420 protein-coding genes, 9 tRNA genes, 2 other RNA genes and 2 pseudogenes (2 of these 433 only partly in view) are annotated in these 461373 nt (G+C 48.2%); 113 read left to right on the top strand and 320 right to left on the bottom strand.

Annotation, left to right across the window (positions count from 1 at the left end; all coding sequences use genetic code 11):
• The 5 genes from dapB to hrcA all read right to left on the bottom strand — a co-directional run.
• Positions 1-748 carry the 5' portion of a 4-hydroxy-tetrahydrodipicolinate reductase gene (gene dapB / locus AC0KH7_RS04350; protein WP_472371035.1) on the bottom strand. 53 nt of this gene lie to the left of the window's left edge, so 748 of the gene's 801 nt are visible here — the first part of the coding sequence; its start codon is at positions 746-748; its stop codon lies beyond the left edge, outside the window.
• 15 nt (positions 749-763) lie between these two features.
• Positions 764-1921 carry a molecular chaperone DnaJ gene (gene dnaJ / locus AC0KH7_RS04345; RefSeq protein WP_472371033.1) on the bottom strand — a complete coding sequence of 386 codons (1158 nt, stop codon included), beginning with the start codon at positions 1919-1921 and terminating at the stop codon, positions 764-766.
• Between the two features lie 505 nt (positions 1922-2426).
• The gene (gene dnaK / locus AC0KH7_RS04340) at positions 2427-4346 is read right to left on the bottom strand and encodes a molecular chaperone DnaK (protein ID WP_472371031.1); all 1920 of its coding nucleotides are present in this window, start codon (positions 4344-4346) and stop codon (positions 2427-2429) included.
• A 173-nt stretch (positions 4347-4519) separates the two neighbouring features.
• Positions 4520-5077 carry a nucleotide exchange factor GrpE gene (gene grpE / locus AC0KH7_RS04335; RefSeq protein WP_472371029.1) on the bottom strand — a complete coding sequence of 186 codons (558 nt, stop codon included), beginning with the start codon at positions 5075-5077 and terminating at the stop codon, positions 4520-4522.
• A 160-nt stretch (positions 5078-5237) separates the two neighbouring features.
• Positions 5238-6281 (bottom strand): heat-inducible transcriptional repressor HrcA, encoded by a 1044-nt coding sequence (gene hrcA, locus AC0KH7_RS04330; RefSeq protein ID WP_472371027.1) that lies wholly within the window; start codon positions 6279-6281, stop codon positions 5238-5240.
• A gap of 174 nt (positions 6282-6455) precedes the next feature.
• Between hrcA and AC0KH7_RS04325 the strand changes: the two genes are divergently transcribed.
• Both AC0KH7_RS04325 and recN read left to right on the top strand, forming a co-directional pair.
• The gene (locus tag AC0KH7_RS04325; protein ID WP_472371025.1) at positions 6456-7331 is read left to right on the top strand and encodes an NAD(+) kinase; all 876 of its coding nucleotides are present in this window, start codon (positions 6456-6458) and stop codon (positions 7329-7331) included.
• A gap of 37 nt (positions 7332-7368) precedes the next feature.
• On the top strand, positions 7369-9051 hold the full coding sequence (recN, locus tag AC0KH7_RS04320) for a DNA repair protein RecN (protein WP_472371023.1): 1683 nt from the start codon (positions 7369-7371) through the stop codon (positions 9049-9051).
• Positions 9052-9120: 69 nt separating this feature from the next.
• Here recN and AC0KH7_RS04315 read toward each other — a convergent pair whose 3' ends face one another.
• The 5 genes from AC0KH7_RS04315 to AC0KH7_RS04295 all read right to left on the bottom strand — a co-directional run bounded on the left by AC0KH7_RS04315 (position 9121) and on the right by AC0KH7_RS04295 (position 16714).
• Positions 9121-10869, bottom strand: coding sequence for a hypothetical protein (locus AC0KH7_RS04315; RefSeq protein ID WP_472371021.1), 1749 nt, complete (start codon positions 10867-10869; stop codon positions 9121-9123).
• A gap of 93 nt (positions 10870-10962) precedes the next feature.
• Positions 10963-12840, bottom strand: a complete 1878-nt coding sequence (locus AC0KH7_RS04310; protein ID WP_472371020.1) for a PhoX family protein — start codon at positions 12838-12840, stop codon at positions 10963-10965.
• 147 nt (positions 12841-12987) lie between these two features.
• Entirely contained in the window at positions 12988-13992 is a 1005-nt protein-coding gene (locus AC0KH7_RS04305; protein WP_472371018.1) for a GGDEF domain-containing protein, read from the bottom strand.
• The gene (locus AC0KH7_RS04300; RefSeq protein WP_472371016.1) at positions 13989-15176 is read right to left on the bottom strand and encodes an EAL and HDOD domain-containing protein; all 1188 of its coding nucleotides are present in this window, start codon (positions 15174-15176) and stop codon (positions 13989-13991) included. The genes AC0KH7_RS04305 and AC0KH7_RS04300 overlap by 4 nt, the downstream gene beginning before the upstream one ends.
• 185 nt (positions 15177-15361) lie before the next feature.
• On the bottom strand, positions 15362-16714 hold the full coding sequence (locus AC0KH7_RS04295; RefSeq protein WP_472371014.1) for a Y-family DNA polymerase: 1353 nt from the start codon (positions 16712-16714) through the stop codon (positions 15362-15364).
• A gap of 110 nt (positions 16715-16824) precedes the next feature.
• Here AC0KH7_RS04295 and AC0KH7_RS04290 point away from each other — a divergent pair, with 110 nt between their 5' ends.
• The 5 genes from AC0KH7_RS04290 (at position 16825) to AC0KH7_RS04270 (ending at position 22166) form a co-directional block, all read left to right on the top strand.
• Positions 16825-17451, top strand: a complete 627-nt coding sequence (locus AC0KH7_RS04290; protein WP_472371012.1) for a LexA family protein — start codon at positions 16825-16827, stop codon at positions 17449-17451.
• Between the two features lie 163 nt (positions 17452-17614).
• Positions 17615-18502 carry a phosphate/phosphite/phosphonate ABC transporter substrate-binding protein gene (locus tag AC0KH7_RS04285; protein WP_472371010.1) on the top strand — a complete coding sequence of 296 codons (888 nt, stop codon included), beginning with the start codon at positions 17615-17617 and terminating at the stop codon, positions 18500-18502.
• On the top strand, positions 18499-20817 hold the full coding sequence (locus AC0KH7_RS04280) for an ATP-binding protein (RefSeq protein WP_472371008.1): 2319 nt from the start codon (positions 18499-18501) through the stop codon (positions 20815-20817). The genes AC0KH7_RS04285 and AC0KH7_RS04280 overlap by 4 nt, the downstream gene beginning before the upstream one ends.
• Positions 20818-20925: 108 nt before the next feature.
• The gene (locus AC0KH7_RS04275; protein WP_472371006.1) at positions 20926-21981 is read left to right on the top strand and encodes a response regulator; all 1056 of its coding nucleotides are present in this window, start codon (positions 20926-20928) and stop codon (positions 21979-21981) included.
• A gap of 108 nt (positions 21982-22089) precedes the next feature.
• Positions 22090-22166, top strand: a tRNA-Met gene (locus tag AC0KH7_RS04270).
• A gap of 55 nt (positions 22167-22221) precedes the next feature.
• Here AC0KH7_RS04270 and AC0KH7_RS04265 read toward each other — a convergent pair.
• The 12 genes from AC0KH7_RS04265 to AC0KH7_RS04210 form a co-directional block, all read right to left on the bottom strand.
• A complete protein-coding gene (locus tag AC0KH7_RS04265; RefSeq protein WP_472371004.1) occupies positions 22222-23079 on the bottom strand; it encodes a tyrosine-type recombinase/integrase in 858 nt (285 codons plus the stop codon).
• A gap of 50 nt (positions 23080-23129) precedes the next feature.
• Positions 23130-23468, bottom strand: coding sequence for a helix-turn-helix domain-containing protein (locus tag AC0KH7_RS04260; RefSeq protein ID WP_464337344.1), 339 nt, complete (start codon positions 23466-23468; stop codon positions 23130-23132).
• 3 nt (positions 23469-23471) lie between these two features.
• Positions 23472-24743, bottom strand: a complete 1272-nt coding sequence (locus tag AC0KH7_RS04255) for a hypothetical protein (RefSeq protein ID WP_472371002.1) — start codon at positions 24741-24743, stop codon at positions 23472-23474.
• A gap of 138 nt (positions 24744-24881) precedes the next feature.
• On the bottom strand, positions 24882-25688 hold the full coding sequence (locus AC0KH7_RS04250; protein WP_472371000.1) for a hypothetical protein: 807 nt from the start codon (positions 25686-25688) through the stop codon (positions 24882-24884).
• Positions 25689-25722: 34 nt separating this feature from the next.
• A complete protein-coding gene (locus AC0KH7_RS04245; RefSeq protein ID WP_472370998.1) occupies positions 25723-27564 on the bottom strand; it encodes a DUF3732 domain-containing protein in 1842 nt (613 codons plus the stop codon).
• Positions 27561-28001: a three component ABC system middle component gene (locus tag AC0KH7_RS04240; RefSeq protein ID WP_472370996.1), complete on the bottom strand. Its 441-nt coding sequence runs from the start codon at positions 27999-28001 to the stop codon at positions 27561-27563. The genes AC0KH7_RS04245 and AC0KH7_RS04240 overlap by 4 nt, the downstream gene beginning before the upstream one ends.
• 2 nt (positions 28002-28003) lie before the next feature.
• Positions 28004-29242, bottom strand: a complete 1239-nt coding sequence (locus AC0KH7_RS04235; protein ID WP_472370994.1) for a hypothetical protein — start codon at positions 29240-29242, stop codon at positions 28004-28006.
• Positions 29243-29467: 225 nt separating this feature from the next.
• Positions 29468-30043, bottom strand: coding sequence for a hypothetical protein (locus AC0KH7_RS04230; protein ID WP_472370992.1), 576 nt, complete (start codon positions 30041-30043; stop codon positions 29468-29470).
• Between the two features lie 49 nt (positions 30044-30092).
• Positions 30093-30488 carry a type II toxin-antitoxin system tRNA(fMet)-specific endonuclease VapC gene (gene vapC / locus AC0KH7_RS04225; RefSeq protein ID WP_472370990.1) on the bottom strand — a complete coding sequence of 132 codons (396 nt, stop codon included), beginning with the start codon at positions 30486-30488 and terminating at the stop codon, positions 30093-30095.
• A 2-nt stretch (positions 30489-30490) separates the two neighbouring features.
• On the bottom strand, positions 30491-30718 hold the full coding sequence (locus AC0KH7_RS04220; protein ID WP_192894036.1) for an antitoxin: 228 nt from the start codon (positions 30716-30718) through the stop codon (positions 30491-30493).
• 149 nt (positions 30719-30867) lie between these two features.
• A complete protein-coding gene (locus tag AC0KH7_RS04215; protein WP_472370988.1) occupies positions 30868-32526 on the bottom strand; it encodes a recombinase family protein in 1659 nt (552 codons plus the stop codon).
• Positions 32527-32873: 347 nt separating this feature from the next.
• The gene (locus AC0KH7_RS04210; protein WP_472370986.1) at positions 32874-33722 is read right to left on the bottom strand and encodes a hypothetical protein; all 849 of its coding nucleotides are present in this window, start codon (positions 33720-33722) and stop codon (positions 32874-32876) included.
• 1193 nt (positions 33723-34915) lie between these two features.
• Here AC0KH7_RS04210 and AC0KH7_RS04205 point away from each other — a divergent pair.
• A complete protein-coding gene (locus AC0KH7_RS04205; RefSeq protein WP_472370984.1) occupies positions 34916-35170 on the top strand; it encodes a hypothetical protein in 255 nt (84 codons plus the stop codon).
• Positions 35171-35498: 328 nt separating this feature from the next.
• On the opposite strand, the gene AC0KH7_RS04200 is transcribed toward AC0KH7_RS04205, so the two are convergent.
• From AC0KH7_RS04200 to AC0KH7_RS04165, 8 genes are all read right to left on the bottom strand, one after another.
• Positions 35499-38765, bottom strand: coding sequence for a PIN domain-containing protein (locus AC0KH7_RS04200; protein ID WP_472370982.1), 3267 nt, complete (start codon positions 38763-38765; stop codon positions 35499-35501).
• Between the two features lie 8 nt (positions 38766-38773).
• The gene (gene gapS6a / locus AC0KH7_RS04195; RefSeq protein WP_472370980.1) at positions 38774-39088 is read right to left on the bottom strand and encodes a GapS6a family protein; all 315 of its coding nucleotides are present in this window, start codon (positions 39086-39088) and stop codon (positions 38774-38776) included.
• Positions 39089-39277: 189 nt separating this feature from the next.
• Positions 39278-40330 carry an SAVED domain-containing protein gene (locus AC0KH7_RS04190; RefSeq protein WP_472370978.1) on the bottom strand — a complete coding sequence of 351 codons (1053 nt, stop codon included), beginning with the start codon at positions 40328-40330 and terminating at the stop codon, positions 39278-39280.
• On the bottom strand, positions 40327-41769 hold the full coding sequence (locus AC0KH7_RS04185) for a nucleotide-binding domain-containing protein (RefSeq protein ID WP_472370976.1): 1443 nt from the start codon (positions 41767-41769) through the stop codon (positions 40327-40329). The genes AC0KH7_RS04190 and AC0KH7_RS04185 overlap by 4 nt, the downstream gene beginning before the upstream one ends.
• Positions 41770-42401: 632 nt before the next feature.
• Positions 42402-42908, bottom strand: a complete 507-nt coding sequence (locus tag AC0KH7_RS04180) for a hypothetical protein (RefSeq protein WP_472370974.1) — start codon at positions 42906-42908, stop codon at positions 42402-42404.
• A gap of 149 nt (positions 42909-43057) precedes the next feature.
• Complete coding sequence (locus AC0KH7_RS04175) at positions 43058-43366, bottom strand: hypothetical protein (protein WP_472370972.1); 309 nt, start codon at positions 43364-43366, stop codon at positions 43058-43060.
• A gap of 58 nt (positions 43367-43424) precedes the next feature.
• Complete coding sequence (locus AC0KH7_RS04170) at positions 43425-45377, bottom strand: hypothetical protein (protein WP_472370970.1); 1953 nt, start codon at positions 45375-45377, stop codon at positions 43425-43427.
• A 147-nt stretch (positions 45378-45524) separates the two neighbouring features.
• The gene (locus AC0KH7_RS04165) at positions 45525-45752 is read right to left on the bottom strand and encodes a hypothetical protein (RefSeq protein ID WP_472370968.1); all 228 of its coding nucleotides are present in this window, start codon (positions 45750-45752) and stop codon (positions 45525-45527) included.
• A gap of 257 nt (positions 45753-46009) precedes the next feature.
• On the opposite strand from AC0KH7_RS04165, the gene AC0KH7_RS04160 reads away from it, so the two are divergent.
• The gene (locus tag AC0KH7_RS04160; protein ID WP_472370966.1) at positions 46010-46354 is read left to right on the top strand and encodes a hypothetical protein; all 345 of its coding nucleotides are present in this window, start codon (positions 46010-46012) and stop codon (positions 46352-46354) included.
• Between the two features lie 11 nt (positions 46355-46365).
• Here AC0KH7_RS04160 and AC0KH7_RS04155 read toward each other — a convergent pair whose 3' ends face one another.
• The 24 genes from AC0KH7_RS04155 to rlmE all read right to left on the bottom strand — a co-directional run bounded on the left by AC0KH7_RS04155 (position 46366) and on the right by rlmE (position 68257).
• Positions 46366-47139: an EAL domain-containing protein gene (locus tag AC0KH7_RS04155; RefSeq protein WP_472370964.1), complete on the bottom strand. Its 774-nt coding sequence runs from the start codon at positions 47137-47139 to the stop codon at positions 46366-46368.
• A 130-nt stretch (positions 47140-47269) separates the two neighbouring features.
• The gene (locus tag AC0KH7_RS04150) at positions 47270-47608 is read right to left on the bottom strand and encodes a DUF2818 family protein (protein ID WP_472370962.1); all 339 of its coding nucleotides are present in this window, start codon (positions 47606-47608) and stop codon (positions 47270-47272) included.
• Between the two features lie 53 nt (positions 47609-47661).
• Positions 47662-49098 (bottom strand): NADH-quinone oxidoreductase subunit NuoN, encoded by a 1437-nt coding sequence (gene nuoN, locus AC0KH7_RS04145; RefSeq protein ID WP_472370961.1) that lies wholly within the window; start codon positions 49096-49098, stop codon positions 47662-47664.
• 23 nt (positions 49099-49121) lie between these two features.
• Positions 49122-50636 (bottom strand): NADH-quinone oxidoreductase subunit M, encoded by a 1515-nt coding sequence (locus AC0KH7_RS04140; RefSeq protein ID WP_472370959.1) that lies wholly within the window; start codon positions 50634-50636, stop codon positions 49122-49124.
• 37 nt (positions 50637-50673) lie between these two features.
• Complete coding sequence (nuoL, locus tag AC0KH7_RS04135) at positions 50674-52650, bottom strand: NADH-quinone oxidoreductase subunit L (RefSeq protein ID WP_472370957.1); 1977 nt, start codon at positions 52648-52650, stop codon at positions 50674-50676.
• 8 nt (positions 52651-52658) lie between these two features.
• Entirely contained in the window at positions 52659-52964 is a 306-nt protein-coding gene (gene nuoK, locus AC0KH7_RS04130; RefSeq protein ID WP_029937675.1) for an NADH-quinone oxidoreductase subunit NuoK, read from the bottom strand.
• A complete protein-coding gene (locus AC0KH7_RS04125) occupies positions 52964-53599 on the bottom strand; it encodes an NADH-quinone oxidoreductase subunit J (protein WP_472370955.1) in 636 nt (211 codons plus the stop codon). The genes nuoK and AC0KH7_RS04125 overlap by 1 nt, the downstream gene beginning before the upstream one ends.
• 17 nt (positions 53600-53616) lie before the next feature.
• Positions 53617-54108: an NADH-quinone oxidoreductase subunit NuoI gene (gene nuoI, locus AC0KH7_RS04120; protein ID WP_472370953.1), complete on the bottom strand. Its 492-nt coding sequence runs from the start codon at positions 54106-54108 to the stop codon at positions 53617-53619.
• Positions 54109-54119: 11 nt separating this feature from the next.
• A complete protein-coding gene (gene nuoH / locus AC0KH7_RS04115; protein WP_029937672.1) occupies positions 54120-55184 on the bottom strand; it encodes an NADH-quinone oxidoreductase subunit NuoH in 1065 nt (354 codons plus the stop codon).
• A 20-nt stretch (positions 55185-55204) separates the two neighbouring features.
• Complete coding sequence (locus AC0KH7_RS04110; RefSeq protein ID WP_472373782.1) at positions 55205-55636, bottom strand: molybdopterin-dependent oxidoreductase; 432 nt, start codon at positions 55634-55636, stop codon at positions 55205-55207.
• Positions 55637-55686: 50 nt separating this feature from the next.
• Complete coding sequence (gene nuoG / locus AC0KH7_RS04105; protein WP_472370951.1) at positions 55687-57309, bottom strand: NADH-quinone oxidoreductase subunit NuoG; 1623 nt, start codon at positions 57307-57309, stop codon at positions 55687-55689.
• Between the two features lie 45 nt (positions 57310-57354).
• Positions 57355-58635: an NADH-quinone oxidoreductase subunit NuoF gene (nuoF, locus tag AC0KH7_RS04100; protein ID WP_068648084.1), complete on the bottom strand. Its 1281-nt coding sequence runs from the start codon at positions 58633-58635 to the stop codon at positions 57355-57357.
• Positions 58636-58640: 5 nt separating this feature from the next.
• A complete protein-coding gene (gene nuoE, locus AC0KH7_RS04095) occupies positions 58641-59135 on the bottom strand; it encodes an NADH-quinone oxidoreductase subunit NuoE (protein ID WP_472370949.1) in 495 nt (164 codons plus the stop codon).
• Complete coding sequence (locus AC0KH7_RS04090; RefSeq protein ID WP_128384616.1) at positions 59132-60385, bottom strand: NADH-quinone oxidoreductase subunit D; 1254 nt, start codon at positions 60383-60385, stop codon at positions 59132-59134. The genes nuoE and AC0KH7_RS04090 overlap by 4 nt, the downstream gene beginning before the upstream one ends.
• A gap of 12 nt (positions 60386-60397) precedes the next feature.
• Positions 60398-61069 (bottom strand): NADH-quinone oxidoreductase subunit C, encoded by a 672-nt coding sequence (locus tag AC0KH7_RS04085; RefSeq protein ID WP_128384615.1) that lies wholly within the window; start codon positions 61067-61069, stop codon positions 60398-60400.
• Between the two features lie 24 nt (positions 61070-61093).
• A complete protein-coding gene (locus AC0KH7_RS04080) occupies positions 61094-61570 on the bottom strand; it encodes a NuoB/complex I 20 kDa subunit family protein (protein ID WP_029937666.1) in 477 nt (158 codons plus the stop codon).
• Positions 61561-61917, bottom strand: coding sequence for an NADH-quinone oxidoreductase subunit A (locus tag AC0KH7_RS04075; RefSeq protein WP_029937665.1), 357 nt, complete (start codon positions 61915-61917; stop codon positions 61561-61563). Before AC0KH7_RS04075 ends, AC0KH7_RS04080 begins: the two co-directional genes overlap by 10 nt.
• Positions 61918-62018: 101 nt before the next feature.
• A tRNA-Leu gene (locus AC0KH7_RS04070) sits at positions 62019-62103 on the bottom strand.
• Between the two features lie 11 nt (positions 62104-62114).
• Complete coding sequence (gene secG / locus AC0KH7_RS04065; protein WP_472370947.1) at positions 62115-62432, bottom strand: preprotein translocase subunit SecG; 318 nt, start codon at positions 62430-62432, stop codon at positions 62115-62117.
• Position 62433: 1 nt separating this feature from the next.
• Positions 62434-63195 (bottom strand): triose-phosphate isomerase, encoded by a 762-nt coding sequence (tpiA, locus tag AC0KH7_RS04060; protein WP_472370945.1) that lies wholly within the window; start codon positions 63193-63195, stop codon positions 62434-62436.
• A gap of 71 nt (positions 63196-63266) precedes the next feature.
• A complete protein-coding gene (gene glmM / locus AC0KH7_RS04055) occupies positions 63267-64601 on the bottom strand; it encodes a phosphoglucosamine mutase (protein WP_472370943.1) in 1335 nt (444 codons plus the stop codon).
• 27 nt (positions 64602-64628) lie between these two features.
• The gene (gene folP, locus AC0KH7_RS04050; RefSeq protein WP_472370941.1) at positions 64629-65471 is read right to left on the bottom strand and encodes a dihydropteroate synthase; all 843 of its coding nucleotides are present in this window, start codon (positions 65469-65471) and stop codon (positions 64629-64631) included.
• 45 nt (positions 65472-65516) lie between these two features.
• Complete coding sequence (ftsH, locus tag AC0KH7_RS04045; RefSeq protein WP_472370939.1) at positions 65517-67481, bottom strand: ATP-dependent zinc metalloprotease FtsH; 1965 nt, start codon at positions 67479-67481, stop codon at positions 65517-65519.
• Between the two features lie 155 nt (positions 67482-67636).
• Positions 67637-68257 (bottom strand): 23S rRNA (uridine(2552)-2'-O)-methyltransferase RlmE, encoded by a 621-nt coding sequence (gene rlmE, locus AC0KH7_RS04040; RefSeq protein ID WP_472370937.1) that lies wholly within the window; start codon positions 68255-68257, stop codon positions 67637-67639.
• 160 nt (positions 68258-68417) lie between these two features.
• Between rlmE and yhbY the strand changes: the two genes are divergently transcribed.
• Positions 68418-68723 carry a ribosome assembly RNA-binding protein YhbY gene (gene yhbY, locus AC0KH7_RS04035; RefSeq protein WP_472370935.1) on the top strand — a complete coding sequence of 102 codons (306 nt, stop codon included), beginning with the start codon at positions 68418-68420 and terminating at the stop codon, positions 68721-68723.
• Between the two features lie 30 nt (positions 68724-68753).
• Here the strand turns inward: yhbY and AC0KH7_RS04030 are convergent, their stop codons facing one another.
• From AC0KH7_RS04030 to leuC, 15 genes and pseudogenes are all read right to left on the bottom strand, one after another.
• Entirely contained in the window at positions 68754-69935 is a 1182-nt protein-coding gene (locus AC0KH7_RS04030; RefSeq protein WP_472370933.1) for an O-succinylhomoserine sulfhydrylase, read from the bottom strand.
• On the bottom strand, positions 69928-71451 hold the full coding sequence (purF, locus tag AC0KH7_RS04025) for an amidophosphoribosyltransferase (RefSeq protein WP_472370932.1): 1524 nt from the start codon (positions 71449-71451) through the stop codon (positions 69928-69930). Before purF ends, AC0KH7_RS04030 begins: the two co-directional genes overlap by 8 nt.
• Positions 71452-71498: 47 nt before the next feature.
• A complete protein-coding gene (locus tag AC0KH7_RS04020; protein ID WP_472370930.1) occupies positions 71499-72125 on the bottom strand; it encodes an SPOR domain-containing protein in 627 nt (208 codons plus the stop codon).
• Positions 72118-73389, bottom strand: coding sequence for a bifunctional tetrahydrofolate synthase/dihydrofolate synthase (gene folC / locus AC0KH7_RS04015; protein ID WP_472370928.1), 1272 nt, complete (start codon positions 73387-73389; stop codon positions 72118-72120). The genes AC0KH7_RS04020 and folC overlap by 8 nt, the downstream gene beginning before the upstream one ends.
• 38 nt (positions 73390-73427) lie before the next feature.
• Positions 73428-74282: an acetyl-CoA carboxylase, carboxyltransferase subunit beta gene (gene accD, locus AC0KH7_RS04010; RefSeq protein WP_472370926.1), complete on the bottom strand. Its 855-nt coding sequence runs from the start codon at positions 74280-74282 to the stop codon at positions 73428-73430.
• A 68-nt stretch (positions 74283-74350) separates the two neighbouring features.
• Positions 74351-75169 (bottom strand): tryptophan synthase subunit alpha, encoded by an 819-nt coding sequence (gene trpA, locus AC0KH7_RS04005; RefSeq protein ID WP_472370924.1) that lies wholly within the window; start codon positions 75167-75169, stop codon positions 74351-74353.
• 1 nt (position 75170) lies between these two features.
• A pseudogene (gene trpB / locus AC0KH7_RS04000) lies at positions 75171-76375 on the bottom strand (tryptophan synthase subunit beta).
• Positions 76376-76438: 63 nt separating this feature from the next.
• Entirely contained in the window at positions 76439-77077 is a 639-nt protein-coding gene (locus tag AC0KH7_RS03995; RefSeq protein ID WP_472370922.1) for a phosphoribosylanthranilate isomerase, read from the bottom strand.
• Between the two features lie 4 nt (positions 77078-77081).
• Complete coding sequence (truA, locus tag AC0KH7_RS03990) at positions 77082-77870, bottom strand: tRNA pseudouridine(38-40) synthase TruA (protein ID WP_472370920.1); 789 nt, start codon at positions 77868-77870, stop codon at positions 77082-77084.
• Positions 77871-77876: 6 nt separating this feature from the next.
• Positions 77877-78899, bottom strand: a complete 1023-nt coding sequence (locus tag AC0KH7_RS03985) for an aspartate-semialdehyde dehydrogenase (RefSeq protein ID WP_472370918.1) — start codon at positions 78897-78899, stop codon at positions 77877-77879.
• A 20-nt stretch (positions 78900-78919) separates the two neighbouring features.
• A complete protein-coding gene (locus tag AC0KH7_RS03980; RefSeq protein WP_472370916.1) occupies positions 78920-79420 on the bottom strand; it encodes a bactofilin family protein in 501 nt (166 codons plus the stop codon).
• Complete coding sequence (locus tag AC0KH7_RS03975) at positions 79342-80223, bottom strand: M23 family metallopeptidase (protein ID WP_472370914.1); 882 nt, start codon at positions 80221-80223, stop codon at positions 79342-79344. The genes AC0KH7_RS03980 and AC0KH7_RS03975 overlap by 79 nt, the downstream gene beginning before the upstream one ends.
• A gap of 157 nt (positions 80224-80380) precedes the next feature.
• On the bottom strand, positions 80381-81454 hold the full coding sequence (gene leuB / locus AC0KH7_RS03970; protein ID WP_472370912.1) for a 3-isopropylmalate dehydrogenase: 1074 nt from the start codon (positions 81452-81454) through the stop codon (positions 80381-80383).
• 66 nt (positions 81455-81520) lie between these two features.
• Positions 81521-82156 carry a 3-isopropylmalate dehydratase small subunit gene (gene leuD, locus AC0KH7_RS03965; RefSeq protein WP_472370910.1) on the bottom strand — a complete coding sequence of 212 codons (636 nt, stop codon included), beginning with the start codon at positions 82154-82156 and terminating at the stop codon, positions 81521-81523.
• A 9-nt stretch (positions 82157-82165) separates the two neighbouring features.
• On the bottom strand, positions 82166-83590 hold the full coding sequence (leuC, locus tag AC0KH7_RS03960; protein ID WP_472370908.1) for a 3-isopropylmalate dehydratase large subunit: 1425 nt from the start codon (positions 83588-83590) through the stop codon (positions 82166-82168).
• 243 nt (positions 83591-83833) lie between these two features.
• Between leuC and queE the strand changes: the two genes are divergently transcribed.
• Complete coding sequence (gene queE / locus AC0KH7_RS03955; protein WP_472370906.1) at positions 83834-84499, top strand: 7-carboxy-7-deazaguanine synthase; 666 nt, start codon at positions 83834-83836, stop codon at positions 84497-84499.
• Here the strand turns inward: queE and AC0KH7_RS03950 are convergent.
• Positions 84462-85733, bottom strand: coding sequence for a D-alanyl-D-alanine carboxypeptidase/D-alanyl-D-alanine-endopeptidase (locus AC0KH7_RS03950; protein ID WP_472370904.1), 1272 nt, complete (start codon positions 85731-85733; stop codon positions 84462-84464). The two genes, queE and AC0KH7_RS03950, sit on opposite strands and share 38 nt — an antisense overlap.
• 293 nt (positions 85734-86026) lie before the next feature.
• Between AC0KH7_RS03950 and AC0KH7_RS03945 the strand changes: the two genes are divergently transcribed.
• Complete coding sequence (locus AC0KH7_RS03945) at positions 86027-86701, top strand: DUF6475 domain-containing protein (RefSeq protein ID WP_472370902.1); 675 nt, start codon at positions 86027-86029, stop codon at positions 86699-86701.
• 57 nt (positions 86702-86758) lie between these two features.
• A complete protein-coding gene (locus tag AC0KH7_RS03940; RefSeq protein WP_472370900.1) occupies positions 86759-87460 on the top strand; it encodes a hypothetical protein in 702 nt (233 codons plus the stop codon).
• Positions 87461-87526: 66 nt separating this feature from the next.
• Here AC0KH7_RS03940 and efpL read toward each other — a convergent pair whose 3' ends face one another.
• Both efpL and ygiD read right to left on the bottom strand, forming a co-directional pair.
• The gene (gene efpL / locus AC0KH7_RS03935; protein WP_472370898.1) at positions 87527-88093 is read right to left on the bottom strand and encodes an elongation factor P-like protein EfpL; all 567 of its coding nucleotides are present in this window, start codon (positions 88091-88093) and stop codon (positions 87527-87529) included.
• 184 nt (positions 88094-88277) lie between these two features.
• Complete coding sequence (ygiD, locus tag AC0KH7_RS03930) at positions 88278-89111, bottom strand: 4,5-DOPA-extradiol-dioxygenase (protein WP_472370896.1); 834 nt, start codon at positions 89109-89111, stop codon at positions 88278-88280.
• Positions 89112-89338: 227 nt separating this feature from the next.
• On the opposite strand from ygiD, the gene AC0KH7_RS03925 reads away from it, so the two are divergent.
• Positions 89339-89785 carry a MarR family winged helix-turn-helix transcriptional regulator gene (locus tag AC0KH7_RS03925; protein ID WP_472370894.1) on the top strand — a complete coding sequence of 149 codons (447 nt, stop codon included), beginning with the start codon at positions 89339-89341 and terminating at the stop codon, positions 89783-89785.
• A 51-nt stretch (positions 89786-89836) separates the two neighbouring features.
• Positions 89837-90274 carry a hypothetical protein gene (locus AC0KH7_RS03920; RefSeq protein ID WP_472370892.1) on the top strand — a complete coding sequence of 146 codons (438 nt, stop codon included), beginning with the start codon at positions 89837-89839 and terminating at the stop codon, positions 90272-90274.
• Here the strand turns inward: AC0KH7_RS03920 and AC0KH7_RS03915 are convergent, their stop codons facing one another.
• A complete protein-coding gene (locus AC0KH7_RS03915; protein WP_472370890.1) occupies positions 90275-91381 on the bottom strand; it encodes a PepSY-associated TM helix domain-containing protein in 1107 nt (368 codons plus the stop codon). It lies immediately after the preceding gene.
• A gap of 13 nt (positions 91382-91394) precedes the next feature.
• Complete coding sequence (locus tag AC0KH7_RS03910) at positions 91395-93428, bottom strand: TonB-dependent receptor (protein WP_472370888.1); 2034 nt, start codon at positions 93426-93428, stop codon at positions 91395-91397.
• A 183-nt stretch (positions 93429-93611) separates the two neighbouring features.
• On the opposite strand from AC0KH7_RS03910, the gene AC0KH7_RS03905 reads away from it, so the two are divergent.
• The gene (locus tag AC0KH7_RS03905) at positions 93612-94532 is read left to right on the top strand and encodes a helix-turn-helix transcriptional regulator (protein ID WP_472370886.1); all 921 of its coding nucleotides are present in this window, start codon (positions 93612-93614) and stop codon (positions 94530-94532) included.
• A gap of 39 nt (positions 94533-94571) precedes the next feature.
• Here AC0KH7_RS03905 and AC0KH7_RS03900 read toward each other — a convergent pair whose 3' ends face one another.
• A complete protein-coding gene (locus AC0KH7_RS03900; RefSeq protein ID WP_472370884.1) occupies positions 94572-96074 on the bottom strand; it encodes a sensor domain-containing diguanylate cyclase in 1503 nt (500 codons plus the stop codon).
• A gap of 203 nt (positions 96075-96277) precedes the next feature.
• Here AC0KH7_RS03900 and AC0KH7_RS03895 point away from each other — a divergent pair, with 203 nt between their 5' ends.
• The 3 genes from AC0KH7_RS03895 (at position 96278) to AC0KH7_RS03885 (ending at position 99112) form a co-directional block, all read left to right on the top strand.
• Complete coding sequence (locus tag AC0KH7_RS03895) at positions 96278-96817, top strand: peroxiredoxin (protein ID WP_472370882.1); 540 nt, start codon at positions 96278-96280, stop codon at positions 96815-96817.
• Between the two features lie 97 nt (positions 96818-96914).
• The gene (msrA, locus tag AC0KH7_RS03890) at positions 96915-98249 is read left to right on the top strand and encodes a peptide-methionine (S)-S-oxide reductase MsrA (protein WP_472370880.1); all 1335 of its coding nucleotides are present in this window, start codon (positions 96915-96917) and stop codon (positions 98247-98249) included.
• A 5-nt stretch (positions 98250-98254) separates the two neighbouring features.
• The gene (locus AC0KH7_RS03885; protein ID WP_472370878.1) at positions 98255-99112 is read left to right on the top strand and encodes a TIGR01777 family oxidoreductase; all 858 of its coding nucleotides are present in this window, start codon (positions 98255-98257) and stop codon (positions 99110-99112) included.
• Positions 99113-99143: 31 nt separating this feature from the next.
• Here AC0KH7_RS03885 and AC0KH7_RS03880 read toward each other — a convergent pair whose 3' ends face one another.
• Positions 99144-100088 carry a LysR family transcriptional regulator gene (locus AC0KH7_RS03880; protein ID WP_472370876.1) on the bottom strand — a complete coding sequence of 315 codons (945 nt, stop codon included), beginning with the start codon at positions 100086-100088 and terminating at the stop codon, positions 99144-99146.
• A gap of 134 nt (positions 100089-100222) precedes the next feature.
• Between AC0KH7_RS03880 and AC0KH7_RS03875 the strand changes: the two genes are divergently transcribed.
• The 4 genes from AC0KH7_RS03875 (at position 100223) to AC0KH7_RS03860 (ending at position 105564) form a co-directional block, all read left to right on the top strand.
• Positions 100223-100777 carry a cytochrome b gene (locus tag AC0KH7_RS03875; protein WP_472370875.1) on the top strand — a complete coding sequence of 185 codons (555 nt, stop codon included), beginning with the start codon at positions 100223-100225 and terminating at the stop codon, positions 100775-100777.
• A 59-nt stretch (positions 100778-100836) separates the two neighbouring features.
• Positions 100837-101439, top strand: coding sequence for a YceI family protein (locus AC0KH7_RS03870; RefSeq protein WP_472370873.1), 603 nt, complete (start codon positions 100837-100839; stop codon positions 101437-101439).
• 314 nt (positions 101440-101753) lie between these two features.
• Positions 101754-103112 carry a DEAD/DEAH box helicase gene (locus AC0KH7_RS03865; protein ID WP_472370871.1) on the top strand — a complete coding sequence of 453 codons (1359 nt, stop codon included), beginning with the start codon at positions 101754-101756 and terminating at the stop codon, positions 103110-103112.
• Between the two features lie 319 nt (positions 103113-103431).
• On the top strand, positions 103432-105564 hold the full coding sequence (locus AC0KH7_RS03860) for a methyl-accepting chemotaxis protein (RefSeq protein ID WP_472370869.1): 2133 nt from the start codon (positions 103432-103434) through the stop codon (positions 105562-105564).
• Positions 105565-105627: 63 nt separating this feature from the next.
• On the opposite strand, the gene AC0KH7_RS03855 is transcribed toward AC0KH7_RS03860, so the two are convergent.
• Together AC0KH7_RS03855 and AC0KH7_RS03850 are read right to left on the bottom strand one after the other, a co-directional pair.
• Positions 105628-105876, bottom strand: a complete 249-nt coding sequence (locus AC0KH7_RS03855) for a DUF6868 family protein (protein ID WP_472370867.1) — start codon at positions 105874-105876, stop codon at positions 105628-105630.
• A gap of 18 nt (positions 105877-105894) precedes the next feature.
• The gene (locus AC0KH7_RS03850) at positions 105895-108513 is read right to left on the bottom strand and encodes a putative bifunctional diguanylate cyclase/phosphodiesterase (RefSeq protein ID WP_472370866.1); all 2619 of its coding nucleotides are present in this window, start codon (positions 108511-108513) and stop codon (positions 105895-105897) included.
• Positions 108514-108949: 436 nt separating this feature from the next.
• On the opposite strand from AC0KH7_RS03850, the gene AC0KH7_RS03845 reads away from it, so the two are divergent.
• The 3 genes from AC0KH7_RS03845 (at position 108950) to AC0KH7_RS03835 (ending at position 114255) form a co-directional block, all read left to right on the top strand.
• Positions 108950-111307, top strand: coding sequence for a sensor histidine kinase (locus AC0KH7_RS03845; protein ID WP_472370864.1), 2358 nt, complete (start codon positions 108950-108952; stop codon positions 111305-111307).
• Complete coding sequence (locus AC0KH7_RS03840; RefSeq protein ID WP_472370862.1) at positions 111307-111936, top strand: response regulator transcription factor; 630 nt, start codon at positions 111307-111309, stop codon at positions 111934-111936. The genes AC0KH7_RS03845 and AC0KH7_RS03840 overlap by 1 nt, the downstream gene beginning before the upstream one ends.
• Positions 111937-112350: 414 nt before the next feature.
• Positions 112351-114255, top strand: coding sequence for a 5'-nucleotidase C-terminal domain-containing protein (locus AC0KH7_RS03835; RefSeq protein WP_472370860.1), 1905 nt, complete (start codon positions 112351-112353; stop codon positions 114253-114255).
• A gap of 110 nt (positions 114256-114365) precedes the next feature.
• Here AC0KH7_RS03835 and AC0KH7_RS03830 read toward each other — a convergent pair whose 3' ends face one another.
• The 18 genes from AC0KH7_RS03830 to AC0KH7_RS03745 form a co-directional block, all read right to left on the bottom strand.
• A complete protein-coding gene (locus AC0KH7_RS03830; protein ID WP_472370858.1) occupies positions 114366-115511 on the bottom strand; it encodes a glycerate kinase in 1146 nt (381 codons plus the stop codon).
• Positions 115512-115514: 3 nt separating this feature from the next.
• On the bottom strand, positions 115515-116615 hold the full coding sequence (locus AC0KH7_RS03825) for a zinc-binding metallopeptidase family protein (RefSeq protein WP_472370856.1): 1101 nt from the start codon (positions 116613-116615) through the stop codon (positions 115515-115517).
• Positions 116616-116651: 36 nt separating this feature from the next.
• Positions 116652-117593, bottom strand: a complete 942-nt coding sequence (locus AC0KH7_RS03820; RefSeq protein ID WP_472370854.1) for an alpha-E domain-containing protein — start codon at positions 117591-117593, stop codon at positions 116652-116654.
• A complete protein-coding gene (locus tag AC0KH7_RS03815; RefSeq protein ID WP_472370852.1) occupies positions 117594-119045 on the bottom strand; it encodes a circularly permuted type 2 ATP-grasp protein in 1452 nt (483 codons plus the stop codon).
• Between the two features lie 135 nt (positions 119046-119180).
• On the bottom strand, positions 119181-120947 hold the full coding sequence (locus AC0KH7_RS03810; RefSeq protein WP_472370850.1) for a sugar phosphorylase: 1767 nt from the start codon (positions 120945-120947) through the stop codon (positions 119181-119183).
• A 30-nt stretch (positions 120948-120977) separates the two neighbouring features.
• Positions 120978-122189, bottom strand: coding sequence for a glycosyltransferase family protein (locus tag AC0KH7_RS03805; protein WP_472370848.1), 1212 nt, complete (start codon positions 122187-122189; stop codon positions 120978-120980).
• Positions 122186-122998, bottom strand: a complete 813-nt coding sequence (locus AC0KH7_RS03800; protein ID WP_472370847.1) for an HAD-IIB family hydrolase — start codon at positions 122996-122998, stop codon at positions 122186-122188. Before AC0KH7_RS03800 ends, AC0KH7_RS03805 begins: the two co-directional genes overlap by 4 nt.
• A 15-nt stretch (positions 122999-123013) precedes the next feature.
• Positions 123014-123880, bottom strand: a complete 867-nt coding sequence (locus AC0KH7_RS03795) for a hypothetical protein (RefSeq protein ID WP_472370845.1) — start codon at positions 123878-123880, stop codon at positions 123014-123016.
• 174 nt (positions 123881-124054) lie between these two features.
• A complete protein-coding gene (locus tag AC0KH7_RS03790) occupies positions 124055-125308 on the bottom strand; it encodes an EAL domain-containing protein (RefSeq protein WP_472370843.1) in 1254 nt (417 codons plus the stop codon).
• Between the two features lie 36 nt (positions 125309-125344).
• Positions 125345-126007 carry an ANTAR domain-containing response regulator gene (locus tag AC0KH7_RS03785; RefSeq protein ID WP_472370841.1) on the bottom strand — a complete coding sequence of 221 codons (663 nt, stop codon included), beginning with the start codon at positions 126005-126007 and terminating at the stop codon, positions 125345-125347.
• A gap of 256 nt (positions 126008-126263) precedes the next feature.
• Complete coding sequence (locus AC0KH7_RS03780) at positions 126264-128867, bottom strand: ATP synthase subunit B family protein (protein WP_472370839.1); 2604 nt, start codon at positions 128865-128867, stop codon at positions 126264-126266.
• 262 nt (positions 128868-129129) lie between these two features.
• Positions 129130-129206, bottom strand: a tRNA-Arg gene (locus AC0KH7_RS03775).
• Between the two features lie 125 nt (positions 129207-129331).
• Positions 129332-129422, bottom strand: a tRNA-Ser gene (locus AC0KH7_RS03770).
• Positions 129423-129659: 237 nt separating this feature from the next.
• On the bottom strand, positions 129660-130946 hold the full coding sequence (gene serS, locus AC0KH7_RS03765; RefSeq protein ID WP_472370837.1) for a serine--tRNA ligase: 1287 nt from the start codon (positions 130944-130946) through the stop codon (positions 129660-129662).
• 64 nt (positions 130947-131010) lie between these two features.
• Entirely contained in the window at positions 131011-131409 is a 399-nt protein-coding gene (crcB, locus tag AC0KH7_RS03760; RefSeq protein ID WP_472373781.1) for a fluoride efflux transporter CrcB, read from the bottom strand.
• On the bottom strand, positions 131409-132764 hold the full coding sequence (locus tag AC0KH7_RS03755; protein ID WP_472370835.1) for a replication-associated recombination protein A: 1356 nt from the start codon (positions 132762-132764) through the stop codon (positions 131409-131411). Before AC0KH7_RS03755 ends, crcB begins: the two co-directional genes overlap by 1 nt.
• Before the next feature lie 17 nt (positions 132765-132781).
• The gene (gene lolA / locus AC0KH7_RS03750; RefSeq protein WP_472370833.1) at positions 132782-133450 is read right to left on the bottom strand and encodes an outer membrane lipoprotein periplasmic chaperone LolA; all 669 of its coding nucleotides are present in this window, start codon (positions 133448-133450) and stop codon (positions 132782-132784) included.
• A 109-nt stretch (positions 133451-133559) separates the two neighbouring features.
• Entirely contained in the window at positions 133560-136055 is a 2496-nt protein-coding gene (locus AC0KH7_RS03745) for a DNA translocase FtsK (protein ID WP_472370831.1), read from the bottom strand.
• 341 nt (positions 136056-136396) lie between these two features.
• Here AC0KH7_RS03745 and trxB point away from each other — a divergent pair, with 341 nt between their 5' ends.
• Together trxB and AC0KH7_RS03735 are read left to right on the top strand one after the other, a co-directional pair.
• A complete protein-coding gene (trxB, locus tag AC0KH7_RS03740) occupies positions 136397-137353 on the top strand; it encodes a thioredoxin-disulfide reductase (RefSeq protein WP_472370829.1) in 957 nt (318 codons plus the stop codon).
• Positions 137354-137462: 109 nt separating this feature from the next.
• Positions 137463-138170, top strand: coding sequence for an FKBP-type peptidyl-prolyl cis-trans isomerase (locus AC0KH7_RS03735; protein WP_472370827.1), 708 nt, complete (start codon positions 137463-137465; stop codon positions 138168-138170).
• 164 nt (positions 138171-138334) lie between these two features.
• On the opposite strand, the gene AC0KH7_RS03730 is transcribed toward AC0KH7_RS03735, so the two are convergent.
• Positions 138335-138640, bottom strand: a complete 306-nt coding sequence (locus AC0KH7_RS03730; protein WP_472370825.1) for an NGG1p interacting factor NIF3 — start codon at positions 138638-138640, stop codon at positions 138335-138337.
• A 72-nt stretch (positions 138641-138712) separates the two neighbouring features.
• On the opposite strand from AC0KH7_RS03730, the gene AC0KH7_RS03725 reads away from it, so the two are divergent.
• Complete coding sequence (locus AC0KH7_RS03725; RefSeq protein WP_472370823.1) at positions 138713-138997, top strand: hypothetical protein; 285 nt, start codon at positions 138713-138715, stop codon at positions 138995-138997.
• Positions 138998-139061: 64 nt separating this feature from the next.
• Here the strand turns inward: AC0KH7_RS03725 and AC0KH7_RS03720 are convergent, their stop codons facing one another.
• From AC0KH7_RS03720 to AC0KH7_RS03710, 3 genes are all read right to left on the bottom strand, one after another.
• Positions 139062-140306 carry a methyl-accepting chemotaxis protein gene (locus AC0KH7_RS03720; RefSeq protein WP_472370822.1) on the bottom strand — a complete coding sequence of 415 codons (1245 nt, stop codon included), beginning with the start codon at positions 140304-140306 and terminating at the stop codon, positions 139062-139064.
• Between the two features lie 189 nt (positions 140307-140495).
• Positions 140496-141629: a protein-glutamate methylesterase/protein-glutamine glutaminase gene (locus AC0KH7_RS03715; protein ID WP_472370820.1), complete on the bottom strand. Its 1134-nt coding sequence runs from the start codon at positions 141627-141629 to the stop codon at positions 140496-140498.
• A gap of 64 nt (positions 141630-141693) precedes the next feature.
• Positions 141694-142521 carry a CheR family methyltransferase gene (locus AC0KH7_RS03710; protein ID WP_472370818.1) on the bottom strand — a complete coding sequence of 276 codons (828 nt, stop codon included), beginning with the start codon at positions 142519-142521 and terminating at the stop codon, positions 141694-141696.
• A 134-nt stretch (positions 142522-142655) separates the two neighbouring features.
• On the opposite strand from AC0KH7_RS03710, the gene AC0KH7_RS03705 reads away from it, so the two are divergent.
• From AC0KH7_RS03705 to AC0KH7_RS03685, 5 genes are all read left to right on the top strand, one after another.
• Positions 142656-143693, top strand: a complete 1038-nt coding sequence (locus tag AC0KH7_RS03705) for a flagellar hook-length control protein FliK (RefSeq protein ID WP_472370816.1) — start codon at positions 142656-142658, stop codon at positions 143691-143693.
• Between the two features lie 181 nt (positions 143694-143874).
• Complete coding sequence (locus AC0KH7_RS03700; RefSeq protein WP_472370814.1) at positions 143875-144405, top strand: chemotaxis protein CheW; 531 nt, start codon at positions 143875-143877, stop codon at positions 144403-144405.
• A 47-nt stretch (positions 144406-144452) separates the two neighbouring features.
• Complete coding sequence (locus AC0KH7_RS03695) at positions 144453-144815, top strand: response regulator (RefSeq protein ID WP_472370812.1); 363 nt, start codon at positions 144453-144455, stop codon at positions 144813-144815.
• Between the two features lie 27 nt (positions 144816-144842).
• A complete protein-coding gene (locus AC0KH7_RS03690; RefSeq protein ID WP_472370810.1) occupies positions 144843-145121 on the top strand; it encodes an STAS domain-containing protein in 279 nt (92 codons plus the stop codon).
• Between the two features lie 58 nt (positions 145122-145179).
• A complete protein-coding gene (locus AC0KH7_RS03685; protein ID WP_472370808.1) occupies positions 145180-145503 on the top strand; it encodes an EscU/YscU/HrcU family type III secretion system export apparatus switch protein in 324 nt (107 codons plus the stop codon).
• Between the two features lie 68 nt (positions 145504-145571).
• On the opposite strand, the gene AC0KH7_RS03680 is transcribed toward AC0KH7_RS03685, so the two are convergent.
• The 22 genes from AC0KH7_RS03680 to AC0KH7_RS03575 form a co-directional block, all read right to left on the bottom strand.
• Entirely contained in the window at positions 145572-146078 is a 507-nt protein-coding gene (locus AC0KH7_RS03680; protein ID WP_472370806.1) for a chemotaxis protein CheW, read from the bottom strand.
• Between the two features lie 16 nt (positions 146079-146094).
• The gene (locus tag AC0KH7_RS03675; protein ID WP_472370804.1) at positions 146095-148053 is read right to left on the bottom strand and encodes a chemotaxis protein CheA; all 1959 of its coding nucleotides are present in this window, start codon (positions 148051-148053) and stop codon (positions 146095-146097) included.
• Between the two features lie 131 nt (positions 148054-148184).
• The gene (locus AC0KH7_RS03670; protein WP_472370802.1) at positions 148185-148835 is read right to left on the bottom strand and encodes a protein phosphatase CheZ; all 651 of its coding nucleotides are present in this window, start codon (positions 148833-148835) and stop codon (positions 148185-148187) included.
• A gap of 84 nt (positions 148836-148919) precedes the next feature.
• The gene (locus AC0KH7_RS03665) at positions 148920-149315 is read right to left on the bottom strand and encodes a chemotaxis response regulator CheY (RefSeq protein WP_472370800.1); all 396 of its coding nucleotides are present in this window, start codon (positions 149313-149315) and stop codon (positions 148920-148922) included.
• Between the two features lie 38 nt (positions 149316-149353).
• Complete coding sequence (locus AC0KH7_RS03660) at positions 149354-150079, bottom strand: RNA polymerase sigma factor FliA (protein ID WP_472370798.1); 726 nt, start codon at positions 150077-150079, stop codon at positions 149354-149356.
• A 16-nt stretch (positions 150080-150095) separates the two neighbouring features.
• Entirely contained in the window at positions 150096-150989 is an 894-nt protein-coding gene (locus tag AC0KH7_RS03655; protein ID WP_472370797.1) for a MinD/ParA family protein, read from the bottom strand.
• Positions 150979-152151: a flagellar biosynthesis protein FlhF gene (gene flhF, locus AC0KH7_RS03650; RefSeq protein WP_472370795.1), complete on the bottom strand. Its 1173-nt coding sequence runs from the start codon at positions 152149-152151 to the stop codon at positions 150979-150981. Before flhF ends, AC0KH7_RS03655 begins: the two co-directional genes overlap by 11 nt.
• Complete coding sequence (gene flhA, locus AC0KH7_RS03645) at positions 152152-154245, bottom strand: flagellar biosynthesis protein FlhA (RefSeq protein ID WP_472370793.1); 2094 nt, start codon at positions 154243-154245, stop codon at positions 152152-152154.
• A gap of 11 nt (positions 154246-154256) precedes the next feature.
• Positions 154257-155393, bottom strand: coding sequence for a flagellar biosynthesis protein FlhB (gene flhB, locus AC0KH7_RS03640; protein WP_472370791.1), 1137 nt, complete (start codon positions 155391-155393; stop codon positions 154257-154259).
• Positions 155394-155422: 29 nt separating this feature from the next.
• A complete protein-coding gene (fliR, locus tag AC0KH7_RS03635; protein ID WP_472370789.1) occupies positions 155423-156199 on the bottom strand; it encodes a flagellar biosynthetic protein FliR in 777 nt (258 codons plus the stop codon).
• Positions 156200-156244: 45 nt separating this feature from the next.
• Positions 156245-156514 carry a flagellar biosynthesis protein FliQ gene (gene fliQ / locus AC0KH7_RS03630; protein WP_068647942.1) on the bottom strand — a complete coding sequence of 90 codons (270 nt, stop codon included), beginning with the start codon at positions 156512-156514 and terminating at the stop codon, positions 156245-156247.
• Complete coding sequence (fliP, locus tag AC0KH7_RS03625) at positions 156514-157233, bottom strand: flagellar type III secretion system pore protein FliP (RefSeq protein ID WP_472373780.1); 720 nt, start codon at positions 157231-157233, stop codon at positions 156514-156516. The genes fliQ and fliP overlap by 1 nt, the downstream gene beginning before the upstream one ends.
• A gap of 43 nt (positions 157234-157276) precedes the next feature.
• A complete protein-coding gene (gene fliO / locus AC0KH7_RS03620; RefSeq protein WP_472370787.1) occupies positions 157277-157780 on the bottom strand; it encodes a flagellar biosynthetic protein FliO in 504 nt (167 codons plus the stop codon).
• 113 nt (positions 157781-157893) lie between these two features.
• Positions 157894-158277 carry a holo-ACP synthase gene (acpS, locus tag AC0KH7_RS03615; protein WP_472370785.1) on the bottom strand — a complete coding sequence of 128 codons (384 nt, stop codon included), beginning with the start codon at positions 158275-158277 and terminating at the stop codon, positions 157894-157896.
• Between the two features lie 13 nt (positions 158278-158290).
• Complete coding sequence (gene pdxJ, locus AC0KH7_RS03610) at positions 158291-159037, bottom strand: pyridoxine 5'-phosphate synthase (protein WP_472370783.1); 747 nt, start codon at positions 159035-159037, stop codon at positions 158291-158293.
• 59 nt (positions 159038-159096) lie between these two features.
• Positions 159097-159834, bottom strand: a complete 738-nt coding sequence (gene recO, locus AC0KH7_RS03605) for a DNA repair protein RecO (protein WP_472370781.1) — start codon at positions 159832-159834, stop codon at positions 159097-159099.
• A 62-nt stretch (positions 159835-159896) separates the two neighbouring features.
• Positions 159897-160829, bottom strand: coding sequence for a GTPase Era (era, locus tag AC0KH7_RS03600; protein ID WP_472370779.1), 933 nt, complete (start codon positions 160827-160829; stop codon positions 159897-159899).
• Positions 160822-161520 (bottom strand): ribonuclease III, encoded by a 699-nt coding sequence (gene rnc / locus AC0KH7_RS03595; RefSeq protein WP_472370777.1) that lies wholly within the window; start codon positions 161518-161520, stop codon positions 160822-160824. Before rnc ends, era begins: the two co-directional genes overlap by 8 nt.
• 1 nt (position 161521) lies before the next feature.
• Positions 161522-162289: a signal peptidase I gene (lepB, locus tag AC0KH7_RS03590; protein WP_472370775.1), complete on the bottom strand. Its 768-nt coding sequence runs from the start codon at positions 162287-162289 to the stop codon at positions 161522-161524.
• Between the two features lie 13 nt (positions 162290-162302).
• Positions 162303-164108: a translation elongation factor 4 gene (gene lepA, locus AC0KH7_RS03585; RefSeq protein ID WP_472370773.1), complete on the bottom strand. Its 1806-nt coding sequence runs from the start codon at positions 164106-164108 to the stop codon at positions 162303-162305.
• Positions 164109-164320: 212 nt separating this feature from the next.
• The gene (locus AC0KH7_RS03580) at positions 164321-165742 is read right to left on the bottom strand and encodes a DegQ family serine endoprotease (RefSeq protein ID WP_472370771.1); all 1422 of its coding nucleotides are present in this window, start codon (positions 165740-165742) and stop codon (positions 164321-164323) included.
• Between the two features lie 10 nt (positions 165743-165752).
• Entirely contained in the window at positions 165753-166250 is a 498-nt protein-coding gene (locus AC0KH7_RS03575) for a SoxR reducing system RseC family protein (protein WP_472370769.1), read from the bottom strand.
• 71 nt (positions 166251-166321) lie between these two features.
• Between AC0KH7_RS03575 and nadB the strand changes: the two genes are divergently transcribed.
• A complete protein-coding gene (gene nadB, locus AC0KH7_RS03570; protein WP_472370767.1) occupies positions 166322-167938 on the top strand; it encodes an L-aspartate oxidase in 1617 nt (538 codons plus the stop codon).
• Positions 167939-167948: 10 nt separating this feature from the next.
• On the opposite strand, the gene AC0KH7_RS03565 is transcribed toward nadB, so the two are convergent.
• Entirely contained in the window at positions 167949-168509 is a 561-nt protein-coding gene (locus tag AC0KH7_RS03565) for a chemotaxis protein CheW (RefSeq protein WP_472370765.1), read from the bottom strand.
• Positions 168510-168677: 168 nt separating this feature from the next.
• Between AC0KH7_RS03565 and ygfZ the strand changes: the two genes are divergently transcribed.
• Positions 168678-169742, top strand: coding sequence for a CAF17-like 4Fe-4S cluster assembly/insertion protein YgfZ (gene ygfZ, locus AC0KH7_RS03560; protein WP_472370763.1), 1065 nt, complete (start codon positions 168678-168680; stop codon positions 169740-169742).
• Between the two features lie 114 nt (positions 169743-169856).
• On the opposite strand, the gene lysS is transcribed toward ygfZ, so the two are convergent.
• Together lysS and prfB are read right to left on the bottom strand one after the other, a co-directional pair.
• Entirely contained in the window at positions 169857-171365 is a 1509-nt protein-coding gene (lysS, locus tag AC0KH7_RS03555) for a lysine--tRNA ligase (protein WP_472370761.1), read from the bottom strand.
• 118 nt (positions 171366-171483) lie between these two features.
• A protein-coding gene (gene prfB / locus AC0KH7_RS03550; protein ID WP_153001070.1) for a peptide chain release factor 2 occupies positions 171484-172579 on the bottom strand; the annotation gives its coding sequence in 2 pieces (ribosomal slippage) (positions 171484-172506 and positions 172508-172579; 1095 coding nt in all).
• A gap of 288 nt (positions 172580-172867) precedes the next feature.
• Here prfB and AC0KH7_RS03545 point away from each other — a divergent pair.
• Positions 172868-173545, top strand: a complete 678-nt coding sequence (locus tag AC0KH7_RS03545) for a DUF5610 domain-containing protein (protein WP_472370760.1) — start codon at positions 172868-172870, stop codon at positions 173543-173545.
• A gap of 104 nt (positions 173546-173649) precedes the next feature.
• On the opposite strand, the gene AC0KH7_RS03540 is transcribed toward AC0KH7_RS03545, so the two are convergent.
• The 3 genes from AC0KH7_RS03540 to AC0KH7_RS03530 all read right to left on the bottom strand — a co-directional run bounded on the left by AC0KH7_RS03540 (position 173650) and on the right by AC0KH7_RS03530 (position 176551).
• Positions 173650-174747, bottom strand: a complete 1098-nt coding sequence (locus tag AC0KH7_RS03540; protein WP_472370758.1) for an NAD(P)-dependent alcohol dehydrogenase — start codon at positions 174745-174747, stop codon at positions 173650-173652.
• 114 nt (positions 174748-174861) lie between these two features.
• Positions 174862-176031 (bottom strand): (R)-mandelonitrile lyase, encoded by a 1170-nt coding sequence (locus AC0KH7_RS03535; RefSeq protein WP_472370756.1) that lies wholly within the window; start codon positions 176029-176031, stop codon positions 174862-174864.
• 55 nt (positions 176032-176086) lie between these two features.
• Positions 176087-176551: a cyclophilin-like fold protein gene (locus tag AC0KH7_RS03530; protein ID WP_472370754.1), complete on the bottom strand. Its 465-nt coding sequence runs from the start codon at positions 176549-176551 to the stop codon at positions 176087-176089.
• 209 nt (positions 176552-176760) lie between these two features.
• Here AC0KH7_RS03530 and AC0KH7_RS03525 point away from each other — a divergent pair, with 209 nt between their 5' ends.
• Positions 176761-177684, top strand: a complete 924-nt coding sequence (locus AC0KH7_RS03525; RefSeq protein ID WP_472370752.1) for an AraC family transcriptional regulator — start codon at positions 176761-176763, stop codon at positions 177682-177684.
• 63 nt (positions 177685-177747) lie between these two features.
• Here the strand turns inward: AC0KH7_RS03525 and folD are convergent, their stop codons facing one another.
• Positions 177748-178599 (bottom strand): bifunctional methylenetetrahydrofolate dehydrogenase/methenyltetrahydrofolate cyclohydrolase FolD, encoded by an 852-nt coding sequence (folD, locus tag AC0KH7_RS03520; RefSeq protein WP_472370750.1) that lies wholly within the window; start codon positions 178597-178599, stop codon positions 177748-177750.
• Positions 178600-178761: 162 nt separating this feature from the next.
• Between folD and AC0KH7_RS03515 the strand changes: the two genes are divergently transcribed.
• The 4 genes from AC0KH7_RS03515 (at position 178762) to AC0KH7_RS03500 (ending at position 181587) form a co-directional block, all read left to right on the top strand.
• Positions 178762-178838 (top strand) — tRNA-Pro (locus tag AC0KH7_RS03515).
• 54 nt (positions 178839-178892) lie between these two features.
• Positions 178893-178969: transfer RNA gene (locus tag AC0KH7_RS03510), tRNA-Arg, on the top strand.
• A gap of 29 nt (positions 178970-178998) precedes the next feature.
• Positions 178999-179074, top strand: a tRNA-His gene (locus AC0KH7_RS03505).
• Between the two features lie 251 nt (positions 179075-179325).
• Positions 179326-181587 carry a methyl-accepting chemotaxis protein gene (locus AC0KH7_RS03500; RefSeq protein ID WP_472370748.1) on the top strand — a complete coding sequence of 754 codons (2262 nt, stop codon included), beginning with the start codon at positions 179326-179328 and terminating at the stop codon, positions 181585-181587.
• 50 nt (positions 181588-181637) lie between these two features.
• Here the strand turns inward: AC0KH7_RS03500 and AC0KH7_RS03495 are convergent, their stop codons facing one another.
• The 15 genes from AC0KH7_RS03495 to AC0KH7_RS03425 all read right to left on the bottom strand — a co-directional run bounded on the left by AC0KH7_RS03495 (position 181638) and on the right by AC0KH7_RS03425 (position 195860).
• Positions 181638-183506: an ABC transporter ATP-binding protein gene (locus AC0KH7_RS03495; protein ID WP_472370746.1), complete on the bottom strand. Its 1869-nt coding sequence runs from the start codon at positions 183504-183506 to the stop codon at positions 181638-181640.
• A gap of 13 nt (positions 183507-183519) precedes the next feature.
• Complete coding sequence (locus AC0KH7_RS03490; RefSeq protein WP_472370745.1) at positions 183520-184293, bottom strand: TatD family hydrolase; 774 nt, start codon at positions 184291-184293, stop codon at positions 183520-183522.
• A gap of 61 nt (positions 184294-184354) precedes the next feature.
• On the bottom strand, positions 184355-185332 hold the full coding sequence (gene holB, locus AC0KH7_RS03485; RefSeq protein WP_472370743.1) for a DNA polymerase III subunit delta': 978 nt from the start codon (positions 185330-185332) through the stop codon (positions 184355-184357).
• Between the two features lie 115 nt (positions 185333-185447).
• Entirely contained in the window at positions 185448-186098 is a 651-nt protein-coding gene (gene tmk, locus AC0KH7_RS03480) for a dTMP kinase (protein WP_472370741.1), read from the bottom strand.
• Positions 186099-186123: 25 nt separating this feature from the next.
• Positions 186124-187131, bottom strand: a complete 1008-nt coding sequence (mltG, locus tag AC0KH7_RS03475; protein WP_472370739.1) for an endolytic transglycosylase MltG — start codon at positions 187129-187131, stop codon at positions 186124-186126.
• Complete coding sequence (gene pabC, locus AC0KH7_RS03470) at positions 187131-188048, bottom strand: aminodeoxychorismate lyase (RefSeq protein ID WP_472370737.1); 918 nt, start codon at positions 188046-188048, stop codon at positions 187131-187133. The genes mltG and pabC overlap by 1 nt, the downstream gene beginning before the upstream one ends.
• 25 nt (positions 188049-188073) lie before the next feature.
• Positions 188074-189417, bottom strand: coding sequence for an aminodeoxychorismate synthase component I (locus AC0KH7_RS03465; RefSeq protein WP_472370735.1), 1344 nt, complete (start codon positions 189415-189417; stop codon positions 188074-188076).
• Positions 189418-189461: 44 nt separating this feature from the next.
• A complete protein-coding gene (gene fabF, locus AC0KH7_RS03460; protein ID WP_472370733.1) occupies positions 189462-190700 on the bottom strand; it encodes a beta-ketoacyl-ACP synthase II in 1239 nt (412 codons plus the stop codon).
• 169 nt (positions 190701-190869) lie between these two features.
• Positions 190870-191106 carry an acyl carrier protein gene (gene acpP, locus AC0KH7_RS03455; protein WP_472370731.1) on the bottom strand — a complete coding sequence of 79 codons (237 nt, stop codon included), beginning with the start codon at positions 191104-191106 and terminating at the stop codon, positions 190870-190872.
• A gap of 161 nt (positions 191107-191267) precedes the next feature.
• A complete protein-coding gene (gene fabG / locus AC0KH7_RS03450) occupies positions 191268-192008 on the bottom strand; it encodes a 3-oxoacyl-ACP reductase FabG (RefSeq protein ID WP_472370729.1) in 741 nt (246 codons plus the stop codon).
• Positions 192009-192017: 9 nt separating this feature from the next.
• Entirely contained in the window at positions 192018-192941 is a 924-nt protein-coding gene (fabD, locus tag AC0KH7_RS03445; RefSeq protein ID WP_472370727.1) for an ACP S-malonyltransferase, read from the bottom strand.
• Positions 192942-192990: 49 nt separating this feature from the next.
• On the bottom strand, positions 192991-193968 hold the full coding sequence (locus tag AC0KH7_RS03440) for a beta-ketoacyl-ACP synthase III (RefSeq protein ID WP_472370725.1): 978 nt from the start codon (positions 193966-193968) through the stop codon (positions 192991-192993).
• Between the two features lie 24 nt (positions 193969-193992).
• A complete protein-coding gene (gene plsX / locus AC0KH7_RS03435; protein WP_472370723.1) occupies positions 193993-195033 on the bottom strand; it encodes a phosphate acyltransferase PlsX in 1041 nt (346 codons plus the stop codon).
• A gap of 95 nt (positions 195034-195128) precedes the next feature.
• Positions 195129-195302, bottom strand: coding sequence for a 50S ribosomal protein L32 (gene rpmF, locus AC0KH7_RS03430; RefSeq protein ID WP_068647887.1), 174 nt, complete (start codon positions 195300-195302; stop codon positions 195129-195131).
• Between the two features lie 18 nt (positions 195303-195320).
• On the bottom strand, positions 195321-195860 hold the full coding sequence (locus tag AC0KH7_RS03425) for a YceD family protein (RefSeq protein ID WP_472370721.1): 540 nt from the start codon (positions 195858-195860) through the stop codon (positions 195321-195323).
• A 91-nt stretch (positions 195861-195951) separates the two neighbouring features.
• On the opposite strand from AC0KH7_RS03425, the gene AC0KH7_RS03420 reads away from it, so the two are divergent.
• Complete coding sequence (locus AC0KH7_RS03420; RefSeq protein WP_472370719.1) at positions 195952-196560, top strand: Maf family protein; 609 nt, start codon at positions 195952-195954, stop codon at positions 196558-196560.
• Between the two features lie 31 nt (positions 196561-196591).
• Here AC0KH7_RS03420 and AC0KH7_RS03415 read toward each other — a convergent pair whose 3' ends face one another.
• Complete coding sequence (locus AC0KH7_RS03415; protein WP_472357997.1) at positions 196592-197263, bottom strand: HAD family hydrolase; 672 nt, start codon at positions 197261-197263, stop codon at positions 196592-196594.
• A complete protein-coding gene (gene rluC / locus AC0KH7_RS03410; RefSeq protein ID WP_472370717.1) occupies positions 197260-198195 on the bottom strand; it encodes a 23S rRNA pseudouridine(955/2504/2580) synthase RluC in 936 nt (311 codons plus the stop codon). Before rluC ends, AC0KH7_RS03415 begins: the two co-directional genes overlap by 4 nt.
• A 703-nt stretch (positions 198196-198898) precedes the next feature.
• Here rluC and AC0KH7_RS03405 point away from each other — a divergent pair.
• Positions 198899-201355: an Rne/Rng family ribonuclease gene (locus tag AC0KH7_RS03405; RefSeq protein WP_472370715.1), complete on the top strand. Its 2457-nt coding sequence runs from the start codon at positions 198899-198901 to the stop codon at positions 201353-201355.
• Between the two features lie 117 nt (positions 201356-201472).
• Here the strand turns inward: AC0KH7_RS03405 and AC0KH7_RS03400 are convergent, their stop codons facing one another.
• Entirely contained in the window at positions 201473-201961 is a 489-nt protein-coding gene (locus tag AC0KH7_RS03400; protein WP_472370713.1) for a low molecular weight protein-tyrosine-phosphatase, read from the bottom strand.
• Between the two features lie 92 nt (positions 201962-202053).
• On the opposite strand from AC0KH7_RS03400, the gene AC0KH7_RS03395 reads away from it, so the two are divergent.
• The 12 genes from AC0KH7_RS03395 (at position 202054) to AC0KH7_RS03340 (ending at position 213260) form a co-directional block, all read left to right on the top strand.
• Positions 202054-203199 (top strand): tyrosine-type recombinase/integrase, encoded by a 1146-nt coding sequence (locus AC0KH7_RS03395; RefSeq protein WP_472370711.1) that lies wholly within the window; start codon positions 202054-202056, stop codon positions 203197-203199.
• Positions 203199-203927, top strand: a complete 729-nt coding sequence (locus AC0KH7_RS03390; RefSeq protein ID WP_472370709.1) for a hypothetical protein — start codon at positions 203199-203201, stop codon at positions 203925-203927. Before AC0KH7_RS03395 ends, AC0KH7_RS03390 begins: the two co-directional genes overlap by 1 nt.
• A 105-nt stretch (positions 203928-204032) precedes the next feature.
• A complete protein-coding gene (locus AC0KH7_RS03385; RefSeq protein WP_472370707.1) occupies positions 204033-204236 on the top strand; it encodes a helix-turn-helix domain-containing protein in 204 nt (67 codons plus the stop codon).
• 1 nt (position 204237) lies between these two features.
• A complete protein-coding gene (locus AC0KH7_RS03380; protein ID WP_472370706.1) occupies positions 204238-205311 on the top strand; it encodes a PriCT-2 domain-containing protein in 1074 nt (357 codons plus the stop codon).
• Complete coding sequence (locus AC0KH7_RS03375) at positions 205304-206422, top strand: P-loop NTPase family protein (protein ID WP_472370704.1); 1119 nt, start codon at positions 205304-205306, stop codon at positions 206420-206422. The genes AC0KH7_RS03380 and AC0KH7_RS03375 overlap by 8 nt, the downstream gene beginning before the upstream one ends.
• Positions 206423-206923: 501 nt before the next feature.
• Positions 206924-207283, top strand: coding sequence for a hypothetical protein (locus AC0KH7_RS03370; protein ID WP_472370702.1), 360 nt, complete (start codon positions 206924-206926; stop codon positions 207281-207283).
• Positions 207280-208674, top strand: coding sequence for a hypothetical protein (locus tag AC0KH7_RS03365; protein WP_472370700.1), 1395 nt, complete (start codon positions 207280-207282; stop codon positions 208672-208674). The genes AC0KH7_RS03370 and AC0KH7_RS03365 overlap by 4 nt, the downstream gene beginning before the upstream one ends.
• A gap of 13 nt (positions 208675-208687) precedes the next feature.
• A complete protein-coding gene (locus AC0KH7_RS03360; RefSeq protein ID WP_472370698.1) occupies positions 208688-209269 on the top strand; it encodes a hypothetical protein in 582 nt (193 codons plus the stop codon).
• A gap of 280 nt (positions 209270-209549) precedes the next feature.
• Positions 209550-209756, top strand: a complete 207-nt coding sequence (locus AC0KH7_RS03355; protein ID WP_472370696.1) for a sigma factor-like helix-turn-helix DNA-binding protein — start codon at positions 209550-209552, stop codon at positions 209754-209756.
• A 250-nt stretch (positions 209757-210006) separates the two neighbouring features.
• A complete protein-coding gene (locus tag AC0KH7_RS03350) occupies positions 210007-210693 on the top strand; it encodes an RluA family pseudouridine synthase (RefSeq protein ID WP_472370694.1) in 687 nt (228 codons plus the stop codon).
• Between the two features lie 101 nt (positions 210694-210794).
• Positions 210795-212009, top strand: a complete 1215-nt coding sequence (locus tag AC0KH7_RS03345; RefSeq protein ID WP_472370692.1) for a hypothetical protein — start codon at positions 210795-210797, stop codon at positions 212007-212009.
• 12 nt (positions 212010-212021) lie between these two features.
• Entirely contained in the window at positions 212022-213260 is a 1239-nt protein-coding gene (locus AC0KH7_RS03340) for a hypothetical protein (protein WP_472370690.1), read from the top strand.
• Between the two features lie 48 nt (positions 213261-213308).
• Here the strand turns inward: AC0KH7_RS03340 and AC0KH7_RS03335 are convergent, their stop codons facing one another.
• The 6 genes from AC0KH7_RS03335 to rpsP form a co-directional block, all read right to left on the bottom strand.
• On the bottom strand, positions 213309-214034 hold the full coding sequence (locus AC0KH7_RS03335; RefSeq protein ID WP_472370688.1) for a DsbC family protein: 726 nt from the start codon (positions 214032-214034) through the stop codon (positions 213309-213311).
• A gap of 67 nt (positions 214035-214101) precedes the next feature.
• Positions 214102-214995: a site-specific tyrosine recombinase XerD gene (gene xerD, locus AC0KH7_RS03330; protein WP_472370686.1), complete on the bottom strand. Its 894-nt coding sequence runs from the start codon at positions 214993-214995 to the stop codon at positions 214102-214104.
• A gap of 95 nt (positions 214996-215090) precedes the next feature.
• Entirely contained in the window at positions 215091-215438 is a 348-nt protein-coding gene (gene rplS, locus AC0KH7_RS03325) for a 50S ribosomal protein L19 (protein ID WP_472370684.1), read from the bottom strand.
• A gap of 104 nt (positions 215439-215542) precedes the next feature.
• The gene (gene trmD, locus AC0KH7_RS03320; protein ID WP_472373779.1) at positions 215543-216256 is read right to left on the bottom strand and encodes a tRNA (guanosine(37)-N1)-methyltransferase TrmD; all 714 of its coding nucleotides are present in this window, start codon (positions 216254-216256) and stop codon (positions 215543-215545) included.
• A gap of 2 nt (positions 216257-216258) precedes the next feature.
• A complete protein-coding gene (rimM, locus tag AC0KH7_RS03315; RefSeq protein WP_472370682.1) occupies positions 216259-216807 on the bottom strand; it encodes a ribosome maturation factor RimM in 549 nt (182 codons plus the stop codon).
• Between the two features lie 26 nt (positions 216808-216833).
• Positions 216834-217076: a 30S ribosomal protein S16 gene (rpsP, locus tag AC0KH7_RS03310; protein ID WP_472370680.1), complete on the bottom strand. Its 243-nt coding sequence runs from the start codon at positions 217074-217076 to the stop codon at positions 216834-216836.
• Between the two features lie 251 nt (positions 217077-217327).
• Between rpsP and AC0KH7_RS03305 the strand changes: the two genes are divergently transcribed.
• Positions 217328-217711, top strand: coding sequence for a response regulator (locus AC0KH7_RS03305; RefSeq protein ID WP_472370678.1), 384 nt, complete (start codon positions 217328-217330; stop codon positions 217709-217711).
• Positions 217712-217717: 6 nt separating this feature from the next.
• Here the strand turns inward: AC0KH7_RS03305 and AC0KH7_RS03300 are convergent, their stop codons facing one another.
• The 13 genes from AC0KH7_RS03300 to orn all read right to left on the bottom strand — a co-directional run bounded on the left by AC0KH7_RS03300 (position 217718) and on the right by orn (position 233677).
• Complete coding sequence (locus AC0KH7_RS03300; protein ID WP_472370676.1) at positions 217718-219178, bottom strand: DNA recombination protein RmuC; 1461 nt, start codon at positions 219176-219178, stop codon at positions 217718-217720.
• A complete protein-coding gene (locus AC0KH7_RS03295; protein ID WP_472370674.1) occupies positions 219165-219503 on the bottom strand; it encodes a hypothetical protein in 339 nt (112 codons plus the stop codon). The genes AC0KH7_RS03300 and AC0KH7_RS03295 overlap by 14 nt, the downstream gene beginning before the upstream one ends.
• A complete protein-coding gene (locus AC0KH7_RS03290; protein ID WP_472370672.1) occupies positions 219500-220138 on the bottom strand; it encodes a hypothetical protein in 639 nt (212 codons plus the stop codon). The genes AC0KH7_RS03295 and AC0KH7_RS03290 overlap by 4 nt, the downstream gene beginning before the upstream one ends.
• Positions 220135-221712 (bottom strand): hypothetical protein, encoded by a 1578-nt coding sequence (locus AC0KH7_RS03285; protein WP_472370670.1) that lies wholly within the window; start codon positions 221710-221712, stop codon positions 220135-220137. The genes AC0KH7_RS03290 and AC0KH7_RS03285 overlap by 4 nt, the downstream gene beginning before the upstream one ends.
• Positions 221712-222917 carry a type II secretion system F family protein gene (locus tag AC0KH7_RS03280; protein ID WP_472370668.1) on the bottom strand — a complete coding sequence of 402 codons (1206 nt, stop codon included), beginning with the start codon at positions 222915-222917 and terminating at the stop codon, positions 221712-221714. Before AC0KH7_RS03280 ends, AC0KH7_RS03285 begins: the two co-directional genes overlap by 1 nt.
• 10 nt (positions 222918-222927) lie before the next feature.
• Positions 222928-224610: a GspE/PulE family protein gene (locus AC0KH7_RS03275; protein ID WP_472370666.1), complete on the bottom strand. Its 1683-nt coding sequence runs from the start codon at positions 224608-224610 to the stop codon at positions 222928-222930.
• A gap of 9 nt (positions 224611-224619) precedes the next feature.
• Positions 224620-225951, bottom strand: a complete 1332-nt coding sequence (locus tag AC0KH7_RS03270; protein ID WP_472370664.1) for a tetratricopeptide repeat protein — start codon at positions 225949-225951, stop codon at positions 224620-224622.
• Positions 225952-227703 carry a pilus (MSHA type) biogenesis protein MshL gene (gene mshL, locus AC0KH7_RS03265; protein WP_472370662.1) on the bottom strand — a complete coding sequence of 584 codons (1752 nt, stop codon included), beginning with the start codon at positions 227701-227703 and terminating at the stop codon, positions 225952-225954.
• 20 nt (positions 227704-227723) lie between these two features.
• Entirely contained in the window at positions 227724-229100 is a 1377-nt protein-coding gene (locus tag AC0KH7_RS03260) for an ExeA family protein (protein WP_472370660.1), read from the bottom strand.
• 358 nt (positions 229101-229458) lie between these two features.
• The gene (ilvC, locus tag AC0KH7_RS03255; protein WP_068647841.1) at positions 229459-230475 is read right to left on the bottom strand and encodes a ketol-acid reductoisomerase; all 1017 of its coding nucleotides are present in this window, start codon (positions 230473-230475) and stop codon (positions 229459-229461) included.
• Positions 230476-230702: 227 nt separating this feature from the next.
• Positions 230703-231194: an acetolactate synthase small subunit gene (gene ilvN / locus AC0KH7_RS03250; RefSeq protein WP_472370658.1), complete on the bottom strand. Its 492-nt coding sequence runs from the start codon at positions 231192-231194 to the stop codon at positions 230703-230705.
• Between the two features lie 13 nt (positions 231195-231207).
• The gene (locus AC0KH7_RS03245) at positions 231208-232911 is read right to left on the bottom strand and encodes an acetolactate synthase 3 large subunit (protein WP_472370656.1); all 1704 of its coding nucleotides are present in this window, start codon (positions 232909-232911) and stop codon (positions 231208-231210) included.
• A 214-nt stretch (positions 232912-233125) separates the two neighbouring features.
• Positions 233126-233677 carry an oligoribonuclease gene (orn, locus tag AC0KH7_RS03240; RefSeq protein ID WP_472370654.1) on the bottom strand — a complete coding sequence of 184 codons (552 nt, stop codon included), beginning with the start codon at positions 233675-233677 and terminating at the stop codon, positions 233126-233128.
• Between the two features lie 175 nt (positions 233678-233852).
• Here orn and AC0KH7_RS03235 point away from each other — a divergent pair, with 175 nt between their 5' ends.
• From AC0KH7_RS03235 to AC0KH7_RS03210, 6 genes are all read left to right on the top strand, one after another.
• Positions 233853-235100 carry a M48 family metallopeptidase gene (locus AC0KH7_RS03235; protein WP_472370653.1) on the top strand — a complete coding sequence of 416 codons (1248 nt, stop codon included), beginning with the start codon at positions 233853-233855 and terminating at the stop codon, positions 235098-235100.
• A gap of 70 nt (positions 235101-235170) precedes the next feature.
• Entirely contained in the window at positions 235171-235512 is a 342-nt protein-coding gene (locus AC0KH7_RS03230; RefSeq protein WP_472370651.1) for a 4a-hydroxytetrahydrobiopterin dehydratase, read from the top strand.
• Between the two features lie 25 nt (positions 235513-235537).
• A complete protein-coding gene (rsgA, locus tag AC0KH7_RS03225; RefSeq protein ID WP_472370650.1) occupies positions 235538-236563 on the top strand; it encodes a ribosome small subunit-dependent GTPase A in 1026 nt (341 codons plus the stop codon).
• 146 nt (positions 236564-236709) lie between these two features.
• Complete coding sequence (locus AC0KH7_RS03220; RefSeq protein WP_472370648.1) at positions 236710-237372, top strand: ABC transporter ATP-binding protein; 663 nt, start codon at positions 236710-236712, stop codon at positions 237370-237372.
• Positions 237373-237421: 49 nt separating this feature from the next.
• Positions 237422-238450, top strand: a complete 1029-nt coding sequence (locus tag AC0KH7_RS03215) for an extracellular solute-binding protein (protein ID WP_472370646.1) — start codon at positions 237422-237424, stop codon at positions 238448-238450.
• Positions 238451-238744: 294 nt separating this feature from the next.
• Positions 238745-240331 carry an ABC transporter permease gene (locus AC0KH7_RS03210; RefSeq protein ID WP_472370644.1) on the top strand — a complete coding sequence of 529 codons (1587 nt, stop codon included), beginning with the start codon at positions 238745-238747 and terminating at the stop codon, positions 240329-240331.
• A 32-nt stretch (positions 240332-240363) separates the two neighbouring features.
• On the opposite strand, the gene AC0KH7_RS03205 is transcribed toward AC0KH7_RS03210, so the two are convergent.
• Positions 240364-240540 (bottom strand): hypothetical protein, encoded by a 177-nt coding sequence (locus AC0KH7_RS03205; protein ID WP_472370642.1) that lies wholly within the window; start codon positions 240538-240540, stop codon positions 240364-240366.
• A 299-nt stretch (positions 240541-240839) separates the two neighbouring features.
• Here AC0KH7_RS03205 and AC0KH7_RS03200 point away from each other — a divergent pair, with 299 nt between their 5' ends.
• The 4 genes from AC0KH7_RS03200 (at position 240840) to AC0KH7_RS03185 (ending at position 245998) form a co-directional block, all read left to right on the top strand.
• Positions 240840-241148, top strand: a complete 309-nt coding sequence (locus tag AC0KH7_RS03200) for a c-type cytochrome (RefSeq protein ID WP_472370640.1) — start codon at positions 240840-240842, stop codon at positions 241146-241148.
• Positions 241149-241309: 161 nt separating this feature from the next.
• Entirely contained in the window at positions 241310-241609 is a 300-nt protein-coding gene (locus AC0KH7_RS03195) for a c-type cytochrome (protein ID WP_472358032.1), read from the top strand.
• 192 nt (positions 241610-241801) lie between these two features.
• Entirely contained in the window at positions 241802-243040 is a 1239-nt protein-coding gene (serA, locus tag AC0KH7_RS03190; RefSeq protein WP_472370638.1) for a phosphoglycerate dehydrogenase, read from the top strand.
• Between the two features lie 156 nt (positions 243041-243196).
• Complete coding sequence (locus AC0KH7_RS03185) at positions 243197-245998, top strand: FAD-binding and (Fe-S)-binding domain-containing protein (protein ID WP_472370636.1); 2802 nt, start codon at positions 243197-243199, stop codon at positions 245996-245998.
• A 55-nt stretch (positions 245999-246053) separates the two neighbouring features.
• Here the strand turns inward: AC0KH7_RS03185 and der are convergent, their stop codons facing one another.
• The 11 genes from der to AC0KH7_RS03130 all read right to left on the bottom strand — a co-directional run bounded on the left by der (position 246054) and on the right by AC0KH7_RS03130 (position 255490).
• A complete protein-coding gene (gene der / locus AC0KH7_RS03180; protein ID WP_472370634.1) occupies positions 246054-247496 on the bottom strand; it encodes a ribosome biogenesis GTPase Der in 1443 nt (480 codons plus the stop codon).
• Complete coding sequence (gene bamB / locus AC0KH7_RS03175) at positions 247493-248731, bottom strand: outer membrane protein assembly factor BamB (RefSeq protein ID WP_472370632.1); 1239 nt, start codon at positions 248729-248731, stop codon at positions 247493-247495. Before bamB ends, der begins: the two co-directional genes overlap by 4 nt.
• 27 nt (positions 248732-248758) lie before the next feature.
• Positions 248759-249400 (bottom strand): YfgM family protein, encoded by a 642-nt coding sequence (locus AC0KH7_RS03170; RefSeq protein WP_472370631.1) that lies wholly within the window; start codon positions 249398-249400, stop codon positions 248759-248761.
• Between the two features lie 57 nt (positions 249401-249457).
• Positions 249458-250729, bottom strand: coding sequence for a histidine--tRNA ligase (hisS, locus tag AC0KH7_RS03165; RefSeq protein WP_472370629.1), 1272 nt, complete (start codon positions 250727-250729; stop codon positions 249458-249460).
• 39 nt (positions 250730-250768) lie between these two features.
• On the bottom strand, positions 250769-251185 hold the full coding sequence (locus tag AC0KH7_RS03160) for a helix-turn-helix domain-containing protein (RefSeq protein WP_472370627.1): 417 nt from the start codon (positions 251183-251185) through the stop codon (positions 250769-250771).
• On the bottom strand, positions 251178-252311 hold the full coding sequence (rlmN, locus tag AC0KH7_RS03155; protein WP_472370625.1) for a dual-specificity RNA methyltransferase RlmN: 1134 nt from the start codon (positions 252309-252311) through the stop codon (positions 251178-251180). The genes AC0KH7_RS03160 and rlmN overlap by 8 nt, the downstream gene beginning before the upstream one ends.
• A 12-nt stretch (positions 252312-252323) precedes the next feature.
• Positions 252324-252749: a nucleoside-diphosphate kinase gene (gene ndk, locus AC0KH7_RS03150; protein WP_472370623.1), complete on the bottom strand. Its 426-nt coding sequence runs from the start codon at positions 252747-252749 to the stop codon at positions 252324-252326.
• A 156-nt stretch (positions 252750-252905) separates the two neighbouring features.
• A complete protein-coding gene (locus tag AC0KH7_RS03145) occupies positions 252906-253232 on the bottom strand; it encodes a HesB/IscA family protein (protein WP_029939906.1) in 327 nt (108 codons plus the stop codon).
• A gap of 18 nt (positions 253233-253250) precedes the next feature.
• Positions 253251-253679: an Rrf2 family transcriptional regulator gene (locus AC0KH7_RS03140; protein ID WP_472370621.1), complete on the bottom strand. Its 429-nt coding sequence runs from the start codon at positions 253677-253679 to the stop codon at positions 253251-253253.
• 152 nt (positions 253680-253831) lie between these two features.
• Complete coding sequence (gene cysE, locus AC0KH7_RS03135) at positions 253832-254635, bottom strand: serine O-acetyltransferase (protein WP_472370619.1); 804 nt, start codon at positions 254633-254635, stop codon at positions 253832-253834.
• A 69-nt stretch (positions 254636-254704) separates the two neighbouring features.
• Positions 254705-255490: an RNA methyltransferase gene (locus tag AC0KH7_RS03130; RefSeq protein ID WP_472370618.1), complete on the bottom strand. Its 786-nt coding sequence runs from the start codon at positions 255488-255490 to the stop codon at positions 254705-254707.
• A gap of 65 nt (positions 255491-255555) precedes the next feature.
• Here AC0KH7_RS03130 and AC0KH7_RS03125 point away from each other — a divergent pair, with 65 nt between their 5' ends.
• Complete coding sequence (locus AC0KH7_RS03125; RefSeq protein ID WP_472370616.1) at positions 255556-256356, top strand: inositol monophosphatase family protein; 801 nt, start codon at positions 255556-255558, stop codon at positions 256354-256356.
• Positions 256357-256431: 75 nt separating this feature from the next.
• Here AC0KH7_RS03125 and rimI read toward each other — a convergent pair whose 3' ends face one another.
• The 8 genes from rimI to AC0KH7_RS03085 all read right to left on the bottom strand — a co-directional run bounded on the left by rimI (position 256432) and on the right by AC0KH7_RS03085 (position 264198).
• The gene (gene rimI, locus AC0KH7_RS03120; protein WP_472370614.1) at positions 256432-256920 is read right to left on the bottom strand and encodes a ribosomal protein S18-alanine N-acetyltransferase; all 489 of its coding nucleotides are present in this window, start codon (positions 256918-256920) and stop codon (positions 256432-256434) included.
• Positions 256921-256931: 11 nt separating this feature from the next.
• The gene (locus tag AC0KH7_RS03115; RefSeq protein WP_472370613.1) at positions 256932-257489 is read right to left on the bottom strand and encodes a hypothetical protein; all 558 of its coding nucleotides are present in this window, start codon (positions 257487-257489) and stop codon (positions 256932-256934) included.
• A gap of 25 nt (positions 257490-257514) precedes the next feature.
• Positions 257515-259059, bottom strand: a complete 1545-nt coding sequence (locus AC0KH7_RS03110) for a 2-isopropylmalate synthase (RefSeq protein WP_472370611.1) — start codon at positions 259057-259059, stop codon at positions 257515-257517.
• A 7-nt stretch (positions 259060-259066) separates the two neighbouring features.
• Complete coding sequence (gene pssA / locus AC0KH7_RS03105) at positions 259067-259873, bottom strand: CDP-diacylglycerol--serine O-phosphatidyltransferase (RefSeq protein ID WP_472370609.1); 807 nt, start codon at positions 259871-259873, stop codon at positions 259067-259069.
• 131 nt (positions 259874-260004) lie between these two features.
• Positions 260005-261315 (bottom strand): UDP-glucose dehydrogenase family protein, encoded by a 1311-nt coding sequence (locus AC0KH7_RS03100; protein ID WP_472370607.1) that lies wholly within the window; start codon positions 261313-261315, stop codon positions 260005-260007.
• On the bottom strand, positions 261312-262943 hold the full coding sequence (gene pgi / locus AC0KH7_RS03095) for a glucose-6-phosphate isomerase (RefSeq protein ID WP_472370605.1): 1632 nt from the start codon (positions 262941-262943) through the stop codon (positions 261312-261314). Before pgi ends, AC0KH7_RS03100 begins: the two co-directional genes overlap by 4 nt.
• A 61-nt stretch (positions 262944-263004) precedes the next feature.
• A complete protein-coding gene (galU, locus tag AC0KH7_RS03090) occupies positions 263005-263883 on the bottom strand; it encodes a UTP--glucose-1-phosphate uridylyltransferase GalU (protein WP_472370603.1) in 879 nt (292 codons plus the stop codon).
• 84 nt (positions 263884-263967) lie between these two features.
• Positions 263968-264198: a sulfurtransferase TusA family protein gene (locus AC0KH7_RS03085; protein ID WP_472370601.1), complete on the bottom strand. Its 231-nt coding sequence runs from the start codon at positions 264196-264198 to the stop codon at positions 263968-263970.
• 76 nt (positions 264199-264274) lie between these two features.
• Between AC0KH7_RS03085 and AC0KH7_RS03080 the strand changes: the two genes are divergently transcribed.
• The 5 genes from AC0KH7_RS03080 to soxA all read left to right on the top strand — a co-directional run bounded on the left by AC0KH7_RS03080 (position 264275) and on the right by soxA (position 268064).
• A complete protein-coding gene (locus AC0KH7_RS03080; RefSeq protein ID WP_472370599.1) occupies positions 264275-265690 on the top strand; it encodes a M48 family metalloprotease in 1416 nt (471 codons plus the stop codon).
• 183 nt (positions 265691-265873) lie between these two features.
• Positions 265874-266248 carry a sulfur oxidation c-type cytochrome SoxX gene (gene soxX / locus AC0KH7_RS03075; protein ID WP_029939892.1) on the top strand — a complete coding sequence of 125 codons (375 nt, stop codon included), beginning with the start codon at positions 265874-265876 and terminating at the stop codon, positions 266246-266248.
• A 38-nt stretch (positions 266249-266286) separates the two neighbouring features.
• On the top strand, positions 266287-266754 hold the full coding sequence (soxY, locus tag AC0KH7_RS03070) for a thiosulfate oxidation carrier protein SoxY (protein WP_472370597.1): 468 nt from the start codon (positions 266287-266289) through the stop codon (positions 266752-266754).
• Between the two features lie 62 nt (positions 266755-266816).
• On the top strand, positions 266817-267128 hold the full coding sequence (gene soxZ, locus AC0KH7_RS03065; protein WP_068647777.1) for a thiosulfate oxidation carrier complex protein SoxZ: 312 nt from the start codon (positions 266817-266819) through the stop codon (positions 267126-267128).
• 105 nt (positions 267129-267233) lie between these two features.
• Positions 267234-268064, top strand: coding sequence for a sulfur oxidation c-type cytochrome SoxA (soxA, locus tag AC0KH7_RS03060; RefSeq protein WP_472370594.1), 831 nt, complete (start codon positions 267234-267236; stop codon positions 268062-268064).
• A gap of 219 nt (positions 268065-268283) precedes the next feature.
• Here the strand turns inward: soxA and AC0KH7_RS03055 are convergent, their stop codons facing one another.
• Both AC0KH7_RS03055 and ilvD read right to left on the bottom strand, forming a co-directional pair.
• Positions 268284-268682, bottom strand: coding sequence for a tellurite resistance TerB family protein (locus AC0KH7_RS03055; RefSeq protein WP_472370592.1), 399 nt, complete (start codon positions 268680-268682; stop codon positions 268284-268286).
• 46 nt (positions 268683-268728) lie between these two features.
• Entirely contained in the window at positions 268729-270582 is a 1854-nt protein-coding gene (gene ilvD, locus AC0KH7_RS03050; RefSeq protein ID WP_472370590.1) for a dihydroxy-acid dehydratase, read from the bottom strand.
• 98 nt (positions 270583-270680) lie between these two features.
• On the opposite strand from ilvD, the gene argA reads away from it, so the two are divergent.
• Positions 270681-271973, top strand: a complete 1293-nt coding sequence (gene argA, locus AC0KH7_RS03045) for an amino-acid N-acetyltransferase (protein ID WP_472370588.1) — start codon at positions 270681-270683, stop codon at positions 271971-271973.
• Positions 271966-272586 (top strand): ribonuclease T, encoded by a 621-nt coding sequence (gene rnt, locus AC0KH7_RS03040; protein WP_472370586.1) that lies wholly within the window; start codon positions 271966-271968, stop codon positions 272584-272586. The genes argA and rnt overlap by 8 nt, the downstream gene beginning before the upstream one ends.
• Before the next feature lie 82 nt (positions 272587-272668).
• Here rnt and grxD read toward each other — a convergent pair whose 3' ends face one another.
• Together grxD and AC0KH7_RS03030 are read right to left on the bottom strand one after the other, a co-directional pair.
• Positions 272669-273016 carry a Grx4 family monothiol glutaredoxin gene (gene grxD, locus AC0KH7_RS03035; RefSeq protein WP_472370584.1) on the bottom strand — a complete coding sequence of 116 codons (348 nt, stop codon included), beginning with the start codon at positions 273014-273016 and terminating at the stop codon, positions 272669-272671.
• Positions 273017-273174: 158 nt separating this feature from the next.
• Positions 273175-274992, bottom strand: coding sequence for an N-acetylglutaminylglutamine amidotransferase (locus AC0KH7_RS03030; protein WP_472370582.1), 1818 nt, complete (start codon positions 274990-274992; stop codon positions 273175-273177).
• 210 nt (positions 274993-275202) lie between these two features.
• Here AC0KH7_RS03030 and coaE point away from each other — a divergent pair, with 210 nt between their 5' ends.
• Entirely contained in the window at positions 275203-275793 is a 591-nt protein-coding gene (gene coaE, locus AC0KH7_RS03025; protein ID WP_472370580.1) for a dephospho-CoA kinase, read from the top strand.
• Between the two features lie 318 nt (positions 275794-276111).
• Positions 276112-276537 carry a hypothetical protein gene (locus AC0KH7_RS03020; protein WP_472370578.1) on the top strand — a complete coding sequence of 142 codons (426 nt, stop codon included), beginning with the start codon at positions 276112-276114 and terminating at the stop codon, positions 276535-276537.
• Between the two features lie 21 nt (positions 276538-276558).
• Here the strand turns inward: AC0KH7_RS03020 and AC0KH7_RS03015 are convergent, their stop codons facing one another.
• Positions 276559-277509, bottom strand: coding sequence for a Nudix family hydrolase (locus tag AC0KH7_RS03015; RefSeq protein WP_472370576.1), 951 nt, complete (start codon positions 277507-277509; stop codon positions 276559-276561).
• A 148-nt stretch (positions 277510-277657) separates the two neighbouring features.
• Here AC0KH7_RS03015 and hisC point away from each other — a divergent pair, with 148 nt between their 5' ends.
• Positions 277658-278716: a histidinol-phosphate transaminase gene (gene hisC, locus AC0KH7_RS03010; RefSeq protein ID WP_472370574.1), complete on the top strand. Its 1059-nt coding sequence runs from the start codon at positions 277658-277660 to the stop codon at positions 278714-278716.
• Between the two features lie 68 nt (positions 278717-278784).
• Here the strand turns inward: hisC and argJ are convergent, their stop codons facing one another.
• From argJ to AC0KH7_RS02940, 14 genes are all read right to left on the bottom strand, one after another.
• Complete coding sequence (argJ, locus tag AC0KH7_RS03005; protein WP_472370572.1) at positions 278785-279993, bottom strand: bifunctional glutamate N-acetyltransferase/amino-acid acetyltransferase ArgJ; 1209 nt, start codon at positions 279991-279993, stop codon at positions 278785-278787.
• 137 nt (positions 279994-280130) lie between these two features.
• Positions 280131-282869: a preprotein translocase subunit SecA gene (gene secA / locus AC0KH7_RS03000; protein WP_472370570.1), complete on the bottom strand. Its 2739-nt coding sequence runs from the start codon at positions 282867-282869 to the stop codon at positions 280131-280133.
• Positions 282870-283113: 244 nt separating this feature from the next.
• On the bottom strand, positions 283114-284034 hold the full coding sequence (gene lpxC, locus AC0KH7_RS02995) for a UDP-3-O-acyl-N-acetylglucosamine deacetylase (protein WP_472370568.1): 921 nt from the start codon (positions 284032-284034) through the stop codon (positions 283114-283116).
• Between the two features lie 71 nt (positions 284035-284105).
• On the bottom strand, positions 284106-285359 hold the full coding sequence (gene ftsA, locus AC0KH7_RS02990; RefSeq protein ID WP_472370566.1) for a cell division protein FtsA: 1254 nt from the start codon (positions 285357-285359) through the stop codon (positions 284106-284108).
• A gap of 57 nt (positions 285360-285416) precedes the next feature.
• The gene (locus tag AC0KH7_RS02985) at positions 285417-286115 is read right to left on the bottom strand and encodes a cell division protein FtsQ/DivIB (RefSeq protein WP_472370564.1); all 699 of its coding nucleotides are present in this window, start codon (positions 286113-286115) and stop codon (positions 285417-285419) included.
• Between the two features lie 27 nt (positions 286116-286142).
• Positions 286143-287081 (bottom strand): D-alanine--D-alanine ligase, encoded by a 939-nt coding sequence (locus AC0KH7_RS02980; RefSeq protein WP_472370562.1) that lies wholly within the window; start codon positions 287079-287081, stop codon positions 286143-286145.
• Positions 287082-287104: 23 nt separating this feature from the next.
• The gene (murC, locus tag AC0KH7_RS02975; RefSeq protein WP_472370561.1) at positions 287105-288490 is read right to left on the bottom strand and encodes a UDP-N-acetylmuramate--L-alanine ligase; all 1386 of its coding nucleotides are present in this window, start codon (positions 288488-288490) and stop codon (positions 287105-287107) included.
• Between the two features lie 109 nt (positions 288491-288599).
• On the bottom strand, positions 288600-288941 hold the full coding sequence (locus tag AC0KH7_RS02970) for a hypothetical protein (RefSeq protein ID WP_472370559.1): 342 nt from the start codon (positions 288939-288941) through the stop codon (positions 288600-288602).
• Positions 288942-289002: 61 nt separating this feature from the next.
• Entirely contained in the window at positions 289003-290217 is a 1215-nt protein-coding gene (locus tag AC0KH7_RS02965; protein ID WP_472370557.1) for a cysteine desulfurase, read from the bottom strand.
• Positions 290218-290318: 101 nt separating this feature from the next.
• Positions 290319-291632 carry a Fe-S cluster assembly protein SufD gene (sufD, locus tag AC0KH7_RS02960; RefSeq protein ID WP_472370555.1) on the bottom strand — a complete coding sequence of 438 codons (1314 nt, stop codon included), beginning with the start codon at positions 291630-291632 and terminating at the stop codon, positions 290319-290321.
• Between the two features lie 8 nt (positions 291633-291640).
• On the bottom strand, positions 291641-292417 hold the full coding sequence (gene sufC / locus AC0KH7_RS02955) for a Fe-S cluster assembly ATPase SufC (RefSeq protein ID WP_472370553.1): 777 nt from the start codon (positions 292415-292417) through the stop codon (positions 291641-291643).
• 82 nt (positions 292418-292499) lie between these two features.
• On the bottom strand, positions 292500-293984 hold the full coding sequence (gene sufB, locus AC0KH7_RS02950; protein WP_472370551.1) for a Fe-S cluster assembly protein SufB: 1485 nt from the start codon (positions 293982-293984) through the stop codon (positions 292500-292502).
• 163 nt (positions 293985-294147) lie between these two features.
• A complete protein-coding gene (locus AC0KH7_RS02945) occupies positions 294148-294855 on the bottom strand; it encodes a hypothetical protein (protein ID WP_472370549.1) in 708 nt (235 codons plus the stop codon).
• Positions 294856-294861: 6 nt separating this feature from the next.
• Positions 294862-295821: a zinc ABC transporter substrate-binding protein gene (locus tag AC0KH7_RS02940; RefSeq protein ID WP_472370547.1), complete on the bottom strand. Its 960-nt coding sequence runs from the start codon at positions 295819-295821 to the stop codon at positions 294862-294864.
• 103 nt (positions 295822-295924) lie between these two features.
• Between AC0KH7_RS02940 and AC0KH7_RS02935 the strand changes: the two genes are divergently transcribed.
• Together AC0KH7_RS02935 and AC0KH7_RS02930 are read left to right on the top strand one after the other, a co-directional pair.
• Positions 295925-296704 carry an ATP-binding cassette domain-containing protein gene (locus AC0KH7_RS02935; protein ID WP_472370545.1) on the top strand — a complete coding sequence of 260 codons (780 nt, stop codon included), beginning with the start codon at positions 295925-295927 and terminating at the stop codon, positions 296702-296704.
• Positions 296697-297503, top strand: coding sequence for an iron chelate uptake ABC transporter family permease subunit (locus tag AC0KH7_RS02930; protein ID WP_029939863.1), 807 nt, complete (start codon positions 296697-296699; stop codon positions 297501-297503). The genes AC0KH7_RS02935 and AC0KH7_RS02930 overlap by 8 nt, the downstream gene beginning before the upstream one ends.
• A gap of 10 nt (positions 297504-297513) precedes the next feature.
• Here AC0KH7_RS02930 and AC0KH7_RS02925 read toward each other — a convergent pair whose 3' ends face one another.
• The 18 genes from AC0KH7_RS02925 to rnpB all read right to left on the bottom strand — a co-directional run bounded on the left by AC0KH7_RS02925 (position 297514) and on the right by rnpB (position 319030).
• Complete coding sequence (locus AC0KH7_RS02925) at positions 297514-299979, bottom strand: methyl-accepting chemotaxis protein (protein WP_472370542.1); 2466 nt, start codon at positions 299977-299979, stop codon at positions 297514-297516.
• Positions 299980-300145: 166 nt separating this feature from the next.
• On the bottom strand, positions 300146-300664 hold the full coding sequence (gene folA, locus AC0KH7_RS02920) for a type 3 dihydrofolate reductase (RefSeq protein ID WP_472370540.1): 519 nt from the start codon (positions 300662-300664) through the stop codon (positions 300146-300148).
• A complete protein-coding gene (locus tag AC0KH7_RS02915) occupies positions 300661-301494 on the bottom strand; it encodes a thymidylate synthase (protein WP_029939860.1) in 834 nt (277 codons plus the stop codon). Before AC0KH7_RS02915 ends, folA begins: the two co-directional genes overlap by 4 nt.
• A gap of 37 nt (positions 301495-301531) precedes the next feature.
• Entirely contained in the window at positions 301532-302335 is an 804-nt protein-coding gene (gene lgt, locus AC0KH7_RS02910; protein WP_472370538.1) for a prolipoprotein diacylglyceryl transferase, read from the bottom strand.
• Between the two features lie 204 nt (positions 302336-302539).
• Positions 302540-304564 carry a HAMP domain-containing methyl-accepting chemotaxis protein gene (locus tag AC0KH7_RS02905; protein ID WP_472370536.1) on the bottom strand — a complete coding sequence of 675 codons (2025 nt, stop codon included), beginning with the start codon at positions 304562-304564 and terminating at the stop codon, positions 302540-302542.
• A 251-nt stretch (positions 304565-304815) separates the two neighbouring features.
• Positions 304816-305628, bottom strand: a complete 813-nt coding sequence (locus tag AC0KH7_RS02900; protein WP_472370534.1) for an SDR family NAD(P)-dependent oxidoreductase — start codon at positions 305626-305628, stop codon at positions 304816-304818.
• Between the two features lie 29 nt (positions 305629-305657).
• On the bottom strand, positions 305658-306719 hold the full coding sequence (gene murG, locus AC0KH7_RS02895; RefSeq protein WP_472370532.1) for an undecaprenyldiphospho-muramoylpentapeptide beta-N-acetylglucosaminyltransferase: 1062 nt from the start codon (positions 306717-306719) through the stop codon (positions 305658-305660).
• The gene (gene ftsW, locus AC0KH7_RS02890; RefSeq protein WP_472370530.1) at positions 306716-307894 is read right to left on the bottom strand and encodes a putative lipid II flippase FtsW; all 1179 of its coding nucleotides are present in this window, start codon (positions 307892-307894) and stop codon (positions 306716-306718) included. The genes murG and ftsW overlap by 4 nt, the downstream gene beginning before the upstream one ends.
• Positions 307891-309240: a UDP-N-acetylmuramoyl-L-alanine--D-glutamate ligase gene (gene murD, locus AC0KH7_RS02885; RefSeq protein WP_472370528.1), complete on the bottom strand. Its 1350-nt coding sequence runs from the start codon at positions 309238-309240 to the stop codon at positions 307891-307893. The genes ftsW and murD overlap by 4 nt, the downstream gene beginning before the upstream one ends.
• Before the next feature lie 77 nt (positions 309241-309317).
• Entirely contained in the window at positions 309318-310403 is a 1086-nt protein-coding gene (gene mraY / locus AC0KH7_RS02880; RefSeq protein WP_472370526.1) for a phospho-N-acetylmuramoyl-pentapeptide-transferase, read from the bottom strand.
• Between the two features lie 57 nt (positions 310404-310460).
• Positions 310461-311873: a UDP-N-acetylmuramoyl-tripeptide--D-alanyl-D-alanine ligase gene (locus AC0KH7_RS02875; RefSeq protein WP_472370524.1), complete on the bottom strand. Its 1413-nt coding sequence runs from the start codon at positions 311871-311873 to the stop codon at positions 310461-310463.
• Positions 311874-311876: 3 nt separating this feature from the next.
• Positions 311877-313364 (bottom strand): UDP-N-acetylmuramoyl-L-alanyl-D-glutamate--2,6-diaminopimelate ligase, encoded by a 1488-nt coding sequence (locus tag AC0KH7_RS02870; protein WP_472370522.1) that lies wholly within the window; start codon positions 313362-313364, stop codon positions 311877-311879.
• Positions 313361-315130 (bottom strand): peptidoglycan D,D-transpeptidase FtsI family protein, encoded by a 1770-nt coding sequence (locus AC0KH7_RS02865; RefSeq protein ID WP_472370520.1) that lies wholly within the window; start codon positions 315128-315130, stop codon positions 313361-313363. Before AC0KH7_RS02865 ends, AC0KH7_RS02870 begins: the two co-directional genes overlap by 4 nt.
• Entirely contained in the window at positions 315102-315458 is a 357-nt protein-coding gene (gene ftsL / locus AC0KH7_RS02860; protein WP_472373778.1) for a cell division protein FtsL, read from the bottom strand. Before ftsL ends, AC0KH7_RS02865 begins: the two co-directional genes overlap by 29 nt.
• Before the next feature lie 48 nt (positions 315459-315506).
• A complete protein-coding gene (gene ftsZ / locus AC0KH7_RS02855; RefSeq protein WP_472370518.1) occupies positions 315507-316709 on the bottom strand; it encodes a cell division protein FtsZ in 1203 nt (400 codons plus the stop codon).
• 96 nt (positions 316710-316805) lie between these two features.
• A complete protein-coding gene (gene rsmH / locus AC0KH7_RS02850) occupies positions 316806-317744 on the bottom strand; it encodes a 16S rRNA (cytosine(1402)-N(4))-methyltransferase RsmH (protein WP_472370516.1) in 939 nt (312 codons plus the stop codon).
• 1 nt (position 317745) lies between these two features.
• The gene (gene mraZ / locus AC0KH7_RS02845; protein WP_472370514.1) at positions 317746-318207 is read right to left on the bottom strand and encodes a division/cell wall cluster transcriptional repressor MraZ; all 462 of its coding nucleotides are present in this window, start codon (positions 318205-318207) and stop codon (positions 317746-317748) included.
• Between the two features lie 457 nt (positions 318208-318664).
• Positions 318665-319030, bottom strand: an RNA gene (gene rnpB / locus AC0KH7_RS02840) — RNase P RNA component class A.
• A 328-nt stretch (positions 319031-319358) separates the two neighbouring features.
• Between rnpB and AC0KH7_RS02835 the strand changes: the two genes are divergently transcribed.
• The 3 genes from AC0KH7_RS02835 (at position 319359) to AC0KH7_RS02825 (ending at position 322435) form a co-directional block, all read left to right on the top strand.
• Complete coding sequence (locus AC0KH7_RS02835) at positions 319359-319889, top strand: DUF2062 domain-containing protein (protein ID WP_472370512.1); 531 nt, start codon at positions 319359-319361, stop codon at positions 319887-319889.
• 185 nt (positions 319890-320074) lie between these two features.
• On the top strand, positions 320075-321361 hold the full coding sequence (locus tag AC0KH7_RS02830) for an HDOD domain-containing protein (protein ID WP_472370510.1): 1287 nt from the start codon (positions 320075-320077) through the stop codon (positions 321359-321361).
• A 222-nt stretch (positions 321362-321583) separates the two neighbouring features.
• Positions 321584-322435, top strand: coding sequence for a sulfurtransferase (locus AC0KH7_RS02825; RefSeq protein ID WP_472370508.1), 852 nt, complete (start codon positions 321584-321586; stop codon positions 322433-322435).
• 103 nt (positions 322436-322538) lie between these two features.
• On the opposite strand, the gene AC0KH7_RS02820 is transcribed toward AC0KH7_RS02825, so the two are convergent.
• The 4 genes from AC0KH7_RS02820 to AC0KH7_RS02805 all read right to left on the bottom strand — a co-directional run bounded on the left by AC0KH7_RS02820 (position 322539) and on the right by AC0KH7_RS02805 (position 329002).
• The gene (locus AC0KH7_RS02820) at positions 322539-324278 is read right to left on the bottom strand and encodes a methyl-accepting chemotaxis protein (RefSeq protein ID WP_472370506.1); all 1740 of its coding nucleotides are present in this window, start codon (positions 324276-324278) and stop codon (positions 322539-322541) included.
• 167 nt (positions 324279-324445) lie between these two features.
• Positions 324446-325636 (bottom strand): alpha/beta hydrolase, encoded by a 1191-nt coding sequence (locus AC0KH7_RS02815; protein ID WP_472370504.1) that lies wholly within the window; start codon positions 325634-325636, stop codon positions 324446-324448.
• Between the two features lie 141 nt (positions 325637-325777).
• Positions 325778-328372 (bottom strand): ATP-dependent helicase HrpB, encoded by a 2595-nt coding sequence (gene hrpB, locus AC0KH7_RS02810; protein WP_472370502.1) that lies wholly within the window; start codon positions 328370-328372, stop codon positions 325778-325780.
• A 12-nt stretch (positions 328373-328384) separates the two neighbouring features.
• Positions 328385-329002 (bottom strand): metallophosphoesterase family protein, encoded by a 618-nt coding sequence (locus AC0KH7_RS02805; protein ID WP_472370500.1) that lies wholly within the window; start codon positions 329000-329002, stop codon positions 328385-328387.
• Positions 329003-329120: 118 nt separating this feature from the next.
• On the opposite strand from AC0KH7_RS02805, the gene AC0KH7_RS02800 reads away from it, so the two are divergent.
• Together AC0KH7_RS02800 and AC0KH7_RS02795 are read left to right on the top strand one after the other, a co-directional pair.
• Positions 329121-329363 (top strand): (2Fe-2S)-binding protein, encoded by a 243-nt coding sequence (locus AC0KH7_RS02800; protein ID WP_472370498.1) that lies wholly within the window; start codon positions 329121-329123, stop codon positions 329361-329363.
• 147 nt (positions 329364-329510) lie between these two features.
• Complete coding sequence (locus AC0KH7_RS02795) at positions 329511-331112, top strand: sensor domain-containing diguanylate cyclase (protein WP_472370496.1); 1602 nt, start codon at positions 329511-329513, stop codon at positions 331110-331112.
• Between the two features lie 105 nt (positions 331113-331217).
• On the opposite strand, the gene AC0KH7_RS02790 is transcribed toward AC0KH7_RS02795, so the two are convergent.
• The 12 genes from AC0KH7_RS02790 to AC0KH7_RS02735 all read right to left on the bottom strand — a co-directional run bounded on the left by AC0KH7_RS02790 (position 331218) and on the right by AC0KH7_RS02735 (position 344980).
• On the bottom strand, positions 331218-332699 hold the full coding sequence (locus tag AC0KH7_RS02790) for a type I restriction-modification system subunit M (RefSeq protein ID WP_472370494.1): 1482 nt from the start codon (positions 332697-332699) through the stop codon (positions 331218-331220).
• The gene (locus tag AC0KH7_RS02785) at positions 332700-334037 is read right to left on the bottom strand and encodes a type II toxin-antitoxin system HipA family toxin (protein WP_472370492.1); all 1338 of its coding nucleotides are present in this window, start codon (positions 334035-334037) and stop codon (positions 332700-332702) included. It abuts the gene before it with no gap.
• Positions 334038-334042: 5 nt separating this feature from the next.
• Positions 334043-334294, bottom strand: coding sequence for a helix-turn-helix domain-containing protein (locus AC0KH7_RS02780; protein ID WP_472370490.1), 252 nt, complete (start codon positions 334292-334294; stop codon positions 334043-334045).
• A gap of 105 nt (positions 334295-334399) precedes the next feature.
• The gene (locus tag AC0KH7_RS02775) at positions 334400-335110 is read right to left on the bottom strand and encodes a hypothetical protein (RefSeq protein WP_472370488.1); all 711 of its coding nucleotides are present in this window, start codon (positions 335108-335110) and stop codon (positions 334400-334402) included.
• Between the two features lie 183 nt (positions 335111-335293).
• Positions 335294-336211 (bottom strand): restriction endonuclease, encoded by a 918-nt coding sequence (locus AC0KH7_RS02770; protein ID WP_472370486.1) that lies wholly within the window; start codon positions 336209-336211, stop codon positions 335294-335296.
• Between the two features lie 4 nt (positions 336212-336215).
• The gene (locus tag AC0KH7_RS02765; RefSeq protein ID WP_472370484.1) at positions 336216-337172 is read right to left on the bottom strand and encodes an LAPAL motif-containing putative phage structural protein; all 957 of its coding nucleotides are present in this window, start codon (positions 337170-337172) and stop codon (positions 336216-336218) included.
• Positions 337169-338356 carry a restriction endonuclease subunit S gene (locus AC0KH7_RS02760; RefSeq protein WP_472370482.1) on the bottom strand — a complete coding sequence of 396 codons (1188 nt, stop codon included), beginning with the start codon at positions 338354-338356 and terminating at the stop codon, positions 337169-337171. Before AC0KH7_RS02760 ends, AC0KH7_RS02765 begins: the two co-directional genes overlap by 4 nt.
• On the bottom strand, positions 338341-338616 hold the full coding sequence (locus AC0KH7_RS02755; protein ID WP_472370480.1) for a hypothetical protein: 276 nt from the start codon (positions 338614-338616) through the stop codon (positions 338341-338343). The genes AC0KH7_RS02760 and AC0KH7_RS02755 overlap by 16 nt, the downstream gene beginning before the upstream one ends.
• A 49-nt stretch (positions 338617-338665) precedes the next feature.
• Positions 338666-341374 (bottom strand): type I restriction endonuclease subunit R, encoded by a 2709-nt coding sequence (locus AC0KH7_RS02750; RefSeq protein ID WP_472370478.1) that lies wholly within the window; start codon positions 341372-341374, stop codon positions 338666-338668.
• 288 nt (positions 341375-341662) lie between these two features.
• Positions 341663-341739 (bottom strand) — tRNA-Pro (locus AC0KH7_RS02745).
• A 95-nt stretch (positions 341740-341834) separates the two neighbouring features.
• Entirely contained in the window at positions 341835-344306 is a 2472-nt protein-coding gene (locus AC0KH7_RS02740; protein WP_472370476.1) for an ABC transporter permease, read from the bottom strand.
• On the bottom strand, positions 344303-344980 hold the full coding sequence (locus tag AC0KH7_RS02735; RefSeq protein ID WP_472370474.1) for an ABC transporter ATP-binding protein: 678 nt from the start codon (positions 344978-344980) through the stop codon (positions 344303-344305). The genes AC0KH7_RS02740 and AC0KH7_RS02735 overlap by 4 nt, the downstream gene beginning before the upstream one ends.
• Here AC0KH7_RS02735 and AC0KH7_RS02730 point away from each other — a divergent pair.
• The gene (locus AC0KH7_RS02730) at positions 344942-345646 is read left to right on the top strand and encodes an arylesterase (protein ID WP_472370472.1); all 705 of its coding nucleotides are present in this window, start codon (positions 344942-344944) and stop codon (positions 345644-345646) included. The genes AC0KH7_RS02735 and AC0KH7_RS02730 overlap by 39 nt on opposite strands.
• A 27-nt stretch (positions 345647-345673) precedes the next feature.
• Here the strand turns inward: AC0KH7_RS02730 and AC0KH7_RS02725 are convergent, their stop codons facing one another.
• Positions 345674-345979: a BolA family protein gene (locus tag AC0KH7_RS02725; protein ID WP_472370470.1), complete on the bottom strand. Its 306-nt coding sequence runs from the start codon at positions 345977-345979 to the stop codon at positions 345674-345676.
• An 85-nt stretch (positions 345980-346064) separates the two neighbouring features.
• On the opposite strand from AC0KH7_RS02725, the gene AC0KH7_RS02720 reads away from it, so the two are divergent.
• Positions 346065-346592 (top strand): DsrE family protein, encoded by a 528-nt coding sequence (locus tag AC0KH7_RS02720; RefSeq protein WP_225972382.1) that lies wholly within the window; start codon positions 346065-346067, stop codon positions 346590-346592.
• Positions 346593-346684: 92 nt separating this feature from the next.
• Here the strand turns inward: AC0KH7_RS02720 and AC0KH7_RS02715 are convergent, their stop codons facing one another.
• Positions 346685-347929 (bottom strand): TsoY family (seleno)protein, encoded by a 1245-nt coding sequence (locus AC0KH7_RS02715; RefSeq protein ID WP_472370468.1) that lies wholly within the window; start codon positions 347927-347929, stop codon positions 346685-346687.
• A 222-nt stretch (positions 347930-348151) separates the two neighbouring features.
• Entirely contained in the window at positions 348152-348985 is an 834-nt protein-coding gene (locus tag AC0KH7_RS02710) for an ion transporter (RefSeq protein ID WP_472370466.1), read from the bottom strand.
• A 298-nt stretch (positions 348986-349283) separates the two neighbouring features.
• On the opposite strand from AC0KH7_RS02710, the gene AC0KH7_RS02705 reads away from it, so the two are divergent.
• On the top strand, positions 349284-349535 hold the full coding sequence (locus tag AC0KH7_RS02705; RefSeq protein WP_472370464.1) for a 2Fe-2S iron-sulfur cluster-binding protein: 252 nt from the start codon (positions 349284-349286) through the stop codon (positions 349533-349535).
• Positions 349536-349633: 98 nt separating this feature from the next.
• Here AC0KH7_RS02705 and AC0KH7_RS02700 read toward each other — a convergent pair whose 3' ends face one another.
• The gene (locus AC0KH7_RS02700; protein ID WP_472370462.1) at positions 349634-350602 is read right to left on the bottom strand and encodes a PstS family phosphate ABC transporter substrate-binding protein; all 969 of its coding nucleotides are present in this window, start codon (positions 350600-350602) and stop codon (positions 349634-349636) included.
• 250 nt (positions 350603-350852) lie between these two features.
• On the opposite strand from AC0KH7_RS02700, the gene AC0KH7_RS02695 reads away from it, so the two are divergent.
• The gene (locus AC0KH7_RS02695) at positions 350853-352424 is read left to right on the top strand and encodes an inorganic phosphate transporter (RefSeq protein ID WP_472370460.1); all 1572 of its coding nucleotides are present in this window, start codon (positions 350853-350855) and stop codon (positions 352422-352424) included.
• A 140-nt stretch (positions 352425-352564) separates the two neighbouring features.
• Here the strand turns inward: AC0KH7_RS02695 and phoR are convergent, their stop codons facing one another.
• From phoR to AC0KH7_RS02665, 6 genes are all read right to left on the bottom strand, one after another.
• Positions 352565-353848 (bottom strand): phosphate regulon sensor histidine kinase PhoR, encoded by a 1284-nt coding sequence (gene phoR / locus AC0KH7_RS02690; RefSeq protein WP_472370458.1) that lies wholly within the window; start codon positions 353846-353848, stop codon positions 352565-352567.
• 15 nt (positions 353849-353863) lie between these two features.
• A complete protein-coding gene (gene phoB / locus AC0KH7_RS02685) occupies positions 353864-354556 on the bottom strand; it encodes a phosphate regulon transcriptional regulator PhoB (RefSeq protein WP_472370456.1) in 693 nt (230 codons plus the stop codon).
• A 12-nt stretch (positions 354557-354568) separates the two neighbouring features.
• Positions 354569-355303 (bottom strand): phosphate signaling complex protein PhoU, encoded by a 735-nt coding sequence (gene phoU, locus AC0KH7_RS02680; protein ID WP_472370454.1) that lies wholly within the window; start codon positions 355301-355303, stop codon positions 354569-354571.
• A 54-nt stretch (positions 355304-355357) separates the two neighbouring features.
• Positions 355358-356176 (bottom strand): phosphate ABC transporter ATP-binding protein PstB, encoded by an 819-nt coding sequence (pstB, locus tag AC0KH7_RS02675; protein ID WP_472370452.1) that lies wholly within the window; start codon positions 356174-356176, stop codon positions 355358-355360.
• A gap of 67 nt (positions 356177-356243) precedes the next feature.
• Entirely contained in the window at positions 356244-357890 is a 1647-nt protein-coding gene (gene pstA / locus AC0KH7_RS02670; RefSeq protein ID WP_472370450.1) for a phosphate ABC transporter permease PstA, read from the bottom strand.
• Positions 357891-357901: 11 nt separating this feature from the next.
• Positions 357902-360169, bottom strand: a complete 2268-nt coding sequence (locus AC0KH7_RS02665; protein ID WP_472370448.1) for an ABC transporter permease subunit — start codon at positions 360167-360169, stop codon at positions 357902-357904.
• A 513-nt stretch (positions 360170-360682) separates the two neighbouring features.
• Here AC0KH7_RS02665 and glnA point away from each other — a divergent pair.
• Both glnA and AC0KH7_RS02655 read left to right on the top strand, forming a co-directional pair.
• Positions 360683-362089 (top strand): type I glutamate--ammonia ligase, encoded by a 1407-nt coding sequence (gene glnA, locus AC0KH7_RS02660; protein ID WP_472370446.1) that lies wholly within the window; start codon positions 360683-360685, stop codon positions 362087-362089.
• A 309-nt stretch (positions 362090-362398) separates the two neighbouring features.
• Complete coding sequence (locus AC0KH7_RS02655; protein ID WP_472370443.1) at positions 362399-363376, top strand: putative transporter; 978 nt, start codon at positions 362399-362401, stop codon at positions 363374-363376.
• 105 nt (positions 363377-363481) lie between these two features.
• Here AC0KH7_RS02655 and AC0KH7_RS02650 read toward each other — a convergent pair whose 3' ends face one another.
• On the bottom strand, positions 363482-363673 hold the full coding sequence (locus tag AC0KH7_RS02650) for a zinc-finger domain-containing protein (RefSeq protein ID WP_472370441.1): 192 nt from the start codon (positions 363671-363673) through the stop codon (positions 363482-363484).
• Positions 363674-363702: 29 nt separating this feature from the next.
• Complete coding sequence (locus tag AC0KH7_RS02645) at positions 363703-364629, bottom strand: branched-chain amino acid transaminase (RefSeq protein ID WP_472370440.1); 927 nt, start codon at positions 364627-364629, stop codon at positions 363703-363705.
• Between the two features lie 196 nt (positions 364630-364825).
• Here AC0KH7_RS02645 and AC0KH7_RS02640 point away from each other — a divergent pair, with 196 nt between their 5' ends.
• Genes AC0KH7_RS02640 through argF form a run of 3 tightly spaced genes read left to right on the top strand, consistent with a single transcriptional unit; the run spans position 364826 to position 367080 of the window.
• Entirely contained in the window at positions 364826-365020 is a 195-nt protein-coding gene (locus AC0KH7_RS02640; RefSeq protein ID WP_221173941.1) for a hypothetical protein, read from the top strand.
• A complete protein-coding gene (locus AC0KH7_RS02635) occupies positions 364965-366146 on the top strand; it encodes an acetylornithine transaminase (RefSeq protein WP_472370438.1) in 1182 nt (393 codons plus the stop codon). Before AC0KH7_RS02640 ends, AC0KH7_RS02635 begins: the two co-directional genes overlap by 56 nt.
• 31 nt (positions 366147-366177) lie before the next feature.
• The gene (argF, locus tag AC0KH7_RS02630; protein ID WP_472370436.1) at positions 366178-367080 is read left to right on the top strand and encodes an ornithine carbamoyltransferase; all 903 of its coding nucleotides are present in this window, start codon (positions 366178-366180) and stop codon (positions 367078-367080) included.
• 113 nt (positions 367081-367193) lie between these two features.
• On the opposite strand, the gene recR is transcribed toward argF, so the two are convergent.
• From recR to AC0KH7_RS02605, 5 genes are all read right to left on the bottom strand, one after another.
• Complete coding sequence (gene recR / locus AC0KH7_RS02625) at positions 367194-367790, bottom strand: recombination mediator RecR (protein ID WP_472370434.1); 597 nt, start codon at positions 367788-367790, stop codon at positions 367194-367196.
• Positions 367791-367837: 47 nt separating this feature from the next.
• Entirely contained in the window at positions 367838-368167 is a 330-nt protein-coding gene (locus AC0KH7_RS02620; RefSeq protein WP_472370432.1) for a YbaB/EbfC family nucleoid-associated protein, read from the bottom strand.
• A gap of 12 nt (positions 368168-368179) precedes the next feature.
• On the bottom strand, positions 368180-370519 hold the full coding sequence (dnaX, locus tag AC0KH7_RS02615; RefSeq protein ID WP_472370430.1) for a DNA polymerase III subunit gamma/tau: 2340 nt from the start codon (positions 370517-370519) through the stop codon (positions 368180-368182).
• Between the two features lie 104 nt (positions 370520-370623).
• Positions 370624-370720: signal recognition particle sRNA small type (gene ffs / locus AC0KH7_RS02610), an RNA gene on the bottom strand.
• A 78-nt stretch (positions 370721-370798) separates the two neighbouring features.
• Positions 370799-370874, bottom strand: a tRNA-Asn gene (locus AC0KH7_RS02605).
• Between the two features lie 393 nt (positions 370875-371267).
• On the opposite strand from AC0KH7_RS02605, the pseudogene AC0KH7_RS02600 reads away from it, so the two are divergent.
• Together AC0KH7_RS02600 and AC0KH7_RS02595 are read left to right on the top strand one after the other, a co-directional pair.
• Positions 371268-371725, top strand: a pseudogene (locus tag AC0KH7_RS02600) (integrase core domain-containing protein); the annotation flags it as partial.
• A 178-nt stretch (positions 371726-371903) separates the two neighbouring features.
• On the top strand, positions 371904-372200 hold the full coding sequence (locus AC0KH7_RS02595; protein ID WP_472370428.1) for a hypothetical protein: 297 nt from the start codon (positions 371904-371906) through the stop codon (positions 372198-372200).
• Positions 372201-372240: 40 nt separating this feature from the next.
• On the opposite strand, the gene AC0KH7_RS02590 is transcribed toward AC0KH7_RS02595, so the two are convergent.
• From AC0KH7_RS02590 to pstS, 5 genes are all read right to left on the bottom strand, one after another.
• A complete protein-coding gene (locus AC0KH7_RS02590; protein ID WP_472370426.1) occupies positions 372241-372906 on the bottom strand; it encodes a hypothetical protein in 666 nt (221 codons plus the stop codon).
• Between the two features lie 54 nt (positions 372907-372960).
• On the bottom strand, positions 372961-373812 hold the full coding sequence (pstB, locus tag AC0KH7_RS02585; RefSeq protein ID WP_472370424.1) for a phosphate ABC transporter ATP-binding protein PstB: 852 nt from the start codon (positions 373810-373812) through the stop codon (positions 372961-372963).
• A 20-nt stretch (positions 373813-373832) separates the two neighbouring features.
• A complete protein-coding gene (gene pstA / locus AC0KH7_RS02580; RefSeq protein WP_472370422.1) occupies positions 373833-374726 on the bottom strand; it encodes a phosphate ABC transporter permease PstA in 894 nt (297 codons plus the stop codon).
• Complete coding sequence (gene pstC / locus AC0KH7_RS02575) at positions 374723-375700, bottom strand: phosphate ABC transporter permease subunit PstC (protein ID WP_472370420.1); 978 nt, start codon at positions 375698-375700, stop codon at positions 374723-374725. Before pstC ends, pstA (AC0KH7_RS02580) begins: the two co-directional genes overlap by 4 nt.
• Positions 375701-375805: 105 nt before the next feature.
• The gene (pstS, locus tag AC0KH7_RS02570) at positions 375806-376861 is read right to left on the bottom strand and encodes a phosphate ABC transporter substrate-binding protein PstS (protein ID WP_472370418.1); all 1056 of its coding nucleotides are present in this window, start codon (positions 376859-376861) and stop codon (positions 375806-375808) included.
• Between the two features lie 1701 nt (positions 376862-378562).
• Between pstS and AC0KH7_RS02565 the strand changes: the two genes are divergently transcribed.
• Together AC0KH7_RS02565 and AC0KH7_RS02560 are read left to right on the top strand one after the other, a co-directional pair.
• On the top strand, positions 378563-379891 hold the full coding sequence (locus AC0KH7_RS02565; protein ID WP_472370416.1) for an NAD(P)/FAD-dependent oxidoreductase: 1329 nt from the start codon (positions 378563-378565) through the stop codon (positions 379889-379891).
• 168 nt (positions 379892-380059) lie between these two features.
• Complete coding sequence (locus AC0KH7_RS02560; protein WP_472370414.1) at positions 380060-380449, top strand: DUF4870 family protein; 390 nt, start codon at positions 380060-380062, stop codon at positions 380447-380449.
• Between the two features lie 47 nt (positions 380450-380496).
• On the opposite strand, the gene AC0KH7_RS02555 is transcribed toward AC0KH7_RS02560, so the two are convergent.
• The 21 genes from AC0KH7_RS02555 to hldE form a co-directional block, all read right to left on the bottom strand.
• A complete protein-coding gene (locus AC0KH7_RS02555; protein WP_472370412.1) occupies positions 380497-381003 on the bottom strand; it encodes an efflux RND transporter periplasmic adaptor subunit in 507 nt (168 codons plus the stop codon).
• A 17-nt stretch (positions 381004-381020) separates the two neighbouring features.
• Positions 381021-382391, bottom strand: coding sequence for a TolC family protein (locus AC0KH7_RS02550; protein ID WP_472370410.1), 1371 nt, complete (start codon positions 382389-382391; stop codon positions 381021-381023).
• An 11-nt stretch (positions 382392-382402) separates the two neighbouring features.
• Complete coding sequence (locus tag AC0KH7_RS02545; RefSeq protein WP_472370408.1) at positions 382403-382909, bottom strand: thioredoxin family protein; 507 nt, start codon at positions 382907-382909, stop codon at positions 382403-382405.
• 214 nt (positions 382910-383123) lie between these two features.
• Positions 383124-384008 (bottom strand): tetratricopeptide repeat protein, encoded by an 885-nt coding sequence (locus AC0KH7_RS02540; protein WP_472370407.1) that lies wholly within the window; start codon positions 384006-384008, stop codon positions 383124-383126.
• Positions 383996-385441: an aspartate kinase gene (locus AC0KH7_RS02535; RefSeq protein ID WP_472370405.1), complete on the bottom strand. Its 1446-nt coding sequence runs from the start codon at positions 385439-385441 to the stop codon at positions 383996-383998. The genes AC0KH7_RS02540 and AC0KH7_RS02535 overlap by 13 nt, the downstream gene beginning before the upstream one ends.
• Positions 385442-385542: 101 nt before the next feature.
• On the bottom strand, positions 385543-385941 hold the full coding sequence (locus AC0KH7_RS02530) for an ectoine synthase (protein WP_472370403.1): 399 nt from the start codon (positions 385939-385941) through the stop codon (positions 385543-385545).
• Between the two features lie 50 nt (positions 385942-385991).
• A complete protein-coding gene (gene ectB, locus AC0KH7_RS02525) occupies positions 385992-387245 on the bottom strand; it encodes a diaminobutyrate--2-oxoglutarate transaminase (RefSeq protein ID WP_472370401.1) in 1254 nt (417 codons plus the stop codon).
• A 22-nt stretch (positions 387246-387267) separates the two neighbouring features.
• A complete protein-coding gene (gene ectA / locus AC0KH7_RS02520) occupies positions 387268-387789 on the bottom strand; it encodes a diaminobutyrate acetyltransferase (RefSeq protein WP_472370399.1) in 522 nt (173 codons plus the stop codon).
• A 388-nt stretch (positions 387790-388177) separates the two neighbouring features.
• On the bottom strand, positions 388178-388462 hold the full coding sequence (locus AC0KH7_RS02515) for a hypothetical protein (RefSeq protein ID WP_068647628.1): 285 nt from the start codon (positions 388460-388462) through the stop codon (positions 388178-388180).
• Positions 388463-388545: 83 nt separating this feature from the next.
• Positions 388546-389154, bottom strand: a complete 609-nt coding sequence (locus AC0KH7_RS02510; protein ID WP_472370397.1) for an LPP20 family lipoprotein — start codon at positions 389152-389154, stop codon at positions 388546-388548.
• A gap of 57 nt (positions 389155-389211) precedes the next feature.
• Positions 389212-389691, bottom strand: coding sequence for a transcription elongation factor GreB (gene greB / locus AC0KH7_RS02505; protein WP_472370396.1), 480 nt, complete (start codon positions 389689-389691; stop codon positions 389212-389214).
• Complete coding sequence (locus AC0KH7_RS02500; RefSeq protein ID WP_068647624.1) at positions 389692-390024, bottom strand: DUF3392 domain-containing protein; 333 nt, start codon at positions 390022-390024, stop codon at positions 389692-389694.
• Positions 390025-390181: 157 nt separating this feature from the next.
• The gene (locus AC0KH7_RS02495) at positions 390182-392686 is read right to left on the bottom strand and encodes a glycogen/starch/alpha-glucan phosphorylase (protein WP_472370393.1); all 2505 of its coding nucleotides are present in this window, start codon (positions 392684-392686) and stop codon (positions 390182-390184) included.
• Between the two features lie 98 nt (positions 392687-392784).
• Positions 392785-394251, bottom strand: coding sequence for a glycogen synthase GlgA (glgA, locus tag AC0KH7_RS02490; protein WP_472370392.1), 1467 nt, complete (start codon positions 394249-394251; stop codon positions 392785-392787).
• Positions 394252-394273: 22 nt separating this feature from the next.
• Positions 394274-396454, bottom strand: coding sequence for a 1,4-alpha-glucan branching protein GlgB (gene glgB / locus AC0KH7_RS02485; RefSeq protein ID WP_472370390.1), 2181 nt, complete (start codon positions 396452-396454; stop codon positions 394274-394276).
• Between the two features lie 2 nt (positions 396455-396456).
• A complete protein-coding gene (malQ, locus tag AC0KH7_RS02480) occupies positions 396457-397830 on the bottom strand; it encodes a 4-alpha-glucanotransferase (protein WP_472370388.1) in 1374 nt (457 codons plus the stop codon).
• Between the two features lie 32 nt (positions 397831-397862).
• On the bottom strand, positions 397863-399590 hold the full coding sequence (locus AC0KH7_RS02475; RefSeq protein WP_472370386.1) for a glycoside hydrolase family 57 protein: 1728 nt from the start codon (positions 399588-399590) through the stop codon (positions 397863-397865).
• Between the two features lie 31 nt (positions 399591-399621).
• The gene (glgC, locus tag AC0KH7_RS02470; protein ID WP_472370384.1) at positions 399622-400890 is read right to left on the bottom strand and encodes a glucose-1-phosphate adenylyltransferase; all 1269 of its coding nucleotides are present in this window, start codon (positions 400888-400890) and stop codon (positions 399622-399624) included.
• 65 nt (positions 400891-400955) lie between these two features.
• Complete coding sequence (gene glk / locus AC0KH7_RS02465; protein WP_472370382.1) at positions 400956-401924, bottom strand: glucokinase; 969 nt, start codon at positions 401922-401924, stop codon at positions 400956-400958.
• A gap of 59 nt (positions 401925-401983) precedes the next feature.
• Positions 401984-402541: a D-sedoheptulose-7-phosphate isomerase gene (locus AC0KH7_RS02460; protein ID WP_472370380.1), complete on the bottom strand. Its 558-nt coding sequence runs from the start codon at positions 402539-402541 to the stop codon at positions 401984-401986.
• Between the two features lie 19 nt (positions 402542-402560).
• Positions 402561-403982: a bifunctional D-glycero-beta-D-manno-heptose-7-phosphate kinase/D-glycero-beta-D-manno-heptose 1-phosphate adenylyltransferase HldE gene (hldE, locus tag AC0KH7_RS02455; protein ID WP_472370378.1), complete on the bottom strand. Its 1422-nt coding sequence runs from the start codon at positions 403980-403982 to the stop codon at positions 402561-402563.
• 78 nt (positions 403983-404060) lie between these two features.
• Here hldE and AC0KH7_RS02450 point away from each other — a divergent pair, with 78 nt between their 5' ends.
• The 4 genes from AC0KH7_RS02450 to AC0KH7_RS02435 all read left to right on the top strand — a co-directional run bounded on the left by AC0KH7_RS02450 (position 404061) and on the right by AC0KH7_RS02435 (position 407956).
• Positions 404061-404720, top strand: coding sequence for an acyloxyacyl hydrolase (locus AC0KH7_RS02450; RefSeq protein ID WP_472370376.1), 660 nt, complete (start codon positions 404061-404063; stop codon positions 404718-404720).
• Between the two features lie 75 nt (positions 404721-404795).
• Positions 404796-405731 carry a KpsF/GutQ family sugar-phosphate isomerase gene (locus tag AC0KH7_RS02445; RefSeq protein ID WP_472370374.1) on the top strand — a complete coding sequence of 312 codons (936 nt, stop codon included), beginning with the start codon at positions 404796-404798 and terminating at the stop codon, positions 405729-405731.
• Positions 405732-405743: 12 nt separating this feature from the next.
• The gene (locus AC0KH7_RS02440) at positions 405744-407075 is read left to right on the top strand and encodes a 3-deoxy-D-manno-octulosonic acid transferase (protein WP_472370372.1); all 1332 of its coding nucleotides are present in this window, start codon (positions 405744-405746) and stop codon (positions 407073-407075) included.
• 56 nt (positions 407076-407131) lie between these two features.
• Positions 407132-407956 (top strand): HDOD domain-containing protein, encoded by an 825-nt coding sequence (locus tag AC0KH7_RS02435; RefSeq protein ID WP_472370370.1) that lies wholly within the window; start codon positions 407132-407134, stop codon positions 407954-407956.
• A gap of 35 nt (positions 407957-407991) precedes the next feature.
• Here the strand turns inward: AC0KH7_RS02435 and hemN are convergent, their stop codons facing one another.
• Together hemN and rlmKL are read right to left on the bottom strand one after the other, a co-directional pair.
• The gene (gene hemN, locus AC0KH7_RS02430) at positions 407992-409374 is read right to left on the bottom strand and encodes an oxygen-independent coproporphyrinogen III oxidase (protein ID WP_472370368.1); all 1383 of its coding nucleotides are present in this window, start codon (positions 409372-409374) and stop codon (positions 407992-407994) included.
• Positions 409375-409515: 141 nt separating this feature from the next.
• Complete coding sequence (gene rlmKL / locus AC0KH7_RS02425) at positions 409516-411732, bottom strand: bifunctional 23S rRNA (guanine(2069)-N(7))-methyltransferase RlmK/23S rRNA (guanine(2445)-N(2))-methyltransferase RlmL (RefSeq protein ID WP_472370366.1); 2217 nt, start codon at positions 411730-411732, stop codon at positions 409516-409518.
• Positions 411733-411882: 150 nt separating this feature from the next.
• Here rlmKL and AC0KH7_RS02420 point away from each other — a divergent pair, with 150 nt between their 5' ends.
• Together AC0KH7_RS02420 and AC0KH7_RS02415 are read left to right on the top strand one after the other, a co-directional pair.
• Positions 411883-413106, top strand: coding sequence for a lytic murein transglycosylase (locus tag AC0KH7_RS02420; RefSeq protein ID WP_472370365.1), 1224 nt, complete (start codon positions 411883-411885; stop codon positions 413104-413106).
• 107 nt (positions 413107-413213) lie between these two features.
• Positions 413214-413387: a hypothetical protein gene (locus AC0KH7_RS02415; RefSeq protein WP_472370363.1), complete on the top strand. Its 174-nt coding sequence runs from the start codon at positions 413214-413216 to the stop codon at positions 413385-413387.
• Positions 413388-413427: 40 nt separating this feature from the next.
• Here the strand turns inward: AC0KH7_RS02415 and lspA are convergent, their stop codons facing one another.
• The 5 genes from lspA to rpsT form a co-directional block, all read right to left on the bottom strand.
• Entirely contained in the window at positions 413428-413958 is a 531-nt protein-coding gene (gene lspA, locus AC0KH7_RS02410) for a signal peptidase II (protein ID WP_472370361.1), read from the bottom strand.
• Between the two features lie 42 nt (positions 413959-414000).
• Complete coding sequence (ileS, locus tag AC0KH7_RS02405) at positions 414001-416832, bottom strand: isoleucine--tRNA ligase (RefSeq protein ID WP_472370359.1); 2832 nt, start codon at positions 416830-416832, stop codon at positions 414001-414003.
• Positions 416833-416889: 57 nt separating this feature from the next.
• Complete coding sequence (gene ribF, locus AC0KH7_RS02400) at positions 416890-417837, bottom strand: bifunctional riboflavin kinase/FAD synthetase (protein WP_472370357.1); 948 nt, start codon at positions 417835-417837, stop codon at positions 416890-416892.
• Positions 417838-417972: 135 nt separating this feature from the next.
• Positions 417973-419508, bottom strand: coding sequence for a murein biosynthesis integral membrane protein MurJ (murJ, locus tag AC0KH7_RS02395; RefSeq protein ID WP_472370355.1), 1536 nt, complete (start codon positions 419506-419508; stop codon positions 417973-417975).
• A 200-nt stretch (positions 419509-419708) separates the two neighbouring features.
• Entirely contained in the window at positions 419709-419972 is a 264-nt protein-coding gene (rpsT, locus tag AC0KH7_RS02390; RefSeq protein WP_068647588.1) for a 30S ribosomal protein S20, read from the bottom strand.
• A gap of 306 nt (positions 419973-420278) precedes the next feature.
• Between rpsT and AC0KH7_RS02385 the strand changes: the two genes are divergently transcribed.
• On the top strand, positions 420279-421478 hold the full coding sequence (locus AC0KH7_RS02385) for a hypothetical protein (protein ID WP_472370353.1): 1200 nt from the start codon (positions 420279-420281) through the stop codon (positions 421476-421478).
• 47 nt (positions 421479-421525) lie between these two features.
• On the opposite strand, the gene AC0KH7_RS02380 is transcribed toward AC0KH7_RS02385, so the two are convergent.
• From AC0KH7_RS02380 to AC0KH7_RS02360, 5 genes are all read right to left on the bottom strand, one after another.
• Positions 421526-422134 (bottom strand): rhodanese-like domain-containing protein, encoded by a 609-nt coding sequence (locus AC0KH7_RS02380; protein WP_472370352.1) that lies wholly within the window; start codon positions 422132-422134, stop codon positions 421526-421528.
• 134 nt (positions 422135-422268) lie between these two features.
• A complete protein-coding gene (locus AC0KH7_RS02375; RefSeq protein ID WP_472370350.1) occupies positions 422269-422667 on the bottom strand; it encodes a hypothetical protein in 399 nt (132 codons plus the stop codon).
• 18 nt (positions 422668-422685) lie between these two features.
• Positions 422686-423612, bottom strand: coding sequence for a hypothetical protein (locus AC0KH7_RS02370; RefSeq protein WP_472370348.1), 927 nt, complete (start codon positions 423610-423612; stop codon positions 422686-422688).
• A 118-nt stretch (positions 423613-423730) separates the two neighbouring features.
• Positions 423731-424729 carry a phospholipase A gene (locus tag AC0KH7_RS02365; RefSeq protein ID WP_472370347.1) on the bottom strand — a complete coding sequence of 333 codons (999 nt, stop codon included), beginning with the start codon at positions 424727-424729 and terminating at the stop codon, positions 423731-423733.
• The gene (locus AC0KH7_RS02360; RefSeq protein WP_472370345.1) at positions 424726-425658 is read right to left on the bottom strand and encodes a patatin-like phospholipase family protein; all 933 of its coding nucleotides are present in this window, start codon (positions 425656-425658) and stop codon (positions 424726-424728) included. Before AC0KH7_RS02360 ends, AC0KH7_RS02365 begins: the two co-directional genes overlap by 4 nt.
• A 343-nt stretch (positions 425659-426001) precedes the next feature.
• Between AC0KH7_RS02360 and AC0KH7_RS02355 the strand changes: the two genes are divergently transcribed.
• Positions 426002-427399 (top strand): DUF1254 domain-containing protein, encoded by a 1398-nt coding sequence (locus AC0KH7_RS02355; protein WP_472370343.1) that lies wholly within the window; start codon positions 426002-426004, stop codon positions 427397-427399.
• Positions 427400-427536: 137 nt separating this feature from the next.
• Positions 427537-428589 carry a DUF1214 domain-containing protein gene (locus AC0KH7_RS02350; protein ID WP_472370341.1) on the top strand — a complete coding sequence of 351 codons (1053 nt, stop codon included), beginning with the start codon at positions 427537-427539 and terminating at the stop codon, positions 428587-428589.
• Between the two features lie 137 nt (positions 428590-428726).
• Here AC0KH7_RS02350 and rlmH read toward each other — a convergent pair whose 3' ends face one another.
• Genes rlmH through nadD form a run of 3 tightly spaced genes read right to left on the bottom strand, consistent with a single transcriptional unit; the run spans position 428727 to position 430282 of the window.
• Positions 428727-429197 (bottom strand): 23S rRNA (pseudouridine(1915)-N(3))-methyltransferase RlmH, encoded by a 471-nt coding sequence (gene rlmH, locus AC0KH7_RS02345; RefSeq protein WP_472370339.1) that lies wholly within the window; start codon positions 429195-429197, stop codon positions 428727-428729.
• A 41-nt stretch (positions 429198-429238) separates the two neighbouring features.
• A complete protein-coding gene (gene rsfS / locus AC0KH7_RS02340; protein WP_472370337.1) occupies positions 429239-429601 on the bottom strand; it encodes a ribosome silencing factor in 363 nt (120 codons plus the stop codon).
• A 51-nt stretch (positions 429602-429652) separates the two neighbouring features.
• The gene (gene nadD / locus AC0KH7_RS02335) at positions 429653-430282 is read right to left on the bottom strand and encodes a nicotinate-nucleotide adenylyltransferase (RefSeq protein ID WP_472370335.1); all 630 of its coding nucleotides are present in this window, start codon (positions 430280-430282) and stop codon (positions 429653-429655) included.
• Positions 430283-430321: 39 nt separating this feature from the next.
• On the opposite strand from nadD, the gene AC0KH7_RS02330 reads away from it, so the two are divergent.
• Positions 430322-430990 carry a DNA-J related domain-containing protein gene (locus AC0KH7_RS02330; RefSeq protein ID WP_472370333.1) on the top strand — a complete coding sequence of 223 codons (669 nt, stop codon included), beginning with the start codon at positions 430322-430324 and terminating at the stop codon, positions 430988-430990.
• Between the two features lie 50 nt (positions 430991-431040).
• Here AC0KH7_RS02330 and AC0KH7_RS02325 read toward each other — a convergent pair whose 3' ends face one another.
• The 4 genes from AC0KH7_RS02325 to leuS form a co-directional block, all read right to left on the bottom strand.
• Entirely contained in the window at positions 431041-432309 is a 1269-nt protein-coding gene (locus AC0KH7_RS02325) for a glutamate-5-semialdehyde dehydrogenase (protein ID WP_472370331.1), read from the bottom strand.
• Between the two features lie 84 nt (positions 432310-432393).
• Positions 432394-433410, bottom strand: a complete 1017-nt coding sequence (gene holA / locus AC0KH7_RS02320) for a DNA polymerase III subunit delta (RefSeq protein ID WP_472370330.1) — start codon at positions 433408-433410, stop codon at positions 432394-432396.
• 22 nt (positions 433411-433432) lie between these two features.
• Positions 433433-433987 carry an LPS-assembly lipoprotein LptE gene (locus AC0KH7_RS02315; RefSeq protein ID WP_472370328.1) on the bottom strand — a complete coding sequence of 185 codons (555 nt, stop codon included), beginning with the start codon at positions 433985-433987 and terminating at the stop codon, positions 433433-433435.
• A complete protein-coding gene (leuS, locus tag AC0KH7_RS02310; protein WP_472370326.1) occupies positions 433987-436620 on the bottom strand; it encodes a leucine--tRNA ligase in 2634 nt (877 codons plus the stop codon). Before leuS ends, AC0KH7_RS02315 begins: the two co-directional genes overlap by 1 nt.
• Positions 436621-436694: 74 nt before the next feature.
• Here leuS and AC0KH7_RS02305 point away from each other — a divergent pair, with 74 nt between their 5' ends.
• Positions 436695-437060, top strand: coding sequence for a zinc ribbon-containing protein (locus AC0KH7_RS02305; RefSeq protein WP_472370324.1), 366 nt, complete (start codon positions 436695-436697; stop codon positions 437058-437060).
• Between the two features lie 62 nt (positions 437061-437122).
• Here AC0KH7_RS02305 and lnt read toward each other — a convergent pair whose 3' ends face one another.
• The 14 genes from lnt to AC0KH7_RS02235 form a co-directional block, all read right to left on the bottom strand.
• Positions 437123-438613, bottom strand: coding sequence for an apolipoprotein N-acyltransferase (gene lnt, locus AC0KH7_RS02300; protein ID WP_472370322.1), 1491 nt, complete (start codon positions 438611-438613; stop codon positions 437123-437125).
• Between the two features lie 56 nt (positions 438614-438669).
• A complete protein-coding gene (locus tag AC0KH7_RS02295) occupies positions 438670-439581 on the bottom strand; it encodes an HlyC/CorC family transporter (protein ID WP_472370320.1) in 912 nt (303 codons plus the stop codon).
• 68 nt (positions 439582-439649) lie between these two features.
• Complete coding sequence (gene ybeY, locus AC0KH7_RS02290; protein WP_472370318.1) at positions 439650-440132, bottom strand: rRNA maturation RNase YbeY; 483 nt, start codon at positions 440130-440132, stop codon at positions 439650-439652.
• Positions 440129-441097, bottom strand: a complete 969-nt coding sequence (locus AC0KH7_RS02285; RefSeq protein WP_472370317.1) for a PhoH family protein — start codon at positions 441095-441097, stop codon at positions 440129-440131. Before AC0KH7_RS02285 ends, ybeY begins: the two co-directional genes overlap by 4 nt.
• Before the next feature lie 60 nt (positions 441098-441157).
• Positions 441158-442603, bottom strand: a complete 1446-nt coding sequence (gene miaB, locus AC0KH7_RS02280; protein ID WP_472370315.1) for a tRNA (N6-isopentenyl adenosine(37)-C2)-methylthiotransferase MiaB — start codon at positions 442601-442603, stop codon at positions 441158-441160.
• Between the two features lie 378 nt (positions 442604-442981).
• Positions 442982-443548, bottom strand: coding sequence for a type II secretion system protein (locus AC0KH7_RS02275; protein ID WP_472370313.1), 567 nt, complete (start codon positions 443546-443548; stop codon positions 442982-442984).
• 110 nt (positions 443549-443658) lie between these two features.
• Positions 443659-444708, bottom strand: coding sequence for a sensor histidine kinase (locus AC0KH7_RS02270; protein ID WP_472370311.1), 1050 nt, complete (start codon positions 444706-444708; stop codon positions 443659-443661).
• A complete protein-coding gene (locus AC0KH7_RS02265) occupies positions 444708-445307 on the bottom strand; it encodes a response regulator (RefSeq protein ID WP_472370309.1) in 600 nt (199 codons plus the stop codon). The genes AC0KH7_RS02270 and AC0KH7_RS02265 overlap by 1 nt, the downstream gene beginning before the upstream one ends.
• 34 nt (positions 445308-445341) lie before the next feature.
• Complete coding sequence (locus AC0KH7_RS02260) at positions 445342-446118, bottom strand: type II secretion system protein (RefSeq protein WP_472370307.1); 777 nt, start codon at positions 446116-446118, stop codon at positions 445342-445344.
• Positions 446105-446983, bottom strand: a complete 879-nt coding sequence (locus AC0KH7_RS02255; RefSeq protein WP_472370305.1) for a prepilin-type N-terminal cleavage/methylation domain-containing protein — start codon at positions 446981-446983, stop codon at positions 446105-446107. Before AC0KH7_RS02255 ends, AC0KH7_RS02260 begins: the two co-directional genes overlap by 14 nt.
• Positions 446980-447969, bottom strand: coding sequence for a hypothetical protein (locus AC0KH7_RS02250; protein WP_472370303.1), 990 nt, complete (start codon positions 447967-447969; stop codon positions 446980-446982). The genes AC0KH7_RS02255 and AC0KH7_RS02250 overlap by 4 nt, the downstream gene beginning before the upstream one ends.
• A gap of 164 nt (positions 447970-448133) precedes the next feature.
• A complete protein-coding gene (locus tag AC0KH7_RS02245) occupies positions 448134-448850 on the bottom strand; it encodes a TorF family putative porin (protein WP_472370301.1) in 717 nt (238 codons plus the stop codon).
• Positions 448851-449042: 192 nt separating this feature from the next.
• Positions 449043-449519 (bottom strand): hypothetical protein, encoded by a 477-nt coding sequence (locus tag AC0KH7_RS02240; RefSeq protein WP_472370299.1) that lies wholly within the window; start codon positions 449517-449519, stop codon positions 449043-449045.
• A 209-nt stretch (positions 449520-449728) separates the two neighbouring features.
• Positions 449729-450784 (bottom strand): porin, encoded by a 1056-nt coding sequence (locus AC0KH7_RS02235; RefSeq protein WP_472370297.1) that lies wholly within the window; start codon positions 450782-450784, stop codon positions 449729-449731.
• Between the two features lie 633 nt (positions 450785-451417).
• On the opposite strand from AC0KH7_RS02235, the gene nrdA reads away from it, so the two are divergent.
• The gene (gene nrdA, locus AC0KH7_RS02230) at positions 451418-453700 is read left to right on the top strand and encodes a class 1a ribonucleoside-diphosphate reductase subunit alpha (RefSeq protein ID WP_472370295.1); all 2283 of its coding nucleotides are present in this window, start codon (positions 451418-451420) and stop codon (positions 453698-453700) included.
• A 249-nt stretch (positions 453701-453949) separates the two neighbouring features.
• Here the strand turns inward: nrdA and rpsI are convergent, their stop codons facing one another.
• The 3 genes from rpsI to AC0KH7_RS02215 all read right to left on the bottom strand — a co-directional run bounded on the left by rpsI (position 453950) and on the right by AC0KH7_RS02215 (position 455411).
• The gene (gene rpsI / locus AC0KH7_RS02225; protein ID WP_029939745.1) at positions 453950-454342 is read right to left on the bottom strand and encodes a 30S ribosomal protein S9; all 393 of its coding nucleotides are present in this window, start codon (positions 454340-454342) and stop codon (positions 453950-453952) included.
• Positions 454343-454355: 13 nt separating this feature from the next.
• Positions 454356-454784, bottom strand: a complete 429-nt coding sequence (rplM, locus tag AC0KH7_RS02220) for a 50S ribosomal protein L13 (protein ID WP_472370293.1) — start codon at positions 454782-454784, stop codon at positions 454356-454358.
• Positions 454785-455015: 231 nt separating this feature from the next.
• Positions 455016-455411: a winged helix-turn-helix domain-containing protein gene (locus AC0KH7_RS02215; protein WP_472370291.1), complete on the bottom strand. Its 396-nt coding sequence runs from the start codon at positions 455409-455411 to the stop codon at positions 455016-455018.
• 163 nt (positions 455412-455574) lie between these two features.
• On the opposite strand from AC0KH7_RS02215, the gene AC0KH7_RS02210 reads away from it, so the two are divergent.
• Positions 455575-455772, top strand: a complete 198-nt coding sequence (locus AC0KH7_RS02210) for a YgaP family membrane protein (protein ID WP_472370289.1) — start codon at positions 455575-455577, stop codon at positions 455770-455772.
• Between the two features lie 78 nt (positions 455773-455850).
• Here AC0KH7_RS02210 and AC0KH7_RS02205 read toward each other — a convergent pair whose 3' ends face one another.
• Positions 455851-456408, bottom strand: coding sequence for a hypothetical protein (locus AC0KH7_RS02205; protein ID WP_472370287.1), 558 nt, complete (start codon positions 456406-456408; stop codon positions 455851-455853).
• Between the two features lie 242 nt (positions 456409-456650).
• On the opposite strand from AC0KH7_RS02205, the gene AC0KH7_RS02200 reads away from it, so the two are divergent.
• Positions 456651-457700, top strand: coding sequence for a GGDEF domain-containing protein (locus AC0KH7_RS02200; RefSeq protein WP_472370285.1), 1050 nt, complete (start codon positions 456651-456653; stop codon positions 457698-457700).
• 12 nt (positions 457701-457712) lie between these two features.
• Entirely contained in the window at positions 457713-458783 is a 1071-nt protein-coding gene (locus tag AC0KH7_RS02195; protein WP_472370283.1) for a CobW family GTP-binding protein, read from the top strand.
• 96 nt (positions 458784-458879) lie between these two features.
• Here the strand turns inward: AC0KH7_RS02195 and AC0KH7_RS02190 are convergent, their stop codons facing one another.
• Positions 458880-461373: the 3' portion of an efflux RND transporter permease subunit gene (locus tag AC0KH7_RS02190; protein ID WP_472370281.1), read on the bottom strand. It continues 839 nt past the right edge of the window; the window shows 2494 of its 3333 coding nt (coding positions 840-3333); the start codon falls outside the window, past its right edge — the gene reads right to left on this strand; it ends in the stop codon at positions 458880-458882.

Raw genomic sequence — 461373 nt, 5'->3', positions numbered from 1 at the left:
GCAACCATAGGCACGAACGCGCCGCGCCTTTTGCAAACGTCATACGACTGGAAGCTTTATGGGTAATTTCCACTCGCTCACCTTCCGTTGCAAACAACACCGTATGATCCCCCACAATATCCCCCGCCCGGACGGTGGCAAAACCAATGGTGTTCGGATCACGTGCGCCGGTAATGCCTTCACGTCCATAAACCGCACATTCTTTCAAATTCCGCCCCAAGGTATCGGCCACGACCTCACCCATACGCAAGGCGGTACCGGAAGGCGCATCCACTTTATGGCGATGATGACCTTCAATCACTTCAATATCATAACCGTCGTTCAACACTTCTGCCGCTTGCTTAAGCAGCTTCAGCGCCAGGTTCACCCCCACACTGAAGTTGGCGGCAAAGACGATGGCAATGCGTTCAGCGGCTTCCCGCAGCGTTTTCAAACTGGCTTCATCAAACCCGGTGGTGCCGATGACCATTTTTTTGTCATGCGCCAAGCAGACTTTAATATTGTGCAAGGTCGTATCCGGTGTGGTGAAATCAATCAGCACATCGAAGTCGTCCACGACCAATTCGATTTGGTCAACAATCTTGACATCCAAGGTTCCCACGCCGGCCAGCTCACCAGCATCGGCCCCCACCAGAGAAGAGCCCGGACGTTCGATGGCCGCCGACAAAGTCAAGCCTTCGGCCTGAGTGACTGCATCGATCAAGTTTTTTCCCATACGCCCGGAAGCGCCGATTACCGCAACTCTCATTGTGCTATTCCTTTTTTAATTCCAAGGTCCGTCTTTGCCTTTCTTCTCTTGTTCATCGTCACCGGTAAAAAACGCTTTGACCGAATCGAAGAAGCTATGAGTTTTCGGACTGTGCTGTTTATGATGCTTACCTTGCAAGCTTTCGTCAAACGTACGCAGCAATTCTTTCTGTTCCTCGGTCAACTTCACCGGCGTTTCAATATGCACTTGAACCACCATGTCGCCGACATGATGCGAACGCACCGATTTCACACCTTTACCCGACAGTTTGAAACGCTGACCGGATTGCGTGCCGGCCGGAATCTTCAAATTGGCTTTACCGCTCAATGTCGGTACATCCATGTTGCCGCCCAAAGCGGCGGTGGCAAACGACAACGGCATATCACAATATAAAGTGTTGCCGTCACGCTGGAAAATTTTGTGTTCTTTAACGCGAATACGCACATACAAATCACCGTGCGGCGCGCCTGGCTCACCGGCTTCACCTTCGCCTTGCAAACGAATGCGATCCCCATTATCCACTCCGGCGGGTATTTTGACCGATAAGGTTTTATGACTGTGTTTATAGCCTTCACCACGACAGACCTTACACGGCGTTTTAACAATTTTACCGGTACCGTGACAGTTCGGACAAGTGCGCGACACGGCAAAAAAGCCTTGCTGAACACGCACTTGCCCCGCACCCTGACACGTTGGACAAGTTTGTACGTCCGAACCGGGTTCGGCACCGGAACCGTCACAGGCTTCACAAATTTCTTTTGTGGGAATACGAATATCCACCGTGGTACCGGCCACGGCATCTTCCAGGGAGATTTCCAGTTCATACTGCAAATCATGCCCGGGTTGCGGCCCTCGATGACCGCCGAAGCCGCCACCAAAAATATCACCAAAGATATCGCCGAAGTCCGCAAAGCCGCCGCCTCCGAATCCGCCTTGACCCGCACTGCCATCTACGCCCGCGTGACCGAACTGATCATACGCCTGACGTTTTTGCGGGTCGGATAAGATTTCATAGGCTTCGGACGCTTCCTTAAACTTGTCTTCGGCGTCTTTGTTGTCCGGGTTACGGTCCGGGTGATAGCGCATGGCAAGTTTACGGTAAGCTTTTTTAATTTCACCGTCCGACGCCGTGGCCGACACTTCCAGAATTTCGTAATAATCTCTTTTGCTCATAATGATTCAGGTATCTTTTTTAATCGGTCAATTAATATTCAAAACCATACGATAACGTCGAAAGTCACCAGGCCTGGTCAGTTATGGGTTTCAACCCTTTACCCTATCTTTTTGAATGGTAATTGAACCGTGGAATTAATCTGTGGAACAAGGCATAAAAAAACGGGCCATTCCCTAGGGAACCTCTAATCAAATCCGTTTAAAATTCTGCGGGACTTAAAGCTCACTTATTCTAGGCGTGACGCGCCGACCTTAATCATTTTAAGGTCAAGAGTCACAACAACGAAGAAGAGGGCTTTAAGTCCCGCCCAAAGGGGCTTAGCCAATTTCCCGACTTCAAGGCATCCTTCTTTGTGTTATCTGGATAGCACTGCAAAAGGATGCCTTGAAGACGAAAAATTGGCGTTGCCAGAATCCAAACGGATTTGATTAGAGGTTCCCAAAAATGGCCCGCATTATACCGACTTTGGTATTCAATTAGGCCCCGTTATTGAACCTAACCGAATTATTTTTTGTCGTCGTTGACTTCTTCAAACTCGGCATCGACGATGTCGTCATCCGCGTTATTGGCCGAGCCTTGCTCCTGCGCACCGGCGTCACCGCCAGGTTGCTGAGCATAAGCTTTCTCAGCCAGTTTCTGGCTGGCGGCCGCCAAAGCTTGTGACTTCTCGTCAATCGCGTCTTTGTCGTCACCTTTAATGGCTTCTTCCAAATCGGCAATCGCTTTTTCAATCGCTTCCTTCTCAGCCGCGTCCACGCCTTCGCCTTGTTCTTCCAACAGTTTTTTCGTACCGTGGATCATGGCATCGGCCTGGTTACGCGCTTCCACCAATTCTTTCAGCTTGGCATCTTCCGCCGCATGCGCTTCGGCATCTTTCACCATCGCTTCGATTTCGTCTTCAGACAAACCGGAAGACGCTTGAATCGTGATGTGTTGCTCTTTGTTGGTGGCCTTATCTTTCGCCGATACGTTCAGGATACCATTGGCATCGATGTCGAACGTCACTTCGATTTGAGGCGTACCGCGCGGTGCCGGTGGGATTTCGTCCAAGTTGAACTGACCCAACGATTTGTTACCGGAGGACATTTCGCGCTCACCTTGCAATACATGGATGGTAACCGCTGACTGATTGTCTTCTGCCGTCGAGAAGGTTTGCGACTTACGTGTCGGAATCGTCGTATTTTTCTCGATCAACTTGGTCATCACGCCGCCCATGGTTTCAATCCCCAAGGAAAGCGGTGTTACGTCAAGCAACAGTACGTCGTTTACGTCACCGGAAAGCACACCACCTTGAATGGCGGCCCCCATGGCCACGGCTTCATCCGGGTTCACGTCTTTACGAGGCTCTTTTCCAAAGAACTCCTTAACAGCCGCCTGAACCATTGGAACACGTGTAGAACCACCCACCAAAATGACATCATCAATTTCAGAAGCGGATAAACCGGCATCTTTAAGCGCTGTCTTACACGGATCGATTGAACGTTGAACCAAACCTTCGATCAAGGATTCGAACTTGGCACGGGTGATTTTCATGTTCAAGTGTTTCGGACCGGTGGCATCCGCCGTTACATACGGCAAGTTGATGTCAGTCTGTTCACGGGAAGACAGCTCGATTTTGGCTTTTTCCGCGGCTTCACGCACACGTTGCAGCGCCAATTTATCCAGCTTCAAGTCCACGTTTTGGTCTTTCTTGAACTCTTCGGCGATGTAATCCACGATGACGTTATCGAAGTCCTCACCACCCAAGAAAGTGTCACCATTAGTTGAAAGCACTTCAACTTGCTTTTCACCGTCCAGATCGGCCACTTCAATGATGGAGATATCGAAGGTCCCACCACCCAAGTCGTAAACTGCGATTTTGCTGTCCGCTTTGACTTTGTCCATACCATAAGCCAAAGCCGCGGCCGTCGGTTCGTTGATGATACGCTTTACTTCCAGACCAGCGATTTTACCGGCATCTTTGGTCGCTTGACGCTGAGAGTCGTTGAAATAAGCCGGTACCGTAATAACCGCTTCGGTCACTTCATGGCCCAGATAATCTTCAGCCGTTTTCTTCATTTTCATCAAGGTACGCGCAGAGACTTCTTGCGGAGACAATTTCTTGTCACCCACTTCCACCCATGCATCGCCATTGTCGGCAGGAATGATTTTATAAGGCACCATATCCTTGTCTTTTTGCACCACGGCATCGTCGGCACGACGGCCAATCAAACGCTTGATGGCGAACAAGGTGTTTTCAGGGTTCGTCACCGCTTGACGTTTGGCGGAATCCCCAACCAAGACTTCACCATCGTTAGCGTAGGCTACGATAGACGGTGTGGTACGAGCGCCTTCCGCGTTCGGAATAACTTTGGTTTCTTTGCCTTCCATTACCGCGACACAAGAGTTCGTGGTCCCGAGGTCAATCCCGATAATTTTTCCCATTCGTTTTTCTCCAAATTTCATGGCCTTGCGAGACAAAGCCTTTCAAATTAATACGTAAAGTTTTCTGTGTTAGCTTCTATCTATGTTAGCTTCTATATAGGGTGCGGCTAAAATTATTCAAGGGCGGCATCAAAAGTTTTTGGTATTTTTTCGCCCCTGATTTAATTAGGTTCTTACTCCGCCACCACCACACGGGCCGGGCGCACCAGGCGCTCGTTCAAAATATAGCCTTTTTGGAAGACTTCAATCACCGATTGTGATTCATGGTCCGGCGACGGCACCATCGTCATGGCTTCGTGTAATTGCGGGTCGAATTTTTCACCCGCCGGATCGACACGTTCCACATTGAACTTTTGCATCACATCCAGGAACTGTTTGAAGGTCATATCCAGGCCTTCCCGAATGCTGTCCGCCGACGCATCGTCTTTTGACGCCGCATCCAAGCCCATTTCCATAGAATCCAGCACTGGCAATAAATCACCAACGAATTTTTCCAACGCGAACTTATGGGCGTTTTCCACGTCCAAACGGGTACGACGCTTCAAGTTTTCCATATCGGCCAAGGTGCGGAGGGCCAATTCTTTTTGCGCATCGGCTTCCTTTTTCGCTTCATCCAGCATAGCTTCAAGGTCATGCTCAACCGCGTCTTCGGCTTGATGGGTTTCTTCGGAAACACCGTCTTCCGCCGTTGGAATGTGTTCTTCGTTCAGTTCTGCCTTATTGTCAGACATAAAAATCTCCAGAAGTTGATAACTGTAAAATCACGGGGTTTATAAGGGCGCTTTTCAAGGTTTCAAGCGCGGGAAACAAAATTTTTTGCATTAATTTTTCGAACCGAAGCCAAATGATTGAAATGACCAGGCCTGGTCGTTTTTGGGATAGTTTGGTTGGTTATTTATTGAGCAGGGAGCTGAGAATCCGTGCGGTCATATCGACCCGCGGCACGATTTTATCGTACGGCATTCGGCTGGGGCCAACCACCCCAAGCACGCCCATCACTTCGCCGTCGCGCTCGTAAGGCGTGGTAATGACACTGCAGTTCTGATAACTTTCATTACCGCACTCCTGCCCGATAAAGACCTGCACGCCTTTCGCTTGCAGGCTTTTATTGAACAGATTCAACATATCGGAGTGTTCTTCAAACGATTGAAACAAGGCGCGTAACTTTTCCGCATCCGCCAATTCGTCGTAATTCAGCAGATTGGTTTTGCCGGAAATAAAATACGGCATCCCCTGCTGCATTTTACTGCCAATGGCTTCATCCGTCGCCTCGACAATCGACACCATGAGCTGATCCATGGTTTTGCGCAATTCATCCATGCGTTCCACCAGCAACTGCTTCACTTCATACAAATGGCGGCCTGCAAAATGCTCGTTAAGATAATTGCTGGCCTGCTCCAGATGCGAAGCGGATACCGGCTCGTCAAATTCAATCACACGGTTTTGAACATCCAAATCGTTCAGCACCAACACCACCAAAGCCCGTTTGTCGTTCAAACGCACAAAATCGATGTGGCGCAAGACTTCCTGCTCCTGATTGGGCAACATCACCAAACTCGCCATACCGGTTAAACCGGATAAAATTTGCGAGGCCGACCCCAGCAACTCTTCCTGGGTCTGGGCTTGATTAAAGCCCTGTTCGATTTGCTTCATGGACGTGGCATTGAGAGGCTGTACCGTCAGAATCGAATCCACAAACACCCGAAAACCGTGTTCGGTCGGCACACGTCCGGCCGACGTATGCGGCGCGTGGATCAACCCCATTTTTTCAAGGTCTGCCATCACATTACGAATGGTGGCGGAACTGACCGAAACGTCCGGCATTTTCGCCAGCACGGATGACCCGACAGGCCGCCCCTCATTTAGGTATAATGCCATTAAGTGTTTGAAAAGCAGTTGTGATCGTTCATTCAAGTTCATACAGCGCAGCGACACTCGTAATTCTTTTAAAAAACGTCAGGCAGAAAATAGTGCTTGCTTAACGTAAAATGATGCTTAATATTCTAGTCCATAAAATTGAACTCAAAAGCATTATGGGTATAAAACGGAAATTTTCAAGTGGGGAAAGACGGCCAAGCCCTTTCAACCTGCATGAACAAGGAATGACGCATGTTCAGTAAAATCGGAATTTTTGCCAAATACAATGGCATTCAATCCTGGGAAGTGATTGATAAACTGATTCTGTACTTTCAGGAAAAGGACAAGCGCGTCCTGCTGGATCAGCGCTCTTGCTCGGATTTTCCCATCGACCGTTACGGCATTGAACGCCTGGAACGTTCCGAGCTGTTGGAAACCATCGATTTCGCAATTGTCGTCGGCGGCGACGGCACCTTTCTGGACGTAGCGCGTTCCATCGTCAATTACAACATTCCGATTCTCGGCATCAACCTCGGGCGTTTGGGCTTTTTAACCGACGTGTCACCCGATACCATGCTTGACACCCTAGACGAAGTGCTGGCCGATGATTACCAATGCGAAGAACGCACACTGTTAAAAGTTGTCATCAAAAAAGACGGCGAAACCCTGTTTGAAGAAGTGGCCTTTAACGATGTGGTGCTGCACAAAAACGATTCGCCGCGCATGATCGAATTCGAAACCTTCGTCGACAACCGTTTCCTGAACAGCCAACGCTCCGACGGCCTGATCGTCTCCACGCCGACCGGCTCCACCGCCTATTCTTTATCGGCCGGCGGCCCGATCGTCGATGCCGGCTTGAATGTGATTTCACTGGTCTCCATCAACCCGCACACCATGAGTAACCGCCCGGTGGTGGTGTCCGGCGACAGCGAAGTTCTGATTCGACCGCACGCCAACTGTTGCGGCGTGGCGTCCATCATTTGCGACGGCCAGCGTTCCTTTCAATTTATGGCACACTACGAAACCATCGTGACGCGTCACCCCAATTTCATTAAAATGGTCCACCCGAAAAACCATGACCATTACGAACTGCTAAGAGCCAAACTCAACTGGGGACAAAAACTGTAAACGCGCCGTCACAGGCACCGAGCAACTTAGGAGCGACATGCTACAAGAACTGACCATTCAAAACCTGGCCTTGATTGAAAAACTGCACCTGAATTTCGAGTCGGGCTTCACCACCTTGACAGGTGAAACCGGCGCCGGTAAATCGATTTTGCTGGATGCCCTCGGGCTGGCGTTGGGCGAACGCGCCGACAGCGCCTTGGTGCGCCATGGCACACCCAAAGCGGACATCACCGCCGATTTTGACATTACCCATTTACCGGACGTCCAAAACTGGTTAACCGAAAACGAACTGGATGAAGACAACAGCTGTCTGCTACGCCGTACGCTCTCATCCGAAGGCCGCTCCAAAGCCTACATCAACGGACTGCCCGCTTCCGTTAGCCAACTGAAAAGCCTGAGTGCCCTGCTGATTGACATTCACGGTCAACACGAACACCAGACCCTGATGCACACCAGCAAGCAACTGGCGCTTCTGGACGCTTACGCCAAACACGACGACCAGCTGGCGGAAACGGCCGAATCCTACCAGGCCTGGCAAATATTGAACCGACGCTACGAAGAACTGCACGCCTCGCAAGCGGACCGCCAGAGCAAACTGGAATTATTGGAATTTCAATTGTCGGAATTCGATAAGGTGCAGCCGCAAGCCGATGAATTCGAAACCTTATCGGATGAACAAAACACCTTGTCGCATGCCAGCGAAATCAAACAATCGGTGTACAACGCCTATGAAGCGATTGAGGGCGACGACGGCCTGACTCATAAACTTAGTCAGGCGATTTCCGAATTGGAAAACGTCAGCGAGTTTTCGCCGCAACTGGCCGAAGCCCTGACGCAACTCAACTCCATTCAAATTGATTGTCAGGCGGTGGCGGATGACATTCAAGCGCAAAGCCACCATGTTGAACTCGACCCGGAACGATTGCAAATGGTCGACGAACGTCTATCCGAGTTGTTCGGGCTGGCCAAAAAATACCAACTCGACCCGGACCAGCTGGTCAACAAACATCAGGAAATTCGTGATGCACTGACCGAACTGACCGACTCCGGCGCGTCGCTGGACTCTTTAAAACAGGAAATCGACCAGGCCTGGTCAAAATTCACCCAACAAGCGGCGCAGTTACACAAGTCCCGAACCCAAGCCGCCAAGCGCTTGAGCGAAAACGTCACCGCCTCCATGCACACTCTGGGCATGGAAAACGGCCTGTTCCAAATCGATGTCGACACCACCGACAAAGCCAGCAAACTCGGGTTGGATCAGGTGCACTTCCAAGTCACCGCCAACAAAGGTCAGCCGTTACAGCCCTTGGCCAAAGTCGCTTCCGGCGGGGAACTTTCCCGCATCAGCCTCGCCATTCAGGTCGCCAGCGCCGAAGTGGCCAGCTTGCCGTCGATGATTTTCGACGAAGTGGATGTTGGCATCGGTGGCGGCATCGCCGAAGTGGTCGGCCAGAAAATGCAGCAACTGGGACGCCATCGCCAGGTTTTCTCCATCACTCACTTGGCGCAGGTGGCCGCATACGGCAACCAGCAACTCAATATTCGCAAACACACCGAAAACGACCAAACGAAAACCCAAGTCACCAAGTTGGATGACGACGCGCGCATTGAAGAGCTGGCCCGGATGCTCGGCGGCATGAAAATTACCGAACAGACACTCAAACATGCGGAAGAAATGCTCGGTTTAGCTCAACAAACCGCACAGCAAACCCGCGCCTGAACAATCCACTTTCCATAAAAAAACCGGGCATGGCCCGGTCTTTTATAGCGTGGTTTGAATCGCTTGATTTTACGGAATCAATACCGGTGTTTTCACCCCGGTCGGTTCGTCCACTGGAGGCTCCAACCAGACGGTGTCCTTCAAGGATTTAATGTGCGGAGCGCGCCCATAAATATAGCTTTGCTCGTCCACAATCACCTTATAGGCCTTATTCAAGGCCTTCGCCCGTTCCGGCGACGGCAACAACAAATAACCGATGTCACCATGCAGTCGCTCCAACGCCTCGGGCTTCACCTCGCCCTTTTCATCGAAGAATTTGGCGATGACTTCTGAATTGTTACGGAACTCGTTTCCAGAACCGTTTTCCGTCAAATACTGGGTATATTCATAGGTACCGTCCGACCATTTCGGTTCTGGAATGCCCGACAAGCCTTTTTGCGTCCAATGGTACCAACCGCCTTGAAAGGCATCGGCGTCCAATTTACGCGGAAACGCAAAACTGGCATCGGTTGTTTGGCTAATCCCGGCATGACAACCGATGCAGTTCAACGATTCTTCATAGCTCTGTGGTCGCAAATCGCCGTTCTGATCCTCGATAAACCCTTGGTATGTCCAGCCAACACCGCTGAGCATGCCGCCTTCCGGCGAACCTTGCACGTATCGTAATCGATCCGGAAAATCATGCGCTTCTTTCACCTCTTCCATCGCAACGTTACGCAACTGAGTGTAAGTGTTCCAATTGGTTTTGATGCCGTAACGCAGTTCTTTGAAACGTGGCGACATCCGAATTTCACCGTTTTCATCAAAGTCGATGTAACGCACACTGTGAATGAACTCGGTGCCTTCGGGATACAAACCACCGGCCAAGTGCACTTTTTTCTGCGCCAATTGTTGTTTGGCCTGACCGACATAAGACATGTAACGCCCTTCCAATGGGGCCCAATCATAAACCACTTCAGTCGCTTGCCCGAGTTGGCCATCCTTATTCAAATCCACTTGATATAAGGTTTCGTCGGTTGGAGGTATCGAAACATTACGACGCTTGATCAAGGCTTCGACAATCGCCAGATTCAAACGATATACATCTCGGTTCCAGGCGCCGTTTTCATCCTTACGGAAAGCCGGAGCTAAACGGATAATCACGTCATCGGTACTGCCGTTGGTAGGCCAAAAAGTTCCCAAAAACGGCGTATAACCAAACGAACGCCAGCCGGAATCCTTTCCGTTCGGCATTTGATCAAAGCCTTCGGAATCGAAGTTAAAATAACAGTCCGGACGATAACCGTTCCATTCACCGTCACCGTTAAAATCCCAATTTTTGGGAACGTCTTTCAGGGTTTCCGCCAAAATGATTCGGCCGTCTTTATCGAAATAATTCGATTGACGAACGTATTCCATAATGGTTTCATCCGAAATTTTCGCCACCGCTTCGGTTCGGTCCTTGAACAAGTTAATCCAAGGATTTTTTCGAGACGTATCACGAAATTCATAGGCGACCTGAAAGCTGGTGTCGTCAATATAGGTGGGAGCTTTAGGCGTGGAATGGCATGTAAAGCACGGGTTGTGCACCTGGCCGTTTTGCCCTTCCGTACGCGTGTAACATTGAGAAGGGATATAGCTACTGGCTCGGTGGTGTACCTTAGTGTTCAGTAACCAGTCGTCGTCAAACATGGCCGTCACCTGCTGAACCGTCTGAGGGCCATCCTGGGTGATAATTTCAACGTTTTGCACCTTGTTCGATTCGGTTGCATTCGAACAGGCCGATAGCCCAACAATAGACGCCCAAAGGGCCGCCTTAAAAAAATAAGAAACAGTCATAACATTGATCTCTTTACACTGAAATACAAAAGCCCCGCCATAAGGCGAGGCTCATTGACATTGGCCGAGAACCGGCCAAGAGAGATGATCCGATTATTTCACGTCCGAGAAATCGAACGGCCCGATGTAACCGGCTTCCGACTTGGTTTCAACACCGGCTGGACGAGTGTAACCGCCACTGACTTCACCGAATGGATGCTGAGTCGTCACGGTCAGGTAACCGAAACCGTTGATGTCTTTATGCCAGAAAGGCGATGTCGTTTCAGAACCGTAAGGCCCAGTGAAAATACGCTCCATGGAACCATCTTTGATGTTATACGCCCAGACCATGTCATTTGGGTGTTTGCTGGTATCTTCACCAATGACCAAAATATCAGAGCCTTGCAAAAAGGTAAGGTTATCCGGGCTGGCAATGCCATCCACATCACAGGTATTACCTTCCAAAGACGTTCCGGAATAATCCACAGTCGAACCGGCAACCAATCCTTTCATGCTGTAAGCGACGTAATCAGAGCCGATGGTCGAGTTGGTAGCCACATCCAGAGCATAAACCGCACCGCAAGGGTTATATTCAACACGAATGTCATTGCTTCCACCCAAATCATATTTGGTATTAGCCGCACCTTTTTTCTGGTTGTTTTCCATACCATAAGCCACTTCAGACATGGCGATATACAACTTATTGTCACGCTGATTGAAGGTAATCCCTTCCTCTTTACGGAACTCGGTCGTCGCGCCTTTATATGCCGCCATACGACGTGTTTCCAAACGTGCAGCAATCGCTTCATCCGCGGCATCTACATTCGTATCGCCATTAACGTCCTGCAGTTTCAAACACTCGTTTCCAGCTTCAGTATTGACGTTGACAAACCCAGATGTCGCACAAGAACCATCACCCTGTGGCGCTTCCGTTGCAAAGATGCTGGAAAAAGCCGGTTTTGTCGCGACAATCGTTTTAATTGCAGCGTCCGTTGCATGACCTAGGTTAATCCACTTGATAACAGCCTGTCCCATGCTTGAATTATCTTCTGAGGTTTGTACCCATTTAGCGGCATACAAAGTACCGGCACTCAAATCTTCCGCCGTATCAGCCACAAACATGAACAGTCCAACGTTAGTGCCGTCATCCGACAAATAAACGGTTTTTTTATCCGGCATTACATAAGCCAACTCATGCGCAAAACGTCCCATGCTGTAATGTTTGGTGTAATTAGGCGTTCCATCGGCACCAATCGTTACTTCCGGCGTCCAGCCATAATAATAAGGGTTATTCATCGCGGCGTTCCCGCCCCAGTATTTATCCGTCACTTCAGAATAGTAGCCGTTCGCGGTATAAGCATAACTGGCGGAAGGGTTGGCATCCGCCGGATACTCTTCCGAGCCCAAGTGCGAATTCCACGGCGTGGTCATGCCTGCACAATGCACCCAACCACCAAATTCATCCTTCTGGCTGATAAATTGCAAGCTGTTCGGCTTAACCGTCATTTGACCATCTGCAGATTGCTCTAATTCATTCATGTACATGGCCCCTGGCCCGCACTCAAATTGAGAAACCATGTAAACCTTACCGTTTTTCTGCAAGAATGAAAAATGATCCAACCCGGAACCTTTACCGGTATCCGTACCGTTACATAAATAAGCGGAACCATCCAATTCCTGGATCACGTTATCCTGGTAATCTTTCACCACCCCATAGGTTTCACCGTTGTTGACATCGCCGGTTTTGATAAGTGTGTGGTAGTTGATGGCTTGATCTTTACCAGCCACTTTAACGCTGCCGGTCGCACGGATTGAGTTTTGCTCTGCTTCGGTCACCGCAGGGGCGATGGAAGCAAACTTTACGGTGGAAGCATTAGCGTCCTTACCGGCGGTTCCGTCGGAACCATCCGAACCATCCCCGCCGCACCCAGTCAGAACAGCTGAAGAAGCGATTACCGTTGCAATCGCCATAGTCAAAGTATTAAATTTCATGTTGCATTGCTCCTAAGCATAAATTGTTATTGAACCACCAAGTCGGTGGCTCAAATTTTAGAGAGCAAATATGACTAGGCCATTTCTACAAGATGACAAATTTCAGAAATAAATATTACAAATACCCTTATAAAAAATACTAGATACTTAAATATGAGTGATTTTGTAATCGTTTTTGGTGTGGTTTTTCATTTCGATCAAGTTCTCATCGGCTACCTTCAACAAAGAGCGGTAGTCAGAAGAGGTTAAAGCGCCGCCTAAGCTAACACTTAAATTAAAACTGGCCAGACGTTCATCTTGAGTAATTGAGTTTTGAATACGCTGTGCAATCATTTCCAACTCATCCAAACGGACATGGTGTAACAGAATCACAAACTCATCCCCGCCCCAACGGGCAACGGCATCCGACGGCCGGATACTTTCGGATAAATGACTGGCCACCGTTTTCAAAACTTCATCCCCGGCATGATGTCCCAAAGCATCATTGACCTGTTTGAAGTTGTCCAAGTCCACCATCAAGACACCAACGGAACTTCCTGAGGTTTCATGGGTATACACCATCGCGAGCTCTTCATCAATCAAGCGTCGGTTACCCACGCGAGTTAGTGGGTCTAAGCAGCTTTCACGTTGTTTATCTCTCACTTGACGGGACAATTCTTTCCGGTGGCGCTCCAACGTCAACTCGTGCGCTCCGGTAATCAAAATCAACCCTAAAGCAGCAAAATAGAAACGACTTGACAAGACGATATCCGTCCAACCAAATGCCTCCAACTGCCAAACCATTAAAAGAAGAAGGACGGCGAAAAACACACCCGAGACGGCACCCAACACTTGAATGGTCGCCACCAACAATGGAAAAACCCAGAAATAACCCGAATGCGCGTGCCCGCCATTTACCACGAGAAACCCAATAAACAAGGCATTGGTGACCAGCATCATCCCCTTGCCAATCCAGGTTAGTCCGTTTTGAAAGATATGGAAACCGAACAATAAAATCATGGCCGCAAAAGACGATAACCACAAGGACAACACCCACTCATCCTTGATAAGCGCTATCACGGCAAAAACCACCACCAAGATAAAATACGTTGGAATAAGGAAAGTGACTCGAGAGTCTGCGTTTTGCCATAAATCCTTCAAGCGTGTTTTCATAGAACCTCTTCGGCGTTATGGCTTTCTTTTAGAGCGCGAACATAGAGGTGACGATACACCTGATCCAAGGATTCGGAACGCGATTGCTCAAACGATTTAACCATTTTCAGCATACGTCCATGCTCACCCTTTTCGTGGAGAATGCCGTTTATGATTTTCCGGTTCAAGGACAAGGACTCCAGCAATTCCGCCAACGGCTTTTTCAAAATCACATCCAGCAGTGAGAACATCCCCGCCAGATAATAAGAATCCGGATTTTCCAACTTTTTATGCTCGGCACATAACCGCATAAAAATCGCTCGGGTACGAACAATATTGAACACTTCCGGCACCACATCATCCAATAGGTTCATCGAAATCATACTTGCCCAGGACTGAACCCGCCGCAAGCCGAAAAGCATCATGACTTGCTTGAGCGTTTCAAATTCCGGCATACCCACCGTACGGTTTTGCGCCGCCAGCTTGATCAATTTGTGCATCAACCCAACATCCTGAGACACCACCTCTTCCAGTGCTTCCAGGCTAATGTTTTCCTGTGCCAATTTGCGTAGCAACATCAATAGATGCAGCTTGGAAACCGACAATTTCGCGCCGGTCACAATTTCCGGTTTGGCAAAATAGTAGCCTTGAAAATAGTCGCAACCCGCATCACGGCACACCTCGTAAATCGCCTGGGTTTCGACGCGCTCGGCCAAAATCTTGGTATTAGCGACCTTTCGAATACGTTCGACCAGCAAAGGGATTTTTTCTGGGTTGACGCCTTCGATGTCAAGTTTAATGATGTCCGCTAAACGGATGAATGGAATGAACTCCTTCTTAAAGACAAAGTCGTCCAAAGCGATGGCAAACCCTTTTTGCCGTAATTTTTTGATGCCCGCCAGGGTCGTTTCATTGACGGGAACCGTCTCCAGCACTTCACAGACTATTTTGTGTGATGAAAAACACGGATCAATTTTAGGGTCGAAAAAGGCTTCGGGAAAGTTGATGAATGCCTTGGCCTCTCCCACCAGCTCATCCAGGGTAAAGCCCATCATCGAATTATGAATCACTGTCGCCGTCGCATCATCATCGGATTCAAAGTGTGCTTCATTCGGGTGATAACCGTCTCTAAACAACAGCTCATACCCGTATATTTGCTTACGCCGATCAAAAATTGGTTGCCGGCCAATAAAAAGTTCTTCCATTTACTTGTCCAACTTAGCCGCATTCTTCTAATCTCTGTGGCGACCCCAACAGAATATCAATTACTTATTGGACTATCATAATGAAAATTTAAAGTCTTTGCCTAGTCTGTTGAACAAAACATCATTAATTTTTTTAACCTCATGATGACATTTACTAATCTTACAACCGCCTCGATTCAAGCCCCTTAAGAAACCACCTGTAACTCATTCCATCGCGTTGTATAACGCCCTGACATCAAATTACGGCGCATTCGCCAGGCCTGGCGGTTTTTCATGCCCTCGGACGCCAGTTGAATCGTGCCTTTTCCCATCGTCTTATTCAAACCATCCACTACAGACATTAACCGGTCCGACTGTTCATTCGCGGAATACTTTGGATCCGGTGCAAAGCAATCCATTTGTACCGCCCCTTTTTCCGTCACCCCCGACAGCACCACACTCGCTTTTTGATACGCTACCTGCTCACGCCAAATACTTTTCAAGGCCCGTTTAGCCTGTTTCACCAACAACACCGTATTATCGGAGGGGTAAATCAATGGTACCGTTTGCGAGGCTTGATAAAGCTCTCCTTCCACGGCATAAGGGCTGGAACGGATACTGACGGTCACAAATTGACACACCTTGTGCTGTTGGCGTAATTTTTCACTCGCTCTGGATACATAAGCTGAAACCGCCTGTGCCATTTGGTCCCAATCCATTACCGGGCGCCCAAAAGAACGGGATGAAATGATTTGCCGCTCCGAAACGTCATGCGAATTCAGCCCCAGACAAGACTCCCCTCTCAACTCACGCACAATACGTTCCACGGTCACCGAATAACAACGCCGAATCCATTTCAAATCACAGCTTTTCAAATCATACGCCGTCAAAATGCCTTGATCCACCAGCTTGGCCGACAAACGTTTCCCCACGCCCCAAACCTTACCGACCTCAACCTGCTTGAAGAGTAAGTCCAAACTCAATGGGGTTAAAACGGTTAAGTCCAAAACGCCTTGATAAGCGGAATGCTTTTTCGCGAGATGATTGGCCAATTTTGCTTGGGTTCGGGAATGGCCAATGCCCACCGCCACCGGCAAGCCAAGGCATTGCATCACTTTTCGTTTGACCTCCTGTCCATAATCGGTCAGATTCCACTGTGCCACATCCGAAAGCTCCAAAAAACTTTCATCAATGGAATAAATTTCTTGATGGCCGGAAAACTCACCGAGAAGTGCGTGCATGCGGCTGCTCATATCCGCGTACAGTTCATAGTTCGAGCTAAACACCGCCGCTTGAATCCGATCCAAGTACGGCTTGACCTTAAAATACGGCTGGTACATCAAACTGTTTGGCCTTGCCGCCCGATACCCGCCCTGACCGAATGTTTTTTGCTCTCGTTTCAATAACGCATCAACGGCCTTGGCCCGATCATTCGCCGCCACAACACAACCATCGTTGTTCGATAACACCACCACCGGGCGATGCCGTAAAGCTGGCTCGAACGCGATCTGGCAAGACGCATAAAAACTGTTGCCATCCACCAATGCAAATACCGCCATCCCCTGTTTTCTCCTGAAATCATCAAATGTTGAAAAAATAACTTTTCCAAACCCTTTTTCTATCTTATAATTTCTGTAACAAAAATCAAAACAATAAGATGATAAAAACAATGAAACACTCTGAGTCGAAAAAACAAACTGGCGGCGCCCGCAAAGGGGCTGGCCGCAAGAAAGGGTCTGGCAAGTTCGGCGAAAACACCAAAGTGATTCGAGTACCGGAATCGAAAGTCGCACAAGTCAAAGACTGGCTGTCCAACCAAGTTGAACACGAATTGGAACAGCGCCAACTGGACGTTGCGCAAAAAATGGCCGGCGACAAACTGAAAATACAAATACCGGAAATCGGCGAAAAAATGCCACTGCCCCTGCACAGCCACAAAGTCGTGGCGGGGTTTCCCAGTCCGGCCGATGATTATGTCGAAACACGGCTCGATCTTAACAGCAAGCTGATTCAAAACAAAAGCAGTACCTTTCTGCTCACCGTCCAAGGTGATTCAATGAAAAAAATCGGCATACAGGACGGCGACATTTTAGTGGTGGACCGCAGCCTGGAACCGAAAGACGGCAAAATCGTCATTGCGGCCTTGGACGGAGAACTGACCGTCAAACGGCTTTCCATCAAATCCACCGGCACTTGGTTGGTTCCGGAAAACGACCATTTCCCACCGATTCCGGTCCGTGAAGAGTCCGATATTTTCATCTGGGGCATCGTCACCGCCACCATCAAACAATTCTAACCCCCCCCCCCGAAATGGCCAGGCCTGGTCATTTTTATGACATCTATCGCACGCATTCGCTTGAGTCCCTCTCCACTCAATGCTATATTGCATAACATCAATATAAATATTGAGGGATTATTGAGTTGCTATGCGCCACTGTAAAAAGTTTTTTTTAGCTCTATTGCCCTTTTTATTAATCTCTTTAAACGGATGCAGCGATCAATCGAGCGCAACGCCAAAGCTGCAATATGCCGATACGCCCCTTATTCTGGAAAAAATTTATATTTTCGGCGTCCACCCGCTCCATAACCCCAAACGCCTATTTGAAATCTACCAACCGATGGTCGATTACATCAATGCACGGTTAAAAGGTGGCAAACTGCGTTTGGAAGCTTCTCGTAATTACCGCGCCTATAACGAAAAACTCTTTAACGGCCATTTCGATTTCGCCCTGCCCAACCCTTATCAAACCGTCGTCTCTTTGAAGCATGGCTATACGGTATTCGGTAAAATGGCGGACGATGAAAATTTTCGAGGCATTATCTTAGTTCGTAAAGACAGCTCTATTCGAAAGGTGAGCGACCTGAAAGGCAAGTCCGTGAGTTACCCCGCACCGACTGCGTTGGCCGCCACCATCATGCCCCAATGGTATTTATATGAGCACGGCCTGAACATTAACCAGGACATTACCAATCATTACGTTGGCTCACAAGAATCATCCATTATGAACGTTTACCTGGGAAAAACCGACGCCGCCGCCACCTGGCCACCGCCTTGGCAAGCCTTTATCAAAGAGCGGCCGGAAATCGCCGATAAAGTCATGATCAAGTGGGAAACGCCGCACTTGGTCAACAATGGCTTGGTCGTGAAAGAAAGCGTCCCAGAGAACACCCTCCAGCAGGTCGGCGATATTATCTTTCAGCTGCAAGATACGCCGGAAGGCCAAACCATCCTGTCGTCTATGGAACTGAGTCATTACGAACCGGCCACCAATGCGACTTATCAACCGGTCGAAACCTTTTTGACCCAATTTGAAAAAAACGTCCGCCCAATCAGGTTACAGCCATGAATACCCTTATCCAAAGACTTTGGAATCAAAGCATCCGTAACCAATTAATCTTAGGCACCGCCGGCATTCTCACCTTGCTGATCAGCGTCTTTTCGTACTTTACCATTCATAACCACAGCGATTTTTTGCATAAAGAAGCCATGGACGAAACGCAAGATCGCAGTCTGATGCTCGCGGTTAATAGCCAGGTCTGGGTCATGGCCAACGACTACGTTGGTCTGGAAGAAGTCATTTCCAACTTCGAAATTTACAAAGACCTGATCTACGCCGCCGTCATCAATATGGACGGAAAAGTCATTGCCCACACCGATAAAGAACGCATCGGGCAATACGTCTCCGACGAAGCCCGTGTCAACTACCTAAAACACCTACTGGCCCAAAAACATCAACTATCGAACCGCGCCACCGTCATCAGCCAGAACGAACACCATATCGACCTGGCTCGCCCGATTCGTCACAACAACCACTACATCGGCTGGGTGGAACTGCGCACCGACCAAACCCAGCGCCAGGAAAGTATTTCAGCCACCATTCGTAACAGCTTGCTCTTCACCTTTGGCGCGCTACTGATTGGGCTATTGGTCTCCTTCCTGACCGCCAAAAGTCTGACCGACCCGCTTTACCGTCTGATCGACACCATGAAACGGATTCGAAAAGGCGATAAAAACGCCGTTGCCGACGAAAACGGCATCGCAGAAGTCGGGCAACTGTCGCACGAATTCAACCTGATGCTGGACACTTTGAAACAAAACGAAGCCGAACTGAAACGCACCCAGAAAAGTTTACGCCAGGACATACAGCAACGCGTCAAGGTCGAAAAAGAAATCCGAAACCTCAATGAAAACCTGGAAAGCATCGTCCAAGACCGCACCAAAGCACTGGAAGAAGAAAAAGAAAAAGCCGAGGCCTCCAACCGCGCAAAAAGCGCTTTCCTTGCCAATATGAGCCATGAATTACGTACACCACTGAACGCCATACTCGGTTTTTCAACCTTAATGACACAAAGTTCCGACATTCCAGAAATCGAAAAAGATAACCTTAAAATCATCAACCATTCCGGCGAGCATTTGTTGCAACTGGTCAATGACGTTTTGGACATGTCCAAAATCGAAGCTGGCCACGTAAAACTCACTCCCGAAGATTTTGATTTGGGGGAACTCATTCGAAACATTGCCGATATGATGCAGATTCGCGCGTCCGAAAAAGGATTGCAACTGCTGGTGGATCAAACGTCGAAATTCCCCCGCATCATTCACGGCGACGCACCCAAACTGCGCCAAATCCTCATCAACCTGCTAAGCAACGCCATCAAATTCACCAACCGGGGCGGCATCACCCTCCGACTTGATACGCTCGAAAACGACGATTGCAACCTCGTGCTTAAATTTGAAGTCGAAGACAGTGGTACCGGCATCGAACAAAAAGACATCGAACGCATCTTCATGCCGTTTGAACAACTCGCCAACGCCACCTCACAAAAAGGCACCGGGCTTGGTTTGGCCATCACCCGCCAATTCGTCAATATGATGGGCGGCGAAATCCACGTACAATCCAAACCCAATATGGGTTCCATCTTCTCGTTCAGCATCCAAGTCAAACACGCCACCACCGACATAGACCTCGTTAACCATCAAGGCCAAGGCGGTAAGACCGTTATCAGCCTGGCCGATGGTGAACCCGAGTGGCGTATTCTGGTGGTGGAAGACCAACTGGAAAACCAATTGCTGATTCAAAAAATTCTCAAACAAATCGGCTTCCAGGTCAAAATTGCTGAAAACGGTGCCAGAGGCATTGAACTTTTCCAAACCTGGCAACCGCACTTTATCTGGATGGACCGGCGCATGCCAGTGATGGATGGGTTGACCGCTACTCGTAAAATCCGCCAACTGCCCGGCGGAGATCAAGTCAAGATCGTTGCCTTGACCGCGTCGGTTTTCAAGGACCAGCGCGAAGAAGTGATGGCCGCCGGTTCTGACGACTTTGTGCGAAAACCTTACCGCCCCGAAGAACTGTACGACTGCATGGCCAAACACCTCAAACTGCATTACCGTTATGCTGACGATAGCGACGAAACTTTGGGCAGCGATGACTCCACTCAATTGAGCCTCACTCAGGAAGACATCGCCCAACTATCCGGTTCATTACGAAATCAAATTCACAGTGCCGCGATGATTGGCGATGCTCAAAGCATCACCGATACCATCCAAGCGCTCCCGGATACACACATTGCCAATGCCTTACGAAAACTGGTTGATGCTTATCGCTTTGACTTGATTATGGAATTAACAAAAACCGATACAAAAGCGGATCCATAATTTAACGATTCAAATTTTCATGAATAGAAATTACAATGAAAACACGCCATCTGACAATCCGCGAATTTTAACGCCGATTGCATCGCGCCATTACCGGAAGGAGTGCTTGTGAGTCACACATCACCCAGGCAACATGAAATTCTCGTCGTTGACGACATCGCCGCCAACCTCAAGTTATTGAGCAACATTCTATCCGACGAACACTATAACGTTCGTGTCGCCATCAATGGTGAAATGGCGCTCGCCTCAATTCATGCCCAAAAACCGGACTTGGTCTTGCTGGACATCAAAATGCCCGACATGGACGGTTTTGAAGTCTGTAAACGCCTTAAAGCCGCTCCAGAAACCGCCAGCATCCCCATTATATTCATCAGCGCGCTCAATGAGACGGAAGGCAAAGTCGATGCCTTTCTCGCCGGCGGCGTCGACTACATCACCAAGCCCTTCGCCAACGAAGAAGTGCTCGCCCGCGTTCATACGCATTTAGAACTGAATGATTACAAAAACCACCTCGAAGAAAAAGTCAGCCAAGCCATTTGCGAAATTCAAAACCTAAACGAAGAACTCGAAGCCACTCAAAAAGAAGTCATCTATATGATGGGCGCTGCCATCGACGAACGCTCACATGAAACCGGCTTACACGTGGTGCGAGTGGCTGAGAATGCCAAACGGCTTGCCACACTGCACGGCGTCGACGCCGATACGGTCGATTTAATCTACCGCGCCGCGCCGATGCACGACATTGGCAAAGTCGCCATTCCGGACGCTATTCTAAACAAACCGGGGAAATTAACCGACGACGAAATGGAAATCATCAAAACCCACAGCCAAATCGGCTACGATATTCTCAAATACTCCAAACGCTCCGTCCTGCAAATGGCCGCCATCATTGCGCAGCAACATCACGAACGTTTTGACGGCTTCGGCTACCCTAACGGACTCAAAGGCAAAGACATTCACATCGCCGGCCGTGTATGTGCCCTAGCGGACGTATTCGATGCCCTCAGCCACGAACGCGTATACAAACCCGCCTGGGAACCCGAGCAAGTGCGCGACTATTTTCGCGAACAGAAAGGTAAAGCCTTCGACCCTGACTTAGCCGAGCTTTTCCTGCAAAACTTCGACGACTTCCTCGATATCAACCACCGCTTTAAAGACGAATAACAATAAAAAACGGCCAGGCCTGGCCGTTTTTGAAGGGATTACGAAATTAATCCGGGAAAGTCCTTGAAATATTCTCGTAACACTCTATAATACGCCACATCACATTGATGCGGGGTGGAGCAGCTTGGTAGCTCGTCGGGCTCATAACCCGAAGGTCGTTGGTTCAAATCCAGCCCCCGCTACCAAATCCAAAGCCTTGATTTCATTAGCTTTATAGCGAAGTGAGTCAGGGCTTTTTTATTACCCAAAATTCACCTTTGTGGGGAAAATTGTGGGTACGTCTGTCGGGGTTCCGCGATTGACGAATTTCTGTAAATGCTGGTGGTTAAAATGCGCGTAACGCTTAACCATTTTATAGTCCGACCAGCCCCCAAGTTCTTGAAGCACTTCCAAAGGCGTTCCTCTCTGAATATGCCATGTGGCCCAAGTATGGCGCAAATCATGCCAGCGAAAATCCGTTAATCCAACCGCTTTGCAAGTCTCTTTAAAAGACTTGGTATTAGCGCGTCGAACCGGATTCCCTCTGAACGTAAACACGCGTTCTGAGTGTTTACCGACCTGCTTCTTGATTACTTCGACCGCGACATCGGAAAGCGGCACCACAAAAGCTTGATCACTTTTCAAAATATCGTCCCCTTCTATGTAAACAATGCGTTGGGAAAGGTCCACTTGCTCCCACCGGAGCAAGGTTACATTGGACTCCCTCAGCCCAGTTTCCAGAGAAAAGATCACCATATCCGCTGTGTGTGGCTGTAATGCCATGATCAGCTTCTGCGCTTCGCTTTCCGTAATCCAGCGAACACGTCTTTTGGGTTCCTTCAAGAGTTTGATGTAAGGAGGATCGCATTTCACCTCCCATTCTTTGTGTGCTTTGTTGAGTACGGCTCTCAGTTTCTGAAGCAAACGATTAATCGTCGTATTGGTGACGCCCTCTTTCAACCGCTGTTGAATGATTTCGTCCACATGCATACGGCGAATTTCATCGACATACATGTGACCCAGAAAAGGATCAAGGTATTTGAAGAGACTCACTTCATTGGTTTGATCTTTGTTCTGTTTCTCACGCATGAAACGAACGACCGCTTCTTTCCATAACATTCTGGGCTTTTCACCTAGGTGATGAATGCGCCAAAGGTCATGTTTCAGCTTTACTTCGTATTCTTCTGCCGAGCGTCTGTCTTCAGTCCCAGTAGAGCGTCGTATTCTTCTTCCGTCTGGTGCAATGAATTCAGTCCACCAGATAGCGTTTCGTTTGTATATTGACATAATGAAGATTCCTCATTGTTGTCAACAACTTGCACAACACTCTCGCCAATAGAATATTGATTTCGGATAAATTGTGCAAGGTCTTGTTCAATAAATACCCACTTGCGTCCAAGCTTAGCGGACGGAATTTTTTTCGCCTGAGCCAGCCGTCTGACCGTCTCAGGATTGCATTGCAAAAATGCCGCCGCTTGTTGGAGAGTGAGCGTTTTTTGCTCACTCATGGATTATTTCTCCTGAATCTTGTTAAACCGTTTGGCTTTTTCTTCAACCTTGGATTGTAAGTATTGGTTAAGATCAAAGCCTTTGTGTTGCTTGTGGAACTCTTCGGCCTGTTGCCAATATTCGCCAAAGGCTTCACCAATATCGGAGATGCCTTCTCGGGCCATGAATGACGTAATCGCGCCAAACCCAGCCACAAACAAATAGTGATTCGACGGGATACGCTCTTTCGTGACCCGTTTTAGGCGCTTGGGTTCGGTACAGGAACAAGCACGGGCAATTTCTTGCCAAGCGGGATGAACCGGCCAGCGTGATGGGTTCGAATCTTGATCGTTCGGTTGCACAAGCTGTAGCCAGTTCTGAGAAGCATAGTGCCACAGATTCTGACGATTCAGTAAATAGTCACTCAAGAACAAAATATTGGCTTCTTGCAGAAAAGCGCGTCTAAATTGAAACTCCACGCGCCAAACGTCCTGTTCACCGTTCCACCCCTCGTCTTTCCAAAGCGGGAACAAGTACTCTTTTCCGGAAAGCTTGATTTCCAAAAGCTTGTTGTAAATTCGTCCTACAATATCGCCTTTGCCAATCGAATAACCGGAACATTTTTTATTGGTATAGAAGGCGCTGATTTGCATTGCTTTGGTTTTCCATTGTTCTTCATTAATCCGCTCAAAACTAAAGTGATCGGTTGTAAATAAATCCAAACACATATCCAAGCGGCTGATTCGGGGTTCATCTTTATAGTCACCGATTAAATGGATAATTTTTTTAAGCTTCTTAATGATCACCTTCAGGGGTTGAAAGGTTAATAACTCGCTTCTGATCTGCACATAAGCCAAAGGCAGTTTTTTCGATTTAGCCGACGAGACCTCAATACGAAACCAGTTATCTTCCAACACGTAGGCAAACTTCCCAGCCCCTTTCGCTTTAACCTCAAACTGATGATCTAAGATTTGATAAAAAGCCTGAGACGTTCGAATGGATGAGTTGCCCTGAGCTATGTTTTTTAAATCAAATAAACGATCTTCAACTTTTTCGAAAGTCGTTCCGTGGAAGGATAAATAAAGGCTGTCCAATGCACAGCGTAATGGACAAATGTGCCTGCTTTGTTCCTGCGTGTATTTGCAGGGTGCTGTGTTACAAGGTGAGGCACCCGCTGAAGTGCCAACCGCCGCTCTCAGAGTTTTATCTCCCTCGCATGGCGCGGGAGATAAAATCTCTTCGTGCGGGGTGGTTTGATTTTCAGATTGCTTATTTTCTTCTTTAGAAATATTCATAGTTAAACTCCAAATAAAAGTTGTTCTAATCGATTAGTGTTTGATTGAACTAACGTCGCGAACGTTGACTTGGAGTTTGAAGAAACGAGCTGAACAAAAGAAGGGAATATTTTTTTTGAAAATTATTCCCTATACTTTTTACAGCGTTCTGTAGTACTTAAGCTGCTTTCTAAAGAAGTCTTTACTAATGTCTGATTTCAGCGGTATAACGTTCAGCTCTTTAGCAATATTAAAAAGCTCTTCGACTTCCAAACGATACGGCCCTTTCAATAAGCCGGAAATAGCAGCATAGTGAAAAAACATAGGGACTTCTATATGAACTCTGTTTTTATGAGGTGTTAATATCGGCACTTTAATTGCATTAGCACTTTTTGTCCGAAAATCTATATGATTTGATATGGAAAGCGAATTGATGTGTTTGTTTATTTTAGGAATATGCTCAACGCTTGGATCAACCTTCATGGCATCGGTTAAACTTTTTATATTTGATGTTTTAAGAAAATCATTTAGTAAATCACCGATGATCCTTCCATTCTGGATAGTGCTTAGAGCATCAAAATAGAACGCAAGACCTCTTGACAGAATAAATTTCTCAAAAATCGAAATCGATTCAATTTTCTTATCATCGGTATTTAAAGTAATTTTGAGTACCTGTTTATCCATCAAATTAATAGCAAACTTATATATTCTGTCAGGAATGTGTTTATCAGGGAAATGTGTTTTTGGAAAAAAGTGAAGTAATTTAAATAAACGATAATGGCGATTTGTTAAGTAATGCTTACTCCATTTAAGCTGCACAAGCTCAGAAGACATGAAGTAAAGGTCAAATTCAGTTTTATTTTTCTCTGTTAAGGCTCGGTAATTCTCTAAGTTTCTAAATAATTTCAACAGAAGTGAAGATGATTTTTTAAAAACTTCTAACTTAAGGTCCCTATATGTATGCATAAATTCGGTCTTTATGTCTCATCAAGATATTATATTATTGGCTTATATCTTGTTTTCGTACGAGGGCATTCCCATCAATAAATTCTTCGGGCAAATATATATGCTCTAAACTGCCAAACACATCAGTATCGGCATGCTCAAAAACAATCATTTGGAAAGGCTTTTCATTTTTTATCCGGTCATCCATAAAATGATTTAATAATTCAAATGCTTTTCGTAGTTTATACGTATCTGTGTCAGAAATATTAGTTTTTTTCCTTTTTTTACTATCCCCCCAGTAAGGTCTACTTGGTTGGTCAATAATAAGAAAAGAAGGAATAAACTTGGAATTTAATTCTTGGGCGACTCTATGTAAGGATAATGAAAATAGGAGGTGTAGAAACATGTGATTTGAGCTACTCCCAACATTTTCATCAAAGCTAAAGACGTCTTTTTTAAGAGTCAAGGATTTCTTGGAATAATTAAAAACGGCTTTATAGTCTTTGTAATTGCCAAGAGCATCATTTAGGTATTCCATTAATTGATTAGCCGTTACTTCTATCGCCCTTATTATGTTTATTTTTATTTGTTCTGTATCTTCTATATCAACATTTTTCAATTTGATTTCTATTTCTTGTTTCTGATCTTGGAGAATAGCGCGTGGGGAATCGACATTGACAGAAAAAATTTCTGACTTTGCTTTAAACTCTCCTAAAAAAAGGTAAATTTCTTTCGGGTGTTCCGCTTTTATAATTTGCGGTGCATAAATGGCCTTTAAGCTCTCTAATTCCGCATTGATTTGATTAAGTTCAACATCTACATCCCGATCAATTGGCGTTTTATTTTTTGAAGCTTCTTTAATCTCCTTTAAACTCTCTTCAAAACTGTTAAGCAATTCCTCAAAAATAGAAGTTTTTATAATGGAATCATTTTGATTTTTTAGTATTTCAATTGGCTTCAAGCTATCAGAGGATTTTTTCAAATGTTCTTTGTACTTTTTATACTCTTTATGAAAACGGTTTAAATTAGCTTTTTTTTGTTCTAATTGTAGAATATTTTTTTCAATATCTTCGACCCCATTTTTTTGTTCAATTGTGTATGAGTCAAAGCTTTCAAGTATTTCTTCTAACTCTGTTAATGCATCCTTAAAAGAAAGCTCTTGTGGAATAATGGCGTACTGTTTAGCTTTTTTGATAATCTCCCGTTTTTCTTGATTAAATTCATCATATTTATTATCAATGCTTTCAATTTTATCGGAAATTTCTTTTTCTTTTAATCTCCAGCTTTGTAATTGTTCTTTTTTTAACATATTCTCTATGGTTTCAATTCCCATAGCAATGTTGAAAATTCTTGGTAGAGCATCTCTGTACCTTCCCGTATGTTGCTTATCAAAAAACACGCCATTTTCATTTTGGATTAGACTTCCTGAAATAGTATTAAAAAGTAAAAAATACCTGAGAGATATCTTGGAGCCAGCTTTCAAAAAAGAGCCTCCAAATGGCATTTTTACATCTCTATTTATTGAAAACTCTTTTTCTAAAATTGACTTGATTGATTTTTCTTTCCAAGAAAGGTTTACTCGTCTAGGTATTTGGCCGTTTGATGAAAAAAAGTAAGAGCCACTTAGCTTCCCTTCACTTAACGCCCCTCTTGCAAGGGTAAAAGTATTTTCGTTTATCTCAAATTGAATTCCATAGGCATACACATTTTCGTTCACGATACTTTCAGAAATTTTTGATGAGCTTGCGAACAAACAATAGTCAAAAATATTGAGTATTTCTGTTTTACCAGTATGAGACCCACCCCTAATGATATTTATTTTGTTTTTTTCAAAAGTTAACTCTCTGACATTCCCGTTTTTAAACCATAAAATTATTTTTAAGAGTGCAAAGTTCATAACCAAATCCTCAAGTGCGTGTATAAATCATCAGAACTTGAATCTAAAATCTTGGAAAGCTGATATGAAACTTTGAAAATTTCATTGGCTCGTTTTCCCATTTTTTTTTCATAATCAATAGTTTTCAATTGATTAATTTTTCGACCATTTATTTTTATTAAGCCAATATCATGTAGAAATAGAAGAGTATTTGTTGTTAAAGCTAGATAAGAAGTAAAGTGAGAATGGAAGTTTGCAGCTATAGCAGGATATGTAGCTACAAACTCGTCAATCGATTTTTCTGTTTTAATTTTTGAAATAAGTGTTATTGATGACTTATGCAATAGAAAAGGGAGAATTAGGTAGACTTTTGCAATATCTATATTTGGTTGATGACGTAAAACAAAGTTAATTGCTAATGCTGATATGCCGATGTTGTCATAAAAATCACTGCGCATAATCAATTATCACAATCCCTTTTACCCGATTGAAGATATTTTTTTTCCCAGTCAGTTCGCCAACCTATCATAGGAACACCTGATAAATGATAAAATACCCCGTTACTGAGATGGATTGGAATATCTGTCCCTGCAATTCTAAGCTGAGATTCTCTTAAATGATCTATATGGTTAACGGCAGCAATATTATGCTCTTTATCTGAATCATAAGGCTTATGACGGTGAGATTTTCTATGGCTATTTAGCCATATTGAAACAACCTCTTCATAAAACTCGTCTACTTCCTTTTCAGTTAAATCACCATTTATTTTCATTTCTTTAAGGTTATTAAATATAGACAATTTTTCAGTTGTATACTTTATTGCCAAATCTTTATCTGAATCTACATCAATATCATTAATATCAATTAACTGCTTTAAGAACGTTTGCGAAAAAATATTGCCGGAGATTTCAGGAGTGAACTTTTTAAACTGAAGATTTGAGTTTCTATGAATATCAAATATTCGTCGATAGTGTTTTCTATAACTTTCAAAACTTAAGGTGAGCTTTTCTCCCTGTTTCATCGTTTCAAATTTTTGAGAAAATAACGTTCCTAAGAACTCAGAATATAACGAATCGATACGTTTTTCATCAATCATCATCTTGTTTAAACAAGATTTAATCTTTTTTTCAATACCATCTATTGAAAGATCAAGTACTATTCTTGTAAAGAATAGCTCAGCGTTCGAGTCCCCTAATAGTGTAAGTATTTGTTTAATAGCCTCTTTAGCCCTTTCTGTTGTTATTTTATCTAACAGGCTTATAAAAGAAGAAAAATTTATCGTACCACTTTGAAGCTTGGATAAAGATTCAATAAAAATACTTTTTCCTGGTGTTTTTTTGTTAGTAAGCAAGATAAATTTTGTATTTTTGATAAAATCTTTTTGGTCAACAAAATTAGCTCTTCCATCATTGTCATCACTAATTATTTTTGACCAGTTAGATAAGGTTTTCCATAGATCAGTATCTGAATCTGTAAGGCTGGTATTTTCACTCTTAGCTGTCTTTTGTATCGAATGTTTTATTTGGAATAAAATCAATTCACCATTTGATAATTCAATGTGGACATCATCTTTATTTTCATAGCTAATACTTTCATTTTCATTTAAATCAAGAAGCTTCCAAACAAAAACTAAAAATTGAAAGTCAAATCCTAGGTTTGCACCTGTTCCGTCTTGTTTTTCAAATTGGGTTTTAGGCATTTTGTATATATTATTGATTTTATTTAGAAATGATTTATAAGTTACGTTTTTATACTAAATATAAAAGGGAGCACTTGTAAAGCTTTTTTGTGTTTAAACATATTATTTTTTTATAAATCTAATCGTTTATGCAAAGTAGAAGCTTTGCATCGTTAAATGGCTTTACAGATAAAACTTTTCAGATGGGGCTAGTAAAATTTATATTTTTACAAAACAGTCTAGCAGTTATTCTTGGCCAGGTAATATGTGATAGTGCTTGAAAAAACTTGAACGAGGTGAAAGTTCTTTTTGGATATCCATTAACGATTTAAGCGGCCAAACCTCATATTGATCACTTTTTTTGTACTCTATCAACGCTAAAAATTGGTTAACGATAAATAAAGCAGATAGTGCTTCTAACACATTCTCTAAATTTGCTTTAGCATAAAATTGGTGTCTTTTATGTTTCACATCAGTATGACCCTTCCACCAACTAGGGTTGTCGCCTTCAGCCCAACTTACCCAAGGATAAAACTCTAAATTGTGGCTCCTAGTTGTAGCTGGTTCCTGAATAATACCAGAGCATTCAGCAGTAATAATTTCTTTGTAATCATTGATGTTCCTAGTTTTTTTATTTGGCAAAAGCATCTTACTAAGAAGTTTCATTGTGACATCGACTTCCGAACAAATCGATAACAACAACTTCGTTAACTCTAAAGAGTAGGTCTTAAAGTTATCAGGGGTGAACTCTATATAACGAGCGAGGGCCTCTACGTCTTGTTCAAGTACAATATAATATTGCCAATGAAAATTACTGTTCATAGCTAAAATACCATTATTCGAGTAGCCTTAATTGAATCTTTGATTTAGGTTAAACCCAGTTTTCGAGTTTAAGATTCTCAACCCTTTCAAACTCTTTAATATTATTGCTCACTAAAGTATGGCCCAGCGACCTTGTATGCGCGGCTATCCAAAGATCATTATTGCCAATAGGCGTTCCTTTTTTTGCTAAATCTGCTCGTATATCGGCATAGTGTTTGGCCACATCGGTTCCCATTGGTAAAACGGGAATATAGTTAATCAATTCATCCAGAATATTCAGTGCTTTTTCTGAGTTGTTACTTCTCATAGCACCATATTCCAATTCTCCAAACGTCACTAATGACATGGAAAGCGAACCTAAAGGTAAGCTCTCAAATCTTTCAAAAACGCTAGGCGGCTGTTTTTTAATAATGTAAATACAGATATTGGTATCAAGGACATACATAATTAAAAAGACTCTCTTTCTTGAGGTAAAGTGTCTTCACGCCCATCAACCATAAAATCGTCTGGCATCTCACCAAGCAATTTAAAAGCGGCTCCTAAATTTTTGGGTTTCGGCTTTAAAACGATTTCATCGCCACGCTTAAAGATTTCAACTTCCGTAACATCAAAACGAAATTCTTTCGGAATTCTAACGGCTTGACTGTTTCCGGATTGGAAAATTCTAGCTTCCATAATACCCCCCTTTCTTAATTAAATATATACTCTATTGTATATACTTTTAAACTAAGGTTCAATTTATTTAATCCGTATAGAGTAGATTAGATTTGTAGAAAAGATAAGAAGAGTGTTTACAAGTTATTGATATTATTAATTTTTTTGACTCATAACCCGAAGGTCGTTGGTTCAAATCCAGCCCCCGCTACCATTATTTCTTGACTCGGTTCATTAGGCATTAATGAACACGGGTCAAACTCAAGAGAAGCCTCATATTCTGAGGCCTTTTCTTTTTCCCTCAGAATTATCTCCCCATTAATTAGTTTACTAAGTAGTTCTCTAGATTTGGGCATGTAGTCTGTATATTGAGTTAATGTCATCACCGTCTCAAGCAATATAGACTTATATTCTTCGACAGAAAACCCATGTCCTCTACTATTTGTTGCTTTAGATTCAAGCTCTATCGCAATGTCCTCTCTCCTCCTCTCTAGTTCCTCTAAATCTGTTTTGATTAATTCATACTTCATACCAGCCTTAACCGCTTCAATAAGATTATCGATTTTTGAAGACACTTCTTTTTGACTTTGTTTGAGCTGCTGCCGTTTATCATCACTACCGTCTGCTTTCAGAGCTTTAGTGACTTCTTTGACGAACAAATCAATATTTTCTTCCGTATTCAATAACTCTGACAACCACCCAAGAATTTGTTGCTCAACCTCTGTTTTCTTTATGTATGTTTTATTGCCACAGGTACCTTTATTGATTGCCGCTGAACACGCATAGTGATTCCTACCCGCGACAATCAAGTTGCCACCACAATCAGAACACTTTAGTAAACCACTCAGCAAGGTTCCCCCTGGGCGACGGCCACCAGATTTTTTGATTCCATCTCTCTGCTTTTCAGTTTGTTCATTAACTGAACGAATTCTATTTTGAGCTTTTTGCCAGAGTTCGACTGGAACAATTCTTAACGATTCATCGTTCTGGAACTCCCAGATATCCATAGGGTTTTGGATTTGTTTTCTTTTACCGGTAATATGATTGCGCTTGCTATGAGTTTTATTCCAAACTCTTTGACCGTTATACATCGGTTGAAGTAGCAAGCCAGTTCCTCTCTTCAGGTGGGGCTGTATCGTGGAACCGGCCCACGCTTTGCCACCGGGGCTTGTTATATTCAAGTTGTTAAGCTTTTGAGCAATACTTCTGGGTGTGTGGCCGTCAACATAGAATTGAAAAATTTGCCGAATAACCTTTGCTTCTTCTTCAATAATTTCATACTTGAACCCAATAGGAGCTTTTTTGTTAACATGCATTTCGTCATAAACGGGCACCGTCTTGTAACCATACACTGCCCCGCCTGTTGAGAACCCCCGATTAAATTGACCATTTAATCCTCGCTTTGTTTTTTGAGCGAGTTCTTTAATGTACATTTCATCTACCATTCCTTTGAAAATCGGAGTGAAGTCAGACATCGTACTGCTGTCATGAGAGTCATAACTTTCACTGACAGCAAAAATCCTAACACCAATATACTGAAGCTGCTTTATGGCTCCCATATTGTTATATACATCCCGGCCAAATCTAGACAAGTCATCAATTAACAGCACCGAAAAAAGACCATTTTGAGCATCCTTTAGCATCTGCTGATACCCCGGACGATTCGTTGAAGTACCGCTCAAAGCTTCATCTTTGTAAGTGCGCGTTATTTTGAGACCTTTCCTGCCAGCAAACCGTTTGCAATTTGAAATTTGGTCATCAATTGAGTGATTGCTCTGTAAATCAGAGCTATATCGAGCATAGACTGCTGTCACGTCTTTAGAGTTCATTTTTTCCTAAGTCTCCGTAATTTTTAGTTAGACTACCCTAATAACGTTAACGGGAATTTAAGCAGCAATGTAAAAGGAAATAATGTTTACATAGAGAGGGTTCCCCTTCTTACGACAAGAAGAGGAATTCTTCGAATGATAGTTTTAAGATTTGATATTTTCAGCGGCAATCGTCGCAAGAAGTTTAATCAGTTCCTTCACTGTATCACTATCCAAATTACTGTTTTGAGCACTTTTTTGATTCATGTGATTCTCACTTTTCAGTTAGTTCACATAAAACAGAAAGACCTAGTTGTCATTTTTCCGAACAGTAAAAAAAGAACCATTTCCTCAAGTTTCCTCAAGCGCTAACGACTTAATAAAATAAACTCATGGTTATCGCTATCAAGCGTGAAATCGAAATGATTTTCGGGCATTCTTCTTTCGCTCAGATTCCCATACCCATCCACACTTAAAGACTCTTCAGAATACTTTTCGACTTCATTTTCATAGCGTTTCTTTAGTGTTTTATTTACAAATCCCCATACAATCAAAGTAGGCAAATCTTCATATTTTTCTGAGAACTGGCAAACGTTAAACTCTGCTTTGACTAACGCTTCTAATCTGTCTAATCGATTCTTTTCCGAGAACTCAAATTCAAGTAATGTAATGTTTTCGTAGCCCCAAAAAATAGCATCTGGCACTCTATAGAGCTTTAAACGGCCAAGCTTAATTTCATAACGAATTTCCCGCTCCGTTTGGAACTTTGATTCCGGTTCTTTTATCAACAAACTGATAATCATCCGAGCAATAAATAGTTTATGAGACGAGCTTACACCGAGTCCGATTTTGCTTTTATTGAACACATAATCGTCTGCATAATTTGCGGGCAAATAATATTCAAATGCTTTACGTCTGAGCATATAAACATGCTTCGACTGTAGATAAGGTGCATCGACTTTTCGAACCCATTTTCTATCGATTAGTGTCTTCATCAGTCGATAGAAAGAGCCCTGGTTTTTATCTGACTGTTGCAGAAAAAACATCAATGTATTTTTGTCTAAAAACTGAAAACGAAACAGCGCTCGAAGCGCGACCTCTATCGTCAGCTCTCCCAGTTCTTGATTATCTTCAAATGAGCGATTTGGTTTGTTTTTAAGTGTTAAAAATTCAGCATATCGAGGTATGCCGTATCTAAAGTACAATTCATCTGACATGAAATGTCATCTCCTTCTAAATACGATTTCTTCGTTAAAAATACGCTGCGAATGACTTTCGCATCGAATTAACGAGTACGTTCTTTTCGGAAATTTGACGAATCAGGATGAATTTCGGCAAGAGAACCTTACATGAAGGTTCACTTAACGGCTGTTTTCTTTCGCAGAGACGCGAAAACAGAAAAGCAGGCTATTCAGCCATCGCTAAAGACGACTTTATCGCCCAAAGAGGGTGAAAGTGTTCTCACCCTAATGCGCTCAAAAGGCCTTTAGCGGAGGGGCCTTTCAATTTTTGAAGAAAATTAAAAAGGCCTGACTTTCGGCTATTTTTCGTTCACACGTTGGGTGCGAACAAAAAAACAGCCTACGCGGACGTTTTTTGAACAAAAACACCCTTATCTCCGGCCTCTTCTCTGGACGATACGAGTCCTGCGCGCTCGCACCCTCTGAACGGGGTGCGGCTTGCCGAGCCGCTCGGGTTTTGCAACCCGAGTCCCTGGCTTCTTTCAAGCCCGACACGAGCTAAACCAGTGTTTTACCTCTTAAGCACTCCAAAGCTTGCGCTTTGGTGTACTAAGTCGGTCATTGAGAACCCCGGGACTCGGCTTGCGCACGAGCGGCTCTCCGCCAAATCGCAGCATTTCTGTTGGCAGAAATGCCTGCTTGAAATGTTCTTGGGAACATTTCATTTGCCTCTCGAGACCATCATTAAATTCGTGGGCGAATTAAATGATTTGAATTGCTTGGGAGCAATTCATCTCTCACAAAAGCCCGCTGCAAATTTAGTCCTGAACGGAATAAATTTTTGCTCTCAAATCGCTTTGTGTTCTGAACGAACAGTCGCGCTTTTCACAACCGTACAAAACCGGAAGTCTCTACTCCGATTTTTACTCTCAATTTCACTCCATTTTTGGAGTGAAATTTCACATGTGCGCTGCAAGCTTAAAGATGTTGCACTCTTTAAGAAATCTCGCTCTTAAGGTGACCACTTTGGTCACCTTTCTTCTGGCTTAGCCGACGGAGTCGGCGCCCCTCTAAAAGGGAGGTGAAACCGACCGTCAAAAAAGTGAGTCATTTTAAAAAAATCAATAACGTCAAACTTCAGAACCGATTTTTCCCGTTAACTGTTAAGAAGACATTGCATTGATTAAAGTCTTCAACCATTTCTATTAACAGTTATCAGGAGAAAACTCATGGCAAATATTGTCGGAACTATCCCATCATCACAATTAGATTTATGTGCCCAGCGTGCATGGTGGCACATAATGAAATCAGCTCTTATTGCTGGATTCTTCATAGAAGAACACAAAACTGACTTGCCAATTACCCAAACAGGATACTTGCTTGAAAATGGTTGCTTAATATTAGAAGTCACTAGCCCAGTAATAGAAAAAGTGATTTGTTCAACAGAATTTCTTCCAAACGAATTTAAAATCAAATGTACGTAATAAACAAAGACATAAGACTTTATATTAAAAGATAAACAAGGTTAGGCTTAAGCTACAGAACTACTCAAAATGACCAGCGTTCTGAAGCTAAGCCTATAAAATGGACGATGAGAGAAAATTTAATAGGACCGATTATCTTGCTAATTTTTTTTGTTCGTATTTGAAGCCTTGTGTGACAAGAAATAGCTTGTGGACATTCATACTTAAAATATGACGATTCTTCATTTGACCTAGGTCGGATTCACCTATCAGCTTAAGCTTTAACACAAATTTTGACTATAACCTACAATCTTTCCATACACTTTCAGAATAGCCGAAAGCAAGCGTATCATTTAGTTTTATTCTTCAAAAAAGTATTTATACTCTCTATATCTAAAAAGTGCCCTTCAGCAAAGTTAGTGGCAAAAGTAAAAATAACTTGTCTATATTCTGGGAACCCCTTAATGAGAATAAGTAATTCCCAGACAAAACCTGCCAACTTTTCTTCAGCTTTTATTTCTGGCGATGAACTTAAAATTGACCTGCAACAACCGTTAAAAGAGCGCTCAAAGTCATCAAATATAAGAGGATGATTATGAGAGATTTCTTCTCCGTCAAAAAGAAATTTTCCTACTATATATGTAAAAAAATTTAATGCTTCACCAAAATCTTTAAAGGGATTCGTATGCTTAACTAGCAACAATGACAAAACGTGTAGTTCGTCATAATTTTTGGAGCTCGCTAAATCAATAATTTCTTTGGGGGTCAAAACATATGGCAAAGATTTTTGGGCATTCAATAGCAACCCAGGTATTTTCACTTCAACTTTTAGCTGTTGACCAATTCGATAAAACAATTCAAAAGTATTCACTATTTGACAGTCAAACTCTCCAGCCATGAGTGAAAACTCACTATCGATACATAACCATGGTATGTTTTTTTCGGAGGAAACACATATGGTCGAAAAAACAGATGAATCAATTAACTCTTTTATTTTAAACAATTTATCGGGGACATCAAACTCCTTTAACTCAATCATTGACGAAGAATTTATAATTGTTTGAAATGCTTCTTTTAATACCGACAACCTATGCTGAACCTCTTCTTCAGATTGAACGAATAGCTCTCCATCAATAGCTGAAGCCTGCATTGCAGCTTTCTTTCTGATAAAAGCTGTCATGATTTCCTTCGTTGGTTCAGTAATACAAAAATCAGTTTTTATTTTATCTAGACCTTTCCAAAGCCCTGTTATGGATAAGTAGCATATAGCATAAATGTCTAGCAGAACATTTTTAGGGGAAACTTCGCCTATTGCGCTGAATGGAGAAATCTTTTCAGCATCATCGACAAGCTGTTCAAGCGCTCCTTTTACCGGGTCTTCTCGTTGACTTATTTTGCCTCTAATGATGAAACTAGGAATTGAATCGTAATGTTTTTTAGGGCTTTGGAGTTGCTCTAATACTTTGGCAAATTTTTTCTTCATTTCATGAGGGTCGTCAGGAAGCTGAAAAGAATAGAAACAATCACTACCATCATTGTTAATATCTCTAAGGCGAAGTGAAATATGGTTAGCGGATAAAAGAGGTGGGTCAAAGCTTTTTAAAGTAATTTCTTTTAGATTGAATGTTGTTGTATCCCCTGGTTCAAGGTTTAACAGAACTTTACCTAACAGGGAGGAACGCTTGATACAATAATCATTTTTTATTGAAAAATTATCTCCTACTAGTAACTTAGTAACCAGGTCTTTCCCATTAAAATAACTAACACCAATAGTGCCATTAACCTCATCAGATAAATTCACTATTTCTGTTTCTGGCTCCAAATCCCCTAAAAATATTTGGGTAATGGGTATTGCCAGCTCGTTTGGCGAAGCTATAAACCAATTGAGTAAGGTGCTTTCAACCTTTTTAAAACTCGAATGCTTGGCAATTCCAATCAATACTTTTAAGCCCGTCTCAGAATACTCTTTAAAAAAATGTTCAGGTATTTTTTCTAACCACCCATTTAATTTAAATGTTGCTTTAGAGTTATCTGCAATAACAAACATATGTGCCCAAGACACGATATCATCGGGAAATATTGTTAGTGATTGAGTTATTGCTTGAAAAGCTTTTTTTGAATTGCCTGATAAATACTCAAGAAAAGATTCTAATCTAAAGCTATCAGCATCATAAAGAGCTCTTGGAATACTCGTCAGTGTTTCTCTAAGGGTCTTTAACTTACTGCTATTTAATAAGCCTATAAGATATGTTTTTACAACAGGGGATGGCCACAGTGAACGCTTATTTGAGATGAATACTTCTAAAAATCGAACTGTATAATTTGGGAACTCTAAATAGTTTAATCTTTCACATAAATCATTTAAACGAACTATATTGATTCGTTTGACATCTGCAAAATGCAACTTTAGGAAAGCATCAAGAAGACTCTCCAAATCAAGTTTTTTTGTATCCAGTTTCTCAACTGATGCAACCTGACGCTCTAATTGTAAAAAATCATTAACAAATTGTTCTTCAGTTTTTAAAAGCCCCCCCTTTTCAACCCATTTATTTAAATAATCCAGGGTATCAAGAGATTGCAACGCAATGAAAAAGTCATTTTCAGTTATCTCTGAAGAGCTCGCTAGCTTGCTTAAAAATTGTTCTTTATAGTGATTATCACGACGAAACTGTTCAAGCTTTTCAATATCTACATCATTATTCAATGTTCCGCTGTAATGTCTTTCTTTTTCGGCTCTAATCCGAGAAGCACTTTGAGGAGAAACCTTTTCAAACTCTTTAATGTGCTTCCATAATGTATCAAATAACTCTGGTAAATAGCCAAGACAATACCTAAGAATGGAGTCAGCAATTTCAAACAACTCTCCATATTGCCCCTCTGACAAATCAATAAGCGTGGATAACTCTAACGCAATATTTGAAATTTCTGTCTTTATTTCCGCAGAGGCAAGCCAATAATGCCCTTCTACGGGAATTTTTTCATTAACGGAGGCAATTTTCGCTATCAATAAATACTTCTGACTTAAAAAGTCTCCTCGATAATCATCATCTAATTTTCCGGCTATTTCATGCATTAATGATGTCGCATTTAATCTCTCTGCTCCTCTCATCAATGAAATATACTCAGAAATATCAAGGCACACACTTTCGGAAAAAAAAGCTCTTAATTGCTTTTCATTTGCAAATAGCTCCAAGAATAGTTCTTGAGAGAAAGGACCTAGATTTTTATTACGTGGGAAAAAGGTCTCAGCAGGCTCTTCTCCATGGGTTTCAACACTAAGATAAACCCGTGTAGAGTTAAGAATATCTTTAGTAAGATTGTCATCTGAAGTTTTTAATAACCGAGCAAGTTTTCTTCTGTCGTCTAAAGTTTTGTGTTCTCGAATATTTAAGTATAAGTCTAAAGACTCGACTAACCTCTCTGCTTCTGCATTTAAATTATGAATTTTCTTAAGCGTTTGAATAGTAACTCTAGCCTGGTCAAACCTTCTTTCTAAGACCTGTTGTTTTACTTCAAAAACAAGCGAATGAAAATTTTCTGGAGTGGTACTAATAATGCTGACATATTTAGAACCAGCAACGTTATCTCCAGAACCAGTATGCGTAAAAGAGTTCATAATTAATCTCAATTATTAATAATTTTATCACCCGCAACGTTATCACCTGAACCATGATGCACTAGAATACTTTGATTTGGCTTAATGTTCTGCATAAGTTTCATCAGAGATTCATTTCTTTCAATGTGTTCTTGAATAGCACGCTCACTCATGCTCTCATTAATATTTAACTCATTTAATCGTGTAGACATTTCTTTTATCACGTTATCATCAACAAGCCAATAATTTAAACGAGATTTTAAAGAGTCCATGGACATTCCAACCCCCCGTTTTACCATGTCATAAACGATACCGGATAGCATTGCACTAGTCATAAAATCCATAAAATTCTCTTTATTGTTTATGCTTTTTAAAAATCATACTTTTACTAGAATTGACAAGCCTTTCAAGATATAACCCAAAAGAATTACTCTTTAATTTCTAAAGGGCTAAATATGTTTTGAATCGCTACTAATTTACTAGACATTTCTTAGCCATTATTTATAAACGGCATAGCTACTCAACTGAACACACTATGAGTAAAAAGGAGCGTTGAACACAACATTATAATTATTGTTGTTTATCTTTATTCCCCATGGATTTTTCCTTTCATTCTGTCTTTCATATTGCCAAACTACAATTTCGGGATGAACTCTTTTACTAATTTGTCGGCCTAACTGAAAAACTAAGGAGTTTTGAGCTGCTATAAATATATGGATTCGTTCTAACCCTTGGTATTTATCCAACAGTCTATGAAAAACCTCACAAATAATCACTTGTTGCTCTAATGATGATGCGTTGTCTATTCCCATAGGATTCGCTGAAATTTTGATGACAGGAATCTTTCCGGCTGCTTGAATTGTGTTCGCTCTATCAACTGGATATGAAATTTCTAGCTCAATAGCTACTTCATTGGACGAAGAAATATCAGTTTCTGAAGCTTCTATTTCCAGGGGTTTGTCGATTGATTGCTCGGATGTTGGATAAGCTTTTTGCTTGTTTCTGTTCCAATCATAGACTTCGACACTCATAGTGTTGCTTAGAAGAGTCCCTGCAACGAAAGCAAAAGGAACCTGAATCATTCCTCCATAGTAAAACTTCAGATTAGCAGGTTCGACTTGAGACAAATTTTCTAGGGTTGTTCCAATTGATAATGTACGTCTCAACGCTTCATCTGGATTAACTACAATGCCATTTCGATAATACCTATAACAGTCAATATTATGAACCTCAGGCCTAAACAACCGGTCCCAAACAGGCCTAGCTGTTGCAATGTCGAATGTCTTAATTTCATCAATACCTAAGTGTTGGAATATGATAGCTCTCTTTTTTAAGTCTTTAATAACCTCAGAAACCAAAATAAGGGCACCAATGACAACCAATATTGCTGAAAGCCAGTCATTCACTGTATTACTAACAGTAAAAGATAGTTCTCCAGAACCGCCATCAAGCGGTTTGTATAAAAAGCTATAAGTTCCACCCGCTAATAACCCGACAGTCATCAAGGCGTATCCAATCTTCTTTACAGAAAATGAGATAAGCCAGTATAGAACGGACTTAGCGAAGTCAAAAATTTTATTTATCATGAGATGTTCACCACGAATTCGTTAGACTGGGCAATAATGATTCCATCTTTAATTACATAGCACTGAACCATATGATTTCCTCTATAACTTGTTTGCTCTTCCCTAACTCGACCAGATTTTTTTTGTCCGTCGTAAAAGGCCCCGCGAGTTTGACCATTTCTAATGGCTTCAGCACCGGTATTCATTATCTGCCAGTGGTATTTCCCACCTCTAAATTTTTCATTAGCTGTAAAAGATAAACTTAAACCTTTTTCAATTGACTGACCAGAATAGAAAAGAGATTCCCTAAAGCCATCTTTTTTACACTTGGCCGTTATGGTGATTCTTTTTATTTTTGGAGATATAGGTTCATGCCTTACTTGCCGCCAGGCTTGGTTAAATAATCCCGATTTAATAACTTCTGAAGCAATAACAGAGTTGTTTACCGTTTTAGTTCCTACAAAAGGCAGAAGAGCTAAAGTGAGCTGAGTGTCAGTTTTTGCTTGAAAAAGATTATTCACATCTTCTTTTAATGCTCCAATCCAGTCAAAAAAGGCTTCAGCCAATTTTGGGTTATGCTTCCATTTTTCAGCAAAATTTTCTTTAGGATTTGAAGGGTTTGAAATTTCATAATGATTAATAGATATTTTTCTAATGAAATGGTCCATGGAGCTTGCAATGGTTTGTAAAGAAGCAATGAGAGACTCTTCCTGGTTACCATAGGCATGTCCTGCAAGGGTGGTAATAATAATCGATATAGGTTTATGGTCCTTATTTACAAAGTAAATATCTCTATGGCGTTTAAGTAATTGGACAACTTTTTGAAGCGGCGTTTTGACTTTATATTTGGGAATTTCATCCACATGCATTTGCATGCTTTCAGCAAGCTTTAAGCGCTCTACTCCAAATCTAATCTCCATTCTAGAACGAAACCACTCTAAGTACCCCTTCGGGTTACTTTCTTCCCAGTCATCACAAATGTATTCATAACTCGGGTGATTTTTATCTGTGATGGAAATATTTGTGGAAAAACCATAGTCTTTAGGTAGACAAGGCAGAACGTCAAAGTGAAAACCATGACCAGAATCAGCATAAACAAGAGTCCAGCATCTTTTTCCTTCTTCTGGAAGATTGTTCATGCCATTTGACTTAGTATATAAATCTAACTCAACTCCCAACTTGTCTTTTAATTGTTCTTGTGTCCAAGCACTTCTGAGGTGAGAAACCTCACAAACAGAATCAACATCATAATCATCTTCATCAGATATAGGCTTTACAGCAGTTCCAAGATTAAAAGAACCTTGAGGATAAACATTTGGTGAATAGTCTTTTAGCGTTGAATCAGGTCGACATAGCCACTCTCCAACAGATTTATAACGAGCAAACGCCCTCTCCTTCATTGAATCTGGAATATCAATATCTTCTAGTGCTTCTTCTAACAACCTTTCGACTTTGTACACTTTTGCTCACCACATATATAGTCCTTTTTTAAAGTTATAACACAAAATGTAGTGTTTTCAAGGAAAGTTTTAAGATTTTCAATAAAATAGAAAGTATTGTTATAACGCTGGGTTCAAATCGAATCTAAGTTTATGTAGAAAACGACATCTCCTTAAACTTTGTTCAATTCATAAATAATCGTCGCTAATAAGATATTACTGGAAAGTCAAATGCATAGAGGTCAAACATAAGAATACTGACCTAACAGGGCATGCTTTTATTCTCACGGGTTTAGTTACGATGGATTAGGGATGAAAAGTTTAGTATTAATTACGAGAATACTGATTCTCAAAACTAACTTTTTCAAATGCTGAGTTTTTGAGTTTAAATTTAATAACTTGCTGAGAAACATATTCTCAGACAGTAAAAGCTTTTATTTCAATAACTTAACTACGATTGTCATTACTCTTCTAGTAAAATAAAAACTTTACTTATTACTATTGGAAGTTAATTCATGTCGAAATTAAAGTTATATAAAAGCATATTGAATCGCCACTAATTTACTAGACACTTCTTAGCCACTTTCAATACCTTCAATATTCATTACTCTGAAGGGATGCTCTAAAGTTTACGCACGATGAGCTAGCCTTATTTAGTGAATAAATGGCTTAGCTGCGTATATAGCTGGGACAAATATTGTTGAGAGGCCAATGTAACTAGGAAACAAATAGTTTAGTTGGAATAAGTTGTTGAAAATAATTTTCTGAGAAGCTTTATTCTTTATATTTTTCGATGGTAGGTGCTCCGGTATTTCTGACATACCATGTGCAGATGAGTTTGCCTGAATATGCCTCATCAACTTCGAACTAAAATTAGGTTTTAGTGTCGAAAGGTAGTCTTTTAACCTTCCTATCCTGGTGTTCTGATTTTCAAAAGGATAGCCGTATTCATAAAAAAAGTTTGAATAAAAAGAAGCTAAGAGCCAAGCTAAAACAACGAACAAGACATATGGAACTAAGTCTTGATGTGTTTGGATATCTAAGTTGATACTTGACGATAAGCCAGAAATATCAGGTTCAAATAAAAACTCCCCCCAAATAATAAGTGAAAATCCGAGTAACTTGTTTTTACTTTTAGTAGTAGTTTTTGAAAACTTCATATAAGTTCCTGGTTTGCAGAAGTTAGAGTAGGTCGTTTTATCTGAATTGCCACTCAATTTACTAAACATTTTTCACTTTAAAAAGAGTCTAGTGTTCTTAGGCCTTAACAAGGGTCAGGAAAGCTACTTAAGAATACTTAACTGCCTAACTAACCATCAGCATGTATCGTTTTTTTGAAGTTGGCTATGACTGTTATTCGAGAATCTAATTTTTCTCCTGATTTTATTTTGTATGCGTATTTTTTAAAGTTAGCGCGCTTATCCCAGTTAGAAATGCCACTGCTTAGAATGTAATGTTGGTGCAATTTTGAACTAGGGCAATTTATTTTAATAATAAAACCTCCTATACGGCGGTCTCCAGCAAATTCTACTAACTCAAAGATTCCATTACTCTGTTCATTTATGTGTAATGCTGCCTCGTCAAACCCTTGCTTATTACCTTGAAGGTGCTTATTCATTCCACGAGACCGATTAATCATGGTCATACATTCTTTATTATTACATTTGCATACATATTTACGAGTGGTAGCAATAGTGTCCAATTTCAATGTATGTAGTTCCGCAATAAATACAAGTGTATTCAATTTCTGTTAAGTAAAGATTTGCCATGACATCAGTTTCAGTAGTTTTTACTCTAAAGTTGGCGTCTGATTTTGCTAGTGAATACACGCTAGCTTGAAACTCTAGTCTTTTCCTCTCTTCCGTTTTAGTCTGGATTGTGGATTCTCCTCGCTGTCTTAAATTTTGGGATACTTTTTTTCTTTCTTCAGCTTTTCTAAGACGCTCTTTAGTAATAATTTGCTTGGCTTTAAACTCATTATCAACATTGAAAATTTCAAACTGTGAATCGAATAATTTTTTTTGAGATTCATCAGTTAGTTTTTCTAGAGTTTCGTTAACCTTGTGCAGACGCTTATAAACCAGGTGATAGTCTATATCTCTTTTAACGCTATTGATGGTCTTTTCAATAAAGACCTTCGGAAAAGACGGATGGATGATAATAAGAGTTTGTTTGAGGACATTTGATTTAGAAAGCTTTATAGCTGTGTCCTCTGTTAGCCCATGATTAAAAAAACCTTTGTTAGGGCTCAATATTTTTTTCTTATTGAAAACCTCAAAACCAGAAATTATGTCATTAGTGTTTGAGAAGCATGTAGCATTTTCTACAGTTTGAATGGCTTGTTTAATAATCGCTATATCACTACATGCGTAACATCTAACTGGCGGCTCAGAATAAATACCAGCTGTACTAATAATTTGGAAGGATTTGCATCCTTCTGATTGGCATTGGGCTACATAGGATTCTGTTTTGTTTATGTTATGAGCTGGTTTTATTACTCTAAGAGTCGAACGAGTATTCTCCAATACTGAATTTCTATTGTTGATAATGCTTTTGGATTTAGCTTCCAGTATAGAACCGATATTATAGGTTGTGATTATTTCGATATATCTGTTGAAAGAAATATTCACCATTCCAATTTTGTTTAGAACTTTATTTATGTTTAAAAATGTTTGATAGAAGACGGAGTCGCTTCGTTTTGATTTGAAATTTACTAAGTGCTTTAACCCCTTTAACCTCCCACTTTTAGCCAAAAAAAAATTTTGAAGACGAATAAGTTCTTTCTCCGTGGCCATTTTGGCAACTTCAGCTTTTAAGTTGTCTCTTTGTTGCAAGTTGATTAACTCGGCATTGGTACGAATCATTCGACCATCCGTTTCATAGTGTTGTGAGCCGTCAATTTCTATTAATAAATCATAGTCATCTAAATAAAAATCGTAAGCCATGGTAGGGTAATGAAATCCAGAGCTTACGAGCTTGTTTTTAATATCAAAATTGTTTCGGATGAGGTTAGTTATTGAATATTCAAGTTGATGGTTAACTTTCAGTTCAGTTAACACCCACTCGAATATATAAGCCATCAAAGACATTCGTGTATCTTTTTGGCGTAGAGGCATTAGCTTTTTATCTTTTTTTATTTCTTTCCATTTTCTCGTTATATTCTTTTCCCGATATTTTTTATCATCAAGTTGCTGTTTAACTTTAAGTTTCAAGGTCAGATTATTCCAGAGTGAGGAAGAAGCTTTCTTTTGCTGGTTAAACTCAGACTCCGAAGTAAGTAGTTCAACGCTTACAATATTGCTGAATTTGTGTATAAATCTATTTGGAAGGTCTTCTATAACGCTTTTGACAATATTGTATGTAACCTCATTTCCGAGTGTTTCCAACTCTTCGTTGCATCTTGGACAGACCCGGTTTTTATATTTATATATTGCCTGTTTTTGCAAATTAAAAGGAGTGATAGAAGGTATTTCACCATGAACATAGCAGTTCATGAGTATTTCTTTGTTTCCTATGAAATACCCGATACCCTCTTTATAGAAATGTGGAGTTGACTTAATTTCAATGGGTAAATTGTTTTCAGAAATCAGTTTTTGAATTCGTTCTTCTGTATAACGAAACTTTCCCATTTAACGCCTCGTTTTTGACCATGATAAGATGGTTATGAACAGTCTAGTAAATTAGTAACGATTCATTGAGAATTATGAGGATAAATCAAAAGGTTGAATTCAATAAACTCTAAAGCTTTAGTAGCAATTCAGTTAAAGTGATTAAGGTTAACGTTTTAATTTCATAAGGTAATACCTAAACCTGATTGAAATGAGTTTCAAAAATGAAGGTTTTTGCTTTAAATAAGCCCGTTCAATCTCCGAAGGGTCGTAATTGTCAAAACAGGCATCAAGGGTTTCTTTTGTAATCAAAGGCTTCCCTTCACGTATATTTCCTTGGTTCAACTTTTCGATAATATTATTTACGGCGGGGTTATCTGTTAAACCCTTTTTCATTCTCTACTCCAGCCTTATTAAACATCAGCAGTTATTGCGAAAAATATAATAACTGCGTTTATACTATTCTAAATCACTAATTTATTAACACCCTTTTTCAAGCTTACGTTGCTAACTCCACATGATTGCCATCTGAATCATATTGTTTATGCGTACCGATAAAGCGGATGAACACACTATGAATAAAAAGGAGCGTTAAACACAACATTATAATTATTGTCGCTTAATCTTAATCCCCACGGTAACCTTTTCTAGAAATGACTTCAGCTATGATTTCATCTGCAGTCACTCTGCCGTGTAGTATTTTGAAACAGTTTTTTATTTCTACGCAGGATAGCGTTCGTCCAGAAAGGCGAGCATTTGCGATGCAAAATTCGATTTTCTGTTTTACTGTTGTCTCCATTCGCTTTTCTCTAAATGTAATCATAGGTACATTCCAACTTTTTGAAAAACATATAAAAAACCATTTACACTTCTATCGTCAAGAAATGCTTGAATCGAGCCCCCGCTACCAAATTTCTGGAAGCCAGATGTTCATTACTTTAACAAAAGTTGTGAAGTCTGGCTTTTTTATTGCCCAAAATTTGTCTTTAGAGACATAAGCTATTACAAATTAACCAAACACCTTGCCGGCAAAATCGACTGTCGGCAGGGTTTCAAAGCCGGGCTTGGCAAAATAATAGCCTTGCATTAACTCGACGCCCGCTTCCTTGAAATACAGAGCCTCTTCTTCCTGCTCGATTCCCTCGGCCAATAACATAAAATTCAAATCGGTTGCAATCGAAGCCAGTCCTTTAAAGATGGATTGTTTGACGACATCACGATGGATATTAGAGACGAGATTGATATCAATTTTCAGGATATTGGGAACGAACCGCGACAAGGTATTTAGGCCTGCGTGCCCGGCGCCGAAATCATCAAGAGCCGTGATAAACCCGCTTCTTTGATAGTAATCAAAAATATTGGTCATGTGGTCCAAGTCATACACCTGTTCGGATTCGGTGATTTCAAACATGATCCGTTCAATCGGGAAATCATTAGCTTTTGCGGCTTTCAGAGTGCTTTGAATACAGTGTTCCGGTTCATAAACGGCATTAGGCAGGAAATTAATACTGATCACTTGCTGAAGGTTCAATTTGGCTGCCAAGCCAATGGCCTTTACGCGGCAGGCCTGGTCAAAAGCGTAACGGTTATCGGCCCCCACCTGATTCAAGATAAAAAAAGCCCCTTGCCCTTCTGTGCCACGCACCAAAGCCTCATAACCAAAAATCGTGGCTTCACGTACATTCACAATGGGTTGAAAAGCAAACGAAAACTCGAAATCTAAATCTTTATGGCATTGTGAACAGCCTTTGCCAGCGGTTTCAATCGGAATGGATGGTTTCATAATGCACTCAAAATCTAAATCAATGAGGTTCAATATTAAGCGATTAGACGGTAAAAGCAAGGAAGATAGTAATCAGGCCAGAAAGGCCTGATTCAAGAATCAATAAAACAGGTGCTGATGTAAAGGACGATTAGGCCGCTTGTTTCTTACCGCGAGCCTTATCCAAAAACATTTTCAGGTTATAACGATAGATAAATCCTGGGAAGGAGAAGATGGCAAACATAAAGAACGTCACCACATAAAACTCCCATTCTTGTGGTTTGACATGCCCCATCGCTTTGTTTTCTAACAAGTAAGCAAAGATGCCGGTCACCAGGAAATACAAAAACCATTCGGCAAAGTTAAACCAAATGGATTTGGCTTTTTGAACAGGGATAAAAACAAACACTCGATTGGACAGAATCCAAGGAATATTCGCCAAAACGATGGCCGTGACCAGTAAAACCCAAACAGCGGTGTCGACTGTCATAACAACACTCCTTCAAGCAAAAAAGCCCGTTTGGAACGGGCTTCGAATTAATATTACAAACTATTGTAGCACAGCGTAATCAATGGCGACGGCATCAACCCAAGCAGCAACAAGGCGATGGAAACAAAGCTCACAGCCCAGTTCAGCTGATTACTGATCGGCTCGATTTTCGTGTTATCGTCCGGTTCATCAAAGTACATGACCTTGACCACTTTCAAATAGTAGAAAGCACTGATAACCGCCGTCACCACGGCTAGAATCGCCAACCAAGTGAAGCCAGCCGCCACCACTTCTTCAATCACAACCACTTTCGCATAGAAGCCGACGAACGGCGGAATCCCAGCCATAGAGAACATGACAAACAACATCATTAAGGCTAACCAAGGATTGCGCTTGTTCATGCCTTTGAAGTCGGCAATCAAATCAAATTCATTGCCGGTTCTCGCCAAGGCCGTAATCATGCCGAACCCGGCCACGGTCGTAATGGCGTAGACAATGACATAGAACATCGCGGCGGAATAGCCGTCCGGATTGGCGGCGATAATGCCCAACAATAGGAAACCGACGTGCCCGATACCGGAATACGCCAACAGACGTTTCAGGTTATCCTGCACTAAGGTGATAACGGCACCGACAATCAACGACAAGATCGAAATCATGATAATCAACGATTGCCAATCTTCCACCAGGCCTGGCAGACCTTCCACCAACAAACGGTACATAATGGCAAAGGCCGCAAGCTTTGGTGCGGTACCAATGTACAGCGTCACCGCCGTTGGCGCACCGTGATAAACGTCCGGCACCCACATATGGAACGGAACCGCACCCAGTTTAAACGCCAAGCCGATGACCACAAAAACCACGCCGAATGACAGAACCACGTGATCCACATTGCCGGAAGCAATCACATCGGCCATTTCATTGAACTGAATGGTGCCGGTCGCACCGTAAAGCATCGAGAAGCCATACAACAACATACCGGTGGCCAATGCGCCCAACACAAAGTATTTCATGGCGGATTCCAAGGCAAATTGGTTGTCCTTACGCATGGCCACCATGGCATAGATCGCCAAGGACATGATTTCCAGCCCCAGGTACAAGGTAATCAGGTTATAAGCGGACACCATGACAAACATGCCCAGCACACCGAACAATCCTAAGGTGAAATATTCACCCCGATAGAATTTCTGCTGCAGAAGATACTCTTTCGAGAACAAGAAGATCCCCATCGAAATAATGACGATAAAGAGCTTCAGCACATCGCCGAAAGCGTCACGCACAAAACTCCCGTCGAACGTCAGGACTTGCTCAACGGAGAAGCTGGTCAAAACCAAATAACCAACGACCAACAAAATCAACTGAGTGGCATAATAGGTTGCGAATTCGCTACGCTTAGACCAGATAGTGTCTGCAACCAACAACAAAGATGTCAGGGTCAATAAGACAATCTCTGGAATTGCAGGGGTAAAACTGGGAATAACAAAGTTCATACGATTAACTCACCTATTGTTTCTTATAGTTTTGACGTGGTCGCTTGAATCAGCAGATTGGCCACCGAAGAATGCATCACATCAATCAATGGAGCCGGGTAGACACCCAACAGCACAACCGCCACGGCAAGTGTCGCCATAATTGCGAATTCGCGTTTATTCAAATCTTGCAAGGTTCCGACGTTGTCATTCGCCACCGCACCGAAGAAGACACGTTTTACCATCCACAGGGTATAAGCCGCGCCGATAATCAAGGTGGAAGCCGCAATCACACCGTACCAGACATTCGCTTTGAATGAGGCTAGGATAACCATGAATTCACCCACGAACCCGGACGTGCCCGGCAAACCGGCATTCGCCATCGCAAACAACACGGCAAAGAAGCCGAACCACGGCATGGTGTTCACCACCCCGCCGTAAGCGGAAATTTCACGGGTATGCATACGGTCATACAAGACACCGATCATCAAGAACATCGCGCCGGAAATGAACCCGTGGGAAATCATTTGAATCATGGCCCCTTCCATCCCGATCATCGAACCTTGGATGGAACCGGTGTTTTGAACAATGTCATACACTAGGAACATACCGATGGTCACGAAGCCCATGTGGGAAATCGAGGAATAGGCCACCAGTTTTTTCATGTCTGACTGCACCATGGCCACCAGACCGATGTAGAAAATCGCAATCAAGGACAAAACGATGACCAACCAATCCAATTCCATCGCCGCGTCCGGCGTAATCGGCAAACTGAAACGTACGAAGCCGTAGCCCCCCATTTTCAGCATGATGGCCGCCAGCACAACGGAACCGGCCGTTGGTGCCTGAACGTGCGCATCCGGCAACCAAGTATGCACCGGGAACATCGGCACCTTGACCGCGAAGGCAATCAAGAACGCCAGGAAAATCAGAATCTGCGCCATGTACGACAAGGACATGCTATGGAAATCCAAAATCGAGAAGCTGCCGGACTGGAAGTACATATACAGGAACGCTACCAGCATGAAGACCGACCCGAAGAAGGTATACAGGAAGAACTTGATGGTCGCGTAGACACGGTCCGGGCCACCCCACTTACCGATGACAATGAACATCGGAATCAACAGCGCTTCCCAGAACACATAGAACAGAATCCCGTCTAAAGCAACAAAGACCCCAATCATCAGGCCTTGCATAATCATGAAGGCGCCCATGTATTGTTCGACGCGTTCTTTAATCACGTCCCAAGCCGATGCAATGACCAGAATCTGGGTAAAGGTCGTCAACAAGACCAATGGCATGGACAAGCCGTCCACACCCAGGCTGTAATAAATATTGAATTGCGGAATCCACTCGACTCGCTCGACGAACTGCATCGCCGAGGTAGTGGTATCAAAATTCGTCCACAGCGGAATCGAGCACAAAAAGGTAACGACGGAAATAAAAAGCGCAAACCATTTCGCAAACGCATCTCGATTCGATCCCACGAATAAAATCAGTAAACCGCCCAGAATGGGTAACCAAATCAGGGTACTTAAAATAGGCAAATCGAAAATCATGTTATGTAATTCCCTTCTCTTTTATTTCTTATCATCATTACCAAAGTACCCAAACCAGCATCGCCAGCAGGCCGAAAATCATCACGAACGCATAATGGTATAGATAACCGGTTTGGCTCAATCTCAACGCTCCCGCCGCATTCGCGATGGACGTGAAGGTATTGGTCACAATGCCGGTATCGATCATCTTGACGTCGATGCCCTTCCAGAAGAAGTCACCCAGCTTGCGCGCACCGTTCACAAACACAATGTCATTGAAACGGTCGAAGCCATAGGCATTATCCAACACATAGGCACCGCGCGGGCAGGCCTGGCGAATTTTAGCTGGCCACTCCGGCTTCTTCAGATAAAACAACCAGGCCAGGAACACACCGGACAGAGCCAAAATAACCGGGGCCGTCGTCAGGGAGTGCAGAATCATATCAATCACGCCGTGATATTGCTCTGCATAAATTTTGCCGAGAACGTCATGTTGCGGCAAAACGGTAATAGAATCACCGAAGTAAGCACCGGAGAAAATACCTCCGACCATTGGAATGCCCATTATGGCGGCCGGAATCGCCAACATAATCAACGGAATCGTTACCACCTTAGGCGATTCGGTGATTTTGTGGCTCTTCACGTAATCCGACTCTTCGCCATGGAACACGACAAAGAACATACGGAAGCTGTAGAAGGCCGTGACAAAGACACTGATCAACAACAAGACCTGGGCATAGCCCGCACCGAAGATATCGGTCTGGTCGGTTGCCATCAAGATACTGTCTTTCGAGAAGAACCCGGAGAAGCCTGGGAAACCAATCAAAGCCAAGGAACCGATCAACAACGCCCAATAAGTGATCGGCATGTGCTTACGCAAACCGCCCATTTGACGAATATCCTGAATATGGTGCATGGCGATGATGACCGAACCGGCCGCCAAGAACAACAAGGCTTTAAAGAAAGCGTGCGTCAAAACATGGAACATGCCCGCCGCGTAAGCGGACGCACCCAGTGCGGCAACCATGTAACCCAATTGGGACAAGGTCGAATACGCCACCACGCGTTTAATGTCGTTCTGAACAATCCCCAGAACCCCCATCATAAAGGCGGTGGTCGCACCGATAATCAAAATCACGCTCAAAGCCACTTCGGACAATTCATAGGCCGGCGACAAACGGGCTACCATGAAGATACCCGCCGTTACCATGGTGGCGGCGTGGATCAAAGCGGAAATCGGCGTCGGGCCTTCCATCGATTCCGGCAGCCAAACGTGCAACGGCATCTGAGCCGATTTACCCATGGCACCGATAAACAACAACAAACACAGAACGGTAATCATCGACCATTCCACGCCAGGGAAAAAGCTCATTTGAATATGTTGATTTGCTTCCAGCCCAGCAAAGAACTCTTCGTAGTCCAAGGTATTGAAATACATGACCACAACGGCAATCCCCAGAATGAAGCCGAAGTCACCGACACGGTTCACTAGGAAGGCCTTCAAATTTGCCTGAATCGCCGATTCACGCTTCATGTAGAAACCGATCAACAGGTAAGAGACCAAGCCCACGGCTTCCCAACCGAAGAACAACTGCAGGAAGTTGTTCGCCATCACCAACGACAACATCGAGAAGGTGAACAAAGAAATATAGCTGAAGAAACGCTGATAATACGGGTTGCTATGATCGTAATCTTCGTCATGATCCATATAACCGATGGTATAGATGTGAACCATCAAGGAAACGAACGTCACCACCAACATCATCGTGGCAGACAAACGGTCGATCATGTAACCGATTTCAAATTTAATGCCGTCCGACACCAGCCAAGTGTAAAGCGATGCATTGTACGTCGCATGGCCTTCAAAGATGAACAGCCAGAAGACGTAAGCCGACAAGACAGTGGATACCGCCACACCGAAGATCGTCACCGTGTGAGCACCACGACGCCCGATTCGGCGCCCGAACAAACCGGCCGCCACAGCACCAAACAATGGCGACAAAAGGATAATCGTTAATAGAAATTTTAATAGCATTGTTGTTATTACCCTTTCATTGAACCTAAATCATCAACATTGATACTTTTTCGATTACGGAAGACCAATACGATGATGGCCAAACCAATCGCCGCTTCAGCGGCCGCAACCGTTAGGATGAAAAAGACAAAAATTTGTCCGGTAACATCATTCAAGAAGTGCGAGAACGCCACCAAATTGGTATTGACGGCAAGCAACAATAATTCAATCGACATCAATAATACGATGACGTTTTTACGGTTCAGGAAAATCCCTGCCATGCTGATCATGAAAAGAATCGCACCGAAAATTAAGTAATCCGATAACGCTATCATCAGTCTTCCTCCTTCACAGGGATGTCTTTCTCGACCACTGCGTCCATTTTGACCATTTTGAATCGCTCAGAAGCCTGAACCTTAACCTGTTTATCGATGTCTTGATACAACACCTCTTTCGGCGCCCGGCGACGCAATGTCAACGTAATGGCCGCCACAATACCGACCAACAACAACACCGCTGCCAAAATAAAGGCATAAGCGTGTTCGGTATACAACGGCACCGCAATCGACAAGGTATTGCTGTCTTCCGCGCCGACTTGCGCGGGTGCGGCATACTGTTCCAAACCAAAACGTTCCGGCCCCAACACCAAGTACATTAAGGCAAAAATCGCCAGGCCTGCCAAAACACCCAAAGGTAAATAACGGGTAAACCCTTCTTTCAAACGTGCAATATTGATGTCCAACATCATTACCACAAAGAGGAACAGCACCATCACCGCCCCAACGTAAACCAGAATCAACACCAGCCCTAAGAATTCAGCTTGAGCCGTTAACCAGACACCGGCGGTTGCAATAAACGCCAATACCAACCAAAGCGCGGCCTTAACCGGGTTTTTAACACTGATCACCATCAGACCGGAAAAAACAGAAATCGCCGCTAACAGATAAAAAATAAATTGCTCAAAAGTCATTGAATACAGTCTCTTTATTAACGGTACTTCGCATCCGCTGCTCGATCGGCAGCAATTTGCTTCTCATGTTTATCACCAAAGGCCAAGAGTTTTTCCTTGGTCATGATGTGCGGTCCTCTCTCGTGGAACTCATATTCAAAAACACGCGTTTCCACAATTGCATCCACCGGACAGGCTTCTTCACAGAAGCCGCAGTAGATGCATTTGAACATGTCGATATCGTACTGAGTGGTACGACGACTCCCGTCGTCACGCTCTTCCGATTCGATGGTGATGGCGTTGGCCGGGCAAACCGCCTCACACAATTTACAGGCAATGCAACGCTCTTCACCATTCTCATAGCGGCGCAAAGCATGATGGCCGCGGAAACGCGGTGACAGAGGTGTTTTCTCTTCCGGATAACGGACGGTAATTTTCTTTTTGAACAGATATTTACCGGTGACCGCCAACCCTTTGAACAATTCGGTCAATCCAAAGGTTTTTACTTGATGTTTGATAAATGCAATCATAACGAACCTCTTTAATTGAACCACGGGCCAAATTTAAAATATTCCATCACGCCGACCACAAAGACCCAGACGATGGTGACCGGAATCAACACCTTCCAGCCCAAACGCATGATTTGGTCATAACGGTAACGCGGGAAAGTCGCACGGAACCAGAGGAATAAGAACAATAGGAAAGCCACTTTTGCAAACAGCCAGATAAAGCCTGGTACCCATGCAAAGGCCGCTTCCAAACCAGGAATGCCTTCAAACGGTGACAACCAGCCACCCATAAACATGATGGCGGTCATGAACGAAATCAAAATCATCATGGCATACTCAGCCAGGAAGAAAACGGCAAAGGCCATACCGGAATATTCAACGTGGAAACCGGCAACGATTTCAGACTCCCCTTCCGCCACATCGAATGGGGCACGGTTGGTCTCCGCCACACCGGAAATAAAATAAACAAAGAACATCGGTAGCAATGGAATCCAGTACCAGTGCCAGAAGCCACCTTGCTGACCATTCACGATCGCGGTCAAGTTCATGCTGTCAGCGACCATCAAAACCGTCACCAACGCGAAGCCCATCGCAATTTCATAAGAGATTTTTTGTGCCGAGGCACGCATCGCACCTAGGAACGCATACTTTGAGTTAGAGGCCCAGCCGGAAATGATTACCCCATACACGCCAATCGAGGCTACGGCCAAGACATACAACACACCGGCATTGATATCGGAGACAACGACACCATTGTCATCAAACGGAATCACCGCCCAGGCCGCCACAGCTGGCGCAATGGTCAAGATCGGCGCCACCACGAACAAATACAAGTTCGACTGGGACGGCATCACGATTTCTTTGAACATCAACTTCAAGGCATCGGCAATCGGCTGCAACCAGCCTTTTGGTCCAACACGGTTCGGCCCCATACGCACCTGCATGTAACCGATGACTTTACGTTCCGCAAACGTCAACCAGGCCACCGCCAGCATCACCGGCAAGATCACCGCCACGGCTTGCAGCAATAAGGTAATTAAAATGGCCAACCAGTCAAATAAAAAGGAAGAAAGCCAAGCTTGTAACGCATCAAACATATTATTTATACCCTCTACCTTTAATTTGCCACAGCCTGCGCATCCGGTGTCGCTTGCAAGGACGGCGAACGTCTCACCAGCGAATCCACTTGATACATTGAAAGCCATTGTGTGCCGATCAAATCCATGCTTTCCGGCATTTCAAACGTCATACCGGACAAGTCGAACGAACGCAGTTCGTCGGAAACCTCTGCAAACAGTTGATTGCTGTGGGTGTATTCAAAACCGTCCAAGTCTAACAGGTTGCCCAGTACTCGGATGATTTTCCAAGCCGCTTTCGCATCTCCTGCCGGCTCTACCGCCATTTTGAAAGATTGCTTCAACCCACAGGCATTGACAAAGGTGCCGGCGGTTTCCGCAAAAGAAGCGATTGGCAACATAACGTCCGCATATTCACGCTGAACGTCGCTGTCGAATAGGGTTAAATTAATCACACATTCCGCTTGCTGCATTGCTTTCAATGCACGAGCACCGTCTTGAATATCTTTTTCAGGTTCAACGTTTAATTAATGAAACAATTCATGTTTTCAGACAGAATATCATTGGTATTCAAACCGGATTTCGGCACAAAACCGGCCATGTGTGCGCCCACTTCATTGGCAGACATCGGCAATACATTTAAAGTTGCGCCAGTTGCATCTGCAATTAAGCTGGCCAATTTAACTAGCTTGGCGTAATGCGTATCCATCTGGGCGATTTGCCCGACCATAATGGCCGTTTTGCGACCGTCTTTCAGGCGTTGAGCCGCTTGACGATGCGCATCGCTCACTTCAATGGTTTTTGACCAGGCCTGGTCCTTTTCACCATTCAGTTCCAATACGGCTTTTGCTAAAGCGGCCAGTTCATTAACCAGGTTTTCGGCCGCGAACTCATCCGAAAGATCGTAGTTGAAATCAAATTTCACTGGGTTGACCGAAACCACTTGCGCGCCATTCAAAGCCGCTTTGCGAACACGGTGATTCAGCATCGGTAATTCTTTACGCAAATACGTGCCGATCAACAACACCGAATCCAAGCCTTCGACAGCTTCGAAATCGTGGTTTAATTTCGGAGCGGCAATTCCGCCAAAAGAATCCATCTCGAAGTCGACTTGACGCAAACGATGCTCCAAGTTTTCAACCCCCAAACCACGGAACAATTTTTGTGCAATGTGCAATTCTTCCAAAGTCGCATTCGGAGAAGCAAACATGGCCATTTTCGAAGCATCTGTCTGGGCGTAATGTTTCAGTTTGTCCGCCACGAACGCCAAAGCGGTTTCCCAGTCAACGACTTTCCACTGACCTTTTTCTTTGATCATTGGCGATTTTAGGCGGTCATCGGCATTCAAGGCTTCATAAGAGAAACGGTCTCGATCCGAAAGCCACACCTCATTGATGCTTTCATTTTCGTCCGGTACCACACGCTTCACTTCATCATTTTTAGAGTGCAGGATAATGTTAGAACCGATGCTGTCATGCGGCGCAATCCCTTTATGGGATTTCAATTCCCACGGACGAGCGGAATAACGGAAAGGTTTCGACGTCAAGGCACCGACCGGACACAAATCAATCATATTTCCGGACATTTCGGAAGTAACGGAACGCTCAATATAAGTCCCAATTTCCATCCATTCGCTTCGACCGGTGGCCCCCAGTTCCATCATCCCAGCCACTTCCTGACCGAAACGGACACAGCGGGTACAGTGAATGCAGCGCGTCATATCCGTATGAATCAAAGAGCCGATGTTCTTGTCACCCAAAATACGCTTGGCTTCTGTGTATTTGGACACGTCATCGCCATACTCCATCGCGACGTCTTGCAACTCACATTCGCCACCTTGGTCACAAATCGGGCAGTCCAATGGGTGGTTGATCAACAGAAATTCCATAACGGATTTTTGTGCCGTCAACGCTTTGGCCGATTTCGTTTGTACTTTCATCCCGTCGGTGACCGGAGTCGCACAAGCCGGTAACGCTTTGGGCGCACCTTCTACGTCAACCAAACACATCCGGCAGTTTGCCGCGATTGATAGTTTTTTGTGATAACAAAAACGCGGAATCGAAATTTGAGCGTCATCCGCGACATCAATCAGCATGTCGCCTTCATGAGCTTCAACCACTTGTCCGTTAATCTCAATCTTTACCATAATTTCAAACCTAAATTTATTGGGGTATGCGTCGACAGTAATTCATTATTGTCTGTCGAAAATACTGCAACCGTGCTCAATGTAATGACGGAATTCATGTTCAAAGTGCTGCAGGAAGCTGGTAACCGGAATCGTCGCAGCATCCCCCAAACCACAAATCACACGCCCCATAATTTTGCCCGAAACGTCTTTGAGCAATTCCAAGTCTTCCGGACGGCCTTTTCCTTGACGGATGCGGTGTACCACACGATACATCCAGCCCGTTCCTTCACGACACGGCGTACATTGGCCGCAAGACTCTTCGTAATAGAACCAAGTCAAGCGCTCCAACGCTTTGACCATATCGGTATGATCGTCCATTACCACCACAGAACCGGCCCCTAAAAAAGACCCGGCTTTGGCAATGGAATCGTAATCCATATTCATTTCCAACGCTTTTTCGGCAGGCAGAACGGCCGTTGAAGAACCGCCCGGAATCAAGGCTTTAAACTGACGCCCTTTCCAAATACCGCCAGCGGCGTCCAACAAATCTTTAAACGGTGTGCCCATGCGAATTTCAAAGTTACCCGGTTTTTCGACATGACCGGATACCGCGAAACATTTGGTACCGCCAGCGTTTTGCACACCCAAGTCAGAGAACCACTCACCGCCTTTCGCTAGAATCATAGGAATCGAAGCCAAGGTTTCCGTGTTATTGATGGTGGTTGGCTTGCCATAAAGCCCGTAACTGGCTGGGAACGGCGGTTTGAAACGTGGTTGCCCTTTCTTACCTTCGATGGACTCGACCAAGGCCGTTTCTTCACCACAGATATAGGCCCCGGCACCCAAATGGGTATAGAGGTCAAAATCAAAACCGGACCCCAAAATATTTTTACCTAACAAACCGGCTTCACGCGCTTGATTGATGGCGTTATCGAACCGTTTGTACGGTTCCCAAAACTCACCGCGAATGTAATTGTAACCAGCACAGGCACCAATCACGTAACCGGCGATCATCATCCCTTCCACTAATTGGTGGGGGTTATAACGCAAAATGTCGCGGTCTTTAAATGTGCCTGGCTCCCCTTCATCCGAATTACACAAAATGTATTTCGGTCCGGGCGCCGCACGATTCATAAAGCTCCACTTTAAACCGGTTGGGAAACCGGCCCCACCGCGCCCACGGATATTGGAGGTTTTCACCTCATCGATAATCTCTTGCGGCGAAATTTCGCCTGCCAGCACTTTTTTCCAGATTTCATAACCGCCGTTGGCAATATAGGTTTCAATATCCCAAGGCGTGTCTAGATGATTCAAGCGGTAGCAACATTCATTTAACGGAATCATTTTCACTACTCCAAGCCATCTAAAATTTCATCAACGGATGCTTCGGTCAGGTTTTCATAATATTCCTTACCGATCATCATCATTGGAGCCCCGCCACATGCGCCCAGGCACTCCACTTTTTTGATGGTAAACTTGCCGTCGTCCGTTACTTCACCGACACCCACGCCAAGTTTGTTTTCCAAATGTTCTAGAATTTCATCGCTGCCGCGCAGCATACAGGAAATATTGGTACACAAACAAATCTTATGCTTGCCGACCGGTTCATGTTCATACATGGAATAGAAGGTGGCCACCTCATAGACCGCGATCGGTGTCATATCCAAATAATCCGCCACCTGATCCATCAGTTCGGTTGTCAAATGACCACCGTTCACCTCTTGGACGATACGCAAAGCCGGCATGACCGCCGATTGCTTCTGATCAGCCGGATAATGTGACACCCAACGGTCGATGCGCGCTTTCACGTCGCCTTGAATGATGTTTTCATTCACTGAACTCATCGGTCAATCTCCCCAAATACGATATCTTGTGTCCCTATAATGGCTACGACATCCGCAATCATATGCCCTTTTGCCATTTCATCCAGAGCGGCCAGATGCGGGAAGCCAGGCGCTCTGACTTTCAAGCGGTAAGGCTTGTTGGCGCCATCCGAAACCATGTAAATACCAAATTCACCTTTTGGGTGTTCAACCGCGGCATAGGCCTCTCCTTCCGGAACAGAATACCCTTCCGTAAAGAGTTTAAAGTGATGGATAAGCGCCTCCATGCTTGACTTGGCGTCTTCACGAGAAGGCGGCGTCACTTTATGATCCTCAGAAATGACCGGGCCTGGGTTTTCTTTCAGCCATTTCACACATTGTTTGATAATTTTATTGGATTCACGCATCTCCGCGACACGTACCAAGTAGCGGTCATAACAATCACCGGTTTGTCCGACAGGGATATCGAAATCCAACTTATCGTAGACTTCATACGGTTGTTTCTTACGCAAATCCCATGCAATGCCCGAGCCTCTCAACATCGGGCCAGTAAAGCCCAACTGCATCGCGCGCTCTGGCGATACAATACCGATATCCACCGTTCTTTGCTTCCAGATTCGGTTATCGGTCAACAGGGTTTCATATTCGTCAACATACCCTGGAAAGCGCTCTGTAAAAGCTTCAATAAAGTCCAGCAACGAACCTTCGCGTGTTTCGTTCAGCTGATCTAATTTTTTACCGGAATGCCATTCGGATTCCTCGTATTTCGCCATGGTATCCGGCAAATCACGATAGACGCCACCTGGACGATAATAAGTGGCGTGCATCCGCGCACCGGAAACGGCTTCATAACAATCCATTAAGTCTTCGCGTTCACGGAAAGCGTACAAAAAGACCGTCATGGCGCCGATATCCAGAGCATGCGCTCCCAGCCACATCAAGTGATTCAAAATACGGGTAATTTCATCGAACATCACGCGAATGTACTGCGCGCGTTCCGGCACGTCCAAGTCGAGCATTTTTTCAATCGCCATGACATAGGCGTGCTCGTTCGACATCATGGAAACATAATCCAGACGATCCATATAACCGATGGAGTGGTTATAAGGTTTATACTCCGCCAATTTTTCCGTTCCACGATGCAACAGCCCAATATGCGGATCAGAGCGGACAATCGTTTCGCCGTCCAACTCCAAAACCAAACGCAACACGCCGTGTGCAGATGGATGCTGAGGACCGAAGTTAAGGGTATAGTTACGAATTTCAGACATAATTAGCTCTACTTATCCATTAGGTTCGGCATCATTACGAATCACGCGCGGTACATTCACGCGGTTCTCAATCGTAACAGGCTCATAAACAACTCGTGCTTTCTCAGCGTCGTAGCGCATTTCAACATGCCCCGTCAACGGGAAATCTTTACGCAACGGATGCCCCACGAAACCGTAATCGGTCAAAATACGTCTCAAGTCCGGGTGACCGCTAAACAAAATCCCGAACAAATCAAACGCTTCACGTTCATACCAATCGGCACAATTCCAGATCGAAACCACTGAATCCACGACCGGCATCTTCGAATCTTCCGGAAACACTTTCACTCTTAAGCGAAGGTTATGCTCGACAGACAATAAGTGATAGACGACGGCAAACCGTCTTGGCAAATCAACATTGTCATCGGACTCATCTTCTGCAAAATCAAAAACACCACGACTAAAGCCGGCTTTCGTCGCTTTGCGGGTTTCCCAAGTTACATCACCATATGCCAAGTAATCCACACCGCAAATGTCGATCAATAACTCAAAACCCAAATCCGTTTTCAGCTTTTCAAATGCTTTGAGCGCCTGAGAAGGGGCCAGTTCAACCGTCAATTCATCCAAGGCGATTTCTGAAGCGACCACGGCATCCGCCAAGGCCGTTTGAACGTTTGTTTGTAAATCCAATACCGATTGTTTCATAAAACTTTCCCGTTCTGTTTCAGACTAGCGCGCAATCGTGTTCGTGCGTTTAATTTTATTTTGCAGCTGAATAATGCCGTATAACAAAGCTTCAGCCGTTGGAGGGCAGCCCGGCACATAAATATCTACCGGAACAATACGGTCACAACCACGCACAACGGAATAGGAATAATGATAGTACCCTCCGCCGTTAGCACAGGATCCCATCGAAATCACCCAACGCGGCTCGGCCATTTGGTCATAGACTTTACGCAAAGCTGGCGCCATTTTATTGACCAAGGTTCCCGCAACGATCATCACGTCCGATTGGCGAGGGCTTGGGCGAAAAATAATGCCAAAACGGTCCAAGTCGTAACGTGCCGCACCGGCATGCATCATCTCCACGGCACAGCAAGCCAAGCCAAACGTCATCGGCCATAAAGACCCCGTACGGGCCCAGTTAATGAGCTTATCTGCAGAAGTGGTGACTACCCCTTCCTTTAAAACGCCTTCTATTCCCATTCCAGCGCTCCTTTTTTCCATTCATAGATAAAGCCAACGACCAGCAACGACAGGAAAGCGGCCATGGCCATTAAGCCAAAGGTCCCCACCTCTTCCAGCGCGATCGCCCACGGAAACAGGAAAGCAATTTCCAAGTCAAAAATAATGAACAGAATCGCGACCAGATAAAAGCGGACATCGAATTTCATCCGAGAGTCTTCAAAGGCTTCGAAGCCACACTCATAAGGCGACAGTTTTTCTGGATCGGGCTTTCTAGGGCCCAAAATATAGCCCATTACAATAGGCCCGACACCAAACAGAATGCCCAATACGACAAAAACGAGAATGGGTAAATAATTTTCTAGCATAGGTTTTAAGCCCCTCTAGTTCAAAATGCACCGCTACATTTTGATTTCCGCTGATGAATTCAGCTTGTATCGTTATTAGCGCATCCTGCGCTCGTTAATCATGGTGCCGATGGCCGGACTTGAACCGGCACGGCTTACGCCACTACCCCCTCAAGATAGCGTGTCTACCAATTCCACCACATCGGCAAATTCTTTTATCAGTTCGGTACGACCGGTTCTTCCGGCGACGTATCCGCTTTTTCTTCAACAACAGGCTTTTGCACAACACTTTGATAGCCCTTAGCTTGCTGAGCGCCCAAGTACGCCAGAGTTAAACTGGTGATAAAAAACACCACCGCAACAACGGACGTCACTTTGAGCATAAAACTATTGGAGCCACTGCTGCCAAACACGGACTGAGAAGATCCGCCACCAAAGTTGGCACCGGCATCGGCTCCTTTCCCCTGCTGTAGCAACACCAGCACAATCAAAACAAATGCAATCACCAAATGGACTGCCAAAATAATTTGAAACATATTACTGTTCTCCTGCCGCACGACAAATGGCGATAAAATCGTCGGCGTTCAAAGAAGCACCGCCAATCAAACCGCCATCAATATCCGGCTGACTAAATAACTCGGCCGCATTGTCAGGTTTGACACTGCCACCGTATTGAATAATAACTTTCTCCGCAACCGTCGAATCTTTGGATGCCAATAGCCCACGAATAAAGGCATGCACTTCTTGCGCCTGAGCGGCGGAGGCGGTTTTTCCGGTTCCAATCGCCCAAACCGGTTCATACGCAATCACAACTTTATCAAAGGCGGCGATGCCGACCATATCAATAACGGCATTCAACTGAGTTGAAATAACACTTTCCAATTGACCGGACTCGCGCTCTTCAAGGGTTTCACCCACACACAAAATGGGGGTCAAATTCATGTCCAAAGCCGTTTTAACCTTATCGGCAATCTCCGCATCGGTTTCACCATAAATGGCTCGGCGCTCCGAATGCCCCAAAATCACATAATCACACCCTAGGTCTTTCAACATCGCAGCGGACGTTTCCCCTGTATAAGCGCCGCTAACGGGTTCCACCGCGATATTCTGCCCGCCCATGGCAATATTACTTGCCACTAAGCAATTTTTTGTATAGTCTAAATACACCGCAGGTGGACAAACGGCAACCGATACATTCCCGACTGATTCTGCCTGAGCATTCAAACCGGTCACAAGTGTTTTGATTGAGGCCTTATCCCCGTGCATTTTCCAATTCCCAGCAACGAATAACTGTCTCATCCCGTTTAGTCTCCGACACAAAATTCCGCCTATATTAGCGGTTTCTTTTTCAAAAAACAATCTTGACAATCTTAACAAAATTCTGTTTCAACGGCCTGTACAAGGCTTGAAACTTCGCTTTCCACTAAGGTCAAATCTTCCCCTTCTACCATTACCCGGATCAAGGGTTCCGTTCCAGATGCGCGAATCAAAACACGCCCCTTTCCGGCCATTCTTTTTTCCGATGCCTCAACAGCGGCATTCAACGCCTCATTCCCCTCTAGGTTTGCGACGCCATCTATACGAACATTCTTGAGAATTTGCGGATATTTTTTCATACCTCGCTTCAAATCCTGCAATTTTTGGCCAGACTCAACCAAAATCGCAACCACTTGCAGAGCCGCTACAATACCGTCTCCCGTCGATGCTTTATTCAGACACAAAACATGGCCGGATGGTTCCGCACCTAAAGACCACCCGTTTTCCACTAAGGCTGACATGACATAACGATCCCCAACAGCAGTTCTGAGCAACTCGATCCCTTTTTCTTTTAAAGCATTTTCCAGCCCTAGGTTGGTCATTAAGGTGCCAACCACCCCTTCGACCGGAAACTTGGATCCAGCGGCGAGAATATAGAGAATTTCATCACCATCGACAACCTCGCCTTCTCCATCCACCATCATGACGCGGTCGCCGTCGCCGTCAAACGCAATGCCGAAATCGGCTTTCTCCAAAAGCACTCGCGCTTGAAGCTGCTCTAAGTCGGTCGCACCGCAATTCTCATTGATGTTGATACCATCCGGCTCGGCCCCGATGGTAATCACTTCCGCTCCTAACTCCCGAAATACGGATGGCGCTATGTGATAGGTCGCTCCGTTGGCGCAATCCAGCACAACCTTATAACCGTCAAGTTTCTGAAAACTGTCGTAGGTGCTTTTACAAAATTCGATATAACGACCTGCCGCGTCATCAACCCGTTTAGCACGCCCCAATTTGGATGATGAACAAATGGACAATTCTTCTTCAAAAGCCGCTTCAACATTGCATTCCATCTCATCGGAAATTTTCTTGCCCTTTCCGGAAAAAAACTTAATGCCGTTATCATAATGCGGATTATGCGACGCACTGATCACAATCCCCGCATCCGCATGAAACGTTTGTGTCAAGTAAGCAATCGCCGGCGTCGGCATTGGTCCCAGCAACAACACATCTATTCCCGCAGAAATAAAGCCGGCTTCTAATGCGGATTCAAACATATAGCCTGAGATACGAGTGTCCTTACCAATCATAACCTTGGTCCCACCCTGCTCTTTAAGCACCTTCCCCGTTGCCCAGCCAAGCTTCAGAATCTGATCGGGACGAATCAACCCTTTTCCGACTTGATTACGAATCCCGTCCGTACCGAAATATTTCTTTTCTCTTGCCATCTATTTAAAACCCAACATCTCTTATTTTTACAACAACGCCATGGTCACTTTCAGAGCTTGTACCGTTTCGGTCACATCATGCACCCGGACAATCTTAGCCCCTTTCAGCGCGGCCAATGACGCCGCCGCGACACTGCCAATCATGCGCTCACCAACCGGTACATCGCCAAGCAATTCACCAATCATTCGCTTACGCGATACGCCGACCAAGACTGGGTATTGTAATTCAGAAAACATCTCAAGTCGCTCAAACAACTCAACATTATGCGTCAAGGTCTTGCCAAAACCGAACCCTGGGTCCAATACAATCGCTTCACGCTTCACGCCATGCTGGACAGCCTCATCGGCCTTGGCGGCCAAATACTTAAACACTTCATTGAACACGCCATTCTCATATACCGGATTCGCCTGCATATTTTTGGGCGTTCCCTTCTTATGCATCAGGCACACCGCCACCCCTGAGTCGGCGACCAAATCCAGCGCACCATCCGACTCCAAAGCATTGATATCATTAATCATATCTACCTTCAAAGACAGAGATTCTTTCATAACCTGCGGCTTATAGGTGTCAACTGAGACATACGCCTCGCAGTGACTCTTGACCAATTCGATGGCCGGTAACACCCGATCCAACTCTTCCTGTTGCGACACTTCCGGCGCACCAGGCCTGGTCGATTCTCCGCCAATATCAATGATATCCACTCCAGCCGCAACCATGGAGTCGACCTGGCGCAAAATGGCCTCTTTCGACACGAATTGACCGCCATCAGAGAACGAATCCGGGGTCACATTTAAAATACCCATCACCAACGGCATTTCCAAACCGGGATCATGCATTTTTTCAATCAGCGTCACGTGCTTTATCTCCATAAAAAAAACCCCATAAAGGGGTTTTTCTAAACATTCCAGATGGAATCAATGTAATTTTGGCTCGCCGCCTTCAACCGAATCATCCGAGGATAAATCGGTTTTAGCATTATTTTCCGGCGCTTCAGCCTCATCACTTAACACCGGTGTCGAAGACGAATCATCGCCACCGGAGGAACCTTGCTGCCAATCTTTCGGTTCACCCGGTTCCTTGCCTTCCATCAGATTTTTGATCTGATCCGAATCAATGGTTTCATATTGCATCAAGGCATCCGCCATGGCATGCAGCACATCGTTTTTATCCGTCAAAATCTGCTCAGCACGCTGATAGTTTCGGTCAATCAGGTTACGAATCTCGATATCAATCTCTTTAGAGATTTCGCCGGATACATTCGCGTTACGCGACGACCCCATTAAAGAACCGTTATCCTCTTCTTCGTACATCAAAGGCCCCAGCTTGTCGGATAGCCCCCATTTGGTCACCATATTTCGAGCAATCTGAGTGGCACGCATAATGTCATTACTGGCACCGGTCGTGACCGCATCCGCTCCAAAAATCATTTCTTCGGCAATGCGTCCACCGTACAAGCTCGACAACTGACTTTCCAGCTTACGTTTGCTGTAACTGTAAGAATCTTCTTCCGGCAAATACATGGTCACACCCAGTGCTCGTCCACGGGGCATAATACTGACTTTATAAACCGGATCATGTTCTGGCACCAAATACCCGACAATGGCGTGCCCGGCTTCATGGTAAGCCGTGAGTTTTTTCTCTTCCTCACTCATCACCATGCTCTTACGCTCAACCCCCATCAGGATTTTGTCTTTGGCTTTTTCGAAATGCCCTTGGGTCACCAGGCGATCATTGTTACGAGCTGCAAACAGAGCGGCCTCATTCACCAGGTTCGCTAAATCCGCTCCCGAAAAACCAGGGGTTCCACGTGCAATCAAGGCTGGCTTCACATCATCCGACAAAGGTACCTTGCGCATATGCACTTTCAAAATCTGCTCTCGTCCTCGCACATCCGGCAATCCAACCGTCACCTGACGGTCAAAACGCCCCGGACGCAACAACGCGGGATCTAATACATCGGCACGGTTAGTGGCGGCGATTACAATCACCCCTTCATTGCCCTCAAAACCGTCCATTTCCACCAACATCTGGTTCAAGGTTTGCTCGCGCTCATCGTTTCCACCGCCCATGCCGGCCCCACGACTACGCCCCACCGCATCGATTTCATCAATAAAAATAATGCACGGGGAATGCGCTTTGGCTTGTTCGAACATATCACGCACACGAGACGCGCCCACCCCGACGAACATTTCCACAAAGTCCGAACCGGAGATACTGAAGAATGGTACTTTCGCTTCACCAGCAATGGCTTTCGCCAACAAGGTTTTACCTGTCCCCGGCGGCCCTACCATTAAAACGCCTCGCGGAATATTACCGCCTAAATTTTGATATTTTTCCGGATCGCGCAAAAAGTCGACGATTTCCCCAACTTCTTCTTTGGCTTCATCGGCACCGGCCACATCTTCCAAAGTCACTTTAACCTGGTCGTCTGTCAGCATACGCGCCTTACTTTTACCAAATGACATTGGGCCGCCCTTTCCACCCATTCCACCACTCATGGAACGCATAAAGAAAATCCAGATGGCAATCAACAACAACATCGGGAACCAGGAAATAAAAATCTGCATCAACAAACTTTGTTTTTCTGGTGGACGTGCGGTCACTTTGACATTATTGTTCAACAAATCGCCCATCAAACCGGCATCGCCTGGGTTATAGGTAGTAAAAGCCTTTCCGTCGGTGAAGACACCATGAATCGTTCCGCCTTCAATCGAAACTTGGCTGACCGAACCACCACGTACCTGATCGATAAAATCCGAATACGCTAACTGAGAGCTGCTACCCATCAATTTTTGACCGCTGAAATGGTTAAAAATGGACAGCATCACCGTGGCCACCACTGTCCAAATCAAAATATTTTTCAACATATCATTTTTCATAATCCACCTTCGGAATCACTCGCTTTCGCTATTTTTTGACTGTTATATAGGCGTCACTTTACCACAAAACACCATAAATATTCTTTATAGATGCTTAAGCACCCCATTGTTTTTTTACATCATGATAATTGTTTTTAACCATCATAATTGTCGACTTAAGACTTCTTGCCTTTCGCCAGTACGTAAATCTCTTTACTTCGTGGTCTAGACGCCTTCGGCTTACGCGTTAAGACTTTCTGATATTGCTGCCTCAGGTTGTTTAAAAGCTGGTCATACCCTTCACCCTGAAAGACCTTCATCAGCAAATCGCCGTTAGGCTTCAAAACCTGTTCAGCCAAATCCACACACAACTCCACCAGATACATCGCACGCGGGATATCGACACCTTTATTGCCGGTCATATTCGGAGCCATATCCGACATGACCAAATCGACTTCCCGGCCATCCAGCGCATCTAACAAGGCTTGATAAACATCATCTTCTTGAAAATCACCCTGAATAAACGTCACGCCGGCAAAGGGTTCCACCGGTAGAATATCTAGAGCAAACACCCGTCCCTGATCTCCGACTTTATGGGTCGTCCATTGCGACCAACCGCCCGGTGCCGCGCCTAAGTCGATGACGGTCATTCCTTTTTGAAACAGCCGATCTTTTTCATCGATTTCCTGCAATTTATAAATTGCTCGGGAACGCCAACCTTCCTGCTTGGCTTTGTTTACATAGTAATCGTCAAAATGTTCTTTCAGCCAGCCAGCGCTGGATTTACTTCTTGCCATCGTGTTTTACTACTTTTTCCGCTAGAATATCACTTCACCGAAACCAACCGTTACGTTAAAGGGCTTTCGGCAAAACACAACTTCGTTGCTGTTATCGTCAAACCGACATAAGTTATCCATGTCGATTTGATACTTCATAATAATATGTTTTGGAAATTCAATGTCACAGACCAAAAAACTTTCAAATAACCAAAAACGATTTCTTAAAGGGATTGCGCACGGCTTGAACCCGATCATTATGATCGGAGCCAACGGCTTAACAGACAACCTGATGCAAGAACTGGAAAACGCCCTATCGCATCACGAGTTGTTAAAAATCAAAATGGCGTCGGCGGAAAGAGCCGATCGGAAAGACATCATCGATTACATCGTGCAACAAACCGGTGCCGAACTAGTTCAATCCATCGGTAAAACCGTTGTGATTTTCCGCCAAAATGAAGAATCGGAACTTCAACTACCGAAATAATCTTTCTTCAGCTTGCTTTAACGGTCTCCGTTAAAGCAACGCCTCCAAGCCTCGATTCAAATCCGCTCGAATATCCTCAAAACTTTCTAAACCAACCGACACCCGCAATAAATTTTCACTGATCCCACAGGCCAAACGCTCTTCCGACTCCACACGACAATGCGTGGTGGTGGCAGGATGAGTAATACTGGTTTTGACATCGCCCAGATTAGCGGTAATCGATATCATTTGTGTGGCATCCACCACCCGCCAGGCTTCCTCTCGTCCGCCCACAACCCGAAAAGACAATAATCCGCCCGGTCCTTTTTGCTGTTTCGCCACCAAATCATGCTGAGGGTGTGACGCCAGGCCTGGATAAAACACCGATTCCACCGCTGGATGGGACTGTAACCATTCCGCCAAGCGCAATGCGCGCTCGCAATGTGCATCCATGCGTAGCTTCAAGGTTTCCAGGCCTTTGAGAAAGACCCAGGCATTGAACGGACTCATCGACGGCCCTGCCGTGCGAATCACGCCTCGAATATGTTCTTCAATCAAGGCTTCAGACCCCACAACCGCGCCACCGATCATACGACCTTGTCCATCCAAGAACTTTGTCGCGGAATGCACCACTAAATCGGCCCCCAACGTCAAAGGCGTTTGCAGCGCCGGCGTGCAAAAACAGTTATCGACAATTAAAAGCGCTTCATTCCCATGCGCCAAGTCCGCCAGGGCCGTCAAATCGGCCACTTCGGTCAAAGGATTGGAAGGGGTTTCTAAGAATAACGCTTTGGTCTTTGGCGTAATGGCCTTTTGCCATGCGTCCAACTCCGTCAAAGGCACATAAGTAATGTCAATACCGAACTTTTTCAGGTAACGATCGAACAGCGCTTTGGTCGTACCGAATACGCTTCTCGATGAAACGATGTGATCGCCGGATTCCAGTAATCCTAAAAACGTCGATAAAATAGCGGCCATACCAGAAGCGGTGCCCACACAGCTTTCACCCTGCTCCAACGCGGCTAAGCGCTTTTCAAAAGCGCGCACCGTAGGGTTGGTGAAGCGGGAATACACATTCCCCGCTTCATTTCCGGCAAAGCGGTCAGCGGCCTGCTGAGCGGAGTGATAACGAAAACTGGAGGTCGGAAAAATCGCTTCGGAGTTTTCTTGTTCCTGTGTCTGATCATACCCATAACGGATGGCCAGCGTTTCCAAATCATAATCATCAGTCATCAGAAGCATCACCATTATAAATGCCGACCGGCTCCTGACCGACACGTTTCTGAGAGGTTTGCGCCGAATCGTTTCGGTTTTGGTCCAGTGATTCAAGATACTCCGGCGTGATATCCCCGGTGACATAGCAGCCACTGAAACAGGAAGTGTCAAACTCTTTAATCGATTTATTCCCCTGCCAGACGGCTTCGATCAAATCGTCCAGATCTTGGTAGAACAAACGATCCGCCCCAATGTAATCGGCGATTTCTTTAATATCTCGCCCATTCGCCACCAATTCGGACGCACTTGGCATATCGATACCGTATACATACGGATAACGTACAGCCGGTGCCGCAGACGCGAAATAAACCTTTTTAGCGCCCGCTTCGCGGGCCATTTGCACGATTTCGCCCGACGTCGTGCCACGAACAATAGAGTCGTCAACCAATAGAATATTTTTCCCTTCAAACTCCAAAGGGACGGCATTTAATTTTTGGCGCACGGATTTTTTACGCAAGGTCTGCCCCGGCATGATAAAAGTTCGCCCGATATAACGATTCTTAATAAACCCTTCTCGATAAGGCTTACCGAGCATATCCGCCAACTGCAAGGCCGAGGTCCGGCTGGTGTCTGGAATCGGCATCACCACATCGATGTCATTTTCTGGCCAATCACGCAAAATCTGTTCGGCCAATTTTTCCCCCATTCGCAAGCGCGATTTATACACCGAAATATCATCGATCATCGAATCGGGACGCGCAAAATAGACAAACTCGAAAATACACGGACTGTATTGCGGGTTGTCAGCACACTGCTTAAACTGAATACTCCCCGCCTCACTCACCACAACAGCTTCACCCGGCTCCAAGTCTTTCAACAACTCAAAGCCGGCGGCATCCAGCGCCACACTTTCCGAAGCCACCATGTAATCCGTACCCGCAGACATTTTACGCTGCCCAACCACAATCGGGCGCAATGCAAACGGGTCCCGAAAACCAAACAACCCCACACTCGGAATCACCCCCACAGCCGCATACCCGCCACGGGCGCGCTTATGCACTCGGGAAATAGCACTGAAAATATCTTCCGCATCCACAAATAACTTTTTCTGCTGCATCAATTCATGGGCAAACACATTCAGCAATACTTCGGAATCGGAGTTCGTGTTTAAGTGACGCAAGTCCTGCTCATACAGTTCCTTGCCGAGCTGTTCGGCATTGGTTAAATTGCCGTTGTGCCCCATGGCAATCCCGTAGGGCGAGTTGACATAAAAAGGTTGAGCTTCAGCACCAGACGAACTCCCAGCCGTTGGGTAACGTACGTGTCCAATCCCCATATTGCCGTTTAGGTCGCGCATATGCCGCGTTCGAAAAACATCTTTCACCATCCCGTTATCTTTACGCTGATACAACCGGCCTTCTTGGCAGGTAACAATACCGGCCGCGTCTTGTCCGCGATGCTGCAATACCGTCAAGGCATCATAGATTTCTTGATTAACAGGAGTGTTTGATACGATTCCGACGATCCCGCACATGGTGAGTTTTCTCCGATTATATAGCCCAATTCGACACGCTTAAACGGCTAGGGCGTCCGTTTAAATTTAACCAGTTGCGACTGTATTCTTAACAGTCTGTCCAAACGTTTTTGATCTTTTTCCGCCAGCTTTTTCGAGGTATAAGGCCCCACTCTGACAGAATAATAATTACTTTTTGGGAAATACTTTATAAAGGCTTCATAATCATATTTCAATCGTTCTTGAAGCACTTCCGCCATCTCTTTTTTTCGGTATGCGACCAGGCGAATAATCCATTCCGACTTACCTCCGTCCGCCTCACTGGCTTTCTGTTCAGCCTGAGTCGCCGGCGCTTCCCCCTGTGTTGCCTCCGAAGCGCTTTGCGGAGGAGCTGTCTGGGATTTCTCTTCACTTTCAGCCGAATCGGCCACCTTCTGGCTTGCCGCTGGCGCATTCACCTCGACCCGAGACGTCTCATCATTGTTTCCCGGCAATAAAAACGGTTTTTCAATCAAAAGGGTTTTCGGCTCAGACGCGCTCGTTTCGTTTTGCGCGGCCGGATCAAAATTCACCGGATTGCTATACCAAATCGGCACAATAATGACCAGCAAGCCCAGCCACACAAAGGCACCCGTCAAACGATATTTAGATACCTGAAAATCGGAAAGTTCCTGATTGTCGATTGGATCAGTCATGGTTCAAACAGGCCAACGCTTGTGAAACGGTGAAAAAAGACCCCCAAACCAATATGCGTGCTAAGGGGCCGTTACGATGAGCGGCAACCGCTTCCGAAATATCCGAGTATTCTACTATATTATTGGCCGAAACGCCCGCACGAAGCAAAAGCGCTTTGAGGTTTTCCAGCGACATCGCACGCGGAACCGCCAAGTCCGCAACGGCCCATTTTTTCACAAAAGGCGCCACGGCTTGAGCCATCGGCAAAGCGTCTTTATCGGCCAATACCGAGAAAATCGCCATATCCATCATCGGTTGCGTGTCCAGAAAGCGCGCCAATTCCATCGCGGCCTGGGGATTGTGCGCCACATCCACCAACCAATGCAGCCCCCCTTCCTGAATGGACTGCAAGCGTCCAGCATGCGTGACGGCTTTCAACCCTTGATGAATGGCCGCTTCCGGCACAGGCAAACGGGTTTGCAATTGTTCAATCAATGCCAGTACCCCGGACGCATTTTGTAACTGAAAACGGCCCTTCAACGCAGGCAACGGCAAAGCGCACTGCACAGTGCCCTGCAAGCTAAACGACCAGGCCTGGTCATTTTCAATGTAACCGAAATCCCGCCCCAACAATTGCAACGGCACCTGATGTTGTTGGGCATAATCCAATAGCGTTGCCGGCACATCGGCATCGGAACAGACACTGGGGCGCCCGGAACGCATGATACCGGCTTTTTCCACCGCTATCTGATCGCGATCCGACCCTAACCAATCCTGATGATCGACATCAATGGCCGTAATCAAGCTGGCGTCAGCATCCACTAGATTGACCGCATCCAAACGGCCTCCCAGACCGACTTCCAATATCACCACATCCAATGTCTGCTTTGAAAATAGCCATAAGGCCGCCAAAGTTGAAAACTCAAAATACGTCAGTTTGATTTGCCCACGGGCGGTTTCAATCGCATTAAAAGCATTTACAATTTGTGTATCGGTCGCTTCGCGACCATCCAAAAGAATGCGCTCGTTAAATCGCAGTAGATGCGGAGAGGTAAACACACCGGTTCGAAGCCCGGCGGCTTGGTAGATGGCGTTCAACATCGCCACACTGGAACCTTTACCATTGGTCCCTGCTACAGAAATGACCGTGGAGGCCATAGGGATCAACCCCATGATTTCAGCAACGGATTTCACGCGCTCGATACCGAGGTCAATTTCCTCGGCATGAAGAGACACCAGCCAATCGATCCATGTTTGAAGGCTGGAGTGTGAGGTCGGTTTCACAACTTAAACAGTCATCATGCCACAAAACAACCGTGGCATTACGCCGGCTTTTTCAAAAGCATACGACACACTGAGGCCAGTTCGGCGCTCAATTGATGTCGATGAATAATCATATCGATGGCACCGTGTTCCAATAAAAATTCACTGCGCTGGAAACCTTCCGGTAGCTTTTCTCGCACCGTTTGCTCGATGACTCGCGGCCCGGCAAACCCGATCAAGGCTTTGGGTTCGGCCACATTCAAATCGCCCAACATCGCAAAACTGGCCGAAACCCCTCCCATGGTCGGGTCTGTCAAGACGGAAATAAACGGTAAATTCTGCTCACGCAATTTTCCTAACGCCGCACTGGTCTTGGCCATTTGCATCAAAGAGAACAAGGCCTCCTGCATGCGGGCACCACCACTGGCTGAGAACACAATCAACGGGCAGCGCCGTTCAATGGCTTCATTCACCGCTCGTACGAATTTTTCACCCATCACAGAGCCCATGGACCCGCCCATGAATTTAAATTCAAAAGCACCAGCCACCACTTCCAAGCCCTGAATTTCACCCACCATGGTCACGAATGAATCTTTTTCTCCGGTAGCTTTTTGCGCTTGCGCAATACGAGATTTATACGGCTTCAAGTCCTTGAATTTCAACGCATCGACCGGCGAAATATTCGCCGAGATTTCAACCGCCGTTCCATCATCCAAAAAGGATTCCAAACGCTGACGCCCACCCAAACGCATATGGTGATCACACTTCGGGCACACTTCCTGATTGCGTTTGACTTCAGAACGATACAAGGTGCTTTCGCATTTCGGGCACTTGGTCCATAGCCCTTCCGGAACGTTTTTCTTACGTTCCGTCACTTGCTTGATACTCGGTAAAATCTTTTCAAACCAACTCATGATGTTCTCCAAACGACCTTTATTTTCTCAATGGCCTGTTACATATTTTGTCTGTTTATTTCAGGCAGTTATTCGCTGTCTGCTCGCGCAATCGCCTGTTTGAATTCGCGCATTTTATCACTCAATACCTGTTCAATCACAGATAATTGTTGACCGGCATTTTGCTCAACCAAACTCACCAAAGCCGAACCGACAATAATGGCATCACCCAGCTTTGCCATTTGATAAGCGGTTTCACCGTCACGAATCCCAAAGCCGATCGCCACCGGCATCGCCGTTTTTTGACGAAGGTGCCCGACATGCTGCGCCACATCGGATGCATCCAAGGCTTTTGAACCGGTCACACCTTTCAGAGAAACATAATAAACAAAACCGCTGCCCATTTCGTTCACCGCATTCAGGCGGCCATCCGGCGTGGTTGGCGATACTAGGAAGATTCGGTTTAGGGTTTCATCCTGCAAAGCGCTTAAGTAGCCATTGGTTTCTTCCGGCGGCATATCCACCGTCAAGACACCGTCCACACCGGCCTCTTTTGCATGCTTGGCAAACGTTTCCACACCCATGGCTTCGATTGGATTCAAATAGCCCATCAAAATAATCGGCGTTTGGGTATCGGTTTTACGAAACTCTGCTACATAACGAAAAACATCTTTTATACTGACCTGATACGCCAGCGCGCGTTCCACCGCTTTTTGAATGACCGGACCATCCGCCATGGGATCGGAAAACGGCACGCCCAATTCCAACATATCGGCGCCCTGCTCGACCAGCGAATGCATTAAGGCTACGGTCATGTCCGGATGCGGATCACCAGCGGTGATATAAGGGATTAAAGCGGTCTTGCCTTGTTCTTTCAAGGCCGCCAATGTTGTATCAATTCGATTCATTTTAAAACTCAAACCCCTCTATCTTCGCGATGGTGTTCATATCTTTATCGCCACGGCCGGACAAATTCACAACAATGGTCTGATCCGGGCGCATGGTCGGTGCCAATTTGGTGGCATACGCCAGTGCATGGCTGGATTCCAACGCCGGGATAATGCCCTCATAGCGCGTCAAATCACGGAAACCTTGTAAGGCTTCGTCATCGTTAATCGCCACGTAATCAACACGCCCAATATCTTTCAACCAGGAATGTTCCGGCCCAACGCCGGGATAATCCAAACCGGCGGAAATGGAATGGGTCCCCATAATTTGGCCGTTTTCATCTTCCATCAAATAAGTGCGATTGCCGTGTAATACGCCCGGTTTGCCTTTACACAAAGGCGCAGCGTGTTCATTAGACTCCAAACCGTGCCCACCGGCTTCAACACCATAAATTTTAACCGACTCATCCGGCAGAAAATCATAGAACAAACCGATCGCATTGGAGCCACCGCCCACACAAGCGATGAGCGCGTCCGGTAAGCGACCTTCTTTTTCTAAATGTTGCTGTTTGGCTTCACGCCCGATGATCGCCTGAAAATCGCGTACCATCGCCGGATACGGGTGCGGCCCGGCCACAGTACCGATAATGTAAAAGGTATCGTCCACATTCGTGACCCAGTCACGCATGGCCTCGTTCAAAGCATCTTTCAAGGTGCGCGTGCCGGACTCCACCGATACCACTTCCGCACCCAGCATTTTCATGCGCGCCACATTCGGTGCCTGACGCACCACATCATCCGCGCCCATATACACTACACATTCCAGACCGAGCCGTGCTGCTACAGTGGCACTGGCCACACCATGCTGCCCGGCACCGGTTTCGGCGATGATACGGGTTTTGCCAAGGCGTTTCGCCAACAAGGCCTGACCAATGGTGTTGTTAATTTTATGCGCACCGGTGTGATTTAAGTCTTCGCGCTTGAGATAAATTTTCGCCCCGCCCAATGATTCGGACCATCGTTCAGCATAATAAAGCGGGCTTGGACGCCCGACATAATCCTGAAAGTCTTTGCTCAACTCGGCCAAAAATGCCGAGTCATTTTCAGACTTTCATACTGTTTATTCAAATCCTCTAACGCCGCCATTAAGGTTTCCGGCGCAAAGATGCCACCATAGATACCGAAATGTCCTTTTGAATCAGGATATTGCGAATAATCAATACTCATGCTTGAACTCACTTTTCATATAAATACTTACGTTTGAGACCTTGGTACCCAACAGTCTCATTTTCACTTTGGTTCGGATGCATTCACCGCATCCACAAATGCTTGAATCTGTGCCTTCGACTTTTTCCCCGGACTGGCTTCCACTCCGCCGCTGACATCCACCGCCCAAGGCTGAACGGTTTGAACCGCCTGCCTGACGTTCTGCGCTGTCAGCCCGCCGGCTAGAATAACCGGCAAACAGGTTTCATCTCGTTTCGAGGGCGCCACCCAATCCCAGTTAAAGGCTTCGCCGGTTCCTCCTGGCACACCTTTTACATAAGTGTCGAGCAACAAGGCCTGAGCCGACGCATAACGCTGAGATAACATGGCCAAGTCGGTATCCTGTTGCATGCGCACCGCTTTGATGTACGGCCGTTCAAACTGCTCGCAAAACGCGGCCGTTTCATCCCCGTGAAACTGCAGTAAATCAATTTTCAAACGCTGAACCACGCTTTTCACCAGGTCTGGCTCGGGGTTGACGAACAAGGCCGTCGTGGTCACAAAGGCCGGAAGGGTTTTAACAATTGACCAGGCCTGGTCAATTTCAACATGACGCGGGCTGGACGGGTAGAATACAAACCCCAGCGCGTCCGCCCCGGCTTCTGATGCCGCCAACGCATCGGCTGGACGCGTAATCCCACAAATTTTAATGCGCGTTCGCATTACATCACCCTTGCCATAACAATTCATTCAATTCGACCTGCGGAAGCGCCACCTCTTCCGGGTAAAAGGCATTCACAAAATACAGGCCATCGGCTGGCGCAGTCATCCCCGCCTGAGTACGGTCCTGTTTCGCTAGCAAATCCATTACCCAGGTCACCGGTTTTTCCCCGCGGCCAACTTCCAACAAGGTGCCGACGATATTGCGCACCATGTGGTGTAAAAACGCATTGGCTCGAATATCGACAAACACAAAATCGCCGCGCCGCGACACCGCTATCCACTGCACTTCTCGGCGTGCGTGCGCTGCTTGGCAACCCGCCGCTCGGAAAGAAGAAAAATCCTGTTCGCCGATGAGCGTTTGCGCCGCCTGATGCATTTTCTTTTCATCCAGCGGCCAGCTTTCCCAGGCCACACGATGCGCCAAAATGGCCGAATGCACGGAACGATTGAAAATCACATAACGATATTGACGCGCTACCGCCGAGAAGCGGGCATGAAAGTCATCCGGCATGGGCTTTGCCCATATGACTCGGATATCACGTGGGAGCTTGGTATTCGCCCCTTGCACCCAGGCTTTATCGGGACGCTCCGCCGTGGTCACAAAATGCGCGACTTGCCCAATGGCATGCACACCTGTGTCGGTTCGGCCAGCGCAATTCAACTCGATGGGTTCGTTGGCAATCTCCGACAAGGCCCCTTCCAAATACTGCTGCACCGACTCACAATGACGTTGTCGCTGCCAGCCACAATAGGCCGAACCTTGATATTCAATACCAATTGCCAATAACGCCATTACAGATTAAATATGACCCTTAATCAGCAGTTCGGCAATTTGCACCGTGTTGGTGGCCGCGCCTTTACGAACGTTGTCGGCCACAACCCATAAATCCAAGCCTTTTTCGCATGAAATGTCTTCACGCACGCGCCCGACGTAAACCGGGTTAGTATCCGCGGCATCGGTCACGGCTGTCGGGTAACCGCCATCCTGATGCTCATCGATCAAAACAATGCCGTCGGCCGCTTTGAACAATTCCTTGGCTTTTTCCGCCGTGATTTTTTCCTTGGTTTCAATATGAACCGCTTCACTGTGACCGAAAAAGACCGGTACACGTACCGCTGTCGGGTTCACCAAAATGCTGTCGTCACCCATGATTTTCTGAGTTTCCCACACCATCTTCATCTCTTCTTTGGTGTAACCATTTTCTTGGAAAACATCAATTTGCGGAATACAGTTAAAGGCAATTTGCTTCGGATAGACATTGGCTTCTACCGGCTTCATGTTCAACAAATTGGCCGTTTGCGTCGCCAACTCGTCAATCGCCTCTTTCCCAGAACCGGAAACCGCTTGATAAGTGGCCACGTTGATGCGAGTAATGCCCACCGCATCCTGAATCGGCTTCAATGCCACCAACATCTGGATGGTGGAACAATTCGGATTGGCAATAATACCGCGCGTTTTATAACCCGCCACGGCATCAGGATTCACTTCCGGAACCACCAATGGGATATCGTCGTCATAACGGAATTCAGACGTGTTATCCACGACGACACAACCGGCTGCGGCCGCCTTTGGGGCATATTCCCGCGACACGCTTGCACCCGGTGAGAATAAACCGATTTGAACCTGAGAAAAGTCAAACGTCGCCAAATCCTGAATTTCGACCCAGCCGCCATTGAACTCCAGTTTTTTACCCGCCGAACGACTGCTCGCCAACGGGTACAGGTTACGAACAGGGAAGTTGCGTTCTTCCAACACTTTCAAAATAGTTTCGCCAACCGCTCCGGTGGCGCCTACGACCGCAACATCATACTGCTTTGACATACTTCTCCCTTCTTTATTGTTTATTTTGTTGCAGCGGTCTCAACATCCGCTGCTTTAAGATCATCCGTAATGGCATTTTTACTTTTAATCATTTCCACCACGGATTTCGCTTGATTTTCCAATTTGCTTTTTTCGTCATCCGGGAAGCTAACGATTAACCCCCCTTCGGTTAATTCGCGACTTTCACCAATGAATTTACCGCCGGATTCAATCATCATTTCACCGCAAATCACTTCACCGAGCAATTTACCGGTGGAAAGGATATCAATGCTTTCGCACGCTACCTTTCCTTCCAAGGTGCCACTCACGACAATGGTTTTTGCCTTGACCAAACCGGTGACAATGCCTTTGTCCCCGATGGAGACGTCGTAATCGGTTTCGATAATGCCATCGATATGCCCGTCTATGTGCAGGGCTCCACCGAGGTCTTTAATCTCACCGCTTATTTTACATCCCGCAGCAACAATTGTTTTTCCACCTGCTGGACGCGCCCCTGAACCATTTGACTTAAAGATCCCCATGGTACACCTTTTACCTTTTTAAATATTTCATCGTAATCTTTCAAACCCCAATTGATAAACGGAACAGGGTTCAGTTTGCGCTGAACAAAGTTGACCTCATAATGCAAATGTGGCCCTGAAGACAAACCGGACGACCCGATTTCACCAATCAACTCACCCTTTTTCACCACCTGCCCGGTTTTCACCAGCAGTTTACTCATATGACCATAAAATGTTTTAAACCCATAATCATGTGAAATAATGACCAAACGACCGTAACCACTTGTTTTGTGGTAACCGGCATATTCGACCACGCCATTTGCTGTCGCAATGATGCCGTCGCCAACTTTGCCACGATAATCAATGCCACGGTGAAATTCACGTGTCCCTTTAACCGGATGGGTTCGCCAGCCGTAACTGCTGCTGACACCTTGGTATTTTTTCACCGGACGACCATTCGGAATGTCTTCCAGCATCACCTGTTTTTCAAGGGTGGTAAGCTGAACAATCTTAACCCGGTCCGTTACCAACGCATCTTCATCCGGCTTAACACCAATCAGGTCTTCCAGGCCTTTCAATGTCTGGTCCAGAAACTGTATTTGTTTGGATCGGTTGTCCAGTTGCGTTTGCAACTTTTTCTTTTCGGTTTCCAGGGACAGGTAAGCACTCTTACTCTTTTCCAGCACGGAACGATATTCCTGCTCGGCCGCATGACGCTTATCCTCTATATCGACGATTTCCTGATTCAACCACCAGATAACCGTCGCCGACCCGGCCAACAATAAAAAGATGAACAACACCACGAATAAAGCGATTTTTCGCATAAATTGCTTAAACGAAAAATGACGGGAACCGTGTACATCGCTAATCGTTATTGTGAAATGATTCTTCATTTTAAAAAGAAGGCTTCCTGTTCATCTCAAAAGGCGCTTTGTGCAGTTTACACGTTTACACGAAAAATGCACGACTGGTTCATCGCATTTACAGTGCTGCGACGACCGCATTCCCCATTTCCGAGGTGGAGACTTTGGTTAAGCCTTCCGACCAAATATCGCCGGTTCTCAACCCTTGATCCAGCACCTTACTCACGGCATTCTCGATTTTCACAGCCAAGTCTTCATGCCCTAAGCTGTAACGCAGCATCATCGCCGCCGATAGGATGGTCGCCAACGGATTGGCCAGATTCTGCCCGGCAATATCCGGTGCCGAGCCATGACTCGGTTCGTACATGCCTTTATTATTGGCATCCAATGACGCCGACGCCAACATGCCAATGGACCCGGTCAGCATAGAAGCTTCGTCGGACAAAATATCACCAAACATATTCCCCGTCACCATAACGTCAAACTGTTTCGGGTTCAATACCAGCTGCATGGCCGCATTATCCACATACATATGTTGAACAGACACCTCCGGATAATCCTTGGCGACTTCATCGATGATTTCACGCCACATTTCCGTCACTTCCAACACATTCGCCTTATCGACTGAACACAACTTCTTGTTACGTTTCATGGCCGCATCGAAGGCCACTCGCGCAATGCGCTTGATTTCGGACTCAGAATACACATAGGTGTTGTAACCTTGGCGTTCACCGTTTTCCAGAGTACGAATACCGCGTGGCTGACCGAAGTAAATCCCACCGGTCAATTCACGCACAATCAAAATATCCAGACCGGCCACAACCTCCGGCTTCAGCGTGGACGCTTCCGCCAATTGCGGGAACAAATACGCCGGTCTCAGGTTAGCGAACAACTCCAAATTGGAGCGTAGAGACAAGAGTCCTTTTTCCGGACGAACCGAGATATCCAACGACTCCCACTGATAACCGCCCACCGCGCCCAGCAAAATCGCGTCAGACTGTTTGGCTTTTTCCAGGGTCTCGTCCGCCAAAGGGACACCGTGTACATCGTAAGCCGCCCCACCGACTAGGTCGTGTGTCATATGAATGTCCAGACCATCGCTTTTTTGCAAAGCTTCCAGCACCTTGACGGCTTCAGCGGTAATTTCCGGCCCAATGCCGTCCCCAGGTAAAATCAGTACTTCTTTTGTCATTTACAGTGTCTCTACAGTGTCTTTACTTAAATTACTTATTCAATGAAACGCATGGATGGCCGTCAATCAAAATAACCAAGGCGAGGCCGCTTTATGCTTGGCCTCAAAGGTTTTGATTTCATCTTCATGCTGTAAGGTTAAACCGATATCGTCCAACCCGTTCAGCAAACAATGTTTACGGAAGGCATCCACGTCAAACCCGATCGCCTCGCCATTCGGCTGAATGATTTGCTGGTTTTCCAAATCGATGGTCAACGCATACCCTTCTTGCGCGAAAACCGCTTTAAACAAAGCATCCACCGTCTGCTCGTCCAGCACAATCGGCAAGATACCGTTTTTGAAGCTATTATTGAAGAAAATATCGGCAAAGCTCGGCGCAATAATGACGTCAAAACCGTAGTCTTTCAACGCCCAGGGGGCATGCTCACGACTGGAACCACAACCGAAATTTTCGCGCGCAATCAAAATCTGCGCACCTTGATAACGCGGCTGGTTCAACACAAAGTCTTTGCGCAACGGGCGCTTGGCATTATCCATTCCCGGCTCACCGACGTCTTCGTAACGCCACTCATCAAACAGGTTCGGTCCGAAGCCGGTGCGCTTGATGGATTTCAAAAACTGTTTAGGGATAATCGCGTCGGTATCCACATTCGCGCGATCCATCGGTGCCACGATGGCGGTAAATTTCGTAAACTTTTCCATTTTGACTCCTTATACCGCTTCTTTCATCATGTCACGCACATCCACAAAATGGCCCGCCACCGCAGCGGCCGCCGCCATTTGTGGGCTGACCAAGTGCGTCCGTCCACCCGCGCCCTGACGCCCTTCGAAGTTACGGTTTGACGTGGAAGCACAGTGCTTACCGCTCGGCAGCTTATCGGCATTCATCGCCAAACACATCGAACAACCCGGATTACGCCACTCGAAACCGGCTTCAATGAAAATTTTATCCAACCCTTCTTCTTCCGCCTGTTTTTTCACCAGGCCTGACCCCGGCACGACAATCGCTTGTTCAACGGAAGCCGCCACTTTACGGCCTTTCAACACCGCCGCCGCTTCACGAAAATCCTCAATGCGCGAGTTGGTACAGGAGCCGATAAAGACATAATCCACCGGAATATCGGTAATCGCCATATCGGCTTCCAACCCCATGTATTCCAAAGCGCGACGAATGCCGCTGGCTTTCACTTCGTCGGATTCATTCGCCGGGTTCGGCACTTTGCCGTTGACGTCCAGCACCATTTCCGGCGAGGTGCCCCAAGACACTTGCGGTTCAATACTGGCACCGTCGATTTCCACTACCTTATCGAACACCGCATCGTCGTCGGATTTCAAATCTTGCCAGGCCTGGACGGCCATTTCCCACTGGTCGCCTTTCGGCGCCATTGGACGACCTTTCACATACTCAATGGTTTTGTCATCCACAGCCACCAAGCCAACGCGCGCACCGGCTTCAATCGCCATATTGCACACCGTCATGCGCCCCTCAATCGACATATCACGGAACACCTGACCGCCGAATTCAATGGCATGCCCGTTCCCACCGGCGGTGCCGATTTTGCCGATAATCGCCAACACCACGTCTTTCGGCGTCACGCCCGGCTGCAGTTGGCCGTCCACCTTGATCAGCATGTTTTTCATTTTCTTTTGAATCAAGCATTGCGTGGCCAGCACATGTTCCACTTCCGACGTCCCCACGCCGTGCGCCAACGCCCCCAAAGCGCCGTGCGTCGCCGTATGAGAGTCACCACACACCAGCGTAATCCCCGGCAAGGTCATCCCCTCTTCCGGCCCGACCACATGCACGATGCCCTGACGAATGTCGCCGATACCGAATTCGGTAATCCCGAAATGTTTGGTATTGGCATCCAATGTCTGCACCTGAATCCGCGAAATCGGATCGACAATGTCATCCACCGTTTTATACGGTGTGGTCGGCACGTTATGATCCGGCGTCGCCAAATTGGCGTTAATGCGCCAAGGTTTACGATTGGCGAGGCGCAGCCCTTCGAACGCCTGAGGCGACGTTACCTCGTGCAACAATTGACGATCGATGTAAATCAACGCCGTCCCGTCTTCTTCCTGACGGACGACGTGGCTGTCCCACAATTTATCGTATAAGGTCTTGGCAGACATTGGTATAATCTCTCTCCTAAAAAACATGTGGCGTGAAACACTTTGTAAAATCGGCGTTTAAACGCTCTGAAAAGTCATTTCAACCGACGCATAAACCCTATTCTGTTTTAATTCAACGTAATTGATACAAATCAAGGTCAACAGTTAAGGTCTAAAAAATAGCTAATCATTATAGCATTTTCAAACCCTTTCATTGTAAAAATTAGCATCAAACCGCAACGAGAAATAACCGGGAAAAGCGCCATGGGCTACCGAATTAAAGAAGCATTTTATTCACTGCAAGGAGAAGGATTTCATTCCGGCCGCCCGGCGATTTTCTGCCGTTTCAGCAACTGCAATCTATGGACCGGGCGCGAAGCGGATCGGGCACAAGCCATTTGCCAGTTCTGCGACACCGACTTCCTCGGCACCGACGGCCAAAACGGCGGACAATTTAAAACCGCTGACGACTTGGCTGAACACCTGTTGGCCCTCTGGCCGAAAACCCATCCAAGTAAAAACAACCAGGCCTGGCCAAATCCATTCGTGGTCTTAACCGGCGGCGAACCTCTGTTGCAGGTGGACCAAGCGTTGGTAGATACCTTTCATGAACACGGCTTTGAAATTGCGATTGAAACCAACGGCACCCAAAAAGCACCGCAAGGCATTGACTGGGTTTGCGTCAGCCCGAAAGCCAAGGCCCCATTGATTTTGGATGCAGGGGATGAATTGAAACTGGTGTACCCGCAGGCCGACTGCCCGCCGGAAAAAGTCGCCGGATTGGCATTCGACCATTTTTATCTGCAAGCCATGGACGATGCCGACCCCGAAATTCAGGCCCGCAACCTGAAAGCGACTTTAGACTACTGCCTGACGCACCCGCAATGGAAACTCAGTTTGCAGACCCATAAGATTCTGGGCGTTGACTGAACCGGGGAGCCATCGACTCATCCACCAAACGTTGTTTTAACTGTAAGGCCACTTGATTGCGGTAATGGAACGGCACCTTCTGATTGACCAATAACGCAAACGGAGACCAGACCTGGTCGTTTTCGATGTAACCCGCCAAAGCGCTCACCCCAATTAAGGTGCCGGTCTTGGCATAGATATCTGGCTCCACTTCAGGCAAAAGATCCTTCCATGGCCGGAAACGCTCCAACACATCCACCAACTGCCGCGCACTCAAACGATTTTCCCGTGACAGACCAGCCCCATCTTCCAGATAAAACTCTCGCCACCCGAATCGACGCTTCAAGCGACTGTTCAACAACCGTTGCACCTTATCTGCCGTCGCTGGCGCGCCATAGGCTTCCGCCGCCAGTTTCAGAGCCAGCTGGTTGGCGATAAAGTTGGTGGAATAGCGCATCATCGGTGCCACCATTTGCGCCAACGTCAACGAATTCAAATGTCGGTAACTCAATAATTCCTTCAGCCCTTGTCCTTTGGCTTCAGTCATCGGGTGCCATTGAATGTCGTCGGCCATCGTCACGCCTTGCCGTCTCAAAAAAGCGCTGAGCAATTCGGCAAAATAACGTTGTCCCAAGCGGATATCCGGCCCCAGGTTAAAGCGTCCGTCACTGAGATCGGTTTCATGACCGATCTTAACCGCCAAACGCGTCAAAGGGGTTTGCGATTCCGCCGAAACAATCTCACCCTCATCCGATGTCAAAAACAGGGTATTGAAATTCGCGGCCAAGGCACTCGGGTGGGCATCGTAAGGATTCAAGGTATCGGTGGTGCCGGGCAACACCAAACCCGGTTGAAAATAACCGACATCCAGATAAATCGCATCCAGGTGTGACACGCCTTTATCGCCCAAACCGGATGCGAGACGCGCCGCGATCTTCTGCAATTCTTCCGACACCAAAAACGGGTCGCCATAGCCTTTCACCCATAAAATCAATGCGCCGTCCGACACCCGTCTCACCACTCGAAAATCGGTTTTAAAGCGGTAATCGCGGCCCCAGTGATCCAACGCCAGATACCCCGTGACCAATTTGGTGGTGGACGCGGGAATCAACAATCGCTCGGCTTGACTCGATACCAACGGCTGTTCGGCCGCATTCAACATCAATAGCCCGGACGCCGGCTTTTTCGCCATTTCCGTTTCCAAATCGGCCGCCGACACGCCAAACGAAGCCAGCCAGAACAAAACCAGGCTCATTAACGTTCGATGACGCCATCGGCCGCCTTTTGAACGAATTAGCACAACTATTTTACTCACCGACTTCCCTGCTTGATTGAAATTTAAACCTCAATTCTACTCCCTTTTGCCCGGTGTAAACAGCAAAACCGACGCGAAAATTCCGCCCCTTTTTCGGCCAGGCCTGGCGAAATTGGAATGTGAATTGAAACCACAGCAGCGGACGAAAAATGATAAGATAATTCGACATTCAATGACACAATATCCACACAACCAAAGCCGATATTAAAACCGGAATTCGCTCAGGAACGCCTATGCAAGTACAAGACATGGAAAAGTTCTCGAAAATCCTCAGCTGGGTTTTCGCTTATTACGAAAAGGACTTAACCGATCTCACGTTTGAAATGTACTGGAATGGACTGAAAGATTATTCCATCGAACAGGTGCAAGAAGCGTTCAATGCCCATATGCAGCATCCGGAAGATGGCAAATGGTGGCCCAAAGTGTCTGACATTATCAAACACTGCAAAGGCGGCACCCAAGACAATGCCCTGCGCGCTTGGAGCGAAGTGGAAACGGCGATTCGTAAGGTAGGGGCTTATCAGGATGTCGTGTTTCACGACCCGCTGATTCATCACATCATCCACAAAATGGGCGGCTGGATGGCCATTTGCGACATTCCGGATGAAAAGTCGCTGGTCTTTAAGGCGAACGAATTCAAAAACACCTATCGAGCCATGTACGGCACCCCGGCACAAAATCAACCTCCGGTGGAGTTGACCGGCATCATCAATGCCCAGAACTCAAAAATCGAAGGGGCTAAAAAAGCGCCGCCGGTTTTAATCGGCGACCCGAAAAAGGCGCGCGAGGTCATGAAAAACCTCACCAGCCCCGACAAGCTGATTACCATCAGCCGTACTTCACAGAAGTTGGCCCGCCAGTTGACCGAACAATCAGCCGGCGCAAGCAAAAACACCCAAACCCCTTAGACGTTAACAAAATAAACGTTACACCAAATAATAACCGGATAACCAATAGGATCACGCATGAATATTCGTTTCGAAACCGAAGTGGCGGAAAAGCTTTCCATGCATGAGGCCATTTTTCTCGGCTGGCTACAGTACAACTACACCCAGTCGCCGATTAAAACCGACGAACTGGAAAACCTGTTCGCTTTCTGGCGCGACGAAGTACTTTATAAAGTGTTACTGAAACTGGAAGAGCGTCAAATCATCCAGGTGAAACGCAATGTGGACGACTACTGCATCTTCCAAATCAACCCGAAAGCCTACCAAGAACAAACCGGCTTAACGTTACCGGCCGACGCACAACTCCCTGCCAGTGAAGCCTTGATGGACGACAACCTCAAAAAACACCTCAAGCGCTTCCAAAGCACCGACTCGATCCTGAACAAAAAACTCAGCCAATTGATTCGCGAAAACAGCCAAGCCATGTTGCAATACGGTGAAGAGGAAGGTCTATCGGCGGAAGCCGTCAGCGCCAGCTTCGATAAGTTCCTGCATTATGTGGCCGCCAATCCCGACCGTTTCTGGAACAGTGACCTAGTGGCTTATTGGCGCTTTTGGGTCAGTAACACCCGGGACAAAATTCAAAACCAGCCCGGGCAACCCGGCACCGGTAAACGCGCCGCCATCGAACGCTCGGTGCAAAGTGCCGCCAATAACTGGCTGAAAAAGAAAGCGCAAGACCCGCAACTCTATCAATCGGTGAAAATCACCCACGAATAACGCGCCCGACCGCCAACTAATTACCTTTTCTGACCACTCTTTCCCAAAACCGCCAGGCCTGGCGGTTTATGCACGACTCATGTATTTGCCGGTTTCGGAATTCACCTTCACGGTCTCACCCAGTTCAATGTATTCCGGAATTTGGATTTCCAGGCCCGTGCTCAAAGTCGCCGGTTTGGTTCGGCTGGTGGCGGAGGCGCTTTTCATGCCCGGCGCGGTCTCAACAATTTCTAAAGCCACGGCAATCGGCAATTCAATCGCAATCACCTGCTCGTCCAGCACCAAAGCGTCAATCCCCTCCAGCGCTTCATACAAATACCCGGTTTGCCCTTCCAAATCTTCCGGCGACAGCGTGTATTGCGAAAAGTCCTGCCGATTCATAAACACATAATGTTCACCGTCCATGTAGCTGAACTGCACCGGCACCCGCTGGCAGTCGAGCTCCTTCAAAAAGTCGTCTCCCTTGAAGGACTCATCCAACTTCTGGCCGGTTTTGACGTTATTGAAACGCACTTTATACAGAGTCGCCGCGCCACGTGACGACGGGCTTTTGCAATCAACGGTTTTCACCACATACGGCTGGTCGTTGATCTCAACCACCATGCCTTTTTTCAATTCATTCGCTTTTGGCATATTTCGTTTTCGCTCTTTTTAGGATTCGCACCCGCGCTCAATCCGAGCATCACGGCGGGTTCAGAGCATTATATTTTCTTAAATACTCAAGCGACAACTAAAAGAGCCAAACAAGTTAAAACCCAAACCAAATCAAATCAAATCCACCAAATTCACCAAAACCACCAGGCCTGGTGGTTTCTGATTAACTCGGCAGATACACGAACGACAACATCGACACCGAGCTCATGTCGATAACATCATTGAAGAAATACACCTCATCGCGCACATCGCGAAGTCCCAAGCTGTATAAAAGCGGTAAATAGTGATCATAGGTCGGGTGCGCCTGTTTTCCTAAAGCGCCAAAGCCTTTGAAATCAATCAAAGTCGCATCGTCCCGCTCCGACACCGCCATTTTGACCCGCTCATTGAATTCCAACGCCCAGTCAAAGGCGGGCTTCTCCTGCCATTGGACCTGCGACAGATTATGCACCAGATTACCGCTGGCCATCACCAGAACGCCCCGCTCGCGCAGATCCTTCAAACGCGCCGCCAATTCATAATGAAACGCCGGTGGTTTTCGATAATCGATACTGAGTTGATACACCGGCACCTCCGCCTTCGGAAACATCGACAACAACACCGACCAGGTCCCGTGATCCAAGCCCCACTCGTCGGTCAGGGTCACTGTGTCGGGTGCCAGTTGCTGGGTCCGTTCAGCCAAAGCCGGCGCGCCGTCGCTTGGGTATTGCTGCTCGAACAAGACGGGTGGAAAACCATAAAAGTCATGAATGGTTTCCGGTTTGGGCACCGTCAACACCTGAGTTTTGCCCGGCGTAATCCAATGCGCTGAAATCGATAAAATCGCTTTCGGTTTCGGCAACGCCTGCCCAATGGCTTGCCAATTTCGGGTGACATCGTTTTCCGTAACCGCATTCATCGGGTTACCGTGCCCAACAAACAAAACCGGCATGGTCTGTGGCGTTTTTTCGAACCGACTTAAATGGTTCATCAGGGTTTGCAAGGAATAGTGGCTCATGGGCTTACTCGAAATATCTGCTGGGCTATGGATTATGCTGACTTAAGCCTATTACGCCAAAAAATAAGACCGGGATAAAGTGGCTATTCGGCACAACAGTCTTTCCAGATTAAGGCTAATCCCCCTCTCTTTACCATGATTATTAACACCTAGAATCCAAAACGCCTTTATATTGACAACTGGTTTTCATTACGTAAACTAGTTGTCAATACATTTTAGGAGGCCCCATGCCAAACAAACAAACACTTATTACCGATACCGTTATCCAAATTTTTCGCACCAACGGGCAACTGCTTCACTGGGGAGACGGATTGACCGGACAATTCGGCCTGACCAGTGCGCGGTGGCAAATGCTGGGGGCTTTGGTGTTTTCGGATCACCCGATGACCGCCCCGCAAATGGCGAACAGCATGGGCGTCACCCGTCAAGGCGCGCTGAAGCAATTGAACCTGCTGGAAGCGGAATCTCTCGTGGCAAAACACCCCAACCCGATGAACAAGCGTTCACCGCTTTACCAGCTCACCGACGAAGGAAAAGCCCGCTATCAGCAGATACAGAACGGTTGGCATCACCACTTGGAAAACATTGAACAAGCTTTTTCCTCGACCGATTTACAAACAACACTAAGGGTGTTGGAAAAACTGAAAGACTTACACGAAACACCACCGGCCTAATTGCGCTAAAAAAACCGGTAAACACCACATCAACACGAAAAGGAACATACCATGACACGATGGATACACATTACCAGTGCCAGTCTCGCCTGGTGCTTGATTTTGATTTTTTGGACCAGCACCCTACTGTCGGAAACCCTTGGCGGTCCAGATGACATTCAATTCGTCAAAACATATATTCTCTATGGCATGACGATTTTGATTCCGTCGATCATCACCGCCGGCATCAGTGGATTTCGTCTGAGTTGCGGCCGCCAAAATCGTCTGATTGAGCGCAAATTGAAACGTATGCCCATCATTGCCTTGAACGGTCTGCTGGTTCTGTTGCCGTCGGCGGTGTTTTTGGCCCACAAGGCGAATGCCAACGAATTCGACAAACTGTTTTACGGCATTCAAATGCTGGAATTGACCGCAGGCCTGGTCAATTTTTACCTAATGACATTGAATGCCCGCGACGGCCGACAATTAAACGCTCAACACGCGAATTAATCACACTTTGTTCGAAGCGGCTTCCATTCGCGCCAAGCGTCGGCGACGCACGGCGACCACACCCAAAGGCAACATCACCAACGGTAATAACCCGGCGATAAAGGCCATCGCCTCTCCGGGTTTGCCTAAAATGGTTCCACCGTGCAAAGGCTCCAACAAGGCCACAAAATAAGCGATGCCACTGCGATTATCATCGGTACGAACATCCAATACCCGTGCGGAATAGGCATCCAAAAAGAGTTCGACCGTTTCGCCCGCCAAAGGACCTTTGGCGGGAATCAAATCGACTCGAAAGGTGCCTCCCGGCCAGAAAGGTGCCATAATCAATCGTGCTTCGGCTCCGGGGTACTTCGCTTCCGCTGCTTGCCAAGCGGCCTCTAAGGGTAAACGCGTCTCGTCGCCTTGACGGTCTTCGGACACATAACTAAACGACGGATCCAACAGGGTCTCATACTGTAACGCCAATCCGCTGGCCAATAAAATGGCCAATACCCAACCGCTGAGCATCCCCGTCCGACGATGCCATTTGCCCGCCGCACTGTCCACAATCTGTTCAACCGGTTTATGTTGAATCGCCCGACGCCGGTTTACGAAATTCATGGTTCCCGCTACGATGAGCAGCAACAGCCCGAGAGTGGAAAAAATCAACAAAAAACGTCCCACCGCTCCCAGAGTAAGATTGGAGTGAATGGCATATAAATAAGCCAATATATCGTAGTTGGATTGTGGCGGTTGACCGAAGGTATTGATCGAAACAATTTCGCCGCTGGTGGCACTGATTCTAGCCAAACGATAATTACGCGATTCCGGAACCAAAGGATCCGGTTCAGGCCAAAAACCCAAAATCAGCTGACCGGCTTCGTCTTGTTGCTTAACGCCCACTCCGACCGCACCGGGGTGCATTCGCTCCAGGTCATTGGCCATTTCAACCAGTGGCTTTTTCGGTGCTTCAGAGACCATGTCAGGATTCAACCAAGCATCCAAGGGGCCGCCCAATACCATTAAGCTACCGGAAATCCCCTGCACAATAAAAATGGCACCCAAACCGTAGGCCAGCCAGCGATGCAACTTCTGCCAAAAAACAACTTTCCAAAAACTCGTTTTCATCACCCCTCCCGGTTTAGAATTCCATGCTGGCCGTCAAGCCGACATTACGCCCCAAACCAACGGTGCTGCGAACATCGTTGACACCGAACTGGAAGCTGGAAGTACGATAAATTTCATCGGTCAGGTTATCCACGAAAGCACGTAACGCCAGACCATTATGAAATGCCATTTCGAAAGAAACATCCCACGTCTGGTACCCCGGTTGTTTTAGGGTATTGGATTCATTGAAATAAATATCCGAGTAATAATGGACGCCTGCCGTCAGCGCCAGCTTCGCCGGCACCCAGGCCTGGTCGAATTGATAACGGCCTTGCAATAGCGCCGATGTTTCCGGTGCATAAGGCAGGTTATTACCATCGTAATCTTCATTGGTCATCGGGTCTTGGGCATTCACGAATTCCGATTTTCCTTGATTCAACCCGGCCGTCAGGGTGAAGGCATCGGTCATTTGCCAGTTGATGTCCAAATCCAGTCCATAACTGCGTGCATCCCCTGCATTACGAATAACTTGATACCCAACCGGGCCAACATAGATCTGGGTGTCCGATACCGAAATATAATAAACCGAAGCGTTCAGCGCCAAACGGTTTCCCAGCATTTGGCTACGCCAACCCAGTTCGGTGTTAACGGAGGTTTCCGAATCGTAAGGCTTGCGGTCATCAGCATTGGTCACGGCATGATTGAACCCACCAGGCTTAAACCCTTTCGAAACCACGGCATAGAGTCTGTCATTTCGACGTGGTTCCCAACCAATGCTCAGTTTCGGCGAGACATCGGTAAAGGTTTTATCGTTATCGAAACCATAAGCGCTCGGCGCCTGCTGATTGAAATCAATTTTGGCGTCTTCTTGCGACCAACGTACCCCGGCCGTCAGATCCCATTTGGGTGCAAAAGCATAATTCGCTTCCCCAAACAATGCATAACTTCGGTTCTGCACTTTATTTTTGGAATCACCGTAATACCCAGGGTAACCCGGTTGACGACGGACAAAATCAATGGACTGGAAATAAGCCCCCACGACACTGTTGAGGTCGTCGGTATAATCGGTCACTAAACGAAGTTCCTGCGAAAATTGCGTTTGATCTTCGGCGTAATTCAACCCTTGCATAATACGATCCATCTGCCGGTCTTGATAGGACGTGATACTCGACAAAACCGATCGCTCCATATCGTAATCCATATTCAATGCATAGGTATTCACCTTACGCTTCAAATGGTACTCACCGTCGGTCGCGCTGTTATATTCCAAATCTTTCAGATTATCTTCGCGCAGATACAACTCTTCATGCGAATCCAAGTCCTCATGCGAAAAACTTAAACTGGCTCGGAAATCACTGTCTTTTGGGCGAAAATGCAACCGGCCGGAACCAATGAAGTCAGTCGCGTTATCGGCATGTTTATCGCCGGTGGCCACATCGGTAATCTGGCCCACATCATCAAATCGTTTTAGGGAAACATCCCCATACAACCAGTCTTCCACCAATGGGCCGGCCATGGTCAATGCCGCTTCTCGTGTCAGGCTGGCATAGGTTCCTTCCACTTTGGCGTCAAATCCATTCCCCGGTTCTTTGGTAATGATATTGATCACACCACCATGTGCATTACGGCCATATAACGTACCTTGCGGACCTTTCAAAAGTTCCACTCGCTCAACATTCACCAAAGGCTGGGTAAAAAACGCCGAGTCCTGCGGCACCCCATCCACATAAAGCTGAATGGACGGGTTATAGTAATCGGGGGACGAAATACCGCGAATTGTGGTGCCCGCATAGGCACGGTTCCCCCGGGTACGAATCAGCAACCCTGAAAATACTTTTTCCAAGTCCTGAACGGTTTCCACACCGGCTTCTTCAAGTTCCTCGCCGGTTTTAACCTGCACCGTACCGTTCACGCTGTCCAGCGGCTGTGCCTGCTTGTTGGCACTGACCATGATTGAATCCAGACGGGTCACCTCGCTCTCTGCCAGTGCTGGCATGGCCGCCAGCAAAGCGGTTGCGAAAAGCGTTCCAAGCGGAAACGATTTTGACGTTAACAATTGTGTTTGCATATTTTTTATCCTTAAAACAGGTCGAGTCAATTCCATTAACGGGAATCCTAAGAACAAACCGCATAATGCGCTAACACAATTGGGTCAAAATCGTTCATATCCGTACTTTATTGAAAATAGTTATCATTTTTACTACAATTATTTTAAAATGCATATTGCTCTAAATATTTGGATTCACCCTTTATGACTGCGCCCAACTCACCTTTTGAATGCATCGTCACGCATGACTCGACCGAAAACGATCTTATGCACCTTGTGAATTATGAAGAAGCCGCCGAAAACATATGGGTGGGCAAAATCGATCATCGCCTGAATCGAGACATTATCAGCCGAGTGTCCGGCCCGGCGACCTTTTGCCTGACTTTCTTTTTTGAAGGAAACGGTTGTTTTTCGCTGGATAATGGACAAGCCATCCCGATTGAATCCAATACGGTTTTGCTGTTTTATTCACCTGGCGAAACCTGTGGCACCGACCGCCTGACGAAAGACACACAACTCAAATGTTTGCACCTGCGCTTCCCCGTCAAACTGGCGGCGGATTTCGAAAAAATGCTGACCTATTTCGTTCCCGCCTTCAAAGCCAATGCCAGCACACAGGACTCCTTATTGGCCTCCGTTCCGATGAATGCCTTGTTAAAAGGCATTGCGCAGGACATCTTCGAATGTAAGCTGCCGGCCGGCTTCGCCCGCCAACTTTATTTACAGGCCAAAGCATTGGAATCATTGGCCTATCTGGTGCATTTTCTAGAACAGGATCAGGCGGCTGTAGCGCTAACCCTTTTCGAACGGCAACGCATTTATCAAGCGGTTGAGTTGATTAATGAACAATATGACCAGGCCTGGACGATTTCGTCCTTAGCCAAAACGGTGGGACTCAATGAAAAGAAATTGAAAACCGGGTTTAAATCCTTAATGCGTTCCACGGTGCACGGCTATTTGGAGCGCACCCGCTTAACCGTCGCGACCGAAATGCTCAAAGCCGGTAAGAACATCACCGAAACGGCACTGGCCACCGGCTACGCCAACCCGAGCCACTTCAGTAAATATTTCAAAAAACATTACCATATGCCGCCACGGGAGTGGTTAAAGCTGACCATTCACTGAAAAACGCTCCCATTGCGGAAAGCACCTATAACTTCACGTTTAGTGTTCGACGCGATTACGCCCGGATTGTTTGGCTTGATACAGCAACTTGTCCAGCCGCCCCTGCACGTCTTTAGGCGTGTCCTGAGCGTGCAGTTGAACCACACTGATACTGATGGTGAACTTGATGTCATGCGGCCAGGTAATCTGTTCGACGCCAAGGCGTAAGGCTTCTGCCTTTTCAACCGCTTCACGCAACCCCACTTTACGCAAAATCACCGCGAACTCTTCACCGCCCCAGCGAACCAAATCATCATCGGAACGAATGTGGTTGCGTACAAATCGCGTCAACCCTTTGAGAATCTCATCCCCCACCAAATGGCCGTGGGTGTCGTTGATTTTCTTGAAATGGTCAATGTCGTAAAACAAAATCGACACCGGTTCGCGACGGTCAAGCTGTTGAATCAACCAATACAACTGCTTATTGAAATAACGGCGGTTATAGGCCTTGGTCAGTTCATCCACTTCACTGGCGTGCCTGATGACTTTATTTTTATGCTGCAGTACATCAATTTCATTCAATGTCGCCACCAAGCGACGGCTGTAACTGCGCAAAATCAAATACAGCAAGACCAGAAATACCAACAAGGCCGAACCGCCTAAAATGATTTGCCCCCAGAGGTTTCGTAAATGCGTTTGATAGAAGTCGGTGATGTCTTCCAGCATCTGAAATTTTGCCACCGGCTCACCGTCAAACGAACCAAGATGCACGCCCGTTACCACCAAATACGTTCGGCCATTTTGATGCACCAACTGGGATACCTTACGTTCGTCCATCGACAAATGATTAAAGATTGGATCGGAATACACCACCGAAAAGTCCCCGACGACCGGATAGGGGGTTTTGTGTTGCATAGCCTGCAACTGGTCGGATTTCACCAACACCTGAGACTTGATGGCGAATTGATGGTTCAATCGTTGGATGAAATATTCCGGACGCACGCCAAATTCCAATACGCCCAAATAATGCTTATCGGCATCGAACAAAGGGCTGGTGATACGATATGCAAAGCCGCTGCGACCGGTTTCAAAACCACTCGCTTGCCGACGATGGCTATTCACCGAGGCCACAATCGGTCTGACCGTTGTCAAATCATCCCCCGCAAAATCAGGGCGGTGCATCCGTAAAATAGTCACATTATTCGGGTCGATGAAATGCATCACGAATAAGTTCGGCTGCAAACGGCGCATGGCTTCATATTCCGGTCTCAGGAAGTCGTATAATGCCTGCCGATTTTCCGCGTTTACCAACTCCGTCAACTGCGGGTTTTGACCATAATGCAGCAATAAAAAATTGTAGCTTTCCTTAAGATGGCGTTCCATATCGTAAAAAGAACCGCGCACGCCTTCCGACAAGGTTTGAATTTTTTGATCAAAACGTTTCTCGGTTTGTTCAACACCGACATACAATTGAAAACACAAAGCCCCCGCACCGATCATGGCAATGGCCCAATAGTAGGCCCAGTGCCATGAAGAATTGGGGTTCACCCTTGCTTTGATCATCACCAAACCCTTTGATTTAAAATTAAAAAACGGCTCACCCGCCCTAGAGCCATTCATGATTTTAAGTATAACAATTTTTATTTATTCACGAAAAAAAACCCGCGCGAACCGATAAAAACGAAATCTCTCCTTTCAGCTCTTTACAGCCGCCACCGAAACTGTAAGATGGAAGCTTCTCTCATCACCCAATACGGAGGGCTAAGATGAAACCTCGTTTAGCCATTTACTGGTCCGTTATGTGCCTGGTGCTTTGTTTCAGCCCCTCTGGCTGGGCAGCCCAACTGGCCGTTGGCGAAGAAGCGCCGGCTTTCGCGTTAACCAATCAACACGGGAAGGTTGTTCGTTTATCCGACTATCGTGGTCAGTGGGTTGTACTCTACTTTTACCCGAAGGACGACACCCCCGGCTGCACCACCGAAGCCTGTAGCTTTCGCGACAATATCAATCGCCTCATTCAGCGACAAGCGGTACTGATCGGCGTCAGTCTGGACGACTCCGCCAGCCATAAAGCCTTTGCCGAAAAGCATCAACTCCCGTTTAATTTGCTTTCCGATCCTGACGGAAAAGTGGCCGAACAATACGGCTCGCTGGGCGATTATTTTTTATTCAAGCTAGCGAAACGTCACAGTTTTATCATCTCCCCCGATGGAAAAATCGCTAAAATTTATCGAGATGTCGATCCCGAAGATCATGTCGCCATCGTATTAAAGGATTTAACGACGCTACAGGATGATGCGTCTTAAATCCGCACAACACAGTCAGGGTTCCTCAAGCAATCCGTGGAAAGATTTCGCACAACCCACGGTCTAATGAGTAAACGGATATCAAAAAGGAACCGCCATGTTATACAAATTGTTAACCCTACTGGCGCTCGCCGCCACCTTGTCGGTGAGCGCCTGCGCTAAGGAGCCGGAAATGAACACACCAACCGCCGAAAACACGGATTACATCGTTCTGGGAATGGGCTGTTTCTGGGGTGCCGAAAAACGCATGAGCGAAATTTCCGGCGTGATTGACGTCGAAAGCGGCTACGCCGGCGGCGATGCCGAAAACGCCGGTTATTACGACGTACTCGGCCTGGAAAAAGAAATCCGTTACGGTAAAACCGACCAACGCAATCATGCGGAAGTCGTCAAGGTGACCTTCGACCCTCAAACAGTCGACCTGGAAACCATTCTGATTCATTTTTGGGAAAATCATGATCCAACTCAAGGCGACCGCCAGGGCAACGATGTCGGCACCAATTACCGCAGTGCCATCTACACCCATAACGACGCCCAAACCGCCATCGCCAAACAAACCGAAGCGGCTTATCAAACCGCTCTGACTCAAGCCGGTTACTCGAAAATCACCACTGAAATCGCGCCACTTCATAACTACATCACCGCCGAGGAATACCACCAGAACTATTTGCAGAAAAACCCCAATGGCTATTGCGGCCTGGGCGGAACCGGGGTGAAATACCCCGGCGACGGTAAGTCGCCGATGCCGAAAAGCGAACCGTCCGCACCGCGTTTGCAAGGCAGCGATCTCAACCAAACGCGTCAGCTGGTGGTGTTCGAGGCTGAAGACTGTGCTTTCTGTAAGCAATTCAAAGCGGAAATCCTCGACGACTGGCAAACCGATGTTGACGTGACCACCACGTTAAATCCAAACCCACCGGAAGGTTGGACACTGGAGAAAAGCCTGTTTGCGACACCGACCATCGTGTTGTTTGAAGATGGCAAAGAAGTCTCACGTTTCACCGGCTACAACGGCGACAAAGCCCGTTTCTGGAAATGGATCGGCTTCCGTTTGCTGACACCGGAACAACGACGCATCGCCTTTGAGCAAGGCACCGAACAGGCCTTTACCGGATCGCATCTCGATGAAAAACGCCCCGGCACCTTTGTGGACCCCATCACCGGTGCGGCGCTGTTCCGCAGCGATACCAAATTCGAGAGCGGCTCCGGCTGGCCAAGCTTTTTCAACCCGGTGGAAGGCGCCATCACCGAACATGAAGACTTCAGCCACGGCATGCACCGCATTGAAGTCCGCAGTGCCAGTTCTGGCATCCACTTAGGCCACGTGTTCAATGACGGCCCGCCGCCGAGCCACAAGCGCTACTGCATCAACGGCAATGTGCTGAAATTCGTACCGGACCCTCCGGAAAGCAACGCAAACAACACGGAGTAATCCGCATGCGCATCGTGATTTTGGGCGGCACCGGCCTAGTTGGTTCCTATTTAAAACCGCGACTCGAACAATTCGGGCATGCCGTCAAGGCTTATGGCCATGAGGCGTTCGATCCGGAATTTGACCTGGCTTCCGAACTCAATGGCCTCGATTGTCTGATTCAATTGAGCGGCGCGAATATCGGCCAGCGTTGGACCGCCACACACCAAAAACGCATCTGGTCCAGTCGCGTGGATTTAAACCAACGCCTGACCGACGTGCTGCAATCGCTGGATGAGCCACCGAAGCGCGTCATCGCCGCCTCCGCCATCGGCTTTTATCCGGAATCCGATTGCGACCATCCCATGGACGAATCCCACACCGACGCCGGACAGAACGTTTTCGGCGATTTGGTCCAGGCCTGGGAAAAAGCCACACAACAACTCGCTGCGCCGGAACGGCTGGTCACCTTTCGATTCGGAGTGGTCCTGGCCGCGCATGGCGGCGCTTTGAAGAAGATGTTGCCCGCGTTTAAACTGGGGCTGGGCGGCCCCATTGCCGGTGGCCAGCAATGTTTTTCCTGGGTCCACATCGATGACTTGGCAGAAGGTTTTTTATTTGCGCTCGACCATCCGGAGATGCACGGCACCTTCAACCTCACCAGCCCACAACCGGTCTCGCAGGCGGAATTCGGTCGTCAACTGGCCCGCCAGCTACACCGCCCTTTCTGGTTGCCGGTTTTCCGCTGGCAACTGCGATTACTGCTCGGCGACGGCGCGCAGGTACTCACCGTCAGCCAAGCCGTGGTGCCCACTCAATTGACCAAAGCCGGGTTCCGCTTCCAATACCCAACGCTCGATAAAGCACTCGAAAACCTTTTCTGAAAAACCGCCAGGCCTGGTCATAAGGCGTGTTTTACTCGTGAATGGATGACGACGATTTTATAGCCGCCTTTTTACCTTTCGGGCTGAAATGTTCGGTCAATAAATCCACAAAAGCGCGTACCTTGGCCGACAAGTAATGACGATGCGGAAACACCGCATACACCCCGTGCGGCGGCAGCTCATACTCGGTCAACACCTCAACCAGCTCGCCCTGCTCGATCAAGGGCTGACACAGAAATTCCGGCAAACGCCCGATGCCGACACCGGCACTGACCAACGTCTGCTGCATCTGCAGGTTATTGGTTTCGGCAATATGCCCGATATCGACATTGATGACCTCGCCTTTTTCATTCACATATTCCCAGGTAATCGGCACCTGGTTATACAAATACTTCACCGCCTGATGCGTGCGTAGGTCGTTCGGGTGCTGCGGTGTACCGTGTTCGTCGAGATACGCTTGCGTGGCCACCGTAATCATTCGAAACGAGAGTATTTTGCGGCTAATCAAATTGGAATCCTTCGACTCCCCCATCCGCACCGCCAGGTCAAAACCTTCGCCAGCCAAATCCACCAGACGACTGCTGAAATCCACATTGAGTTTGATGTCCGGATAACGCTGCATATACGTCGCCACCACCGGCAATAGGTGCGATTGGCCGAAACTGGCCGGCAAACTCACTTTCAAACGTCCCACCGGCTTTTGCTGCAAGGTGTCGATGCTCATTTCGGCTTCACGCGCTTCCATCAAGAGGCCGCGTGTTTTTTCGAAATAGACCCGTCCGATGTCGGTCAAACTCAAACTGCGGGTGGTGCGATTCAACAAGCGTGCGCCCAGCCGCTCTTCCAAACGGGTGACTTCCTTACTGATATACGACACCGAATGCCCCAACACCGACGCCGCTTCGGTAAAACTGCCGGATTCCACCACCTGCACAAAGGTACTGATGCCTTCCAGACTGTCGTGACGGTTTTTCATAAGCCTGCTCGATTGTTCTTTATTTGGAAAAAGTCTTTTTATTATTTAACCATTCTAAACCATACAACAACAATGTACGCTATTCATAACGCTGAAACGCAATACAAACTCGAACCGAACACAAAGGCAGGCACATGAAATTAACCAACAGTTTTTCCGGCTATGGCTGGATCAGCATCGCACTGCACTGGTTCATCGCCGTGGGGGTCATCGGCTTGTTTGCACTGGGTCTGTGGATGGTGGACCTGAGTTTTTACAGCCCCTGGTACCACGACGCCCCGGCGATTCATAAAAGCCTTGGGGTATTGTTGGTCGGCTTGATGGCGTTGCGTCTGGTGTGGCGTTGGATCAACCCAACCCCACAACCACCCGCCAACCATTCCCGGTTCGTCACCTTCGCCGCCCACAGTGCGCATGCATTGTTGTACTTGCTGGTGTTTGCCTTGGGGGTGAGCGGGTATTTCATTTCCACCGCGGAAGGCCATGGCATCGACGTATTCAACTGGTTTACGGTGCCGGCCTATCCGTTGGGCATTGAAAACCAGGCCGATATTGCCGGTGAATTTCATTACTGGATTGCCGTTTCCTTGATTGCACTGGTAAGCATACACATGCTGGCGGCGCTGAAGCACCATTTCATTGACAAAGACGTCACCTTGAAACGCATGCTAACCGCCACCCGCGAATAACGATTTTTAAATCATCAAACGCAGCATTTACGCATAAACTGAAGAAAAGGAGAATCCTTATGAACACCTTAACCTGGCTTAAACGCACCTTTTTGGCGACCGGCCTGTCCATCGCCTCTATCGCCGTATCCTCAACGGCTTTTGCCGCACCGGCCAATTACCAAATCGATACCAAAGGCATGCACGCCTCGGTGAACTTTAAAATTCAGCACCTGGGTTACAGCTGGCTGACCGGTCGTTTCGACCAATTTGGCGGTACGTTTGTGTACGATGCTGAAAAGCCATCCAACAGCAAAGTGGATGTCACCATTGATACCGACAGTGTCAACACCAACCACGCAGAACGTGACAAACACCTGCGAAGCGACGACTTCCTGAATGTCAAAAAATTCCCGAAAGCGCAATTCGTCAGCACCTCGATTACTGAAAACGCTGACAAAACCCTGACCGTCAAAGGTGATTTGACGTTACACGGCGTCACCAAACCGATTGAAATTCAAGCCAGTAAAGTCGGCGAAGGTAAAGACCCTTGGGGCGGCTATCGTGCCGGGTTTACCGGAACCACTCGAATCAAACTGGCGGATTACGGCATCACCTATAACCTTGGGCCAGCGTCCACCGAAGTGTATTTCCAGCTCAACCTGGAAGGCGTTCGCCAATAAGGGCTTTTTTAGAACGTCTTGACACGGCTTTAACCCAAAACACCGATAAAAAGTCTCCTAAGACGTTACCGCTGCTTTCCCCGAGGCAGCGGTTTTTTTATGCTTTTTACCAGGCCTGGTCAATATCGGATTTCCTGGCCGATCAAAGACTTAATCACACCTAAATCCAATCGCTGTTGAACTAAACATCGCTTTATCATTCAAATTAAGGTAAGCTAAGCTCCCTTTTCGAAGTATATGCCTCGATTCATTTCTGTTTGACTCTGTTTAACCGAAACAACGCCTTACGCAACCCTTTATGAGATCCATCTTTTATGAGCTTTAACGCCCTTGGTTTATCCACCCCTATTCTTGACGCCATCCAACAGCAAGGCTATGAAACGCCCTCCCCGATTCAGCAGCAAGCCATCCCTGTCGTACTGGAGGGCCGCGACGTCATGGCCGCCGCCCAAACCGGCACCGGCAAAACCGCCGGCTTTACCCTGCCAATCCTGGAACGCTTATCCAAAGGCGACAAGCCCAAACCCAACCAAGCGCGTGCTTTAATTCTAACCCCGACACGCGAGCTGGCAGCGCAAGTGGCCGACAGCGTCGCCACTTACGGCCAGCATTTACCGTTAAAATCGACCGTGGTATTCGGTGGTGTCAAAATCAACCCGCAGATGATGCGTTTACGCGGTGGTGTCGATATTTTGATTGCCACGCCCGGCCGTTTACTCGATTTATACAGTCAAAACGCTGTCAAGTTTGATCAGTTGGAAATTTTGGTACTGGACGAAGCCGATCGGATGCTCGACATGGGCTTCATTCATGATTTGAAACGCATTGCCCGTTTGTTACCGAAAAACCGCCAAAACCTGCTGTTTTCGGCCACCTTTTCCAACGACATTCGAAAATTGGCGCAAAGCTTCGTGACCGACCCGGTGGAAATTTCCGTCGCACAGCGCAACTCCACCGCCGAAACCGTCACCCAACAAGTTTACCCAGTCGATAAAAACCGTAAATCCGCTCTGCTGGTTCATTTAATTCAAGAACATAACTGGTTTCAAGTATTGGTGTTCTCGCGCACCAAACACGGGGCGAACCGCTTAACTCGTCAGCTGGAAACCAAAGGCATCCGCGCCGCTGCCATTCACGGCAACAAAAGCCAGGCCGCCCGAACACGCGCCTTGAGCGAGTTCAAAGACGGCAAGATTCAGGTACTGGTCGCCACCGACATCGCCGCACGCGGGCTGGACATCGATCAATTGCCGCAAGTGATCAATTTCGACCTGCCCAATGTGGCCGAAGACTACGTTCACCGCATTGGGCGTACCGGACGCGCCGGCGCGACCGGGCAAGCCATTTCACTGGTCAGCGCCGACGAAATCAAACAACTCTCCGACATCGAAAACCTGATTCAAAAACAGATTCCACGTCACATTGAAGACGGTTTTGAACCGGAAAAAGACTTGCCGGAAACCCGATTGAACCATCATCCGAAAAAGCCCAAGAAACCGAAAAAGCCTAAACGCTCAAACGGTACGCGCTCGCCCCAAGGCGACGGAACGGATGGTTCGACACCGAGTCGTACCCCTCGTTCAAATCATTCCGACTCGGCCCCCAAGAATCGTCCGTCCAGAAACAAATCCAAAAGACGTCCGAATCGAGCGCCAAAACCCAGCAACCATTAACCCAAAAACGCCCAGGCCTGGGCGTTTTTCTCCTTTCTGAATAAAAACCGTTCCCTCTTTCATTTTTACCGTCATCTCCAAACTCGAAAAAAAAGATGACGTCTCTGTAACATTTTGACTTAAAAAGACTTTTTTCTTTAAAAAGCTGATGAAAGGCTTTGTTTTCGAAAAATAAATGCGCTATAAAGAAAGTGACGGCATGGCTTATTTATTTTCATAAATAAAACCTTTAACAACTAAAAAAACTTAATAAAAACAAAATACTAAAAAGTACGCATTCCCTAGACAGAGCGACAGAGGCAGGAAAATGAACGGTTTAATGAATATAACAATCAAAGCGAAATTGATTTTGCTGATTTTGGTGACACTTGTCGGAATGTCATTTATCACCATTTACGACAGCATCACCGAAAAACAAATCATGATGGATGCCAAAAAGGAACGTGTGGAAACCATCATCACTGGAATTTCATCACAAATCCACGCCTTACAGAACCAAGTCAAAGAAGGTAAGCTCACCACGGAAGCCGCCCAAAATGAAGCCAAACGTATCGTCAGTTCGTTTCGTTACGACGGCAATAACTACGTTTGGATTAACGACTTTCACCCCACAATGATCATGCATCCGTTGAAACCCAGTCTGGACGGATCGGACCTGAGTGAATACAAAGACAAGAAAGGCAACCTGCTGTTTGTGAACATGGCAAAAACCGCCAAAAAATCCGGCCAGGGTTATGTGGAATACTTTTGGACCAAGCCCAACCAAACCGTGCCGGTGCCGAAAATGTCATTCGTAAAAGAAATCCCCGGCTGGAATTGGGTGCTGGGTACCGGGATTTACATTGACGATGTGAACGACGCTTTTTACGCCACACTCATCAGCCACTTCATCATTCTGGGGCTTTTAATCGCCGTCAGTATCGGCGTCGCTTACTGGGTTTTCAACGCCATTAATCGTCCGTTGAAAGAAATGTCTTCAATTATGCAACGGGTCAGTAACGACGGTGATTTATCGCAGACAATCACCTTACGAGGGAACGACGAAATCGGTCGCATTTCCGCCGACTTCAACAATCACATTCAATTTCTCGCCAACACCATTGAAGAAATTCAGACGGTCATGGCCAACGTTGCGCGAGGAAAAACCGATGTCTCCATTCGTTCCGAAATGAAAGGGGTGTTCGACGAGTTGAAACAGGACGTCAATCAATCGGTTCGGAACATCAACCAAACCATTGTCTTTCTGGACACCACCCTCTCGTCTCTGTCAAACGGCGAATTTGACGTCCAGTCCATCCAAGGGCTGGAAGGCCGCTTCAAACACATTCTGGAAAATACCGAATCGGTGGTCAACTCATTGAAGCTGTCTTTCGAAGAAATCAATTTAGTGATGTCGGAAATGAGTACCGGAAAATTCGACCGCCGCATCAGTATCGACGTCAAAGGTGAATTCGAAAAACTGAAACATAATATCAACCAGTCGTTGGATTCGGTCGAAGAAGCCATCACCCATATTTCAGAAGCTTTGAGCCGCCAAGCTTCCGGGAACTACGACCCGAAAAACGACATTCAATTAACCGGAGACCTCAAACGCCTGGACTCAGCGCTCCATACCACCTGTGATAAGGTCGGCACCACGATTTTGCAAATCAACCAAAGCGCCGAAAGCGTTGCCCAGATGTCGGAAGAGCTGGCACAAAGCGCCTTGGCTTTCTCAGAAAAAACACAAAGCCAAGCCGCCACGTTGGAAGAAACCTCCGCTTCAACAGAAGAAATTACCGCCACCGTCCGCCAAAACACAGATTCGGCACGCAATGCCAATACCTTGGCAAGACAGGCCCAGCAAAAAGCTCAGAAAGGGGCCGAGATTAACGAAATTGCGGTTCAATCCATGGACCAAATCACCAAATCCAGTCACCAGATTGCCGACATCATCACCCTGATTGACAGCATCGCCTTCCAAACCAACCTCCTGGCTTTAAACGCCGCTGTGGAAGCCGCGCGCGCCGGTGAGCACGGTCGAGGCTTCGCGGTGGTGGCCGGTGAGGTACGTAACCTGGCGCAAAAATCAGCCGATGCGGCACGCCAAATCAAAACGTTGATTGAAGACAGTGTGCATAAAATCCACGAAGGAGCAGGTTACGTTAATCAATCCAAAGAGTCTTTGAGTGAGATCAACGAAGTCATCACCAAAGTGACCAGCATCATTTCGGAAATCACCACCTCGTCCGAAGAACAGGCCAAAGCGGTGGAACACATCAACCAGGCCATCGTTAGCTTGGATAAAGATACTCAACAAAATGCCTTGATTGTGGAACAAACCGCACAGAACGCACAGCAAATGAAAGAAGCGGCCCATCAAATGAATCGCCAGGTGGATTTCTTTAAAGTCAGCGAAAACGCAACGCCTCGCTTAAAAAGCGGTTCGGATAGTAATGAAAAAACCGCTTAAGTTCCTCCAAGCCACCATAAACAAAACCGCCAGGCCTGGCGGTTTTAATAGTTAAACGTCAGATTAACGACTTTGCAGAATCAGCAACGATAAATACGGTACAAGGCAAAACAAAATAATCGCCAGTTTATAAATCGCCATCCCGACATAGTGAATACGGTCAAACGCCAATCGATCCAACTCAAACCACCGGGTATGCAAACGGTAAATCGCATCATGGGCACCCATAAACATCGTGCCCCATACAATCAACACCGCCCAATTCAACAGCACACTCCAACCTAAAAACGCTTGTATCGTCGCCAACTCCATCACACCTCTCCTGTTGTTTTAAAGGGTTTGAATCCGTGTTTTGATGTTCGCATCCAGTTGCTTGGAGAAATCCGATTGTGGCGTGGCCAGTAAATAACCCTGCGCATAATCAATGCCCAAGCTCTTGACCAAATCCAGGGTTTCCTCGTTTTCGATGAACTCCGCAATGGTTTCAATGCCAAGCGACTTTGCCATGGATACCGCACTTTCCACAAATGCCAGGTCAATTTCATTCTTGGACATATTATTGATGAACTCACCTTCAATCTTAATGAAATTCACCGGGAAGCGTTTCAAATATTGGAAAGACGAAAAGCCGGAACCAAAATCGTCGATAGCGAAGCGGAAACCTTCCGAGCGCAATTCACGTACAAACTTCTCCAACAAAGCCACATTGTGTACCGTCTCGCGTTCGGTAATTTCAAACACGATGCGTTCGTGATCAATCTGGTAGGTTTCCGTCAAATCCTGAATCCGTTGAATGAACTCACTGGCGACAATCGCTTTCGGCGACAGGTTGATGAACAGCACGCCTTCATAGCCGGAGCGATTGGCATCCGCCAACGCCTTATCAATCAGAATCATATCCATCTGGTTCACCAACCCCATATGCTCGGCGGTTTCGATAAAGCGTCCGGCGCTGATCAATTCGTCGTCCTGACGCAAGCGCATCAAGAGTTCGTGTACTTCGATTTCCCCTGTTTCCATATTAACAATCGGTTGGTAATTCGGTTCAATCGGGTCGCCCGTCTCCAACGCTTTCATAATGAACAGGCTCTGGTCGTTAGACTCTTTGTACACTTCCACCAAATCGGCTTCCTGCGGATACGAAATCGCATTCTTACCACTGCCTTTAGCGCGGTACAACATATTATCCGCCACCATGAACAAGTCTTCCTTGTCATGCGCATGATCCGGATATAGGCTGATGCCAATGGAACAGGTAATGTGTACCGGCTGGCCATTCGGGGCCACCAACTCAATGCCATGCGTGGCTTCCAACACCTTATGCGCCAACTCGTGCACTTCCGTAAAACCGGTTTCCGGGAAAATCACACAGAATTCATCCCCACCGTAACGCGCAAAAATATCCCCTTCCCGTAAGGCTTGTTTCGTCGCCAAAGCAAATTGCTGCAACACTTCATCCCCAAACGCATGGCCGTACTGATCGTTAATCAGTTTGAAATTATCGAAATCCAGCACCATCAAACCGAAATCGTAATGATGACGGTGTGCCCGCCCGACTTCATAGGCCAGCAACTCATGAAACACCCGCTGGTTGAACAGGTGGGTCAGAGGGTCGCGCGTGGCGTAATATTCCAATTCCTTGGTGAACTTGTTAATGGCCTTGATGGAGCCGATGACATTGACTAAAGTGGTTAAAATACTTTCCACCACCACGGAACGGGAAGAATCTTTCGGCGGGAAGGTTTCAACCCCTAAACCAACCACCCCACCAATTTTCGGTGTGTCCAGAATCAAACTCTTGCTTTGCGTCTGAATCCGGTTTTCAATGGTCAAGGATTCTTGGGTAGCGTAAGAGTGGTTCACCTTAAACACCGACCCTTTATCAAAAATCGACACTTCGCTGAGAATTTCCTTAGCGTGCACTTCGAGCTCTTTTTCAGTGGCCTTCTCCGGCTTGCCCAGCCAAAAAACTTCAATGACATATTGCTCGACATCATCGGTACGAAACACCACGAACAAGGTGTATAACGGCAAAATTTGATTGATTTCTTCCATCAACAGACAGATGTGTTGCTTCCAGTCTTTGACGATTTCCGATGACAACACCAGTTTGTCGAGCAACTGGATTTCAAAATCGAGAATGTCGCGGTCAATGGCGATATTTTTAATCTTGTCGCCCAATTGGTTCAGACTGTCATTCAACTGATCGAACTCGGTGTAATCGAACACAGACTTACCGTGCGCCAGGTTTTTCAAATCGTCAATCTGATTGATGGACACCACTTGTTGATTCAAGTCATGCACACTGCTCAACAGGCTTTTGGAAAAACGCCGCCCGACCCATAAAGCCAGCAGCACCGGAACCGGCATCAACAATAGCATCCACACCAGAAACTCATTATGGGCCGGTTTCAATACCTGTCCTATATTTTGCTCAATGCCCATAACGCCCAAAACATCGCCAACCTTTGCTTGAGTATGGCATTTCAAACAGGCTTCCTGAGCCACCAAAGGCCGAAAACTGCGCACCCATTCATCCTGTTTAATCTCCATCGGTTTTTTGGATTTCAACACTTCCTGGAAAAACGGTTGCATGCTGTCCGATACATCCGAGGCCAAAAAACCAAATTGATGATTAACGATCTCTGAACGATAAATAGAAAAACTCAGCCCGTGCTCTTGATAGGTTTCTTTCAGGTTTTCGCGAAATTGAAGGAGCTGTTGACGGTTCCAGCCTTTACTCATCAACTGATACATATTGTCAAACGACAACTGGCTCAGGGTCTCGGCATTTTTCACACTTTGTTCGCCAAACCGTTGGGTAAAAATCTGTGACGCCGCGAACAAGGTGATGATAAAAACCGCCAGCGCGGTAATCAGTGCCCCCGCCAACATGGTCTGTTTCAGGTTTTTTTTATGTTTTATTTTGTTTGAAGACTGTGCGTTCACATCGGGCCTGTTTCGATAATTTTTTGAGAGCTTTGCATGAGTGGGGCGTGATAGAAAAATGAGATAAAATTTTTCTGAATTAGGCGGAAAACGCAGCTAATAGCTAGCTATTAGCCAGTTTTTCAACGACATTCAGGGAGATTTTAGCCATTTTTATCCGTGAACCCATCTCGTGCAAATCTCTCTTTTTGTAAAAATGTAGTATATTTTGCAACGAGTATAACGCAATATAAGCCCGCAAGTTATCAAATGAAACTTAAGCTAAATCAATTATTTTTAAGAGGATCATAAACCGTTTCTATCCTTGACGTTGACGCCTCCTCAATCATCACTTTCACCAGGCCTGGCCAAAAACGACCTTGCCGTCCTGAAAAAAATCGCTATGCTAAAAAACAAACACGACGACACTGAACGATTTTAAAAAGGCCACTCTCTTTTGAACCACTCCTGCCCCACATTACGCATTGCACTCGGATTATTACTCATCACCTTGATGATGCCCTTGTCCGCCGTGCGGGCCGACATCGTCGACATCGGCGTGTTGAACCTGCGCAATACCGAAGCCGACAAAGCTTTTTGGGCGAAGACCGCACAATGGCTGTCCAAAGAGATTCCCAACCACCAGTTTGTCATCAAACCCATGGGGCCGGAGTGCTTGAACCACGCCATCAACAAGCAGCAACTCGATTTCGCCATCACCAATCCGTCGCAAATCGTCGCGTTGGAAAAAACCGATGATGTCCACCCCATCGCCACCTTGCAAACCCGTTATGAAACCCGGCCTTACAGTCACTTCGGTGCGGCACTCATCACCCGTGCCGATCGCGGCGACCTGAAACGCCTCTCTGACCTGAAAGGCCAAAGCGTCATGGCCGTATCGCCATCCGAATTCGGCGGCTACCAGATGATCTGGCGAGAACTGCAACTGGCCGGCATCGCACCGAAAAAGGATTTTTTCAACCTGTTGTTCACCAATGGATCTCAAGAAGCGATTATTCGCGCCATCATCAACGAGGAGGCCGACATCGGTATTATCCGCTCCGGTTTGATCGAATCGCTGTTGGACCAAAATAAACTGCCCGCGAATCAAATCAAAGTCATCCACCCGCAGCACACCGGGCCTTATCCGTTGTTGCACAGCAGCATCCTTTACCCGGAATGGTCGATGATTCGATTGGAAGACACGGACATTGCCCTGGCGCGCCAGGTCTCCCGCGCTCTGCAATCCATGCCGAAAAGCACCGTACCCGGCACCTATAATCCGCATTACGGCTGGACCCGCGCCGAAGATTTCACCACCGTGCATGGCCTGCTTCGCGCCCTAAAATTGCCGCCGTACGAGCCCAGCAAACAAATCAGCCTCAAAGCCATTCTGAAAGAACACGGTCTGGCCGTCGGACTGGTCATGATATTGATTCTGATGCTGGCGGCCTTTTCCGCACGTATGAGCCGCATCAACCGTAAACTGGCGGTTTCCCAAGCCGAACTGGCCAAACACCGCGACAACCTGGAAAAGGAAGTCGCCGAGCGCACCGTGGAACTCTCGCAAGTCAACCAGGCATTGGAACAAGACATCACAGCCCGAGAAAAAGCCGAAACCACGTTACGTCGCAGCCGGGCGGCCCTGCAGGGGGTTTACGAAATTTCCGTCGACACCCGCCTCACGCAATCGGAAAAATTGCTACGTTTGATTCAATTGGCGCGCCGTCATTTCCGCATGGATGCCGCGTTTTTGTACAAACTGCCCGACGGACCGAACCCCGGCTTATCGCTGTGCGTTTCCGACGGTGACATTCCGGAGGAACCCAAACTGAAACAGTGTTTGGAAAGCCATCTGCCGGAGTTCAAAAGCCGGGCTATTCTGCAGTTTTCCGACACGCCCTGTGCGGGCCAAGTCGTCACCTTCACCGTACAGGTCAACGGCCAGCCACACTGTGTACTGGTCTTCGTCGGCCAGGACATTTCGCAATGGCAACTGGCCGAAGTGGACGAAGAACTGTTGCGCCTCATCACCCAATGGATCGGCTCCAGCATTGAACGTCAGGACATTGAAACCGAGCACGACAAATACCGCACCCAGCTGGGCAAGGTCACCCGCCTGTTTACCGTGGGTGAAATGGCCTCCGGCCTAGCGCATGAAATCAATCAACCTCTCACAGCCGCCACCAACTACATCAGCGGTAGCCTGAGACGCCTGGAAGACAGCCAACCGTCCCACCTCAAAACCGGCCTGACACGGTCTCTGGAAAGTCTCGACCGCGCCACCAACATCATTCGTCGCCTGCGTGAATTCGTGCAAACCGGTGCCCGACGTCAGGAAGCCTTTCAACTCAACGCCACCTTGAAACGCGTGCTGTCGCTGTTGGACTCGGAAGCCAAGCAACACGCCGTCACCTTGATTCCGCCATCCTTAAAAGGCGATGTCTGTGTCGTCGGTGACCCGGTTCAAATCGAACAGGTCTTGCTGAATTTAATTCGCAACGCCATTGATGCATGCGACGAAAACGGCTGCGTATCGGTCGATATTCACCCGCAAACCGATGCCGCGCGCATTCTGGTATCCGACACCGGCCCCGGTATTCCGGAAAAAGATTTGCCCCATGTTTTCGATGCCTTCCATTCCTCGAAATCCGACGGCATGGGTCTGGGGCTGGCGATTTGCCGCAGCATTGTCGAGGCGCATCACGGCCAACTGCACGTCTGCAATACCCACGAAGGCGCGCAATTTATGTTTGAATTACCCTTGTGCGAAGCCGGGACGGCTCGCGAAAACACTTCGGAGGAAAACGCCTGATGGAACCTTGCGTGTATGTTGTGGACGATGACCGCCTGGTACGGGAGTCGTTGGAATGGTTGCTGGAATCGGTCAACTTGCAAACCCGTCTGTATGAAAACGGTCAGGCCTTTTTGGACGCATTTTCACCAGGCCTGCCCGGTTGCGTAGTACTCGACGTACGGATGCCCGGGCTGAACGGCATGGAACTGCATCAGTCCATCAAGCACATCGACCCGGACTTTCCGGTCATCATCGTCACTGGTCACGCCGACGTACCCATGGCGATTCGCGCCATGAAAGAAGGTGCCTTCGACTTCATCGAAAAACCCTATAACGACCAACATATGCTGGAACGTATCCAGTTAGCGATTCACCATTACGACGATTTGCAGAAACATCAGGAAAAAACCGATGCCTTGCAAAACCGATTCGAACGACTTTCCAAGCGCGAATCGCAAGTACTGTCCGGCGTCCTACAAGGCCACCCCAACAAAGTCATTGCCGACCAACTTTGTCTGAGCATCAAAACCATCGAAGTGCATCGTGCTAACCTGATGTCCAAACTCGGTGTCAAAACCGTGACCGAACTGGTTCGCCTCGCCATCGAAGCCGGAAAAGACCATCCCGCCTCACCACCCGAAAGCTAATTTTTCGGTTCAAAGAGTTTCTTTCCGAATTAGGGAAAACCCTAATCGATTTAGGAGCCCTCCCAATATTGTTTTGATGAAAAATTCGTAAACTGGTTTTGAGTTTCAAACCCATAAGTAAATATTAAAGGGCAACTCGATTAATCTTTAGTGAAATTCTGCGGAACTAAAAGACTGCATACTCTAGGCGTGGCTCGCCGACCTTAGTTACCCTAAGGCCAAGAGTCACAACAACGAAGATGTAGTCTTCTAGTTCCGCCCGAAGGGGCTTAGCCAAATTCAGTCAGCTCCACGTTGTGAAGCTTTGCAAGGTCTAGACATTCCTGCAACTTCACGCCTTGATCTGACGAATTTGGCGTTGCCAGAATCCACTAAAGGTTAACCGAATTGCCCTCAACAAAGGAGAGTCAATCCATGTCTCTGAATCGACGCGAGTTTTTACATGTTATGTCCATGGCTGCCGCCGCAGGACTATTACCCGGCACCGGCCTAGCGATGTCTTCTCAACCCACAGGAAAGGCGATTTCGAAAGACATCTACCAAGTTCCCATGCAAGGCACGGCTCGCATTCTGCACATCACCGACTCCCATGCGCAATTGAAACCGATTTATTTCCGCGAACCCAACGTCAACCTCGGCGTGGGCCCCGCTTACGGCCAACTACCGCACGTAGTCGGCCACAAGCTCCTGAAAGAACTGAACATTGCCGACAACACGCCCTTGGCGCATGCGTTTTCGTTCCTGAACTTTCAAGACGCGGCTGAACAATACGGCAAGGTGGGCGGATTTGCCCACATCAAAACCCTACTTGACAAACTGAGAGAGCAAGCGGGTGGCCAGCAAAATACCCTGACAATGGATGGAGGAGATTTATGGCACGGTTCAGGCACAGCGCTCTGGACACGCGGCCAAGACATGGTGGAAGCATCCAACCTACTGGGAGTGGACATCATGACCGGGCACTGGGAATTCACCTACCATGAAGACGAGGTGTTGACCAATATTCAGAAATTCAAAGGTGAATTTCTGGCCCAGAACATGCGCATCAAAGAAGACTCGCTGTTTGGCGATGCCTACCGCGAGATGACCGAAAAACACGGTGGCATCGGTTTATACAACGAAGACAACAGTTTGCCGTTCAAGCCTTACACCATCAAGGTGGTGAACGGCGAGCGTATCGCCGTCATCGGCCAGGCTTTCCCAAGAACCGCCAACGCCAACCCTCGCGCCAACTTCCCGGATTGGTCCTTCGGCTTACGGGAAGACTCCATGCGCGAAACCGTCAACCACATCCGTGAAAACGAAAAAGTCGCGGCGGTTATTATGATTTCCCATAACGGCATGGATGTGGACATCAAAATGGCTTCACGTGTCAGCGGCATCGACGCCATTTTCGGCGGCCATACCCACGACGGCATCCCCAAAGCCATTCCGGTAAAAGCTCCGGACGGCCATGTCTGCCAAGTCACCAACGCCGGTTCCAACGGCAAGTTTGTCGGCTGTATGGATATGGACATCCAAAACGGCAAATTGCGCGGTATGCATTATCGCCTGCTACCGGTCTTCTCGAATGAATTGGCCGCCGACGCCGGTGTAGATCAGTTCATCACCAACCTGCGTCAAACGCAATACACCAAATCGATTGTCGAATCGCGCAATCCGAAATACGCTTATAACCCGGAACGTCTGGGCAAAACCTACGAGCAGATTCTCAGCGAAGAATTGGCCGTGGCCGAAGACACCTTGTACCGTCGCGGTAACTTTATGGGTACCTGGGACCAAATCATCGTCAACGCGCTGCGCGAAGAACACGACACCCAAATCGCCATGTCGGCGGGTGTGCGTTGGGGCACCTCGGTGCTGGCGGGCGAAACCATCACCATGGAACGCGTGATGGACGAAACCTCCATGACCTATGGTGAAACCTATAAATCCGAATTGACCGGCGCACAAATCAAGGACACTTTGGAAGGCGTGTGTGAAAACATTTTCCAGAAAGACCCGTACTTGCAATCCGGCGGCGATATGGTCCGACTCGGCGGCATGGATTACACCTGTGAACCGAAAGCGTCGCTCGGCCAGCGTATTACTCATATGCAACTGGACGACGGCACCCCGATTGAACCGAACAAAACCTACACTGTCGCCGGCTGGGGACAAGTGGAGGAAGTCGGTGACGGTCGTTTGATTTGGGATGTGGTCGCCGACCACTTACGCGGCAAGCGCTCGGACATGAAGCTTAAGAAAGTGAATCACCCGACACTGAAAGGCATTGCCAATAACCCGGGCATCGAAGATTATGCCGGCAAACTGATTTAAATCCCCCGTCGCCATTTTCAACGATGGCTTCCATGATGGGTTCAAGATACCGTTGTTTCCCGCGTCGTTTCTGTCTGGCGCGGGCTTTTTCTTTTCCAAACTCTCATCCATTACAACCAATTCTTCAAATGGCTTTGAATGGTCTTTTCAAGATTCTGCTCAGACTGTTGCAACAAACTCGCTAAACCCGCATCTTCCGGAACCTGTTCGTGAATGGAGCGCAGTTCGAAAAACGCCGGTAAGTCTTGTGTCGTGGCTTCCAACTTGCCGCAGAGGCCCACCGTTGGAATATCATAATCCCCGGCCAATTCGGCGATGCGGTTCGGCAATTTTCCGAAGCGGGTTTGCTCGTCCATTTTGCCTTCGCCGGTAATCACCAAATGCACATCGCCGTCCCGAAGCACTTCATTCAAAGACAACAGTTCTGCCAGCAAATCGAAACCGGACGTCAAACGGGCATCCAGCAAACCGACAAAGGTACCGGCCATTCCGCCCGCCGCACCGGCACCCGGCAAATGCTCGATGCGTTTGCCCCAGTCGGCTTCAATCACCTTGGCTAGCTGTTTCAAACCGGCTTCCAGAATCGGTGCGCTGGTTTCATCCACGCCTTTTTGCGGCCCAAACACCGCTGTCGCCCCCTGCTCGCCCAACAGCGGGTTGGACACGTCGCAGGCAATCACCCATTCAATCTGGTTTAAGTCACTTTTCACCAGGCCTGGCGCATTTCGTGCAATGTGATCCAGCTCCACCAAGGCCCCACCACCGAACGCCAGCGAGTCGCCTTGTGCATTTCGAAAATCGAACCCTAACGCCTGCAAGGCACCGGCTCCGCCGTCATTGGTGGCGCTGCCGCCCAACCCGAGAATAATTTTTTCCGCGCCCAGACGAATCGCCGCGGCCAAAACTTGACCGGTGCCGTAAGTGGACGCCGCCATCGGGTTCAACTCATGCTTCGCTAATCTCGGCAGCCCGGATGCCTGCGCCATCTCGACAATGGCGGTTCGAGACTCTGGCTGCCAGCCGAATTTGGCGGCCACCGGGCGTCCCAACGGGTCTTGTACAATCACTTCATGCGATTCAGCCAGCCCGGCATAGGTGATGGATTCGACAAACCCTTCCCCACCGTCGGACATGGGGCGGGAAATGAAGTTCAGGCCATCGGCCACACCCTGACCGGCGCGTTCGACGATGCGACAAAAGTCCACTGCGGATAAAGACCCTTTAAACGAATCGGGGGCGACGAGAACGGTTTTCACAGTTTAAATCCCGTCCAGCGAATGTTGTCGACTGATTTGGTTTGCACGAGCATTCTCCTCTAACGATTGTCTGTAAAAATGGGCGTCCACCACTTCATCGATGAAACGGAGTTTGCCTTGTACGACCGGCGATAAAATAAACGGATACGGGTCAGCCAACCCCATGCTGCGGTTCAGGGCGTTCATCACTTGCGATACCCGTTTCCATTCGCTGAACCAGTCATCGAAATCATTGCGGCGCGGTTCGTACACGCTCAAACTATAACTGACGGCGGTCTCCAGCGTATCCACCATGTGCAGGTAATGCGCCCAGGTTTCCGCCCAATCTTCATGCGGATGGCTGCTGGCATAAGGGGTGATATACTGGCTTTTCCAGTGCGATGTCGACCCTTTTTCATAATAGGCTTTGAGGGATTCGTCGTAATCGGCGCGTTCATCGCCGAACACCTCACGAAAGGCCTCCAACAGCCCTTCCTGTTCGATGATTTCATGCCAGAAATAATGGCCGACTTCATGACGAAAATGCCCCAGCAAAGTGCGATAGCGTTCGCCCATCTGTTCTTTCATCACATGCAAAAAGCCTTCATCGGCTTCCGCGACATTCAAGGTAATCAAACCATTGCTGTGGCCGGTCAACACATGTTCCAACGCGACATTCGGGTTACTGCGTTGGTCTTCCAGAAAGTCGAAACGCAGGACGTTATGCCCCGGCGCGCCTTGCGGGTCCATCAACTTCAAATCCAACAAGGTGTACATCAATTGCCGTTTGGCTCTTTCCAGAATCCGCCAGCGCTTGGGGTTTTTCGGCAAGTTCAAATCCGGAATCGTCCGTGTGGTGCGACAGGACACACACTGACAACTGCCCTCGTCTTCGGGGCTGATAAGCCAGTTGCAATTCACCACCGAATAGCGATTATTACAAATCTTAAAGCTCGGCAGTTTGGTGCCATCGCTGGTGTGCGGGTAAAAGCGCGAATCACTCCGTACCTCGCCACTCCACATGGTGCCGATGCTCGGGTCATAGGCCAAATCGCGACCGCAAGCGGCGCAGTAGAGATTATCGAAGAATATCTCCTGCCCGCATTTGCAAAACATGCGTTTCATTAAATTGCTTCCAAATCGTTATCGATACGCACGATTCTAAGCGACTTCTTTGGGGTTGAACCAAATTTCATAGAATTTCGTGTGAATGGACGAAAGCTTTAATTGTACTGCATCCAGATAATCGTGTAAGGCCATCGAACCGACTTCAAAGGACTCGTTTTCACGGGTAAAAGCTTCCAGCGCTTCCAAATCCGCAATCAAGCCGTCGGTATTCGGCAGCTTATTGACAAGGCCTTTGACCATGTCAATGCAATAATTCACCGAACGGGCGAACTCCGGGTCGTGAATCAAAAAGTCCACCACCTGCTGGCCCTGAATGTCCACCTGCACTTTTTGACGGTACATGAAATAGGCACTGACCGATTTCAATAGGTTCACCCACAAAATGCTGTCATAGGGTTGTTCTTCGGTCTCATCACTGGCCTGCGCCACGAAAAAGCCGCCGACATCCAGCATCCGCGTGGTCATGTCCGCCCGTTCAATGCCCATACCCAGTTTCAGGAATCGGTAGGTGGTGTTCTGGCTCATGGTGCTGGACATCATGCCAGACCAGGCCTGGCAGGCTTTGATGATTTTCGCCAACAGTTGATTACGCTTGCTGCGGGACTGAAAATCTTCCTGGTTTTCCTTCACCATCAAGTACAGTTCATTGATGTGAATCCAGGCTTCACGCGGCAGGATGTCACGGGTGGTGCGCATATTCTCCCGCGCCCACCAGAGCGATGAAATCAACGAGGTCGGATTATTCCGGTCGCTGAGCAGCATGGTCATGCAATTTTTTTCGTTACGCCCGTCGTAATTTTCTTCAAAATAGGCTTCGTTGCTGGTGATCTGCACCAGCGTGTACCAGTTCAACTTCACCGCTTTGGGCAAGTCGAACATTAATTGGGAATGGACTCGCGCCAAGCGCGCGGTGTTTTCGACACGCTCAATGTAACGCGCCGACCAATAAACTCTTTCCGCTACTCTCGACAACATTTAGCCATCCTCCGATTTGACAATCCAGGTGTCCTTACTGCCGCCACCTTGGGAAGAATTCACCACCAACGACCCTTTGGTCAACGCCACACGCGTCAAACCGCCGGCTGTCACATAACTTTTCTGTCCTTGCAAAATGAACGGTCGTAAATCGACATGACGCGGTTCCACCGCATCGTCGCACAAGGTCGGCACCGTCGACAGACTCAAGGTCGGCTGGGCAATGTAATTGCGCGGGTTTTCCTGAATCAGTTGACGGAATTGTTCGATTTCGTCTTCCGACGCTTTCGGCCCAATCAACAACCCGTAACCGCCGGATTCGTTGGCCGGTTTGACCACCAATTCATTCAAGTGCTCCAGCACATATTGTTTGTCTTTTTCCACACTGCACAGATAGCTGGGGACGTTCTGAACCAGCGGCTCCTCGTCCAAATAGAAGCGAATAATGTCCGGCACGTAGGAATACACCACCTTGTCGTCCGCCACGCCGCAGCCTGGTGCATTGGCGATGGCAACGTTTCCGGCTCTCCAAGCGCGCATCAAACCGCGCACGCCCAGGGCGGAATCTTCACGGAACACTTCCGGATCCAGGAAGGCGTCGTCGATGCGGCGATAAATCACATCGACTTTCTTCAAGCCGTCGATGTTTTTCATGTAAACACAGTCGTCTTCCAACACCACCAAATCGCTGCCTTCCACCAGCTCCGCGCCCATTTCGTGAGCCAGATACGCGTGTTCGTAATAAGCGGAATTGAAAATGCCCGGCGTCAGCACCACCACTTCCGGAATCGGCGACTCGTTCGGCGACAACGAACTCAACATCGACAACAGATTCGTCGGATAATGGTCAATCGGCATGATGTTGATGTCATGAAAGACTTCCGGCATCACCTGCTTCATCACCGCGCGGTTTTCCAGCATATAAGACACGCCGGACGGCACCCGTAAATTATCTTCCAACACGTAAATGGTGCCGTCGCCACCGCGCACCAGATCGGAGCCGCAAATGCTCGCCCAGGCGCCATGCTTGAGCTTCATGCCCTTGCATTCCGGACGGTAATCCTTGGAGGACAACACCACTTCTTCCGGCACGATGCCCGCTTTGATGATGCGTTGGTCGTTATACAGGTCTTCGATGAACATATTCAAGGCGGTCAAGCGTTGCTTCAGCCCCTTGGACACCGTTTCCCATTCATCGGCATCGATGATGCGCGGGAAGACGTCAAACGGCCAAAGACGGTCGATATTGCCCTTGTCGCTGTACACGGTGAAAGAAATGCCCATTTCCGCGATGGTGGTGTTGGCGTTGCTCTGCAACTCCACAAAATCCTTGATGCTGTAATCCTGCAACTGGTCGATGAATTGTCGGGCACAAGCACGCGGGGTATCCGGCGCTTCCATGGTTTCATCGTAAAAGTTGTTGATCGGGTAATTCAAAAGCGGTTTATTCATCTGTTATGTCCACCTTCTGCATTTAAGTGCGAGTCGTTTAAGTGCAACTGCGTTTGACACCGTCAAACAATAAAAACGTCCAGGCCTGGTCAAAAACCACATTTCGGCCAGGCCTGGCGAGTTTCTTTTATCCGCCTAGTCGGTATAAGGCGCCCAAAGGGCTGAAACATCATCCACCGTTTCCGGCATCAACCACACCGATTGATACGGCTGTAAAACATATTTGGTTTCGGCGTGAGACACCCCACCGTTATCGAGAAGGTTCACCCAGTAGGAGAAACGATCCATCCCCTCGATTTCGCTGAGATTAATCAATTTAATGTCGTTAGTGAGGTTGTGAATCGCCAACAACGGGAAGCGCAAATCCTCGGCATCCCGCCACAGCGCGAAAAAGTCGCTACCCAAATTCAAGACTTTCTGCGGGGTGTCCGGATGGAAGGCCTTGTGCTTTTTACGGCGTTGCAAAATATTGGTGATTCGCTTCAAGACTTCGGCATTCGAGGTGCGTCCGCTGTCCACCAGCGCCAGCAGATATTCGTAATCCCAGCGGCGGCGGTTGATGGAGCGCGTTCGCCCGGTTTGTTCCACGCCCTTTAAATCGTTCGGCGTCGCCACCAGACTGTGAATGTAAAAGGCCGGAATCCCCTGCAAGGTCATCATAATGTTCTGGGAACAGATGAAGCGGTCCACCTGCCATTGATCCGGGCCGTTGGAGTGGTACGTTTCCCGGCAGGCGCTGAACAAGGCGATATTGATTTCATAAGGGCTTTCCGAACCATCCGGGTTGGACTTGGTGGTGACGAAACCGCCCAAACGGTGCATACTGGTGATTAAATCTTCCACTTCTCGCTCGGGCAGAATGCCTTCCACCGGACGCACCCCAATGCCGTCGTGCGAAGCGGTGAAATTCAGGAAAGTACAGCCTTCCGGTGGCGGTTCCAACGACATGGCCCAATCGGTCAGATAATGCCCTTCTCCACGGTGTAAGGCGTGTAACACCAACGGTGCCAACGCAAACTGATACACCATGTGCGCCTCGTCCTGATGGCCGAAATACGACAGGTTCTCGGCATGCGGCACATTGGTTTCGGTCAACAAAATGCTTTCCGGTTTGACGAAACTCATCACATCCCGGAACAACTTCACCATTTCATGGGTTTGTGGCAAGTGAATACACTTGGTACCCAGTTCCTTCCACAAAAAGGCGATGGCGTCGAGTCGAATAATACGAGCGCCTTTCTGTAAATACAGCAACAGCACTTCCAGCATCTTAATCAAGACATCGGGGTTTTCAAAATTCAAATCAATTTGATCGGCGCTGAAGGTCGCCCACACCAAGGTTCGTCCGTGGTGGGTATAAGCCGGCACCAACAAAGGCGTGTTTCTCGGGCGCGTGACCTGAGAAACGTCCTCGTCACCTTTCATTTCAATGAAGAATTTGTTGTACGGCGGGTTATCCGCTTTGTAATGGGTGAACCAAAGGCTTTCACGCGAAATATGATTGACGACAAAATCGAACATCAGATGATAATCTTCACCGATTTTTTCAACATCCGGCCAATCCCCTAAATCGGGATTGACCTGTTGATAATCAATGACCGAAAAACCGTCGTCGGAACTGTATGGGAAAAACGGCAGAATATGCACGTTATTGATGGCTTTCTTGACATGAGTTTTCAGAAAATCATGCAGGGTTTCCAGCGGTTTTTCGCCGTCACGCAGGAAGGTATCGCCATAAGTGATGAGCAGCACATCTTCCTGCGACCAGCGCGAGTCGTGGAAGTCGCCGTCGGCCGAATCCGCCAACAATTCGCTGACACGCTCGAACGTTTCTTGCCCGACGCTATCGCCGTAACAGAATACCAATCGGTCTTTTATCTGATTCAGAATCGCTTGTTTCATCGTTTTGCCTTTTGTTTTCCTGTGCTGGACTTATTTATTGTCCTCTTCAACGGCTTCATAAATGTCTTCCAAAATATCCGGGCAGGCGCTCATCACCCGGTTCCAATTCGGCATGAACGGAATTTCGCTCGGAGATTCGATAAAAGCTTTACCGGCATCGAGAATGTTCTGTGCGAAAAGTTCGATGACCTGCTCTTCACTGTGCAAATCGATTTTCAAACCGTTCATTTCGGCGTCAAATGCGTAGGACTCAAGCTGATCCAACGCCGTTCGGTAATACTTGGCGCGGATGGTGCGCAAGGTACTTTGCGAGAATTGGTGTCCACGTACCGCCAGTTTTCGGAACAACGACTTGGCGATGTCCTGACTCATGCGCGACAAGCCTTTTTGCTTGTCTTCAAACGAGACTTCCTGGTGCTTATGATCATAGACATCGGCGATATCGACCTGACAGACACGGCGGTTGGAGTAATTTTTCAAGACTTCGGACATCACTCCGATTTCCAGTCCCCAGTCGGAAGGAATACGGATTTCTTTCAGACACTGTACGTCCATCGCGAACTCTCCCGCCAACGGATAACGGAAACTGTCCAAGTACGTCAGCAAATCGTCGTTCCCCAACACCCCTTTCAAGGCACGCAACAGCGGTGTGACCAACAGACGAGACGCGCGGCCATTCAACTTGCCTTCCGAATAACGCGGGTAATAACCTTTGGAGAACACGAAGTTAAACGTCGGGTGTGCCACCGGGTAAATCAAGCGTGCCAGCAGACTGCGGTCGTAAGTGACGACATCACAATCGTGCAACGCCACCGCTTCGGCCTTGCCGGAAGCGAGAATATACCCGAAACAGTTCCAGACATTACTGCCTTTGCCGCGCTCACGAGGGGCCAGCTCTTTTTCTTTCAGCTTTTGGGTAATGGCCTGCATTCGCGGGCCGTCGTTCCAGATAATTTTGGCATCCTGCGGCAGGCCGGAAAAATATTCCTTGGCGAATTCAAACTGCTTTTCATCCGCCCGATCCAAACCAATGACAATTTGATTCAGGTAAGGCACTTTTTTCAGCTCTTCGACAATATTGCCCAAGGCTGGACCTTCCAGCTCACTGAACAAAGACGGCAGAATCAGCCCGAGCGGTTTCTTGTTTCCGTGGCGACACAACTCCGCTTCCAGGTCATCAACCGGACGATCGGTAATGTTGTGGAATGTGGTTACAGTTCCATTTTGAAAAAAATCACTCATACGCTCCCCCTTGAGCTTTTGGTTAATTCGGTTTCGGGCTTGGCCAAAACGGTTTCCACCGCCTCAATCCAACCATCGGGTGCTTCAGAATCGGTATAGACGGCATTCGGTATCTCAATGCCTTTCCCCGCCGGGTTGGAAATCACAATCGGAATGTCGGCGTAATTCAGCATGGCAATGTCGTTATCACTATCACCCAACGCCATCACCACACAATCCCGCCCGCAGGAAAAATATTCTTTGTTGACTAAAAAATGCATGGCATCCGCCTTATCATGTTTGCCCATCACATGATAAAAACGCCCCCCTTTTTTCAACGTTAAATGTTCTTCGGTGAGCGCCTCTCTAAAGCGTTGCAGGTTCTCGTCCGAATCCTGCCAGAGAATCGGTTCGGTGACTTCGCGTTCCGTGGCCAGCAGAGCTTCTTTGTGGTGCAAGCCGGTACGGTTCATCACTTCCGAAAGCGTCCAATCACCAAACCCTTCAAACTGCCACCCGTGAACCTCGCGCAAATGCTCGATATACGAACGAATGTCCTGATAAGGATGCCCGATCAGCACTTTTTCTTCGGACTTCGAAAAAGCATCCGGAAGCGTCATCACACCACCGTTTTCGGCAATCACCGGGGTGTCCAGTTTCAGTTTGGACTTCCACTCTTCCAATTCGGACAAGGTTTTACTGGAATTCAACACCACCGGTATTCCCAGTTTTTTCAAACGTTCGAACATCGGCAAGACCGACTCATAATCATAGGTATTATGATTGAGCAAGGTACCGTCCAAATCCGTAAAGATGATCAGCTTTGACACACCTTTCCCCTTAAATTAACGTTGTTGTCCCGGCACTTTTCTCACCCAGTGTGAGTAAAAGGCCAGTGACAGAATAATCAATGCGATACCGATAATGAGATACAGCGCGTGCAGCATCAATGTCGGATCGTTCAGAGCGATTTTAAACACCACCATCAAGGCTTCGATGGACAGTGCAATGATAATTGCGATCAGAAACTTCGATAACAACCGGGATTCGTCCTTCTTGTCCGAATAGGCTTTGAAAAACACTTCCCGTTCCAACAAGGTCTTGGCTAAGTCGAAAATCGCCAGCCCCATCGTTAAAGCCACAATCGGTTTAAACACGCTTTCCAGTGTATAGGTATCGGGATGACGCCATTGCATAAAATAGTCATAGAAAGCATAACCGATTGACATGATTGAAAAAAACATTAATGACAAACCAATGGCGAGATAAAAACCTTTGGTGATTTTATTGAAGGTTGGGTGCAGCTCCAGCAACCCCAAACGCATCAATAAGGACACGACATTAAAATCGAAAAAGAAATATTTGCCATTGGCGCTGACAATGACCGTGACACAGGATTCACCCGTGGCGGAACTGATATAAGGCGACGTCACCGATACACCTTGCTCTTCATGGTCAACGTGTGACACCAGATAAGAACGGTTTTTACCGATGGCGGTCTCGGTTTGTTTGTTTTTATAGATATTCGGTGAGGTTTGAATGTATTCGGAATCGGCAATGTAAATCAGTTCTAGACACGAAAAAATCGTGTAAAACTGCTGCGCGGCCTGTGTTTCCAAGCTCATTAACTGCGCATTGTTACAGATGGTCTCCACCAGAAACTTTTCAATTTCCGGCTTATGCTCATTGTATAAGCTAATAAACTCTTGCATTAAATCACCTCTTACTTATATAGATAATTAGCGACATACAAGCCAAAATATAATTTCTATTCTTTATCAATAACTTAATTTTTAAAAAAGCACATCAATCAAAAAAATGCACCAAGTTGAGACAAAAAATTACTAAAAGGGAAAGAGAACGATAAAAACACCGAGAAACGGTGGTTACACGGAAATCTGAACCGATTCCATCGACTTATCATGATAGACCACATCGAAACAGGCGACGAACTCACCTTCATCCAATGTAATCTGTTTTGAAATGGTAAAACACAACTGCATATCAATTAACGAACGATACGGCTGAGACACATACACATGCCCCGGGTTCTGACAGGCTTTTACAAAATAACGACGATTCTTCCAGCACAAACCTTTGCCCTTCTTCAAAACTTCGACGCGGTCCGTGACATCGGGCGAATTACACTCGTCGCTCACCTGAAACCCTTCCTGATCAAGAATGAAATAGCGCTTCACAAACGACAAATCCATGACCTTATTCACCATTTCGTTTTCCAGCGACCGAAACCCTTTAATGGCCTCCACGGCTTCGAACAAGGTTTCATAACCGCGACGCTGAATGTTCTTGATAAATTGCTGTTCCTGGATATAAAGCGGGTATTCGTCAACCACTTCCTTAATACAGGCTTGGCCTTTTTTCACCTGATCCAACAACTGTCTTGGGCGGGCGAAATAAAAGCCTTGCACCAAATCCACACCCACATCCATTGCCAACAGAGCTTGTTCTTTGGTTTCAATACCTTCCAACAAGCACACACTGCCGGCCTCTTTGATCAAGCGCGTCAGGTTTTTCAAAATACTTTGACTGCGCAGACTTTTCGAGGCCTCCAACAGCACACCGCGATCCAGCTTTACAATATCCGGCTGAGCCTTCCAAATACGGTCCACATTGGAATGCCCCGCCCCGAAGTCGTCAAGTGCGATCAAACACCCCAAACGGCGCAGCGTTTCGATAATTTCTTCAAACAGTTTTTCGTCGGTGATTTCACTTTCCACCACCTCGATGACAATCTCATGCCCTTTGACACGCAAATCTTTCAAAACCTGCTCAATGCAGATTTCACTTAAATCGTTTACCCCTTCAAAATCGAGATTCAAAAACAACCAACTATCCGGCAATCTCGACTGCTGCCAGTTATCAACATGCAAACGATTCAAAGCATGACTGAACTTGGCTTGCGCCATTCCTTCCGGCACCGCCAAACACTTCGATACCGGAATCTGGAAACCGGTCACCAAAGAGCGACCACGCACTAAGGCTTCTACGCCAATGCACGCTTGATTGGAAAAACTGTAAATCGGCTGAAAAACCGAAAACAGTTTTTTATCCTCCAGCTTCAATGTCTTACTTCCGGCCACGGGTTCTCGGCTCTGCATAGGATAGTTACGACTGTTCATTGTCATTCAATTAATTCGAAATTTAACCAGGCCTGGTTAATCTTGGCTTACCACAACAGGACGCATGACATCCTCCCCGGAAGGCAGAAAATGGCCGCTTGCCGCATAGCCCGAAGTCGTCGCTGGCGATGAAAACCCATCACACACTTCCTGTGCCACGTCGGTCAAACGACGCCCTTGGTTCATCGCTTTTTTACGCATATAGTGATACGCATCATCTTCGGTCATTTTTTTCGCCTGAATCAGCAAGCCTTTGGCTTTCTCAATCAAAGCCCGTTTTGCCAGCTTGTCTTTCAATTGCGCCAACTCTTTCTTCAAGGATTTACGTTCATTGAAGCGCGCCAAGGCCACATCCACAATCGGCTGAATGCGGCTGACACTCTTATCGTCCACAATGTAAGATACCACACCGGCTTCCACCGATTTGGCGATGACACGCGAATCGCGCTCATTACTGAAACAAATGATTGGAATTTCGATGGAACCGCAAATGTCCGCAAATGCTTCGAAAAAACGCTCTGTTGGAAATTTACACTCCAACACCAATAAACCATAATCGTTTGACGACAGTCTGGACAACAGGTCCTCCGAAACCGACATGATCTCTACATAATTCGCCCCGGATTGACTCAAGCCTGATTTCAATGTTCCGGCATTGTCAACGTCGTCACTGACCAATAACACTTTAAGCTCTGCCAAAATCGCCCCTCCTATAATCAAACCCAATTCAAACTGGTAAAACATATGCCATACCAAAAAAAATTAGTTTTATTAAATCATGATCTTATAGAAATGATTATTGACTGAAAGGTAAATAAACTAACAATACGAACCGACTTGGTGCAAAAAACGCTTCATTAGTTATCAAACAACTTAAACGTAACGGCAACAACGTTATCGGCTTTTCTTTTCAGAAAAAGCGCCATCAGAAAACGACGCCATCATTTGACCGGAATTAATACTGTTTCGAAAAAACCACTTTATAACCTTTGGCGGTTGTCCAGTTCCAGTCGCGCATCTTCAAGTTTTTGACGGCATCGACTTCGGCCGCATCCACTGACTGGCCAAACCCCATTCCATAGCGCTGATACAGAGTTCCCTTAGAATCTTTTCCGCCGTAGACAATCACCACCATCGCGCCCACTTGCCCTTCTTTATTCCGCCAGCAAGACGGTACTTCCGAATACTGGTCCGGAAGCTTTTTCCGAACCGCCTTCTCCGCTTGAAGCGGTGAAATCGTTCGGCCATAGTGATAATAGTAAGCTTTATCTGTGACGGTATCAGAGTCATTACGGCTACTCACGGCGCACATCGCCGCGCCCCCGTCACCGCGACGCACGGAAGAGCCTGACGCGCCACCCTGTGCCTCGGAAGCCTTATCCGCTCCCGACCCACTCGTACCGACTTGAGCCACATCAACCGGCTGATTAAGACTTTCCGTTTTAGCCTTTGCCTGCTCAATCGCGTCTTTCGTCGACAAACGCGCGCTTGATTTTGGCTGTGGCGCTTTGGCAACCGTCGTGGTGTCCAAACTGCGATTTGGGAGTTTCACCGGCACCACCATCGGAGTGGATTGCGTGTAAGCCGGTTTTTGATTGGAAAAATAGGCTTTATTGCGAGCTTGCACGTCGGCAATTTGTGCTTTGACCGAATCTTTTGACCGCTGTACAGCCCGGTCCATTTCCGCCCGTTCTTTTCGACGATAAGCCTCATCCCTTGCAAAGGATTGGTTCATCTTAGTGATGAATTGATTCATGGCCATTTGTTGTTTGGCTTCTTTAAGCCGCCCTCGCAAGGCATAAATATCACTGGTTCTTTGGCGCGCCTGAGCATAATAAGTGTCATTCAGCCGATCCAATGTATCGGATATCTGCTTGGAACGCGCGTTAAGCGCCGCGGTCAGTTCCGCCATTCGCGCGGTGTCCGCCTGACACACACTGTTATTAACATTTTTGTTTTGCGCGAAACGCTGAGCGGTCTGTTTGAAATCCTTTTCGAATTGGACGCTATCATCCCAGACAGTACTTTTAAATAAAGCGGTTGGCGAATAATTACTCTTAATATTATCGACCGCCCAGCCCGTATCATCCCAAATATCCACATTTCTTTCGTAGCTGTCCAGCTTTTCTTCCAGCTTCATCGAGCCCTTCAAAGCACTTTCAGCACTTTGCACAGCCCGAGCCATCTTACGACAAGCCAACTGGTCTTGTTTCGTTTCCGCGAACCCGGCCAACTGAACGGACGTCGAATCCTGACCGGTCGATAACGCCTGTAACGTCTCCTCAGTTGAAAAAGGCTTCTCAATCATAAAAGCATCCACGGACCACTTATAGTAGTTTTTCTTCAAATCCCGCGTCCCGCTCAGCAAATAGGTGGAGCGCTTATTCGCATCCGTCCAGACATTAATCAAAAATTGATCATTAGGCATTTGCGTCAAAACCGTTAACGGAAACACCGGAGCTTTCGCATCGCAACGCCCCGTCAACACCGCCACGCCTTTGGTTTTCCCCATACAGGTCGCATTTTCCGGTTGGTTAATCGTCGCAATCATTTTTTGATAAGACGGCAGAGTCAGCACCGGTGTACTCCGATTGTAGGATTGTAAATAAGTCGTCTCGGTGATTAAGTCACGCACAAACGGCGACTCCTGAGAATGGTACTTTCGATTTGGATCCCGTTTGGTGAAGCTGCTCCCAAAACCTCTTCCCCTCCCTAAATAAGCCGGCACGGGTGGTTGAATCAACAAATGCTTGGTATAAATCTGCTTTCCTTTGAGCGCCTTGGCCAAAGAATACTCATGAATAAAAGCCGAACGCTCAGGGCTATCAGGAAAAACCTTCACAAGCGCGGCGGGTTTTGGCAAAACAAACTCGTACTGCGGCAACGAAGTGCCGTAATAAGGCTCTCGGCCGGTTTCCTTTTCGATAAAGGGCAGTCTTCTTTGAGTGTAATAGTTAAAACTCGAAGCGTAACTTTCCTTCGATAAGGACAAATAAGTCCAATAGAAACGATTAATGTGATATTGTCGGCTGACCAAGTGCCCCTGCCGGTCATACTGCTCAATAAACCCTTCCCGCAACGCGCCCAAGTTCGGATGACTCGCTCCAAACACCTTCCCTTCATAGATGCGGGACCAGAAAGATCCCGTGACCACTGTTTTACGACCACTGTTTTGCTGAATGGTCAGCCGTCCAAGATAAGGCATAGGATCACTGCGTTTATCCCAACGCCGCAAATATCCTTCAAAACGTTGCTTATACAACGTCTTTTTTTCCAAGCCCAGGGAAGCGATTCCCCGCGTATCGACGACCGCCGTCTGCCCCGGAAGCGTCAACAACAAGTCAAAGTCCTTTTTTTCTGCCACTCTCAACAAGCCGTCACCTTCCTTGTCATATTGACTCAACGACACGCCATTCAGAGGGGCATAAAACGGATCGGAATAGGCTTGAGACTTGGTACTTTGAGCGGTAGTTTCAGACGGTTTGGTCGAAGACGGCGGGTTACAGGCGGCAAGCACAACAGCAATAAACGGAAATAGAATCTTAGAGAAGCGCAACATAGTGAACCTTTAACAAGGATTTTTTATATACAGGGTTAAAAGACTAACAACCTCCTACCTGAGCGTCAAGACTTCCTCAAGAATTTAGCGGGATAACAAATTATTCGGAAATACAACCAATTAGACGACCGACAGCAAGGCCTAAACAACAAAGCACCCAAGCTTACTGAAAACAAAAATGATTGAATCAAAACAGACATCCCTTTTTCGGGAAGCAGAAAACAAAAAAGGCCTGTCATAAAATGACAAGCCTTATGAATAATGGCGCGCCCGAAGGGAGTCGAACCCCTAACCGCTCGGTTCGTAGCCGAGTACTCTATCCAGTTGAGCTACGGGCGCATATCGAAATGAAGTGCGTATTCTAGGGAGTTAAGAACATCTTGTCAAGCCATTTTCAGTGCTTTTAATGCCTTTTCCCATCGCAATTTTAAAAGCTGTCAAACAACACAACTTTTGAAATTAAATGGCGGTGGACTAGGGATTCGAACCCCAGGTAGGCTACTAACCTACAACGGTTTTCAAGACCGCCGCCTTCAACCACTCAGCCAGTCCACCAAATCAGGTGCGTATTATAGAGGGATGCCGGATAATTGCAAGCGTTTCCGGCGTTTTTTACCCTTTTTTTACAAAACTTTTTCGGCGGCCAAGGCATCGCCCCTTTCTTGCTGTCGCCAAACGCAAAGCGAATACAGCGAAAGCGTTTCAAAGCCCAGAAAACCGTCTTCCAGCTCATATAAAAAACCACCAGGCCTGGTGGTTTTCGATAGAAACGATGAAAGCGCCGATGTGCGCTTATAAACGCTCTGCGCCACCCAAATACGGACGCAAGGCTTCCGGCACAGTGATGGAACCGTCTTCATTCTGATAGTTTTCCAATACGGCGACCAACGTACGCCCCACCGCCAAACCGGAGCCGTTCAACGTATGCACCAATTGCGGCTTGTCTTGGCCGGTACGGAAACGCGCTTTCAAGCGACGCGCCTGAAAATCCTCAAAGTTGGAACAGGAAGAAATTTCACGATACGCCTGCTGCCCCGGCAACCACACTTCCAAGTCGTAGGTTTTGGCAGATGAAAAACCGATATCGCCGGTGCACAATGCCATGACTCGATACGGCAGTTCCAGTTTTTGCAGAATCGATTCCGCTTGCTGTGTCAGACCTTCCAGTGCGTCGTAAGATTGCTCCGGATGGACGATTTGCACCATTTCCACTTTTTCGAACTGGTGCTGACGAATCAAGCCTTTGGTATCGCGCCCGTAAGAACCGGCTTCGGAGCGGAAACACGGTGTATGCGCCGTCATCTTCAACGGCAATTGTGCTTCGTCAATGATTTCGTCACGGAATAAGTTGGTCACCGGCACTTCGGCGGTCGGAATCAAATACAAATCGCGATCCGAAGTGTCGTGTTCCTCGTGTTTGTCGATTTTATAGGAATCGGCTTCGAACTTCGGCAATTGGCCAGTGCCGTACAAACTGTCCTGATTCACCAGAAACGGCACATAAACCTCTTCATAACCGGCTTCGGCATGAGTGTCGAGCATAAATTGTGTCAAAGCGCGTTGCAGTTTCGCCATCGGCCCTTTCAACACCGAGAAACGTGATGAGGTGATTTTCACCGCCGCGTCATTATCGTACCAGCCGCGCGCTTCGGCCAAATCGACGTGATCTTTGATCTCGAATGCGAATTCGCGTGGCTGCCCCCAACGACGCAGTTCCACATTTTCGTCTTCGGACGCACCCACCGGCGTGGAATCATGTGGTAGATTCGGAATACCGGCGTAGATATTTTCCAGTTCGGCTTGAATGGCGTCGGATGCGGTTTTCGCTTCTTCCAACTGCTCGCCGAGATTCGCCACTTCATCCAATAACGGCTGAATGTCTTCTCCGGCCGCTTTGGCTTTACCGATGCCTTTCGATCGACTATTACGCTCGGCCTGCAAGTCCTGGGTTTTCACCTGCAGTTCTTTACGCTGCGCTTCCAGCGCCTCGATGCGCGCCACATCGACGTCGAAGCCGCGCGTTTTCAATTTTTCGGCGACCGCTTGCAAATCGGTTCTCAGCAATTTTGAATCTAACATGAAAAAATCTCTAACAAATTAATTAAAAGTGAATAGGGGTTGTGCCTTAAATTAGATGACTATTTTACGGACTGAAAAAATGTTTGCCAGCTAAAATCCCGAGCCACACGGCCACCAAACCGGACAAAACGCTCACCCCAATATTCAGCATGGCTTTGGTCACGTCGCCGGTTTGCAAAAACGAGTAGGTTTCAAACGAAAACGTCGAAAAGGTGGTGAAGGCTCCGAGGAATCCGACAATCAAAAAGGAGCGCATTTCCACCGACAACTGCACCTTGTCGATCATCAGAATCGTTAACAGCCCGATAATAAACGACCCCAACACATTGACCGTCAAGGTGCCCCAGGCGAAATCCCGCCCCAACCAGGTATACATCTGGTTGGACACCACAAACCGCGCCATGGCGCCCAAAGAACCGCCCAGACCGACGGCGACCAACTGCCAGATATGAAACGAGTGAATCAAGACCCTCTCCTTTTGATTGGGGATTGCGCATCCATTTGTCTGAGGCGCTGCATCTTATCGGCGATTTTGATTTCCAGACCACGATTAACCGGTTGATAATAATCGCGCTCCAGCATTTCTTCCGGGAAATAACGTTCGCCGGCGGCGTAAGCGTCGGGTTCGTCATGGGCGTAACGATAGCCTTCGCCGTAGCCCATATTCTGCATCAGCTTGGTCGGTGCATTACGCAAATGCAACGGCACATCGTAGGAACCGTGTTCTTTAATGTCTTTCAAGGCCGCTTTATACCCCATGTACACCGCATTGGATTTCGGCGCCACGGCCAGATAAACCGCCGCCTGCGCCAGTGACAAATCCCCTTCCGGCGAGCCAAGGCGTTCATAGGCTTCCGCGGCATTCACCGTAACTTCCAACGCACGCACATCGGCATTGCCGATATCTTCACTGGCCATGCGAATCAAACGACGCGACAAATAACGTGCATCCACGCCGCCGTCCAACATACGCGTCAGCCAATACAAGGCGGCATTCGGGTCGGAACCGCGCACAGATTTATGCAGGGCAGAAATCTGATCGTAGAAAGCTTCGCCGCCTTTATCGAAGCGCCGAACGCCGCCCAACACCACCTCACGGCAATTGGCTTCGGTTAAAACCACCAGGCCTTTATACCCTTCAGGGTGTGGTGAATTCTCTTCTTCACGAAATTCGGCAAAATCCACGGCCTGCTCCAACAGGTTCAGCAAGCGACGCGCGTCGCCGTCGGAAAACTGAATCAGCGATTGCTTGGCGTCTTCTTCCAGCACCAGTTGCTGGTCCATTTCATCGCTCAACAAACGGATGGCCCGGTCCAATACTTCCGCCAAATCTTCGTCGTCCAACGAGCGCAATACATACACTCGTGCCCGCGACAACAGGGCGTTATTCAATTCAAACGACGGGTTCTCGGTGGTGGCACCGATAAACACGAAAGTACCGTCTTCCACAAACGGCAAAAAGGCATCTTGCTGAGCCTTGTTGAAACGATGCACCTCATCTACGAACAGCAATGAACCTTCCTGAAATTGGGAACGATGCAGTTTGGCCTGCTCGACGGCGGCACGCACTTCCTTAACTCCATCCAACACCGCGGACAGGCTTAAAAACTGCAAACCGGACTGTTTGGCAATCAATCGCGCCAAGGTGGTTTTTCCGGTGCCCGGCGGCCCCCAGAAAATCATCGAGTGCATGCGTCCGGATTCAAACATTTTCGACAAAGCGCGTCCCGGCCCGAGCAAATGGGTTTGCCCGACAAACTCGTCCAGTGCCTGCGGCCGCAGGCGGTCGGAAAGCGGTTGATAAACGTGAGTTTCCATCGTGTTTAGTTCAACCTTTACGGCACCGGTTGCCCGATGACATCCACACCTTTCGGCGGCGTGAACTGGAAGTCCGCCGCATTAACCGACTGATTTTGGTGGATGTTGTTGAACTTCACTTTGGTGACGTTATCCACGGATTGATACATCCAAATCTGCGTCATTCGGCCATCGGCAATCGCCACGTCCAGGCTTTGGAAAAAGGTGCCATCTTTCGGTGTCAGATTGAACCAGCTTTCCCCATTGCGCACGTCTCCGGGAATGATGTTGAAACGTTCCGACAACGGCTCTTTATACAACAGCCAGCTCAATGGAAAATCCGCTTCCACCGAGCTGAGCGGGCGCACGGTGGCTTGATCCAGCTCAACGTCGTACACCCAGACATTGCGGCCGTCGGAAATGATTTTTTGCGGCTCGGGTTTTTCATACACCCACAGTAGCTGCCCAGGGCGCTGCATGACGAAATAGCCTTTGGAACGGTTCATTTCAAACAGGTTTTCTTCCGGCTGAGTTTGTTCGAAGCTGGCACTGAAGGTTTCCAGATTCGTCACGAAACGGTTCAAGTCTGCCAGCTGCGCCTTGGCGGCCCATGCCATCTGCATCGGCAGCGCCAATAGGATTCCGATGAAAAACGGCGCCATAACTGACCGGCGATTCAATACATTCCACTGCATATTCAATTGCATAAGCGATTCAACATTCCTAAAAAGTTCTTAAATACCACCAGCGGAAATCACCACACCCTAAAGGGCATAAAGGCCTGGCGGTTTTCAAGAAAGTTACGATTCGTTAAAATTAATCCTGCGGCTTCGGCGCCAGCACATCACGGTTACCGTTGGCTTTCATCGGCGAGACCACACCGGCGGATTCCATCGCCTCGACAATCCGCGCCGCTCGGTTGTAACCGATTTTAAACTGACGCTGCACCAACGACACCGACACCCGCTGATTCTCCAACACAAAGGCCACCACTTGATCGTAAAGCAAGTCTTGTTCGGCATCCTCGGCTAGGCTATCGCTTTTCTCGGATGTGCCACCTTGCGTCACGCTTTCCAGATATTGGGGTTCACCTTGCGACTTCACAAATTCGGCCACTTTATGCACTTCTTCATCGGTCATAAACGCGCCGTGAACCCGTTTCGGACTGCCGGTACCCGGCGGCATAAACAGCATATCCCCCATGCCCAGCAACTGCTCGGCGCCGCCTTGGTCCAGAATGGTTCGCGAGTCGATTTTGGTGTTGACCATAAAGGAAATTCGCGTCGGAATATTCGCTTTGATCAAACCGGTAATCACGTTCACCGACGGCCGCTGAGTCGCTAAAATCAAATGAATCCCTGCGGCACGCGCTTTCTGCGCGATACGGGCAATCAACTGTTCGACTTCCTTGCCGACCACCATAATCATATCGGCGAACTCGTCCACCACCACGACAATGTACGGTAACGGCTCCAGGGTTGGCGGCGGCTCGCTCATTTCGTGCCCGAAATTGGCCGGTTGTTGGTACAAAGGGTCAATAATCGGTTCACCCCTTTCAATGGCCCCTTTGACTTTGGCATTGTAACCGGCGATGTTGCGCACCCCAAGCTTGGCCATCAACTGATAACGACGGTCCATTTCATAAACGCTCCAACGCAGTGCGTTAGCGGCTTCGGACATATCGGTAACCACCGGCGTCAGCAAATGCGGAATGTCTTCGTACACCGATAATTCCAGCATTTTCGGATCGACCATAATCAAACGGACTTCTTCCGGTGTGCTTTTATACAACATGCTTAAAATCATGCTGTTTACACCCACCGACTTACCGGAGCCGGTGGTCCCGGCCACCAACAAATGTGGCATTTTGGCAATATCGGCGACCACGGCCTTACCGGCGATGTCTTTCCCCAGCGCCACCGTCAATGGCGACTTGGCGTGTTGAAATTCGTCGGACGAAATCACTTCACGGAAGCTCACCACTTCACGTTCATCGTTTGGAATTTCGATGCCCACCACGGATTTGCCCGGAATAATGTCCACGACTCGCACCGATTTGACCGACAAGACGCGGGCCAAGTCCTTGGCCAGATTGTTAATTTGGCTGACCTTCACACCCGCGGCCGGTAAAACCTCAAAGCGCGTGACCACCGGCCCGGGTTGCACGGCTTCCACTTTCACCTTGACACCGAATTCTTCCAGACGCTTTTCCAACAGCAATGATAACGTTGTCAGCTCGTCTTCGGAAAAACCGTCATCGTATTCCGGCACCGGGTCCAATAATTCCACGCTCGGCAATTCACCGGAGCGTACCGCCGGCACGGTACTGTTGGAAATGGCTTTTTTGCCCACCTTAACCGACGCGCCTTCGGCTTCGGCAACCTCGTCATCCAGCTTGTCCATATCAATGGACGGCTCAACCCGTGGCGCTTCCGGTTCCGCCGTTTTGCTTTCCAGCATCTGCTTGCTTTTCGACTTAACCTTTTCCGCCAACGCTTCCACGACTTTCGGCTTTTTCTTCACCGGCTCCAAAGCGGCTTTTTCGGCTTGCTTAGCTGACGAAGGCGGCGTTAAGATAGCCGGCGATTTAGCGGCGGAATCCATTTCTCTGGCGGCTTCTTGCTTAGACTGACGCTTATCTTCGTAGTCCGAGCGCAGAGCGTCGAGTTGCTGTTTTAATTGATCCAACAGCTTCCACACCATCACACCGGTGTAATCGATAATGGTAATCCAGGAAAAACTGGTCAGCAGACTGAACGCAATGGCGAACATCACCAGTAACACCAAAGTGGCGCCGAGCAAATCAATGCCATCCACTAAAAAGGCACTGAACTCATAGCCCAGAACCCCACCGCCCGAATAAGGCAATTGAATCAAATCATTATGCGGTTCAAGATACAAAGCGGCCAGGCCTGCGCCGGACACAATCAATAATGCCAGCCCCAGCATGCTCAAAGCGAAATGCACGTAATCCATTTCCGACCCGGCCCGGATTTTCAAGGTCACCATGCCCGCAAACAACAGTCCGAATGGAATCAAAAAACCGAAAATGCCAAACAAATACAAAATCAGGGAGGAAATCCAAGCACCGGTCCGTCCACCATAATTTTCAGCCATTTGGCCTTCATTAACGGTGTCGAACCCCGGATCGCCCGGATGATAACTGAACAAAACGATAAACAGAAAAAACGCCAAACCGATGCAGGCCAAGAGAATGGCGTCTTTGACCACCCAGTGCACACGGCGACCGGAAGCCTCTAAGTCTTGAGCCTCGTCCGTAACATCTGCCGGTTTCGGTTGCTTAAATCCCATACGATTACTGTTTTATCCTGTTCAAGGGTTATCGGATTCTTTTATCGAATTTAAAGAAATTTCTATCAAAATACAATTCGCCGGAAACACAGTCATACTCACTCAATGCTGCCGATTTCTCCGCAAATATAATTATGCAAAGCCAGTTAAAAAGCTGCTAGAATTCTAGCATATTTCAGAAGCCGTCGTTAATTCTATTCCGCCCTCCGACACGGCCTCGTCAGGCCTGGCGGATTTGGCATTTGTCATAAACGGCAACCGGCGTTTTCTGCCTGACTCAAGATCACACGTCCGCCGAGGTGACTCGTCGCGGACAGAGACAAAATAAAGGAAAGGATGTTATGTCAAAGCATTGCAAACTGTTGATTCTCGGCTCCGGCCCAGCCGGCTACACCGCCGCTGTCTATGCGGCCCGCGCAAATTTGGAACCTGTCATGATTACAGGAATGCAACAAGGCGGACAGCTGACCACCACCACCGAAGTGGATAATTGGCCGGGCGACGTGGAAGGATTGACCGGCCCGGACTTGATGGTACGCATGCAAAAACATGCCGAGCGTTTCGGAACCGAAATTTTGTTCGACCACATCCACACGGCTGAATTACAGCAACGCCCATTCAAACTGATTGGCGACAGCGGTGAATACACCTGCGACGCCTTGATTATCGCCACCGGTGCTTCCGCCAAATATTTGGGGCTGGAATCCGAAGAAGCCTTTAAAGGCAAAGGCGTTTCCGCTTGCGCCACCTGTGACGGTTTCTTTTACCGCAACCAGAAAGTCGCGGTCATCGGTGGCGGCAACACCGCTGTCGAAGAAGCCCTTTACTTATCCAATATCGCGGCGGAAGTCACCATTGTGCATCGTCGCGACAGCTTCAGTTCGGAAAAAATTCTGGCCGATCAACTGAAAGAAAAAGCTGAAAACGGTAACATCAAGATTGAATACAACAGCACCCTGGAAGAGGTTCTGGGCGACAATATGGGCGTGACGGGTTTGCGCTTGAAAAACACGCAAAGCGGTGACACCAAAGAAATTGATGTGGCCGGCGTCTTCATCGCCATCGGTCACACACCGAACACCGGTATCTTTGACGGACAACTGGACATGGATCATGGCTACCTGAAAGTCCAAAGCGGCTTACAAGGCAACGCCACCCAAACCTCCATCCCGGGTATTTTCGCCGCTGGCGACGTGATGGACCAGGTCTATAAACAAGCCATCACTTCCGCTGGCGCGGGCTGCATGGCCGCCCTGGATGCGGAAAAATTCCTGGATCATTTGGAATCGCAAAGCTAAGACCTGAATTCGATTTCAAATCCCCCTAGCCCCTTTATGCAAAACGGCCAGGCCTGGCCGTTTTCGATAAAGGGATTGCTCAATTACGATTCCACAATTCGAGACGTTTATGAAAAGAAAACTACTCACCACCGGTCTAGTCGCCATCCTGTCCGGCACCAGTTTGTCTGCTTTATCAGCCGACACTCAACTGGATTCCGTTGAAAAAAAAGCCAGCTACGCGCTGGGCTCTGATCTGGCCAAAAACTTCCAACAACAAGGCGTTGAAATCGACATTCCGGCTCTGGTTCTGGGCATGCAAGACGTCATGAAAAACAAGTCACTGCGCTTGACGGATAAAGAGATGCAACAAGCCGTCAACGAAGTCAAAAAACAAGTCATGCAAAAGCAAGCCGAAGCCCGTAAAAAACTGGCCGAAGAAAATGCTCAAAAAGGTGAAGCCTTTCTGGCAAAAAACAAAAAACGGGATGACGTCAAAGTCACCCAAAGCGGCCTGCAATATCGCATCATCCAACCGGGCAAAGGTGCCACGCCAAAAAAAGGCGATGTCTTGACCGCCAACTACAAAGGCACTTTGATTGACGGCACCGAGTTCGACAGTTCTTATAGTCGCGGCACGCCGATTGAATTCCAAATGGGGGATGTCATTCCAGGCTGGGGCGAAGCTTTGAAAATGATGAAACCGGGTGCGAAGTGGGAAATTTTCGTTCCACCATCACTGGGTTACGGCTCCAAAGGCGCGGGAGACATCATCGGGCCGAATGAGACGCTGATTTTCACCATCGAGCTGATTAAAGCCGAAAAACCGGCCTCTTAAAACGAAAAAAGCCCGAACACGATCCCTGTGTTCGGGCTGTATTATCGGTTATGTAATACAAAGGGAGGATTAGTTGAAGTTTCAACTCAGCTAAGTTTACCAGCTACATTATTTTTTTCTAATATAAAGTTTGTCTATAGTGATAGATAAATTTTATCTTACGCTTATTCCAACTCAACCAACGCCATTACATCATAGGCGGGCTCCTCATATGGATGCGCCTGTTTCAACGCCTGAATCACCGCTCTGGCACAGCTTTTTTCCACCACCAACTCTACGCGAAATTCAACCACCTTCTCTAACGCATCCTGCTTGCCCAAAAAAGGCTGACTCCCAGCCAGTGGACGAAACTGCCCCTCTCCTTTTACTTGCCAACAACATTGATCATAATCACCAATCCGACCGGCTCCGGCTGCAAACACCGCCGATTTAACGGCTTCCAGGTGCGTTTCCGGGACAAAAAAACACATTTTATACATATTTCTCCTTAAACCGACTAGAATAATTGGGGTTCGAAATCACCCAACTCAAGGTAGAGCAAGATGAAAAACATATTGATTACGTATTTTATAATACTGTCATTGGGATTCGCGTCGATGTTAACGCATAACCACTATCTGGCCAACATTGCCGGTTTCATTTCCGCCGTGGGCTTCATGGTCGTCTTTTTTAAAGACCGCCCGAACGAAAGCGAATTAAGCGAAGCGGAAATTAAACGTGCGGCTCAAATGCGCACCTACTGGTATATTGTTTTCGCCACCGGCTTGGTATTCAGCTTGATTTTTGGCAGTTTCTGGAACAGTGAAATGGGGAATATGGAACCTTAAAAAAGGCTCTTACTCCCATAAAAAAAGCACCTTTCGGTGCTTTTTTCGTTTATAGAAGCCCTTTTTAGAAAAGATCTATTTCACCCTCTTCCATGGATTCCGACGAAACCCGGCGCATCCGCTTAGCTTCAATTTCTTCACGCTCTTGGTGAATGGTATTTCGAAAAGCTTCCAAACGTTGCTTATGCTCGGCAACCGATTTCACCGGGTCATTTTTACTTTCTTCAATAAAGTGACTGATTTTGTGTGAAAAGCCGGTCAGGTTTTCCAAATGGTTCAGCACCTGCTCTACTAGCTGGCGTACAATATCTTCAAACTGCAAGGAACGCATGGCATTGGAAACGCTGACCTCGATTTCGGAAATAATGCCTGACACATCGCCCAGCTTATCGGAAATACCACTGTTCATCGCTTCCAGATCGGTTACCAGAACCGTTACCTGATCCTGTGACGAATTGGCTTCTTCCATATCTTTTTCCGCCGTATCCATCACTCGACGACGCACTTGATCGACGGTTTGTTTGGCTTTTTCCGCTTGTTTACGAATCTGTTCGTTCAACTGATTCGAGTTCAGAGACAGCTTACGGACTTCATCGGCCACCACCGCGAACCCACGACCGGCTTCACCGGCTCTAGCCGCCTCAATCGCCGCATTCAGAGCCAAAAGGTTGGTTTGATCGGCTATCCCTTTAACATCTTCCAAAAGGACAAAGATGGATTCGATCTGACTGACCATGTCATCAATTTTATCGACCGTCTCGTTACTGCGCTGACTGGAGTTACGTAACAGCGTAATCAAAAACTCCAACACCCCTTTGATTTCGGAAGAGAACTTTTGAATACTCATGCCTTCGCCGGTGCCGCCCAGGTTATCCAAAAGCGAAACCACCATTTTGTACTCTTCCTGGGTCTGACCGTGCAAGCCCATAAAGCTGGTGTTCAGGGTTTCAATGGCTTCAGCCACCAACTCTTTAACCTGCAGCAACTCTCCACGAACCACTTCAACTTCTTGGTCCACCACGGCATCAATGTCATTCATAATGACTTGTAAAGAATCATCAATCACAGTGGCATCAAAATTCGTTGATTGACTCACACTGGCTAACGCAGCGGCTGAACCGGGTTCCGCTTTGACAGGGACCGTGACAGCACCGCCCTCCCTGGCAACTTTTGCCACGGATAATGTCCAGATCAAGGAAACCAAAACAAGTGCAATGGCACCGATAAATGGAATGTCTATGAAGGTCAATACCACCCCTAACAGAGTTAAGAGCCAAGCTGGCCAGTATTGCTTAAAAGTATGCAACATGCGTTTTTCCTTAAATAAACCCGTAACGTTAACTCATGCAAAGCAGTTAATATGCCAGCATCAAGTCATTTCTCGGCGGGAATGATAAATTCTTAATGGATAATTTTTGTTTATACGGAAACAATGAATTTCGTTTCTGACGAGTTTTAATTGCAAAAACAACAAGAAAGACCAGGCCGGGTCAAAAATTTATTTTTTGACCAGCTCCAGAATTTTTTCAGGAATACGCCCCAAAGGAAGCACATGATCTGCCGCCCCCAGTTTGACGGCTTCTCCCGGCATTCCCCAAACAACACTGGTTTTTTCATCCTGCGCAACCGTTGGAACACCGATTTCCTGTAGCTCTTTCATACCTTTCGCGCCGTCCGCGCCCATACCGGTTAAGAGCACCCCAACGGCATTTTTGCCGACGTTCTGCACCACGGTTCGGAACATCACATCCACCGACGGCTTATGACGATTGACCGGCGGCCCATCATTCAAGCGGCAAATATAACCGCCTCCGGCTTTTTCCACCAGCAAATGTTTGTCGCCCGGGGCAATGTAGACATGCCCCGGCAAGATTGGTTGCCGATCTTCGGCTTGCACCACCGTCATTTCCGATACACTGTCCATCCGTTGTGCAAACGGCAAACTGAATGTGGCGGGAATATGTTGGGTAATAACAATCCCCGGCGTATTCGCCGGCAAGCGCATCAACACTTCTTTGATGGCTTCCGTCCCGCCTGTAGAGGCACCCAGAGCAATGATTTTATCGGAAATACGCGAAGTGGCCGATGGACTTTTTTTCTGAACAATGACATCCGCAGAATATTTTTCAGCCACCGTTTTCGACGGGGCAGGACGTACACTCGGTAACACAATCGGTTTTTCTTTCAGGTTGGAGGCATAACGCGCATAGTGACGTTCAAGCTGCCATCTCGACACCTTTGCCGCCGTTTTCACCTTGGTGCGGATTTCCTGAGCGTAGTCTTCAAAGGTATGTTCCAAATCGATCTTCGGTTTGGTCACGAAATCCACGGCACCCAAATCCAAGGCTTCAAACGTAATGTCCGCGCCTTTTTCGGTCAGGGTCGACACCATCACCACAGGCAAGGGATGCAAACGCATCAGGTTTTTCAAAAACGTCACGCCATCCATTTTCGGCATTTCGACATCCAGCGTCAGCACATCCGGGTGCAGCTCTTTCACTTTCTGGCGAGCATCATATGGGTCGGAAGCCGTACCGACCACCTCAATATCCGGATCAGCTCCCAACATTTCCTGCAACATGGATCGAACCAATGCTGAATCATCTACGACGAGTGCTTTTACCTTTGACATATAGATTACCTGATGGGCTTTAGGGGTTTCATGAGTTCTTAATCGTGATTATACCGCAATCCGCTTAACGAATTTTCCGGTAAATGGTCTGACCGAGCAATTCAAAACGGTCACACACCTTATATAAGGATTCGGAATGCCCGATGAACAGGTGGCCGTTGTCCGGCAACAAGTTAGCGTAACGATCAAACAAACGGGCTTGCGTCTCTTTATCGAAATAAATAACCACATTACGACAAAAAATCACGTCAATCGCGTCTCGGATTGGCCATTCGTTCATTAAATTAATTTGGCCGAAATCAATAACTTGTTGCAATTCCGGTTTGACTCGAACATAGCCTTCACGCGCGCCCGATCCTTTTAAAAACCAACGCTTTTTACGTTCGTCTGATACGCCTTTCAATCGGTCGATTTTGTAGACACCGGTTTGCCCGGTCTGGACCACATTGGTGTCCAAATCAGTGGCAAGTACACGCGCATCCCACCCGGAAGGGACCGCCTCTTTCAATACAATGGCTAACGAATAGGGCTCTTCACCGGTGGAGCAGCCCGCCGACCAGATACGAATTTTTTTCGAGGCTTTGTTTTTTTCCAACAACATCGGAATGACTTGATTGGCCAGATATTCAAAATGGTGATTTTCGCGAAAGAAAAACGTCAGGTTGGTGGTGATGGCATTAATCAGATGAACAAATTCCGCTTCTCCCTGCTCTTCGACATAGTCCAAATAAGATGAGAAGGAGTTCATATCCAAAAAGCGAATACGCTTTGCCAGACGGTTGTAAACAAGGTTTTTCTTGGAATCATTCAAATCGATTCCGGCAAAATTATAAACAACCGTTTTGACTCTTAAAAAGTCTTTCTCGGTAAAGTCAAATTCCCTTTCACTCACGTCTTTTGCCCTTATTATTAAAATGGTCTTATTATGAAATACAATTATAGTTGCTTGATTCAAGGAATGCAGTTTATTATTTCGTCTAATCGGCAATTTTCTTACACCGAATGGCTTAGTGCCTCAGGAACCCTATGGCGATCGGCCCGACATCCACATCCATTGGCGGCAACCTCAACCTGGGACAGACCACCCCTCAAGCGCTGAAGCTGGCCGTGGGGCAGTTGCTCTCCGTGACGGTCACCAAAACCGAAGGGAACCAAGTCACATTCAACCTAGCCGGTCGCAGCCTCACAGCCACCAGCCAACAATCACTGCAAGCCGGCCAACAGCTCGACGTCAAAGTCACTCAAACCAAACCAAACGTTGTCCTGCAAATACAAGGACGCGGCCCTTCAAACACGGCACAAGCCACCGCGCAACAAACGCTACAAACCGCCTATCGTCAACTTCTTCCAAACCAAATCCCGATCAGCCAGGGGTTACAACAGCTGGTCCAACTGAGTCAAACGGGCTTGTTGCCGGCGAATATCCAATCTCACCTAACGTCCTTATTGGAACAATTATTCAAACCATCGAACCAAACCAGTGCAAAAGAATTGAAAACGCAGCTCTTGTCGAGCGGCTTGTTTTTGGAAAACCAACTGGCCAAAGGCAACAAGCCCCAAACCGGTGATCTCAAAAGTCGACTTCTGCAATTATTGCAGATGACACAACAAGCCAAACCCACAGAGTCTCCTGAGCTACCTAAGCTGGCAAAACTGTTATCCCAAACCCTGAGTCGAATCACTTTGCAGCAGATTCAAGCGATTGAAAACCCAAACCGGCTCAATATCCAACTCCCATTACAGCCGAATCCCTACATTGAAGAAATGGAAATCGACATTCGTCGCCAGGCAAAAGAAATCCCGGACTTCTGGGAAGTCATCGTTAACTTGACCTTATCATCGGGAGAACTGTCAAGCAAATTGATGCTCATGAACGATGAAGTGTCACTCAGCCTTTGGGCAGACAATGTGCAACTGGAACACGAGATTCGTGAGGCCATTCCACAATTACAGGCCGGCTTTCAACAAGCGGCCATCCCCCTCAAGCAAGTCTTCATCACTCAACAAAAGCCAGAGAGCCACCCGCTGGCTCAAAAAGTCGCTTTAATCGACCTTCATGTTTAACACTTCAAAAACTGGCGAGTTAATTGCTTGGAGAAAGTTTCACGCTGGAGAGTAAATTTTTTATTATTCCAGTGTGTTTTTTCAATGAAAACCCTTTTTAAAACTAGACCTTTCCAGACAAATAAGGTAAGTTACCATAAAAAAATATACAGATTATTCGAGGATACGAGGCTAGAATCAAATGAGTGCTGACGTAGAAGCCATTCAAGATCAAATCGAAGAAAACGACGGAACCGACGATCAAATCCTCAGCTTTATTCTCGGAGGAGAAGAGTACGGTGTTGATATTCTGCGCGTTCAGGAAATCAAAGGCTGGGAAAGAACCACCAGCATTCCAAATGCGCCCGATTATGTCATGGGCGTTATCAACCTGCGAGGTGCCGTAGTACCGGTGGTGGACTTACGAGTGCGTTTCGGGCTTTCCGAAATCACTTACGATGAAAGCACCGTTGTGATTATTTTACGGGCCACCGACGAGCAAAGCGCCACCCAAAAAATCATTGGCATTGTGGTTGACGGTGTATCCGATGTACACGGAATTGACCTGCACAACTTGCAAGGCGCACCCGAAATTAACGGCACAATCCATACCGAATACGTTAGAGGACTCGCCACCGTTGGCGAAAAGATGGTCATCGTTTTACATGTCGATGAACTGGTCTCAACCGGCATCTTGTCGGAGATCAAAAAGAGCCTTCATATTGACGAATAATGTATAATTACATTCAGGTTTAAGTATTAAGAAAGTGAGAAGTAACAATGTCCAAAATCCTTGCGGTTGATGATTCAAAATCCATGCGTCAAATGGTCAGCATGTCGTTGAAATCAGCAGGTCACGATGTCGCCGAAGCCGAAGATGGTTTAATCGCGCTCGACATGGCCAAAAAAGAACAATACGACTTAATCGTAACCGACATCAACATGCCAAACATGAATGGCATTGAACTGATTCAAGCGGTTCGCGGCACACTTCCTAACTACAAATTCACCCCCATTTTATGTTTGACGACCGAGTCGTCCGGCGACATGAAAACGAAAGGGAAAGAAGCTGGCGCCACCGGTTGGATCGTCAAGCCTTTCAGCCCTGAAAAACTGCTTTCCGTTATCAACCGAGTGCTTTAAATAACGGCTTAAGCCGGAGGTCATCTGATGAGCGACTATCAAATCGAACTAGCAGACAGCTTAACAATTCATCACATTGAAGAACTGTACGGCAACCTTAAGATCGCCTTTCAATCCGATGCGGAAACCTATACCATCTCAGCCGCAGGTGTCGAATCGATTGACACGTCGGGCCTCCAAGCCCTTCTGGCCCTGGTAAAAAACGCCATTCAAAACCAAAAACAAATTCTCTGGGATTCGCCCAGCGAGGCTTTGACCTCTGGTGCGTCCAAACTGGGGTTGACGGAAAAGCTCCGCCTCGCTTAACCTTCAAAAAGCCGCAAGAATTGCGACTTTTTCATTTAAGCCACCTTCGGACAACCCTATGGACACGGACGATAAAAACACGCCGACCACCCTGGACCAGAAAGTTGCCATCTCATTAGAGTATGACGGTGAAACCGCACCACGAGTATCGGCCAAAGGCACGGGGCACTTGGCGGAACAAATCATTGAACTGGCCAAAGAACATAATATCCCCATCAAGGAAGACCACCAACTGGTCTCGCTGTTATCTCAAGTCGAATTGGATCAAGAAATACCGGAGTTATTATACGAAGCGGTGGTTCAAGTGTTAATTTTTGCTTATCAGCTATCCGACAAAACCATTCCCGGTCAGGTCAAAACTGACTCTTCCGAAACAACATAATTTTGCAAACGAATAAGCAAAACGCCCAGGCCTGGGCGTTTAAGACAAAGAAATCAAGGCTGAAGAAATTAAGCCTGACCAGAAAACATACTGTCTACATCAATCAAGATGACCACATCACCATTGTAATGGGCAATGCCTTGCAAATAACGCGAAGCGCCTTCTTTGGTAGCCGACATCGGCTCAAACTTCTTCTCAGGAATATCTTTCACTTCCATCACACAATCCACCAGCATACCAACAATATTATCCGTGTCGAGTTCGACGATAATGATACGGGACAACTCATCCACCGGTTTACTCATCAAACCATAAGTTGCCCGCGTATCGACAACCGTCACAATCAACCCGCGCACATTGATGATGCCCAGAACATTGTGCGCCGCTCCTTCGACCTTACGAATGGAGCCGACACGTAAAACTTCACGCACTTTTTTGACGTTAATGCCATAGACTTCCGAATCCAGGTTAAACATAACACAGCGGATACTCGGACCGGAATATTGCTCTTCTTCTTCGTCTCCAATGACGCCGTCCAGCAATTGGTTTGTCGATGTCATATCTTGTTCCATCATGACACGTCTCCGTTATTTAATATTGAAAGCGCTGAATCACGCCCGGTAAATCTAAAATAAGCGCGATATTGCCGTTACCGGTAATGGTAGCGCCGGCATACCCTTCAAGGTGTTTCATCATCACACCTAAAGGTTTAATGACCACTTCTTCTTGACCATTCACTTGATCAACGACCAAACCGGCGCGCTGATTGCCAATGGAGACAATGATAACCTTATCGCCTTCATAATCTTCTTTAATGCTTTCAGGTGTCAACCATTCCGACAGGAACATCAGCGGCACACTCTTATCGCGCAACCGCACCATGACCTGTCCGTCAATGCGATTGACCTGAGAGGCATCGTAATCGAAAATTTCCTGAACACTGGTCAACGGAATCGCGTAGCTGTCTTCTTCAAACGCGACCATTAAGGTTGGCAGAATCGCCAGCGTCAAGGGAACCCGAATGCTGATTTGCGTTCCTTCACCCAACACCGAATGAATGTCGATACTGCCGTTTAGCTTGGTGATCATGTTTTTCACCACATCCATCCCGACACCGCGACCCGAAATATCACTGATCTGGTCGGCTGTCGAGAAACCGGCCGACAGAATCAATTCAAACGCAGCCTTATCATCCAACTGATTGGCCGTCACTTCATCCATCATGCCTTTCTCCACCGCTTTACGGCGCAGAATGTCTGGATCCATTCCTTTGCCGTCATCGGTGATCGACAGTAGAATATGATCCCCTTCTTGTTCGGCGGCAAGAATCACCGTTCCTTTACGTGGTTTGCTCGCTTGTTCTCGCACATCGGGCATTTCAATCCCGTGGTCAACGGAGTTACGAACCAAATGCACCAAAGGGTCCGCCAACGCCTCGACCAGGTTTTTATCCAAATCGGTCTCTTCCCCTTTCAGCTCCAACTCGATTTCCTTGCCAAGTTTTCTCGCCAAATCGCGTACCACGCGAGGGAATCGGCCAAAGACCTTTTTAACCGGCTGCATACGGGTTTTCATCACCGACGCTTGTAAGTCGGTCGTCACATGATCCAGATTGCCGACGGCATTGGACAGTTCTTCTTCAGAATCTTGACTGGAACGAAGCGTTAACAGGCGATTCCGAACCAACACCAACTCTCCGACCAAGTTCATAATTTCATCCAAACGACGTGTATCGACACGCACAGTGGATTCGGTATTAGCCGCCGCCTTCGCCTGGCCTTTATCTCCACCGGATGCTGCCGCAGGTTTTGGTTGCGGTTTTGGCGCTGCTGCTACGGGTTCGGGCTTGGGTTCCGGTTTCGCTTCCGCAACGGTTCCTTCCGCCTCATGCAAATTTTCGATCAAATCACGTTGATTCAATAGGGCTTCGAATTCATCATCCGTAATGTCACCGTCTGGATCAACACCTTCCGGCAATTCCAATTTCGGTTCATGATCGCCTTCGGCCTCGGTCCCCCCGACCAATGCGTCGCGTTGGTTCAACAACGCCTCGAATTCATCATCGGAGATTTCACCATCCGGATCCACCCCTTCCGGCAATTCCAGTTTCACACCTGCGGCGTCTTCTGAAGCATTGCCGGCGTCATCCGGCGTCGGTTCAGCGACCGCCTCTCCTTTCCACAGAGCGTCCAATTCCGCCAACAGCCCACCATCGGCATCTTCCAACTCACGGGCACCATCATTCAACTGCTGAATATAGTCACTGATAACATCAAACGCTCGCATAATAATGTCCGCCGCGCTTGCATCATAAGCGACGTTACCATTACGAATTTTATCGAAGACATTTTCCGCACGGTGGCACACCTCGATCAAAGGTGTTACCCCTAGAAAACCGGCACCACCTTTAATGGTGTGAAAGCCACGAAAAATTGCATTCAACAGGTCGGCATCAGATGGCGAGTTTTCAAGCTCAACCAGCTGCTCATCCAACTGTTCGACCAGTTCAGATGCCTCAACTAAAAAGTCCTGTAAAATATCTTCATCCACGATGTATTCCTCTTTGAGCCTGTGTGAACACGATGAAATGCCAAAATTTTGCCACTTCATCCTTCTCGTTTTTCAATGAAAAAACTAAAGCAATCACTATGCCATCAAGTGTTAACAACCTCTCAAATAAGCTAAATCCCCAAGTCGCCTAACAGATCATCCACTTCGTCTTGCGATTGCGCAATATTTTGCTGACTGCTTTTAGTGACATTCGGCCCCACACCTTTCATTTCTTCCGCTTTACGTTGTTCCTCGGTCATCATTTCAGGAATACTGTCGAACTCAATACCGGACTTTTCAATCAGCTCGACCAAACTTTGTTCGAGACTGGTGACCAACATAATCACCCGATTTAGGACTTGCCCAGTCAAGTCCTGGAACGATTGGGCCATCATAATCTCTGTGACCTGCGCTTGCGCTTGCACAATCCATTCCTTCATTTCATTATCAACCGCTTTTGACTCCATTGTTTCCAACAAAGCGATGGTATTTTCGGCAGCGGACAGCGTTTTATTACTCGCATCTTCCGTGGTTTGAATAACATACTCCAATCGCTCCGTCGCATCCGGCAAACCATGTTTGGTATGTTGTAGAATTCTGGCGTCCGTCCCGAAAGACTCTAAAGTATCATGCAAATTTTGTGCGATTTCTTCCACTTGCTCCAGCAAGCTCTCATCACGAGCCGCCAAAATACCATCCAACGTTTTCGAGGCCTGGTCATATTGGCCACTCTCTAAAGCCTGAAGCAGCTCTCTGGCCTGCTCAACATTGATATTCTTCATCGTTCCTCCTTTTTATAAAAAAAAAGCCTCATTCACGGACAGATGAACAAGGCTTTTAATCATTTCTTATTGTTTTGTACGCTCCTAGCCGCCTGCGGCCTTTTTGCGCTCTTCGACTCGTTCGAAGATTTTTTGAATTTTACCGTTCAAGGTCGCGGCGGTAAATGGCTTAACAATATACCCATCCACCCCGGCTTCGGCCGCTTCTAAAATCTGGCTTCGTTTCGCTTCGGCTGTAATCAACAAGAAAGGCGTGTCTTTCAGTTTTGCATCTGCTCGGACATGTCTTAACAAATCAATTCCCGTCATTTCCGGCATGTTCCAGTCGCTGACGATAAAATCGTATTTACCACCCTGAATCATCGGCCAAGCGGTTGCCCCGTCATCGGCCTCATCGAAACGACTGAACCCTAGCTCCTTCAACAGGTTCTTAACGATGCGTCTCATGGTAGAAAAATCATCCACTACCAATATATTCATATCTCTATCGATTTGCATTATGTTCCCTCAAACCTTTATTAAATCCAATCTTTTAGTCTTGATTTCAAGCGTTTAATCGCTTGGCTGTGAATCTGACTGACCCGCGATTCACTAACTTCCAGCACTTCACCAATTTCTTTAAGGTTCAGTTCCTCATCGTAATACAATGCCATCACAAGCTTTTCTTTTTCCGGTAGCTCGCTGATCTGTTCCGCCAATGCCGATTGAAACCCTGACTCGGCCAACTCCGAGATCGGCGTTTTTACACCACTGACCATACGATCTTCCGACAGTTCATCATGGTCCGGCTCGTCAATTGACAGCAATTGCGCGGAATTGGTGTCCTGAAGAATGTGGTAATACTCATCCAGCGTAATCCCCATTTCTTCAGCCACTTCTTCGTCTCGCGACTCACGGCCCTTTCTCGACTCCACGGAATTAATGGCATCCGACACTTCACGCGACTTACGATAAACCGAACGTGGCGTCCAATCCCCTTTTCGAATTTCATCCAACATAGCGCCACGAATACGAATGCCGGCATAGGTTTCGAAACTGGCGCCTTGCCCGGCATCGAACTTTTGAGAAGCTTCAATCAAACCGATAATGCCGGATTGAATTAAATCATCCACCATGACACTGTCCGGCAACCGCCCTTTCAAATGATAGGCGATTCGTTTCACCAAGGGCAAAAACGCCTCGATATCCATCATCCCGTTTGACGTCTGTTTATGAATGTTCGCGTAGGCCTGTGTACCAGTCATGAAATCGATTCCTCATCTATTCAGACGGAGCCTGAAATAAACTCTCAACAAAAAACTGTAAATACCCCGTCACACCCGTTGGAATCGGCCAACTGTCGATTCGCTGCGCAATGTTCCGAAAAGCCTGAGCCGACTCACTCATTGGTTTCGCAATGGTCACCGGACTTTGTTTCTGAATCGCCTCTCTCAAATCATGATCAAACGGCACGGTGCCAAGGTAATCAATCGAAACCTCCAGAAACTGTTCACACACTTGCGCGAATTTGTCATACAAAATTCGGCCATGTTTTTCCGAACGCACCATGTTTGCCAACAACTGGAAACGCGTCAATTTGTAATCCCGACTTAATACTTTAATCAAAGCATACGCATCCGTCATCGAAGCGGGTTCGTCGTTAACCACCACCACCACTTCCTGGGAGGCGCGACAAAAGCTGACGACACTGTCGGCAATCCCGGCGGCGGTATCGATAATCAACACATCCAAAATGCCATCAAGCTCGGAAAAGGCATTAATTATTCCAGCATTTTCCATCGGGGTCAATTGAGCCATGCGCTTCACGCCCGAAGCGGCCGGAATCACTTTCAAACCGCCCGGCGCATCCACCATGACCTCTCGTAATGTTTTTTCACCATCCAGCACATGAGACAAATTGTACTGAGTCTGCAAGCCGAGCATAATATCGACATTCGCAAGCCCCATATCGGCATCCATCAACAACACCCGGTGCCCCATCTTACTGAGGCTGATGCCTAAATTGACAGACACATTTGTCTTACCAACGCCACCTTTACCACTGGCGACGGCAATCACTCTAACCGGTTTACTTTTCTTTTCAGAACTCACTTTACGCTCACCGTTATTGCTCGTTTGCATCGCTCTTAGCCCAGCCGCCTGATCATTGAGCATCGGAAATCTCCTTTCCCATTCCCATACGGAAGGCCTCTTCTTGATTCGAATGCTGGTGTTGTTGCCCCAGCACAATTGCTTTATCCATTAAATCCCTAACCTTAATCGGCTCCAAATCCTCCGGCACTCGCTGACCATTGGATAAATACGACAACGACAACTGGTGTTCAATCAACACCGTAATAATATTCCCTAACTGCAAGGCTTCATCCACTTTGGTCAGAATACAGCCTTTTAAACCCACCTGACTAAAGGAACGAACAATATCTTTCATCACGCTTAATTGCGTCGCCGCTGACATGACCAAGTAATTGCGGATATGGTTCACACCCGGCTGTGCTTTGGTCAACTGTTGCGTCAACATAATATCTTTTTGGCTGATACCGGCCGTATCAATCAAAATCAATTTTTTCGAGGCTAAAGACCCCAGTAAGCTGTACATTTCGCCTTCCGAACTCACTACATGGACGGGTACGCCCATTAAGTCAGCAAACGTTTTCAGCTGGGCCTGAGCGCCAATCTTGTAGCAATCCGTTGTCACCAGAGCGATCTGGTTCGCGCTGTTCCGCATCACAAATCGACTCGCCATCTTGGCAATGGTTGTGGTCTTACCGACCCCGGTGGGCCCCACCAACGCGACAATCCCACCGGACTCGAGAATATCTTTATCATCCACTGGAATCATCGATTCCACCGTACCCAATATTTCCGACCAGGCCTGGTCATGATGGGCATTCACCTCCATCACCAGTTTTTGCGCCAAGTCCCAACCGATGCCTAATTGCACCAAACGTTTAATCAACCCAACTTTATTTGGGTCCTGTGTTTCACTTTGATGCCAAGCCAAGCCAGATAACTGATTTTCCAGCATCTGCTTAACCGCTTTTAATTCGTCCGCCATTTTCGCTATTTCAGGGCTTGGCATTGACGCTTCCGCGACCTTTGACGGAATCGCGGTCTCAGGCGACTGATAACTGCTTCTGGCTTCACCAGAGGCCGAAGCCTGCTGATACTGCTTAGCTTCGGGGTCAATGGCCGCCACAACCTCAACCCCCTCATCCGTTTGGCGGGTCGACATAATAACGGCATCGTCTCCCAGCTCATCCCGAACCAGAAGCATTGCTCGCCGCATATTGGGGGCTAAGTAACGTTTTAACTTCATTTAGTTTCCTTGCCCGACGCTCGCCACGACACTGATACGTCGATTTTCTGGCACCTCGGAATAAGCCAATACATGTAAATTTGACAGGCTGAAGCGGAACAGTTTTGCCAATTGGGCACGAATCTGTGGTGCCACCAGCAGAACCGCCGACTGGCCGTTCATTTCAACCTTTTGAGCTTCTTCCTTCAATGTCGTATGCAGCCTTTCCGCCAGGCCTGGTTCAATCGCCAATTGTCCTTCAGGCGCTCCCTGCGATGCTTGAAGCAACAACTGTTCCAACCCTGGTTCCAATGTTATCACTTTTAACTCTTCATCCGTACCGGCGATGGACTGAACAATCGAACGGCCCAACGCCGCTCGAACCTGCTGCGTCAGCTGTGCCGGGTCTTGCGTTTGAGAGGCCCTTTCCGTCAAGGCTTCCAAAATGGTTCGTAAATCCCGAATGGATACTTTTTCCGTCAGCAGGTTTTGCAACACCTTGACGACGATGGCCAGCGACATTCTTTCCGGTACCAGTTCGTCCACCAGCTTAGGCGCCGTTTCTTTCAGTTTATCCAACAGTTTTTGAGCTTCATCATGGCCCAGCAATTCCGATGCGTAATCCTGAATCACCTGACTGATGTGCGTCGCCACAACCGTACTGGCATCAACCACTGTATACCCCAAGGCTTGCGCCTGCTCACGGTCAGACGCCGCAATCCATACCGCATCCAAACCAAAAGTCGGATCCTTAGTCGGAGTGCCGCGCACTTCGCCAAACACTTGTCCGGGGTTAATCGCCAGCTCCTTATCCGGGTAAACCTCTCCTTCACCCGACGACACCCCCATCAACATAATTCTATATTGGTTCGGTTTTAAATCCAAATTATCGCGAATGTGTACCGGCGGCACCAAAAACCCAAGCTCCTGGGATACCTTACGCCTCACCCCTTTAACACGCTCCAGCAACTGGCCATTCTGGGTTTGATCCACCATCGGAATCAAACGATAACCAACTTCCAACCCGAGTACGTCCACGGTCTGAACGTCATCCCAACTCAACTCCGGCGCAGCATTCTCAGGTGAGCTCTCTTCTTCGTTCAACAAGGTTTCCGGTGCGGGTTTCTCTTGCTGTTTTTTATGGATAAAGTAGGCACCGGCTCCGGCAATGGCGGCAAACGACAAGAAAGCCAAATTCGGCATACCCGGAATCACACCAAACACGCCCACAATCCCCGCGGTCATCCCCAACGCCTTCGGATTGGCGAACATCTGCGCCTGCACCTGTTGGCTCATATCGTCTTTATCACCCGACACGCGGGTCACGATAATCGCCGTCGCGGTGGATAACAACAACGACGGAATCTGGGCCACCAACCCATCCCCAAGCGTCAGAATGGTATAGACCTGAATGGCGTCTCCGAAGGTCATGTCGTGCTGCCCCATCCCAATCGCAAACCCACCGATCAAGTTAATAAACAGTATGACAATGCCGGCAATGGCATCCCCTCGGACAAACTTGCTGGCCCCATCCATCGAGCCGTAGAAATCAGCCTCCGTGGTAATTTCTATCCGCCGAGCCTGAGCTTCTTCCTGCGTAATCAAACCGGCATTGAGATCGGCATCGATCGCCATTTGCTTACCGGGCATCGAGTCCAAGGTGAAACGGGCACTGACCTCCGCCACGCGTCCCGCACCTTTGGTGATCACCACGAAGTTAATCACCACCAAAATCGCGAACACCACCAAACCAACAGCAAAGTTACCGCCAATAACAAACTCACCAAAGGCTTCGATAACGTGACCGGCGGCACTGGCCCCATTATGACCTTCCAACAAGATGACACGGGTGGACGCGATGTTCAAAGAAAGGCGGAATAATGTCGCTAAAAGAATAATGGTTGGGAAAACGGCGAAGTCGAGCGGTCGTTTGGCGTAAAGCGTCACCATCAACACCACGAGCGACAAGGCAATGTTGAAGGTGAAAAACACATCCAGTAAAAACGGTGGCAAAGGCACCACCACCATGGCCAATAAGGCCAGAACCGCAATCGGAATCCCTAAGCCGTTTTTAAAGGCTTCTTTGATTTTATTGAGAATTTGATTAAAGTCCATTCCGTCTCAGTTTACTCGTTCGGGCTGTCCGTTTGCATTTCTTCCGGTATCGGTAAGTTTTCAAAATCGACCTGGTTGGCTTTTTTGCCATCTCGCAATTGGTATACATACGCCAGAATCGTCGCAACGGCTCTAAAGAGCTGCAACGGAATTGGTCGATCAACCTCCGCATTATAGTATAAAGCACGGGCTAAAGGTGGGGCTTCTATTAACGGAATATCGTGTTCTTTCGCCAGGGTTCGAATCTGCGCCGCCATGAAATCGCTGCCCATTGCCAGTACCATCGGTTCGCCCATACTGTCCGGGTCATATTGCAGCGCCACGGCAAAATGTGTCGGGTTGGTGATCACCACATCCGCCTCCGGCACTTTTTGCATCATCCGTTTTTGTGACATTTCACGTTGCAACTGACGGATACGGGCTTTGACCTCAGGGCTCCCCTCTTGCTGTTTGTACTCTTCTTTCACTTCCTGTTTGGTCATTTTCAACTGTGAAATGTGCTGATGCACCTGGAACGGTACATCAATAGCCGCAATCACAATCAACGACAAACTGACGAAAATAAAGGCTTCCAAAATCAGTTTGGCCGAGTGCGCCAACGCAATTTTGGTCGGTTCAACCCCAATACTGAGGATTTCTTCATAGGAGTACCACAGAAAATACGTCGCCACCACCGACACCAGCACAAACTTACCAAACGCCTTCAACAGTTCCATCAAAGCGGTCATGGAAAACATCCGTTTAATGCCGGACAAAGGGTTCATCTTACTGATTTTAGGAGACATGGCTTGCAGACTGAAATTCCAGCCTCCAAGCATCGTATTGGAAACCAGCGCAATCAAGACCATCAACATGAGGAAAGGCAAAACCATATAGATGGCCAGTTCCACCAAAGCAAAAATACGGTTGTTCAACATATGAATGTCATAAGCATGAGAACGGTCAAAACTCAAACCTTCGATAAAAATGGTCTGGATGTCTTCCGCCATACCGGCACCGAAAAAATACAGAAACAATGCGGCTCCGAGCGTCATCATCAAAGTCGCCAGCTCACGTGATCGCGCAACCTGCCCTTTTTCCCGAGCTTCCCGGAGCTTTTTCTCCGAGGGTTCTTCCGTTTTTTCGGTACCGTCTTCGTTCTCAGCCATAATTCCGTTTCAGCTTTCCAGTAAATTTTTTACTGATTCAAAGTCAATTTTGAGAGGGTTTCAATCGCATTATTCATCAATATTTGTATGTTGGGTAACAATAGAGGCGTCGTAAAGATCAACATAATCAGGCCGGCCATCAGTGTAACAGGAAAGCCAACAGCAAAGATATTCAGCGCGGGAGCGGCCCGGGAGACCACCCCAAATGAAATATTCACTAACAACAGAGCCGTCACCAACGGTAACGCAATGGCCACCCCGTATTCAAACATTTGGCCGCCAAAGGTATAAATCAACTTCAAACTGTCTTGCGTAAAGAAATGCAACCCAATCGGTAACATTTCAAAGCTATTTAGCACGGCCTTAAAGACCAGAACATGGCCATTCATCAACAAAAAGATCAACGTCGCCACAATCGTGAAATAACGCCCGATAATCGGAGTATTCACCCCGGTCGCCGGGTCAACCATCGTCGCCATCGCTAGCCCCATCGCCATGGATGCCAAATGACCGGCGACAACAAAGGCTTGAAAAATGACGAGGAAAATCAATCCAATGGCCACCCCAATGCCCAATTGCTGCACAATTAACAACACACCATGCCAGGTAAAGGGGTCAATCGGTGGCGGCAACTCCAGAGAGGGCGCGACGGCCAAGGTAATAAACACGGCCAGAATCAAACGTACCCGAACCGGTACATACGAGGCCGACAGAAGCGGCACCATCAACAACATGCCTGAAATGCGCACGAATGGCCAAAAATACAGCCCCATCAATTGCAAGAATTCAGTATAACTAAAACTCATCAGCGCCTTCCATTTGGAGTCAACGGCCTCACCGGGCCGATGGCTTTAACCGATAAAGGCCGGAATATTTTCAAACAACTCGCGTGAAAAGGAAATCAACGTCGTCAACATCCAGGGCCCCGCCACGACCAACACCACGCCGACAATGGCGACTTTCGGAATGAAACTCAAGGTCATTTCATTGATTTGCGTGGCCGCCTGAAACATCCCCACTAACAAACCGACCGCCAGCGCAGGCAATAACAAAGGGGCCGCCAACATGGTCACCACCTCAAGCATTTTTTGCCCGATGGTCAAAACGAATTCCGGTGTCATCAGATACTTCCTCCTGCTACGACAAAACTGTTCGCCAAGGTGCCCATAATCAACGCCCAACCATCAATCAACACAAACAACATGATTTTAAACGGCAAAGAAATAATCATCGGCGACAACATCATCATCCCCATCGACATCAATAGGGTGGCCACCACCAAATCGATAATCAAAAACGGAATGAAAATCATGAAACCGATTTGAAACGCGGTTTTCAATTCACTGGTCATATAGGCCGGAATCAGAATTTTAAAGGGCACGCTTTCCGGGTCGGTCAATTGCACATCGGCCATTTCCGCAAACATGCCCAAATCGTCAGCACGCGTTTGCTGAATCATAAACTGATGCAACGGTTTCGCACCAATTTCGACCGCTTCCTTGAATTTAATTTGCTCTTCCAGATACGGACTGACGGCCGTATCGTACATTTTATCCAGCACCGGCGACATAATGAATAAGGTTAAAAACAGCGCCAAACCAATCAACACTTGATTGGACGGGGTACTTTGCGTCCCCAAAGCCTGCCGCAACAACGCCAATACCACAACAATCCGCAAAAAAGAGGTCATGGCAATCAAGGCGGCCGGCAACAGCGTCAAGCCGGTCATCAACAGCAAAATCTGCATGGTCAGGGTGTAATCCTGGTTGCCCTGCGCATCGGTTTCCACGGTAAACGCCGGAATACCGGGTTCGGTCCAACCCACCAACGGCAATAACATCAAGGCACTGCCCAGCAACCATTTTAAATAAGGACCATAACGCTTAATCATCGGCCTTCCCTTTTGCGGGTGAGGACGGTGACACCGTTCTCTGTTGTATCGCCTCTTGCAAGCGCTTGGCAAACGCACTGTTAACCGGCTTATCCGTAACCACCTCAATCGGCTCCTCCAATTTATGCAGCAAGGACACTCGACTGGACGTTACCCCAATCAACAACTGTTCTTTACCCACTTCCAACAACACGGCACGCTCCCGCTGCCCCAAGCTCATGACCCCCAACACTTTCATTTGATTGCCGGCCACACCATTGATCTTACCGAACCGCTTCAACATCCAAGCAGCGGCAAAAATAATCAACAGGATGAAAAACAATGACATGAGAATTTGGCCGATATAATTACTGGGTTCCAGCGAGGTGGTCAAAGACGGGGATGCCGCCGTCTCGGCAAGCGCCGGCCATTGGAAAAGTGCCAAGGTCAAAAATGACCAGGCCTGGTGAATTGGCCTAAGACGTGGCTTAAGCGCTTGAAAAGATAGTGGCTTCATGGAAGTTAATTGTAATGGATAACCCGTTAAAGTGTAAGCACTTATCGATCAGAATTCACACTTTCTACCGACAGACGGTCAGCTGAGGCAACTAAGGAATTTTTCGAATGGAATCAAAGCGCTTTTTCCGCCACCACAAAAGCGACGGCATAATGATTTTCGTCACTTAAGCTGATGGACCAACCAGCGATACCAAGATCCGCTGCGACCTTGTTAGCCGCCCCTTTTAACAGCACTTCCGGCTGCCCGGAATCGGTATGACCGATGGTCATATCGTTAAACGAGACGCCTTGTGTAAAACCGGTACCCAAAGCCTTGGCAATCGCTTCTTTGGCCGCCCAGCGTTTCGCCAGAAGCCTTTCCGGATGCGCATGCCTTTGAAGCTCTGACATTTCCGTTTCGGAAAGCACGCGCGAGGCAAAACGCTCACCGCGCTTTTGCCAGAGACGTGCAATACGTTGAATCTCGACGATATCGGTTCCAATACCAACAATCATGTTCGTCTCGGCCTCACGCCATATACGCTTGCTGTCGCGCTTCCACCATCAGACGCTTCATATCGGAAACGGCCGCTGGCAAACCGGAATAAATGGCTTGCGCGATAATGGCATGGCCAATATTCAACTCTTCAATCATTTTAATACCGGCAATGGCCTGCACATTATGATAATGCAACCCGTGACCGGCATTGACCGTCAGCCCCAGCGAAACCGCCAACTCCGTGGCTTCGCGAATACGTTGCAATTCCGCGTTCACCTCCGACGGGTCCGTCAACTCAGCATAGGTACCGGTATGCAATTCAATGACCGGCGCGCCCACTTCCTTGGCGGCTCGAATCTGAGTCTCGTCGGCATCGATAAACAAAGACACACGCGTTTTATTCTCTGCCAACTGCGCACAATAATCCGTCAACCAAGGCTTTTGCGACGCCACATCCAAACCACCTTCCGTGGTCAGCTCCTCACGTTTTTCCGGCACCAGACACACGTCTTCCGGACAACATTTCAAAGCAATTTCCAACATTTCCTGGGTGGCCGCCATTTCCAAATTCACTTTGGTTTGACGCAGCTCGGACAAGCGATAAACATCGGCATCCTGAATATGACGTCGGTCTTCGCGCAAATGCAGCGTAATACTGTCCGCACCGGCCATTTCAGCATCCAACGCCGCTTTCACCGGGTCCGGATAGCGCGTGCCTCGCGCTTGGCGAATGGTGGCAACATGGTCAATATTCAATCCCAGGTATATCGGATTCATAGCGGTTCCTTCAATCATCATAAAAAATTCGCCTGTCGAACCCCTTTCGGCAGGCCGGGTCAATCTTGAAACAAAGCACGGGTTTGGATCGGTTTATCACCCAAATGGGCCGACAATACATATCGGAACAGGCGCTTCCAATCCTTCAAGCAGTTTTCGCAATAGGTTCGTTCCGCAAACTTCAGCAGACACTCACCCGACACCCACACCCCTTGCAAAGACGACTGTTCGTTTAAATCGCCGCGTGGGAACAAGCCTTGTTCCAAGTGAAAAAGATAGGTTTCGTTTCCTTGAACCGGGCGGTGAAAGTGGTCCGTTTCGGTTTGAAAGGCAACGCCAAGTTCAGACAATAACTCGAACTCGAACTGCCGTAATACCCAGGCCTGGCGAAAACGTTCATGGGTACTCGCCAAGTCATACAGTGTCTGTTGGTAAGCCTGAAACAACTGTTCAGATTCCAACCCGGGATAAAGCAAGCGATACAATAATTCGTTCACATACAAGCCACAAAGATTGCTTTCACCCATTAAGGGAAAACGGACGGAACTGGCCTCCAACTGTCGCAGAGACACCAAATCGGAAGTTCGGTGCGCACGTTCACGCCAGCCAATGATCACGCCTTGAAACGGCTGCAACCAGGCTTGTTTGGCCTGAGCGGTTTTACTGCCGCTGCGCACGCCTTTGATGACAGCATTTTGTTTGCCGTAATCCGGCGTAAAGAAAGTCACCATTAAGCTGGTTTCACGGTAAGGCCGACGATGCAATACAAACGCCAGTTGCTCGATGTCTTTTGCCAAACGCGCCTCCACAACGCTTGCGCCTCATTAAAAGCCGCGCATCGGTGGCTAGACGAAAACGATTAATGGTTTTCGGTATAGCCCAAGCTGGCCAAGGCGCGATCGTCATCCGACCAGTTTTCTTTCACCTTAACCCATAACTCCAAGTGCACGCGGCTGTCCAATAAATGCATCAAATCTTTGCGCGCTTGGATACCCATCTGCTTGATCTGTTCGCCCTTTTTGCCGATGACAATCTGTTTTTGCCCCGGACGCTCCACCAATATCAACGCATTGATATGCCAACGCCCTTCTTCTTCATTAAAGGCAAACTGCTCAATCTCGACTGTCGCACCGTAAGGGACTTCGTCCCCCAGCGCTCGCATCAGTTTTTCCCGAACGATTTCGGCCGCCAGAAAACGTGTGGATCGGTCGGTAATGTAGTCTTCCGGAAAAATCGCTTCTTGCTGCGGCATGTGTTTCAAAATCTCGGTCTGCACTTGCTCAAAACCGGATTTGGTATAGGCAGAGACCGGAATCAGTGCTTCAAAGTTCACTTGGTTTCCCACCTTTTGCAAGAAGGGGAACAACTCCGTTTTGTCTTTAAATTTATCCACCTTATTCACCAGAACCACCACCGGCACATCCAAGTTCTGGCATTTATCGGCCACGGCCTGGTCTTCTTTCGTCCAACGCCCGGCTTCCACCACAAACAACACCAAATCCACATCGGAAAACGCACTGTTGGCCGCGCGATTCATATAGCGGTTAATCGATTTTTGTCCTCCCAAATGCATACCCGGCGTGTCGACAAACACCAATTGAAACCGTTCATTTGTCAAAATGCCGTGAATACGGTGTCGGGTGGTTTGAGGTTTCGGGGAAGTGATACTGAGTTTTTGCCCAATTAGGCCATTCATAATCGTGGACTTCCCGACATTCGGGCGCCCAATCACCGCTACAAAACCGGCCTGATAATCGGTCGCGGCGTTCACGTCAGTCGGCTGTTCAGTCATTGGCATTCTCCAGAATGTCCAGCGCCTCTTCCGCAGCAATTTGCTCGGCTTTACGGCGATTAGTTGCGGTGGCTTCAAATTTACGATTCAGTTTGGCGACATAACAGGAAACCGTGAATTCCTGAGCATGCGCTGGACCATTAACGGTAATCACGCTATATTCCGGCAACTGCTCATGATTGGATTGTAAAAACTCCTGCAAGCGGGTTTTCGGATCTTTTCCGACCTTGGAAGGGTCCAGCTCTTTCAAGCGGTTATGGTATAAGCGCATAACAAAGTCACGGCATGCCTCCAGGCCACCGTCTTCATAAACCGAGGCAATAATCGCTTCCACGGAGTCGGCAATAATCGACTCTCGTCGATATCCACCGCTCTTCAGTTCACCCGGTCCCAACATCAGATACTCCGATAACTGGTATTCCTTGCCGATTTTTGCCAAGGTTTCGCCTTTGACCAAAAACGCTCGAATACGACTTAAGTCACCTTCAGAAATTTTATGAAACTGGTGAAACAACGCATCGGCAATAATAAAGTTAACCAAGCTGTCGCCCAAAAACTCCAAACGTTCGTTGTTTTGGGCTCCCACACTGCGATGCGTTAGTGCGCGCTGTAGAAAGTCAAGGTTTTGATATCGGTAACCCAGCCGTTTTGAAAGTCGCTCTAACTTAACACGCTTTTCAACTTCTGACATCTTACTCGATTCCCTTACCAATGCGATCGAAATGAACACCGTCATCCCAGTTCATCCAAATCGCGAACGCCTTGCCTTTTAAGTTCTTCTCCGGCACAAAGCCCCAGAAGCGACTGTCATTACTGTGGTCACGGTTATCGCCCATCATGAAATAATGCCCTTCCGGCACCACGACCGTATTCATATCCTGACTGCTTTTTTCCGGATCCAACAGTATGTCATGCGAATGTTCTTCTAAGAACTCTTCCAACAGAGACGCGCCATCCATGACTTTACCGGAGGCCGTCCCTTCGTACTCACCCAATAGCTTCTGCTTAACCGGGTTGCCATTGATGTACAGCGTTTTACCGTAATACGCAATTTCATCGCCCGGCAAACCAATCACTCGCTTGATGTAATCAACATCCGGGTCTTTCGGATATTTAAAAACCACGACATCCCCTCTTTCGGGCTCGCCAATCGGTAAAACCTTGGTTTGCGTGACCGGCAGTTTCACACCGTAAGCAAATTTATTCACCACAATGAAATCACCGATTTCCAATGTCGGATACATGGAACCGGACGGAATACGAAACGGTTCCACCACAAAAGAACGTAACACCAACACAATCAAGAAAACGGGGAACAGCGAACGTGAATACTCGACCAGCACCGGTTCTTTCTCTGTGGTCACGGAACGGTCGCGTTTCGGCTTCCAAACCACTCGATCCACATAAACGATTACCCCGGTGATGGCGGTGATAATCACCAAAATTAATTCAAAGCTCATGTTCTCAGTTCTCTCAGTTTTCTTCGGATGTATTCAAAACGGCTAAAAACGCTTCCTGCGGCAACTCAACACTGCCGATGGACTTCATGCGCTTTTTCCCTTCTTTTTGTTTTTGAAGTAATTTTTTCTTACGGGACACATCCCCACCGTAACATTTTGCGGTTACGTTCTTACGAAGTGCCTTCACATTGGTTCGACCGATGATTTTAGCACCAATTGCGGCCTGGATGGCGACATCAAACATTTGACGAGGGATGATTTTTCGCAACTTCTCAATCAACACTTTACCGCGCTGAACCGCCGTAGAGCGGTGTACAATCAACGCCAAAGCGTCTACTTTTTCACCATTGACCAGGAATTCCAACTTCACCAGATCATCCGCTTGGAAGCGACGGAACTCATAGTCCATAGAGGCATAACCACGGCTGGTGGACTTCAAGCGATCAAAGAAATCCAGTACCACTTCATTCAATGGCAAATCATAAGTAATGGAGACTTGATTTCCGACATATTGCATGTCTTTCTGCACGCCGCGCTTCTCCACGCAAAGCTTCATGACTGCGCCGACAAACTCATCCGGCACCAGAATATTCGCTTGAATAATCGGCTCGCGAACCTCTTCAATCAAACTCTGATCCGGCAGACTCGATGGATTATCGATACTCGACAACTCGCCGTTCTTGGTCAAAACCTCATACACCACCGTCGGAGCCGTGGTGATTAAATCCAAGTTGTATTCACGCTCCAGACGCTCTTGGATAATTTCCATGTGCAGCATTCCAAGAAAACCGCAACGGAAACCAAACCCAAGCGCATCGGAACTTTCCGGTTCAAAGTGCAAGGCCGAATCGTTCAAACGCAACTTACGCAACGCCTCACGCAAATCTTCAAAATCTTCAGAACTGATCGGGAAAAGCCCGGCAAAAACACGGGGTTGAACCGGTTTAAAACCGGGTAAAGGCGCAATATCGGCATCGGCCGTGGTAATGGTATCCCCGACGGGAGCCCCGTCGATGTCTTTAATACCGGAAATAACATACCCAACCTCACCCGCGGACAAAGTATCACGTGGCGCACGTTTCGGCGTAAAAATCCCGACCTCATCCACTTGATACTCTTCTTTCGTGGAGACAATTTTCATTTTGGTCTTTTTACCAATCTTACCGTCAATCACCCGCACTAAAGAGACAACCCCTAAGTAATTATCGAACCAGGAGTCGATAATCAGCGCTTTCAAAGGCCCATCTGGATTCCCCTCCGGCGCCGGGATTTTATGCACGATTTCTTCCAGCGTCTCTTTGACGCCAATACCTGATTTCGCACTGGCTTGAACGGCTTCATGCGCTTCGATACCGATGATTTCTTCAATCTCATCCACAACGCGTTCCGGCTCGGCCGCCGGCAAATCGATTTTATTCAACACCGGCAACACTTCCAGCCCTTGCTCAATGGCGGTGTAACAGTTGGCCACCGTCTGAGCTTCCACCCCTTGAGACGCGTCCACAACCAGTAACGCGCCTTCGCAAGCGGCCAAGGAACGTGAAACTTCGTAAGAAAAATCCACGTGCCCGGGCGTGTCGATAAAATTCAATTGGTAAGTTTGGCCATCATCGGCTTGATAGTGCAGCGTCACACTTTGTGCCTTGATCGTAATGCCTCTTTCCCGTTCCAAATCCATGGAATCCAACACCTGAGCGTCCATTTCCCGCTCTGTAAGGCCGCCGCAAAGCTGAATAAAGCGGTCGGCAATGGTCGATTTTCCGTGGTCGATGTGAGCGATAATGGAAAAGTTACGAATATGATCAAGCTGGTTTGACATCTACGCCTCAAATAAAACGATATAAAACGAAATCCAACCAAACGATTTCAAAATCCGTCCAACATAATAAAAAAGGGTGTCTAGTTGCAGAACGCTAGCCACCCTTTTCGATATCAAGGCATTAAATCGTTTGATAACAAATATTTCGCGTATTTTACGCTAATTTGTCTCAAATCTCACTCGTTTATCCGATTTAGTTACCTTTGTGTGATTCAAGACAACATCAACGGTAGGAAAATCGAACGATCTCCTCGAATAATCCGAACCGGAATCGAGCGTCCTTTCGGCGCCGCGCCGATGATTTTATTCAAATCCTCGGCCGATTTGATGGGTTTGAAATTCACCGTCACCAGAATATCACCCGGCATAATACCCGCTTTTTGCGCCGCACTGCCATTCTGAACCTGACTGACACCGACACCGAACGGAATGTTTAATTTATCCAACGTCTCCTGGTCAATGGCTTCCAACTTCACCCCCAGGGCCGTGTTTTTCAACCCTGACGAATTAGCGCCACCTGCCGAAGCGACCTTGGTGCCATCCAGTGCCTTCAAACGCACGGTCATGGTTTTGTAATCACCATTTCGCAGGATTTTAACCTTAACAGGCTTACCGACAGGCGAGTTACCCACCACCGGCGGCAAATCGGCCGACTTATGAATCGTTTTACCGGCAAATTCCACAATAATATCCCCCGGTTCAATGCCGGCTTCACTGGCCGCCGAATCTTTCGCCGTAGAGGTTACCAAGGCACCTGTCGGTCTTTCCATATCGAAAGAGCGCGCCAAATCGCCGGACACTTCTTGCACGCCAACCCCTAAGAAACCACGTTCAACATGCCCTTTTTTCTTAAGCTGTTGCGCCACGTCCATCGCAATGTCGATTGGAATCGAGAAGGACAACCCCATGGAACCGCCGCTTTTACTGAAAATTTGTGCATTAACGCCCACGACTTCGCCTTTCATGTTCAATAAAGGCCCACCGGAATTCCCCGGGTTAATCGGTACATCCGTTTGAATAAACGGCACATAAGTATCGTCCGGAAGCGACCGCCCTAAAGCACTGACAATCCCGTGTGTCACGGTATAATCCAGCCCAAACGGTTCACCGATGGCCATAACCCACTGGCCGACCTTCAAGTCTTTCGAGGTACCGATTTTGGCAACCGGCAAGTCATCGCCTTCAATTTTAATCAAGGCAATGTCAGAACGCTCATCCGTACCAATCACCTTGGCTTTCATTTCCTGACGATTGCTCAACTTCACGACGATGTCATCCGCATCCGCCACCACATGATTATTGGTAATGATGTATCCATCTTCAGAAATAATAAAACCAGAGCCCAGTGAATTCACCTGCTCTTCGGGCATCGGCTGTTGACCACGCGGTCCTTGCTGCCCGGGAATGCCAAAAAAGTAACGTAACATCTCATCCGGCATCCCACGAAATTGAGGGTACGCCGCCCGTTCGACTTTACGTGTCGTACTGATGTTCACCACCATCGGGCTGTTTTGGGCCGCCAGCTCGGAAAAATCCGGCAGAGTGACGGTGGCGGCCCGTGCCGTTGTTAGACTCAAGGCCAACAACAAAGTGACCAAACCATAAGAATAGAGTGATTTAACCATTATCTTCATCTTAGCTCCTTTAAGAGACCTGCAAAATTTTTTCCATCACCGGTGGTTTCGGGCGGTAATATGTTTTTGTGGCCCACCAGCCGATGACAACTCCGAAAAGACCACCCACCATCGTCAAGGACTCTTTCGCTTCTTCCATGGCTAACAGTTGGGTGATAAATTGTAGCAAGCCTGCTCCAATAAACAGTCCTAATAATGGTACCCCATAAGCCATGAAGGAATGTTTGATCAAATGTGACTCCTCCATTGAGAGCAATACCTCGTCTCCCGGCTTCGCTTCCAACGCATTAACAACCGCAATTGGCGAACGGCTTCGCGGGGCGAACAGCTTCGCCAGAGAAGCCGTACCGCAACCTTCTTGGGAAGTGCAACCGGCACACCCGGTTTGTCGTTCCGTCGACACATAAGCCAGATTCTCCGAAACCGACTCCACCCAACCTCTTGCGATTAGGTGTCCCGCTTCACGGCTGGAGTCCAGCACAGGTTTTAACTCTTTTGGGTTAACCATTATTTCTATTCCATACCAATATGACAGATATGGTACCATTTATTGGATTTTCAAGAGACGCAAGACACCGCATGAACTCCGATGTTTCCCAACATACTCATACCGACGTTCTCGTCATTGGCAGCGGCATTGCCGGCCTGTCGGTTGCCCTGAAACTGGCCAAAAACTACTCCGTCACCTTGGTGGCCAAATCCTCCATGAACGAAGGGAGCTCAGCCTACGCGCAGGGTGGCATTGCGGCCGTATTGGACCCGTTTGATTCGGTCGAGTCCCACATTGAAGACACCATGAATGCCGGTGCCGGCTTGTGCGACCCCAAAACCGTCAAAATGGTGGCGGAAAACGGTGCCGCAGCGATCTATGAACTGATTGAAATGGGCGTTCCCTTCAGCAAACAAGAAACTTCCGACGCCTATCATCTTACCCAGGAAGGCGGTCACAGTCACCGCCGCGTCATTCATGCCGCCGACCACACCGGCAAAACCGTGACCGAAACTCTGCTGGAAGTCGTCAAAAACACACCGAACATCACCGTGCTGCCGGACCACATGACTGTCGACCTCATTCTCAACCGAGATCGACAACGCTGTATCGGCGCTTACATTCTGGAACAGGCCAGCGGGAACGTAAAAACCCACTTGGCGCAATTCACGGTGCTTGCCACCGGCGGAGCCAGCAAAACCTATTTATACACCAGCAACCCGGACACCTCCACCGGTGACGGCATCGCCATGGCCTGGCGGGCAGGCTGCTCGGTGACGAATATGGAGTTTAACCAATTCCATCCGACCTGCTTATACCACCCACAGGATCGTTCGTTCTTGATTTCCGAGGCGGTTCGCGGAGAAGGCGGCATTTTAAAACTGCCGAATGGCGAAGCCTTTATGCAACATTACGATAAGCGCAAAGACCTGGCACCGCGCGACATCGTCGCCCGCGCCATTGACCAGGAAATGAAAAAACACGGTATTGATTGCGTCTACCTGGACATTTCCCATCAATCGGAAACGTTTATTCGCCACCACTTCCCCACCATCCAAAAACGCTGTCTGAACGTCGGAATCGACATCACTCAACAACCAATCCCAGTGGTTCCCGCGGCTCATTACACCTGTGGCGGCATCACCACCGACCGCAACGGGCGAACCGACCTTAACAACCTTTATGCCATTGGGGAAACCGCCTATACCGGCCTGCACGGTGCCAACCGCTTGGCCAGTAATTCATTGGTGGAAGGGTTAGTATTTGCCGAAAAAACCTATCAAGATATTAAAGAAAACATCAAACCGACCTTTGACCCGGATCGTAATGTCAAGGACTGGGATGATACCCGGGTGACCCCGGCCAAGGAAAAAGTACTGGTCAGCCACGACTGGGATGAGGTTCGTCGTTTGATGTGGGATTACGTCGGTATCGTCCGAACCGACAGGCGCTTAAAACGTGCTTTAAAGCGCATCAAAATCCTGAAACAGGAAATTTACGAGTATTATTACGACCACAAGCTGAACGCCGATCTGCTCGAGCTTCGGAACTTGGCTCAAGTGGCGGAACTGATGATTAAAAGCGCCTTAAAGCGCAAGGAAAGTCGTGGCCTGAATTACAACTTGGATTATCCGTTTATGAAAAAACGCAGTAAACCCACCACGTTAAAACCCAAGCCACATCACAAAAACAAAAAGAAATCTTAAGTCTTAACGGTTAACCATTACGCAGAGGAACGGCTTCATCCGAATTGGCCACCTGCTCAATCAAGCCTTCCGATGCCAGCTTATCAATATCGATGACAATCACCATGCGCCCTTTCGACACTTTTTCCGACGCAATACGACTCTCGTTTTGAGCTTCCGCTGCGGCTTCCGCCCCTTGGTCGTAAATGGTGGTCAAGCCCTGCATATATTGAGCATCAATGGAGTTGGAAATATCCGGCGGATCCTGCAACGCATTCATATCAAACTGATGCACATCGGACACCGCATCCACCACCAGCCCGACAATCCGCTCACCTTGACTGGTAGCCAAACTCACCACAATCACCACCGTCGTTGCTTTAAATTCGGCGGTCAAATGAAAACGCTCACGCAAATCCAAAATCGGAACAATGGTACCGCGAATGTCGATCACCCCTTTCACAAACGCCGGCACATTCGGCAACGGACTCGGCTCCTGCCAACCGCGAATTTCTTGAACACGATCAATTGCGATGGCAAATTCTTCTTTGCCCAATTTAAACGTTAAAAACTCATTAAAAGCTTCAGCCACAAACGTAACCTCCAATCCAATTATTGTATAGTGTGATATTACCCACTCCGAATGGGTTTATCAATCTCTAAATCGTTTCTGTTTTCAGGACATCGAAAGGGTTCGCATTCAAAAAAGCCATCACTTCAAGGTATAATGATTGCCCGCAATTTTTTCAAAGGAACAATGATGAACGCTGACTGGAAAGACTATTTATCCTCAAAGGGCGCCCAGTGGAACGACGCCGGCGAAGTAACCACCTTCGGACTCCCGGAGATCGAACGTTACATGGTTAAAAACGGTCCGGTCTTCGCCAGCCTGGCGCATCAGGCAGTAGTCAAAGTATCCGGCGAATACGCCTTCGACTTTTTACAAGGGCAATTCACCAACGACCTGAAAGACGTCACCGATGAGCGAGCCCAATTAACCGCCTACTGCGACCCGCAAGGAAAAGTGCTCGCGGTCATGACCATTTTCAAACACCAGGATGCGTTCTACCTAAACTTTGACGGCTCTGTGAAAGACAGCATCCTGAAGCGCCTGACCATGTTCAAATTACGCTCAAAAGTCGAACTGGAAGATGTCTCCGACAGCCTGATCCACATCGGCTACGGCGGCGACTTCGGCGACTTGGACGTTCAGCGACTACTGACCACCAAAATTAAAGACCTTTACGAAGTCAAAACACTCGACATGGAGGGGCTGAACGACGTCATCGCCGTAAAACGCCCTGGACCTTACCACTGTTACAGCTTTTTCGGCCCGCTGGAGTCCATGAAAACCGTCTGGGACAAACTGAAAAACAACGGCGAAGCCACCAATAATATTGACTGGAAATTATTGCAAATTGTCAGCGGGCAACCCAGTGTGGACGCCGACACCAGCAACGAATTCATTGCGCAGTTTTTGAATTTGGACAAGCTCGACGCCATTAATTTCAAAAAAGGCTGTTTCCCCGGCCAGGAAGTCATTGCCCGCATGCACTATCGTGGCAAAGCCACCAAACGTATGCTCCGATTACACTTAGGTGACGCCGACGCGCCGGCACCCGGCACTGAATTTGTACTGACCGATGACGCGGATAAAAAATACAAATTCACCTGCATCCTGTCCGCACCGGATGTATTTGAAGGTTCCGTTTGTCTGGCCGTCACCACCCTAAAACCATTGGAAGCCGTGAACGGTCACTTAAAAAGCGAAAGCGGTGCCCCCGCCAATGTGGAACCACTGCCTTACGATCTGACGGAAGAATAAACCGTCATTTGCCAAAACCACCAGGCCTGGTGGTTTTCAAGAAAGCTCTCAAAAAACAAAAAAGCCGCTGTTTCAAGCGGCTTTTTTATTGGCATCGTGAGTCGACCGAACGAATTAATCTGCCGGACGCATATGCGGGAACAACAACACATCCCGAATCGACGGTTTATCGGTAAACAGCATCACCAAACGGTCAATACCGATCCCTTCACCCGCCGTCGGTGGCATACCATGCTCCAGAGCGGTGATGTAATCTTCATCGTAATGCATGGCTTCATCGTCACCGGCCTCTTTCGCTTCCGCCTGTGCTTTAAAGCGCTCGGCCTGATCTTCGGCATCGTTTAGCTCGTTGAAACCATTCGCCAATTCTCGGCCACCGATGAACAGCTCGAAACGATCGGTGATAAACGGATTGTCATCATTGCGGCGCGCCAAAGGCGACACTTCCGCCGGGTATTCGGTAATGAATGTTGGGTCCATCAACTTTTCTTCGACCGTTTCTTCAAAGATTTCGGTCATCACTTTGCCCAAACCGCAACTCTCGTCCAAATCCAAGTGCAACGACTTAGCGATGGCGCGTGCCGCGTCCAAATCATCCAATTGTTCGGCGGTAATGCTCGGATTGTATTGCAAAATGGCGTCTTTCATCGTCAGGCGCGCAAACGGCTTGCCGAAGTCGAAGGTTTGCCCTTGATACGGCACCTGAGTGGAGCCGACGGTCATTTCCGCCAACTCTTTCAGCAACGCTTCGGTGTAATCCATCAACTGATGGTAATCGGTGTAAGCGGCATAGAATTCCACCATGGTGAATTCCGGGTTATGCCGAGTCGATAAGCCTTCGTTACGGAAACTGCGGTTGATTTCAAATACCTTCTCGAAACCGCCGACCACCAGCCGCTTCAAATACAACTCCGGCGCAATCCGCAGATACAATGGCATATCCAGCGCATTGTGATGGGTATTGAACGGCTTGGCCGTGGCGCCACCCGGAATCACATGCATCATCGGGGTTTCCACTTCCATAAAGCCTTTTTCAATCAAGAATTGACGCACATGCTGAACGATTTTGGAACGCAATTGAAACGTCTCGCGGCTTTCTTCGTTGACGATCAAATCCACATAACGTTGACGATATTTGATTTCCTGGTCCTGCAACCCGTGGAATTTATCCGGCAACGGGCGCAGTGACTTGGTAATCAGCTCAATATGCTCAACGTGTACCGACAATTCACCGGTATTGGTTTTGAACAAATAGCCTTCCGCACCAACGATATCACCCAGATCCCACTTTTTGAACTGAGTGTTGTAAAACCCTTCCGGCAGCTCATCGCGCGTCACGTAAATCTGAATTCGGCCATGCGTGTCCTGCAAGGTGGCAAAACTGGCTTTCCCCATAATGCGACGCAGCAACATACGGCCGGCGACCTTAACCTTAACCTTCGGCATTTCCGCCAATTCTTCCTTGCTTAAGGCATCGTATTGCTCGTGCAAGTCACTGGAGACGTCGTTACGACGGAAGGTGTTCGGGTAGGAATGCCCTTCCTCTCTTAAAGCGGCGAGCTTGGCGCGTCTTTCCGCAATGATTTTGTTTTCATCCACTGCTGGTGTTTCAGGGTTTGCCATGATGTTTCCTATTCAAATCACTAAAGATGGTTTCAATTCATTATTGGCCAGGCTAATGGTGGTTTTTGCCAGGCCTGGTCGATTTTGTCAAAGTATTCGTCGCACACTTACGATGTCATCAAACACCGGCTTTGAGGTTTGGAATGATGAACTGATCCAGGTCACCGTCCAACACCGCCGTGGTATTACCGGTTTCGACATTGGTGCGTAAATCCTTGATGCGGCCAGAGTCCAGAACGTAAGAACGAATCTGACTGCCCCAACCGATGTCGGATTTACTGTCTTCCATTTCCTGCTTCTCGGCGTTACGGCTCAGCATTTCCAGCTCATAGAGTTTGGCACGCAACTGCTTCATCGCTTCGGCCTTGTTCTGGTGCTGAGAGCGCCCGTTCTGACATTGTGTCACCGTATTGGTCGGCAAGTGGGTAATCCGCACCGCCGATTCCGTTCGGTTAACGTGCTGACCACCGGCCCCACTGGCGCGGTAAACGTCAATGCGTAAATCGGCTGGGTTGATTTCAATCTCAAAACTGTCGTCAATTTCCGGCGAGATAAAGACGGAGGCAAACGAGGTATGGCGACGGTTACCGGAATCGAACGGTGACTTGCGTACCAAACGGTGCACACCGGTTTCGGTGCGCAACCAGCCAAACGCATAATCGCCCTGCACATGCACGGTGGCACTTTTGATGCCGGCCACTTCCCCAGCGGAGACTTCCATCAACTCGGCTTTGAAACCGTGACTTTCCGCCCAACGCAAATACATGCGCAACAGGATATTGGCCCAATCTTGCGCTTCGGTACCGCCGGAGCCGGATTGAATTTCCAAATAACAGTTATTCGAGTCCAATTCGCCGGAGAACATGCGCTGGAATTCCAACTGATCCAGTTCCTGCTCCAGTCGTTCCAGTTCGCTGACCACTTCGTCAACCATTTCCTGGTCGGCGTCCATTTCGGCCATTTCCAGAATTTCCTGGGCCGATTCCAGACTGCCGTCCAAATCCTGGATGGTTTTAACCACCTTATCCAGATGGGCTTTTTCTTTGCCCAGATTTTGGGCGCGTTCCGGTTCATTCCAAACCGTCGGGTCTTCCAGTTCGCGCTCGACTTCGACTAAACGTTCTTGCTTGGTCTCATAGTCAAAGATACCCCCTAAGCACATCTGTGCGCTCGGTAAAATCTTTGATCTTGGTGTAAATTGGGTTGAGTTCCATATCCGTTAAAATGTGCTTTTTGTGTAAAAGCGGAATGATACCACTTTTTGCCTTTATTATCAGCCAGCCACACCACTTTTCTACGAACCTTTACCGGCTTCCGTCAAACCCATTTACACCGAGTTTCAATTTAAAAGAAACACTAAAGTTTTCAAACCATCCGCCGATAACGCTTTTGGAGAAAAGACTTTCTCAAACGATCGAAATTCGTTAAGATAATAATCGAGAAAGTGCTTAAAAAACAATAATATTCTCTCCGCCGACTCAATACCAGAAAAGGAAAGCGCTATGTCTATTTCACAGATTCCACCCGGATTACAGGCTTATCAAAAACAGGCGGGCACTCAAAACGAAGCCCAGGCGTCGGAAAAAGCCCAAAAAGGGCCAGAGATGAAATTCGACGCTGTGGCCATCCGCACAGAAAAACAATCCAGCTTAGTGGCGCACCTGTTCGGCAACGGGGATCAGGCGATTGAAAATTCGTTAAAAATGACCTATCAATCGGCCATTACCAACCTGAATGAAATCCTGGCACCAGACCTGGGCGAAAACGCCATTAGCTTGGAAAACCTGGAAAAACAGGGCGGCATGGAATATTGGTCACCGGAAAACACCGCCGACCGAATCCTCAGCGGTGCGACCGGCTTCTTGGAGGGCTTCAAAAAAGTCCACCCGGATTTGGAAGGCGAAGCCCTTATGAACAAATTCATGGACGTCGTTGGTGGCGGATTACAGAAGGGGTTTGACGAAGCCCAAACGATTCTGGAAGAACTGAAAGTGTTTGACGGCGACATCAAAGATAACTTCATGGCCACAACCGACTTGGTTAATAAGGGCATGGAAAGTTTCCGGCGCGACTATTTGGGCTTACCGCCTTTAGAAGAGGTGGAAGCCACACCGGACAGTGATGATACAGGCACTGACACCAGCGCCAATACAGAGACAACCGATACCGAAACGGTTTAAAACTTCCGCTTTCCACGTATGACCAACGAAAAAGCCCCGCATAGCGGGGCTTTTTTATTCACGCGTGTTGGCTAACATACCATCACCCGTTTGCAAGCACGGAATTAAATCGTCGCGGCATCGATGACATAACGATAACGCGCTTTTTTATCCACGACATTTTTCCAGGCCTCATTCACCTGTTCGGCATTGATGACTTCAATCTGAGGGTAAATTTTGTGGTCTGCACAATAGTTGACCACATCCTGCGTTTCTTTCATATCCCCAATTAAGGAAGCATTAAAATTCACCCGGTTGATCGACATGCCAATCGCGCTTAACGTCAACGCAAACCCTTCCGGCATCCCCACCTGGGTATAGAAACCGTTCGGCTTCACCACCGAAGCGTAGGCCGCCACATCATACTGCACCGGAATGGTGGTGATCATGTAATCCAACATCCCTTTGTAAGGGGCCAGTTTCTGCAAATCATCCACGACAATGGCTTCTTTAGCACCGAACGCCAAAATATCTTTGGCTTTGTCCGGCGTGGTGGTAAACGCATAAACTTCCGCGCCCTTCGACACCGCCAGCTTGACCGCCATATGCCCCAAACCACCGATACCGGCCACCCCAACCTTATCGCCTTTCTTAAACTCGGCTTTCATGATCGGAGAATAAGTGGTGACGCCGGCACACAACAACGGTGCCGCTTCCTGAAAGGAAATGCTTTCCGGAATGTGCACCGCAAAATAATCGCGTACCACGATATTATTGGAGTAGCCTCCTTGGGAAATACCCGTCGGAGAACTTTCTTCCGGATAACCGTACGTGAAGGTGGTTTCAGGACAATACTGCTCGCCCTGCCCCTTACAATCTTCACATTCCAGGCAGGTATCGACCATACAACCGACCCCTGCACGGTCACCGACCTTAAATTTGATGACGTTTTTACCGACGGCGGCCACCACTCCGACGATTTCATGGCCCGGCACCTGCGGATACTGTTGCGGCCCCCAGTGCCCTTTCATTTGGTGAATGTCGGAATGGCAAATACTGGCGAACTTGATATCAATCAGCACGTCATTGTCACCGACCGGGCGACGTTCAAACTCCCAAGGCGTTAAAATGCCCGACTCATCCGTGGCGGCATAACCTCTGGATGGAATGTTTTGGTTGGCCGGTGTTTCGGCGGCCGATGCATTTGGTGTATTTCCTAACATAAGACTGGCTCCTGCAATGGTTGATGTTTCAATAAATTCTCGTCTGGTCAGACCTTTCTTTTTATCCATTTCAATGACTCCTGTTATCCGATTTTGAATTCCATGCGGACCCTGCTAGTTTTTCGCAGGCACCTCTTTTAAGGCATTTTCAACGCTTAACCCGGCCTCCCGGCTGACACGGGCACTCAGCACCCTGGCCACATCCTGCAATTGCTGTCGACTTAACCCCACATTGGACGCCATACCGATATGCGCATTCAGCTGCGGTTCCACGCCGTCCATATTAGCCAAAGCAGCCACCGTGACCAGTTCTCGGGCCTGGTGATCCAAAATCCCGCGTGCGAACAGGTCTCCAAATAAATGCGCCTGTAAAAACTCATTCATCGCCGGCGAGAAGTCGAACAAAGGACCACTCACCGGGTGCCCCACCAATTCGGTCTGTACTTTTTCACCGAACTCGCGGCTGGTCAGCCCTTTTGGAATCGATCCGGGCGCGTCGCCCACCGGATCTTTAATGCCTTGGGCGCGTCTGGCTTCGACGACTTTCATCAAAGTCCCCATACCATTCAGCGCGCGTGGAAAACCAACATAAGCATAGAGATGCACCTGAATTTCTTTGATTTCATTCACCGTCAACCCAGCGTCCAAGCCAGCTTGCATCGCGACTTCCAAGGCCGTCAAATCCCCACTGGCCGTAAAAGCCGAAATCGGCACCAAGGCTTGCTGTTCTAAGGTCAAAGACTGGATATCCAGTTTTTTGGGGACATTGGCAGCCACCGCCAACTGATAGTCGGCATCGGAGACTTTTTCTTTCCACACCACATTTTCACCGTCCAAACGGCCGGTCACCACCAAATGGGTCATGGCTGCGTCCGGCGTAGCACCGTGCCAATGGTCAATGTCTTTCGGACACCAGACGGTTTCGCCTTTCTCAAACGCTATCACCTGTCCGTCTCGGGTGCCGGTCAAAGCCGTGCCCGACGTCACCACCATATGCTGCCCGGCGGGATGCTGGTGCCACGCGGTTCGCGCACCGGGTTGAAAGGTGACATAAGCACCGGAGTAATGTGCCGTTTCGTTATCGGGAAACAACATTTTCACCGACACATCACCGGTAAAGAAAGCGTCCGGGCCCTTAAAGGTTTCTTGTGTATCAAGCGGATATAAGGTCTGCGTTTGGGTCTGCGTTTGGGTTTTCGGGAGATCGCTTTGCGCAAAACCGAGTGTGGCGAAACTGCTCTTAAGCGCAATCAAAAACGCTCTGAAAAATGGTCGAGTCTGCATATCCTTCTCTCCTTCCTAGTTGAAACTTATTACGTTCTGTCCGGACTGACTTTAATCAGTCCGGACCGTCTTGAACACGTTCAATTCGCACGCGCAACTCACCTTGTTGAATAAGCGTTTCAATGCCGGAGTCGATGCGCCCAAGGCGAACCAGGCCTCGCGCATAACCAAAATCCCGATAAAAAATCGCTAAATTGCCCCAGGGCGCGTAATAAGTGATGTCACCAATGGCTGGGTCGATACCGTCCGGCGCGCCGTCCGTCGACAAGGTCGACGGCAAATCGGCGATTTTTTCGGTTTGATGGTAATCGGACAAGGTCACATCCAATGGCAACATCGCCGCAAAATCCCGACTGGTCGCGTTATCATCCAAGGTGGCTTCCACCACGGCATTTTCCATCACCAGGCGTATTTTCATAAACGACTCTCTTTCCATGGATGTGGCCTCGTTTTGTGCAAAAGCAGCATGAGCCACCAACGCCAACAGGCTCCAAAAGCCTTTTTTCAGCAACCCTGTCATCTCAATTCTCACCTGACAAATAACAACACTCAGCGCTCCATCGTCGAAACCGACTCGAGCGTCGAATACCATATTGCATCGAAACCGACCCTAAAAGGTATATTAATTGGGTAAATTTCTTGCCTAATCCACCAGAAAATTAAATTGGCATTCGACAGCGCACTATAGGAAACGGTATCGTATAAAGTGAAATAAATGGGAGAAATGCCATGACGACCGGACATAACAAAACACCAAACACATCTGCCATTCAAGCATTGCATGATGAACTGGCCGCGGTGATTAACCGTTTGACCCTGGGTCAGGAAGACTGTCCGACGGCGATTCCCAATCTATCGCTTTTTCGACGGGAAGCGCCCTCGGATCCGTGTGTGTGTTTGATCGAACCGAGCATTGTGCTCGTGGTGCAAGGCGCCAAACAAATGCTGATTGGTGACGATGTACATGAATACAATACCGAACGCTTTCTGGTAACCTCACTGGATTTGCCGGCCAGTTCGCAAGTGCTGGAAGCCAGCCCCGAAACCCCCTCTTTGGGCTTGGTCTTAAAACTTGATATGCGCATCATTGCGGAATTGATTTCACAAACCAAACGGCCGATTCCACGCGGCGATGCGGCGGAAAGCAGCGCGGTTCTGGGAACCGTCACCCCGGAATTATTGGAACCCTTTACGCGGTTGCTGGCCTTGCTGGACCACACCGACGACATGGCCGTATTAGCGCCGTTGATTGAACGGGAAATTCATTACCGCTTACTGCAAACAGATTTGGCGCCGCTGCTGTGGCGAATTGTTTCGGTCGGCAGTCAAAGCCAGCGGATTGCCAGCGCCATCGATTGGCTAAAACTGAATTACGCCCAACCGCTTCGGATTGATGAACTGGCGCACCATGTGCAAATGAGCAGTTCCAGCCTGCACCACTACTTCCGCCAACTCACAGCCAAGAGTCCGTTGCAATATCAAAAATGGTTACGTTTAAACGAAGCCCGACGTTTAATGCTCAATGAAGGCATGGAAGCGGCACGCGCCGCCTTTCAGGTTGGTTACGAAAGTCCGTCACAATTCAGCCGGGAATACAGTCGCCTGTTCGGCGCGCCACCGAGACGTGATATTGAAGCCTTAAAAAGAGAATGAATGTTCAGCCGAACGGCTGAACATTAAGATAACCGCCAGGCCTGGCGGTTTTGGACAATTCGGTTATGACTGGCCGTAAGCCGCCTGCAAAGTGTTCTGCATCAAGGTGGCAATCGTCATCGGTCCGACCCCGCCCGGCACCGGCGTAATCCAACTGGCTTTTTCCTTGGCGACATCGTATTCCACATCACCGCATAAAGTGCCGTCGTCCAAACGATTGATGCCCACATCCACCACGATGGCACCGTCTTTAATCCACTCGCCTTTCACCATGTTCGGAATCCCAACGCCAACGACCACCAAATCGGCTTCGGACACTTTCTGCGCCAAATCCTTGGTGGCACTGTGGCAAACCGTCACCGTGGCACGGGCATTCAACAGTTCCAATACCATCGGCACCCCCACGATATTGGACGCGCCCACCACAACGGCATCCAACCCGCGCAACGGAATGCCGGTTTTTTCCAGCATGGTCATCACGCCGTGCGGCGTACAAGGGGCCAATGTCGGCATACGCGTGGCCAAACGCCCCATGTTGTAAGCGTGAAACCCATCCACATCTTTTTTCGGGTCGATGCGTTCAATGATTTTTTCCGGGTCGATGTGATCCGGCACCGGCAGTTGCACAATAATGCCATGCACATCGTCACGGGCATTCAGCGCATCAATTTCCGCCAACAACTGTTCTTCGGTCGTGTCGGCCGGTAACACCATCGACACGTCATTAAAGCCGGCTTTCTCGCACGCAATCTTTTTGTTTCTCACATACACCTGGGAAGCCGGGTCTTCGCCTACCAGAATAACGGCCAGGCCTGGTGGGTTTTGCCCTTTCGCAACCTGTGCATCCACTTCCGCACGAATACTTTCTCTTAACTCCAGAGCAATGGCCTTTCCATCCAAAATTTTTGCCGTCATGTGAAAAATCCTATTTAAAACAAATTAATACGAAAACAGCAGGATATAATAACTGATTTTATGGGGCTCGTCGTCAAAACCGCATGTAAAATTTTTTTCATATTTCCTGATTTTAATGATTGACAGCTTCCCATCCTGTCTATAAAATACGCCGCATCTTTTCGGAGTATAGCGCAGTCTGGTAGCGCACCTGTTTTGGGTACAGGTGGTCGGGGGTTCAAATCCCTCTACTCCGACCAATTTTTATCTTGTTGATGCTCGCTCTTCAGCACGATATCTAAGAGGTTCGATAAGCGCCCATAGCACAACTGGATAGTGCATCGCCCTTCTAAGGCGAGGGTTTCAGGTTCGAATCCTGATGGGCGTGCCACTTACTGGTATGTCTTTCACACCATTATGGCGGTTGTAGCTCAGTTGGTAGAGCCCAGGATTGTGATTCCTGTTGTCGCGGGTTCGATCCCCGTCAATCGCCCCATTTCCCCATTCAAATAACTCTGTACGCTCAGTCTTCTTTCACCGCTGTAACCGATTCGTATAATTAAGCCCCCTTTTTCATTGCTTTCCCTGCCAGAACACGTTGAACACATAACATCAAATGCTGAAATAAAAGTGTTCAATCGTTGTAAAAAAAGTTTTGCTTAAAAAACAATCCAAAAAAAACCACATTAATTATATGATGAGAGTGTACTTTAGACGTTATTCATAAAAAAAGAGTGGTATTTCGAGATGTCCAAAAACAAAACCTTCAACAGTATTCGATTCAAAAGCTCCATTCCCATCGTCACGCTGACGATCTCGATCATCCTTTTGCTTGCCGCATCATCCTGGATGCTCGCTATGCAGGAACGTTCGATTCAACTGCAAGCGGATAAATTTATTAACGCTATCTCTTTAACGCTCAATGCCGATCGGGATTTATATCAATCAAGGGAAGCCGAGTTGAACTTGTTGTCCGGCTATGGCGATGCCGATGCCGAAAATGCCTCCCGCCTGGAAAATGCGCAGCAAGTTGCTGATCGTTATAAACAATATCAAACCCTCATGCAAGATTACCAAGATGTATTGGCGAAATCCGCCGACTTCCAATCTAACTTCAATGCATGGAAACAGCAGTCGGATAAGTTAATCGCAGCCATCGGTCAAGCCACTCCAAACGAAATCCAAGCCATGCGCCAGGAAGATGAGCAAAAGTTCTCCGCATTACGCGACAACCTGGATGAGGCGGGCGAAGCGGCCTTGTCCAAGTCCGCCGAAATACGAGAACAACTGGCACAACAGCTTGAACACTTCCAAAACATCGCCATGGTGATATTGGGCTTGATCCTGATTGGCGCTTTATGGCTGGGGTATACCATTCCCAGAAACCTTGCCCGACAACTGCACCAGTCGATCGATACCGCCAATGCCATTGCTGCGGGCAATTTATCCACCAACATCGACATTAAAACCGAAGATGAAAGCGGCCAAATGCTCAAGGCCATGAAACACGTTCAGGGTATCCTGCAATCATTATTAGAAGAAATGAATCATATGTCTCGACAACACGATGCCGGAGACATTGATGTCAAAGTCGATGAAGCCAAATTCCAAGGCGATTTCCGCAAAATGGCCAACGGCGTCAATAGCATGGTTGGCGAGCATATTAGTGTGAAAAAGAAAGCCATGGCGGTTTTTGAATCCTTTGGTAAAGGGGATTTTAAGGCTAATATTGAAAAACTACCCGGTAAAAAAGCCTTTATTAACGAAACCATTGAAGCGGTTCGCCACAACCTTAAAACCATTAGCGACGATACCCATATGTTAATTCAGGCCGTCGCCGAGGGTGACTTGGATAAACGTGCCAATGCCGACCAGCTCCAAGGGGACTGGAAACAAATGATTCAAGGCATCAACCAGATACTGGATGGCATTGTGCAACCGGTCAATGAAGCCATTAGCGTTCTGAAAGAAATCGAGCAAGGCAATCTGACCAAAACGGTCACCGGCGACTACCGAGGCCACCTGGATGACTTCAAACAAACGGTCAACAATACGGTCAACAAGCTATCTGATGTCATCAATCAAACGGCTCAAGCCTCCCAAGTGGTTTCGCAAGCCTCTCAGGAAGTGGCGCAAGGCGCGATGGATTTAAGCCAGCGGGTTCAGGAGCAGGCCGCCGCCATTGAAGAAACCTCATCGACCATGGAAGAAATGACATCCAGCGTCAGAAATAATGCTGAACATGCCAAAGAAGCGTCCAGTGTCGCCCATACAGTACAAGGGCAATCCGACACCGGCTCCACGGTGATGAAACAAACCATCGAAGCCATGAATGCCATTCAGGAATCCAGCCACAAAATTTCCGACATCGTCACGTTAATTGACGGCATCGCCTTCCAAACCAATTTGCTGGCACTTAACGCCGCCGTAGAAGCCGCTCGCGCCGGTGAACATGGTCGTGGGTTTGCTGTCGTCGCCGGCGAAGTGCGCTCACTGGCGCAAAAATCCGCCGATGCCGCCAAAGAAATTACCAGCTTAATTACCGAAAGTGTGACTCGCATTGACCAAGGCACACAACTGGCTTCGGAATCCGGCGAAGTGCTGTCGGGCATTAATCAATCCATTGATGAAGTGGCCCAGATGATTGAGCAAATTGCCCAAGCCTCAAACCAGCAAATGGAAGGGATTAATCAGGTACATAAAGCCATCAGCCAAATCGACGAAGTGACCCAGCAAAACGCGGCACTCGTAGAAGAAACCGCGGCGGCGGCCGACAGCATGAACGAACAAGCCGAAAGCATGGATCGAAACATGGCGTTTTTCAAAACCGGCCAAACGATTACGCTGCAACCGGTGAAGAAAGCCGAACCGGAAAAACGCGCTCAAGCCCAATCAAACGACAAGCCGGCCAGTCTGCCGCCAGCGAAGGAATCCAGCCAAACCAGCAAATCGAAAACCACACAGGACAAGCCTTCCGAAAACGATTCGGATGAATGGGGTGAGTTCTAACTCAAATCTTTAAAACAACCAGGCCTGGCTAATGTCACCAGGCCGGGTGATTATCGGTAAAGCCGTTGGTAAGTGCCGCCGGAGACCACCAGATCTTCGTGGCTGCCGGATTCGATAATGTGCCCGTCTTCAAACACCAGAATACGATCGGCCTGCTTGATGGAGCTCAAACGGTGGGCGACGATCAAGGTAGTGCGCCCTTTCAGGAAAGGCGCGAGATCGACGTATAACTGACGTTCGGTTTCCATATCCAGTGCCGAGGTCGCCTCGTCCATAATCACCACTTTCGGGTCTTGCAGAATCATACGCGCGATGGCCAGACGTTGCCGCTGTCCGCCGGACAATTTAATGCCATTGCGCCCCACCATGGTATCCAAACGCTGTTCCAACTTTTCCACCACGTCTTTGAGTTGCGCGGTTTCCAAGGCTTGCCACAGTTTTTCATCGCTGAGATCCTGCCCCAGCGTCAAATTGAAACGGATGCTTTGCTGAAACAAGACCGGTTGCTGCAAAACGGTCGCCACATTTTCCCGCACGCAGGCCTGGCCAATGTCTTCAATCGGCACACCGTTGTACAACACTTGCCCGGCGTCCTGCTGATAAAAACCGAGCAGCAATTGCACCAAGGTGGTTTTGCCGCCGCCACTGGCGCCGACAAAGGCCAGTTTTTCACCCGGCTGAATGGTAAAACTCAAATCGTGTAAAACGGCTTCGTCCTTACCGGGATAATGGAAAAACAGGTTTTTCACCGCCACCGAAACGGTGTCGGCCTCAAATGGATTTTGCTTTTGCGGGTACTGCGGTTCCTGCTGCAAATCCAAAACACTGTTAATGCGCTGCAAAGCGCCGCTGCCGGCACTGTACGAATACTGAATGGCCAGAATTTCCTGCACCGGCCCCATCATAAACCAAAGATACCCGAACACCGCCATCATTTCACCGATGGACAGGTTGGAAAACACCACCATCAAAAAACTGACGCCACGGAAAATGTCGAACCCGACCAGAAAAATCAAAAACGAAATACGGCTGGCGGCTTCCGATTTCCAGGTAAAGGCTTCGGAATGGCGCTTAATGTCTTGCGCACTGCCGAGAATCCGTTGGAAAAACGGCGTATCCTGATTGGCGGCGCGCACCTGTTGCAAGGCATCCAACGTTTCCGATAAGGCCTGCTGAAACGCATCAATCGCGGTGTTTTCATCTTTTTTCAGGGTTTTGACCGCGCGCCCCATGCGCATGGTGAAATACACCACAATCGGGTTCATCAGCAGAATGAACAAGGCCAATTCCCAGTGCAACCACAGCAGCACCGCCGTGACACCCACCAATGAGAAAATCGCCAAAATCACCTTGCCGACGGTCGTGCCCAAAAACGTATCGAGGGTATTGACGTCATTCACCATGGTGGCGGTGACACTGCCACTGCCCATGGTTTCGTACTGACTCATGGCGACGCCTTGGATCCGCGCCAATAAGTCCTTACGAATCCCAAAGGTCACGTCTTTGGAAATCACAGTAAATTGTTGCACCTGCCACACCCCGAACACCACTCCGAACACGCGTAGCAGAATCGTGATTAAGGTCACAATCAGAATATAACCCAGAGCGGTTTGCCAGGCCAACGGAATCACATCATTGAGTGAATGCACAATCCAACCGGGTTTATCCAACAGCACTTCGTCCACCAGCAACGGCAGCAATAATGGCAGAGGCACCGTGGCCAGCATGGCAAACAAGGCAATGATATGCGCTTTAATCAAGCGGGATTTATGACGCAGCACCAGATCAAAAATACGTTGCCAACTATACGCAGGGCGTGTGGGCGTCATCGCGGATTCCGATTGCCCCGATTGCCCCAACTGATCCGCCGACACACTCACTAAGCTGTCGTCCGCTTTCTCTACTCCAGACTGACTCATGCTTGAAACCGGTTCATAACTTAAATAAACGTTTGAAATTGGCGGTCGTGGCGTCGGCCACCGTTTCTAACGGCAAGTCTTTCAGGCGCGCGATTTCTTCCGCCACGTAACGGGTATAACCCGGCTGATTCGTTTTACCGCGATACGGCACCGGTGCCAGATAAGGCGAATCGGTTTCCACCAAAATATGATCCAGTGGAATGGCTTTGGCGACTTCTTTCAACTCTTTGGCGTTTTTGAATGTCACGATGCCGGAAAAGGAAATGTAGAAGCCCAACGCCATCGCCGCCTGGGCCGTCGCCAAATCTTCGACAAAACAATGCATAATGCCACCGACCTGGTCGGCCCCTTCCTCTTTCAGAATCTGCAAACAGTCCGGTGTGGAGTTTCGAGTGTGAATCACCAAGGGTTTATCCAATTGTTTGGCCAACCGAATCATTTGCCGAAAACGGTCGGCCTGCCAGGTCATGTCCTCTTCATCCGCATTAAAATGATAATAATCCAGCCCGACTTCCCCCACCGCCAGCACTTTTGGATGCGACGCCGCGTTTAACAAGGCTTCATCGGTGGTGACCACATCTTTCGGCTCACACGGATGGATACCAATAGCGGCATACACTTCTTCATGCGCATCGGCCAGTGCTAACACCTCATGCCAAGCGGCCGGGCCAATGGCGATGCACATCATTTTATCGACACCCAATTCATGCGCTTTATTCAAAACCGCTTCGGTGTCTCCAATGTCGTCGGGTAAAATATTCAGGTGACAATGTGAATCAATAATCATCGTAAAACTCGTTTATTTGGGGTGTGATGCTCATCCAGTCGCGAACACACCCGTCATTCCATTACAAATCGCGACCGCGAATCAAGGTGCCGGAAAACGCCAGGCCTGGCTGATAATCCGGTTGATGCTGTTGTAGCCATTCCAGACAAATACCTTCCAGCAACAAATCTTTATTGACGTTCTGGTGCCAGTACTGACGCGCCTGCAACACCGCTTTTTGAAAAGCCAAGCAATTGGGGCTATAAGGCCGCTTCTGGCCATACAAAGCGGAACGCACCACATTCACCGACCAGGCGTAAAAATAATCCAACGCCACTTCCGGTTGGGGCCATTTTTTCCACTTTTCAACGGCTTGCGACACGCTTAACCGTCCCTGTTGCAGGCCTTTGATGTCGTCCTGCCAGGCCGATTCCCACTCAAAAGATTTTTCGTCAATCCAGGTTTTCGCGGCCACTGGGCCGCCCCAGTTCAACGTCAAGGCTTTTTTCAACAAGGGTAAGTCCGCTTGCGGCAACGATTGTTGCAGCCAGGCCAGCGCTTCATCACGCGACGGCGGCGCAAATGCCACCTGACGACACCGGCTGATAATCGTTGCCGGCAGAGCGCTCAAACGATGCGTGGTCAAAATCAACACCGTGCGTTCCGGCGGTTCTTCCAGCGTTTTCAGCAAAGCGTTGAAAGCCGATACATTCAAGGTTTCGGTCTCCAGCACCAACACCACCTTGAAACCGCCTTGATGCGCCGTGCGGCTCACCTTATCGGTCAACTCACGCACCTGATCAATGGTGATTTCTTTTTTATCGTCCAGCCGTTGCAACACGAAAAAATCGGGGTGGGTCGCCTGCTGGAACTGGTGACACTGTGCGCACTGCCCGCAAGCGGTGACACCCGGGGTCTGACACAATAAGCCTTGCGCCATTTCTCGCGCAAAGGCATCGATGCCAATGCCCGCGCCACCCGACAACAGATACGCCTGCCCCAAGTGGGCGGCTTGCTGCTGCCACTGCTGCCAAGCGGTTTCCTGCCAAGGAAAAATCATCGCGTCACCCTTCTGTCATCAATTACCTTGTAAGGTAGATTGATTCTCATTTCGTTTATGGAAAAGTTGCATTCTAACACCCTAAAGCATTTGGTGAAATGCATTTTGAAAAGACTTAGCTTAGCATGCTCATCAAAGCGGCTTGCAATTGCGCTTGAACCGCTTCCAACGGCTGCTGCGCGTCCAAGACGGTATAGCGCTCCGGCGCCTGTTCGGCCCGCATCAAATAAGTCGCGCGGACTTTTTCAAAGAAATCGATTTTTTCCTGCTCGAAACGGTCAATGTGCTGCCCTGACAGCTCGGCCCGCGCCGCCACCCGTTTCATGCCTTCTTCAATGGGTAAATCGAACACAAACGTTCGATCTGGAAAACGCCCTTTCTGCACCCATTGCTCGATTTCGGCAATGCGCTCGAACGGCAAACCTCGTGCGCCGCCTTGATAAGCATAGGTCGCATCGGTAAAACGATCGGAAATCACCCATTTTCCAGCCGCCAACGCCGGTAAAATTTTTTCCTGCAGGTGCTGGTTGCGCGCCGCGAACATCAATAACAATTCCGTATCCGGCGTCATCTCGCCGTATTGCTTATCGAGCAAAATGTGTCTGACCGCTTCACCAATGGCGGTACCACCCGGCTCTCGCGTCACCACTACGTCGATGCCTCGGTCCCGCAACCATTGCTCGATAAACATCAAATTGGTGGACTTTCCGGCACCTTCGGTTCCTTCGAGTGTAATGAATTGACCGGGCTGAGTGACTTGAGACATGAATAAATCCTATTGGCTGCTTGAGTTACTGACGCGACAAAATGTATTTTCGCACCGCACGATTATGCTCTTTCAGCGTGTTGGAAAACACGTGCTGACCATTGCCTTTGGAAACAAAATATAACGCTTTGGTGGTCGCCGGGTTCAGCACCGCACGGATCGCATCCGCACTCGCCAGAGCAATCGGTGTCGGCGGCAAACCATTGATGCGATAGGTGTTGTAAGCGGTTTTGGTCTGCAAATCTTTCTTGCGGATATTGCCGTCGTATTTGTCACCGATACCGTAAATCACCGTCGGGTCGGACTGCAACCGCATGCCTTTACGCAAGCGATTGACGAATACGCCGGCAATCATCGGCCGCTCGGGGGCATAGCCGGTTTCTTTTTCGACAATCGATGCCAAAATCAGTGCCTCGTAAGGCGTTTTAATCGGCAAATTAGCTGCACGATTTTGCCAGGCCTGCTGTAAGGCTTTCTGTAACGAGGCATGGGAACGTTGCAAAATCGACAGGTCCGTTTCGTCGGCGGAATAGAAATAAGTTTCCGGCAGAAACTGACCTTCCAAAGGTTGTTTCAACCCCAGCTGCGCTTGAATGGCGGCGGTGTCATGATAGTCGAGCACCTTTTCCAGCTTGGGCGAATTTCGCAGGGTTTCCAAGCCTTGTTGCACCGTTTCTCCGGCAATGAACGTCACCGGATACGTCACTGTTTTGCCTTGAATCAAGGCATCAATTAATTCGTCTAACGTCCAATTCGGGTGAATTTCAATTTCGCCGGCCTTCACCTGTTCTGCCTGACCACGCCATTTTAACACCCAGACCAGCCATTCCGGATGATGCACCATTTTAGCGTCATACAGCAAATGCGCGACTTTACGAGACGTAGCGCCTTTCGGAATTGACACCACCTGCGCATTGGTTTGCGAGGAAATCGGTTGAGTCAAAAACTGCTTGAAGGCCCAGCCTTCCACCGATAACCAGGTGACCAGCACACAGGCGGCCATCGTCATAAAAAACAGTTTGATTTTTTGCATTAAACCCGTAACCCTCGGATATTGGTTAAATTCATTTGTTGCCAGTTCAGCCAGGCCTGGGCAATTTTATCACTTTGATGCATGGCGTACGCCCGCTCCTGAAAATGGCTCACCGGCATCACACCGCGCAAGGCATTACAACAAAACAGCTCGTCAGCGGCCAATACATCCTCACGGTTTATCTCGCTCCATTCCACTGTCTGTTCAAACCCGCTTGCCTGCAAGGCTTGATTGAGCGAACGCAAACAGGTTCCAAAGACGCCGCTGTGCGTCAGCTTCGAAGTCAACAGCCGCCCGTCTTTGAGTAATACCAGATTGGCCTGAGTGGCGCTAATGACCCGTCCGTCACCATCCAGCATCACCGCTTCGTCAAACTCGGTCTCCAATAATGCCTGACGCGCCAAGACGTTTTCCAAACGATTCAAGTGCTTTAAACCGGCCAATTGGGTTTGGCGGGAAGCCTCAATGTTTGACACCGTCATCTTCAATCGAAAAAACGGCCAGGCCTTTATACCCTCTCGGGTGTGGTCGTTTTTCAATGTAAGGCTCTCTGTCGCGCCGTCTTCGGGAAACGGCAACCGCTGAATAAAGACCGACGGTTGCGGTTTGGCCAACGGCTGATAGCCCTTGCCGCCTTCGCCGCGGGTAATCAAAATCTTAATGACCTCCAGCGGTTGTGCCGGACGCGATTTGATAAAGGCAATCAAGTCGTTAATCATATTGACCGGATTCAACGCCGGAAAACCCAAACGTTCCTGGCTTTCATTCAAGCGCGCCCAGTGGGCTTCCCAGTTCGCCAATTGGCCATCGACCAGTAATATCGTGGTAAAGAAGCCATCGCCATACAACAAACCCCGGTCAAAGCCGGACTGTGAAATCGGTTCCCCATTCAGCCAGATTTGTGCATTGAACTTCATAACCACTCCTCTTTTCTACGACTCTTTAAACGTCACCCAATAAAGCATTCAAAAGCCCTTTGGCCTTATGACGCGATTCCTTTAACTCCCGTTCTGGAATAGAATCGGCGACAATCCCTGCACCGGTCCGAAACGATACTTGGCTTTCGCGTTGCAAAATCGTCCGAATCAGAATATTGAAATCCAACGAACCGTCCCGATTGATATAGCCTAAAGAACCGGTATAGGCTTGTCGAGGCATTTGTTCCAATTCGGCAATGATTTCCATACAGCGCACTTTGGGACAGCCGGTGATGGTGCCGCCCGGAAAGGTGGCATGAATGATTTCTAACGGTGTCATGCCCGGCTGAAGATGGCCGCGTACATTCGATACGATGTGATGAACATGTTCGTAGGTTTCCACCACCATCAGTTCATTGACTTCCACTGAACCGGGCAGACAGATTCGGCCGAGGTCGTTACGCTCCAGGTCAATCAACATAATGTGTTCGGCGCGTTCTTTTGGGTGGGAAATCAATTCTTCGATTAAAGCACGGTCGGCGGCTGAATCGGCACTGCGTTTGCGTGTGCCGGCAATCGGACGTGTTTCCACCCAAGGTGCGCGATACTGCACCAGACGTTCCGGAGAAGAACTGAGCACTTGCCAATCGCCAAACTGTGCACAAGCCGCAAACGGTGCCGGGTTGTTGCGCCGCAACGACGCGTACAAAGCGGCATAATCGGCCTCATTCAATTCAAAACGCCACTCACGTGACAGGTTGACTTGAAAGATATCTCCAGCCAGAATGTAATCTTTAATGGTTTCGATGCCGTTCAGATACTTGGCTTCCGGTTCTTCCCAACGATCAATGACGTGAATATCGGCCGATTTTTCCGCCAAGGCTTGTGCCGTCTCAAAATCCTGACGCATGGTGTCGAGACACGCTTCAAAACCGGCTTCGGCCATAAAGTGCACTTGGCCGGTTTGATGGTCGACAATCACCGCCGCCGGCACTCGAACCAACACCGCAAGAGGCAAATCCGAGAACGGCAGTTCCAGTGTCGGCTCAACCACCTGAGCATAGTCATAGCTGAAGTAACCGAACCACCCGCCGGTAAACGGTAAATCAGAAGTGATTTGCGGTAATTGAAGCGCCTGATAAGTCTCATGAAAGGCGTGTTGAAATGATTCGGCGTTGGCCAGGTCCGACAACGCTAAGGATTCCTGCGGAAAGGCAAACAAAATATCGTAACGACCCAGTTGGCCGTGCGCCACGCTCTCCAGTAAAAACGGATAGCGTGCCGCATTCAACTGATGCAACTTTAAAAGATCAACTTGTGGGCAGTCAATGGAAACAATTTCCATCCCCTGCGAAGACGTGGCGGCCATAGTTGGTCGAACCCTTGTTGATGTCGGTCGTAATCAGGAATTTATTAAACTTTGGCAAACACCAGAGACGCATTCGTGCCACCAAACCCAAGCGAGTTGGACACGGCATACTCAATTTTCGCCTGACGGGCTCCGTCGGACACAAAGTCCAAATCACATCCGTCCGCCGGGTCTTCCAAATTAATGGTCGGAGCCAACACCTGCTCTTGAATCATCAAGGCGGTGAATACGGCTTCCATCGCCCCGGCCGCGCCCAAAGCATGTCCGGTCATGGATTTGGTGGAACTCACCGCCAATTTGTGCGCGTGGTCACCAAAGACGGATTTAATCGCACTGGCTTCACACACATCTCCGGCCGGGGTCGAAGTACCGTGGGCATTGATGTAATCGATTTGTTCCGGGTTTAGCTCGGCATTACGCAGGGCGTTCTGGATACAACGCGCACCGCCTTCGCCGCCTTCCGCCGGTTTGGTCATATGATACGCATCACCGCTCATACCGAAACCGACGATTTCACAATAAATATGCGCGCCGCGTGCTTTGGCGTGTTCATAATCCTCCAGCACCACGGCCCCGGCACCATCACTCAAGACAAAACCATCGCGTCCTTTATCCCAAGGACGGCTGGCGGTTTGCGGATCATCATTGCGAGTCGACAAGGCTTTTGCTGCCGCAAACCCGGCCAAGCCCAACGGCGTAGTCGCTTGCTCCGCCCCGCCGGCCACCATGACATCGGCATCGCCAAACTGGATCATACGATAGGCATCGCCAATACTGTGCGTGCCGGTCGCACAGGCGGTGCCAATCGCCATATTCGGGCCCTTCAAACCGTGCATAATCGACAGATTACCGGACACCATATTAATGATGGAACTCGGCACAAAAAAAGGCGAAACCCGACGCGGGCCGGATTTCTGCAAGGTGGCATGTTGTTTCTCGATGGAACCGATACCGCCGATGCCGGAACCGATGGACACACCAATACGCTCGGCATTATCTTCGGTCACTTCCAAACCGGAGTCTTTCAAAGCTTGCGTACCCGCGGCCAAACCATAATGGATGAACGGATCCATTTTCTTCGCTTCTTTGGGCGTAATGTATTCGGTAATATCAAAATCTTTGATTTCACCACCAAATGTCACGGCAAAACCATCCGTGTCAAAGCCTTTAATGGTTTCAATACCGCTTTGCCCTTTCAGCAAAGCCGACCAAGTGGTTTCAACCGTATTCCCGACCGGTGTAACACAACCGATACCCGTTACCACAACACGACGCATTTTCATCTTTCATTCCTTTACATTCACACGCCACCGACGTTTGCCCGCCAGTGTTTTATTCCTTTGTCCCATGCGCCTTATGCCAAGCCCAACATATTAGAGGCTTCGCCATTTTTCAGTGGCCAGAAACAAAAAAAGCCGTAAAAACGGCTTTTCTGAAAACTTTTAGCTTAGATCAGTCTAGGTTCGCTTCTACATAAGCAGTTGCTTGCGCTAAAGTAGAGATTTTTTCTGCTTCTTCGTCAGGAATTTCGCAGTCAAACTCTTCTTCCAATGCCATAACCAACTCAACTGTGTCCAATGAATCCGCACCTAAATCATCGATGAAAGAAGCATCAGCGGTAACCTGATCTTCTTCAACACCCAATTGTTCTACAACAATTTTTTTGACGCGTTCTTCAATACTGCTCATGGAATATTCTCCGGTTTACTAGTTAAATTAAAATTCTTCTTTAAAAAATTCCGCTCATTTTCGCCTTATCTTTGTTTTTTTTCAAGCTATTTTGAAAAAACATCCAGACGCATTATAAGCCAAATCCGATACCCTAGGGTTAAAAAAGCCTGAATCGGCTTTTAAATCATGTACATACCACCATTTACATTAATGGTTTGGCCGGTAATATAACTGCCGCCTTCCGACGCCAAAAAGGTCACGGTCTTGGCAATGTCTTCCGGCTCGCCCAAACGCTTCAATGGAATCTGCTGTGTCAGGGCATCGCGCTGCTCTTCCGGCAAGGCACGCGTCATATCGGTATCGATAAATCCAGGCGCGACGGTATTCACCGTTACGTTCTTGGCACCGATTTCACGCGCCAGCGACTTGGTAAAGCCCATAATCCCGGCCTTGGCTGCAGCATAATTGGTTTGCCCTGCATTCCCCATCACGCCCACAACGGAGGCAATGTTGATAATGGCACCTTGCTTGGCTTTCATCATGCCTCTCAAACACGCTTTGGACATGCGGTAAACCGAACTTAAATTGGTATCGATGATGTCGTCCCACTCATCGTCTTTCATACGCATCAACAAATTGTCACGCGTAATCCCGGCATTGTTGACCAGAACCGTCGGTGTGCCGAATTCTTTGGCCACCTCGCCCAACACCGTAGCAATCATCTCGGCATCCGTCACATTCAAGCACTTGCCCACACCTTGCGCGCCTGCTTCCTTTAAATAGTCGGTAATGGCTTGCGCACCGTTTTCGGATGTAGCCGTTCCAATGACCGTTGCGCCATTTGCCGCCAAATCCAAAGCGATCGCCTTTCCGATGCCTCGGCTCGCCCCTGTTACAAAAGCTATTTTTCCAGATAACATAGGTCTTCCTTAGAGAGTTTCCAACGATGCCGTAAGTGTAGCCGAATCGTAAACGGCTTGCATCCCCATTTTACGATCAATGCGACGGTTCAACCCCATCAACACCTTGCCCGGACCCAGCTCGTATAAACGCTCGACCCCCAGGGCTTTCATTTTTTCAACCGTCTTCACCCATTGCACCGGACGGTACAATTGTTCCACTAATGCCTGTTTGATTTCCGCTTCCGAAGTGGAAGTTTCGACATTGACGTTATGCAGTACCGGAATCGCCGGAATGTTCAATGTCATGCCGGCCAACTTATCCGCTAAAGCCTCCGCGGCCGGCTTCATCAAGGAGCAATGAGACGGCACACTGACCGCCAACGGTACGACGCGTTTCGCACCCGCCTCTTCAAACACCGGCAAAATAGCATCCACCGCGGTTTTCGCGCCGGCAATCACCACTTGGCCCGGAGAATTGAAATTCACCGCCTCCACCACACCGTCTGCAGCGGCACAAATGTCAACAATCTGTTGATCTTCCAACCCCAGGACAGCGGCCATGGCGCCTTCACCGGCCGGTACGGCGGATTGCATCAAGCGCCCGCGTTCAGCCACCAGTTCCACGCCTTGCGCCAGGCTCATCACACCCGCGGCAACCAAAGCCGTGTACTCGCCCAGGGAGTGCCCGGCCAGATAGGCCGGTGCCAAGGTTTTCTGTTCCGCCATGGCATGCCAAATGGCGATACCCGACGTCAACATGGCCGGTTGCGTCACATCGGTTTGGTTCAATTTTTCATCCGGACCGTTTTGTACCAGACTCCAAAGGTCGTAGCCTAACGCCTCGGAGGCTTCGTCAAAGGTGGATTTTACAACAGGATGGCTATCGGCCATATCGGCCAGCATTCCGACGGATTGCGATCCTTGGCCGGGAAAAACAAACGCGTATGACATAATAAACGTTCCTTAAATCTGATTAATCTGAATTCTGACCAGGCCTGCTTCAGAACCGAAGCAGAGCGGAGCCCCACGTAAAGCCGCCACCAAAAGCTTCCAACAGCACCACCTGGTTCTTCTGAATGCGACCGTCGCGGACCGCTTCATTCAATGCCAACGGAATCGACGCGCTGGAGGTATTGGCGTGTTTTCTGACCGTCATCACGGTTTGATCGTCGCCCAATTTCAATTTGCGCGCCGTGGCTTTAATAATGCGGGAATTGGCTTGATGCGGCACCAACCAATCCAAGTCTTCTTTCTGCATTTGGTTGGCGGCCAGTGTTTCCGCGGCAATTTGGCTAAGCGTGTTCACGGCAATCTTAAACACTTCATTGCCTTTCATTGACATGGTTCTTTCTGCCACCTCATCGGTTTGTGGTACCTTGGACGGGCCGGACGGGACATGCAACAACTCTTCATACTGACCGTCGGCATGCAGGTGCGTAGATAAAACACCGGTTTCTTCCGAGGCTTCGAGCACCACCGCACCGGCACCATCGCCAAACAACACGCAGGTATTACGGTCTTCCCAGTTGGTGATACGAGACAAGGTTTCCGCCCCTACCACCAAAACACGTTGAGCCATGCCGGTTTTAATGTATTGGTCTGCAACACTCAAAGCGTACACAAAACCGGTGCAAACAGCTTGTAAATCGAAAGCTGGCGCACCGTGGTTGCCCAAACGGGCTTGCAACAGAGTTGCGGTACTTGGAAAAATTTTATCAGGTGTCGTGGTGGCCACCAGAATCATATCGAGTTCTTGAGGTGTCACGCCAGCCATTTCCAATGCTTGTAGCGAAGCTTGCTCGGCCAAATCACAGGTAGTTTGACCTTCGGCCGCAATGCGTCTTTCTTCAATCCCGGTCCTTTCTCGAATCCACTCGTCGCTGGTGTCCACCATTTTTTCCAAATCGGCGTTGGTCATCACCTTTTCAGGGAGGTAACCTCCCGTTCCAATAATTCGACTGTAGATTTTTTGACTCATAAGACCTGCTTTAGCTGTCGCCTGTTATTCTTGTTTTTCCAAAGGAGTGTCGTCGGTATGGCTATCCAGAATCGTTTTCACTTCCGATGCAATCAACTCCGGAACGTTTTTGATCACTTCCAAGCGCGCTTCGGCAATGGCGTGATAAAACGAAAAGGCATCGGCACCGCCATGACTTTTAATGACAATTTTACGTAACCCCAACAATGAGGCCCCATTATAACGTCTAGGGTCGACTTTTTCTTTAAAAGCTTTCAAGACAGGGTAAGCCACCAAACCGGCCAATTTGGTCAGTAGATTTTTATTAAAGGCGTCTTTCAAATAGAAGGCGATCATTTTGGCAACCCCTTCACTGGACTTCAATGCCACATTGCCGTCAAACCCGTCACAGGAAACCACATCAACATCACCTTGATAGATTTCATCGCCTTCCACATAACCAACGTAATTAATGGAACTGTTTTTCAATAATTCATTGGCATCCTTAATACGCTGATGCCCTTTAATCTCTTCTTCGCCGATATTCAATAACGCCACGCGAGGCTTGGCGTTATTATCAACCGCGTTCGCCAAGACCGATCCCATCACGCCAAATTGCGCCAAACTCTGGCCGTCGGCGCCGACGTTCGCACCCAAATCCAATACATGCACATGACCTTTCATCGTCGGCATTTGAGTACAAATGGCCGGACGATCAATCCCCGGCAGGGTTTTCAGCACAAACTTGGAAACCGCCATCAGGGCCCCGGTATTACCGGCACTGACCGCTGCCTGAGCAACGTCTTCTTTCACCAGATTCAACGCAATACGCATGGACGATTTACGTTTATTTCGCAAGGCCTTGGAAGGCAAATCATCCATCTCAACAATTTGTTCCGCATGTTCGACCGACAACCGTGACTCATCATACTGATGTGACGCCAGTGCCTTTTCAATCAGGGGTTGATTACCCACTAACACAATCGAAAGATCCGGAAATTTTGACAAAGCTTCCAAGGAAGCTGGAACAGTTACCTTAATACCGTGGTCACCGCCCATCGCATCGATAGCAATTTTAATACTCAAGGTCAGATCCTAAAAATAGTAATCCAAAAAAATAGAATGGGGAATGCAAAAGAAATGAGAAACCCCGATCGAGCGACCGGGGTTCCCTAAAAAGATTATTTGTCTTGAATGACTTTTTTGCCTTTATAGTAACCATCAGCCGTTACATGATGACGACGATGAACTTCACCAGTGGTTTCATCAACGGTGATCGGCGCAGTGGTCAACGCATCGTGCGAACGACGCATACCACGTCTTGAAGGGGTTTTACGACTTTTTTGTACAGCCATCTTAAATTCTCCTGAATATTAATTCGGGTTGTCTTTCAATCCTTTCAAAGCGGCGAAAGGATTTTCCTTTTTTTCTAATTCTTTATCTTCCGGCAGAGTGTTTTCCTCAGGCGGATTCTGGTATTCCATCTCACTGGCGTTATCAATTGCAGACAAAGGCACTGACAACATCAGTTCGTCTTCAACCAAATCCATCAATGAGATTTTCTCTTCCGACATTTCATACACTTCCACGTCGGAAGGCAACTCTTCGGCCAGAGCCATTGACTCAACGAACACACCGGTAACCGATGATGAAGAAGGATAATCAAAACTTTTTAACGAGCGTTGACATTCCAACGTGAAAATCGTGTCCAATTGCATATCAAACGCATGCATTTTGTATTGCGGATGATAATAAAAGTGCACGTCCACCTCCACATCATGTTCTGTCGAAACAAGCAGCTGCTTCAAGCGTGGAAAACGCGCCTGATTGACTCGCGCAACAAATCGTTTATCATGTTGCGAAGAGTAAACAGGGTCAATCAAATCCGGAAGCTTGTCAAACATGGCGCGCATAATACCCCCATTACATCCCAAAGTCAAAAATAAATGACGATAATATCCGTCACACCATTTTCGCAAAATTTAAAAAAAACAAAGGCCTAGCATGACTTCGACGTCATCTCACCCACAAATCGTTCTGGCATCGACCTCCCCCTTCCGCAAAATGTTATTGGAAAAACTCGGCGTACCGTTTGAAACAGCCAAACCCGAGGTCGATGAAACCCCACAAACCAACGAAACGGTTGCCGAAATGGTCAGCCGTCTGTCACTGGCAAAAGCCAAAGCCATCGCCCCGAGCTACCCGAACGCACTGATCATTGCCTCCGACCAAAGCGCCAGTTTCCAGGACCGCCCCATCGGCAAACCACACCATTACGAAAACGCCGTTAAGCAGCTTCGGCAATTCAGCGGGCAAACCATTACCTTTTGGACAGGCCTGGTGGTTTTGGACACTCGCCATAACACCTCCCAACAAACATTGGATGAAACACGCGTCACTTTCCGCACCCTGACAGAAACCGACATTCACAACTACCTGGTACTCGAAGAACCTTACCAGTGCGCTGGAAGCTTCAAATCCGAAGGTTTGGGCATCACGCTATTTGAATCGATAGAAGGCAAAGATCCGAACGCCTTAATCGGCTTGCCGCTGATTGACTTGACGCATTTCTTAAGACAATGCGGCCTGCAACTGCCTTACCTGCCGGATTAACGCACCCGGCGACCATTCGCCACTTGGCCATTTAACCGTGCGGCAACAATCGGTCTTTTAACCAGGCCTGCATCGACATTAAATCGTCGAAACTGGCCACCGGGTCAAACCCTTGCAGGCGCTCCAACTCATGCACGCCATGACTGAGTGCAATCCGATCCATATCAATGGTTTGCGCCATCTGCATGTCAAATTCGGTATCCCCCACCATCACCGCCTGCTCCGGCACCAGATCGAACTCATCCAAAATTTGTTGCAACATCAACGGACTCGGCTTGGATTCCGACTCCACCGGGGTACGAGTAAAGTGGAAATAGGGTTCAAATCCGACCTCATCCAACACCTGATCCAAACCTTTTCGGCTCTTGCCGGTGGCAATCGCGACTTTCACGCCCTCACCTTGCAGGAACTGCAACAAGGCTTCCGCGCCCTCGAACGGCAACATCGGCACACAGGATTCATCCAAAAAACAATCCGTATAGCCCTTGGCCATCGCCTCAATGCCCGATGCATCCACATCGGGATACAGCGTTAGAATTGCTTTCTCCAAACTCAAGCCGATGATTTGCTTGGAAACATCGTACGGCAATACCGGAAAACCGGCCCGTTCGGCCGCTGTCTGAATCGACGACACAATGCGTGCTTCCGAATTCATCAGCGTTCCATCCCAGTCAAAAATCACACACTGGTATTGCCTTGTCATGCTTTTCCTCCCCGCAAATTCGTCAAGGTTAATTCAAAATCGTCGTGTAATGGCGCTTCCACTTTTAACCAGGCCTGGGTGACCGGGTGCTCAAACCCCAGATATTGCGCATGCAGGGCCAAACGTTTCATACCCAGCTTTTTATACGCTTTATTCAAGGTTTTATCGCCATACTTATCATCGCCCACCAACGGACAACCTTGCGACAAAGCGTGCACCCGAATTTGATGGGTTCGCCCGGTCTTAAGGCGCACCGCCGCCAATTCACAATCGTCAAAACGCTCCAACACCCGAAAATAGCTCACCGACGGTTTGCCTTCTTTCGACACTTTCACGACCCGCTCACCGGATTTCAAGGTGTTTTTTAACAACGGTAAATCAATTTTTTCCAATCCTTTAGGCCAATGATGGGTCAACAGCGCCAGATATTCTTTGCTCATTTTATTTTCACGAATCTGCTCATGCAGCGCTTTTAACACCGAAGCTTTTTTCGCCAACAAAATACACCCCGACGTCTCCCGATCCAAACGATGCACCAACTCCAAACGCTTTGCCAGAGGGCGCAGTGCGCGCACCACTTCAATCAACCCCCATTGAATGCCACTGCCGCCATGCACCGCTACACCAGACGGCTTATTAATCACCATCAGGTCTTTATCTTCATACAAAATACTGTCTTCAATGCGCTGCAACTGACCGGTCGGCACCGTGGATTCATGCTTTTCCGGCACTTTAATCGGCGGCACTCGCACCACATCGCCGTCAACCAAGCGTGTATTCTGCTTCACCCGCCCTTTATTGACTCGCACCTCACCCTTACGAATAATCCGATAAATCAAGGTTTTAGGCACATTACGGTAATGGCGCATCAAAAAATTATCCAGGCGCTGCCCTTCATCCTCCGATGTCACCTCAAGAAACTTCACACCCATAAATTTTTAAGCCTTCCCAAAATTAAACCTAGCCCACTTACCCACCTTTATCCAACGGGGTGAAACGGCCATTTAGCCCAAAAACCGTCTATTTTACCTTATCCCGATACCTAAATCAGGCTTTGTCGACATTCCTGGATGCCCTTGCACTACGGCCTCACCAACGCCTGAAAATATTTAAATTGCATGGCGCGCCAAGGAATGTTATATTTAAAGCGCAATAAAAGAACATAAAAGTAGCTGTTTTTCATTTAAATCAATAAGCTATTGCGGCTTCCAAAAACAGCGCTTAAAGAATTTTTTAACCTGAAGTGACCTTGTCAGCAGGCTAAGAAGCGAATAAAAAGTTAGTCGTCGCACCCGCAAGCAAACGCGACGTTCATAAGACGACGGTCTAACCACACGAGAGCAAAAGCATTAAGAACTGAGCGAATAACAAAATTAATTAGAACCGCAGCAACCTGCCCTTCTGATTGGCTAAGAGCGTTTACCATTTTATTCACAACCGATAAACCGCTCGAAAAAAACGACAACCTCAAAAAAAGCAATCGACTTCCGGCCATTCAAACCACAGTCCGGTCATTGCAAACAAGAATAAACGGTTGATTCAAGACGCCTAATCGCTCAGCGACCTTTCTCGTATTATCCCCTTCCCCCTGCTTCGACATGCGAGCTTCCTTCACAATAAATAAAAGAGAATCGCATGAAAAGAATGCTGATTAACGCTACGCAATCCGAAGAGGTGCGTATTGCCTTAGTCGATGGTCAAAAACTATATGATCTAGATGTCGAAACCCCACACCACCAAAAGAAAAAAGCCAATATTTACAAAGGCACTGTCACTCGAATTGAACCGAGTCTGGAAGCGGCTTTTGTAGACTACGGTGCCGAGCGCCACGGCTTCCTGCCTTTCAAGGAAGTCGCCGAAGAATATTACCCTGAAAACGCCAAAGGCGAACGCCTGTCGATCAAGGACATCCTATCCGAAGGTCAGGAACTCATCGTTCAGGTTCAAAAAGAAGAACGGGGCAATAAAGGCGCGGCACTGACCACGCAAATCACTTTGGCAGGCCCGTATGTCGTGATGATGCCGAACAACCCGAAAGCCGGTGGCATCTCACGCCGCATCGAAGGCGACGATCGCTCCGAAACCCGTGATGCCCTGAAAGATTTGGATATGCCGGAAGGCATGGGGTTGATTATCCGCACCGCCGGTGTCGGCAAATCCACCGAAGAACTGCAATGGGGTGTAAACTATCTGGTGCAACTGTGGGAAGCCATTCAAAAAGCCTCCGCAGAAAAAAGCGCCCCTTTCCTGATTCATCAGGAATCCGACATTGTCATCCTCGCCATTCGTGATTATCTGCGCCAGGACATCGGCGAAATCATCATCGACGACATGGAAACCTTCCACAAAGCACGTGACTTTGTGCAACATGTCATGCCGCATCAGGTTTATAAAGTCAAACCTTACCAGGATACCATTCCACTGTTCACGCGCTTCCAAGTTGAATCGCAGATCGAAACCGCCTATACCCGTGAAGTGACTTTGCCGTCCGGCGGCGCCATCGTCATCGATATCACCGAAGCCTTGACGTCCATCGACATCAACTCCAGTCGCTCCACCAAAGGGGGTGACATCGAAGAAACCGCTTACCACACGAACCTGGAAGCCGCCTGCGAAATCGCACGCCAACTTCGCTTGCGAGACATCGGCGGTCTGGTGGTGATTGACTTCATCGACATGCACTCGAACCGTCACCAACGTGACGTGGAAAACAAAATGCGTGACGCGGTGAAATCCGACCGTGCCCGCGTGCAAATCGGCAAGATTTCACGCTTCGGCCTGTTGGAAATGTCACGTCAGCGTCTGCGCCCTTCCATCGAAGAATCCACCCAAATGGTTTGCCCTCGTTGTAAAGGGACCGGAGTCATTCGCGGCGTACAATCACTCGCCCTATCCGTGCTTCGCCTTCTCGAAGAAGAAGCCATGAAAGAAAACACCCGTCGCGTCACCGTGCAACTTCCGGTGGAAGTCGCTACTTTCTTATTGAATGAAAAACGCCACCAGATTACCGGTATTGAAGATCGCCACAATCTGCATATCCTCGTGATTCCAAACGAACACTTGGATACGCCGGATTACCGAATGGAAAGAACCCGTATCGGCGATGAAATGGCGATTGACTCCAGTTATAAAATCAAAGAAGTCATCGAGAAAGAAGAAGCACAACAGCAAGCCAAACCGAACCTAGCCAAAGAAGAACCGGCCATCAAAAATATGCAGCCTAGCTCCCCGCCACCGGCACCGACGGCGCCAAAAGAGGAAGTTAAACCCGGTTTATTCAAACGTTTATGGAAAGCCTTATTCGAACAGGAACAAGCGGAAGAAGAACCCAAAAAAGAAAATCGCTCCCGGAATAACGGACGTAACGGCAACCGAAATAACCGTTCGCGCAACAATAACCGACGTCGCTCATCCGAGAAAGACAGTTCCGAAAAGAATGACGGCCGCCGCGACAACAAACGCAACGACCGTACCGATGCCAAATCCGGCGAACGAAAAACCGAAGGGAAAGACAACAGACGTCGTCGCCCTCGTTCACGCACTAACAATACCGACAAAAACGAAACGGTCACCGACAACAATGCTAAACAGGCGAATAACAAGCCAAACAAAGCCAAAGAGTCTAAAGAAAGCAAAGCCGTCGGCAAAACGGTGAAGAACACTGAAACCGATGCCACGCCATCCAATAAAGATGGAAATAAAGACACGGCTTCCGAACGCCCAAGACGCCGAAGCCGCTACAACACGCGTAGCTACAACGGTCGCCGTCGCAAACCGGAAGGTGCTGAAACCATGTCGATTCACAATCTGCCGGCACCGGACACCGATGCGAAGCCATCACAGGAAGCGCCCAAACCTTCCAACGACAATGTGAAAACGGACAACGTTGCGGCTGAAAAAAAGGCGGAACAAGCTCAAACCAAGCCACAGAAGACATCGAAGTCGGAATCTCAATCTCAGGCAGACACAGCCAAATCGGCTAAGAAACCCGAGAAAGAAGCCGCTTCCAAGTCAAACGAAAGCCAAGCGGACAAAGCGGACACGTCAGCCAATCCGGCCAAAGAGGATGCTTTGGAAAGCACGAAGTCTTAATCCTAGCCGGTGGAAACACCGCTATTCTTAAGCTGCAAAAACGACCAGGCCTGGTCGTTTTTGCGTTTTAAGCCCCCAAAGAACAAAGAACGTCTAGACAATCCCGTCACACGGTTTTTACAAATGCTTTTGCTTAATCTCGTCCAGCAAGCCTTTGGAGGCCGCTGTCACCAAATCAAACACATGATCAAAGCCCTGCGGGCCACCATGATACGGATCCGGCACCTCGCGCTCTTCAAATTCTGGTGCAAACTCCAAAAACAACCGGATTTTTGTTTGATGCTCCGGCAAGGCCATATCCATTAAATCGGCATAATTCATATCATCCATCGCCAGAACATAATCGAATTCCATCAGATCCCCAATATCCACCGGGCGAGACCGTAAATCATCCATGGGTATGCCGCGTCCGTGAGCGACTTGAATGGATCGACTATCGGCCGGTTTGCCTTTATGCCAGGACGCCGTTCCTGCGGAGTCAATTAAAATTTGATCCTGCAAATTTTCCGCTGTAACCAAATTCCGAAAAACCGCATGCGCTGTCGGCGAGCGGCAAATATTGCCTAAACAAACAAAGAGTACTTTTACTGGTTTTTTATTGTCCATAACTATCTGTAATTCCTGTATTTATTGTATGTTGCTGTTTTTTGTTGTATCATGTAATTCATGGATATAGTACACACAAAGGTACACACAAAATGACAACTGTTAAAATAACAAGCGATACCAAAGTAAGCAAACTTACCTTTGATGGCAAGGCCAAAGATTATGGTATCGGTGACGGTTTATATATTCGCGTCCGCCCATCTTCCAAAACATGGCTATTTAAGCGCAAGATAAACGGCAAACGCAAGGTTAAAACAATCGGGCAGTTTCCAGACATTAAAATCAACGAAGCCAAAAGAAAGGCATTGCAGCTTAAAAACGAGTTATCCAGTGCTATCTCAAGCACAAAAATAAAAGAGGTTGCAGAGCGATATTACGAAACGTCAATCATTGGCACCGTAAACAAAAAAGGAAAACCACATAAACGCCCGCACATGACGTGGCGTTATCTTCAAATATTGGTTGATGAATACGGCCACCTGAATATTGATTCAATCACACCCGACCAGATCGAGCGGCTAATAATGAACTATAAAAACTCTATCGCTAAAAACGGTCGTGGTGATGGAGCGCGTGCCGCAAATCAGTGTTTTATCACGCTCAAAACATTTATGAAAACCGTTTCAGTTGCCCGCCTGTTTTCTGGAACCAATCCAATTGATTTGGTCAATCCAAACATTGCAGTCTATTCATACGACAACGGGCGCGACCGTGTTCTGACTGATGACGAAATCCGCATGATCTTCGAGAGCGAACATCCCAACGCTAGAACACTTAGATTCATTCTCTTAACCGGGCTTAGAATTTCAGAAACACGGCATGGCTATTTGGATGGCGATTACTGGCGATTGCCGAAAGAATTCTCTAAAAACGAAATTGAGCATTGGAGTTATTTGCCGCCGCTGGCAAAAGCGCAACTACCACTCCCCCGGATGACCGACACCAATTTGCAGGCATGGTTGCGCCGATGGCTTGAAAGCAAAGGATACTCTCAACAATCCCGCTTCACCCCGCATGATTTACGCCGTACTTTTTCAACTCGACTGCATGACCATAACCGCGATACAGACCAAGCCGACACCATAGGCGACATACCGCCCTACATTGTCGAGAAATGCCTTAACCATAAATTAAGCGGCGTTATGGCGGTTTATAACCGTGCTGAGTACAAAGCGCAACGCATTGAAGCCGCCAAGCTAATGGAACAGATTGTTAATGAAATTTTGGAGGGCGAATAATGGATAAAGAAACCATAAAGCTATATTGCCAAACTATGGTTTGGGGTGCCAAAGCGTTCAAAGGAATGAGCGAAAAGGAGCGTTCAGAAGCACAGTATAAAATACAGGAATTGTTAAATTTTGTCGCTAATGCCACCAAGGAGCAACAAATAGAATTTACCAGACTTTACAGCATTTACATTGATGAAGAACAGGAACTTCAAGACAAAAAGACGGAAGAAGGCCACTGCAAAAATAAAAGAATATACATACTAAGGAGCATATTTCAGCGTTCAGATTTTGCATTACCCTATACCGACAGAATCGAATCTAAGAAGCTTAGAGAGGATGTTAAGGCACTGGAAGAACATGGCCGAATTGACTATTACAAACACGAAGAGACCATAAGAAACCTATTAAACACAAAGGAACGCATAGCGCTTGCTATGAGAGCCTATACTGGCGACATGCCCGACTGGTTAGAGCATTTTATCAGACTATACCTTCAAGGCGACATCAAGCTAAAGGGCGGGAAAAACGGTTCTGAATGGTCAAAATATTGCGATATAGTCGGAATTTACCACGACCTTAAAAGATGCGGGTTTACAAACCCTGACATTTATCAGTTTATCGCTGAAGAATTAGAAGTGCCCGGCTTTGATGATTTTTTTCAATACGACACCAGAGCCGGAGGCATATCAAAAGGAGCGGACACAGTAAGCAAGTTTATTAAACAACGCACCAAATAGAGTATTGCCCCCACGTCAATGCTCTAAATGAACCACCCTTTCACATCTAGGACAATCCCTCTGAAACGTTAACAAACAACTACTAATTTCAAGGGGTAACCAATCATGACCAACACAAACCAATCATTAGCACTTACCGTAAAACAAGCCCGCGAAGCACTGGGCGGACTCTCTCAAACCCTTTTCTATGACATCATCAACAGCGGCGAACTAAAAACGTTCAAAATCGGCCGTCGTCGTTTGATTAGTCGAGAGGAATTACAGCGTTATATCAGCGAATTACAGCAGAGAGAATCGGAGGGCGTTTGAAATGAAAGAAGCGACCGCAGAGAACAGCCGCCTAAACAATAATGCTCATGATAATTATAACAAAAATTTAGTAATGGCGCTCAACCTTAAAAGCCTACTTGACCTATTGAATTTCATAGAACCGCAATGCCCAAGAGAAGATTGGGTTAAAACCTTAATGGCGATTAAGTCTGAGTTTGGCGATGCTGGAAAAGATATTGCAAAAGAATGGAGTGCAAACGCTGATAACTTTAACAATGCAGACTTTGAAAGCACATGGAAAAGCATTTCGACTACTGGCGGCATTACTATTGCAACACTCATACACCAAGCCAAGGCCAACGGCTGGCAACCTGAACAAGATCAGTTAAGCCGAGAAGAGTTTGCCAAGCGTGAAAAAGAAGCACGACAGCGGCGCCGTGAGCAAGCTAAACAAAGAGAGCTTGAACAGAAAAAACAGCTTAATGAACATTTAAGGGTTTCAGAAAAAGCGTATAAGCTTATCGAACATTGCCAACCTGCACCAAAAGAACATCCCTATTTAGTTCGCAAACGTATTAAAACTCATGGTGCACTGATCAGCAATGACGGATATTTTAAAGGCTGGCTAATCATTCCTATTTACGGAAGTTATGCGCCTTTTATTGGGCAACTTATGAACGTTCAAGCTATATCCCCAGATGGTGACAAACGCTTCCTAAAAGGCGGTAAAAAATCCGGTGGCTATTATCCGATTCAATGGGTTGAAAATGCCCCGATTGTAATTTGTGAAGGATTTGCCACAGGTGCCAGCCTTTCCGAACACTACACGCCAGAATGGTCGGTAATCGTGGCCTTTGATTCTGGAAACCTGAGAGCGGTAGCTTGTGCCTTTCGAGATAGTTACCCAAACACTCAAATCATTATTGGCACGGACAGCGACCCGCAAGGCATTAAAGCGGCTGAAAAGGCGGCTATATCTGCAAACGCTGAAATCATCAAGCCAGACTTTCAAGAATGGGAAGACGGCAACGACTTCAACGACCGAGCAATTCTGGATTTAGGCTATGCGATCGAGAAGCACCCCGAAGCCGTGCAAGGAGGTTGTCATGCCTGATGTTGAAACCAAGCCGCAAATGTCTAAGCCAGTGCCGCACCATTTGCCCGACAATTTGGAAAACCAGCCTAAATACTCACTTGAACAGTTTGTTTTAAATGGAAGTGCTAACGTAATGAAACAGAAAATGCTTGATGATAAATATATCTTGGGACAACTTGCGCTATTAGGTCAAGGAACCGTTTTTTATGCAAAACCCAACAGCGGGAAAACGCTTTTAACTATTTGGCTAATCACAGAAGCAATAAAAAAAGGTGAACTAAATGGGCGTGATGTTTTTTATGTGAATGCTGATGACACCTATAAAGGCCTTGTTTTCAAACTGGAACTGGCCGAACGTTATGGGTTTAATATGCTTGCACCCGGTCATAATGGATTTGAAGCGAAACATTTTACCGGCATATTGAACGAGTTAATTTCCACACAACAGGCAAGCGGTAAAATCATCATCTTGGACACGCTTAAAAAGTTTACTGACTTGATGAAAAAGGACAAATCAAGCCAGTTTGCTGAAATTGTAAGGCAGTTTATCAGTCATGGCGGTTCGGTCATTATGCTGGCACACACGAACAAGCACCGGGACATGGAGAACAATCTCATTCCAGCAGGAACGAGTGATATTATTGATGATATGGATTGCGCTTATGTGATTGATGAAATCAGTAATAGCGGCGGGGTTAAGGTGGTGGAGTTTGCAAATATTAAAAACCGTGGCGATGTTGTGGAACGAATCAGCTATGAATATAAGTCTGGCCCGGACGTGAAGTACACCGACAAGCTGGACAGTGTCAGAGCGCTGGAAGATGAAGAAATTAAACGCGCCCGAGAGGTTAGAAAGATTAACGAACAACTGGAAAAAGATTCCGAGATTGTGGAATCAATCATTCAGATTATCCACCAACAGCCGAACATTCTAAAAACGGATTTGGTAAGGCTAGTGCATGAAGACATAGGCACAACTAAAGACCGGGTTAGAAAAATCCTGAACCGGTATGACGGCGACGACCAGAACAAGGAACACAAATGGCAATCCCAGAGGGGAGAAAAGAATGCCCAGACCTATGAACTCAATTGGTGGGTATCAATTGACCAGAACAGAAAAGCCACTTAATCAACCCTTAAAGTTATTAACTTGAACCGCTGTAATGGCGGTTTTTTTATGTCTGACCCACACACCTGGAAAACTGGAAAACTAAAATGCCGATTTTAGCAATCACCAGAAGAGTGAAGACTTGAAACCCCTATAAACAGTGAGTTTGCACAGTTTGCTTAGTTTGCTTAGTTTGTTTAGTTTTATTAGTATTCAGTTTTTCAATAGGGTGGGTATAGAGAGAAACAACACACCCCCGAACGGCTAAATATTCACTTGCTTAAATTCTGGTTATTTTTAGACCCCTACCCCTCCCGCCATTCTATTTCAGAAGAAAGACCAAAGAACCGCACCACCAAGCAACGAAAACTAAAAAATAATATTTGTTTGTTATAATAACATAATGTATTTTGTTATATTTCAATTACTTATAATCTATTGTGTGTCATTTTTTAATGTACACAAGCCAAAATATCAGTAAAATAGAGGGCAGAAACAAACCATTTAGGCACCAGTTACAAAATGAAAACGATAGAACCGCAACAGGACTATTCACCCAATTGGCTTTCCAAGCTAGACAAGCGAACCGCCATTAGTGTGGAGCTTAGAAATCGACACGTTCAGCTATGCAATGACCTAGGCGGCCTTTCTGGTTTGAGTTACCAACAAAAGAGCCTGATAGATCGGGCGCTATTCCTTGAGTTTCATCTTGAACAGCAAGAGCAACAGCTTATTTCAGATGGTGAATTCGATTCCGGGAAGTGGGTGCAGGCCGTGAACAGCTTGCAAGGCATTTACAGCAAATTAGGCCTAAACCGAGTGGCTAAAGAACCCCTTTCAATCAGTCAATTCATGGCGGCAAAAAAGGAAACCGTTAAATGATAACCATCCGCGACTTGATGACAGACCCGGACTTATTCGGAGAACAGTTTTCCGGCAATAGTTGGCAGGCGTGGCGTGCATTGCTTGCGGGTTTTTACAGTTTAGAACTAGATGAACAAGAAACGGACGCGTTCAAGCGTTTAACAGGCCGTCAGGCGTTACCAGATACCCCACATGATGAATTATGGTTGGCCGTGGGCAGACGTGGCGGTAAGTCAAATATAAGCGCGCTACTAGCGATATATGAAGCCGTGTTTAATGACCATGCCGACAAGCTGGCACCGGGTGAAGTTGCCACCGTCATGGTACTGGCCGCAGACCGCAAACAGGCGCGTTCAGCATTCCGATATATCAGCGGCTTACTGCATTCAAACCCCATGTTTGAGCAGATGATTGTTAGAGAAGATAAAGAGAGCATAGAACTAAACAACAGAGCCGCTATTGAAGTGGGTACAGCATCATTCAGGGCGGTTCGAGGTTACTCTATCCCTTGCGTTATCGCTGATGAAATAGCCTTTTGGCGTTCGGAAGATAGCGCAAACCCCGACTTTGAAATCATCAATGCATTACGCCCAGCAATGGCTAGCCTTAACGGTAAATTGATCGCTCTTTCCTCACCTTACGCAAAACGTGGCGCTCTTTATGACGCTTATAAACGCTACTTTGGTAAAGACGATAAAGAAATCTTAGTCGCACAAGCAAGCGCCGCGACCATGAACCCAAGCCTAGACCTTGGTTTTATTCGCAAAGCATATCAACGCGACCCAGAGAGCGCAAAGGCAGAGTATGGCGCACAGTTCCGAAGCGACCTTGAAGCCTATGTGAGCCGTGAAGCAGTGGAAAATTTAGTAGTCACAGGCCGTTATGAATTGCCGCCATTATCCGAATATAAATACTTTGGTTTTGTTGACCCCTCCGGTGGTTCATCCGATGCCATGACTTTGGCAATAGGACACGCCGAAGAAAACGGCATGATGGTGCTAGATGCCACCAGAGAAGTAAAACCACCGTTTAGCCCAGAAAGCGTCGTGAGTGACTTCTCAGCGCTCTTAAAAACATATCGCATTAGTGAAGTCTATGGCGACCGATACGCTGGAGAGTGGCCAAGAGAACGATTTAGAGAGCATGGCATTAACTATGAGATTGCACCAAAGCCAAGAAGTGATTTATACCGCGACTTATTGCCGAAGATGAACAGCGGGTTAATTGAACTACTCGACAACGAACGGCTAACAACACAGATTTGCTCATTGGAGCGAAGAACAAGCCGTGGCGGTCGTGATTCTATCGACCATGCACCGGGCGCACATGATGACCTTGCCAATGCGGTGGCGGGCGTGATTGCCTTATTAGAAAAGCCCATGATTTACGATTATTCAAAAATACTTTAAGGAGATTTACCCCATGAAAAACACACAGAAATATTTTCAATTACTTGAGAAATTCAATGCCGAAATTGACAAGGTTCAAACCGAAGCCGTGACTGAACTGCAAACGCGAATTTCAGAACTCGAAACCGAACTACAACCGCCGACACAGCGCAAAAAATGGAATGATTTGCTTTTGACCTATAAGCCAAGCGATTCAGATTTAGCACAAGCCAGTCAAGTTTTCGGACAGGTTACAAATATGATTGACCCCACCGCCCTGACAAATTACGGCGCTAATCCCAATTTTCTATTTAGCTGGTTTACCTCTAAATGCCGTGATAACTACCTAAAAGGCCAGCGTCATGAAATTGCCAACGCCATTGCTTGTGCGTTAATCGGAAAAATTAGCAGCGGTTTATTTGTGTTTGAACCTGATACGCTTCACCAGCAGCACGCTTACCAACACGGCTTTCAGTTTTTTCTTGATGTGTTAATGCCAGAGCAGACACAAGCGCAGTTAAGTGAATATGCAAAGCTAAATGAAGAACTGACAGATTTAAAAGGCAAGCTGGATATTGTCGCCACCGATCATAAGGTGATGCTTCCAGCGGCTTAAAGGTTTGGGGGTCTCCGTCCAAATGCGGTTTTTGGTTTTTCCCGCACTTCAAGAATAAAAACTACGCGGTTTTCCCGGCTTCCCCGTACTACCAGAATGAAGCCCTCTAATTCAAACAAGGTTATCTTATGAAATTCAGATATTGCTACTCTAATGACTTGCTAATAGGTTGCTGGATTGGAACACGATTCCATGAACGCGGCCTTAATGAAGCCGACGACGACTTTCGAGGGCGTATGCAGGCCAAGGTAACGGTGGCAGAGCTTAACGGGATGTGACGATGCAGGACGCGCTAACACGTGAAGAGGTTGCCCGCCAGCTAGGTATAACAACCGGCGCGGTTCGACTCATAGAGTTGCGCGCTATTGCCAAACTTCAAAAACTCGCACGCCAGAAAGGTTATCAAATCGACGACCTTATAACAGAAACCATCCCGGCGCGTTCAAGTCTGATTGTTGATAACGAAATACACCACCAGTCTGGTTAAGTCATAGCCATACGGCAAAAGTTGCCCCATTGCACCACACCGCCGAATGCACCACAAAAAAGGCACACACCAAAAAGAAAACCTTTTAATTTCAATTGGTTATTAATAAGTTTTGCATATTGCCTAAACAAACAAAAATCACTGAAACTTTATGACTCATCGAACCTTTTCTCTTTTACAATAAAGGCCATTATTTTAACGCATCCGTTTTACGGTTTCCGACTCCATTCGCTACCAGACTCACAACGCCATGACCGCCGCCTATCGAACCGACATTCCTCACATTCCCTTTGACCCGGCCTGGCTTATTTATGAGGACGAAGCCCTGCTGGTTATTAATAAGCCATCCGGTTTACTATCGGTACCAGGACGCAATGTACATCCCGAAAGCAATCTGCTGGCGCAGGTGCAAACCCACTGTTCGGAAGCTCTAATAGTTCATCGGCTGGACATGGACACCTCCGGCCTGATGGTGCTGGCCAAAAACAAAGCGGCACATCGCCACCTCAGCATCCAATTCCAAGACCGGCTCACGGACAAGCGCTACCAAGCCATTTGCTATGGACGTCTCAGCCAGCCCGAAGGACAGGTTCAGCTTCCAATGCGATGCGACTGGGAAAAACGGCCTTTGCAGATGATCGACTTCCGGCAAGGAAAAGCGGCGACAACCCAATGGCAAGCCAAAGACCTTGGCAATGGCCTATCGCTTCTGTCACTCACGCCGATTACCGGCCGCTCTCATCAGCTTCGGCTACACATGAAAATTCTCGGCCACCCTATTTTGGGCGACAATCTCTATGCCGACTCCCGTAGCTTTGAAATGGCCGAACGGCTGTTACTGCATGCTTGTGCCCTTTCATTCAGCCACCCGACCCATGGTCAAAAGCTGAGTTTCGAACACAACGAAAACCTAAATAACTACCTAACTGGCACATAAAATGCTTTTAGTTTCGCAATAATATCCGCAATAAGCGTCCGGTATCACAAACCGACCTTATTGCGCTAAGATAGCGGAACGTATTTAAAAGGTATTCAATCATGACCGCGGATATGGAAAAAGACGATTTAGCGACTCAGGAAATGCTGAAAATGATGGGGGAGGAATCCATGACCGAATCCAACGAAACACCGGCCTCCGAGTCGAATGCCGATGAATTATTAGACGCGCTCGACCAGTTGGCGGAAACCGATGTCGAACAGGAACTGTCCGAGGAGGCTCCGGAACCCGAAGCATCCACCGAATCCGAACTTCCCCCAGAGGCCGAAGAAACGGCTGAACCGAATGCCGACAGCGAATTACCGTTCACCGAAGAGGAAGCCAATACCGTTGACGAACTGCTCGCCGAAGTTGAAAACACTTCCGAGACGCTAGAAGACGACGTGTCCGACGCACTGGAAACCCCGCTCGAAGAGGAACCAGAATCAACGCCCGAGCCATCAATGGACGAACCGGTCGCTGAAACGGATGAAACGCCAGCAGAAGAGAATGCCGATGACGTTGCCGCCATGGCAAATGAAATGGCCGAGTTGGAAAACGATTTTCAAGACGAAGCCATTGAGTCTTTAGAGTTGCCGGAAGAGAGCGACGCCATAGAAAGTGCGGCCGAGTCAGAAATCGAGTCACTCGGCGATGAAAAGTCTACGGATGCCGAAGAAGACACCGCTCCGTCGGCGGAGGATGGCGCTTTGCCAGACGATGCAATGACAACGGATGAAGCCCTACCGGACATTGAGGCTGAATCGACTGCCGAAGGCATGGAGACCACACAAACCAACTCGCCTGAGCCCGAGCCGGAAGCCATGACCGAAGACATCGTGGAAGAGGCCCAAAACGAAACACCGCCCTCCCCACCTTCGGAAAAGGGTGAGACCTCCGACTTGATTGAACAGGCGTCGGACAGCATCGAAAGCATGGAAGAAGCCATTGCGATTGACCAGGAAGTGAAACAAATCGGCTCAGAAGTCGCCGAAACCGCTCATGAGGCAACACGGCTTGCACTGGAAGTCTCTAAAAAAGCCCAGGCATCGGCCGATAAAACACAAAAAGCGATTGAAGCCACCTTCCAAGCGACGGAACGAGCATTTGAAGCCGCCAAGAATGCGGGCTATGAAATTGAATTATCCGAATTAAATGCGGCTGTTTCAAACGAGGAATTGCTGGCAAAACTGTCGGAAATTCGCAGTAAAAACATCGAGCTAAAAGAAACAAATGAATCCCTGAAAAGCCGCATCAACGCGCTGGGTAAAAAATAAAGGCAATCCACTATGAGTGATACAGCGGACGATTTACTAGACGAATTGGAGCAACTGGAAAACGCTTCGGCCGATATGCAGGAAGAAGTGGAAAAAGCCTCCGAAAAAAACAAAGCCTTGGAAGCTTCGGGGAATGCTGACCATTTGGATGCGGCGGCCCTGTCACTGGAAGCCGCCCGCACCGCGCAATTAGCCGCGGAGCAGAGCCAGTCGGCCGCCGAAGCCGCGATTAAAATCTCCCACGAACAAAAAGCGCAAGTCATTGAATTGTCGGATTCGAACGTCGCCTGGCGTCAGTCGCTTCGTGCAGCGTCGAATGACTTAAAAACGGCCAAAAACGCCATTACCATTATGATGTCGGTATCCGTTACCGTCAGCGTTATTTCTGTTGGGGTCATGGGTTGGCTTTATTACAGCCTGAATAAAAAGCACGAAAACCTGAAAAACGATGTCCTTGACATCATCACCACAGAAAATACGCTCTTCAATAAAAACCTGAACCTCAAAGTGGATCAGCTGTCGTCGCTGATTGAAGCTTTAGCAGCCGATATTCAACGTTTGAACATTCCAAGAAGCGAAGGCACCAGCGCCGACCTTCCGAAACAGACGGAGACATCCGTTGACGCAAAAAAAGAGGCCGCACCAGCCGAATCGCCGGAAGCGTCTTCCGCTAAACCGGAAGCAGAACTCGCCGTTTCAGAGCCCAAGGCCGACCCAACCGCCATGGCACCGGCAATTTCCGGTGACATGGTAAAAGACGTCCAAAAAGACCTGAAACAATACGCGAGTGAACGCGCTGAGCAATATGCCAGCATTCAAACCTTGTTGCAAAAAATTCAGGACGTTCAAGCCAAAATACAGGCCTCGACACTGCATAAAACCAGCCCATCAACCGTGGCACCGGTAAAGGTTACCGCTATGGGCTTAACCGAATCGCAAGTGAAAAAGTTGAACGGTATTTCCTGGTCGGTCAGTGAACAGCGCAAGTTGTTGAAAAAAATCCAAGCGACGCTGGAATCACAAATGAAAGCCAACTCGTCAAAGTCAAAGAGTAATCTTTCCAATAATACCGGCGCTTTGAAAAACATCGACAGTAGCTTGAAGCAACTGAGTAAACAAGTGACCGAACTGAAATCCCAACAGGACCATATTCAAAAGAAAGTACAGGATTTGGAAACCGTCACTCAAGAATTAGCTTCTCGCCCTAACCCATACAGTTATCACGCGCCGGAACTGAATATCAAAGAATAGAAAAAGGGGCGAACCGCCCCTTTTTTATATCCCTTTCGGCCTATCGTCTCAGCCTTTAATAAGCATTTTGATCAAGTCGCCGGCAGGTGCATAACCGGGAATCATTTCACCTGAATCAAAGACAATGTTCGGTGTGCCACTGACACCGAACGCCTCGGCCTCTTTCATATTTTTTTGCACCGGGTTCGGACAGGTTTTCGCCGCCACTTGACCGCTTTCCATTACCTGATTCATGGCTTGACGGCTGTCATCGCTACACCACACCGACACCGCTTTCTGATAAGCTGGAGAACCGACTCCGGCACGAGGATACGCCATGTAGCGAACCTCAATCCCCGCCTCGTTCAAGGCCGGAACCTCTTTGTGCAGCTTTCGACAGTAAGGACAGTCAATATCGGTAAACACGGTAATCGTGCGCTTGGCTTCGCCTTTGGCGGGGTAGACAATCATACTGTCGGCAGACAATTTATCCAATTCCGTTTTGCGTGCTTTATTCTGAGCAGTTTTGGTGAGGTTTTCACGGGTATTCAAATCGACAATATGGCCGGATACCAAGTATTGACCATCCGCACTCATATAAACGATTTTCGGGCCAATGGACACTTGATATAAACCCGGAATCTGACTTTTCTGGATGTCTGCCGGAGGCGCTCCGGGAATCAGTTGCTGCAATTTCTTTTGAATAACCGCTTCGTCCGCCTGTACCCAACCAGAGAAGGCCAGCAACGTCATACCGATTGATAAGGGTTTCAATTTAGATAATCCCATTTTCATTTTTTATCCTACTGTTTCATTTCCAATACTGTTTATCTCTTTCAAACCAAAACGAAGCCACCGTCAATCAACCTCTCGGGTGGTGCGTTTGGTGAATTTTTTGCATACGCGCTTTGGCGACATGCGTATAAATTTGTGTGGTCGACAAATCGGAATGGCCCAACAGCAATTGCACCGTCCGTAAATCCGCGCCGTGATTAATCAGATGGGTTGCAAAAGCGTGTCGCAACCCATGAGGCGACAAGTCCCCCTGAATACCGGCATCAAACGCCAGGTTTTTAATACGATGCCATAACGTCTGCCGCGTCATGGTGCGCCCCAGACGTGACACAAACAAGGTCGGCACCCATTTATTTTCCTTTAACAAGGCAGGCCTGGCGGATTTTAAATAATCTGATACCGCTTCAATCGCTAACTGGCCAATCGGCACAATGCGCTCTTTCTTACCTTTCCCGGTCACCTGAACCAGGCCGGCCGATAAATTAATCTGTTCGTAGGGTAAATTAACCAATTCGGAAACACGCAACCCTGAAGCATACATCAATTCTAAAATGGCTTTATCACGCAAGCCTAACGGCGTGGTTTCATCCGGTGCATTCAGCAAGGCTTCGACCTGCTGCTCCGATAGGACTCTTGGAATCTTTTTAATCAGTTTCGGGGCTTTGACCGCCCCGGCGGGATCCTGATCCATACGTTTATTGGACACCATAAACTGATAAAACCGTTTCAACGTTGACAAGCAACGTGCAATGCTCCGCGCACTGCCTTGTTTTTCATGCCATTGAAACAAAAACTCTTCTACTTGATCCCGCTCGACCTGAGTCAATCGAATCGGTTCAATAAAGGTCCAAAACTTTTTTAGGTCACGTTGATACGCTTGCAACGTATTATCGCTCAAACCTTCGTTTAAACGTAGAAACTGAATAAAATCGGAAATATCATTTGGCAGGTTCGGTGACATGGAATAACGATAGCACAGTCATACCGACGGAAATGTGAAAAAATACTGGAGCAAAAACAAAAAAGCCCTCACTGGGAGGGCTTTCGATCGGGAAATTACTTAACCTTCTCTTTGATACGTGCCGATTTACCGGAACGATCACGAAGATAGTACAATTTCGCACGTCTTACGTCACCACGACGCTTGACTTCAATGGAATCAACCAACGGGCTGTAGGTTTGGAATGTACGCTCAACACCCACACCGTGAGAAATCTTACGGACAATGAAAGAAGAGTTCAAACCACGGTTGCGTTTGGAAATGACAACCCCTTCATACGCCTGCAGACGCTCGTTATCGCCTTCTTTAACTTTTACTTGGACAACCACTGTGTCCCCCGGACCAAACTCAGGTAATTCCTTCGTCATTTGCTCCGCTTCAATACGCTTGATGATATCGCTCATCGTTAAGCACTCCAAATTAACTCAGCTCCTATCGAACTGAAATGAGTTTTATCCAACATTCACAGACAGGCTGCCAGAGGTTGAATCCGAATTGTCAAACACGGCTACGATTCAGCTTCTTGCGATTGCCGAGCCAAGTAGGCCGTGTATAAGTCAGGACGTTTTTGCTTGGTCCTGGCAAGCTTTTGTTCGTGACGCCAAGCGTCGATCTTCGCATGATGCCCTTCTTGCAGAACATCCGGTACCGCCAAGCCATCCACTTCAACCGGGCGGGTATAGTGCGGGCAATCCAGCAAACCGTCCGAAAACGAATCCTGCTCAGCGGATTGCTCATGCCCCAATGCGCCCGGTATCAAGCGAATCAAGCCATCCATCAACATCATGGCCGGCAGTTCGCCGCCACTGACGACGAAATCACCGACCGAAATCTCTTCATCAACGCAGGATTCGATGAACCGCTCGTCAATGCCTTCATAACGCCCGCACACCAAGGTTAACTCGGGGTGCCGACTTAATTCCGTCAACTTTTGCTGCGTTAAAGGCGCTCCTTGCGGAGACAGATAAACCACATGCGGGTTACCGTGACTCGCTTCGGCAATAGCCTCCACAGTTTTTTTCAATGGCGGATACATCATTACCATACCCGGTCCGCCCCCATAAGGCCGGTCATCAACGGTTTTGTGCTTATCCAGCGTGTAAGTTCGTGGGTTCCAGGTTTGAAACCCATACAAACCATCCTGATAAGCTCGCCGAGAAACCCCCGATTCCAGTAACGCTGAAAACATTTCAGGAAACAGGGTGATAACGTCGAATCGCATCATCACCCTTCGGAATCTTCGTCATCCCGTTGCCAGTTCACCTGAATTTGCTTAGCCTCGACATCGACGGCCAAAATAAAGGTGTCCATCACAAATGGAATCAACGTGGACAGCGTTTCACCGGACGGCGAGAATTGCGTCACCCTCAGAACGTCATGGGCGCCGGTTTCAACAATTTCCGAAACCTGCCCCAGCACGTCGCCCTGCTGGTTAATTACCTCACAACCGATTAAATGGCGCCAATAATAGCCATCATCGGTATCCGGCAATTGGTCCGGCATAATCGCAATATCACATCCCATAAACTCACGGGCGACATCACGATCATCGATGCCGTCGAGTTTCGCGATAATGGATTTGCCACCGGATTGAGAACGCCCGTCCTGCAACGATACCGTTCGCCACTCCCCTTTAACACGCAGGCGCCAAGGGGAATAATTCAAAATATTATCTCGCGGCTCGGTGTGTGAAAAAACTTTCACCCACCCCTGAACACCGTAAATGCCATTAATCTGGCCGAGAATGATATGTTCGTCTTGCGAAGAAGACATTTGACACCTAACTGTATCCGTAACGATTACTTAGCGGCGTTTTCAACCAGGCTCTTAACGCGAGGGCTCATTTGAGCGCCTTGGCCCACCCAGTGCTCGATACGCGCCGAATCAAGACGAAGCTTTTCTTCCTGCCCACGTGCCGTTGGGTTATAAAAACCAACTTGTTCAATAAAACGCCCAGTCGTGGACTTACGTTGATCGGATACCATTACACGGTAATAAGGGTTCTTTTTGGCGCCACCACGGGCTAAACGAATTACGACCATTTGACTACTCCTATCTTGATCGGCGATAACAGGAAACCCTGCTAACAAATTCTTCTACTAAAACGATGACTCGCTTTGTTTTTTTACGTCCATTCACCAGCTGAAAACTGGAAAAGCGGGATTATATACCAAAAACTAAAAAGTTTTCAATTTTTTCAGGCATTTATTGCCTTCGTCACCCAAAATTATTTCCTTGGAATTTCAATGGGTTTGCTAGAATGGCGTTAATATGAATTGGGAGAAGGGAATCTATGGCACACTTACTGGCCGTCGATGATGCTGACGTCATCCGAAACATGCTCAAATTCACCTTCAAAACCCAGTCAGACTGGCATCTGGACTTGGCCGCCTCGGCAACAGAGGCACTGGAATATGCTCAACAAACCCATTATGACCTGTTCATTATCGATTATTTAATGCCGGACAAGACGGGGTTGGAACTGGTCGAATGGTTGCGGGAACAACCGGAGTACCATGAGACGCCAATATTGATGTTGACGGCGGAAACCGACCCCACCATCAAACAGCAAGCCAAATCAATGCACGTTTCGGCTTGGGTGGTCAAACCCTTCCAACCGTTGACTATGATTGAAGCGGTCAAACAACTGCTTGCTAAATCGCTCAACGCCCACTAAAGCTTTTTAAGACTCTTTGGCTTCTTCCGACAACAGAGGGGCGCCCTCAGCTTCATCCAAAAGATGTTGCGGAATTTCTTTTTTGGTTTTTCCGGCCAACTCTTTCAACATTTCAGCCTGACGAACCAAATTACCGCTGCCACTCATCATTTGCTTTCTGGCTTGATCATAGGAACCTTGCACGGTCGTCAACTGCTTACCAATTTTTTCAAACGTCTCAACAAAACCCGCAAACTTATCGTGTACATCCGCCGCACGCCGAATCAGTTTCACCGTATGCTCGGACTGACGTTCATAGCGCCAAAGCTGTTCAATGGTTTTTAACGTCGTAAACAACGTGGTCGGCGTCACCACGGCAACCCGTTTATCAAAGGCATTTTCAAAGATGGTCGGATTTTGCTCAATGGCCATCATATAAGCCCCTTCAATCGGAATGAACATCAACACAAAATCCGGCGCGTTCAAAAGCGAAAGGTGATCGTAACGTTTTTCCGACAACGCTTGAATGTGTTTGGTTAAACTCGCGGAATGGGCTTTGAAATGCTTTTGTTTTTCGGCTTCATCCTCTGCATTCAGCGCTTCTTCGTAACTCAACAGCGACACTTTGGAATCGATGATGACATGCTTATTGTCCGGTAGGTTAATCACCACATCGGGGCGTAACCGTTGACCGTTTTCTTCGGTAAAGCTTTTCTCGGTTTCAAATTCAATGCCCTCTCTCAGGCCACTGGATTCCAACAGTTTTTTTAAGATGAACTCCCCCCAATTGCCCTGCATTTTCTGGTCCCCTTTCAGGGCCTTGGTGAGGTTTTGCGCTTCCTGAGTCATCGACTGATTCAATTCCGATAGGTGCCGCAACTGCTCGGTTAAGGAAGCCCGCCCTTCGAGGTCCTCTTTATGCACCGCCTCGATTCGCTGTTTAAACTCGTTCAGCGCCGTGTGTACCGGTTGAATCAAGCCGCCGATGGTCTCTTTGCTTTGCTGACGCATTTGCTGCTGCTTTTGATCAAGAATTTCATTCGACAGTACTTTAAATTCCTGCATCAAGGTTTGTTTGGCATTTTCAAGCAGCGCCAGCTTTTCCGCGTGACTTTCCCGTTCGGCCTCCAATCGATTTTGCATCCCAGACAAGTCGGATTGCGCTTGCGCATAACGTTGTTGCAGTTGCTCGTACTGAGCCTGCTGTGCCGCCAGGTCTTGGCGCAGTTGAGCCACCTGTTCACGCTGCTGATTCGCCTCACCTTTCATGACCTGCAACTCAACCATTTCAGACTGCAGCCGTTCATTTTGAGCCTGCAGCCCGTCCACTTCTTCCTCTAATTTGGCCAGGCCTGGCAGTTTTTCCTGAGCGGCATCGCGCTGATGTTTGAAACGGGCCGCAACGACGACACCCCCAACCGAAAACACCAACAACCCCCAAACCCATGGGTTAATCAGAAAAACATCCACAAAATTACTCCACATCATTTGATTTCGTCACCCTTCCTTGCGCGTTTAATTGTACGTTATTATCCGACATGGATTTGTACTGCCCGCCCACTCGCGCCTGCCGTTGGCCATCTGGCATCACAATAATGGCGGATACTCTTGGCTTGTCGTTGGTACGCGTCTGGTCTTGTTTCGGCCTTGAATGTCGAGGGGTGGCCGATGGGTTCAAATAAGCCTGACGCCCCTGTTCGATTTGAACCCGCTGCTCCGGCGTATAAAACAACCTCTTTAATTCCAGTTCTTTTGCCTGAACGCCGCCTGTAGCCGTCAACAACAAGGTCCATAACAGGGTTTTAAACTTCATAAGCTTTGTCCTTTGAACTCTCGTGGTTTGGCTTCGAAAAAAATCACGGAACACTGCATACTGATGCCGCCTTTGCTCAGATTAAAGCTTGGCGACGACCTGTTGGTTTCTTTATTGAGATCACAATCTTCAATCAAAAAAAACGGGGTAATGTCGGCTGAAATGCGCTGAAATAACGTTACGATATCCCGATCCGACTGCAATCCGGCCGACAGGTTCAACCGAGTAAAAAAGAAAATCGGCTTTTCCAAAGGAATGTATTTCAAATCACTTTGACGCAGCGCTTTTTCCGGTTCAAATTGAATTTTAAAAGGCTTCAATGCCAACGATTTTTGAATATTCAGCAACGCGTCCGTCCAAGCAACTCGGCCTTGCTGAGCAACTAAATCTTCCGGATTAATCTGAGAATAAGACGCCCCATATTCATAAAATAACTGCTCTTGTTTCTTAAGAAACTCAACCTGTCGTACTAACCGATCCAACTGCGCCATATTTTGCTGAAGACCACTTTGTATGCCGGCCTTCTGTTGTGTTAAAAACCAACCGGCCAACAGCATCAACACGATTGTGAACAGCAATATGCCAAGAGGCCAGGCCAAATAACGCCGCAACCAAACCGAATCGAGCCACGTCATGACGCCTTCTCCGGGTTGACCGAAACCAATGGTTCAAAAACTTTCAAACGATACGTCAAGCTGAATGGCAACCTTTGTGGCTTTTGCTCCAAACGTCCTTCCACAGACAAGGCCTGTGCCGCATTACGATTCAAAGGTTCATTGATATACTTCAATTCATCAATGCGCTCGTCCTTTTGCATCCCTCGTTTAAAAGCATCCGCTTTTTTTAACAGCGTTTCATAACGCTGCCCACCTTTCACATAGCCGGACAAGGTCACCAAAACCCGTTCACTATCCAAGGTGGGGCGGCGCTTCCAGCTAATCTGGGTCAGCTCAATCGCCGGATGTCGACTCAATACCTGGCTCAACAAAGCGAGTTCCCGCCCAACGGAACCATGCTGCTTGACGCGTTTTAGGCGGTCAAAAAATTCGACTGTCGCCTTCATATCTTCCGCGTCATACTGCAGATTAATAACAGACTGCAAACGCTGCCTATCTTGCGTAAATTGTTGCTTTTTGACGACAAGGCGCTGCTCTTTTTCGATTAACACATAATTATCAATGGCCGCTTGTAATAAGGCATAAGCGCCCAGTAAAGCAATCACGACCCAACTCAGCCATAGCAACCGGTTCCATTGCCACAATCGGCCGATGCGATGAGTATAGGCGTTTTGATAAAATGTTACGGGCGGCGAAAACTTTAAAAATTGTGCCAATGCCATCTGCACCCTTTTTTCATCTGCTACCGACACATCGCTGGAAAGGTTCGATAATGACTCCCCTTTCATCACCAATTTTGATCTATCCCACCCAGAAGACACCAAGCCGGCTTGGAATGCGCCCATCACCGATGATAACTTGTCGGCATCACAACCTAGGTACACTTGTCCGACTTCGGCCTCAAAAGGCACCATTTTTTGATTATAAAGGTAACGTAATGTGGCACGATTTTCATCGACCAAAGTGCGTGAAACCGCTTCCGTTTGAGACTCCGTATCCAACTCAATGTTCCGGCTCATACGCAAACGTGCTTGAATGAACACAAACTGCCGAAAACGCTGTTCGGTTTCCTGCAGTGTCAGAATAAACGGTCGTTTAAGCGCTTTACCTTTCAAGCTTAAACGCCGTGAAACCTGTTTTAAAAACCAGGTTTCCACCAAAAACGCATACGAATAAACCTCCCGTAACCCCAACCGGTATTCTTCAATCAAACCCAATAGCATATCAAGTTTGCTGGAATGGGGGGCACTCGCTAACAGAATTAACTGTTCTTCACGCCCCTCGGCATTTTTTTGATAAACCTTTAACCAGTGTGCGTGTACAAACGCATTTTTCTCAAACCGGCTTTTCAAGCGTTTTTCCAGTGCCGGGCGCTCCCAGGGAAACAATTTCGGAACCCATTCATAATGCAATGACTCATCGGAAAAATCGAGCACCAACGATAAGGTGGCCGAGGGCTTTAAAACTTGTAACAAATCCCGAATAGCCTGCGGCTCCCAAGACAACGACGCCGATGCCAAATGCTGACGGCTCGTCGCCTGCATATCGACAATTTCAATCCCCGAATCTTGTAAAAACAAGCAATAACGCATCACTGCACCTTTGAAATGGTTTCATATACAGGCCCGAGAACGGCCAACATGACCCAGCCGACGACCAAAGCCATCACCACAGTCAAGAAAGGTTCTATCGCCGGTTCCACCCGCTCAATACTGTCTTTCGCTTCTGCATCGTAATAATCGCTGACATAACGAAGCGCCTCGTCCATATTACTGCTTTGCTCGCCGACTTTAACCATCCGGATCGCCATCGGCGGAAAGACTTCCGCTAATGAAAAGGCCTGGTGTATCGTCTCCCCCTCTTCAATCAGCGCCATAGCGTGTTGAATATTCCGCTCCAAATAAGCGTTATCGACGACCGACGCGGATAGCGCCAAAGATTCCCCAAAATTAATACCGGCACTGTGCATCACCGCCAAAGTACTGGCAAAACGGGCGATTTTCAATTTATAGACAACGGAACCGATCACCGGAACCTTAAAAAGCAACCGATCCAACTGCACGCGAAAATCAAGCGAGCGAGCCTTCCACCACCTTAATCCCAGCCAGATGCCAAATGGCAGCAACACCAACTCCAACAAATAATGTTGCATAAACCCGGATACCGCAATCAACGATTCGGTCGCAAAACTTAATTCGCCCCCCATTTCTCGAATAAAGGTCACCAGCTCCGGCACCACGAACAGCATCATCATTAAAATCACAGCTAAAACGACCAGGCCCACAATCGACGGGTACACCATCACCTTTTTCGTTTTCACGGCCAGATTTTCTTCCCACTTCAACATGGCCTCTAAACGGCTCAAGACCGCTGTCATTTGACCGGTTTTTTCACCGACGGCCACCAAGGCGATGTACACTTTTCCCAGACGGTTTTCATAAGGTTTCAGGGCTTGCGAAAAACTTTGTCCGCCCTCCATCGACTCATATACGGCCGAAAGCATTTCCCGAATCGCATCGCTATCATCGAACTTGCGTAAATCATCAATAATTTCCATCAACGGGACGCCCGCTTTCATCAACTGTTTGAACTGTGTCGTTAAGGTGATGATTTGCCGCCGGGAAATTTTATGATGTCCAAAACCGCCAAACAAACCCGGCGATTTAACTTTAAACGACAGTAAATCGATTTGCGCCGAGCGCAAACGTTGCTCCAGGTCTCGTTCATTCGACGCTTGAACCTCTCCGCGCACTCGCTTACCAAATCGGTTAACGCCAGTATAACGATAGATTTCCATTACCGCCCTCTCACGATACCAATTCCGTCAAATCCACAATTCGACTGATTTCATCCAGAGAGGTCTCACCGGCTCGAACGCGCTTCAAAGCATTTTGCAGTAACGGCGAAAAACCGTTTTCCAGCGCTTTTTCCAAAATCGTATGCTGTGATTGCCCGGCCATAATCATGTCGTCCATTTCATCGGTCACACGCAACGTTTCCAAAATAGCCAAACGCCCTTTGTAACCGATACCGTTACAGCCTGCACAACCACAAGCGCGATATAAGACCGATTCCGATGAATCGTTCAAGCCAAGCAAACGTCGTTCAAACCCATCCGGCTGATAAGCCTCCTTACAATGCTCACAGAGACGTCTTGCCAAACGCTGCGCCAAAATCCCGGTAATATTCCCCGACAGGATGGCGCGTGAAATGCCGATATCCAATAGACGCGGAATCGCGCCAATGGCAGAGTTTGTGTGTAAAGTCGTCAATACCTGATGCCCGGTCATCGCCGCCCGAAAAGCCATTTCCGCCGTCTCGCTGTCACGCACCTCCCCCACCAAAATGATATCCGGGTCTTGTCGTAAAATAGAACGAATACCCGTAGCGAACGTCATACCGATGTCTTCGTTAATCGACGTTTGCCGGACCATTCCCATCGGATACTCCACCGGGTCTTCCAAGGTCATGATATTCACACCTTCCCGGTTCATTTCATTCAACATGGAATACAGGGTGGTGGTTTTACCGGAACCGGTTGGCCCGGTCACCAACACTATCCCGTTCGGTCGCGACATCATCAGTTTCAGCTCATGATAGCTCTCCGAATCGAGTCCCAAGTCTTTCAACGGCACGATGCCTTTTTCACGATCCAAAATACGCAACACAAAATTTTCACCCTGACGCCCCGGTAGAGACGACACCCGGAAATCAATCTGCCGCCCATGCACCACCAGTTCCATCCGTCCGTCTTGCGGCATCCGTTGGTCGGTCAAATCCAAGTTGGCCATCACTTTCAAACGCACCACCAAGCCGGACCAAAAAGATTTATGTAACAACCGGATTTCCTGCAAAACACCGTCGATACGATATCGAATACGAATGTAATATTCTTCGGGCTCAAAGTGAATGTCCGAAGCACCTTTTTTGACGGCGTCGGTCAAAATGTTATCCACCAAACGCACCATCGGTTGGGAATACTCATCCTGAGTCGAGCGGTTATACGCTTCCGGCGACCCGGTTTCCAATTCCTTTAAAATACCGTCGATGGACAGCTCATAGCCATAAAAATGGTCAATGGCATTTTGAATCTCATTTTCGACCACCAAGACCGGGTCAATACGGATATCGCCCTGAATATGCCGCTTAAGATGGTCCATCAGTAAAATGTCGTCTGGGCTGGCCATGGCGATTTTTATGCGATCATCGTCCAGGCTGATCGGCATCACCAGATTGGCACGGGCAAAATCCTCCGACACCAACTCCAACGCTTTGGAGTCTGGCACCACGTCCTGCAAAGACATCGAAGAATACCCAACGACATCCCCGAGTATCTGACGTGCATCATGTTCCGACAAAAAACCAAGCGTAATGAGCACTTTACCGAGTTTTTTTCCGGTAACGCTTTGCTCCGTTAATGCGATACGCAACTGATCCGGAGTAATAAAACCGGCTTCGACCAAGCGATCGCCAAGGCGTCCTTTATCCATACAACCCTCTCATGAGGCGTTTGCTTCCTGTTTTAAAAACGCTTGCAAAGCCGTTACCCGCTGACGCACTTGCTCTTTTCGTTTTGCCGATAAAGGGTTGTTTGAGGCTTGCAAGACGACTTCATAATATTGTTTGGCTAGGGCATATTCGCCCAGCTTATCAAGGCTCACGGCTAAGTTTAAAGCGTAATCCCCACGATCCGGCGCCAGTTGGTAGGCCTTAAAATACTGTTTTTGAGCCGCAACCCAATCGTTTTTCTGGGCAAGCTGATGCCCCCTAGCGGCTTGAAGTGCGGCATTGTTCGGAAAACGCCGTGCCCGTTCTGCCAGAGAACCGATTGTTTTAGTGTCTCCCTGCATCTGGCTATTCAACATCAGTACGGCATCTTGTGCGGCTTGGTTTTGTGGGTCCAACTCGACAATACGCTGGTAATAGCGTAGAGCATTCGATTTTTGACCCTGTTTAACGGCCACCGCCGCGAGACCAAATAAAGCGGCGATGTTCTCGGCATCCTGCTGGTAAGCTAACGTATAAAAATGTCGTGCTTGTTTCAACTGCCCCGCTTGATAGGCTTGATAGCCTTTTTCAGCCTCCGTTGGTTCAGTCACCGCTACAATTTTCAAATGCCTTTCCGGCGTTACCGGAGGCGGCGACTCAAGTTCTTTTGAAGGCTTCTGCAATCGTTGTTTCGTTTCCGGGTTTAAAGCGGTTTTAGCCGGCATGTCTGCACCGGCTTCATCACTCGCCACAGCCATATCGGGAGCGGGACGTGCCTCGACCGCGGCGACAGTGTGACTGGAAGGCAACGCTTTATTCTTAGAGGATGCCGACATCACCGGCGTCGCGGTTTGATAGCCTGCCAAATCACGATTCATCGCCTGAGTTTGCATCTGAAAATAGGCCCAGCCGTAATACCCTAACCCAGCGAAAATAAAAACGGCCAAAGCGCTACCACCGAGCCAACGCACCGGGTGTGAAGCATGTTTTTGAGTCGATCGCATGGCTTGCAAGACCCCATGCGCTTGATTGCGCCTTACTTCCTCTTGCAGGCTTTCAGTTTGGTAGCCGGGTATTTGTGACAGGCTCCAGTCTGCATCACCAACCGTCGATAACGCAGGCTCGACAGCCAAAGAGTGCTTGTCTCTCGATACAGCCACCGAGCCATCTTTTTCGGAAGAAGCTATCCCAGCAGGCGATTCCAACGGAGCCTTGGTGGTATCGAAACGATGACCGGCTATCGTTTCCTGGTTTTGGCCAGGCCTGGGCGCTTTTGGTAAATCACTTCCCGCCACCTGTTTTTCCGCTGCGGCTTTTCGCAAGGCATCGAGCAACACACTCATTTAATTGCTCTTCGTTTGTAATAATGGTTTCATGGCTTTCAAATCACCGTGCTCAATATCCGGGTTATTGATAATAATCGGGCGAATGAAAATAATCAGTTCCGACTTTTGCACAGTGTCATCACGATAAGAGAATAAATCACCGACCCAAGGAATATCCGCCAGGCCGGGGACGCCTTCGCGCTGGTTGCTGTGAGTATCTTGAATCAACCCGCCGATAATCGCCGTTTGCTTATCACGTAACCGCAACACCGAGTCCATTTCCCGCTCTTGAATCACCGGTATTTTGCTGACAATATTTTCTTTCGCCAGCTCGGGATTAGGGTCGTCCACATAGCTGACGATGCGCGATAACGTCGGGCGAATATTCAACGATACTTCGCCGCCGTCGGTAATAAAAGGGGTCACATGCATCATGAAGCCGACTGGCACTGAATGGACCATGGTTTCATACGTCGTAAAGCCCGCACTCACCGAAGTGGCGGACTCTCGGTTCACATCAACGGTGAAATAAACTTCGTTTTTCACGACCTTCAATAAAGCGGCTTGGTTATTCATCGCCATGATTTTCGGGCTGGACAAGACCTTGGTGTCACCAAATTTTTGCAGCAACTTAATGCCCAGCGAGAAATCCCAGGTGCCCAAAGAGGTCAAATTAATCGAAAAGTTCGGATTGCTGGACAAGTTACTGCCCAACAGACTCTGCGTAATGGCACTGGAACCGGACGAATTCGACGTCACCGCACTCCAATCCACCCCGGCCTGGTATTGGTCATTTAACTCGACTTCCACCACCGTCGCCTCAATCAGCACCTGTTTATTGGTGCGGTGCAGTGTATTTTCTAAATAGGCGGCAATTTCTTTATGCTGACGTCCGGATGTAAACACGGTTAACAGGCCGGCTTCCTTATTGACCACCACATTTTGCACTTTTTCCGAGGTGGTTGATGTCACCGTCTCCATCGCCTGACGCCGGCTGTCCTGTAAATAAGACCCTTCCCAGTCATCTTCTCCTATATCCTGTCGGTTCGATTGGCGATCCCCATCATAGGTGCGTTTATGGGACACGGTTTTCACTGGCTTCACCTCCAGCATCGCCATGGCCGAAACATTTTCTTCCAGCGTTTTCCAAAAATCGTTCACGGCCTTGGTGTCCAGAGTGAACTGGCTGTTTTGGTTACCGTTATTCAGGTTCACGCCTTGTGCCACATTACCCACCGACATTTTCATAACGGTGGAATCATTAATGTTCTTGGTGACGTTGACATAATCAACTTCATAAGTCTTCCAAAAAGGCTTATCGGGCGAGATGACAATGGTATTGCCTTGCACTTCATAAAGCGCTCCGATTTGCGTCGTCACCCGAAGAAGAATCCGATCCAGCGGCTGGTTGATGGCATTAATGGTTACCCGGCCCTGCACCGATGACGATAAATCCAACTGTTTCCCGGCATTTTTCGCCAAGTTAAATAACAAGTCCGATACCGGGACATCAATGGCCGACACACTGTAACGCTTAATCGCTTTTTGCTGGCTTGGGTCCAAGTTAATGGGGTCGTCGGTCACCAGATCAGGAATCGCGGCCGGCTTGGCTACCGCCTTATTTAGGCCCTCTTCGGGCTTCAAGTGACCTTCCAGATTAAACTTATCCGAAACCGGCGGTGCCAACGGCTCTCGTTTCACATCATCCGATGTACTGCACCCTGTCAAAATCCAAAGCAGGCCTGGGAGAATTAACGCTATTTTTTTCATGATTATCTGTTCATTCCTTTTCATTCCTGCCTAAGCCCCAGCTGAAAAGACTTGGGGCTTAGCGGTTGCGCGATCATCTCTTCCACATTAGACACGGATACAATACGTGGGGTTCCGCCCGACAAGGTTTTCAGATCGGTTTGTTTAGTTTGCAAAGATGCGCCATCTTTGGCCCGTGGATCGTAAAGCAAACGAAACTGGATCGTCGATGATTTGTCTTGTGTGTCAATCAGTGCAAATAAATGGGCTCGGTTGGCCAACTCCAGTCCATTCAAAACCTTGGAATATACATCGTCAAAGTCCTGTAACGGCATCGCATTGATTAAAATTAATGGTTTGGCGGGCGCCTGAGACTTCAAAAAATGCCGGGCCTGGCGATCCATATCCGTTAGCTGAACTAAACGTTCGCCGCTGACCCCTAAACGCTCGGCGGCATCCAACAACTGCTGCGAGGCCTGCTGCCAAGCAAGCGCTTTTTCAGGCGTTTGCGACACCGAGCTTGAATCGTGCGCCGCATTACCCCACCACAAAGCCAGAATCACGGCCACTCCGCCCAAAGAAGCGGCTATTCCGAATGGCAGACGATAATTTCCAGAAGAGGGACTGGAAAACAGCCCGTTAAGATGAGACGTTTTTAATTGCGTGTCGCCCTTTGAAAACGCCACCATCAATAATTTGTCGGCCAGCAGATTAATGGAACGAGGCAAGCCACCGGTAGCGCCCCGAATGCGTTTAGCCATTTTCATCGTGAACAGATCAGCCTGCATGTAACCGGCTACCCGCATTCGATAATTTAAATAATGCATCACTTCATCATCGTTTAACGGTTGAATCGTAAAGTGATTGGCAATGCGGTCCTTAAACGGGCGAACACGCGGGTCCTGTAAAGTCACGTCCAGTTCCGGCTGACCGAACAACACCATTTGCAACAGCTTGTCATCCGCGGTTTCCAGATTGCCCAGCAAACGTATTTCTTCAAGCGTATCCAGCATCATCGCCTGAGCCTCATCCACCAACATCACCACGCGCCGATTCTGACGATATTCGTCAATCAAAAAGCGATTCAAGCGATTCATCAAATCCGCTTTGCCATCCTCAGGATTGACCGATATCGCCAATTCGGAACAAATAAATTTCAATAACGCTTCCGCCGACAGATTCGGTGAGGAAATATAGACCTGAATATAGTTATCCGGCAACATGTCCGACAACAGCCGTAACAAAGTGGTTTTGCCCACGCCCACTTCACCGGTTACGGTAATAATGCCATCGCCCCGTTCAATGGAAAACAATAAAGCCTGCGTAATTTCTTCACGCGCCGCTTGTTTGTAAAAGAAAGTCAGGTCCGGTGAAATTTTAAAAGGGAGTTTCTTAAGACCAAAGAAGGAACAATACATAAATTTTTGACAACCACACTGATCGGCTCACTTATTTCGCTTGCTTTAACGACACCTTCAGGCATTCTTTTAAATAAGGAACCGAAGTTTAAAGTTTGTATATATGATAACAACTTAAGCGCCACCCCGTGAGTGTTTTACACGCTCGAAACCGCGAAAACGGCCAGGCACCCACCCGCTTTGTTTAACGCCAACAACAGCACTATTTTAATCCGTAAAAATACGATGCTCAAATGGTTAATCCAATTTTGACCAGGCCTGGTGGTTCCTGACAATCCGGCACAAAAAAACCTGCACGAGGCAGGTCTTTCAATAATCGGTTGGAAAAACGCTTTTTCAGGCGCTTTACACAGCCAACTTAGTTCTTTTCTTGGTCAACGATTTTGTTGGCGGAGATCCAAGGCATCATCGCACGCAACTTGCGTCCGACCACTTCGATACCATGTTCTTCGTTCAAGCGACGCTGAGCCGTCATAGACGGATAGTTCGACTGACCTTCCAAGATGAATTTCTTCGCGTATTCACCGGTTTGGATGTTTTTCAATGCTTGACGCATGGCTTCACGCGACTCATCGTTAATCACTTGTGGTCCCGTAACATACTCGCCGTACTCAGCATTGTTGGAAATCGAGTAGTTCATGTTGGCAATCCCGCCTTCGAACATCAAGTCAACAATCAGCTTCAACTCGTGCAGACATTCAAAGTACGCCATTTCCGGCTCATAACCCGCTTCAACCAACGTATCGAAACCGGCTTTAACCAACTCAACCGCACCACCGCATAATACGGCTTGCTCACCGAACAAATCGGTTTCGCACTCGTCACGAAAGGTGGTTTCGATAATACCGGTACGACCGCCACCGATGGCAGACGCATAGGACAAAGCGATGTCTTTTGCTTTACCGGACGCATCTTGTTCAACCGCGATCAAATCCGGAATCCCGCCGCCACGAACAAATTCAGAGCGAACAGTGTGGCCCGGCGCTTTCGGCGCAATCATCACAACGTCCAAGTCTTTACGAGGTTCGATTTGGTTATAAATGATGGCAAAACCGTGCGCAAAGGCCAAAACCGCACCTTGCTTGATATTCGGTTCGATTTCTTCTTTATACAACACCGATTGGAACTCATCCGGCGTCAAAATCATGATCATGTCAGCATTCGCGACAGCCGTTGCAACGTCGGCCGTTTTCAAGCCATACCCTTCGGCCTTCTTGATGGAAGAAGACCCGGCACGCAAACCAACGGTAACGTCCACACCGGAATCCTGCAGGTTAGCCGCATGCGCGTGCCCCTGAGAACCAAAACCGATAATCGCAACTTTCATGCCTTTAATAATTGAAAGGTCACAATCTTTATCGTAATAAACTTGCATTGTTTTTCCTTAAAAGTAAGTTAATCGTAATTAAGAGACCTTCGCATGAGTCAATGACACGGCTAAAAAAGGTTAAAATACACGGCTTCAGCGTTAAAAAACTCGGCAATAGCTGATTCTATTACCCGCGTTTTTCGCCTTGAATCCGCCTATTTTTCCTCTTTTTTACCTCACCCCCTAACTCATGCAAAGGTCTCAATAAATCTTATTGTCTAATTCGGATTGCATTACAGGTGAAGTGACTTTTCACCGCGCATCAAACCAACGGCACCGGAGCGAACAACTTCCACAATCAGGCCTTCGTCAATGGCATCGATAAAAGCATCAAGCTTCTGAGTTTCGCCCACCAACTGAATGGTGTAAATATTGGTGGTGACATCAACAATGGTTCCGCGGAAAATATCGCACAATCGTTTGATTTCTTCACGCATGCCACCGACGGCTTTCAACTTCAACAGCATCAATTCCCGCTCGATGTGCTGACCTTCGGTAATATCCACCACCTTGATCACATCAATCAAACGATTCAGGTGTTTAACGATTTGCTCAACCTGTTGCTCATCTCCACTGGTGACCAACGTCAAACGAGACATGGTCTCATCATCGGTCGGCGCCACCGTCAAAGCGTGAATATTGTAGCCACGAGCGGAAAACAAACCGGCCACACGAGACAGCGCACCGGACTCATTTTCAATCAACATTGAAATAATATGTTTCATTCGTCTCTCCCCTTTACACCAAAATCATCTCGTCCAGACCGGCACCGGCAGGAATCATCGGATAGACGTTCTCCTGCTGATCGGTCACGATGTCAATAAAGACGAAACGATCTTTGTATTGTTCGGAAAAGACTTCTTCCAACTCTTGCTTCATCGTTTTCGGGTTGTCGATGCGAACACCGACATGCCCATAGGCTTCGGCCAGTTTCACAAAGTCCGGAAGGGAATCCATGTACGACATCGAATAGCGACGATCATAGAAGAATTCCTGCCATTGACGCACCATCCCCAGGAAGCCGTTATTTAAACAAACCACCTTAATCGGCAAACCATACTGCAAGCAGGTCGACATTTCCTGGATATTCATCTGAATCGACCCTTCGCCGGTAACACAAATAACGGTCGAATCCGGGAAAGCGGCTTGAACACCCATGGCCGCCGGCAAACCAAAGCCCATCGTCCCCAGGCCGCCGGAATTAATCCAACGACGCGGCTTATTGAACTTATAGTATTGCGCGGCAAACATTTGATGTTGCCCCACATCAGACGTCACATAGGCATCACCTTTGGTGATTTCCCAAATGGTTTCCATTGCCGCTTGAGGCTTGATTTTGTGACCCACTTGGTCATAACGCAAACAGTTGGTAGCACGCCAGGCCTCAATTTGTTCCCACCAGCTTGCCAGGGCTTCTTTATCCACGCTTTTTTTGCTTTTATTCAGCAAAGACAGCATTTCCAACAACACCTGCTTGACCGGCCCGACGATCGGGACATCAACGGCCACGTTTTTGGAAATGGACGCTGGATCGATATCGACATGAATGACGCGAGCATCCGGGCAGAACTTTTCCAAGTTCCCAGTGACCCGGTCGTCGAAACGCGAGCCGATGGCAATAATCACATCGGAGTTATGCATCGTCAAATTGGCTTCATAGGTGCCATGCATCCCCAGCATTCCGACAAACTGCTTATCTTCCGCCGGATAAGCGCCCAACCCCATCAAGGTGTTGGTTACCGGAAAGCCCAAGGCACGCGCCAATTCCGTCAAAGCTTCCGACGCGCCGCCAAGCACCACACCACCACCGGTGTAAATGATCGGTTTTTTCGCTTTCAGCATCATGTCGATGGCTTTTTTAATTTGTCCGCTATGGCCTTTCGTTACAGGTACATAGGAGCGCAAACTGACTTCTTGTGGATATTCATAAGAGCTTTTGGCATTTTGGACATCTTTCGGGATGTCGACCACGACCGGACCGGGTCTACCGGTCGTTGCGATATAAAAGGCTTTTTTGAGCGTCATCGCGAGGTCATTGACATCCTTGACCAAGAAGTTGTGTTTGACGATCGGTCTTGTAATGCCTACCGTATCGATTTCCTGGAACGCATCCAGGCCAATCATATTGGTGGCCACCTGGCCGGTAATGACAACCATTGGAATTGAATCCATATAAGCTGTCGCAATACCTGTGACGGTATTGGTGGCACCCGGCCCGGATGTTACAAGAGCGACCCCTGGTAAACCTGTAGAGCGCGCGAACCCGTCTGCTGCATGAACCGCAGCCTGTTCATGACGGACCAACACGTGTTTGATTTTACGTGCATCCGTATCCAGGGCATCATAGATAGGCAACGCCGCCCCTCCAGGATACCCCCAAATATGCTCTACGCCCTCATCTTCCAAATAATGAACAAGAATCTGGGCACCAGTTAATTCCACAACAACGGTCCTCCGTTTTGGTCGTAAAGCCATCAAACACGAATCGTTTTACCGGTTCGACAGCTTTTCGACGTTTAAAAATAACTTTAAAAACAAAGCCCTGCCGTTTCGCAGGGTAAGCAAGCGATTATAACGAACTTAGGGGCTTTTATAAACCCATAAGTTGAAATTAATCGGCTTGAGAATCACCGGAATGAGAAGCGCCGAACGGCGCTTAACGAAACTCCGGTAAAAACATGTTTTGACGATAATGCTTCAATTCTTCAATCGACTCATAGATGTCGTCCAGCGCCAGATGCGCGCCTTTTTTCTTATGGGAGGCATACACGCTCGGCGCCCAGCGCCGGGCCAGTTCTTTTAGGCTGGACACGTCCAAGTTGCGATAATGGAAAAACGCTTCCAACTCCGGCATTTGTTCAATCAGAAAACGGCGATCCTGACAAATGGTATTGCCGCACATCGGCGATTTGCCTTTCGGTACAAAATCTTTCAAAAACTCCAGTGTCTGCAATTCCGATTCACGCATCGAAATATCGCTTTCCTGCACCCGCTTGGTCAAACCGGAGTTGCCGTGATGCGTGGTACACCATTCATCCATTCCGTCCAGGTAATGCTGTTCCGTCTGAATCGCAATCACCGGTCCTTCGCCCAGCACATTCAATTCGGCATCCGTTACCACCGTGGCGATTTCGATAATCTGATCGGTTTTATGGTCTAAACCGGTCATCTCCAGATCAATCCAAATCAAATTATTTTCAGACTTCATCACTACACTCATTGAACCTTTTAAACTAGAATAGGCGCTAGTTTAAACTTTATTCGAGCCAGCCTCAACGCGCACGATGCCGGAAATACGGAATTCAACACCTCTCCGGCGGCCAAACAGAACGGCACGGCTGAACAGACAACCCAATAAGAAAGACCAAATAAGGCAGCGCCCCATGAATTGGATTACCGTATTATTTGTAACCACCCTGATTCTCAATCTGGTCATCGAGCTGTGGCTCAATATCAAAAACCAGTTTCACATTGGCTTACACCGCGATAAGGTTCCACCCGATTTTCAATCCGTAATCACCGAAGAAGCTCACCACAAAGCCGCCGACTACAGTCGTACCAAGTTACAACTCTCTCGATTTGTACTGTTTTTCGACGCCGCCGTGTTACTGTTCATGACACTCGGCGGCGGATTTCAGGAAATTTATAACTACTGGCTGGCCACGGATTTATCGCCCATCTGGCGCGATGTCGGTTTCCTGCTATCAACCTTCTGGTTTTTGTCGTTACTGCACATTCCGTTCGCCATCATCTCCACCTTTAAAATCGAAGAGGCTTTCGGGTTTAATAAAATGACCGTTGGTAAATTCATATCCGACCTCATCAAACAATGGTTACTCGGGCTCATCATCGGCCTACCGCTGGCTTGGGCGGTTTTATCCATTATGAATGCCTATTTCGACCAGGCCTGGTGGTTTTACACTTGGGTGCTTTGGGTGGCGTTCAACCTTGTTTTGCTTTGGGCTTACCCAAAGTGGATTGCGCCGATTTTCAACAAGTTCACCCCACTGGAAGACGGCGAAATGAAACAACGTATCGAAGCCCTGCTGGAGCGCACCGGGTTCGAGTCCAACGGCATTTTTGTGATGGACGGCTCCTCGCGCTCCGGTCACGGCAACGCTTACTTCACCGGCTTTGGCAAGAACAAACGTATTGTGTTTTTCGACACGCTGCTGGAATCCTTGACGCCGGAAGAAGTCGAAGCAGTCTTGGCGCATGAATTGGGGCACTTCAAACATGGCCACATTAAAAAGCGCATGATCGAATCCTTCGCCTTAAGCTTTGCCGGCTTGTTTGCTCTGGGCTGGTTAACCCAATTACCCGCTTTTTATCAAGGCTTGGGCATGACATCTCAAACTCCGGCTGCCGCGTTGTTGCTGTTTATGACCGCCATTCCGGTAATGTTCTTTTTCTTCGGACCGGTTGCGGCCTTCAAAAGCCGCAAGCATGAATTCGAAGCCGATGCCTTCGCATCACAAACCACCGGCTCGGCACCATTGATTTCCGCGCTGCTGAAAATGTATCGCGACAATGCCAGCAGCCTGACGCCGGACCCCACCTATTCGGCGTATCACGACAGTCATCCGCCGGCAAAAATTCGCATTGACCATTTAAAATCGCTTGAAAAGTAAAGTCCAAACCCCTATTGAAAGCGCTCAAGCGCAACGTTATTAACGAAATCAAACACAGGAACCGTAATTTATGTCACACGAATTGCCACTGAAAGACCAATCCTGCACAGAGATTGAAAAAGGCAGCAAGCCACTCATCATCCCCACCATCGAGAGTTACCTTTCGCAAATGCCAGGCTGGGATGTACCACTGGACTACCAAACCCTGACTAAGACCTTTTCCTTCAAAAACTACCACCAAACCGTGTCGTTCGTGAACGCCATCACCTGGGTGGCACACAAAGAAGATCATCACCCCGAGATTTGCTTTGGGTATAATCAATGCAAAATCACCCTGACGACGCACAACATCAAAGGGTTAAGCCAAAACGACTTCATTCTGGCGGCCAAAATCGACGCCTTGCTGGATTAACCCACCCTTAACCAAAGAAACTTTCGTGGCGAAACGCAAACTCAACCAACAACAGCAACGACGGGTCAAGCAAAAGCAGCATCACGCCCGCACCGCCACGGAAACCGCCGGCGATTCACAATTGGGCGAACAACAACCAGGCCTGGTCATTACCAACTTTGGAAAACGGCTATTAGTGGAGTCCGAAGACGGGCAACTCTATAATTGCGCCGTACGTCAGCACCTGGGCAAACTGGTCGCCGGCGACACCGTTATCTGGCAAACCGACATTGAACCCAATACCGGCGTCGTGGTGTCGGCCGATTCACGCCACCAAGAACTGAGTCGCCCCGGCTTCCGTGGCCAAAAACGCATGGTGGCGGCAAACATCGACCTTTTAGGGATCGTCACCCCCATCGAACCCGGCGTCCATCCCGACATGATCGACCGTTACCTGGTCACCGCGCATCAAATGCAATTGCCGGTGCTGATTTTAATCAATAAAATTGATTTGATGGCCTCCGAAGAACATTGGGAAGCCATTGCCGAATTATTAATTCCTTACGATGAGCTGGGACTCGACATTCTGCCGGTTTCCGCCGAAAACGGTGATGGCATTGAAGAATTAAGAGCACTTTTAACCGGCAAAAATAGTGTTTTTGTCGGCCCGTCGGGCGCCGGAAAATCCTCCCTAATTAAAGCCCTGATTCCCGATATCGACATCAAAACCAGCGAATTATCCGAATCGACCGGATTGGGCAAACACACCACCACCAACAGTATTTTGTACCACCTGCCGGAGGAAACCGACGTCAACCCAGGTCACGCCGGAAACATCATCGACTCGCCCGGTGTTCGTCAATTCAGCCCGACGCCTTGCGAATTACACGAACTGGAAGCCGCCTACCCTGATTTTGACCCCTTTCTAGGGCAATGCAAATTCAGCAACTGCACCCACACCACCGAACCCGACTGCGCCATTCGTAACGCCGTCGAAAACGGCGACATTCACTATTCCCGCTACCAAAGCTTCCAACGATTACGCGAAGAGTTCGCCAACGAATCTCATTAACTCCTCAACCCGATTGTTTGAAAACCTCCTAAGATTCACTTATCCACCTTTAAAAACTTTTATTCTTTTTGATATTGAAAATTACTCTCATTTTCTTTAATATTGTTACCAACTTTCGTGATTTTTTATTAGGAATGGGATCGCATATGGTCGAACTGAATAACGTCTGCATCAACTTAGGTAAGCAATCCTTATTCAAGGAGTTCACTCTTTCGTTTGCGAGCGGTGAAATCATTGGGCTGCTGGGCCCAAGCGGCTGTGGCAAAACCACCCTATTGCGTTCCATTGCCGGTTTCACAACCATTCAATCCGGCGTTATCACGATAGACGACCGATGCCTGGCCTGTGACGGCCGATCCCTGCCCCCGGAAAAACGTAACATCAGCATGGTGTTTCAAGACCACGCCCTTTTTCCACACTTAACGGTTGCAGAAAACATTGCCTTTGGTCTGCGCGGCCAAGCCAAAACCGAACAACGCCATCGTGTCGAAGAACTGTTGACCATGATTCATTTGAACGACTTGGCGAACCGTTACCCGCACGAAATTTCCGGCGGGCAACAACAACGCGTCGCCCTGGCACGTGCCTTAGCTCCAAAACCAGCATTGGTATTACTGGATGAACCTTTTTCAAATTTGGATCCGGCTTTACGTCATCGACTGGCAGAAGAAACCCGCCAATGGTTAAAGCAAGAAAACACACCGGCTTTACTGGTCACGCACGACGAAACCGATGCCCAAACGCTGTGCGACCATTACGGCACGCTCACCGAATCAAAAATTCAATTCACCAAGCCGACGGCAGCCTAGGCCAACTAGGGCAAGGCGCTTAAAGCACACAACACCTCAGGAGACCTTTGTGAAACGACTTGGACTGAAAAACGCTTTCATCACTACCCTACTTTCCATCAGCAGCCTAGCCATGTTCAGTACATCAAACCTGGCCTACGCCGATGATGACTTAGTGGTTTACTCTTCTCGAAAAGAACACTTAATCAAACCACTGTTCGACCAATTCACCAAGGAGACCGGCATCCCGGTCACGCTACAGACCGGCAAGGCCAACGCTTTAATTGAACGCCTGAAAGCAGAAGGTAGCCGAACGCCCGCCGACATTTTCATGACCGTTGATGCCGGTAACCTTTGGTATGCCGCACAACAAGGCTTATTCCAACCCATGAACATGGACCAAATTCAATCGCGCATCCCAGCTCACCTGAGAGACCCGAACAATCTTTGGACCGGGCTATCGGTGCGCGCCAGAACCATCGTGTATCACTCCGAGCGCGTTCAACCCTCCGAATTGTCGAGTTACGAAGCTTTGGCAGACAACGCCTGGCACGGAAAGCTGTGCCTACGCACCTCAAAAAAGGTATACAACAAATCGTTAGTAGCAGCGATGATCGACCACGACGGCGCGGCCAAAACCGAGCAGGTGCTCACAGGCTGGGTAAACAACTTGGCGGCCAAGCCACAAGCCAAAGACTCTCAAGTGCTCAAGGCAATTGAAGCCGGTCAATGCGATGTCGGCATCGTCAACACCTACTATTACGGTCGTATGCAAGATAAGAATCCGCAAACCCAGGTTAAACTCTTTTGGGCCAACCAAAAAAGTTACGGTACGCACATTAATGTGTCGGGGGCAGGCATTCTCAAACACGCCAAACACCCAAAAGCCGCACAAAAACTCTTGAACTGGCTGGCGTCGAACAAAGCGCAAAAACAATTCGGTGGCGCCAATAAAGAATACCCGGCCAACCCGTCTGTCCCATTGGACCCGCAAGTCGCCAGCTGGGGCCACTTTAAAGCCGACGACCTGAACCTGGCCATCGTCGGAAAACGTCAGGCCGAAGCGGTCAAACTAATGCAGAAGGCCCACTACAAGTAAACAACGACACCCTCTCCTAAGACATTGAGCCCTTTTTTGAGAGGGCTTTTTTTTGCAAAACGCCTAGGGTTGCTTTTAGCTGCGTTTTTAGGTCTTGTTTTTAGGTCTGCTTTTAAAAAAGACCATGACAACAACAATCAAGCGCCTGCCAAACCAGATGAAAAAGCCAGATGGAAAAGCATAGGATTCCAAACCGTAACCGATTAAAATAACCATTTTCGGCACGGGTGCCGGTAACCGGATGACATCATCACATACCATAACGAACACCAGACAAACATCAAAAGGTCGACTTTGAAACCCTTCACCCTGTTTTCCAAACTGGCGCTCTGGGCATTGATACTGCTCATCTCTCTTCCCATTCTGAGTCTCGGCTTTTCCTGGCACAGCATAGACGGGGAGCTTTGGCAGCACCTTTCAGACAATCTGTTGTTCGAATTACTCGGAAACACCTTCCAACTGTTATTGGGCGTCGCCATCGGTACCGGCCTGCTCGGCATCAGCCTGGCCTGGCTGGTCACACGATGTGAATTCCCGGGAAGGCGCTGGTTCGAATGGTTGCTATTTTTACCCTTTGCCGTGCCGGCCTACGTGTTGGCATTTGTCTTTTTAGGCCTGTTCGATTATGCCGGGCCGGTACAGTCTTTGTTGCGAGAAACCTTTCAGTGGCAAGGAGGCATCGATATCCGAGAAGGCGTCTGGGGTGTCGCCATCATTATGAGTTTGGTGTTTTACCCCTACGTATACCTTCTGGCACGCAGCGCGTTTTTAGCCCAGCCGCCAAGCTATACCGAAGCCGCCCGAAACCTCGGCAATTCACCTTTTCGCGCCTTTTTGAGAGTCTCCCTACCACTGGCACGCCCTGCCATCATCGCGGGACTATCTCTCGCGCTAATGGAAGTACTGGCCGACTTTGGCACCGTCGCCATTTTCAACTACGACACTTTCACCACCGCCATCTATTCCAGCTGGGTCGATTATCGCTCGCTGGAAACCGCAGCCCAACTCTCCACCTTGCTACTCATCATTGCAGCCACACTGATTGCGCTGGAACATTACCAACGTGGCAAACGGGCCTTTCACAGCGGCCTACCCAGGCAGCAAGCTCGCTATCACCTAACCGGCTTTAAAGCAGCGGCCACCTGGATATACCTGACCAGCGTACTGGCATTGGCTTTCGGCCTGCCGCTGGTGCAACTGTCACTTTGGAGCTTGGAATCCTTCACCGCCTGGGACCCCCGTCTCACTGAATGGATCGGGAACAGCTTGCTTCTGGCTGTGTTTTCAGCGCTCCTGACTGTATTCATTGCACTCATACTCAATGCAATCATCCACAACCAACCCCTTAACCGACTGCAACGGTTTGGGATCCGCTTCACCACCTTAGGGTACGCTCTGCCCGGCTCGGTATTGGCGGTGGGCGTCATGCTGTTTTTGTTTGAACTGGACGGATGGTTTAAGGGTGCTTTATGGTTTAGCGGCGGGCTCTTTGCACTCATCATTGCTTACATGGTGCGCTTTATGGCCGTGGCCTTCGGGCCGGTGGAAAGTAGCTTTAAAACCATCAAGCCATCCATCAGCGAAGCGGCCAGAAACCTCGGTGCCACCCCTTTTGAACTGGTCAAGCGCATCTATTGGCCGCTACTGACGCCGGGCCTTTTGACGGCTTTATTTCTAGTGACTTTAGACATCTTGAAAGAATTGCCGGCGACCTATTTATTACGCCCATTTGGCTGGGATACCTTAGCCGTGCGCACATTTGAACTCAGCACGGAAGGCTTGTACGAGGCGGCCGCATTACCGGCACTGGTTTTAATGGGAATTGGCCTGGCAGGCCTGGTCATTATTGAAATATTACGGGCGCGTACCGAAAAACGATAGCTCCCGTAAAGCGGTACGCTCAAATGTCACTGTCACTGGTTTGAAACGAACCAAACGGAAACCATATAAAAGAAAGCCGTGCCGCCCAAAATCGCGACCACCCAAAATAGAAACACCCAACCGATGTGATAAGGCTTTCCAGTCAGCTTCAGTACATACCAACTGGCAATCGTTAACAGAATGATAAACAACCAAACTTTTATAATCATCTCGGTAAGCTCCACTTTCCTGTAAATCGATAACGTTATACCATATCCGATTAAATAAACGCCTATTTCCCATTTTCAAAGGGCGTTTTCCGCCCCCCAATTTCTCTTTCATATAAGCTTAAGCAAACCTTCATCCATACTTTCTCAACACTTAACGAAAAAACAGCAGCAATGCTCCATATATTGGCCCCCGTTCAAGCTTCCTTAAGGTTTTAGGCTTGACTAATGTTATGAATTCGTTTGTAATTGCATCCAGGGTTAAACCCGACTTTTTTTATCGTGCTTAGGAGAGTACAAAAATGAAAAAATTACTACTTGCATTATCTGCAACTTCTTTGATTGCTTTCGGTTCTGCTGCCAATGCAGCAGGTGACGCTACAGCTGGTCAAGCCGCTTACTCTACTTGTGTAGGTTGTCACGGTGCAGCTGGTGAAGGTGGTGTTGGACCAAAACTAGCTGGTCAATCCGCCGCTGACATCGTTGCTAAACTACATAAGTATAAGTCTGGCGAACAAGTGGGTCCAATGACTTCCATGATGGCGCCAATGGCCGCAGGTCTTTCTGACGCTGACATTGAAAACATCGCGGCTTACGTCCAAACGCTTTAATTAGCCCTCGCTACTTAAAGTCAAAAAAGCCGCTCTTATGCGGCTTTTTTTGTTTGCGTAGTCTGCGCCAGCGATTCCCACCCCGTCCCGTCTTTCTTGACCTGACCGCCGGAATCGTTTTTAATAAGCGCATCCAAAAACAATCAAAGCGAGTTAAAGCCATGAAAAAACTATTTTTAATCGCCTTCTCCTCCGGCTTATTGTTCAGCCAGGCAGCTTTTTCAGCTGACATGCCAGCCAAAGCCAAGACTTGTGTAGGCTGTCACGGCGTGGATGGAAACAGCGTTGTTCCTAATTTTCCGAAATTGGCCGGACAACACGCTCAGTACCTTGAAAAAGCACTTAAGGACTTTAGAGATGGTTTTCGCAAAGACGCGACGATGCAAGCCTTCGCGAAAAACCTAAGTGACAAAGAAATCAAGGAATTGGCTAACTACTACGCGTCTCAAAAAGCCAAGTAAACCCAAAACAACAATACGGCTTTCGCCTCCCGTTCATCTCTCCTTATAAACTCGGACGAAAGCCAACCCAGCACCCGCAACTTGCAAAAAGCGGCCGGAAAACATAACACCCTGAAATTGTTTGAGTTCTCTCAACAATTCAAAACAAATCTTTTATAATTTCTCTTTTGAATGTAAGGCGATGAAAACCCGATGAGCGACAAATCCAAATCTCTTGCCAAAGATAAAATCAAAATCCTTCTACTGGAAGGCCCACACCAAACCGCCACTGACGTATTCAATGAAAACGGCTACTACAACATCGAATACCATAAAGGTTCGCTATCCGGCGACGAATTGAAAGCTAAAATCGCCGACGTACACTTCATTGGCATCCGTTCACGCACCAATTTAACGGCCGACGTCCTAGACGCCGCCAAAAAACTGGTTGGCATCGGCTGTTTCTGCATTGGCACCAACCAAGTGGATCTACACGCGGCCATGATAAAGGGCATTCCGGTCTTCAACGCCCCTTTCTCCAATACCCGCTCCGTGGCCGAACTGGTTTTGGGCGAGCTGCTTCTGTTGTCACGTGACATTCCGGCCAAAAACGCCAAGGTCCATCGTGGCGAATGGGATAAATCGGCCACCGGCTCCGTAGAAGTTCGTGGCAAAACGCTCGGCATCATCGGATACGGTCATATCGGTACGCAATTGAGCATCATGGCGGAAAGCATCGGTATGCGCGTCAACTTCTACGACATCGAAACCAAACTGCCACTCAGCAACGCTCGACAAGTAAAATCACTGGACGACCTGTTACAGATGTCGGATGTCGTTACCCTGCACGTTCCGGAAACCGACGAGACCAAGAACATGATGGGCGAAGCCGAATTTGCCAAAATGAAAAAAGGTGCTATTTTCATTAACGCGGCACGCGGCACCGTCGTCGACATTGACGCCTTGGCCAAAGCCATTCAATCCGGCCATCTGGCCGGAGCCGCCATCGACGTTTTCCCACAGGAACCGAAGTCCAACAAAGAAGAGTTTGTCTCCCCATTGCGCGGACTCGATAATGTCATCCTGACACCACACATCGGTGGCAGCACCGAAGAGGCTCAGGAAAACATCGGGCAGGAAGTGGCCACCAAACTGGTTCGCTATTCCGACACCGGCACGACCCTATCGGCCAAAAACTTCCCGGAAGTTTCCCTGCCGGAACACAAAAACCGCAGTCGTCTATTGCACATTCACCGAAATCAACCGGGCATCATGACGCAAATCAACGAATCCTTCGGTCAGCATGAAATCAACATTGCCGCACAGTACCTGCAAACCAATTCCGAAATCGGTTATGTGGTCATCGATCTGGATTCAAAAGACCGCGAAACTGGAATGAAAGAATTAAAAGCCATTGACGGCACCATTCGTATTCGAGCCATTCACGGTTAACGGTCCATCTTTCCGGCTTTCCAAAAGCCGGAAAGCTTTCCTTTCCCGACCTGCCGGTTTCCCCGCGACCGCTAAAAATCCTGCAATATCAAACGGAATCCATTAAAATAAGCGCCTTCTAACGTTTGTTTTCCCGTTTCTTTCCAAGGTTATTTCATGATTTCGACTGATGCTTCCGTTTTTGAGATTTTTCCCGAAGAGTTCGTCTATCCAACGGATACCGATGCCCTTCGTCAACGCATTCAAGCAGCCTTGCAGAAAAAACAACCCATTACCATGCGCGCCGGGGGAACCTCACTGGGGGGGCAAGCCATCGGTTCGGGCCTGTTGGTCGATATCTCCAAACACTTGACTCGCATTTTGGACTATCGCCCGGAACAAAAAGAAGTCGATGTCGAACCCGGTGTCATTCAAGATGACCTCAACGCCTTCGTAAAACAGGACAACCTGCGCTTTGCACCGGACACCTCAACCTCGAATCGCGCTATGATTGGCGGCATGATCGGCAACAATTCCTGCGGTTCCTATTCGGTCTATTACGGCACGACCCGTGACCACGTCAAAGCCGTGGAAATGATATTGGCGGATGGCTCTCAGGTTCGTTTTGACGACTTGAGTGCGGAACAGCTACACGATAAATTGAATTTACAAACCTTGGAAGGTGAGATTTACCGTACCGTCATTGATCTACTGGAAAAGCACGGTCCGGAAATCGTTGAACACTTTCCCGACCCGTCGATTGTACGCCGCACCACCGGTTATGCATTGGATGTACTTTACACCGATTATCAGCCGTTTAACCCGGATGGAAAACCGTTCAATTTAACCCCATTAATTTGCGGCAGCGAAGGCACCTTGGGCGTGATTACGCAAGCCACCTTAAACCTCGTGGATTTGCCGACGCACCGCCAGTTGTTCTGCGCCCATTTCAATTCAGTGGCCACCGCCATGAAAGCCGTGCCGGAATACCTGCAATACGACCCGGCCGCGATTGAAATCATCGACAAAGCCACTCTGGACGGCACCAAAAACAACGCCGAACAAACGCAAAACCGCTTCTGGGTGAAAGAAGACCCAGAAGCGGTTCTGGTGGTGGAGTTGTTTGATGAAGACGCCGACCACTTGCAGGAACGCCTAAAAAGTGGCCAGGCCTGGATGTTAGCGCAAGGTGCTTATGCCTGCCCGATTATCGAACCGCAAGACAGTGGCAAAGTCTGGAACCTGCGCAAAGCCGGATTGGGCCTTTTGATGGGAAAACCGACGCGCCAGAAAGCCGTCGCGGTGATTGAAGATGCGGCCATTCCCGTCAAAGCCTTACCGGATTTTTATCAAGACACCCAACAGTTAATGGGCGAACTGGGCATTGGCTGTGTCTATTACGGACACGCTTCAGTCGGATTGATTCACGTCCGACCGGAAATGGATCTGGCCACCGAGGATGGTCGCCGTACCTTCCAGACGGTTGCGGAGCGCAGTTCACAACTGGTTAAAAAATACCGCGGCGCCATTTCCGGTGAACACGGCGACGGCCGTATTCGCGCGCCCTTCATCAAAGAACAGGTCGGCGAGGCCGTGTACAGTTATCTGGTGCAACTTAAGCGTGCGTTTGACCCGGAAAACCTGTTCAATCCAGGCGTGATTATCGGCGATGCGCCGATTACCGCCAATTTGCGCGCCGATCGCCAACCCAAACAATTACTCAGCCCCGGCTACGATTGGTCGAAAGATCTGTCTTTGATGGATGCCGTGGAAAAATGCAACGGGGCCGGCGCCTGTCGTAAATCCCCTGGCAACGGCACCATGTGCCCGTCTTACCAGGCGACCCGTGAAGAAAATTATTCCACACGCGGCCGTAGCAACTTATTACGCCATGCCTTGACCGAACCGAACCCGATTAAAGCTTTGAACCAAGAGGAGCTGCAGGATGCCCTCTCCTTATGCTTGGGATGTAAAGCCTGTAAAACCGAATGCCCGGCCAGTGTGGACATGGCCCGTTTGAAATCGGAAGTGCTGTATCAAATCAACCGTTTTTCACTGAGCAAACTCTCCATTAAGTTCTACGGTCAACTCATGCGTTTGGGTGCGATTTTTCCGGCCATTTATAATTGGACACAAAATCGGTCTCTGGTGAAAAAAGTGATGGGCGTGGATATTCGTCGCACCTTACCCAAACTGGAGAAGCAGTCACTGAGCGCTTGGTGGAAACAGCACTCAAAAACCGCCTCTGAAACACCGAAAAACACCCATCATACTATTTGGATATTGGCAGACCTATACATCCAGTACCAGGAACCGAAAATCGGTCAGGCGGCCATTCAAACGCTTGAAATGCTGGGCTTCGATGTCAAGCCGGTGTTTTTAAAATCGTCGCCGCGCGCGCTGCTCAGCCAAGGGTTGCTGAAAGAAGCCAAACAAGCCCTGAGCGAGATTCAACAGCAACTCAAAGACGTCGCCGAAACGGACTACATCGTCGGCATCGAACCGTCGGATACGCTGGTCTGGCGTGATGAGGCCAAAGATTTAATTACTCAAAACGGCCAGGCCTGGGCGTTTTCGTCGGTTTTGTTGTTTGAAGAACTGATGTTGAAACTCCATGCACAAATGGACCTGAATCTCGGGCCGGTGCCTCGCACCGCCTGGTTGCACGTTCACTGCCACCAAAAATCCCTGGCGCAAGCGCAGGAAGCGGTGAAAGCGCTGAATTTAATTCCAGAGCTGCAGATTCAATACATCAATTCCGGTTGTTGCGGCATGTCGGGCGAATTCGGTTATAAAAACTACGACGTCTCCCTGAAAATCGCCAACCAAACCCTATTACCGACCTTGGAAAAATCCCAGGACGACGACTTGGTGATTGCCACCGGCACCAGTTGCCGGCACCAGTTGGAAGACTTCGCCGACAAGCACGCGTTGCATCCGGCGGAGATTTTTCACCAAGCGGTTTGCAACCGATCCTAAACGCAAAAACCCGCTTCAAGCGGGTTTTCTGTTTCGAGCCTTCATACATTTATGATCAATTGGTACGCCGTTTCTGCTGTGGTTTTTTCTTCTTTTTACGCTTCAGATAGGCATTCTCCGCCTGAGATTCGGATTTTCCACGGCGGAAGGTGAAATTGGACTTACGTTTTTCATAAGGATTGGCCGTCACCTTATACTCAATCATCACCGGCGTGCCTACCCATTTGAACGCTTTTCGGAACACATTCATTAAATACTTGGTATAGGCTTGCGGCAATTTATCGACTTGGGTACCGTGGATAATGACACGTGGCGGATTCAAACCACCCAAATGGGCGTAACGTAACTTCACACGACGTCCGCCAATCAGTGGCGGCTGATGGTCCAAGACCGCCTGCGTCAGCACGCGGTTCAAGTCCGACGTCGATACCTGCTTCATGGCCGCACTGTAAACCGCACCAATGGTCTTGAACAAATCGCCCACGCCCGTGCCGTGCAAAGCGGAAATCAAATGCTTTTTGGCGTAATCGACAAAATGCAGTTTGTATTCCAGCTCATGCTTAATCTTATCGCGCTGGTCTTGCGATAGGTTATCCCATTTATTAATCGCCAAAATCAAACCACGGCCAGACTCCAACGCCAACCCCAACAAGGTCAAATCCTGATCGGTAATGCCTTCGGAGCCGTCAATCACCAAGACCACCACATTGGAGGACTCCATAGCTTCAATGGCTTTGACGATACTGAATTTTTCAATTTTTTCTTTAATGTTCTTGCGGCGACGTACCCCGGCGGTATCAATCAAGGTGTATAACTGTCCGGCCCGCTCAAACGGGACATAAATACTGTCACGCGTGGTGCCCGGCATATCGAATGCCACCACGCGCTCTTCGCCGATCATGCGGTTGATCAGGGTGGACTTGCCCACATTCGGGCGTCCAATGACCGCGGCGCGAATCCCCGGATGCTTATCTAAATCCAGTTCATCTTCGTCTTCTTCCTCACGGCCCACTTCAGCCAGAATGGTTTCCATGACTTCGTTGACATTATCGCCATGAGCCGACGAAATCACATACGGATCGCCCAACCCCATCTGGTAAAAGTCGCTGGCCATCATCATTTTGTCATGACCTTCGGCTTTATTCACCAGTAAATAAACCGGTTTATCGAAGTGACGGATGTAACCGGCAATGGTTTCATCGGCTGGAATTAAGCCGGAACGACCATCCACCAAAAACAATACCGCGTCGGCTTCGGAAATGGCCGCTTGAACCTGCCCGGCCATCAAGGGATCGACACCTTCTTGTTCACCGCTCAAACCACCGGTATCAACCACGATATACGGCTTAGAACCGACACGCCCCGTGCCGTACTGTCGATCACGGGTCAGGCCAGGATAGTCGGCGACAATCGCATCGCGTGAACGCGTTAAACGATTGAATAAGGTGGATTTTCCGACATTCGGGCGCCCAACCAGCGCAATGACCGTTTTACTCACGGTGTTTCCTTTTGTTCGATAATGCCCAATGGGTCTTCCGGATGGTTGAACTCATACCAGTCGGAAGGTTGAATGGTATAAGCGGTATTGAAACCGTCGTTATCCTGAACGTAAATCCGTTTTCCGGAGACATTCACTCGGACAATGCGGTCGCTGGTCCCGTACTCGCTGCCCACTTCGACGCGTGCAACGGCGGTTCCGTCGACCTTATCAATCCAATGAATGTAACCCAAATCGTCCGCCAAAAGAATTTGATTCGGACCATAGAAAATCGGATCCGCTAACTGACGGTATTTAAAGCGGTCCTGCTTCCAAAGTTGCGTGCCGTTCACATAATCGATGGCGTAAACAATATCGTCTTCATCCACGATGTAAAGCGCCTGCTGGTCAATTAAAAAATCACGGAAGCCGGAAATATCTTTAGCCCAATACAAATTGCCGTTTTCCGGGTTCAATGCCACCAATTTTCCCTGATACCCCAGAACAAACAGGCGGCCGCCTTTCATAATCAAGGCCGCTTGAATGTCGACCATACGTTCCAAGTCGGTTCGCCCTTTCGGGATCACCACTTGCACCTGCCAACGACGTTCACCTGTGGCGGCATCCAAAGCTTCAACTTTACCGCTTTCCCAGCCGACATACAAAGTGCCGTCATCATAGGTAACCGGTGCCAAGCCTCTCAACGACAAATTGGGCAACTGGTGTTCCACCACCCAATTGATTTTGCCGGAATCCGCATTAACGGAATAGAGTTTGCCATCCACCGTGCGGACATAAGCCTGACCGTTTTTCACAACCGCACGACTCAATACCTCACTGGAAACCGGCGTCTGCCAGACAATATGCCCGTCCTCTTGCGACAAGGCCATAAGATGCGCCTTAGAAGTACCGACAATCAAGACATCTTCATAAAGCGTTGGCCCGGATACCACCGGTTCATTGAGTTTTTTCTGCCAAACCACTTGATCGGTCCAACGCCCTTGCGGCTTTGTTAAAGCTTTGGTGATGTTTCCGGACGGGACACCAAAATAAATCACATCACCGTCATCAGCGAAGTACAACCCCTCACTGTCGGAATATTTAAATCCATCCACCTGAAGCTGCCAATCCTTATGCGCTTGATAAGGCGATGACATTTCAATCAGCGGGGCCGGAACCCGAACCACCTTCGGCGAAGAACATGCCACCAATTGGGCCGCTAGCACGGCGGCCACTCCCAGCTTTAACCAATCCATTCTCACGTAACGTCTCTAACCTCTCGTTTAACCGGCCAAATCGTCCAGCTTCAGCTTGGCCAGGTTATGCAGCCCTTGCGGCGCGTCATTATTGTCCAATACTTTCTGAAAAGCGGCTTTGGCCTGGTCAATCTCGCCTTCCGCCAATGCCAGTTCAGCCGCCTGAAAATCGTAGTTTCCTTTCTCAACCGGACTTAATGAATCGGTCGCAACCGTTTTCAAAGTCGTTTGCGCGGCCTCGAATTCTTTTTTCTGAATATACAGTTCCACCAAACGTAGCTGTGCGATAAATTGAATCGCTTGTCCCGGAGCATGCTCCACCACCCAATTGTAGTTTTCAACCGCTTTGTCCATATTGCCTTCTTCAAAATAATGCTTGGCAATCATCAAAGCCACACCCGAAGAATAAGGGCTGCTCGGCTGCTCTTCCATCAGCTTCAATCCATCACGCAATACATCGCCCAAGGCACCTTGCTGTTGCTTGGATTGCATCACTTCAAAAACAGCCGAGGCATTCATCGCTTCGGTTAACTTGGCATTGCTCCAATAGGTCCAACCCGTCCAGGCTAATACAATGACCAAAATACCGGACAACAACTGAGTGCCATTCTGTTTCCACCAGCTTTTCAGTGCGGCAACTTGTTCTTCATCTGTTTCGTAACGACTCATAATTTCATCCTAATTGAGGCTAAACGGTGTTAATTGTAATCAATTTTTCAATTCAGTTTATTGAAAGACTTCGGACAAATGGGCCAGTAAGTCTGACCAGTCCATCAAGGCTTGCTCGCGATCTTCACGCAGGTATTTCACCGCGATTTTCTGTTGCTGAACTTCATCCTCTCCCAACACCAGTGCAATACGGGCACCGGATTTATCGGCTTTCTTAAATTGGCTCTTAAAGCTGCCGCCCCCGCAATTCATCTGCACCGTCAATTCAGGCAGATAATCACGAATTTGTTCGGAAATCACCAGACCTGGTCGTTTGGCCGCTTCACCGGCCAGCACTAAGTACACATCCGGTGCGGCAGAGTGTTCAACCAAGGCCTTATCCATCAGCAATGCCATCAGGCGCTCAATGCCCATCGCGAAGCCAACTGCCGGTGTCGGCTTACCACCGATTTGTTCCACCAAGCCATCGTAACGGCCACCGGCGCAAACGGTTCCTTGAGCGCCCAATTCCGTGGTCACCCACTCAAATACCGTGCGATTATAGTAATCCAAACCACGCACCAAGTTCGGATTTTCCGTATACGGAATCCCCACATCGTCCAGGTAGACTTTCAACTCATCGTAATGTTGTTTCGATTCGGCATCGAGGTGATCGATCAATTTCGGTGCGCCATCGACCACGGCTTTCATATCGGGGTTTTTGGTATCCAAAATTCGCAGAGGGTTGGTTTCCAGGCGACGTAAACTGTCTTCATCCAGTTCCGACTGGTGTGCTTGCAGATACTCGACCAGCAAATCGCGGTAGGCCTGACGCGCTTCCTGACTGCCCAGGGAGTTGATTTGCAGCTCCAGGTTTTCCAGCCCCAAACGTTCCCAAAGACGAGCCGACAACACGATTAACTCGGCGTCAATATCCACCGAATCCAAGCCAAAGACTTCCACACCAAATTGGTGAAATTGGCGGTAACGGCCTTTTTGCGGGCGTTCGTAACGGAACATCGGGCCGGTGTAATACAGTTTTTGAATTTGATTGTGGGCCAAGCCGTTTTGAATCACGGCGCGGACGCAACCGGCGGTCCCTTCCGGACGCAAGGTCAAGCTATCGCCATTGCGATCATCGAAAGTGTACATTTCTTTTTCGACGATATCGGTGACTTCCCCGATGGAGCGCGCGAACAGCTCGGTTTTTTCCACCAAAGGCAGTCGAATGGATGAAAAGCCATATTGATTCAGAACCGATTGCGCGGTATTGACCAGATAATCAAACGCTTCCGCCTGTTCGCCGTATAAATCGTTCATGCCGCGAATAGCCGTAATTTGTTTTGACATAGCTGAATTTTTTCTCTTATTTATTAGGTGATCGAAACGTTAAACATTGATGGTGACGAGTACGGCCACAACGGCAATAATTAACAACACGGTTATGATGCGCATCCCCGCAATGGACAGCAACGGTTTACCTGTTTGCTCTTCCAAGTCAACCGATTGCAGGCTGGAACCAATTTGAATGGCTTCCGGAAACAAATGTTCGTAGTCGGCCAGATCGACATTCATCAGCTCAGCATAATTGCGAATATAGCCGCGCTGAAAAGGATCCAGCGACTGCAAATCAAACCCTTCGCTTTCGAAGTGCTCAATGTGCTGTTGGGCGATTTTCAACTGATCCGCCACATCGCTAATCGACAGGGCTTTTTGCTCACGCGCCGCCAGAAGTTTTTGCCCGAGTTCACGGGATAACAATCCGTCGTGCGCGATGTTTTCTTCTTCCATTTCCGAACTAGCCATGTAATCTATCCAGGTTAACGGTTTGCAAAGTACGTTTGGTACGATCCTTCACTTTCCCAGCCAGCTGACCGCAGGCGGCATCAATGTCATCCCCGCGGGTACGTCTTACCGTACAGTTCACGCCCGCTTTCATCAAGGCGTCTTGAAAACGATGCACCGCATTATTGGAGGAGCGCTTATAAGGCGCATTCGGGAAAGGGTTAAACGGAATTAAATTCACTTTACAGGGTAGATCCCCCAAGAGTTCAATTAACTGGTGCGCATGTTCCGGGCGGTCATTGACTTGATCCAGCATGACATATTCAACCGTCACGTGCTTTTTACTGTGGCCGCCTTCCACGAAACGGTGCAAAGCGGGCATCAACACTTCCAGCGGGTATTTCTGGTTAATGGGTACCAGTTCATCCCGCAATGCATTATTCGGCGCATGCAACGAAATGGCCAGGCTGACATCCACCGAGGATTTAATCTTATCGATGGCTGGCACCACCCCAGCGGTACTGATGGTCACTCGACGCTTCGACAAACCATACGCGTTGTCGTCCATCAAGATACGTGCGGCCGGGAAGGTGTGCGTGACATTTAACAACGGTTCTCCCATTCCCATAAACACCACATTGGAAATGACGCGTTCTTCTTTCGGCTTACAGCCCAGCGCCTTATTCGCGACCCACATCTGCGCGATGATTTCCCAGTTTTCCAGGTTGCGGTTAAAGCCTTGCTGGCCGGTGGAGCAGAAACTGCACTCCAATGCGCACCCTACCTGGGAGGAAATACACAAGGTACCACGCGTTTTTTCCGGAATGAAAACGGTTTCCACACTGTTGTGGTTATCCACTTCCAACAACCACTTAATGGTGCCATCTTCCGAGCGTTGCTCGGAAACGATTTTCGGGGTACGGATCAGCGCTTTTTGCTTCAATTTTTCGCGCAGTGCTTTACTGAGATTCGTCATCTCATCAAAGTCACTGACACCAAACTGATGAATCCACTTCATCACCTGTGCGGCACGAAACGGTTTCTCCCCAATTTGAGTGAAGAATTCCGCCAGGCCTGACATATCCATACCCAGCAAATCGACTCTTTCGTCTCTTCGTTCCGTTGCTTGCAAATCCGTTTGAGTCATATTCAGCCTGTGTTAACTGCTTGGAAAAATTTCGATTTCGCTGAAAAAGTAGCCGATTTCGCGCGCCGCACTTTGCGGTGAATCGGAACCGTGAACCGAGTTTTGCTGCATGGACACAGCGAAATCTTTACGAATCGTGCCGGCATCCGCCTTTTCCGGGTCCGTCGTGCCCATCACCTGGCGGTTTTTTGCAATCGCGTCTTCACCTTCCAGTACTTGAACGACAATCGGCCCGGCGGTCATGTTATTGACCAAGGTTTCGTAAAACGGCTTACCTTTGTGTTCGGCATAGAATCCTTCGGCTTCATCACGTGTCAAAAACACCATTTTCGACGCCACGACTTTTAAACCATTTTGCTCCAAACGAGCCAAAATCTCACCAATCAGATTACGCTTAACCGCATCCGGTTTAATAATCGAAAACGTCCTTTCCAGCATGATAGTCACTACCCAATATTTTAGAATTAGCTTATTTTAACAATCTCATAAAAACATTGCAGAAAAAAGGTTTTTAAATCCGCCCAAAAGCGCTCTTTAGAAAAAAAAAGCCTCGGGAGTTCCGAGGCCTTTTTAAGCGTGACAACACAACGCCGTTTATACGCTGAACGACTCGCCACACCCACAAGAGTCTTTAACATTCGGGTTATTAAATTCAAAACCCTCATTCAACAGGCTTTCTTTGACGTAATCCAATTCCATTCCGTCAATTTGTTCCAAACTTTTTTTCGGCACCACCACCTGGACACCAAAGCTTTCATAAACATCGTCGTCATCGGTAATTTCGTCCGCATAATCCACCACATAAGCAAACCCGGTACACCCACTAACCTTGGTCGAAACCTTTAAGCCGATACCGTGCCCGCGTTTGTCCAACATGGTTTTAACTCGTTGTGCGGCTGCTTCTGTCAATGTTACTGCCATACTTACTCCATTTCCGTTTTAGGCCAACTGAATTTCCTTGGCAACAGAACGTCCATCAATAATTTGCTGCAACGTCACGCCACTGAGAAAGCCTTGAATCATTTCACTTAAATCCGCCCAAAGCTCATGCGACAAACATTGCATACCGTTTTGACAATTAGACTGTCCACGACAACGTCTTGGTTCCAGATCCTCGTTCACCGCGGAAATCACTTGACTGACGGTAATTTCACCCGCATCACGACTGAGGCGATAACCTCCGCCCGGCCCTCTGGCACTCAAGACCAAATCCGCTTTTTTCAATTTAGCGAAAATCTGCTCCAGATAGGACAGTGAAATATCCTGTCGTTCCGAAATCATCGCCAAAGTAATCGGACCTTTGGACTGATTCAAGGCGATATCCAGCATCGCTGTTACCGCATACCGTCCTTTTGACGTGAGCTTCATAACTATCAACCCTTTTGCAAATGCTCGGTGACGGCGCCCCTCGGCTAAATGAGAATGAACCCGCCACTCAATTGTTAATCAATTGTAACATTCTACAATAACCTAGCAAGTAACTCAAGAATTAGACTGATTTCAAGCATTTATCCAGGGTTCTATTTGGGGGCATCCTCCGCCTCATGCGGCTTTACATGCGCACGCTGCTCTGGATCATCCGGTTCCAAAACCGCATCGTCCAAACTCGGCAGCTCAACATGCGTATCCGCACCACCCAATTTCTGAACTTGTTCGTTTAATCGTTCCAATTGCTCATCCTGGCTCTGCACATGATCGAGCAAACTGTAAATCGCCTTTTCCACCGGATCTTCAACATCCTGCCCCACCCCATAGGCATCAAAGCCGATTTTCTGAGCCATTTTCTGACGGCGTTTTTCTTTGGCACTTAAATTGGTTTCCACTACCCGGCCTGGAATTCCGACCACCGTACGGTTGCTTGGAACCGATTTAATCACCACCGCATTGGAACCGATGCGAGCATCATCGCCGATTTCAATCGGCCCTAACACCTTGGCGCCGGCGCCCACCACCACACGATCACCCAGTGTTGGATGGCGTTTGCCTTCATTCCAACTGGTCCCGCCCAACGTTACACCATGATACAGGGTACAGTCATCACCAATTTCAGCCGTTTCGCCGATGACCACACCCATGCCATGGTCAATAAAAAAACGGTGGCCGATTTTCGCCGCCGGATGGATTTCAATGCCGGTAAACCAGCGCGCCAAACCGGAAATAAAACGCGCCAGCCATTTTAAACCCAAGCCCCAAAGCCAGTGCGACAGACGATACCACAAAACCGCATGCAACCCTGGATAGGTCGTCAGAACTTCAAAACTGTTTCGAGCCGCTGGATCGCGGTCGAATACGGATTGAATGTCTTCTTTGATTCTTTTGAACATGCTTTTTCCTCAAGTATCTGCGAGCTGAACCAAGCTCACAGCGAAATGAATGTAAAATCGTGTGACTCGTTAATCGGCGTCACGCGCCAAGTTTTCCAGCTGCTGCGATTGGCGTTGCGCTGCGGTCAAGATGCCCCGCAGAATATCGATTTCTTTGACATCCAACTGACTGCGATTGAACAACCGCCGCATACGACGCATAAAGCGGGCATTTTTAGATGGATCCAAAAACGCGATATCCTGCAACGCCTGATACAAATGGTCATAAAAGCCCTCCAACTGCTCCGCGCTGGCTAACTGGTGTCGATAGCCTTCTGCCTGATGGACACTTTGAATGTCCGTCGCCATCAACAGCTCATACACGAACACCTGCACCGCCGCCGCAATATTCAATGAGCTGTAAGTCGGGTTGGTGGGGATGTGTGCCAGGTAATGACACTTATCCATTTCCGCATTACTCAACCCCGAGTCCTCTCGTCCAAATAGAATGGCCACCTGAGCTTGATCGTCTGCGGCAGCCGTCTCCATCGCCAGTTGCGCCGTCTGACGCACATCCAGCTGCGGCCAGGAAACTTTTCGCATTCGCGCACTGGCACCCACCACGACCTGACAGTCGGCAATCGCGTCGTCCAAGTTCGACACCACCTGCGCATCATTCAATACATCCGCGGCCCCCGAGGCCCGCACAGAAGCGACCTGGCTCGGAAACTCTTTGGGGTTCACCAACACCAGCTGACTCAACCCCATGTTCTTCATGGCACGCGCAACCGCCCCGATATTGCCTGGGTGCGAGGTCGCCACCAAAACAATTTTAATCTTTGCTAAATTCGGGTGCGTTCTGTAATCTTCTACCATGCTTTTTCCGCTATAATGCGCCTATATTCGAATAACCGATTATTCTAACAACTGGAACTGAACTTATGCATCCTATTTTAAATATTGCCACCATTGCGGCGAAAGAAGCCGGTGAATTCATCGCCAACCAGCTGGAACACATTGATCGGCTCGATATTGAAGAAAAAGGGCGCAACGATTATGTCAGCGAAGTGGACAAACACGCTGAGCGCATCATTATCGACACCATTCGAAAATACCACCCGGACCACAGCATCAAAGCCGAAGAAAGCGGACACCATCAGACCGATTCCGACTTTGAATGGATTATCGATCCGCTGGACGGCACCACCAACTTTCTACACCAATTCCCGCAATTTGCGGTGTCCATCGCCGTGACCGAAAAAGGCCGTCTGATGCACGGCGTGGTTTACGATCCGTTACGGGACGAACTCTTCTCCGCCAGTCGCGGCGCAGGCGCTAGACTCAACAATTACCGCATCCGGGTCAGCGAACAGAAAACCCTGCAGAATGCACTGATGGCCACCGGCATTCCCTTCTACGATTTTGAATACGTGGATGCTTACCTCGAAAGCCTAAAGCAATTCATGCTGACCACCGCCGGCATCCGCCGTGCAGGTTCTGCGGCACTGGACCTAGCCTATGTCGCTTGTGGTCGCGTGGATGGTTATTGGGAAATGCGTTTAAAGCCTTGGGACATTGCCGCCGGCGCCTTGATTGTGGCCGAAGCGGGCGGCATGGTCTCCGACTTCAAAGGCGGCGATAAATATCTGGAATCGGGTAACCTGATTGCCGCCAATGGCAAAATGCTAAAAGAAATGGCAAAAATCATCGGCAAGACCATTCCGGAAGAATTCCGAAACTAAACGGCGACCAAAACGCAGTCGCCCCCCAAAAACGGCCAGGCCTGGCCGTTTTATCAATTCGACACCACCCCTGAATCAGTGCAAGCGACACGACATTAAAATCGCATCTTCTCGTTCCGATACCTTCTTTCCGTTTCTCGAAGCCGTTTCTGAAGCCGTCATTGGATAATAATTCGGGCGCACACCGTCTTCGACAAACCCCAGCTTCTTATACAACTGCACGGCCGGATTGGATTGCCTGACCTCCAAAAGCATCACCGCAAAATCAGCCGATTTAAAATGTGACAACAACGCTTTTAAAGCATCCAACCCGACGCCTTTACGATGAAACTTAGGGTCAACGCACACATTCAACAAATGCACCTCATCCAGCACCGACAAAAAACACGCGTACCCCAGAGGTTGCTGGTTCGCATCGCAAAAAACGTAGCTCAATCCATCATCCAAAGCTTTTTCAAACCCTTGACGAGACCAAGGAAAGCCGTAAGCGGACGTTTCGACCCGAATCACCCAATCCAGATCGGATTCATCCATCGGTCGGAAATAACGGTAAAGGGAAGACACGGGAAATTCCGTTAAGCCGACATTACATGAGACAGGATTTCAAACGTTTCACGTTTCGCTTGAGGGCGTTGCAACATTTCATCCAGCGACGGTAAAAACACCACTTGCAAACCTTCTTCCAACTGCTCAATCAATGGCGAGTTTTCCTCAAATGCAAAGACCGTTTCAACCCCCAAGTCAATCACTTCTTCAATGGAAGCAAACACCGCTTCATCGGTTACGGCATGCGCGGTATCAAAAAAGCGTAACTGTTCTTCGGAGAGTTGAAAGGCTTTCAAAATATTCAACATCAAAGCCCATTGCACGGACGCTTCATTTTGCCAGACATCGTCCAACCCGGCGCCGACCAGAACAAAGGCCACTTTCGTCACAGAAAGTGGCGCTTCGTTCTGGACCAAATCCGAGGTGGCGCCCATGCCAACATCCGGGTTCTCGGGAGCATCAACGGCAGTCGCTTCGAAACCAGGGCCGCTCGATTGCGGTGGCGTGCTTGGCTCCGCTGCAGGTGCGGACTTGGCAAAATAACCAGGCCTGGCCTGCCAAGCCGTCAACCCAAGTGTGTTCATCATATTCGAGCGCACTGAATTCCCCAAACTATACGGCGGCTTGAGGGTGGGCTTTGCTGGCCACATCCTGCAGCTTATTCAGCGCATTAATGTAGGCTTTGGCAGAGGCCGTCACAATGTCGGTATCCGCCCCCTGCCCATTCACAATTCGGCCCGCCTTTTCCATTCTTACCGTGGTTTCGCCAAGCGAATCGGTCCCATTGGTGACGTTACTCACTGAATACAATTCCAGACTGGCACCGGAGTTAACCAACTTTTCAATCGCTTTAAAGGTGGCATCCACCACCCCGCCGCCTTCCGAAAAAGCGGTCTGCTCTTCACCGTCCACCCACAAGGTAACTTCCGCCGTTGGCGAATCCCCGGTCTGAGTTCCCACTTTCAGAGCGACCAGGCGGAAGGTCTCGTTTTCAACACGACGGGTATTATTATCGGTGACCAAAGCCTGCAAATCTTCGTCGTAAATTTCATGTTTTCGATCGGCCAGCTCTTTAAAGCTGACAAAGGCATCGCTTAATTCCTGTTCGGTCTCAAACTCAATGCCCAGCTCTTTTAAACGAGAACGGAAAGCACTGCGACCGGAGTGTTTGCCCAACACCATTTTGTTGGTGGTCCAGCCCACATCTTCCGCCCGCATAATTTCATAGGTTTCACGATGCTTCAACACACCATCCTGGTGAATACCCGATTCATGCGAGAAAGCATTGGTCCCAACGATCGCTTTGTTAGGTTGTACGGCAAAACCGGTAATCCCGGCCACCAAACGAGACGCGGCCAAAATTTCCGTTGTCTCGATACGAGTGTCGACATTAAACATATCCTGACGCGTCCGTACGGCCATCACCACTTCTTCCAGTGCCGTGTTGCCGGCCCGCTCACCCAGGCCGTTAATCGTGCACTCCACTTGCCGTGCCCCAGCTTTGACAGCCGCCAGGGAGTTCGCAACGGCCAACCCTAAATCATTATGGCAATGCGCAGAGAAAACGGCTTTATCAGAGTTCGGAATACGCGTCAGCAACTGATGAAACAAATCTCCGAACTGCTCGGGAATGTTATAACCAACCGTGTCCGGAATATTAATGGTTGTCGCACCGGCATCGATCACCGCTTCAATGACCCGGCACAGGAAATCGACGTCGGAACGTCCGGCATCTTCCGGTGAAAACTCAACATTATCCGTAAAGTCCCGTGCTCGCTTCACGGCCCAAACCGCTCGCTCAACCACTTCATCCGGGGACATTTTCAGCTTCTTTTCCATGTGAATCGGCGAGGTCGCAATAAACGTATGAATGCGTCCGGAATTGGCCGGTTGAATCGCCTCACCGGCACGCACAATGTCATTTTCAACCGCACGCGCCAAACCGCAAACGGTGGAATCTTTAACCGTGGAAGCAACCGCTTTAACCGACTCAAAGTCACCGATACTGGCCGCAGGAAAACCGGCTTCAATGACATTGACCCGCAATTTCTCCAATTGCTTGGCAATACGGATTTTTTCTTCTTTTGTCATGGACGCGCCTGGACTTTGTTCGCCGTCGCGCAAAGTGGTATCGAAAATGACCAATTCTTCTTTCATCAATTATTTACTCTTTTGAAGATTCTTCGTTTAATGTCTTATCTTGTGTGGCTTCCGCCGTGCTATTCTGTTTGGCCTGCGTTTTCTTGCCCTGCCGCCGAAGAGCCCGTTTTTCCTGCAACAGTTTTAACGTCATAACCGGGCCGGATAGGGTATAACCAAAAAACAGGATGAATAAAATCATGGCCGGCTTCAAGGTGATCACCACAAAGACCAGAACCACCACCAACAGCGTGACAAAAGGCACTTTATCTTTCAGATTCAACTCTTTAAAGGAACTGAATCGAATATTACTCACCATCATCAGGCCCGCGGCCAATGTCAGGAACAACACAACCAGAGGAGCAAGGTTGGTTTCAATGTGATTGGTTTCAATCATCCACACAAAACCGGCTAACAAAGCCGCGGCAGCCGGACTTGGTAGACCTTGAAAATACCGTTTATCCGCAATCCCAACCTGGGTGTTGAAGCGCGCCAAGCGCAGCGCGGCCCCCACCGTGAAAATGAAAGCAACCAGCCATCCCAGCTTGCCAAAATCCTGTAATGCCCACTGATATACGAGCAAGGCTGGCGCCAGACCAAACGACACCATATCCGCCAAACTGTCATATTCCGCACCAAAAGCACTGCAGGAATTCGTCATTCTCGCCACACGACCGTCCAGCCCATCAAAAATCATGGCGACAAAGATCGCGATGGCGCCCAACTCGAACTGCCCGTTCATACCGGCAATCACCGCATAGAAGCCGGCAAACAGAGCCAGAGTAGTCATTAGGTTCGGCAATAAATAAATGCCTTTCTCAAAAGGTTTCATAAAATCCTGTGTACTCATTAATTTAGAGAAGGTAAAGAACCATTTTATAAACAATCCTTCACCCAAACAACCGCTAAACGTCTTTCAAAAACAGAAAAGCCCCTTTCGGGGCTTCTTCTGGCTGTTTTTTATTAAATAACTTCACCACGACCGACACCGAAATGTCGAAAGCCATGTTGCACCATGACATCGTGTTCATATATGTTTCGACCATCAAAAATAACCGGCCGCTTCATCAGATCAAACATTCTTTGATAGTCCGGGCTCCAGAAACGGCGCCATTCGGTCAGAATCATCAACGCATCCACCTGATCCAAAGCGTCATACATATCATCCACCAAGGTGACACTATTGCGATCGCCCCAGTATTCTTTGAAAGATGGGTTTGCTTTCGGGTCATAGGCCACAACTTCCGCTCCTTGAGCCACCAACGCTTCGATGGTTTTGACGCTCGGCGCATTATCAACCGTAGCGGTATTGGGTTTAAAAGACAAACCCCAAACCCCAATTTTCAGACCTCTCAAGTCGTTTTTAAAATAGCGCCAAGCTTTGCGGAACAGCACTTCTTTTTGGACTTCATTATTCTGAAGCACCGCTTTCAATAAATCGGCGTCATAGCCTTTTGATTGCAAGGTCCCAACCAAGGCCTGCACATCCGCCGCGAAGTTCGGCCCCCCGAAACCACACCCCGGGAACAAATAACTGAACCCGATACGCGAATCGGACCCTAAGCCCTGGCGAACTTCCTCCATATCAATATTAAAGTGCTCAGCGTTATTCGCCAATTCATTCACCAAACTAATGCGGGTGGCCAACAACGCATTGACAGCGTATTTGGTATATTCAGCGGCCCGCGTCGACATCACCTTAACTTGGTCCGTGACATAATTAAATGGCCGCATCAAATCACGCATAATGGCAATCGCATCCTCGTCATGACTGCCTAAAACGACCCGCGACGGCTTGGAAAAATCATTAATCGCCGACCCTTCACTGATAAACTCCGGCATCGAGACCACGGACACCTTCGCAACCAATCCGCGTTCAGCAAACGCTAACTTAAGCGCCGCTTCAAATCGATCTGCCGTCCCAATCGGAAAGGAACTTTGATTGACCACCAGTACGTCGCCTTGCGCCTGCTTGCCAATTTCATCGATCACTAACTCGGCTCGATCGGCTCGCCAGGACGGCATGCTCAACATGTAAACTTCGCCATGCTCAATACCGGCTTTCCAATCATCCGAAAATGCCAAACGCCCTTCTTTTAACTGACTTAAAATCAGTTGGTCCAGACCCGGCTCATCGCGCGGTAAAATACCTTGCCGCAAATCCGCCACTTTCAAATTACCAATTGGCAGCGCCAACACTTCATTACCGGTATGCGCTAGCGACCCGGCCGTAACCAAACCACTTAACTCACACCCAAAAACGGTTACTCTCATTTTGCCACCCTATCAATTAATGCTTTCGTCGAGCTGTCAAAACGCTCGGCCAGTGTTTTTTCTTTAATCGCACTGTAGGTTTCCTTGGCAATCAACTTTCCGAGTTCGACCCCCCATTGATCAAATGAATTAATGCCCCACATCACACCTTCCACATAGGTTTTATGTTCGTACATCGCGACCAGCATCCCCAGCGTTTTAGGGGAAATGGTTTTCATCAAAATGGTATTCGAAGGCTGATTCCCGGGATAATGTTTAAATGGCGAATCAAAACTGGCTTTCAGGCTATCGGGAATGGCACCGTCTCCCAACATCAACACCCGAGATTGAGCGAAGCAGTTGGCTAAGGCCAATTCATGCTGGTGGCGTAAACTTTCGTCTTTTTCCGCGTGGGACGTCGCATCAAAGTCATCCCGTTCCACCGGCGCAATAAAATCACACATCACCGCTTGAGTACCTTGGTGTAACAGCTGATAAAAAGCATGTTGTGCATTCGGGCCAACCTCACCCCACAAAACAGGGCAGGTTTTGTAGGCGACGCTTTCTCCGCTTTTCGCCACCGACTTACCGTTGCTCTCCATCACCAACTGCTCTAAATAAGACGGCAGATACTTCAAGCGCGCGTCATACGGCAAAATCGCTTTGTCGTGAATATTTAAAAAATTGATATTCCAAACATCAATCAATCCCAAAACAACCGGAATGTTTTGCTCCAACGGCGCCGTAGCAAAATGGTTATCCATCAAGTGCGCCCCTTGCAGTAACTCCCGGAATCCGTCCATACCAATTTGCAAGGCAATTGGAAAACCGATGGATGACCAAAGCGAATAACGGCCACCAACCCAATCCCAAAACAACAACTGGTTTTCAGGCGGAATGCCCCATTCCGTCATTTTATCGGGCTTGGTCGACACCCCGATAAAATGCTGAGAATGAATCACATCGTCGCTTTTAATGCATTCTCTCAGCCAGTCTTTAGCCGTTTCGGCATTTGATAAGGTATCAATCGTGGTAAACGATTTAGAAGCCAGAATAAACAGCGTGGTTTCCTGATTCAAACTGCGCAATAAATTAGAGGTTTGAGTGCCGTCTATCGAGGAGATGAAATGTAAATTGACGGGTGAATGCACTGTCTGCAAACTGTGCGTAATCATCAACGGTCCCAAGTCGGACCCCCCCACACCAATATTGACGACATCCGTAATCGGCTTACCACTGTAACCGCGCCAATGGCCCGCGCGAATTTTATCGACCATTTGCGTCATTTTTTGCAAAACGGTCTCAACATCCCCTTGCACCTGCTCCGCCACACCGGAAACATCTTTGCCCTGCGCGCGAAGCGCGGAATGAAGCGCCGGACGCTTTTCGGTATCGTTGACCTCTTCCCCCACCAACAAACGTTGAATTTCATTTTTCAACCCTTGTTGCTCAGCCAAGGCTTGCAAGAGCGTCAGCGTTTCTTCAGTGATGCGGTTTTTAGAAAAATCGATATAGAGTTCATCGAGTTCCAGCGAAAATCGTTCGACCCGATCGGTTTCGTCAAACAAGCTAGACAAGTGCATCGATCCCATACCGGAATCACAATGCAACTGTAAAGCCTGCCATGCTGATGATGTTTCAACGCCCATCCAATCCTCTCAATTGTTATTGTTTTTTCATTCAGTCAGCCTTTTTGGCCATTTTTGGTGCTTATTTCAATTCGAGTGTTTTCAGGTATTTTTTAAAGTCACCGCCCAATTTTTTGTCTCTTAAGGCATATTCAACATTGGCTTGCAGATAACCGAGTTTATCGCCACAGTCATAAGTCTTGCCGTTTTTGAATTCGAACCCGAACATGACTTCTTCGCCCAGCAACTCATCCATGGCATCGGTCAACTGAATTTCACCGCCAGCACCAGGCTTGGTCGTTTTCAGGATTTCCATGACTCTAGGGGTAAAAATGTAACGCCCGACCACCGACAAATTGGACGGTGCCTCGGACGGCTTCGGCTTTTCTACCAGCTCGACAATTCGCAAATCCGGGCCTTTAACCGAGGCAATACCATACTTCTCCACCTGATCTTCCGGAACCGCTTCCAATGCAACGACACTGGTGTGCATTTTTCGATACTGCTCCGCCATCTGAGCCAAGCACCCTTTTTTCGGGTGGTACATCAAAACGTCCGGCAACAAAACCGCAAACGGCTCGTTATCGGCAATGATCGGCGACGCACATAAGATGGCATGCCCAAGCCCCAAGGCTTCCGGCTGACGCACACTCACGATACGCACACCTTTCGGTGTAATTTCCTTGAGAGGAATCATACGATCTTCTTTGCCTCGTACGGCCAACTCGTTTTCCAACTCGTAATGTTTGTCAAAATGGTTTTCGATAGCCCCCTTGCTGGAATGGGTCACCAAAATAATATCGGTGATTCCGGCTTCCGCGGCTTCATGGATGATGTACTGGATTAAAGGCTTATCGACAACGGTCAACATTTCCTTTGGAATGGCTTTGGTAGCGGGCAGAAAGCGGGTGCCGAGACCGGCAACAGGGATGACAGCTTTGGTCAGTTTTTTATAGGCCATATAAATTCTTCAACTCTTTTATTTTCTAAATCTCTCTTTGACATTCTAATCGAAAATACGCAATACCTAAAATGAAAGTGGGAATTAGTTTTTCGAACCAATCAAAAAGGTAATTTTTTCCTCCTGGGAAACAAGCTCGCACGGCAACCCGTAAACCTGACAAAACGCTGGGATATCCTTCAAAGCCCCTTTATCGGTTGCAATCAACGTCACTGCACTCGCTTCAGGATTTTGCGACAAGTATTTCTTCAGCTTCACCAACGGCATCGGGCAAGGCAGGCCGGAAACGTCCAAGACATCAGGGTCAGATTTCATTCACACTCCTTTCAATGCAATCCTAATGGACTTATCTTACAATAGCATGACGTAATAAATATATTCAAAATCCACTATGACCAAGCTTTTCAGGGCCGTTGTTTTTCTGCTATTCACCGCATCCACCAGTTGGGCCGCCAATAACTTACCCGACCTGGGCGCCCCTGACCTTAAAGATTACGATGCACAGACGGAAACCCAGCTTGGACAAGCCTTTTCAACGGCCTTACACACCTATTACGACCTGGATTACGACCCGGAAACCCTGAGTTACATTCGTCGCATCGGGGAAAACATCACCAGCCACACAGGCAAAAATCGTTATTTTAATTTCTTCGTCATTGATAATTCGCAGATCAATGCCTTCGCCGGACCCAACGGCATTATCGGCATACACACCGGCTTGATCGCCAACGCCCGCTCCGAGGACGAGCTGGCTTCCGTCATCGCCCACGAGGTCGCTCACGTCACTCAGCGTCATTTGTCGCGAACCTATGAATACCAAAGCGAAATCAACATGACCAGCATCGCCTCACTGATTGCCGCCGTTTTAATTGGCACCCAAGACCCCAGTGCTGGTATTGCGACCTATATGGGCGGCATGGGGTTAAGCATTCAGCAACAACTTAAAAATTCCCGCATCCACGAAAACGAAGCGGATTATTTCGGCATCGAATACCTCAACAACGCGGGGTACAACCCTTACGCCATGGGCGATTTTTTTGCACGCCTCTCTAAAGAAGCCCAAATCTATGAAGGCACCATGCCGGAGATTTTGTCCACCCACCCGGTCACTGCCAACCGGCTGGCAAAGGCCGACGACCGAGCCAGACAATTTCACGAAGCCACACGAAAAGAAAAAAATGAAACCTTAACGCTGATTCAATTGCGCTTGAATTTCACCACGCGTACCACACTGGATCACTTCAAAATTAAAAACCTGACAAATGACCAGGCCTGCTATTTACACAACCTAAAAGCCTTGTACGCCTACCGAAACCAAAAAGTGTCATTTGATCAAAAATGCTTAGACACCGCCATTCAAGCCCATCCACACGAACGCCTATATAAACTACTGAAAGCACAAATTAAAGTCGCTCAGCATGACAAATCGGCACTAAAAGACTACGACTATCTGGAAGCCATCTACCCGTCCGACTTCAGCATCGTGTATTTGCACGCCAAAGCCCTTTCATCGTTAGGCGACACCGCCAAAGCCATCAAGCTGCTTGAAACACGGACCCCCAACTTTCATTACCAGTACTTATTGTATTCGGAACTGGCTAAGCTGTATGCTGACAAGAAAGACCATGGAAGAACCTATTATTACGATGCTCTGGCCAGTTACAACATCGGCAACACAGGCAAAACCATTTACCTGCTCAAACAGGCCAAACAAAACCTTTCAGCCAAGGACACAAAACTCAAAGAGAAGATCAAACGTCTAACAAACGAGCTAGAACCGCTGGATAAAAAACAACCGCCCTCTTAAGGTGTCATAAATAATAATTTAATCAGCATTAAATATTGCTATAGACGATAGACCACAAAAAACTTGCGAAACTCGTTTATATGAGTAACCTATGCTTCTAAGAGCGATAACTGCTCAAAAATAACTACCCATAATAGGGAAGAATATATTAGAAAAGCGCAAGCTTTTTTTAGGAGGATAAGAATGTTGAAAACGAAAATGAAGCAATTGTTAACTGCTTTGACTATCTCGACAGCAATGGTCTCAGCACCTCTAGCGACTCAAGCCGCCGATAAAGGTGCGAGCAACGTTGAAGCAGGTAAAGAATTGGCTTTTAGTCGCTCGAAAGGAAACTGCTTAGCTTGCCACATGGTTCCAGGAGGGAATCTGCCAGGTAATATCGGTCCGGCGTTAATTGCTATGAAATTACGCTACCCTGATAAACAAAAGCTATACGACAAAATTTGGGGTAAACCTGAAACTCAGATTCCAGACAGCATGATGCCTCCGTTCGGACAAAACGGAATCTTGTCGGATGATGAAATCGCAAAAATTGTTGATTTCATGTACACACTATAATCTTTTATTTTAAACCTTAACCGGGAGTTTTAAACCTTATGAAACGTAGATCTTTCCTTAAAGGTACCCTTGCAACTGGTGCAGCTGCTGTTGCAGTGAACGCTGGTCTTCTAACACCTTCAACTGTTTTGGCAGCATGGAATAAAAAAGCTTTCGAAGCAAAATCAGCTGATGACGCTCTAAATGCAGTATATGGAAGTGCATCTGCAGCTAAGTCTGGCGACATCGATCTAGGTGCTCCAGCCATCGCGGAAAACGGTGCGGTTACACCAATCAAAGTTGACGCAACTAAAATGTCTGGTGTTGAATCCATCTCCATCTTGGCCGCTAAAAACCCAATGCCTTTGGTTTGTGAATACAGCTTCTCCGGTCCTGCTATGGGTTATGTTTCCACTCGTATCAAAATGGGTGAAACTCAGAACGTTATCGCTGTCGTAAAAGCAGGCGGAAAACTATACAAAGCAGAACAAGAAGTTAAAGTAACAATCGGCGGTTGTGGTGGTTAATCCATCCCTATAACCAGTTACTTAAAATTTGAATACTGCAAACAAAATTTAAAGGAAATAACATGTCAATTAAAATCAGAATGCGTGGAAAATCAAAAGGCGGCGTTGCTGAAGTTAAAGCACTAATCAAGCACAAAATGGAATCTGGTGCTCGTATGAACAAAAAAACTGGTAAACCATATCCAGCTGAGTTCATCAACTCTGTTGAAGTTTTGGTAAACGGAACTAAAGCCATCGATTCACAATGGTCTGGTGCGGTTTCCGCTAACCCTTACATGGGTGTTATGGTTAAAGCAAACAAAGGTGACGAAGTCACTCTAAACATTGCTGACAACACCGGTGCTAAAGGCACTGAAACAATCAAGCTAAGATAAGCAACTGATTGTCCCACGGCCCTTTCCAAAGGGAAGGGTCGTTTAAAACAAATATTACATATAATAATACTTTATAAATAAAGAGTTCTCGGACGGAGGAATGGGATGAAGAAAACATTGCTAGTCGCCTTAACATTAGGTGCAACAGCAACAGCTAACCTAGCTGTCGCAGGTAACGTGGATCCTGAGCAAAGTCACAAACAATTCGTTGACTATTTCAAAGCGAAGAATCCAAATATCAAATTCGAAGATTATAGACTCGGTGCCTATAATTACTCTGAAGACAAAATGGCGCAATGGGAATCGGTTGAAGAATTCCCCCCGTATCTGGATGCCGTTGATGCGGGCGAAGCCCTTTACAATAAAGACAAAGCGGTTTACGACAAATGCTTTGGTTCAGACGTTTCTAAAGTGCGTGTAAAATACCCTCTTTTCAACGAAAAGACGCAACAAGTTGAAACACTGGAACAGCAGATCAACAAATGTCGTACCGACGCTGGTTTGAAAGCATTCAAGTGGAAAAAAGGTGATATCGCCAAACTATCCGCTTACTATGCTTACAATGCTCGCGGCCAAAAAATTGATGTTAAAATCAATTCCGAAGGCGCACGTAAAGCCTTTGAAGCCGGTCAAGAGTTTTTCATCAAGCCACGTGGTCAGCTAAACTTGTCTTGCGCCAAATGTCACGTATACAATGCCGGTCGTAAAGCCCGTGCGAACATCCTTTCGCCAGCGCTGGGTCACACGACTCACTTCCCGGTTTTCCGTGCAAAATGGCAAGAATTGGGTACGCTACACCGCCGTTACGGTGGTTGTAACAAAAACATGCGTGCCAAGCCAGCGAAAGCACAAAGTGAAACTTATCGTAACCTAGAGTTCTTCCAAGCCTATATGTCAAATGGCCTGGAAATCGACGGACCTGGTTATCGCGAATAAGTTTAATCGCTTAAACAAAAACCCGCTACGGCGGGTTTTTTATTGCCTGAAATTTATCCAAGCAAGTACTGTTTGGATATCACCCCTCCAAAGATTGGATTGAACAGGCATATAAAAAAGCCGCATTACGCGGCTTTTATTTAAACACTCTCCTGAACATAAAAAACGCCCAGGCCTGGACGTTTTAAATCATTCCTGAGAAATCTCTTTTATCGCTATTTAAAATTCCAGCATCTGCTCGCCTTCATAGACCCAATCGAAGCCCTGTCGAACCCATCGTTCAATGCGAATAATCAGCTCAGGATCGTTTAGACCGACTTTCTGTGCAATCATAAACACATTTTCCTGCTCTTCTTCACCAAAGTGGCCATCTTTATAAGATAGCTTCACCAGCTCTTGCAACAGAATGATTTTGGATTGCTTATCATGAAAGGCGGTCAAAGTATCGTCAATATTCAACGATGACTTATCCAGATCATATTCGATACCGAAGGCATCACTGAAGTTCTTCAAATATTGCTGCTCCTCTTCCGACACATCATGGTCGGCATGGGCGAGCAACACGGCCAAATCAAAAACAGCTTGACGCTGCTCTGATGTCAATCGATCTGCAAACATGGTCTTAATCCTTTAAATCAATGTAATTAATTAACTCTCTAAACACTCAATGCTCAATCTGCTCAACATCACGTACAGCGCCAAACGCCGCACTGGTCGTCATGGCCGCATAAGCTTTTAAAGCCGCACTGACTTTGCGCTCTCTTGGTTGAACAGGCTTCCAGGCGGCCTTGCCCTTCGCCACCATGGCTTGACGTCTCTCAGCCAACGCTTCATCGGTTAAATTGACGTTAATCGTACGGTTTGGAATATCGATTTCGATGATATCACCAGCTTCAACCAGACCGATGTTGCCACCTTCTGCCGCCTCCGGCGAACAGTGCCCGATCGACAAGCCGGATGTCCCACCGGAAAAACGGCCATCGGTTAGCAACGCACATTCTTTACCCAGACCTTTCGATTTTAGATAACTGGTCGGATAGAGCATTTCCTGCATGCCTGGACCGCCTTTCGGCCCTTCATAGCGAATCAAGACCACTTCGCCCGATTTCACTTCACCGTCTAAAATACCGCTGACCGCGGCATCCTGACTTTCATAAATACGAGCCGGCCCTGAAAATTTAAAAATTTCTTCATCCACGCCAGCGGTTTTAACGATACAGCCATCCAGCGCAATGTTACCGTAAAGCACGGCCAGACCGCCTTCTTTCGTGTAAGCATGTTCAACACTGCGGATACACCCGTTCTCGTCATCGTCATCCAGCTCTTTCCAGCGCTTGTTCTGACTGAAAGCTTCCGTTGTGCGAACATTCCCCGGCGCGGCTCTGAAGAATGTTTGCACGGCTTCGTCGTCGGTACGGGTAATATCCCACAATTCCAAGGCGGCCCCCATAGATGAAGCATGCACCGTGGACACATCACGGTTAATCAACCCGCCGCGATCCAACTCACCCAAAATACGCATGATACCACCGGCGCGATGAACGTCTTCCATATGGAAAACTTTCGAATTCGGTGCCACTTTCGACAAGCACGGAACATTACGAGAAATTCGGTCAATATCAGCCATGGTGAACTTCACATTCGCTTCACGCGCTATGGCCAATAAGTGTAAAACCGTATTGGTCGAACCGCCCATGGCCACATCCAACGCCATGGCGTTTTCAAACGCTTCCATGGTCGCAATCGAACGTGGCAACACCGACGCATCGTCTTTTTCGTAATACTGCTTGGCCAGCTCAACAATGCGTCGCCCGGCTTCTTCAAACAAATGCTTACGATCTGCGTGCGTTGCCAGAGTTGTACCGTTCCCCGGTAGCGCAATCCCCAACGCCTCCGCCAAACAGTTCATGGAGTTGGCAGTAAACATTCCGGAACAGGAACCACAGGTTGGACAAGCGGAGATTTCCACATCGTCCACATCCGAGTCGGAACAATGCTCATCCGCCGCCATCACCATAGCGTCGACCAAGTCCAGCTTGATTTCTGTACCGCCTAAAACGGTTTTTCCGGACTCCATTGGCCCGCCCGTCACGAAAATAGTCGGAATATTCAGGCGCATCGCCGCCATCATCATGCCCGGGGTGATTTTGTCGCAATTGGAAATACAGACCAGCGCATCGGCACAGTGCGCGTTGCACATATACTCAACCGAATCGGCAATCAGATCGCGGGACGGCAAGGAATACAACATGCCGTCGTGCCCCATTGCAATGCCGTCATCGACCGCAATGGTATTGAATTCTTTCGCAATCCCGCCGGACTTTTCGATCACACCAGCCACCAACTGCCCCATATCTTTCAGGTGAACGTGCCCCGGTACAAACTGGGTGAACGAGTTCGCCACCGCGATAATCGGTTTTCCAAAATCTTCGGTTGTCATTCCGGTCGCGCGCCACAAGGCGCGCGCACCGGCCATATTTCGTCCATGGGTACTCGTTTTTGAGCGATAATCCGGCATTATTTTCTCCTTACTCCCACAGGCTCGCTGACTGTGTCGTTTTTCGCGCGGGCCTGTTATACTTATGTAATTATAATTTTTAACATTTTCTCATATCTATGCAGCAATCTGAATTAGATTTTACGAATAACTTGCGGCAAGCTTCGCCTTATATTGCCAAGCACCGCAATAAAACCATCGTCATCTACCTGCCCGGTGAACTCATTTCGCATTCGGCCGCCTTGCTGCAATTGGCCAAAGACTGTGTTCTACTCAATAACCTCGGCTTGAAAGTGGTCTTGACGCTGGGCGCCACCCACCAAATCGACCAAGCTTTCGAAGCCAAAGGGCTTCAGTGGCAAAGCCACCAAAACGTACGCATCACCGCACGGGAACACCTTCAAACCTTCCAGGAAACCATCGGTTACGTACGCTCCCAGCTCGAAGCGGCTTTTAGCCAGGCCTGCGCGGAACACCACCTGCATTTACCGATTGTGTCCGGTAACTGGGTCATCGCTCAGCCCAAAGGGGTGATTCAGGGGGTTGACTTCCAACACACCGGCATCCTGCGTAAAATCAACAACGCTGCGGTGGAAAGCCTCTTAAACGTCGGGCAAATTCCCTTGTTAACCCCTTTGGCGTATTCCCTGACTGGCGAGGTATTCAACCTGAATACCCTGGAGCAGGCGTTTGCCATCGCCTCAGCCTTAAAAGCCGACAAACTGATGCTGTTCTCAGCCGATGAAACCCTGAACGCTTTACCGCAAGCCATGTCACTCAAAGACATTCCGGACCATCTCGGCGCTAATCAAGCCAGCGAATCACAGCGTATTCTCAGCTTGGCACACACTCAAGGCCAACACATCAAACGCATTCATTTAATGGCGGAAAGCAACCCGAATGCGCTTTTACTCGAATTATTCAGCCGCGACGGCTCCGGCACCCTAATTTACACCGACCGTTACCATCAGTTACGCCCGGCGCAAATCGAAGACGTGGCCGGCATCCTTACGCTGATCGCACCGCTGGAAGAACAAGGCATTCTCACCAAACGGTCGCGCGAGAATCTCGAACTGGAAATCAACAACTTTTTCGTCATCGAAATCGACCAACAGATTATCGGTTGCGCCGCCCTTTACCCGATTGATGAACGCAGTGGCGAACTGGCTTGCCTCGCTGTCGACGCCGCCTATCAAAAGATGCGACTCGGCCAAGAACTATTGCAAGCCATACAAGCGAAAGCCCTTCAATCCGGGATCGATACACTCTTTTTGCTGACCACGCACACCCATCACTGGTTTATCGGCCATGGGTTTAGCGAAACGTCTCCGGACAATTTACCGGTCAACCGAAAATCTTTTTACAACCTTCAAAGACAGTCAAAGGTCTTACAAAAAACGCTACATGAATAACGTCATACACATTAAAGACCGTTTCCGCGGCTTCTTACCGGTCGTCGTCGACGTCGAAACCGCCGGGTTCGACCCACAGGAAAATGCCCTCATTGAAATCGCCATCGTCACCTTAAAAATGAATGCCGACGGCCAACTGGAACGCGACCAAACCGTGCAGGCCAATGTCCTGCCCTTTAAAGGCGCCAAACTCGACCCCAGCGCCTTAAAATTCATCGGCGTCGAAGACCCGACCCACCCGTTTCGCATGGCGGTTTCCGAAAAGGACGCCCTGGAAAAATGCTTCCAGCCAATTCGCCAACGCTTAAAGGAAACCGCTTGCAGCCGTGCTATTTTAGTGGGTCATAATGCCTTTTTTGATTTAAGTTTTGTGAAAGCGGCGGCCGAACGCTGCAAAGTCAAATCGCCGTTTCACGAGTTCAGCACCTTCGATACCGTTTCGCTGGCCGGCTTGGCTTATGGACAGACCGTTCTGGCCAAAGCCGTGAAAATGGCCGAAATCGACTGGGACAATAGCAAAGCACATTCGGCCGAGTATGACACCATCAAGACCGCCGACTTGTTTTGCAAAATCGTCAATCAATGGCCGCTTAACCTGCCACCAACCGTTTAACGGGTTCAAATGCCATCGATAAAAAAACCGCCAGGCCTGGCGGTTTTTTAGTTCAGCACCCCGAACTGGCGGCTCAACGCACTTAAGCTTCTTGCGATGCTTGCGCGTTAGCGTCAGCCATCATTTTTTTCAGTTCACCGGACTCAGCCAATTCCAAAGTGATGTCACAACCACCTTGCAATTCGCCACCGATGTACAATTGCGGAAACGTCGGCCAATCCTGGTATTTTGGCAAAAATTCAAAAATCATCGGATCCGCTAATACGTTCACAAACGCAAACTTTTCGCCGGTTTGTACCAGTGCTTCCGCCGTCCGGCTTGAAAAGCCACAAGATGGCATTTGCGGCGTGCCTTTCATATAAAGGACCACCGGGTTCTGACTGACTTGTTCGTGAATTCTAGCAAGGGTTTCGGTTTCTTGGTTTTCCATTCTTTTCTCCTAAAGTCAGGCCTGGCCGTTTTCAACCAATACCTGAGTTATTTGCTTGGTTATTATAACAAAGTCCGCTCAAAAATCGAGACCGGATTTTCCCTCGTCCATTGGATAAGACGGCCGTTTCAATTCCGACTCGGGCAATCGTCAATCCATCAACCATTAATATCGCGATACGGATCAACGTGTCGCTGCAACCACAGTTCCAATAACGCCGCATGCCACAGCTTACTGCCTTTAATGGCGGTGAAGTTTTCTTCCGCTTCCGGCGCGTCCAGCAACCGTTGAATGTAATCCGGTTTAAAGAGGCCCCGCGCCTGAGCCTCTGGACTGGTCAGAATGCGCTTCATCATGTCGTAAAACGGACCGCGAACATACTTTAACGCCGGCATGGGAAAATAGCCTTTTGGCCGGTCAATCACCGAGTCCGGGACCAAACCACGCGCCACCTTTTTCAGCAGATGCTTGAAGTCTTTAAGCTTCAACTCTGGCGGTGCCGACATTGCCAATTCAACCAGTTTATGGTCCAAAAAGGGGACGCGGGCTTCCAGCCCCCATGCCATGGTCATGTTATCCACGCGTTTGACCGGATCATCGACAATCAATGTGGTGGCATCCAAACGCAAAACCTGATCCAAATACGTCTCCGCGCCTTCTTCGGATAGGCGGTCGTTAATCAAAGCACGTGTCACATCCGTTACATGGTAGTCTTCTTCAATCATTTCCAACCACTCAGCATGGCTGCGATCGAAATAGAAGGGCGCAAACGCCTCAACCGGGTCGGCCCCTTCCGGCAGTTCCGCCGCGGCTTGTGCCATCAACGGATACCAAAAATACCCGCCGAAGACTTCGTCCGCACCCTGCCCGGACATCACCACCTTCACATCCTGCGAAACCTGCTCCGACAGCAGATAAAACGCCACCGCATCCTGGCCGAACATCGGCTCCGCCATGGCATCGACCGCTTCGGTCAATCTCGGCAGGACCGTCTCGTTCGGAATCAAGTATTTTTGATGCTGAGTCTGGTAGCGTTCCACCACCTGATCGGAATATTCAAACTCACTGCCTTTTTCTTCCGGCACGTCTTCAAACCCAATGGAGAAGGTACGGATATTTTCCACACCCGCTTCGGCCAACAAAGCCACAATCAAGCTGGAATCCAACCCACCGGACAGCAGTACACCCACTGGCACATCCGCCGCCGTCAAGCGCTTATGAACGGCTTGCTTCAACGATTCATGCACCGCATCCACCCATTCCTGCTCGGTTTGCGGGGCCTCTGGCGTGTGCGGCCGCTGTGCCGTCAAATGCCAGTAGGCCTTTTTAAATATTTGGCCGTCCGGGTTCACAATCATCCAGTGTCCCGGTTCCAATTTACGAATGCCTTTCAAAATGGTGTGCGGTGCCGGAATCACGGCATGCAAGGTAAACTGGTGGTGCAACCCGACCGGGTCTATTTCAGTATCGATGCCACCCGACGCCAGTAGCGCCTGCGTATTGGACGCGAATTTCACGCCGCCTTTAACCGGCGCATAATACAAGGGTTTAATACCGAAACGATCACGTGCCAGCAACAACTGGTGTTGATGGTCGTCCCAAATCGCGAACGCAAACATCCCTTCAAACCGGGTAACGCAATCCATGCCCCATTGGCGGTAAGCTTTCAAAATCACTTCGGTGTCGGAATGCGAACGGAAATCATGGCCCAATTCCATCAATTCATGACGCAGCGCTTCGTAATTGTAAATGCAGCCATTGAAGACCAACGTTAACTCGTCATCCACCATCGGCTGATGCCCGGCGTCGGATAAATCGATGATCGATAACCGACGATGCCCGAGTCCGACATGGTTTTGCACCCAAGTGCCGCCGTCATCGGGGCCACGCTGTTCCATTTCGCACAACATCGGGCGCAACCCCGCTTCACTTGAAAGCTGGCCATCCCAATAGATTTCACCGCAAATTCCGCACATAGAGTTTTTTTACCTGCTACCTTACCTGTGTTACCTTTGCCCGCGTTTTCCGTTCTCGTTTGATTTTTTGAGAAGGCGAATCGGGTCAAAGAGGCTTTATTTTAACGAATCCCATTGTAAATTATTGACTCTTTCCACCGGACAATTTAAAGTCGCCAAAAGCGATTTCATTATGATTTTGCGCTTCATTCCAACCCACATCGGTCAATTATGAAAGTATATGGACTCACCGGCGGTATCGGCAGTGGTAAAACCACCGTGCGCCAACTGTTTGAATCGCTTGGCATTCCCACCCTGGATGCCGACGCCATTGGCCGAGAATTGGTCAAACCAAACCAACCAGGCCTGGTCAAAATCATCCAAACCTTCGGTTCCGATATTTTGACAAGCCAGGGTGAACTTGACCGTGCCGAGTTACGGCAGCGCATACTCAAAGATCCGGACGCAAAACGCCGGTTGGAAGCCATCCTGCACCCGATGATTCGCGAGCGCACGCAAGCCGCCATCGAGCAACTGCGCCGGCAAAACCCACCGGCCATCGTAGTGGAAATTCCGCTACTGGCCGAAACCGGCAAACCGGATTACATCGATGAAACCATCGTGCTGGATTTACCGGAAGCCACACAATTACAACGTGCTTTAGATCGCGGTACCTTGCCGGAAGCGGACATTCGAAACCTGATGCAACAACAAGCCTCACGCAAGACTCGTTTGGCCATGGCCGACCATATTATCCAGACCGACCAACCGCTTGAACACATCAAACAAGCCTTGCAAACCCTACTCGAACAACCCAATTAAACTTACTCTATTCAGAGTATTTCAAATCTGTTAAGCTGGTTTTCGAGTTAAGCTATTGAAGAGAGCTTTGCACGAGATGGATACACGGATAAAAATGGCTAAAATTTCCCTGAATGTCGTTGAAAAACTGGCGAATAGCTTGCTATTCGCTGCGTTTTCCGCCTAATTCAGAAAAATTTTATCTCATTTTTCTATCGCCCCTCTCATGCAAAGCTCTCTAGAAGTAATGCAAACCAAAACAGAGTCGATTCGAAACACATTATCGAGCTTTTACCGAGCTATCCAATCCTCTTAACGCGGGTTTAAACGAGGCCTTTTATGCCTTATCAAGTCACATCCATTCGAGATAACTACCGTTACACCGCCATCGTCCCCAGACGGGAACTGGCCTATACCATCATCAAATTTCTAGCCGAGCTGGGACTCACCCTCAAAGACTTCAAGCAAGTCGTGCACAACAGCGAACTGAGTCCGGCCCATATTTTGGATGAAACCACCTATTTGGCGCTGGTGGAAATTCACCCGGAAATGGATTTGATTTACGAAAGCCTCTGTTTGAAAAACAACGAACGCATGTACTTTCATACCAACTGGACCGTGTCGAGCTTGAACTGGCAAAAAATGACCGAAGCGCTGGCCTCTTATAGGGTTGAAGTGACCACTATTAAAAGCCGAGACATCACCCATAGCCTCAAAACCAAAACCCCTCTTTCCGATGACGAACGGGCGCAACTGGCCAATTAATTAGAAAGCTGAATTAGATAACTAAATCGGTTCCGGCCACAAACCGGAAATTGCAGCAACCCCCTGCCCGCCATACTGACGCGCTTCCTCAACATCCTCCGGTTTCATCCCACCCAACGCAAAGACCGGTACCGGCACATTCGCAACACGCTCAGCAAACGTCGGCCAGCCCAAACCGTCCAGTTCCGGATGGGATTGGGTTTTTTTCACCGGCGACAACAGCATAAAATCCGCTCCTAACTCCAGCGCTTTCGCCATTTCCACATCGTTATGAGTGGACACGCCCAGTAACTTGTCGTCGGGAATGGGGCGCTCCGTCAACCCCATAATCGCCGTAGAGGCCAATTGCAAGCCGTCTGCTTCCGGCACCGCCCGCAAATCCTCCGGCTTGCCGTTCAACAAAATCCGCGCCCCTTCATAACGATGGGTTAACGCCACCGCCTGTTTTGCTAGGGCTTGAAACGCGGTTTCATCCAAGGTTTTGGCTCGCAACTGCACCAAGCGGATACCCTCTTCTAACGCCGCTTCTAATCGACCGAGTGCATCTTCGGTATCGTGAAAACCGCCGGAAATCATATAGTGTCCGGGCAATTGCAAGGCCTTCACCAAGCCTCGATTCGCCTCCGGAAATGCCTGCGCCTCCAACTCGGACATCGGTGTCCATTGCACCGTTTGCCCTTCGGCACCATGTGGCTCACCGTCAAAGTACTCGGTTTCATAGACATTCAACAATACCGAGACTTTTTCATAATCCCATGGAATTTGAATCAGCGGTTGCCAGTTCCTCGTCGCAACCCCCACCTCTTCTTCAAATTCGCGTATCAAAGCCTCTTCGGGCGTTTCGCCCGCTTCAATCTTTCCGCCCGGAAACTCCCAAAAACCGGCTAAGTCCTGATGAGCTTGGCGGCGCGCCAACAGCACCTGTTTCTCTTTGCGTAAAACACCGACGGCCACTTGAATTCGTTCATTCATTCGCTTATTTTCCTTTATGTTCAAATGCCTTCTATTTTGGCAAAAAATCGCCAGGTCTGAAAGCGCTCATTTTTCGTGAAGCCATCATCGATTAACGTTAGAATAGTGCATTAAAATACCTGAATAATGTAAACGGAAACAACACGCCATGAGTCGATTCTGGAGCCAACGCGTTCATCAACTGACCCCTTATGTTCCCGGTGAGCAACCGAAAGTGGATAACCTCATCAAGCTCAATACCAATGAGAGCCCTTATCCACCCTCACCGAAAGTATTGGAAGCGGTTTCGGCTGAGGTCAACGACAAGCTACGCCTGTACCCAGACCCGAATTCGGATGCTCTGAAACAATCACTGGCGCATTACTATCAGATCGAAACCAATCAGGTATTTGTCGGCAATGGTTCGGACGAAGTACTGGCCCATATTTTCATGGGGCTCCTGAAGCAGGACAAGCCGATTCTGTTTCCGGACATCACCTACAGCTTTTACCCGGTTTATTGCGGACTGTATGAAGTGGATTACCAAACCGTGCCGCTCACAGAGGAATTTGCCATTCAACCGGCCGACTATCAAACCGATAACGGCGGCATTATTTTCCCGAACCCAAATGCCCCCACCGGCCGACTGTTGCCATTGCAGGCCATTGAACAAATCCTGCAGGGCAGCCCGAATTCGGTCGTCGTCGTGGATGAGGCCTATATCGATTTCGGCGGCGAATCCGCCGCGCAATTGATTCACCGTTATCCGAATCTTTTGGTGGTACAGACCTTCTCGAAATCCCGTGCTTTGGCGGGGTTACGAGTGGGCTTCGCTTTGGGGCATCCGGATTTAATTGAGGCCTTGGAGCGCGTCAAAAACAGTTTTAATTCCTACCCGTTGGATCGGTTGGCGGTGGCCGGTGCCGTCGCGGCGATGGAAGATGAAAGCTACTTCGAGGCCAGTTGCGATAAAATCATCGCCACCCGAACTCGCCTGACCGAGTTTTTGCAACAACACGGCTTTCATGTCGTGCCTTCGACCGCCAACTTTGTTTTTGCTGCCCATCCAAGCAAAGCGGCCGCCGACATTGCCCAAGCCTTACGCGAACGGGCCATTATCGTCCGTTACTTCAATAAACCGCGTATTGACGAATACCTTCGCATCACTATCGGTACCGATGCCGAAACCGATGCCCTCTGTCAGGCCTTAACCGAAATTTTGGCTTAATCCAAAAACCAAAAAACGCCTTGATCGGCGTTTTTTTATGGACTCATTGGCGTGAATAACCGACCTGATTACGTTCGGTATTCGGCATTGATTTTCACATAGTCATATGAAAAATCGGTGGTCCAGACGATTTCAGACGCCTCGCCCCGATTCAACACTATGCGAATCAAGATATCGGTTTCATCCATCACCGCCTGACCGGCTTCTTCGGTATAAGAATCGGCGCGCCCGCCGTTTTCCACCAACAAAACCTCGCCCAAGTAAATCTGTAAAGCCTCGATATCCAAATCGACCAGGCCTGCCCGGCCGACGGCGGCGAGAATCCGTCCCCAGTTAGGATCGGAAGCAAACAAAGCGGTTTTCACCAACGGCGACAAGGCCACCGCATGCGCCACTTTTAAGCACTCGTCCGAGTTTTGGCCGCCTTCCACTTGCACCGTAACAAACTTGGTCGCGCCTTCGCCGTCGCGGATAATCATTTGCGCCAACTCGGTCATCACCTCTTTCACCAGGCCTGCAAACACTTGATAAGCGTTTGAGTGTGTATCGGTGATTTCCGGCATCGCCGCTTGCTGAGTGGCGGTCAAGGTACAGGCATCGTTAGTCGATGTATCGCCATCCACCGTGATACGGTTAAAGGACACATTCACGGCATCACTGAGCGCTTGCTGCAAGCAGGCCTGGGAAATTTTGGCATCCGTCGCTGCAAAACCGAGCATGGTCGCCATGTTGGGGTGAATCATGCCGGAACCTTTGGAAATGCCCGTCACCGTCACCAAAGCCCCGTCGATATCGATTTGACGACTGACGATTTTTTCACAGGTATCGGTCGTCATAATGCCTTGCGCGGCTGCTTTCCAACCATCAATTGCCTGATTGGCAATGGCATCCGGAACGGCGGTTTCAATTTTATCCATCGGCAAATTCTGCCCGATGACACCGGTGGAAAACGGCAGCACCGCTTCCGCTGGCAAACCTAATTCGCTGGCCACCCATTCACAGGTTTGCGTGGCGTCCTTCAGACCTTGCTGGCCGGTTCCGGCATTCGCATTGCCACTGTTAATCACCAGGGCCTGACACGCCATCGCTTGCAAATGTGCTTTGGCAACGGTGACAGGCGCGGCACAGAACGCATTTTGCGTGAAGGTCGCGGCTGTGCGACTGCCTTCCACAAAGGACACCACGACAAAATCGGTTTTATCGGCTTTTTTAATTTTGGCTTGAGTCGTGCCCAAATAAACGCCGGCGACAGGATGAATTAAGCTTTCTTGCGACATGTGTTTTTCTCCAAACAAAAAATCCACGTTGAATGGAAATGCCCGATAGCTCTTCGGCACTCCGTTCAGCGTGGATTTTTTTCAATCTTCGTTAGGGAACCTCTGATTGAATCGATTTGAGGTTCCTTCGGTAAATATTAACTCAATTTACCGCAACATTGTTTATATTTCTTACCGGACCCACACGGACACGGATCGTTGCGCCCCACTTTTGGAGCCTCACGTCGATAAGTGCCTTCTTTTTCCGGTGGTTCGTCATCGGCGTCGCCGGATGGCATGCCCATGGCATCCGCAATGCCCTGCGCCGCCGGATGTGACGTTTCCAGCGCCTGAGGACGTTCGTCAATTTGCTGCTGCTCGTAGGCATCCACATCGTCCGTACCTTGGATCTGAACCATCGACAGGGTTTGAACCGTTTCAAACATGACTTCATCGAGGAAGGCTTCAAACATTTCGGCCGCGGAGCTGCGATACTCCTGGAACGGATCTTTCTGCGCAAAGCCTTTTAGATGAATCCAACGACGCAGATAATCCATTTCGTTCAAATGCTCGCGCCACTGTTTATCAATGGTACGCAGCAACACTTCTTTTTCGAAATGATGGCGTGTTTTTTCGTCCACCACCGCCATTTTAGTCTGGTAAAGCGCTTTCACTTCTTCCACCAAACGATCACGCAGTTTCTCTTCGAACAGGCTTTTGTCTTCATCCAACCATTGCTGAATTGGCAAGCTATGGCCCAAATCGTCCTGCAACTGTTTCTCCAATCCAGCCACATCCCATTGCTCTTCAATGCTGCCCGGTGGAATATAGTTGGCCATAATCGATTCGATCACATTAACACGCAAGGAATCGACGATTTCGGAAACATCCTCTTCTTCCATCAATTCATTACGTTGCGAGTACACCACCTTACGTTGCTCGTTGGCAATATTGTCAAATTTCAACAGATTGGCACGTTCATCCTGATGCATACGCTCGACCTGCTTTTGAGCCCGTTCGATGGATTTGCTGACCATGTTGTGCTCGATGGCTTCGTCCGATTTCATGCCCAGACGGCGCATCATGTTTTTGACTTTTTCCGACGCGAAACGGCGCATCAGGTCGTCGTCCAACGACAAGTAGAAACGCGTCACACCCGGATCGCCTTGACGCCCGGATCGCCCGCGAAGCTGGTTATCGATACGGCGCGATTCATGTCGCTCGGAACCGAGTACCATCAAACCGCCTTTTTCCAAGACTTCATCATGACGTTTCTGCCAAGCGGCTTTGACTTCGGCAATTTGTTCGTCCGTTGGGTTGTCCAAAGCTTCCAATTCGGACTCCAAGTTCCCCCCCAAGACAATATCCGTTCCGCGCCCGGCCATATTGGTGGCAATCGTGATGGATCCCGGGCGTCCGGCATCGGCAATGATATTGGCTTCGCGTTCATGCTGTTTGGCGTTCAATACGCTATGTTTGATGCCTTCTTTGTCAAACAGCGAAGACAGAACTTCGGACATTTCAATCGAAGCCGTGCCCACCAAAATCGGTTGGCCGGTTTCTTTCATCGCCTTAATGTCGCGTACAATTGCATTCAATTTGCCTTCAATATCCAAAAACACCAGGTCTGGTAAATCTTGACGTGATGGCACTTTATTCGGTGGAATCACCACGACTTCCAACTGATAAGTAGACAGGAACTCACCCGCTTCGGTATCCGCGGTCCCGGTCATGCCCGACAGTTTGTCGTATTGACGGAAATAATTCTGGAAAGTGATGGACGCGTAGGTTTGGCTTTCTGCTTGAATCGCAACGCCTTCTTTGGCTTCCACCGCTTGGTGCAAGCCATCGCCCCAACGACGTCCGGCCATTTTCCGGCCGGTGAATTCGTCGATAATGACCACTTCGTTGTCTTGAACAATGTAGTCGGTATTTTTTTCAAACAACAAGTGCGCGCGCAACGAAGCATTAACGTATTTCATCAAACTGATGTGTTCGGCGTCGTAAAGCGAATCGCCTTCGTTCAGCAGGCCGATTTCCACCAGCATGGCTTCAACCTTCGAGTGACCTTCGTCAGTCAAATGGATTTGTTTGGTTTTTTCGTCAATGGTGTAGTCACCGGTTGTGGTTTTGGCTTCCAAGTCCTCTTCGCCACGCTCTAGGCCTTGTACCAGCGGATTCATTTTCTGATACAACTCGGATTTATCTTCGGCCGGGCCGGAAATAATCAACGGTGTCCGTGCTTCATCGATCAAGATGGAGTCCACCTCATCCACAATCGCGAATGGTTGACCACGCATCACCCGCTCTTCAACGAAGATGGCCATGTTGTCGCGCAAGTAATCGAAGCCGAATTCATTATTGGTGCCGTAAGTGATGTCGGCATTGTAAGCCGCTTGTTTTTCATTGGCTGGCTGTCCAGACAAAATGACACCGGTGGTCAATCCTAAAAAGCCATACAACTGCCCCATCCATTCCGCATCACGCGAGGCAAGGTAGTCGTTGACGGTAATGACATGCACCCCTTTCCCGGCCAAAGCATTAAGATAGGCCGGTAACGTCGCCACCAGGGTTTTCCCTTCCCCGGTACGCATTTCAGAAATTTTGCCGTCATGCAAAGCCATCCCACCAATCAGCTGGACATCGTAATGACGCATCCCCATCACCCGCTTTCCGGCTTCACGCACCACGGCAAACGCTTCCGGCAACAATTGATCCAACGACACACCGTCGGCAATTTGTTGTTTGAACGCATCGGTTTTCGCTTTCAGGTCTTCGTCGCTGAGTTGAGAGAAAGAATCTTCGAGTGCGTTGATTTGCTGTACTTTTTTGCGGTATTGCTTAAGCAGGCGTTCGTTACGACTGCCGAAAAGTTTTTTGAAAATGTTAAGAGCCATTAGCGCTTGAATCCAGTAAAGAGTTTAAAAACCAGATCGGCGTCGTTCGGCACGCCTCACCGGAGTGATGTCTAACGATTACAGTGTTGTCACATTTTACGCGTTAAGGCGGACTTGTAAAGCCTGACAACCCACTTCTAAATGGGGACAATTCTACCACAATTCAAGGGCGGAAAAATGAAGGGAACTTTTAAGAGTGCTCGACGCATTTCAGAGAACGGAAATGCGCCATCGGTATGGAAAATTACAACAGAATTTTGCTGCTGCCGTACTGAACCGGCGGCTCTTCGTTTTCGAAGGTCACGACTTCGTAAGCCTCCGGATCGGCAATCAAGGCGCGTAGCAACTGGTTGTTCAACGCATGGCCCGATTTATGCGCAGTGAATTCGCCGATAATCGCATGACCGGCCATAAACAAGTCACCGACCGCATCCAATATTTTATGGCGGACGAACTCATCCTTGTCACGCAGCCCCTCTTGATTGACGACGCCGTTTTCATCCAGACCGATGGCATTATGCAAACCGGCACCCAGCCCTAAGTTTTGAGCTCGTAATTTTTCCATGTCTTTCATAAAACCGAACGTACGAGCGCGGCTGACTTCTTTGAAATAAGCGGTGGACGAAAAGCTCAAGGTCATTTTTTCCGCCGTCTGGTCAAACGCAGGGTGATCGAATTCAATTGAAAAGTTCAAGCGATAACCGTCATACGGATCAAACTGGGCGATGCCACCCTTATCATTCGACACCTTAATCGGCTTTTTAATACGAATGAATTTTTTCGGGGCGTCCTGTAGCTCAACACCGGCCGACTGCAACAGAAAAATGAAATGCGAGGCGCTGCCATCCATAATCGGCACTTCATCGGCGGTGATATCGATGTACAGATTATCAATACCAACACCAGCCAAAGCAGACATTAAATGTTCGATGGTCGCGATTTTGATCGGTTTGTCTTGCTGCTCTTGAACGATGGTCGTACACAAAGTGGTTTCTTTAACCAAATCCGGAGACACCAAAAATTCAACCACTGGGTCCAAATCGACCCGACGGAAAACGATTCCGGTATTGACAGGAGCCGGGCGTAGCGTCATGACCGATTTATGGCCGGTATGCAGCCCAACACCTTTGGCTTTAATGGAATTGGCAAGCGTTCTTTGTTTCACGTGACTATCTTCAACTTTGCTTAAACAAACGACAAGCGTGAAATTTTAACACAATTGTCACATGACCCATTCTAAAAATTATTGCTAAACCAGTTTTTCATGCGGTTCAGAACCGACTCTCTGTCGAGGGTGGTTTTTTGCGGTTTATCGGAAACCACCGGTGACGGCTGATGCTCTTTGGCGTACATCAACAACCCCACAGTTGTGGCAAAAGACGGACTGCGCACTTCTTCTTTCAAACCGGACACTTCCAGCGGCATACCAAGGCGAACCGGCATGTGGAATACTTCTTCCGCCAATTCAACCGCCCCTTCAACCAGCGAACTTCCGCCGGTCAAGACAATACCCGCCGCAATTTTATTTTCAAAATCAGTGCGGCGTAATTCCGCTTGAATCAACTGAAATAATTCTTCGTAACGTGGCTCAATGACTTCAACCAGCGTATGGCGCGACAAACAGCGTGCGGGACGATCCCCCACGCTCGGCACTTCGATTTCTTCATCTTGTGAAATCAATTGCGGCAACGCACAAGCGTATTTTTTCTTGATGTCTTCGGCCGCTTGTTTCGGTGTGCGCAACGCCATGGCAATATCATTGGTGACTTGATCGCCGGCCACCGGAATCACGGCCGAATGACGGATAGCGCCATTTTGGAAAATCGCGATATCGGTGGTGCCGCCGCCGATATCGACCAGACACACGCCCAATTCTTTTTCATCTTCCGACAAAACGGCTTCCGAAGACGCCAGTTGTTCCAGAATCAGGTTATCCACTTTCAAAGAACAGCGTTCAACACACTTGGTGATGTTTTGCGCCGCACTGACCGAGCCGGTCACCATATGCACCTTGGCTTCCAAACGTACGCCGGACATCCCAATCGGTTCACGGATGCCGCCTTGATTATCGATCATAAATTCCTGCGGCAGAATGTGCAGCACTTCCTGGTCGCCGGGAATGGCAATGGTTTGCGCGGCGTCAATCACGCGCTGCACATCTTCTTCCTGCACTTCCTGGTTACTGATCGCCACCATACCGTTGGAGTTGAAACTGCCGATATGACTGCCGGCAATGCCCACCGAAACGGATTCCGCTTTAATGCCGGACATTCTTTCGGCTTCGTCGATGGCACGCTGAATCGACTCCACCGTCGAATCAATGTTCACAACCACCCCTTTTTTCAAACCTTTTGAGGGATGAGTTCCCATTCCGACGACTTCGATCCCGCCGTCCGGTTTCACTTTACCGATAATCGCGGCGATTTTCGACGTCCCGATATCGAGCCCGATCACAATATTGGAATGAGGAGTCTGCTGCTTTCTTGCCATTCGTTTTTTTCACCTTTCTATGGATAATGCCGAGACCGCATTTTTGCGAATTTTTCGTTACTCAGAGGCCGGACGACTTTGCGGCGTTTTTTGCTTTATTACAAAGCCATTACTATAGCGTAAATCGAATACGTGTGCGAATTTTCTTAAGTCCTGATGGGTCTTTGGATAAGCCCGAATAAAACGATCCAATTTGCCCTGCCAATCATGGTCATCCAGAAGCAAAGTGACGCCGGAAAGAAAGTGAATTCGCCAAACGCCGTCGGCTTGTGCCGTCATCGAATCAATCGTCCAATTCAACGTTGAAAAAGCGTCTTGAAACACCTGTAACTTTTGCAACAAAGCGCGCGATTGAATCGCTGAGCCGTCCAACACCACCATGCGTTGAAACGAGCCAATATCATAAGGATAAAAAATATCCCCTTCCTGATTCAATAACCCGTCCTCACTCCAGCGCGCTACGGGCTTTTGTTCGGTGATTTCCAAAATCAGCTTATTCGGCCAGCGACGTTTGACCTTAACCTTATAGACCCAATCCAAATGCAGGATATCCGCATGCAAACGTTCCAGATCAATACGCCAAAACGATTGCCCGACATATGGCGCCACCAGCGCTTCAACCTCCGCGGGTTTCAAACGTTCCAAATCGCCGTTGAGCTGGACCTCCGTAATCACTCGCGCAGGTGAAAACGCGACCCATGCGGCGATTAAAGCCAATAAAACCAATCCCAGCGCTAACGATAATTTTTTTTTCACGTGACGCCTTAGCCTCTATTCCTTAATTTACGCCAGGGTCATGGACAGAATCCGACGTACTAATTCCGGAAAGTCAATCCCCGCGGCTTTAGCTGCCATCGGAACCAAACTGTGATCAGTCATCCCCGGCACACTGTTCAGCTCAATCAGCCAGGCCTGGTCGTTTTCGTCCAACATCAAGTCGACTCGTCCCCAGTGCCGTGCGCCAAGGGCATGAAACGCCTCCATCACCAAGGCCTGGATTCGCGTTTCCTGCTCCGCTGGCAAACCGCAAGGGCAAATATATTGCGTGCTCGAGGATTGGTATTTGGCATCAAAATCGTAAAAATCGTGATCGGTTTTTAAATGAATCATCGGCAAGGCCGAATCGCCCAACACGCCACAAGTGTATTCTCGCCCGGTCACCCATTGTTCAATTAAAATTTCCGTATCGTAATCCTGCGCGAACGCAATGGCCTCTTCCAACGAATCCAAATCGTCGACTTTCCGCATACCAATACTGGAGCCTTCATGGCTCGGCTTTACAATAACCGGGAAACCTAATTTGAAAGCGTTTTTATCAAAGGGTTGAGACGGCGACACCACTTGAAAACCCGGGGTCGGCAAGCCAACACCTTGCCATAACCACTTGGTGCGAAGCTTATCCATCGCCAAAGCGGATGCCGTCATCTGACTGCCGGTATACGGAAACTCCAACGCATCCAGCAAAGCTTGAACGCCGCCGTCTTCGCCCCAGCGACCATGCAGGGCAATGAACGCCCGGTCATATTGACTTGTAACGGCCAGTACATCTTCAACACTTTTCACGTCACAGGCGGTGGCATCCACGCCAGCCTGCAGAAGCGCTTGAGTCACTTCGGTCCCGCTTTTCAACGAAATGTCACGTTCGGCGGCGGTTCCGCCCATCAAGACAGCGACTCGGCCCAGCGCACTATTTAAATCCGTTCTATTCCAAGGTTCTTGCATGATTTCTTCTCTTCACTCGCCGACTACGCGGACAGCTCTTTCCATTGACGCGCCACTTGTCCGATATCCCCGGCGCCCATTACCAATACCACATCGTTATCCAGCAGAACAGGTGTCATCAATTCATTCAGTTCTTCCGTCGATTCGACGTGCAGATTATCTTTATGACCGCGCAGGCGCATCGCCTGCAACAAAGCCTTGGAATCGAACGCAGCTAAAGGCGCTTCGCCGGCGGCATAGACATCCGTCAACACCACCAAATCGGCGTCCACCAAGGCTTGCACAAAATCATCAAACAAATCGCGTGTACGGCTGTAACGATGCGGTTGGAACACCAGCACCAAACGACGGTCCGGAAAAGCTTGGCGTGCGGTCGAAATCGTAGCGGTTAATTCGGTTGGATGATGCCCGTAATCATCAACCAAGGTAACGTTTTTACCACCAATCAAGCGATTCGGATAGACTTCAAATCGTCGCCCGACCCCGCCGAACTCGACCAGTGCCTGCTGAATTGCGTCCACTGAAACGTCCAACTCCAGGCCAATCGTGATGGCCGCGAGTGCATTCAATACATTATGACGCCCCGGCTGGTTCAACCGCACTTCAAACACAGGTTTATTTTCGGCATGCACATCAAACAACATCGCCAATCCGTCGTGCCGAACATTGGAAGCATAGACATCCGCCTGTTCCGAAAAACCATAGGTGCGGGTTTTCCGCGACAGCTTGGGCAACATATCCCGAATGTTCGAATCCTCATAGCACAAAATCGCCAAACCGTAGAACGGCAAACGATGGATGAATTCAACAAAGGTGTTTTCCAGGTTTTGATAATCGCCCTGATACGTGTCCATGTGGTCTTCGTCGATATTGGTGACCACCGACATCATCGGTGACAAATGCAGAAAAGACGCATCGGATTCGTCCGCTTCGGCCACCAGGTATTGGCTGCTCCCCAAACGGGCATTGGAATCCACCTGATTCAGCTTTCCACCGATCACAAAAGTCGGATCCAAGCCGCCCTGAGTCAAAATGGCCGCGGCGAGAGACGTGGTCGTGGTTTTACCGTGCGTACCGGCAATGGCAATCCCAAAACGCATACGCATCAGTTCCGCCAACATGGCGGCTCGTGGAATGACAGGAATCCGGGTTTCTTTGGCAAAACTGACTTCCGGATTATCTTGAGCAATGGCTGTGGAGACGACCACCACATCGCTGTTTTGAACGTGTTCGGCCGCATGGCCGATTTGCACTAAAGCACCGAGGGATTTAAGGCGGATAACCGTCGGATTTTCTTTCAAATCCGAACCGGAAACGGTGAACCCCAGGTTCAGACAGACTTCTGCAATACCGGCCATACCAACACCGCCGATACCGACAAAATGAATTTGTTTAACTTGATCTTTCATTAAAAAAACAACCCTTCTGAATCTGGCATATCATACCGCCTTCCAGGGCATTTTTTCACGAAATTCGGTAAAAAGTCCGTCGGAATCAACCGCCTTGTTCGGGCCGTTGTCAATGCAGCGATTCCGTTTCAACATTCGCCAGGCCTGGTTCTTTTACAGGTTCCGGCACCACCCAGTAATGCTGAGTTAAAATCGCCGCCAATTCGGAAGGTTTGCTTAAGGGTTGGGTGATTTCGAAGTGAGATAAAGTGGCACTGTTCAAATGACCGGCTTGACTCGCCTCCGCCACCAAGGACAGAACTTCATCGGCCCCATCGCCCAATAGGGTTTCGGTGCCCGGATTCCAAAACAGTGTCTTTTCACGATGATTGGAATCAGGCAATGGTACCAACTCCAAGCGAATCCAATGAAGTGGCTCCGAAGCTGTATTCAACTCGTCTGACGGGGTCATAAAACGTCTCACTCAAACCGCAAAGGCACTGAACGGCTTTTCAAAATTGAAAGGTTGAAACCTATACTAGCATAGTTCGAGCTTCTTCAACAGCCGAGACCAGACGGTCAATATCTTCATGCGTATTGTAAACACCAAAAGAGGCCCGAAGCGTGGCGGGCACATCAAAGTGTTGCATCACCGGCATGGCGCAATGGTGGCTGGCTCGAACCGCAATGCCATCCTGATCCATGAGGGTCGCCATATCGTGCGGGTGTGTTCCGGCCACAATAAACGAAATCACCCCGCCTTTATTCGGTGCCGTGCCAATGATTCGCAACCCTTCAACGGTTTGCAGCTGCTGTGTTGCATACATCAGCAATTCGTGTTCGTAATCCGCGATGGCACCCAACCCAATGGACTCAACAAAATCAATGGCGGCACCTAAGCCGATGGCTCCGGAAATATTCGGGGTGCCGGCTTCAAACTTATACGGCAACACATTGTATTCCGTCTTATCAAAGGTCACCGAGTAAATCATGTCGCCACCGGCTTGATACGGCGGCATAGCCTCCAGAAGCGCTTCTTTGCCATACAACACACCGATACCGGTTGGCCCATACAGCTTATGGCCGGAAAACGCATAAAAATCGCAATCCAGAGCTCGAACATCGACGCTCATGTGTGGTACCGCCTGAGCTCCGTCCAATAAGACTTTGGCGCCGACTTTTTTAGCGGCCTGAACCATCTCCGCCACTGGATTAATCGTCCCCAGCGCATTCGACATATGCACCACCGATACGAATTGGGTTTTCGGCGTCAGACAGGCTTCGAAATCGGACAGCCGAATTTCGCCCTCGTCCGTCATCGGCACCACCACCAGCTTAATCCCGATTTCATTTCGTAACAATTGCCAAGGCACGATATTCGAGTGGTGCTCCATTTCGGTAATCACCACTTCATCTCCGGCTTTCAGGTGACGGCGCCCCCAAGTTTGAGCGACCAGGTTAATCGCTTCGGTGGTGCCGCGCACAAAAATAATTTCCTTATCCGACGCGGCATTCAAAAAATGTCTCACTTTGCCGCGAGCGCCCTCGTAGGCTTCCGTCGCACGCTCACTTAAGCCATAAACACCACGATGCACATTGGCGTTTTCTTCACGGTAATAACGCGTGATCGTATCAATGACCGACACCGGCGTTTGCGAGGTGGCACCACTGTCCAGATAGACCAGTGGCTGCCCGTTTTCAAGTTGTTTCAGGATGGGAAAGGCGTCTTTAACGTCCGAAAAGTTCATATTCTGTTCTTATTATCAAGGGAGAGCTTTGCACGAGTGGGGCGCGAGGAAAAGCTCTCCAAGGGTTACAAAAGGGATCATGTGTCGATACCGGCTCAAAATCACTTCATGGCTTGATCTAACTTGTGCATCACCTGCGCCGCGAGCCACTGGTGCCATTTCAGATTGGTAACCGCCTCCAACGGCTCCAACAAGAACGCCTGGGTAATCAACCGTTTGGCATGATCCTTACGAATGCCACGCGCTTGAGCATAAAACAACTGGTTTTCATCCATTTGACCCGAGGCACACCCATGGGAGCATTTCACATCATCGGCATAAATTTCCAACTGAGGTTTGGTGTCCATTTTGGCGTCATTAGACAACAACAGGTTTTTATTATCCATTTGGCCGTCGGTTTTTTGAGCATCTTGCGCCACATGGATCATGCCATTGAAAACGCCACGCGCTTGACCGTCCAGAACAAATTTGTGTAACTGTCGGCTGTTGCAATGCGCCACTTGGTGAAGGGTTTCGGTACGGGAATCCACAACCTGTTTACCGGCACCAAAACCAATTGAGTTTTGTTCAGACTCGGCATAAGGCCCGGTTAAGGCGACCTGATTCTGATGTCGGGAAATCTCCGCCCCCAACCCTAGATAAATCGTCGATAAATCGGAGGCCTCCGATTGCTGGAAATATTGATGGCTGAAATAATAGCTGTTCAAGCTCAGGTCCTGCAATACCATCTGTTTTAAACGAGCCTGTTTGGCCAAGTGTAAATGCGCTAAGTCATTCACGAAAACCGATTCAACGCCATCCAGGCAAAGGTATTGCTGAATCAAGGTCATTTCAGCATTTTCACCCACATCCACCTGCATACGCAGATTGGTCAACTGTCCAGACTGAGTCTGAACCTGAACCACGTAAACGGGTACGTCCAATGCCGCCTGATCTTCCAGGCGTAATGTCAGCCCTTGATCTAAGACCAGCTCATTTATCAATTCAAAGGCGTCGGCGCCCGCATCGGGCGCAATGGTTTGAATCGCATCGGCATCCGCCATTTCAATCGATAGCGATTCGGGAATCAAGTCGAACCCGGCCGACAGCGCTTCCGAAAAAGCACCGTCCACAAACACCAGACGAATCGCGGTATCCGGCAACAAATTCGGTTGCAAGGTTTCTAAGCTGAGCTCGGCATTCTGCGCTTTGATTTCAAAGGCATGCTGCATCCAAGGCAACAACGAGGTATATTGCCAATCCTCATCTTTTCGAGTCGGGAAGCCTTTGGCCAACAAACGCTTTTCAGCGGCCTGACGCTTTTGAACAAGCGCTTCCGCTTGGGTGTTTTCGTTCAGTTTATGGGATTCGGCAATCAAATGCTCAAGCATTTGGCGCGCCGCAGGACTCATTTTAGGGGTAACCGCTACTGTCATGAGACACCTTACTCCGAACCGGAAGCGTCATGGGTTTGAATAATGTCATCGTAGCCTTTTTCTTCAAGTTCATGTACCAACTCGAAGCCACCGGACTTAACGATTTTACCGTCATAGAGCACATGGACATGGTCCGGCTTGATGTAATCCAGCAAACGCTGATAGTGCGTCACCACGATAAAGCTACGTTCACCATCTCGCAGGGAATTGACGCCGTTTGCCACCACTTTCATGGCATCGATATCCAGGCCGGAATCGGTTTCGTCCAAGATGCACAACTTCGGTTCCAACAGCGCCATTTGAAAAATATCATTACGTTTCTTTTCGCCACCGGAAAAGCCGACGTTCACTGAACGATCCAACAAATCTTTACGCATATTCAACAAGTCGATTTTCGCTTGGGCGTATTCGTCGAAATCAAACATATCCAATGGCGGCAAGCCTTTTTCTTCACGAATGGCGTTCACGGCCGTTTGCATAAAGAGCTTGTTACTGACACCGGGAATTTCCACCGGATATTGAAAAGCGAGGAACAAGCCTTTACGCGCACGTTCTTCCGGATCCATATCCAATAGGTCTTCACCGTCAAATACCGCTTGTCCGTCCGTGACCTCATAATCTTCTCGCCCGGCCAACACACTGGACAAGGTACTTTTACCAGCGCCGTTCGGCCCCATAATGGCATGCACTTCACCTGGTTTGACGTCCAGATTCAGTCCCTTCAGGATTTGCTTGCCGCTGTCATCAGCGACTTCCGCATGTAGGTTTTCAACTTTTAATAACATCTAATCTCTCTCACTCGATGAAAGTTCACCTTTCAAACGATCCAATTCAATTCACTGCAGTCTAAAACATTTATTATTTATTTTATCCGACCGAGCCTTCCAGGCTAATGGCCAGGAGTTCTTCCGCTTCCTGCGCGAACTCCAGCGGCAATTCGTTAAACACTTCTTTACAGTAACCATTCACTATCATGGAAATCGCATCTTGCTCACTAATTCCGCGTTGCTGACAATAAAACAGCTGATCTTCGCCAATTCGAGATGTGGTGGCTTCGTGTTCCATTTTCGCCGTCGGGTTCTCCACTTCGATATACGGAAAGGTGTGCGCGCCACACTTATCCCCAATCAACATGGAATCACACTGGGTGAAGTTCCGTGCGTTCTCTGCGGTGGGTAGAATCTTCACCAACCCACGATAAGTGTTATCAGACTTTCCGGCCGACAACCCTTTAGAAATAATGGTGCTACGCGTATTTTTGCCGATGTGAATCATCTTGGTACCGGTATCGGCCTGTTGACGACGATTGGTCAACGCCACCGAATAGAATTCGCCGATGGAATTATCCCCTTTCAGAACACAACTCGGGTATTTCCAGGTGATCGCCGACCCGGTTTCCGCTTGCGTCCAGGACAATTTGGAATTCCGGCCTTCGCAGACGCCGCGCTTGGTCACAAAATTCAAAATCCCGCCCTCGCAATCTTCATCGCCCGGGTACCAGTTTTGAACCGTGGAATATTTAACTTCCGCGTTTTCATGCACGATGACTTCCACCACCGCCGCATGCAACTGGTACGAATCGCGCACCGGCGCGGAACAGCCTTCCAGATAACTGACATAACTGTTCTTATCCGCAATCAGAATCGTTCGTTCAAACTGGCCGGTTTTCGCTTCGTTAATACGGAAATACGTCGACAACTCCATGGGCGCACGAACGCCTTCGGGAATATAGACAAAGGTACCGTCGGACGCCACCGCCGAGTTCAAGGCGGCGAAATAGTTATCGTGATACGGCACCACCGACCCCAAATATTGTTGCACCAGCTCAGGATAATCCTGAACCGCTTCCGAGAAAGAACAAAAGATGATGCCCAGCTTGGACAGCTCTTCACGTTTGGTGGTCGAGACCGACACCGAATCAAAAATCGCGTCCACCGCGATGTCGGTTTTATCGGCGGTTGCGTCACCGAACACCGGGACGCCCAATGCCGCAAACGCCTTCGCCACTTCCGGATCCATTTCCGGCTCGGCCGGTTCGTCCGTCATACACTGGTCACCGCAGGCGGAACACTCCGGCGCGGAATAATAGCTGTAATCCTGATAATCCAGCGGTTCGTATTCCGCCTTGGCCCAGTGCGGCTCTTTCAGAGTCTGCCAATGCGCAAACGCCTTTAAACGAAAGTCCAACATCCAATCCGGCTCGTTTTTTTTCGCCGAGATCGCCCGAATGACGGCTTCGTTCAAGCCCTTTTCAAAGGTTTCAACGGTTGTCTGCGTAAAAAAGCCTTCCTTGTAGCCTTGATTTTTGCTCAACAAATCGTTGATTTCTTGGTATTGAGTCGCTTCTGACATGGTTTATTATTCGTTTTCCAACTGAATCGATTAATTTCTGACTATTCTAGTCGGAAATTAGCTTTTTGTCCAGTGATTGTTTCGTTCTAAAATCGTTGAAAAGCGCGGATTATAAAGCATTTATACGATTTTTTCCTTAATGAAACTCGACCCATTTATCGGTTTATAACAACCGGCTGGCGTCGATAATTTCTTGCAGTAAATCACCCTGTAAGGCTTGACCTTTTATACAGACATAGCCCGGGCCATTCAATTTACCGGCGTAGGTATCCCACCGGTCGATTTGACCCTCGAGGGCAACCGGATTTTGGTACTCCGATGTCATAACCACCCCGTGCACCCGCCAAAGCCGTGCGCCCAGGTTCTGTTTAATCGCATCCAGCCCGAACAAGAGGTGTTCAAGATTTAAAACATCGGCCTCTGCATCAAATTCAAAACAAAAGCTTTCCAGAGACGGGGCAGAGTAGGCCACTGGCGGAACGATGGCAGGCGTATCGAAGCCACGCCAATCCCAGTCGTTCAATTCCGTGTGACTGAACCAGCGATAGCGCGGTAAGGAGGATGGAACGGCCGATTTTAACCAGGCCTGCCACTGGTACTGCACCGTCATATCGGCGGCTTCCATAAAACTGAACACCACGCCGGTGGCGCTCTGCAACATCGCTTTTAACCAGGCCTGCGCCTCATCATCGCTGACCAGATGGCGAGCATCGATTAAACACCAGGTTCGCTGTAACGATGAGGCAGACTCCAGCGCATGTTCCGCTGGCACCTCTTTGATTGAGGCTTCCGGAAAAGCCGATTGAAATGCGTTTTTAAAACGGGTTTTGCCACTCCCCGGCAACCCAATCAAACGAATGGTATCGCTCATCCAAAATCACTCCAAGCAAGCCCGATACTGATTCGCCAAACCTTGAATAAATTCCGGATAGGATTGATGGGATTCATTACGTCCCAACGGGTCCAGCTCGCCGATTTTGACATCCAGACCACGCGTAATGTAACGCAATTGTTTATCGGAAAACTGCGGTTCTTTAAACACACAGCGAATGCCGTCCTGTTGAATGCGTTGCCGCAACATCAACACGCGTTTCACGCTCGGCTTCACTTCCGCCGACACTTGGATGGCACCTTGATTATTCAAGTGATACCGTTTTTCAAAATATTGAAACGCATCATGCAACACCAGATAAGGTACCTTCTCCAATGGTTCCAACTGTGCCTCAATGGCTTGGTTTGCCTCTTCCAAAGCCATCAGATTCGCTTGCTGTTGGGCGCGCACCTGTTCAACATTTTGTGGTTTCAACGTGGCAATGGCGTCACCGATGGCTTCAATCATTAAACCGGCATTATGCACCGACAACCAGGTGTGACCGTCCATTTTAAGCGTTGCCATCGCATCTTCATTGGCATCGCCTTCACCTTGGTGATGTTCGTGATCATGTGAGTGGGATGCAGAGTGAGGCTCTCCCGTCATCGTCCGTTTGCGCAAAACCACCAGGCCTGGTTGTTTTTGCATCACCACTAATAACGGTCCTTTTGGATTTTTTTCGGATTTTTTGTCAGACAGTATTTGTCGAATCGGTTTTTCGGCCCAGCGGTCCACCCCGGAACCCACCGTTAAAATCAAATCCGCTTCATTCAAAGCGGTTAAATGCGACGGCCGAAATTGAAAACCATGCGGTGACGCCCCGGGGGACAATAAAACAGTCAGGGTATCTTCTTCCGTTAAATAGGGTTTCACCATCGCCGCCAAAGGCGGAATGGTCACCGTTACCTGCAGTGCGTGAGCCTGCCAGCTCACCAATCCGGTCAAAATAAACATCAGTGTTTTCACTGAAACTCCTTATAATTCTCTTACCGATAACACTCGGCGACCTTGCCGAATCGTTTCAAAAAGTCCGCCCTATTTTTCTGTTCATGAATTAGAATAAAGCACCATGAATAACGAACCACTGATTACCGCTCGGCATATTTGTCATGCCTACGGCACCAAAAACGTCCTGAACGATATTTCTTTGGAGCTGCACGCCAACGAAATCATCACGTTGATAGGCCCAAACGGCGCGGGAAAGTCGACTTTGCTCAAAATTCTATTGAACCTTATTCAACCGACTTCCGGGCACGTTGAACGCAAACCGGGATTACGTGTCGGCTTCATGCCGCAAAAAATTCAAGTGGATGCTTCCCTGCCTTTGACGGTTTTGCGTTTTTTGCAACTGGGACGGCCCAAAAAAACGAATGATACCACAGAGCTTCACGAAATCATCAACGACTTAAAGCTGGAGCGCTTACTGTCCCAACCGATTCAACAGGTCTCTGGCGGGGAAATGCAACGCATTTTGTTAGCGCGTTCGCTGTTACGGTCACCGGAACTGCTGGTATTGGACGAACCGGTACAAGGCGTCGATCTACAAGGACAAACTGAGCTGTACCAATACATTGAAGACATCCGACAAAAGTACGGCTGCGGCATCCTGATGGTCAGCCACGATTTGCATATCGTGATGCGCAACACCAACCGTGTGATCTGTCTCAATCAACACGTTTGTTGCTCAGGGCACCCACAAACCGTTTCAGAAAACCCGGCTTTCCAGGCATTGTTTGGCGAAGGGTTTGAAGAGGTGGCCGTGTACGAACATCACCACGACCCAAGCCAATGTCAACATACACACGGCCATACCCCTACATCCGACAACAGAGACGCAAACCATGATTGACTTGCTTCTCAACCCGCCACTGTTCCTTGTTCTCGCCTTAGCAGGTGGCTTGCTGATTGCCTTAATCGCGGCACCCCTCGGCGTGTTCATGGTTTGGCAAAAGCAATCTTATTTCGGTGCCGCTCTGGCGCACTCGGCTTTACTCGGCGTCAGTTTCGGATTATTACTGGAAATAAACCTGACCTTTGCCGTCATTCTCATTTCCTTGCTCGTGGCCATCAGCATACAGGTCATCAAAGAGAAAACCACTTTATCCTCTGATACCTTATTGGGCATTCTGGCCCACAGCTCATTAGCCATTGGCTTAATATTATTAAGCTTTCAGACCGATATCCAAATCGATATTCTGACTTATTTGTTTGGAGATATTTTGAGTATCGAACGACTGGATGTCATATTCATCGTCCTGTTAGGCGGGTTGGTGGCTTTGTTTTTCAAACGTCATTGGCAAGACCTATTAAACGTCACCTTGAATCCAGAGCTGGCCCAAATCGAAGGCGTTCCCACCCGGAAGGTACAACTGTATTATGTATTATTGTTGGCATTGATCATTGCCGTCGCCATGAAGATTGTCGGCGTGCTATTGATTACATCTTTGCTGATTGTGCCGGCGGCAGCGGCCAGAAAGTTCGCGCAATCCCCCGAACAAATGCTTGGCATCAGCATTTTAATCGGCTTTCTGTCGGTTTTGCTGGGACTACTGGCGTCTCTGCTCATCGACTTACCCACAGGCCCCAGCATTGTCGCGGTGGCGACGGTCATTTTTCTAATCAGCTTATTGCGTAAAGAAGCGGCTTAAACCGACGGGATCAAGCGACCTCGTCCATTAACTGATGTAAGATAGCCACCACTTTTTCGGATTTCTCATCCACTTGAGCCAAGCCCGCTTCGACCATTTCGGTATCGCCGATTTCCTTGGCATCCATGACCTTTTTAATGCCTTGATGCATCTCTTCGTGCTCTTTGCCAAGTTCTTGCATCAACGGCAGTTCAGCATAAGCCTGGCCTTCGCCGTAATACCATTTCCCCAGAACACAAGCCGTATGGTCGGTCGCCGTCTCATAAGTGACGCCGATATCCATACCATCGACAAACCCACGAATTTTGGACTTCCAGGCCAAATGGGCCTGAACCATCTTGTCAAACTCTTGTGCCGTGGCCGATTGTTGCAGCCTGTGCACGCGTTCCAATACCGTATTATCCACTTTGAATTCGCTGACCAGCCCAAGCAAATCGGACGATTGCTGCAACAAATCCTGACTGCCTGCTGCGGCTTCTTCAACCAACCCTGCGTTTTGCTGAGTGGTGGTATCCATTTCGCTGATCGCCTGGCTAACGTTATCAATGCCCTCCGCTTGTTCATTACTCGCTTTGGCAATGGCCGAAATCATGGCGGAAATATCACCCATCGACGAATTAATCTGTGTCAAAGCCTCACTGGTTTGACGGACATAATCGCCGCTTTGCTCACTGATATTAACCGAATTTTCAATCAGCTTTTTAATTTCCGAAGCGGCATCAGCCGACTTACCGGCCAGATTACGCACCTCTCCGGCCACCACCGCAAAACCACGTCCATGCTCACCGGCTCTGGCGGCTTCCACGGCTGCGTTCAGCGCCAACAGATTCGTCTGGAATGCTATACCGTCAATTAAGGTGATGATGTCATTGATTTTCTGACTGGCCTCACTCATCTCATCCATTGACTGCAATGCTTTTTGCATAATGCCCACACCGTCTTCCAGCTTTTGCTGAGCTTCTTGCGTCATCTGATTGGCATTATTAGCACTGTCGGCATTGTTGCGAACCGTATTGGTCATTTGCATCATTTGCGTCGAGGTGCGCTCCAGAGAAACGGTCTGCTGCTGAATGCGTGTGGAAATGGACTCACTGCCGTCCGCGATACTGCGTGATTCGTCCGCGACCAAGCGCGTCACTTCACCAACCTTACCAATCATTTCAGACATATTCCGCGTTGAGCTGTTCAAACTGTCTTTCAGAATCGCCATTTTTCCTTGGTAATGACCGGACACCAGGTTCGTCAAATCGCCTTCACTGATTCGCGTCTGAACCACGGCCACTTCTTCCACAAAGGCTTCCAGCCCTTCCACGGTAGTGTTAATCGCATCTTTCAGGACGATAAATTCACCGCGCGCATCGGTTTCAACCCGTTTTGAGAAATCACCATGTGACAAAGCGCCCAGAGTCACGGAAATATCGTTCACCGTCTCCGCCATTTGATTCATGGAAATCTCCAAATCTCCCATGACGCTAGCGTAATCGCCACTCAGTTCAACATCGCTTGATCTGACCGGCTTTAAAACGCCGTTTCGTAAATTGGTAGCCGTGTCCCGTAGCATTTGAACCATATTATGAATCTGCACCACCGATTCGTTGACCCCCTGCTTCAGGGTCATAAAATCACCTTGATATTGATGCTCAATCTTACGATGGAAAGAACCGTTGGAAACTTCATGCATCACACTATTCACATCATTAATCGCATCGTGAATGGTTTCCAGCAGATCGTTAATCGAGTGGGCCGTTTCCCCAAGCTCGTCTTTTGAATAAACTTCGACACGGTGATTCAGTTCGCCGGTTTCGATGATTTTCGCCATGGTTTCACGCATGGCGTTGATTGGATTCATAAAACTGCGGGCAACAAGGGTGCCGGCAATCGAGAAAATCACCACACTGGCAATCAACACCGACCAAAGCAACGTGGTTCCGAAGGACTCCTGCTCGGCCAAACCCTTGACGGAAGCCTTATTTTTATTCTCTTCATAAATTTTGAACTCGGAAACGATATCGGAAAAAGCTTGATACTTAGAGCCGAACTCGCCGACCAGAATTTCCACCGCATCTTCAATAAAGCCTTCGTCCACCATTACCATAAAACTGCCAAACGCTGTATTAGCGGATACGACGTTTTGACGAATCGCATCAAAATAGGCTTGTTCTTTCGGATCGAGGTTGGCTTTTTCCAGGGCATCGAACACCTCAGCGATTTCATTGGCGGTTTCCGTTAAACGAGCACGCGAGGTTGTAATCAATTCTTCGTTTTCCGACACCACCAAATCACGTGATAAAATCGCCCGTTCATCTGCCAGATTCTTCAGGCGATTCAACAATGCTACCTTCACTTCATTGACATTAACAATTTCATTGATGGTTTTAGAGGTTTGACCAAAGACATACTGCGCCACTAGATTTGAGGCCAGCAGGAAAAGAACGGCACCGAAGATGCCAATGAACATTCTAGTTTTTATTCCCATTTCTTATTCGATCCACTCTGAGTATTTTCCCTGCCAGCGCAACTGTTACAGGAAAGTAAAGTTTCTTTTTTTAATGGGTCATTCTATAGAAAATAACCGTTTACAGGATTGATTTTCCTTATAGGCAACAGAGGAACCATTTATAGAACCATCCGCTTATTTCGCGCTATGTCATCCGCTCCAAAATCACAAATTCAAATGCAAAGGCATGACGGTCATCTTGAGGGTGCTTTTCCCGGCTAACCACTTGCCATTCTGACTCCGACCACTTCGGAAAATGGGTATCACCGGCCACATCCGCATCCACGAGGGTGACATAAAGCTTATTGGCATAAGGCAACATTTGCCGATATAACTCCCCGCCCCCCATAATGATGACTTCATCTGCATCTGAGCAACTCTTTACTGCGGCCTCTAAGGAGCCGAAGACCTCAGCACCCGGCGCCACATAATTCTCGCGACGGGAAATTACCAGATTGCGTCGCTTTGGCAAAGCTTTGGAACCAATGGATTCAAAGGTCTTCCGCCCCATAATCACCGGTTTATTCAGCGTATTGGCCTTGAAAAACTTCAAATCGTCCGGCAAGTGCCACGGCATTTCATTGTCGGCCCCGATGACCAGATTCCGGTCCATCGCGGCAATCAAGGAAATATTCAATCCTTTTAAGTCATCAGCAAACATCATACCGACACCTCGGCCTTGATGTGCGGATGCGATTCGTACCCTACGACTTCAAAATCATCGAATTCATAATCGAAAATCGATTCGGGGCGGCGCTTAATGACCAGCTTCGGCAAAGCGTAAGGCGTGCGTGACATTTGCAAGGCCGCCTGTTCCAAAGTGTTGTTATACAAATGCACATCCCCGCCAGTCCAAACAAAGTCACCCACCTCCAAGTCGGTCTGCTGCGCGATCATATGCGTCAACAAAGCGTAACTGGCAATATTGAACGGCACGCCCAAAAAGGTATCCGCACTGCGCTGATATAACTGGCACGACAACTTGCCATCCGCGACGTAAAACTGGAAAAACGCATGACAGGTGGCCAAGGCCATTCGCCCTTGCTGGACATTTTCCTGCGGACTCATGGATTCATCCGGTAAATCCGCCGGATTCCAAGCCGATACCAACATGCGGCGGCTGTTCGGATTATTTTTCAACGTCTCGACAACCTCTGCAATCTGGTTAATGGTCTCGCCGTTCGGCTTCTCCCAAGCCACCCATTGCTTGCCGTAAATCGGGCCTAAATCGCCGTTTTCGGTGGCCCACTCATCCCAAATACGCACACCATGTTCTTTCAGGTAAGTATTATTGGTGTCGCCTTTCAGAAACCACAACAATTCATAAATAATGGACTTCAAGTGCAGTTTTTTGGTCGTCACCATCGGAAAACCATCCTGCAAATTAAATCGCATCTGATAGCCGAACACAGAGCGCGTTCCGGTGCCGGTCCGATCGCCTTTTTGCACACCGTTTTCGGTGATGTGTTTCAACAATTCCAGATACTGTTTCATGCTTACCTCATTTACTTAATTGATTTTCACGCGGGAATTACGGTTTTGCCACGGTACCATGACGATAAGCCCAAAAGGCCAAGCCAAATCCGAATAGAATCATTGGCAACGATAAAATCTGTCCCATCGTCACCCAACCCCACAACAGGTATCCGAGTTGCGGGTCCGGCATTCTGAAAAACTCAACATAAAAACGGAAAAGCCCGTAGAAACCGACAAACAAACCGGACACCGCACCCAAGGGGCGCGGTTTACGCGTGTAAGCCCATAAAATAACAAACAATACCAGCCCTTCTAAAAAAGCTTCCAGTAATTGCGTCGGGTATTTGGTGACCATTTGCTGTACGGCCGGATCGTAGACTTTCATCCCCAAGCTGGAATCGGTGGTTCGGCCCCAGAGTTCGCCGTTGATGAAATTACCGATACGTCCGAAAAACAAACCGACCGGAACCATCGGCACCACAAAATCGGATACCACAAAGATCGATACTTTCATTTTATAGCGTGCAAATATCCAGGAAGCGAGAATCACTCCCAGCATACCGCCGTGAAACGACATCCCACCTTTCCAGACCTGAAAAATGTCTAAGGGAGCTTGCAGATAATGCGCCAGATCATAAAACAGAATATAACCGAGACGTCCACCCAGAATCACGCCCAAGGCACCGTAAAACAGGAAATCACTCACCAGATCCTTGTTCCAGTTCGGCGAGGTTCGCGCTTGAATGGAACCGTAAATCCAGAAAAAGGCAAAGCCGAACAGATACATCAGCCCGTACCAATGAATGTGCAAAGGCCCTAGACTTAGGGCAACGGGATCAATTTCAGGATAAGTCCACATAGGTTCTTTTGGAGCCTCTTAGGAATGGGAATTTAAAAGGGAGTTAAAAACGGACTCAATCATACCGTTATCCAGCCAAAAAAACTAGGTTTTCCCCGCGGGAATATTGAACCCACAAAACCCACCAGGCCTGGCCATTCTTCATCACAAACACCCATAAAAAAAGCGGCTCAGAGCCGCTTTTTAAGGTTCCATCCAAAGATATTAAATCTTAAACTGGTGTACCAATTGGTCCAATTTATCCGCCAATTGTTGCAGACGGTTACTGGACGACTCGGTATTGACGGTGCCTTCCACCGTCCGTTCGGTCACGCTGTGAATCTGGTTGATGTGCTCATTGACTTCTTTGGCCAACCCAGTCTGAGATTGCGCCGAGGTCAACATTTCCGAACTCATCTTATTGATGTCGTCCATCAAGATCACCACTGGACTCAAGACACGCTCCACCTTCATTACGGATTCATACCCCGAATGAGTGGTGTCACGCCCCAGTTCAACCACTTTCACCGTCTCATGCGTGGCCTTACGAATTTTTTCAATCACACGTTCAATCTGAACCGTGGATTCCTGGGTGCGCTGCGCCAGACCACGGACTTCGTCGGCCACCACGGCAAAGCCTCGACCGTGCTCACCGGCACGCGCGGCTTCAATAGCCGCGTTCAACGCCAACAAATTAGTCTGTTCGGCAATTTCACGAATCACATTAATGACCGTACTGATGGTTTGGCTATCGTCACTCAACTGCATGACCGCCTGAGTGATTTTTTCCATGCCTTCGGATACATTGCGAATGTCTTCCGCAGCCCCTTTAACGACTTCACCGCCTTCTTTGACTCGAGCCGCCGCCTGATCGGTCGCACGGGACGTATTATGAGAATGGTCCTCCACACTTTTCGCTTTCTCAGACATACTCACCATCGAATGCGTTAATTGATGTGACGCCGCCAACTGCTGTTCTGCACCTTCTTTGGCTTCATGCGATACTTCCAGTAAACCACGAGACGAAATTTCCAACTCTCGAACCGTTTCCGTCACCTCTCGCAAAGTATCCTGAATTCGGCCGATAAACTCATTAAAGTGACGGCCGAGGTCCGCCAGCTCATCTTTACCGTCCACATGCAGACGCCGTGTCAAATCCCCTTCGCCGTAGGCAATGTCTTTCATCGCATTGGCGGAACGAATCACTGGGCGCACCACAGAATTGGTGACTTTACGTGAGATTAGCATCCCCACCAACTGACCGATAACCGACAAACTCAACAACAGGATAAGGTTGCGCAGGGTGCTGTCCAATACATCTTGGCTGGTTTCCTGCATATGACCGACAGAACTGGTGGAAATGGTTTCCAAATCATGCTCCAAGGCTAGGAAAACCGGCTGGATCTGATTTTTCATCACCCAAGTATCCATACGCCATTTCGGCCCCTGATGAATTTGTTTCAAACGCATGAAGTTTTCACGATACGCTTCGTAGGCCGCTTTTGCCTTTTCAACCCCGTCCTCTTCTTCAAGCGTCAGTTCATAATCTCGCTGCGTCGCCATAAATTCCAAGGCACGTTCGAACGAGTTCAAATAATTTTCGGTATCCGCGGCCATGCCTTCATTGCGGAAAGCCACATAACCGCGTAGGCTGCTCAATACATTCAACCAATCTTTTTGCATCCCCAATAACGCTTTCAGCAAAGGTCGACGCTCCGCGAACAAATCCGACAACTCCGAATTTAACATCAAATTGATTTGCTGCTGAATCGTGACCGCATAAGGCATCATTTCACGGTTCACAAAGGCGAACGCCGGGAACTTTTGGCTGCGGTCGGATTGAAGCACCTGAACTTGCTCAATAAATTCCGGTAACTTTTTTAAATCCGTTGAAATACGTTTCAGTACCGCCATGTCTTCCGCGGAGGTCTCACCACTCATCTTTTCGGTTAATTGAATCAACATTTTTTCCGAAGATTCAATGCCACGCGCATAAGACTGAAGGTTTTCCGAATCCCCCGTCAGCATATACATGCTCAACGCATTCATGCTTTTTTCCAACACATTGGTCATGGCATTGGCTTGCAGCGCAATCGGCTGACGCACTTCCACCACTTCTTCCACGTTCTGACGCACAATAAACAAATTCACGGCCGCTTGAATGGTGATAATGGCCAGTACAGCCCAAATCACTCCGAAACCAAACCGCATTTTTTGTTTAATGGTGAGTTTTTGCAAGAACTTTTCCATATCCATTCCACTTTGAAACCATTGATTCGATAGTGGCAACAAGCAAAGCCAATGCCATTTTATATTTCAATGTTGATAAATTTTCGCCATTAAAATACAAAAACACTTTAAAAACAACACTTTTTAATCTTTTAAAAACAAAAAAATCCACTTTCGTGGCTTGTTAAAAATACCGTTTTTTTCGTATTGTCGTCAAAAAACTGTCATCACATCCATAGAACCCGGTAAAAAATACCGCTTATGTTTCGAGGCTAATCTCTATACGGATAATGCCCTCGGGCAATCAAGCCGCCATCCAGTGTCAAAACCGACCCGGTCATCCATTCGGTGGCATCAGACAATAAATAAGCGGTGGCCATCCCCATATCTTCCACCGTGCCATAACGCCCAGCGGGCATGGCGCCGACCCATTTACGTTCTATTTCAGAACGGTACAACACATCAAACGTCCGTTCCACAGGGACGACGCCAGGAGCCAAGCCGTTGACCCTTACCCCAAATTGCCCCCATTCCACAGCCTGTACCTTGGTCATCGCATCCATCCCGGCTTTGGAAGCGGCATAAGCGGCAAACCATTCACACGTCGCCTGACCATGAATACTGCTGTTATTGACAATCACCCCTTTATGCCCGGCTTGCTTGCAGGCATCGGCAAAAGCCGTACTCAATAAATACGGCGCCTGTAAATTCACTGCTAGGGTCCGGTTAAATTGGTCGCCCTTCTTGTCTTTTAAACTTAAGGACTTGGTCACCACACCGGCATTATTGACTAGGCCGTCCAAACCATCAAAAACCGACCAGGCCTGGTCAAAAAAAGGCTGAACCGATGACAGCTCTGCAAAATCGCAACGCAAGGTTTCGGCTTCCGCATCCATCGCCTGTACGGCTTCGAGCGTCTGTTCGATACCGGTTTCGTTACGATTGTAGTGCAACACTAACCGGCACCCGGCTTGCGCCAATACTTTGGCCATTCCAGCCCCGATACCGCTCGAGGCACCGGTAATCAAAATACGTTTACGCTTTAAATCCGGAAATTGCGGTGTCGATGTCACGTTATTCGCCATGCTTGTTCCTTTTTTATCTTAGCCACGTCTCAAGACGTTTTCACTACCTGTTCCAATTCGGCAATAATATGCTCCGTGGCCGCTTTCGGCGCACCGGCTCGAATCGATTCGGAGGCATCACGACAAACAGTGGCATCCAACCAGTGATGCAACCCTTCCATCAATCGCTCCGGCGTCAATTCGGTTTGCTGAATCACTTCCCCGCCTTTCAATGCCACCAGTGCTTCAGCATTCGCGGTCTGGTGATCGTCCACCGCATGCGGATAAGGCACCATAATCGCTGGACGAGCCACCGCCATCAGTTCCGAGACCGTCAGAGCACCGGAACGGCAAATCACCAAATCGGCTTCACGATACGCTTGAACCATGTCATCAATAAAGGGGACGACTTCAGCGTCAACCCCCGCTTCAGCATAGGCTTTCTGCGCCGCGGTCAGTGTTTTTTCACCGGTTTGATGGCGTACCAAAGGGCGTTCCGCCGGCGGCAACAGCGCCAACGCTTTCGGAACCGTTTCATTTAACGCCAAAGCCCCACGGCTCCCCCCCACGACTAACAGTTGGCGCGGTGAATGCGGCATCACCGTCTGCAAAGCTTCCAACCCTTCACGAACCGGATTACCAAGTTGCACCACCTGCCGCCCACGAATTTTTTGCTGGGGGAAGGCGCAAATCACCCGTTTAGCAAACGGTGCCAACAATTTATTGGTTAAACCGGGAATGGCATTCTGCTCATGAAGCACCAGCTTTTTCCCTAACGTCAAAGCCGCCAAACCGCCCGGGCCACATACAAAGCCCCCCATGCCCAGCACCAAATCCGGCTGCGTTTGCAAAATAATCTTTCTGGCCTGCCACCAGGCACGTGCAATATTAAACGGCGCTTTCAACCACCCCACTAAACCATTGCCGCGCAGCCCTTTAATGGAAATGGCATAAAACGGTAATTGCGCCTGTTCCACCCAATTTTTTTCCATTCCGCCAGCCGTCCCTAGCCAAACGGTTTCCACATCCTGCTTGGCCAATGCTTGCGCCACAGCAATGCCCGGAAACACGTGTCCACCGGTTCCGCCAGCCATAATCAACACCCGTTTCATATCGCCGCCTCCCGCTCAGTATCGCGCTCCTCTGACCGTTCCGACAAAGGCCTTTGCTTGGTTTCATAGTCCACACGCAGCACCAAGCCAAGCGCCACCATCAAAATCAGTACGCTGGAGCCGCCATAACTCATCAGCGGCAAGGTTAACCCTTTGGTTGGGAAAAGACCAAGATTCACGCCCATGTTAATCATCGCCTGCAACACCACCCAAATGCCCACACCATAGGCAATCAATCCGCCGAAATATTCCTGTTTGTCAAACGCCTTGCCGCCGATGCGGAAACAACGGTGCAGAATAAATAAATACAATAGAATCAAAAAGGTTACACCCAGCAAACCAAATTCTTCGGCATAGATGGAGAACAGAAAATCGGTATGTGCATCCGGCAGGTATAACAGTTTTTGTACGCTCTCACCGATACCGACGCCAAACCATTCACCCCGCCCGGAGGCAATTAAGGCCTGCGTCAACTGATAACCGTGACCGAACGGGTCGGACCAAGGATCGAGGAAATTCGTCACCCGCGCCATACGATAGGGCGAAGTAATGACCATCATCACCAGCAAGGTACCGATCGGCAAAACGGTCATGGCGAAGAACCGCCAAGGGGCGCCGGCAATCAATAACATCCCGGTGATAATGACCGCAATCACGAAGGTACTGCCGAAATCCGGTTCCAACAGTAGCAAAATCGCCATCACCCCGAAGGGGAGCGCCAGACGAATCACGGCTTCGAAACTTTCTCGCACGGCGGTGGCGTGCCGATCCAGGTAGCCAGCCATAAACACCACCACAGCGATTTTCATAAACTCCGACACTTGGAAATTCATGACGATCAGCGGCAACCAACGTTTACTGCCGTTGATTTCCCGCCCGAAGATCAGCACCGCCACCAGCAAGACCAAGCCCAAAATAAACAGTTGACCACGATGCTTTCGCCAAAAAGACAAAGGGATTCGGAAAACAATGTAAGCGGCCAGAGTCCCTAACCCCATGGAAAACAATTGCCGTAAAAAATAATGGGTATCGTCCCCGAAACGTTTTTCACTGATGGCAATCGAACTCGACGCCACCATCGCCAGCCCGAGGGTCATCAACACCGCTATCGCACCAATCAACCAATAATCGGTCTGCCAACCGGCACTGTGTTCACGCCAATCCCGAACACTCATTGCGCCACCTTGGACAATCCGCCCACGGTTTCATGCACCCAATATTCAAAGGCCAAGCCTCTTTCAACGTAATTTTTAAACTGGTCGAAGCTGGCACAAGCCGGCGAAAACAATACAATATCACCGGCTTTAGCCACCGGCTTGGCCAATTGAATGGCTTCTTCCAGTGTTTCCACAAAAACGGTTTTAGCCGCCGGCAAGTTTTGCGCAATCAATTGGCGATCTCGTCCAAACAGAATGGCTTGACGACAATAGTGTTCCACCGCCTCGCCCAGTTCGGAAAAATCAGCGTCTTTACCAACCCCTCCGGCCAGCAAAATCACTTGTCCTTTTGAGGCTTCCGCGGCCGATTCAATTGCGGTGACGGCGGCACCGACATTGGTGCCTTTGGAATCGTTAATCCACTGAACCCCGTCCACTTCCAGCACCAACTGGGTGCGATGCGGCAACCCCTGAAAACGGCTCAAAACCTTTTCAAACACCGCATCCGACACCTGAAACGGACGGCACAACGCCATCATGGCCAAAGCGTTCAATTGATGATGCATGCCCTGTTGCGCCATGGCCGACACCGGCACAGACGGATGATTTTCCCATCCCAGCCAGGCCTGGCCGTTTTGGGTAATCAGGCCATAACATTTTTCCGGCAAACACTCGGCTTCCATCAGACCGAAACGTACTTCTTCATCCGGTTTAGCCATATGTAAAACTTCAAATTCCTGCGGCAACACGGCCAGTTCGGTATCGTTCAACACCGTCATTTTTGCTTGAATATAATCTTCCAGTCCGACGTAACGATCCATATGATCTTCGGAAATATTCAAAACCGTTGAAGAGATGGTTCGTAACGAGTAGGTGGTTTCCAGCTGGAAACTCGACAATTCCAACACATAAACATCGAACTCGGTGTCATCGGTCAACAAATCCAAGGCCGGGCAACCGATATTACCGCCGATTCCAACTTGATAACCGGCTTCGCTCAACGCTTCCGCCACCAAGGTGGTGACCGTACTTTTACCATTGGAGCCGGTAATCGCTACAATCGGCTGACCGACGGCACGGGCAAACAACTCGATGTCGCCGATGACTTCCTTCCCGGCTTGGATGCAAGCCTTTACCCAGGGTTCGGACTTGGCAATGCCCGGGCTCAAAACGATGGTATCGATCTTATCGCACCAAGCCACCGGGATTTTCCCCGTCTTAAACTGCACCCCGGGAAATTGCGCTTCTAAATCGCGGGTGTCAAGCTGCTCACGCGTATCAAAAGCGTAACAGGCTTCGCCCTGACTGGTGAAATATTTCAGTACACTTTGGCCGGTAACTCCCAACCCTGCAACAAGATACATGGCAACCCTTTCTGGTTAATTTCTTAATTAACTTCTTATGCACGTTAAAACGCGCTTTGATTTTTGAATGCGTTCCGCTAACGAATTTTCAAACTGGCCAGACCGATCAGCACCAGAATAATGGTAATAATCCAAAAACGCACGATGACCTGCGATTCGTGCCACCCCTTTTGTTCAAAGTGGTGATGCAACGGGGCCATCAGGAAAATACGCTTGCCGTTTCGTAAACGGTAAGATCCGACCTGCAAAATCACCGACAGCGTTTCCGCCACGAAAATACCGCCCATAATAAACAACACCAATTCCTGGCGCACCGCCACGGCCACCACACCTAAAGCGGCCCCAATCGCCAAGGAACCCACGTCCCCCATAAACACCTGTGCCGGGTGGGCATTAAACCACAAAAAGCCCAGACCGGCCCCGGCCAAGGCCGCACAGAAAATCGCCAATTCTCCGACGCCCGGAATGTACGGAATCTGCAAATAATCGGAAAAATACAAATGCCCCGACATATAAGCGAACACCCCCAACGCGCTCGACACCATCACCGTCGGCATAATGGCCAAGCCATCCAGTCCATCTGTCAGGTTCACCGCATTCGACGTACCGACAATGACAAAATACGCCAACACCACGGTCCAGGCACCCAAATAAATAAAGGTGTCTTTCATATACGGAATCAACAACTGGGTTTCCGCCGGGACTTTTGCCAGGGCGAATAGGCTGTAAGCGGCCACCAGGCCAATGACCGATTGCCAGAAAAACTTGGTACGCGAGCGCATCCCGTTCGGGTCTTTGTACACCACTTTTTGATAGTCATCAATAAAGCCGATAATCCCGAAACCCAGCATGGTCAAAGTGGCGATTAACAAATAATGGTTGGTCAAATTGCCCCACAGTAAAACGGCAATCGACACTGAAAAAAGAATCATCACCCCACCCATGGTCGGGGTACCACTTTTTACCAAATGACTTTCCGGTCCATCCAAACGAACGCTTTGTCCGACCTTCAAGCGAATCAGCCAACGGATGACTCTAGGGCCAATGATGAAGGAAATGATCAAGGCAGTCAGCACACTCATAATGGTGCGCATGGTAATGTAATTAAACACCCCGAACCCGGAAATGAATTGTGCCAAGTAATCCGTCAAATAAATTAACATGTTGGTTTCCTTAAATCTGTTAAATAGTCTCTGACTGAATCAGAGATTCTAGGGCCTTCACCCGTTACCCTTCCGGTCCGCCACCGTCGCGACGATGGCTTGGCTGACCTTTTCCATTTGTGTTGAACGCGACCCTTTCACCAGCACATTCTGAACCTGGTTTTGTTCGATTAATTCAAGCGCACGGGCAATTAAGGCTTCCTGCGTTTCGAAGTATTCTCCGCCTTCGCCAAATGCTTCCGGCATGGACTGCGCGGCCACGCCGAACACCAATAAAGACGTCATGCCTTTTTCCTTGGCATAACGCGCCACCTCTTCATGCAGACTCTGCGATTCGGCACCCAGCTCCGCCATCGCGCCCAAACAGGCCACCGAATCCCCCGGCAAACCGGTTAAGGTTCGAATCGCCGCCTTGACCGACGCCGGGTTGGCATTATAGGTATCGTCAATTAAAACACCCTGCGGTAAGACTGACTTTTGCAAACGCCCGGCCACACCATCAAAATCTTCCAGGCCTGGCTGAATTTGCTCCCATGTCAGCCCCGCGGCCAGACACGCGGCCACCGCAGCGGCGGCATTCATGGCATTATGAAAACCGAGCATCGGCATACTGGCTTGAACGGAACGCTCCGACCCCAAGCCATCGAGCCCGGTCAAACGTAACGTAAAATGGATGCGATCATGATTTTGCTGAAATGCGGCCAAGCGGACATTGGCCTGTTCACTTTCACCGAAACTGAGCACATTCAAATCCAAACGTTTGGCCTTGGCACACCAAACCTCAAACCCCGGCGAGTCGGTATTCAGCACAATCGTCCCGCCCGGCTTCAGGCCGTCCATGATTTCGCCTTTGGTTTCAATCACCCCTTCCAGCGAGCCAAACCCTTCCAAATGCGCGCCCGCCGCCAAGGTGATAACCGCAACGTCAGGGCGAGCAATATTGGTCAAATAATGAATTTCCCGATGGTGATTCGCGCCCATCTCGATCACGGCGTACTCGTCAGAAGACGTCAATTCCAACAGGGTGCGCGGCAAACCGTAATCGTTATTCAAATTCCCGGCGGTCGCCAACACTTGCGCCTGTTTGGCCAAAATATTTGCCAGCAAGGCTTTGGTGGTGGTTTTGCCGTTGGAACCGGTCACGCCGATTAGGGCTTTCAATTGCATTTGTTGCCGATGCCAAGCCGCGAATTCGCCCAGGGCAATGCGGGTGTCTTCGACCAGCACCGACGGCACAATGGTTTCCACCGGTTCGGAAATCAACACCGCCACCGCGCCTTGCTTGACCGCTTCGGCAATAAAAGCGTGACCATCAAAATGAGCACCTTTTAACGCCACATACAAAGCACCCGATTTCAAGGAACGCGTATCGGTGCTGACCGAATCAAACCGAATCGGGTCTTCGCCGAGTAATTCTCCGGTCAGAACGCCGTTTGTCGCTTCCACCAATTGTGATAATGTCCAGGCCATAGCTTATGCCTCTCCTTGTCTTGATAACGACTGGAACGCTCTTTCCACAGCGCCCTGATCGCTCATCGACCGTCGCTGGCCGTTAATTTCCTGATAGTTTTCATGCCCTTTTCCTGCCACAACCACCACGGCTTGCGAACCGGCCTGTTGGATGGCCGTTGAAATCGCTTGTTCACGGTCATGAATCACATCCGCGGGGGTATCGAAGCCGGCTTGAATGTCGGCCACAATCGCCTGCGGCGATTCAGACCGAGGGTTATCATCGGTCAAAATCACATGGCCGCTCAATTGTGCCGCCACCTGCCCCATCAGTGGCCGCTTGCCTTTATCTCGATCCCCTCCGCAACCGAATACGACCCACAAATCATCCTGTCCGGTCGGTAAATGCTGCCCCACCGCCGCCAAAACCGCTTGCAGCGCATCCGGCGTATGAGCGTAATCAATCACCACCGTTGGTCGGTTTGGATGGGTCATCACTTCCATTCTGCCCGGCACAGCTCGTAAATGTGTGACGGCTTTTTGAATATCTCTCGAGTCCAAACCACAGCACCAGGCACAACTGACGGCACACAAGAGATTTTCCACGTTGAAACTGCCCATCAATGGCAAATCAAAACGGCATTCTCCGGCCGGTAATTGCAGTCGGCCTCGCAGGCCTGTCGGTAGAAACGACACCGATTGTAAACGGACATCGGCCCCCGTTGACACCTGAGAATAAGTCAAAATTGTTTGATGGGTTTGCTCGGCCAGCACCGCGCCGGTTTCATCATCGAGGTTCAATACCTGACAGCGGCTCGGATACAGCTCGAACAATTGTTTTTTCGCCGCACGGTATTCAGCCTCGGAACCGTGAAAATCCAAATGATCTCGTGTCACTTGGGTCAGCGCCACCACATCAAATTGCAAACCGGCAATACGATTCAGGCTGACGGCATGAGAAGACACTTCCATCACCACGTAATCGACTTCTTGCTGCGCAAAGTGCGCCAGCCACTCATTCAACACCAACACTTCCAGAGTCGTGTTTTGGCTGGGCTGTAAGTCACCGATCACACCATTACCTAAAGTGCCCATCAAAGCCACTTTATGCCCGGCGGCCTGTAATAGTTGACCCACATAATGAGAGGTGGAGGTCTTACCATTGGTGCCGGTAATGCCGATGATTTTCACCCGACGACTCGGATCATCGTAAAACCATTTCGCCAAATCCGGTAAACGACCTTTCAAGCCCTTAACCGAGTACACAGGGCACTCCCGTTCTGAAACATCAAAATCCGCCAGGCCTGCCGCATCGGTCAGGATGGCGCAGGCACCCATTTTTTCGGCTTGTCCGGCAAACGCCATGCCGTGACAAGAAATGCCCGGCAACGCAATAAACACCGTACCGGGTTCGACCTGCCGGGAATCGATCGTTAACTTCGAAACCGGCACATCCGCCAAGCCGGTTACGTCCAAACCGAGGAATGTAAACAGTGCGTTCAAGCCCTTCACGACTCATCCTCCAGCACTTCATCAGGCGGTACATTATTCAAGCGCAATGCTTCTTGCATCACCTCTTTAAAAACCGGAGCCGCCACCTTGCCCCCATAATAAATGCCACGACTGGGTTCGTTAATGGCCGTGACCATAATGTATTTGGGATTCGACACCGGCACAATGCCGGCAAACAATGAAATGTATTTATTCTGTTCGTAGCCGCCGATTTTGGTGCGGTGCACTGTGCCGGTTTTACCGGCCACGCGGTAGCCCTCGATATTCGCTTCCGGCGCCGTGCCCTTTCGCGCCGCGACTTTTTCCATCATTGCCAGCACCGCTTGCGCCGACTCTTTCGACACCACTTGTGTGCCTTCCGGCACGTCATTTAATTTCAGCAAGCTGACGGGTTTGATCTTACCGTCATTGGCGAAAATCAAATAGGCCTGCGCCAATTGCATTAAATTGATGTTAAAGCCGTAACCAAATGAAGCCGAGGCCTGGTCAATTTGCTGCCATTCGGTTGCCGGACGAATAAATCCGAGGGTTTCCCCCGGAAGAAAAAGTCCCAAGTCCTGGCCGAACCCGACATCATGGTACATTTGCCATTCTTGCTGCGGCGTCATCTTAAACGCGATTTTACTGGCCCCGACATTACTGGATAATTTAATCACCTCACCCGGCGTAATCACGCCATGGTTGCGGGTATCGGTAATACGTTGCCCCTGAATGCGCAGCGAACCGGGACGAGTATCGATTTCATCGTCCAACTGAATGACCCCCAAATCCAAGGCCTTAGCCACGATAAAGGGTTTAACGGTCGAACCGGGTTCAATACGGTCGGCAATCACCCGATTACGCAGACGTTTGCCGGTCAACTGACTGCGATCATTCGGATTAAAGCCCGGTAAAGAAACCATCGCCAAGACCTCACCGGTTTTAGCATCTAGGATGACCGACATAATGGATTCGGCCTGATGGCGAATATAAGCTTTTTTCAATGCATGGTATAAAAAGAATTGCAGGTCTTCATCGATGCTCAACACCAGCGGCTGACCCGGTTCGGCCGGCTCGATGTCTTTTACGAATTCGATGACGCGCCCTGCGCGATCCTTAATAATTTGTTTTTTACCGGCATGGCCGGACAGCCAATCATCATAGGTTTTTTCAATCCCGGCAATGCCGGCATCATCGATATTGGTAAAGCCGATCAAATGACCGACCACTTCACCCGCCGGGTAATAGCGTTTATATTGGTTTTGAACATACAACCCGGGGACATCCAAATCTTCAATTTTGGCGGATAACTCCGGCAAGACACCCCGTTCCACATACATGAAACGTCGGCTTTTCTTTGCCAGCACCTGCCGGGTAAAAGTCTCTTCAGAAACATTCAGCAGCTTCAACATCTCACGATAGGCCTGATACTTGGAGGCAATCAATGCATTGCGCTGTTCGGCCTGTCGTGTGGTCAGGTTTTCTTTAAGCAATTGCGCTTTCTGCTGTGCCGGGTCCAGGTAAAACGACAAGATTTTCGGGTCCACCCAAATCGAATCAATGGGCGTACTCAACGCCAACACCTTGCCGTTTCGGTCATAAATTTCACCACGGGGTGCGGGAATTTCCAAGCTGCGAATCTGGCGTTTATTGCCCTCCGACTGCAAAAAATCGGCTTCTAGAACCTGAACATGGAACGCTTTTGCGAAAATGGCCGAAAACAACAGGACAATCAAGCCATAAATAATCCAGTCCCGTCTAATTCGAGCGTTCGACTGCAGGTGCATCTTTCTTTTCCAAAATAATGGTTTGGGCGTTGTGGTTTTCCGGCGTCTTATCCAAGGTCATCTTCAACTCGGTGCGGGCGATATGCTCCACACGAGCCAAAGCCGTAAGATGATGTTTTTCGAGCATCAGTTTGCCATGCTCTTCATGCAAAGCGACTTCCTGCTTTAAGGCACGCGCGTACTGCGTTTCTAAATGACGAACTTGATGTTGAACCAGAATAATAGCAATGAGGGAAATTAAAACAATGACAAGCAAAAGGAGCGCAAGAAGCCCGCGCCAGTTAACAGAAGATAACTGGCCCAGACTGGGGAGTTTTTGCGACACCATCTGCAAGTTATGTGAACGCTAAGCGATTGTTAGCGACGTTGATTACAATTAATCAACTTGACGACGCAAGAACGCCGGAATATCCAAATAGTTCGAACTGGAGTCAACACTGCCTGTGACACCTCCGTTCACAACCATTTTTGGACGCACCGTTTCCGGAGACTTGCCCGCTTCAGGCGTCGCTTCGGCTTTTGGCGCGGCACTGCTGCGCTGTGCCACTTCTTGCTTTTCGTCCGCTTTACTGGCTTCCACCGCCTGCAGATTCGGTTTCACCACTTCCGGACGTTTCGCATCCGCCACTTCAGACAAACCCGTCGCCACAACCGTAACGCGAATTTCGTCGTTCATCGTTTCGTCAATGGATGTCCCGATAATGACTTTGGCATCTTCAGATGCCACCTGATCAATCACATCACCGACTTCATTGAATTCACCCAAGGTAAAATCCAAACCAGACGTGATGTTTACCAACAGACCACGCGCACCGGACACTGAAATGTCTTCCAGCAACGGGTTGGCAATGGCTTTTTCCGCCGCCTTCACCGCACGCGCTTCACCGGTGGCATGTCCGACACCCATCATAGCAACGCCACGTTCCGTCATCACGGTCCGTAAATCCTCGAAGTCGACATTAATCATGCCCGGGCGAGTGACCAATTCCGAAATACCTTGCACAGCACCGTGCAATACTTCGTTGGCGTAATCAAACGCTTTCGCCAACACGAAATCTTTTCCAAGCACTTTCAGCAATTTGTCGTTTGGAACCGTAATCAAGGAATCAACGTGTTCCGCTAACTGCTGAATACCCGCTTCCGCGACTTTTCCACGACGTTCGAAGCTGAATGGTTTGCTGACGACACCAACGGTCAGGATACCCATTTCACGCGCCGCTTGTGCGACAACCGGAGCCGAACCGGTTCCAGTGCCACCGCCCATACCTGCGGTGATGAACACCATATCCGCGCCTTTCAACGCTTCTTTAACCTGTTCGATGTTTTCTTTGGCGGCTTCCATCCCTTTTTCAGGGTTGGCGCCAGCACCCAAACCATTCGCACCCAATTGAATGCAGGTTTCGACATTGGCGTTCTTCAGCGCCTGAACATCGGTATTGGCACAGATAAAATCGACACCCTCGACTTCCGAGCGCACCATATAGTCGACGGCATTACCGCCACCACCGCCGAGACCAACTACCTTGATCTGAGGCATGCCCGCATCCGCGGAAATGGTTTCTTGTAAATTAAACTTCATGTGATACTCCCCTTAATCAACACAATGTTGCCATGACTTATCGATCCACCGACGTCAGCGAATCCATAAATTTGGTTACGCGATGCAGGCATCGCATTAAATTCGTTCAGCAATCCGCAAAACAGCACTGCGCGATCGCGGATTTTCCTTGCACTCTTCTTCTGTTGGAAAAATCGGTTTACCGACTTTTTTCAACACCGGTTCAACCACTTCGAGCTGAACCGGGGAATCCGGGAACAGGTCCCGGATACGGGATTGATCCCGAATAAACTGTTTCACGATACGGTCTTCCAACGAGTGAAAGCTAATCACCGACAAGCGCCCGTGTGGTGCCAACACTTCAACCGATGCTTCCAATACCGTTTTCAAAACATCCAACTCGCGGTTCACCGCAATACGAATGGCCTGAAAGGTCCGCGTGGCCGGATGCTTGTGCTTGTCCTTTTTCGGCGTCACTTTCGACACCAGTTCCGCCAGTTCTGTCGTGGTATGCAAGCCGTCGGCCGCCACCGCTTCTTTTATATGACGGGCAATACGCCCGGAAAACTTTTCTTCCCCGTACTGCCGTAACACTTGTGCCAGTGTTTTTTCATCAACCTGCTTAAGCCAATCTCTCGCACTCAAGCCGGTTTCAGGGTTCATTCGCATATCCAAAGGCCCGGAACGCATAAAACTGAACCCTCGTTCAGCTTGATCCAGTTGTGGGGATGACACCCCCAAATCAATTAAGATGCCATCCACCTTTCCCAGCCAGTTGCGTTGTTCACAATACGGAACCAATCCTTCAAAGCTGCCATATTGCATTTGAAAACGCTCGTCATCAAAGTGCTGTCGCGCATACTGCACGGCTTCTGGATCCTGATCAATGGCCATCAGGCACCCGTTCGGCCCCAATTTATCTAAAATGGCACGACTGTGACCTCCGCGCCCGAAAGTACAATCGATATAAATGCCATCCGGTCGAATCGCCAGTCCTTCCACAGACTCCGCCAGCATCACCGAAAAGTGGCTGGCGTTTTCTTTCGGCGTCCCCATCTTATAAACTCAACGTGGCCAGCGACTCGGACACATCGCCCACGCCGGATGCCGTATCCAACATTTCCGGACGGCTTTCATCCCACGCACTTTGTGACCACAACTCAAATTTATTGCCTTGGCCAAGCAAGATAGCTTCTTTTTCCAATTTAGCGTGTCCCCGCAATAGGCTCGGCAACAGCACGCGCCCCTGTCCATCCATTTCCATTTCAGAGGCGTGCCCCAATAACAGACGCTGCACCAAGCGTGCTTGCGGGTCCATATTCGGTAGCGACATCAGTTTGCGCTCAATCACTTCCCATTCATCCATGGTGTAAATCAACAGGCAAGGGCTATGCAAATCAATCGTCGCGACCAGCTGATTTTCACTAGCCTCTGAAATCGACTCACGGTAACGCTTGGGAATAGCCAAGCGCCCCTTTGCATCGACATTGATTGAATTGATACCCCGAAAGAACAACATTTATTTCCACTTTTCGCCACTTTCTTCCACTTGTCGCCACTATATTGGACTTTCCAACCACTGTCAAGCACTCCCAAACAAAGATTTTTGAATTTCTGTTTACAGACCAACAACTTAGCGGCGTTAGCAAACAAGACGGCACCCGTTCGTTAAAAAAATTTTACTTTTATTTTTCAATAGGTTAAACAACCAATCAAACAATTAAAATTAAGTATAAAAACTAAGGTTTTGAAAACTAAAAACAAAGAAAGACTTGTGTTCCACTACCAATATAAACACAATATATAGACAAAAACTAAGAAACCAACACAACATATAGGAACAAATTCACCCTGGGGTGAAAAGTGGTGTTTTTTACACACAATACCGCTCAAAGGTGGAAAAAAGTGGGAAAAAATTCAAATTGAAAAAAACAAAGACCGAATCACAATCAATGACATCGAAAAAATGAGGGGGAAATATAAGAGGGTCTATAAGCCGGGTTCTGTACCATTGCTGGTGACAATCATTCATCTAGGGGACGCATCACTACGGCCCTCAAGCAACCTACCCGAAAACCAGGTACGAGCCGCACCTTGCCCAGGCAAAGCCGGGCGTGTTTTCCTATTTGGTCTTGCACTGAATGGGGTTTACCATGCCACAAACGGTTACCCGTTGCGCGGTGCGCTCTTACCGCACCCTTTCACCCTTACCAAGAAACTTGGCGGTCTACTCTCTGCTGCACTTTCCGTCGGCTCTCACCGCCCAGCCGTTAGCTGGCATTCCGCTCTGCAGTGCCCGGACTTTCCTCGAAGTAAAACCTCGCGATTGTCCAACCCTCTTACAGGCGCAAACTCTATAGTAAACCGCTGCAAAAGTCCATCAAATACGGATATAAAAACCTCTAATTTCCTAAAACAACATCGCGTTGCTATGATTTTATTCCAGCAACATAAGAGCGTATTAGTCCATGGAAGCGATTAATCATAATATGAACCACCAGGACGGTAAAAAACCAAGTAGTACCATTTGTAAACCGTCAGCTTTTTTATTCGCATTAACGTTGACGGTTATTTTTATCCTGTTCAACTATTGAGACGGCCTTAAGCTTTATAAGCAAAAGCTGAAATTTCTTCACAGTCCCAATTGAACATACTGTTAAAATAACAGTTATGATTCGTTTTCTTCGGCTAAAAGTCCACCAGATTGGCCGCAAGGCCAAAGCCTCGCCATTTCTGAATAAATATTTTCCAAAATTTCGCGATCGCGTGTATTGGGCCGGTGACCGCTTATCCTTTGCCCGTGCCGGCTTTATCGGTGCTTTCTGCATGATGCTGCCCGTGCCGTTTCAAATGTTGCTGGGCTCGATTCTCGCTTACTACGCCCGCGCCAACATCCCATTAGCGACGGCACTGGCCTGGATCACCAACCCTTTGACAATGGGGTTCATATGGTATGGTGGTTATCGCTTTGGCACCTGGCTACTGAACACCCCACCGTTGCATAATATCGACGCCAATATCGAAATCGCTTCACAACAATGGTTTAGCGAGATTTTTCCCCACATCTGGCAACCGTTTTTCCTCGGAAACATGGTACTCGGCATCATTATTGGCACGGTTTTCTATTTACTGATTGCCCATTTTCACGGCATCAAACTGCTGAAAAACCTCTTCCATAAGCCCGTGAACAAACCGGAATAAAAAACCACCAGGCCTGGGCGCTTTGACTGAAAACGCCCAGCCAAAATAAAAACTTCCAATTCCCCAATTAAAAATTTCACCCCGAGAAGACAAAGTTTCCCTAACCTAGGGAGTCAGTTTTTTGTTAAAGTATTCAAAACTACCTGAAAATCAACTTGTTAAAACCCAACTTAGGTTCCCCAAATTTGGAAGCTCTCGACTCAGTTCCTGCCACACCGGAAGCGCCTGAAACCCAAGAGGACAGACGCAAACATCCGCGATACGAACGTGATTTCACCGTCACCGTCAACAATCACCAATTGGACGGTTACGATATTTCACAAGGTGGCATATCCTTCGTCAGCCCGGAAAGCATCAAGGAATTTCAGATTGGGCGCATCTTCTCCAATGCTCAGGTCTCCTCGCTGAAAACCGAACCGTATAAAATTGAAGCCATGGTCATCAGCTCTTATCGAACGCATCTGGACCACCATTTTTACGGCGCCCGCCTCGTCAATTTATCCGAACAGGCACAAGCTTTTCATGACACCCTGATTCAAGGTGGGGCCGGCCTCAATGCCTTGCTGGAAGAAGCCTGCGGAGCCGACAAATCGGGCATTTCACCACACTTGGAAAACCGTTTACTGACAGCCTTGGAATTATTAAAACGGGTCTATGTCTATCACTTACCGCCGGAACTCCTAGCTGTCAAAGAAGAACTTTACAAACCCAACCCAAACCTGTCACAAATTGAGTCCCACATCAGAAAAAGCCCGGAAACCTTAGCGGAATTCATTAAGATTGCCAAAGAGGCTTACCCGAAAAAATCCATCGATCAATTGATGAAAGTTCGCACCATTCTCAACCTCATCGGGCTGGACAATGTATTTGAGCTATTTTCGGCCGCCATACTGGTTCGCCAGCACAACAACAGCCGACTGGAAAATGCCATTATGAAACATGGCATGAACGCTGGTTTGGCCGCCGCGGAACTTTCAGACAGTATTAACGGCATCAGCCGTTCCGAAGCTTATCTGGCTGGACTCTTACAAAACATCGGCGCGGTTTTTCTTTCAAAAATCGATCCCATCGCCTATAAACCGATCTTCCTGAAATCACTGTCAAAACCTTATACCGCACGTCAACAAGAACTGGATATGTTCGACACCTCTCACAGCGAAGCCGGCGTCATCATTGCCAAAAATTGGGACATTATCCCTGAAATATACAAAGGCATCTTGCTGCACCATTCACGGCACATTACCCCGCAGATTCGCCAAACGCACAATAAAATCTGCGACATGGCCCTGCTAATGATGCTCAGTGACTTCGTCGCCTGCTCCGCCATGGGGCAAAATTACGTCAGTGACGAACTCAAACAATCGCGGGATTACGCTCTCAAGCACCTGGACATCAGTCAGGAACACGTCCGAGCGGCTTACACCATGGTCATCACCACCGGTTACAAGGTCAACGACATCGCCAATCTCTAAGTGTGTTTGTCTTTGTTGTAAATTCACACTCTTTGTAAACAAATAAAAACAATTAAACTTCCTTTATTTTCATTCATTTTCAATAAGTTATTGAATTTTATTCAGTAAGCATTCCCGGCCTGTTTTATGCATGGTTTTCTCCGATACCATGGTCTATTCCATCCGTCACCGCCCGTCGGATTCAAGCCATGTCACTTACCATCAAAGCGCAAGGAGAATCCTATGTCCCACCCATTATTGATTAACGCCGCCAAACTCAACGACATTCTGGAAAGCGACAGTCCAACGGTTATCATCGACACTCGTTCATCGGAAGCCTATGAACAAGGCCACATTCCCGGTGCCGTCAATATTCACAGCATTTTTACGTTCCTGGCCACCTCCACACCTGAAGGCCTGGAAGAACTCAAAGAAAGCTTCGCGACCGCGTTCGGTGATGCGGGCATTTCCGGTGCCGAAACCGTTGTGTTTTATGAAGACGCCATGGACACCGGTTTTGGCCAGTCTTGCCGTGGTTATTTTTTATTATCCTACCTTGGATACGAGTCGGTGTCGATTCTGCACGGCGGCTATCAAGCCTGGCTGGCGGAAGGATTCCCAACCAGCCTGGAAACCCCGAGCCCAACCCCGAAAACGTTCCCAATCAAAGAAACAGGCAACCGCCTGATGATAAACAAAGAAGACGTTCTCGAAGCGCTTGGCACCGACACCGTCATGCTCGACGTACGCGATGTGGACGAATGGATTGCCGACAGTTCTTCCCCCTATGGCAAAGAATTTTGCCCGCGCAAAGGACGCTTACCGGGCGCGGTTTGGATTGAATGGTACCGCATGATGAAACCGGGCACCGTTCCCTTGTTTAAAACACCGGATGAAATTCTAGCCGAATGTAAAACCGCCGGAATCACCAAGGACTCTACGGTTTACCTTTACTGTTTTAAAGGCGCTCGCGCATCCAACACCCTCGTCGCGCTGAAAGCAGCCGGGGTTGAAAACGTCAAACTGTATTTCGGTTCCTGGAATGAATGGTCCCGGATTCCGGAACTGCCCATCGAAGAAGGCAAACCTTTCTAACCGAATCGAAATCGCTCAAACGGCCAGGCCTGATAGTTTTTGAGGCTTGACCGTTTTGATCATGGACAGCTTAACCGACTTCAGATAGAGACCCACTCTTCCGTTAGTCCTTCTCTAAGTGCTTCTTTGTACCAGTTGTGAAAAACGACATATCTCTCGCCAACACATCCGCCTGATGGCGTAAACTTTCCGCCGCCGAGGTGGTTTCTTCCACTAGTGCCGCATTCTGCTGCGTCACATCATCCAACTGAGTCACCGTCTGATGCACTTGGTCAATGCCGGTCATTTGCTCCGTCGTCGCCGACGCGATCTGATTGACCATCTCCGTCACACTGTCGATGGACTGAGCAATCTGCTCCAACACTTCACCCGACTTGGCGGCCTGCTCGCTGCCCTGCTCCACCCGGTTCACACTTTCCTCAATCAGCTGGCGAATTTCTTTTGCGGCCTCGGCCGATTTTTGCGCCAAGGCGCGAACTTCACCGGCCACCACCGCAAACCCACGGCCATGATCACCCGCTCTGGCCGCTTCCACCGCCGCATTCAAAGCCAACAAATTGGTTTGAAACGCAATGCTGTCAATCAAAGAAACAATATCGGCAATCTTATGACTCGATTCCTGAATCGCTTCCATCGCCTCGATGGTCGCCGCCATCACCTGCATTCCATCCGACGCTTTACGCTGCACTTCGGTGGACACTTGCGAAGCCTTTTGCGAGTGCTGAGCATTGTTTTTTACCACCTGCGTCATGTTTTCCATATTCTGTGCGGTTTCTTCCAACGCCGCCGCCTGTTCCTGCACCCGATCATTCAAATCGTGCGCGCCTTGCGACACTTCGTCAGACGCCGACGCCACCACTCGCGTGGCTTCGGTGGCTTGTGAAATGACTTCCGTCAAACGTTCCGACATCAAATCGATGCCACCATTAATACGTTCGATTTCCGGCGAAAACATAGAACCTCGTCCCGACTGCAAAGCGGGCGACATACGACGGGTTAAATCGCCGGAAGCAAACGCTTCCATCACGTGCGTGGCTTCGTCCACCACACAGCGCAGCAATTTCATATTGTCGTTCTGACCCACATCGGTAGCATATTTAACAACTTTGTATGGCTGGCCTTCGGCATCCAAAATCGGGTTATAGCTGGCTTCCAACCAAACCTCTTCGCCGTTTTTCTTCATCCGTTTAAAGGTACCGGACACGAACTTACCCTGGTTCAATTCCGCCCAAAAAGTTCGATATTCATCCGTTTCCGTAAACCCCGGCTCCGCAAAGATCGCATGTTTCTGACCTTGAATCTCCGATAAGTCATACCCCATGGTCGCGCAAAAATTATCATTTGCGGTGCGAATCGTACCGTCCAGCTCGAATTCAATCACCGCCATGACTCGGTTAATAGCATCCATTTGTGCCTTAAACTCCAATTCGCTTTCAACCTGCCGAGTGATATCGGAAGCAAACTTCACCACTTTATCCACCTGACCCTGCGCATTGAAAACCGGGTTATAGCTAGCCTCCAGCCAAATCGTATCGCCCTGACGATTCACACGTTGAAAACGGCCGGACACAAACTCGCCTTGGGCTAGCTTCGTCCAGAAAAGGCGATAATCGGCACTGTTTGAGATGGCTTCCGGTACAAACATTCGATGATGGTGCCCGACCACCTCATCCAAACTGTAACCGACGGTTTTCAAAAAATTGTCATTGGCGTGGCGAATTTCACCTTTGAGATCAAATTCAATCACCGCCATGGAGCGATTCATTGCATCAACGATACTATTCGCTGAATTGTACTGAGCTTGCAACCGAGCATAATCTTGCTTTAACTGAGAATTAAACATATCCGACCTAATTGTTGTTTTTAAGTGCTTTAAATTCCATACAAGAACGAAATTTGGACTTTCGACACAGTTTCAGTATAACCATTTTTCAAAAACTATACAATATTTATACAAAACTGATACAAAAATAACTAAAACAATACCGAATCGTTAATAAATTCAACGCATTAATTCGTTTGAACCGTATTCAGGACACCCAACATAACATCGTTCTGCCAAGCGAAATATGGATTAAATGTCAAACGCGCATGCGCTTTGTCATCCGTTTCATAGCCCCAGGCGGAATACCACACCTCTTCCCCCTTCTCGCACTGCTGATAATGCGCATCGGATTGACCGTTCCAACACATGCGAAAGTGGCCGCTGATACCGTAAAGCGGGTTATCGGGCGAAAACACCATGCCCATGTGAGAGAAGTTACTGATACGCCACTCCGGTAAATAAGCGGTTCGCACTAAAATGCGAGCATCATCAGTTTCCGGAGGTGCCCCATACCAGATCAACCGGCTGTCCGGGTGAGTAAAGCGAGTCGAAAACAACGCCAGAACTTGCGGCACATCCACCACCGAATCGGCTTCGCTGACCACCATCAACGTCGGCTTATCAAAGGATTTTTCCGACAAGGCTTTGAGCACCGATTCGCTGGAATAATAGTATTGCGAAAACCCGTTGGTGGGCATATTGCCATAACGCACATAAATATCGTGGGTGTATTTCATGTCGGTTCGCAGCCAAGGCACCATGTCTTGAATCCAAGGCGCCAACCAATCAATCGGCGCATTGGATTCAAATGCCGGAGAAAACAAGACCAATCCGGCAATGTGCTCATCCTGCAACGCCAACTCGGTCACCAGGTTCGCCCCCGTGGAAAAACCGCCCAAGTACACCTGATCCACCTCGCCTTCCAAGATGTGGGTTTGCTTTTTCAACAAGGCGCGCCATTGATCAATCTGCACATTCAACATATCGCCCGGCCGTGTACCATGCCCCGGCAATAACAATGTCCGCACTAAAAAACCGTTTTGCGCCAATACCGGGCCGATGTCGGAAAACGAATACGGCGAATCCCCCAAGCCGTGCACCAGCAAAATGCCTTTTTTCGGTTTCGAAGCCGGCCGCCATTCCTGCGGACTGTTGGCGTCCACCTCCACCGCCGGGTCTTCACTCAAAAACAACCGATGCTCCGTCAACCATTGGCGGGTCTGTAAGCGGTAATCATCAAACGTCAGCTGAGAGATGGCGGGAAACGTCTTCGCCGATTGCAACGCCGGCTTATCGACAACCGTTGCACAAGCAGTCATCACCAAAATATAAACCAATGCAAGCGCGATAACCCTGGCCATTCGCAATACTCTCATTCAAGTGTTTTCCTTTAAACAACTTTTCCCAGTCAAGCCAACCGACGATTCTGGCCAGGCCTGGCAAATTTCACACTGAAAAAAATCGGATATTTTTTTTCGTAACAAAATTCAAAAAACCGCCGCCGGTGAGAAAACCGGTCATTTAGCGGGTTTCGATTTCACCGAACGCCCCGGCTTTTCATCCAAGGGCTTGTCTGGCCAACGGTGTTTCGGGTAACGGCCTTTCATGTCTTTCACCACCTCAAAATAGGACGTCCGCCAGAAATTTGCCAAATCACTGGTCACTTGAATTGGCCGTCGCGCCGGCGACAAGAGTTCAAACGTTAGAGGCACCTGCCCCCATGCCAGTCGCGGACTGGTCAATTCACCGAACATTTCCTGCAAAATCACCGACACTTTCGGCGAGGCACCGCCATAATCAATCGCCACCCGATGCCCGGCAGGCGTGGTGTAATGTGTCGGTGCCTGCTGGGCTAACGCCTGCTGTTGGTCATAGGTCAATTGGCTCTGCAGCAGCATCAATAGATCCAACGACTGCAGCCCTTTGATTGTTGTAACACCATTCATATAAGGCGCTAACCAATCGCCAAGATGAGCTTTTAACCAGGCCTGGTCGAAATTGGGAAAAGCCGTTTCGCCGTCCGAATCGAATCCGGCTAGCCAATTCACCCGTTTTAACCAGGCCTGGGTGTTTTCGCGCCACGGCAAATAAGATAAATCCTCCGCCAACAGCGCCAACAACGCTTTCTGCAAGGTATCCGGATCGGGGTTTTTCAATGGTTTTTCAGACAGTAGCAACCTGTGCAACCAGCGTTGTTGCACCGCGCTTAGCTCTCCCTTGGCTTTGTTCAACCCCAAATAAAGCCGGTCTTCAATTTGTTCGGCAAACACATCCTCTATATCGTCCAGGGCCAAAGGCGCGGCCAGATAAATGCGCCCATCCTGGCGTTGACCATCTAACTGCGCCACCGCCAACCAATCGCTAGGCGCCATCGGGTCAAACTCTGGTAACACCGCACCTTTACCATTACTCATCTGAAAACGTGCGCCTTGCGTGCCTCGGCGTTTTGCCACTCGATCCGGATAAGCCAACGCCACCAACTTGCCGCATTCGGCTTGCAATTCTGCCAGCGTCAACGGCTCGCAGGCCGAGGCTTCATCCAGTTTTTTAAGCGCGGAACGCGCGTTTTTCAAGGCTTGTTCCATCGCTGAAACCTGAATCGGATACGCTTTTTTTGCCGCCGCTCGCTCCTGTCGATAGGCTTGCAGAGCCAGAACCCGTTGAATTAAATCGGCGTTATCGCGCGTTTGCAACACATCCCGTTCTGACAAAACCACCGCCAAATCGGTCGCCAAAGTCCTGGCTTGATGTGGTGACAAATCGCAGACTGACTCGGCTCTCAAGCACATCACCGCCAAACGAGGCGACCAGCCAAATTCGGCCGCTTTACGCCCCCAGTCGGTCACCTGCCCGGTGTCGGTCAATAAATTCAGTGCATTCAAAAGCGCCTGCGCCGCATCGAAATGGGGTTTGGGCGGCGGCGTCATCCAGTTTAATTCCGCCGGGGTATGAAGCCCCCAAATGGCCAGCTCCAAACATAAGGCGCTTAAATCCGCCTGTTCAATTTCCGGCGGGTCAAAGTCCGCCAATTGCACTTGTTGGCTTTCGGTCCAGAGTCGGTAAACCCGTCCGGCAGACAATCGCCCGGCACGGCCTTTACGCTGCTCGGCCGAAGCTTTGGAAATGCGTTGCGTCGTTAAGGCCGTCATACCGCTGGACACATCGTACAAAGCTTTTCGGCTCAAACCGCTGTCCACCACCGCGCCGATACCGTCAATCGTCAAACTGGTTTCGGCAATATTCGTAGCCAACACCACTTTGCGCCGGCCTTGCGCGTCCGGCACCAGCGCCTTTTCTTGCTCTTCCGGTTTCAAAGCCCCGTACAACGGGCATACCACAGTATTGGTCAAAGGCGCTTCTTCCAAACGTTCCTGCACACGGCGAATCTCGCCCTGCCCGGCCAAAAACACCAGAATATCCTTTTCGGTTTCCTGCCAGGCCTGGCGAATTTGTTGATTCAGTGCCGGAAGCAGGTCACGCAAGTGCATGGAGGCCAGCGGCTTGGATAAATAATGTTCCGATACCGGATAAGTGCGCCCCGGCGCTTGTGTCTGCGTGACCGACGCGCCATTGGCGGCCAATAGACGTTGCACCGCATCCATGTCGATGGTGGCGGACATCACTAATAGTTTCAAGTCGTCCCGTAACGCGGCCTGCACATCCAAACACAGGCTTAAGGCCAAATCAGCATGTAAGGAACGCTCATGAAATTCATCAAAAATCACCAACGCCACATCCGATAGCTCCGGGTCTTGCTGCAAACGACGCGTCAAGATGCCTTCTGTCACTATCTCCAATTGTGTTTCCCGGCTCACGCGTCGTTCATTACGAATTTGATAACCAATGCGCTGCCCGACCGTTTCACCGAGTTGTTCCGCTAGATAATAGGCAATGGATTTTACCGCCAAACGACGGGGTTCCAACAGAAGCACCTTGCGCCCGGCCAGCCAAGACGCCTTCAGTAATTCCAACGGCACCGCGGTCGATTTACCCGCGCCCGGTTCGGCCTGCAACACCAAATTGTCGTGTGCGGCGAGCCCGGCTTGAATGTCCGGCAAAATGGGCGTAATCGGCAATCGCGATGGCAAAGATGATGGTAACGGTTTAGACAAGGGAAAAACTTCTTAAATTTCAATCACACGCGGTTCAAACGCATTGACGAACTGACAACCATTCTGCTGTTCATAACCGGCCGCTTCATGCACGTGCCCGAACACATGGGCTTTCAGCTGCGGCAACGCATTCAGGCGTTGCGTCAGTAACTCACAGCCAACACCAAACCCGCCGTTGGTTTGATCCAAAATGCCATAAGGCGGCGTGTGGGTGACCAGCACATTCGTCGCTTCCGGAATATTCTGCCAGGCCTGGCGTAATCCTTCCCCTTCGCGCGGCAGATTAAACGCCATCGCCTGAAACTCCGGCTGCCACGGCGAGCCGTAAAAGGTCATCCCTTCAATTTCAACCGCTTCATCCATCAGGTAATGAATGCCGGAAAAGTCGAACGATTGAGACGGTTTTCCGAGTTTCGCCTGGCGTTGCACATCCAGCAAAAAATCATGATTACCGGCAATCAACACCTTGTGCGGCATCGGTAAGGCGCGAAGCCAATCCAAAAAATCTTCGGTTTGCTTGGCGCTGCCCAGATTGCACATATCCCCCGCATGCACCACCACATCCGCCTGCGGAATCTCCCGCATATGTCGGTGGTAACCGTGTGTATCACTGATGCAAAAAATCTTCATGTCGGCTCCTAATTCTCTCCTAATCCTTTTTTACCATAAGGCGAAACGTTTTATTCAGCATAAACCGAAGTCGGCGCAAAATCCACCAGGCCTGGCCGCTTTGCATTAAAATAAAAGAATGAAACAAAGCACAATCGACAAATTGCCAGACATCTTAAAAAAGGACCTGGACGAAAACCTCTGCGTCTGCAATGAAATACTCAAACGGGATATCATCGACGCCATTGAAAACGGTGCCGACACGCTCGAAGCGGTGCGGAATCAAACTTACGCCACCGATGGCAACGGTTGCTGTAAACGTCAAGTACAGCGCTTGCTCGATTGTTTGACAGCGGACAACGCACCCGGCACCGCCTCTTAGCAAACATTTTACTTACTTTTCATCAGGTTAAATTAGGCCAAAACCGCCCTCCATAATAATAAACAAGTATAATTACACCTTATAAAAAAATTTTGCGGCGTAAGCCCGCAACAAAAAACAATAACAACATAATTCTTAAAAACCGTTATGCACCATCTAACCCGAATCGATTTACGACGACTCATACTGTCTCTGGCCACCGTTAGCGTCATTTTGACCTTAGTCAATGCGCTTTACGCCACTTACAAGGTGCAAAAAAAACTTCTCATCGACGGCACCTTACACGCCAATGAAGCCTATGCCACCAAACTGGCGCGCAGCACGGCTATGCACCTCAAACTGGTAATGAGCGAGCTGAAGTGGAGTAGCCGAACCATTGCTCAAGCACCGCATAATCTCGCCCTTTCGCAATTGGAAACCGAACGCCTACTGCATCAATCGGACAGTTTTAGTGCCGTGATGCGCGTCAATACAAAAGGCCAATTGCAAACCTTAGCCGCCCCCGAATCATTCAAGGCGGATGTCATATTGAAAGATGCGCCGATTCCGAAAGCCCTAACCCAACAGCAAATCAGTTCGCCCTTTCGCCTGAACCAAAAAGAATATTTCATCCTGGTTTCACAGCCGATTATCGATAAAACCGGCCAGTATGACGGCTTTATCGCCGGGCTCATCAATTTACACAACCACAGCATTCTACACCGACTGCTGAGCGACCAAAGCTATCAGGATGAAACCTACCTCTACGTCGTCGATTCTAAACACCGCCTCATCATCCACCTAGATGAGGAACGCATCGGCGATCAGGTACTGGGTAATATCGCCATCGAAAACGTACTCAACGGCAAAACAGGCCACCAAAAAATCACCAACAGCCAAGGCATTGATATGCTGGCGGGTTATTCTCCGGTAAGCATATCCGGCTGGGGTGTTATCTCACAACGTCCATTGCAAGCCACGCTCGCCACACTGAACACCCAAATGCTGAGTGTACTTTGGCACTCCCTGCCAATACTGCTCATAACGGGCCTCTTTATTTGGCTGTTTGCCGGTCGCATTTCCAAACCACTCTGGCATCTGGCACGACAAGCCGAACACCCTGAAACACCGGAAACCCAGTCCAAGGTCAATCAAATAAAAACCTGGTATTACGAAGCCGATGAAATTAAAGCCGCCCTGCTCAAAGGCTTCGGCACCATCAACCAGCACATTCATGAATTAAAAACCGAGTCTCTGACCGACCCGCTAACCAAAATCCTGAACCGACGCGGCCTGCACCAACAACTGCAAATGTGGCAACTTAAAAACACGCCTTTCTCGGCCATCTCCCTGGACATCGATCTCTTCAAAACCGTTAACGATACGCACGGACACGACGTCGGAGACCAGGTGATTCAGGCCGTCACCGAAAAAATGCGAGAATGCTCACGCGGCCAGGATGTATTAAGCCGCACCGGCGGCGAAGAATTTTTGATGTTGTTGCCTTACACCCCATTAGAACAAGCCATTAAAGTCGCCGAACGCCTAAGAAAAATCATGTCGGAAGCGCCATTGAAAACCGTAGGCACCGTTACCATTTCTCTGGGCGTCGCCCACTGGCCGGAAACGGCCGATAATATTGAAAAGGTATTAAAACAAGCCGATGTAGCGCTCTACCAAGCCAAACAAACCGGGCGCAATAAAGTCTGCGTCGCCACCGACCCGGCCTGCCAGGAAGCCATGCATAAATGGGAAGACATTCTGAATTGAATTAATTGTAAAGCAGGCTAAGCCCGCCGCTTTATCTAAATAAAATGTGACAACAACGCAGAAGAACAGGCAATCGCAGCGTCATTTACATATTCTTCTAAGGTATTATTCTGTGTCTAAAATGATTTCCACTTCTCTAAACTCACCTAAAGCCGCTTCTAACTGCTCAACAATTTCCGCCGCAAGCACCTCAGGAGCTGGTAGGTTTTCAGAATCTTCCAACGTTTTATCTTTTAGCCAGAAAATATCCAAATTGGTTTTATCCCTTGCGATAAGCGCTTCATAGTCGTAACTGCGCCATCTCCCATCTGGGTTCTCATCACTCCAAGTGGCTTGGCGGTTATCAATATCTCCGGCCTTATACAATTCAATAAACTCATCAAAATCAGATTTCTTGAGCGGGTTTTGTTTTAAGGTTTTATGGACATTGGTTCGAAAATCGTACACCCAAAGTTTTTTAGTCCAAGCGGTTTTACTCGCCGGTTTCGCATCAAAAAAGAGTACATTCGCCTTAACACCGTTTGCATAAAAAATCCCAGTGGGTAAACGCAATAAGGTATGAACATTGGTGCGCTCCAACAAAGTTTTACGTATGGTTTCGCCTGCACCACCTTCAAACAACACATTATCCGGCAAAACGACGGCCGCCTTCCCCGTCACTTTCAACATATTAGCAATGTGTTGAACAAAATTCAGCTGTTTATTCGAGGTCGTTGCCCAAAAATCTTCTCGCTCATACGTCAGCTTTTCGGCTTCTGCCTTACCGGTTTTTTCACTGATAACGGTAATCGAACTTTTTTTACCAAATGGCGGATTCGCCAAAACAATATCCACCTTATCTTCGCCCACCGACTTCGCTAAAGCATCCTGGTTCACAATTGGACAATCCACCCCGCCAATGCCATGCAAATATAAATTCATGGCACATAAACGCACCACCGAATCCACAATGTCATTCCCTCTAAAAGCTTTATTTCTTAAGAACTTTGCATCGGCTTTCGATGAAACCAGAGGCGCCATATAATCATGTGCCGCCAATAAAAACCCGCCCGTTCCACAAGCCGGATCAGCCACCACATTTGTTGGTTTCGGTTGCATCACTTCCACCATGGCCTGAATCAATGCACGAGGCGTAAAGTATTGCCCCGCGCCACCTTTCACATCCTGCGCATTACGCTCTAACAGCCCCTCATAAATTTCACCTTTCACATCGGCAGGTAAGGTTGACCAAGATTCTTTGTCAATCATCTTTATCAAACGTTCTAATTTCGCGGGGTCTTGAATTTTATTCTGCGCCTTACGGAAAATGGTTCCCAACATGCCTCCCTTCTTACCAAGGGCTTCCAAGGTGTGACGATATTGATTTTCTAAATCATCCCCATCCAACTTAACCAAATGCGCCCAGTCATATTCGGCAGGCACGCCCGTATCATCCAAATTCGCCTGCGCGCGCTCAGCGGCCATCTTCAAAAAGATTAAATAGGTAATCTGCTCAACATAATCGCCATAACCCACACCGTCATCCCGTAAAACATGAGCATAGTTCCAGACCTTGTTTACAATCGCAGAAGCCGTTTGATCCGACATTTAGTTTCCTTTTTCTTCTTTTAATGATGCTAAATATCGCATCCCTGTTTCGGCCTTTTTCGCAAGACCTTCTAAAATTGGTTCCGCTATTTCTGAAGGAAAATCTTTAGGCAACTTTTCGACAATAACTTTAATGACCTGTTCTGTTTTACTAAACATTTCATACAAATGATCTAATGCCAGTTTTTCAGAGTAGCCAACCGCTTTTGCGGTGGTTAAAAAATGCCTTGGCAAAATGGAATGCCATTTGTAATGCCGCGTTTTGCCTTGCACTGCCATAGCCATTTTAATCTTCTGCTTTTGCAACCCCGTTCCACCTATTAATGGATAAGCGGACAAAATGTCATACAAAGGCGTTAAACGAAAACCGTTATTCTGCTCTATAAACAAGCTAAAATTCTTACCATGTCCATCAGGCGCCGCCAGCATCCAAAACAAAACCTGAGACTTAAACACAACTTCTCTATCAGCCTGAGCATTTTGTGAACCTCTCAGCATATCCATCATGTCTTTAATGCCCAGGCCACCTTCAGCTTCGTATTTAATCGCAGGTGCAACGCCCATGGCCTGACACATATCTTCCTGGGGTAATCTCACCAGTTTAGAAGCATTTACCCACTTACGATCAAAACGCTCAACCGCCAGCACCTTTTGGTCATCAAACATCACCACTTCAACCTCAGCGACGGGTAAACCATATGCTTTGGCAATTTGCATACATAACCACTCGTTTTCACAGCTTTGAGACAAATCAAGGTTGTTATAAGCCAGCTTCCCTATCGGGAGCTTCAAAATATGCGTTGTGGGTGTGGTGCCTTTAGGTAAAAACCACTCGCCTTCCATTTTTAATAGTGCCGTTTTTTCCTGAGCACCAGCAATGGAAATACGAAAGTCTTCATCCTCATCTTGCATACCCAGTGGATTAGAAGCATACCCCTTAAGGATTTCCGCTATTTCAGCATCACTAAGCGGCTTCGCATCAAGGTTTTCATCATTTGTCAAACGTTCGCTTGAAAGTTGTATCGCCCCCACACAGTCACTTCCCACCGCGGCTAACAAATCAAATGGCTGAGTCGTCGTTGTATGAAAGCGCGCTTGCATCTTTGTACGAATGGCATCATTATCCGGCAACAAGTTGTCCAGAAAGTTATAAATCACATCACCTTCATAGACCTTTTTAGACAAGGGCAAAGAAAAAGACAAAAAACGCGCATAGGGTGAGTCCAACCACTCATCCGCATAACGAAACTGCAAAGCTCCATTTTTCAACTTCCACAACTCGCCCACCAACAAGCCATTCATGGAAATAAATAGGTGATTAGAAGCCTGCTTTGCCATTTGCATTACCACTCAAGTTTTGATGGCGTATTTTGATCAGAAGTACTGCCTTTTGGTCGAACCTCCAACTCTAAATCCAAGGCGGATAACAACTTAAAAAGCGTTTCTAATTTTGCAGAGTCTGGCTTAGACTCAAATGCAGACACTGTTGCTTGACGCATACTCGCCAAATCTGCAACTGTGGTTTGTGATAAGTTATTCGACAAGCGTTTATCTTGAAGATAAACCGATAACTCTTTTGCTGAATTTACTCTCATAGCCAAAACCTTTATACGCTAGCCCGTATTGAAACTATATTATACGCTAAAAAGTATAAACGTCAATTTATACGCTACAAGGTATGAATAGAGTGTCGTAGGATTTTATGTTTGAACACTCTGAATTTCTTCAAGCTTCTTCTCAAAAGATTCACGCACATTGATATACCCCAAACCGGTTTCCATGAGGCCTTTATCATACTCAACAAGCCACAAACTTAGTCCTTGGATCTTTCCAAAATCACCTTCATCAATACCGTCAAGGAATGCTTCTGGTTTAACTGCCATATCTTCAGGATGCCAAGGTATTCCCTTTAAAGGCAATGCGCTATCGATTCCATATTCCAAGAAATTTAAACCTTGCTGATACTTTTCAACCTCAGCTTGCTCAACATAACGCCCCATTAAACAAACATTCTTTTTCCAAGCTAATGCAACACAACCAGTTAGATAAGCTCTAGCTTTCCAATAACCAAACATCCAGTTATTACATAGGTGATAACGATAAACAAGTCTATTCCCTATCTGACCAATAGGCTCTTCAATAATTATTAAGGCACCATCTGGCCGCTTAGGCTCTTTGACAGCCAAAACCACGCCAGTCACTTCATAACCAGACTTATTAACCAATAACTTATCTAAAAACTCTCCAAATAACTCCGGCCATTTATAAAAATCATACAAAGGATATATTTGCTCATCAGTGCCATCCAACCATTCACGTCGAACAGCAAATAACTCACAAACATCATTTAAGAGATCTTCATCTAATTTAGACAATAATGCCTCTTCAGACTGAACATCGGCAATTTTCAAACCATGGCCTATTAAGGTAGGAATTTGGTTGGGATGCACTCCATGTGCTTCAAAAAGCTGAAAGAATCTTGTTGCAATAGTTTATTTCGGCTCATGTTTTCGAAATGGTAACTTATTAAGCTACTTGGCAAAAAAATCAATAACACTCAAGCCAGAGGCTAATTCACCTATCATCTAAAACCTTTAACTCATAAATCCATCAAAATAATCAGTATCAAGTGTTTTGACCTGATAGGTTTCTTTGATACTGACACCGAGATTATGTTCGACCATTAGTTCAGCGAGCTTTTTGCCATCTACTAAAACCACAGAGATATTAAGTCCATTAACCGCTTCTATTGCGCCTTTAGAAAAACAAGAAGTGGTAATAAATACGCCTTTACTTGCCCCCTTAATGGTTAAGGCCCCAATAAACTTGTCTATTTCAGGTTTGTGCACTGTGTTTTCCCAACGCTTGGCTTGCAGGTAAATAGAATCTAAACCGAGTTTATCTTCATTAATAATGCCATCTATCCCGCCATCACCAGTCAGCTTGGTAGCCTGCCCGGCCTCTTTACGCGCACCGCCGTAACCCATCGCAATCATTAAATCGACCACCAACTGCTCAAATGCTTGAGGGGAAACCTGTTTAACACTTTCCAATACTTCTTCTGCGAGACTTTGATTTAAAGATTGATAAGCCTGCTGTAATTGTTCATCGGGCGTATCTGGTAATTCCTGATTACTTTCTTCAACAGAATTATTCGCTTTCGGTTTTACAGAATGAAATTCGCGGAAACTCTCAAACTGCTTTAAAAAACGAACATTAATTTTTTCAGGGTTTTCAGCCAAAACAGACTGGCCTAATTCTGTGATTTGAATGTGTGCACGTTTAGGCGATTTAACCAGGCCTGCCTTTTTAAGATAGGTTATTGCCCAACCAATTCGGTTTTTAATAAAGGTTTGCTTACCAGATGGCAATAGTTCTGCGCGTTGCTCAGCGGTAAGTTCAAATTCATCGCTAATTTGATTAATCACCTCCGCCTTGCTCACCACCTTACCCGAGGTTAAGCAGTTCATTACTGGAAGCATGACACTTTGAAAATCGGGAATTTCAGACATATATTTACTCATCATTAAAAACTAGTGCTTGCTGTGACGACTTAATCTTTCTATTGTGTTTGTAAGCTTTTCCTTGTGATGTTTCAAAACTCTTATTGCCATCAATTTTCTTAAGTACAGTTATAACAGAGCGATTAGTTATCTTTTCTTCACCAACCTGGTCTAACTCTTTTTCAATCACTAAAACAGCCTCAATAAGCGTTCCATGCTGGAAAGTTTCTTTACCCATCATCACATCTTTCTTAAAATCAGAATCTTTCATATTGAAAGAGATTGACTCATCATTATAAATTCCGCGCCATTTAGCTTTTCCCTCTTTCAAAACAGGAGAAACAATTTCAATCACAGCTGATTCATCAGTTTCATCTGGAAGTAAGTTAGACTGAAGGATAAATCTCTTAAAGAAACTTTTAGGAATGACTATTTCACTAAATATTTGTTCATTATCTTGATCAAGAATTGAGAAACCAAGATCTGTTACTTTCTCAACAGAATTAACAGTCGAATATAAATTCGACTTCCTTTTTCTAACTTTAGGAGTTTGCTCTAAATCTGTAACCTTTTGAACAACCTCTTCAACTCTATCTTCATCAACTCCCATTTGAGCTAACTCAGCTTCTAATTTTTTATTTTGCAATTCCAAATTTTCTATTTGGAGATCCTTTAATCGTTCTTCTTTTTCTGAGGGAATAATTGCATATATCTGTAAAATCAAAGACAGAGCTGCTAAAACAATCGTAATATCTTCTTTACTAACAAACGTCCAACGATTTCTAACTCCACCTTCTGAAAGTGCTTCAGATTCTACAATTACATCAATATTAAAATGCCTTGAAATTTCACTAATTATTGATAATAGCTCTGTTTCAGCATCTAATCTTGCAATGGCATCAATAGAATGAGAACCTTTGTCTAAAAAATAGTGAAGCTCAAATTTTTGAATAATGTCATTTGAGATCATAAAACTAAAACTCCTTTAAACGCAGAAGCGAGGATGGTTTGTTTTTGTTGTTGGGCTTGGGTGAGTTTGGTGTCGAGTTCGGCCATTAGGCGGTCAGCGGCGGTGAGTTTTTCTTCGACTATTCGGACGATTTCTTTTTGTTCCCCTAATGCAGGAATCAAAACAAACATTTTTCTGATATCTGAAATATTTACATGGGGTGAGGTCGTTCCAGAAACCTTCACTTTCCATTGTTTTTTAAAAACTGGAGACAATAAAAACAACTTAATAAATTCAGGGCTAACCTCCTTAATAAACCTGAACATCATCATTCTTTGACCTAAACATAGTTCCACATTTTTAGGAACAACAGCAACCTTTCCGACAGTTCCTTCACGAGAAAATAAAATATCGCCTTGCTTAGGTCTTAACCTTCTAATTCTGTCATTAAATGTTTCCTCTGATACAAAACGCGCTTTATCAAATAGTATTTCACTGTCACTCATTGAATTCGTATCAATACAATAGAACCCATCATCTATAAACTTAGCAGTACTATGCAAGCAGTCAACAATTTCTATGGCAATGCTTTCAATACCTGTTTGCAACCATGAATTAGGGAAAAAAAATTCTTCACCAATAAATTCAGGCACTTGGGGCTCTTTATATTTCTCTTTCCATTTGTCGTTTTTGGGTGGTTTGCCTTTGGCTTGGAACTCGGCTAGTTTTTGTTGTTCCCAGCGTTGGCGGCGTTCTTTTAGGATGCGTTGTAGGAGTTGGTTGGCGGGTTCGATGTTGTCTTTGTTGGCTTCACGCCAGTCTTTAGTGAGTTCGCCGGTGACGGCGGCTTTAAGAACGGATTGGCGGTATTGTTTAAGTTTTTCTTTGGCGATTTTTAAGCTTTCTATCCCCGCATCAATATGCGAAAACAGTTCTTCAATTTTTTCTACGATTTGTTTTTGCTGATTTAATTGAGGAAAAGGAAACTGAATTTTTGATAAATTCTTTCTAGAAATTCTTTTTCTGGTCGTGCCACTCTGTAACTTAAAGATTTCCAATCTAAGCTGGGGAGTATTCACCCAATACATCAACCACTTTTCATCTACGTCCTCGTTTTTTGGTCTTATTACACATACATCAACCACCGTAACAGAATCTTTTTTGTCACCAGGAAAAAGAGTGGCCCGCCCTAAAGGCTCAGGCATCCGAGCAACCAAAACATCATTTTTTCTAGGAAAGTACACTTAAGCTCATTAGCTTTACTTTTAGTTAAAAAACGAGCCGATTTATTCTTAAAAACACCATCACCTATATCTGCCAACTGAATCAATCGAACATTACCATTAGGATCTTGGTCTTTAGATTCTACCCAATCGCCATCTTTAAAAAGCCCATCCTTTGAAATTAATTCAGGCAGTGTTTGGATGCACCACCCTTCTGGCAATTGCATTTTTTGTTCAGTCATTTATATCTTTCTTATCTATATTTGGTAATTTCAAGGGACTTAAAAACCTCTAGGCAATTAAATAACCATTGAGTTCTTGAATAATTTTATTTAAATCTTGCCCAAAGAGTTGTCTGGCTTTGATTAAACCACCGTCTTGATTAAAGGGCGTGTATTCAAAGTCTTCTAGCGTCATTTCGGCATTATTGGCTATTTGCTCTTTGATTTTATTGAGCCAGTCGAGTTGCTCGTCATTAAATTCCGTTCCGGTTTGTTCTATTTGTTTTAACCAGGCCTGGTAGTTTTTGTTGACGGTGTTTTCAAAGGGTTCTAACTCGTTAACGGTTTGCGTGGCAAAGCGAATAAGACTAACGAGATTGGTAAGCAGTTCTTTGCCAGGCACGCCTTTGACCTTGGCTTTTTCCAGTTGTTCGTAAGCCTTCCATACTTCCAGCGGTGCGATATGATACGGTGGTTGTTTGATTTCGTCAGCTAATTGTTCAATAAGCTCATAACTTAAATGACGTTGTTGATAGGGCTTTTGGTAAATAAGGGTAATGGCATCGAGTTCGTTTTGATGGTCTTTTATAAACTGTTGCCAGTTTTGAATGAGTTGTTCGGCCTTTTCAGCATCGTAGCCAGTGCCTTCAATTACAACATCCGGGCTGTCATCAATAATCTGCTCGGTGTCTTTTCTAAGCTCTTCCAACAACTCTCGTAAATCGGGATTATGAAAGGGTTTCACCAGATCATTCGCTTTCGGTTCAAAGGTTTGTTGAATGTCTTGCTCGGTGAGATCGTCTTCAATTTTACCTGTTGCAATAATGGCGTTTTGTACCAAGGCATCTTCATTGGTGGCGTGAATCAGTTCACCGGCGATGAGTGCCAGCGGTTTGTCGGCCATTTGGCTGACTCTTTGGCGTTGTTTATCGGAAAGTTTAATATCTAAGCGCATTAGGCGATTCCCTAAACTGCGCAAGGTGTCGGAATGACGATCACCACGGGCGACTTGTTCCATCAGTTTAAAGGTGGAAACAGAAGGTTTGCTTTCTAACGATTTGGATTCGGTTTTATCAGTTTCGGTCACGCCAACGGCATCCACCAACACAAAGCGGGTTTTGGCCACAGCATCCGGCGTGACTTTTTGCAAAGCATCAGCATCAATGACTCGTGTGCCTCGGCCTTTCATTTGTTCATAATAGGCTTGGCTTTTGACATCGCGCATAAAGATGACGCATTCCAGCGGTTTGATGTCGGTGCCGGTGGCAATCATATCGACGGTAATGGCGATACGGAATATTGGGCTGGTGCGAAATTCACCAATGGTTTCATCGGCGGTTTTTTTGCCAACCTTGTAGGTGACCTTTTTACAGAAATCGTTACCTTGGTTAAAGACTTCTCGCACCGCATCCATAATGCGGTCGGCATGGTCATCGTCTTTAGCAAAGATCAGGGTTTTGGGCACCCATTCCATTTCTTTGGCTAAATCGTCACCCTGCCAATGTCTCTCCGGAAAACATTCCGGTAAACAGCGCTCTTTAAAGCCTTGAATAATGGTTCTGATTTGGTTAGGAGCGATCACACTTCTATCAATTTGAACTGGATGGTAAATTTCATCTTCATCTAGCTTTTCTAGGCGTTTGGCTTTGGTGAGTTTGTCACGCACTTGAACCGTTGTACCCGCTTCAATTGTGTTACCTTTTTCGGAAAGCTCGGTTTTGATACGGTAGATGTCATAACCGACATTGACCTTGTCCACAATCGCGTCTTCATGGGTGTATTCGGACACCAGGTTTTGTCCAAAGAAACCTATAGTTTTTTTGGTGGGCGTTGCAGTCAGACCAATGAGAAAGGCATCAAAATAATCGAGCACTTGACGCCAGAGGTTGTAAATGGAGCGATGACATTCATCAATAATGATTAAATCAAACTGTTCAATGGGAATCGCCGGATTGTATTGAACCTCTTTAGCTTTTTGATTCGATACGGCATCAATTTCATAACCAGAGTGTTCTTCGGTTTCATCATCCAATTCATTGCCGGAAAGCTGGGAGTATAAACGCTGGATGGTGGAAATGGTGACCTTAATATCATCACTAACACCGGCCACGCCCAGTTGTTTAACATTGTAAAGACTGGTGAATTTTCGACCGTCATTCGGTACGGTATAATTTTCAAATTCGGCTTTGGCTTGGCGACCCAGGTTTCCTCTATCCACTAAAAATAAAATGCTTTTAGCTTTAGCAAACTTAGCCAAACGATAAACTTCTGTGACCGCCGTAAAGGTTTTACCGGCACCGGTAGCCATTTGTAGCAAGGCGCGGGGTTTGGCTTGTTTTAAGCTGCTTTCAATACCTGTAATTGCATCTATCTGACAGTCTCGCAAGCCGGTTGGATCAAGGCTTGGTAACTCTTGTAATCTAGCACGAAAAGTCTTTTCTTCTTGCAACCATTCGTGCAATGTTTCCGGACGGTGAAAATGAAAGACTTCCCGTGAACGAGGATGAGGGTCACGCTCATCACGGAAACGAATCTCAATATTGGTGGCTTCGTATAAAAAGGGGAGCGGCTTACCCTCTTCTTCCCAACGTTGAATATATTGAGTATCAGATGTGGCATAACGCCCAGATTGCTCTGATACACCACCGAGAGAAGTGCCCTCTCGTTTGGCTTCGATAATGCCGCAGGCTTTGCCATCTATGAAAAGCATGTAATCCGCAGGGCCGGTTGAGGTGTCCATTTCTCTGACAGCCACGCCTAACCCTGCATAAAGATTCATTCGATTCTTATCTTGAACCTGCCAGCCCGCCTGGGAAAGTTTTTCATCAATTTGCTCACGTGATTGAGCTTCATTTATAGAGTAACTTTGCATAACGTTCTGTATCGGTTTAAAACTGGAATCATAATGAATAATACTAAAGACTACCGCATGAAGCGCTAAAAATCATTATTCTTTTATATGTTTTAGCGTTTTTGAAACCGAAAAGTTAGTCAATCTGAGGAAAGAGACAATTAGTTCGTCTAAAAAAGAAGAGGAAAACGAGAGGGATAAGCTGCATAATTAAATTGGTCGGGACAGCAGGATTTGAACCTGCGACCCCCGCCACCCCATGACGGTGCTCTACCAGACTGAGCCATGCCCCGAGACCATTGAATCGCACATTATAAAGTGATTCGGATTTTAATCAAGCACCTTATGCTCGCTTTCTGTCGACATTCGACGAGGGCTTACGCCGAAATCAATCCGACCACTTTTGCGCCATTCGACGCGGCGATAAACGCAAATAACGTTTTTGCGTCAACCAGCCAATTAACCACAAAACCATCGCCCCGCTCAGCACGCTGATCACCCACAATTCCGGATTCCATTCCGGTGAGACTTTAAGCACAAATTGATTGACTGCCAAACCGGCGAGTTGAGCAAAGGTGGCCGCCAGAAATCCGGCTAACGCGCCGAGCAGAATGAACTCCATCAAACCGATTTTGGTGATGTCGCGTTGCGTCGCACCCAGGGTGCGCAACAGCAACCAGCTTTGCACACGGGTTTGTTGACTGGCCATGGTGGCGGTAAACAAGACAATCAAACTCGCCAGCAAGGTAAAGCCATACAGGCCGGACACCGCCCAACTGGCTTGCGACATAATGGTTTGCACCTGAGTCAGAATACGCCGTGCATCAATCAGCAACACGCCCGGTGCTTGTTGTGCCAATTGCTGGGTCAGCGCATTGACGTCCACCGAACGATCCGCCAGCGCAAAGTTGCCGATATAGGAAATCGGCAGAAGTCGGTCGGCGGCCGGCTGCACAATGAAAAAGAAATTCAAACGGAAACTCTGCCACTGCACCTTGCGAATCGAGGTCACTTCATAACGCCAATCCTGCCCGCTGAAACTGAAGGTCAGCACATCGTTCAACTGCACCCCGAACAATTCGGCCATGCCTTCTTCCAGCGACACCTGCGGCAAACCGTGCTTGGGTTGGCTTTCCGCCAGCATTTCATTGTAAGCCGGTGGGGTTTCCAACACGGCGATATTCGATTCCCGTTCCAATAGGCGTCTCGCCCGATTGGATTCCTGTTCCTGCGCACGAATCGGTTCGTCGTTCACCGCCACCAAACGCCCGCGGGCCATCGGCACCAAGTTGGTTTCAATGCCATCCCCTTTCAACACGGTTTGCACGGTGTCTTTTTGATCCGGTTGCACGTTGACGATAAAGGTATCCGGCGTGTTGACCGGCAAAGACGCTTGCCAATTGGCCATCAAATCATGGCGCACAAACGTCATCAACATCAATACGAACAAAACCAGCCCCATTGAGATTAACTGAATTTTCACCAGGCCTGGCTCGCGCAACAAAGCCGCCAGCGACAACTTAAGCCAGCCGCGGCTGCGATGCTGCAACCAACCGACAAAGCGCAACAACCCCAAGGCGGCCAGATACAATACGACACCGGCCGCCACCAGCCCGACCAGCACCCACCAGACATAGCCGGTCATCAACATCACCACCAGCAGAACCAACCCCAAGCTGACCAGCCATTGGCGCATTTGCGGCTGACGCGATAAATTCTTCAACAACTGCATCGGCGAGGTGCTGACCGCATGGCGATAGGCCTGCCAGGCAAAACTCCACAACACCAAAAAGCCCATCAAAAAGCCATGCAGATAAATAGACGATTGATAAGCTGGCACCAGCGGATCGAAGTAATCCCGTAGCAACGGTAAACTGGCTTGAAACAATCCGGCCCCCAGCGCCACGCCGACACCACTGGCGATGATCGCCAACCAGCTCAGCTGAAACGCAAACAAACGGGTCATCTGAGCGCGTTGCGCGCCGAAGGCTCGCATCAGGGCGATGGAATTCTGCCAACGCTGCAAATAAAAACGGCTGGCAATCAGAATCGACAAGCCCGCCACCAACACCGCGGATAAGGCCGACAATTCCAAAAACAACCACGCGGTGTCCAGTGATTGCGCCAAATCCTGCGATGGCGCTTGCGCGGATAAACTTTGAAGGTGCGGATTCTGTTCCGCTTCCACGGCCTCGGCAAAACGCTCAATGGCGTTCGGTGTTCCGATCAAGGCCAACTCGTATTCCACACGACTGCCCGGCCCTTTCAGTTCCGTAGCGGCCATGTCGGCCAACGGAATCACCATTTGATGCGAAAAGGCGCCCATACCGCCGGCCGCGCCCAACGGTTGGAAGGTGCCGCCCAGGGAAAATTCGGTTTTCCCCAGCGTAATGACGCTGTCGTCCTGTAATTGCATTAACGGAATCAACGCCGATTCCACCCAGACACTTCGCTGTTCAGAGGTTTTATCGGATGGCATTACGGCCGGAAAACGGTTTTGATAATTGCGTAACGGATAATTTGACGATACCCCTTTGAGGCGCACCAACTGGAAACGTCCTCCACTCAAGGCCATGGTCACCAGCGTTTCGGTTTGCGCGGTTTGCAAACCCAATTCATCGGCCAATGTTGTCCACTTGTCGTCAATCGGCCGGGAACTGCGCAACACATAATCCGCACCCAAGTCATTGGCGGCTTGGCGCAACATGGAATCCTTCACGGTTTTACCAAGCTGCTCCACAAACGTCACCGAGGCGCTGGCAATCACCACCGCCAACAACAACCATACCCAATCGCCGCGTTTCAATCCACGCCAGAACCACAGCGAAGCGGTCCAAGCATCTTGCCAGTAACCTTTCATACCGCTTGTAACCGCCCATTATGCAAGGTCAGCGCCCGGTCACACTGGCGGGCAAAATCGGAGTCGTGCGTTACCAGCACGAGGGTGGTGTGCAGTTCGTCATTCAGTTGAAACAGCAAGTGCTGAACCTGTTCTGCGGTGGTTTCGTCAAGGTTACCGGTGGGTTCGTCGGCAAACAGAATTTTCGGTTCGGTGACAAAGGCTCTTGCCAGCGCCACTCGCTGCTGCTCGCCGCCTGAGAGTTCCGACGGACGATGCGACAAACGATGCCCCAGCCCGACCTTATCCAAGGCTTGTAAGGCTTTGTCATCGGCATCACTGACTTGAAACAACTCCAGCGGCATCAGCACATTTTCCAGCGCCGTCATGCTCGGCATCAACTGGAAATTCTGAAAAACAAATCCTACCTGCAAGGCCCGTAACTGCGCGCGACGGTCTTCGTCGAGGTGATTCAGGGCCTGACCGAACAAGCGTACTTCACCATCGGTCGGCAATTCCAGCCCGGCCATCAACGACAACAAGGTGGATTTTCCCGAACCGGAGCGGCCGACAATCGACAGCTTTTCGCCCGGCTGGACAGACAAATCGCAGCCCTTTATGATAGATAACTCTTCATCATCAGACGAGACATGGTAATGCACGTCCTTCAAGCACAAAACGGCTTCTTCTTTCATCTTCGCTCTCTTTTGTTTCTGACGGTGACGCTGACCGTTCTGTTTGGTTACTCAAGTGTAACGCAAGCTAAGGAAAAACCCAAAGCAAAACCCGCCCCCACCGAACCGACGCTTCTGGTCTTGGGCGACAGTTTGAGTGCCGCCTACGGCATGCCGGTGGAAAAAGGTTGGGTGGCGCTGCTGACACAGGATTTAAAAAACCGGAATATTCAAGTGGTGAACGCCAGCATCAGCGGCGAAACCACCTCCGGCGGCAAAAGCCGCTTACCGGCCTTACTGAAACGACATCAACCGGATTGGGTCATTCTGGAACTGGGGGCCAACGATGCCTTGCGCGGCCAGGTGCTGCAAACCACCGAACGCAACCTGCAACAGATGGTGGACATGAGCCGCCAAGCCGGTGCCGAGGTGTTGCTGCTTGGCATTCGTCTGCCCACCAATTACGGCCCGGCCTACGATGCGTTACTGCAAAAGACTTTTCAGCAAGTCGCCGAACGCAACCAACTGCTCTTTGACCCGTTTTTTCTGGAAACGGTGGTGATGGACCCGGATATGGCGCAAGATGACGGTTTACACCCCAACGCTCAAGCCCAGCCGACCATACTCAAACGCGTGCAACCGCTGATTGAACAGCTCATTACCCAAAAACCGGCCAAGGCCGCGTAACCCTGAAAACGGCCAGGCCTGCGATTTTTACGCATTGCTGCCGCCTTTGCAAAGCGGCGAGTCCGCGACATCCGGGCGGGCTTCCCATTCCGCCAGGCTGAACGTATGCAACGCCAGCGCATGAAATTGCGGCATTTCATCGCTCAGCGCTTTGTACACCGCCTGATGGCGTTTGACTTTCGACACACCGCCAAACTCCGCCGCCACCAAGGTGAGTTTGAAATGTGATTCATCCGCCGGGCCGGAATGCATGTGGCTTTCGTTTTCCAGTTGCAGAAAGGTGACATCAAATGCGTCTTTCACTTTGTTTTCAATTTGTGTCTGTAAGCTCAACTTATAATCCTCTATAAAATATCTCTTTCAGATTGTCCGAATCATGAAGAGTATAATGGTTTTCGAATTGAATCAGGAGATCACTATGCGATTAAACACGCAACTCAACCGACTCATCCCTTTTGCCTTGCTGATGTGCTTGGCGTTGGGCGCGCAAGCCTCCGCAGACGGTTCCGCCGGAAACGACGGCAAACTGAAACCGGTTCCGGAACTGCAAGACCCACCGTCTGACCGTTTTCCGGGCGACCCGGCCGAACACCATGCGGTTTATATGTGGAACAAAGCCGACCCGGCCTACCAGCACAGCATTTTGAATTCCATCCAAGCGATGATCAAACGCTACGGTGATAATGTCGATATCGCGGTGGTCGCCATCGGCCCAGGCATTCATGTATTGGCCAAAAAGCCGCAACGCGAAGTGGAACCCCTGACCTACGAACGCGTCGCCAGCTTCGCCAAAGACTACAATGTGCGCTGGATTGCCTGCGGTAACACCATGAACACCCTGCATTGGACCGACAAGGACATGCGCCCATTTGCGGAATATTCCGAGGTGGGGGCCGCGGCCTTAATGGAACTGCAGGAAGAAGGCTATAAACTGTTGGTCTGGTAAATTTTTACTGCACAGCCAAGCCGATAGCAAAAAGCACCTTTTCAGGTGCTTTTTTTTTGCATTTTCACTCTATCCGATTTTAACCGATGGTTTCATCGCGGCTCAGGCATCACCATAAAACCGGGAGCTTTGTCGGTCGTTGCCCGCTCAAACTTCAGAAAACGATGCATCCGCAGCAAGCGCAATAGAAAATAGATGGTGGTTAACTGCACCATAATCAACGGCACCCACAACGCAAAATAACCGGAACTGCCGAATTCCACCAGGCCTGAGTACACCAAGCCGATATTCAGCCACAGCACCAGCTGCACTTCAAAAGCAAACCCCGGGCACACCATCGCAAAGGACGACGCATCCGAACGATTTTCCGCCATCTGCTTGAAAAAGCCACTGCGTTTCATCACCATCAAGCCAAACAAACCGACCAACACCGAAATGCCCGCGCCAACCGTGAATACCAGCAGGTGATAATTGACATTACGCTCCAACTGCAAGGCATGCATATTAGCAATATCCGCGCGATATAACCCCACCACGAACATACCGATAATCACCACCGGCAACAACAATGTCACGGATGCAGATGCCGAAATGCCTTGTTTGAACATGGATTTAAAGCCCAGCATCAATTTGATGCCCGCCAAAATCGCCGTCATTCCCATCACGATGTAGGACAAACTCATGCCAATCAAGGCAATCCACGGCACTTTGGAGAACCCTAAGGCGCCCAACCCCACGGCAATCATCGCAAATGAGAAAATGGCAATCAACTGCGACAGGTTGGCGTTTTCACTGAAATCCAGGTTGCCATTCACCAAGCGCAGCCAATACACCGAAAAGATTTTCAACGCCAAGACCAGCATGGCGATGAAATACACCCCGGCGCCGACAAACAAGAAGTCGATTAATTGCGCCCGAATCCCCATCCAGGTCACTGGGTCAAACAGCCCCGGAATGAACAAAGCGCCAAGAATAAAAAATACATTCATGGTCATGGTAAGGGTCAAGGGAATCGCCATTAACTGAACTTCCTTATTGGACGCTTTTAGGGCGGTGTATTCGGCACTCTGTCGAAAACGGTTGAATCCCCTGAACCACCGGAACAGTAAAAAGAAATGCAAGGAAGCGGACAAAATAATGCCGCCGATGTAAGTTTGAATCAACAGATTCAACGCATCGGTTTTCCCGAAATGATTGGCGAGCAAGGTATTGAAGTCGATAAACGCATTGCCCGGATGGGCAGTCATATAGTTAACGACAAAAAAGAACGAGGCGGTCATCCCGGCCGCACCCAGCGGCGCGAGGATGTGTAAGATTTGGAACTGAAATGGTTTCATGACTAACTCCTTATTGAGATAACTTTCCAACACTTAACTTCACGACAATGATTGTTAACGGCCGGAAAGCGCCCGTGCCGTGTTCCTCGTCACACGGATTGAGCGATAATAAGTTCTAGTTAGCGTTTTTATGTATATATAAGAAATAGCTTATATAAAATCTTTCCCCATATCAACCTTTATTTATATATAAATTTATTTTATAACAGGCCGTCGACCGACTTAAGGACGAGTTTCGCTGCGTTCCGCCAGTAAGCGATCCAACTTTTCATGTAAAGCGGCCATTTCAGTCTCCAATCGGTCCTGGTAGGCTTGTTCCTGCTGATGAACAACCTCTTCTTCCTCGGCCAGCATTTTTTTATGCTCTTCATCCAGCACTTCCACCACTATCCCGATCATCATGTTCAGGAAAACGAATGCCGAGAAGAAGATGAACGTCAGATAATAAATCCAACTTAAGCTGTACACCGCCATGGTTTCGTACATCACATCCGTCCAGTCCTCAAAGGTGGCGACTCGGAATAGGGTCAACAGCGAAATGCCCAAATCGCCCCACAGTGTCGGGTTAATGTCGGCAAACAACAAATTACCGATGACAGCGTACAGATAAAAGATAATGAACATCAACAGTGCGACATACCCCATGCGCGGCAAGGCGGTAATCAAAGCGCTAACCAGCACTCGCAGTTCCGGAATAAACGAAATCAAACGCATGACCCGGAACAGACGCAGCATCCGCGCAATCAAGGCATACTCGGAATCGTCCAACGGAATCAAACTCACCACCACAATGGTGAAGTCAAAGACATTCCAACCTTTCTTAAAGAAGTCTTTCAACCGGTCTTCCGCCGCCATTCGAATCAGGATTTCAATCAAAAAAAACACCGTCACGCCATAATCCATGACCCACAGGAACGTGAGCGCCGTTTCCGGTAGATTGTAAGTGCGCACCCCGATCAGAAGTGACGAGAGGATAATCACGGAAATAACAAATAACTCAAACGCCTTGTTGTCGCGAATGTGTTGAAATTTAGACTGAAACGCTGTCCACGTCATAATCACCCTTCCATTAAAATAAATGATTAACCAAATAAACCAAGTTTATAAATTGACGTTATTTTACTGCAAAGAATGGGATTTGAATTGTTAAAATAAAACTTCTTAGAGAGCTTTGTACGGGTGGGACGCGAGTAAAAAATGAGATAGAATTTTTCTGAATTAGGCGGAAAACGACGCTAATAGCGAGCTATTAACGAGTTTTTCAACGACATTCAGGAAAATTTTAGCCATTTTTAGCCGTGTATCCATCTCGTGCAAGGCTCTCTTCTAACACGCTTAACAAAGGTCAAAAACCATGCCTAAAATTAAAGTATCAGGACAAGGAGAATGTGAATTTGACGGCCAGTTTTCATTACTGGACGCATTGGACGACGCCGGGTTTGATATGCCCTACAGTTGTCGCGGCGGCAATTGCGGTGCCTGCGAAGTACGGTTGGTTTCCGGTGATGTAGAAGAAATTCAGGATCCGGTCTATGAAACCGATAACGGTTATATTTTGACGTGCAGCGTGATTCCCTTATCGGACATTGAAATCGAATTGGTTTAATGGGTTCGCAGAAACTGAAAAACCACCGGCCCCGGTGGTTTTCATCTCAAACGAAAAAAGCCCTCCGAAGAGGGCTTTTTGACAAGGATAACAAGTAATTACTTGTTGATGATCGCGCGGTATTTCTCAACCATGTTTGCTGGTAGAGGAATGTAACCGTCTTTCACGACATCTTGTTGACCTTTTTGAGAAAGAACCAAGTTCAAGAATTGTTTCACGACTGGCTCAAGAGGCTTGTTCGGTGCTTTGTTGACGTAAACGTAAAGCACGCGCGCCAAAGGATAAGTACCGTTCAACGCGTTCTCAGGCGTGGCCGCTACAAATTTACCGTCGTCTTTCTTAGAAAGCGGAACCGCTTTAACACCGGCTGTTTTATAACCGATACCGGAATAACCGATGCCGTTCAAAGAAGATGTAACGGATTGAACAACGGAAGCCGAACCTGGTTGCTCGTTTACAGAAGACTTGTAGTCACCTTTACAAAGCGCTTTCTTCTTGAAGTAACCGTAAGTACCGGAAACGGAGTTACGCCCGTAAAGCTGGATAGACTTATCTTTCCACGCACCTGTCAGACCAACACCACCCCAAGTTGTGATATCGTTTTTCGAACCACACTTACGCGTTGAAGAGAAGATCGCATCCACTTGTGGAATCGCCAAGCCTTTGATTGGGTTGTCTTTGTTGACGTAAACCGCTAACGCATCGATTGCAACACCGATTGCAGTAGGCTTATAACCGTGTTTTTTCTCGAACATGGCCGTTTCTTTAGACTTCATTTTACGGCTCATAGGACCGATGTTAGAAGTGGATTCCGTCAATGCCGGAGGAGCCGTTGAAGAACCAGCGGCTTGAATTTGAATATTGACGTTAGGATAAGTACGTTTAAACTCTTCAGCCCAAAGCGTCATCAAGTTCGCCAAGGTATCGGAACCAACAGAAGACAAGTTACCGGAAACACCGGAAACTTTTTTGTATTCTGGAATAGCAGAATCCACACCGGCAGCATAAACAGTGTTAGAAATCACGGCGGTCGCAAGACCCATTGCAATTAGTAGATTGCGTTTCATTACTTCTTCTCCTAAAAAATAGAAAGTATTTATCTTTATAGACAGGAAGAATTATGAAGCGCTGGCGTAACATCCAAATGAAACAAAAATGACAGTTATGTGACACATTTCAAACCCGCCCGACAGGCCTGAAAACTCACCATACATCAAATATATTGCAATATATTTGTCACATTATCCCAATCGTCATGTAATTTTTTATACAATTCCTGCTTGTCAGAATCGCTCAAATTGAAAAGAGAGACACTCAATGGAATTTCGGGACATTAATGACATAGAAGACGCCACCAGCAAAAGCCGAAAGGAGATGTTTCGATTCGGCTCCGCCCTGCTCTTCATCATCCTCATCATGCTTTTCTCCGCCAATTTGCAACTCGGAACCGGAACGGTCAGTGTTGAATTGGTGATTGCCGCTATGATCGGCGGCTACATGGCCATGAATATCGGCGCCAATGACGTGGCCAACAACGTCGGGCCGGCGGTGGGCTCCAAAGCGTTGACCTTAACCGGTGCCATCATCATTGCAGCGATATTTGAATCCGCTGGCGCCTTGATTGCCGGTGGCGACGTCATCAGCACCATTAAAAAAGGCATTATCGACCCCGACCTGATTGAAAACGGCGACACCTTTGTCTGGCTGATGATTGCCGCACTCTTATCCGGTGCCATCTGGCTGAACCTGGCCACGGCCATGGGCGCGCCGGTATCGACGACTCACTCGATTGTTGGTGGCGTACTGGGTGCCGGTATTGCCGCCACCGGTTGGGAAATCGCCAACTGGGATAAAATGGGAGCCATTGCCGCCAGCTGGATTATCTCGCCGGTGATCGGCGGCCTGATCGCCGCCATGTTCCTGCTCTGGATCAAACGCAGTATTACCTATCAGGACGATATGCTCACCGCGGCCAAAAAGATGGTCCCCATCCTCATTTCCGTTATGGCTTGGGCCTTTTCCACCTATTTAATTTTAAAAGGCCTGAAGAAGATTTGGCACACGGACTTTTTAACCGCCTCGCTGGTTGGGGTCGCGATTGCATTCGTTATCTACCTGGCCGTCCGTCCGATGATCGCCCGTCAAGCCATTGGCCTAAAAAGCAGTAAAGCCAGCGTTAACACCCTGTTTACCATTCCATTAATCTTTGCCGCCGCTCTGTTGAGTTTCGCCCACGGGGCCAATGACGTTGCCAACGCCGTCGGCCCGCTGGCGGCCATCAATGATGCCGTACAAAGCCACGAAGTCTCTACCAAAGCGGAAATTCCGCTGTGGGTCATGCTGATCGGCGCCATCGGTATCAGTTTAGGCTTGCTATTGTTCGGACCGAAGCTGATTAAAACCGTCGGTTCGGAAATCACCGAACTGGATCAAATGCGGGCCTTCTCGATTGCCATGGCGGCCGCCATCACAGTGATTCTTGCCTCGCAATTGGGCTTGCCGGTCAGCTCCACCCACATTGCCGTGGGCGGGATTTTTGGTGTCGGCTTCCTGCGTGAATACCTGAAACGTAACTACGCCAAGACCCTGCAACAGATTCGTGACCACCACGAGGGGGTTAATCAAGCGGAAATCGAACAATACATCGACCGTTTCAGCAACGCGAGCTTGCAAGAAAAGAAAACCATGCTGGCGGAACTCAAACAACATAAAGCCGAAGTGGAGCTGTCCAAAAAAGAACGTAAATCGTTGAATAAGGTGTATCAAAAAGAATTGGTCAAGCGCTCCGCTTTCTTGAAAATCGTCGCCGCCTGGGTGATTACCGTGCCGGTTTCCGGCATTCTCGCCGCGATGATTTACTTCACCATCCGCGGGATGATGTTACCCTAAAATGATGTTGCCGTAAGCCATCCCCCTTTCGAAGCGTCAACTGAACATTCATTTCAACCAGGCCTGGTGATTCCATCATTCCCGCCAGGCCTGGGCATTTTCTTTGTTGATTAACCTTCCAACCAACACCGCTACTTATGTTAATGCACCGCTTTCTTACGCGGAAAATCACAACGGAAAGTTGAGCCTTTGCCATATTGGCTTTTAATCACCAGCTTGGCCTCATGGCGCTCCAAGATATGTTTGACAATAGCCAACCCCAAACCGGTTCCACCTGTGTCGCGTGAACGCGCCGTATCCACTCGGTAAAAACGCTCCGTCAAACGACTGATGTGTTCCTGAGAAATTCCGATGCCGGTATCTTCCACCTGAAAATGCGGCCCTTTTTCATCTTCATACCAGCGCACGGTGATTTCCCCTCCGTCCGGCGTATAACGAATGGCATTGGAAATCAGATTCATCAACACACTTTTCAACGGTTCCTCATAGCCTTTCAAGGCCAAGCTTTCGTCCAACTCGAACGTAAAGGTGTGTTTCCCCTGACTCATCTGGGTGGCATCTTGCTCCATCTTTTTGAGAATTTGTGCAATGGGGACGGTTTTCTCTTTATCCACCAGTGTCTCCGATTCCATCGCCGATAACGTCAAAAGGTCGTTGATAATGGACTGCATGCGCTCCGATTGATTATGCATCTGTTCCAGCGGCTTTTCCCAAATCGAATCCGGCTCCTGACCGTCCATCATCACTTCGATATAACCGTTTAAAACGGTTAAGGGCGTGCGCAATTCGTGCGAGGCATTGGCAATGAAATCACGGCGAATTTGCGCCAAATTGTAGAGTTCGTGAATGTCTTTAACAATCAGCAGCTTATGCGCCTGAAAATACGGAAACAACTTTAAACTGAACACCCGCTGAATGCCGTTCAACGACGACAAAATCACCGATTTGTCATAGACACCCGCTTTGAGGTATCGAATGAAGTCCGGGTGCCGTAATAGGTTTTCGATTTTGCGGTGCGTATCGCTGTGTTTCAGCTTAAACAGTTTTTTGGCGGAATTATTGAACCATTCAATTTGATTGGCTTCGTTGAGCGAAATAATGGCGTCCGGCACCGTCATGGAGGCGGCGAGAAATTGTTCGGATTTATAAAATTGCAGGTCGGCGTGTTTTTCCAGCGAGCGCTGTTTACGTGAGACTAGGTACCCCAGTTCACCCCATAATCCGGAGCCAGGCGGATAAGACACATTGGGCGTGCCTTTCATCCAAAGTTCGAAACGATAGATACTGTAAAGCTGACGAGCCATGTAGAACAGCACATAACCGACAAACGTGGCCATCCACCAATCGGTCACCCATGCGATGAACAGTGCCAACCAAACACTGGTGATGATCCAGGTGAGTTCCCGCGTAATTCCTTTTGACACTGAATCGTTTTCCTCTTAATCAACAGAGAAACGATAGCCAGCACCTCTCACGGTTTGAATCGTATCAGAGGCCCCGACGGGCTCCAATAGTTTTCTGAGACGTCGAATGTGAACATCGACCGTTCTTTCCTCGACCACAACATTCTCCCCCCAGACCTGATCCAATAGTTGGACCCGTGTATAAACCCGGTTGGAGTGCGTCATAAAAAAGTGCATTAACTTGAACTCTGTTGGCCCAAGTTTAACTTCTTGGTCATTGACTGTAAAACGGTAACTGGACAAATCCAGTTTCAAATCGCCGGTTCGAACCACATCCAAGGCATTCTTTTCAGGCGATTGACGGCGCAAAAGCGCTTTGACGCGCGCCACCAACGCACGCGGCGAAAAAGGTTTGACCACGTAATCGTCGGCTCCGGCTTCAAAGCCTTGCACCTGATCGTTTTCTTCCCCACGCGCCGTCAGCATAAGAATGGGCGTACTGGCGATCTGGTCGTTTTGACGGATACGCTGAGCCAGCGAAACACCGGAAACCCCCGGCAGCATCCAGTCCAACAATACGCAATCCGGCTGGTGCTCCAACAACATTTTCCAGCCTTGCTCTGCATTCGGGGCTTCGATGACTTTGTAATTCGCTGCTGTTAAGGTGAAATTCAACATGTCTCGAATCGCGGCTTCATCTTCAACCACTAAAATGCATTGCTCTGTCATAAGTCTTTCTCACTAAGATTCCAGCGTGTTTAGAAATTCATCCAAACGATCACTGTCTAGGTTACGCATATCCATCCCCTGAACCAGGTAGATGATACTTTCCACAATGTTTCGGGCATGATCCGATACACGCTCGGATGCGCGCAACGCAATGATCATTTCCATCAAACATTCTACTTGATCCGGCATTTCTTTCAGAGAGGTTTTCAAATCCACCATGGCTTTGGCAAAAATGTCATCGATCAATTCTTCTTCCTGAATGATTTTACCAGACCCTTCAGTGGAAACACGAGCAAACGAATCCAAAGCGGTTTTCAACATGGCGTTGGAGCGAGTCGAAATATCCATCAACTCAACATAGCCCGGCAATTCGGCGCACTTCACTTCATGCTCTTTTCCGAACACGATGACCATTTTCGCGATTTTAACAATCTCGTCGCCCATACGTTCCAGGTCGATGGCGATGCGAATGGCGGCAATAATCAAACGCAAATCGGAAGCCGTCGGTTGCTGGCGCGCCAATACTTTCGCACACAAACGGTCGATTTCCATTTCCGCTTTGTTAATCGCTTTGTCAAACGCGATGATTTCCACCGCTTTTTCGGTATCGCCGCTGCCTAAAGCGACCAACGCCGTTTCGAACTGACGCTCAACCATCCCTCCCATTTCCAGAATGTGGTTGAACAAATCTTCCAGATTACGGTTCAGCATTTCCGAAATGTGTGAGCTGAATTCTTGTTTTTCCATGTGATGATTCTCCTGATTGTTCTTATAACGATACTCAACCTAATGCAATTTCACTTAACCATAACGACCGGAAATGTAATCTTCGGTGCGTTTTACTTGCGGATTCGTGAACAGAGAGTCGGTATCGGTATATTCGATCAAATCTCCCATGTACATGAATGCGGTATAGTCCGACACACGTGCCGCCTGCTGCATGTTGTGCGTGACGATCAAAATGGTGAAGTCCTTTTTCAGCTCGAAAATCAACTCTTCAATCGCCAAGGTGGAAATCGGGTCCAAAGCCGATGTCGGCTCGTCCAACAACAAAACTTCCGGCTTGATGGCAATGGCACGCGCAATACACAGACGCTGCTGCTGACCACCGGACATGCCCAAAGCATTCTCTTCCAAACGGTCTTTGACTTCTTCCCAAAGTCCCGCCCCTTTCAGAGCCCATTCCACCGTTTCATCCAAAACATTCTTATCACTAATGCCTTGCAAGCGCAAACCGTAACAGACGTTCTCGTAAATGGATTTTGGGAAAGGATTCGGTTTTTGGAACACCATGCCCACACGACGGCGCAATGCCGCCACATCCATATGCTTGCTGTACATGTCATCGCCGTGCAGCAGCATATCGCCTTCCACACGTACAATGTCGATCAAATCGTTCATACGATTAAAACAGCGCAATAAAGTGGACTTCCCGCAACCGGACGGCCCGATAAAGGCTGTTACCCGGTTTTGCGGCAGTTTCATATTGATGTTTTGCAGGGCTTGCTTGGAACCGTAAAACAAATTCCAATCCTTCACTTCAATCGCCATTTTTTCGTTGTCCAAGTGCATACCACGATGATCACGGTCAATCGAAATATTCATATTCTGTTCAGTCATAACAACATTCCTATTCTAAAATTCTATTGCAATAATCCACCAGGCCTGGCCATTTTCCATCAGGCCATTAGTTATCCAGGGCTTTGTACTTCTCTCTCAGCTTATTACGGATCGTGATCGCTCCGAGGTTCAAACCGACGATAATCAACACCAACAATAAAGACGTGGCATAAACCAGCGGCTGAGACGCTTCAACGTTCGGGCTTTGGAAGCCGACGTCGTAGATATGGAAACCCAGGTGCATGAACTTACGGTCCAAGTGAATAAACGGTGCGTTCAAATCAATCGGCAGTTCCGGTGCCAATTTGACTACACCCACCAACATCAGCGGTGCCACTTCGCCCGCGGCACGTGCCACCGCCAGAATCAAACCGGTCATAATCGCCGGCATCGACATCGGCAGGACAATTTTCATAATGGTTTCGGACTTGGTTGCGCCCAACGCCAGGCCGCCCTCACGCAAGGCACGTGGAATACGGGACAAGCCTTCCTGCGTGGAAACAATCACCACCGGCAGGGTCAACAGCGCCATGGTCAAGGACGCCCACAGCAACGCCGGTGTCCCGAAGGTCGGACTCGGCAAGGCATAACTATAGAAAAGTTCGTCAATACTGCCGCCGATAATGTAAACGAAGAACCCGAGGCCAAAGATACCGAACACGATAGACGGCACCCCCGCCAGGTTATTAATGGAAATTCGCACCGTTCTCAGCAAAATGCCGTCTTTGGCGTATTCGCTCATATAAACGGCGGCAATCACGCCCATCGGGGTCACGAAAATGGCCATCAAAATAACCATGGTCACCGTCCCGACAATCGCCGGGAAAACGCCGCCTTCGGTGTTCGCTTCACGCGGATCGTCAATCAAGAAATGCCCGATGGACGTAAAGAAGAATCCAACCTGTTCGGCAAACGTCATATTGTTCGGCTGCCAGAAACGCACAATCGATTTAACCGGAACGTGGATAAACTTATTACCCGCAATCTGCAACGTGACCTCACCCAAATTATTGGACTGGCGATACAGCACCTTCAACGTATCTTGCTGATCGTTAAAAGCTTGCTTTAACTTGGTACGTTCAGCGTCGAATTCCGCTTGCTTTTGCGCCGTATAATCGTCGCTCGCTTCCAGACGTTTCTGGTCCAAGCGTAATTGTTCGAGCTGATAGTTGATCCCACCGATCACAACTTTTTCGATGTAGCGAATCTGATCGTGCAAATCCAAACCACTGTCGACCAACTGTTGCATCATCGGTAAAACATTGTCGCCCCGGGCAATGATTTTGCCATCTTGCTTAATGTGCTCCAAATGACCGTAGACATTCCCCCACTCATAGCGTTCCACCACGGTGACGCCATCATCCAAAATGTCTTGACGCCCAACGATATTGGCCGAGTTAATCCAACGGAAATCAATACCGTACACATCACGGTTTCCGACTTTCAGCAGATATTGCGGGATTCGGACGATGCCGTCCTCGGCATCCGAGTCTTTAAACTCTTTGCTTTTGACTTCATGCAATTCGCCGACCACTTGTTCAATGTGGCCGTTATTAGTTTTCACTTCATATTCATAAACTGGGTGCGGCCAGAAATGCACCAACCCTCGGAAGGAAATCATCAACAGCAAACCGACAACCAACACCACACTGATACTGACAGTCGACGCACTAAACCAAACCCAATGTTCGCCTTTTTTGAACCATTCTTTCATGTCAATATCCTTTATAGTGAGCCATACTTACGGCGCATGCGTTCGCGCACCACTTCTGCGAGCGTATTGAAAACAAACGTGAAAATAAACAAGATCAGACCGGACAGGAACAGCACGCGGTAATGCGAGCTATACAATTCCGCTTCCGGCATTTCCACCGCCAGGTTGGCTGACAGCGTCCGCATGCCTTGGAAAATATTCACATCCATCAACGGCGTGTTGCCGGAGGCCATCAATACAATCATCGTTTCCCCGATGCCGCGTCCGAAGCCCAGCATAATGGCCGAAAAAATCCCCGGGCTGGCCGTTGGCAACACAACGCCAACCAAGGTTTGCCAGCCGCTGGCACCCAGCGCCAAAGACCCGTTGACTAAATAACTTGGCACGTTATAGATGGCATCCTCCGCCACCGAGAAGATGGTCGGAATCAAAGCAAAGCCCATCGCAAACCCGATGACCAATGCATTACGCTGATCGAAATCAATGCCTGCACTGGACGTCAGCCAGTGACGCATATCACCGTGGAAGAATAGGTTTTCGATCGGTGAGCTCAATGACAGCGCAAACCAACCCAAAAAGAGCACCACCGGCAACATCAGCACGGCGCGACGCCCAGTCGGAACCAGCAAGCGTAGAGGTTCCGGCAGACGAGACCAGGCGAAACCGAATAAAAGTATCCCTATCGGCACCACCAGCAATACGGCAAAAAAACCGGCCAAATGCGATTCCATATAAGGTGCCAGCCACAAACCGGCTAAGAACCCGAGAATAACCGTCGGCAAGGCTTCGATCAACTCGATGGTCGGCTTGATGAATTGGCGAGTTTTGTTGTCCATAAAAAACGCGGTATAAATCGCCGCCAGGACGGCAAGCGGTACGGCAAACAACATGGAATACAGTGCCGCTTTAATGGTGCCAAAGGTCAATGGCACCATGGAAAATTTTGGCTCAAAGTCGGCACTGGCGGAGGATGACTGCCAGGTATAACTCGGCTCTTCATAACCTTCGTACCAAACTTTACCCCACAAACTTGAGAAGGACACATCCGGATGTTCGTTTTTAATATCGTAATTCAGAATCTGACCGTCGGCGGTTTCCACTAAAGCGCCATTACCGCGCTGGGCCATGAGCAAGAAATTCAACCCGGTATTCACTTTAACCGAGGCCAGATGCCGTTCCGCCGTAGCGTTGTATAAATTAATCTCACCGGAGCGGTCCAGTGTTACAAACCCTTTACGACTATGTTCAATGGCAATAAAATTGACCGGTTTTTTATCCACGTTAAAGTCACGAATAAATTCCAAACGGAAGTTGTTGTTATGGTCCCGAACCGGGAACCACTGCAACACACGCCCTTTTGAGGTCCCCACCATTAACGAATATTCACCTAATAAAAAACGCAAAGAAGCGATTTGCTCGTCACCATTCACCAAGTTGACTTTCTGCAACAAAACCGGCTCGCTCAGGTTCGACAAATCATAATAAAGTGTCGCGCCGTCTTTGGAGACCAAGTACAGGTTGCGCATATTGCCCCCCATCATCAGCCAGTCCACCGTCATATTATTCGGCACCTCGCCCTCGGCGTACTCTTCCAGAGCGACATCGTCCGACAGCATGGATTCAACCTTATCGTACTGTTTCACGAAAACATGCGACCCGCCCGCTTGCTGATAAGCCACGACCAATTGCGAGTCACTGACCCGCGCCGCCACTTTCGTAATCGCGCGGTCACCCAAAATCAACGGCGACTGACCAAATGGAAAAGTCAACGCGGGAGTCACCTTGCGCTCGTTATTCGGGTAGGTCACGTTATAACCGTATTTCGCCAGCAGCACCCCGCCATTGGACAAGCCGAACGCCATTAACTTGTCTGACTCATTCACGCGCGTAAAACTGGTGACGGTTTCCCCATTCAGAGGCAATTTGGATTGCGTCAAAATGTGTCCATTATCGGCATTGAACCCGATTAACTGACCGGATTCGGTAATGCGCATCGCGGTTTCTTTATATTCATCCATTCCGTAAAAAAGCGTTTTTTCCTGATTTCCGCCCGGCAACGCATAACTTGAATGTTCTTTGACACTGGCCGGCATAAACAAAGGGGCCACCACGTAAACAAGGAAAAACATAATCAGCAGTACCGACAAAATAACACCGACACCACCGATTGAAATACTGGAAGCCCACCCTTTATCGACAAGGTTTCGGCGTTTGATACGCTTTTCAAACTTCGGCCCTTTCAAGGCCTGTTCAAGTGCTTTCTGCGCTGACTGATCCATCCAAAATTCCTAGGGAGTGATTTAAGATGGGTAGATGATAGCTTTTCAATGTGACAAAAAGATTAAAATGACAGAAAGGTTAAACTCCAAAATAATTTGCCCAATTAAACCGCTTCTCATTTCAAACGGTTTATTCCAAAATGCACCAAAACAATTCACACTGCACCAATACAAATAAAAAATTTTGCGTCTCTGAACAACAACAACACAATTAATAAGAGTATTTTTTCTTGTCTATCAAGGACTTAAAAATCTTTAAAAAAATATTGGCATTCTGGCATGGTTCCAGCTATTATCAACAGGACAAAATTTCACGAAACTTGGCGAATCCCAGCGGAATTTTCCGGGTTTTAGATGGTTGCACCAAACACATAATTCGAACGTAATTTTTAAATTCAACGTGCGATTTTAGCGCCTTCAGAAGCATAACCGACACCATCCAGCCAAGCTGACGTATCGCGCGATGCTTTCAGAACCACTTCGCATTTTTCAACAATCTAAAAGGACACACTTATGTCGCAAGAAATTTTTGATTTAATCAAAGACAATGACGTTAAATGGGTAGATCTTCGCTTTACCGACACACATGGTAAAGAGCAACATGTCACCATCCCGGCCGATAGCGTGGATGAAGACTTTTTTGCGGACGGTGAAACTTTTGACGGCTCATCCATTCAGGGCTGGAAAGGCATTAACAACTCCGACATGATTTTGATGCCACAAACCGATGGTTTCTACATGGACCCATTCACCAATGATCCAACGTTAATCATTCGAATGATGATTGTTGAACCTTCCACGATGGAAGCTTATGAAAAAGATCCTCGCGGCATCGCGAAAAAAGCCGAAGCCTATTTGGCTTCCACCGGCGTTGCCGATACGGCTTTCTTCGGTCCAGAGCCAGAATTCTTTATCTTTGACGATGTCCGCTGGGGTGCAGACATGTCCGGTTCATTCGTTAAAATGCATTCCGGCGAATCCGCTTGGGACTCTGAAAAAGTGTATGAAGACGGTAACATCGGTCACCGTCCTAAGGTAAAAGGCGGTTACTTCCCAGTACCACCGGTTGACCAATTACACGAAGTCCGTGCGGACATCTGTGCCATGGCTGAAGCCATGGGTCTGAAACTGGAAGCGCACCACCACGAAGTAGCCGCAGGCGGGCAATGTGAATTGGCCGTTGCCGGTAACACCCTAACAGCGAAAGCCGACGAAGTGCAAATTTTGAAATACGCGGTACACAACACCTGTAACGCGCTTGGTAAAACAGCGACTTTCATGCCGAAGCCAATTGTAGGTGACAACGGTTCCGGCATGCACATCAACATGTCTTTGTCGAAAGGTGGCAAAAACATTTTTGCCGGTGATGTTTACTCTGGTCTGTCCCAAGAAGCCATTTGGTATATCGGTGGTCTGATTAAGCACGCACGTGCGTTGAACGCCTTCACGAACCCTGGCACCAACTCTTATAAGCGTTTGGTTCCAGGTTTTGAAGCGCCAATCTTATTGGCTTACTCCGGTTCAAACCGTTCCGCTTCGATTCGTATCCCTTACGCGCCGTCTGAAAAATCACGTCGTGTTGAGTTGCGTTTCCCAGATGCGACTGCAAACCCATATTTGGCGTTCGCCGCTTCCTTAATGGCTGGCCTTGACGGTATCATCAACCAAATCGATCCAGGCGAACCTTCTGAGAAAGACCTGTATGATTTGCCACCGGAAGAAGAAGCGACCTACAACACTGTCTGTGCTTCCCTAGAAGAAGCCTTGGCTGCTCTGGACGAAGACAGAGAGTTCTTGAAAGCCGGTGGTGTATTCTCCGACGAAGCCATCGATTCTTACATTGAGCTGAAAATGGAAGAAGTCACTCGTATGCGTGCGACGACTCACCCAATCGAGTTCGACATGTACTACTCTCGTTAATCTGAAGATAATTAAGAGTTCACACATAAACCCGCCTAGCGCGGGTTTTTTTGTGCCCCACGAAACCACGTCACAGGCACTCATCAAGGAAGTCTTAAAAAAGCTTCAAAAAAGCGTGAATACTTCCAACTTTTTGTTTTCAAAAAATCAAAAAACATTACACTTTACGAGAGCTTTTCACGAGTAGGACGCGAAGAAAAAAATGAGAGAAAATTTGGCTGATCTTAGCCATTTTTACTTGTGTAACTATCTCGTGCAAAGCTCTCTTTACGCTAAGCGGCATGAACGCATCAAAACACAAGGAAAATCATGTTAAAAAGCTTCTTCTGGAACAAAGAATGGGCTTTGTGGGCTTGGGGTGGCCTGTTTTTACTCATTGCCGTTACCTGGCTTCAAGTCCATCTAACCGTCTTATTGAATACCTGGTACGGGCAGTTCTACGATATTTTACAAAAAGCCAATGATATTAAAGCCTTTTGGCAAAGCATGATTGATTTTTGCTACATCGCCATTCCTTACATTTTTATTGCCATGTTTTCTTTTTATTTTGCCCAGCACTACTCTTTTCGTTGGCGCCAAGCCATCACCTATCACTATCTACCCCACTGGGAAACAACCCCACATTCTATAGAAGGGGCATCACAACGGATTCAGCACGACACCTACGAATTTGCCAAGCATTTGGAAAGTTTGGGGTTGGGGCTATTCCGAGCAATCTTAACACTGATCGCGTTTATTCCAATTCTTTGGAGCTTATCCGATAAAGTCAGTCTGCCTTTTTTAAACGGCATAGACGGCTCCTTAGTATGGATTGCACTCCTCACCTCTGTCGGCGGCATTCTGATTTCTTATGTGGTAGGCATTAAATTACCTGGCCTGGAATACAACAACCAGAAAGTTGAGGCCGCGTATCGAAAACAATTGGTTTACTCGGAAGATGACAAGACCTACGCTAACATGATTTCACTCACCGAATTGTTTACAGGGTTACGCATCAACTATTTCAGAATGTTCAACCACTATTCCTATTTCACACTCTGGAGCTCGCTTTACGGGCAGGTTATGATTATTCTGCCCTATTTACTGATGGCACCATCACTTTTTACGGGGGCCGTCACGCTCGGTATTGTTACTCAAACCGGGAACGCTTTTGGAAAGGTAAATGACAGCTTTTCTTACTTAATTGATCGTTGGACGGACATCACAAAATTCATTTCTGTTATCAAACGGTTACATGAGTTTGAAAAACACTTAATTCATAAAACATTTGTAGAAAAAATAGACTGAAAAGTCGCGCAAAGTTCCATCACACCTAAAGCGTGAATCAACCTTTAAAACAAAACAAAAACGACCAGGCCTGGTCGTTTTTTCAATAGGTCACAAACCGCTCGATTAATGACTTTTATGATTCGGATCCCAATCCTTCAGCACATATTCCGTCCCACAATATGGACATTTCGCCTTCCCCGTCTCTTCAATCGGCAGCATAACCTTTGGGTGGGAGTTCCACTGCTCTTCCCCGGACATCGGACAGGTCAATGGCAAATCATCATAAGTGACTTCAATAACAGTTTGTTTACTCATAAATCTTCTCTTACGTTTTAGTTCGTTTATCAGGCGACCGGTGTCAGCCAATTCAAATGGGCTTCAGAACGACCGTGAACCACATCAAAATATTTGGTTTGCAGCATTTCCGTCACCGGCCCACGCGAACCTTGACCAATCACACGATTATCCAACTCACGAATGGGCGTCACTTCGGCGGCGGTGCCGGTAAAGAACGCCTCATCGGCAATGTAGACTTCATCACGCGTAATGCGTTTTTCACGCACTTCATACCCGGCGTCTTTCGCCAACTGCATAATGGTTTTTCGCGTGATGCCATCCAATGCGGCCGTCAATTCCGGCGTGTAAATCACCCCGTCACGCACCATAAAGAAGTTCTCGCCGGACCCTTCGGAAACATAGCCTTCCGTATCCAATAACAACGCTTCATCACAGCCGTGGCTGACCGCTTCTTGCAACGCCAACATGGAATTCATGTAAGAACCGTTGGATTTGGCCTTGGTCATGGTGACGTTCACATGATGGCGCGTGAAAGACGATGTGGCAATCTTAATGCCTTTTGTCAGGTTTTCTTCACCCATGTAAGCGCCCCACTCCCAAGCTGCGACCACCACATGCGCTTTCAGGTTATCGGCACGCAACCCCATGCCTTCTGAACCGTAAAACACCATCGGACGAATATAAGCTGATTTCAAATCATTTTCGCGCACCGCGGCGCGTTGCGCTTCATTCAATTCTTCTTTGGAAAACGGCATGGGCATATTCATGATTTTCGCGGAATTAAATAAGCGATCGGTATGGGCTTCCAAGCGGAAAATAGCCGTTCCTTGTTCGGCGGCATACGCTCTTACCCCTTCAAACACCCCCATACCATAATGTAATGTATGAGTCAGAACGTGAGTTTTTGCCTCCCGCCAATCCACCATTTCACCATCCAGCCAAATCAGGCCGTCGCGATCACTCATTGTTTGCATTGCACGATTTCCTTATATCTAAATTTTTTATATTGGGTTTTCCAGATCGATTCTGACATCGATTTTATTCGGGGCTAATTCTTGTTATTTTATCCTAAATCGGATTTTTCATCATCACGATTTATATGACTTTCATAGACTTGATCCCCGGTTTCGCCGGAATTTCACTACAATTTTGCTTGAAATTACGGAGCATATGATTAAAATCATTCTTTTGAATTTAAAAATAAAAAACCGATTCGATTCAAAAAAGCAATCCCAAGCCCGTCTTGCGATTGCTTTTTTGTTTTCAAAGACCCTTTTATTGAAAACGCTGGAAAAGAATAATAACGACAATGAAAACATCACCGCATTTAATGAACACTTACGCCAGACTGCCGGTTTGCTTTAAATCCGGTAAAGGCGCTTGGCTTTATGACGAAAACGGCCAAAACTATTTGGACGCCATCAGTGGCATTGCCGTGTGCAGTTTGGGACACGCCCACCCGGAAATTTCCGAAACCATTTGTGCCCAGAGCCGTGAATTGATTCACACCTCCAACTTGTATTGCATTGAAAAACAAGCCGCTCTGGCTGAAAACTTGATTGAAATTTCCGGCATGGAAAAAGTGTTCTTCTGCAATTCCGGTGCTGAAGCGAATGAAACCGCCATTAAAATCGCGCGCAAATATGCCCATCAGCAACACATTACCACGCCGAAAATCATCGTCATGGAGAACAGCTTCCATGGTCGAACGCTGGCGACGCTGTCCGCAACCGGCAATAAAAAAGTGCAAGAGGGTTTTGCACCTTTAGTGGAAGGGTTCGTACGAGTGCCATTCGGAGACGCGGAGGCGATTGACGCCATGAGCGACGATGCCGACATCGTGGCCGTTTTGGTCGAACCCATTCAGGGTGAAGGTGGCGTCAACATTCCACCTAAAGGGTATTTAAAAGCCATACGGGACATTTGTGACCGCAACAACTGGCTCATGATGCTGGATGAAATTCAAACCGGCATCGGCCGTACCGGTAAATGGTTCGCCCATCAGCACGAAAACATTCAACCGGATGTCATGTCGCTGGCGAAAGCCCTCGGCAATGGCTTACCGATTGGGGCCTGCCTGGCCGGACAAAAAGCGGCCGATATTTTAGAACCCGGCAACCACGGCACGACCTTTGGCGGCAACCCGCTGGCTTCCGCAGCAGGCCTGGCCGTTTTAAAGGTTATGAAAGCACATAACTTCATCGAGCATGTCGCCAATAAAGGGCACGAAATCTTAACGCGCTTTCAATCGGCTCTGGGCGACAACCCATCGGTCAAAGACGTTCGTGGCCTTGGCTACATGATCGGCATTGAACTGGACCGCCCATGCGGCGATCTGGTGGCTCAGGCACTGGAACAGCACGTCCTGATCAACGTCACACAAGGCAACACCATTCGCTTGCTACCGGCTTTTGTCATGTCCAACGACCAAACCGATCAACTGATTGAAACCGTCGTCAAACTCGTCAACCAATTCACCCGGCAAGATTAACGTTCTTGCCAGAACGGAAAGAAGACAGCTTATGAGCATTAGACATTTTTTAACCTTAAACGACCTCTCCAGCGAGGAGTTGAATCAACTCCTGTTGCGAGCCGTTGAATTAAAGAAAATTCAAAAATCGGGCGACGTTTTCGAGCCGCTGAAAAACAAAACGCTGGCGATGATTTTCGAAAAATCCTCGACCCGCACCCGTATCTCATTCGAAATCGGTATGAGCCAACTGGGCGGTCACGCGCTGTTCCTATCCCCCAAAGACACGCAACTGGGACGTGGCGAACCGATTGAAGACAGTGCTCGTGTCATTTCCAGCATGGCGGATGGCATTATGATTCGTACCTTCGGACACGATGTCGTGGAAAAAATGGCTGAACACTCTCAAGCGCCGGTCATCAACGCGCTGACCGACGACTTCCACCCATGTCAGTTGCTCGCGGATATGCAGACCTATTACGAGCACCGCGGCCACATTGCCGGTAAAACAGTATTGTGGGTGGGCGATGGTAATAATATGTGTCACTCTTACATTAATGCCGCCAAACAATACGGTTTTAATCTGCGCATTTCGACACCGGACGACTATGAACCGAACTCCGAACTGGTTGCGGCCAATCAAGACCGAGTGGAACTGATTCGCAACCCGATGGATGCCGCCGAAAATGTGGATTTAGTGGTCACCGATGTCTGGGCCAGCATGGGCCAAGAAGAAGAACAGAAAAACCGCGAACGCGCGTTTAAAGACTATCAGGTCAACAGCGAATTGATGGCACAAGCCAATTCGGACGCTTTATTTATGCATTGTTTGCCAGCCCACCGTGGCGAAGAAGTCTCCGCCGAGGTTATGGATGCAAAAGACAGTGTGGTCTGGGACGAAGCCGAAAACCGCTTGCACGCTCAAAAAGCGCTTCTGGAATTCTTAATGGCATAAATAAGCTTTAAACCGCCTGACCAATCGCCCAAAATAAAAACGGCCTGCAAGGAAATGTCCATGCAGGCCGTTTTTCATTCATGCATTTTGAAATACGAATATCGTTTAATCCATCACGAAACCGCTTTACGCCCGGCAAACGCCTGACTGAGGGTGCCGCTATCAATGTATTCCAGCTCTCCTCCCAACGGAATGCCCTGTGCCAAACGCGTGACCGGCACGTGCGCGGCCGTCGCCATCTGATGAATGTAATGCGCGGTGGCTTCGCCTTCCACAGTCGGGTTCGTCGCGAGAATCAACTCCGACACCTCGCCTTCCTTCAAGCGCGCCTCCAATAAAGGCAAGCCTAAATCTTCCGGGCCCACGCCATCAATCGGCGACAAATGCCCCATCAGGACAAAATACAGCCCTTGATAAATCCCAGATTGCTCAATCGCCACCACATCGGTCGGCGTTTCCACAATACAGAGCTGCTCCCGCTTACGTGTCGGCGAGGAACAGATGCGACAGACATCGGTTTCGGAAAAATTTCGGCACTGCTGACAATGCCCCACCTTGTCGATGGCTTCAACGATCGCTTCCGCTAAGCGTTTGCCGCCGTTGGGGTTGTTCTGCAATAAATAATACGCCATCCGCTGTGCGGATTTAGGACCAATGGTCGGTAACAGCTTGAAAGCGTCTATTAATTCATTAATCAAAGGACTTTGCATCAGGCGTTATCCATTTAGGTCAATCACGTTAAAACAGCCAGGCCTGGTTAAAACGGCATCTTCATGCCCGGCGGCAAATCCATACCGCCGGTCAAACCAGACATGCGTTCTTGCGTTTCTTCTTCAACCCGGCGCGCGGCACTGTTAACCGCGGCGGCAAACAAGTCTTCCAGCATCTCACGGTCGTCCATCAAACTGTCATCAATATCGACTTTGACCAACTCATGCTTACCGGTCATGACCACTTTGACCATGCCACCACCGGCTTCACCCGAAATCTCCATTTTCGCGATTTCGTCTTGTGCCGCTTGCATATTCTTTTGCATTTCCTGGGCTTGCTTCATCAAGTTGCCCAAACCACCTTTTCCACCAAACATGGCTACTCCTTTTTATTGTTTGACCGGCCGAATCGACGATTCGATGACCTTTAAATTTAATGTCTGAATCAGGCTTTGAACCTGAGGATCGGACTGAATACTGTTAACGGCATTGGCTTGCCGTTGTGCCTTCATTTCGGTTTCATAACGCGCTGGCGTCAAATGCGTTTGGGTTGATTCCACAAACACCAAACGACAGCCCAACTGCGCTTTAATTTGTTCTTCCAAGCGCTGCAATGCCAACTCGGTTTTAGCATGACGTTGCTGCGGGTCCACGCTCAAGGTCAAGGTTTGCGCATCCTGAGACACTAAAATTGATTGTCGAGCCAATTCGGCCGCCATGCCATCCAATTGCAATTGGACAATCAACTGCAACCATTTTTCCGCTTCACCCCAATCACCTTCTCCCGCGATGCGGATACCCGCCGCTTCTGAAGACAAACCCGGCCCGTTTTCGGTCTCATGAATGCTTGGGGAATCGACGGTATTCGATTCCGTGGCCTCGGCGTCGAAGCTTTCTTCAGGAGCCGAATCGGACTTATCATGCCCCGAGTCAAATGATGGCCCAGTCGGAGCAACGGAAACCGCCAGGTCAGCCGAAACCGTTTCTGAAGACGGTTCAGAGAAAGGCATTGCCTGCGAAATCTCATCCTCCCAAGGCAAAGGCGCTTCCGCACTGGGCGTATTGACTGTATTGGCTTCTGGTCGCAACTCGGCCATAGCGTCCAACGCAGGCTCAGGAGACGGCATACTTGGCGTCTTCTGAACCGGAATTTCCTGAGCAGGCATCACCGACGACGGATTACCCGGCTGAACCACCGGCTCTGCCGATGGCTGCGACGAAGCTTCAGGCTTTCCCAGGGTTAAATCTAACCTCGCCTTTAAGTCAGCTAAATGATCCACCGGCGCTTGGACAGCGGCCGTATCCGCAACATGCGAAGGCTCCGAGGGTTGCGGAGCCGTTTCTTGTTGAACCGCTGTTTGCTCGGCACCCGATACCGGACGTTGGTCCAAATCAACGCCCGGAGCATTCATTTCTGACTCAGGCGAGGCAACAGCGGTTTGTGCCGCTGGTGAATTTTCAAACGGCGAGGACTCTGAAGCCATTTGAGCCGTTTGAGCTGTTTCTACCGCTTCTGTCGGAGCCGTTAAGCCTTGTTGTTTTAACACATCACCCGGCCGGGTGATTTGAGCCATCACTGAACCGCCACTGACCGTGCCGCCTGACGCCACGCCATCGCTTTCCAAAGCCTCGTCGGGGCCTTGCGTTACCGGCTGAAACGCCAGCATCCGCAACAACGCCATCTCAAAACCGATGCGAATGTCAGGGGCCATCGACATATCTTGTTTTGCCAGCAAGGCAATTTGATACAGTACTTGAATTCGTTCAGGCGCTAAGGCTTCGGCCAACAGGCGCATGGTTTCATCATCCAAAATACAGGCATCATCCAGCGTGTTCAGCACCTGCAACAAGCTGATTTGGTGCAGAACCTCAATCAACTGCGCGTTGAGCGCCATATAATCCACACCCATCGCCGCCAGTTGTTGAATAACGTTTTTCAATTCCTCAGCGGATTCATCCGCCAACGCCGCCAAAATTTGTCGGGTAAACTGTTGGTCCACCAACCCAAGCATGGCTTGCACCGCCGCCAATTGAACTTTCCCGCCCCCATAAGCGATGGCTTGATCCAGAATACTCAAGGAATCGCGCGCGGAACCGTCGGCACTTTTGGCGATCATCGCCAAAGCGGCATCTTCAAACGGAATACCTTCCTGCTGAAGGATGTAGCCTAAATGGGTTTGAATCTGGGCTTGTGTCAGCCGCATCAAGTTAAACTGCAAACAGCGCGACAAGACCGTCATCGGCAGTTTGTGCGGATCGGTCGTCGCCAGCAAAAACTTCACATGTTCCGGCGGTTCTTCGAGTGTTTTCAACAACGCATTGAAACTGCTTTTCGACAGCATGTGGACTTCGTCAATCAGGTAAACTTTGTAACGCCCTTGAACCGGCGCATATTGAACGTTTTCCAACAGTTCACGCGTGTCTTCCACCTTGGTTTTCGAAGCCGCATCCACCTCAATCAAATCCACAAAACGCCCTTCGTCAATTGAACGGCAAGTCGAACAGACACCACAAGGTTTGGAACCAATGCCTTGCTCGCAGTTAAGCGCTTTGGAAAAGATGCGAGCAATGGTTGTCTTCCCGACACCTCGTGTGCCGGTAAACAAATAGGCATGATGCAGGCGTTGCTGATCCAGGGCATTGGCCAAAGCTTGCATGACATGCTCTTGACCGACGAGTTCGGAGAAGTTTTTCGGGCGCCATTTTCTGGCTAAAACAGTATCGCTCACAGGCTTCGATTCTTATGATTTAAAGTAAGACTATTTTAACGTCTAAGAACAGGAATGCGAGTTTAAATTGAGGAAAAAGAAAGTCATTGAAAAAATGGAGGCAACCCTGCCCGCCTGACCTCGGCGCACGAATCAGAAGGTACCGTTGCTTCCTTCCGGACCTGGCGGGATTCCCAACCTATCGTCGCGAGGGGACGAACAGAGTCACCATATTGTGAAGTATCGATTCTAACAAAAAACAATAAAAAAAGCCGCATAAAAGCGGCTTTTCCAAGAATTTGGCTCCCCAAGCTGGACTCGAACCAGCGACATACGGATTAACAGTCCGGTGTTCTACCAACTGAACTATTGGGGAAGAATCATTCAAACCTTGCGTTTGATGGATGTGTATTATAGAGATAATTTTGTCTGTGACAAGCCCTAAAGCATAATTTTTTTCAATCCAGTCACAACAGGGCTTTTACAGAAATATTGGCCCAGCCTCTCGTCTCAAAAGACTTTATTTTTGAGCCATAGTAAACATTCATGTTAAAGTCAAAACTGAACAGAGGACTTACATAAAAATTCCACTTAAAAACTCTCTGTGACAAATCTGTGACGGTAAATTTTTGTATCAGCGGATTTTAAACGAAAAGCGCAATCTTCAGACTCATCAACAATTTCGAAAAACCAACCGATTTCACAATCAAAATATCGGCACAATTGCTCAATTACATTTAACGCTATTCGTATCACCTTTTCTCTATCAAATAAATTCTGGTCAACGGATTTTATGTCCGACTCATTGCAAGATGGCATACGTTTAACTGATTGATGATTATAACCTGAAGGTTTATGTATTGACGTAGACTTCTCAATGCCAAACTAACGAGTAACTCGCGCAATCGTGCAAGTGATTGAATGGCGGGGTAAGCCCGTAATCATTGGTTGTGGCAACGGCCCTGAATACATCAGGCAGATGCTGATTGATTAGGCGAATAAGAACCACATTACACTGATGTATTCCAGCCTGGTAAGCCGACACAAAACGCTTATGTTGAGCGATTTAACCGAACAGTTCGCCATGAATGACTTGCGCAGCACCTGTTTGAAAGCATTGAGCAAGCCCAATACCTAGCAACTACATGGCTTTGGACATACAATAACGAACGGCCAAACTCAACCATTGGTCAAGTGCCGCCGAGGAATCTACTGAACGCGGCCTAATCCCCTACTTTTAACAGTGGTTAAAATGAGGTGATTACAAAAAAGATTAGAATTTTCCATAGTACCTTAGGTTGAACCAACTGTTAAATACAATGAACTTTGCACCTCAATTTTGGGTTAAGTTAAAAGTATTTAGCCAAAAACAGATTAAACCGACAAAATTTAAGGAATAGAAAAAATGTTTGATGATAAATCTAAAGATTATATTGCTGAGTTCACACCACTGGAAAAAGCCGAAAACTTGTATAAAGAATTAGTCGAATGGTATGGAGAAGCGGATGACAAGGAAATTCGCGCTGCGGCTAAATTACTTATTGTAGCATTACAACAGCTATCCATTCATAGCGGCACTCATAGCCACCCACTGATAATGGAATACGTCAATATTTTGAAATATGAACCTGAAAAATTTCAGAAAATTATTGAGTCAAATCGCGGGGAGTTAAAAAATAAAACAACAGATCATCTTCAATAGACAAAATAGCAAAGCGGAATACTATAAAGGCCAATCGAGCTCATTTACGGTATTTCATTATTAAAAAATGATGGGATTGTTCAGCTTCAAGCATTTGTGCAAAGCTGTTTGTCAATTTAGGAAGAGAAAGAAACTCATCTATAAAACTATTTTTGTTACGCAGCTTTATCTGTTCCGAAATTTCGAAAAACTCTTTCGCGTTCTCGACCGTCACAACCAGAGGAGCGTAACCGTCTCTGACAAGAAGGTAGCTTGATACCAGAGTCGCAACCCGGTGATTCCCTTCTAAAAAAAGCTGTGGTTGAGCAACCATATAACAAAAAACCCCTGCGGCTTTTTTCCATACGCTTATATCATCATTTAACTCCAGCCATTCCATTAAACCGCCAATACCGCCATCTTTTGCTTCATAGAAATGCTGTTGAGTCGCTTTGAACTGATTATTTTGCTCGCTCGCGCTCGTTTGCGCACTATGAAAAAGCACAATATTGTCGAGTTCTAACAAGGCATGGGAATTACCGACCTCAAACAGATTAAAATCGTCAACCAAATAGGCATCAATTTTTGCGTAACCGGCAAGAAAGTTTTCGATGGCTTCGTCGGACAGAGGGGGTCTTTGTACAGATAACCGTGAATTGATATGCTGAAAATTACGTTGAACGTCGACTAAGCTCGATCTGATGGCGTCAATATTAAGATAATTCATACGTTAGCTATCAAACCGAATTTAGCGACTAATGTAAAGAAAATCTACAGAAAATTAACTGAATTCGCCTCGGACGTATTCTTTGGTTAACTCTTGCTCAGGATTTTCAAATACTTTTTGAGTTTCATTCATTTCAACAAGATAACCCGTACGACCGCCTTTAGAAATGTCTACCCCCATAAACGCCGTAACGTCTGCAACACGAGTTGCCTGCTGCATATTGTGTGTTACAAGCGCAACCGTATAATCTTCTTTAAGTTCAAGCATCAATTCTTCAATTTGACGCGTTGCAATTGGGTCAAGAGCAGAAGCAGGCTCATCCATCAGAAGAACATCGGGTTCCGTTGCAATTGCACGAGCAATACAAAGGCGCTGTTGCTGACCACCAGATAGTGATAAACCACTGTTTTTCAGTTTATCTTTCACGTCACTCCAAATAGCAGCGCGTTTAAGTGCTTTAACCACCATCTCTTCTTCATCACCTTTAAATCGGTTTAGACGTAGGCCAAACGCAACATTATCATAAATACTCATTGAGAAAGGATTTGGTAACTGGAAAACCATTCCGATATAGCGACGCACAACAACAGGATCAATTTTTGCATCATAAATATCATTATCATGATATTGCACTTTGCCGTCAAAACGGAATGATTCAACTAGGTCGTTCATGCGGTTCATGCTTCTTAATACTGTACTTTTACCACAACCAGACGGACCAATAAAACCAGTAATTTTATTTTTCTCGATAGGAATTTTAGAGTCTCTTACCGCTCTAAAATCACCATAATAGATATTCTTAACCTCACAATCCAAAACAACTGGCCCTTTTGGTTCATAAGGCGTGGCGATGAAATCACCTTGATGGGTCAGAGTGCCCATAACTTTATCATCTGTCAAACTCATTATTTAAACCTCAAATACTTTTAAAATTTCGATCTGCCGACGATACGCGCCAGAATATTAAAGAAAAGAACCATCAAAACCAGAGCTAAGGAAGCTGCCCATGCAAGTTCGATTTGGTTTTCGAACGGCATACCCGAAAAATTATAAATCAGGATAGATAGAGACGCGGTCGGTTCAGCTAATTCGGCCATATAGTAGTTGCTGAAAAGAGCAGTAAATAGTAATGGCGCAGATTCGCCTGCTGCACCGGCAACTGCAAGGATAACACCTGTCAAAATACCCGACATCCCGGTTGGTAGGACTACTTTGAAGATCACCTGAGTACGAGTACATCCCATACCGAAAGCCGCATCTTTCATCTTTTGCGGAACCTGTCGAATGGCCTCTTCAGCAGCAAGTGTCACAGTTGGCAACATTAATACGGCAAGTGCCACACCACCCGCCCAAGCCGAATAGGTTTGGGTAGTGATAACCAAGACGGCGTAAACGAAAACACCAGCAAGAATCGATGGAAAACCGGTTAAGACTTTCGCTAAGAAACGCGAAGCCGTCGCTACCTTACTTTGTGGATCAAGAATCGCTAAATAGATTGCAGCCAGAACCCCTAAAGGGATACTGATAGCCGAAGCAATCCCTACCATTACAAGAGTACCAACTATCGCATTACCAAAACCACCACCGGTTTCAAAACCAGCTGGAGGAAGTGCCGTAATAGCTTCCCAATCAAGACGAGCCCCCCCTTCAACAATTAACATATAGATAACTGAGAAAAGCGGAATACTCGCAAGAATGACAAGAGCCCAAACCAAGCTTGTTAATAAAAAACTTTTAATAGCACGAACTTCATAAAGATTTTTTTCAAGCTTTGGTAAAGCCACCTTAGGTGGCATCATTTGTTCATTTACTTCGTTCATTTTTTACCCTCAAACTTACGCATAGTCGCTTGCTGAACCCAAAGACCAAGCAAGTTAACCACTAAGGTGATCGCTAAAAGAACGATGGCTGCATACATCAAGGCTTCGATCTCGATCGTCCCTGCTTCAGGGAACGTAGAAGCCAGAAGTGACGCCAGTGTATTTGCAGGATCAAACAGAGATAGACTGATATTGTTAACGTTACCGATCAACATCGCCAGCGCCATTGTCTCACCAAGTGCGCGACCAAAACCAAGTACTAAGCCAGCGAGAATACCAGAAGAGGCCGTTGGTAACATCACTTTTAGAATGACTTCCCACTTAGTCGCCCCCATACCATAAGCGGCTTCCTTTACCTTGTAAGGAATACGACGAAAGGCATCTGTAGAAATTGCCGCAACCGTTGGTAGAATCATAATCGCCAAGACTAAAGCGGCCGGCGCTAAACCTGGCCCACCGAGTTCTGTGCTAAACAAGGGGAACCAACCTAGCGTTTCGTGCAACCATTGCGCAACCGGAACCAGCATAGGGATCAGAACATAAATCCCCCAAAGACCGTAAACAACCGAAGGAATCGCCGCCAGCAATTCAACAATGGTTCTAAAAGTAACTTCCAGTTTTGCGCTAACAAAACTTTGCGTTAAGAAAATCGCGATACCAATACCAAAGGCACCACCAATAATTAGTGCAATCAAAGAACTATAAAGCGTCCCCCAAATCTCTGGTAATACCCCAAATTCTTTTTCACTTGCATTCCAAGTTGTGCCGGTAATAAAACCTAAACCGTGAGTTTGAATGGCCGGTAATGCTTGAGCACCAAGCTCAATAACAATATAAGCAACCAATAGAACAATAGACAAGGCTGCAAAATAGGCCAGGAACCTAAACGCCGAGTCCTTTAAAAAGTCTGCTTGAGAAGGTGGTGCCGAGAGAGTCTTATCACTCGCACCAGCCTTAAAAGGATCGAAAATCATAGAAAAACCTATTAAATTAAATTTATAAATAGTAAATATAAAAAGTGCAGGCTTTCTAAAATAGAAACCTGCACTCTTACAATTAAACCAAGAAACGTCGTTTCATCAGTTTACAAACTTAAGCACCGCACGGTCTTTTTCTACAACAGATTCAGGTAGAGGGATATAACCCATCGCATCAGAAGACTTCTGACCAGTTGTTAGCATGTATTCGATAAGATCACGAATAGCTTTCGCTTTAGCATCATCTTGTTCTTTATAAACAAGCAACCAAGTGAAAGAGGCGATTGGGTAAGCATCTGCACCTGTAGGATCTGTTGCCCAACCACGTAGATCTGGAACGTCACTGTTAGGAAGATTCCCTTTTGGGAAAGGCGTAGAAGCTAGAGCAGCCGCACCAGACTTATCACCAGGAGCAACGAAGTTACCCGCAGCATTTTCAAGCTCAGCAGTAGGAGACTTTGTCAGTTTAGCAAAACCGTACTCGATATAACCAATCGCACCAGAAGTTTGCTTGATCGTCGCTGTTACACCATCGTTTTTAGGCGCTTTAACGATTTTTGCTGTTTTAGTCGGCCAGTTTGGAGACTTAGCTGTACCAACCATTTTTTTGAAATCTGCATTGATTGCTGACAAGTGTTGTGAAAATACATAAGAAGTACCACTTGAGTCAGAACGAACAACAACAGTAATATCTTTGTTAGGCAGTTTAACACCAGGATTAGCTGCTACGATTTTAGGATCATTCCACTTTTTAACTTTACCAGTGAATATTTCAGGATAAACATCACGAGGAAGTTTTAGAGACTTAACACCTGGAAGGTTGTAAGAAAGAACTACTTCACCTGCGGTCATAGGAATTAGAACAACACCACGGTCAACTTTAGCGATTTCACTGTCTTTCATTGCCGCATCACTTGCTGCGAAATCAACAGTACCATTGATGAAATCACGGATACCAGCGCCAGAACCTTTTGATTGGTAGTCAACACGAACACCATCAGTTGCTTTGCTGTAATCTTTAAACCACTTTTGGTATAGCGGTGCTGGGAAACTTGCACCAGAACCAATTAGTTTAAGGTCGCCCGCTTGAACGGCAGAAGAAGCCATTGCGCCGATCATGGCAGCAACAGCAAAAAGACGTTTTAGATTAAATTTCATTACTAACTCCTAAAATTATAACAATAAATCGTAATCGCATCGGTTTGAGAGATGGTTTCGATCAGAGAATAACAACCCATCATTTCTCTTGCACTTGTTTAAAACGAGGAATTCCAAACAAATAGCCGCTAAGGGAAGTTGATAAGAAAAGGATAAGGATTGTTATACTTAGAATTGTTAAAGTTTTATTAACAAACAAGAAAACGCAGAAACAAATCTACAGAGCAAGCGCATGAACATTTTTAAGCAGCATTGCGGCACAGGTTGGCCGGACCCTACTCGTTTTTTAAAAACCAATATCATAGCCCTATTAACCGCAAAAAATAGTTTAAACACTACTTGCATCTTGCCGGCGCTGTTCCCTAACATGATACCTTTAACCACCTCCTGACATTGCTTGACCCTAAGTCGTATCGCGGCTTTTTCAGCCTCTGGGTGCAAAATGTTATCCTGACGGCACCGCTGAGCAATGTGGTTGCAATTGATGGTAAAACGCTGCGGACATCAGACTCACCCAAACAACAAACAATTCACTTGTTCAACTCCTTGGCCAACGCAAGGCGGTGTCTCACTCAAACAGCATAAGGTCGAAATTATTGAGAGGCGTGGTACATCAAACATTGCTTTTCGCCTTCCGAATAATGATCCTCTTTAAGCAAAGCAGTGAAAGCTATAACTTACAATGACTCGATACTGTCTTCCATTCAAAAATCATAAAAAGTCAAACCACGGCGGCGTTAGCCGCCCCTGAGTATGGCCTGACGTCCGAGTCGAAAAATGAATCGATAAGGCCATGAGCCGCATGGAAAATGCTCTAAAATCGAATCCAAAAGACATCGAGCAACAGTATCAGAAAAGATTGACGAACTTCACGCCGCCGACGGTGAAGCCAGTTCCGAAAAAATTTACAGGCACTCTTAGAGTCGGAATAAGACAACTTCAACGAGTACGTTGGAGGGCAACAAGGTTACCGTAGTGCAGGCTTGCAAGTGACCAGGAATGGCAAGGCATAGCTATTACTACCACAAACCAACCCAAGCCCAACAACGTGCTGGTACAACGAATATTCCAGCTCATGGGCTGACAGGTCCGTAAACATAAATCAGGCATGTGTCCTCGGGCGCAAGCCATGACTAGTGCCTCAACCAGGCCGGATGAACGCTGCGACGGACATGGCACAAGTCTGATGCCGCTGGGCTTGTTTAACGCTAGTCATGGATTACCATACCCGGAAGTTACTGGGCTGGAGGTTTAGCCGCCAAAGCAATTCCAAAGCAGCGGAAGTCACGTTGGAAGAGGGATGAATTAGCCGCTTCAGATGCCTAGTTCCGCTAAAAAGTCTTTGAAGCTGCGTCAGATATTCAGTTCCAAACGTTACACGCAAACCGTGTGTTGCTACGGTATTGAGCAGGCGAGAGAAGCGTCAAGAAAATGACTTGATTGTGTGTAAAATCGGCTGGGTCATTACAGAGGAAAAATGATTCAAACCTTGTGTTTGATTGATGTGTTTTATAGAGATAATTTTGTCTCTGACAAGCCCTATTTTGAAATTTTTGTGACTAATTAGACAAAGTCTGAAAAAGCCCCTTTCAACTCGCCTTTTAATACGTAAAATGGCGGTATCAACTTTCTTCAATTCAGGTTGCCCATGGTGGTTCGACCTCTGTTGATTTGCAAACCAGCAACAATAAAGGACAGAACATGAAACAAATCGTGATTGTCGGTGGCGGAGCCGGTGGACTGGAGTTGGCGACTCGCCTGGGAAACACATTAGGCAAAAAGCGGCAGGCGGATATTACTTTGATTGATGCCAATCGAACCCACCTTTGGAAACCTCTACTGCACGAGGTGGCTTCCGGCTCTTTGGATACCGGACATGAGGCCCTGAGTTACCGAGCCCATTCTTCCGAGCACCATTATTATTTTCGCATGGGCCGCATGATTGGCTTGGACAAACACAATCAAACGTTGACGCTGGCGCCGTTACTCGACCACCACGGTAAAGAAATTCTTGGCGAGCGAACCATTCATTACGACTACCTTATTATGGCGGTGGGTGCTCGCGGTAACGATTTTGGGCTCACCCGCGTTCGAGAGCATTGCCACACCTTGGATTCGGCACAGGAAGCAGAAGATTTTCATCTGACATTTTTAAACCGCTTCATGCAATTTTCAGAAGCCGCGAACCAGCAGGCGCTGTCAAACCATACCGCTGAAACACCGCCCAATCCGGTTCGTGTGGCCATCGTCGGCGCCGGAGCCACAGGGGTGGAATTAGCCGCCGAATTATGCAACGCCGTTGAACGACTGGAAACATTCGGTATCCGAGCCATTCACCCCGCCAGTATACAAGTCACCCTCATCGAAGCCACCGACCGCATCTTACCGGCCTTACCGGAAGCACTGGCCATCAAAGCCGAACGAGTGCTCACACAACACGGTGTTGAAATACGAACCCAGACCATGATTAAAGACGTTCAGGCTCAGCAATTGGTGACCGAAAACGAAACGCTATCAGCCGATTTATTGGTATGGGCCGCGGGAGTCAAAGCCCCCAAATTCCTTTCAAATTTGGGGTTGCCGACTAATCGAATCCATCAAATTGAAATCACCCCCACCCTGCAAGTCGCAGGCGAACCGAATATCTTCGCCATTGGTGATTGTGCCAGTTTACTACAAGGCGAGGGAGACCAAGCCCGAGCGGTTCCACCCTTAGCCCAAGCTGCACACCAAATGGCGGCCACTTGCGCCGTCAATTTACAAGCCTTGGTAAACGGCCAGCCCCTTGTTGAGTTTACCTATCGCGATCATGGGTCTCTACTCTCCCTAAGCCGATTCCAGACATTCGGCAGTGTGCTCGACCAGCTTTTCAAAAAGAATTGGATGCTGGAAGGAAAAATAGCTCACTGGGCTTACGCCAGCCTTTACCGCCAACATCAAATGACCCTGCATGGCTTCTGGCGAATGCTTTGGATTCTGCTCGATGCATTTATCGAACGTCGAGTTAAGCCCAAACTCAAGCTCTATTAAGGGCACCTTAAGTCGGCAATCTTTGCAAGCCGTGTTTCCGTATCATCATAGAATTCTATGATCTTAAATCAAAAAAATTAAATTGGAGAAAGGTAGACCCATAGATAATAATGATTTTTGCTTAGCTCTAAATTCTCAGAAAAACAATAACGAAGGAGGACCCTGTTTATGAGCGAACACGTTACGGAAACGGCACCATCAATCGAATCGGCAACGCGCAGCAACAGTACGTATGCCAAGATTATTTACATCTTGTATCTTGTCGGATTGGTCATTGGCCTGACCGCGATTATCGGTGTGGTCATGGCCTATGTAAAACGCAGCGAACCGGAAATGCCGGTGTGGTTAAAAACCCATTTCGATTTTCAAATTCAAACCTTCTGGTACGGATTGGTTTACCTATTAGCCGGCTTGCTACTGGCCACCGTTTTTGTCGGTGCCATCATTCTTGTTTGGTGGATGATCTGGTTGATTGTCCGTTCGGTTAAAGGTCTCAGCGCCTTGGACCGACAAACCGCCATCGAAGGGTCTTTTTTCGGCTTTGGCCAAGACTTGTAATTTCCTCAAGGGCACTCCGTTCTCCCGAGCGCCCTACACTTCCATAATCAACGCTCAATCTGAATCAATGGGGTATTTTCCTTGTACACCGTTGTGCCTTTTGGCGCATTCACTTTAACCACCTTTCCGGCCACCGGCGCTTTAATCACAAAGTATTTTGACCAGGCCTGGTAAGATTCCAAATTCGCTTGCGCCTTCACCAGTTGCTGCTTCACAACATCATAGGCTAACTGCGATGCATCCAATTCTCGCTTAGCCGTTACGGTCCGATCATATAAATCCAACGCCTGGTCCAACTCAATTTGCGCATCCGCCAATTTTAATTGCCAAAGTTTAACCTCTGCACGTGCCCTTTTTAATTTCGCCTGATAGCGATCATCGTCAATGGTCATCAACAACTGACCGGCCGTCACACTCTGCCCCTCTTTAACGGCCACCTTTTCAACCTGGCCGGTTACCAAAGAACCGATTTGAACGACTTCCGCCCAAGCGGCTTGCATTCCGCCCAGAAAAAGACTTCCGGTAACCAGACACCCGATGAAGCATCGTTTCATAGTATTTTCCTTTTCACTCATTGGTAAGCCTCCAGTTCTACCGGCTTACCGGTCAAATAATCCAACTGTGCCCAATGCAACGTTTCACGAAATTGCTGGGCAATAACTTGATAATTCGCTTCCGACAAACGCACCATCGAATCCCCTAAATCGGTTGTGGATTCGTTTTCATACAGTGCACGACTGTAGTCCAGATACAGCTCGGAATATTCACCGAACACCTTATTTTGTTTCTTTTCCGCTTCCGCCATTTGCAATTTAAAATACAAATCGGCGACCTGATCTCGCAACGATTGCTCGTATTCATGAATTTCTGCTTGAATCGTCTGTACTTCGGCACGCGCTTCACTGACTTTTGCGGACCGAACCCCACCGTCATACAGTGGATAATCCATCGTCAAATCGAAGCGCCAGCGCCCTTCTCGACCGTAAGCATAGTTTGAGGAATAGCCACCTAAAGCATCCACCCGGAAGGTTGGCATATCTTCTAACGATTCACCGTTTAAGCGCGATTCTGCGGCTTGGAGCTTTAACTGCAAACTGTGTAAGTGCAAGTTGCTGGCTAATGCCTGTTTTTGATACACACCCAAGTCATCCAATGACCGTTTCGTGACCGACTCCAGTGACGGAAAACGCAGTTTATCCGGCAAGGCGTCAGGACGACCAACCAAGTTGGCCAGATTGGTTCGGGTACGGCGCTGCTCATACGATGCCCGTGTTCGTTTCACCAACAGTTTTTCATAATCCGCTTGAAGCTTCAGATAGTCAACGTCCGATAATTGATTGAGTTCATGACGATCCTCGGCCTTGTCCATGGCGATATAGGCGACGGCCATGGATTCATTCTCAATTCGGTACTGAAAATCGGCGAGGATGATGTTGAAATACGCCTGCATCAACCGAATTTGAAATTGGATCTTTTGATCTTCATACAATTCGTTCTGAGCCGCGGACATACGCTTTTCAGCTTCCAAAGCGGCGTCATTTCGCCCGAAGTCATACAACTCTTTCCCCAACGCTAAGCCAAATAAGTGGTTATCTTCTGGTTGAAAATCATACTCACGCCAACCCAAACGGCCAATCAGGTCGAGTTCAAAATTATCATCGGTTTCTTGCAAATCATAACGTGCTTTGGCCCGGGCATAACGTGCTTTAGCGCGCATGACTTGCGGGCTAATGCTTTCCGGGAGCGCCATAACGCTTTCAAGCGTTAAAGGCTCCGGCAACCCCTGAGCAGGGTGTACCGGCATAACAGCCTGCTCGGCTACCGGTCCAGTAACCTGTGGTGTATTACCGCTCTCTTTTTCGGCCGCCATAGCGGACGAGGTCATCAACGTCGACAAAACAAGCACACTGTGGATAGTAAAACGCAACGGATTCAATTTCATCAGTGCACCCGCTATCGGTTTTGTCTTTTATAACGCGTAAACGACATATCTTTATAAGCGCCGTCAACAACATACTTGCCTAACAGCATAAATTCTTCTTTGGTCCGGGTCGGCCCGGTATAACGAACCACCGGCTTTCCTTCCAAATCAAAAATAATCATCACCGGCGTCGCCCGTACACGATATATTTTTTCAGATAAATATTGAGAGGTCCCTTCTGTACCATCAAAATTCACCATATCGTTTGAACCTTCGATATCCATTTGATACGTCAGAAAGTGCTGTTTGAAATATTTAATGACATCGGGCTTATTCAGAATGGTATTTTTCATCCGGTCACAAAATGGGCATTCTTCCATATGGAAGAAAATAAAAATACCCTGTTTGCCATCATCCTTGGCCACTTCCAACTCTTCTTGCAGGTTGCCAAACGTTTCATCGAAAAAATCCGCGGCTGACGCTTGGAAACTCATAACGGTCAAAAACACAATGCCGACGGCTTGCCAAATTTTAGTCATCTAGTTACCCACCTTTTTTGTTATTTACAGCTCACCACATCACGGATTGTGAGCATGGCACGCCATTATTGGCACGCATCATAGCATGGTGCTAGGGCGTTTCGCCAATAGTCCGTATTTATACATAAATACAGGCAAATAATGTGGATAAAAAATGGAACTTGAAAAGAACGAGGCTTAGAAAAGCCTCGTCGTAAAGACATACAAACTCTGATTAAGCAGGAGGGGTGACTTCGTCTTCTTGCAGAAGTTTTTGAAAATCGGGGTTGTCCTGCAAAGACTTAAAGACCGGATCGTTTTGCACCTGCTCTTTATAACCCTCAGAATTCTGCAAGGCTGTTTGTAGAAAATCGATGGCCTCAGCCGCTTTATCCATCAAGGCATAAGCGCCGGCTAACTGATAAAATGCATGCGTGTTCTCAGGATCGATACGCAATGCCTGATTACACAGGTTCACCGCCCACTGGGGTTCACCCATTTCAAGCGCTGCATCCGCCTTGTAAGTCATGGCTTCGGTATTGCCAGGATCCAGCTCCAGTATCTGGTCGTAAATCGCCATACGGTTACTGAGAATTTGCTCTTGCCCCGCTTTCAACCACAGACTATGAATGTCCTGATGTTGCGACAATCGTTTCTGAGCATTGGTAATGCCGCGTGATTTTCGGTTAAGCTCTTCTTCCAACTTCGCCAAACGCGCTTCGTATTCCTCAATAACCTTATCGACTTTGCTGTCGGCGAGGCTGAGAACCTTCTCTTTCACTTCACGCATGGAATTCCACCCAACCAAAAGGAGAACGGAGGAAATACCGGCAATCAGGTAAAAGAAATAGGTCACCGTATCGGTCGCATACCCAACAGCACGGGAAGTGGCCGACAGTTCGCGATTAGTCACTTCTTTGGTGATTTCAACACGCAAATTATTCATATCGACCCGCAACTGCTTCAACTCATCCATGACATACCGTTCAATAAAAGGGTTGTACATCGGTTCCTTGAGCTGTTCCACATCCTGTGTTTCTTTGCTGTGCCGTTGATCAGCCGCGCCAGCTGTTACCGAGGCTAAAAACAGTGCTAATCCCAATAAGATCAATGTTCGCATATCGCCTTCCCGTGATCATGGACTTCAATCAATTTGGAGTGCAAAGCTTTGACCGCCTTTTCGAAATCCGTTTCGTTTACAAAAAACTGCATTTCGACCTGACGGGTATTTTGATGAATCGCTTCAACGTTAATCCCTTGATCAAATAGCGTCTGAACCGCTTTGGCCAGCAGGCCTTTAATACGCATATCACTGCCCATCGCAGACGCCAAGGCCACTTTACTGGTATTGATGGTCGCGGTCGGCAAGGCCTGTTGCAACTGTTCCGAAAGGCGCTTCACTTTCTTCAAGGATGCACTCAAATATAAAGTAATGGTATTGGCATTGAAATCCTTGGTAATGACCTGGCATTTGAGGCGGTTACTGGTATCAATCAGAACCTTTTCATAATGCCCCTGCTGCCCCATCATTTCCTGATCGAACACTTCCAGTGCAATCAAGTGCTGCATACCGGCAATGATTTCCACCTGCGGGAATTCGCTGACGTAATCTTCGGTAAAGATGGTACCGTGATGCCCCGGATCAAAGGTGTTTTTAATCCGCAGTGGAATTTGAGCCTGACGCAAGCCTTGCGCAGCCTTAGGGTGCACCGCTTCCATGCCTAAGTTGGCGAGCTGGTCGGCAATGTCATAATTGGTCTTACCAATCGGCACCACATTCTCTTCGCCCACCAGCTTGGGGTCGGCACTGCTAAGGTGATACTCTTTGTGTATCACCGCTTCGCTCGCTTCAGTCAGAACCGCAATTCGACTGAACGTCATTTCGCTGTACCCTCGATCAAACGTGTGCATCAGGTTTTCCTGACAATGGGCATAGCCAGTGACAATCGGCAATTCACGCGAAAAATCCACTTCGCCTAAATGCACCTTAATCATCTCGTCCAAAGACAGTGTCCTATCCGCCTGCCAGCCGGTTAAATCAACAAACCGTGCATTAACGCCTTCTTGCTGCAATAAGTGCGCTAGATTCCAGGCACTGTGGGCTTCCCCAAGACTGGCCAGAAGTTCGCGCACCGTCAATAGGTGACTTTCCAGCGAAAAGTGGCCGTGTCGGCACAAATCCTGCAGATGATTCAACAACTGTTTGGTTTCGGCAAAACGTTCATCGATAAACGCATTGGCTTTGACACGCACATCATCGTCATCGAACAAATCGGCATTAATTTTATTCAGTTTCAGACTCAACTGGTCCAAAGCAATGCGCCAATCATCCTCAACGTCATCATTGGCAAACAAGCCATAAACGCCGGGTTGGTCGGTCTTTTTATGTTCCAGCAAGTCATTGGTGATGCCGCCGTAGGCCGACACCACAAAAATACGCCGGTAAGGGCTATCCGGATACAAAATGATATTGTCTCGAACCGCCGGGTAATCACTCATTGACGTGCCGCCGATTTTTTCGACACTCAACTGATTTTTATGTGTGTTTGACATGGTAATTTTTTAAAAAAAACACTCCGTTATTTAAAAGGGAAAAATGCCCAGGCCTGGGCATTTTCAAGCTCGATCAAATCGATGCTAAAAGACGATAAGGTTTAAGCCTCTTCCACTAAGACGTAAGAACCGTCTTCGTCATGTGTTTCACGCCCGGTGACCGGCGGATTGAACACACACACCATGCGCATCTGGCTGCCTTTATTGGCTTTCAGAATATGCTGATCGTTTTCATTCAAGGCATAAACGGTGCCTTCACGGATAGCGTGAACTTTACCGTTTTTCTTCTCTTCAATTTCGCCTTCACCTTCAATGCAATACACCGCTTCCAAGTGGTTCTTGTACCACAGATGCAGTTCTTCACCTTCTTTGATCAAGGTATCGTGCAACGAAAAGCCCATCCCGTCTTTGGCCAATAACAGGCGGCGGCTGGTCCACTGCTTATCATCTACATCGGCATCGGTTCCGATAATATCGTCATATAAGTTACGAACAATCATGTTTTCTCCTAATCGTTTTTGTTGCAAGGGTTGTCGTTTGCAGGCAAAAATTACTTGCCGACTTTCTCAACCGCGCCTTCCAAAATATCAAAGCCTTCGTTAATCAAGTCTTCGGTAATCACCAATGGCCCCAAGAACTTAATCACTTCATCGCCGGCACCCGCCGTTTCAATGACCAAGCCATCTTCAAAGGCTTGTGTACAGACTTTAGACGTCATGTCCGGATCTTTAAACTCCGCCCCCCAAATCATGCCATGCCCGCGAATTTCGCGCACATACTGTGGAAAACGCAGCGCCAATTTCTCCATACGCGCTTGCACCAAAGCGGCTTTCGCTTTCACTTCTTTTGAGAAACTGTCGTCGGACCAATATTTTTTCAAGGCCACGCTTGAAGAAACAAATGCCAGGTTATTCCCGCGGAAGGTTCCCGAGTGTTCGCCCGGACTCCATTGGTCCAGCTCCGGCTTCAGCAGCACCAATGCCATTGGCTGGCCGGCACCAATCGATTTCGACAACGTAATAATGTCCGGCTTAATGCCTGCACGTTCGAAACTGAAGAAGTCTCCGGAACGACCATTACCGACCTGAATTTCATCCGCCACCATCAAGATGTCGAAATCGTCACAGATTTGACGTAAATCGCGCAACCACTGTTCACCGGAAACGTTGATCCCGCCTTCGGCCTGGATGGTTTCCAATACAATCGCCGCCGGCAATTCCGTGCCACTGGACGCATCTTCTAGAATTTTACGAAGGTAAGCGATGGTATCGACCTTGTCGCCCAGATACTTATGAAACGGCACCTGAGTGGTATAACCCGGCACACCGTAACTTTCGTCGTGGTAATAACTGTTACCGGTAATACTCAAGGACCCCATCGACATACCGTGGAAACCGTTAGTGAAGGACATGACCTGCTTACGGCCTTTGACCTTACGGGCAATCTTCAATGCGGTTTCAATGGCGTTGGTCCCGGTTGGGCCGACAAACTGCAGCTTGTATTCCATATCGCGCGGTTCCAGCACGTTGTACACAAAGCTTTCGATGAAATCTTTTTTCGCGACCGTCCCCATGTCCAATGCATGCCCGATACCGTCGTGCTTCAAGTATTCAATCAAAGCGTCATTGATGTCCGGGTTATTGTGACCATAATTCAGGGCACCGGCACCGGCGAAGAAGTCAATGTAACGTTTGCCGTCCACGTCCCAGATTTCAGCCATTTTGGATTTATCGAAAATGGTCGGAAACGAACGAATATAACCACGCACTTCCGATTCATATTTATTAAATGTCTCTAATGTCATGTTTTGAGTTCCTTTGAAAATTTTAAAGTGTAATCGTTGATTCGGTTTCCGACGTCAGGGAGTACAACTCTTCCGCTTCGTGCCCTTCATCGCCAAAATGCGCTTCAGTGATGAAAGGAGCGACCTTTAACGTCAGTCCGTGTTGTCTGGCAAATGATTTAAACAACCCTTGCGACGCTTGATTGGACGGACTGATGGTACAACACAGTTCCGTCACGCCGCCTTTCGGCTGTTGCTTAAGCAAGGCCGCCAACAAACGTTTGGCCATGCCTTGACCTCGCATGGTATCGGATATGGCCACCTGCCAAACAAACAGTGAGCCGGGCCGATCCGGTCGATAATAGGCGGAAATAAAGCCGACGATTTGACCATCAACTTCTGCCACCGAACAAGTATCGGCAAAATGCGACGCTTGCAGAAAATATAAATAGCTTGAATTCACATCCAACGGCGGTGAGGCCTGGATTAAGTGATAAATAGCCAGTCCGTCTTCCAATTTAGGTTTTCTAAATTGAACGGACGCTTCAGATTTTTGAGTATCCATGATATTTTTTTAAGACTTGAAAGGTTAATGGTTCAACCAACCGCAAAAAGACAGGCGTGACACTGAAACTTCCAGTGCTAACATTCGTTTCATCCATGGCCCCTGTACCACCTAGGGTAAAAGTTCGCATTGGGGAAACGGTTACGGTTGACTCCTCAGGACTGATCCTTTGGATTAGACTCGACCAACGTTGGTCTAAAGAAGAACGGCGCCTAAACGCAAATGACAGTGTATTAAATACAGCTGAAAAAAAGATGACTTAACCTATTTGGGTTATGAAATTGACTAGATTGTAACAAGTTTCAAACCAAACTGCAACTTGTTGCACCAATCCAGCCCCAAATAGAGATCATAACAATATGATTTTAAAGAACTATTTACCAAACATTCACAATTGCCCTGAATCGGACTTACGACGCTTGTAATAGTAACGGACCCGATAAGGGTCGCGTGCCTCGTCACTGTCCATCATCTCAGCCATGTCTTCAAACAACCCGGGGAACAGAATTTCATAAACCTGTTCAATTTTTTCCAAATCGCTTTCATCGACCGGCACTTCAATAATGCGCAGTTTCGGGCAAGAAAAAGCCGTGATGTCCAAGGCTTCCAGATTCATTCGATCGACTTCAAAATCGTACTCATCTTCGTAATGATCTTTTATCACCCATCCCATCGTCACTTCCTCTTGTTTTTAAAATGGCTCAATTCCTAGCAAATAGCCGACCAAACTTATCGTTTGGTCAGATAATCAAGCCATTACTGGACCTGTTGATTGGCAATGTCTCGCGCCATTTCATCAAAACTTTGTTTGGCTTTAAATTGCTGCCACAGGGCCTGGTCATTTTTCATCGATGTACGCACGGCGGTTTCGACGATTTTATCCTGAGTCGCTTTATCCATTCCGACCAAAGCATACAGCTTACCATTCGGACCGGTTCGAGTCTTATACACCTTGGACCCCACCAGGCTTTGATTGGTGATGGTTTTTAATGTGGAGCTGGCGGCGGCATCCACGGTTTCAGTATCACCGACACCCGTGGTGCCCAGATACTGCTTCACCATTTTTTGGACTTGCACTTTAATCTGCTCGGCCAGACGACCACGACCATCTGCAGCCGCCATATCTTTCATAAAACTGATGCCTGCCTTGGACGGCTCGGCAATCCCTACCGCACTAATGGCCAAACTATCCACCGGCTCATCACAAATCCAACCCGGCGCGGCCACATTGGTGTTTGGAAACACGCAATCGGCTACCGCGAGAGGGTTTTGTTTTTCCGCCGTCTCGTCTTTTGTTTCCTGAGTACTGCAAGCTGACATCGTACTGGCCGCAACCAATAAGCCAAAACAGAGCATTTTTTTCATGTTTTTTCCTTCTGTTTGTCCACACAAATTCGATTTTAAAATGAAACCCGGCACACCTCAATATTGGATTTCAAGCAATGTATACTCCACTTTCCGACTGTCGGGCAAAAACACGACAACATCGTCTCCGAGTTGTTTTCCAAGCAATGCTTTTGCAACAGGGGACGCTACAGAAATCTCATTTTCTTCCAGTCGCACTTCCAAACCACCGACAATGCGGTAACAAACCCGCTCTCCGGCTTCATCTTCCAGCAGGACGCTTGCCCCGAAAAAGACTTTATCTCGCTGTCTTGGCTTGTCACGCACCACTTGAATGTCTTTCAGATGACGCTCCAAATAGCGAATTTTACGATCGGTTTCCCGCAATTCTTTTTTACGGTAAATGTATTCCGCGTTTTCGGAGCGATCCCCTTCTGCAGCGGCGGTACTAATGGCCCGAACAATTTCCGGGCGTTTTACTTTCCAGAGATAACTCAACTCTTCCGATAAACGGTAAAAGCCCTCTTGAGTGATGTAATTCAAACTCAACAATGCCACCTACAGCATGCGTTTTTTCTGGGCCAGTAATCCAATACCGAAAAAGATAGCGATGACCAATGGCGCTAACCACACATCCGGCGTTTTCGCCAGAAACCCAACCAGTAACGGCGTAACAAAAGACGTCAAAAACGCAAACCCAAAGGCACAAAACAACACAAACAGCGTTAGCTTCAAGATAAACTTCAAACTGCCGATCTGCTTGCGAATAAAGTCGGTAATATCGTTGCCGTAAATCACCAGTAAGGTTGCCACCATCGACAGACCGATTTCCAATAAATAAGGCCGCATCCAACCGGAAACCGTCGATACGGCCTCAATGATATAGTCCATACATCAATCCATAATTCATTATTGCTTTTTCCGTCAACAAAACGATCACGCCAGCCTGAACTGGGAGCCTCAACTCCCCCATTCAAACATCAAAACCAATCACTCCATAAAAAGTAACCAGGCCTGGTGAAATTTACAATAACACTCAGCCGCCTGTTCAGGACATTTTAATCGGTTTCAACTTCCAGATGTCATCATTATATTCACGCATGGTTCGGTCGGTCGAAAAGATGCCACTGCGCGCTGAATTGATAATACTCATGGTGTTCCAGCGACTGTGGTTCTGGAAGGCCAAGGCGACTTCCTCTTGCGCTTCGACATAACTGCGGAAATCCGCCAACGTCATCCAGGGATCATTCGGGCTTTTAATTGATTGGATAATGCCGTCAAAAATGCCCGGCTCCAACTGATTAAAGTGCCCGGCTTCCAGCAACCCGAACACGGCTTGCAAATCCGAGTCGGTATCGATATAGCCTTGCGGATAATAATGCTGCCGCAACTCGGCCACTTCGGGCGTTTTCAACCCAAACAAAAAGAAATTTTCCTGGCCGACGGCATCCAGAATTTCGACATTGGCGCCATCCAGCGTACCGATGGTGATCGCGCCGTTCATCATGAATTTCATATTCCCGGTACCGGACGCTTCTTTACCCGCCGTGGAAATTTGCTCGGACAAATCCGCTCCTGGCGCGATGACTTCCATCGCCGAAACTCGATAATTCGGAATGAACGCCACTTTCAATTTATCACCGACATCCGGGTCGGAGTTGACGATATCCGCGACACTGTTGACCAGCTTAATGATTTTTTTGGCCATTTCATAGCCAGGTGCCGCTTTACCGCCAATAATGACACAACGGTTCGTCCAATTATCGGTATCACCTCGCTTGATGCGCGCGTAAAGATGAATAACGTGCAGGATATTCAGTAACTGGCGCTTATATTCATGAATGCGCTTAACCTGCACATCAAACAACGCGGTGACATCAAACTTCACCCCAGTTTCTTTTTCGACCAAATCGGCTAACCGCTGTTTATTTTCACGTTTTATGGCCATCCAGGTCTGGCGAAAAGCCTTGTCATTGACACTTTCTTCAATTTTGCTTAACTGCTCGAGGTTCGTCACCCATTGTTCACCGATTTTTTCATCCAGCAAATCCTTTAATCCAGGGTTACAACTGGCCATCCAACGACGTTGCGTCACACCGTTGGTTTTGTTGTTAAAACGTTCCGGCCACAGTTGGCAGAAATCATTGAACAAGCCTTCTTTCAACAATTGCGAATGCAACGCCGCCACCCCATTAATGGAAAAACTGCCGACAATCGCCAAATATGCCATGCACACGTGATTATGCTCATCAATAATCGACATACGTCTTTGACGCGCGACGTCTCCCGGCCACTTCATCGCTACTTGTTTCATAAAACGCGCATTAATTTCGTAAATAATTTCCAGCACGCGCGGTAAGAGTTTTTCAAACAACGACACCGACCAGCGTTCCAGGGCTTCCGGCAACAAAGTGTGGTTGGTATAAGCCATAGAGTTTGACACGATCGTCCAAGCTTCATCCCAATGCAATTTACGATCATCAATCAAAATACGCATCAATTCCGCCACCGCCAGGCTCGGGTGGGTGTCGTTCAATTGGAAAACATTATGCTCGGCAAAATCGGAAAAATCGTCGCCAAACTTATTCACCCACTGACACACCACATCTTGCAACGAGGCGGACACCAAAAAGTATTGTTGACGCAGACGCAGTTCTTTACCGTTTTCACTGCTATCGTTCGGATAAAGTACCATGGTGATGTTTTCGGCATCGCTTTTATCCGCCACCGCTTCAAAATACGATCCTTGGTTGAACTCAGATAGATTAAAGCCCTCTGTCGCTTCGGCCGACCATAGACGTAAGGTGTTGACCACACCGTTTTTGTATCCGGGAATCGGCACATCGAACGGTACGGCAAACACTTCTTCAGCGTCTTCCCAGTGCACAATAAGTTCGCCAGTATGCGGGTCGGTAAATTGCCGACTGTGACCGCCAAATTTAATAACACGCGTGTATTCGGAACGTTGAATTTCCCACGGATAATAACCAAATCCAAGCCAGTGATCCGGTTCTTCCACTTGATAGCCGTTTTTAATCAGCTGTTTGAACATGCCGTATTCATACCGCAAACCATACCCCATCACTGGCAAGCCCAGCGTGGCGCAAGAATCCATAAAGCAAGCGGCTAAACGCCCTAAGCCACCATTGCCCAAGCCGGCGTCTTTTTCGGCCTCTTCAATCATTTCCAAGGAGCCGCCCAGTTGATACATGGCTTTTTCGGCTTCGGTTTCAATCCCCAAATTCAACAGGTTATTGGATAAGGAACGCCCAATCAAAAATTCCATCGACAGGTAATAGGCTTTTTTATTTTTGCCACCGTTATAGGCTTTCCAGGTATCCTTCCAATGCATCATCAAACGGTCGCGCACCGTATAAGACATGGCCTTGAATTGATAATAGGCATCGGATTCAATGTCCCGACCCAACATGTTATACAAATAGTGGACGAAGTCGGCCTCAATATCCTTTTCCGACATACCCATTTTTTTGAGCAACTCGAAAATGTGTTTTTCGTGATCTATTTCCGCTTTCGTCTGTTTTTTCTTTGCCATAACCACCAACTCCAAAATTTGAAAATTTTAATTAGGCAACGTTGCCCACCACTCTGTCTATTTACGTTTCCGAACCTCTGTTCGAAAGGCATTTCCGGTTATTTAAACAGCGCTAAATACTGTTTTGCGCTGCGATCCCAACTGAAGTCTTTTCGCATGCCGGTTTTCTGTAATTTTTGCCAAGTGCGCTTCTTACCGTACAAATATAAAGCATGCAAAATGGTCGATTTCAGCGCATGCCGACTCGGGTCATAAAACACGAAACCGGTCGCCGTACCCGCCGCAAGGTTTTCTTTGGTGGCATTCACCACCGTATCGGCCAATCCACCCGTGGAATGCACAATCGGTGGCGTACCGTAAATCAAACTGTACATTTGGTTCAATCCGCACGGCTCAAAACGAGACGGCATTAAAAACAGATCCGCTCCGGCTTCGACTTTGTGTGCCAGAGATTCGGAATACCCGATGTACACGAGCACCCGTTCGGGATAACGGTGCGCCATCTCATTCAACAAATATTCGTAATGGCTCTCCCCGGTCCCCACCAAAACAAAACGTGCCGACGTCTGCTCAATCAACTCCGGCAGAATTTCCAACACAATATCAATGCCTTTTTGCGGCACCAACCGCCCCACCAAACCGATAACCGGGTCATCGGATTCCAGCACAGCTTGCGGCATATCCCAAAAATCCAACATGGATTGCTTGTTCTGTTTTTTCGCCGCCACGCGGCCTTTTTCCGACGAATAATGTTTCGCGATAAAAGGGTCCGTCTGCGGATTCCAAACATCACCGTCAATGCCATTCAAAATACCGACCAAACGCCCTTCCTCTTCACGGCGCATTAAGACACCTTCCAAGCCATACGCGTACTCCGGATAGGTAATTTCCTTGGCATAGGACGGGCTGACCGTCGTCACCCAATCCGCCATTTGAATGCCGGCTTTCAACATTGACATATTGCCGTAAAATTCAATCCCTCTGTCGGCAGACCACCATTCCCATGGCAGAGCCAACCCTTCAAACAGGCTTTTTGGAAACAATCCGGCATACGCCATGTTGTGAATGGTAAACAGGGTTTTTGGCCGTTCGGTTTCGCGCGTCAGCAAAGCCGGCACCAATCCCGTTTGCCAGTCATTGGATTGAACCAGATCGGGTTTCCAGCCCAGTCCGACCCGGTTCATGGCGACCTCCACCACGGCTTTGGAAAAAATGCCGAAACGCTCGCCATTATCCCACCAGTCTCGACCATCCAACGCCAAATAAGGGTTACCAGGACGGTGAAACAACTCCGGGATATCCACTAACCAAATCGGCACATCAATGCCGTCCGCCTTGGCTTTCAAAATACGAACATGCAGATCGCGACCGCAGGCCGGCACCATGAAATCGGCAATTTGCGAGATGTGGGAAACCTTTTCCCAAACATCCCCGTAAGCCGGCATTATCAAACGTACCTGTTGTTTCTGGTGACGGTAAGCATCGGGTAAACTGCCGGACACATCGGCTAGTCCGCCGGTTTTAATCAGAGGATGTGCTTCGGAAGTCGCAAACAGAATTTTCATGGACGTTATTTCTCTCCAAACATTAGCGTTGTCGTCTCAACACCACCGCCCCCAAAGGCGGTAACATTAAAGACGTCGAATAAGGTAAATTCATCCAGGCCTGGTCATCACTATGCAACTGTCCACCATTACCCAGATTGCTGCCGCCATACACTTCCGCATCGGTATTAACGATTTCTTCATATACACCGGCTTCCGGCAAACCGATACGATAATTATCCCTCGGCACCGGCGTGAAATTGAACACGCAAATCAATTTTTCCGTATCGGAAACCCGCATAAAACTCAACACCGACTGCTCATAATCATGACAATCAATCCATTGAAAACCTTCTGCGTCAAAATCATGCGCATACAAGGCCGACGACTCTCGGTAAAGATGATTCAGGTCCCGCACCAGCAGTTGTACACCACGGTTCGCACTCTGATCACATAAATACCAGTCCAACCCTCGGCTTTCACTCCACTCCTGCCATTGCGCGAACTCCGAACCCATAAACAATAACTTTTTGCCAGGATTCAACGATTGGTACGCCATCAGCAGACGCATATTAGCCATTTTTTGCCAATTATCCCCCGGCATTTTGCTGACCAGCGCGTGTTTGAGGTGCACGACTTCATCGTGCGACAACGGCAAAATAAAGTTTTCCGAATAGGCGTACATTTGGCTAAACGTTAACTGATTATGATGGAAAGGCCGATACACAGGGTCCTTTTCGAAAAAATCCAGCGTATCATTCATCCAACCCATATTCCATTTCATGGAAAAGCCTAACCCGCCCATCCAGGTGGGACGCGACACCATTGGCCAGGAGGTCGATTCTTCCGCCATCATGACCGTGCCTGGACATTGTGAATGCACCTCGGCATTCAGTGTTTTTAAAAACTCAATCGCTTCCAGGTTTTCCCGTCCGCCATATTCATTCGGCACCCAATCTCCTGCCTCGCGCGAGTAATCCAAGTACAGCATCGACGCCACCGCATCCACTCGCAATCCGTCAATATGGAATTCTTTTAACCAATAGAGCGCATTGGCCAGCAGAAAGTTGCGCACTTCGTTACGACCAAAGTTGAAAATATAGGTTCCCCAGTCACGGTGTTCACCTTTTCTTGGGTCTTCATGCTCGTACAGTGCCGAACCGTCAAAGCGCGCTAGGGCAAATTCGTCCTTTGGAAAGTGCGCCGGCACCCAATCCAGAAACACGCCGATGCCGTTTTGATGGCAATGATCCACAAAATAACGGAAGTCGTCCGGCGAACCGAAACGACTGGTGGGCGCATAATAACCGGACGTCTGGTACCCCCAAGATTCATCCAAAGGATGCTCGGAAATCGGTAGTAACTCGATATGGGTATACCCCATCCAATTAACGTATTCCACCAAACGGTGAGCGGCTTCCCGGTAGTTCAAAAAATGGCCGTCGTGATCGCGTTGCCAGGACCCCAAGTGAACTTCGTAAATATTCATTGGGGTCTGCTGCCAATCGAAACTTTCCCGTTGAAGCATCCAATCTTGGTCCTGCCATTCAAACGCGGTCTCACTGACCACGGATCCCGTTAAAGGCCGCACTTCCATTTGTTTGGCAAACGGGTCAGTCTTCACCAATGAATGGCCCGTGCGCTGGTTGCGAATTTCAAACTTATAAATATCGCCGGCTTGCAAACCCGGAATAAACAACTCCCAGACCCCGGAGGTACCATTGGTGCGCATGGGATGGCGTAGGCCATTCCAGCCGTTAAAATCGCCAATTACCGACACACGATTGGCGGCGGGTGCCCAAACCGCAAACTGAACACCGTGAATACCGTCTATCTCTTTAACCTGAGCGCCCAATAAGTCATACAACTGCCAATGTCGGCCTTCGGCATACAGATGCAAATCCAACTCTCCCAACTGCGGCCAAAACGTGTACGGAGATACCGCCGAATAACTCAACCCATCCGCTTCGCGCCAACTCACTTCATAGTGTGCCGGCAATGCTTTCTTTTGGGTGGCGGTCAAGGTTCCCACAAACAAGTCACTGCCTTCAATGCGACTCAGCTTAATATCGCCATCAACCTCGGCCGACTTCGCGGTGGGCAACCATTCGCGAATCTCCCAGGCCTGGTCGGTTTGATGCACTCCCAACACCTGAAAAGGGTCATGATGCGTGCCATCCATCAAGCGTTGTAAATCCATTTGTGATACGGTTTTTTGAGTCATAATTACTCTTTCTCGTCTGAGATTAGCGGAATTTTTCCATTCCGTTCACTGGCCGTCACTAACGTAGCGATTCGACTGGCCAAAGATTCGGTCAATTGTTCCGGGCTTAATTTCCAAAGCCAATTACCATCCACGGTGCCGGGCGTGTTCATTCGGTCTTCATTTCCCAGCTCTAAAAAATCTTGCATCGGAATCATGGCTAAATACGCAACGGAGCTCAACGCCGCTTCAACCACCGGCCAAGGCATGGGTTCTTGTGAGTTTGGCAACTGTGACAACACCCAATGACGATACTCCTCACCTTCTAAAGAGGCCCACCAACCCAGCGTGGTGTCATTATCGTGCGTACCGGTATACACCACGGAGTTTTCCACCTGTTCCGACAAGGCATGCGGGTTATCCGGCAAGCCGTTAAAGCCGAATTGCAACACCGACATCCCCGGCAAGTCGAACGCTTCTTTCAGCGCCACCACTTCCGGCGTAATGATTCCCAAGTCTTCGGCCACCAAAGGCAGCCGCGGGAACTCAGCCTGCAAAGCCTTCAAGAAAGCCTCACCGGGTACTTTGACCCAATGGCCGTTTATGGCGGTTTCTTCACTGGCATCAATTTCCCAGCAAGCTTCTAAACCACGAAAATGATCGATACGAATCAAGTCGAATAACTCAAGCGCCCCTTCTACCCGCTGCAACCACCACTGAAAACCGTCTTCCTGCATCGCTTGCCAATCATAATGCGGGTTCCCCCAGCGTTGACCTGTCTCGGAAAAATAATCGGGCGGCACCCCCGTCACCACGGTTGGCTGCCCGTTTTCATCCAATTTAAACAAGTGCGGGTTGGCCCATACATCGGCGCTATCGTAAGCCACAAAAATCGGCATATCGCCAAACAATTCAATGCCTTTCGCATTAGCAGACTGCTTTAAAGCCAGCCAGTTTTTCAGCAACACATATTGTTGTCGTTTTAAAAAGTCAATCTGCTCGGCATGCGTCAACGCAAAATCCATCAATGCTTGTTTGCCGCGATTCCGGTATGCAGTGGGCCAGTCGGCCCAAGAAGCCTGGTTGAAATGATTCCGTAACGCCATGAATAAAGCATAATTTTCAAGCCAGTGCGGGGCGTCAGCTAAAAAAGCCAAATAGTCGGTTTCATTGATTTGGTCCTGCCAGTCCTCTGGCAACAACGCCGGATTCATCGCAAAAGCCGACACACTTTGATAAGGCGACAAACCTTGCACCGGTTCGGTCAAGGGTAACATCTGCCAAACCGTTAACTTGGCCGCTTCCATCCACTCCAAAAACCGCCAGGCCTGCTCGTCGATTTTGCCCGACGGCAAGGAGGTAGGATGCAGCAATACGCCGGCTTGTCGTTGTCTCATATGGCCGTGCCTCTTATAAAACCCCTAAGGGTTTAATTTCGCCGCATGGTGCCGGCATTTTCCATATCGCCGCCACCATAAGACAGTGGAATGGAGAGTTGTTCAGGCGGTTTTTCGCCCAGCAAAATAAACAGTTTTTCGAGGTGACGCCGGAACAGTTGATCAAAGTCTTTCACGCTCCCCGACGGGTTATAATCACCGAACCACCAAAACCAGTCTGAGCCTTCACAAACCGCCAACTGTTCTGTCGCCAGGCGAATCTCCTCTTCCGACAGTTTGCCGGAAGCCATCACCTTGTCAAAGGTCAACTTAGCATCCACCAGCAAATCCCATCCAGCGTTCTTGTCTGGCTCCCCAATCCAGGTAGAAAAAGAACCATACACCCAACTACCGGCTTTCAAAACCGGCAAATGCCGCGGTCGAACCCCGCTTTGCAGAGCATCGGAAAACGTCGTCATTTCCACCTGAGGGTGATCGACCAAGGTTTGATACAAGGCCGATAAAAAGTGATAGGCATTGTCGGGATAATATTCCCAAGCATTTTCACCATCTAAGATGACCGACACCACATAATCTTCCACGTCTTCACCCAAAGCTTCAGCGATGTTGTGCAGATTATGGGCAAAGTTATTAGCGGCATCCTGAGGACTCCAATCCTTGTACTGAAAACCAATTAAATCCGATAAGCCATCGTCACGGAAAAACAACGCACAATTCTGAGTAGCATGTTGCAGGGGCTGATACAAAGCCCGTTTAGAAGCGATATCATGATGATCCAGGTGCGACGCCTCACATGAATGGCGCCACACCCCTTCGCCCGAGGCTGTCCAGTCAATTTCGTAATGATCCAGCAAGCCGATGGCCGCAGCGCTGACCGCGCCTTCCGACAACCAAACCCCTTTTGGCTTGGTGCCGAAATATTCTTCAAACACCTTAAAACCATGTTCCATATGCCATTTAGCGCGCTCATAGCCGTCCGGATAACATTCGGACTCCGGCATTGGCGAATGCGGCTGAGCATCTTTCATGCTATCAAAATCAATCAACAACGGAACGATCGGATGCCCATAAGGCGTCATGGAAATCTCAATCTGACCGGTTTCCATCAGTCGCCGATATCGCGGAATCACACCTTCAATCGCATCGGCCATAACATCAACCATCATTCTTTGGTCTTTTGCTGTAAAGTGAACACCGTTTTGTCCGGTTTCAATCAAGGCTTCAACCCGTTCGTCATCCTGGCGCAGACTTTGCCCCATCCAAGCTAAGTGGTACCACATCAGCAGATCAATAAAATATTGTTCATTGAAATACGACAAACAAGCGGCTTCTTCGAGCGTAGTGGCTTCATCACAATTGGACATATCCAACAACCGGCGAAAGGCCGGAAACGTATCGATCATGGTTGGCGCATACGCTTTCTGGCAGGCCTGAACAATTTCGAGTCGCTGAGCCAGATCATCGGTCACCGAAGTTTCACCCGACACCCAATTCAACAAAGCGTCCTGAATATGGGTTCCGGAGTGTAGCCAACTGCGCATTTGCTTGGCATAGTCACCCAACTGTTCAAGTAACACCGGCGCAAAATTCACCACCACTTTCGCTTCGGGTAACTTTTCCAGGTGCGCCACCATATCGGTGTAGTCCTTGATCGCGTGCAAATACACCCACGGCAAACGATATTCACCATTCAGTCCATCTCGATAATGCGGTTGATGCATGTGCCAACACAGCACCAATTTAATTTTTTTCGGTTCCATAACAGGGATCTAATCACCTAGTTGAGCATTCTTAACGAGTAACGTGCAATTTTTGTCCAAGCATTTCCGGCGTTACCAACACAATACCAGAAGATTCCTCAACATAAAAACGTCTTTTATCGTCTTCCAAATTTTCACCAATAATCGTGCCTTCAGGAATAATACTTCCTTTATCAATAACGGCATTTTGGATACGGCAGTTTCGCTGCACTTCCACTCTTGGCAACAACACCGAGTCTTTGATGAGAGTATAACTGTGAATGCGCCCACCACTGGAAATCACCGAACGCTTGATACGCGCACCGGAAATAATACAGCCACCCGCAATCATGGAGTCAATCGCTTCACCACGCCGACCTTCGTCATCAAAAATAAACTTAGCCGGTGGCATTTGGGCTTGATAGGTCCACATCGGCCAATCTTCATCATACAAATTCAACTCCGGTGTGACCGAACATAAATCCAAACTGGCTTTCCAGTAAGATTCAATGGTACCCACATCTCGCCAATAAACCGGCTTATTATCATCATCCTGAAACGGAAACGCCCGCACATGCCAATCGGCAATCACCGATGGGATGATATCCTTACCGAAATCCCGTGAGGAGGTCATGTTATCGGCATCTTCAATCAGTTTTTCAAACAAGAACTCGGTGGAAAACACATAAATCCCCATCGAGGCCAGTGCTTTATCGGGTTTTCCCGGTATGGCTTCCGGGTCGGCTGGCTTTTCGGTAAACTTGGTAATTTCCAGGTTGTCATTAACCGACATGACACCAAAACCGGTGGCTTCCATTCTTGGCACCTCAATACATCCGATCGTCACATCCGCACCGGATTCAGCGTGGTCATAGAGCATTTTACTGTAATCCATCGAATAAATATGATCCCCCCCCAGCACCAACACATATTCCGGCGTATGGCGGCGTAGGATATCCAAGTTTTGATAGAGCGCGTCCGCCGTGCCTTTGTACCAGCCCTTATCCACTCGCTGTTGCGCCGGCAATAACTCGACGAACTCACCAACTTCATATCGCATAAACGACCAGGCCCGCTGAATGTGTCGAATCAGGGAATGGGATTTATATTGGGTCAATACACCAATTTTACGAATCCCAGAATTCACGCAATTGGATAAGACAAAATCCACGATACGATACTTACCGCCGAATGGAACCGCCGGTTTCGCGCGCCATTTGGTTAAATCCTTCAAACGGCTTCCTTCTCCTCCGGCCAACACCAAAGCTAATGTCTTACGGGTTAAATCCGTTGCGGTTTTTGTTTCACAGTAATACTTCATCCTTTCATATCTCCTCTCGATCCATGCAACCGAAAATAGTTTCGACAAACCATCTAGGCACTCCGTTATACAGCGTGTTCGACAATCATTCTTTGTGCTTGTTTGACCGCACCGAGTAAACCGACCGATTCATTGACCACCAGATAAACCGGAAAGGTTTCGACAATTTTTTTCATACGCCCCTTATTTAAGAAAGCATGGATAAACCGCGGTTGCGTCATCCAATCCTGTATTTTCGGCGCAATTCCCCCGGCGACAAAAATCCCCGCCTGAGACTCCCAAATCAATGCCGCATTACCAATGTAAGCGCCATAAATTTCAACAAACGTATCCAATGTCTGCACAGCAATCTGCTCGCCCTCCAAAGCCGCCTGATGAATATCAGCGGCATTAATGCCGCGTTTACCGTGGCCATGCGCTTGAATACTGTAAAAGAAGTAGAGGGTTTCCAGGCCTTCGCCGGACAGCAGACGTTCATAAGAAACATGCGGCCATTTTTTACGCAGCCAGGCGAGAATTTTGTCTTGTTCGTTGTTGAGCGGAGCAAAATCCGCATGCCCCCCTTCGGACGGCTGCGGAATAAAATAACCATTACAGTTTTTGACTGGCGCAACCCCTAAGCCTGACCCGGCACCAATCACCAAGCGGTTACCGGAAGGATCATACTGCCCCTCCTGCAAACACACGAGGTCTTCTGATTGCAAATCGTCGATTCCCAAGGCCGCAGCATAAAAATCGTTGATAATCTCCACACGGTCAATGCCGCACAAAGTTTCCAAGGCATCCGCGTCCACGGTCCAGGGTAAATTGGTTAGTTCAACGCGCCGACCTTTAACAGGGCCCGGCAAACCTAAGCAAGCCGCGTCAATGGCAGGTAAGTCGAATTCGGACAGGAAGGCTTCAATTAAAGCCGTTAGAGAAGAAAAATCCGCACTGAGATAGCGTTTTTCGGCCAAAGAAAGATTTTTGGTCGTATCCGATGCACGCAACAACACTTTCGTCGCTCCGACATCCGCCGCTAGAATATATGACATTGAGCACCCTCAAAACAATCGTACATACAGGAGGCCCAAGATGTAAAAATTAGAACCTCCTATCCAAATACCTCATCCAGCCCTTCGCAAAGAAGATGACTGATAAAGCTGTGTGCTTCCTGTATTCGAGCAGTTTCATTGGAATCCACCTGAAAACAGAAATCCGAAATCTCGGTCAATACGGTCGGCTGATTGCCGGTCATGGCCACCGTCACACACCCAAGGTCGCGGGCTTTTTCAATGCCTTTTACGACGTTTGGGCTACGACCCGATGTCGACAAGCCAATCACAACATCCCCAGGCCTGGCCAAACCTTCTATTTGACGGGAGAACAGGGTTTCGAATTCAAAGTCATTGGTGTGCGCGGTTAAAATCGAGCTATCGGTCGTCAAAGCCACCGATGCGAGGGGCGCGCGGTTCTTCACATAGCGCACCATCAGCTCCGCGGCCATGTGCTGAGCATCCGCCGCACTGCCGCCATTCCCCATCCACAAAACTTTCCCACCGTCATTGAGGGACTGAACAATTCTATCAACCAGTTCTGTAAGTATTTGTGACGATTCAGTTACAGATTGTATGGCTTTTTGATGCGCTTGCAAAGCATGTTCTAAGTTCATTACACGTTTTTTCCACTTTTCATTCTTGCGCTTGAATTTTGTCCACCATATTGGTGGTGGAATACCCATCCCAAAAAGACAAAACAGCGACTTCCCCGCCATTATCCCACACACACTGCGCACCGGCGATTTCGTCCGGTTTGTAATCTCCGCCTTTGACCAAGACATCCGGTTTCAATTTACAGATCAGGCGCTCCGGCGTTTCCTCACCAAACGGCACCACCCAGTCGACGCAACTCAAGGCCGACAACAATTCCATCCGGCCTTCCAACGACACAATCGGCCGACTGTCACCTTTCAATTGTTTGACCGATTCATCAGAATTCACGGCCACCACCAAACGATCGCCGGTTTTCGCGGCTTCGTTCAAATAACGTACGTGCCCGCTGTGTAGCAAATCAAAACACCCGTTGGTAAAGACCACCTTCTCACCCTTTTCCTGAGCAATACGAATCAGTGCCGCCACCTCATCTTCCGACATGGAGACATAGCCCTGATGTCGTTGAGAAGCATACACCTGCTCTTCCAGCTCCACCCGCGTGACCGTAGAGGTGCCGACTTTACGCACCACAATACTGGCCGCTTCATTCGCCAAGCGCACCGAATCGGGCAAACTCATACCACTGCCGAAAGCCGTCGCCAAGGTCGCAATCACGGTATCGCCTGCGCCGGTGACGTCAAACACTTCCTGCGCCTGTGATTTCAACAACGTCGTTTTCGCACCTTGCTCCACCAACGCCATACCATGTTCGCTTCGCGTCACCAATAAAGCTTCAATATCGATGTCACGAATCAGTTTTTCACCACGCTCCACGACATCCTGTTCCGTTGGACAAGCGCCGACAATCAATTCAAATTCACCCTGATTGGGCTTCACTAAGGTCGCACCACTGTAACGTGTAAAATCATCGCCTTTCGGATCAATCAAGACCGGTACATTTTGCTGATTGGCCACCTCAATCATTTTTTCGACGTACTGCAAAGCCCCTTTGGCGTAATCCGAAATCACCATCACATCGAACTGCGCGACTTGAGACGCGACCAAATCGGCGAGTGCCTGAGCATCTTTTTCCGGCACGGAATTTTCAAAATCCATCCGAATTAATTGCTGGTGATGGCTCAGTACGCGCAATTTACAAATGGTGCCCGCCTCGGAATACACCCAATCCGAGGCCACGTCGGCCTTTTGCAATACCTGAGACAACTGCTCTCCGAAACTGTCTCGTCCGACAATGCCCATTAACTGAACTTGGGCCCCCAAGTCAGCAATGTTCAACGCCACATTTGCGGCGCCACCGGCCCGGACATCTTCGTCGGCCACTTTGACCACCGGTACCGGGGCTTCAGGTGAAATACGGCCAGCGCGTCCGGACCAATACTGATCCAACATGACATCGCCGACAACTAAAATCTTGGTTTTGGAAAAATCGTGCATTTTCATGGATTGATTAGATTAAAATATCGAAAGCTTTTATTATGATTTAAAACTCTGACATAAGTCTAACAGGATTCTATTTTAATGTTCGTTTTTAACCCGACTTTACGGTCACTTTTCATTGCTCTCGCCTTGCTGTTCGCCATCACCACTCCAAAAGCACACGCCGACAGCTCCAACAGTCTGTTAATGAACCTCACCATCATCGGAGCGATCGGATCCTTCGGTTATGCCTGCTACGAAGGGCAAGCGCCTTGCTCATTCGATCCAAGCCTAAACACCGACAAGCTATCACTGAGTGTTGACGTTGGTGCTGACAACACCATCCAAAATAACCGTATCGCCTTCGGGGCCGACTGGCAAAAACCATTATTCGACAACCAACATTTTCGGATTGGCGGACGCTGGGAGGTCAATGCCAATTACTGGTACTCCACCGACAAAGATGCCGAAAACAAAAGCGGTTATATTGTCGGCCTGACCCCTGTATTTCATTACATTTGGAAAACCGGCCAGGTCAAACCTTACCTGGAACTGGGCGGCGGCCCGCAATACCTGTCGGACGTCACCATCGAAAATGAATTCAAATCCACCCAGTTTCAATTCGGCAGTATTTTCGGTCTGGGAGTGCAAAGTGACCAGTTCGAAATCGGTTATCGCTACTTGCATATTTCCAACGCCAATATCGAAACACCGAACCCTGGCACGGATTTTCACAATTTACACATTGCCTATAAGTTTTAATACGGCAAAGCATCTGCTTTAATATTAGGGCTGAACCGATTATCAGCCAATCGAACACATCCGCAAAGGAAAAACATGAGCGCTATCGACATCGCAAAACGGGTTTTCGACATTGAAGCCGAAGCCATCACGCACTTGAAACAACTACTGGATGATCATTTCACTCAAAGTGTCGACGCCATTCTGGCGACACAAGGACGACTGGTTATCTGCGGCATGGGAAAATCCGGACTCATTGGTAAAAAGATCATGGCCACCCTCGCCAGCACCGGCACACCCTGTTTTTTCATGCACCCGGGCGAAGCCTTTCACGGCGATTTGGGCATGGTCTCACCTGAAGATGTGTTTCTGGCCATTTCCAATTCCGGTGAAACCGAAGAAGTCATCAAACTGATTCCGTTTTTGAAAGACAACGGCAACATCATCATCTCCATGACCGGGCGACCGGAATCGACCTTAGCGAAAAATTCCGAATTCCATTTGAACATTGCGGTACCGCAAGAAGCCTGCCCACACCAACTGGCCCCAACGTCTTCCACGACCGCCACCTTAGTCATGGGCGACGCTCTGGCCGTGGCGCTGATGGAAGCGCGCAACTTTCAACCGCAGGACTTTGCCCGCTTCCATCCCGGCGGCAGCCTCGGGCGCAAACTGCTCACCCGCGTCAAACACGAAATGAAGTCGGAAAACCTACCGTTCATTCCCGCCACGGCCAATATGAAAGAAATCATTCATGCCATGACCGACGGGCGGCTTGGATTGTGCATTGTCAACGACGGCGAAGGCATCATCACCGATGGCGATTTACGCCGCCAAATGGAAGAAAACACCGACACTTTCTTGCAAAAGACCGCCGGTGAAATCATGAAACGCCAGCCGAAAACCATTGAGGCCGATGCCCGCCTATCGGATGCCGAGGAAATGATGACTCAACAGAAAATCACCTCCTTGCTAGTCTCAGATCAGAACCGCATTGTCGGCGTTATTCAAATTTACGACCTCAACCGATAACGACGGCTGACGATGGGACTTTGGCTTTACCGACTTCTATTATTTTTGGCGTTTCCACTGATTGCCTATTCCGGCTGGAAGCGCTGCCGGAAAGCCGATAGACTCGCTCGTCAGGAAAGCGATTATGCGCCGATTCCGCAATGCTTTCGCGCCCGGTTCGGCTGGAACACGCCATCATTTCAAAAAGGCGGCATTTGGATACACGCCGTTTCCGTCGGCGAAACCCGTTCAATCTTCCCCCTTCTGACGGAACTGAAAGCACAATATCCAAACCTGCCCATCACTGTGACCAGCGGTTCAACGCAAGGGGCGCAGCAAGCCTTACGCTTCGCACCGGTGCCGATTCAGCATCAAATGATTCCATACGATTATCCCGGAGCGGTACAACGTTTTCTGGACAACATCGCTCCCAAACTGGTGATTATGGTGGAAACCGAAATCTGGCCGAATTTATACCAGGCCTGCCATGACCGCCAGATTCCATTGGTGCTGGCCAATGCGCGCATTAAAGAAAAATCGTTTCAGGCCTACCGCAAATGGGGCGGTCGCCTAATTGCCAATGCGCTGAATCAAACCCACCTGATTGTCAGTCAATTCAAAGCGGATACAGACCATTTGATTGCATTGGGGGCAAGCAAAAATCGTATTCAGCAGCTCGGCAACCTCAAGTCCGATATTCATATCCCGTCCGATTTAGCCGAAAACGCCCAGGCCTGGCGAAAAAACGCCCATTCCGAAACGCGCTTTATCTGGGTGGCCGCCAGCACGCATGGCCCGGTGAAAGAAGGTCAGGTTTCTGAAGAAGAACTCATGTTAAAGGCTCATCGGACTTTACTGAAATCCACCCCGAACGCGTTATTGATTTTGGTGCCGCGACACACTGACCGTTTTGCCGAAGTCGGCCAATACCTCAAACAATCCGGTTTAAACACGGCCGTGCGTTCCCGCGGAGACCTTATCAATTCCGACACCCAAGTCTACTTGGCCGATACCATTGGGGAATTAATGCTTTGGTTTCAAATCAGCGACGCCGCCTTTATTGGCGGCAGCCTGGTTCCCTTCGGCGGCCATAACATTCTGGAGCCCGCCGCGCTGGCCAAACCGGTGCTGTCTGGACAATACCACATGAACTTACAGGCGCTTTACGACACCTTCAAAGACGACAACGCCATCTCGATCGCCGATGACGACGCCCAGCTGGGTGAACAACTCGTCTTATTTGCTCAAAACCCGGAACAACGTCAACAATATGCGCAACGAGCTCACGATTGCTTTAAGAAACAATCCGGCGCTCTACCACGCTTTATGGACGCCATCAAACCCTTGTTAACCCCACCGCCCTAAAAATTCAGACGCCATAACCCATAACATAAAAAATACTTACAGGTCCAGATTGCACTATGTCATTAAAAAATCAAGTCGCTGTTGCTCGACAACTGCTTGTTAACTACCCGGTTGTGACCATCCCTCAAGAAGTGATAGCCTTGCGCAAGCTGCTCGATTCAGATGAATTTCCAAACCCAGCCAAAATCAAAGAGCAAGTCGCCACCAGCCCGGCCTTAGCAGGTGATTTAGTCGCGTTGGCCAATAAGTTGAGTCAGCAGAAACCACAGCCGAAAAGCATTCAATCCATTGACGCGGCCATCAATTTTCTCGGCCTGAAAAACATCAAACACTATGTTCTCTGTGTACAACTTCAAAAAATGCTCGATGCCGGCCCGGTACAAGGCTTGTCTTATCACAGCGTCGTCATTGCCGATATTCTGGTAAAACTAACCAAAAAGCTGAATTTACTCAATACGGCCGAAGCCTATATGTTCGGGTTAGTGCATGATATCGGCACCTTTCTGTTTGCCGAGCTCGACAAACTGCACCCGGAAACCTTTGTGGCGAGTCTGGTAAACCATTACCAAGTGCACCAAGACGAGTACGCCCGTTTCGGCACCACACACAGTGCGGTGGGTTATGTCATGACCAAAGATTGGGGATTGAAAGACGACGTCTGTAAAGCGATTTTGCTGCACCATGAAAACGACTTGAACCGCATCAAAGACCCACACATCCGCCAGCTGACAGCCATGTTGGAATTGGCCCACGTCTTAGCATTGGAAAATAAGAAAGACATTCTCGAAACCGAATTACCGGTACTGTATGAAGACACCATTCAGGCCTTAGAGTTGACCGAAGACGACATTAAACAGATTCGTCGCCAGGTACACCCTTAAAATCGCACAGAAGCGAGAGCGGCCTAAATCAAATCTCAAATCACTTTCGAAAAACGGTTTTGTGCATCCGGTTTTAAATAGGCATCGAACACCATGCAAATATTGCGGATCAACAAGCGGCCGGCCGCCGTGACATACAGATCCGTTTCCGTCAGCTCAATCAAGCCATCTTCCGCCATCGGCACCAGCTTTGGTAGGGCTTGCTCAAAATACTCATTAAACACGATACCCCACTGCTGTTCCACTTTGGCAAAGTTCAAATGGAAGTGGCTGATCAAACGGGTAATCACATCCCGTCTCAACTCGTCGTCTTCCGTCAGAGCCACGCCGCGAAACACCGCCAAATGCCCGGCATCAATCGCCGCATAATAGTCGTTTAACGACTTGTAGTTCTGCGCATAGGTATTGTTGATCAACGAAATCGAGGTCGCCCCCATCCCGATCAAATCACATTCGGCGTGGGTGGAATAGCCTTGGAAATTGCGATACAGGGTTTCGTTGCGTTGTGCCACCGCCAACTCATCGTCCGGCTTGGCAAAATGGTCCATCCCGATGTAAACATAGCCGGCCTCCAGCAACCGGTTGGTGGTGGCATGCAAAATCGCCAGTTTTTCATCCGGCGACGGCATATCGGCTTCGTTCATTTTCTTTTGGGTCGGGAACATGCTCGGCATGTGAGCGTAGTTGAATACCGAAAAACGGTCCGGTTCCACCGCCAACACCTTATCCAAGGTCGCCATAAACCCGGCTTCGGTCTGATGCGGCAAGCCATAAATCAAATCCACGTTCACCGACATAAACCCGGCTTCTCGCGCGCCTTCCAACACGTCAAAGGTTTGTGCTTCGGTCTGAATGCGATTCACCGCTTTCTGCACTTTCGGGTCAAAATCCTGCACCCCAAGGCTCATACGGTTAAAGCCCAGGTCGCGCAACAATTTGACGGATTCTTTATTCGCTTCGCGTGGGTCGATTTCAATCGAATACTCGCCGGAATCATCGTCGTGGAGATTAAAGTGTTGGCGCGTCACCGTCATCAATTCGCGCATTTCATCCATATTGATGAAGGTCGGTGTGCCGCCACCCCAATGCAACTGATCCACTTTACGGTTGGGGTCGAACAGTTTGGATTGCATTTCGATTTCGCGATACAAACGTTGCAGGTAAGGCGTGGTTTTGCTGCGGTCCCGCGTCCAAACCTTGTTACAGGCACAGAAAAAACACACCGTATCGCAAAACGGGATATGGAAATACAACGACAGATTACGGTCCGAGGCATTACTGCGCTCGGCCGCCGCCTGATATTCGGGAATGCCGAAGGATTCGTCAAACTGCACCGCCGTCGGATACGACGTGTATCTCGGTCCGGACTGGTTATAGCGTTTAATCAAATCTTCGTCGAATCGAATACTCTGTTCCATACGGGTTTCCTATCGCTTTATCGTTATGAGCGGCCGCCATCCTAAAAGACCGTATCGCGGCATTCTAACAAAAAAAATTTCACGCGCCCGACGACGCTTATCAGACTTAATGTAAATCAAGCTTTTGGCTTTAGAGAAACGTCATTTCGCCGAAAACACCCAGGCCTGGTGGATTTTCGGGTTACGGGCAAAATCCTTCGGCAAGGTACGTTGAGTGATGTTTTCAATGGTCCAATCGTCGGCAAAGGCCGTTTGATCGAGCTTGAACTTACGCAAATTGTTCGAGAACACCAAATGCCCGCCCGGCGCCAACAGTTTCAAGGTTTTACGGATTAAATCCACATGATCACGCTGAATATCCAAGGTGCCTTCCATACGTTTGGAGGTCGAAAAGGACGGCGGATCGAGAAAAATCACATCAAAGGTCTCGGACGGGCTTTTAGACGAACCATCGGTTTCCTTATCCAACCACTCCAAGACGTTTTCCTGCTGCAAACGGTGCTGACGTTCATCAATGTCATTACACATGAAATTATGCTTGGCCCAGTACAGATACGTTTTCGACATATCCAGACTCAAACTGCTTTTGCACCCGGCTTTGACCGCTTCCGCCGTGGCACTGGCAGTGTAACAGAACAGGTTCAACAAACGTTTTCCGCTGGCCAGCTTGGCCACTTCACGGCGCACGTCTCGGTGGTCCAAAAACAAGCCCGTATCCAAATAATCGGTAAAATTGACGCGAACTTTGGTTTGGTTTTCCACCACTGTAAAAAAGGCTTTCTGCTCGTCCATTTTCTCGTATTGGTCCTGGCCTTTTTGCTGGCTTCGCACCTTGAAAACAATGCGTTCCGCCGCCACGTCAAACACCTCCGGCAGCACGGACAAAGCTTCATACAAACGGCGTTTGGCCTTGGTCGGGTTCACCGTTTTCGGCGGCGCGTATTCGGCCACCACCACCCACAAGCCACTTTCCAGCGTATCGTACAAATCAATCGCCAGGGCATATTCCGGGATGTCGGCATCGTAAACGCGGTAGGCGCGAATGTCCTGCTGCTTAATCCAGCTCTTTAGCCCTTTCATGTTCTTGCGAATACGATTGGCGACCATGCGAGCATTGTCGGATTCGGCCAATTCAGGCTGCAAACGTCGAACTTGAGAGACCAAATCCGACTTGACCTGCAAGGCCGGTTGGCGAAAGAGGCTTTCGTCCAAATCAAAACGGAACAAGCGGCATTCCATGGCCCCGTTATAAAAGTCGTGCGACCGTTTTGCCTTAATGCCCAAGTACATGCCCAGTTCGGTGTTGCACGTCAACACCGCCGCTTTCCAGTCTTTGAATTCCGACTTCAGGTATTCACCCAGCTGCATGTAAATTTGCTTAACCGACTCTTCATCGCTCAGGCGCTCGCCGTAAGGCGGGTTGGTTACAATCAGACCGGTTGGCCAATCGCCCCATTTGCGACCCTGCTCAACACTCATTTGTTTAATCTCAATCACATCGTCGTAGCCAGCGGCTTGAATGGCTTCTCGGGCAATGTCCAACGATTTATGAGAAATGTCCGAGCCGTAAATCATCGGCAAATGGCGCAAACCTTCGGTTTCACGTTGTTCGGCTTCTTCAACCAGATTTTCCCAAAGGACTTCGTCGTGCCCTCGCCAATAGTTCAACAGCATTTCACCGGATTTGGCCAGGCCTGGTGCCGCATCGGACGCCATCATCGCCGCTTCGACCAAAAAGGTACCGGAACCGCACATGGGGTCGTACAAAGAACCACCGCGTTGGGCGATTTCCGGCCAATTGGCCCGCATCAAAATCGCCGCCGCGACATTCTCCTTCAGGGGTGCTGTGACCTGCATGCCTTCGCGATAGCCACGCTGGTGCAAACTGTAACCGGCCAAATCCAAACTCAGCGTCAAATGGTTACGATTGACGTGACCGTGCACACGAATGTCCGGCGTGGTGGCATCCACCGATGGACGCGTTTGGTAACGTTCGCGAAAGTAATCGACAATGCCGTCTTTGATTTTCAGAGCGCCGTAATGGCTGTGTTCAATCCCCAGCCCTTTCCCGGTGAAGGACACCGCAAAAGTACCGTCTTGCGCGAGATGCTGAACCCAGTCAATGCTCGCCACCTGCTCACTCAAGGCTTCCTGATTCGGCACCTCGGTTTCCAGCAGCACATAATAGACCCGGTTGGCCAGACGCGACCAAAGGCAAGTCCGGTAGCCCACGTCCAAAGGCCCTTCAAAGGTCGCGCCTGTTGGCTGAACTTTGATGTTTTCCGCGCCAAAACGGGTCAACTCTTCACGAAGCAGCTCGTTCAAACCCGGCGGAGACGTTGCAAAAAAACGACACATTGAAATTACCTATCGACAAAAACGTTATTTTACTGCATTACGACCAACCACTTTAGTAAAATGGCCTTCCTATGGCGACATTATTAGAACGCACTTATATAAATAACACTATACAAAATGCACTTTTGAACATCGGCTTATGATTTTTTTATGACACGCATCACACAACTCTTTTTCACGATTTTCGTAGCATTTCTGCTGACGCTCTCGCCGGCCATGGCTTATGAGCCACCACCACAATCCGACGCCGATTTCCAGGCCTGGCTAAAAGACTTTAAAAAACAGGCCCACCAGGATGGCATTTCCCAACAAACCTTGAATAAAGCCTTCAAAAACGTGCATTTGAATGAACGCGTGCTGGAGTTGGATCGTCGCCAACCCGAGTTCACCCGCACTTTTTGGCAATATTTCAACCGCGCCGTCACCGACTGGCGCATTGAAACCGGTCAAAAACTGTATGAAAAATACAAACCGCAACTGCAAGAAGTCACGCGCGAATATGGCGTTCCCGGGCGTTTCTTAATTGCTTTTTGGGGCATGGAAACCAACTTCGGCGGTTACACCGGCAACACCCCGATTATCGAGTCGCTTGCCACTTTATCTTACGACCAACGTCGCTCCGAGTTTTTCCAGAAAGAGCTCATGGCGGCTTTGCGCATTATCGACCAGGGCCATATCGATCCGGCCCAAATGAAAGGCTCTTGGGCCGGCGCCATGGGACAGTGTCAATTCATGCCCAGCAATTATTTACGCTACGCCGTGGATGCCGATAACTCCGGCAAACGCGACCTTTGGAACAGCCTGCCAGACGTCTTTTTTTCCATGGGAAACTTCCTGAACGAATTGGGTTGGCAGCGTGAAGAAAACTGGGGACGAGAAGTCACCTTACCGGAAAACTTTGATTTGGCCCTGGCCGACGGGCGTACCAAACGCCCATTGGATAAATGGCGTCAACTCGGTTTAAAACTGGCCGATGGACGCCCGTTACCGGAAGCCGACATGGAAGCCGCTTTACTCTTGCCGTACGACTACCGTGGACCGGCGTTTTTGGTGTTCGATAACTTCGACGTGATCAAACGTTGGAACCGTTCCGACAGCTATGCGCTCGCCGTCGGCCACCTGGCGGATCGCATTGTCGGACGTCCGCCACTGAGCAAAACCGCCCCGAAAGACGACAAATCTCTCACCCGCGACCAAATCAAAGAATTGCAAGAACGCTTGGCCCTGGCCGGTGAAGACATCGGTAAAATCGACGGGATTGCCGGCAGCAAAACCCGCAGCGCGCTACGCGCTTTCCAACTGCAAAATGGTTTACCCGCCGATGGTTACCCATCTTACCGTATGCTGAAAATCTTACAGAAAACCGTTCGCTAGTCGATACAGTCATCAACACCCTTAAAGCTAGCTCGATGGCGAATCGAGCACAATCGGCTATAATGGTCTTTAAATGACATTTCAAAACGTTAGACAGGTCAGCGGACATGCTCAAAACACCCAAACCCGATGTGTGTGAACAACCGGCCTACTTATTCTGGAAGCTACAAAGCCGCCTGACCAAACTCGCCAATCAACTGGAAAAGTCCGAAAAAGCCAAACAGCAGGCACAACAAACCAAGCCAACGTCATCACAGACATCAGACGGAAATAAACGCTGAAATAAACCAAGAAAGTAGGAAAAAGAAAAGCCTCAAAGGCTTAGGATTCGTCGCCTTTCACAGCGCGTGCACGCTTTTCACGTCTTGGCTTTAACCAGAACTCGGACAGAATCAACAACCCCGCCCCGATATTAATCGCCATATCCGCCACATTGAAAGTGGCGTAATGCCAGGAACCGATATAGAAATCGACGAAGTCGGTCACGCGACCGAACAGAATCCGATCAATGACATTACCGATGGCACCGCTCAGAATCAGGTTGATGCCGACGGTTTCCGCACTCCAAGTCTTCGGCAATTTCGACAACCAATACAGCAAAGCACCGCTCACGCCCAGCGCCAACCCGGTGAACAGCCAACGCTGCCAGCCGCCCATATCGGCCAGAAAGCTGAAGGCCGCGCCGTAGTTATAGACCAACGTGAAGTTCAAATGCGGCAAAATCGCCAGCGGCTCACCCAATGCCAACCCGGTATTGGCCCAGTATTTAGTCAACTGATCCAACACCAACAGCACCACGGCCAGCCACAGCGTTTTCAGCGCCGATTGGGAAAGAGAGGTTGAATGCGTCATAAACGATACGTCATTGGTTAAACCGACCAGGCCTGGTCGGTTTTAAGCAAACTGACGCTGCTCCCCTTCACCATAAACATTATCGATACAACGTTGGCACAAATCCTCATCTTCACTGTGAGAACCCACATCTTCGCGATGGTGCCAGCAACGACCGCACTTCGGTTTATCCGCCGCTCCGGCAGCCACCCACAACCCATCCACATCGGTGGTGACCGCCGTGTCGGTTTTTTGCGACACCGGCTTCACGGCGGCGTAAGAGGTAATCAGGACAAACCGCAATTCGTCCTGCAAAGCCTGAATCTGCTCGAGCAGTTCGCCATCCGCATACAGCGTCACTTCGGCCGTCAAAGACCCTTTGACCACACCGTCATTTCGCAGCTGTTCCAACTGTTTGGCCACCGCCGAGCGCACGTCCATCATGCGCGCCCAGTAAGCCGAATTCATTGACTGTGTTTCGTCCAATGCCGTCAGGCCATCGTACCACTGCTCGGTAAAGATGGTGTCCGAACGCTCGCCCGGCAACGACTGCCAAATTTCCTCGGCGGTGAAGCTCAAAATCGGCGCAATCCAGCGCGTCAAGGCTTCCACGATATGATACAAGGCGGTTTGCGCGGAACGACGTGGCAAACTGTCTGCCTTACAGGTGTACTGACGGTCCTTGATCACATCCAGATAAAACGCACCCAGTTCAACGGAACAGAAGTGCGTCACGGCCTGATAAATCGTATGGAAATGATAGGACTCATAGGCCGCTTCCACTTCCTGTTGAATCTGCGCGGCTTGACCAACCGCCCACTGATCCAACGGCAACATCTCGTCATACGGCACGACATCGGTTTTCGGGTCGAAACCGTTCAGGTTTGCAAGCAGGAAGCGCGAGGTATTACGGATACGACGATAAGCGTCCGCGGTGCGTTGGATGATTTCATCGGACACCGTCATTTCATAACGGTAATCCGCCGCGGCAATCCACAAACGCAGAATATCCGCCCCGAATTTGTTGGCAATGTCTTGCGGAGCCACCACATTACCTTTCGACTTCGACATCTTCTTGCCGTCTTTATCGACGGTAAAGCCATGCGTCAGCACCTGCTTGTACGGCGCTTCGCCACGAATCGCCAAGGACGTCAACAAAGACGACTGGAACCAGCCACGGTGTTGGTCGGACCCTTCCAGATACAAATCCGCTGGCGTCGTTAATTCATCACGCTGGTCCAGCACGGTGAAGTGTGAAATACCCGAATCGAACCAAACGTCCAGAATGTCGGTGACCTTTTCATAGTCGTCCGCTTCCGCGCCCAACAAGACTTCCGGCTCCAGGTCGTACCAGGCATCGATGGATTTTTCTTCCACCATCTGCGCCACTTTCTCCATCATTTCAACGGTATTCGGATGCATGGTCCCCGTGGCTTTATGGATAAAAATCGGGATTGGCACACCCCAGAAACGCTGGCGGGAAATACACCAGTCCGGACGGCCGTCCACCATCCCTTCGATACGGGCTTTCCCCCAATCCGGCACCCACTCCACTTTTTGAATGGCATCCATGGCCTGTTCGCGCAGCTGGCCTTCCGTCATGCTGATGAACCATTGCGGCGTGGCACGGAAAATCAACGGGGTTTTAGTTCGCCAGCAGTGCGGATAACTGTGCACAATCGCTTCGTGATGTACCAAGGCCTGATGTTCCTGCAACACCTCAATCACATGATCGTCGGCCTTAAGGACATTTTCGCCTTCGAACAGCGGCGTGCCCGCGACATAATTGCCACGGCCATCCACCGGACAGTCCACTTCCAAATCGTATTTCAAACCGACCGCGTAGTCTTCCTGACCGTGCCCCGGAGCCGTGTGAACACAGCCGGTTCCGGCATCAGTGGTGACGTGGTCGCCCAGAATCAGCGGCACAATGCGGTCGTAAAACGGATGTTGCAGACGGATCAACTCAAACTGATCGCCACGACCATAAGCAATGACGCGATAGTGTTCGAAGCCCCATTTGTCCATACTGTCTTTTAAAAGCGCTTCGGCCAGGAACAGACGCTCCGGCCCGTTTTCGCCTTCCACCTGCACCACGGCGTATTCCAATTCCGGGTTGATCGAGACCGCCTGGTTGGCCGGCAGCGTCCAAGGCGTCGTGGTCCAAATCACCACCGATAATGGGCCTTCACCCACTTGCGCTTCCACATGATGACAACGCTCGAAAAACGCGGTTTCATCCAGCACTTTGAAGCGCACATCGATGGCGTGAGAACGTTTGTCTTCATACTCCACCTCGGCTTCCGCCAAGGCGGAATGCCCGCCAACACTCCAGTAAACCGGTTTGGTGCCTTTCATCAAATGGCCGTTTTCGACGATTTTCGCCAAAGCACGGATTTCATTGGCTTCAAACTGGTAATCTTTGGTCAAATAAGGCTTATCCCAATCCGCCACAACCCCCAGACGTTTGAAATCCGTCATTTGCGCATCCACTTGCTTTTGGGCGTAGTCGCGGCAGGCCTGGCGGAATTCGGTGGCATCGATTTTCTGGCCGACTTTGCCTTTTTTCTTCTCGACATTCAACTCAATCGGCAAACCATGGCAATCCCAGCCCGGCACATAAGGCGCATCAAACCCGCTCAAACCTTTGGATTTGACGATCATATCCTTCAGCACTTTATTCACCGCATGACCGATATGAATTTTACCGTTGGCATACGGAGGCCCGTCATGCAAAATAAACTTCGGACGCCCCGCCATAGTGTCACGCACCTTGCGATACAGGTCGGCCTGCATCCAACGTTCAACCTGTTTCGGTTCCCGATTCGGTAAATTTCCGCGCATCGGAAAATCGGTTTCGGGTAAATTTAATGTCGGTTTGTAATCTTTTGTCATGTCGATAACTTCAGTTTAGATTTTTAAAAATTCGGTTTGAGCGGCGTTTCGCACCGCTTAATCGTCTTCCAGGCCATGCATTTTACGAGCCATTCGGGCATCTTTTTGAATTTGCACGGTCAAGGCGTCAAGCGAATCGAACTTCATTTCGGAACGAATGAAGCCTTCTATTTTAACGCCGATGTGCGCGCCGTAAACCTCTTTCTGCCAATTGAACAAATGCACCTCAATGGATGGCCGTGTACCGTTAACGGTTGGGCGAACGCCGATATTGGCAACGCCGGGCCAGTCCATGTCCGCCAACCCGCTCACTTTGACGGCATAAACCCCTTCCAGCGGCATCTGAATTCGTTTGGGGTTCAAATTCAGTGTTCGGAAGCCGATTTTTCGTCCCAGTTTCTGGCCATGAATGACTCGGCCCTGAAAACGAAAATCGCCCCCTAACAAACGCCCGGCCAACGACAAGTTATGTTGGGCCAATGCTTGCCGAACCCGCGTACTGCTGACACGCTCTCCGTCAACCTCAAACGTCGCCACATCGGTCACATCAAAGCCGAGTTTCTCGCCCTGCTCCACAAGAAAATCGAAATTACCAAGGCGTTGCCGCCCGAACCGGAAATCGTCACCGATCACCAAATGACGCACATTTAAACGGTCTTTCAACAAATTCTGAACAAAGTCGTCGGCCGACCAAGCCGCAAAGGAGGCATCAAAACGACACACCAATACATGGTCCACACCGCTATCCTGAAAGGCGGCCAGTTTTTCGCGCAAATTCATCAAACGCACCGGCGCGGATTGCGGCGCAAAATATTCGATGGGCAGTGGCTCAAACACCATCACCACCGAAGGCAAACCGCTGGCAGCGGCCAAATCCCGCACTTGTTGCAAGATGGCTTGGTGCCCGAGATGCACGCCGTCGAAATTACCGATGGTCAACACACAGCCCCGACTAAAGGCGCCCTGGACTGAACCCAAATTGTGTAAACCCCGTATCAAGTGCATCTGTTTGATTTTATTGCTTGAAATAAACAATGGATTATAACGTATTCCGGCGTTTGGAACGCTGCAAAATCATTTATCCTTTGGAAAAAACTTCGCCAAAAGTCGCCTGTTCGAAATGGCCAGGCCTGAACATTTTCAGGTTTTCGGCATCCGCCAGACCGCCGGGCGGACACCGAACAACAACAGCGCCGTACCATATAAAGCGATGGCTCCAAATACCAAACCGCTCAACCAAGCCAAACGATGCCAGGCATCAAAAGCCAACCACTCGGCCGTGGCCGGCGACAGGTAAACCACAAATGCCACTAATACCACATTGGCCAGTAAGACTTGCCCCCAAAGCTTTCCCCACCCCGCTAAGGGCGCAAACTTATCCTGCTTTCGTAATAGGATATACAGCAATCCGGCATTCACAAACGCCGACACACTGGTGGCCGCCGCTAAGCCAACATGCGCAAAAGGCCCAATCAAGGCCAGATTCAAAATCACATTCGTCACCAATGCCACCACCGCGATTTTAACCGGTGTCTTCATTTCCTTACGCGCATAAAACGCCGGGGCCAGAATTTTCACCAAAATAAACCCAAGCAGACCAAACGAGTACGCCATCAGGCTTAAGCCGGACATGGTGACATCTTCATCGTTAAAGGCGCCGTAATGGAACAAACTGATAATCAGCGGTTGCGCCAACAACAATAGCCCCAATGTCGCCGGCAAACCGATGACCAGAACCAGACGCAACGCGGTATCGATGTCTTGACGATAACCGCTCCAGTCTTCATTGGCGGCCTTTTTCGATAAGCCAGGCAATACCACCGTGGCCAACGCCACACCAAACACCCCCAGCGGAAACTCCATCAAGCGATCCGAATAATACAACCACGACACCGACCCAGTCACCAGAAACGACGCCAACACCGTATCCACCAGCAGGTTAATTTGCGCCACCGACACCCCGAACAACGCCGGAATCATCAAACGCTTGACCTCACCAACCCCTTTATTTTTCTGCGCCGACGGAACCGGTAATAAGCCCAAGCGCTTCAAAAAAGGCACATGAAACAGCAATTGCAACACCCCGGCCGCCAGAACCCCCCAAGCCAGCGCCATCACCGGCACTTCCAGCATTGGCGACACCCAAATGGCGAACGAAATCAGCGTCAAATTCAGAAACACCGGTGTAAACGCCGGCACCGCAAACTGGTTATAGGTGTTCATAATGGCGGATGAAAACGCCACCAGAGAAATCAGCAACAGATACGGGAAGGTGATGGAGAGCATGTCCGAGGCCAGTTGGAATTTGGCCGGATCATCGATAAACCCCGGTGCAAACACCATCATCCATAAGCCGGAACCAAAAACGCCAAAAGCGGTTAACAGAAGTAATATACCGCCCAACCGGAACAAAATGGCATCCACCAACGCTTTAACCGCCGCTTTGCCATCACGCTCTTTGACCCCGGCCAACACCGGTACAAAGGCCTGTGAAAAAGCCCCTTCGGCAAACAGGCGACGAAAAAAATTAGGGATTTTAAAGGCGACGAAAAAAGCATCCGCGCCCGTAGAGGCGCCAAAATAGCGTGCGATGACCATGTCTCGAACAAAGCCGAGTACACGGGAAATCATCGTCATGCCACCCACTGTGGCCGTGGCTTTAATCAATCGTTTCAAGGCAAAGCCTAATCACTTAAATGAGTTGAATGAATCAGGAATTAATGGAATTTATTGTAACGGGGTTAACCATCACACAGAAGACTTTTTACTGGAAAAGCGGTTTTTTCGGTATCCGGTTAAATTTTAGACATAAAAAAACCGGGAAACTCCCGGTTTTTCAACATAACAGAATCGATTTGATTCAGTTACTATCGCTATTACGCCATCGCTTTGATGCGAGCGTTCAAACGGCTTTTGTTACGCGCCGCTTTATTTTTTTCGATGATGCCTTTACGCGCCATGCCGTCCATGCTGGACTGAGCTACACGGAAAGCCGCCGTCGCTGCTTCTTTGTCACCGGCTTCAATTGCCGTCAAAACTTTTTTAACCTTGGTGCGCATTTCAGAACGCATGCTCGCGTTATGAATTCGATGCTTCTCGGCTTGGCGAGCGCGCTTAGTTGCTTGTGCTGAATTTGCCATTTTTTACTCCAAAAAATTTGTATTTTCAATCGTTTACATCGATACGCATCGACTATCGACACTTTTCAGAAAGGGCTAAATCTTTCGTTTAAGCATCTAAATGTTTGAAAGGATTGCGGAATTATCCATAAACTTTCCATTGATGTCAAATACTTATCGCATTATTTTTTACACCTCAGCCAAGACCACAACACCGGATTTCGACCCGCCTCTTCCCCTCGCAACAAGACCAATTCCGGTTGAGAAAAACGGCCGAAGCTCTATACTGCTGTTAATGACTTTTAAATCCATTCCCTGAGAGGCCATATGACGACTCAGCCGCCATCATTTAATCCGCTTAACCGTCGTGTCTTCAGCGCAATTCTAATCACGGCCTTGCTGGCGCTGGCCTGGTTGGGCACCTTGGATACTTACACCTACGATTACCTGAAAGGCTCTCTGCTGAACGCCTTGGCCAGTTATGGCGTGAGCCGTTCTTTGAACGCTGTGATCTCAATGTTTTCCACCTCCACCATCAGCATTGGGGTCGCCTCCCTGTCTGTCGGTGAACTGCTTGATCCCTTGAACGATTTAATCGAGCGCTTCTCGGAGCTGCTGACCTTTGCCATCGGTTCCATTGCCATTCAAAAAGTACTTTTGACCATCGTATCTTCAGAACTGTTTAATGTCATTTTATCGGTGTTTGGATTGGGTTTAATCGTCGCCCTGTTTCGCCCAAACCAGCCTGGCCTGGGCGTTTTGAGCAAACTGTTTCTATTGACGATCTTTCTTCGACTGTCGTTATCATTGATGTTGCTATTAAACCTGGCCGTGGACCATACTTTTATCGAACCGGGCATTCAGTCTAACCAACAGAAAGTCGAGCACCTCGCCAGCAACTTGGACGAACTCAATCAGACACCCCAGACCCCGCAAGCCATGCAACAAGACTTGGCACAGCTGCAGCAGCAACGCCCCGCATTGGTAGCGCGCATCCAAACGCGCCAGACACAAGTGGCGTCAGGCCAGACGCGCATTGAAGAACAAGCCCAACGGGTTGAGCAGCTTCGACAAGCCCTCCCTCTCTGGGAACGCTTGAACCTCTTTAAACAGGACAACGCTTTGCATCAGGCAAACGCCCGTTTACAGCGGCTAAAAAACCGTTTATCGCAAACAGCGGAAGTGCTCGAAACCTTACAGGATGATCTGGAAACAATGGACGAACGCATCGCCCATTATGAACGCCGACTGGCCGGACAACCCGATTCGATGATGGAATCCATCAACCAGGGCTTAACCTCTTTCACGACCACCATCAGCGATGTGGATATTTTCAAGATTCAAGCACAATTGGAAGCCTCGGTGGAAAACCTGCTTAACCTGATGATGCTGTATTTGCTGAAAACCCTATTACTGCCTCTCCTGTTTATGTATCTGCTCATCAAAGGGTTCAAACAAATTTGGCAGGTGGATTTAGTCGCTTGGTTAAAACAACCACTCATGCCGGAAACAAAAAAAGCGGCCTAAAGCCGCTAATCTTACCGAGATACGAATTCGGTTAATTTCGTGGAAACTTAATACTTCACACCATAGGTTTTAAAGTAAACCTTGTCCGGGTCGATTTTATAAGTCCATTCGGCCCCGGAGTTTTTCCAGCCGTTTTTCAAACGGAAGCCTTTTTTGTCACCTTCTTTTAGCTTACCGCCCTCAAAGCCATCGGTCATAATGTAAACCTTTTCATAACCGTATTGATCCATCATTCTCGCAATGGGCGCGGCACGAGTAGCACCGGAACGGCACATAATGACATAAGTATTGTCTTCGTCGGCCCCCAGATCAGCGATTTTTTCTTCAAACTGCGAAATCCACTTTGGGTTCGGAGCCGGCATATAGCGTGGTTTGTTTTGTTTGGTATCCATTTTGGAATAATCAAACATCACCCCCGGCAACATAATCTGCGCCGCTTTGGTGTAACCGACAAACTGCCACTCTTCCGGCGTGCGCACATCCACCAAAATCACACTCGGATCTTTTTTCATCATTTCCTGAGTTTCTTTCGCATCCACATACAAACCTTGCGGCGTGTGGCGTTTCGGGTCTTTCGGTTCCGGCGCAGCGATGGCCGTTGATACATAAGCCGTCATCACGGCCGAAGCCAGCATCGATAAAGCAAACTTTTTCATACGGAGTTCCTTTTAACAATCGTCTCAATTCACCCGTTGATTAGAACACAAGAATAAGAATTTGCTAATATTTATTTCTTTAAGTTTTATATAAAATATTTTTATGAAATGAAAAACCGCCAGGCCTGGCGGTTTTAGGCTGAACGATTGGCAAGCTTCTGCAAACGTCGAATCCATTTCCCGAGGGCTGGCGCTTGACCATGGACAACCAGATACACATCGTCCAAACTCCGTTCCGGCATTCCCAGCGTGTGCTTCAAGAGTTTTTGTAAATACAGAGCGCACTTAGGCGTCAATTGCGAAGAGAGCCTTAATTGTGTCAACTTGGTGAGAATCACGGCATCGCAAACCTCCCGCCACTGAGACTCACTCAACTCAAACCGCTCCGATAAACCATTCGGAATCCGTCCGAGTTTGACCTCCATCACCGTTCGCAATAAATGGTAGTTATAGAGTTCAATGGCAACGGGCCGTAAGGAAAATGGTAAGGCATTCATATAACAGGGTTCCACTTCGTGGCCTAAAGCTGGCATACTCTTTTACCTCTTCACTTAAAAAACAGCCACTTCCATGCTGCTGCGAATTTCGTAGCGTTCAATTTCAAACACCACCACCTTCTGGCTATGGCCATCTGGAAAATTAAAATTAAACGCATTGGTTTCTTTATGGGTGTGGGCCGCGGTAAAGCTGCGTATAAAGGACGCTTCAAAATCCAATCGCTGTTCGGTTTCCGGAAAAAACAAATGAATATCGCACCGGCTATTGGCCGGATAACGCTTATCCAACAGCACTGACAAACCACCGGCACTGAGGTTGATCTCTTTTTTCCGCCAGGATTTCGGACTGGAAATCGGCGATAAATCGTTCAACATTTCGTCATAGGCTCGAAAATAATAGGACGTGAACAAATACAAATAATACAACGCCTGAACCAGTGGCACTTTTTGATCATGATTGACCGAAGCGGCAAAATTTTTAGCCAGTCCGTCAATTTCAAAATAATTCTCTAAGGGATCCGGAATGCAGAATTGCTTCGCGTCGGATTTTTCCAGGCATGCGCTGAAATGGCGGTAATAGGCTTGCAGTTTTTGATTCAGTAAATCGAAATACTGAAAGGTTTTCGGGGCATGAATTTTAAGGTCATCCAAATCTTGAACGCCTTTGCCATACGCATGAAACTCTAGCCAGCTTGCGACCTCGGCACGCGGACTCCGCCCCTGAAGCGCAACCGATTCAACCCAACCGCCAAAATAACGACTGTAACGCTCAAATTCGGCAAACACCGGTGCCAAAACATCCTGCTGCTCCTGAATATGGCTCAACCAATAGTGCATCTTGCTCTGGGCGAACTGAAGCCGCTTTTGCACCGACGGCGGGAAATAATCGATGCCATACGTAAAGATTTCCCCCGTTTGAATCGGCCGACTGGGCACAATCAATAAACGCACGGGAACATCCACACGACGAAAACGTCGCATATCATTTTTTTCAAACCAATAGGCCACGCCCTACCCCTGAAAAGCTCTTTTCATATAGTTTTAATCGGTTTTACATGCCAACGCAAGCCGATTTTATCAACCGACGACTAAACAGGCTTTATAACCAACGTCCCAATTGAAACCCGATGCTCAGTGTATTATTCCGATAGTTGTAATCGATCAGGCTTTCACCATAACCGTAAAACCATTGCACATACAGATTGAGATTTCGATGAATCGGGTAACTGTACCCCAGTTCCAGCGCACCTTTATTGTCCTGAAAATCAAAGTTGTCGCGTACCATGACAGAGAATTGATTTTGCCCGTATTGCGTGACGCCCATAAATTCCACATTGCCCATATAATGGGTAATATCAGAATTATCATCTACACCACCGTTTTCCGGCAGGCGCACCCAAGGTTTAACGATAAAAGCGGTCTTGTCCGTTTCAAACACAAAACGCAGATAAGCCCGGTTCCAAGAACGGGATAACTCGCCGGACTGACCGTTCGACTGATGCGACAAACCGACATCAATCATCCGGTTGCGCACCCCGAACACATCCCAATCCATATCAAAACTCATCCAGACTTCCGGCTCATGATTGGTTTCCCGAAACGGTGCCGAAATATCATTGGTATAAGCCTGCCAAAAAGAACGGTTGGTGTACCCCACAAACAAATGGTCGCCCAGCCCAAGTAAATCGTCCGTTAACGGCACTTTTAAACTGATTTGAAACTTTACTTCATAGGGCTCAAAAGACTCCCCATTCATCGAATTATCTTCTTGGAACGGTTTCTCATTGATATCTGCAAAATCATAGGAAGCGAATAAAAAATAATTCGCTTTATATGGCTGTAAGGTAAACAGGTTATATTTATTGCGCCTTTCCGCTTCCATTCGTTGATTCAGGATGCTCATCGATTCAGTCGATTTTTTACGACACTGATTACGAATATCTTCAATGGTCGTGTCCGGGGCTTGTTCCTCAATGGCGATTTGAATACAGGTGGCATCGTACTCACCATCTTCGGATTTTGACCAGGCCTGGCCAAAAACACCGAAAGCGGCGATAGCCAAGAGCCAACGGGCAAACCGCTTCGGCTGTGACGTCATTTAAAGTGCTCCGGCATTTTTTCCGACGCGAGACGATATCCCAAATCAATCATCTCCCGCGCCCGATCAAACTCCATGGAACCGCAAGCATCACTGGCCACTTCCAGAATCAGGTCCGGCGGATAAGCGGCCAGTTTTTGGCGGGCGATGGAGTTTTGCATCGAATCAAACGCCAAATCCGCCACTTCATACACGGTTAAGTTCGAGGCATTGTCTTCTGCGCCACCATTCAAAAATGGTTGCAACCATTCGCCGACCTTATCGTAAATGCTTTCGTCGTCTTCCGCCTTCTCGGAAGCCATTTTTTCGGCCTGCAGTTCGTCCAGCGTCTCCACCTTATCGTGCCCTTGCGGCTCGCCACTCAAACTGACCGCAATGATTCGGTCGGAATGGTCACTGAACGCCGGGGCAATCGGCACCGGATTCAAAACACCGCCGTCAATCAAATCCACACCGTTATAACGAAACGGCGTAAAGAACATCGGCAATGAAATGGACGCCCGAATCGCATCGAACAAACGCCCGGATTGCAACCAAACCTCTTTTTGACGAACAATATCCGTGGCCACGGCGGTATAGGCAATCGGCAAATCCTCAATCATCTGGTCGCCCACCAGTTCAATCAAGGCGTTCATGATTTTATCGCCTTTGACCAAACCGCTTTTTTGCCAGGAAATATCCAACAGCCCGACAATATCCACCTTACGGATATTACAAAACCACGCTTCCACTTCGTCCAGCTTACCGGCGGCATAAGCGCCGCCCACCAACGCGCCCATCGAACAGCCGGACACCGAACAAATGTCATACCCCTGCTCTTCCAACCAACGGATAACGCCAATATGCGCCAAACCCCTGGCGCCGCCACTGCCCAGTACCAGCGAAATACGTTTTCCTTGCGTTGTTTTTAGCGTTCCTTTGGTCGGCATCGGAGGTTTTTCCTTAAGCGATTGCAATTGTTCGGATTGACGCTACCACCAATTCATTAAAACTCGGCGAAACGACTTGCTTAACTCTACCCGATTCCATTCTTTTTGAAAAGCCATTCATGCCCTTTTAAAACCCCATTCTTACGCTCTCTCAGCCCGAGGTGACGACAAGACTTCTTGCATCGGTCAGGCCTGGGTACTTTTGTTATTTCGGTCAAACGTTCGCCTATAAATAATTTTTACCCTTTCTTACAAACAACTATCATTTATACTTATTTAACCCCACTCTAAATAAGAGGCCGAAACACGCTTTTCGTACCCATCTTGTCAAAAGGAACCTCATATGAAACAAACATTAATGAAAGTCGCTTTTGTAAGCTTGCTACTGAGTTCGTTTTCAGCCACCTATGCTTCACAAAAGCTGACCGCTGAAGAAGCCAATGCCATCGCGATTGAAACTTATATCTACGGTTACCCGCTCGTTTTATCCGGCATCACCCAAGACATCGGTCAAAATGTCACCAAACCGACCGGGACCAGTGCACCGATCAACCAATTCGGCCATATGAATGTCTTCCCGGATGCGAGCTGGACCATCGTGGTTCGTCCCAACGCCGACACCCTCTACACCACCATGGGATACGATGTCACTAAAGAACCGATTGTCATCAGCATCCCGGCTTCCAACGGCCGTTACTATTTATTGCAATTCCTGGACATGTGGAGTGATGTCTTTACCGTACCGGGAAGCCGAACGACAGGTGATGGTGCTCTGACCTTTGCCATCGTCGGCCCAAACTGGCAAGGGCAGCTTCCCAAGGGTGTGCATGAATACCGCAGCCCAACCGGCCGAGGGTTGCTGATTGGACGCACACAGACAAATGGTAAAGCCGACTACAAAGCCGTACGCGCCTTCCAAAACGGTATGAAAGCCGTTCCACTAAGCGCCTATGGCAAACCTTATACACCACCGAAAGGCCACGTCAACCCGAACCAGGATATGAGTGCGCCGCCTGACCAACTGGATAAAATGAATGCCAAGACTTTTTTCACCCGCTTCGCGGAAATGATGAAAGCCAACCCGCCTCACGCCAACGACTACCCGATGATTGACCGCATGAAGCAGATCGGCATCGTACCGGGCGAATCCTTTGCATTCGACCAAGCGCCGAAAATCGTACAACAAGCGCTGAACGCCGCGCCAAAAACCGCTTTGAAGCAAATCAAAGCGGCCTGGAAAAGCGCCGGCGAATACGCCAACGGCTGGCGCACCAATATGACGGCCATCGGCACCTACGGCACCGATTACCTACACCGCGCGGGCGTGGCCTATGGTGGCTATGGCGCCAACGTTCCGCAGGATGCGATCTACCCGACCACTTACGTCGATCAGGACGGCAAGCCGCTGGACAGTGCCAAGCGTTACATCTTGCATTTCGACAAAGACAGCATCCCGCCGGTCAATGCATTCTGGTCTTTGACCATGTATAACAAACGCCAACTGTTCGCTGCCAACCCAATCCACCGCTATGCCATCGGCGACCGGGACAAACTCAAATTCAATCCGGACGGATCGCTCGACCTCTACATTCAGCGTACCTCGCCAGGCAAAGACAAAGAGTCCAACTGGCTGCCGACGCCAGCCAAAGGGTCTTTCAGCCTAGGAATGCGCCTATATTGGCCAAAAGCCAAAGCGTTAAACGGCGGCTGGACTCCGCCCGGCGTCAAGCCGGTCCAATAAATCGCAGGATTGTCGATTCAATTTCAATGAAACACCTCTTCGCGCCAGCGGCGGTGTTTCATACCCATCCCCCCGTGACCACACGCTGTCAAAACGCAGCGACGTATGCCACAGAGTACAAACGGAGTATTCAAAGAATGAAAAACCTTTTTAATTTCAAACGATTCACCAAGTTCGGTATGGGACTCTTATGGGTAATGGCCGTCAATTTACCGGTAGCGGCCGCCGACAAACCGGCAAAAACCGTCCACTTAGATAATTACAATTTGGCCACCAGCGATCTGTACTTTGCCAAATACGTCAAACGAGGCGCACTGGGAAAATTCGTGCACAATCGTGAACCCGCACCCATCGACCATCAGAACGTCATTCGCATGAACCGTGACACCCTCTACTCCTTTGCCATTGTCGACCTCGACGCCGGTCCGGCCACGGTGGTGATGCCGAATCCCGACGGGCGTTTCATGTCAATACAGGTCATTGACGAAGAGCAATATTCGCCCGAAGTCATTTACAAGCCCGGTTCCTATACCTTTACCCGTAAAGACATTGGCACACGATATGTGCTGTTTATGGCTCGTACATTCATGAACCCGAACAGCCAAGCCGACTTGAAAAAAGTGCATGCGCTTCAAGACAAGCTGCAAATAAAACAAGCGAGCAAAGGCGCCTTTGAAATCCCGAACTGGGACACGGCCTCTCAAAAACGACTGACCGATGCGCTGAACGATCTTTCTTTGGCCAACGGTGGCGTGAATACCGCGAAGATGTTTGGTCCGAGAGGGCAAGTGGATGAGTTGATGCACCTATTGGGCAGCGCCGGTGGTTGGGCCGGAAACCCACGAAAAGATGCCATTTACCTGACCGTTGTACCTGCGAAAAATGACGGAAAAACACCTTACCGATTGGATGTCAAAGACGTCCCGGTTGACGGCTTCTGGTCCATCAGCCTTTACAACAAAGCGGGCTATTATCAAAAGAACCCATATAACGCCTACTCACTGAACAACATTACCGCCACACCGAATAAAGACGGTTCTTTCACCGTCTGGTTCGGGCAGTGCGACCAACATCAAACCAATTGTTTACCGACGATGCCAGGGTGGAACCTCATCGTGCGGCTTTATCGGCCACACGAATCCATTCTGAACGGTTCTTGGAAATTTCCAAAACCGGTACCGGTCAAATAAAACCGCTGCGACTCAAAAACACGAAAACCGCTGGTCAGGTTTCCCCGGCCAGCGGTTTTTCGTTTTTAGACTGCGAGGGAGGTCACGATTAAGAGAAATGAATCTGGAACCAGCAAGACGAAACGTAAAGATACGTTTCACTCTCGATGATAGGGATGGTTTTGCAGTACCGACCAGGCACGATAAATTTGTTCCGCCACCAGCACACGCACCAGCGGGTGTGGCAGGGTCAACTTTGACAAGCCCCACTTCCATTCGGCTTGCTGTATCAATTCGTCGGCCAAGCCATCGGGGCCACCCACGACCAACGCCACATCCTGACCGGAAGCCAGCCAATCGTCCAGTTTTTGTGAAAACTGCACGGTCGTCGTTTGCTGCCCGTGTTCGTCCAACACCACCAATTGACAGCCTTTGGGCAAGGCCGCCAAAATCCGCTTGGCTTCTTCGGCTTTATATTGTGCCACCGACCCACTTTTGCCGCGCGTCGCCATAGGCAATTCGACCAACTTCAACGAACAGGCTTTCGGCAAACGTTTGGCGTATTCCGCATAACCGTCCTGCACCCATCGCGGCATTTTCTGCCCGATGACAATAAAATGAATAATCACGATAGATTCAATTTAATCCAATTCAATCCTGCTCGCCTGCTTTAAGCCTTGGCGGAGCTTTTTTCCGACGTTTCACCCGGCTTGATATTCCACAGTTTCTCCAACTGATAATGCGCTCGGGCCGATTCGGTCATAATATGCACTACTGCGCCACTCAAATCGACCAAAACCCAGTCGGGTTCCGGGCCGGATTCAACACCCATTGGCGGTTCACCCGCCTCTTTAAAGGCCTGGGCTAAAGCGTTACCGGTCGATTTCACGTGTGTTGTCGATGTCCCGGTGGCAATGACCATCAGGTCTGTAAAGGAACACACCCCCGCCACATCCAATACTTGAATATCACGCGCCTTACTGTCTTCCAGCGTACTGACGATTAAATCTTCCATTTTTTGCAAATCCATCATAAAGACGTTGCCCTCTTAGTTGAAACCCGTTACATGGTCAATGCTGGGGTTTTATTGATACAGTTGATGTTGTCGAATGTAGTCGGCCACTTCTTCCGGCACCAGATAATCCACCGGCTCCCCATTTTTCAAATAATCCCGCAAGGCGGTGGCACTCAAATCCAGTTGCGTGATGGGCAAGTCAATGATTTGTCCGTGATCTTCGGTCAGACTGGCTACCCAATGGTTCTGTAAAATATCTTCCACCCCGCCATCCGTCGGCAAGGGTTCACCCGGGCGATGCGTCACAACAACATTCGCCAAGGCCAAAATGCCTTGCCAATCATGCCAACGGTCAAACTTGGCAAACGCATCGGTGCCCATCATCAACACCAGCGTCGCATCCGGCATCTGCTGTTTTAAGACACGCAGGGTATCCACCATATAAGACGGGCCGCCTCGGTCGATTTCGATGGTATCGAGCTGAAACTTGGGTTGCGATTGAATCGCCAAGCGCACCATATCGCAACGTTGTTGAGCGTTTGCGGAAGGCGAATTTCGATGGACAGGCTGATAAACAGGGATAAACCGCATTTCATCCAAGTTCAGTGCGGTAAGCACTTCGAGTGCCGGGCGCAGATGACCGAAATGAATCGGGTCAAAGGTGCCGCCATTGATGCCGATGAGTCGTTGGGTGTGCAAAAAAGTGTCTCTTAATGATTTTTTGGTATTATAGCAATTATGTCAAACAACCAAGTGACAATTCCCGAAATCCCCACAGACTTGGAAGCCGCCTTACATGAGTTACTTCTCGAACGGGGTCACATCAAAGAATACGATTTGATGAAAGCCTTGGTCGACGCCGGCTTCACCGAATTTACACCCGACCTCGACCCACTGGCGATGTTCCAGTCCCACTTTCTATTGTTTCACCTGCTGTATCGTCTGCAAGCCAAATGGCTTCGCGAAGGCCAAGGCTGGCTCAGCATTCACACTCTGGCGATTGAACTGACGCCACCCTCTGCCATTTCCGACCAGGCCTGGCAAAATGCACAACAGGCGTTAACGATTGAAGACGGGGTGCGGGATTATTATCTGGACTATAACGAATTTTTGAAAACACAGGAAAGCGATGTGATTGAACTCATCGCCGGGTTCTGGCGAGACTTCGGGCAAGGTGCAACGACCGGCCGGACGGCCTGCCAAGCTGAGCTGAGCGCCGCCAAACGACAGCTGGAGATTCACGACACCACGGAATCGCTGACGGTGACCTTAGTGAACCGCCAATACCGCAAACTGTCGCAACGTCACCACCCGGATAAGGGCGGCGACGCCCAACAGTTTCACGCCATCAGCGAAGCGCGCGAATGCCTGTTAGCCCATTTGGCTAGGCGTTCGAATAACCCCTAACCCAACAAGGCGAGCTAGCTTTGGTGGATAATTTGCGAATAATTTTCGGATTATTCGCGAATCGACCCATCACCCAAGACAATGTATTTTTGCGAGGTCAAACCTTCCAAGCCAACTGGGCCACGGGCATGGAACTTGTCGGTACTGATGCCGATTTCCGCGCCCAAACCATATTCAAAGCCATCCGCAAAACGGGTAGACGCATTAACCATCACCGAACTGGAATCCACTTGCGCCAGGAAACGGCGCGATGTGGTCAGGTTTTCGGTAATAATGGATTCGGTATGCCCCGAGCTGTACTGGGCAATGTGATCCATCGCCTCTTCCACATCCTGAACCACACGGATCGACAAAATCGCGTCCAAGTACTCCGTCCCCCAATCCGATTCAGTGGCCGGCGCCATTTCGACAAAACCACGGGTTTTTTCGCAACCACGCAATTCGACCCCCTTCTCAACAAACATTTTCGCCAGGCCTGGCAGAATTTCCGCCGCACGCGATTCGGCCACCAACAGGGTTTCCATCGCGTTACACACGCCATAACGATGCGTTTTAGAATTAAAGGCCACCTTCACTGCTTTATCGGCATCGGCATCGGCATCAATGTACACATGGCAGATGCCATCCAAATGTTTGATGACCGGCACTTTGGCACCTTGGCTAATGCGCTCGATCAGCCCTTTACCGCCGCGCGGAATAATGACGTCAACAAACTCCGGCATGGCAATCATTTCGCCCACGGCGGCACGGTCGGTGGTTTCCACCACTTGCACCGCGGCTTCCGGTAATCCGACTTCACGCAGGGCACCTTGAATGCATTTGGCCAAGGCACGATTGGAATGCGCCGCCTCGGAGCCGCCACGCAGCAAGGCCGCATTACCGGACTTCAAGCACAGGGCTGCGGCATCGATGGTGACGTTTGGGCGGGATTCATAAATGATGCCCACTACCCCCAACGGCACGCGCATTTTGCCAACCTGAATACCGGACGGCAGATAATTCATATCGGAAATCTCACCGATGGGATCGTTCAAAGCCGCAATTTGGCGCAGACCTTCCGCCATGCCGGCAATGACCTTATCGGTCAGGGCTAAACGGTCCAACATGGCGGAATCGAGGCCGTTGGCTTTACCTTGCTCCAAATCCTTGGCGTTTTCCGCTTTCAAGGTATCGGCGTTGGTTTCCAATGCCGTGGCGATGTTCAACAAAGCCTCGTTTTTTTGCTGGGTCGGCGTCACGGTCAAAACGCGGGATGCGCCTCGGGCCTGCTGCCCAAGTTGTTGCATGTATTGTTTAATGTCCGATATTTGTTGCGTCATAATCTGTTCCAACTTGATTCAATGTATTTCGTGCATTTTTGGCATTTGTGTTCCACCAACTTCGCGCTTTGATTGCAAAACAGCTTATCTGGAAACCTGAGTCACCAGCTCCGATAAACCCAGCCATTCGTCCCCTTTGCGCACACCTTTAATGGTCAGATCGACCTGCAAAGCGACATTCAATAGGTTTTGCCAATAGGGCAAATCGTGCCGTTGCAACGCCGCACTGAATTCACCTTGTTTGGACGACCAAATACGCAGCTGCTTAAACGCTTGCGCCAGATTCATGGTTTGCTGTTTTTGGGCAATATCGATTAACTGGCGTAAGTCTTTCGCTAGCAACCACAACACCACCGGTGCTTCCAAGCCTTCCTGTTGCAAACGATGCAAAATTTGCAATGCATACTGGGTGCGCCCAAACAACATGGCCGTACTCAAAGCAAACAGCTGATAATGCGCTTGATCCGCCACATTATCAATAATGTTCTGTGGCGTCAAGACGGTGTTCGGCGGAAAAAACAACGCTAATTTTTCGATTTCCTGATCCGCTGCCAACAGGTTACCTTCCACCCGTTCCGCCAGCAAACCGGCCGCTTCGTTCTCCAAAGCCAAGCCCGATTCCTGGGCACGTTGTTGGCACCATTTCACCAGGCCAGGCCCTTCAATAGGTTTAGATTGCACCACCCAACCGTGCGCCTCGATGGCTTGCACCCATTTGGATTTCATCTGGCGTCCGTCGAGCTTTTCGCACAACACCACCAGACAAATTTCCGGCGGCGCGTCGTGCATGGCGTTGGCCCATTCCTGGATAAACGCGCCGCCATCTTTGCCCGGTGCACCTTTCGGCATATCCAACTCAATAATACGGCGCTCGGCAAACAGACTGCCGGCTTGAGTGTCCATTTTCAAATCGGCCCATTTGAAATTGGCGTCCACCTCATAACGGTCGCGCTGCCAATATTCCTGCTCTTTCAAATGCTCACGCAGCGCATCCAGTGAGCGGCGAATATACAAGGGTTCCTCACCATAGAGCAGCGTAATCGGCTTGATCTCAAAGTTCGGGTTTTGCAGCTGCTTTAAAAAAGCCGGAGCCATAATCATACATCGACACCCTCTGCGTTAATCATTTCGCTGGCTCGGCCCGCGCGCGATTAATCCGATCAATAATTTGCGAGGCGATATCCGCCGCCATCTGCTGCTGAATCGAACGCAACTCGCGATTTGAAGCCAAAGCGGCGGCGTTATCGATCCGTCGATCACGATACGTTTGAACAGACGTGTCGAGAATGTCTTTTTCGGTCGCCACTTCCTGCACTTGAATCGGTTGCGTCATTTTAATCAACTGTGACGCAGCATCCCCTTGACCACTGATACTGGTATTAGAAGAGATGTATTGGGTCGGCGAAAAACGCAAGACCACCTCGGCTTGCGCCACATTATCAACCACTTTTACGTCCGTTGACCTCAACTGTTGAGTCAAGGCTCGTAAAATATCCGAACGCACGCCGTCAGTACTTTCAAACTTAATGGACTTAAATCCCGCCACCGCATTCGGTCCGGTGCCTTTTAAGTGGAAACCACAGCCGTTCAAACTCATGCTCAGCGCGATCATGGTCAGCCAGGCGCCAAACATCCAGGCCTGGGAAAGTCGTCCAAACAACTCGCGAGTCGCAGCCATCAGCCTTTCACCACCAAGTTCACCAAGCGACCTGGCACCACGATTTCCTTAACGATTTCTTTGCCTTCGATGAATTTTTGCGCCTGCTCGTTGGCTTTGGCCGCGGCGAGAATCGTATCTTTGTCAGCGTCGGCCGCCACTTCCACTTTACCGCGCAACTTACCGTTCACCTGAATCATCATTTCAATTTCGTCTTTCACCAACGCGGCTTCATCCACTTTTGGCCAAGCCGCATTCAAGACCAAACCATCATGCCCCAGGGCTTCCCACAGAGCTTGCGAAATATGCGGCGTCATCGGCGACAGCATCAACACCAGGCTTTCCAGCGCTTCCTGCACCACCACACGTCCAGCGTCGGAATCGCCCTTGAAACGGCTAATATCATTCACCAACTCCATCATGGCGGCAATGGCGGTATTGAAATGCATACGACGCCCCATGTCGTCAGACACTTTCTGTAGCGTGGCATGCAACTTCAAGCGCAAGGCTTTTTGTTCCTTATCCAACCCCTCATTGTCTGCACTGGCGGCCACAACACCTTGTTCAACATGGCCTTGTACCAAACGCCAAACGCGGTTCAAAAAGCGATGCGCCCCTTCCACGGCAGAATCCGACCATTCCAAGGTCTGTTCCGGCGGCGAAGCAAACATAATGTAAAGTCGCAAGGTATCGGCCCCGTATTGGTCAATCAACACCTGCGGATCGATGCCGTTGTTTTTCGACTTGGACATCTTAATCACACCGCCGTACTGAACTTCAGTGCCGTCACTCTTCAAACGCCCTTTAATGACGGCGCCTTTATCGTCCTTGACCGGCTCGACATCCAGCGGTGAATACCAGGTTTGTTTGCCTTTTTCGTCTTGGCTAAACCAGCTTTCCGCCAACACCATACCTTGCGTCAACAGATTTTTAAACGGTTCGTCGGACGATACCAGTCCTTCGTCACGCATCAGTTTATGGAAGAAGCGTGCGTAAAGCAGATGCAGAATCGCATGCTCAATACCGCCGATGTATTGGTCCACCGGCAACCAATGGTCGGCAGCTTGTTTGTCCAACATCGCATCGCTGGTGGCACGCGAGGTATAGCGTGCGTGATACCAGGACGATTCGAAGAAGGTATCAAAGGTATCGGTTTCCCGCTTCGCCGGGCCACCGCATTGCGGACACTCGCAGCGCTTAAAGCTGTCGAGTTTCGCCAATGGCGAACCGGAGCCGTCCGGCACGATGTCTTCCGGCAAACGCACCGGTAAATCTTTTTCCGGCACTGGCAAAGCGCCACAGGCCGGGCAATAAATCACCGGAATCGGACAGCCCCAGTAACGCTGACGGGAAATCCCCCAGTCGCGCAAACGGAAATTGGTTTGTTTTTCACCCAAGCCAAGTTCACTCAAGGCTTTCGCCATTTCATGCAAGGCTTGTTTCGATTTCAAACCGTCGAATTGACCGGAGTTAATCAACACACCTTTCTCGGTGTAAGCGGCTTCGGATACATCCGGGGCTTCGTCCGCTTTCGGTGCAATAACGGTTTTCATCGGCAAATCGTACGCTTTAGCAAATTCATAATCACGCTGATCATGCGCCGGCACCGACATCACCGCGCCGGTTCCATAGCCCATTAGCACAAAGTTGGCCGCCCAAACCGGCAGTTCTTTGCCGGTCATCGGGTGCTTAACACGGATGCCGGTATCGACGCCTTTTTTCTCCATGGTTTCCATGTCCGCTTCGGCGGTGGAAATGTGAGAACATTCTTCAATAAACCGTTCCAGCGGTTCGTTGTTCAATGAAGCTTTACGGGCCCACGGATGGTCGGCCGCGACGGCCACATAAGTGACCCCCATCAATGTATCGGGACGAGTGGTATAGACTTTCAGGTTACCGTTGGACGCATCCAAACCGGACGCCACCGGGAATTCGATTTCCAACCCGGTGGATTTACCAATCCAATTCTTCTGCATGGTTTTGACCTGCTCCGGCCAACCGTCCAACTGATCTAAATCCTGCAACAATTCTTCGGCATAATCGGTGATCCGCAGGAACCATTGCGCAATTTCCTTACGCTCCACCGGTGCACCGGAACGCCAGCCTTTACCATCGATAACCTGTTCGTTGGCCAGGACAGTTTGGTCAACCGGGTCCCAATTCACCACCGACAGTTTGCGATACACCAGTCCTTTCGACATCAAGCGAGTGAACAACCATTGTTCCCAACGGTAATATTCCGGATGACAGGTGGCCACTTCTCGCTCCCAGTCATAGCCCAACCCCAGCGATTTCAGCTGATTGCGCATGTAGTCAATGTTCTGATACGTCCATTTTGCCGGCGCCACCTTATGGTCCATGGCGGCATTTTCCGCCGGCAAACCGAACGCATCCCACCCCATTGGCTGCAAGACATTTTTGCCCTGCATACGCTGAAAGCGCGACACCACATCACCGATGGTATAGTTACGGACATGCCCCATGTGCAGCTTACCGCTCGGGTAAGGGAACATGGAAAGACAGTAGAATTTTTCACGGCTGTCGTCTTCCGTGGCGGTGAAAACACCCTGCTCTTCCCAGACCTTCTGGATGGCCGTTTCAAGTGTTTGCGGTTGGTAATCGTTTGTCGGTTCAGGCATGGATTCTGTTGTCATGTCACGCGTTCTTTTTGGTATGATTAAAAGATAAATGAAATGCGGATGATTATAACAAATTAGAGGACCGATACATGAGCGAAAATAAAATGCTGGCCGCCTACCGCCACTTGTTGGAACAAGCCAAGGAATCCATGATTCGCGCCGACATGAAAAGCTGGGATTTGCTCGGTCAAGCCGTTGAGAAAGTCCAGCAGGAAGAAAGTGTTCTCGAGCAACTAACCGACAAACAACTGGAACAGGTTCAGGAGGATGTCAAAGCGGACATTCATAAAATCGCCGAATATCTAAACGACTTTGATAAAGGTGTAGAAGAGTTTGTCGATATGGATTTAGCGGTGATTGAAAAATACCTGGAAGAAAAAGCCTTGAGCCTGGCCGATCCGACGGAACTGATGATTTTACGTTTGCGCTTGAATGCCGCTATGAATGCCGATTGAGGAGGTTCAAGCTCACCATTAAAACCACCAGGCCTGGCCAAAACAGGCCTGATTCGCCACGTTCATGTGTCTTTAGTTTTTTCAGAACGGCCAGCTTGAAACTTCAACCACACCAACAGCCCCAACACACCGAACATCAAAATAAGAATCGGCCATTGGCGCCACTGCACAAACGGCGTTTCGCCTTCATAAGGTTGCACTTCGCCACGAAGCACTCCGACTTCATACGGCGGGATTTCCGCTTTCACCTGTCCATTGGTCCCAACAATAATGGTGTAACCGGTATTGGTACTGCGAGCAATCTCGCGCCCCAATTCCAAAGCACGCATTTGCACGTCCTGAACTTGTTGGGCCGGCTCTAAGGTATGGGCAAACCAGGCGTCGTTACTGACGGTAATTAAGAAGTCCGATTGGCGCGCAGAATCGATTAACTCTTCCCCAAACGCCATCTCATAACAAACCGACAAGCCAACCGAATATTCCCCTAAACGCATTGGTGCCTGGTCATCCGATCCCGACGTGAACTCGGAAAACGGAACATTAAACAATTCGCTTAAAGGCTGCAAGACACTCGAGAAAGGAAAAAACTCACTGAACGGCACCAAATGTTTTTTCTGATATTGCTGCTCGGGATTATGCGCGTTCACGATGGCGTTGTAATAATGACGATGCGATTCATCACGGGTGATGACGCCCAACAAAATATCGGTATCCAGCAACTTTGCATCCCGAATAAACGACCGCAAAGCACCGCGCGCCACCACATCGTAATACGCCGGCACCGCCGTTTCAGGCCACACAACGATGTCCGCATCCAGGTTTTGTTTCGTCAAACCGACATAGCGCTTCAGCGTGGGCAAGAATTCCTTTGACAACCATTTATCATCCTGCGAGACATTCCCTTGCAACAATGCCACGTCCACCGGTTTATCTTTGGGGGAAACCCATTCAACATTCTTTAAACTGGCGCCGGTCAACCATAACACGGCCAACACCAAACTCGCCCCCACCCAGGCTCGAGATTGCACCAACCAGAGCAAAATACCCGCCGTAATCGCCACCGCCCAACTGACGCCCAACACACCAAACACCGGCGCATAACCGTCCAACCAGGTCATCAAATGGGTATTGCCGGTCATCAAAAACGGAAAACCGCCGAATAAGGTTGCCCTAACCCATTCCGCAAACACCCAAACCGCCGGCATGACCACGACCCAGTTGAAACCTCGACGATGCGCGGTTTTCAAGCGGGCCACCAACCAGCCGGCTAAAATAAAATACAGAGTCAAAAACAAGATGAAACACAATACCGCCAGGACCGCCAGGACCAAATTCATTTCCGCGAACAGATAAATGCTGGAAATCAGCCAACTGACGCCGGTTCCGAAATACCCCAAACCAAACCCCAAACCGATTTGCATTGACTGAAACGGGGTTTCCGATTTTTGCCACAGCCAGAAAAGGCCGCCGAGTGAAATCAAGGCCAACGGCGCAATGGCGACGGGCGCATGCGCAAACACCATCAGCGCGCCTAGTAAAACGGCGCTCATCATCGGCTTATCAGGTTTAAAAAAGGAAAAGAGTCGTTTCATGGTGGGAAGCTAAAGCGTTATGACTTCTCCAGCGTTTCGGCGCTTTCAGGGGGTTCGAGTGACGCATCTGCTGACGCTTCATCTTCCTCGACCTCGTCAAACACCGAGCGTTCTTCAACCAAAAAGCTTTCCACGCGGCGCTCATCGGCCTTGAAGACGGTGAACTGAAGCCCTTCAATCTCAAACACTTCACCTTCTTCTGGAATTTTGCCAAGACGTTTGGAGACCATACCGCCGATGGTTTCCAACAGTTCATCTTCAAAAACGGTATTGAAGAATTTATTGAATTCATCCAGTGAGGTGATGGCTTTGACGGAATAGGCACCGGACAAATGCTTTTGAATATTATCTTCGTCTTCGTCGTGTTCGTCTTCAATGTCGCCAACAATCTGCTCCAGAACGTCTTCAATGGTCACCAGACCGGCCACTTCACCGTATTCGTCCACCACTAAAGCCATATGGTTGCGACTGTTCTTGAATTCGCGCAACAACACATTCAAACGCTTGCTTTCGGTCACCAAGGCCGGGGTACGATACAGTTCGACCAACTGGGATTTATCGGTCAACTCATGCTTAACCACGGCACGCAACACATCCTTGGCCAGCAGAATTCCGATGACTTCGTCGGTTTCGGCGGAAATCACCGGATAACGCGAGTGAGCGGCATCCAACATTTTTTCCAGAATGACATCCAATTCATCCGCTTCATCCACACAAGACATTTGTACTTTCGGAATCATCACATCGCGCACACGCGCTTCCGAAACGTTCAAAACCCCTTGAATCATTAAAAGCGCATCTTTATCAATCAAGTCTTGCGCTTGGGCTTCCTGCAAAAATGAATCCAAATCTTCCCGACTCTCCGGCTCGTCTGAAAAAAGCTTCGATAGCTTTTCAAACCACGAAGAGCCGCTACTACTGTCACTCATGGGTTTTTCTCACTCCCGTTACATTACACAATTGGTTTTCAGCCAAGTTATTGGCCTCGCGTTTAACCCTAATCTTTTTCATAAGGGCCTTCAAATCCGAGACCTCTCAGAATTTCCGTTTCCAGCGCTTCCATTTCATTAGCCTCATCGTCTTCCAGATGATCCATGCCTTGAAGGTGTAGGCAACCATGGACAATCATATGCGCCCAATGGGCCGTCATGGCTTTACTTTGTTCGGCGGCTTCCGTTTTCACCACCGCGGCGCTGATGATTAAGTCACCCAAATAAGGCAGTTCTTCGCCCAAATCCAGCAGGCCTGGTGGATTTTCAAACGGGAAAGACAGCACATTGGTCGGCTTGTCTTTACCGCGATAATCACGGTTAAGTTGTTGAATCTCGTCCCGATCCACCAAACGAATCGTTAATTCGGTTTCGCCCATTCCCCAATCTTCCAGTAACGCGGCGTCCACCCATTCAAGACATTGCTCGAACGTTGGTAAATCAGCTTCGTCGACTTCATTCGTCGCCACCTGAAAATCCAAATGTATCATTTTGCCGCACTCCTTCTGTCGAATTGATCATAGGCTTGAACAATTTTCTGAACCAGATTGTGTCGAACCACATCCTTGGATTGGTAGAAAGTGAAACCGATTCCCGGCACCCCTTCCAATACCTCAATCACATGTCTGAGACCGGATTTTTGGTTTTTCGGTAAGTCGCACTGGGTAATGTCACCCGTAATCACCGCCTTGGAACCAAACCCGATACGGGTCAAAAACATTTTCATTTGTTCGGTGGTGGTGTTCTGAGCTTCATCCAAAATAATGAACGATTCGTTTAAGGTGCGGCCACGCATAAAAGCCAAAGGGGCCACTTCAATCACATGCTTTTCCATCAAACGCTCAACCGTTTCAAAACCGAGCATTTCAAAAAGCGCATCAAATAGCGGTCGCAAATAGGGATCCACTTTTTGATTCAAGTCTCCGGGCAAAAACCCAAGTTTCTCACCGGCTTCCACCGCTGGACGCGTCAAAATAATTCGGCGCACTTCTTCGTTTTCCAACGCTTCCACTGCCGTGGCAACCGCCAAATAGGTTTTTCCGGTACCGGCGGGGCCAATACCAAAACTGACGTCGTAATCCTTGACCGATTGAATGTAATTGGCTTGATTGGCATTACGCGTACGAATGACTTTCTTGCGGGTTTTAATCAATAACTGCTCGTCATCCATGGTTTTTGCTTCTTCAAATCCGAGCGACTGAAGCGCCAAATGAATTCTTGGCGGGTCCAACACTTCTTTTTGCGCCGTATCATACAAGTCACGCAAAAACTGTTCAGCCTTGACAAGGCGATCACTCAAACCGGTCACACTGAACTGGAACCCGAGGTGGTTGATTTCCACCCCCAAACGCAGCTCCAGCTGCGACAAATGCTCACTCTGCCAGCCACACAGGTTGACCAGAGCGTCGTTGTTTTCAGGCGATAGATAAAATTGTACGGTATGAAGCGTCGTCAAAGGGCGTAACCACAAGTAAAACGAGTGTTAAAAATTCATCATAATGAAAATGATAGTAGATTACAACGCATAAAATTGACGCTGCTCAAACTTGTCGGCTTCGGGGGTTGCAATCAATTTCCCCTTCAAAGAATTCGTATAGGCTTCTTCAATGAAAACATCGACAAACTGCCCGATCAGTTCCGGAGCACCTTCAAAATTCACCACTCGATTGTTCTCCGTTCGCCCGGAAACCTCACTGGCGGAGTTTCGCGACAAACGTTCGACCAAAACACGCTGCGTCGTGCCAACCATCGCCTCGCTAATGGCCGCCGTTTGCTCATTCAATAGGGTTTGCAGCGCCTGCAGGCGACGCTTTTTAGTGTGCATATCAACATCATCCGGTAAACTGGCGGCCGGCGTTCCCGGGCGCGGACTATAGATAAAACTAAAAGAGCGGTCGTAGTTCATATCTTGAACCAAAGCCAAGGTTTCTTTGAAATCATCACAGGTTTCACCCGGGAAACCGACAATGAAATCACCGGACAAGCTCAGGTCTGGTCGAATTTGGCGAATTTTACGGATGGTCGCCTTATATTCCAACGCCATGTGATTGCGTTTCATCATCGCCAACACACGATCCGATCCGGATTGGATCGGCAAATGCAAATGCGACACCAATTCCGGCACTTCCGCATAGCAGTCGATCAGGCTTTGGGTCATTTCATTCGGGTGAGAGGTGGTGTAACGAATACGGTCAATCCCCTCCACTTCGCGCACGGCATGAATCAAAACGGCCAAATCGGCCATATCGCCATCCGGCATCTCACCGCGGTAGGCGTTTACGTTCTGCCCCAGCAGGTTCACCTCACGCACACCTTGTTCTGCCAGCGCTTCCACTTCGGCCATCACATCGGCGAACGGCCGACTGAACTCCTCCCCGCGCGTGTAAGGCACCACGCAGAAAGTACAGTACTTGGAGCAACCTTCCATGACGGAAACAAACGCTGACACGCCATTCGATTCCGGAGCGGCCAAATTATCAAACTTCTCGATTTCTGGAAACGAAATATCAATCACGGCACGTTTTTTAACTTTACGGTTTTGAGCACTTTCATCACGCAAAGCCAAAGCTTCGTCAATCATCGCCGGCAAACGGTGCAGTGTCTGCGGGCCAAAAATCACGTCCACCAAAGGTGCGCGTTGACGAATCACATCCCCTTCCTGAGAGGCGACACAACCGCCCACGGCAATAATGCGATTGCCTTTTTCCGCTTTCCATTTTTTCCAGCGCCCCAGTTCGTCAAACACTTTTTCCTGAGCTTTTTCACGCACGGAACAGGTGTTCAAAATCAGCATATCGGCGGCTTCCGGCGTTTCCACCAGCGCCAGGCCGTAGGTTTTTTCCAGAAGTTTTGCCATGCGATCCGAATCGTATTCATTCATCTGACACCCGTAGGTTTTTATGAATACGCCTCCGGTGAACGGGGACTCGTGCGCTTGTAATGCTGAACTTGATACTGACATATACGTGACCTTAAACCACCAACAACCTTAAAACTTTCGCCTTTTTTAGGCCGATTTTGTTGATTCAAGCCCGAAAACTTCATAAATTTGCGCTAAGATCGCGCCGGACCTTGTTTTCACAAGGAAATTTTCGAAGAAGTGTCGTATCCACGATTACGACCGACTGAGAAAATATTTCTTGTGGAATCAAGGAGCAAGCGAGATGGGGCTTAATTTATGAACTTTCGGGCTAGATAATAAAATTCAAAAATTAGGGCAAGTATTCTACCACAGCGAATACCGCGACATCGAACTATTGCATGACATCGCGCAACACGGACGTCAGAAAGCAAAAAACCCGTCAGAGACGGGTTTTTCATATCGGAATATCAAAAGCGATTACAATCGATAACACAAGTCGTAAGTGGCCGTTCCATCAATCACATAATCCTGATCATTGCTGCTCTGTATCGCGCCCCGATTAGCCGCACCATCGTCAAACTGACGATCAACAATATCGGCCACATCCCCCGGCATATTCATAAAACAAACAAAACTCCCCTGGGCATTATCATAAGGATTTTGTTTCACTTCAACCCTGCCCCCAAAAGAATGCGTCGGCGACAAATTACCCGAGCCTTTCATCAAGCCCGCTTCTCTTAATTGCGCCCAAAAAGCGCCATTCTCACCATCTTCCAACTGGCCATCACCATCGCCCGCCTCAGTAGCCGTGGCAATGGAGGAATCTTTATCATCACCCGGCATCACATTGTAACGATCCTTATACGTCGACACAGCCGAAATTATGTTCTGGGCATCGTTATTCACATTTTTCACCTTGGCACCCCGAATCATCTCCTGCCCTTTCAAGACTCCCCCTAAGACCAGGCCGACAATCACCAGTACAATGGCTATTTCAACCAACGTAAACCCACGTTGTTTTGAATTGTTATGTGTTTGCGCCATGCTTCTTCCCCAGACATCAAAAATAAAAAACCGCATAATTTTAGTTTAATTCTCCAAAACAATCAGCAAAAGAGTAAAAGTTATTTAATCTTTTCACTGAGTTACCGCGTTTAAAATTGCACAATAAACCCGAATCGCTCTTCGGTGTGTTCCAACTGAATCGAACCACCAATGGTCGATAGTAATTCACGGGCAATAAACAGCCCAAGCCCCATGCCACTGTCCGAGGTCGACCAAAAAGGCTCAAACAGACGCTCCACCGGGACATTTAACTCAAAGTTTTTTTCGTAAATATACAGGCGAACTTCACAGGCTTCGCTGATTTCAATATGTACTTGCTTTTCATAGCAGCCGTGATCTTTAAAGTTTTCCAGCACGCTTTTAACCACCTGATCAAAAAGCGTCCGGGACAACTCGCACTCTGCATCGCCCTGCAAACAATAATGCAACTCCAGCCCTTTGGCAACTTTATGCACCTCTTTGGCCAATGAAAAACGTTCAACATCCTGCAAAGGCTTGTTTGGCTGAGTCATCTGCTGAATGGTTTTATCCGCCCGTTCCGTCACCGTCGGCATCATCGTTTTCAAATGTTCAACCAGCGTGATTTTCTGTGCGTCGGTTTTCGTCCCCTTGACCTGCTCGGACAAAAGCATAATAAACTGAGCAATATTTTTAATATCATGTTGCACAAACAGCTGATATTTTTCCAAACGCTTCTGAGACAACAAAAACTCCGAGGTTTTGCCGGACACATCCAATTCCAACAGTACCTTGAAGTTTTGCAGCACTAGGTTCGCCAGTAACAGGTTTTCCCCGCGAATACGCCCTGATGTCAGGTTCAAGCGAATACTGATTCCCCACTCGGCAATACTGATTGGGTAAGATTCCGTTCCGGACTCACCATGCTGAATGGCTTTCCGCTCACCAAACCATTGAATTTCGCCTTGTAGACTCTTAAATCCTGCGGCTTCCAAAATCGGCCAGGCCTGATCGACAAAATCCAGAACATCCTGATTGACCTGACGATTAATCAGATAAAGCCTTAACAAATAGTCTCGCAAACGATTACTTTGCAGTCGCAAATACAAGATCACGGCAAACAGAGTGATGCCCACCAGCAGCAACCCCAAAGCCAAGTCAATACTAGGCTGAATGGGCATCAGTCGCGCTCCAACCCGTATTTATTAATCAGGTAATAGACGTTTTCGCGCTTCAACCCCAAACGCCGTGCAACTTCATGCACATTAAAATTGGTATCACTCAAGACCTGTCGCAATAATTTCAACTCGGCGGCGTTGCGGGCTGATTTCACCCCAACGCCCATCTCCAAATCCAACTCGACTTTTTGAACGCCTTCCTGCTCTTTTAGCTTTTGGGCTTGCGCCAAAAAGAGCATGGCACGCTCGATGGCTTGCGCCAATTGCTCATTCGACACCGGCTTGGCCAAAAAATCAAAGGCGCCGTGCTTAATCGCTAAGTAGGAAGTGGCATCCGCATCCTGCCCCGTCAATACAATCACTTTAATGCTTTTAGTCGAATCCGCCACCCAATCCAGCACCTTCAACCCTTCTTCCGCTGAGTGTTCATTCGGTGGCATCCCCATATCCAATAACACCACATCAATCGTTTCGGCTTCCAGGATATCAATGGCTTGGCTACTGGAAGCCGCTTCATAGGCATCATAGCCAAAGCCCTTGACGGAAAGGGCCAACATACCTCTCAAGGCTAAATCATCATCCACTACTAAAACATTTTTCATGCTCACCTCTTTGTTTCACAACACCACTCCTGCGCTATAGAGCGCCAGGGTGGTTTTTCATATAATGCGATTTAATTTCATAGGCCGACACCCCAACGATTTCATCATCAAAGAAACCATCTTGCCCCGCCAAAGGCGCATAACCACCTTGCCAAAAAAAACGATTCCCGTCACAATTTTCTTGCTCCTGGGCAGGTCGGTCCATGCAAGCCGGCAAACCACGCTGATTAAACGCCACCAACAAAAGTGGAACCGCTTCCAACTGCATTGGCGCAGAACCATCGCATGACGCCCCGCCGCTGGCACACACATCGTAATTCCCGACCCCACTTTCAGATGCCGTCGGAGGCGTATTCAGTATGAACACCGGCAAATTTCCACCGGCACAACTGATTCCGCAAAAAAAACTGGCCGAACGAGTCGAATCCTGCAACGCCGACAACGATGTCGCTTCAGCATTGACAACATAATGCAATCCAACGCCAAACCCATCGCGGACATCCGCCAATCGCAAACCAATATCACGATAAGGCACGTCGCCGGAAACCGCTTCGCAGGCTTGATTGGTTCTGTTTTCCAAGCCATCCCCCGTCGTATCCGGGCAAGGTAAAAAACCATTCACAACCAAAAACGACAACAAGGCTTGCTTGGTTTGTGCCAACGCCTGTTCGCTCTCAGTGTATTTCACTTGCTCCCGCTGCGAACTCAACACCGACAAAGCACCGGCGGCCAGCAAGCCAACAATCATCAACACCAACGCCAGTTCGACCAGTGAAAACCCCGCTTGCTGTTTAGTCTTAATGCGATTCAAAGCCATTCACCTCAACCATCGCTTGCTTGACATCAAATACATTCAGCCAACTTAAAAAGTCATCTTGCGGGCGGCCCCGGTCCAAACGGAAATCCGCATCGCCATCGCAATTTTCCAATTCCATGGCATTCGTCATCGTTTGATTATCGCAATTTAACCAGGCCTGCTCGCCATTTCGCCCAAACGACACCACCATCGCGACAATCCCGTTATCGAGTTCATCGCCCTGCGCATCCAACACCACCATATTCTTTAGCCCGTCGGCATTGTCCACTCCCACCGGCGGCGTGTCCAGGCTAAAATACGGCGGCGCATCCACGCTTCTCGGCTCATGGTCAAAATCACATTCGCTCGGGCAAGCCCCATCGGCTCGGGCATCGCCGCAATCACAATAGAACAGCTTCGTATCGGGACAAAAGCCCGACTCGCTCGGACGCGAACGCGGCCCTTGCTGCCCGAACACACTGGCGGTTTCACATACATCATTAATATCGTCTTTATTTTCAGACCGCGCGTTCACTCGATAATAAAATGGATTCCCCCAAGCATCCTTCGTCGGCACCCCCAGCTGAACCGACGGCAAAAAACCGGATCGCTCTTTACAGGTATCACTGGAAGAACGGCGATCCTCATGCCCATCTCCGTCGATATCCGGGCAAGGCAAATACCGATTCACTTTTAAAAAGGTCAACAAACTGTCTCGAATTTCTTGAACTTGGAGGCGCGTTTCCTTGGATTTTTCGGTATAAGTGGTCACACCCGTAAACTTTAAATAACTTCCCGCTAACAAACTGATCAGCAACAAAGCGAGCACCAGCTCTATCAACGAAAACCCGGCCGCCGGATTTTTCGATGACATCATCATGAACACTCTCCCAGCCAAGCACGCCAGCCGCTGCCGGATGGATTATCTTCAGCATCATAGTCATTCAACCAATACGCGGATTCCAGCGGCACTTCGGCCAAACGTTGCTGCTGGGAGCATAAGCGCCCCAGCATCGACTCTCGCCACTCATCCAAAGTAATCCCGACCACCAAATCATTCACGCCAATATTTGCATTCGACTCACTGAAAAAGAAACGGTCACCATCCGCATTGCCATTTACCCGAGCGCCGCTTTCATCATAGCGTCGATCCAAATAATCTCCGATTCGAGCTTGAGCATTACCGGCCTGCGTTCGATCTTGCGCGTAGCCATCCGGAAACACCTTCACGGCATTCGGGAAAATAATCAACGCCACATAACCTTCACGGCCATTCAAGTCAATCCAAGGTGGCGTACCATCTGGAAGTACACTCGAACCCGAATCCGGCGCTTGCGCTGGACTCAATGAAGGATTCAACGGCGCATAACGACCCGTTGAACCATTATTGTAAGCGTTATTTCCGTTCACAAAACGCTCATCGACCACATAATAAAACTGCTTAGGCTGCAAACCCCCGAAAAAAATATTACGCGTCGTAAAACCGATTGGTAAAAAACCATACACAAAACCGGTCGTATCGTCGGAACTATTTCTCGGGTTACCGCAAGACGTTTCCGCACCGAGTACCGAACCGTCGCCGTCCAAGTCCGGACATGGAAAGTATCCCAGGCCTGGTATTTTTTCAGATTCTTTATAGGTACGGGTATTGGAGTGCAGGTCACTTAAATAAAGTTCCGGTTGAAATTGCGCATACTTGAGCAACTGCTGCTTAACATCGTTCAATTGATGCAAGGCTGTCAGGCGCGTTTGATCTTGATTTTGAAACAACCAATTTTTGGCATACAGCCCGAAAAAAGCGGTCGCACCGAGCACCATGATCACGATGATCACGCCAAAAACAAAACCGGATTGATTGCGCGTCAAATTAGCCCCTCCCTATCTCAAAGCTAAAATACACAGAAGTCCAGCCGCATGCAATGTAAAAGATTTTTACGTCAGCGCGAGTGTTCAACAATAACTGAGGTTCGTAAAAACAAAAAAAGCGGGCCAAGGCCCGCTTAAAACTAACTATAAGGAGGAATAAATGCTTATTTGATATCAAATGTTGTTGAGATACCCAAAATCAAATAGTTTTGCAGGTAACCGTCGCCATCGGCATCTTCTTCCCAGTTACCCGTATAAGTAATGGAACCATCTACACTTTTGAACAGTTCACGAGAGTACGTTAGGTTCAAATAAGTGTTCACCGCACCGTCTTTGGTTTCACCAGTAGACATGTCCCAATCATCGTAACCAAGTTCAGCCGAAATCGGCCCGATATCGCCACTTACATTTACATTGTAGTAATTGGTTGTTGAATCACCGTCAGAGTTTTCAGCATCATAAATACCTGGGTTAAACGCTAAGGTCACACCACCGAAACCAACAGATAGGTTCAATTCGTTATACATATCATCAAAGGCGTTAGTATAGAAATAACCGATATAACCGATACCTAGATCAACACCGCCGAAGCTACCGCCCCAACCGCCATAAGCATCAATTTCCATACCGTTTTGACCTTGGTCACCCTCATCAACATTAGATGCCCAAGTACCAAGATAAAAACCTGAATCAGATTCATAGTCAATACCGCCTTGACCGGCTGCGCCTGTTTGTTTAAGACCACGGAAGACATACGTTGAAACCGCACCCATATTTCCAGTCACGCCCGCTTGAGTGGTAGCCGGTGCAACAGAAACCGCCGCAGAAGAAGCGATGGCCATGGAAACTAAAAGTGACTTAACAGAAAAGGTTTTTTTCATTTTGATACTCCAAGTTTTACAGATAATGACTTAATAAAAATCAACCACTATATAGAAAGGAGCGTACCAAAAAACTAAAAATACTTAAGTAACAATAACTTAATAAAACAATGCGCAAATAATTGAGGAATAATTAACAAAAATAACGCATTTCTGTAATATATTGCACCATAATATTTTTTTTGCACCAAATCACCACAACTTATTGCCTTGCTGCTCTTGCTCTAACACCCACTCCTGAAAGGCCGGCGGACCATAAGCCAAGGTCAATGGATTTTTTTCCAAAACGGACACTTCCGGATCCTGCATCTGATAAATCAAAGGGCGCATTTTTTGTTCAGCATGTTGCATCAACCATTGCAAGGTTTTTGGTGGAATCTCTCGCCCTACCGGGACAGCCAAGTCGACATCCAAGCCTTGCCAAGACAGGACTGAATCCAAAACCAAAGCGCCGCACTCGTTAGGACGAAAATCATCCGGTAAAAAACTTCCGGACTTCACCCAGGCACATTCAAATTTTCGACATGGATCCACCGGACGATTATCATAATCATCACACCCTTCCCCCGTACTGTGCGGACATGGATGCCCCGGATAGGCTTCACAGCCTTTTACCGTTATCTGTACCCAACCATCACAACAGGCCGTGCAAGGCTGACATTGACGCATAACATTCCCCATTCATTAATTGTCATGATTTTGTAATTCAATTGTGACATATCATAACATAAGCCCAGACCACTCACCGCCAGGCCTAGCGAAAATGGTTTGTGCAACAAATCAGTGTAGACCCCATATTTTTAGCCAAAAACAAAAAAGCCCCGCATAAGCGGGGCTTCCGTTTTTAACTTAGCGACTTGCTAGTGCAAGCAACTAAATTAGAACTTGTGAACCAGACCAATAGAGAAAGCACTTGATTCAGACTTATCGCTATCGCCAGCAACTACTGAACCATCAGCTGTTGCAACTTTGTCTAGGTAAGCATATTCTGCATACACTTTTGTTTTCTTGCCTAGAGAGTAGTCTAGACCCAATGCATAGTTGGTAGAATCATCATACTTCTCGCCGTTCGCTTTATCACGATCCACTTGAGAGATCTTAACTTTAGGCATGAAGTTACCGATTTTGTAACCAACGTTTGCTTGGATGTTAGTACCTTTTTTCTCAGAATCATCAAGCGCTTTACCAGAGAAATCTTGATACATCAAGTTAGCCACTAAACCTGCAATCGTGTACTGAGCTGACAAACGAAGTTCATTCGCTGACTCACCAATAGCGTCTTTAGCCCAGATGTTGTAAGCACCTGACAAGAATAAACCTTTCTTCTTAGAACCGTACATAGCTGCGAATGACATAACATCAGACAAACTAGCTTCTTTATCCGTATTATTGTTTGGAACAGACTTACCTTTAGGCACAAACGCCGCAAGTAATTTAACGCCGCCGAAAGAAGGTGATACATAGGCTAAAGTGTTTGAAACACGATCTTCACCACCTTTACCAGTTACACCCAGACCACCAGACATTGGCTTAAGATCCGCCAAGCCAGAGTCGTTAAACAAGTCTTTTGGTTGAGACATTTTGAAAGGCGTATCGTGACGACCGGCCAAAACTGTACCGAAACCACCAGCCAAACCTACATATTGGTTACGACTCTTAAGGCCTTCACCGTCGTCGATATTGACTTGAAACTCTAGTTTATAAACGGCTTTTAAGCCATTGCCCAAATCGGAAGAACCCTTCACACCGATACGCGATGCACGAGAATTAATTTGTGTACCAGATTCAGTTTTAACCTTATCACCAGCAGCGTCTTTAACGTCGTACTGTTCAACGGCCATATTGATTTTACCGTAAACGGTAGGAGCGTCAGCCATAGCGACAGGAGCGGCGATAGCAGAAGCAACTGCTAGAGCAACAATATTCTTTTTCATGGAATAGTTTCCTATATGTAGTTAGTTTTGAAATTTGCCCACGCAATGTGAACTTGCTGGCAACTATATTGAGTTTCAGAGAGCTGCGCAACCTTTTTTCAAAAAAAAACAACAAAAATTGCATGTGTTGTTTTTTTACAACACAATTCGTGAGTTTACTTACCCTTTAACGCATGAAGCCCGCGTTCTAAAAAGCGCCGGCCTTCACTTCAATAAACTGTATGTCTAAATGTTTACCCCCCTCCAAAATAAAAAACCATCTCGACAGAGTTGCCATTAAATTTTTCTTTTTCATGTATTCGTTTTTTTAATTTCGCCACCGAAATTCGCTTTCTTGTCATGTGTGTCAGAAGGTTAAGCGTTCGAAAAGCCCGGCCGGCCGCGATTCGTAATTTTTACCCCAAAATGTTTATTGGGGGCGTCATCCTCTTCTAGCAAATTTTTTATCAATTTTGGTTATTTTTTAGGCTTGATTTACACCATGGTTTGCACTATATTTTGTTAAGGATTTAGATTGTCTAACTATATATAGTGTAAAATTCAAAATATAAGCACTAGGTTACTTTTCCCTTTTTAAGTCCCACTATACGATACTCATATAACCAACTGAAAACATTAAAAAGATTGCGAACTATGTCTAAAGAAACCATGAACGTCACAAAACGCAACGGTAAAACCGAGCCGATTGATTTAGAAAAAATCCACCGCGTCATCACTTGGGCGTCGGAAGGCTTGGAAAACGTTTCCGTCTCCGAAGTCGAACTTCGATCTCATATTCAATTTTACGACGGCATGAAAACCGCCGACATCCATGAGACCATTATTAAATCCGCTGCCGATTTGATCTCAGAGTCCGCGCCGGATTACCAGCACTTGGCGGCACGTCTGGCGATTTTCCACCTTCGCAAGAAGGCCTTTGACCGCTTTACCCCACCCACTTTGTTTGAACACGTCAATAAAATGGTCCGCAATCACCTATATGACACTCAACTATTGGACGACTATACAAAAGCGGAATTCGACGAACTGGACAACTACATCAAACACGAACGCGACATGAACTTCAGTTACGCCGCCGTGAAACAGTTGGAAGGCAAATACCTGGTTCAAAACCGCGTGACCGGCAAAATTTACGAAAGCCCGCAATTTATTTATATGCTCATTCCAATGAGTTTGTTCGCCCATTATCCGAACGAAGCAGAAGAAGGCAAAACCCGTCTGGATTACATTAAGCGCTTCTACGATGCGGCCTCGAATTTTAAACTGTCACTGCCAACGCCAATTATGTCCGGCGTTCGTACCCCGACACGCCAATTCAGCTCTTGCGTATTAATTGAATGCGGTGACTCGCTGGACTCCATTAACGCAACATCTTCTTCCATTGTGAAATACGTTTCACAACGTGCCGGAATTGGCATCAACGTGGGTCGCATCCGCGCTCTCGGCAGTGAAATTCGTCACGGCGAAGCCTATCACACCGGGATGATTCCCTTTATCAAGCACTTCCAAACCGCTGTCAAATCATGCTCGCAAGGTGGTGTTCGCGGTGGCGCCGCCACACTGTTCTACCCAATCTGGCATTTGGAAGTGGAATCGCTCGTCGTTCTGAAAAACAACCGTGGTGTGGAAGAAAACCGCGCTCGCCACTTAGACTATGGCGTACAAGTTAATAAGCTGATGTATCAACGCATGATTGAAGGCGGCAACATCACGCTATTCAGCCCTTCCGACGTTCCTGGGCTTTATGACGCTTTCTTTGAAGATCAAGACGAATTCGAACGCCTTTACAGCATTTACGAAGCGGATGACAGCATCCGCAAGAAAACCGTCAAGGCACTGGACCTTTTCACTCAGGTCGCGCAAGAACGCGCTCAAACCGGTCGCATTTATATTCAAAACGTCGACCACTCCAACACTCACAGTTCATTCGACCCGAAAAAAGCGCCGATTCACCAATCCAACCTGTGTTTGGAAATCACGCTACCCACACACTCGCTGGATTCGGTTGAAGATCCAAACGGTGAAATCGCTTTATGCACCCTTTCCGCGTTTAACCTGGGTGCGTTGGAGAGTCTGGACGAACTGGCCGAGCTTTCCGATCTGATCGTCCGTGCACTGGACAGCCTACTGGATTATCAAGACTACCCGGTTGAAGCCGCACGACGTGCCAGCATGGGGCGCCGTACCCTAGGCATCGGCGTCACCAACCTGGCTTATTATCTGGCCAAAAACCATGCGAAATATTCCGACGGTTCCGGCAATGGTCTGGTTCACCGCACCTTCGAAGCCATTCAGTATCATTTGCTATCCGCCTCTTTGAATCTGGCGAAGGAAATGGGTAAATGCGAATGGTTTGAAGACACCAAGTACGCGCAAGGCATCCTGCCGATTGACACCTATAAAGCCGACTTAAACGAAGTCTGCGATGAACCGCTGCACCTGGACTGGGAAACACTACGCGAGGACATTCAAAAACACGGCCTGCGCAACTCCACCATGACAGCGCTCATGCCATGCGAAACCTCCTCGCAAATCACCAACTCCACCAACGGAATCGAGCCGCCGCGCGGTTACGTTTCGGTAAAAGCCTCTAAAGACGGTATTTTGAAACAAGTTGTACCCGGCTTTAAAGAACACAAAGACGATTATGAACTGCTATGGCAAATTCCAAACAACAAGGGTTACTTGCAACTGGTGGGCATTATGCAGAAGTTCGTTGACCAAGCCATTTCCGCCAACACCAACTACGATCCCGCCACCTTCGACGAAGGCCGCGTTCCGATCAAACTGATTTTGCAAGACTTGCTCTACGCCTACAAAATGGGCTTAAAGACGCTTTATTATCACAACACCCGCGACGGAGCCGACGATTCTCATGATGATGACGGTTGTGCCGGCGGTGCCTGTAAGCTTTAAGCCAAAGCACAAACACACAACTCAATAAAAAAGGCGTTCTTCGGAACGCCTTTTTTATTTGTCTATAAGTTGCTTCAAGTTGTTTCTTCCGTGCAACTCTCAGGAAGAAGACTTTACAACTCGCCACAGCATTGAAGCATCCTACAACCTATAAGCACACAAACAGGAAAACGATCAACAGCTTTCTCTCAGACATAAAAAAACCGCCAGGCCTGGCGGTTTTTGGTGTTCCGTAAAACGGTAATCGAATTAACGTTTCGAGAACTGTGGACGACGACGTGCTTTGCGAAGCCCCACTTTTTTACGCTCAACCTGACGCGCATCACGAGTCAATAGACCACGCTGACGTAAAGCAGAACGGTTTTCATCGTTGAATGCCAATAGCGCACGAGAGATACCGTGACGAACCGCACCGGCTTGACCGGTTGTTCCACCACCTTTTACCGTGACAGTGACATCAAACTTTTCAACATTTTCAGTCGCTTCCAATGGCTGGTTAATCACCATCAAATCGGTTTCACGCGCGAAATATTCTTTCACGTCACGACCGTTGACAGTCATTTTGCCGCTTCCCGCTTTCAAGAAAACGCGAGCCACTGAGTTTTTACGACGACCTGTTCCGTAATATTGTTCTGTTGCCATTCTCAATTCCCTCTTACAAGTCTAGTTCTTTAGGTTGTTGTGCAGTATGTGGGTGCTCGGCACCGGCATACACTTTCAGTTTTTTCAACATTGCACGGCCTAGAGGACCACGAGGCAACATTCCTTTAATAGCAAACTCAACCGGACGAGTCGGCTTGTTACCAACCAAGGTTTCAAAGTTTGTTGACTTCAAGTTACCAACATACCCTGTCACGTGGTGATACATTTTATCTTTGCGCTTGTTACCGGTCACGGCGATTTTTTCCGCGTTGATAACCACGATATAGTCACCACAGTCAACGTGCGGCGTGTATTCCGGCTTATGCTTGCCACGCAAACGCGCTGCGATTTCAGCGGCCATACGACCTAAAGTTTTACCTTCAGCGTCCACAATGTACCAGTCACGTTTTACTTCAGCTGGCTTTGCAACAAATGTTTTCATAACTTTGTCCTAAAAATAAATAGCTAATCCATTACAACTATCCGGCGAACCGAATAATCACTTACTGTTTAACGGGCAATAAGAAGGGGTAAGGATTAAAGAGTGGGATTTTAGAGACTTTCTCTCTAAAGTCAAGCGTTTACCGGAATAAAATCCAATATTCATTTTTTACCAGGCCTGGTGAAAATGGCGGGCGTAGGGTTCGAGGAAAAAAACGCCCGGAAACAGCGCTTAAAAACCCAAATTATCGGACATTTCCTGCAAAAACGCTTTCAGTTTCTCCTCAACACGACGAAACTCTTTCACCACCAAATGCCCCTTATCGGTTAACTGGGTGCCACCGCCGGCCTTGCCGCCATGCTCTTTCACCACCAACGGCTCCTCAAACATTTGATTCAATTCATCAATCAACTTCCAGGCTTTTTTATAGGACATACTCATTTCCTTAGCGGCCTGATTAATGGAACCGAGCTGATCGATTTTTTCCAGCAAGGTAATGCGCCCGATGCCGACGTAAGCTTCGCCCTGCCCCATCAACCAAAAGCGGGCGCGGATGTTTTCGGCATAGGCATCGCCGGGCAATTTAGTTTTCAGCTTGCTTTTCGCTGTTTTTACTACTTCCGTCATAATGTTCTATTGATTTTTAACCAAAGTGCGTTAACAATTAGAGGGGTAATCGGATTTTAAATGGATTTTAAATACAACGATCAATCACCGCATGTATGAACCATGTGTATAACTAAATATCATACCATTTTACATGCTTAAACTGACTATAGGGAGAAGATAAATGAACATTGGAACATTGGACAGATGGCTTCGGATCATTATCGGTGCGATACTGATTCTTTTGGCCGCCACTGATGTTTTGGGGCTGTGGGCCTATATCGGGATTATCCCGCTGGCCACTGGCATTATCCGCTGGTGCCCGCTCTACACTCTGCTGGGCATTCAAACTTGTCCGTTGCATGAAACAGTCAAACGATAAGAAACTATCGTCTGACACACATAAAAAAAGCCCGGTCATGCCGGGCTTTTTAATTCTAAACGATTAACCGGAAATCATTTATTTTTGGATGCCGTGGAAAGCATTGAATTTTTTCATGGCTTCAACCGGCTTTTGCTTACTGGTTTTTTTAGTCAAGACATACACAACTGTCTCACCGTTTGGCCCGGCACCGATATCGGAATAACGGAAATTATCCACGTGTAATTTCACAAACTCATCAAACGTCGCCCAAGTCGTGAACACATAAATACGATTATGTTCTTTCTCAACCACTTCCGCATAAAAGTCATCTGCTGGCGCCATTTTACCGGACATCATTTCTTCCGCCGGATTCGTGGATTTCTTTTTGTCCGCTTTGGTCAAGCCATACACAACCGTTTGACCGTTTGGCCCGGCACCGATAAAAGTACGACGATAAGGCGTTTCACCATGTTCCAAATATTTTTTGTAAAGGTCGCCATCATAGAAAACGTTCATGCGTTCATCCATGACAATGTACAAATCATCGTTTACGGCTTGCGTGGCTTCTGCTTTAGTGTCGGCTTTTTTCTCAGGGGCTGTCGAACAGGCCGATAGGAAACCGGCCGCCATCATCGCGATCAATAGTTTTTTCATGGTTTAACTCTCTTAAAGTTTATAAAAATTACCCGCTCATTCTAAAAGCGCTACATAACAGCCATGTGAATGAAAGATGACAAAAAAATGAAACCCAATCCAAGGCCAACTAAATGAAACGTCCGCATCCATTGAAAATCACGACTGTCCATCTATTTTCCTTAAAAAAACTCGGCCTTTAAATTGGAGACACCTTATAAAGGGTTTATAATATTAGAAAAATAACGAAATGCATTTTTTTCATGGAAACCTCTAAGATACTGCAAAATGACTGCCGATACACCCTCCCGAATGCCGATGCTCAGGAAGTGTCTTTGCAGGTCCTCGACAAGCTGAAAGAATTGGACATCAATGCCAACCCAATTCATTTCACGCTGTTTTATGAACTCCTGACCAAAATCAACCCGAACATCGCCGAACAAATCGAACACGCTTTGCAATTCAATGCTTACGACGAAGGCGCTGCACGCGTTATTTTCAACACCCTCTGGTCAGAAGTTGTCAGTCACAGCATGCACTCGGAAGAATTCTCGAACATCATCAACGAATTGATTCTCTACATCGAAGACTGGGTCAACGAAGCCAAAAACAAACACGAAGAGCTGGACAGTCAAATGCAAACCATTGACGGGCTCAAGAACCCAGATGAAATCGTCAGCCGTTTGAAAACACAGGTTTTACCCACCATCAAACACTACCAAAACGAAACCAATGCCCTGCAATCGCAAATCGCCGAAACCAGTGATGAAATCAAGCAACTGAAAAAAGAGCTCGATAAAGCGACGGCCATCGCCAAAACCGACGATTTAACTAACATCCCGAACCGTCGAGGCTTTAACGAAATCATCGAAGGCGTTATGCAGGAGGCCAATGAAAACCAAAACAGCTTTGCGTTACTGGTACTGGATCTCGATTTTTTCAAAAAGATTAATGATAATTATGGTCACCTAGTCGGCGACAGTATTTTGCGCTATCTGGCAAAAAGCCTACACAACGAAACCAAAGGAAAAGATTTCATCGCCCGCATTGGCGGCGAAGAGTTCGTCGCCATTCTGCCATACACAGGTTACGACTCCGCCCTAAAGGTAGCCAATACCATTCGTCAAAAAATCGCTTCCAGACCCTTACAAGTGCGAGGCGACAAAAAACCGATCAACCTCACCCTTTCCGTCGGCGTTGCCATGTACCAGCTGAACGAAACCATCGAATCGCTTTTTGACCGTGCGGATAAAAGCCTTTACATGGCCAAGTCGACGGGTCGCAACAAAGTGTGTGGCGAAGCTGAGCTATAAGCCCGACCGACTATGAGCCAACGCTGTGCGCTAAACATTATTTCCGGCCAACTCGGCGCCGGTAAGACCACTCTTCTCAGGCACTTATTGCAACAAAAGCCCGCTGATGAACACTGGGCCTTGCTGGTCAATGAATTTGGCGCCGTCGGTATTGACGGCCCGGTTCTCGAAAGCGCCTCACAAACCAGTGTCACCCAAATTCCCGGCGGTTGCATTTGCTGCACCGCCAAATCGGAACTCGAAACCACCGCCCTGAAATTATTGGACGAGCAACAACCCGATCGCCTGCTCATCGAACCCACCGGATTGGGTGAGCCGGACAGTCTCGTGGACCTATTCACAAGCGGTCAACTGGCAGGACGATTCGACATACAAACCTTGTTTTCCGTTATCGACTTGCACCAAGCCGACCTTGTAGAATTCAACCGGCTATCCATTATGCAAAATTTGCTCAATATGGCCGATGTCCTTCTGTTGAATAAAAAAGATACGGTGTCGAATGAAAAACTCAACCAAATTCAGGCCTATTGCGAAGCGCTTTACCCGCCGAAACAAGCCATTTACGTGACGCAACAGGCGAAAGTGCCACTGGATGAAATTCGTCATCCTCACTTTCATCACAACACTTACCAGCCGACCACCACCCCCTTCTCGCCTTTTGCATCCCTGCATAAGGCGCACAGTGGAGCCAGCGTTTCCCACTCGAACGAGCTGCCTTACAAACCGACTGAACTCCCCAGCCTATTGAAACGAGTTTATCAAACACAACTCGGCACCCAAGCCATTGGCTGGATATTTGACGACAACATCATTTTTGATTGGGCCAAGCTGTTCCAATTGTTGGAAAGCTTGAATCAAAACCACTTTCAAGAAGCACCGGGAACCGTCAAACGCGCCAAAGGCGTTTTTCGCGTTGGTGCCACACCCAGAATGCTGTTTCAATGGGTCAACGGTCAAACGACCCGCGAACTCATCGCCTATCGTAAAGACAGCCGCCTGGAACTTCTGCTCGACACAGCGCCGTTTGACTTCCCGGCGTTTGAAGAGGCGTTGAAAGGCTGCATCAAAGCGTCTGACGCCTAAAACGCCTTTCTAACACCGTCATTTTGATTAGATTATCGACAGATATAAAAAAACCGCCAGGCCTGGCGGTTTTTTTATATTGAACCCTCCCTGCGTTTACGCAGGTCTGGTCTGTCCACCCTCGGTGTATTTCACTCCTGAGTGCCATTGCCAGATAAAGTACAACAATGGAATCACCAACAGCGTCAAGACCGTCGACGACAAGGTTCCGAAAATCAAAGAAACCGCCAGACCACCGAACACCGGATCGGTAATCATAATCATCGAACCGAACATAATGGCCAAGGCCGTCAACAGAATCGGACGGAAACGCACCTTACCGGCTTCAATGACCGAGTCTTTCAATGTTTTACCTTCGGCACGGTATTCCAAGATAAAGTCGATCAACAACAGGGAGTTCCGTACCACAATTCCGGCCAGAGCAATAACCCCAATCATCGAGGTGGCGGTAAAGGCTTGCCCAGTCAACCAGTGCCCGGGGAAAACCCCAATCATGGTCAATGGAATCGCCCCCATGACAATCAGCGGCATCATAAAGGAACGATAGTAACCGACCAGAATCAGGTAGATGAAGACCAACGCCACAATAAACGCACTCCCCATATCACGGAACACATCCAGCGTCAGGCGCATTTCACCGCCCCACAACAACGAGTAATCCATCATATCATCCGGCTGAGCTTCCACAAACCCGAGGTTAGCGGTATGGAAGGTCACACCGGATTCCGGCAGCTTGACACCATCCAGCATCTTGTCCATCGACAAGACCGCATAAACGGGGCTGGAACGCAAAAGCTCGCCGCCGACCATCACCATTTGATGCTGGTCACGCCCCATAATCGGTTTGGCTTGAACCACTTCTTTAATGGAAGCAAAAGCCGAAATCGGCACAGAGGCTCCGGAACGGGATTGTACATTCAGCGACAATAGTTGCTCCGGTACGGTTCGCTCCGAACGCGGCAAGCGCACAATGATGTTGACCGGTTCACGCACGTTATCCAAGTGCATATAGCCCAACTCATAGCCGTTGATGTAATCCCGCAACATCTTCGCCACTTCCGCCGGCACAATGCCCAGCAGATTGGCTTGAGTACGGTCGATATTGATTTGGTAACTTTCGGTATTGGCCGTCACCGTATCATCAATATTCACCAAGCCATAAATATCATGCATTTTGGCATTAATTTCACGCGCCGCTGCACGTAACTTATCGTAATCCGGGCCATAGAGTTCCGCCATAATTTGCAGCGTCACCGGAGGCCCCGGCGGTGTTTCATACAGTTTGATATTTGCGTTCGGGAACACCTTACGCACCGAGACCAGTTTATCGTTCAACATTTGTACGATTTCATGCGATGACAAATCCCGATCATGCTTGTTCACCAAGTTGACACGAATTTGCGCGAAGTTGGAGCCTTGTTTAATCAAATCACCGCGCACCAAGGCCGCGAAATCAATCGGTGCATGATCACCCAAGTACACGCTGTAATCGGTTACAAACGGCGTATTGGCGATAATGTCATTAACACGGCGCACCACAATATCCGTGGCTTCCAACGCGGTGCCTTCCGGCATATCGACTTGAACCAGGAAGGTGCTGGTGTTGTCGTACGGCAACATCTTCACTTCCACGCCCCCCGAATGCAACGGATTATTCATGCCGTCACCACGCAAAAATTGCAGCGCCGGCTGCGTCATGGCCGCAAACAAAGAAATCAACACCACAAACAAGAACACATTTCGCTTGGTGCGACTTTCCAATAACGGCACAATGGACTTTTCATACAGACGCTGCATCCAGTCCGGCTCATTGACATGATGCGTTTCCAGACTGTCACGCGCTTGCATTTCCTTTATGGCCTTTTTGCCAAGGAAACGATAAGACGCGTATGGCACCAAAATATACGCAATGACCAACGATGCAATCATCGCGACCGGAACATTAAACGGAATGGGTGCCATAAACGGCCCCATCATTCCGGTCACAAACAGCATCGGAATAAACGCCAAAATAACCGCAAAGGTCGCGACATTGGTTGGATTACCGATTTCATTGGTCGCCTTGATCAACACCTCATCGAATTTTTCCGGATCGAACCCTTCATGAATGTGTCGGTGGATATTCTCGATGACCACGATGGCGGCATCCACCAGCAAGCCCAACGACAAGATCAACGCAAACAAGGTGATACGATTAATGGTTTGCCCGGAAATATAGCCCACGAACAACACCACAAACAAAATCAGCGGCACCGTCAAGGTCACGATACCCGCTTCACGCCACCCTAGGAACAGAATCAATACCACGATGACGGAAGCCACCGCAATCGCCAAATGCTCCATCAGCAAGTTTACTGCAGCATTGGCCTTTTCCCCGTCGTTACGGGTGACGGTAATGTCCACATTGGAAGGCAAAACACTCAGTTTCAGTTCCTCCAGCTTCTCCAAAACGGCATCCGCCACCGTCACGGCATTGGTGCCCGGTTTTTTGGCTAATGAAATGGTAACGGCGGGCAATTCACTGCGAGAACTTTTCGTGCTGGACGGACCATAACCGATTCGGGTATCGGTATCGGTCTCCATTGGCCCA

This window comes from Hydrogenovibrio sp. (genome assembly GCF_965140365.1).
Taxonomy (GTDB): Bacteria; Pseudomonadota; Gammaproteobacteria; order Thiomicrospirales; family Thiomicrospiraceae; genus Hydrogenovibrio.
This window is presented reverse-complemented; position numbering and strand designations above follow the sequence as displayed.

Coding starts and splice junctions, on each gene's coding strand:
- dnaJ (WP_472371033.1), bottom strand. CDS start 1,921: ATGAGCAAAAGAGATTATTACGAAATTCTGGAAGTGTCGGCCACGGCG.
- dnaK (WP_472371031.1), bottom strand. CDS start 4,346: ATGGGAAAAATTATCGGGATTGACCTCGGGACCACGAACTCTTGTGTC.
- grpE (WP_472371029.1), bottom strand. CDS start 5,077: ATGTCTGACAATAAGGCAGAACTGAACGAAGAACACATTCCAACGGCG.
- AC0KH7_RS04325 (WP_472371025.1), top strand. CDS start 6,456: ATGTTCAGTAAAATCGGAATTTTTGCCAAATACAATGGCATTCAATCC.
- recN (WP_472371023.1), top strand. CDS start 7,369: ATGCTACAAGAACTGACCATTCAAAACCTGGCCTTGATTGAAAAACTG.
- AC0KH7_RS04315 (WP_472371021.1), bottom strand. CDS start 10,869: ATGACTGTTTCTTATTTTTTTAAGGCGGCCCTTTGGGCGTCTATTGTT.
- AC0KH7_RS04310 (WP_472371020.1), bottom strand. CDS start 12,840: ATGAAATTTAATACTTTGACTATGGCGATTGCAACGGTAATCGCTTCT.
- AC0KH7_RS04305 (WP_472371018.1), bottom strand. CDS start 13,992: ATGAAAACACGCTTGAAGGATTTATGGCAAAACGCAGACTCTCGAGTC.
- AC0KH7_RS04300 (WP_472371016.1), bottom strand. CDS start 15,176: ATGGAAGAACTTTTTATTGGCCGGCAACCAATTTTTGATCGGCGTAAG.
- AC0KH7_RS04295 (WP_472371014.1), bottom strand. CDS start 16,714: ATGGCGGTATTTGCATTGGTGGATGGCAACAGTTTTTATGCGTCTTGC.
- AC0KH7_RS04290 (WP_472371012.1), top strand. CDS start 16,825: ATGAAACACTCTGAGTCGAAAAAACAAACTGGCGGCGCCCGCAAAGGG.
- AC0KH7_RS04280 (WP_472371008.1), top strand. CDS start 18,499: ATGAATACCCTTATCCAAAGACTTTGGAATCAAAGCATCCGTAACCAA.
- AC0KH7_RS04265 (WP_472371004.1), bottom strand. CDS start 23,079: ATGTTATGGAAAGAAGCGGTCGTTCGTTTCATGCGTGAGAAACAGAAC.
- AC0KH7_RS04260 (WP_464337344.1), bottom strand. CDS start 23,468: ATGAGTGAGCAAAAAACGCTCACTCTCCAACAAGCGGCGGCATTTTTG.
- AC0KH7_RS04255 (WP_472371002.1), bottom strand. CDS start 24,743: ATGAATATTTCTAAAGAAGAAAATAAGCAATCTGAAAATCAAACCACC.
- AC0KH7_RS04250 (WP_472371000.1), bottom strand. CDS start 25,688: ATGCATACATATAGGGACCTTAAGTTAGAAGTTTTTAAAAAATCATCT.
- AC0KH7_RS04245 (WP_472370998.1), bottom strand. CDS start 27,564: ATGAACTTTGCACTCTTAAAAATAATTTTATGGTTTAAAAACGGGAAT.
- AC0KH7_RS04240 (WP_472370996.1), bottom strand. CDS start 28,001: ATGCGCAGTGATTTTTATGACAACATCGGCATATCAGCATTAGCAATT.
- AC0KH7_RS04235 (WP_472370994.1), bottom strand. CDS start 29,242: ATGCCTAAAACCCAATTTGAAAAACAAGACGGAACAGGTGCAAACCTA.
- AC0KH7_RS04230 (WP_472370992.1), bottom strand. CDS start 30,043: ATGAACAGTAATTTTCATTGGCAATATTATATTGTACTTGAACAAGAC.
- vapC (WP_472370990.1), bottom strand. CDS start 30,488: ATGTATGTCCTTGATACCAATATCTGTATTTACATTATTAAAAAACAG.
- AC0KH7_RS04220 (WP_192894036.1), bottom strand. CDS start 30,718: ATGGAAGCTAGAATTTTCCAATCCGGAAACAGTCAAGCCGTTAGAATT.
- AC0KH7_RS04215 (WP_472370988.1), bottom strand. CDS start 32,526: ATGAACTCTAAAGACGTGACAGCAGTCTATGCTCGATATAGCTCTGAT.
- AC0KH7_RS04210 (WP_472370986.1), bottom strand. CDS start 33,722: ATGTCAGATGAATTGTACTTTAGATACGGCATACCTCGATATGCTGAA.
- AC0KH7_RS04205 (WP_472370984.1), top strand. CDS start 34,916: ATGGCAAATATTGTCGGAACTATCCCATCATCACAATTAGATTTATGT.
- AC0KH7_RS04200 (WP_472370982.1), bottom strand. CDS start 38,765: ATGAACTCTTTTACGCATACTGGTTCTGGAGATAACGTTGCTGGTTCT.
- gapS6a (WP_472370980.1), bottom strand. CDS start 39,088: ATGGATTTTATGACTAGTGCAATGCTATCCGGTATCGTTTATGACATG.
- AC0KH7_RS04190 (WP_472370978.1), bottom strand. CDS start 40,330: ATGATAAATAAAATTTTTGACTTCGCTAAGTCCGTTCTATACTGGCTT.
- AC0KH7_RS04180 (WP_472370974.1), bottom strand. CDS start 42,908: ATGAAGTTTTCAAAAACTACTACTAAAAGTAAAAACAAGTTACTCGGA.
- AC0KH7_RS04175 (WP_472370972.1), bottom strand. CDS start 43,366: ATGAATAAGCACCTTCAAGGTAATAAGCAAGGGTTTGACGAGGCAGCA.
- AC0KH7_RS04170 (WP_472370970.1), bottom strand. CDS start 45,377: ATGGGAAAGTTTCGTTATACAGAAGAACGAATTCAAAAACTGATTTCT.
- AC0KH7_RS04165 (WP_472370968.1), bottom strand. CDS start 45,752: ATGAAAAAGGGTTTAACAGATAACCCCGCCGTAAATAATATTATCGAA.
- AC0KH7_RS04160 (WP_472370966.1), top strand. CDS start 46,010: ATGACTTCAGCTATGATTTCATCTGCAGTCACTCTGCCGTGTAGTATT.
- AC0KH7_RS04155 (WP_472370964.1), bottom strand. CDS start 47,139: ATGAAACCATCCATTCCGATTGAAACCGCTGGCAAAGGCTGTTCACAA.
- AC0KH7_RS04150 (WP_472370962.1), bottom strand. CDS start 47,608: ATGACAGTCGACACCGCTGTTTGGGTTTTACTGGTCACGGCCATCGTT.
- nuoN (WP_472370961.1), bottom strand. CDS start 49,098: ATGAACTTTGTTATTCCCAGTTTTACCCCTGCAATTCCAGAGATTGTC.
- AC0KH7_RS04140 (WP_472370959.1), bottom strand. CDS start 50,636: ATGATTTTCGATTTGCCTATTTTAAGTACCCTGATTTGGTTACCCATT.
- nuoL (WP_472370957.1), bottom strand. CDS start 52,650: ATGCTATTAAAATTTCTATTAACGATTATCCTTTTGTCGCCATTGTTT.
- nuoK (WP_029937675.1), bottom strand. CDS start 52,964: ATGATAGCGTTATCGGATTACTTAATTTTCGGTGCGATTCTTTTCATG.
- AC0KH7_RS04125 (WP_472370955.1), bottom strand. CDS start 53,599: ATGACTTTTGAGCAATTTATTTTTTATCTGTTAGCGGCGATTTCTGTT.
- nuoI (WP_472370953.1), bottom strand. CDS start 54,108: ATGATTGCATTTATCAAACATCAAGTAAAAACCTTTGGATTGACCGAA.
- nuoH (WP_029937672.1), bottom strand. CDS start 55,184: ATGTTTGATGCGTTACAAGCTTGGCTTTCTTCCTTTTTATTTGACTGG.
- AC0KH7_RS04110 (WP_472373782.1), bottom strand. CDS start 55,636: ATGCAGCAAGCGGAATGTGTGATTAATTTAACCCTATTCGACAGCGAC.
- nuoG (WP_472370951.1), bottom strand. CDS start 57,309: ATGGTAAAGATTGAGATTAACGGACAAGTGGTTGAAGCTCATGAAGGC.
- nuoF (WP_068648084.1), bottom strand. CDS start 58,635: ATGATTCCGTTAAATGAATGTTGCTACCGCTTGAATCATCTAGACACG.
- nuoE (WP_472370949.1), bottom strand. CDS start 59,135: ATGAGTTCAGTGAATGAAAACATCATTCAAGGCGACGTGAAAGCGCGC.
- AC0KH7_RS04090 (WP_128384616.1), bottom strand. CDS start 60,385: ATGTCTGAAATTCGTAACTATACCCTTAACTTCGGTCCTCAGCATCCA.
- AC0KH7_RS04085 (WP_128384615.1), bottom strand. CDS start 61,069: ATGAAACAATCGGTATTGGATTTACAAACAAACGTTCAAACGGCCTTG.
- AC0KH7_RS04080 (WP_029937666.1), bottom strand. CDS start 61,570: ATGGGAATAGAAGGCGTTTTAAAGGAAGGGGTAGTCACCACTTCTGCA.
- AC0KH7_RS04075 (WP_029937665.1), bottom strand. CDS start 61,917: ATGCTAGAAAATTATTTACCCATTCTCGTTTTTGTCGTATTGGGCATT.
- secG (WP_472370947.1), bottom strand. CDS start 62,432: ATGTTTCAAATTATTTTGGCAGTCCATTTGGTGATTGCATTTGTTTTG.
- tpiA (WP_472370945.1), bottom strand. CDS start 63,195: ATGAGACAGTTATTCGTTGCTGGGAATTGGAAAATGCACGGGGATAAG.
- glmM (WP_472370943.1), bottom strand. CDS start 64,601: ATGGCAAGAGAAAAGAAATATTTCGGTACGGACGGGATTCGTAATCAA.
- folP (WP_472370941.1), bottom strand. CDS start 65,471: ATGGAGATAAAGCACGTGACGCTGATTGAAAAAATGCATGATCCCGGT.
- ftsH (WP_472370939.1), bottom strand. CDS start 67,481: ATGAAAAATGATATGTTGAAAAATATTTTGATTTGGACAGTGGTGGCC.
- rlmE (WP_472370937.1), bottom strand. CDS start 68,257: ATGGCAAGAAGTAAATCCAGCGCTGGCTGGCTGAAAGAACATTTTGAC.
- yhbY (WP_472370935.1), top strand. CDS start 68,418: ATGTCACAGACCAAAAAACTTTCAAATAACCAAAAACGATTTCTTAAA.
- AC0KH7_RS04030 (WP_472370933.1), bottom strand. CDS start 69,935: ATGACTGATGATTATGATTTGGAAACGCTGGCCATCCGTTATGGGTAT.
- purF (WP_472370932.1), bottom strand. CDS start 71,451: ATGTGCGGGATCGTCGGAATCGTATCAAACACTCCTGTTAATCAAGAA.
- AC0KH7_RS04020 (WP_472370930.1), bottom strand. CDS start 72,125: ATGACTGATCCAATCGACAATCAGGAACTTTCCGATTTTCAGGTATCT.
- accD (WP_472370926.1), bottom strand. CDS start 74,282: ATGAGTTGGTTTGAAAAGATTTTACCGAGTATCAAGCAAGTGACGGAA.
- trpA (WP_472370924.1), bottom strand. CDS start 75,169: ATGAATCGAATTGATACAACATTGGCGGCCTTGAAAGAACAAGGCAAG.
- AC0KH7_RS03995 (WP_472370922.1), bottom strand. CDS start 77,077: ATGCGAACGCGCATTAAAATTTGTGGGATTACGCGTCCAGCCGATGCG.
- truA (WP_472370920.1), bottom strand. CDS start 77,870: ATGGCGTTATTGGCAATTGGTATTGAATATCAAGGTTCGGCCTATTGT.
- AC0KH7_RS03985 (WP_472370918.1), bottom strand. CDS start 78,899: ATGTCAAAGCAGTATGATGTTGCGGTCGTAGGCGCCACCGGAGCGGTT.
- AC0KH7_RS03980 (WP_472370916.1), bottom strand. CDS start 79,420: ATGGGGATCTTTAAGTCAAATGGTTCAGGGGCGCGTCCAGCAGGTGGA.
- AC0KH7_RS03975 (WP_472370914.1), bottom strand. CDS start 80,223: ATGCGAAAAATCGCTTTATTCGTGGTGTTGTTCATCTTTTTATTGTTG.
- leuB (WP_472370912.1), bottom strand. CDS start 81,454: ATGACAAAAGAAGTACTGATTTTACCTGGGGACGGCATTGGGCCGGAA.
- leuD (WP_472370910.1), bottom strand. CDS start 82,156: ATGGAAAAGTTTACGAAATTTACCGCCATCGTGGCACCGATGGATCGC.
- leuC (WP_472370908.1), bottom strand. CDS start 83,590: ATGTCTGCCAAGACCTTATACGATAAATTGTGGGACAGCCACGTCGTC.
- queE (WP_472370906.1), top strand. CDS start 83,834: ATGGGCTACCGAATTAAAGAAGCATTTTATTCACTGCAAGGAGAAGGA.
- AC0KH7_RS03950 (WP_472370904.1), bottom strand. CDS start 85,733: ATGAGCCTGGTTTTGTTCTGGCTGGCTTCGTTTGGCGTGTCGGCGGCC.
- AC0KH7_RS03945 (WP_472370902.1), top strand. CDS start 86,027: ATGCAAGTACAAGACATGGAAAAGTTCTCGAAAATCCTCAGCTGGGTT.
- AC0KH7_RS03940 (WP_472370900.1), top strand. CDS start 86,759: ATGAATATTCGTTTCGAAACCGAAGTGGCGGAAAAGCTTTCCATGCAT.
- efpL (WP_472370898.1), bottom strand. CDS start 88,093: ATGCCAAAAGCGAATGAATTGAAAAAAGGCATGGTGGTTGAGATCAAC.
- ygiD (WP_472370896.1), bottom strand. CDS start 89,111: ATGAGCCACTATTCCTTGCAAACCCTGATGAACCATTTAAGTCGGTTC.
- AC0KH7_RS03925 (WP_472370894.1), top strand. CDS start 89,339: ATGCCAAACAAACAAACACTTATTACCGATACCGTTATCCAAATTTTT.
- AC0KH7_RS03920 (WP_472370892.1), top strand. CDS start 89,837: ATGACACGATGGATACACATTACCAGTGCCAGTCTCGCCTGGTGCTTG.
- AC0KH7_RS03915 (WP_472370890.1), bottom strand. CDS start 91,381: ATGAAAACGAGTTTTTGGAAAGTTGTTTTTTGGCAGAAGTTGCATCGC.
- AC0KH7_RS03910 (WP_472370888.1), bottom strand. CDS start 93,428: ATGCAAACACAATTGTTAACGTCAAAATCGTTTCCGCTTGGAACGCTT.
- AC0KH7_RS03905 (WP_472370886.1), top strand. CDS start 93,612: ATGACTGCGCCCAACTCACCTTTTGAATGCATCGTCACGCATGACTCG.
- AC0KH7_RS03900 (WP_472370884.1), bottom strand. CDS start 96,074: ATGATCAAAGCAAGGGTGAACCCCAATTCTTCATGGCACTGGGCCTAC.
- AC0KH7_RS03895 (WP_472370882.1), top strand. CDS start 96,278: ATGAAACCTCGTTTAGCCATTTACTGGTCCGTTATGTGCCTGGTGCTT.
- msrA (WP_472370880.1), top strand. CDS start 96,915: ATGTTATACAAATTGTTAACCCTACTGGCGCTCGCCGCCACCTTGTCG.
- AC0KH7_RS03885 (WP_472370878.1), top strand. CDS start 98,255: ATGCGCATCGTGATTTTGGGCGGCACCGGCCTAGTTGGTTCCTATTTA.
- AC0KH7_RS03880 (WP_472370876.1), bottom strand. CDS start 100,088: ATGAAAAACCGTCACGACAGTCTGGAAGGCATCAGTACCTTTGTGCAG.
- AC0KH7_RS03875 (WP_472370875.1), top strand. CDS start 100,223: ATGAAATTAACCAACAGTTTTTCCGGCTATGGCTGGATCAGCATCGCA.
- AC0KH7_RS03870 (WP_472370873.1), top strand. CDS start 100,837: ATGAACACCTTAACCTGGCTTAAACGCACCTTTTTGGCGACCGGCCTG.
- AC0KH7_RS03865 (WP_472370871.1), top strand. CDS start 101,754: ATGAGCTTTAACGCCCTTGGTTTATCCACCCCTATTCTTGACGCCATC.
- AC0KH7_RS03860 (WP_472370869.1), top strand. CDS start 103,432: ATGAATATAACAATCAAAGCGAAATTGATTTTGCTGATTTTGGTGACA.
- AC0KH7_RS03855 (WP_472370867.1), bottom strand. CDS start 105,876: ATGGAGTTGGCGACGATACAAGCGTTTTTAGGTTGGAGTGTGCTGTTG.
- AC0KH7_RS03840 (WP_472370862.1), top strand. CDS start 111,307: ATGGAACCTTGCGTGTATGTTGTGGACGATGACCGCCTGGTACGGGAG.
- AC0KH7_RS03835 (WP_472370860.1), top strand. CDS start 112,351: ATGTCTCTGAATCGACGCGAGTTTTTACATGTTATGTCCATGGCTGCC.
- AC0KH7_RS03825 (WP_472370856.1), bottom strand. CDS start 116,615: ATGAAACGCATGTTTTGCAAATGCGGGCAGGAGATATTCTTCGATAAT.
- AC0KH7_RS03820 (WP_472370854.1), bottom strand. CDS start 117,593: ATGTTGTCGAGAGTAGCGGAAAGAGTTTATTGGTCGGCGCGTTACATT.
- AC0KH7_RS03815 (WP_472370852.1), bottom strand. CDS start 119,045: ATGAATAAACCGCTTTTGAATTACCCGATCAACAACTTTTACGATGAA.
- AC0KH7_RS03810 (WP_472370850.1), bottom strand. CDS start 120,947: ATGAAACAAGCGATTCTGAATCAGATAAAAGACCGATTGGTATTCTGT.
- AC0KH7_RS03805 (WP_472370848.1), bottom strand. CDS start 122,189: ATGAGTGATTTTTTTCAAAATGGAACTGTAACCACATTCCACAACATT.
- AC0KH7_RS03795 (WP_472370845.1), bottom strand. CDS start 123,880: ATGCAAGAGTTTATTAGCTTATACAATGAGCATAAGCCGGAAATTGAA.
- AC0KH7_RS03790 (WP_472370843.1), bottom strand. CDS start 125,308: ATGAACAGTCGTAACTATCCTATGCAGAGCCGAGAACCCGTGGCCGGA.
- AC0KH7_RS03780 (WP_472370839.1), bottom strand. CDS start 128,867: ATGTTGCGCTTCTCTAAGATTCTATTTCCGTTTATTGCTGTTGTGCTT.
- serS (WP_472370837.1), bottom strand. CDS start 130,946: ATGTTAGATTCAAAATTGCTGAGAACCGATTTGCAAGCGGTCGCCGAA.
- AC0KH7_RS03755 (WP_472370835.1), bottom strand. CDS start 132,764: ATGGAAACTCACGTTTATCAACCGCTTTCCGACCGCCTGCGGCCGCAG.
- lolA (WP_472370833.1), bottom strand. CDS start 133,450: ATGCAATTGAATATGCAGTGGAATGTATTGAATCGCCGGTCAGTTATG.
- AC0KH7_RS03745 (WP_472370831.1), bottom strand. CDS start 136,055: ATGGGATTTAAGCAACCGAAACCGGCAGATGTTACGGACGAGGCTCAA.
- trxB (WP_472370829.1), top strand. CDS start 136,397: ATGTCAAAGCATTGCAAACTGTTGATTCTCGGCTCCGGCCCAGCCGGC.
- AC0KH7_RS03735 (WP_472370827.1), top strand. CDS start 137,463: ATGAAAAGAAAACTACTCACCACCGGTCTAGTCGCCATCCTGTCCGGC.
- AC0KH7_RS03730 (WP_472370825.1), bottom strand. CDS start 138,640: ATGTGTTTTTTTGTCCCGGAAACGCACCTGGAAGCCGTTAAATCGGCG.
- AC0KH7_RS03725 (WP_472370823.1), top strand. CDS start 138,713: ATGAAAAACATATTGATTACGTATTTTATAATACTGTCATTGGGATTC.
- AC0KH7_RS03720 (WP_472370822.1), bottom strand. CDS start 140,306: ATGTTGCATACTTTTAAGCAATACTGGCCAGCTTGGCTCTTAACTCTG.
- AC0KH7_RS03715 (WP_472370820.1), bottom strand. CDS start 141,629: ATGTCAAAGGTAAAAGCACTCGTCGTAGATGATTCAGCATTGGTTCGA.
- AC0KH7_RS03705 (WP_472370816.1), top strand. CDS start 142,656: ATGGCGATCGGCCCGACATCCACATCCATTGGCGGCAACCTCAACCTG.
- AC0KH7_RS03700 (WP_472370814.1), top strand. CDS start 143,875: ATGAGTGCTGACGTAGAAGCCATTCAAGATCAAATCGAAGAAAACGAC.
- AC0KH7_RS03695 (WP_472370812.1), top strand. CDS start 144,453: ATGTCCAAAATCCTTGCGGTTGATGATTCAAAATCCATGCGTCAAATG.
- AC0KH7_RS03690 (WP_472370810.1), top strand. CDS start 144,843: ATGAGCGACTATCAAATCGAACTAGCAGACAGCTTAACAATTCATCAC.
- AC0KH7_RS03685 (WP_472370808.1), top strand. CDS start 145,180: ATGGACACGGACGATAAAAACACGCCGACCACCCTGGACCAGAAAGTT.
- AC0KH7_RS03680 (WP_472370806.1), bottom strand. CDS start 146,078: ATGATGGAACAAGATATGACATCGACAAACCAATTGCTGGACGGCGTC.
- AC0KH7_RS03670 (WP_472370802.1), bottom strand. CDS start 148,835: ATGAAGAATATCAATGTTGAGCAGGCCAGAGAGCTGCTTCAGGCTTTA.
- AC0KH7_RS03665 (WP_472370800.1), bottom strand. CDS start 149,315: ATGAATATATTGGTAGTGGATGATTTTTCTACCATGAGACGCATCGTT.
- AC0KH7_RS03660 (WP_472370798.1), bottom strand. CDS start 150,079: ATGACTGGTACACAGGCCTACGCGAACATTCATAAACAGACGTCAAAC.
- AC0KH7_RS03655 (WP_472370797.1), bottom strand. CDS start 150,989: ATGCTCAATGATCAGGCGGCTGGGCTAAGAGCGATGCAAACGAGCAAT.
- flhF (WP_472370795.1), bottom strand. CDS start 152,151: ATGAAGTTAAAACGTTACTTAGCCCCCAATATGCGGCGAGCAATGCTT.
- flhA (WP_472370793.1), bottom strand. CDS start 154,245: ATGGACTTTAATCAAATTCTCAATAAAATCAAAGAAGCCTTTAAAAAC.
- flhB (WP_472370791.1), bottom strand. CDS start 155,393: ATGGCTGAGAACGAAGACGGTACCGAAAAAACGGAAGAACCCTCGGAG.
- fliR (WP_472370789.1), bottom strand. CDS start 156,199: ATGAGTTTTAGTTATACTGAATTCTTGCAATTGATGGGGCTGTATTTT.
- fliQ (WP_068647942.1), bottom strand. CDS start 156,514: ATGACACCGGAATTCGTTTTGACCATCGGGCAAAAAATGCTTGAGGTG.
- fliP (WP_472373780.1), bottom strand. CDS start 157,233: ATGTTATTGCCGTTGGTGGGTTGGACCGAACCCGGTATTCCGGCGTTT.
- fliO (WP_472370787.1), bottom strand. CDS start 157,780: ATGAAGCCACTATCTTTTCAAGCGCTTAAGCCACGTCTTAGGCCAATT.
- acpS (WP_472370785.1), bottom strand. CDS start 158,277: ATGATTGTTGGTATTGGAACCGATATCGTCGAGATTCAACGTATTGCA.
- pdxJ (WP_472370783.1), bottom strand. CDS start 159,037: ATGAATCCGATATACCTGGGATTGAATATTGACCATGTTGCCACCATT.
- era (WP_472370779.1), bottom strand. CDS start 160,829: ATGACTGAACAGCCGACTGACGTGAACGCCGCGACCGATTATCAGGCC.
- rnc (WP_472370777.1), bottom strand. CDS start 161,520: ATGTCAGAAGTTGAAAAGCGTGTTAAGTTAGAGCGACTTTCAAAACGG.
- lepB (WP_472370775.1), bottom strand. CDS start 162,289: ATGAGCTTTGAATTAATTTTGGTGATTATCACCGCCATCACCGGGGTA.
- lepA (WP_472370773.1), bottom strand. CDS start 164,108: ATGTCAAACCAGCTTGATCATATTCGTAACTTTTCCATTATCGCTCAC.
- AC0KH7_RS03580 (WP_472370771.1), bottom strand. CDS start 165,742: ATGAAGATAATGGTTAAATCACTCTATTCTTATGGTTTGGTCACTTTG.
- AC0KH7_RS03575 (WP_472370769.1), bottom strand. CDS start 166,250: ATGGTTAACCCAAAAGAGTTAAAACCTGTGCTGGACTCCAGCCGTGAA.
- nadB (WP_472370767.1), top strand. CDS start 166,322: ATGAACTCCGATGTTTCCCAACATACTCATACCGACGTTCTCGTCATT.
- ygfZ (WP_472370763.1), top strand. CDS start 168,678: ATGAACGCTGACTGGAAAGACTATTTATCCTCAAAGGGCGCCCAGTGG.
- lysS (WP_472370761.1), bottom strand. CDS start 171,365: ATGGCAAACCCTGAAACACCAGCAGTGGATGAAAACAAAATCATTGCG.
- AC0KH7_RS03545 (WP_472370760.1), top strand. CDS start 172,868: ATGTCTATTTCACAGATTCCACCCGGATTACAGGCTTATCAAAAACAG.
- AC0KH7_RS03540 (WP_472370758.1), bottom strand. CDS start 174,747: ATGTTAGGAAATACACCAAATGCATCGGCCGCCGAAACACCGGCCAAC.
- AC0KH7_RS03535 (WP_472370756.1), bottom strand. CDS start 176,031: ATGCAGACTCGACCATTTTTCAGAGCGTTTTTGATTGCGCTTAAGAGC.
- AC0KH7_RS03530 (WP_472370754.1), bottom strand. CDS start 176,551: ATGACAGGGTTGCTGAAAAAAGGCTTTTGGAGCCTGTTGGCGTTGGTG.
- AC0KH7_RS03525 (WP_472370752.1), top strand. CDS start 176,761: ATGACGACCGGACATAACAAAACACCAAACACATCTGCCATTCAAGCA.
- folD (WP_472370750.1), bottom strand. CDS start 178,599: ATGACGGCAAAAATTTTGGATGGAAAGGCCATTGCTCTGGAGTTAAGA.
- AC0KH7_RS03500 (WP_472370748.1), top strand. CDS start 179,326: ATGTCCAAAAACAAAACCTTCAACAGTATTCGATTCAAAAGCTCCATT.
- AC0KH7_RS03495 (WP_472370746.1), bottom strand. CDS start 183,506: ATGAGTCAGTCTGGAGTAGAGAAAGCGGACGACAGCTTAGTGAGTGTG.
- AC0KH7_RS03490 (WP_472370745.1), bottom strand. CDS start 184,293: ATGATTATTGATTCACATTGTCACCTGAATATTTTACCCGACGACATT.
- holB (WP_472370743.1), bottom strand. CDS start 185,332: ATGATTTTTCCTTGGCAGGAAACCGCTTGGCAGCAGTGGCAGCAGCAA.
- tmk (WP_472370741.1), bottom strand. CDS start 186,098: ATGTCTCAAGTCACTCAGCCCGGTCAATTCATTACACTCGAAGGAACC.
- mltG (WP_472370739.1), bottom strand. CDS start 187,131: ATGCAAAAAATCAAACTGTTTTTTATGACGATGGCCGCCTGTGTGCTG.
- pabC (WP_472370737.1), bottom strand. CDS start 188,048: ATGAAGTTCAATGCACAAATCTGGCTGAATGGGGAACCGATTTCACAG.
- AC0KH7_RS03465 (WP_472370735.1), bottom strand. CDS start 189,417: ATGGCCGCCACGTCTTCGCAGGGGATGGAAATTGTTTCCATTGACTGC.
- fabF (WP_472370733.1), bottom strand. CDS start 190,700: ATGAAAATGCGTCGTGTTGTGGTAACGGGTATCGGTTGTGTTACACCG.
- acpP (WP_472370731.1), bottom strand. CDS start 191,106: ATGAGCAGTATTGAAGAACGCGTCAAAAAAATTGTTGTAGAACAATTG.
- fabG (WP_472370729.1), bottom strand. CDS start 192,008: ATGTTATCTGGAAAAATAGCTTTTGTAACAGGGGCGAGCCGAGGCATC.
- fabD (WP_472370727.1), bottom strand. CDS start 192,941: ATGTCATACGCGTTTGTTTTTCCCGGCCAAGGATCGCAATCCGTCGGA.
- AC0KH7_RS03440 (WP_472370725.1), bottom strand. CDS start 193,968: ATGAGTCAAAAAATCTACAGTCGAATTATTGGAACGGGAGGTTACCTC.
- rpmF (WP_068647887.1), bottom strand. CDS start 195,302: ATGGCTGTACAAAAAAGTCGTAAAACCCCTTCAAGACGTGGTATGCGT.
- AC0KH7_RS03425 (WP_472370721.1), bottom strand. CDS start 195,860: ATGCGCGCCATGTTTGACAAGCTTCCGGATTTGATTGACCCTGTTTAC.
- AC0KH7_RS03420 (WP_472370719.1), top strand. CDS start 195,952: ATGACTTCGACGTCATCTCACCCACAAATCGTTCTGGCATCGACCTCC.
- AC0KH7_RS03415 (WP_472357997.1), bottom strand. CDS start 197,263: ATGACAAGGCAATACCAGTGTGTGATTTTTGACTGGGATGGAACGCTG.
- rluC (WP_472370717.1), bottom strand. CDS start 198,195: ATGGGTGTGAAGTTTCTTGAGGTGACATCGGAGGATGAAGGGCAGCGC.
- AC0KH7_RS03405 (WP_472370715.1), top strand. CDS start 198,899: ATGAAAAGAATGCTGATTAACGCTACGCAATCCGAAGAGGTGCGTATT.
- AC0KH7_RS03400 (WP_472370713.1), bottom strand. CDS start 201,961: ATGGACAATAAAAAACCAGTAAAAGTACTCTTTGTTTGTTTAGGCAAT.
- AC0KH7_RS03395 (WP_472370711.1), top strand. CDS start 202,054: ATGACAACTGTTAAAATAACAAGCGATACCAAAGTAAGCAAACTTACC.
- AC0KH7_RS03390 (WP_472370709.1), top strand. CDS start 203,199: ATGGATAAAGAAACCATAAAGCTATATTGCCAAACTATGGTTTGGGGT.
- AC0KH7_RS03385 (WP_472370707.1), top strand. CDS start 204,033: ATGACCAACACAAACCAATCATTAGCACTTACCGTAAAACAAGCCCGC.
- AC0KH7_RS03380 (WP_472370706.1), top strand. CDS start 204,238: ATGAAAGAAGCGACCGCAGAGAACAGCCGCCTAAACAATAATGCTCAT.
- AC0KH7_RS03375 (WP_472370704.1), top strand. CDS start 205,304: ATGCCTGATGTTGAAACCAAGCCGCAAATGTCTAAGCCAGTGCCGCAC.
- AC0KH7_RS03370 (WP_472370702.1), top strand. CDS start 206,924: ATGAAAACGATAGAACCGCAACAGGACTATTCACCCAATTGGCTTTCC.
- AC0KH7_RS03365 (WP_472370700.1), top strand. CDS start 207,280: ATGATAACCATCCGCGACTTGATGACAGACCCGGACTTATTCGGAGAA.
- AC0KH7_RS03360 (WP_472370698.1), top strand. CDS start 208,688: ATGAAAAACACACAGAAATATTTTCAATTACTTGAGAAATTCAATGCC.
- AC0KH7_RS03355 (WP_472370696.1), top strand. CDS start 209,550: ATGCAGGACGCGCTAACACGTGAAGAGGTTGCCCGCCAGCTAGGTATA.
- AC0KH7_RS03350 (WP_472370694.1), top strand. CDS start 210,007: ATGACCGCCGCCTATCGAACCGACATTCCTCACATTCCCTTTGACCCG.
- AC0KH7_RS03345 (WP_472370692.1), top strand. CDS start 210,795: ATGACCGCGGATATGGAAAAAGACGATTTAGCGACTCAGGAAATGCTG.
- AC0KH7_RS03340 (WP_472370690.1), top strand. CDS start 212,022: ATGAGTGATACAGCGGACGATTTACTAGACGAATTGGAGCAACTGGAA.
- AC0KH7_RS03335 (WP_472370688.1), bottom strand. CDS start 214,034: ATGAAAATGGGATTATCTAAATTGAAACCCTTATCAATCGGTATGACG.
- xerD (WP_472370686.1), bottom strand. CDS start 214,995: ATGTCACCGAACCTGCCAAATGATATTTCCGATTTTATTCAGTTTCTA.
- rplS (WP_472370684.1), bottom strand. CDS start 215,438: ATGAGCGATATCATCAAGCGTATTGAAGCGGAGCAAATGACGAAGGAA.
- trmD (WP_472373779.1), bottom strand. CDS start 216,256: ATGCGATTCGACGTTATCACCCTGTTTCCTGAAATGTTTTCAGCGTTA.
- rimM (WP_472370682.1), bottom strand. CDS start 216,807: ATGTCTTCTTCGCAAGACGAACATATCATTCTCGGCCAGATTAATGGC.
- rpsP (WP_472370680.1), bottom strand. CDS start 217,076: ATGGTCGTAATTCGTTTAGCCCGTGGTGGCGCCAAAAAGAACCCTTAT.
- AC0KH7_RS03305 (WP_472370678.1), top strand. CDS start 217,328: ATGGCACACTTACTGGCCGTCGATGATGCTGACGTCATCCGAAACATG.
- AC0KH7_RS03300 (WP_472370676.1), bottom strand. CDS start 219,178: ATGATGTGGAGTAATTTTGTGGATGTTTTTCTGATTAACCCATGGGTT.
- AC0KH7_RS03295 (WP_472370674.1), bottom strand. CDS start 219,503: ATGAAGTTTAAAACCCTGTTATGGACCTTGTTGTTGACGGCTACAGGC.
- AC0KH7_RS03290 (WP_472370672.1), bottom strand. CDS start 220,138: ATGACGTGGCTCGATTCGGTTTGGTTGCGGCGTTATTTGGCCTGGCCT.
- AC0KH7_RS03285 (WP_472370670.1), bottom strand. CDS start 221,712: ATGCGTTATTGCTTGTTTTTACAAGATTCGGGGATTGAAATTGTCGAT.
- AC0KH7_RS03280 (WP_472370668.1), bottom strand. CDS start 222,917: ATGGAAATCTATCGTTATACTGGCGTTAACCGATTTGGTAAGCGAGTG.
- AC0KH7_RS03275 (WP_472370666.1), bottom strand. CDS start 224,610: ATGGATAAAGGACGCCTTGGCGATCGCTTGGTCGAAGCCGGTTTTATT.
- AC0KH7_RS03270 (WP_472370664.1), bottom strand. CDS start 225,951: ATGAGTGTGTTGCTCGATGCCTTGCGAAAAGCCGCAGCGGAAAAACAG.
- mshL (WP_472370662.1), bottom strand. CDS start 227,703: ATGAAAAAAATAGCGTTAATTCTCCCAGGCCTGCTTTGGATTTTGACA.
- AC0KH7_RS03260 (WP_472370660.1), bottom strand. CDS start 229,100: ATGTATTGTTCCTTCTTTGGTCTTAAGAAACTCCCTTTTAAAATTTCA.
- ilvC (WP_068647841.1), bottom strand. CDS start 230,475: ATGCAAGTTTATTACGATAAAGATTGTGACCTTTCAATTATTAAAGGC.
- ilvN (WP_472370658.1), bottom strand. CDS start 231,194: ATGAAACATATTATTTCAATGTTGATTGAAAATGAGTCCGGTGCGCTG.
- orn (WP_472370654.1), bottom strand. CDS start 233,677: ATGAAGTCTGAAAATAATTTGATTTGGATTGATCTGGAGATGACCGGT.
- AC0KH7_RS03235 (WP_472370653.1), top strand. CDS start 233,853: ATGAATTGGATTACCGTATTATTTGTAACCACCCTGATTCTCAATCTG.
- AC0KH7_RS03230 (WP_472370651.1), top strand. CDS start 235,171: ATGTCACACGAATTGCCACTGAAAGACCAATCCTGCACAGAGATTGAA.
- AC0KH7_RS03220 (WP_472370648.1), top strand. CDS start 236,710: ATGGTCGAACTGAATAACGTCTGCATCAACTTAGGTAAGCAATCCTTA.
- AC0KH7_RS03205 (WP_472370642.1), bottom strand. CDS start 240,540: ATGATTATAAAAGTTTGGTTGTTTATCATTCTGTTAACGATTGCCAGT.
- AC0KH7_RS03200 (WP_472370640.1), top strand. CDS start 240,840: ATGAAAAAATTACTACTTGCATTATCTGCAACTTCTTTGATTGCTTTC.
- AC0KH7_RS03195 (WP_472358032.1), top strand. CDS start 241,310: ATGAAAAAACTATTTTTAATCGCCTTCTCCTCCGGCTTATTGTTCAGC.
- serA (WP_472370638.1), top strand. CDS start 241,802: ATGAGCGACAAATCCAAATCTCTTGCCAAAGATAAAATCAAAATCCTT.
- AC0KH7_RS03185 (WP_472370636.1), top strand. CDS start 243,197: ATGATTTCGACTGATGCTTCCGTTTTTGAGATTTTTCCCGAAGAGTTC.
- bamB (WP_472370632.1), bottom strand. CDS start 248,731: ATGGATTGGTTAAAGCTGGGAGTGGCCGCCGTGCTAGCGGCCCAATTG.
- AC0KH7_RS03170 (WP_472370631.1), bottom strand. CDS start 249,400: ATGAGTCGTTACGAAACAGATGAAGAACAAGTTGCCGCACTGAAAAGC.
- hisS (WP_472370629.1), bottom strand. CDS start 250,729: ATGTCAAAACAAATTACGGCTATTCGCGGCATGAACGATTTATACGGC.
- AC0KH7_RS03160 (WP_472370627.1), bottom strand. CDS start 251,185: ATGGCTAGTTCGGAAATGGAAGAAGAAAACATCGCGCACGACGGATTG.
- rlmN (WP_472370625.1), bottom strand. CDS start 252,311: ATGACTCAAACGGATTTGCAAGCAACGGAACGAAGAGACGAAAGAGTC.
- ndk (WP_472370623.1), bottom strand. CDS start 252,749: ATGCTGGAAAGGACGTTTTCGATTATTAAACCGGATGCGGTTAAGCGT.
- AC0KH7_RS03145 (WP_029939906.1), bottom strand. CDS start 253,232: ATGGCAGTAACATTGACAGAAGCAGCCGCACAACGAGTTAAAACCATG.
- AC0KH7_RS03140 (WP_472370621.1), bottom strand. CDS start 253,679: ATGAAGCTCACGTCAAAAGGACGGTATGCGGTAACAGCGATGCTGGAT.
- cysE (WP_472370619.1), bottom strand. CDS start 254,635: ATGTTCAAAAGAATCAAAGAAGACATTCAATCCGTATTCGACCGCGAT.
- AC0KH7_RS03130 (WP_472370618.1), bottom strand. CDS start 255,490: ATGGTAGAAGATTACAGAACGCACCCGAATTTAGCAAAGATTAAAATT.
- AC0KH7_RS03125 (WP_472370616.1), top strand. CDS start 255,556: ATGCATCCTATTTTAAATATTGCCACCATTGCGGCGAAAGAAGCCGGT.
- AC0KH7_RS03115 (WP_472370613.1), bottom strand. CDS start 257,489: ATGATGAACACACTTGGGTTGACGGCTTGGCAGGCCAGGCCTGGTTAT.
- AC0KH7_RS03110 (WP_472370611.1), bottom strand. CDS start 259,059: ATGAAAGAAGAATTGGTCATTTTCGATACCACTTTGCGCGACGGCGAA.
- pssA (WP_472370609.1), bottom strand. CDS start 259,873: ATGAAACCTTTTGAGAAAGGCATTTATTTATTGCCGAACCTAATGACT.
- AC0KH7_RS03100 (WP_472370607.1), bottom strand. CDS start 261,315: ATGAGAGTAACCGTTTTTGGGTGTGAGTTAAGTGGTTTGGTTACGGCC.
- pgi (WP_472370605.1), bottom strand. CDS start 262,943: ATGGGCGTTGAAACATCATCAGCATGGCAGGCTTTACAGTTGCATTGT.
- galU (WP_472370603.1), bottom strand. CDS start 263,883: ATGGCCTATAAAAAACTGACCAAAGCTGTCATCCCTGTTGCCGGTCTC.
- AC0KH7_RS03085 (WP_472370601.1), bottom strand. CDS start 264,198: ATGAAATCTGACCCTGATGTCTTGGACGTTTCCGGCCTGCCTTGCCCG.
- AC0KH7_RS03080 (WP_472370599.1), top strand. CDS start 264,275: ATGACCAAGCTTTTCAGGGCCGTTGTTTTTCTGCTATTCACCGCATCC.
- soxX (WP_029939892.1), top strand. CDS start 265,874: ATGTTGAAAACGAAAATGAAGCAATTGTTAACTGCTTTGACTATCTCG.
- soxY (WP_472370597.1), top strand. CDS start 266,287: ATGAAACGTAGATCTTTCCTTAAAGGTACCCTTGCAACTGGTGCAGCT.
- soxZ (WP_068647777.1), top strand. CDS start 266,817: ATGTCAATTAAAATCAGAATGCGTGGAAAATCAAAAGGCGGCGTTGCT.
- soxA (WP_472370594.1), top strand. CDS start 267,234: ATGAAGAAAACATTGCTAGTCGCCTTAACATTAGGTGCAACAGCAACA.
- AC0KH7_RS03055 (WP_472370592.1), bottom strand. CDS start 268,682: ATGTTTGCAGATCGATTGACATCAGAGCAGCGTCAAGCTGTTTTTGAT.
- ilvD (WP_472370590.1), bottom strand. CDS start 270,582: ATGCCGGATTATCGCTCAAAAACGAGTACCCATGGACGAAATATGGCC.
- argA (WP_472370588.1), top strand. CDS start 270,681: ATGCAGCAATCTGAATTAGATTTTACGAATAACTTGCGGCAAGCTTCG.
- rnt (WP_472370586.1), top strand. CDS start 271,966: ATGAATAACGTCATACACATTAAAGACCGTTTCCGCGGCTTCTTACCG.
- grxD (WP_472370584.1), bottom strand. CDS start 273,016: ATGGAAAACCAAGAAACCGAAACCCTTGCTAGAATTCACGAACAAGTC.
- AC0KH7_RS03030 (WP_472370582.1), bottom strand. CDS start 274,992: ATGTGCGGAATTTGCGGTGAAATCTATTGGGATGGCCAGCTTTCAAGT.
- coaE (WP_472370580.1), top strand. CDS start 275,203: ATGAAAGTATATGGACTCACCGGCGGTATCGGCAGTGGTAAAACCACC.
- AC0KH7_RS03020 (WP_472370578.1), top strand. CDS start 276,112: ATGCCTTATCAAGTCACATCCATTCGAGATAACTACCGTTACACCGCC.
- AC0KH7_RS03015 (WP_472370576.1), bottom strand. CDS start 277,509: ATGAATGAACGAATTCAAGTGGCCGTCGGTGTTTTACGCAAAGAGAAA.
- hisC (WP_472370574.1), top strand. CDS start 277,658: ATGAGTCGATTCTGGAGCCAACGCGTTCATCAACTGACCCCTTATGTT.
- argJ (WP_472370572.1), bottom strand. CDS start 279,993: ATGTCGCAAGAAAGCTTAATTCATCCTGTCGCCGGCGTTTATTTGGGC.
- secA (WP_472370570.1), bottom strand. CDS start 282,869: ATGGCTCTTAACATTTTCAAAAAACTTTTCGGCAGTCGTAACGAACGC.
- ftsA (WP_472370566.1), bottom strand. CDS start 285,359: ATGGCAAGAAAGCAGCAGACTCCTCATTCCAATATTGTGATCGGGCTC.
- AC0KH7_RS02980 (WP_472370562.1), bottom strand. CDS start 287,081: ATGCAAGAACCTTGGAATAGAACGGATTTAAATAGTGCGCTGGGCCGA.
- murC (WP_472370561.1), bottom strand. CDS start 288,490: ATGAAAGATCAAGTTAAACAAATTCATTTTGTCGGTATCGGCGGTGTT.
- AC0KH7_RS02970 (WP_472370559.1), bottom strand. CDS start 288,941: ATGACCCCGTCAGACGAGTTGAATACAGCTTCGGAGCCACTTCATTGG.
- AC0KH7_RS02965 (WP_472370557.1), bottom strand. CDS start 290,217: ATGAACTTTTCGGACGTTAAAGACGCCTTTCCCATCCTGAAACAACTT.
- sufD (WP_472370555.1), bottom strand. CDS start 291,632: ATGACAGTAGCGGTTACCCCTAAAATGAGTCCTGCGGCGCGCCAAATG.
- sufC (WP_472370553.1), bottom strand. CDS start 292,417: ATGTTATTAAAAGTTGAAAACCTACATGCGGAAGTCGCTGATGACAGC.
- sufB (WP_472370551.1), bottom strand. CDS start 293,984: ATGTCAGAAGCGACTCAATACCAAGAAATCAACGATTTGTTGAGCAAA.
- AC0KH7_RS02945 (WP_472370549.1), bottom strand. CDS start 294,855: ATGAGCGATACCATTCGTTTGATTGGGTTGCCGGGGAGTGGCAAAACC.
- AC0KH7_RS02935 (WP_472370545.1), top strand. CDS start 295,925: ATGAATAACGAACCACTGATTACCGCTCGGCATATTTGTCATGCCTAC.
- AC0KH7_RS02930 (WP_029939863.1), top strand. CDS start 296,697: ATGATTGACTTGCTTCTCAACCCGCCACTGTTCCTTGTTCTCGCCTTA.
- AC0KH7_RS02925 (WP_472370542.1), bottom strand. CDS start 299,979: ATGGGAATAAAAACTAGAATGTTCATTGGCATCTTCGGTGCCGTTCTT.
- folA (WP_472370540.1), bottom strand. CDS start 300,664: ATGATGTTTGCTGATGACTTAAAAGGATTGAATATTTCCTTGATTGCC.
- AC0KH7_RS02915 (WP_029939860.1), bottom strand. CDS start 301,494: ATGAAACAGTATCTGGAATTGTTGAAACACATCACCGAAAACGGTGTG.
- lgt (WP_472370538.1), bottom strand. CDS start 302,335: ATGTGGACTTATCCTGAAATTGATCCCGTTGCCCTAAGTCTAGGGCCT.
- AC0KH7_RS02905 (WP_472370536.1), bottom strand. CDS start 304,564: ATGGAAAAGTTCTTGCAAAAACTCACCATTAAACAAAAAATGCGGTTT.
- AC0KH7_RS02900 (WP_472370534.1), bottom strand. CDS start 305,628: ATGGCGAATAACGTGACATCGACACCGCAATTTCCGGATTTAAAGCGT.
- murG (WP_472370532.1), bottom strand. CDS start 306,719: ATGAAACGGGTGTTGATTATGGCTGGCGGAACCGGTGGACACGTGTTT.
- ftsW (WP_472370530.1), bottom strand. CDS start 307,894: ATGAGTGTTCGGGATTGGCGTGAACACAGTGCCGGTTGGCAGACCGAT.
- murD (WP_472370528.1), bottom strand. CDS start 309,240: ATGTATCTTGTTGCAGGGTTGGGAGTTACCGGCCAAAGTGTACTGAAA.
- mraY (WP_472370526.1), bottom strand. CDS start 310,403: ATGTTAATTTATTTGACGGATTACTTGGCACAATTCATTTCCGGGTTC.
- AC0KH7_RS02875 (WP_472370524.1), bottom strand. CDS start 311,873: ATGGCCTGGACATTATCACAATTGGTGGAAGCGACAAACGGCGTTCTG.
- AC0KH7_RS02865 (WP_472370520.1), bottom strand. CDS start 315,130: ATGCACCTGCAGTCGAACGCTCGAATTAGACGGGACTGGATTATTTAT.
- ftsL (WP_472373778.1), bottom strand. CDS start 315,458: ATGGTGTCGCAAAAACTCCCCAGTCTGGGCCAGTTATCTTCTGTTAAC.
- ftsZ (WP_472370518.1), bottom strand. CDS start 316,709: ATGAAGTTTAATTTACAAGAAACCATTTCCGCGGATGCGGGCATGCCT.
- rsmH (WP_472370516.1), bottom strand. CDS start 317,744: ATGGGGACGCCGAAAGAAAACGCCAGCCACTTTTCGGTGATGCTGGCG.
- mraZ (WP_472370514.1), bottom strand. CDS start 318,207: ATGTTGTTCTTTCGGGGTATCAATTCAATCAATGTCGATGCAAAGGGG.
- AC0KH7_RS02835 (WP_472370512.1), top strand. CDS start 319,359: ATGATTCGTTTTCTTCGGCTAAAAGTCCACCAGATTGGCCGCAAGGCC.
- AC0KH7_RS02825 (WP_472370508.1), top strand. CDS start 321,584: ATGTCCCACCCATTATTGATTAACGCCGCCAAACTCAACGACATTCTG.
- AC0KH7_RS02820 (WP_472370506.1), bottom strand. CDS start 324,278: ATGTTTAATTCTCAGTTAAAGCAAGATTATGCTCGGTTGCAAGCTCAG.
- AC0KH7_RS02815 (WP_472370504.1), bottom strand. CDS start 325,636: ATGAGAGTATTGCGAATGGCCAGGGTTATCGCGCTTGCATTGGTTTAT.
- AC0KH7_RS02805 (WP_472370500.1), bottom strand. CDS start 329,002: ATGAAGATTTTTTGCATCAGTGATACACACGGTTACCACCGACATATG.
- AC0KH7_RS02800 (WP_472370498.1), top strand. CDS start 329,121: ATGAAACAAAGCACAATCGACAAATTGCCAGACATCTTAAAAAAGGAC.
- AC0KH7_RS02795 (WP_472370496.1), top strand. CDS start 329,511: ATGCACCATCTAACCCGAATCGATTTACGACGACTCATACTGTCTCTG.
- AC0KH7_RS02790 (WP_472370494.1), bottom strand. CDS start 332,699: ATGTCGGATCAAACGGCTTCTGCGATTGTAAACAAGGTCTGGAACTAT.
- AC0KH7_RS02785 (WP_472370492.1), bottom strand. CDS start 334,037: ATGGCAAAGCAGGCTTCTAATCACCTATTTATTTCCATGAATGGCTTG.
- AC0KH7_RS02780 (WP_472370490.1), bottom strand. CDS start 334,294: ATGAGAGTAAATTCAGCAAAAGAGTTATCGGTTTATCTTCAAGATAAA.
- AC0KH7_RS02770 (WP_472370486.1), bottom strand. CDS start 336,211: ATGTCTGAAATTCCCGATTTTCAAAGTGTCATGCTTCCAGTAATGAAC.
- AC0KH7_RS02765 (WP_472370484.1), bottom strand. CDS start 337,172: ATGATCTCAAATGACATTATTCAAAAATTTGAGCTTCACTATTTTTTA.
- AC0KH7_RS02760 (WP_472370482.1), bottom strand. CDS start 338,356: ATGCCTGAGCCTTTAGGGCGGGCCACTCTTTTTCCTGGTGACAAAAAA.
- AC0KH7_RS02755 (WP_472370480.1), bottom strand. CDS start 338,616: ATGACTGAACAAAAAATGCAATTGCCAGAAGGGTGGTGCATCCAAACA.
- AC0KH7_RS02750 (WP_472370478.1), bottom strand. CDS start 341,374: ATGAATCTTTATGCAGGGTTAGGCGTGGCTGTCAGAGAAATGGACACC.
- AC0KH7_RS02740 (WP_472370476.1), bottom strand. CDS start 344,306: ATGAAAGGTTACTGGCAAGATGCTTGGACCGCTTCGCTGTGGTTCTGG.
- AC0KH7_RS02730 (WP_472370472.1), top strand. CDS start 344,942: ATGCACGTCCTTCAAGCACAAAACGGCTTCTTCTTTCATCTTCGCTCT.
- AC0KH7_RS02735 (WP_472370474.1), bottom strand. CDS start 344,980: ATGAAAGAAGAAGCCGTTTTGTGCTTGAAGGACGTGCATTACCATGTC.
- AC0KH7_RS02720 (WP_225972382.1), top strand. CDS start 346,065: ATGCGATTAAACACGCAACTCAACCGACTCATCCCTTTTGCCTTGCTG.
- AC0KH7_RS02715 (WP_472370468.1), bottom strand. CDS start 347,929: ATGAAACCATTTCAGTTCCAAATCTTACACATCCTCGCGCCGCTGGGT.
- AC0KH7_RS02710 (WP_472370466.1), bottom strand. CDS start 348,985: ATGACGTGGACAGCGTTTCAGTCTAAATTTCAACACATTCGCGACAAC.
- AC0KH7_RS02705 (WP_472370464.1), top strand. CDS start 349,284: ATGCCTAAAATTAAAGTATCAGGACAAGGAGAATGTGAATTTGACGGC.
- AC0KH7_RS02700 (WP_472370462.1), bottom strand. CDS start 350,602: ATGAAACGCAATCTACTAATTGCAATGGGTCTTGCGACCGCCGTGATT.
- AC0KH7_RS02695 (WP_472370460.1), top strand. CDS start 350,853: ATGGAATTTCGGGACATTAATGACATAGAAGACGCCACCAGCAAAAGC.
- phoB (WP_472370456.1), bottom strand. CDS start 354,556: ATGACAGAGCAATGCATTTTAGTGGTTGAAGATGAAGCCGCGATTCGA.
- phoU (WP_472370454.1), bottom strand. CDS start 355,303: ATGGAAAAACAAGAATTCAGCTCACACATTTCGGAAATGCTGAACCGT.
- pstB (WP_472370452.1), bottom strand. CDS start 356,176: ATGACTGAACAGAATATGAATATTTCGATTGACCGTGATCATCGTGGT.
- pstA (WP_472370450.1), bottom strand. CDS start 357,890: ATGAAAGAATGGTTCAAAAAAGGCGAACATTGGGTTTGGTTTAGTGCG.
- AC0KH7_RS02665 (WP_472370448.1), bottom strand. CDS start 360,169: ATGGATCAGTCAGCGCAGAAAGCACTTGAACAGGCCTTGAAAGGGCCG.
- glnA (WP_472370446.1), top strand. CDS start 360,683: ATGTCGCAAGAAATTTTTGATTTAATCAAAGACAATGACGTTAAATGG.
- AC0KH7_RS02655 (WP_472370443.1), top strand. CDS start 362,399: ATGTTAAAAAGCTTCTTCTGGAACAAAGAATGGGCTTTGTGGGCTTGG.
- AC0KH7_RS02650 (WP_472370441.1), bottom strand. CDS start 363,673: ATGAGTAAACAAACTGTTATTGAAGTCACTTATGATGATTTGCCATTG.
- AC0KH7_RS02645 (WP_472370440.1), bottom strand. CDS start 364,629: ATGCAAACAATGAGTGATCGCGACGGCCTGATTTGGCTGGATGGTGAA.
- AC0KH7_RS02640 (WP_221173941.1), top strand. CDS start 364,826: ATGATTAAAATCATTCTTTTGAATTTAAAAATAAAAAACCGATTCGAT.
- AC0KH7_RS02635 (WP_472370438.1), top strand. CDS start 364,965: ATGAAAACATCACCGCATTTAATGAACACTTACGCCAGACTGCCGGTT.
- argF (WP_472370436.1), top strand. CDS start 366,178: ATGAGCATTAGACATTTTTTAACCTTAAACGACCTCTCCAGCGAGGAG.
- recR (WP_472370434.1), bottom strand. CDS start 367,790: ATGCAAAGTCCTTTGATTAATGAATTAATAGACGCTTTCAAGCTGTTA.
- AC0KH7_RS02620 (WP_472370432.1), bottom strand. CDS start 368,167: ATGTTTGGTGGAAAAGGTGGTTTGGGCAACTTGATGAAGCAAGCCCAG.
- AC0KH7_RS02595 (WP_472370428.1), top strand. CDS start 371,904: ATGTTTGATGATAAATCTAAAGATTATATTGCTGAGTTCACACCACTG.
- AC0KH7_RS02590 (WP_472370426.1), bottom strand. CDS start 372,906: ATGAATTATCTTAATATTGACGCCATCAGATCGAGCTTAGTCGACGTT.
- pstB (WP_472370424.1), bottom strand. CDS start 373,812: ATGAGTTTGACAGATGATAAAGTTATGGGCACTCTGACCCATCAAGGT.
- pstA (WP_472370422.1), bottom strand. CDS start 374,726: ATGAACGAAGTAAATGAACAAATGATGCCACCTAAGGTGGCTTTACCA.
- pstC (WP_472370420.1), bottom strand. CDS start 375,700: ATGATTTTCGATCCTTTTAAGGCTGGTGCGAGTGATAAGACTCTCTCG.
- pstS (WP_472370418.1), bottom strand. CDS start 376,861: ATGAAATTTAATCTAAAACGTCTTTTTGCTGTTGCTGCCATGATCGGC.
- AC0KH7_RS02565 (WP_472370416.1), top strand. CDS start 378,563: ATGAAACAAATCGTGATTGTCGGTGGCGGAGCCGGTGGACTGGAGTTG.
- AC0KH7_RS02560 (WP_472370414.1), top strand. CDS start 380,060: ATGAGCGAACACGTTACGGAAACGGCACCATCAATCGAATCGGCAACG.
- AC0KH7_RS02555 (WP_472370412.1), bottom strand. CDS start 381,003: ATGAAACGATGCTTCATCGGGTGTCTGGTTACCGGAAGTCTTTTTCTG.
- AC0KH7_RS02550 (WP_472370410.1), bottom strand. CDS start 382,391: ATGAAATTGAATCCGTTGCGTTTTACTATCCACAGTGTGCTTGTTTTG.
- AC0KH7_RS02545 (WP_472370408.1), bottom strand. CDS start 382,909: ATGACTAAAATTTGGCAAGCCGTCGGCATTGTGTTTTTGACCGTTATG.
- AC0KH7_RS02540 (WP_472370407.1), bottom strand. CDS start 384,008: ATGCGAACATTGATCTTATTGGGATTAGCACTGTTTTTAGCCTCGGTA.
- AC0KH7_RS02535 (WP_472370405.1), bottom strand. CDS start 385,441: ATGTCAAACACACATAAAAATCAGTTGAGTGTCGAAAAAATCGGCGGC.
- AC0KH7_RS02530 (WP_472370403.1), bottom strand. CDS start 385,941: ATGATTGTTCGTAACTTATATGACGATATTATCGGAACCGATGCCGAT.
- ectB (WP_472370401.1), bottom strand. CDS start 387,245: ATGACATTAGAGACATTTAATAAATATGAATCGGAAGTGCGTGGTTAT.
- ectA (WP_472370399.1), bottom strand. CDS start 387,789: ATGGATACTCAAAAATCTGAAGCGTCCGTTCAATTTAGAAAACCTAAA.
- AC0KH7_RS02515 (WP_068647628.1), bottom strand. CDS start 388,462: ATGGGATGGGTGATAAAAGATCATTACGAAGATGAGTACGATTTTGAA.
- AC0KH7_RS02510 (WP_472370397.1), bottom strand. CDS start 389,154: ATGAAAAAAATGCTCTGTTTTGGCTTATTGGTTGCGGCCAGTACGATG.
- AC0KH7_RS02500 (WP_068647624.1), bottom strand. CDS start 390,024: ATGGACTATATCATTGAGGCCGTATCGACGGTTTCCGGTTGGATGCGG.
- AC0KH7_RS02495 (WP_472370393.1), bottom strand. CDS start 392,686: ATGGCAAAGAAAAAACAGACGAAAGCGGAAATAGATCACGAAAAACAC.
- glgA (WP_472370392.1), bottom strand. CDS start 394,251: ATGAAAATTCTGTTTGCGACTTCCGAAGCACATCCTCTGATTAAAACC.
- glgB (WP_472370390.1), bottom strand. CDS start 396,454: ATGACTCAAAAAACCGTATCACAAATGGATTTACAACGCTTGATGGAT.
- malQ (WP_472370388.1), bottom strand. CDS start 397,830: ATGAGACAACGACAAGCCGGCGTATTGCTGCATCCTACCTCCTTGCCG.
- AC0KH7_RS02475 (WP_472370386.1), bottom strand. CDS start 399,590: ATGGAACCGAAAAAAATTAAATTGGTGCTGTGTTGGCACATGCATCAA.
- glgC (WP_472370384.1), bottom strand. CDS start 400,890: ATGAAGTATTACTGTGAAACAAAAACCGCAACGGATTTAACCCGTAAG.
- glk (WP_472370382.1), bottom strand. CDS start 401,924: ATGTCATATATTCTAGCGGCGGATGTCGGAGCGACGAAAGTGTTGTTG.
- AC0KH7_RS02460 (WP_472370380.1), bottom strand. CDS start 402,541: ATGAACTTAGAACATGCTTTGCAAGCGCATCAAAAAGCCATACAATCT.
- hldE (WP_472370378.1), bottom strand. CDS start 403,982: ATGAAAATGCACGATTTTTCCAAAACCAAGATTTTAGTTGTCGGCGAT.
- AC0KH7_RS02450 (WP_472370376.1), top strand. CDS start 404,061: ATGTTCGTTTTTAACCCGACTTTACGGTCACTTTTCATTGCTCTCGCC.
- AC0KH7_RS02445 (WP_472370374.1), top strand. CDS start 404,796: ATGAGCGCTATCGACATCGCAAAACGGGTTTTCGACATTGAAGCCGAA.
- AC0KH7_RS02440 (WP_472370372.1), top strand. CDS start 405,744: ATGGGACTTTGGCTTTACCGACTTCTATTATTTTTGGCGTTTCCACTG.
- AC0KH7_RS02435 (WP_472370370.1), top strand. CDS start 407,132: ATGTCATTAAAAAATCAAGTCGCTGTTGCTCGACAACTGCTTGTTAAC.
- hemN (WP_472370368.1), bottom strand. CDS start 409,374: ATGGAACAGAGTATTCGATTCGACGAAGATTTGATTAAACGCTATAAC.
- rlmKL (WP_472370366.1), bottom strand. CDS start 411,732: ATGTGTCGTTTTTTTGCAACGTCTCCGCCGGGTTTGAACGAGCTGCTT.
- AC0KH7_RS02420 (WP_472370365.1), top strand. CDS start 411,883: ATGACACGCATCACACAACTCTTTTTCACGATTTTCGTAGCATTTCTG.
- AC0KH7_RS02415 (WP_472370363.1), top strand. CDS start 413,214: ATGCTCAAAACACCCAAACCCGATGTGTGTGAACAACCGGCCTACTTA.
- lspA (WP_472370361.1), bottom strand. CDS start 413,958: ATGACGCATTCAACCTCTCTTTCCCAATCGGCGCTGAAAACGCTGTGG.
- ileS (WP_472370359.1), bottom strand. CDS start 416,832: ATGACAAAAGATTACAAACCGACATTAAATTTACCCGAAACCGATTTT.
- ribF (WP_472370357.1), bottom strand. CDS start 417,837: ATGCACTTGATACGGGGTTTACACAATTTGGGTTCAGTCCAGGGCGCC.
- rpsT (WP_068647588.1), bottom strand. CDS start 419,972: ATGGCAAATTCAGCACAAGCAACTAAGCGCGCTCGCCAAGCCGAGAAG.
- AC0KH7_RS02385 (WP_472370353.1), top strand. CDS start 420,279: ATGACGACTCAGCCGCCATCATTTAATCCGCTTAACCGTCGTGTCTTC.
- AC0KH7_RS02380 (WP_472370352.1), bottom strand. CDS start 422,134: ATGAAAAAGTTTGCTTTATCGATGCTGGCTTCGGCCGTGATGACGGCT.
- AC0KH7_RS02375 (WP_472370350.1), bottom strand. CDS start 422,667: ATGCCAGCTTTAGGCCACGAAGTGGAACCCTGTTATATGAATGCCTTA.
- AC0KH7_RS02370 (WP_472370348.1), bottom strand. CDS start 423,612: ATGCGACGTTTTCGTCGTGTGGATGTTCCCGTGCGTTTATTGATTGTG.
- AC0KH7_RS02365 (WP_472370347.1), bottom strand. CDS start 424,729: ATGACGTCACAGCCGAAGCGGTTTGCCCGTTGGCTCTTGGCTATCGCC.
- AC0KH7_RS02360 (WP_472370345.1), bottom strand. CDS start 425,658: ATGCCGACCAAAGGAACGCTAAAAACAACGCAAGGAAAACGTATTTCG.
- AC0KH7_RS02355 (WP_472370343.1), top strand. CDS start 426,002: ATGAAACAAACATTAATGAAAGTCGCTTTTGTAAGCTTGCTACTGAGT.
- AC0KH7_RS02350 (WP_472370341.1), top strand. CDS start 427,537: ATGAAAAACCTTTTTAATTTCAAACGATTCACCAAGTTCGGTATGGGA.
- rsfS (WP_472370337.1), bottom strand. CDS start 429,601: ATGATGGATTTGCAAAAAATGGAAGATTTAATCGTCAGTACGCTGGAA.
- AC0KH7_RS02330 (WP_472370333.1), top strand. CDS start 430,322: ATGTCAAACAACCAAGTGACAATTCCCGAAATCCCCACAGACTTGGAA.
- AC0KH7_RS02325 (WP_472370331.1), bottom strand. CDS start 432,309: ATGACGCAACAAATATCGGACATTAAACAATACATGCAACAACTTGGG.
- holA (WP_472370330.1), bottom strand. CDS start 433,410: ATGATTATGGCTCCGGCTTTTTTAAAGCAGCTGCAAAACCCGAACTTT.
- AC0KH7_RS02315 (WP_472370328.1), bottom strand. CDS start 433,987: ATGGCTGCGACTCGCGAGTTGTTTGGACGACTTTCCCAGGCCTGGATG.
- leuS (WP_472370326.1), bottom strand. CDS start 436,620: ATGACAACAGAATCCATGCCTGAACCGACAAACGATTACCAACCGCAA.
- AC0KH7_RS02305 (WP_472370324.1), top strand. CDS start 436,695: ATGAGCGAAAATAAAATGCTGGCCGCCTACCGCCACTTGTTGGAACAA.
- lnt (WP_472370322.1), bottom strand. CDS start 438,613: ATGATGAGCGCCGTTTTACTAGGCGCGCTGATGGTGTTTGCGCATGCG.
- AC0KH7_RS02295 (WP_472370320.1), bottom strand. CDS start 439,581: ATGAGTGACAGTAGTAGCGGCTCTTCGTGGTTTGAAAAGCTATCGAAG.
- ybeY (WP_472370318.1), bottom strand. CDS start 440,132: ATGATACATTTGGATTTTCAGGTGGCGACGAATGAAGTCGACGAAGCT.
- miaB (WP_472370315.1), bottom strand. CDS start 442,603: ATGTCAGTATCAAGTTCAGCATTACAAGCGCACGAGTCCCCGTTCACC.
- AC0KH7_RS02275 (WP_472370313.1), bottom strand. CDS start 443,548: ATGGCGCAAACACATAACAATTCAAAACAACGTGGGTTTACGTTGGTT.
- AC0KH7_RS02270 (WP_472370311.1), bottom strand. CDS start 444,708: ATGCCCATTCAGCCTAGTATTGACTTGGCTTTGGGGTTGCTGCTGGTG.
- AC0KH7_RS02265 (WP_472370309.1), bottom strand. CDS start 445,307: ATGAAAAATGTTTTAGTAGTGGATGATGATTTAGCCTTGAGAGGTATG.
- AC0KH7_RS02255 (WP_472370305.1), bottom strand. CDS start 446,983: ATGATGATGTCATCGAAAAATCCGGCGGCCGGGTTTTCGTTGATAGAG.
- AC0KH7_RS02245 (WP_472370301.1), bottom strand. CDS start 448,850: ATGAAAAAAACCTTTTCTGTTAAGTCACTTTTAGTTTCCATGGCCATC.
- AC0KH7_RS02240 (WP_472370299.1), bottom strand. CDS start 449,519: ATGCGTCAATGTCAGCCTTGCACGGCCTGTTGTGATGGTTGGGTACAG.
- AC0KH7_RS02235 (WP_472370297.1), bottom strand. CDS start 450,784: ATGAAAAAGAATATTGTTGCTCTAGCAGTTGCTTCTGCTATCGCCGCT.
- nrdA (WP_472370295.1), top strand. CDS start 451,418: ATGTCTAAAGAAACCATGAACGTCACAAAACGCAACGGTAAAACCGAG.
- rpsI (WP_029939745.1), bottom strand. CDS start 454,342: ATGGCAACAGAACAATATTACGGAACAGGTCGTCGTAAAAACTCAGTG.
- rplM (WP_472370293.1), bottom strand. CDS start 454,784: ATGAAAACATTTGTTGCAAAGCCAGCTGAAGTAAAACGTGACTGGTAC.
- AC0KH7_RS02215 (WP_472370291.1), bottom strand. CDS start 455,411: ATGACGGAAGTAGTAAAAACAGCGAAAAGCAAGCTGAAAACTAAATTG.
- AC0KH7_RS02210 (WP_472370289.1), top strand. CDS start 455,575: ATGAACATTGGAACATTGGACAGATGGCTTCGGATCATTATCGGTGCG.
- AC0KH7_RS02205 (WP_472370287.1), bottom strand. CDS start 456,408: ATGAAAAAACTATTGATCGCGATGATGGCGGCCGGTTTCCTATCGGCC.
- AC0KH7_RS02200 (WP_472370285.1), top strand. CDS start 456,651: ATGGAAACCTCTAAGATACTGCAAAATGACTGCCGATACACCCTCCCG.
- AC0KH7_RS02195 (WP_472370283.1), top strand. CDS start 457,713: ATGAGCCAACGCTGTGCGCTAAACATTATTTCCGGCCAACTCGGCGCC.